The sequence below is a fragment of the Chryseobacterium sp. D764 genome (assembly GCF_019317325.1).
GTDB lineage: Bacteria > Bacteroidota > Bacteroidia > Flavobacteriales > Weeksellaceae > Chryseobacterium.
The window spans coordinates 1-461,373 of record NZ_CP079219.1; the positions used below are offsets into that span (position 1 = coordinate 1).

Consider the following 461,373-nt stretch of genomic DNA (forward strand, 5'->3'; position numbering starts at 1 on the left):
ATGGATGACAATTTAATGATGATATGGCAGAAATGCCTTCAGTTTATGCGTGATAACCTGAACGCAGCTGAAGACAATTCTGACCTGAAAAAACTTGAAAAATCTTTCGATATGTTATTCGATAAGGTGCAGCCACTTTCATTAGTAGCAAACAACCTTACGCTTATCGTACCGAGCGATTTTTACAAGGAATATATAGAGGACAATTACCTGTCCTTACTTTCTGCTGCCCTGAAGAAAAATATTGGAAAAGGAGTGAAATTATGGTATTCTGTGATGGAAAACAGACCAAAAGGTGAAGAAAAACCAGTTACCATGAACATCAAGGGACAAAGTGTTCCTACTCCGAAAACACAGGAAACAATGCCACAAGGATTCTCTGCTAATATTGTAAATCCTTTTGTAGTTCCTGGAATAAGAAAAGTAAATATAGATTCTAACCTTAAGCCTGACTATTCTTTTGATAGTTATGTAGAAGGGGAAAGCAATAAATTTGCAGCCACTGTAGCCAGATCCATTGCAAAAAGACCTGGAGCAACTGCCTTCAACCCGTTATTCTTATATGGAGGTTATGGAGTTGGAAAAACCCACTTAGGACAAGCTGTGGGGCTTGAAGTAAAAAATCAGTTCCCTGATAAAGTAGTCCTTTATCTGTCTTCTGAAAAATTTATCCAGCAGTTTATCTCTGCTGCCAAAGCACATAAGCAGACAGAATTTGCGAATTTCTATCAAATGGTTGACGTACTGATTATTGATGATATTCAGTTCTTATCAGGAAAATCAGCAACACAGGATAGTTTCTTCCATATTTTTGATCATCTGCATCAGAACGGAAAACAGATTATCCTTACTTCAGATAAAGCTCCTGCTGATATTATGGATATTCAGGAGAGAATTGTTTCCCGTTTCAAATGGGGACTTTCTGCAGAAATCAAATCTCCGGATTTATCTACAAGAAGACAAATCATTGAAGATAAACTAAGCAGAGACGGAATTGTTCTTCCGGGAGATATGCTTGACTTCCTTGCTGTGGAAACGAAAACCAATGTAAGAGAACTTATCGGAGTAATTAACTCTGTGATCGCTTACTCTACCGTATACAAGAGAGACCTGAGTCTTGAATTGCTTAAGGAGACCATCAACAGGATTGCTGCCAACCAGAAAAAGATCATCAACATTCCTTACATCCAGGAAGTTGTATGTGATTATTTTGGAATCAAAAAAGAACAATTACTGTCAAAAACAAGAAAAAGAGAGATTGCATTACCAAGACAGCTTGCCATGTACTTCTCTAAAGAATTCACCAACTCTACATTTACTAAAATCGGTGAAGAAATGGGAGGGAAAGACCACTCTACAGTAATGTATGCTTGTGATACGATCAAAGATGTATCGAAAATTGATAAAGAAATCAAGAAGTACGTAAAAGACCTTACAGAAAGAATCAAACAATAACATTGTTGAACAAAATAAATTGAAATGAAGGATAGTTTTATTCTTCATTTTTTATTTAGTTTTGTTGGAACAAAGACTCTTTTTAAATAGATAGAATATGAAAATATTAATGGTTTGTCTGGGGAATATATGCCGAAGCCCTTTGGCAGAGGGAATTATGAAAACAAAGGTGCCGGGAAACTTTGTGGTAGATTCAGCCGGAACCATTTCAATGCATCAAGGGGAGCATCCAGACAAAAGAGCCATTAAAACTGCCGCCAACCATAATATTGATATCTCAAAACAGAGATCAAGACCCATCACCAGAAAGGATTTTGAAACCTTTGATAAGATCTACTGTATGGATATTGATGTATTACAAGATGTGGTTTCTAAAACCATGAATGAAGAAGAACGACAGAAATTATCTTTATTTCTAGAAGTATTGGGAGATCATGAAAATGCTGAGGTTCCGGATCCTTATTGGGGAGATATGAGCGATTTTGAAAAGGTCTTTCAGCTGCTGGATAGAGGATGTGATGCTATTAAGAACCAAATATCTCAATCATAATCATGAAAAAACTGCTGTTACTCCTCTTGGTAAGCTTTAATTTCTCTTTTGCCCAAACCAAAGATGAAATTGAGATCCGTAAAGTAATGGATGACTTTATGGGATGCATTAAATCCAGAGATGAAGCCAAATATCTCTCTTTATTTCAGGAACCTGTACTCTGGACCGGAATTTACAAAGACAGAACACAGGCCAAACGCCTTGATAAAAATCCTAAGGCAGACTATTACTTTGCAGATGACTATAAGGCTTTTATCCAAAGTTTTAAAGATGACAAATCTGAAGAGAAATTTGACAATATTAAGATCGTGGAAGATGGAGCAATAGCTTCTGCCAATTTCGATTACAGCTTTTGGTACGACGGTAAAATGGAAAACTGGGGAAAGGAGATCTGGACACTGATGAAGATCAACGGAACCTGGAAGATCACTTCCGTTACCTTTTCTATGGATCTTACAAAATACTTCCTGCAACCTTCATTAAACGAAAGAACTAAAAAATAATACGATGCTTTTTTTACTCCCTGCTTACTTATCAGAAAACACTTCTATCAACCACTTTTCACCTGTTTTGAAGGATTATATCATGCAGACAGATTACTTCTTTGTGGAAAATGAGAAAACAGCTCGAAAGGTTGTTAAATTTTTTGCTCCGGAAAAGAAGCAGGCTGATCTGAAGTTATTTTTATTAGATAAATACACAGAAAATGCAGATATTAAAGAAGCTCAGGAACTGATGCTGAAAGGCCAGGACTTCGGATTGCTGTCAGAAGCAGGATTGCCTTGTATTGCAGATCCCGGAAATCTGATTGTGAAATGGTGCCATGAGAAAAACATCAGAGTAATCCCTGTTTCAGGTCCTTCATCCATTATACTTGCTTTGATTTCCAGCGGATTCAACGGACAGGAATTCACCTTCCATGGCTATCTTCCTATTGATAAAGGAGAGAAAAAGAAGCATATCACAAATCTTGAAAGCCTTGTTCAGAAAACCGGATATTCACAGATTTTCATGGAAACACCTTACAGAAACAATCAGCTTTTTGAAGATTTGTGCAAGTTTTTATCACCTAATACCAAGCTGTGTATTGCGGCCAATATCAACGATCCGGAACATGAATTCATCAAAACAAAATCTATAAAAGACTGGCAGAAACAGAAGCCGGAACTTCATAAAATTCCTGCGGTATTCGTACTTGGGAAATAAACTTTACTCCTATAGCTTTACAATCTAAGCATAGGAGTATTTTTTTTGTTTGAAAACCAGAAAGGTATTTTGAATTATTTCTCAGATCCTTTTTCTTTTTATTTGAAGAGAGATTTCAATGTTATAATTATGATTTCTTCTGAACTTCTCTTTTATTCTTCCAGCTATTCAATATGGACTTAAATTGACATTATTTCAACAATGTGTGACAATTTTTATGTAAATTATTGTATTTTCATGGTGTAAAATATTCTAATTATATAATTATATATAATGTATTATGGGGCGCAAATTTGTAAGTTAATTTATAATATTAACTATATTTTGTTATTTAATCTAATTTTTATTATAAATTTTATAATTTAAACTGTTTTCGTAGATTTAAGCTAATATTTTTCGTGTTTCTTTAATTATAAAGAAGGCGATAATTTTAGAATTCAATTTTGTATAAAATTGATCAAATAAACTCAACACCAAATACTTAAATATGATTACACGTAAAATTTTTTTTCCGGTATTGCTGATGCTGGCCATACTGGTACCTTCTTTAATTCATCTGTCCGCACACGGATATGTACTGAGTCCTGCTTCAAGAGGATATCAGGGAAGTCTTGATAAGGCTGCGCTCGGCTATTCTGTAGCATTTGGAAAATATGGCTCAGTAATTAATGAGCCCGGATCTCTGGAAGCCCCAAAAGGTTTCCCTGCATCCGGTCCTATAGACGGAAAGATCGCTTCTGCTAATGGAAGTATTGGCGGAGATACTACACTGGATATTCAAACAGCTGACCGATGGAAGAAAACAAATATCACCACCGGTGTGAATGCCTTTATCTGGAAATATCTGGCGTATCATGCAACCGCAAAATGGCATTATTATATGACAAAACAAGGCTGGGATTCTGGTAAACCTCTTTCTCGCCAAGATCTTGAACTCATTGGTACAGTTGTGCATAATGGTACACCACCACAGGATAATGTTTCCCATCAGATTACAGTTCCTGCAAACCGTACAGGTTACCATATTATTTTAGCGGTTTGGGATGTAGCAGATACTGCCAATGCATTTTATAATGTAATTGATGTTAACGTAACATCCGGGACAGGAGTTTCTATACCGGCTACTCCTACAGGATTAACCCAGCTTGGAGTTACCAGTTCTTCTGCTAAAATAGGCTGGAATCCACAGTCAGATGCCGTTTCATATAACGTTTTCCGTAATGGACAGAATATTCAGCAGGTAAGTGCTGCAACATTTGAAGATACCGGCTTGACTGCTAATACGGTTTATACGTATGAAATACAGGCAAAAGGTTCTTCAGGACTCACTTCAGGGAAAAGTACACCACTCAATGTAAAAACGAACGGTGAAGATATTCCTGAAAAACCTACAGCGCCATATAACCTTCATTCAATGAGCGTTACCGAGAACTCTGTGTCACTTATGTGGATGACCTCTACGCATACACAAGGCATCAAAAATTACCAAGTGTTTGAAAATGGAATCAAAGTAGGAGAGACTGTGCAAACAAGCTTTTTACGAACCGGCTTAGCACAAGATACAGAATATCGTTATACAGTAAGATCTGTTGCGATGAATGATCAGCTCTCTGATATGAGTAATGAATTAAAAGTAAGAACTAAGAAAGTTATGCCGGGTAATGGCCAAACCTACTGTGGGGTAGAGCAGTATAATACTGCCAATGCATATCCTACAGCCGGAACGAAAGTTTTCTACTCCTGTAAAATCTGGAAAAATAAGTGGTATGCAAATCCGGGAGAACTTCCGGGGACAAATATGGTATGGGAGGAAGTAAGTGTATGCACCGAAGGTTCAGGTTGTGAATCAAGTGGTCCGGTTACTTATTGTGGAGCACAGGAATATAATCCGGTGAAAAATTATCCAACAGCAGGAACGAAGGTATTCCATGCCTGCAAGATATGGGAAAACAAATGGTATGCGAATCCGGGAGAAGCACCGGGAAATAACGCTGTATGGAAAGTTTTAAATGATTGTAATGAAGGACAAAGCTGCAAAACATCAGGTCTTACCAATAAAGAAAATGATCTTTCAATAATAGCATCTGAGCATTTGATCAATTTTGCACCTGAAAGTTATTACAGCAAAATAAAGAGAGTAGATATCATTACTCCTCAAGGGCATCAGATAATGACCTTTATGAATCCAGGAAAGGACAATATGAATATCAGCCACCTTCAGTCTGGAATATATTTTGTGAAAATCCTTTATAAAGATGGAAACAGTATTACTAAAACCATCAGGAAGTAAATAAAACCAAGAAAGCTGTCTTTGTGATAAGGCGGCTTTTTCTTGTCAGAAATTATAAAAATATTTAACAGCTCTTAACAAGGCTATTGCATTATTCTTGTTTTAAAGACTATACTGGAAACAGTATAAATTGTTGATAATGCAGTAGAAACCCGGGCATCGAAGATGCCCGGGTTTTTTATATATTAGTTTTTATCTTTTTTCCTTGACTTCCATTTTTTCCAAAGAATGATAATAATAGGAATAAGCAAGAAAAGCGGCCACAACGAGACCATTCCCAGCAGAAAACTTACAAAACTGTTCCAGCCTTCAGCCAAAGAATCTATAAAACGGCTTCCAAAACCGATTTTTGAGGTAGCTGAGCTTCTCACTTTTTCTTTGTACAGATTTAAATTCAGTGTACTGTAATTCACACGGTCATCTATAAAACGAAGTCTGCCTTCTGCCACATCAATCTCATCTTCCAGCTCCCGGATATTTTCCTGAATTTCCAGCATATCCTTTGTGGTAGCAGCAGTTTTAAGCATGTCACGGTATTTTTCAAGATATATTTTTTTGTTGGCCAGTTTTATAGCTACATCAGTATATTCCTCTGTCACATCATTGGATGAAATATTTTTAGATAAGACAGATCCTACTCCGTCCGAAAATGAGTTGATGAGAGCATCAAAATTTTTATGAGGTACACGGATGATCAGCGTAAGATTATCATCCATATCGGTGTTTTGGAACTCCTCCTTTTGTATATAGGCCTTATTTTTTTTGATAATCTCATTGACCTGATTCTGAGTTTTTTTAATATCACCCACCTGAATCTTCATATCTCCGTTTTTGATAATTTTTTTGGAAATTGTATCTGTTTTCTTGGGAGTATAAACATCTTTGTTTACTCTGTTTTCATCGGGAAGCAGTTTTTCAGAAATAGAAAGTGGCGGAGGCACAGGTACAGAAGCAGCAGATGCTTTATCTTCCGGAATAACTTCCATCAGATCAGCCTTCACTTCATATTTTTCACCGCCTGATTTGCTGCAGTTGATCAGAACAAGACCTGATAATAGGAGAATAATGTTTTTCATGGGTAAATTAATTTTTAGGGGTATGATCAAAAAGTGTGCTTAAAAATGATTGTGCTCCAGATTTGTTTTAAATTTTTAAATAAAAGATCAAAATACATATAGGAAAGCGAAAAAATAAGCAGAATGAACTCAAAATAGGTCCGGAAAATTGTTGAAACAGTAAATTATTTCTATTTTTAATTCATGAAAAAAAGTCTTTTAGCATTTGTGTTTTCTCCATTTCTGATGTATGCCCAGGAAGCTCCGAAACTTACAGACGAGATGGCTATGAAATTATCTGATAAGCCACTTCATTGTATCAATCAGGAATACCCAAATAAAACAGCCCATATTATCAATAATGCAGGTGAGGTTCCTTTGACTCCCAAAGATCTTCACCCTAGTTTTTATGGCTGTTTCGATTGGCATAGCTCTGTTCATGGACACTGGATGCTGACCAGACTTTTGAAAACAAAACCCAATCTGCCTAGTGCTAAAGAAATTGAAAAAATCCTGGATGAATCATTTCAGAAGGATAAACTAAAGACAGAAGCAGACTATTTTACAAAATATCAGCTGACAGGAACTTTCGAGAGAACTTATGGATGGGCATGGATTTTAAAACTGGATGAAGAGCTTACCAATTGGGATCATCCGAAAGCTAAAATATGGCATGAGAACCTGAAACCGCTAACCGATCAGATTCTGAAATCCTGGAAAACCTATCTTCCAAAGCAAACCTATCCAAACAGAACCGGAGTTCATCCCAATACTGCATTTGCAATGGCTTTTGCTATAGATTGGGCAAGAGCTAATAAAGATAAAGAGTTTGAAAACCAGTTGATAGAAAAGTCCAAATATTTTTTCTTAAAAGACCAGAAAACCCCTGCTTATCTGGAACCGGACGGATCGGATTTCTTTTCGCCAAGTCTGGAAATTGCAGATCTGATGCGCAGAGTTCTTCCACAAAAAGAATTTGTGCAATGGCTGAGTGCTTTCTATGAAAAAAGAAGTCTGGAAAATGTTGAAAAAATTCCTGTGGTAAGTGATCTTAGTGATTATCAGACCGTTCATCTTGTGGGATTATCTTTTTCAAAGGCATGGTGTATGAAAGGGATTTCAAATGCACTTCCTGCCAACCATCCACTGAAAAAAGAATTCAGAAAAACGGCAGATGTATTTCTTGCTAATGGTTTGCCTTTATTGTTTCAAGGGAATTATGGCGGAGACCACTGGCTGGCAAGTTTTGCAGTATATGCCCTGGAAGATTAATATTTGATTCCGGTTTTTTTCAGAATAAAGCCTAAAAGCCAGATAGGTCCTATCAAAAGAAACTGAAGATCTTTGAGGAAAGACGGCTTTTGTCCTTCTATTTTATGCCCTATCAACTGAAAAATCCAGGTAATAACAAATACAGAAACGTAAACGATCCATGACTGCTTTCCGAAACTGATATTGGTCAGATAAATGAAATGCTCCAGAATAAGTATGATAACAGCCATCACGATAGCCATCAAAAGAGAAAGTCTTATATAGAATAATGTTATAAGAACAATCATAATAAGGCTAATGATGCTGACACATCCGAAATAGGAAGCGCAGAAATGAGGAGAGGGAATAAGGGATGCAAAACCTAAAACCGCCCAAAAGATTAATGGCACACAAATCCAGTGAATAAACTTGTTGGTCGCGTTTCTATGGCTTTTACTGTATTCGGCAAATAAGAGATCAACCTTTCTCATACTAATAGAAAATTGGATTGGTGCTAAAATAATAAAATTTTGTAATCACTGGTAAGATTGCTTACATTTGTCTTATGTCTGCCCTAGAAAAATTCGGAGTTGATATTTTTACGGAACGTAATATTTTCGAGCGAATAGCCGTGGGCAAACCGTTTCGTCCTGATAATCCTGCTTTTATATTTATTAAATCAGGAACTATAAAACTTCGCCAGCATTTCAGTGACCTGGAAGTTTCTGCCAACATGTTTATGGTAACCGATCCACAGACTATTTATGAAGTGATTTCTGTGACGGACGATTTTCAGTCCAGAATGGTTTCTTACCAAAGAGGATTTATTTCGGCTCTATCATTGAAATTTAACCGTCTCATTACCTATCGTTATTTCAGACAGCAAATGAATAAAGGAGTTCCTTTTCCCGAAGACGAAATGGAAGTCGTTTGGAAAAGTGTTAATTTCCTGAAATATATCCTTGATTCTGAAACAGAAATGCTTTACAAGAAAGAAATGGTAGAACATCTTTTCTCTGTTTTCTGTTATCAGATGGCTGGGATTATTTCCAAGGAAGATAACAGTTCTATGAGCCAGATGTCCAGGCAGGAAGAAATTGTATTTGTATTTCTTACTGATATTGCGGAACATCATCTTACAGAGAGAACGGTTGAGTTTTATGCCGGACGGCAGTCAATTACAACCAGACATCTATCTTCCGTAGTGAAGACCATTACGGGCAAATCTGCGAGCGAGATCATTGCTTTAATTGTCATCAATGAGGCTAAAGTGCTCTTAAACTCTTCCAGTAAACCGGTTTCAGAAGTTTCTTCTATTCTCGGATTCAGTGATCAATACTCATTTTCTCACTTTTTTAAGAAGCATCTGAAGGTAAGCCCTACACAGTACAGACATCAGTTTGAAAACTAAAATCTTACATTTGAACATCTTTTTCCAAAAATCAAACATTTGATTGATTTTGTTGTTGACCTAACTTTGCATCTGTAAAACAAGGTAAAATGACAAAGAAAATAAAAACAGCACTATCTGTATTGATAGCAGCTTTTCCTGCGCTGTTTTTTTCACAACAGATTAAGCAGATGACCGCAGGTGAGGTAGCGGAACTTGCTGTTCAGAATCACCAGCAGCTCAAAGTGTCTGCACAGAACATCGGTATTGCAAAGCAAAACACGAATGTTGTTAAGCTTCAGAAACTTCCCACAATTACGGCTTCTACAAGTCAATTCTATTTAGGGGATGCAGTAGCCATTGACAAAGATTTTTCAAATTCTACAAATGTTCCGATGCCGCATTATGGAAGCTCATATGCGGTTCAGGCGACACAACTGATCTTCAAAGGGGGATTGGTGAATAAATCTATTGAAATGGCAGGACTTCGTGAACAGCTTTCCGAACTGGATTTAGAGAAAAATAAGCAGGATGTAAAGTTTTTAGTGATTTCCAATTATCTGGATGTCTATAAAATCATCAATCAGGAAGAGGTATTTGAGAATAACAAAAAACTGGCTCAGGAACGTCTTAAAAATATCCAGAAGTTCTATCAGCAGGGGATGGTAACACGAAATGAAGTGATTCGTGGAGAATTGGCCATCAAAAATCTCGATCAGGGAATTTTAACCCTTACCAACAATAAAAAAATCCTTAATTATAATTTAAATATTGCTTTAGGTTTATCTTCTGACACAGAAATTGTTCCTACAGAGAGTTTGGAAAATAAAGAATCCGGAATAGGCATGGAATATTATACAGATCTTGCCCATGAAAGTAATCCATTGTTGAAATCTGCCCAAAAAAATATTGCGGTTGCAGATAAAAATATTGAGATCATCAAAACGGACAATGCACCTACACTGGCTGGATTTGGCGGATATACTCTACAAAGACCCATTACAACCAGAAATCCTGTTTTGGATATGTATTCAGGAGGATGGCAGACTGGAGTTTCTTTGAGTTATAACATAGATACACTGTATAAAACGAAAGAAAAAGTAAAATTAGGAGAGCTGCAAAAGAATCAGGCGAATGATGCAATGACTCTGGTACAGCAGAATGTGGATATGGGAGTGAATGCAGCCTATACAAAATATCAGGAAGCCATTCAGCAGGCGGATATTCTGAATGATTCCAAAAGACTGGCAGAAGAAAACTACAAGATTACGGAAGCCAAATATCTGAATCAGCTGGCAGTACAGGCAGAAATGATAGATGCCCAAAACCAGAAACTACAGTCGGAACTTGATTATGCTAACGCCGAAATCAATGTTTTGTATCAGTATTACAACCTTTTGAAATCTACAGGGACACTTTAATTTTTAAAACTGAAAATCAACACAATGGAAAACAAGGAACAAACTACTCAAAATACGACACCAACTCCTGCTGCACCAAGCGCAGAGAATAAAAAAAAGAAAAATAAAACCAATAAAATCAGAGCCATCATTTCCAATATCATCGTTTTCATGGTGATCGGTTTCGGATTATTCTGGTTAATACGTGAATATTTCCATATCGGAAACAAAACCTATACGGAAGCAGCACAGGTAGAAGAATTTATCAATCCTGTTAACACAAGGGTTTCGGCATATATCAAAGAAATTAAGTTCATTGAACACCAGCATGTAAAAAAAGGAGATACACTGGTAGTCCTTGACGAACGTGAAATTCTTACACAATTGGGACAGGCAGAAGCCGCTTATCAGAATGCGATGGCTCAAAAGACAGCCACAAGTTCTTCTGTAAATACTGTTTCCAACAATGTCAACGTTATGCAGTCCAATATTGCAGGTGCAAAAGCGAGATTATGGAATGCTGAGCAGAATTTAAACCGTTATAAAAATCTTTTATCAGCAGAAGCAGTTACAAGACAGCAATATGATCAGGTAAAAACAGAATACGATGCACAAAAAGCTGCTTATGAAACTTTAGTGAATCAAAAACAGTCAGCGAACCTTTCCACTACTGAAGTGAAAAGCAGACTGGGAATTAATGATGCTGAAATCAAAAGAACAAAATCTGCCTTGGATATGGCGAAAATCAATCTTTCGTATACTGTTATTACGGCGCCTTATGATGGAGTAATGGGAAGAAGAACTATCTCTGAAGGGCAATTGATTCAACCGGGACAGCAGGTTGCAACCATCGTTCTGAATGGTCAGAAATGGGTAACAGCCAACTTCCTGGAAAGCCAGATGCCAAATATTAAAGTAGGAGAAAAAATTTCTATGACAGCTGATGCTTTGGGAGGGAAAAAATTTGAAGGAGTTGTCACTGCTGTTTCAGCGGCTACAGGATCACGATATTCGAGTGTACCTACAGATAACTCTACCGGAAACTTTATTAAAGTGCAGCAGAGAATTCCTGTAAGAATAGAGTTTACAGCTTCCAACAAAAAAGAAGACCTGGATAAACTGAGTGCCGGAATGAATATGAATGTGAATATTAACAAAGACTAAAAGATGGAAGATATCAGATTCCAGACATTATGCGTAGGGAAAGCTAAGGTTGAATGTTGAAAGTCTGCCATCTGATATCTGAAATCTATTATCCAAAAGAATCATGTACAACAAAGGATTATATAGCGACTGGGTACCGAAACCCGTACAGCTGCTGCTGATTGTATTACTGCTTGCTGTGGTAATGCCGATTGGTGGGGTGTATACCGGGAATATCAGCTCTCTGGTAAGCGGTACCGGTGCCATGACAGAATATTTTATGTGGGCTAACTATGCAACTACCATTGGAATGGGAGCCTGTATGCCTGTTGTTCTCAGAATTAAAATGAGATTCAAGGTAAGGGATAAGATGGTTTTACTTCTGGTGCTTTTAGGATTGCTTAGTTATGTGAACGGGACTACCTTACAGCCGGTAATCTTCATATTTACTTCTTTACTTATTGGTTTTATGAAGATGATGGTAACTATAGAACTCTTCCTGCCACTTATGGTTATGATTGGAAACCGCGGAGTATTTTATGGGGCTTTCTATACATTCGTTCTTGTGATGAATCAGGTGGCTACCTATTATGCAGCTGAGTTTGCCCTTCTTTACAACTGGCAGCAGTTTTATCTGTTCACAGCTGTTTTATGCTTTATTTTAGCTTTAATACACTGGATTTTTATGCATAATAAATATTTTGCGTTAAAAGTTCCGCTGCATTATATTGACTGGTTGAGTATTTTGCTTTTCATTTCAACTTTTATGTTTTCAGCCTATGTTTATTCGTTTGGAAGACAGCAAGATTGGTTCAATTCGAAGAATATTATTTACGCAAGTATTACAGCTTTTGTAAGCTTTGCACTGCTTTCTATTCGTCAGCTGACCTTAAAACGACCCTACCTTTCATTCAAAATTTTCACAAAGAATAATGTACAGCATGGGTTGTTTATGCTTTTCTGGCTGGGAATGTTTTTAGGAACAGCTTCTATTCAGAATACTTTTGCGGTTGGTGTATTAGGGTATGACCAATTGACAAATACCAGACTGAGTTTACTAATGATTCCCGGAATTATCTTAGCCGGAGTCATTGCAATTTTCTGGTTTAAAAAAGAAAAACCTTTGAAAATGTATATTTTTTCCGGTTTCTCAGCTATGGTTGGATATGCCATCATCATGTACTTTTCTATGGTATTGGAATTCAGTTATGACAGCTGGTATCTGCCTATGTTTTTAAAAGGCTACGGAATGTGTTCACTGTTTATTTCCGTATGGTTTTATACACTGGATAAGCTTGAAATGGATGAAATGCTTGCTGCTATCGGGCTTGTACTGGTTTGGAGAACTTTTCTTGCAGTAGGGATTTTTTCAACACTCTATGCCTGGTTTCAATACCGTTTCCAGATTATAGCAATAGGAGATCTCGCCGTTTATATGGATGGAATGACTGTTACTCCTCAGAATGTAGCAGCCAATATGAAACCGATTCAGCTTAATGCCATCATCATAGCCACCAAAAAGATATTCGGATATATCATCTTAGTCGGGTTTGGAGTATTGATTTATGTTGCCACGCATCACTTTGGAGCAAAACGTTTTCAGTATTTCAGATTTGTGAGAGTTCTTGGTGGTAAATCTGTAATTGCGAGAAGAAGACTTCGGGAAAGAAAAAAATTATTAGAAGAAATAAAAGATGCTGCAGGACCTGCAGTATAAAAGATACCTTGTTTTTCACTAGTAAAATCCTGGTCCTTCATTGGGCTGGGATTTTACGTTTTTAAGAAGATGTCAAATTTTAAACTTTTTTGAAACATTAAGATTGTATTAAGGTGTTTAGAGTATTAAGATGAGCTTCGCTTTAAGCTTAATCAGAATGATTTATCTTAACTATACTTTATTCCTTAATCCTTCTTAATGGTTTTTATATATATCCAGATTTAGAAAACTTTTCTGTAAAAAGATGTTTACAATTATAAATAAGGGGAAATTTCATATTTTGTTATTTTTATTCTTTCTAAATAAGAATTATCTTTGTGAGATTATAAAAATTTGAAGTAGAAAGAATGAAAAAGCAGTATGCATTCATAGGTCTTTTGGTTTCGGGGTTGATGATTTCCCAGACAGTAAAAGATTCTATAGCCTCTAAAGGTATTGAAGATGTGGTTATCGTAGCCTCCAGAAAGCCTACAAAAATCTCTGAAGTTCCGGGAACGGTTTGGGTAGTACAGAAAGAAAAGATCCAGGAACAGGCCAAAAGCGGAGTTCCAATTAAAGAGATGTTGTCGATTCTGATTCCTTCTATGGATATTGGTCCACAGGGAAGAACCAATTACGGACAGAATATGAGAGGACGTTCTGCGCTCGTGATGATAGATGGAGTTTCTCTGAATAGTATCCGTGCAATAAGCCGTCAGTTGGATGCAATAGATCCTTTTAATATCGAAAGAATTGAAGTCCTTTCAGGAGCAAGTTCAATTTATGGAGGTAACGCTACCGGTGGAATTATCAATATTATTACAAAGATTCCTTCCAAAAAAGGAATTAGCGGTGAGACTGAATTGGGTGTACGTTCAGGATTTATGGGAAAAGAGGACCATGATTTCCGTGTTGCTCAGTCTATTGCAGCTAAAGGAGACAAATTCTTCGGGAGATTGGGAGTAGCCTATCAGCAGAATGGTGGGGTGTATGGAGCTGATCAGAAACAGCTTTTTACAGATATTACACAGACGGATCTTCAGTATAACCAGTCGATTGACATCCTTGCTACTGGAGGATATCAGTTTAATAATAAACATAAAATAACAGCCTCTGTTCAGTATTATAATTCTAAATTTAATGGAGACAGAAGTTTATTTTTAGGTGAAAATCTAAGCGCATTTACTACAAAAAATGCTTCATTACTCGAAATGAGAGATGGTTTCTCATCCGATAAAAATGTTGGGACGGAGCGTTATATGGCTACTGTAGCTTATAATGGAAACGGAATTTTAGGCGGACAGGACCTGTATGTGCAATTGGCTACCCGAGGTGAAAAATTAGGATTCTATCCATTCCCGGGAAATGTTACTTTGCAGACAGGAAGAATACCTTACATGTCCTCCTCACAGCAGGATACTTATTATTCTGGGATTAAAGCTTTATTATCCAAATCATGGAGAGGACTGAATGTTACGTATGGAGCAGACTTCGATTTTGAAAAGTTTGAGGGCACCCAATCTGTTTATGATATTGCAAAAACAATGTCCAGCGGGGGCTTAGTCAACGAAACAAAATACAGTCTGGGAAGATATCCAACCAATCATTCACAGAGTTACGCCGGATATGTTCAGGCAAAATATAATATCCTGCCGAAATTACAACTGAATGCAGGAATCCGTTATCAGCATATCAATGTGAAGATGGACGACTTTGTGGGCTCAGAACAGCAGACACAGATTGCAATGGGGTATGGAAGCTCAGCATCTGCAATTCCGGGAGGTGAAAGTTCTTATAATGTGACCCTGGCCAATGCCGGATTGTTATATAAATTCAATGAACAGCATCAGGTTTGGGGAACCTTTTCCCAGGGAGCAAGTTTAGCAGATCCTGCTAAGTTCTATGGTATCGGGCAATATAAGCTTGTGGGGACAAACTGGGATGTTGTATCCAGTATCAATGTAAAAGAACAGCCGCTGCAGGCTATCAAAACCAATCAGTTTGAAGTAGGATACCGCGTTAACAGAGGAGGTTTAAGAGCTCAGATTGCTGGCTTCCTGAGTAATTCTGATAAAACGGTAGCTGTAGATAAAAAGACCTTCCAGATTCTTGTGAATGATTTAAAATTAAGAAACATGGGAATCGAAGCTGAGGTTTCTTATTCCTTAAGCAATGGGGTTTATTTCGGAGCAAGCGGACTTTTGATTAAATCTGAGGTAGATAATAAAGGAGAGTGGCAGAAACAGGAAATTTACAATGCTTCTCCTTCAAAATTGGTGACCTATATCGGATATAATATTAAAAACTGGTCATTCAGATTCCAGTCTTTGCAGAATTTCAAGCAGAAAGACGAGCTTAATAATGTTGTAGAAGGTTACAATACTTCAGACCTGATGATGGGATACCGATTCAACTGGGGGAAATTCAATTTAGGAATCCAGAATATATTTAATACAGATTATCAGACAATATGGAGCAAGCGTTCCCAGGTGTTGTATTCTACATATGGACTTCCTGAATTGTTTAATTATAAAGGAAGAGGAAGAACATTCAACCTTTCTTACACTTTTGAATTTTAAAAATAAGATGAAGGTAAAAATGCCTTGATCTGAAAACATATTGTATTTCAAATCCGGTTTCTGAAATTGATCGGAAATCGGATTTTAATTTTAAAAAAAATCAGTTATGGCTAAAATTTCAACAGGGCAGATTGTTGCCGAAGTAACCAGAAAAGAATACATTACTGACCATTTTATCAGAGTGTATTTGTACTCACCGGAAGTTCAGTTGTTCAAAAATACTATGGTGGGAGACAATAATAAGATTGCAGTTCCTCCAGTTGGTTTGAACGAGATTCATTTCCCAACACTGGATGAAAATCATCAGTGGATATACCCGCCTAAAGAAGTGGCTCCAGCCATCAGAACCTATACCCACAGAGGGATTGATCTGGAGAAAAACGAATTGATCATCGACTTTGTAGATCACGGAGACGGTGGGCCTGCCTCCAAATGGGTGAGGGAAGCTGAAGCGGGTTCAAAGCTTGGAGTCATGATGCGTTTGGAAGGAAAAGAACTGTATCCTGCTGCAGATTGGTATCTGTTGGTGGGAGACGCTACTGCCATTCCGGTGATCAGTGCGATTTTGGAAACTCTTCCTGAAACAGCAAAAGGAATATGTATCATCGAAGTTCATGGAAAAGAAGACGAACAACTGCTTGAAACGAAAGCCCAGATTGATTTTAAATGGCTGCACAATGCACAACCTCAGATCAGCAGTGAAATTGCCAATGCCGTAAAAAGCATTGATCTTCCCGAAACTAAAAAATTTGGCTACGTTGCCTGTGAATTTTCAAGCGTAAAAGAAATCCGTACTTATCTGAGAAAAGAGAAAAACTGGGCTTCACAGGAATTATATGCTTATTCTTACTGGAAAGCAGGTGTAGCAGAGAATGAATCGCAGGCGGACAGACATAGGGAGAAGGATTCGATGGAGCAGAAAATAGGTGATAGATAGCAGGTTTTAGGGATTAGAGAGTTTAAGGTTCAAGGTTTAAAGTTTAAAGTTTAAAGTTTAAAGTTGCGGGTGACCAAGAAATGACAAGTAACAAAAACAACCAGCAACCAGTAACTCATAACCAGCAACATTCAACTAAAAACTTTGAACATTGAACCCCGAACCCTTATCTTTGCACTATGAAAGATTTAATGGGCAGAGCGATCTGGGATTATTACCACAATGAAAATCCGGAGGATCTGCAGACTGAAACATCAATTTCTGAGCTGGATGAACTTCCGGTGGATTATTTATTCAGAGATTTTGAAGAAATGAACGATATTGAACAGAAAGCACTGGACTTATCCGAAGGAAAGGTTCTGGATATCGGAGCGGGTGCAGGTTCTCATTCTTTATATCTTCAAAATGAAAGAAATCTTGAGGTAATCGCATTGGATATTTCACCAAAATCTATTGAAGTCTGCCAGCTGAGAGGAATTAAGAAAGCAGTTTGCAAAAATATGCTTGAGTTTTCAGGAGAGACTTTTGATACGATTTTATTATTGATGAACGGTACAGGAGTTTTTGAAAAGCTTGCTAAAATAGATACCTATCTTCAGAAGCTGCATACTTTATTAAATGATAAAGGGCAGATTCTCATTGACAGTACGGATATTCTTTATATGTTCGACCGCGATAAAGATGGCGGAGTGTATATTCCTGCAGGTGGATATTACGGAGAACTGGATTACATAGTTCATTATAAAGGCGAATCTGAAGAACCGATTACCTGGCTGTACCTTGATTTCAATACTTTGAAAAATGCGGCTGAAAATAACGGCTTCAAAATAGAAAGAGTTTTAAAAGACGAAGATTCTTACTTGGCAAAGCTCACTAAGAAATAATTGATAATAAGTCATTGCGAGCTGAAAGCGAAGCAATCTCAACAAATAATACATTGTCATTCTCTGAGCAGGATGGCAATTTTTGTTTTTGGGACCTCTTCTAGCCCCGATAGGAACGGTTACCCCACAGCATGTAGTTGTGGCCCCGGGCCAGGCGCGAGGAGTAAAAGTGGATAGCGGGAAACAGCTCCTTATTATTGTCTGAACAGATGGATGGCTCTTGCAAACGGATAGAAAGAAAACCATTCCTGAAAATAAAAATACATCAGAACAGTGTTTCCGGCACATAAAATCACTGGAAGAATATAAGATTCTGCACGGTAAGGAAGTTTTTTTGGAGTTGCTAAAACGCTGATGACAAGTAAGCCCAAAGCACCTACTGCAACGACTCCAATTTCGGGACTGTATCTGGAAGTGGTGCCAAAGTCAAAATGGGAAACCAGAACATATTTTTGAAACATAAAAAAAAGAAAACCAAATGCCAGTGCTAAGAAGCTTGCAAGGTATTTTTTTAGTTTGACTAAATTAAGGAACAGTAAAATAGACCCCGGAATTGGAGAGAAAAAAACGGAGCTGACAAAAATAGTCCTTCGAGAATAAAGCTTAACAGCTTCCGTATCTTCTGTGATATGGTCTTTCCATACTTCTACCTCTTCTGTACGTTTTGCTTCTTCAGCTTCCTTTTTTTTTTGCAAAATCAATCCCTGAACAGCGGCTTTTTCCTGCTCACTGAAAACACGTCCTCTTTCTTCCAGAATTTCAAAAGCAATCTGAACGGCTTCCGGAACAAAACAGTTGCCTTCTTTTAAATATCCCTCTAATTCCTGATTGGAAAGCTTTCTTAAAACACTTTTATTGACAATAAGTATTATTTAAAAGAAAGGCTGTCTCTAATGAAACAGCCTGTGATCTTTATAAGGATTTTAATTATCCGATCTCAATACCGTTTTCAACATTGCTGTCATCCGGTGTTACGAAAGATAATTTTCCGTCTGGTTTTGTTGTTAATAATAACATTCCCTGAGATTCAATTCCTCTGATTTTTCTAGGAGCAAGGTTCAGCAGGATCATTACCTGCTTACCGATTACTTCTTCAGGAGTGAAGCTTTCTGCAATCCCGGAAACAACAGTTCTTACATCTACTCCTGTGTCTACAGTAAGTTTTAATAATTTATCTGCTTTTTCTACTTTTTCAGCTTCTGTAATGGTTGCTGTTCTAAGGTCTATTTTAGTAAAGTCATCAAACGTGATCTCTTCTTTCATAGGGTTTGCGTTAGGGTTTGTTTTTTTATTGTTTTGTTTTGTGTTCTCTAGTTTTTGGATTTGAGCTTCAATGACATCGTCTTCAATTTTTGAAAAAAGAAGAGATGATTCGTTGATTTTATGTCCTGTTTCAATTAAAACTGCTTGACTTTCAATCGTATTCCAGTCTTTCTTTTCAACGTTGAACATGTTCAATAGCTTTTCAGAGCTGAAAGGTATGAAAGGTTCACATAACTGAGCTAAAGCAACAGCTATTTGTGCTCCCACGAATAAAGACTGAGCTGCTTTTTCCGGGTTGTCCTTAATGGTTTTCCAAGGTTCTTCTGTTTGAAGGTACTGGTTTCCAAAACGGGCAAGATTCATCAATGCAGTTAGTGAATTTCTGAACTCATAATTTTCAAGGAATCCTGAGATTTCTTTTGCTGATTTATTTATTTCCTGCAATTCGGGACTGTTTACATCTCCTTGCGGAACAACACCGTCATAATATTTATGAATAAGAACAGCGACTCTGTTGATGAAGTTTCCGAAGATACCTACCAATTCAGAATTATTCTTAGTCTGGAAATCCTTCCATGTAAAGTTATTATCTTTTGTTTCCGGAGCAGATGAAAGAAGAGCATATCTTAATACATCCTGTTGGCCAGGGAAGTCTTCCACATATTCATGAGCCCATACTGCCCAGTTTCTTGAAGTAGAGATCTTGTCGTTCTCAAGGTTCAGGAATTCAAAAGCAGGAACATTTTTAGGCATGATATAATCTCCGTGAGCCTTCATCATCGCAGGGAAAATAATACAGTGGAATACAATATTATCCTTTCCGATAAAGTGTACCAGGTCACTGTTTTCGCTCTGCCAGTAATCTTTCCAGTCTTTTCCGTTTTTCTCAGCCCATTCTTTGGTAAAAGAAATATAACCAATTGGAGCATCAAACCATACGTACAATACTTTTCCTTCTGCATTCGGAAGCGGAACCGGAACACCCCAGTTCAGATCTCTGGTCATCGCACGAGGCTTAAGGCCGTCATTCAGCCATGATTTAACCTGTCCGTACACGTTAGGCTTCCAATCGTCTTTATGGCCTTCAATGATCCACTCGTTTAAAAAGTCTTCGTATTCGTTTAATGGCAGATACCAGTTTTTTGTTTCTTTAAGGATAGGAACATTTCCGCTAAGCATAGATTTCGGATTGATCAGCTCGGAAGGAGAAAGGGTAGAACCACATTTCTCACACTGGTCTCCGTAAGCATTTTCATTACCACAATTAGGACACGTTCCTACAATATAGCGGTCAGCAAGGAATTCTCCTGCCTGCTCATCAAAATACTGCTCAGAAATTTCTTCTGTGAATTTTCCTTTTTCGTATAATACCTTAAAGAAATCCTGACTGGTTTCATAATGGTTTTTAGACGTTGTTCTTGAATATTCATCAAATGAAATTCCCAGATCAGCAAAAGATTTTTTAATGATCCCGTGATATTTGTCAACAATATCCTGAGGAGTAACTCCTTCTTTTTTGGCTCTTATGGTAATAGGAATTCCGTGCTCATCTGAACCACAGATAAACGCTACATCTTTTCCTAATCTTCTCTGAAATCTTGCGTAAACATCCGCAGGAATATAAACACCTGCCAAATGTCCTATATGAACCGGCCCGTTTGCATAAGGCAAAGCTGCCGTAATCATCTTTCTGTTTGACATTTATAGTAAAGTTTTAACTGCAAAGATAAGGAATATCTGTTGAATACCGCTATTGGTGGTGTTATTATGACGCAGAATGCAATTTTATAAGGTTGAATATGAATTTAAGTTAAACGGTTGTTTAACTAAATATTAATTTAATACAAATACTATGCAATGCATAAGACGGTGCAAATTATTGAAATTTAAAAAACTAACTAAAAAGTGTTTCGTAATATACATAATTTTAACTAAAATTATATTAAAATTACGATAATTCTATTTTTTTTTTAAATTGCGAGTCTGGCTACAAGCCGAATTAAGACTGAAAAAACGAAACTATAAAAAAATATGATTGTGAATAATTTTACAACAGTATTGAAAATTGCGCCCGCTTTTTTATTGGCCAGCACAATAATGCATGCGCAGACTAAAGACTCTGTTCCTCAGGAGAAGAAAATTGAGGAAGTTGTATTAATCGGGTATGGAAAGCAGAAAAAATCTGATCTTACCGGTTCTATAACTTCAGTCACAGCAAAAGACTTCAACGGAGGAGCAACTTCTGCAGGGCAGCTGATCCAGGGTAAAACACCAGGAGTACAGATTACCAATAACAGTGGAGCACCAGGATCCGGAACCAAGATCCGGATAAGGGGAACATCTTCCTTAAGTGGAGAAAACTCCCCATTGATCGTAATTGATGGAGTTCCCCAAGATTTTGTGGGGATGAATGGTGTTTCTGATCCTTTATCCTTAATTAACCCTAATGATATTGAAACATTTGATATTCTTAAAGATGCTTCTGCGACTGCTATATATGGTAACAGAGCTTCGAATGGGGTTATTCTTATTACAACTAAGAAAGGAACAGCAGGAAAGTTCAAAGTGAATTTCTCAACGGTAACTTCGGTTTCTACCAAAATGGGAAAAGTGGATGTGCTGAACGCTCAGGAATTCAGGGATTTTGTTAATACCAATCCATATGCACCAGCAGGCTATAAAACCAAACTTGGAAATGCTGATACTGACTGGCAGGATCAGATTTATCAGGCAGCATGGGGCACAGATAATAACGTAGCCCTTTCAGGAGGTATTAAAGGTTTGCCATACCGTTTATCATTAGGATATAATGAGCAGAACGGGATTGTAAAATCAAATTCTTTCCGCAGAACTTCTGTAGGATTAAACTTAAACCCTAAATTCTTTGATAATCATTTATCAGTGAATGTAAATGCAAAAGGAACATTTACGGATAATAGATTTGTAGACGGAGGAGTGATCAAGGCGGCTACCTATTTTGATCCTACACAACCAGTATATTCAGGAAATTCTAATTATGGTGGTTATTATGAATGGCTGGATTCCGGATCTGCAACAGGATTTAATGTAAATGCCAACTCGAATCCACTTGGAATGATCAATGGTGTAAGAGATGTGTCTTCTGTTCTAAGGGGATTGGGAAATATTCAGTTAGATTATAAGTTTCACTTTCTTCCGGACTTGCATTTCAATGTGAACGCTGGATACGATTATACAAAAAGTGATGGACACAAGTTTAAAGATGCTCGTCTGAGACCAGGTTTTGAAGATAAAGGAAGTTCAAATTTCTATTCTATGGAAAAGAAAAATAAACTTTTGGAAACCTACTTTAATTATGTGAAAAATATCAGTGCTATTAATACTGGTGTGGATATTACTGCAGGGTATTCTTATCAGGATTTCAATATTTATCTTCCAGGAGCGATCACTTATAGAGGAACAGGAATTAACTCGCAAGATTTAGACTTCAAAACTCAGAATACGTTGATTTCATTTTATGGAAGAGCTATTTTTACCATAGCTAACAAATATGTTATTTCAGGATCGGTTCGTAAAGATGGTTCTTCGAGATTCTTCAACGGAACCAGAGATAATGTATGGGGAGTTTTCCCGGGAGTTTCTTTAGCATGGAAGCTTAACGAAGAAAATTTCATCAAAAATATATCCTCTATCAGTACATTAAAGCTAAGAGCAGGATGGGGTAAAACTGGTCAGCAGGAATTGCCAGCACTTAATGGTAACAAACCTAATAATTATCCGGCTTTTGCAGCTTATAATCCAAGTTATCAGGGAGCGGGCTATCAGTTTGGAAATGAATTCTATTTTATGTTCAGACCTGCTAACTACAATCCGAATCTTACCTGGGAAACTACTACTACCAAGAACTTAGGATTGGATTTTGGGTTTAATAAAAACAGAATTACCGGATCAATAGATGTCTTCAGAAAAGATACCAAAGATCTTCTTGTATATGCTGATGAACCGGCAGGAGGCTTAAGTAACGCGAGCTGGCAAAATGTCGGAGATATGAAAAATGAGGGTATTGAGGGAAGTATTACAGTAATCCCGGTTAAAAACCAAAATACAACCTGGGAAGTAAGCTTTAATGCTACGCATTATAAACCGGTAATCACGAAGCTTAAAGACCGAGCAGATGAGTCTTTCAATATGGAAGTAGGAGGGATTGAAGGAGGTTCAGGAAACAGAATTCAGGCTCATGCAGTGGGATATGCACCTAATTCATTCTGGGTATATCAGCAGGTATATGATACCAATGGAAAGCCTGTTGACGGTGCTTTTGTAGACAGAAATGGCGATGGTACAATCAGTACAAAAGATATGTATTACTACAAATCCACAACCCCTGATGCAATTTTAGGTTTCTCTACCAAAGTATCTCACAAGAACTGGGATTTTGCATTAAGTGCAAGAGCTGTATTAGGAAATTATGTATATAATAATGCTGCTTCCAATAGTTCTTTACAATCTGCATCTACCAACGAATATCTTCAAAATGTGTTCGCAACAGCGCCTCAATATCAATTCTCTGTTCCTCAGTATAAATCAGATATTTATGTTGAGAATGCTTCATTCCTGAGACTTGATAATATCAATGTCGGATACAATTTCGGAGAAATTTTCACAAAAGGGAGTAATCTGAAAGTATATGCGATGGCACAGAATGTCTTTGTAATTACTAAATACTCAGGAGTAGATCCTGAAGTTTTTGGTGGAATAGATAACGGTTACTACCAAATGCCTAAGATTTATTCTTTAGGTTTTAACTTTCAATTTTAAATAAGAATTCAATGAAACTAAATAGAATTAAACTTAAAAATATAGTATTGCCTCTTTCAGCAGTATTTTTATTGACAGCAGCTTCTTGTGTGAAAGATCTTGAAAGAGAACCTATCACAGATGTTACTTCAGCCAGTATTTATAAAGATTTTGCCAACTATAAAAATGTTTTGGCAAAACTTTACGGAGGGCTTGCTATGGGAGGGCAGATCAGTGGAGACGGTGATCAGCCGGATAGTGATATTAACGGAATCAATGGTGGTTTCTCTCAATATACCAGATTGATGTATACCCTGAATGTTGTCACAACCGATGAGGCTGTGATTGGATGGAATGACGGAAATCTTCATACTCTTCACAAAATGACCTGGGATGCTTCCAATGAATTCATTGCTGCTATGTACTATAGAGTATATACGGAAATTGCTTTTTGTAATGAGTTTCTGAGAAATGTAACGGATGAAAAATTGGCTTCCAATAATATTACTGGAGATAATCTTGCTCAGGCAAAACTAATGAGAGCAGAAGCACGTTTTCTTAGAGCACAGTCATATTATCATGCAATAGATATGTTCGGGAATGTTCCTTTTGTAGATGAATCCTATTTGCCGGGTTCTGTGAATCCACCACAGAGAATAGAAAGAAAAGCATTATTTAATTTTATTGAATCCGAATTGCTTGCTGTAGCAGGAGAATTAAAAGATCCTAAAACCAATGAATATGGAAGAGCAGATAAAGCTGCTGTATGGTCATTGTTGGCAAAATTATATTTGAATGCAGAAGTATATACGGGAACACAGAGAAATACGGACTGTATCACTTATTGTAACAAAGTGATTGCAGCAGGGTATTCTTTAAAACCAAAATATGACGATTTGTTCCTTGCAGATAACAATATCAATAACCCTGAACAGATCTTAAGTGTAAATTTTGATGGAATCAATACACAGACCAACGGTGGAACAACTTATCTTGTTCATGCTGCAATAGGTGGAGATATGAAAGCTGCTGACTTTGGAGTGAATGGAGGATGGAGTGGTTTAAGAACGACAAAAGCGTTTGTAGGCTTATTCCCTACTAATGGAAGTGATAAAAGAGGAAGATTCTTTACTTCAGGACAAAATTTAGAAATTAATGATTTAGGATCCTTCACAGATGGATATGCATTTATCAAATTCAAAAATGTTAAAAGTAACGGATCTGTTGGAGCTCATACCAACTGGGTTGAAGCTGATATCCCTTTATACCGTTTAGCCGATATCTATCTGATGTATGCAGAGGCTGTTTTAAGAGGTGGCGCTGGTGGAAATCAGGCTACAGCAATCGGTTATATTAATCAGCTGAGAGAGCGTGCTTATGGAAATACAAGCGGAGATGTATCTTCTATCAATCTCAACTTTATTTTAGATGAGAGAGGGAGAGAACTATCATGGGAAATGACCAGAAGAAGTGACCTTATCCGTTTCAACAAATATACTACAGGAGATTATGTTTGGCCATGGAAAGGAAATGTGAAAGATGGTAAAGCGGTAGAAAGTTATAGAAACCTTTTCCCAATACCTGCGAAAGATATTGTAGCAAACCCTAATCTGATTCAGAATCCTGGATATTAATTTAAAATCCTGTTAAAAATGAAAAATCTATTCAAAATATTAGCTCTGGTTTTTACCGGACTTTTAGTTTTTTCTTGTGAAAAAGATGAGGATCAAGCTGTTATTAATGAAACGTCTGCCAGTAAGATATCTGCTGATAAAAGTGCCATTGTTCTTAATGAGCTCAATGCGAATGATGCTGTAATCAGTTTTACATGGACAAAGCCAACGTTTAGTATTGCCGTAGTTCCCAATCAGAAAGTAGAATTCGGAATCAAAGGTGATGGTTTCAAAAAAAGTGCTGTTATTGATTTCTCCAATGATATGACTTCAGGCTCTGTAACTCATGCAGCAATGAATGCAGCAATGTTTTCTATTGGAGCTGTGCCGGATGCTGTGAATGATATTGAGGCGAGGTTGAAAACTTCTGTAGGATCAGCCATTTTTTACTCAAATGTAATTGCACTTAAAGTAACACCTTATACTCCAAACCCTGATTTGGTATATCCTAAGATTAATGTTCCTGGTAGTTATGCGGGAGCAGCAGGTTATGCAAACTGGACTCCTGGAAATTCCCCGAATTTGTTTTCTCCAGGAAAAAATGATGAATACAGAGGGTTTATTTGGATCAACACTGTTTCTGGTGATGATGATGGTAAATATAAATTCTCTATCAATGAGGACTGGCCCGGAAATAAAGGAGACGATGGAACCAATACCGGAAAATTGAAATTAGATGGACCGAACATAAAAGCTCCTGCAGTGGGAACCTATTATATTAAGGTAAATTGGGCCGCAAACACTTATTCTTCTGTGTTGGCAAACTTTGGTGTTATTGGTGATGCAACCCCTACAGGGTGGAACTCAGATACAGATTTTGTATATAATCCTGCAACCAAAACTTTTGTGATTAATTCAATTGCATTATCTAATACCGGAGTATTTAAATTCCGAGCCAATGATGATTGGGCGATGAAATTCCAGCCGAACAAAGATGATGAAGCGCTTACTTCGGGAAAAGGTGTACAAACCTATTTCAATGCTGAAGGAACCGTAGAAAAAGATGGCGGATACAAAGTTTCTCAGGCAGGTAATTATAAAATTGAACTGGATTTACACAATTCAGCATATTACAAGCTAACCATTACTAAATTGTAAATCAAACTAAAATAAAGCAAAGTGCTGCTTTACCGCAGCACTTTATCTATTTTTAAAGTTAATAAATAGTCATTATGAAGAAAATTACAGTTGGAGCGCTTTTGCTCTCAATGATGTTTACAGGTGTGAAAGCCCAATCTTTAAAATCTCCGGACGGGAAGTTTGAAATGAGTTTTCAGCTGAAAGAAGGAGTACCTTACTATAACCTGAAATACAACGGTGCAGTAGTAGTTGAAGATTCTAAATTGGGATTGAGATTATTTAAAGACACAGCCATAAAATTTGCTTCTGAAATAGCCAAATCAGAAGATGCAAAATACGATCTGAATAACGGTTTTGCAAAAACAGATGAAAAAAGAGACTCCAAAAATGAAACCTGGCAGCCGGTTTTAGGAGAAAAGAAAAACTATATCAATAATTACAACGAACTGGCAGTTACCCTTAATCAGGCTTCTACAGACAGAAGTATTGTGGTAAAGTTCAGATTGTTTAATGATGGATTAGGATTCCGATATGAATTCCCACAGCAAAAGAATCTTAATTACTTTGTGATCAGAGAAGAAGACTCTGAAATCGATTTCCCTACCGACATGAAAGCATGGTGGATGGTAGCAGATTATGACTCTCAGGAATACCAGTATCAGGAAACAAAAGTTTCTGAAATTCCTTCAAAATGGGACAAAGCATTTGATGCGAATGCTTCCCAGTCATTGGTGAAAAATGCAGTTCAGTCTCCGCTGATGCTTAAAAAAGAAGGAAAAGAGCCTTTATATATCAACGTTGCTGAAGCTGCGGTATTAGATTATCCGGCTTCACACCTGGAAGTAGATGCTCAGAATTATAAATTCAAAACGCATTTGACGGCTGACAGACAGGGAGCAAAAGGATATATTCAAACTCCGTCAGTAACCCCTTGGAGAACAATTATTGTAGCTCCGAAAGCAGAGCAGGTAATGGATTCTAAAATGATCTTTAACCTTAATGAGCCTACAAAATACACCGATACTTCTTATATTCACCCTACAAAATACATGGGGGTCTGGTGGGAAATGATCATCGGGAAATCTCAGTGGGCATATTCTACTGCTGAAAATGTTCATTTAGGTAAAACAGATTTTGCTAAATTGACTCCAAACGGAAAACACGCTGCAAACAATACAAAAGTTAAAGAATATATTGACTTTGCTGCAGAAAACGGATTCCAGGGATTATTGATTGAAGGCTGGAATATCGGCTGGGAAGACTGGTTCGGACACTCAAAAGAATTTGTTTTCGATTTCATTACCCCTTACCCGGATTTCGATATCAAAATGTTGAATGAATATGCGCATTCAAAAGGAATTAAGTTGATCATGCACCATGAAACTTCAGGTTCTGCAACAAACTACGAAAGATGGGCAGATAAAGCATTCCAAACGATGAATAAATACGGTTATGATGCTGTGAAAACCGGATATGTAGGAGATATTATTCCTAGAGGAGAACATCATTATTCTCAATGGACAATTAACCACTTCTATAGAATTGCTGAAAAAGCAAACGACTATAAAATCATGGTCAATTCTCATGAATCTGTAAGACCTACAGGAGAAAGCCGTACCTACCCGAATTACATTTCTGCAGAAGCAGCACGTGGAACAGAGTACGAAGCTTTCGGAGGAAACAAGCCTGATCACCAGACAGTTCTTCCGTTTACAAGATGGATGGGAGGTTCTATGGATTATACACCAGGTATTTTCCAGACGAAGTTAGATTATTATTTCCCTGGAGATAACCGTTTCGTAAAAACTACTCTGGTAAAACAATTGGCTCTTTATGTAACCATGTATATGCCGCTTCAGATGGCTGCAGATCTTCCTGAAAACTACAAAAAGCATATGGATGCATTCCAGTTTATCAAGGATGTAGCAGCAGATTGGGATGATACAAAAATCTTATCCGCTGAACCTGGTGATTATGTGATTACAGCAAGAAAAGCAAAAGGAACTGAAAACTGGTTTGTAGGAGGTATTACCGATGAAAACAAACGTGAATATACGGTAGACTTCTCATTCCTGGATAAAGGAAAGAAATATGAAGCAACGATCTATGAAGATGGAAAAGATGCTGATTATATTGATAATCCTCAAAGCTATAATATCTATAAGAAAGAAATTACAGCCAAGTCAAAAATTAATTTTAAAATGGTAAGAAGCGGCGGTTTCGCAATTTCTATTAAGCCTGTAAAATAATTTGAAGATACACTAAGGTGCCCCGGATCATTGAATTTTCAGGATCCGGGGTTATCTTTTTTACTTATCCAATGCTTCAGTATATTCATATTCTGTTTCTGGAACTGGCTCTTTTTTTACCGCAGAAGTCTTATTTTTTATTTTCTCAAGATATTCCTTTTGAAACTGCTTTACTGTTTTACCTGTACCGTCATGCCTCCATCCCGGGGAGTTAAAAAGATACTTAACACGGTCTTTGAAGGAAAGTCCCGGCTGTCTGATATCTTTTCCTATTCTTCGCCATTCATAGAATAGAGTTGTTGCCGGATCTTTAGACTCCATCTTAGGATAAATGCCATATTTCACAGGAACCTCAGGATCCTCCTTTTCGAATGTTCCAAAAATCTTATCCCAGATAATGAGTCCCATTCCCATATTACGGTCCAGATATTTGATATTACAAGCATGATGTACTCTATGATGAGAAGGAGTAACCAGGATATATTCTAAAAATCCCATGCTTTTAATAGATTGTGTATGAACAAAAGTGCCATAAATCTGTATAGCAGAATACGCAACCAGAATATGCCATGGATGAAAGCCCATAAATGCTAATGGAGAGAAAAATAAATACCTGTACAAAGGTTGAAAAACAGGACTTCTGAATCCCGTACTGATGTTAAAATAATCAGAATTGTGATGGGTAATATGTACAGCCCAGAAGACACGCGAGTGATGATCTACATAATGATGAACATAATAAGCGAAATCCTGAGCGAGAAATACAGCAATCCAATACCAGATTCCCTCTTGCCAGTCGAAAATACGGTGATGATAAAAAAACATCATGACAAACAAAGAGAACCCTTTCATGATGATGTCTAACCCATAGTTGAGCAAAGCAAAAAGAACATTGGTTGCTACATCTTTAGTTTCGTAAATTTTCTCTTTATTAAAGTGGCTGTAAGCCATTTCTACAAAAATAATCACAGCAAACACAGGGATGGTCCATGTGTAAACAACATCTGGCCCCTCAGCTTGGAACATACTACTGAAATCAAACATTTTTTCTGTAAAACTAAAAATAAAAAGGGGGATAAATTAACTTTTAGGATGAATTTTTTATGAAAAATTTAAGTTTTTTCTCTAAAAGTTAAAAAATGAATGCCAAATTTTGAAAAATTGCAGTTGTCAGGATGAAAAAAAGGGACATTCTACTATATTTTGAATGTTTATATGAAAATTAAATGCTAAATTGAACACTAATATGAAGACAATATTTGCAGCATTAGCCCTTTCAATAGCTTCTGCAGCCTTTTCCCAAAAAGTGTTGGAAAAAATAGAGCCGGCTTTCTGGTGGAAAGGAATGAAAAATCCCGAACTTCAGATTCTTGTGTATGGAAAAAACGTTGCCCATAACGAGATTGCACTTTCAGATGGAATACAGATCAAAGACATCCGGAAAGTTGATAATCCGAATTATGTTTTTATTACTGTAAACACCAACGAAATAAATGTTCCGAAGTTTACTATTACGATTAAAAATGGCAGCAAAAATCTAAGTTCCTATGCCTATGAACTGAAGCAAAGGAATCCCGGATCTGCCAACCGCGAATCGTTTACCTCAAAAGATGTTATGTATCTTATCATGCCGGATCGCTTTGCCAATGGCAATGAAAAAAATGATTCAAGACCGGAACTTATAGAAAAAGCAGATCGCACTCTGCCTAATGGAAGACATGGCGGAGATCTCAGCGGTATCATCAATCATCTTGACTATATTCAGAATCTGGGAGCTACAGCAGTCTGGCTGACTCCGGTAAATGAAGACAATGAAAAAGTGTATTCTTATCACGGATATGCCCAGACAGATCTGTATAAAATTGATGGCCGATACGGAACGAATGAGGATTATAAAACTTTATCCAAAGAGCTGAATAAACGAAATATGATGCTGGTGATGGATTATGTGACCAATCATTGGGGTGGCTCACACTGGATGATCAAAGACCTTCCTTCAAAAGACTGGATACATTGGTTTGATGAAGGCGAGAAAGGATTTAAACGTTCCAATTATAAAACGACAACGCAATTCGATACCAATGCTTCAGGTATTGATAAAAAATATGCGCTGGACGGATGGTTTGACACCACCATGCCGGATATTAATCAAAAAAATCCACTGGTTCTGAAATATCTCATTCAAAATGCAATCTGGTGGATAGAATATGCAGAATTGGGAGGGTTCCGTGTGGATACCTATCCTTATAACGATAAAGATGCCATGTCAAAATGGGCTAAGGCCATTACCGATGAATATCCGAAATTCAATATCGTTGGAGAAACCTGGCTTTATACGGCAGCACAAATTGCAGCATGGCAGAAAAATTCGAAAATAGGAGAAATAGAAGGATACAATTCAAATTTGCCCTCGGTAATGGATTTTATGCTGTTTGAAAATATGCCTAAAGCTCTTAAAGAAAAAGAAGGTTGGGATAAAGGCATGATCCGGATTTACGATTCCTTTACCAGTGATTTCCTTTATCCGGATATCAATAATCTCCTGGTTTTCTTTGAAAATCATGACACAGAAAGATGGAATGAAATCTTTAATGCAAGTCCTGACGCTTACAAAATAGGACTTACTCTGATCTCAACAGTAAGAGGAACTCCACAGATCTATTACGGATCAGAAATAGGAATGAGAGGAGATAAGACGAAAGGAGGTGATGCGGATATCCGGAGAGATTTTCCGGGAGGCTGGAAATCTGATTCTCAGAATGCCTTCAATCCATCTGCTCAGACTAAGGAGCAAAAAGAATTTTTCCAGTTTACACAAAAATTATTAAACTGGAGAAAAGGCAAAGACGTAATCCATAATGGGAAAACTAAAAATTTCGTTCCTCAGGATGGAGTTTTTGTATACTTCAGATACAATGAAAAAGAAAGTGTAATGGTGGTCATCAACAATAATGAAAAAGATCAGACGTTAGACTTGAAAAGATTTGCCGAATCGCTTAATGGATTTACAAAAGGAAAAGAAGTTATTTCAGGAAAAGAATTTATGTTGCAAAATACTATAAATGTTTCTGCAAAAACTCCATTCATCATTGAACTTGAAAAATAATTAATACATATGAAAAAACTAACGACTGCTTATACATTAATCCTTTTTGTACTGGGATTTTCTTTATTGAATGCTCAGTCGAAGACCGTATTTGAAAAAGAAAAATCGGAAATCAGTACTATGCTGGATGCATTCAACGTAGCTGCGGCAAAAGCAGATTACAATGCATATTTTAATTTCTTTGCGGATGAATCTACCTTCATTGGAACAGACGCTACCGAAATATGGAATAAAAAAGAATTCATGGTATGGGCAAAACCTTATTTCGACAAAAAGAAAACCTGGAATTTTAAAGCCCTTAAAAGAAATATTTACTTCAGCAAAGATGGAAAACTGGCATGGTTCGATGAACTATTGGATACCCAGATGAAAATATGCAGAGGTTCCGGAGTGGTAGCAAAAATCAACGGAAGCTGGAAGGTAAAACAATACGTTCTTTCTGTGACTGTTCCTAATGAGGTGGTAGATAAAGTGGTGGTTGAAAAAACACCTATCGAAGATGCATTAATTCAAAAACTTAAGTCATAATGGCAGAAAGGGTAGGGATATATAATTCGGGGCCATTTGGAAAAAGAAAAAAACCAAACTTATCCATGCTCCAGATTATTAACATGAGTATGGGATTCCTTGGCATTCAAATGGCGTTCGGATTACAAAATGGAAATGCAAGCCGTATTCTTGGTAATTTAGGAGCCGATGTTCATGAGTTATCCTGGTTCTGGCTCGTTGCTCCCGTTACAGGTTTGATTGTTCAGCCTATCATCGGGCATATGGGAGACAATACCTGGAGTCCGTTGGGAAGAAGAAAACCTTATTTCCTGATTGGAGCTGTTTTGTGTGCAATAGGATTGGTTTTACTTCCTAATGCGGCTTCCGTTACTCAAATGTTTGCCGCCAATGCGCTTTTGTTAGCTGTAATATTCCTCGCCATGATGGATGCTTCCGTAAATATTGCAATGGAGCCTTTCCGTGCTTTGGTAGGAGATATGCTTCCGAAACATCAGGGGACAATAGGATTTTCGGTGCAGACCATTCTGATTGGAATCGGAGCTGTATTGGGCTCTTATCTGCCGGATTGGTTAACGAAAATGGGAATCTCCAACGAAGCCCCGGCGGGATTTGTGGCAGATAACGTTATTTACTCCTTTTATATAGGGGCAGGATTGCTTATCATCTCAATTTTGTACACCATCATGACAACCAGAGAGTATTCTCCACAGGAATTCGCTGATTTTGAAGATGGAAAAGAGGTAGAACAACAGGAGTCTAAGTTTTCAGATATCTTCAAAGACTTTGCAGCAATTCCTATACAGATGAAAAAACTGGGAATTGTTCAGTTCTTTTCATGGTTTGCATTATTTACCATGTGGGTATTTACGACCAGTGCACTGGCAACCCATCATTTTGGACTTTCTCCGGAAGATACCCATTCCAAAGCATTTAATGATGCAGGGGATTTAACAGGGAAGCTTTTCGGAATGTACAATCTGTGGGCAATTCCGTTTGCATTTCTATTGACACCTATAGCGAAACTGATCGGTAAAAAGCAGACTCATGCCTTAGCTTTATTATGTGGAGGTGTTGGACTTGTTTCAATGTATTTCATTAAAGATGTCAACAACCTATGGATCTCTATGATCGGTTTAGGATTTGCCTGGGCAAGTATTCTGGCAATGCCTTATGCTATGCTTATTGAAGTCATTCCACAAAGAAAAATGGGGGTCTATATGGGAATATTCAATTTCTTTATTGTGATTCCGCAGATCATCAATGGATTATTTGGAGGTCCGGTTGTAAGTGGTGTTTTCGGAAAACAAGCGATGGATTATGTCGTTGTAGGTGGTGTTTGCATGCTGATAGGAGCTGTAGTGACCATGATTTTTGTTAAATCAGAAGATGAAACCCCTAAGGAAATTGAAGAAGAAATCAAACAGGTACATTTTTAAAAATTGAATAAATTTAAATTCAAAATATCAATAGGAGCGGGCTTTAGCCCGCTTTTCTTTTAAGGTATTTATTAATTGGCTTTAGCCGAAACACATATTTATAATAAATAACAGAATGTAATAGTCTCCCACAGATTTCACAAATGACACAGAGGTTTGCGTTTACTTATATAATCTATTTAGTCCATTCAATTATGAAGTAAATAGTATACAGTTTGAAATTTTATCGCAGATAAAATCCTTGCGCCTTAGCGTTTCCAACCCATCCACCATTTTTACTTTCTCAATTCTTTTACCCCATAAACTTCCTTTCTTACCCTACATCAACTTTTAAAATGCCTGCATGTCTTACATTTGTACCATAAATAATCACAGAAATGAAAACAGTATATCATAAAGCAGATTCAAGAGGCCATGCCAATCACGGATGGTTAAATTCTTACCATACATTCAGTTTTGCCAACTATCAAAACAGAGACAGAACGAATTTTGGTGTTTTAAGAGTATTAAACGATGACACCGTTTCTCAGGGAATGGGATTCGGAACGCACCCGCACAGGGATATGGAAATTATATCCATTCCTCTGGAAGGAGATTTGGAACATAAAGATTCAATGGGAACTACAGCTGTGATCAAAAAAGGAGAAATCCAGGTGATGAGTGCCGGAACAGGTGTTAAGCACAGTGAATATAATAAAAATAAAGATGAAGAGGTAAAGTTTCTACAGATCTGGGTTTTCCCAAAAGAACTGGATGTTGAACCGAGATATGATCAAAAAAGTATCAAGGAAGGTGAAAAGATTAACGGATTCCAACAGATTTTATCTCCTAATAAAAATGATGAAGGAGTTTGGATTCATCAGGATGCATGGTTTAATTTAGCCAATTTTACAAAAGGAAACGGCAAAAATTATATGCTTAACAAAAAAGGAAACGGAGTTTATGCGTTTGTGTTGAAAGGAAGTGCAAAAATAGGAGACCGTGTTCTGAATGAAAGAGACGGATTGGGAATCTGGGATACTCAGAGCTTTAATATTGAAGCTGTAGAAGACACTGAAGTATTATTAATGGAAGTACCAATGGAACTGCCGTCATATCTTAAATAAAAAACTAAATTTGTAATCTTAAAAAATAAATTTCACCTATGAAAATTTTAGCAATAGCAGGAAGTAACTCAGAAGTTTCAATGAACAAGCAGTTGGTTGCCTATGCATCAACATTATTTGAAAATGCAGAAGTAGAAGTAGTGGATCTGAATCCTTTTGAAATGCCAATCTATAAGCATGAAAGAGAATTAGCTGGTGGTGTTCCTCAGGAAGCTCATGACTTTGCTGCCAAAATTGACGGTGCCAATGTATTGTTGGTGGCTTTGGCAGAACACAACGGAACCTATTCTACAGCATTCAAAAATGTGTTCGACTGGGTATCAAGAATCAAAGACAGAACGGTTTGGAATGAAGTACCAATGCTATTGATGTCTACATCTCCCGGAGGTAGAGGTGGAGCAGGAGTTTTAGACGCTGCATCAAAGCGTTTTCCTTTCCACGGAGGAAATGTGGTGGAAACTTTTTCACTTCCTTTCTTTAATGATAATTTTGACAAAGGAACTCAAAAAATTTCTAATGAAGAGAAAATCAATGAGTTAAAAGAAAAAATAAACAAGATTGCGGCTATTGAAACCATCCTTGAAAAATAGAATTTGAATATTCATTTAAAATTACTATTTTTGCAAAAAGAAAAGAGATGAAAATTCAGACCTCCTATAAACAATGTTTTTCTCATAAAGGGAAAATTGTGGGCTCTGAAATTCTGAGATAAAATAACGGCCGATAATCTGAAAAGATTGTCGGCTTTTTTGTTTTCTAAAATCAAGTATAAAAGTAATTGAAATATTAAAAGATAAAAAGACATAAGACATCAGATGCAAGACAAGTAATCATCTGAAATCTGAATCCGATATCTAAAAATCTAAGCAGACATGAGCAACACTTACAAATCAGCAGGAGTAGACAAAGAAGAAGGATACAAAACGGTTGACAAGATCAAAAAAGCGGTCGGTGAAACCCACAATTCCAATGTACTGAACCACTTGGGAAGTTTTGGTGCTTTCTATGAGATCGGTGGATACAAAAATCCTGTTCTTGTATCAGGAACAGATGGAGTAGGAACAAAGCTGAAAGTAGCTTTAGATACTAAAAAATATGATTCTATTGGTGTAGATTGTTTCGCAATGTGTGCCAATGATATTCTTTGCCACGGAGCAAAACCTTTATTTTTCCTTGATTATCTGGCTTGCGGAAAGCTTGATTCAGAAATTGCGGCAGAAATTGTTTTAGGAATGGTAGCAGCTTGTAAAGATAACAACTGTGCATTGATTGGTGGAGAGACTGCTGAAATGCCGGGAATGTATCAGCCTGGAGATTATGATGTTGCAGGATTCTGCGTAGGAATCGTAGAAAAAGATCAGATTATTGATGGTTCTAAGATTCAGGCAGGTAATAAAATTATTGCATTGCCAAGCTCTGGATTCCACTCAAACGGATTCTCTTTAGTAAGAAAGGTATTCCCAAATTTTGAAGAAGAATTTGAAGGAAAACCTTTATATGAAACACTTTTAGTTCCTACAAGACTATACTATAAAGATATTCATAAAGTATTGGAAGAAGTGAAAGTAGAAGGAATTGCTCACATCACAGGAGGTGGTCTTTACGAAAACGTTCCAAGAATCATTCCAGAAGGACTTTGTGCTTCTATTGACGAATCGAAAATCAGAATTCCTAGTGTAATGCTTGAATTGGAAAAGAGAGGTGAAGTAGCCCGTGAGGAAATGTACGGAACATTCAATATGGGGGTAGGGATGATCATTGTAGTGAATGCGGATCATGCTGAAAAAATCTTACACCTTTTAGATGATGCTTATGAAATCGGAGAAATCACAGAAGGAAGCGAAAAGATAGATTTAAAATTTTAGGAGCTTAATCCCGCTTTCCGCTGTATCTTTTTCGTCACGGCCTCCGCTTCGCTGCGGCCGCAACGAAAAAAGGATGTCGCTGCAATCGGGGCTAGTTAACAATATTCAAGGCCTTGTCAAGGTTCTAGACCTTGACAAGGCTGCCAAAAAAATATGAAGAACATCGTTGTACTTGTATCCGGTTCAGGAACCAATCTGCAGAGAATCATTGATACCATTGACGCTGGAGAAATCCAGAATGCAAAAGTATCTTTGGTAGTGGCAGACAGAGAGTGTTTCGGACTGGAAAGAGCAAAGAATCACAATATAGAAAGCATACTCATTCCAAGAGGAAAGAATTTCAGCAGTGAACTGGCTAAAGTAATCCCTGAAAATACAGATCTTATTGTATTGGCAGGATTTTTATCCATCTTAAAATCTGAATTCTGTGAAAACTGGAATGGTAAAATAATCAATATTCATCCTGCTTTGCTTCCGAAATTCGGAGGAAAAGGAATGTGGGGAATGAACGTTCACAATGCAGTCATTGAAGCTAAAGAAGTAGAGAGTGGGGCCACTGTACATTTTGTAACGCCGGGCATTGATGAAGGAGAAGCTATTCTTCAGAAATCTTTTGAAGTAACCGCTGACGATACTCCGGAAACATTGGCTCAGAAAGTTCACAAGATTGAATATGAAATATTTCCAATAGCGATCAATAAGGTCCTGGGAAACTGATAATGTAACAATTTGGCGATCATTTAATCGTTACATTTAATAAAAAAGAAATCTAAGTAAATAAAGTAAATTCGGAGGTGAAAGACCCGGATACAGTTTGAAATAGCTGTAAAAAGTAAAAAATTGAAAGTAAAATGAGTAAAAAGAGAGTTTTAATCAGTGTTTCTGACAAAAGTGGATTAATAGAATTCGCGCAGTTTTTGGAAGCTCAGAATTATGAGTTGATCTCTACAGGAGGAACGTTCAAACATTTGAAAGACGCTGGTTTAAATCCTATTCAGATTGATGAGGTAACCAATTTCCCTGAAATGTTGGATGGAAGAGTGAAAACTTTACACCCGAAAGTTCACGGTGGATTGCTGGCTGTTCGTAATAATGAAGAGCACATGAAAACCGTTCAGGAACACGGAATTGGTCTGATTGACATGGTGATCGTAAACCTTTACCCTTTCTTTGAAAATGTGAACAAAAACATTTCTTTACACGAAAAGGTAGAATTTATTGATATCGGAGGTCCTTCAATGCTTCGTTCTGCAGCGAAAAACTTTGATTCTGTTACCGTAATTACAGATGTGGAAGATTACACAACTGTAAAACTGGAAATGGAACAAAACGGTGATACGTACATTGAGACCCGTAAAAAGCTTGCAGGAAAAGTATTCAACCTTACCTCTGCATATGATGCAGCTATTTCAAGAATGCTTTTAGACGAAGAATATCCTACGTATTTAAATGCTTCTTATAAAAAAGTTGCTGACTTAAGATACGGAGAAAATCCTCACCAGACAGCAGCTTACTATGTTTCTACTTTCGAGAATGGAGCAATGAAAGACTTTGAACAGCTTGGGGGGAAAGAACTTTCTTTCAACAATCTTCGTGATATGGACCTTTGCTGGAAAGTAGTGACTGAGTTCAAAGAAGAAATGGCTTGTTGTGCGGTAAAACACTCTACCCCTTGTGGAGTTGCAATCGGAACTTCAGCATTGGAGACTTACCAGAAAACATTCGAATGTGATCCGGTTTCTATCTTTGGCGGAATTGTTGCAATGAACTATAAAATTGATGCAGCGACAGCGGAAGAACTGAACAAAACATTCCTTGAGATTGTAATGGCTCCTGAATTTGATGAAGAAGCTCTTGAAGTTTTAAGAAAAAAGAAAAACTTAAGAATTATCAAAATCGTAAACCCTGTTTCTGACAAACAGACTTGGGTGAAAGTAGATGGTGGTATTCTGGTTCAGGATAATGATACTCACTTCTCTGACGATATCAAAGTCGTTACAGAAGTACAGCCTACAGAAGAGCAGAAAAAAGCTTTACTTTTCTCTCAGAGAGTTGTAAAATATGTGAAGTCAAATGCTATTGTAGTTTCCAACGGAATTCAGGCATTCGGTATCGGCGGCGGACAGGTAAACAGAATCTGGGCGACTCAGCAGGCTATCGAAAGAGCAAAAGAAAAATTCTCCGGAGATTTGGTATTGGCTTCAGATGCATTTTTCCCTTTCCGTGATGTGGTAGATTTCTGCGCTCAGGAAGGTATCAAGGCGATTATTCAGCCAGGTGGAAGTGTAAAAGATCAGGATAGTGTGGAAGCTGCAAATGAGCACGGTATCCCAATGATGTTTACAGGTGTTAGACACTTTTTCCACTAATTAAAATAGAATTAAAAAATAATTAGGGATTGTATTTTTAGCATTCAAAATTATATATTTGTAAAATAAGACTAGATAATAAAAAAGTATGAGAATATTAATCATAGGTGAAGGCGGTAGAGAATCTGCTTTAGCGGCAAAGCTTCAGAATGACTCAAGAATTTCTAAAATGTTTTTTGCTAACGGGAATGCTACTACCGATGTAATAGGGAAAAATGTTCATTTATCGGAAATTAAAGAACTTAGAGATTTCGCAATTAAAGAAAAGATTGATCTTACGATCGTAGGTCCCGAAGCTCCTCTTGTAGCGGGTATCAAGGACGAATTTAAAAAACACGATCTTAAAGTTTTCGGTCCTACTCAGAAAGTAGCAAGCCTTGAAGGGAGTAAAGCTTTCTCTAAGAAATTTATGCAGACCTATGATATCAAAACTGCTAAAGCGGTAGTATTTGATTCATACAACGATGCTAAAGAATATGTGCAGACACAGCAATATCCTTTGGTGATCAAAGCTAGTGGTTTAGCAGGTGGAAAAGGTGTTGTTATTTGTGACAATCTTGAAGAAGCTGAAGCTACTATCCACGACTTCATGATCAGAAGAATCTATGGAGATGCAGGAATCCGTTTAGTTATTGAAGAATATTTACAAGGTTTTGAAGCGTCTATCATTGCTTTCTCTAACGGGGAAAAATTGTTCCCATGTGTAGCAGCAAAAGACTATAAAAAAGCTGGAAACGGAGATACAGGACCTAATACAGGAGGTATGGGTTCAATAGCACCAAGCCCGGAATTTACTCAGGAGCATTATGCAGATTTTGAGAAAAATATTTTAGAACCAACTATTAAAGGTCTTAAAGCCGAAGGTTTCGGATTTAAAGGAATCATCTTCTTCGGATTGATGGTTACGAAAAACGGAGCTTACCTTCTTGAATACAACATGAGATTCGGAGATCCTGAAACTCAGGTATTGATGGCGCTTATGGAAAACAATCTTTTGGATGTGATCCAGGATTGTATGGAAGGAAAAGACATTGAGCTTAAGTTTAAAGACGAAAAAGCAATTTGCCTTGTAATGTGTTCAGGAGGTTATCCAAGAAACATCGAAACAGGTTTCGAAATTACAGGGGAAGATAAGCTGAAACATAGTAAACTTTTATATGCAGGAGCTATCAGCAAAGGAGACAAAGTGGTTTCCAACGGGGGTAGAGTTCTGAACATTGTAGCTACAGGTGCTACTTTCGAAGATGCCCGCAAAAAGGTTTACGAAGACGCAAGTCATGTACATTTCGATTACGGCTTCTACAGAGACGACATCGGAAAGTTTTAATAAAATCACGAAAAAAGATTTGGAGCAATTCCAAGTCTTTTTTTGTAAAACGGTTGAATAAGCAGTAGGCTTTAGCAATAAGCCGTAGATTTTCTAAGTTTTATATTCTATCAATAGAATCGAGCTTTAGCCCGATTGATTATAAAAAAATAGCGATAGAAATGGCTTTAGCCCAAACCTAAATAAATTGCTGAAACAGTTTTTGAGTGAATATTTTGATTAACAGATATGATACAGGCTTTGTCATTCCGTAGGAATCTCAAAAGTATCGTGAAACTCTAATACAATTAAACAATCAAAAGAATCCTCATTATTTATAATTTATAAATCATAATTCAAAATGAACAACGGTATTATTATTTTAGATTTCGGATCCCAGTACAACCAGCTTATCGGAAGAAGAATCCGTGAGATGGGTGTATACTCTGAAATCTTACCTTACAATACACCATTACAAGATATTTTAGCAAAACAGCCAAAAGGAATTATTCTTTCCGGTGGACCAAGCTCTGTGAATGCAGAAAACGCTCACCTGGTTGAAAAAGAATTATACGAACAAGGAGTTCCTGTATTGGGAATCTGCTACGGAATGCAGATGACAGCTCACCTTTTAGGAGGAAAAGTAAATAAAGGAGAAAAGGGAGAGTATGGTAAAGCAAACCTTGAGATCGTAAAAGAAAGCTCTTTATTGAAAGGAGTGACTCAGAACTCTGTAGTTTGGATGAGCCATTTTGACGAAGTAGGAGAATTGCCTGCAGGTTTTGAATTGAACGCAAAATCAGGAGTAATTGCTTCTATCTCTAACGAAGAAAGTAAAATCTACTGTGTTCAGTTCCACCCGGAAGTATCTCATACTGAAGAAGGAGGAAAAATGCTTGAAAATTTCGTTTTTGGAATCTGTAACTCAGAGAAAAACTGGAAACTGACTAACTATATTGAAAAAACAGTTGAGGAAATCCGTGAGAAAGTAGGAGACAACAAAGTAATCCTTGGTCTTTCAGGTGGTGTTGACTCTTCTGTAGCGGCAGTTTTGATCCACAAAGCAATCGGTGATCAGTTGACTTGTATCTTCGTAGATACGGGATTATTGAGAAAGGATGAAGGCAAAAAAGTAATGGATCAGTATGGAGAGCATTTCCATATGAACATTAAAATGGTGGATGCTCAGGAAAGATTCCTTACAAAATTAGCTGGTGTTGATGATCCTGAAGCAAAAAGAAAAATCATCGGAAACGAATTTATCCATGTTTTTGATGAAGAATCACACAAAATTGAAGGCGCTAAATTCCTTGCACAAGGTACTATTTACCCTGACGTTATTGAGAGCCAGTCTGTCAACGGACCATCAGCAGTAATCAAGTCTCACCACAACGTTGGTGGACTTCCTGAAGATATGGACTTCGAATTGTTAGAGCCGCTAAGAGAGCTTTTCAAGGACGAAGTAAGAAGAGTAGGAGAAGAATTAGGTATTCCTCACCACATGGTATACAGACACCCTTTCCCAGGTCCGGGATTGGGAATCAGAATATTGGGAGCTGTAGATGCTGAAAAAGTAAGAATCCTTCAGGAAGCTGATGATATCTTCATCGAAGAATTATACAAAAATGACCTTTACGAAAAAGTATCTCAGGCATTTGTAGTTCTTCTTCCGGTAAAATCTGTAGGAGTAATGGGAGATGAAAGAACGTATGAATATACTGCTGTAGTTCGTTCTGCCAATACCATCGACTTTATGACGGCAACGTGGAGCAGACTTCCTTATGAGTTCTTAGATACTGTTTCAAGCAGAATCATCAACGAAGTAAGAGGAATCAACAGAGTAGCGTACGATATTTCAAGCAAACCACCTGCAACTATTGAGTGGGAATAATCTTTGACTTGAATTTAAAATATAAATCCTGCCCGCTTTGGGTGGGATTTTTTTGTTTATAATGGAAATTCTGTTTCTAAAAACTTCAATGCGGCTATTCCATATTCTGTCTTTTGCAAACAAGAACGATGAACTCCTTCATCATTGAATAAGTAAAATTTATGATTCTTATCGGAGGTAAAAGGTGGAAATAGGACAATATCCTGTCCTTCATCTAAAGTTTTTTTGCAAACAGGGCATTTACTTTGATTCAGAAAAATTATTGCCATTTCTAATTGATATTTTGGTTAATGTTTTGCTTAGTAATAGCCTATTAAAACAAATTTTCACTAAATTTAAGTAAAATTATATCAAATGCAAATAGAAACGAGACCCCTGACTGTTCAGGATTATGATGAATTGGTAGTGACAATGAAAAGGGCGTATCCTCAGATGTCTGAATCTATCTGGTCTAAAAAAAGTATAGATAAACTTACGAGAATATTTCCTAAAGGTCAGATTTGTATCACTGTAGACGGGAAATTGGCTGCCGTAGCACTGTCCATTATTGTGAATTATGATGAATTTGGGGACGACCATACCTATGTTGATATTACAGGAAATTATACATTCAATACCCATTTGTCAACAGGAAATGTATTGTATGGGATAGAAGTTTTTGTTGATCCTGAATTTCGGGAACTGCGCCTGGGAAGAAGATTGTATGATGCCAGAAAAGAATTGTGTGAGCTGCTCAATCTAAAATCAATTATTCTGGGGGGAAGAATTCCGAACTATCATAAATATAGTGATGAGATTTCTCCAAGAGAGTATATCCGAAGAGTAAGAGATAAGGAAATTTATGATCCGGTATTATCTTTCCAGCTTTCCAATAACTTCCTTCCCATAAAGATTCTGAAAAAATATCTTCCCGAAGATGAATCATCACTGGAAAACGCTGTTTTGCTGCAGTGGAACAATATCTATTACAGCAAAAAGCCCAATACAATGCAGGATAGTATCATCCGCTTAGGATTAGTACAATGGCAGATGAGGCATTTTAAAAATATCGATGCTTTTTATGAGCAGGTAGAATTCTTTGTTAATGTAATGGGAGACTATAAGTCAGACTTTGTTCTTTTCCCCGAACTTTTCAATACTCCGCTTTTAGCACCCTTCAATAAGCTTTCAGAAAGAGACAGTATGATCGAGCTGGCTAAATTAAGTGAGGAAATAAAAAATAAAATCTCTGAACTGGCGATCAGTTACAATGTCAATATTATTTCCGGAAGCATGCCTGTTTTTGATCATGATAATAATGATTTATATAATGTCAGCTATCTGTTGCATCGTGATGGACGTATTGATGAATACCGAAAAATCCATATCACTCCAAATGAAAAAAAGTATTATGGAATGAAAGGAGGAAACGAAATCCGGGTTTTTGATACCGATTGTGGGAAAATAGGACTTGTAATTTGCTATGATGTAGAATTTCCGGAGTTACCAAGAATTCTGGCTGATCAGGGGATGAAGATTCTTTTTGTTCCTTACCTTACAGATACCCAGAATGCTTATATCAGAGTGCGTCACTGTGCTGCTGCGAGAGCGATTGAAAATGAATGTTATGTAGCTATTGCGGGTTGTGTAGGTAACTTACCGGGAGTAAACAATATGGATATTCAGTTCGGACAGGCTGCTGTATTTACCCCTTCAGATTTTGCTTTCCCTTCTAATGGTGTAAAAGGTGAGGCTACTCCCAATACAGAAATGACCCTGATTGTTGATGTAGACCTGAACTTATTGAAGGATCTTCATCATAACGGCTCGGTTCAGGTGATGAAAGACCGTAGGAAAGACCTGTATGAGACTTATCTTAAATAATAAAACAGAATGCATTAGCATTCTGTTTTTATTTTACCTAAAATTTTCTTTGAGTGGGCTGATTACATGTACTGAGGACATACTACAGCAGGGCAGATCAATTTTGGACATCTTGGTCTTCCGTCTGTAGGGCAGCATTGGTTGGAGCAGTTTCCGATAATGATTCCGCTTCCTGCAATCCCTTTTAATTGCTCTCTTGAAAGTTTGTTGTTACGTAAATTTTTCATGTTTTAATACTTTTGGTTTGTTTTATTTGTACGCTGTAAATATATTAATTTTTATGATATATGATGGTTTTTGTTGTTATTGATGTATTTTATTCTTTAAAAGGTTGATTGCGTGTTGTTGTTTTTAACTTTCCATGTTGATGTTGTTGTAATAATTCTTTTCATAAAGGAACAATTTTTGGAGTAAATTGCACCTACTATTGATAGACTATGTTTGACAAACAGCAAAGAAAACTGAAAAGATCCGCAAGACTGATTTCCGTATTGAGTAAATATGGTTTCAAAGATATGCTGGCAAGGATGAATGGAGGAAATAAGCCGGAAGAAACTTCCGGTTCAGACGAGATTATTTCAAAAGGAACCGTTTACGAAAGAATAAGACTGGCTCTTGAAGAGCTTGGCCCTACTTTTGTAAAATTGGGTCAGACATTCAGTAACAGAGAAGATTTATTACCACCGGAATTGATTCAGGAGCTGCAGAAACTTCAGGACAAAGTGGAAACAGTAGATATGGACGTAGAAGAAGCGCTGGAAAGTGAATTCAATATTTCCGTGAAAGACTGTTTCCGTGAAATCCAGAAACAACCTCTGGCTACAGCTTCTATAGCACAGGTGTATAAAGCAATTTTGCTGGATGGCAGTCCGGTGATTTTAAAATTGAGAAAGCCTGATGTGCAGTCAGTTATTGAAGATGATCTACTTTTGATCAAAGACATTGAAAAGCTGATCTCTGCCTATTCCGAAATAGGAGAAAAACTTAATCTGAAACAGGCCATTTCTACCTTTGAAAGATCATTGCTTGAAGAGGTTTCTTTGACTAATGAAAGGAATAATATACTGCAGTTCCGTCTGAATTTTAAGAACAATAAAGAAACATATGTTCCCAAAGTCTACGAAGAATTTTCCAACAACAATATTCTTTGCATGGAATTCATCGACGGGATAAAGGTAACAGACAAATCGGTACTTCTGGCTAATGATATTAGTCCTGTAAAAGTTTCCGAAGCAGGATTAAGGCTGTTTGTATCGCAGATCTTAGACTATGGATTCTTCCATGCTGATCCTCATGCCGGCAATATTTTGGTGAAAAAAGACGGTAAAATAGTTTTCATAGATTTTGGGGCAGTGGGAAAAATTCAGCCTAATGATAAAGAAATTCTTGAAAATCTTATCGTAAGTTTTGTTGCCAAAAACTCTCATAAAATAGTACGGTCACTCAAAAAAATGGCCATAAGCTACGAAATACCTGATGAAAGGAGGTTTGAAAATGATGTAGAAGATATTTTGAATTTTGTTCACAGCTCATCACTGCAGGATATCAATGTACAGGTGATCATCAACAAGATGAAGGATATTTTAAAGGATAACAGGCTCTATATGCCTGATTATTTCTATCTTTTATTCAAAGGTATCAGCTTAATAGAAGGTGTTGGAAGGAGCATAAACCCAGATCTGGACATCGTTAAAAGTCTTCATCCTTACACAAAAAAGATTTTCACAAAAAAAATAAATCCTAAAAATCTTTTAAAAACAGGTATGGACCGGATGATGAATTTTACAGATAATGTAGATGAAATCCCAAAAGAGCTCCGTTCTGTTCTTCAAAAACTGGATGAAAATAAATTTACGGTATCCAGTGAGATCAAGAATATAGACAAAACCAACCAGCTGATTAAATCCAGTGTTGTCAATTTGATTCTGGCTATGGTCTTAGGCGCAAATATAATTGCAACAGCCATCGTTTTTAGCTCAGAATCCGGTCCGAGAATAGGAGAATTATCTTTAGTGGCAGTCTTAGGTTTTGTATTTTCAATTATTCTGGTCTTAATACTTTTACTGAGAGTGACAAGGAAGTGATACACAAACTAAAAATGAAAGAATTACAATTCTTCTATTCCGCACCATAAAACCCGAATCACGGATCTCGCAACTAAAAACCAAAACCTACCATGAAAACAATTATTATAACAGCAATCACCTTATTCAGTTCATTTTGTATGGCTCAGGAAGCCAGTGCAGAGAATATTCAGGGAGATTTTGACGGAAACGGAACCAAAGAATATGTCTATACAAAAGTCAGTGACTGTGGTGACGAATGTGAAGGAAAGTGTGAAACAACTATTTACTTCAGTGATAAAAATATAAAGCCTATAACAATTTCACCAGCCAATCAAGGAAGCCTGTATAATCTGGGAGACCTTAATGGAGATGGAAAAGAGGAGATTGGTTTTTATCCGAACTGGTGTACCAGCTGCTGGCATCCGTTTTATGTTTATACTTTAAGTAAAACTGGATGGCAACCGTTATTGCCCTCTATTTCAACTCACTGTAATCAATGGGAAGAAGATAAATTCCCCATCAAAAAAGATCCGAAAAAGAAAGGATACGTTATCGTTACCTCCAGCAAATGGGAAGACGACGATATTAAAACTATCAGTAAAAGTGTGAAAGTAAATTAAAGAGTTAAGTAGTTGCTGGTTGCTGGTTAATCAGTTGTTTTTCCGGATAACTCAAGTTTTTTTGTTTTTTATCTTCGAGAAAATTGGCAATTCACTTGAGAAGCAAAATTCACTATTGACCAATTCCTTACCTCTAATTTTTAACTTCTAATTAAATACCTATCTTTGCAAAATGGAAAAACTCACTTTTGCAGATTTTGACCTGCCGGTTAAAATTCTTGATGTTTTAGCAGATTTGGAATTATTTGAACCTACACCCATTCAGGAGAAGAGCTTAAAGCCTATTCTTTCAGGAAGAGATGTGATGGGAATTGCGCAGACCGGAACCGGAAAAACATTAGCTTACCTTTTGCCCGTTCTGAAAACATGGAAATACAGCAAAACAGGAAATCCAACTGTTTTGGTGCTTGTTCCTACAAGAGAATTGGTGGTGCAGGTAACTGAAATTATTGAGAAACTGACAGAAAATATTACTGCAAGAGTAATCGGAATATACGGAGGAAAAAATATCAATACTCAAAAACTATTGTTCAACGATGGTTGTGATATTTTGGTAGGAACGCCCGGAAGAGTGATGGACCTTTCCATAGACAATGCTATTTCTCTTAAAGAAGTTCAGAAATTGGTCATTGATGAATTTGATGAGATGCTTAACTTAGGTTTCAGACCGCAGCTTACTCATATTTTTGAAATGATGAAAGCAAAGAGACAGAACATCCTTTTCTCTGCAACCATGACGGAAGCAGTAGATGAAATGCTGGATGTATACTTTGCAAGCCCAATTGAAATTTCATTGGCAAAATCAGGAACGCCGCTTGAGAAAATTGAACAGACTGCTTATAAAGTAGAAAACTTTAATACTAAGATCAACTTACTTGAACATTTACTGAAGAGCGATACAGATATGTCCAAGGTCTTGATTTTTAATAATAATAAAAGACATGCCGACATGCTCTTTACTAAAATTGATGAGCTTTTCCCTGGACAGTTTGACGTGATTCACTCTAATAAGTCTCAGAACTACAGACTTAAGGCTATGAAAAGCTTTGAGAATGAAGAAGTGAGAGGTTTGATTACTACAGATGTAATGGCAAGAGGTCTTGATATTTCCAATGTTACGCATGTTATCAACTTTGAGACACCGGATATTCCTGAACAGTACATTCACAGAATCGGTAGAACGGGTAGAGCAGACAAAGAAGGAAAAGCGGTTACTTTTGTAACTAAAAAAGAAGAACCTTTGATTCTTGATATTGAGCTATTGATGGATAAAGATCTGAAATTTAATGAATTCCCGGAAGGAGTTAAGATCAATCCTAAAAAGATCGCTGATGAAGAAGATCAGATTGTTATGAAAAATCCTGCACAGGTAAAACTGAATGATGGAGGAGGAGCATTCCATGATAAGAAAGCTAAAAATACTAAAGAAAACTGGGGTGGTCCTTCCAAAAGAAAAGCACCTAAGAAGTTTGGAGCTAACAGGTCCCAACAGAAAGCAATATCAAAATCGAAAAGAAAGAAATAAAATAAAAACGATTCCCATATCAGGAATCGTTTTTTATTTTTAATCGAATTGAATATTGTTGCTTTTTAAAATTTCTTTAAACTTATCTGTTTTACCTTCTTCTTTCATACTCTTATAAATATATCCTATCATTTTTTCAGCATCCGATCGGTAAGGCGATTTTTGTTCAGAATAAATCCTGTATGCTTTACAAATATTATCAAGACCTTTTTCATTATTCTTCAGATGAGTAAAGTAGACCTGTCCCATTCCATAATAAACTTCCGGATCACCTGGATATACTTTGTCAAAATCGTTATACGCATCAATAGCTTTCTGATATTCCTTTTTATAAACATACGTTATTGCTATATTCTGTAAAGGCATTTTACCTTTTGGATCAGCAGCCAATGACTGTTTATAAGCGTTAAGAGCTTTATCATATTCCCCTATTCTTCTATAGGAAATTCCCAGATTATCCCATGCGTAAATAAATTTTGGATCAATTTTTACTGCTTGTTCATAATTTTGAATAGCTTCTTTCCAGTTTTCCGCTTTTCCTGCATCAACGCCTTTTTCATAGAAATCAACGGCCGTATCATTTTTTGAGAACTTGTCATAACTGGTTTCAGTAGTTTTGGTAGCTCTTTGCACGCTCTCGCAGTTTTGCATCAGATAACGTTCAAGCTCATTATAGCTGTCCTTGTATTGCTGTGAATTCTTATTCGTATTAAAAGTCAGGTTAATCTGCTTTTTCCCGTTTACTTTAGGTGCTTTTTCAGATTCTTTTTCTGCTCCTTTCAAAAGTGTTGAGATCTGAAGCGCTCCCGTGTATTTGTCAATACATTCATGAACATCTTTTATGATATCTTCCTTCTTCCTGTTTGCCAAATGAATAGAATCAGCACATTTACAGGCATTTTCTGAGAGCTCCTGAAGAACTGTTTTTTCATTGGGTTTCTCCTGAGAAAATGAAAGAGAGTAGAATAAAACGAAAAATAAAATGGTTATTGTTTTTTTTATCATGGGTTATAGTTTATTTCAGGTAAGGAGTGATCACTTTGGTCCAGATTTTATATCCCTCCGGCTTAAAATGAAGCATATCTTCCACAAAAATATCTTTTCTTACATTTCCATTAGCATCTTCCATCGCTTTAGTAACATCAATATATTCAGCATTGGGTTCTTTTTTCATAAATGCAGCGATCTTCTTGTTGGCAATTTTCATCTGCGGCCAGATCACTTCTCTGCTTGGAGAGTACTTGATAGAGATATAATCAACTTCAATATTGGGAAATTTTTCACGTATTTTTTTATAAAAAGCTTTATATCTGTCAACCACTACTTTTGCTTTTAGCTGATGGTTGTCTGCAAAATCATTTTCGCCACAGTAAATAATGATCTGCTTTGGCTGATAGGGAGCTAAAAGATCATTCGCAAAATCATTAAGGTCTGTAAGTCTGGACCCTCCGAACCCTCTGTTGATAATTTTTTGATTAGGGAAATAATCTGCTATATCAGTCCATTTTGTGAATGACGAGCTTCCCAGAAATAGAATGGCATCCTTTGGTGGCGGGTTTTGCTGATCTTGCTTTTTGAATTCCTGAATGTCCTGCCAGAACATTGGTTTTTTTTCCTGAGAAAAGGCAATAACAAAACACAGCAATAGGAATGCTGATAGAATCTTCTTCATTATATTCAGTTTTAAATTAGATATAAAAATAATAAAAAACTCCCGATTAGCGGGAGTTTTATGATTTATCTTTTGTAAGTAACATAGGGGATATCAGGAATTTTATCTCCATCCATATCAAAAATTCCGGATTGCTGAGCAAGTTTAAAATCTTTACCCGTCAAAACATCAACTCTGTAGGTGATAGGTGATTCTTCCTCACCAAACTTAATTCCTATAACTTTTGAATCTGCATCATAAGTATATCTTCCTTCAGTTTTTGGAGATGGAGTACAGTCAGCACCTTCTCCTGTATAGGCTGTATAGCTCACATAATAGTCTGTTCTTAAGAAAAGAGTGTTTTTGGCTGCACATCCAGTTAATGTTTCAGTATAAAGCACTGTTTTATTATCTTTTCCGGAAATTACTTCCCTTTTAACTTCCTTCCAATCTCCCTTCATGATATCCATATCGTAAGCTTCAAGATTGTCATCTTTACAAGAAGTAAGTGCCAGGGCAGAAAAGGCAAATAAAAGTAGCTGTTTTTTCATTTTCACAAATTTAAGAATATGCTAAAATATAAATAAATTTGAAATATCTATAATGAAATAATGATTTTTTAAACGAATGTTTGTAAATTGAATAATTTTGAGAGGATAATCAGTATTTTCAGGCGTCTAAAAGCCGCTAAAACATAAGAAATTGATTTAAAGAATATACAACTAATTAGTCAAGATCATATAAAATCAAAAGAAGCGGGCTAAATCCCGCTTCAATATGAATTAATTGCCACTCTTCCAGTCAAAAATTAAAGGCTCAGTATAATTTTAAACCTTAAACCTTAAACCTTAAACCTTAAATTTTGAATTTCTAGTAGCTCATCTCTACAATCTTATAAGCATCCTGCGGAGTTAGTTTTTTATACTCTCCAAGGCCTAACCATTTTCTGTCTGTAAAGGCTTTTTCAACCTTTTCAGCTGTTCCTTTAAAGTCTTCTGTATACTCAGAAAGTTTGGTTTTGATATGAAGGCTGTGGAAGAATTCTTCCATTTTTTTGATTCCCAGTTCTGCTTTTTCTTCTACACTTCCGTCTTTGATTCCCCAGACTCTCTCGGCATATTGTGCCAGCTTTCCTTTTTTATCATCAAAATTGTAACGATAGTGGGATGGAGCGATAATTGCCAGCGTTCTTGCATGATCAATACCGAAATAAGCAGTCAGCTCGTGTCCCATTGCGTGTACTGCCCAGTCTGTAATGACTCCTTTCTGGATCAGTCCGTTCAGCGCCATTGTACAGCACCACATAAAGTTTCCGGCAGCATCATAGTTGAAATCATCAGCCAATACTTTTGGAGCCGTTTCCTGAAGACTGATCAGAATGCTTTCTGCAATTCTTTCCTGAAGATCAGCAGAAGAAGGCGCAGTCATGTATTGTTCCAAAACGTGGGTGTAGGCATCTGTAATTCCATTCACAATTTGGTTTTTTGGAATAGATCTGATCACCTCCGGATCCAATACAGAAAACTGTGGGAAAAGTCCCGGTCCTCCGGAAGACAATTTTTCATTAGTTTCTCTTCTTGAGATTACATACCCTGAATTCATTTCTGAACCGGTTGCAGGCAGCGTTAAAATACTTCCAAATGGCATTCCTTCTCCTTCAAAAGTTCTTACTGAATTTCTCAGAATGTCCCACGGTTCGCCAGCATAATTAGCTGCTGCGGAGATAAATTTCGTTCCGTCAATCACAGATCCGCCACCAACAGCAAGAAGATAAGTGATATTTTTTTCTTTAATAAAGCTTAAGGCATTGATTAAGACTTCATATTCAGGATTGGCAGGAACCCCACCAAATTCATATACTTCATGATCCTTCAAGGCCTCTTTTACCTGGTCGTAAACACCATTGTTTTTGATGCTTCCACCTCCGTAAATCATTAATATTCTTGCATCTTTAGGGATTTCTTTTGAAATTTTAGCAATTTCACCTTTCCCGAAAAGTATTTTTGTTGGATTTTTAAACTCGAAATTAAGCATTGTTCTAAATTTATTTTAACCCAAATTTACGGAATGAAAAAAGAAAATTGAGTTAACGAAATTTTAAAATTGCTATTATTATATTTTATGAAAGCTATTGCAGTTAATGGTTTTTGAACTATTGATATTATTCCTTTTTATATCATTCAGTCGTTTTCCAGATTAAGGATAAAGAATCCTTGTGGCTTAGCATTTTCCAACTAAGTTATAATGGACTGCAGTTTTCATCCTTTGCATAGATTCCATTGCTTTTCGCTTCCAACTTTCTGGTTTTTCTGTTGATCTTCACCAAAAAAGACTCTTTTACAGCCGGACAGCCCTTAGACTGCATAAGATACATAGAGATATGACGGTCCTCAATTTTATAAGCTCCGGTAAAACGGTTGCTTGTATCTACCGAATAACCATACGTTTTTGCGAGCAAAATAGCTTCAGGAAGATTGTCTACAGTTCCGATAAAGTCTCTTAACTGCTGTTCATTGGAAAAATAAACTGATCTTTCATTTTTGCATGCAAGAATGTATGAAAAGCAGTTGTTGCCTATACATTTCTGGAAAAAACCTCTTTCCGGAACAGGCTCATTGATGGTCATAAAATCGGGAGCCTGGCTTTCATAGACCACTGCTTTTTCATAATCAGTATCATTGCTGAGCACCCGCCAGTAGGCATAGTCTTTATCAGGAACAATGAAAGGATAGAGATAATCTACCGTATCAAGGATATCAGGAATTTTCTTGTAATCATCGGAAACCTTGATCTGGCCAAAAAACAGATTGGAAAGGATCAGGAAAAAAGCGATGATGAGTTTCATAGAGAAAGTGTTTTCAGTGCAAATTTAAAGAGAATTATTCCAATACAATTTTATAATATCCTTTTTCATCAGTTACATCAATATCTATTCCTGTAAAAGTCAGTTTATTGATTTGATAACCATCACAAGCTCCTTTAAATTCTGATGACTGTATTGCAAAATCAAGGTTTTTAATATTAGAATAAAATTTATAATTTTTTGTTCCGTTATAGGCGCCTACATTTTCTACAATAACCTTGTTGTCGGAGGTTTTGGTTAATTGTATATTAACATTGTTTTCATCCTGAACTGAATACGTGGTCAATGTTCCATTGGCAATAAGATTCTCATTGTTGGAGTTTACGAACTCAAAAATGATGGGTAGAGGTGCATTGTAACAATCTTTTTCACAAGAGATAAACAGAATTGTTATGAGTAGAAAAGTAAATATTTTTTTCATGGATTATGGATGTTGTAAGAGTAAAATTAATGAAAATTATATTAAACGGACTCTTACATATATCTCAAAGAATTAGTTGACCATATGCTCTACAAAAGGAACAATCCTGTTATTCTCAATTTTTCCTTTGATATAAACAGAATCGCCATTCTTGAAAATGTATTCATTGACAAGAAGATTGTTTAACCCGCTAGGTTCAAAAAAAGACTGAATCCAGGGATGCAGATTTTTTAATAAGGAAATTTTTTGAGTTCCTCTGGGTTTATAATCTTGCAGATAGTAGGGTGTTCTATCGCTGGTAGTATAAGTTTCGTAGACAAAAGGCATATTTCTTTGATCTGGATTTTTTATGATACACCTATTAAAATCAATAGGATATAATTGCCCATTGATTAAAAGTTGAGCTCCTTTGGGATAGCCTGCTGCCATGGCGTAATCGAATTTTTCGTAAATTTCTTTATATCGTTTGTTTTGTTTGACGGTACCCACACGCAGCAGATAGAATGCCGCATCTTTTCCTGATAGAGGAGCTGAGATCGTTTGGTCTGTATAAACGGTGCATTTAAGAACGGGTAATGAGTGGATGACATCTACCTGCTTATTGTACTCATCAACTCTTTCCTGCATTGATTCCATACTGCCAAAAGCAAAAGAGCTAAAAGCTATTGCTGAAAAAGCAAAGACCAGCATAAACACTCCAAATATGATTAAAATAGTTTTCAGTCCCTTTTTGTCAAGCTGGGTTCCATTGTTTTTAATATTCACATTGGCGTTAAAATTGAATTTAATCATGGTTCGTTTAAATAGCTTTCAAAACTAAGGAATTCTTGAATAAAAATTAATATGTTTTTTTGCTTTTAATCCTTTATTTTTTTGTCATTTGTCAACCCAACTCATTCCAAAATCACTTACATTTGTTATTATGATACACGACCAACGCGCAGAAAAATTCAGGCAGATCGTGGAAAATAAGTTCCAGATCTACAATTCATTATTTATGAGCCTGCCTTATGATAAAATGACGAATATCGGAATGCTGCTTCCGTTTCTTTATGAGGAAAGCAGAACCGGCTATGAAGCAGGAAAAACCCCCGAAAACATCGTCGAAGAATTTTTTAAAAACCATACTGATCTTCAGACTGAGGAACAGAAACTCGAACTGCTTTTCAAGATCATTCAGTATATAGAAAGACAGGTAGTTTTGTTTGACAGTATTGAAGATGCTGCTTTTCCTAATCTTCACTCCGAAAGTGACAGTGGTACCGTAACCAATCTTTTTGAACGCTCTTTTCAGGATCATAAAATTGAAAAAGTACGTGAAAAATTAAAAGATTTTAGTGTAAAGGTCGTGTTTACAGCGCACCCTACACAGTTTTACCCAAGTTCAGTACAAAGGATCATTCAGGACTTAAGAGGAGCTATTACCAGTGATTCCGTTACTCAGATTGATACGCTTCTGCAGCAGCTGGGGAAGACCCCTTTTGTCAACAAAGAAAAACCTACTCCTATAGATGAAGCTTTGAGTATCATTTCATACCTGAGATACGTATATTACGATACCATTGGCGAATTGTTTACGAAGATCAAAAAGACTTTCGGAAACGGGCATTTTCATCTTCATGAAGATATTATCCAGCTTGGATTCTGGCCTGGAGGAGACAGGGATGGAAATCCGTTTGTAACAGCAGATGTAACAAAAAGGGTAGCAGAAGAACTTCGTTCGGCAATTCTGAAGTCCTATTACAGCCATTTGAAATTTATCAGAAGAAGATTAAGTTTCAGAGGCGTTTCTGAAGTTTTAACCCAATTAAGTGAAGAACTGTATGCTGCCATTTTTGATGGAAAAAGTATTACAGCTGAAGATATTTTAAAGAAAGCTGCAGAAGCGGAAAAAATATTAGTTAATGAACACAACTCTTTGTTTTTAGATCTTCTGGCCAATTTCAGAGATCGTGTAATGATCTTCGGAACTCACTTTGCAACGTTGGATATCCGTCAGGACAGCAGAATCCATCAGAAAGTGATTGATGATGTTTTTGCAAAAGTATCTGGAAATGAAGAGGCTGATTACGAACAAAAATTCAATAAGCTGATTCAGGTTTCAGAAACGGTAAATGCTGAAGATTTTGAAGATATTGTGAAAGATACATTGTTAACAGTTTCACAGGTTACAGACATTCAGAATCTGAATGGATTAAGGGGAATGAACCGCTATATTATTTCCAATTCTGATGCGGTAAAAGATGTGATGAATGTGTATGCATTCTTTAAGATTTGCGGGTATAAAGACGAAGATATCAATATGGATATCGTTCCGCTTTTTGAAACGATGGAAGGTCTTGCCAACGCTGAAAATGTGATGAAGGAGCTGTATCATAATCCGGTCTACAAAAAACATCTGGAAAAAAGAGGGAATCAGCAGACCATTATGCTTGGGTTTTCTGATGGAACCAAAGATGGTGGATATTTAAAAGCCAATTGGGAAATTTATAAAGCAAAAGAAGTATTGACCAAGCTTTCCGAGCAGAGCAATATCAAAGTTGTATTCTTTGATGGCAGAGGAGGGCCACCAGCCAGAGGAGGAGGAAAGACCCACGATTTCTATGCTTCTCAGGGAAAAACTATTGCCAATAATAAAATTGAACTTACGATCCAGGGGCAAACCATTACCAGTATTTTTGGAAATAAGGAACAGGCAAAATATAATTTTGAACAGCTTCTGACAGCTGGTGTAGAAAATGATATATTCAAAAATGCAAAAAAAGAGCTTACGGAAAAAGAAAGAGCTTTAATCATTGAATTGGCGGATATCAGCTATGGAAAATATTCAGATTTAAAGGCTCATCCTATGTTTGTTCCATACCTTCAGGAGATGAGTACTCTTGAATATTATGGAAAAACAAATATCGGAAGCCGTCCTTCAAAAAGAGGAAACGGAAGCGAACTGAAATTTGAAGATCTGAGGGCTATTCCGTTTGTGGGCTCATGGTCACAACTGAAACAGAACGTTCCCGGATTTTTTGGCTTTGGATATGCTATGCAAAAGATGAAAGAACAGGGAAGATTTGAAGAAGTAAGAGAATTGTATAAAGGTTCGGATTTCTTTAAAACGTTAGTGCTGAACTCGATGATGAGTATGAATAAATCTTATTTCCCGCTGACTTATTATATTAAAAGCAACCCAAAGTTTGGTGCATTCTGGAATGTTCTTTTTGATGAATACGAGCTTTCAAGAGAAATAATGCTGGAGCTGACCGGTTTCAAAATGCTTCAGGAAGAAGATCCACTGTCCAGAAAATCGGTGAAGATCCGCGAAAAGATTGTGCTTCCATTATTGAGCATTCAACAATATGCCTTGATGAAAATACAGAAAGGAGACGGCAATAAAGAAGCCTATGAAAAATTGGTGACAAGATCACTGTTTGGAAATATTAACGCGAGCAGAAACTCTGCTTAAGTTGTTTTAAACAAACGTTTTGTACATAGTGTACAATAATATATCAACAGGAATGGGCTTTAGCCCATTCTTTTCTTATTAATCAATCCATCCGCTTTAGCCGAAATATAGCTGTTGTAGAAGAATATCTCTCGAACATTCAACAAAATTAAACACCATATCAAAATCTGCTCAATCTGTTTAATCCGCGAGAGACAAAAAAATTATTCCTTTAAGAATTTCTCATAGTAAACCTTATCCTTCATCTGAATTTTCAGATAATAAGTTCCTTTGGCAAAATCCTCCACTTTTATAGATTTCTGATGGCTGCTTTTTCTGATCAGTCTTCCCAGATTATCATAAATTTCCAAAGACAGGACTTCCTGTTCTGATGCTATATTCAGAATGTTTTTAGCAGGATTCGGGAATATAGAAAACTTTTCCTTTTTTACCGTTTCGGAAGTATTCAGAACGATATTGTACAGACTTCCGAAGTTGAGAATGCCAAATCCTATCTGATCTGAATGGGCAGGATAAAGCGAAGCTGTTTGTCTTAGCTTTGTTCTCATCTGCTCCCTGTCCATCGTTGGAAATGCCTGAATAAGACATGCCACACCTCCTGCAGCAATAGGAGTAGAAATGGATGTTCCATTCACAACTGTAGTCGCATTATCATACACTGTGGTGGTAGCAGTTCCTTGAGTACTTCCGTCAGGTTTTACCACTCCAAGAGAGTTCGGCCCAAAAGAAGAAAATCCGGATGCATTCCCTGCCGAATCTACAGAACCGATGGAGAATACTTTAGCATTGTCAGATGGTGTCATCAGATAATGCCATGGCTGCAGCCCGGAATTTCCGGCAGCAGCCAGAACAAAAATTCCTTTTTCAGCAGCAATACCTGCTCCCCGGGCAATGAAAGAAGTACTTCCGTTCATATTGGCATAAGTATAATTGTAACGGCTCTCATCAAAAATATTGTATCCCAGTGATGAGGTGATGATTTCTACGCCTTTTCTGTCTGCTTCCTCAGCTGCTTCAATCCAGTATAGCTCTTCTTCAGGAACCTCTACAGTAGCATTTTCACTTCGGTAGAGATAGAAATCAGCATCAGGAGCAGCGCCAACAAATATGTTTTCCAGATATCCGCCGATAGCTCCTAAAACAACAGAACCATGAGGACTGAGCGTTGTATTATAAATGTTTCCGGTTTTGGTGACAAAATCATAGGCCGCTTTTATATGATTACCGTTCCATAATCTTGAAAAAGCAGTTCCTGTATTCACAGTTGGAAATCCGGCATCAATGACGGCTATAGAAATCCCTGTTCCGGTATAACCTGCCAGGTGAAGTGGCCGTATATTGACCTGATCGATTTGGCCGGCACCGGAACCATAATTAAAGGTGGTAAGTATTTTATTGAGACTTGCATCATCTTGCCATTTTACAGGTGCTGTTTTTACAGTGGTTGAACTGTTTCTGGCAAAACTTTCAACAGACAAGACAAAAGATTGAGCCTGCAGCAGTGTTTTTTGGGCAGGAGTAGCATTCACTGCCGCTCCGTTAAGCCATTTTGAATAATCTGTAACGGTAAATCCTAAATTTTGAAGATTCTGAAGATAAGACTGTTCAATAGGGGCATCCTGATCGTTGAGAGGAATTCCCAGCGTTGTACGCCTGTTGAGTGATTTCTGACTGAGTTCAGAAAGCGGATTTGCATAAAATGCAGCTTTGTTGGGCTTATCAGTAAAGAAAACAAACACAAGTTCTGTTTGGGCAGATACATTAAGATAACCCGTTAGGAAACAAAAGAGTAAAAGTTTTTTCATAAGATTATTTTGTATAAAGATAAAAACAAAATCAATAAAATTTTTGATAGGATATTAAATTCCTTATTTTTACAGAAATATTTATTATATGAAAAAAATTCAGATGGTTGACTTGCAAAGTCAGTATTACAAAATAAAGAATGATGTAGACAATGCTGTTTTGAATGTAATGGACTCTGCAGCGTTTATTAACGGACCTGAAGTAAAGTCTTTCCAGAATGAATTGGAGTCTTATTTAGAAGTAAAACATGTGATTCCGTGTGCCAATGGTACAGATGCATTACAGATTGCCTTAATGGCCCTGGACCTGAAAGAAGGCGATGAGATCATCACCGCTGATTTTACTTTTGCTGCAACGGTAGAAGTAATTCACCTGCTTAAGCTAAAATCTGTATTGGTAGATGTAGATTATGATACATTCACTATTTCTACAGAGCAGATAAAAAAAGCGATTACGCCAAGAACAAAAGCGATCATTCCGGTACACATTTTCGGACAGTGTGCGAATATGGAAGAAATTTTGAAAATTGCTGAAGAGCACAACCTATATGTTATTGAAGACAACGCTCAGGCAATCGGTTCAGAATATACATTCTCTGACGGAAGTGTAAAGCAGGCAGGAACAATGTCTACTGTAGGAACAACTTCTTTCTTCCCTTCAAAAAACCTTGGATGCTACGGAGATGGTGGAGCTATTTTTACCAACAACGATGAATTAGCACACCGTTTGAGAGGAATTGTAAACCACGGAATGTACGAAAGATATTATCATGATGAGGTAGGAGTAAACTCCCGTCTGGACAGTATTCAGGCTGCGGTATTAAGAAAAAAACTTCCTCACCTTGATTCTTACAATGAAGCAAGAAAAAGAGCAGCAGATTTTTATGATGAAGCATTTGAAGGAAACCCGAATATTCTGACTCCAAAAAGAGCTGAGAACTCTACTCACGTATTCCACCAGTATACTTTAAGAATTCTGAATGGAAAACGTAATGAACTTCAAAAGTTTTTAACGGAAAAAGAAATCCCTGCAATGATCTATTATCCGGTGGCCCTAAGAAAGCAGAAAGCTTACTTCCAGGAGAGCAATGATGCAGACTTTGTGAATACAGATAAGCTGCTGGATCAGGTAATTTCTTTACCAATGCATACAGAATTAGACGAAGAACAACTGAAGTATATTACGGATGCTGTTCTTGAGTTTATGGGATAAAAATAACTATGACGGAATTTTTTTTAAAAGGAAGGAAATATAAATTCTTTTTAGGGTTTCATCTTTTTATCGTAGGATTATATTCAATCTATGTAATAAATACATTGAATTCCTATAATTCCTCATCTTACTCAGAATACTATAAAGAGAGTATTTTTGAAAATATTTTGAAATACTCTTTTTACATTATTGTAAATTTAATTTCAGGGGGGATTATTTATTTTAAAATGAAGTATACAAAGATTATTCTCAATTTTATTGCAGTAATGATCTTTATTTTAGTTTGTTATGCAGAATATACCCTCATTAAAACTTATACCAATAATTCATATTACAACTTTGTAATTGCTTTTAATACAATAGTTATAGGTTTTATTATTTTTTATCTTCTTTATCTGAACAATATGGATAAAGAGAAAGAGGTAAAGAAAAACGAAATAGAAAATATAGGCAAACACGAAGATTAAAAAATAAAATGGCAATACTTGTTACAGGAGGACTTGGATATATTGGTTCTCACACAGTAGTGGAACTTATCAATAGCGGCTTTGAAGTAGTTATCGTAGATGATTTATCCAATACGGAAAGGTTTATTTTAAAAAATATAGAAGAAATTACAGGTAAAAAGGTGGCTTTTTATCCTTTTGATCTAAAAAGAAGAGAACTTCTTACTCAGGTTTTTGATGCCTATCAGATTGATGGCTGTATCAACTTTGCAGCTTCTAAAGCAGTAGGAGAGAGCCAGATAAAACCTGTGGACTATTATGAGAATAATTTGTTCTCACTGATTAATATTCTTCAGGAATTTAAAGAAAGAGAAATCTCCAACTTTATTTTCAGTTCATCCTGTACAGTATACGGGCAGGCAGATGTAATGCCGATTGATGAAAATACCCCTTTAAAAGTACCTGAAAGTGTGTATGGGAAAACAAAACAAATGGGAGAACAGATCCTGATTGATTTTGCAAATGCCTATCACCGTAAAATTTCGTTATTAAGATATTTTAACCCGATCGGAGCCCATCCTTCTGCAAAACTTGGAGAACTGCCGATAGGAATTCCTAATAACCTGGTACCTTATGTGATGCAGACGGCTTCAGGAGTACGTGAGAAACTGAGTATTTGGGGAGATGATTATGCTACAGAGGACGGGACAGCCGTTCGTGATTATATTTATGTTGTTGACCTGGCGAAAGCACACGTTGCAGCATTAAAAAAACTGATGGAAGACTCTTCATCTGAAGCTGTGATTGATACCTACAACCTGGGAACAGGAAAAGGTTCATCCGTGCTGGAAGTGGTGAAAGCATTTGAAAAGGCCAATAATGTAGAAGTGCCGTATCAGATCTGTGCCAGAAGAGAAGGAGATATTACGATCGCGTATGCCAATGCTGAAAAGGCTGAGAAAGAACTCAACTGGAAGTCTGAAACTTCTCTGGAAGAAGCTTTAAGAACGGTTTGGGAATGGCAGAAGTATTTGAATACAAGGAATGTATAGTATTTCTATGGTTATGAAGATTTACTGACTATAGAAAAGAACAATTTAAAACGAATTATATAAACAAATTACAAAACGTCTTCCCTGAATCTTTTGTTTTTATCTTTTTAAAAAGAACATTTATTTCAGTGAAGTTTTAATTCAAAATTAATATGAAGACACAGAGAATAGGGATTACATTTTCCTCATTTGACTTATTACATGCCGGGCATATCAAAATGCTTGAAGAAGCTAAAACGGTATGTGACTATTTAATCGTTGGACTTCAGATCGACCCTTCCCACGATCGCCCCAACAAAAATAAGCCAAGCCAGACTATCGTTGAAAGGTATATTCAGTTGAAAGCAGTAAATGCTGTGGATGAGATCATTCCTTATTATACAGAAGAAGATCTGCTGGATATTTTAAAGTCATTTGTGATTGATGTAAGAATCATCGGGGATGATTATATGGACAGAGACTTTACAGGTAAGAAATACTGTGAAGAAAAAGGAATTGAGATCTTTTACAACAAAAGAGACCATAGGTTTTCCACCAGTGATCTGAGAAGAAGGATCTATGAAGCTGAAAAAGAAAAAGATTCCAAAGCTGAACCTGTAAAATAACAATAATAAAAAATCCCGAAAAGTAATTTTCGGGATTTTTGTTGTATTACATCGGACCGCCTTGCTGGTCGTCTCCGGCTGCATTGGAATTGATATCTTTTTTCTTTTTAGGCTGATCTACTTTTTCGCCCTGCTTAAATCTGTAGGTTAAAGAAATAGAAAACTGTCTTGGCTGCCACTGCATATAGTTTCTTCTTGTGTAATCCTCATTGAAACTAAGTACTTCTCTGCTTCTCGTATTGAAAATATCCTGAATATTGAAGGAAATGGTTCCGTCTCCTTTCCAGATCGTTTTGGAAGCACCAAGGTTCAGCGCGTACATATCCTGAGTATTCTGGTTGGCAGATTTCTGTGCTCCTCTATAGAATCCCTGTAACTGTACACTTAATGTTTTATCAAGTTTAAAGGTTGTATTAAGACGTGCTCTGGTAGAAAAACCATTTCCTGTAAAATCCATATTTCGGGTTTGCTGCAACTTATTTTTATCAAGAGCATCATAATAAGCAATTCCGGTGGTTTTATAGCCGAACATGTCTAAGCTACCCATTATTTTTAGCCACGCAAAAGGATCATAGGTAAAGTTAAGATCCAAACCATAACGTTCATCATTTCCAAGGTTGATAGGTTTTGTATAGAATACTCCCAGACTTTCATCAGGTCTGTACACTAACATTTTAGTATCATCAGTGGCGTGTCTGTAGTATAGGGTAGGATTAATAGTAAACTTTTTTCTTGTAATATTATACCCTACTTCAAATGAATCTACATATGATGGGTTAAGATCTATGTTTCCTTCAAAAATATTCTGACTGTTGCTGTAATTCGGGAAAGGAACCATGAAGAAAGATCTTGGCCTGTCTATTCTACGGGAATAATTAACCAAAATCTGATTGTTCTTAGATACATCATAGCTTAAGAATATACTCGGAAATAAATTGTTGTAGTTTTTTGTTTTATTTAATTGTGGATCATTAGGATTTTGATTGATGTAATTGATCTTTACATTGGAAAGCTCATCTCTTAAACCAAGCTGATAAGCAAATTTTTCTCCGATTTTACTTTTAAACTGTAAATAGAAAGCATTGAAGATCTCTCTGTAATCCGTATCGTTATTATAGTTCGGGATATAAGGATTATTGGAAGTACTGCTTACAAAATTATTATAAGTATTATCATTCACATCCAATCTGTATCCTGCTTCAAGTTTAGATTTTTCTCCTATTGGTAATTCATAATCAGCTTTACCAATAATCGTTTTACTTACAGAATGTCTTCTAGTAATATCCTGTACATCAGGAAGCAGGTCATTGGTCTCAAGAATATTTGCATTATTATTACTTCTGTTTCTCTGTAAACTTAATGATACGGATAAATTCTGACCATTATCATCAAATTTGTGGTCTAAACCTACATCTCCCTGGAAGGCAAGGTTATTAAATATCGTTTTAGAATCTCTTTGTCCGTAAGGGTTTAATAATTGCCATGTTCCTGCAGTTCCATTTGGATCTGATGGGTCTTTGAAAAATCTGTGAAAACTATCATAAGTCTGCAAAAGTTCATTGCCATCTCCTTCAAATGTTCTGACCAATCCTGTTACATTAATCGATGTTTTGTCAGACAGATCATACACAAAACCCGCACTTACATTATAATTTTTATTATAGGTTTTACTGGTAGAATTTTGCAGCTGATGTACAAGAACATCATTTGGCTGGGTATTAGGAAAAATCTTAGGAAAAGTAATATTGTGATAAGTCGTTTCTGAATTATTTTTAGTTTTGTTTTCCGTGTAGCCTCCTCCGCCGTTTACAAACCATGTCCAGTTATTTTTTCTCCAGCTCAGATTGGTATTAAGCGAGGTTCTTGGAAAATATCCTAATGACCCTACAACGCTACCGTTAAATCCTATTTTTTTGTTCTTTTTAAGGATGATATTAAGGATACCGGAAGTTCCGCTTGCTTCAAATTTAGAAGAAGGGTTGGTAATGACTTCAATTCTTTCAATCTGATCAGCCGGGATACTTTGTAAGGCATTGGCGCCATCATCTATTCCCAGAAGAGCAGAAGGTTTTCCGTTGATCAGAAATTTTACATTGGTACTTCCCCTCATAGAAACCGTTCCGTCTGTATCTACAGAAACTGAAGGAACGTTGGTCAATACATCCTGAAGACTTCCTCCTTTACTCACGATATCCTGTGAAGGATCATATGTTTTCTTATCAAGTTCTACTTTATAAGGCTTAGCTGCTGAAGCGGTGATTACAACACCCTGGATTTCTTTTGTTTTTCCATCAATGGTTGTAGCCGCTTCTGGCTCTATAGATAATGCCCCGATATTACCCGCTATTGCAATATTTTTGCTGACTACACTCTTTTTGTAATCAATAGCTTCTACGGTGATATCATAATCTCCCGGTATAAGCTCAAGTTTATACTGCCCCTTTTCATCTGTCAGTACAGCATCACTTAATGCCTTGTTTACTTTATTGCTGAATGTTACAGAGGCATAGGGAACCGGTTGGTTTTTTTTGTTGACAATGATTCCTGAAACTCCAGCCTTCTCCTGTGCAAAAGCCATCGCCGCGGCTGAAAGTACTAACGTAAGTCCTAAAGTTTTTCTGGTGAAAATATTGACAATTTCTGTCTTATTCTTCATAGGTTATTTTTTTGTATAAAATCGTAAAAGGATAACCCATAATATTTCGAATATCTATATCAATTTGATTTTCAAAATATTATGATTGTTTATTGTTTTTCTAACTGTATAAATTTTTAGGTGCTTTCTAAACTTATTTTATATTTTTTGAGTTGAGCCAGTCCTGGTAAGCCTTTGCATTTACAGCATGTTCTTCAGCACTTGCCGTAAACTTATGGTATCCAAATCTTGCCGGATCAGCACACATAAATATATAATTGTTGTTTTCTGCATTTAAAACAGCATCAATCGAATTTTTATCCACTACACAGATGGGTCCCGGAGGAATACCTGCGTTTGCATAAGTGTTGTAGGGTGATGGTGTAGACAAATGCTTATATAATACTCTTTTAATAGATTCTTTAAAATTAGTCTGCTTATTAATTGCGTAGATCACCGTAGGGTCAGACTGAAGTTTCATCCCTTTCCTGTAACGGTTTAAATACAATCCGGCAATCGTTTTCATTTCATCCTTTTTTCCTCCTGATTCCTTATAAACAATAGAAGCCAGTGCATAGATCTGATCTCTTGTAAGGCCAGACTGCTGTTCTTTATTTTTTCTTTCACTCGTCCAGAAATCATTGTACTGATTTTCAAACTTTGCAAAAAATTCTCGTGGGCTTACAGTCCAGAAGAAATTATAAGTGTCAATGAAGAAATATTTTTTTAAGTCTTCAACATTTTTATAGCCTTTCTCCTGTGCCACAGCATCCAGATCATTTATAAAATGTAACGAATCAATTTCCGTTTTTTTGGTCACCTTACCAATCATCTGATACATATCTCCAAAATCCCCGATTCTGTAAGAATTTGCCGTTTGGTTACCTGCTTTGATCATATTGACAAGGTTCTTATTTCCTGTTCCGCTCTGGATATGATAACGTCCCGCTTTAAAATTAGAATCAAGACCTTTTTCTTTAGCCACAGCTTCAAAAGATTCCCTGTCTTTAATATAAGGAGCAATAGAATCGAGGATCTGTTTAAAACCTGCTCTATGAGGAATCAGAACATAACCGTCTTTTTCTACGTTATTTCCTAAATATTTATTATAAAATCTCAAACCAAAAAATCCTGCAGCTACAAAAACCAGCAGAATGATAATGAGAATAGCTTTTTTCATTCTTATTAAATGTTGATTAAAAGTTTTTGTTTTTAAAGAAGATCTGTTTTACCTCTAAAAACTTGCTTTGCAGGACCTTCCAGCCAAATATTCTGGAATGTATCTCCGCTTTTTTCAGCATATACCTTAAGGTTTCCGCCTAAAGTTTTAACTTTTACAGAGGTTAGATTGTGTTTTTGAAGAAAAGTTAAAGCAGAAGCAGTAACTCCTGTTCCGCAACTGTAAGTTTCGTCCTCAACGCCTCGTTCATAGGTTCTTACAAAAATTTCATCATCAGAAATTTTTTCTACAAAGTTTACATTGATTCCTTTTTCTTTATAATTTTCTGAATTTCTGATCCCGTTTCCTTCAGTATACACGTTGTAATCGGGAAGATTTTCTACATATTTTACGTAATGTGGAGATCCTGTATTCAGAACAAAGTCATTTCCGTCTTGTGAAATGGTATTCACATTAATCATTTTCAATTTAATGATCCCGTTATGGATTTCAGCTTCATGCTCTCCGTCTGTTGCAATGAATTTGCATTTATCTTCAAAGATGTCAAGGAAAAAAGCAAAAGCTACAAGACATCTTCCTCCGTTTCCGCACATGGTACTTTCTCCTCCGTCAGAATTGTAGTAAACCATTTTGAAATCATAGTTCGGATCGTTTTCCAATAGAATAAGGCCGTCAGCACCTATTCCAAAACGTCTGTCACATAATTTTTCAATACTGTTTTTATCTTTAGTAAACTGCAGATCACGGTTGTCTACCATTACGAAATCATTTCCTGTTCCCTGATATTTATAAAATTCCATATTTTTTTGTCTAAATGAAGAAGCAAAATTAATATATTTAAAATGAAAAACGAACAGTGTTAACTGTTCGTTTCCTTATTTATAATCGTTTTATCTAAAGCCGCCTCCGCCGCTCTGTTGTCTGTTTGAACCACTGCTTTGGCCGCTGGAACTGTTTCTGAATCCACCGCCGGAAGATTCTGATCTGGTGCTGTTTTGGCTGCCGCTGTTTTGGTTTCTGAATCCACTGTTATTTTGGGTACTCTGACTATTCTGGTTACCGCTGCTTTGGTTTCTGAATCCGCTGTTACTGTTGGAATTTCTGAATCCGCTGTTGTTTTGGTTACCCTGATTGTTCTGATTACCATTGTTCTGGTTTCTGAATCCACTATTGCTATTGGAGTTTCTATTATTATTGAATCCTCCGTTATTATTGTACGAACCGTTACTATTCGTTGTACGCGTGTTCTGGAATCCGTTTTGAGGTCTCGATGAAGAAGAAGATCTTCTTTCTACATAGACTTTTCTTCTGGAGTTATTATAATTGTCATAGTAATAAGGAATTCCATTATCATAGTAGTAATTAACGTTGTTTCTGTAATAATAGCCGTCATTACCATAATATCCTCCATTTCCGTAATATCCGGAAGGCGCATAGTAATATCCGTTATTATAATAGGGATCTCCATATCCATAGTTTCCATTGCTTCCGTATCCGTCGGTATATGCTAAACAAGAGGTTAAGCTGGTAATAGCAAAAATACTGACTGCTATTTTGAATAAATTTTTCATGACTTTATTGTACTTTTTTTTCTTTAAAACTTTTTTTCCAATTAAGGTATCCTAAGATAGCCATTATAGTAAATACCAAATATTGAACCGAAGTGATTCCAAATCCCTTAAAAATCATCATAGGGATGCAGATAATATCTCCGATAATCCAGAAAATCCAGCTGTCAATGCGCTGTTTGGCCATCAACCACATTCCTACTAAAAATATTGAAGTGGTGAAAACATCCATCCAATTTGCCAAGTCCAGGTGATACAATCCTAAACTGGCTCCCTCCATAGAAAACTGATTATCAATATAAGGCTTATAATAATAAATAAGAGTAACCAGTGCCAGACTCAGTATGAAAAGCAGGGCAGCATGAGTCCATTCTTTTCGGGTGGCCCAGGTAACTTCTACATGAACATGATCTTCAGAATTTCTGGCCCATAGAACCCAGCCATAAATACTCATAACAGAATAATAGACATTGATTATGCAGTCTCCTAACAGCCCGGCATTGAAAAGAAGATATACGTAGATCAGAGTTGAAATAATGCCGGTAGGGTATACCCATATATTTTTCTTAATGGAAAAAAATACGCTGAGTATTCCGAAAATAGCACCTGATGCTTCCAATGTAATCTGTAAAGAATCATAGCTTTCATAAGGCTTTACAAAAAGATCATATAAATTCATGCAATCAAAAATAAGCAAAAATATGGACTTTTTAAAATGGATTATATAATATGTTGCTCAGGTTTTTAAAAACTTTATGTAAAATAAATGACGAAAGTTTAACGATAAACGTGGGAGTTCCTAAATTTTTTATATTTTCGTAAATCCTTAATAAATAAAAAAACATGTCGAAAATTTGGGTTAAAAAGCCACTAAGTGCCTATGAGGCAGATATGAAGAAAAGTGAGCTGAAGAAAGTCCTTGGAAAATGGAGTTTAACAGCAATTGGAGTGGGTGCTATCATCGGTGGTGGAATCTTTGTTCTTACGGGAACAGGAGCCTATTATCACGCAGGACCAGCACTTGCCATTTCCTTTATCATAGCAGGTATTGCCTGTGTTTTTGCTGCATTGTGCTATGCAGAGTTTGCATCCATTATTCCTGTAGAAGGTTCAGCTTATGCTTATGCCTATGGAACGGTAGGAGAAATTTTTGCATGGGCCATGGGGTGGTGTCTCATCCTCGAATATGCTATGGCGAGTATGGCCGTTTCGGTGAGCTGGTCCGGATATTTTAACAAATTTTTGAAAATCTTTAATATTCATTTACCGGCTTATCTTACATCAGATCCTGCCAGTTATACAGGAGATGGTTTTTCAATGAACCTGCCGGCATTTATTCTTGTTCTTTTAATTACTGCATTATTGGTAAAAGGAACTAAAGAAGCAGCAGGGGCTAATAACCTGATTGTTTTGATGAAAACTTCTGCCGTTATTTTTGTAATTATTGCAGGAGTATATATTATTTTTTCTAATACTGATCTTTACAACGCTGTAGATGGTGTAAAAAACTGGAAACCTTTTATTCCGGATCAGGTACAGATCAGAAATTCTGAAGGGGATATGGTCTCTGCCTATGGTATTAAAGGAATTATTTCCGGTGCAGCAGCTATTTTCTTTGCTTATATTGGTTTTGATGCTGTTTCTACACAGGCAGGAGAAGCTATTAATCCTAAAAAAGATGTGCCTTTTGCAATTATTGCATCACTATTGGTGTGTACAGCGCTTTATATTTGTGTATCGCTTGTATTAACAGGGATGATGCATTATACAGACTTTAACCCTGAAGGTAAATATCCTGATGCAATCAAAGCGCCTGTAGCGTATGCATTTGAAATTGCAGGAAAGCACTGGGCAAGTAATGTAGTAACCATCGCCGCAACAGTAGGATTGATCTCTGTAGTAATGGTAATGATGATGGGGCAGTCAAGAATCTTCATCGGTATGGCAAAAGACGGATTGATTCCTAAATTTTTCGGAGAACTTCACCCAAAAACAAAAACACCTTACAAAGGAATTATTTTGTTGGGAATTGTAGTGGCTTTGATCGCAGCATTTACTCCAATTTCAACATTGGCAGATATGACAAGTTTTGGAACCCTGTTTGCATTTACATTGGTTTGTATTGCCGTTTGGGTAATGAGAAAAAAAGAACCTAATTTGATCAGACCTTTCAAAGTTCCGGCTTACAAAATAGTGGTGGCATTGGGAGTGTTTATCAATATCTATTTGATATTTAACTTAAGTGCTCATGCATTGGAACTTTCTGCTGTATGGTTGTTCTTAGGAGGTTTGGTGTATTTCCTTTACGGAAAATCAAACAGTAAACTTAATAATCCTGAAAAATATCAGAACCAAGATTAATAATAATATAAACCGCTTCGGCGGTTTTTTTTGTCCCAATACTATTATATGAAAAAGTTTTTTTCCATTTTATTCCTGTCCGCAGGACTTACAGTATTTTCCCAGCAAGTGGAAAGTTTTGAAACCATTCTTAATGATAAAATCAGCATCAGAGCGCTGGAATTATATGATAATAAGGTCTGGTATAGCGGTACAGATTCCAAATTCGGGTTTGTAGATCTGAAAGATTATAAAAATCAGAAGCAGATAAAACTGTCTGAGGAAAAGCTTCAGTTCAGAACGCTGGCACAGGATAAAACCTCTTTTTATGCCATCAACATTGAAAGCCCTGCTTACTTCTTTAAAATTGATAAAAAAGATCTGAAATCACAGATTGTCTTTAAAGATACTGCTAAAACCGCTTTCTATGATGCTTTACATTTTGTAAAGGATGGATATGGTATAACGTTCAGTGATCCTGATAAAAATCTTTTGATGAAGCTGGCATTATTATTCCCTCACAAGAAAATGTACGATGTGTGGAATCCTCCAATGGGTAATCACGAGGCAGTAAGACTTAAGGAAGGGGAAGCCGCATTTGCTGCCAGCAATACAAATATTGCTTCCTACAAGGATATTCTCTGGATTGCAACGGGCGGGAAAGCTTCCAGGATCTTTAAGCAGAAGGGATTGGACTGGAAGATTATAGAAACACCTTTCATTCAGGGAGAATCTTCACAAGGAATGTATTCTATCGATTTTTTTGAAGACCGTTTCGGGATTGCAGCAGGAGGGGATTATACCAAGCAGGATGCCAATATGAACAATATTGCAACCACTATTGATGCTGGTGAGACCTGGCAGATTCAGGCTTCAGGACAGAATGCGGGATATACAACCTGTGTGAAGATTAAGCCCGGATCAAAAGGAAAAGAAATCATTGCAGTTGGAGACAAGCATGTCAGTTATTCTTCAGATTTTGGAAAGACATGGAAGAAAATTTCTGATGAGAAAGGCTTTTTCGTCTGCCAATGGATTGATGGGAACAATGTAGTTTTTGCCGGAAATAATAAAATCGCGGTAATGAAATTAAAATTTTAAATATCAGGAATAGAATTTATCACTATTTGCCAAAAGCGTGGCCATACGTATTTAGACTCATTATAAAATAGAACCTAATATAATTCATAGGTTAAAATTCATAACTAATGGTTAATTTTGTAAGATGAAATTTTAATAGTGTTAAATTTCATACTCTTATAAAATTTTAAATTTCAAAATGAACTCTTTAATAGATAAGTATAATATTCCCGGACCGCGTTACACTTCTTATCCTACCGTTCCGTATTGGGATGAATCTACATTTTCACCGGAAAAATGGAAGGAAACTGTAATCAGGTCTTTTCATGAGAGTAATGCAGAGGAGGGGATTTCTATTTATATCCATTTGCCTTTCTGTGAGGCTTTGTGTACGTTCTGTGCATGTCATAAACGTATTACCAAACAACACAGTGTTGAAGTGCCTTATCTGGAAAGTGTTTTGAAAGAGTGGAAACTTTATCTTGACCTTTTCAACGAAAGACCTAAACTGAAAGAATTACACTTAGGAGGTGGAACTCCTACATTTTTCTCTCCTGAGAACTTAAAAACATTATTGGAGGGAATTTTTTCAACTGTAGACATTGCGGAACATCCGGAATTTTCTTTTGAAGGGCATCCTAACAATACAACGAAAGAACATCTTCAGACTTTATACAACCTCGGTTTCAGAAGAGTAAGCTTTGGCGTTCAGGATTATGATCCTAAAGTTCAGAAAGCAATCAATAGAATTCAACCCTTTGAAAACGTAAAAAATGTTACAGAATGGGCAAAGGAAATTGGTTACAGAGGAATAAGTCATGATCTTGTATTCGGACTGCCACATCAGAATTGGGAGGCGATGGAACACACGATCAGAAAAACAATGGAGCTGAAGCCGGACAGACTTGCCTTCTACTCTTATGCACACGTTCCATGGGTGAAAGGAGTTGGGCAGAGAGGTTTTGATGAAAATGACCTTCCAAGCGGAGAAGAAAAACGCCGTTTGTACGAAGATGGTAAAAGATTGCTTCAGGATTTAGGATATATTGAAGTAGGGATGGATCACTTCTCTCTTGAACATGATGATCTGTATCAGTCTTTGATTCATAAAAAACTTCACAGAAACTTCATGGGGTATACTTCAAGCAAAACCCAGCTGATGGTAGGACTTGGTATGTCTGCCATTTCAGATTCATGGTATGCTTTTGCCCAGAATGTAAAAACGGTTGAGGAATATCAGAAAATGGTTGAAGGAGGTGAGATCCCTGTTGTAAAAGGACACGTTCTGAGTGAAGAAGATCTGACTGTAAGAAGACATATTCTGAATCTGATGTGCCAGCTTGAAACTACTTTTGATATCAACAATTCTTTCCCGGAGCTTGAAAACGCTTTGGAAATGTTGAAAGAAATGGAAAATGACGGACTGGTTGAGATTAATGGGACAGAAGTTAAAATTACAGAAGCCGGAAGAGCATTCACAAGAAATGTAGCCATGGTTTTTGACCTGAGAATGATGAGAAATAAGCCTGAAACAAGGATTTTCTCAATGACAATATAAATAAAAGCGGTTCAGATCTGAACCGCTTTTTTTATTAGCCAGGTAGTTTATTGCTATGTTCGCAAAGCTACTGTGTTTAGCAAGATTTTTTTGCTTAGTGAAACGCCTTTGCGCCCTTTTCATAGAATTGTAAAAATCTTAGCGTTTCGCTTGCGTTAACAACAAACTATAATTATTTAATAATCAATTTCTGACTGTAAGACTTCTGTTCTCCGGATTTTAGATTAATATAGTATACTCCGGCTGGTATATGTGAAATATCAATGCTTTTGCCCTGACTGATCTGATCTGTTTCCAATACTTTTCTTCCTTCTGCACTGATAATTTCCAGGGTTGCTTTTTTATCTGTAATGCCATCAATGAAAATTTCTGTTGAAGCAGGATTAGGATAAATTTTTACGGTTCCTAAAGTACTTTCCTGAGTTCCTAAAGTCCCTGTGGATATTTTAAAAATTTTTCCACTGTTCACTGCAGCTACGTACAGTCCTTTCTGATAATCCTCTCCGAAAGTAGAAAAATTATTTCCGGAATAAGGACCCGTCCAAGTGATGGCATTATTGCTATCCAGAATTCCGATCTGGGTAGAGCAGTAGTCTGCAAAAAAATATTTCCCCTGAAGTGACGGATATTGAGTTCCTCTGTAAACATAGCCACCCGTGATAGAACATTTTCCGCCTGAATGATCATATACTGCAATAGGAAAGGTCATGGTAGACTGTGCAGCACATCCTGCTGTATTATAGGCATTATTTCCTTCATAGCAGCGCCAGCCATAGTTCAAGCCGGCTTGTGTTATAGGCATTTTATTGATTTCTTCTATGGCGCCCTGGCCTACATCTGCAATCATCGCATTTCCGGTGGTCAGATCAAAGGAAAATTTCCATGCATTTCTGAGACCATAGGCCCATATTTCATCGGCACCAGCTACTCCGGCTCCGGCAAAAGGATTATCAGGAGGAATGTTGTAAGGACCAGTAGCATCCACATCTATTCTCAACATTTTTCCAAGCAGAACATTTTTGTTTTGAGCATTATTGTTGGGGTCGCCACCACTTCCTCCGTCTCCGGTGATGATCCAGAGTTTTCCGTCAGGAGCAAAATGAATACTTCCTCCATTGTGATTGTCGAATGGTTTGGGAATGTTGAGCAGGATTTTTTCAGAAGCAGGATCAGCCACGTTAGGATCAGTTGAACTGACACTGTATCTTGCAACAATGATATTGCCTGCCGGGTTGTTATAATACACAAAAAAATACCCGTTGGTAGGATATTGTGGGTGAAAAGCAAGTCCCAGAAGACCTCTTTCACCGCTAAAAATAATTTTTGAACCGATGTTCAGAAAATTAGTGGGATTAATTGTCCCGTTAGGTTGAATAATTTTAATAATTCCGTTCTGTTGAACAACAAAAAGCCGGCTGTCATTGGCGTTTGTAATCTCTACCGGGCTGGTAAGTCCCGTGGCAAATTCTTCCAAATTAATGCTTTGAGAATTAGCAATTAAGGAAGAAAAAATACTAATGGCAAAAAGTAGTTTTTTCATAATATTGTGAGAGTTAGTGTGTTGAGAAAGTGAATGAAAATTTTATACCAATCGAATTTTGAAGACTTCATTATGATACTAAGAAAAAATTGTTAAATCTTAAATAGAACTCAGAATACCAATATATCTGAAAATAAACCATTTCTGTTGTTAAAAATTCATAAAATACAAGAAAATCATTATATTTGCCGACTTAATTTAACGTAGTTATAACAAAATGCAAGGAAAAGGACTTATTACAATTGTCGCTATTGTACTAGGGTTGATTTGCTTAAACGAGCTATTACCAACATGGTACGCCAGCAAAATTGAAAAGCAGGCAACTGCTATTGCAGGAGACAATCCGGAGAAGTATCAGAAAGAAATTGCTAGACTTTCTAAGGATACTTTGAATCTAGGATTCACAAAACTTTATTACACTAAAGCCAAAGACAAGGAAATGAAACTTGGTCTTGACTTGAAAGGAGGGATCAACGTTCTTTTGGAAATCAACCAAAGAGATCTTGTGAATGATTTAACAAATTATTCTACAAATCCTGTTCTTATTGAGGCTTTAAACAAAACTGATGAAGCACAGAAGAATTCTACAAAAGCTTACATTGATAATTTCTTCGAACAATTCGATGTAGTGAACAAAGCTAAAGGTACAAACCTTAAGTTGGCAGATCCGGAAATTTTCGGAAATACTACACTTACCGAGGTGAAGTACAACACTCCTGATGAGCAGGTAAAAAGCATTGTTAAAAGAAAAATTGATGCATCTGTAGGAACAGCTTTTGAGGTAATCAGAACGAGAATTGATAAAATGGGTGCTGTGCAGCCAAACGTTCAGAGAGTACCTGGAACAGCTAGAATTTCTGTGGAAATGCCTGGTATGAAGGACATCGATAAAGTAAAGAAAATGCTTCAGACTTCTGCAAAACTTCAGTTCTGGGAAGTACAGCAGGTTCCTGAGATTGCGCCTTATTTCCAAACTTTGACAACTATGGTTGCTACAAAAGGAGATTCTATGGGAGTAGCAAAGAATGTGAACTTCATGAGCCTTTTACAGCTTGACAAATTAAGAACGAATGGTGTTGCTAACGTAAAATTATCCGATACAGCTGTTGTAAATAAAATTTTAAACAGTAAGGTTGGTCAGTCTTTACGTCCGTCTAACATTAAATATACACAGTTCATGTGGGGTTACAAGCCTGAAGCTACAGATGCTGAAAGCTTAGTCCTGTATGCAATCAGAGGTAACATCAACCAAAAAGCTCCGGTAGACGGTGCGGTAGAAACTGCAAATATCAGCTATGATGAGCTGAGCAGAGTAGTGGTAGATATGCAGATGGATTCCAAAGGAGCAAAAGACTGGAAAACATTAACTGAGAAAAACGTTGGTAAACCGGTTGCTGTAACGCTTGACGGTAGAGTATATACTGCACCAAACGTTGTAAATGCAATCCCGAACGGTAGAACCCAGATCTCTGGTAACTTCTCTCAGGAAGAAGCTAAAGAATTGGTTGACGTTTTAGGAGCAGGTAAATTACCGGCAGGTGCAAAAGTAGTTCAGGCTACAGTTGTAGGGCCTTCATTAGGACAGGAATCTATTGATGCTGGTGTGATGTCATTCGGTATCGCATTCTTATTAATTATTGCTTATATCATTTTCTACTATGGTGGAGCTGGTGTTTATGCAGTAATTGCAATGATCATCAACCTATTCTACATTTTCGGAATTATGGATTCCGTAGATGCTACACTTACGCTTCCTGGTATCGCAGGTATTGTACTTACAATGGCCATGGCGGTAGATACGAACGTAATTATCTATGAAAGAACTAAAGAAGAGCTTTTCGCAGGAAAAAGTATTCTTGAAGCATACAAAGACGGTTTCAAACATGCATTAAATGCAATTGTTGATGGTCACTTAACGACATTATTGACGGCAGGTGTACTATTCCTTTTCGGAACAGGGCCTATCAAAGGTTTTGCATTAACATTAGGAATCGGTATCTTGATGACATTCTTTACTTCGGTATTGATCTCAAGAGTAATGATCTTCTCTAGACTGAATAAAGGAAAACACCTTTCTGTTTGGACAGGTGCTACAAAAAATCTTTTCAGAAATACCTGGATCGATTTTATTGGAAAAAGAAAATATGCTTACATCATTTCTGGTGTTTTAACTATTGTTTGTATCGCATCTATTGCAATCCACGGATTCAAATATGGTATCGACTTTACAGGAGGTAGAAATTATGTGGTAAGATTTGATAAGGCAGTAAATGCTGAAGATGTTGAAGCTAGCTTAGTAAAAATGTTCCAGACTGAGGATGGTAAAAACTCTTCAGTAGAAGCTAAAACTTTCGGTAATGACAAGCAGTTGAAAATCTCTACAGATTACCTTATCGAAGACGAATCTTTGAAAGCTGACCAGACTGTTGAGCAGAAATTGTATGACGGATTAAAATCCAGCTTACCTGCAAATATGACCTTAAAAGATTTCAAATCTGCAGATAAAGATCACTCAGGAATTATTTCTTCTGAGAAAGTAGGACCTACTGTAGCAGACGATATCAAGACACACGGTATTCTTGCTGTAGTTGCAGCATTAGCAGGTATTTTTATCTATATCTTGGTAAGATTTAGAAAATGGCAGTTCTCCCTTGGTGCTGTTGCCGCGTTATTCCACGATGCTGTTATCATTTTGGGGGCTTATTCATTACTTCATAAGTTTATGCCGTTCAACATGGAGATCAATCAGGATTTCGTTGCTGCGATTCTTACTGTATTAGGGTACTCAATCAATGATACGGTAATTATCTTCGACAGAATTAGAGAATACCTGAGAGAGAAAAAATCTTTAACATTAGCGGGTCTGTTTGATGACTCTATCTCAAGTACATTGGGTAGAACATTCAACACCTCATTTACTACAATTCTGGTTATCCTTGCGATCTTTATTTTCGGTGGTGATAACTTGAGAGGATTCATGTTTGCGATGTTAATTGGTATTGGATTCGGTACGTATTCATCTATCTTTATTGCGTCTGCAATTGCTTATGACTTCCTTAAAACAGGAAAAGAAGAAGAGGTACATGGAAAAACCACTTCTACAAAAGAAGAACTTGCTTCAAAGTAATACAAACTACAATAAATTAATAAAGACCGTTTCGAAAGAGATGGTCTTTTTTTTTTGCTAAATATCTGCTTTTTTTTTATTCCTTATAAATACTAAAAAGCAAATTGAGTGTATTATTAATGTTATACTTCTTTAATACAATGAAATTTAGAACCATTATTTTTAAGATTTGATTAATTTTGCACCATCATGGAAAATTCAAGGAAAAAAGCGGCTATAGGCTTTATATTTATTACTTTACTGATAGATATTACAGGATGGGGAATCATCATTCCTGTTGTTCCCAAATTAATTGAGGAACTTATTCATGCAGATATTAGTGAAGCCGCAAAATATGGTGGCTGGCTTGGATTTGCCTATGCATTTACCCAATTTATATTTTCTCCGCTTGTTGGAAACCTGAGTGATAAATATGGGCGTAGACCTGTGATCCTGATTTCTCTTTTCGGATTTGCTGTGGACTATATTTTCCTTGCACTGGCTCCCACAATCTGGTGGCTGTTTCTGGGAAGAATTATTGCCGGAATAACGGGCGCAAGTGTCACCACTGCCAGTGCCTATATTGCAGATATTTCGACGGATGAAGACAGAGCCAAGAATTTTGGACTGATAGGAGCTGCTTTTGGGCTCGGATTTATTATAGGTCCGGTTCTGGGCGGTGTACTTGGTCATTATGGTGCCAGAGTCCCTTTCTATGCTGCTGCGGGTTTATGTCTGCTTAACTTCCTGTATGGATATTTCATCCTTCCTGAAAGTTTGGATAAAGATAAAAGAAGAGAGTTTGACTGGAAACGTGCAAACCCTATAGGTTCATTTAAGTTTTTAGGTAAACACCCTGAAATTTCCGGACTTATTCTTTCCTTAATATTGATTTATATTGCAGGTCATGCCGTACAGAGCAACTGGAGCTTCTTTACAATGTATAAATTCAGCTGGACAGAAAGAATGGTAGGGATTTCATTGGGAGTAGTAGGTTTATTGGTTGGTCTCGTACAAGGTGGACTGATCAGATGGACTACTCCAAGGCTTGGAGAGCAGAAAAGTATCTACTACGGATTGGCTTTCTATGCCGTAGGAATGCTGCTGTTTGCTTTTGCCTCTGAAGGATGGATGATGTTTGTATTTTTGGTTCCTTATTGTTTAGGAGGAATCTGTGGACCGGCTTTACAGTCTGTCATCACAAAAAGTGTTCCTTCCAATGAGCAGGGTGAACTTCAGGGAGCGTTAACGAGTTTAATGAGTGCAACTTCAATTATCGGGCCTCCGATGATGACAAACCTGTTTTACTTTTTTACCCATGATGAAGCGCCATTCAAGTTTTCTGGTGCGCCTTTCTTTTTAGCATTTATTTTAATGGCGATCAGCGTTGTGATCACCTATTCTGCATTTCAGAAAAAAGGAAAAGAAAAAATAGAAAAGGATTTTCAGAAACAATAGATTTGTTCTATTCCGAACATACAGGTGGCTCTGGGTTCAATCTATTCGATAATTTTACAGAAGTAGTCTTTCTACTTTTTTAAACACAAAATAAATTATGAATACATTAGACCTGGAAAAATATTTCGAACGGATTCATTTCTCCGGAACGCCGGAAATGACTATGGAGGTATTGAAAACAATACACCGGCTTCATCCTAAATATATTCCTTTTGAGAATATTGACTCTTACACAGGAACAGTGCCTTCTCTGGATCTGGAGGATATTTTTAAAAAACTGGTTACAGAATCGAGAGGCGGATATTGCTATGAACAAAACTTACTTTTAAGCGAAGTTTTAAAACATTTAGGATTCAATGTAAAATTACAGCTTGGAAGAGTAGTGTGGGGGAGACAAGAAGACAGCGTTGCGGCACAGACTCATTTATTACTGATCGTTGATTTTGGAGGTGAAAAGTATGTTGTAGACTGTGGATTTGGGACAGCTACACTTACAGCACCTATTCTTTTAAATGAAGAAGAACCACAGCAAACACCCAACGGAATATTTAAAGTTTCCTATAAAGAAGAAACCTATACTCTCTGGATGCTGAAAGAACAATGGTTCCCGGTGTACCGCTTCATACCTGAACATGTAGAGCCCATTGATCTTACTATCTCTAATTGGTATTTGTCTACTCATCCGGATTCTCATTTTAAGAACAAACTAATCCTTTCAAAAGCAGATGAGAATGTCCGTTATACCTATACAGACCATGTCCTGAATATCCGGTCTGATCATGGTGAAAAAGAATCCATATCTATAGAAAATGATATGCAGTTGTATGAAATACTGATGAATACTTTCGGACTGAAAGAAAATGCAGTAGAAGTATTGAAATCAAAAATTGAAAACGGATCCCTTCAAAAGTCTTGATATAAAATACAAACGGGAAGCTCAGCAGGCTTCCCGTTTTTTTGAAATCTGATTTTTATGAAAATTATGGATAAAGAGATTTTGTCCCGTTACTTACAATATTGCTGCCCAATCCTGAGAATGACACAGAGAAATTGCTGCTATTAAAACTTAAAGAACCTGTAGGAGTACAAAGCCCCAGCGCATAACGGCATTGCCCGTAAGCTCCTGTTTTCTTTATAATCTTACTCTCACTTTTCGCTTTTCCTAAACTGATATATCCCCAATCGCTTACATCTGCATTGGAAACCGTAGAACCGGAATAATAAATCGTAATCTGATATCCGGTTTCACCTCTTTTGGATCCCCACAGCCAGCTTGCGGTCCACCATTGCTTATACCAGGTAGAAACTACTTTTGTTGCCTGATTGTTGTTGGATGCTTCCGAATTTCCACGTGAATCCATCATAATAAGACCTCCGAAAATATTGTCCCAGATAATTCCCGAATCTTTGTAAAAACATAGTGTTGTAAATTTTCCGCTTTTGCTGTTCCACGTTATTTCCATAACATTAATCCCGGGTTTTACTTCTTCAGTGACCGCTTCTTTCAATCCCTGCTGAGCTGTTGTCAGGTCATCTCCGTGATATAAATCTCCAATTTTTCCAATCTTTACTGAAGACGGATCCATGATGTTTCCCGTTGCAATAAACTGGTCTTTGTCGATGATCAGGCTTTTGGAAAGATCAATGCCTTTTTGGGTTGAAATTTTTCCCAATACCTTCACTTCTGCAATCTGCAGATCATTTTTCAGATAAGTTTCAAGGTTTTTACCGGATTCATTCAGTTGAAGCTGTACTGTTTCCGGAACAATTTGAGAGGAAAGAGGAGTAATCTCTTTTTTCAGGTCAGAGGCGGTTATCTTTGCCTGAATTGTTTCCTGCTGATCCATTTCGTTGTTTTCATTCTGGCAGCTATTGAATGCCAATACCGATAATACGGCGAAAACTTTAAAAGTAGTCACTAGTTTTTTCATACTATATATTTATTTGATTGTGTATTATAAATATACTGAATTGTTATGTAATTCTCATTGTTTTGAATTAAGTATTTGTTAATTTATAGGTAATAGGTAATAGGGATTAGGGATTAGGGATTAGGGATTAGGGATTAGGGGGAATACTCTGTGAAATAGTAATGAAGGTTGATTGAAGTCAATAGTGAATTTTGCTTTGTAAGTGAGTGGTGAATTTTTGAAGGGAGATCTAGAATCTAGAGTCAAGATAATGGCAGCCTGTATATAACCAGTAATAAAAGAAACCAGTAGCTAGAAACAAAGAACTAATAACCAGCAATTCTCAACTAAAAACACTGAACTTCCATTCTCATTTTACAAAATCTTAAAATTTGTTTAAATTTTTAGTTTACCATTCATAAATGCAATAATCTTTTGTAATTTTACAGGATGGAATTAAGCATTGGAGAAATGGCACTCATTGCCATTGCAATCGTTGTATTATTCGGACCGGATAAACTGCCTCAGATTGCGCGTGACTTAGGTGCAGGCGTTAGAAAAATGCGTGGAGCAGTAGAAGATATCAAAACTGAAATTATGAAGGAAACAGATAATCCTGTTTCTGAAATAAAGCGTGAGATTGAAAAGGTGAAAGATGCTGCCAAAGATTTCAACCCGATGAAAGATATCGAAAAAGATATTCTGACGGAACCGGGTACTCTTGCTTCTAATGAGCCTCCAAAACCGAAGCCTGCTGATGATGAGACTTATGAAGGACCTGTAAGCAGATAATCATGGAGGAGATCATTCAGGAAGATAAAAAGGTATTTCTATACCTTAATAATTTGGGCGATTCATCTTTCGATCAGTTTTGGATGCTGATCTCAAGTACCTGGATCTGGGTACCTCTTTATATTATTTTTCTTTATTTTTTATACAAAAATTATCAACTAAAAACTTTAGTTTTTATTCTCATATTTATAGCACTTGGGGCTGTCGTTTCAGATCAGCTGGCCAATATTTTCAAATATGGGGTAGCGAGGTTAAGACCTTGCCATGACCCTACTCTGGAGCATCATATGAGGATTGTGAAATGTGGCGGACAGTTTGGGTTTTATTCAGCTCATGCTTCCAATACCTTCTTTTTGGCAACATATTTAGGTATTTTATTGAAAAAGAAGATTAAATGGTTTCCTTATGCTATATTTGCATGGGCTCTGGTTGTTTCGTACAGCCGAATCTATTTAGGAGTGCATTTCCCAATTGATATTTTGGTGGGGGCGTTTGTTGGATCTTTATTGGGAGTGGTATTTGGTGCACTCGCCAAAAAAGTGATCAATAAACAAACTATAACCTCATGAAAAAAACTTTATTATTAGTAACTTCCCTTTGTTTCTCTCTTAATTTCTATGCCCAGGATAAAAAACTGGCCGAAGACTGTTTTGATAAAGCGGACTATAAGTGTGCAGAAGAGCAATACTTAAAACTGGCTGAGAAAGAACAGATTCAAAAATTTCAGTCGGAATATTATGACTATCTCGGAACGGCTCAAAGAAGGCTGGGGAAGACGACTCAGGCTTTTAAATCTTATGATTCTGCGTTAAAAGCAAATCCTATGTCGGTTTCCGTTTATGTCAACCTCTCATCGCTTTACAGCCAGAAAGGAAATAAGGTAAAAGCACTGGAATATGTAGAAAAAGGATTGAAAGTGAATCCTGAAACTCCGGATTTATACCTTACCCGTTCCAAAATCTACGACAGCCAGGGAAAAAAGGATCTTGCCATCAAAGACCTTAATCAGATTCTGACTTTTGCACCTGATAATATTTTTGCAAAAACAGGACTGGCCAATCTGAAAAAAAATAATGGTGATCTGGACGGAGCTTTAAAAGATTACAATATACTTCTTTCTGAAAAACCGGAATCATTGCTTTACAATGGCCGTGCTGATGTGTATTTTAAAATGAAAAAATATAAAGAAGCACTTACCGATGCCAATAAAGCCATTTCCATAGATCCCAAATTTGCACAATCTTATGTGAGCAAAGCCATGATTCTGCTGGATACTTCCAAACTTAAGGAAGCCTGCGCAAATCTTGATAAAGCAGTTGCTTTAGGCTACGAAAAAACGGTGCTTACAGATTCCTATGCTAAATGTGGCAAGAAATAAATTGAAATTTATAATCCTGATTATTAAATTAAATCCAAACGAAAATATTAAACCTGGTTTAACTGTTTTTAAAAACGAATAAAGAGATAGAGATGTTGAATATTGTTCTTGTAGAACCCGAAATACCAAATAACACAGGAAATATCGGAAGATTATGTGTAGGAACCGAAAGCAGATTACACCTGGTTCACCCATTTGGATTTGTAATTAATGATAAAAACCTGAAGCGTTCCGGGCTGGATTACTGGGTACATCTCGATGTTTCTGAATATGCAGATATTGAAGAATGGATTGAACAGATCCCTGATCGGTCACGTGTTTTTTTAATGAGTTCACATGCTGAAAAATCATATCTGGAAACCGATTTTCAGGATGGGGATTGGTTGGTTTTCGGAAAAGAGAGTGTGGGACTGAGCAAAGAGGTTCTGGACCGTTTTGAAAATCATCTGACAATTCCTATGTCAAAACTGATCAGGAGTTTTAATATTGCCAATTCTGTTGCTTTTGTAGTGGGTGAGGCAAAAAGACAGATTGGTCTGAAATAAATATCAATACATAAAAGGAGGCTGTCTCAAAAGTCAAACTATTTAACTTTTGAGACAGCTCCTTTGTTTTAATCGTTATGATAAGGCTTGCCCTGTAAAATCTGATCAGCACGGTAAAGCTGCTCAACAATAAACAGGCGGATCATCTGGTGGGTAAAGGTCATTTTGGATAAAGACATTTTCTCATTTGCTCTGCTGTAAATCTCTTCAGAAAAACCATAAGCGCCTCCAATCAGAATGTGTACTTTTTTCACAGAAGAATTCATCCAGGTATCAATTTTCTGTGAAAATTCACGGCTGGTAAACTGTTTTCCTTTTTCATCAAGAATCACGACCAGATCATTTTTGTCGATATGATTTAAAAATAATTTAGCTTCTTCTTTTTTAAGAAGGTCAGGAGAGAGGTTTTTGGCGTTTTTAACATCCGGGATTTCTGTGATTTCAAAATTCCAGTGTTTAGGTAAACGGTTGAGGTAGTAATTAATTAGAGACGTAATTTCTTTATCGTCTGTTTTACCGATACAAAGTAAGCTGATTCGCATTGTAAGAAGTTTCAGAACGCAAAGATAGGGCTTCGCAGGGTAATGTTCAAAGTTTTGGGTTTAATGTTGCCGGTTGAGTAGTTGCTGGTTCTATCAAGATTGCCATTATCTTGATTCTTGACTCTAGGTTCTTGGCTCTCTTCAAAATTAACCATTCACTTGCGAAGCAAAATTCACCATTGACTTCAATAAGCCTTCATTACTATTTCACAGAGTATTCCCCTAATCCTTGGGATCTGCCATCTGCTACCTAATTTCCGCCACCTATCACCCTCTATCTTTTCCTTATTTAATTTAATTCCCCTACATTTGTATAAAGACAAACAGATCGATGAGTGTAAAGGTTCCCAAATTTATTTTGAAGATTCAAGAGTTTTTTGACAGCATCCATATTCCTGTTTTGGGAATATCGCTATGGCAGATGTTTCAGATCTATATCTCCGGGATTTTCAAAGGGAAAATTGGTAGAAAAGCAGCTGCTATTTCCTGGAGCTTTACCATAAGTCTTTTTCCGTTTATTCTGTTTCTGCTTTCTGTTTTGCCTTATATGCCGCATTATGATAAACTGCAGTTCTATATTTTTGATGTGCTGATGCATAATGTGTTCCCTTCAAATATGGAAGGAGATGTAAGAGGATATATAGAAAACAATATTATCCCCAATATGAGAGGGATCAGTAATCTGACCATTGTTCTGGCTCTTATTTTTGCCACAAATGGTACATTTTCCCTGATTAATGGATTTAATGAAAATACGGATGAGAAACTGAGTGACGTAAAGGAATTTATTCTTTCATTCTTTATTACAATAGGCTTTATTACCATTGTTTTTTTAGCACTTTTTGGGGTGTATTATGTGGAGGTTGTGATGAAGCTTTTTACACCGGCTTATGATATTTCCTGGCTTGTAGATAACCTCTCCAGTATTATTGGGTTCGTTTCTTTTCCTCTTTTTTATTTTATCCTTCTGACTTTGTTTTACTGGCTGGGCACTGTAAAAATCACAAGATTCCGACAGGCGGTTCCTGGGGCTATTTTAACCACGATACTGTTTGTTGTCACTACTTATATTTTTGCTATTTATGTAAAGGATATTGCAAGGTATAACGTGCTTTACGGATCCATCGGAAGTATGATTCTGCTGATGGTTTGGGTGAATGTGAATGTATATCTGCTTTTATTCGGAAATGAACTGAATATGGCCATCAGAAAGCTCAGAATTGAAAAACTGCTGTCCGATGAAATCCAGAGAGAAACCATACACTATCATACTCAGATTACAGAACCTGACTTTGATGGTGATGAAGAGCATAAAAGAAAACTGGAAACCCGAAAGAAAGATTAATTCTCTTCCAGTTCGGGATTTTCTTTTGAACTTATACTTAATATGGTAAATCCTGCAATAGCAGCTATAAAGGACGCAATCAAAATAGCAAATTTCGCTTCATCCTGAATAGGAATTTCTCCTTTAAAGGAAAGTAACGCAATAAAAATGGACATGGTAAACCCAATTCCGGCCAATAGACCTACACCAATCATTTGAAGCCAGTTGCTGTTTTGAGGCAGAGAACTAAGCTTTAATTTGATAGCAATGAGTGAAAACAGATTGATACCGATCAGCTTACCCAATACTAAACCGCAAATAATTCCCAAACCTAATGTACTTGTAACACCGGCAACCATTTCACTGGAAAAAGTGATATTGGTATTCGTTAAAGCAAATATAGGCATGATCAGAAAGCTTACCGGAATGTGAAGCTGATGCTCAAGTTTTTCCAATGGTGATATTTCTACATTGGAAGCGTTGGTAGGTATTGAAAATGCAAGTACAACACCTGCTATCGTGGCGTGAATTCCGGAGTGATGAAGGAAATACCATAAAAACAGTCCGGGAATAATATAAAATATAGTTTTGGTTACTTTTAAAAAATTTAAAATAAACAGCAGGGCAGTCACTCCAAAAGACAATAAGAGATAGCTCCAATGGATTTGTTCAGTGTAGAAAATAGCAATCACAAGAATAGCTCCAAGATCATCTACAATAGCCAATGCAGCTAAAAATATCTTGATAGAATTGGGAATCTTTTTCCCCAGCATCGAAATAATTGCCAGTGAAAAAGCAATATCTGTAGCCATAGGAATTCCCCAGCCATTGCTGTATTCTGTTCCGGTATTGAAAATACTGTAAACCACTGCCGGAACAAGCATTCCGCCTACAGCGGCAAAAATGGGAAGTGAAGCATTTTTAAAGGATGAAAGCTCACCTTCTACAAGTTCCCGTTTTATTTCAAGACCTACCAGAAGGAAGAATACTGCCATCAATCCGTCATTGATCCAGATGCTGACAGGATATTCCAGTCCAAAAAGATGGGTACCCACTTCCTTGTCTAAAAAATGCTGAAAGTTCTCTGCAGCAGATGAGTTGGCAATAAGCAATGAAACAAGTACACAGAAAATAAGAATAATTCCTGAAGACTGACTGTTGTTGAAAAATTTTTTAAAATAAAGAGATAAATTCATGTTTATGATTGTAGTCGTCTCACTCTTGAAACACCATTAATATTTTTAAGTTTTTTGAAGGTTTCTTCCAGCTGGCCTTTATTTTTAACTTCGAGAATGATATTTCCTGTGAAAACTCCATTGTTGGATTCAATAGAGAGACTTTTCATATCCATTCCCATACTTGCACTGATGACCGTGGTAATATCATTGATCATACCCATTCTGTCAAGTCCTTCAATTTCAATTTTTACTCTGTTTTTGAAGCTTTCAGCATTTACCCATTTGGCAGGAATAACACGATAATCATACTGCGCTCTCAGATTGATGGCGTTCGGGCAGCTGTCACTGTGAACTTTAATTCCGTCCGAAATGGTAATAAATCCGAAAATTTTGTCTCCTGGAATCACTGTACAGCATTTTGCATAGCTATAGTTCAGTTTTTCCTCATCTTTCCCAAAGATAATCATGTCAAGATTTTCCTCTTTCGGTTCCTCGAAATGCTGATTTTTTGGCGGAGATTTTCTAAATCTGGAAAGTAAATTGTTAAATACGTTTTTACTTTCAATATATTTTCTCAGGCTGCTGACATCCAATTCGTTGCTTTGAAATTTAAGAAACAGCTCTTGAGAAGATTTTAAATTAAAGAACTTTTGAAGCTTATTAATTTCTTCATCATTGAAATTGATTTTCGCATGACGAAGTTTTCTTTGCAGAATTTCTTTTCCTTCCTCTACCAGCTGATTTTTCTGAGAGTTCAGATAACTTTTGATCTTTGATTTGGCTTTTGAAGTCACTACGAATTCAAGCCAGTCAGATTTTGGTTTCTGATTCTGTGATGAAAGAATATCTACCTGATCCCCGTTTTGAAGGATATAGGAAATAGGAACCAGTTTTCCATTGATTTTAGCTCCCAGACATTTCATCCCTAAGTCAGAATGGACTGAAAATGCAAAATCCAGGGCAGTAGCATTGGTTGGCAGAATTTTAATTTCTCCTTTCGGGGTAAACACAAATACCTCTTTGGAGTATAAATTAAGCTTAATATTATCCAAAAGCTCCGAAGTAGAGAGGTTCTGCTGCTGTTCCAGTACTTCACGGATTTCTGTTACCCATTTTTCAAAGTTTCTGTCATCAGAACTCTGTTTGTAGCCTTCTTTGTATTTGTAGTGAGCGGCAACCCCTTTTTCAGCGATTTCATCCATACGCTCAGAACGGATCTGAACTTCAATCCATTTTCTGTCCGGACCTAAAACCGTTAAGTGTAAACTTTCGTATCCTGTAGAACGGGGCTGGGTAATCCAGTCACGCATTCTTGACGGGTTACTGTGGTATACATCTGTAACGATAGAGTAGATTTTCCAGGCTAAAAACTTTTCATTCTTAGCATCCGATTTATAGATAATCCTGATCGCATAGTTATCAAAAACTTCTTCAAAGGAAACTCCCTGCTTCAGCATTTTTCTGTAAATAGAGGAGATTGCTTTTGCGCGGCCTTTGATTTTAAAGTTTAAGCCTTCTTCACGAAGTCTTTCTGATACTTCTTTGGTAAATTCTTCTATATATCTTTCACGGCTTTCTTTGGCAAGTTCGAGTTTTTCCGTGATCTCGTTATATACTTCGGGACTATTATATTTTAAGGAAAGGTCTTCCAGCTCAGATTTGATGTTGTACAATCCAAGACGGTGGGCCATCGGAGCATAGATATAAACCGTTTCTGAAGCAATTTTTTTCTGCTTATCCGGAGCCATACTTTCCAGCGTCCTCATGTTATGAAGACGGTCTGCAATTTTAATCAGAATAACTCTGAAATCCTCGGATAAAGTCAATAACAGTTTTCTGTAATTTTCAGACTGTACAGAAATATTCTGGTGGTTCATGATGGAGATCTTAGTCAGTCCGTTCACGATACTTGCGATTTTCTCTCCAAAGATTTTTTTCAGATCTTCGTAAGTATAATCGGAATCTTCAATGACATCATGCAAAAGGGCACAGGCAATAGAAGTAGCTCCAAGACCAATCTCTGTCGCTACAATTTTAGCAACAGCAATAGGGTGGTAGATATAAGGTTCTCCGGATTTTCTCCTTTGATCCTTATGGGCATCCAAAGCGATATCGAATGCCTTTCGGATGAGTTTGTTATTTTCCTCATCCAACGTTCTGTATGTGTTAGAAATCAGGTCCTTATATCTTGCAAGGATCTCTTTATTCTCTTGTTCTAAATCGTAACTCATTTGTGCGCATGCCTATAATAAGACGAAAATACGAAATTTTTTAGTTTTTTCAAACATAAAAGATCCGCAGCATACACTGCGGATCTCCGGCTATTAGATTTTATATCGATTAGAATTTCACTTCAGAATTCATACCGTCACTTGACGTTTTGATTTTAATATCAGGGCTGTTATGGATTTCAGCTCTGTTTCTTGCGTCAATATACTTTTTAATGGTATCATAATTCGCTTCATTGATGTTCATGTTTTCAAATAAGTAGGATTTCAATGCTGCATTCTGAATAAATGCATTCCGGGCAAGATCAATCTGATTGATATCATTTACGGTAACACTTGCCAGATATTGGGAATTATGAGAACCACTATTAAGGTATACAATATAATCTGAGTTTTCAAATCCTGAATTCTCCAGATCATTTTCCAGTCTTTTGTAGTCGCTGTGATGATCAAATAGTCCAGCTAATATATGTGACATAGTTAATTGGTTTTAAAGTTATGACTAAAGTTAGTAATAATTTTCTGATTATCATTACGTTTAAGGTAATATAATTTGTTAATTAATATTCTGTTTTCAATAGACTTGGGCAATATTTGAGAATAATTATTGAACGGGTGTTTAATTTTAACAATTGGATAATGTCGAGTCTTAAAGAATCACAATAGTTGTGCTATATGTATTTGATCCCAAGTTTTTGATAGTTTTTTTGAGTTTCCTTATTCTATTTTTTGTCAATCCTTACATCATTTCAGTACCGGATATCATTAAGATTATATTGATCATTATAGTTATTAGTTTAATCCTAATTAAGATTAGCAAAACACATCGTAATTTTTGAAGCATTAATAATACAATAAAAAGCCCCGAAAATAACTTCCAGGGCTTCAATTGGTTAAAAAATTGAGTAAATTTAAATTCTTTCGTTTTTGATCTCCTCTACAATTTCAGGATTTAAAAGCGTACTGATATCTCCAAAATTACTGAAGTCACCCTCTGCAATTTTTCTCAGAATTCTACGCATAATTTTTCCAGAGCGTGTTTTCGGAAGTCCGGATACAAACTGTATTTTATCCAGCTTGGCAATAGGGCCGATCTGATCTGAAATCAGCTGGTTGATCTCTTTTTTCAGGTTTTCCTTATCACGTCCTTCTCCGGTTTCTTTAAGCGTTACATAGCCATACAGTGCATTTCCTTTGATGTCGTGCGGATAGCCTACAATAGCAGATTCTGCAACGGCAGGGTGCTGGTTGATACTGTCTTCAATAGGTGCCGTTCCAAGGTTGTGTCCGGAAACGATGATCACATCATCTACACGTCCGGTAATTCTATAATAACCCACTTCATCCCTCAATGCGCCGTCACCGGTAAAGTATTTCCCAGGGAAAGCGGTAAAATATGTTTCCTTATACCGTTGATGGTCACCCCAGATGGTTCTTGCGATTCCCGGCCATGGAAAGCGGATGCAAAGATTTCCGGTCACCTGGTTGCCTGTAATTTCATTTCGTTTATCATCCATCAGGACAGGTTGTACACCCGGCAATGGGAGAGTAGCATAAGTAGGTTTCGTTGGGGTAACAAAAGGAAGTGGTGAAATCATGATTCCTCCTGTTTCAGTCTGCCACCAAGTATCTACAATCGGGCATTTTTTCTTTCCAACGTGATCATTGAACCAATGCCATGCTTCATCATTGATAGGTTCACCCACGGAACCAATTACTTTCAGGGAGCTCAGATCATGTTTATCTACCCATTCTGCACTTTCTTTCGCCAAAGAACGGATGGCTGTAGGAGCGGTATAAAACTGAGTGATTTTATGTTTTTCAATGACTTCCCAGAAACGGTCCGGTTCAGGATAGGTAGGAACGCCTTCAAAAATTACGGTGGTAGCCCCATTTAATAAAGGTCCGTAAAGAATGTAAGAATGTCCCGTAATCCACCCGATATCTGCAGTACACCAATAAATATCATTTTCTTTATAATTGAATACATTTTTGAATGTATAAGCGGTATACACCATATAGCCTGCACAGGTATGAAGCATTCCTTTTGGTTTTCCTGTAGATCCTGAAGTATATAAAATGAAAAGCGGGTCTTCAGAATCCATAATTACGGTGACAAAATCAGAAGAAGCTTTCTCATACAAGTCAGCCATCCAGTGATCTCTTCCTTCTTTCATTTTAATCTCGTTGTGAGTTCTCTTGACTACAAGAACGTTTTCAACTGTTGGTGTTTTTTCCAAAGCATCGTCAACAATACTTTTCAGGTCAAGAACTTTATTTCCTCTGTAACTTCCATCCGATGTGATTACCATTTTTGCCTCACAGTCATTTACCCTTGAAGCTACTGCGGAAGCTGAGAATCCTGCAAAAATCACAGAATGTACTGCTCCCAGCTTTGCACAGGCAAGCATTGTAATAGCCAATTCAGGGATCATGGGAAGATAAATACAGACTCTGTCTCCCTTTTTAATACCCATATCATGCAAAACATTTGCTGTTTTATTCACGCGGGTATATAACTCCTGATAAGAAATATGCTGTGCTTCTTCCTTTGGATCATTGGGTTCCCAGATGATGGCTGTTTTATCTCCTCTTACGGCAAGATGTCTGTCGATACAGTTTTTGGTAATATTCAGTTTCGCGTTTTTGAACCAGGTGATTTTAGCTTCATTCATATCGTACTTAACAACCTTGCTCCATCGTTGGTACCACACAAAATTTTGATCTGCTACCTTATCCCAGAATTTTTTAGGATTTTTGATAGACTTTTTATAATCTTCAAAATACTGTGGTAAATCTTCTATTAAGTAATTTCTCATATCCCTTTCGTTTTTGAAATTTGAATTTATTTTAAATTTATGTTTAATTTCTGGCTTAAGCCTTGTATTCCTTTATTTTTTCCTGAATTTCATCAATGATTTTCTCATCGTCAATGGTTGAAGGAATCTGGAAATCTTTTCCGTCTAGTAAAGTTCGGATCAGTTTTCTTAAAATCTTTCCGGATCGTGTTTTAGGTAAGCGTTTAACAACCATAGCATTTTTCAGAAAAGCTACCGCTCCAATTTTGTTGCGGACCATCTGAATGATATCTTTTTCAACATCTTCTTCAGAAATTGCTGATCCGTTTTTCAACACAAGAGTTGCAAAAGGAACCTGTCCCTTTAATTCATCATCAATACCTACCACAGCGCATTCTGCAACATCCGGATGTGAAGAAACTATTTCCTCCATTTCAGAAGTGGAAAGTCTGTGCCCCGCAACGTTGATCACATCATCCACTCTTCCTGTGATGAAAATATAACCGTCTTCATCCTGTATCGCACCATCTCCTGAGAAGTAGTAGCCTTTGTATTGAGAAAGGTAGCTGTTTTCAAAACGTTCGTAGTCTTTCCATATTCCAAGCATGGCTCCGGGGGGAAGAGGAAGTTTGATTACCAGATAGCCTTCGTGATGAGGATCGAGTTCCAGTCCGTTTTCATCAAAGATTTTAATGTCATATCCCGGAACAGGTTTTCCTGCGGCAGCTCTTTTGATCTGATAACTTTCATCATGAGTCAGCAATCCAAGCATGGGCCATCCTGATTCTGTCTGCCACCAATGGTCTATAGCCGGAACTCCGATATGTTCTGCAAACCAATCCAGAGTAGCAACATCACATCTTTCGCCCGCCAGAAACTGTTTTTTGAAATGGGTTAAATCGTATTTTTTTACCAGTTCTCCGTTCGGATCTTCTTTTTTGATTGCTCTGATAGCGGTAGGCGCAGTAAACATCACCGAAACCTTATATTCTGAAATGATTCTCCAAAACGTTCCTGCATCAGGAGTCATGATAGGTTTTCCTTCAAAAATAATAGTTGTATTTCTGTTGATTAATGGTCCGTATACTGAAAAACTATGCCCAACTGCCCATCCGAAATCTGAAGCAGCCCAATAGGTTTCTCCCGGTTCAACGCCGTAAACATACGTCATGGAAAATTTTAAGGCAGTTGCGTAACCTCCGGTATCACGAACAATACCTTTGGGCTTGCCTGTAGTTCCGGATGTGTAAAGAAGATAAAGCGGGTGGGTAGATTCCACAGAAATGCAGTCTGCCGGAGCTGATTTTTCAACCAGTTCTTCATAATCAATAAGTCCATCGAACATTTCATCCTGATTATCTACTAGTTTTCTGTTGTATACAACAATATGGTCTACTTTATCCTGTGCCAGTTCAATAGCTTTTTCAACCAGTGGGAGGTAGGGAATTCTTTTGGCAATTTCTACTCCAGCAGTGGCTGTGATTAAAACTTTTGGCTTGCAGTCGTCAATTCTGACCACAAGTTCGTGGGGAGCAAACCCTCCGAAAACCACATTATGAATAACCCCGATTCTTGCGCATGCCAGCATAGCAAAAAGAGTCTGAGGGATCATTGGCATATAAATAACCGCTGTATCTTCTTTTTTTAATCCTAAAGAAGCCAGCCCTCCTGCGAATTTTGAAATTTCCTTTTTCGCCTGATTGAAGGTATAGGTTTTCTTTTGACTGGTCACCGGAGAATCGTAAATGATAGCAATCTGATCTCCGCAACCGTCTTCAATGTGTTTGTCAATGCATAAGTAGCACATATTGAGTTTTCCATCGGAAAACCATTGTGGGTAGTCATTTTCGTCGTTAGTGAGAATCTGTGTAGGAAAATCAAACCATTGTATTTCTCCGGCCTGTTCTTTCCAGAAATCTTCTTTGTTCTCTATGCTTTGTTTAAATAGGGTGTCAGTATCCATGTCAATAGTCGTGTGTTTGTTTTTTTTTGCGTATTTTGTTATCCTTGTCAGGGTTTTAAAACCTTGACAAGGATATGACTGCGAGCCGGGGCGAAGCAATTTTTTAATACTCTTAATCCCTTTATGATATGAATCTTAATGGTTTAATTTTATACATTAAAACATCTCTTCAATCTGCTGCATCAGTTTCTTGATGGAGTAGGGTTTTGTGATGTAGGCATCGGCTCCCATTTCCAATCCTTTTTCAATATCTCTGGGGTTGTTTTTAGCACTCAGAAAGATGACTTTGGTATCTCTCAGTTTTTTATCCTGTTTTATGAGGTCCAAGGTGCTGTAGCCATCAAGATTTGGCATCATAATATCGAGAAGGATTACGTCCGGAACCATTGTTTTCAAAAAGTCAAGAACTTCCGTTCCGTCACGGGCAATATAAACATCGTATCCGTTTTTCTTAAAGCTGTATTCTAATGACATTAATATTTTGTGTTCGTCATCCGCAATGATTATCTTTCTCATAAGAAGGTTTTAATGGTGTTCAACTTCATCTGTAATCTCTTTTTTAGTTTTTTCAGGAATGCTTATGGTGAAAGTTACACCCAGTCCGCTGTTTTCTGCTTTTATACTTCCTCCGTGTGCCTGTACAATTTTTTTGGAAATGGCCAGTCCCAGTCCGCTTCCTGTAGGCTTTAAAATATTTTGGTTTTTCGATTGATAAAACTTGTCAAAAATCATTTCCAGATCCCCTTCCGGAATATGTTTCCCGGTATTGAAAATACTAATGGTCAGCTGTTGGTCCTTTTCAAATAATTTAGTCTGGATTGTTCCCTGTTCATCTGTAAATTTTAAGGCATTTCCCCAGATATTCTGAAACAGCTGAATCATTCTCGCTTCATCATATTCAAATATAAAATGATTCAGAATATTAACTTCACTTAAATGAATATTTTTCTGCTGTATCAGGTGAAGAAGCGGATTTAGTGCTTTTCTATAAGTTTCAATAATATTATTTTCCTGAATATGTAAGGAGATTTCACCATGTTGTAATTTGTCCAGATACAAAATATCGTTGATAATTTCACTCAATCTGTCGGATTCTGTGATGATATTATTTAAAAATTCCTGTTTAATGTCAAGAGGGATATCATCATCATCAGCTAAAATTTCTCCGGCAGAACGAATGGCGGTGATCGGGGTTCTCAGTTCGTGGGCAACAGAGTCCAGGAAATCATCTTTTTGGCGGTCTTTGATGATGAGGCTTTCATTGGCGGTTCGCAGATCGTCGGAAAGTTTTTGCAGTTCTTCGGACTGTTCGGTAAGCTTTTTATTTAAGCTGATGTTTTCTTTTGATTCTTCAAGAATGTTTAAGACCTCTTTTAAAGATATTTTATCCTCTTTGGTTACCCCTTCGATTAATATTTTTGCTGAAGCTGTTCCAATTCTTCCGGCCAGAAGGTTTTCTGAAAATTTGATAAATCTGGAGTCGGCGGTTTCTGTTTTGGAATCAATATTATATTTTAAATTAAAAATCCTTAGGGCCTGCTCTGTTTTATTTTTGCCTAAAAAGCGTTCAAGAATATTCTGAATATCCGAAATATAAGCCGTTCCACGCCAGATAAAAGCATTTTCATGATTCTGAATGTATTTGTCAATATCCACATACAATTCGGCAAAGTTTCTTTCACGGTAATTCCCTTTAGAACTTACGGAAACAATGGTAAACAGACTCGTATTCACCAGCATCGACCAGAAGAAAATCTGTGGAATTCTTCCCAGATAAGGAATTGTGAAAAACCCGAATGCATCATACAGATCTCTCAGTACTCCTTTAAGCTCCTGATTGTATGAAAAATAATACTGCGGGATGATCAATCCGAAATAACAGATTGCTAATCCTGCTATAAGACCTGTAACGGCACCTTTGTAACTTCCTCTTCTCCAGAATAAAGCTCCGAAAAATGCAGGTGCCAGCTGGGCAATGATAACGAATGAGATCAATCCTACAGAATCCAGTGAGGTCTTCAGAATGAAATACTTATAAAAAACAAAAGCCATGATGATCAGTCCGAAAATGCTGATTTTCCTGATATTGGTAATGCTTCTTGTGTTTTGTTCCTCACTTTCAGATTTTAATTTTCCAAGCAATCCATATGGGATAATAAGGTTGTTGGAAAGCATGATTGATAAAGTAATGGCTGAAATAATGATCATGGAAATACATGAGCTTAATCCCCCGAGAAAAACAAGCACAGTGATCAAGGTATTGTCAAAATGCTGCGGAATCAGGATAGAGTAGAACTCCGGGTTTACTTTCTGACCATCAAAAATCAGTCTTCCTCCCCAGGCAATCGGGAAAATAAATACGGTGAAGATTAAAAGATAAAGGGGGAAAAACCAAATCGCTGTTTTGATATGTTTTTCCTGTCTGTTTTCAACAATAGCGGTGTGAAACTGCCTTGGCAGGATACAGATTGCTGTTGCGGAAATCATACACAAAATCATCCAGTTCATAGCACCCTCAATCCCGTTGAAGGTATTTTTTTCTTCAAAATCTTTAAACCTGCTGGCTTTCTCGTAGATGTCCGAAAATCCGTCAAAGGCATAATAGATTACGAAAAGTCCGAGAATGATAATAAAGAATAGTTTTAAAAAGCTCTCCAGTGCAATAGCTGAGATAATTCCCAGACGTTTTTCCGAAGCATCCACATATCGTGTTCCATAATAAGAGGAAAATAAGGCAATTAAAACCACCACAAAAGTAGCATTGTCAGTCAGGATATTTTTTGACATCGGAGTTTCCGTTACCAGATGGAAGGTTTCCGAAATAGCTTTGATCTGCAACCCGATATAAGGGACAATAGCCAAAAGACAAACCACAGTAATAATAGCACTCAGACTTCTGCTGTTTCCATATCTTAATGAGATGAAATCGGCAAGGCTGCTTATTTTATTAACCCTTGAAATCCTTACGATCCGGGTATTGATATAGATCCATGCCGGAATAATCATGATAGGACCAATGTAAATCGGCAGATAGTTTAATCCGCTTGTAGCTGCCACACCAATGCTTCCATAATACGTCCAGGCAGTACAATATACCGCAAGAGACAATGCGTAGATGTAAGGATTGTTGATCCAGAGCTTGCTCTTTTTCTTCTCTGCCAGGTGGGCAACTAAGAAAAGAAGAGCCAGGTAAAGCAGAACTACAAAAAATAATGCGAAACTATTCATCATGTCTTTTTATAATGACAAAAGAAATCACAATGGAAATCATCCAGACTACGAACAGATAGATAAGAATCATAGGATAGCCTAAAACCTCCTTTTCACTGTTGAAAAGCAATGAAATAGGAACGCTGAAAGCGATCATAAGACCTACACTCAATATGATAAGTTTTTGCTCGTGTCTCTTTTTCATAAATGATTATTGATAAAAGATAATTGATGAATGCAGCATCCATCAATTATCTATTTTGTTTTTAAATTTTATCGTCAGAATATTCTCCTTTCAGGGCATAGTAACCAAAAATGGCCATTCCGCCTGAGATAATCGGCATCAGTACAAAAAGGATAATAATACCAAAAACCAGATCTTCCTGTTTTCCGGATGCTATTTTGGGGATTCCCAATACTGTAATTCCGAAATATCCTACAATCACCGCAATTGCGATCCAGAGAATACCTAATATTTTTTTTAGTCCGTTCATTTTAGTAGTTTTAAAATTAATAAAAATCTGAGTGATTTAGTGCTTAATCGTGAAGATTATTGTTCTTATTTTTAAGATAGAATAATCCAATGATAAGACACACTGTGGCAACACCAATCGGATACCAAAGTCCCTCCAGGTACCATGTTGCGTGTCCGGCGTCTTTTCCGGTGGTTACCAGGTAAGTTGCTACTGCCGGAAGAAGTCCTCCGAATACTCCGTTTCCGATGTGATAAGGTAACGACATTGAGGTATAGCGAATTCTCACAGGGAACATTTCAACAAGGAAAGCGGCGATAGGCCCATATACCATGGTTACAAATATGACCTGAATAAATACAAGAAACACCAGATACCATTTCGTGTCATCGCTCAATTTTACAGAAGTTGATAATTTGGGTTCTTCTGCTTTTCCGTCTTTCATGACAATTCCTGCAGGCGACCAGTGAATGATACTGTCTTTTTTGATCAGAGTGCCATCCGTGTAAAGAGTTTCTTTATGGAAAGTGACCAGGCTGTCTGTAGCAATATCACTGTGGATTTTAGCAGTTCTTTTTTCAGTGATTCCATTGGCAGCAACGGTTTTGCTTTCAAGATTTACACTCTTGAACATGCTGTCGTAAATAGGTCTGTAAGCTAAAATAGCGACTAACATTCCGGTCATCATTACTGCTTTTCTTCCGATTTTATCAGAAAGCCAGCCGAAGAATACAAAGAAGGGCGTTCCTAAAAATAAAGCGGTAGCCATCAATGAATCCACCTGTGCAGATTCTACATTCATTACCTTTTGAAGGAAACTCATAGCGTAGAACTGTCCTGTGTACCAGATGACCCCTTGTCCCATTGCTGCTCCGAATAAAGCTAATAATACAAACTTGAAGTTGTATCTATTTCCGAAACTCTCTTTCAATGGGTTTTTAGATGTTTTTCCCTCACTTTTAGCCTTAGCAAAAAGAGGAGATTCTTTCATATTCTTTCTGATAACATAAGAAACTGCTACCATTAAAATAGAAATCCAGAAAGGAACCCTCCATCCCCAATTATCAAATTCTTCTGCCGAAAGGGTTGATTTTGTGATGAGGATAACAATCAGTGAAATGAAAAGTCCTGCCGTTGCAGTAGTCTGAATCCATGAAGTCCAGTAGCCTCTTCGATGAGGTTGGGCGTATTCTGCAACATAAGTGGCTGCGCCTCCGTATTCACCACCAAGGGCAAGTCCCTGAAGTAATCTTAAGATTAAAACTAAAACTGGTGCCATAAATCCAATAGTTTTATAACTTGGAATACAGCCGATCAGGAAAGTAGAAAATCCCATGATCAGTAAAGTGACAAGAAAAGTATATTTTCTTCCTATGATATCACCAAGCCTTCCGAAAAATAAAGCTCCGAAAGGTCTTACAACAAATCCGGCAGCAAAAGTTGCCAGTGTAGATAAAAATGCTGCGGTAGGGTTGTCTGCAGGGAAGAATTTAGTAGCTAAAACAATGGCTAAACTTCCGAAGATATAGAAGTCGTACCATTCTATCAAGGTGCCGAGTGAAGAGGCGGTGATCACACTCCATATGGTGCGGTTTTTCTGCCTGTCGGTCATATTTTCGTAGCTTTCGTGATGATTTTCGCTCATATTGATTAGTTTTTGATGTTAATGGAATAGGATGTTAATTTGATTTTTTTAACCATTAAGGGCTTTAAATAATTAAGTTTAATGCTTTGGGACTATTTCAAAAGTGTCATTCTGAATGAAATGAAATGTAATGAAGAATCTCATGTGTGACTGGTTGTTAGTAAGATTCTTCCTTCGTCAGAATGACAAGAGTCAAATTATTTGAATTTTGGGAACGTATCCCTAATTCATCTTACAATCTTTATTATTCTTAATGGTTTGAATTTTACAAGTAGATTTGAAACTGTACAATAAATTCCCCTTTTGAAGAAGGGCTTTCCGTAGGGCTGGTATAAACTGGTCTTGTTGAATATTGGGTTGTGATTTTTGCATGATGCCCATCTATGAACCAATTGGCGCCTACATCAAACTGAGATGAAGATTTATCGAAAGCCTCAAAACTTTTATGGGTATAAGCTGCAAAAGGCTGTATTCTGATTTTTGGCTTTTCTGCCTGGCTTGGTAAGAGTAAACCTGCCTGTGCGTAGATAATATTACCTGTTCCGATAGTCGGCTGCAGGTTTCCTGGTCCTGCAATGGCTTTGTTTCCGATAAAATTAGGATCCGAAGCTGCAATATTCATTGTTCCAAGATTTCTTACATAGTTGGGACCAAAATTGTAGTTATAATATCCGGCATAGGCGGAAACTGCCATTTTGTTTTTTGCTTCTCCCAAAGGAATGTCTGCAAAAGCATCCACGGCAAAAAGAGTAATGTCATGCTTCTCAATGTTGGAGTTCACGGAAGTTCTTGTTCCGTCTGCCTGATGATAGAAACCTGCTCCTACATTGAAGACTTTCTTTGTTCCCAGATAAGATCCCACTTTGTATGGAAGTGTATTCGACTCCTCATCAAGGAACTGATATTCCACATATCCTGCCTTTGAAAAACTGGGATTTCCGTTGTTGTCTACCGCAATGGCTTTTGACGGATCTGTTACATTCACTGGGATGAGGTCTGTTGCGAAAGGTTTATTTAAGCTGAAACGGTACTCCAGTTTGCCATATTTTCCTTTTGCAAACATTCCCAACTGTCTTGCAAATTGGTCTGAGTTATCAATCAGTGGCCATGAAAAAACGGGAGAATCTAATGTGAGGAAATTGAGTGTAGAAGCCATAGTCATGCGGGAAAGTCCCATATAATAATGAAGCCCTGCTCCTAAAGATAAACTGAATTTTCCCGCTTCTCCAGGTAAAATAACTGCATATTCGTTCCATGCATCATGAAAAAATAACTGGGTTTTCTTTCCGTTTCCATAACCTCCTGTGCCGGAAGTACCTGTGGCTCCTCCATTGATGAAGGTCTGGTTGTTGATTCCGAAATGGAGGAGAATCATGTATCTTTTAGAGACCTGTGCATATGCTAAAGCACGTAATCGTCTGTTTCCTATGCTCCAGGAGTTGTCTGTGGGCTCGCCACCTACCATACTTCCGGGATTCATAGAGGTATTTCTCAGCCAAAGCTGGTCCCATAAAATAAAGCGGACGAATTTATCACCATCCGGATTGAGGTTTATTTTTAAGCCATTTCCGTAATCAGGAGAACCTTGAGAGTATACAGAGCTACTGATTAAGACTGCTCCAATAAATGTAAGTGATTTCTTCATAAATTATCAATTTTTGGCGTTGTTTTTTGTGAATGCCAAATTGTAATTAATAATTTAGTTACGAAAATTTAATATATATTAGTGGTAATAGTATAGTTATGACTGTACAAGGTTCTGAACCCCGGGATCCGGGGTTTTAATCTAAATTGTTTAAGTATCTCGTAACCTAGCATCCCGCCTACTTCTTAAACCTTTCCCACTTGATCAGCATATACTTATCAGCAAACTGAGTGATGATAATCCCGGAATTTTTAATGTTTTCCTCCTGCGCAATATAATCAATCAACTCATTTTGTTTCAGTATTTTATAAACAGGATGGAATTCAGAGTGTGGAGGTCTTGTGATGTTGTATTTTTTTATCCAGGAACTTATTGTAACATGGGAAACCCCGATAATTCTTTCGATTTCACGGTAACTTAAGCCTTCCAGGTACAGCTGAAGCGCTTTGGTAACATAATAGTCATCAATCTGTTTTCCCAGCTTTTTAACAGTGAAATAATATTTGCAATCTTTACAGTGGAAGCGTTGCTTTTCATTGATGATGCCGCTTTTTACCACTTTGGTACTGTTGCATTTAGGGCATGTATTTTCCATAACTATATTATTTTAGCAAATATATAATAAATTAGCAAATGTATATTTTTCAATAAAGATAATTTTACCTGTTTAAAATTTTAAAACAAAAAAAATATCTTTTTTATTTGGATTTAAAAGAAAATATATTTTAAATTTGCCAAAAAAATTAGATAAATAAATGGAAATAGAAATTTCCTCATGCGAACATCTAATGTATGTGAGTGAAATACAGCAGGAAATGTATGATTCTGCACAGCGCAGAGGAACGGGCATCGCAAAACGTTCTATAGAATATTTGAGTAAGAAGATTTCAGAAGGCAACGCTGTGGTAGCCACTGAAAACGGTGAGTGGGTAGGTTTCTGCTATATAGAGACCTGGTCGCATGGGAAGTTTGTGGCTAATTCGGGATTGATAGTATCGCCGAAATTCAGGAACGGGGGCGTAGCAACTCAAATTAAGCAGAGGGTTTTCCAGTTATCTAGAGATAAATATCCGGATGCGAAAGTATTTGGATTGACAACAGGTTTGGCAGTAATGAAAATCAATAGTGATTTAGGATATAAGCCGGTCATCTATTCAGAACTTACCCAGGACGAAGAATTCTGGAGTGGCTGCAAAAACTGTGTGAACTATGAGATTTTAATGATGAAGGAACGCAAAAACTGTTTGTGTACAGCTATGTTGTTTGTTCCTGAAAATGATAAAAAAAAAGAGGTGGTGAATAACCAGCCTGAAAATAAATATAATGAAATGAATCAAACTGATTTTGAGTATTCTGTACAAAAATCCCTTGATGAATTTCATTTGACAACTAAAAAAAATAAAAAGAGTCCAGATGAAAAAGAAAGTCATCTTAGCGTTTAGTGGAGGTTTAGATACTTCCTACTGTGCAAAATATCTTAGTGAAACACTAGGGTATGATGTGTATGCAGTCACCGTAAATACCGGAGGTTTTTCAAAAGAAGAGGAAAAAGAACTGGAAAGAAAAGCTCTAAACCTTGGAGTAAAAGAATACAGGTGCGTAGACGCTCAGGAAGATTATTATAATTCATGTGTGAAATATTTGATTTTCGGGAATGTATTGAAAAATAATACATACCCTCTTTCGGTAAGTGCTGAGCGTACCATTCAGGCGCAGGAAATTGCAAAATATGCAATAGAAGTAAATGCAGATGCTATTGCTCATGGAAGTACAGGAGCTGGAAATGATCAGGTTCGTTTTGATTTGATTTTTCAGGTAATGTGCCCGAATATCGAGATTATTACGCCAATCCGTGATATGGCTCTATCCCGTGAAGAAGAAATTGAGTTTTTGAAAGATCACGGTTATGAAATGGAATTCCAGAAAGCACAATATTCAGTGAATAAAGGACTTTGGGGAACTTCTGTGGGAGGAAAGGAAACTTTGACTTCCAGAAATTACCTGCCGGAAGAAGCTTTTCCATCTCAGATTAAAGAAACTCAGCCTTCAGAACTGGAAATCGAGTTTAAAAACGGAGAAGTGATAGGCGTGAACGGAGAAAGCTTTGAATATTCTGTATCTGCAATTCAAAAAATAGAAGAATTAGCTTCAGCGTATGGAATTGGTCGTGATATTCACGTAGGGGATACCATTGTTGGGATTAAAGGACGAGTGGGATTTGAAGCAGCAGCAGCATCTGTGATCATTAAGGCACATCATTTATTAGAGAAGCATACGCTTTCAAAATATCAGCAAATGATGAAGTCTCAGTTGTCCGACTGGTATGGAAACTGGCTTCATGAAGCGCTTTTCTTAGATCCTGTGATGAGAAATATAGAGTCTTTCCTGGCAGATTCTCAGAAAACAGTCAGTGGAAAAGTATTTGTGACGCTTCATCCATACAGATTTATTCTTAATGGAATTGAATCTGATCATGACCTGATGTCTGATAAATTCGGAAGTTATGGAGAGACTAACAGAGCTTGGACAGGCCACGATGTGAAAGGATACACAAAGATTGTAAGCAATTCTTTAAATATATACCATCAGATTAACCAGAATATCAACTAGTTCCGAAAGGATGATTTAATGTAAGGCAGAATAAAAATGAAGAAAACAGTAGGAATAATTGGTGCCAACGGTTATACAGGAAGTGAGCTGATACGCTTACTGGCTTTTCATCCCCATGTGACATTGAGTTTTTTATATAGTCGTTCGAATTCGGGAACAAGAATTTCGGATCTGTACCCGGATTTAACGGCAGTTTGTGAAATGGTTTTGACAAATAAACCTGAAGACGTAGATGTTCTTTTTCTGTGTCTTCCTCATAAAGAAAGTCAAAGCTGGTTAACTCAACATCCTGTAAAAGATGAAACGCTGGTGATTGATCTCGGAAATGATTTCCGTTTAGAAGGGAACTTTGGGAACAGAAATTTTATCTACGGATTACCTGAAATCAATAAAAAACAACTGTCAGAGGCAAAAAGTATTGCCAACCCGGGATGTTTTGCCACAGCAATTCAATTGGCTTTACTGCCATTAGCAGATAAAGAAGTGTTAAATGAAGTTTTTACTACAGGGATTACGGGTTCTACCGGAGCTGGACAGTCTTTGCAGGCAACAACTCATTTTACCTGGAGAAATGATAATGTTTCAGCGTATAAAACATTAACTCATCAGCATGTAGATGAGATTTTACAACAGCTGATTGCATTTAATAATAAAGAAGTAACCCTGAATTTTGTTCCATGGAGAGGGGATTTTGCAAGAGGAATTTTTACAAGTTCCACCATGAAGACGGATTTGACGCTGGAGGAAATAGAACAATTATATCAGGATTTTTATGCGGAGGAGCCTTTTGTTACCGTAAGTAGCAGGGCAATTGATTTAAAGCAGGTTGTCAATACTAATCGCTGTGTGATTCAGATCGAAAAGAGTGGAAATGTTGCCGTTATTCATTCAGCGATTGACAATTTGTTAAAAGGAGCTTCAGGGCAGGCAGTACAGAATATGAATCTGGCAATGAAATGGGAAGAAAATGCAGGGTTAAACTTAAAACCAATAGCGTTTTAAATTGACAATTTAAATTAGAAGTAAATATGACTTAGGAAAATGGAGCGTTAAGAAAATTAATTCTATGAACGTTAAGAAAATTCTACTGTTTGAAGTGCGAGGCAAATATTTAGCCGAAGAACTAATCTAGGATTCGCACAAGTTTTAGAATTTTTAGAGAATAGAACTAATTTTTAGCGGAAGTTTCCAGGTCTTGAACTTTTGTTTCTTTTGTTTTAAGACAAAAGAAAAATAAAAAATAAAAAAATGAATTTATTCAACGTCTATCCATTATTCAATATAAATCCGGTTAAAGCTCAGGGATCTTTTCTTTGGGATGATAAAGGAGGGCAGTATCTTGATTTTTACGGAGGTCATGCTGTCATTTCCATTGGGCACAACCATCCATATTATCAAAATAAGTTAAAAGATCAGCTGGAAAAAATTTCTTTCTATTCCAATTCGGTTCAGAATGAATTGCAGACTGAACTCGCAGAAAAACTAGGGAAACTTTCCGGATATGAAGAGTATAACCTTTTCTTGTGCAATTCGGGAGCGGAAGCCAATGAAAATGCATTGAAACTGGCTTCATTTCATAATGGCAAAAGCAAAGTGCTGTATTTTTCAGGTTCATTCCACGGAAGAACTTCTGCAGCGGTTTCGGTGACCGACAACCCAAAAATTGTTGCTCCGGTTAACTTTTCAGAAAGATTTATCAAATCAGAATGGAATGATGTGCAGCAGCTTGAAGAGACTTTTGAGAAGAATGGAAATGAAATTTCTTCTGTCATCATTGAAGGGATTCAGGGAGTAGGTGGAATTATGATTCCTGCGCCGGAATTCTTATCTAAAATTAAAGAACTATGCGAAAAATATGAGGCGGTTCTTATTTTGGATGAAGTACAATCAGGATATGGAAGAAGTGGATATTTCTTTGCTCATCAGGAGTTCGGAGTTGAAGCAGATATTATTACAACGGCAAAAGGAATGGGAAATGGTTTCCCGGTAGGCGGAGTTTTGATCCATCCTAAATTCCAGGCGAGCAACGGTTTGCTGGGAACTACATTTGGAGGAAATCATCTTGCCTGTGCAGCTTCAATTGCTGTGCTTGATGTGATGAAAGATGAAAATCTTATCGAAAATGCTCAGGAAATGGGCAAATATATTGAAAATGAAATTAAAGATTTACCACATATTAAATCCATCCGAAGGAAAGGGCTGATGATCGGAATAGAACTCGATAGAGACTGTTCGGAAATAAGGAAAAGTTTATTGTTCGATCATCATATTTTCACAGGAAACTCTAATGATAAAACTGTCTTAAGGATTCTTCCGGCACTGAATATCAAAAAAGAGGAAACGGATCTTTTCATCAATGCTTTGAAAACAGTATTGGTGAGTATTTAAAAGCAAAAGGCCAAAATTATAAAAAGGGTTAAAAGCTTAGAATATTACACAATGTTTGTCATTCTGAATGGAACAAGTGAAATGAAGAATCTATAAAATAATGTAGAGATCTTCCTTCGTCAGAATGACAAAACAACCGTCCATTGCTGAATGAAACGCCTTTGCGAACGAAAAAAATTAGTGAAAAACTTAGCGGTTTTGTGTTGAAATTCTCAAAAAATGTGTAAAAAAATCTTTAAAATTAATTCGAAATGAAAAAATTTACCTCTGTAAGTGATGTTGAAAACTTACAGGAAATCATAAAAAAAGCTTTACAAATAAAAGCAGCTCCCCTTACCGAAACGGAAAAAGGAAAGGGAAAAACAATTGGACTTGTATTTTTAAATTCAAGCTTAAGAACCCGTCTCAGCAGTCAGATTGCAGCACAAAATCTGGGGTTGAATGTGCTGACATTAAATGCTGCACAGGAAGCCTGGAATTTAGAGTTTGCTGACGGAGCTGTCATGAACGGAGATACCGTAGAGCATATCAAAGATGCAATTGAAGTTTTAAATCAATATTGTGATATCATTGCTGTGCGTTGTTTTGCAGGAATGAAGAGCAAAGAAGATGATGTAAATGAAAGCATCTTGAGCCAGTTTGAAAAACATGCAAAAGTTCCTGTAATCTCATTGGAATCTGCAACCCGTCACCCGCTGCAAAGTCTGGCAGACTGTATTACGATTACAGAAAACTGGAAAAAAGAACATAAACCTAAAGTAGTATTGACCTGGGCGCCACACATCAAACCTATTGCACATGCCGTTGGAAACTCTTTTGCGGAGTGGATGCAGGAAATGGATGTAGAGTTGGTAATTGCCAATCCTGAAGGATATGATTTGGATAAAAACTTCACTAAAGATGTGAAAGTAATCCATGATCAGGACGAGGCGTTAAAAGATGCAGATTTTATCTATGTAAAAAACTGGTCTTCTTTTGATGATTATGCAGCAATGCCTGAAGTGAAAGGTGACTGGATGCTTACCAATGAAAAATTGGCCAATACCAACGACGCAAAGGTAATGCACTGTCTTCCGGTCCGCCGTAATGTTGAGTTGAGTGATGAGGTGATGGATGGAGACCATTCTATTATTTATCAGCAGGCAAAAAACCGTATTTTCTCTGCACAGGCTGTGTTCAGTGAAATTTTAGATGAGCTGCATGCCGGATAATTTTTTCAATTCAGAATCTTGATCCTTGTCAAGGTTTTAAACCTTGATAAGGATCAAGGATAGAAAAGTAAGGATCTCAAAAAATTTACAAATGAAAGAAAAGTTATACATCATAAAAATTGGCGGAGCTTTAATTGATGATGAAGAGTTGTTAACCCAATTCTTAGAACAATTTTCTGAAATTCAGGAAAAGAAGATCCTTGTTCATGGCGGAGGAAAGTTGGCTACAACATTAGCGGATAAACTGGGTGTTGAACAGAAAATGATCAACGGAAGGAGGATTACGGATAAAGAAACACTGGATATTGTAACCATGGTGTATGCAGGGGGAATCAATAAAAATATTGTTGAAAAGCTGCAGCAGAAAAAATGCAATGCTATAGGATTCTCCGGTGCAGATGGGAATCTGATCAAAGCCAAAAAAAGAGAAGATCCTGAGATAGATTTCGGATTTGTGGGAGATATCAATAAGAAAAGCGTGAATAAAAAGCTGGTTTCAAAATTAATGAAACTGAATCTTGTTCCTGTATTTTCAGCGATTACCCACGATAGAAAAGGAAATCTCTTCAATACCAATGCAGATACCATTGCATCTGTAATGGCGCAAGCTCTTTCAGAGAAATATGAAGTTGAACTGTTGTATTGTTTTGATAAAGAAGGTGTTTTAGAAGATGTGAACGACCCCGAATCAGTGATCAAAAGTGTTACAGCAGGAGAGTTTGCGGTATTAAAAGAAGAAGGAAAGCTTCACAAAGGGATTTTACCCAAACTTGAAAATGCGCTTGGAGCGATAAAAAATAATGTAGATAAAGTGTTTCTGATTAAAGAAACAGAACTGAAAAACCATATAGAAAATCATCATGCAGGAACTGAAATCTGTTTATAATAAAGAAGAATTATTGAATAATGCGGTCGGATTGCTTAAAAATTTGATTGAGATTCCTTCATTCAGTAAAGATGAATTCAATACCTCAGTAGAAATTGAGAACTTTTTCGCAAAACATCAGATTCCTGCGAAGCGTTTTAAAAACAACATCTGGGCAGTGAATAAACACTTTGATGTGTTTAAACCTTCCGTTTTACTGAATACGCATCATGATACCGTAAAACCTAATAAAGCTTACACGCTGGATCCTTTTGTTCCTGTTGAAAAAGACGGGAAACTGTTTGGATTGGGAAGCAATGATGCCGGAGCTTCTCTGGTTTCTATGGCGCAGGTTTTTTTACACTTTTATGATAAAGAAGATTTAAAATATAATTTAGTTATTGCTTTGACGGCAGAGGAGGAGATTTCAGGATTTGATGGAATTGAAGCACTGTTTCCGCAGCTACCCAACGTAGAACTCGCCATTGTAGGAGAACCCACGCAGATGAATCTGGCGATTGCAGAAAAAGGACTTCTTGTGATTGATGGAGAAATGAAAGGGACTCCTTCTCATGCCGCTCATCCTAATCATGATAACTCGATTATAAAATGTATGCAGGATCTCCAGAATATTTTAGCCTTTAAATTTCCAAAGGTTTCAGAATACCTGGGAGAGGTTAAAGTTACTTTATCAGGTATTCATGCGGGAGTCCAGCACAATGTCGTTCCAGAGTCGTGTAATTTCACACTGGATGTGAGAGTGACAGACGAATATTCCAATCAGGAAGCATTTGAAATTATCCAGTCTCAGATGAAATCTACTTTGACAGCAAGATCATTCAGACTGAATTCTTCAAAAATTGAAATGGATCATCCGTTTGTAAAAGCAGGAATTGAGATCGGCAGGACAACGTACGGTTCGCCCACCTCTTCAGATCAGGCGATTATTCCATGTACATCCGTAAAAATGGGACCTGGAGACAGTAGGCGCTCTCACACTGCAGATGAATTTATCTATATCCATGAAATAGAAGAAGGAATAGAAATCTACATCAGAATTTTAGAAAAAGTGTTATAAATAATGGAAGAATGAAGCAGAAAGATGGAAGTTATAGAGTTTGTAATTCGCTTCCAGCCATCAGTTTCAGGTTTCCAGCTCAATATATGTTTTGACTCTGTCCGGCAGGCATTAGAAGTTTAGTTTTTAATAAGATTTATGCAAAAAGAAAATTAAAAATGAAAGCTTCACAAGGAAATGTTTTTTTATAGTTAATAGTAATAAGGATTGCCTTGCCGGGCATGTCAAAATCAATCAGTATTTTAAATAAATCATATGAAAAAAATATGGCAGAAGGATGACCTTGCCACCAATATATTAGTCAATAATTTTACCGTTGGGAAAGATCTTGACTTTGACGAGCGTTTGGCCAAATATGATGTCAAAGGTTCTATGGCACATTGCAAAATGTTAGCAGAAACCGGGATTATTTCCCAGGAAGAATCAGAGCAGATGTTATCTGTTTTAAATAGTATTTTACATAAAATTGAAGACGGGAGTTTTGAAATTGATAAAGATGCTGAGGATATCCATTCTCAGATAGAAGCTATTCTCATTGAAGAATTAGGAGATACGGGAAAGAAAATCCATACCGCAAGATCAAGAAATGATCAGGTTTTGTTGGATATCAAGCTGTATTTATTAGATGAAATCCGTGAGATAACAGCTCTTACCGACGAGTTTTTCCAGATTTTAATTCAACTGGCGGATCAGCATAAAAATGTGTTGCTTCCTGGATATACCCATTTGCAGATTGCAATGCCTTCCTCATTCGGATTGTGGTTTGGTGCTTATGCTGAAGCACTTTTGGATGATGTGGAAATGCTGTTTTCAGTGAAGAATATCATTAATAAAAATCCGTTGGGATCAGCTGCCGGCTATGGTTCATCTTTTCCGATCAACCGTGAAAGTACGACCTATAATTTAGGATTCCAGTCCATGAATTATAATTCTGTGTATGCTCAGATGACCCGTGGAAAGTCGGAAAAAATGCTGGCAATGTCAATGGCAACTTTAGCGGGAACGCTTGGGAAGTTTGCGTATGATGTATGTCTGTATTTGAACCAAAATTTTAATTTCATCAGCTTCCCAAAAGAATTTACCACAGGAAGCAGTATTATGCCTCATAAAAAGAATCCGGATATCTTTGAGCTGGTTCGTGCACGATGCAACAGAATTCAGTCACTTCCGAATGAACTTATTTTATTGACAAACAATCTGCCTTCAGGATATCACAGAGATGTACAGCTTACGAAAGAAATTCTTTTCCCTGCGATAGATTCTTTAAAGGAATGTCTGGAAATCCTAAGCTATACTTTACCGAATATTCAGGTAAAAGACGGAATTCTGGAAGATGAGAAATACAAATATCTTTTCAGCGTAGAAAAGATCAATGAAGAGGTGAAAAGCGGAAGCTCATTCCGTGATGCTTATGTGAAAGTAGGACAGGAGATTGAAAGCAATGCGTTTGAGTTTGAACCTGGAAACCTTGAACATACCCATCAGGGAAGTATCGGAAATCTTTGTCTGGATAAAATAGAATATCAGTTCAATAAACTGAAAAATAAATTATTGGGTTAGAATCTAAGCCATTAAGGTCAATAAAAACTTAAGCAAAAATCAGTAGAATTTCTAAATTATTTTAGCCTGCTGCCTTTTCGTTGCGAAAGCCTTAATCTTTAAATCTTATCTGCTTAAGTGATCTTAATGGCTTAATTGTAATCCTGCTCTTTGAATTTGATGATTGATTGTAACTGAACTATTAAGGAAGATGAAGACTTTAAGGTAAGGTAAGAAAATCCGGAATTTTTTAGCCGCATAGTTTTAAAATTCGCATGCGAATTCTTTAATTATTCTTCACCTTTTAAAAGTTCTTAATGGTTTAAAAATAAAAGGGATTTATTCCAGGTCAATTTTAAACTTGGTAGATTTTTTTACCTCGTGAAGTACAATAGAACTATGGTATTGTCCGATGTTAGGAATGTTTGAAATGACATTAACGGCAAATTCATTATACGAATTAATGTCTTTAGCTATAATTTTCAGCATATAATCATACTCTCCGGAAAGACTGATGATTTCCTGTACTTCATCATATTTTCCGATATGCTCCTCAAAGGTTTCCAATACTTTCTTGGATTGTTCCTTGAGACGGACATTACAGTAGACTACAATATTTAATCCCAGTTTTTCACGGTTTAAAAGTCCTACATATTTCTGAATGATCCCCTGCTTCTCCAATTGTTTGATTCGCTCATACGTAGGAGTAAAGGTAAGACCAATTTTTTCGGAAATTTCCTTAACCGATAATGTAGAGTCTTCCTGAATAATGCTGAGAATCATTTTGTCTTTTAAATCCATAAAATAAATTGAGTTGTAACAAAAATATTAATTTAAAATGAGAATAAGGAAATACTGAGGTTTTTAATTTATTTTAAACTTTGTTTTTGTAGGTTCATAAAATTGTTGTATCTTTGCACCTAATGAATAAAAAAGCATTTATATCATTAGATTTACCGGGCGAAAGCGCCCTTTACGATATTTATTGTTATTAGCGAAGATTGTTGTCTTCGCTTTTTTTATGCCCAAAAATAAGAATTATGTTTACGATTACAGAACTAAGCACCGAGAGAATCAACAGTATACTGACAGAAGCGATGGCTTTTGCGAACGGTAAAACTGCTAAAATTGAAGGAGAAGTTTTTTGCTCAAACCTTTTCTTCGAAGACAGTACAAGAACGAAAACAAGTTTTGATCTTGCAGAAAGAAAACTGGGACTTCAGGTAGTTCCGTTTGATGCATCACACAGTTCGGTAAACAAAGGAGAAAGCCTTTATGACACAGTAAAGACCATTGAAAGTATAGGAGTAAACCTTGTGGTGATCCGCGATAAGAAAGACAGATACTTCGAAGAACTGAAAAATATTAAGATTCCTGTGATCAACGGTGGAGACGGAACAGGAAACCATCCTTCACAGTGTATGCTGGATCTGATGACCATCTATCAGGAATTCGGAAAGTTTGAAGGATTAAAAGTAGGAATTGTAGGTGATGTAAAACACAGCCGTGTTGCCAATTCAAATGCGGAAGCTTTAAGAAGATTAGGCGCTAAAGTATACTTCTCAGGACCTGAACAGTGGTTTGACGAAGGAGCTTTAATCAACGGAACTTATATGTCAGTAGATGAACTGATCGGCGAAGTGGATGTTTTAATGCTATTAAGAATCCAGCATGAAAGACACGATGCTGCCATGAGTTTCACCGCTTCAGAATATCATAAAAGATATGGTCTGACGAAAGAAAGAGAGAAGGCGATGAAAAAAGAAGCAATCATCATGCACCCGGCGCCTATCAACAGGGGAGTGGAAATAGATTCAGACCTCGTAGAATGCGAAAGATCAAGAATCTTTAAACAAATGGAAAACGGTGTCTTCGCCAGGATGGCCATTTTGAAAGAAGCATTGGAAGAAAAAGGGTTTACCTTTAAATAAGAGCAAAGGTAAAAGAACCAAGTTAAAAGTAGAAGGTAAAAGATAGTGAGCTCCGTAGGAGCGGCCTGTTAATAGCAATGGGTGAAGCCCATAGAAAACAAAAGGATAATGATAATCCTAGCCCTGTAAGGGCGACCTGTTAATGACATATAAATAAAATAATAAGAGATAAAAGTTTAAAATGAAGAAAAAATTAATACTGGAGTCCGGTGAAGTGTTTCATGGAGAAGGTTTCGGAGCAGAATTGGAAACTGCAGGGGAAGTAGTTTTCAATACCGGAATGACAGGATATCAGGAATTGATTTCTGACCCGTCGTATTGCGGTCAGATAGTTTGTATGACCTATCCGCTTATCGGAAATTATGGTATTAACCGTGATGATTATGAAAGTATTGAGCCGGCAATTAAAGGACTTATCGTAAAAGAACTTTGCGATCTTCCTTCCAATTTCCGTACTCAGATTACTTTAGATGAATTATTTAAAAAGAAAAACCTTTCAGGAATTTCAGGAATTGATACAAGAAGACTGACAAGAATTCTTCGTAACTATGGAGTTGTAAAAGGAAAAATCGTAAATGCTGATGCTGATGAAGCTGCTGTAGCTTCTGAATTGAAATCAACAAATTTCCCAACCAATCAGGTAGAAGAGGTTTCAACAAAAACACCTTATGCTAACCCGAACAGAGGTTTCAAAGTAGTGTTGGTAGACTTCGGTGCAAAACTGGGGATTATCAGAGAGCTGTCTCAAAGAAACTGTGATATCATTGTAGTTTCTCAGGATACAACAGCAGAAGAAATCTTATTGATGGATCCTGACGGAATCATGCTTTCAAACGGTCCTGGTGACCCGGAAGATGTACCACATGCTTTAGATATGATCAGAGGATTATTAGGAAAAGTTCCCATCTTCGGAATCTGTTTAGGACACCAATTGATTGGCCTTGCTTGTGGAGCGAAAACTTTCAAACTGAAATTCGGACACAGAGGAGGAAACCACCCGGTATTGGATTTAGAGAAAAATACAGTAGCCATTACTTCTCAAAACCATGGATATGCGGTAGATCAGGAAAGCTTAAAAGGAACAGACCTTATCGAAACGCACATCGCTTTGAATGACAGAACAAATGAAGGATTAAAACATAAAATCCACCCTTGTTTCTCAGTTCAGTATCACCCTGAAGCAAGCCCGGGCCCTGAAGATGCAAACTACCTGTTTGATGAGTTCATTCAAATGATGGAGGACTTTAAAAAATAATACGGCTTTCTGTCATTCAGAACGAAGCAATAGCGGAGTGAAGAATCTCAACAAAGTATGTTTAGATTCCTGCGGAATGACAAAGTGTGTTAATTCAATCTAAATAAAGCATTATGCTAAAAGTCTAAGATCTATGTATCTAACTTCTAGTATCTAAAAAAAGAAAAATGGCAAAACGTACAGATATAAAAACAATTTTAGTAATCGGTTCAGGACCTATCATCATTGGTCAGGCAGCTGAATTTGATTACGCAGGAACGCAGGCTTGCCTGTCTTTGAAAGAAGAAGGCTATAAGGTGATTTTGATCAACTCGAATCCTGCAACAATCATGACAGATGTGGAAATCGCTGATAAAGTATATATCGAACCGATTTCATTACAGTTTGTAAGCCACATCATCAGAAAAGAACGTCCAGATGCATTATTACCAACGCTTGGAGGACAGACAGGTCTGAATATGGCGGTAGAACTTGAAAAATCAGGAATTCTTGAAGAATGCAAAGTGGAAGTATTGGGTACTACACTTTCTGCAATCAACAGAGCAGAAGACAGAGACCTTTTCCGTGAGTTGATGAGAGAATTGAATGAGCCGGTTCCGGAATCTGATATCGTTAATACGGTAGAAGGAGCACTTGCTTTCGCAGACGAAATCGGGTATCCTGTAATTGTTCGCCCTGCCTTTACAATGGGAGGAACAGGAGGAGGTATTGCTTCCAATGAGGTAGAATTGAAAGAAATTGCCGAATTAGGATTAAAGCATAGTCCGGTTACACAATGTTTGATTGAAAAATCAATCGCTGGTTTCAAAGAAATAGAATACGAAGTAATGCGTGATGCAAACGACAACGCCATTGTGGTTTGTAACATGGAAAATATTGACCCGGTAGGAGTTCACACAGGAGATTCTATCGTAGTAGCACCTTCTCAGACCCTTTCAGACAGAGAGTATCAGTTACTGAGAAATGCTTCATTAAAAATCATCAGAGCGTTAGGAATTGAAGGAGGATGTAACGTACAGTTAGCTTTAGATCCGGATTCATTCGAATATTATATCATCGAGGTAAACCCAAGAGTTTCCCGCTCATCAGCTTTAGCAAGTAAAGCAACAGGATACCCGATTGCAAAGATCGCAGCAAAAATTGCAGTAGGATTAACGCTGGATGAAATCATGAACCCGGTAACTGGAAAAACATACGCATGTTTTGAGCCGGCACTGGATTATGTGGTAACCAAATTCCCAAGATTCCCATTCGATAAATTTGAAACTGCAGACAGAAGACTTTCTACTCAGATGAAAGCAACTGGTGAAGTAATGGCGATCGGAAGAAACCTTGAAGAATCTTTACAGAAAGCGATCCGTTCATTAGAAACAGGAATCAAGCATTTAGGATTAAAAACAAAACAAGCGGAAGCACTTACTGCTGAGGAAATTGAAAGAAGAATCAGAGTATGTGATGATGAGAGATTATTCATCATCGGAGATGCTTTAAGAAGAGGATACGACTGGGAACAGATTGTAGAATGGAGTAAAATTGATAAATTCTTCATCTGGAAACTGAAAAAGCTGGTTGACTTCGAAAAAGTAATTGCTGCCAATAAATTTGATAAAGAAACATTAATTGAAGCTAAGAAATTAGGTTTTGCAGATATCAATATCGCGGTTCTTTGGGATGTAAAAGAACGTGAGGTTTTCAATTTCAGAAAAGAAAACGGAATAATGCCGGTTTTCAAAATGGTAGACACTTGTGCTGCTGAGTTTGAAAGTGAAACACCTTATTTCTACGGAACTTACGAAGAAGAGAACGAAAGTGTTGTTTCAGATAAAGAAAAGATCATCGTACTAGGTTCCGGACCTATCAGAATCGGACAGGGAGTTGAGTTTGATTACGCTACGGTTCACTCAGTATGGGCGATCAAAGAAATGGGTTACGAAGCGATTATCATCAACAACAACCCTGAAACAGTTTCTACAGACTTCTCCATCTCTGATAAACTATACTTCGAGCCACTTACAGAAGAAGATGTAATGAACATCATCGACCTTGAAAAACCTAAAGGAGTAGTTGTACAGTTCGGAGGACAAACCGCGATTAACCTTGCAGATAAATTAGCATCTCACGGAGTACAGATTTTAGGAACTTCACTGGAAGACCTTGACAGAGCTGAAAACAGAGATAAATTTGAAAAAGCACTTCAGGAGATGGGAATTCCTCAGCCAAAAGGAAGAACTTCTACCTCAAAAGAAGAAGCTATAGAAATTGCTAACGAGATCGGCTATCCGGTATTGGTACGTCCAAGCTACGTTCTTGGAGGTAGAGCAATGGAAATTGTATACGCAGAAGCAGAACTGGCTCACTATATGGAGAACGCTGTAGAGGCGAGCCCTGAGCACCCTGTTTTGGTTGACAAGTACATGGTAGGAAAGGAGATTGAAGTAGATGCCATCTGTGACGGTGAAACAGTAGTGATTCCGGGAATTATGGAACATATCGAAAGAGCGGGAGTTCACTCCGGAGACTCTATTGCGGTATATCCACCACAGAATATCTCTCAGAGCGAAATCGATACTTTGGTAGATTATACAGAAAGGCTGGCAAAAGGATTAAAGGTGATCGGATTAATGAATATCCAATACGTTCTTTTTGAAGGAAATGTATATGTAATCGAAGTAAATCCTCGTTCTTCAAGAACAGTTCCTTTCTTATCTAAAATCACAGAAGTTCCAATGGCTAACCTTGCAACAAAGGCAATCTTAGGACAAAAACTGAAAGATTTAGGATACAAAAACGGATTGGTTCCAAACAAAGAAGGCGTATTTGTAAAAGTACCGGTATTTTCTTTCTCTAAACTAACGAAAGTTGACATCTCTTTAGGCCCTGAAATGAAGTCTACAGGAGAGGTTATGGGGAAAGATACAACCCTTGAAAAAGCATTGTACAAAGGATTGGTAGCAGCAGGAAGAAAAGTTCCTATGCACGGTTCTATCCTTTTCACAGTAGCAGATAAGCACAAAGATGAGGCAGCAGCTCTTGCAGCAAGATTCCATGAAGTAGGATTCAGAATCTGGGCTACAGAAGGTACTGCAAAATTCTTCGGAGAAAAGGGAATTCCTTGCAAAATAGGATACAAAATAGGAGAAGAAAGTGTAAACCTTATCGATCTTATTCAGAAAGGAAAAGTTCAGTATGTTGTGAATACCACTACAAAAGGTAAGCAGGCAGAAAGAGACGGATTCCAGATCAGAAGAATGAGCGTAGAAAATGGTGTTCCTTGTTTAACTTCAATGGATACTGTAGAAGCAATCTTAAAAGTAATCGAAAGCATGAGCTTCAAAATGGAGACGATGTAATTTCGAGTAAAAATACATACCATATACCCCGCAAGAAAACTTGCGGGGTTTTTTGTGTCCTTAATATAAATACCACAAAAGGGTAATTGACGCATGATTCCGTATAAAGTACTTTTGATGAGTCATAACAAATGACACTTTGACAATACAATTCTTGTTGTATATCAAAATTTAGTAACTAACCTCAAAAAACAATACAAATGGAACCCATTCAATGTGCAAAACTTTTGGAAGGTGGAATTTATACCACCCTGAATGTCGTAAAAACAGGTGATTTTCTTTACGACCTGAAGAAATATTATGAATCTGAAAAATTCAAAGAAGATTTTAAAGCTCGAAAATTTTCATTTGGCTTTGAAGCAATTGATCCTACATCTATGGTGAAGAATGTCTTAAATTTTGGCGCTTCCGATGATGAAATTAATAGTTTTCAAGAGAAAATTAAATCACTGGAAACGATTATGGTTTCACAATCATTTTTTGATTCATTTAGTCTGCATACACCAAACAAAGATATAATTGAAGGATATCTGAAATGTTTAGAAGTTCAAAATAATAAAAAAGGATTATCAACAGTAGTCCAGGAGGGAGATGAAGGGATAACCATTTATATTTTTTATAACAAAATATCAAGTACGGATCCAAGTCCTGTAGTTGAAGACTATAAAATAACCAATGGAATAGAAATAAGTAAAAGCTTTCATAAAGGAGGTATTCTTGACGATGATAATTCAATTACTTTTAAAAGAAGCGATCCGTCAAAAGATATTTTCTTTTTCTTAGACACAGATAAAGGACCTGTAAACTGTTTATTAAATGGACTTCCTAATGGTTTTAACAAGGATTTTCCCGTAGGTACAGTACTTTGCTCATATTTAAATTGGGTAGAATTTCAGGAAGTAACCCAAAATAATTTGTCAAACCCTGATAAGAACTGGAATAGCAAATATTCAAAATGGGCACCTTGTGACGGAAGAATAATTGATAGTACCTGTGGATTGGCACGTGCTGGCCAAAACTTGACGAATGTTCCGGATTTGAGAGGTGTTTTCCTGCGCGGAAATAATGTCTTTGATTCAAATGAAGCTGGAAATGGCATTCCGGGAGTTTCTTCACAGCAAAAAGACCCTTCTGATAATAGGCTGCGGGGTAGTATCCAACAGGATGAGTTTAAGGAACATAATCATCAAATTGTACAGCAAAGTTTCGGTGGTGTAGTTGCAACACCTCTGGCCGTTTCAGGAAATACATCTGGAGCTGATGGAGATCTTGATGGCTCACAAACCGTTAGTGGTTATGACAAAGCTGCAGTTCCTTTAGTTATTGCCATTACCGGAGGAAAAGAAACCCGTCCCAAAAATATGGCGATCAATTATTATATAAGAATAAATTAACAGGCTGAAGGTATCAGAATCACTGAATGTAATGAAGATATATTTTAGTGCTGCAACTTCTAAAATAGGTACTTTAACATTGAAACAATGTAAAATAAAAAAATCCCGCAAGTTTTCTTGTGGGATTTTTTTTATCTGAAAAGCTCATCAATTAAAGTAATCTGATTATTTTTACGAAAACCATCTAAAATTCAAGACAATGAGTGTAAAGTCAATGATGATAGGATTCTTAAGTTTTATTTTCGTAGCGGTACTTTCAGGATGTTCCTGGTTGACTGATTTTTATATTCAGAATCTGACCGGGACCAAAAAAATAATAAAGATCAATTATAGCTATCCGATCTCAAAAGCAATTGATAATGAATCCGGCAGCTTTGCATTTCATTATGAGAATGGAATACTGTCACCCCGGTCTTTTTATAAAATCAAAAATCCAAAGTCTCTTGAAAAAATAGAAGTCAGAGATTCTTCCATTGTTCTTGAGCTTTATCCAAATTCAACAACAAAAATTTACAAAAGCCATAATGGAAGTTGGAGATATATGATTAAAAGTGTTGAGATTGATGGAACAATATTTTATCCTGCAGAATTGAAAGATAAAATTAAGTTTATCCGTAATGATTATGTTTACAAAATTGAATAAAGAAAAAAGTAAGATTATGGTAGTTCAGAAGAATAGGATGGTATTATGAGCAATTTTATGAAAAAAGCATTTTTAGTATTCGTAATAATATTAGTTGTTATGCTTATTATCAATATTAATTTTCCATTAAAGAAACAGGATATCTATGGAAAGTATATTAACAAGAATTTTGATAATCCAGTTTGTTGTGTAGAAGCTCCACATATAGCAGACACTTTAACTTTGTATGAGAATAAAACGTTTGAAAGTAATTTTTACGGCGTTGGAACATATAAATTATACAATGGGATAAATCCTGAAATAGAACTTTATTATAAAGATTTTGATCAATCAGCAGTCTATAAAACCTATTTTTCAAATGAAGTATTTGAAAATCCAAAAATTATGTTGAATGCAGATCTAAATCATTATTATGAAAAACTTAACAATCAATGAAGAATGGATAAAAAAGCAATAAAAATTTTATTTACTACCATAAAAAGTTCTCAGGATTGTTGGAAATACTAGGCATTATCGGAATTTTACATGATGATACCCATTTTGGGTATGCAGATCAATATGTTACCTATCCGGAAAGAGAGCACAGACTTATCAGAAATGATGATGTTGGTTATCCCGCGAGATGGTGGCTGGAAAAATTTGGAGTGAGTCATGAAAAGTGGAAATACTGGTTTGAAAGTAAATAATAGATTGTATGTGGTACAGATGTATATTTGAAAGCAAACTTTCAATATAAAAATCATTCCCAGAATTAATTCACAATAGTTTTTATCGTATAATCTTAAAAGTAGATTATTTTTGCAGAATTATTTATAAATTAGAGCGTTAAAATTCAAGCTGTTATTACTATTTAAAAACTAATAAAAACTTCACCAAATCCAGATATAACCATGGCAGAATATTACGCAAAATCAAGCAATTCTTTATCTTTTGAAGTCACAAAAGAAGAGACATTAATTGGGAAACTTACTTATACAAGCTGGTTTAAATTTAATGCTGTTATTGAAATTGCAAATGGTCAATCCTATCAGGTGGAACCAAAAGGTTTCTGGGGAACCACTATTGAGTTGAAAGACCATGAAAGAGTCCTTTTAAAATTCAGGATGAACTGGAATGGTGAAATTGTGGTGCAGACTTATTTTGAGGGCGTGAAAAACGGCTATCTCTTTAAACACAGAGGCATCTTTAAAGAATCATTTGTCCTTACAGATCAGGAAGGAGTGGAGCTTATGATCATAAAACCGCATTTAAAATGGGCCTCTCTGAATTATGAATACCAGATTACAACTTCTGACGCCTTTGAATTGTTTCCGGATAAAGAGATTGTCCTGATTAATGCGCTGCATTGTGCCAACTATTACATGTCGATGATGGCATCTGCTGTCATATAGAAAAGATAATTTAATACTTTAAAGTAAATAATTACAAATCACCATAAAAGCGAAAGATTTTTCTTTCGCTTTCAATTTTACATCAATAAAATGGTTAGATAACTTCATAACTTTGATAAAGATTTTGAAACAGCCAGGCTGTCTTCAAGTAATCTGTAACGTATAATTTTATTGTTTTGAATACGCATCTGAATACAGAATAAAGACTCTGCAATATTACCGGTTGCAAGCATTTTCGTTGCAAATTCTCCCGTTATAACAGCATTTTCATGGTCAGTAAAAATATGGTCGATTTTAGCAGAAACGGGTTCTGTATTTTTCCATAATAACTCAAAAAAATCGGATACTTCCTGTTTGTTGCTTCTTACTCCCAGCCATGGTGCTTTTTGTTCATCTCCAGGTATATACCAATCTACCGTGTCAGAAAATAAATTGGTTAACTCTGTTAGATTTCTTCCCGAAAGAAGCTGAAGGAAATCCTGTACGGTTTCTTGAATACTGTTATTCATTTTTCTATAAATTTTAAATTTCCTGAATCATTTCTATAAAAATTATATGTTGGGAAAATAAGTTTAAAAGAGCTTAAACTCATTTTTCCACGGCAAATCCTTTTGGAAAATTCTAATCAATAATGCCATAAATATATAAGATTAGAAGATAAGAAAAATCTAAATCCTATTACCTAAAATGCCATTTCACAGCAGATAATCAATAGCAGATATAAGTTCTTATTTCAATAAATCCTTTGTTGATGGGCTATTTCAAAGCAGTTAATTTTATGATATGCGTCATATTTTTATTTAGAATTAATAAAAATAAAATAATTTTGCAGAACTAACTTAATTATAAACATGAAAAAAACAATTATTTCTGCAGCTCTATTAGCCGTAACAATGCTGAGTGCCCAGGAAACGGATACCATTAAAGTGGCTGAAATCCAGTCCGTATCACTCCAGGGAACCCATAATTACAGAACGAAAAAATCTGAATCTATAGCAAGACTTCCTCTGGAAAACCTTGAAAACCCTACCGTTTACAACCTTGTTCCCAAAGAAATCATCAGTGAAATGGGGGCAATGGACTTCAACACTGCGATGGCTTCTGCTCCAGGTGTTGTGGTAAGCAACAGTGTAAATGACAGCGGGAACGATATTTTTATGAGAGGCTTCAGCTCCAATTCCAGTTTCAGAAACGGACTTACCCAAAACCCAAGAGTACAGTCCGAAATCGCTAATATCGAAAGAGTAGAAGTAATTAAAGGACCGTCCGGAACTTTATTCGGAGGAACCTTAGCCAACTATGGCGGAGTGGTGAATATAGTCACTAAAAAACCACAGGAAAACTTCGGGGGAATTATCAATTATACCACCGGAAGCTGGGGAATGAACAGGATCACGGCTGATGTGAATACCCCTTTGAACAAAGAAAAAACAGCATTGGCAAGATTCAATGTGGCAGCCTATTCTCAGGATTCATTTCAGGATGCGGGTTACAACAAAGGATTGTTCTTTTCCGGAAGTGTTTTATATAAAGTAAGCGACAAAACATCAGTAACGCTTGATACCGAATTTCATGCTCCGGATAAAACATTGAATGCCTATGTAAGAAACTCAGAGAAACTGACCTTACATTCAATGAAAGACTTAGAAGTAGCCTATAAAAGAGCGTTTACAAGCAATGATATTGGTTCTAAAAGAACCAATTTTGTGACGATGGCCGAGGTTACCCATAAATTCAACGATCAATGGACCTCGCGAACATCTTACCAAAGAGGTGAAGCCAATGAAAATGAGTCTATCTTTTTAGTGCTTAGATATCTGAATAATAATCAGGTAGAAAGAATGATCCGCCCTTTCGACAGCTTCAAAGTGACTACAGACAATATACAGCAGAATTTTACAGGAGATTTTAAAATAGGTGGCTTAAGAAACCGGCTGGTAGTAGGAATAGATTATTTCCAGCAAAGAACAAAATATCAGTTCCCTTATTATGAAGCCAACGGATACAGCAACGTTTTCATGCCTTATGACAAAGTGAATCTCGACAGTTCTTCAGCATGGGATCCCATTTCAAGAAACAAATTCATGAATAAAGAGAGAAAATCTACAGAATCGGATATTACCACATTCAGAACGATTAGCGGATATATCTCCAATGTTTTGAATATCACAGATAATTTACTTGTAATGGCTAGTTTAAGAGTAGACAGTTACAAAAATGACGATACAGTAATAAATGGTGTTGAGATCTCGACTAAAAACGGATATCCTGAAAATAAAGTTACAGGGTACAGCCAGACCCAGTTTTCACCAAAATTCGGGTTGGTTTATGAAATTGTAAAAGATCAGATCTCATTTTTCGCCAATTATGTGAATGGATTCAAAAACTATGCTCCGTCATTGAATGAAACCGGTGTTTTGACAAAATGGGATCCGGAACAGGGAAATCAGGTTGAAACAGGTTTTAAAGTAGATCTTTTCCATAAAAAATTACTGACGACCGTAAGTTATTATAATATTAATGTTAAAAACAGACTGGTTGCAGATCCGGGCGGAATAGGAAGTATTCAGGATGGCAATATCAAAAGTCAGGGTCTGGAAATAGGCATCATCGCCAATCCTCTCAAAGGATGGAATATTGTTGCCGGATATGGATATAACGATAATAAATATGATGACCGAAGTAAAGACAGCGGAAAAAGAATTGCCTGGACACCAAAACATGTAGCCAATCTGTGGACAAGCTACAAAATTATAGATGGAGCGTATGAGGGGCTTGGTTTCGGAGCCGGATTTAATTTTGTAGACCAAACTTATATTAATATTACCAATCATTTCCTTGCTCCTTCTTATACTACCGTAGGTGCTACAATTTTCTATGACAAGAAAAAATACAGAATCGGTCTGAAAATGAATAATGCCCTCAATGAAGCCTATTGGAACTTCTACGGACAGCCACAGAAGCCAAGAGAAATCCTTGCCAATTTTGCATTTAAATTTTAATACCTAAAAACAAAAAATAATCTCAACGAAAATAGAAGGATGAAAACCGCAAAGGTGCAACGCTTTGATTTATAATAACCCAATATTTCTGTGCCCTCGAATATGCTAAAGTAAATGGCAGCAGGAATAACTCTTTTCACTTTACAAACGCCATTATAAATCCTGTTGCGCCTTTGCATTTTCAACCATTATATTTTTGAATGACAAAAACAGATATGGAGAATAAAAAAACTAATCCTAAAAAAAAGCAAGGGAAATCCCTTACGAAAAGTATCACCGGATGGCTGCATCTCTGGCTCGGACTGGTTTCCGGGATCATTGTGCTGACGGTTACTCTTTCGGGGACAGTATTTGTCTTTTGTGACGAAATCATTGATCTGTGCGGCGGAAGCGCCAAATATGTCCAGACTCCGGTGAATGCAAAAAAAATGACTCCCGAAGAATTGCTGGTTCAGTTTCATCAACAGGTTCCGGATAGAAAAGCATTCTATTTTGATACTTATAAAGAGGCAGACCGAAGTTTCAGGGTAGCATCAGCAACTAAGCCGCCCAAAGACAAAAATGCAGACAAAGCAAAGCAGAAAGGACGTGGTCCAAGAGGAGTATTTGCCTATCATTACCTTAATCCTTATACTGGGAAAGTCATCGGTTCTACAAAAAGCTATGAATTTTTTTATGTTGTTGCACATATTCACGCTCAGTTGCTTGCAGGAAAGTTCGGGAAAACCGTAGTCGGAATTGCCTCAATTATTTTTTTTATCCAGCTCATCGGAGGGCTGATTCTATGGTGGCCAAAAAAATGGAACAAAACAACAAGAACAACAGCTTTTAAAATTAAATCAGGAACAAAATGGCGCAGGAAAAACTATGATTTTCATAATGTCTTTGGCTTTTATTCATTGCTTCCGGCAGTATTTATTACCATTACAGGACTGATTATGGCCTATGAGGTTTTGACAAATCTTACCCAGCAGGCTTTTGGAGGCGCTGTGGATGCCCATACCATTGCAGAAAAATATGAACCCAAATTTGATCCTGAGAAAAAAGCGTTGTCCTATACTGATTTTGTAGACAAAAAATTCAAGGAATTTCCTGAGGCTAAACAGCTCAGGATGAGTATTCCAAGAAATGATTCAGCAACAGTCTATCATGTGGTTGCAGCTCAGTTTATTGGTTTAAAAAGCCTTGTCAATGGGAAAAGTATGGAAACAAATAAATATACCGGGAATGAGATAGATTATCCCAAAGAAGTTCAGATGCATGAAGTGATTGAGCATATAAATTTTGACCTTCACGTGGGATATTGGGGTGGTATGTTCGGTAAAATATTCACCTTTATTATCGGAATTATCTGTACAAGTCTTCCGGTTACCGGATTCCTGATCTGGTGGGGCAGAAGAAACAAATCACCCAAAAAGAATAAAGAAATTAAAAATATTCATCAACACAGAAAAGATTTACAGCATGAGCAATTGGTTTAAAATTCTATACCTCCCATTATTTTTACTCTTCACATTAGGGAATGGGCAGGAAAAACTGACAATAGGAGAGAAGCAAAATGTATTTTCACAATTTTTAAACGAAAACAGAGAAATTTGGGTGCATTTGCCTAAAACCTATAGTGACAATACCATCAATGCTGCAAAATATCCGGTCATCTATCTCCTAGACGGAGAAATCAATTTTGAATATTACACCGGATTAACGGATTTCATTGCCAGAACTCCTTATGCAGATATTCCGGAATGTATTGTGGTAGGAATAAAAAATACAGAAAGAACAAGAGATCTTACGCCAACGAAAGCTCAGAAAAAAAGCCCTGTAAATCCAGATGTTATCCTTTTTGCAGACAGTGGCGGAGGTGAAAATTTTGTGAAATTTATGCAGGAAGAGCTGAAACCATTCATTAATAAAAATTACCGGACTCAGGATTATTCTGTATTGGTTGGGCATTCTTTCGGAGGATTATTTGCCATCAATACATTCCTTTTACATCCTGATTATTTCAATGCTTATGTGGCGAATGATCCCAGTTTATGGTGGGATAATAAAGTGACCATTTCAAGAACAAAAGACTATTTAGAAAAGAATAAAAAATTTCCGGTAAAGAAATCTTTGTATGTTTCTCAGGCAGACAATGAAGAACAGCAGAAAAACTGGAATTCCGATATGACCCAGGCCATTGAAGAATTTAAAGGAATCATAGAAAAAAACAGATCTTTGAACTATAAACATAGTTTCTTTGAAGGGGAAACTCATGGAACTGTTTCCTATCCCGGAAATTATGAAGCATTAAAATTTATATTTAAAGGCTTCAGAACCGATATAAAACAGTTGTCCAAAAATCCCAAATTACTGGAGGAAGATTATAAAAAGCTTTCCGAAAAAATAGGAACAGAGTTTACCCCTTCGGAAGCGTATCTGAATGTAGTCATCAAATTCATGAAGAACAATGGATTCAAAGAATCTGAAACTTATTTTACGAATCTGAAAGACAGATATTATTCAAAGAAATAGTGAACTGAAATAAAAAATCCAGTCTGTTAATTAACAGGTTGGATTTTTGATATTAGATAATGTATAAAATAAGTTTTGGCTAAAGCCAATGGATTGTTGACAAATAAAAAACGGGCTAAAGCCCGTTCCTATTTAATTTTTCTTATAGATTTTGCTGATTGAGCAAATGTATTTTAAAAACCTATCCACACAGTTTGTGATTCCGTAGGAATCCATGCAGATTTTTTCCAAAAGCTTTTCTTAATGCCTGTTATCACAATTAATTGGAAAATCCTTCTCTTTTTTATCTAAAAAACTAATAGAGGGACAGCCAAAAGACTGGGCAATGAATCCAAAAATAACAGGAGATTTTCCTTTAAAAAGATGGCCTGTCCATTGGAAAACATTGGCTTCATCGGCATCTATTCCATACAAAGGAAGAAATTCTCCACCATCACTTCCTGCAAGACTAAATGTTTTTTCCGCCACCTTTTCTTTACGATCATTGATGGCTACAAGCTTACGTTCTGTAATATTTCCTTCTTCAAGATAGTCCTGCAGATAATAAGTTATATTTTCATACTGTGACTGATAGGTCTTTCCCTGAGTCAATTTTGAATGACTAAAATATTTTTTTGAAATATCAGTACTGGCTTTTTGCCATTTCACAGCTTTCATTTTATTTTCTACGAATGGATTTTTATTCCCAAAATAAGCGATGGCATTATCGTATTTATCATAGTCTGTTATTTTTCGGTGAGTTTCAACCTGAAAACCAATCATATAAGACTCTGGATCTAATTCTTCACTGTCTGACATATAAGGACTTAAATAAGCAACTGCTTTTAATTGGCTGACAGGTCTTTTTTGAAGCTTATTAGACTGATAATTGTAAATATACAGGGAATCATTTTCAGTGAGATGAATTCCACTAAGCAGTTTCTTTCTGCCTGGAGCATCCAGTTCAAAATGCTGGAGTTCTTCAAAAGACATCTGCTTTTGATTTTTAAGAATATCTGCCGGAATAGGAGGAGTCTCATTAAAAATATCAGAAACAGAAATAAAAAAATCAACGTCAGAATCCTTCTCTGCTGATGAAATGGAAGACAGACTGAAAATATTAAAATTAGTGTAATCTATTTTCTCCTCTGTTTTTGTTGTTTTTACAGAATCATTAGTTGTTTTTGTTGTGGTAACGGCAGTTTTCTTCTCTTCTTTCTGACAGCTGGTAACCATCAGTAGAAAAAATAAAGGGGCTGCGGCAGTTTTTATCTTCATTATCTTTTTTGGCATTAAAGTGTTTATTATATTTTAATTCATTTTGTAATAAGGCTCTGAAAAGTATTTGCTTGGTTTTATATAAGCCATTTTTCTCTCAGCATCAAAAATCCAAATGAATCTGCGAAGCATATCGGCCCCGAGATAACTGACATTTTGTGTTTTAAGTTCTCCGGAGAAGAATCCTACTGAAATATCTTTAAAAACACTCTTTCCCAATTTAAAATAAGGAAGAATGGCCTGCTTGGTAATTAAAGTTTTTCCTTCAGAATTTTTCAGTGTTTTTTCACCGGTTACTTTCAGTTTTTTATCCAGATGTTTTTCCTCTGCAAATTCGTTACTGTACAGAATCGCTCCGGAAAATCCTGACTGCAGTACAAAATAAGCTTCCTGCTGTTGATCTCCATCAATAATATTATCTGCTGCAAGATAAAATCCATCATGATCTAAGATGATATTGACGGGCTGGTAGCCTTTCAGGTCTGGCATTTTATCATACATCACAAATTGGTTGTTATCATAATCGATTTTAAATGCTTTACCATCAAAAATTCCGGTTCCGATTTTTCCATCTGCTTCATGGCCTGTTAACTGATTATCAAAAAAGCGTACATTTTTCTGGTTGATTTTCCCAATATCCACGGTATTATGGTCACTGATTTCTTCTTTGTTGAAAACAATATGATCTGCTTTTCGCTTTCGTTCGGGGGAAATTGAATAATCTTTCATTGCGATCTGGAACATCAGATCCAGAGAATCTTTTTTGTTGACAAGAGTCTTCACAATGATATTATTGTGTTTTGTGATCCGGAAAGGAATGGTTTGCTGGGCTTTCATACCGGAAAATCCAACAGAAAGCAGCATGAAAAAGACTGTTCTTTTGAGCATTATCAGTGATTGGTGTTTTAAAACTTTAAAATTACCTATTATCTTTGGAAAATCAAATAATAAAATGAAATGGTTGAAAAGTTACTTCAAAGCGGAATCCATTGGGAAAAGAAAGAATTCAAAAGAAATGAGTTCCTAAAGATTTCGGGCAGTACAGATACCTCTATTTATTTTATTGAAAACGGAAGTGTCCGGATTTTTATGATGGATGAAAATGAAGAAAGAATCATTCGTTTCGGATACACCGGGAATATTATTGTCAGCCTGGATTCCTTCTTATCAGGAAAACCGTCTGACCTTTACATTCAGGCAATTAAAAGAACAACAGTAAGAACAGCCTCAAAAAAGGATTTTTATAATTTTATACAATCCAATGAAGAACACCTGAAATTTTGGATGGATATTCTGGAAGATCTGATATTGCAGCAGCTCGAAAGGGAAAAAGATTTACTCATCAATGCTCCGGGAGAACGCTTTGAGAGAGTGTTGAAACGAAGCCCGAAGCTGTTTCAGGAAGTTCCCAATAAATACATTGCTAATTATCTGAGGATGTCACCTGAAACTTTATCAAGGCTTAAAAAATCTTGAGTTCAGTCAAGATTTAAGAATGATCTGTTCATGATATTTGCATAAAAAACGTAATGAAAATTTTAGCTTCAGCACTATTAGATGAATTAAAAGAAATAACCCGCCAGCATTTACAATACGCACAGATACTCACACAAAAAACAGAGGAGGAGCTGAACTTCAGACCTTCAACAGACAACTGGAGTACATTGGAATGTCTGGAACATCTCAATCGCTATGGAGATTTTTATATTCCTGAAATCAGCCGCAATATTTCTTCTGCGGGGAAGTCTCCCCAACCTTATTTTAGGCCTGGAATTCTAGGGAACTATTTTGCTAAAAGTATGATTCCTAAAGAGAAAATGAATAAGATGAAAACATTTAAAACAATGAATCCTATCCACAGCCAGATAAATAAAGGGGTAATAGATACCTTCATAAAACAGCAGGAAAAATTACTTGAATTATTGGAAGATGCCCGGCAGACGGATCTGGAAAAGGTAAAGACTAATATAAGCATTTCAAAGCTGATCAAGCTGAAGCTGGGGGATACCTTCCGGTTTGTTATTTACCATAATTTAAGGCATATTGAACAGATAAAAAGAATTTTACCTCATTAAAAAGAAGTTATGATTTCCAAAAAGCTTAATTTTAAACTAATGGAAATTATACACCAAAAAAACATATCAACTCCACTGGGAGAAATGATCGCTTGTGCCATAGACCAGGGAATCTGCCTGCTTGAATTTACAGATCGGAAAAATATTGAAAAACAGCTGAAGGCTTTGTCAAAGGTTTTGAAAGCTGAGATTGTAGAGAAAGAACATCCTCATTTCAGGCAGCTGGAAGAAGAACTGAAAGAATATTTTGAAGGAGTAAGAACCCATTTTGAAGTTCCATTATTTACCACAGGAACAGAGTTTCAGGAAAAAGTCTGGCAGCTTCTCCGTGAAATTCCGATGGGAGAAATCAGAACGTATAAGCAGCAGTCAGAAAGACTAGGAAATCCCAAGGCAATACGTGCTGTAGGAACAGCCAATGGAATTAACAAAATTGCCATTTTAATCCCCTGCCATCGAGTGATAGGTTCCAACGGAGAATTGGTGGGGTATGCCGGAGGAATCTGGAGAAAACAAAAATTACTGGAACTGGAAAAGGTTATTTTATTTTAAATCTGAACTTTACTTTAAAGACTATTAAAAAATAGATGTTCATTTTTCGGTTGTATAGCGCTCGATAATCTTTCTATTTTTGAATAAAAAAAGAATGATCAGTTTTAAACAATTACATCAAAGTGAAGAACCATTGCTATTGGGTAATGTATGGAATGTAGAAAGTGCAAAGGTATACGAAAAACTTGGGTACAAAGCATTGGCAACATCGAGTTCGGCAGTGGCACTTAGTTTAGGGTATGAAGACGGAGAGCAGATGACCTTCGAAGAATATTTTTATATAATTACAAGGATTGAAGAATCTGTATCAATTCCTTTATCCGTAGATCTGGAATCTGGATATGGCAGTGAAAATGATACGGTTGTGTCTAATATTTTGCAGCTTATTGAAGCAGGAGTGTCGGGAATCAATATCGAAGATACTTATGTAGCTGGCGGAATAAGAAAGCTTACAGACAGAAAATTTTTCTATGAAAAGCTGAAAGATATTTTCATAAAACTGGGAAAAAGCAGAGAGAAAGTGTTCATCAATATCAGAACAGATGCTTTTTTATTGAATATTGAAAATAAGCTGGAAGAGACCTTAGAGAGAATTAAACTATTTGAAGAACTTAAAGCTGACGGAGTTTTCATTCCCTGCGTGACTTCTGAAAATGATATCAAAACCATTACTGAAGCCACGTCTTTTCCTGTGAATGTTATGGGAGTATCAGATTTACCTGATTTTGATACGCTTAAAGAATTAGGTGTAAAAAGAATTACTTCAGGTGCTTTTATGTACAGACATATTTACAAAGAACTTGAAAAGGTAAGTCAGGTGATAAGACAAGAAAGAAGTTTTTCAAAATTACTCATTGAATGATGGAACTCACAGGAAAAATAATGTATGAGGCTTCTTATACCAAAGATTCTTCATTTGAGGGGATATTCTGGATGGGAGTAAAGACCACAGGAATATTCTGCAGACCAACCTGTACAGCACGAAAACCCAAATTTGAGAATGTGGAATTTTTTTCCAATACCAAAGATGCAATGTTGAAAGGATATCGTCCCTGTAAAGTATGCAGACCTTTGGAGAATCTAAATGCAACCCCATTCTATATTAAAGAGTTGCTGAAAGAAATTGCTGAAGATCCCACATTAAAACTTAAAGATTATGACCTTGTAAAAAGAGGATTGGAGCCGGCTACAGTTCGCAGATGGTTTCTGAAACACCATGGCATAACGTTTCACGCTTTTCAAAGAATGTCAAAGCTCAATACAGCATTTAAAAAGCTCCAGCAGGGTGAATCGGTTACAGAGGTGGCATTTGATACAGGATATGAAAGTCTCAGCGGTTTTAATGAGAGTTTTAAAAATATTTTTGGAGTATCTCCTAAAAATAATACTACGGAAAAGCTCATTGATTTGAAGAGAATTGAAACCATACTGGGAACTATGATCGCCTGTGCTGATGAAAATGGAATCTGTCTGCTGGAATTTTCTGATAGGAAAGCACTCCCTACAGAACTGAAAAGTATTTCAGCATATTGTAAAGCGAATATTATACAAGGAGAGAATCCTCACTTTGAGACCTTGGAACAAGAACTTTCAGAATATTTTGAAGGAACAAGAATACAATTTACGGTTTCTCTTTCTCCGGTAGGAACAGCTTTTCAAAAAGAAGTCTGGAATATTCTTCAGGAAATTCCTTACGGAGCAACAAGAAGCTATCAGGAACAGGCTGATATACTGGGAAATCCTAAATCAGTGAGAGCAGTAGCCAATGCGAACGGCTTAAACAAAATATCTATTATAATACCCTGTCACCGTGTGATCGGAAGCAACGGACAGTTAACGGGATATGGCGGAGGAATCTGGAGGAAACAAAAATTATTGGAGCTTGAGAAGGCTATTTTATTTTAAAAGTCTTCAAAAGAATTTGTGGCATAGAATTTATTCATTAGAATACTATTTTATCATTTTTATGACATCAAAAATTCCGACTATTTTAATTTTCTCCAGGCTTATTATTGGGTTTATCATTATTTCTTTAAGCCTTATTAAAATAGAAAATTATAAGATCATTATTGTTATTCTTTTATCTTTAGGGTTATTAACCGATATCTTTGATGGAATTATCGCCCGGTATCTGAATGTTTCAACTCAAAAGCTCAGACGTCTGGATTCTGCTGTTGATCAGATTTTTTTCATCTCAGTAGGAGTTTCTGCTTATATACAGTGCCCTGAGTTTTTCAAAACAAATGCCTATAAAATAATAATTCTTGCAGGAGCTGAAGCTCTGATCTATCTGGTGAGCTTTTTGAGATTCCGAAAAGAAGTGGCTACACACTCTATTGGTGCCAAGATCTGGACTTTACTGCTTTTTGGAACACTGATCCAGGTTATTTTACAATGTCAGTCAGTTATTTTATTTAATCTTTGCTTCTGGATTGGACTCCTTACGAGAGCAGAAATTATTGCTATTCTTTTACTACTGAAAACATGGACCAATGATGTACCTTCCGTTTATCATGCGATCATGCTCAGAAAAGGAAAAGCAATTAAAAGAAGTAAAATTTTCAATGGCTAAGGGAGAATTTGGCTGGAGTAATATGTTAATAGAAAAATATCGGGAAAACAAAAATTAGTGGAGTTGGGAAAGGCTATTTTGTTTTGATTTTTGTAATTTTAAGCAAAAATTTACACGTGAAAAAGTTACTAGCAGCAGTTTGCATTTCAGTTTCAGCATTCAGTTTTGCTCAGGATTATTCTGTACCGGCAGCAAGCCCGCGTCAGAAGGTGGAGCAGCAGTTTTCAATGTCCAAAATCTCCATCGACTACGGAAGACCGGGAGTGAAAGGACGTAAGATTTTTGGAGAATTGGTTCCTTATGGCCAGGTTTGGAGAGCAGGAGCGAACTCGTCTACGAAAATTACTTTCGGACAAGCCGTTAATTTCGGTGGGAAAACAGTGCCTGCAGGAACCTATGGATTATTCATTGTTCCTACAGAAAAAGAATGGAAAGTGATCCTGAATAAAGATTTTCAGCAGTGGGGAGCTTATACTTACGATCCTAAACAGGATGTAGTAGATGTTACCGTGCCAGTGAATAAACTGACAGACAAACAGGAGTGGTTTGAAATCACCCTGAATCCTACAGATGAAAACACAGGAAACTTAGTAATCAAATGGGATATGGCTCAGGCAGAAGTTCCTTTGAAGCCATCAAAATTAGATACTGTGATCAAGATTTCTGACAAATTGAAAGAAATCAAAAAAATAGAATCAGATTCTACTAAAAAGAGCTAAATAATGAATTTTTCTGTTCAGCCTGTTTTAGAGAATGAAGAATTTCAACTGATCCCCTTACAGCAAGGGGATTTTGAATCTTTATATGAAGTAGCTTCCGATCCTAAAGTCTGGGAACAACACCCCAACAAAGACCGTTATAAGAAAGAGGTTTTTGAAAATTTTTTTACAGGAGCTATGGAGAGTAAAGGTGCTTTCAAAATTATTGAGAAAGCAACCGGAGATGTATTGGGAAGCAGCCGTTATTATGATTTTGATGAAGAAGATAATCATATTTTCATCGGGTATACTTTCTATGGAACAAAATCATGGGGAAAAGGAATCAATCCTAAGGTCAAAAAACTGATGCTTGATTATATCTTCCAGTTTGTAGATAAGGTTCATTTTCATATCGGAAAAGAAAATTTCCGTTCACAGACAGCTTTGGAAAGACTTGGAGGACAAAAAATTGCTGAGGAAGAAGTTGCGTATTTTGCAGAACCTACAAGAACCAATTTTGTATATGAAATCACAAAAGAAGCTTGGGTATGAAAAAATATAAAATTCAACACTCACCATTTGTAGTCCCAACTACGGACGGGAAACTGATAGAAGAACATTGGGGAAATTCTACCGGAAATTCTAATGTTTCTATTGCACATATGATAGCACCTCCGGACTGGAGTGAACCCCATCAGACCCCTGAATTTGATGAATTTACTTATATTATTTCAGGAAAAAAACAATTTGAAATTGATGGAGAAACTGTTACTCTGGAAAAAGGACAGAGTATTCTTATTGAAAAAGGAGCGAGAATCCGTTACAGTAACCCGTTTTCAGAACCTTGCGAATACCTTGCCATCTGTCTGCCTGCATTTTCTATGGAGTTGGTCAACAGAGAAGAGGAAGGAGTAGATTAAGAAAATTTTTCAAATAAAAAAGGCAAATCTGAGGATTTGCTTTTTTTATTTGAATATTAAATTAGAGTTATTTTCTTGAAACGCCTATGAATTCTATGTTTTATTAAATGTTTTTTCGAAATTGATATTGGATTTTTTAAATTATTTTGTAAGTTCGCGGACTTAAAAAAATGAACTAATTAAAATCTATGAAAAACAAATTATCAATTGTACTTATGCTAGGAATCGCATTTTCTACTACTTCATGCGCAACTATTTTTACAGGAACTCAGGATTCAATAGCTTTTTCTTCAAATCCTGAAGGGGCAAAAGTGTTTCACAAAGGAATAGAAAAATGTACAACACCTTGTACTGCTAAAATTCCAAGAGCTTTGGGTAAGCAGATGGTAGCATTTGAAAAAGAAGGATTTGAGAAGAAAGAAGTTAAGCTGACTAAGAACTTTAATGCAGTAACTTTACTTAATATTATTCTGGGTGGTGCAATAGGAGTTGGTATTGATGCAGCCACGGGTTCCCTGACCAAATATTCTCCAAAAAAATATGATGTTGAGCTGGAAGCTAAACCATAATTGGATAAAAATATAAAAGGAAAAAGGCAAATTTGCAGTTAGCAGATTTGCCTTTTTTATGTTTACTTCAAAATCTCTTTCAGGAACATCAGGGTGTGGTTCCATGCTCTTTTCGCCATAGTTTCATTATAATCCGGTGATTTTGGATCTGTGAAAGTGTGTTTTGAGTGGGCGTAAGTGATAATTTGCCAGTCGGCATTTCCTTCATTCATCTCTTTGATGAGGTTATTGTAATCATCTGGAGTTACACCTCTGTCATCAGCTGGATTTTCAACCAGTATTTTAGCAGTTAATACTTCATTTTTTCTGTTCTGATCTCTCCCCAGACTTCCATGGATAGAAACTACTCCTGCAATAGGCAGATGTCCTCTGGCTGATTCTAATGCTCCGGTACCACCAAAGCAATAGCCAATAACAGCTGTTTTGTCAGAAATTGCTCCGTTTTTCTTCAGCTGTTCCAAAGCCAGTGAAATTCTTTTCTGGTATTCGTTATAATTCTGTTTGTAGTATCCTGAACTTTTAGCAGCAGATTCATTATCTGCAGGAATTTTTCCTTCACCATAAATATCAGCGATAAAAGCGATGTAACCTTGCTTTTCTAGTTCAAGAGCGGCTGTTTTAGCTTCTTCATCAATCCCTTTCCAGGCTGGGAGAATAAGAACTCCCGGAAGTTTCTTTCCTGCATTGGAGGTAATTAAGCCATTCAGTTTCTGTGCTCCGTCCTGATAGGAAACTGTTTTAAGTTTCTGACTGAAAAGGGTTCCTGAAGCCATAATCATTGTAGTTAATAAGATGGAACGTATCATATTATTTTATTTTGTAATTTTTTGAAATCCTCAACTAAATTAATGAAAATAACTTATTGCGGAGTATTGTTTCTCTGAAGTTCCCACTTCTTATTTTTATATTCATATATTACACTGTTTTGATTATAGCTTGCTTTAATTTTATAAGGAGTAATAAAATCTAATAAGATGTTAATTGGGAATTCAGTGGTGCTTGCCTGTTTGCCTTTTATCTTTATTTTGTAGGATTCCGAATCATAGTATTTTATAAGATAATCGAAATTTTTATTACCGATTATTTTGCGATATGCATTAATACTTTCAGGGATAATAGATGTTGACAAATAGATATCCATACCATATTTTGTACGGGCATATTCAAGGACGTTTTTATTCCAAAATCTGATGATCAGAAAATTATATCCGGGAGAAATACCCTCATCAGGCGTATCAATATCAATGTAAGACTTTTTGTCTATGTATTGAATATGGAAAAAAGCTTTTCGGCCAGCAAGATCTTTTTTAGATATTGTTTGTACAAGATCATCTAAAACTCTCTTGTTGATCATGTTGTAAATACCTTCAATATTTTTAACATTCATCTTGATCTTCTCCATTCGGATATTGACGTCATCGTTCCCAAAAGAACAAACTATTACATGACATCCATTAGCATGAGCCGGCCCCGGAACTGTAGGACATGCATCATCTTTATCCAAAATACCATCACCATCTGTATCCTCCCATGGGCAACCGTTGTTTTCTATGGGGCCTTTAACAGTAGGGCAGTTATCATCCTTATCTATTATGCCATCCTTATCAGTATCCTGCCATGGACAACCGTTATTTTCTATTGGGCCTGCTTCTATCGGGCATTTATCAAGATACAATGGAATATTGTCTTTATCTTCGTCAGAAAGGCAATGTTTTTTATTGAATTCTTTACGGCATTTTCTTAATGTTTCTTTGTTTTCAATACTTTGTGCGTGAGAGTAAATTCCCACGAAGATCAACAGCAATAAAATCTTTCTCATAGTTATAAAAAAATCCTCACCTAAATTAGTTAAATACAATTTAATAGTGAGGACGGTAAATATTATAAAATTTTTATTGATCTGAACTGAAAATGCCTAGCTTGATTAATTCCTGCTCCAGATTGGTGTCAGATGTAACCTGAACAGTAATGAATCCCAGTGACTGTGCCATTTCAATATTCTTTGCATTATCATCAATGAAAACTGATTCTTCAGCCTTGATATTGTATCTGTCTAACAGAACATGCCATATTTTAGGATCAGGTTTGATTAGTTTTTCTGTTCCAGAAACAACAATTTTGCCCTCAAAAATCTGAAAGAAGTCATAGTTTTCCAATGCGTAAGGAAAGGTTTCTTCAGACCAGTTGGTGAGCCCGAACAGGTTATAGTCTGTATTTTTAAGTTTTCTGAGAACTTCTACATTTTGTGGAATATCGCTTTTCAACATTACCGGCCAGTTGTCATAAAAAGCGCGGATTTCTTTTTCCCATTCCGGGAATTTTTTCACCTGAATTTCTGTTCCTTCAGCAAGACTTCTTCCTCTGTCCTGTTCTACATTCCATTCATCCTGTGCGATATGTTCCAGGAAGAATTCCATTTTTTCATTATCGTTAAAATAATCTTTGAAAAAATATCTCGGATTCCAGTCCATAAGTACACCTCCGAAATCGAATATGATGTTTTTTATTTTCATAATGTTTAATATTGTTGTGAAGTAGTAGTGTTTTTGTGAACCACCCGTCAAAAATTCTTTGAATTTTCACCACCCCTCCAAAGGATGGGAATTCTTTACTGTTCCAATCAATATTGGTAAACGGAAATGATTTTGTACTATTCCGTTCTGTAAAACTGATACTGTCCATCCTTATAATAAGCATTGATATGCTGAAGACCATTGGTAAGAATAATTTCTCTGGCTCCGATAATGGAATTGTATCTGGCGGTCTGCTCAAATGTCTTTTCCGTTAATTTGATTTGCGGCGCTTTACATTCGATCAGAATTATAGGTTCTGTTTTCTCGGTCACCAGAAGGTCAATACGTTTGGTCAATCCATTCAGGACTATCTTTTTTTCGGTGATCAGGGCTGAGGTAGAATAGGACTTTACAGTAAGATAATAATGTATCCAGTGCTGTCTTACCCATTCCTCAGGAGTGAGCAGAAGATAAGTTTTACGAACTAAATCATAAATAAAAAACTTATCTTTGTCTTTCTTGAATTTAAAATCAAAAGTTTCCTGAAAATTCAGTTTTGGAAGTTCCATTAATAAGATGAAAGAATTAGATTTAATCCTCAAAAATATTAAAAATAAAGAAGTTTTACCTATTTATTTTTTCCACGGAGAAGAAGCTTACTTTATTGATGTCGCTGTGAAAGCCCTTGAGCATAACTTTTTGGAAGAAGATGAGAAAGCTTTCAACCAAACAGTTACCTACGGAAAAGATACTTCTTATCAGGAAGTCCTTTCTCTGGCAAGACAGTTTCCAATGATGGGAGACAAGCAGGTGATTATCGTGAAAGAAGCTCAGGATTTGCGATTCAATGAAGAGGAAAACAGAATTTTAGAATCTTATGTAGAAAACCCTGTTCCTTCTACTGTATTGGTTTTTGCGCATAAACACAAGAAACTGGACAGCCGGAAAAAGGCTGCTAAAGCTCTGGATAAAGCCAAAGCTCTTTTTCTGAGTGAATCTGTAAAAGAAAGCAATCTTCCTAAGTGGATTTCAGATGAATGTGCGAAATTTAAAATCAATACAGCACCTAATATTTCCCATCTTCTGGCAGAATATCTGGGTAATGACCTGTCAAGAATTGTCAATGAGCTCAACAAATTAAAGATCATTCTTAAAGAAGGAGAAATCCTTGACGGAACGATTGTTGAAAACCATATCGGAATCAGTAAAGAATATAACATTTTTGAACTTCAAAAAGCGTTGGGAACCAAAAATGCGAATGCTGCTTTTAAAATTGCCCATTTTATGGGAAAGAACCCGAAAAACAATCCTTTTGTAATGATGCTGGCAAGCCTTTACAATTACTTTTCAAACGTTATTATCTATCAAACGATGGCTGGGCAGTCTCCACAGACCATTGCTTCCCAAATGGGCGTAAATCCTTACTTTATTAAAGATTATGCAGAAAGTGCGAGACTTTATCCTTTGAAACACGCCACAAGAGTCATTTCTATTCTCCGGGAGTTTGATATGAAAGGAAAAGGACTTGGAGCAGTGAATATGGGAGAGGCGGAACTCATCAGAGAGCTGGTATATAAGATTATCAATGTAGATAAAATTAAGATGAAGGTGTGAGACGGGATACGAGTTTCGTGATTCGTGATTCGAGATAGCGAGATGAGTTTGTGATACTTGATGCGGATATGAAAACAAAAGTTTTAATTTTTATATTAAAGACCAAATCCTGTAACCCAACCCCAGAACTCTAATCTACTCTATAACAATTACTATCGAAATTCAACATATCAGATATTGACAAGTATCATTAAAATAACTTTAAGGAGAAATTAAAAATTCCGAAATTAGCAGTCTTAATTCAAATTAAATCTTTTCGAACAAAGTAAATTATGGAGCAAAACATTTTAGATTGTGTGATCGTTGGATCTGGGCCTTCTGGCTTCACCGCTGCTATCTATGCAGCAAGAGCAGACCTTAAACCTGAATTGTATACAGGTTTGGAGCCAGGCGGACAATTAACTACAACCACAGAAGTGGATAACTTTCCAGGGTATCCAGCTGGGATTACAGGTCCTGAAATGATGATGGATCTGCAAAAACAGGCAGAAAGATTTGATACCAAAGTTCATTATGAAATGATCACTAAAGCTGAATTCTCTAAGGAAGTTGGCGGTGTTCACAAATTATATGCAGGAAACAAAGAGATCCTTGCCAAAACAGTAATTATCTCTACTGGCGCTACAGCAAAATATTTAGGTCTTGATGATGAGAAAAAATATGCAGGAGGTGGAGTTTCTGCTTGTGCTACGTGTGACGGATTCTTCTACAGAGGAAAAGATGTAGTAGTAGTAGGAGCAGGAGATACAGCAGCTGAAGAGGCTACTTACCTTGCCAAATTATGTAAGAAAGTAACATTATTGGTGAGAAAAGACGTTTTCAGAGCTTCAAAAGCAATGGTTCACAGAGTGGAAAGTACTCCGAATATCGAAGTGAAATTTCACCATGAATTAATCGGGATTGAAGGAGAAAACAGTTTGGTAGAAAGAGCAGTGATCATCAATAACCAGACTCAGGAGAAATCTACAGTAGAGGTTGAAGGAATCTTTATCGCGATCGGTCACAAGCCAAATACTGATATTTTCGCAGGTCAGATAGATCTTGATGAGAATGGATATATCTTAACAGAAAAAGGTTCTACAAGAACAAATCTTCCGGGAGTATTTGCGGCTGGAGATGTTCAGGATCATATCTACAGACAGGCTATTACAGCTGCAGGAAGCGGATGTATGTCTGCCATGGATGCTGAAAAATATTTAGCTGAATTACACTAATAGTATTCAGTTTATACAATACAAAGCGTGCCCGATGGGTGCGCTTTTTTGTTATAATTTTTCCTGAAATAATATGATGTTTTCAAATTTTTTGAACCATTAAGGAAATTGAAGCTGTGAAGGAAAGTTAAGGAAACATCAAAGACGCTTTAAGAGCACACTGTTTCACCCTAATATTCTTAAACATTTAATTTTTCTTAGTGGTTTAAGTGCTTCAATTTCGAACATGGCTCTCATCAAATATTCAATGAAAATTCATGAAATATCTAATGAAAACATTAATATATTTGTGAAATTGCAAAACGATTACAAATTGCATGTAAGAAACTATAAACTGAACAAAAACGGATAAAAAATGAAAAGAGTAACTGCTATCGGAGGCATCTTCTTTAAGTGTAAAGACCCGGAACAAGTAAATGAATGGTACAAAACCCATCTCGGATTACCAACCAGTCCATATGGTGCCAAATTCGACTGGAAAGACGAAGAATCTGATAAGAAAGGATATACACTATGGAGCCCTTTTAAAGAGTCTACCCAATATTTTGAACCTTCATCAAAAGAATTCATGATCAATTACCATGTAGAGAATATCGAAGCATTGGTAAAGGAACTAAAGAAAGAAGGTGTAACTGTCCTGGATGAGGTCGCTACATATGAATATGGAAAGTTTGTACACATTCTTGATCCGGAAGGAAATAAAATAGAATTATTCGAACCTGCTGGAGAGTAAAAGGTGGAGGATGTTTGTCATTCAGAGTGGAACAAAGTGAAGCGTGGAATCTAAAGTATTTTAAAAAAGCTGGGATTACTGTGAAATGACAAACAATACAACTTAAGACACAATCATTTCCCTCCCTTGGAGGGGTGGCGAGAATTCAAAGAATTTTTGACTGGGTGGTTTCCCTCACACTCAAGCCTCTCCAAATTGTCATTCTGACGAAGGAAAAATCTCAAACTTTAAGATTCTCTTTCGTCAGAACGACAGTTTTACAATATTGCCTTAATTCTTAATCCAAAATATAAATCTTTTTCTCCTTAAGGTTGAATCCCAGTTTTTTACCCAGCCAGTTGATACTTGTTTTACCTTCATAAATAAGACCTTCCACAAAAGAGACTTTAGGTTTTTCAACAGTAGCAAAAGGAGTAGAAATAGAGCCAATATCACCGATATAAAACTTGGTCGTCAGATCGGGATTAAACTCACTTTTCTTTTCCATCATCTGAAGTGTTTCTTTTTTGATGTCCAGTATATTCACCAGGTGTTCACTCAGCCAGAAAGAATCTTTGCCAGAACCGGAATCCAGAAGAACATTAATCTTATATTTATTGTTCAGGAGCACGTAAGTGGTAATATCCATAGACTGGTCAGCATTGGTAGACAGCTGTATATCCATTACTTTCTTACTGGCCAGCTTTTCTTTTGGAAATATAAGCTCATTCGTAGTATAATCGATGATAAACTCTGTGTCATAGAGCATTGGAAGGGAAATCAAACCATCAATTCCTTTGATCTCCATATCATGAGTGGAGTACCAGGTATCCTTAAATTTCTTACCATTAAAAATAATCTCTTTCGATTTGAAAAGAGGAATAGTCATCTTTTCACCAGTAGCCCGGAAAGCCGTCAGATAATTATAAGTCTCTTTTGGACCAAGTTGTTTGGAAAAATTTCCCAGAAAAAGATTGATTCCTCCGCCGGTATCAAAGATGAAATTTCCCTTTTTACCATCTATTTCAGCTCCTACAATCAGATGGCCGGAGGGAAGGACAGATATAGGCATTTTCTGAGCAAAAGCCATAGAGGAAATAGCTAGTGAGGCAGTAACAATCGTGTTTTTAATAAAAGATTGAGTAAACATTTGAAAGATATTGTTATTAGTTTTTAATATTCTGATGAATCCTTACAAATATAAATTATAAAATGTAAAATTGAGTACAGGATGTCGGATAGTTTTATGATTCATGATCTTTTATAATATTTTTGGATCATTTCTAAAAGTCTTTCTGTTCATGGTAATAAATGGCTTCATACTTGAAGTAAAATTCCTACATTTAGCAACTAATCAAAAAGAATATGGAAACAAAAGTCATCAAAATAACACACGTTACCGGAACCTACATTATTGAAGCTCCCCATGGAAAACTTAATGATCTGAAAAGCCAGCTGGACAAGTGCCTGAACGATGAGCAGGGGGCTATTGTGATAAAGGGAGATGATGGAGATCAGTTTGTATACCCATCTGATCTTTTAAAAAACAGCTTCATTGCAATCGTAGACAAGGAATAGATGATATGTTCGTGAAAAATAATTCCCTTGATTTCTAGTCTATTATTACGTTTTGTTAAAATTTGTGTGGCAAAAGTTTTGCGGGAATTAAAAATCGTTCTATATTTGCACCACTGAAAACAACGGTATAGCCGGAGTTTAGGGAGAGTTGGCAGAGTGGTCGATTGCGGCAGTCTTGAAAACTGTTGACTGTAACAGGTCCGGGGGTTCGAATCCCTCACTCTCCGCAAAAAAAGCCTTGAATCATTTGATTCAAGGCTTTTTTATTTTCATATATCTCTTTTTTATTTTTTTGTTCCAAGATGAATTTTAATATTACACTGTGCTAATTTCAACAAAGAATCATTTGTAACAGCCAAAATAGGAGAACTGCACATTATGAAGTACCAGAAAGTGATTTCTTCTCCATAGAAATATAATATTTTTGTAGGGCAGGTCTTATTTATCATCTTTATTTAAATATATTTGAGTATAAAACTTATAAGGCTAAGCTTATATGACACAACCCCTATTATTTTTCTCAACCGGATACTTTATCTATATTGGCTGTGCTATTGACACTGTTGTTCACGAGCATCATGCAATACAGATTGCTATAAGTCTTGATAATGAAATAGAGGTGATATCATCCGGCTCTGTTATGAAATATAAGGCTGTTGTCATTAATTCTGATGAATCGCATGAATGCAGAACCTATGATAATACATTCTTATTGATTAATATTGATCCTGAATGTAAAATTGGGACGGGTCTTAAAAAAACTTATTTGTCAGGACAAAAAATCACACGATTACCTGAATCAACCGTGGAAGAATTATTGGAGGATATCAAACCGCTGCTGGAAAGTAATATGTCGGTTGATCCACTTTTCAATACAATACTTCAATTTCTTCAGAAGCTATCAAATACTGATGAAACCAAAGAAATGGATGAAAGGATCGTCAAGGTTCTGGAGATTCTGAAGCAGCCCGGAATTGAGCCTCTGAAGATTGAGAATTTATCATCTGCAGTCTATCTTTCTCCAGGCAGACTGATTCATTTATTTACAGAACAGGTGGGTATTCCTATGAGGAAGTATATTCTGTGGGCGAGACTTTTAAGGGCATTACAATATATTTTTGATGGCCATAATCTCACAGATTCGGCTCTGGAAGCTGGTTTTTCAGATGCTCCACATTTCAACCGTACCTTCAGGAGGATGTTTGGGCAGTCACCTACATTGTTGTTGCAGAATAGCCAAATCATACAAGCGTATATAAAATAGCTGCAGCATCTTTGCCTATATAATCTAAATCTAATATTATGTTTGCCATTAACCATGCTGCAACAGCTTTGTTGATTAAAAAAAACAACCCCAAACTGCCACTGTTCCCGCTGTTGGTTTCCGTACAGCTTGTAGAAGTATGCTGGGTATTTTTCAACTATCTGGGTTGGGAACACTTTTCAATTTCCGGGGGTAGGGTACATCTTGACTTTCTGCCGTATTCACATTCTATTTTTTCAGGAATTGCTGCTGCGGTACTTTCATTTTGTGTGATCAACTGGGGGTATAAAAACAGAAAACTAGCGCTGGCATTTGCTATTGGAGTTCTGTCTCATGTTGTCATTGATGTGATTTTTCATGAGAAGGATATTCAGCTTTCGCCCTTTTCTGCCAAACCGGTTTTAGGACTCGGAATTCTAGATTATCCTATTCTGAATTTCATTATTGAACTTGCCTATGGGATATTCTGCTGGTGGTATTTTAAAGGAAATAAAGCATTGCTTTGGGTAATTATTATATTCAATGTCCTTGATCTACCAATGATGCTGGCACACGGGGATACATTAGCTCCTTTTGTCAGATATCCTTTCATTTTACCTTCAGTTATCCTATTTCAGATCCTTATTACATGGTATTTTGTTTACCGGTATGCCAATTCAAAAAATGATAAGAACAGCCGCCCTGCCATTGGTGAAATTTAATCATCCAGTAATTTATGAGAATGTTTCCCGTTAGAAAAAATTAAATAATAAAAGCATCACAAATTTAGTGAAGCTTTTATTATTCTTCCTGCCAGATTAATCATGATACCATTTCTTTTTTAATAATAAACTTGCTTTTACAAGAAGTATTAGCACCGGAACTTCTACCAAAGGGCCAATCACTCCTACAAATGCCTGTGGAGAATGGATTCCGAAGACAGAGATTGCAACAGCAATGGCCAGTTCAAAATTGTTTCCGGTGGCTGTAAAGGCTATAGATGCATTTTTATCATAAGGTATTTTTAATGACTTATTGATCATAAAACTCACGAAAAACATCAGAATAAAATAGATCATCAGGGGGAGCGCTACTTTAATTACATCTGCAGGCAGTTCCAGTATTTTTGAGCCTTTTAGGCTAAACATCAGTATGATTGTAAACAATAAAGCATACAGCGTAACGGGTGATATTTTTGGAATGAATTTTCTGTTGTACCATTCCTCTCCTTTAGATTTTATCAGAAAATAACGACTGAGAAAACCCGCTAAAAAAGGAATTCCAAGGTATATAAGGACACTTTCAGTAATATCTTTCACAGACACATTTACATTGAAATTGGCCAGACCTAATTGAGTGGGCAGTACATTAATAAATAACCACACCATAAAGCTGTATGTAAACACCTGAAAGATACTGTTTAAGGCAACCAACAACGCCGCATATTCTCTGTTTCCTTTGGCCAGATCATTCCAGACGATGACCATAGCAATACATCTTGCCAGCCCGATAAGAATCAGACCTGCCATATAATCAGGTTCATTCCTTAAAAAGAGGATCGCGAGACCGAACATCAGAGTAGGACCAATAATCCAATTGAGCAATAAAGAAACCCCAATTACTTTTTTATCTTTAAATGCCAATGGCAGAAGAGAATAGTCAACTTTTGCCAATGGGGGATACATCATAAGAATGAGTCCTATTGCCAGAGGAATATTGGTAGTTCCTACAGACTGGGAATTGATGAGGTTAGGAATAGAAGGAAACAAATGTCCCAAAGAAATCCCCAAACCCATCGCAATGAATATCCATAACGTGAGATAACGATCCAGAAACTTTAATCTTGGCTGCATGATTATTTTTTGATTTTAGAAAAAACATAGAACATTTCTTCTGCAATTTGTAAGCTTCGCTTTGTATATACACCTGTTTGTTCAGGGGTATTGTCTGAAACTTTTGGGTCTTCAAATGTGATAGGAATTCTTTTTTCTGCTCCGGGGATGAACGGACATCCGCCATCTGCCTGCGAACAGGTCATAATTGCTGCAAATCCGGAAACGGGATTGAAAGGACTGTCATATTTTTTTGAAAAACCTATAACGGGGAGGGTATTGTCATCATATTTTATGGCATATATGGGATTATCTGAAATTGCAATACTGAATACTGTAAAACCCTGCTCAGCTAAAGTTTCTGCTATCTTGGGGAATAATGCCGTTGTTTCCGTACCTCCGGAGTAGCTATGAACTCCCGGGATCGTAAAAAAAGCAGCCGCTGCCTGTGCCCAAACCTGCGTCAAATGACTACGGCGCGAATTGTGCGTGCAGATAAAATTCAGATTGACTTCCTTTCCCTCATTTACTTTTTGCTGAATGTAGCTAATCAATGGTTCCAGAATCTCTTTTCTGCTGGTCTCTATATTTTCCCATTGTAAAGATTGAACCGTGTTTAATAATTCTTGATACATCTATCTATTTTATAAGGTTTAATTAGCAGCAGCCTGAAGCCGGATTGCAAGCTGATGTTGGGTTTGCAGACAATTCAGAAAGATTTTTCTTTTGTTTTTCAGAAGGAATTCCGCATGCTTCCTGAGCAAGACAGGCTGTTGTTTTGTTTTTCAGGACAAAATTTTTACCGTTAAATTCCAGATCATATTTACCGATAGTTTCTCCCTGATATTCTACTTCAATTTCTGAATTTTCTATTCCCAGTTTTTCTTCAGAAAGTTGAATGATATGCAGCAGTTTTCCCGGTTTCAGACGGTGTTCATAATCATCAGCATCCCATAGCTGAAAGTTGACCGCCTTTTCATTTCGGATTACACCGCCACAATCTATGAAGTTTTTTGTAATCTGACCTACTTCTGTTACATGGAAATGCTCAGGTACAAAAGTGCCGTTTTCCAATTGAAATTCTACATTTTCCAGTGTCGGAAGGATTTTTTTGATTTCGGATAGTTTCATTAGATTAAAATTTATTAGTGTTATATTGCAATATTACGATTATGTTGTTCAAAAAAAATGCCTTAACAGCATTGTTTTATCGTAACATCCTGATTAAAAAACAGGTTGAATTCGTTTTGAAATTGTTTCCAGGTACTTTCATTAATACAGTAGCATACTGATTTTCCTTCAATTGAACCTTTGATGATTCCGATATTCTTCAGCTCTTTTAAATGTTGCGAGATAGTAGCCTGAGCCAAACCAAGCTCTTCAACCAAATCATTACAGATGCATGCCTTTTGATTAATAATATATTGTAAAATAGCTATTCTGGCAGGATGTCCCAAAACTTTAAGAAGGGAAGCTAATCTGTTTTGTTCGTCAGTATAGATTTCTGTTTTAGTAACTCCCATTATTTTTTTTATTTTAATATTGCAATATTACGATATTAAAATATGATAAACATGAAAAACTTAATTAATTTTAGCGATTTGTTTTTAAGTAGCTGATTTGCAGTTAGTTAAAATTATTGATAAGTTGTAATGTCGAAAATAAAAAAGATGAAACAGGGATATGCTTCATCTTTTGATTTGTTTTATGGTAAACTAATCTTTTTGCCTTGTTCCGGGAAAATATAATTTACTTTTAAAGGATTGTTTTTCAAGAGTTCCTTTTTGATAAGTTCAGGGTTATCACCAGTTGGTTTTCTATGGGTAATTACAATACTGAGGCTTTCAAGGCTGCTTTGTCCTGTCTTTTCTTTCAGTTTGCTTAATTCTTCAATCAACAGATTAGGAGTAAGGTGGCCAAACAGCAGATGTTCAGGCTGGCTGTTTGGGAAAGAAACTTCTATTAATATGGTGTTCAGCTGTCTTTTTTTAACAAGAGGAGCGATAGTATTCCAAAGGAGATCAAGACGGTCGGACTTTTCGATGCGGTCAGCACCTGTATCGCCCAGATAAAGAAGATAATGATCATCTCTTCTTACCAGTGCAGCACTGCTTTTATAAGGATTTACATGGCTCAGTTCATATCCTGTTATAAAAAACGGAGTTTTGTGAGCCGGGATTTCAGTTCCTTCCTGAAGTTCATTATAATGGTATTTTCCAAGGATAGGTTTTTGACCCTGATCGGCAAAATTAATCCAGGTATCCGTGATGAAATAGTGATTTTGTAAAATCTGAATCACCGGAGCTATAGCGAAAATATCCTTTTTAGAATCTGCCGGAGAATTGATGATAAGCCCTGATAAATGATCCAAATGACCATGGGATACAAAATATCCTTTTATCTGATCCTTGAGAACTGTTTCTGCAGATCCGTCAAGACTTTTCAGTTGAATAGCTTTTCGTATTCCTGCATTTACAGTACCGGCATCAAGGCAGAGAAATGCATTGTCTTTCGGAGCGCCTACCAGATAGGCTGATAAATTGTCTTCCTGCTCTCCACCATAAATCCCTAAGGGAATGACATCAAAATTTTGTGCATGGCAAATAATATTCAGAAGAAGAGCTAATAAAGAAACTGCTGTTTTTTTCATAATACTTACACTGGAAACCATCCTTTACTTGATGGACAGAGCAAATTTACGTTATTTTTTGGCGACTGCCTTTCAGTTGTATTAACAAATAGAGCATAATTCGGGTAAGTATTTTAAAATCTGACTAGATAATACTTTGTCTTATAAATGAATAAAGCCCGCCGAACAATCGGCAGACTTTTCTATTTGGAAAATTATTTTATTGCGGTTGCTGCTGCGTTACACAATGTACCATTCCGCCATTGGCAAATAAATTACGGCAGTCTATTCCAACAACCTGTTTACCGGGATACAGCTGTTGGATAATATTGTTGGCAACGGCATCATTCGGATCATTATAATTAGGGACCAATACGCGGTTGTTTGCGATGTAATAATTGATGTAAGAAGCACGGCCTACATTTTTTCCGTAAGTGGTTATCACATCATTTCTGGTTAACGGAACTTTTACAAACTGGTAAGGAGAACCATTTTTTGCAGTAGCATCATATAATTTATCAATGTCGCCGTCAGGAACCTGCCAGTAGTTAAGATCATTAGGATTCATTGTGATAATAGTAGATGAATTTGCAAATCGGGCAAAACCGTCAATATGCATATCGGTGATATCAAGACCCGCTTTTCCATTCAGCCAGATAAATTTAGTTACGCCTAGGTTTTTGGTAAAAATAGCTTCTGCCTGTTGTTGCGTCATCCCAGGATTTCTGTTGTTATTAAGGATGGAACTTTTACAGGCCATCAATACTCCGTTTCCGTCAATTTCTACACTTCCGCCTTCATTGATCATCACAGAATTGAGGTTGATTTTAGGTATATTGGTGTCTGTCGCTATTTTTGAAGGAATTGCATTACACCTGCTGTAATCGGCTTTGTTACCCCAGCCGTTAAATCCCCAGTCCTGAATGTATAGCTGGCCATTTTGATCCTTTACATAAATGGGGCCATTATCTCTTACCCAAAAATCATCTGTCTGATAAAGCTTGAAATTGATATTGGTAAGGGGAACTCCTGCATTGTTTAATAACCCTGTGATACGAGCTTTTTCTATACTGTCGTAAGCAATGATATGAACTTTTTCACTTTGTACAAGTTCTTTGGTCATTGCTACCCAGGTTGCATCCAATCGGTTACGGTAAGTCGTTCCATACTGATAATGGTGAGGCCATTGAAGCCATGTTCCTTCGTGTGGAGCTGATTCTTCAGGCATTTTGTAAGCAGCAGCACCGGGATTTGTTGTATCTGGAGGTTCTGGTAATTGTGTCTGAGAACAGGAAAGTAAAATAGCTGGTAATAACAGTGACATGATTTTCTTTTTTTGCATAATTGGTTGATTTTTTAACAGGGCAAAATTAGATCGATAAAAATGTGAAAACTTGTCCCAAATTGACAACTTACTTCAAAGGCAGTAAAATATAAGTTAACTGATTTTCCTGTTTATCTTCATTGTCAGCATGTCTTTCGTACTTTTCTATGATAGGAGCGTGTGAAAATTCAAGACCGGAATTAAAAATCCAGCGGGAATAGATTTTAGTATATGTTTCGTCTATTGTTTCATAGCTGCCTGTATGGGTAAAGCGGGCATATTTCCCTCCAAATATTGTTTTTGAAGGCAGTTTTTTGTTGATAGACTGTACAGAAGAACATGCATCATACCGGCAGTTGATTTCTGTTTTAATCAAGGGTTCGTCTGCTATTACGCCAAAATATTCTGTTCCGGAATCGGGAAACTTATTTTCCATAAATTTTTTCCACAGTACTTCAATTTCTTCGTTGTTATAATAGGTTTTAATACTCTGATAGTATACCTGCAATGATTTAAGATAGACAATCTCCGGCTCCAGCAGTTCATCAGATGTTATCGGAATGATCTCGTCTTCACATAAAAGTTTTTCCTTACTTAATCTTGCTGCTTTTGGAGAAATCCCGAAATGCTGTTTAAAAGCTTTGGAAAAAGAAGCGATATTGGAAAAACCTACTTCAATAGCAATAGAGGTGAGATTTTCCTGGGTATAAAGAATCCGTTTATAAGCATTTTCTACCTTTAATCTTTGCTGAAAAGCACCTATTGTTTCTCCGCAGCTGTACTTAAAAATACGCTGGATATTCCGGTAAGAATAATGTGAGATATCTTCCAGTTCCTTTACAGAAACAGGCCGGTCATAATTCTTTTCCATGAAATTGATAACTCTGTAAATAGAATTCAGGTTGTCTTCCATAAGCTTTGAAATTTTCAGAAATAAACAGCTGGAAATAATTTACAAATAAAAGAAATAAAAAAATGTCTTAGCAATATTGTATTTTAGCTTTCGGTAAAAATAAATTTCAGCATAAAAATTTTTGCCATTTTAAAAACCAAAAACCGACCAAAAAACTTGAAATAAACCATGGAAAAAGAATTATCACAATTAACAGATCATGAATTATTAGAAAAGAAAAAAGAAATCAAATCCAATAATATTCTCAATGCTGTGCTTCTGGGAGTAATGGTAGGTATTTCGATTTATAGCACTATAACTGGCGGCTTTGGATTTTTGACCGTTTTGCCATTATTTTTTGTAGGTTCTATTGCCAGCCGCTGGAATAAAAACAAGAAACAATTAGAAGAAGAACTGAACTCCAGAAATCTGAAATAAAATGCAGGAATTTAACCGACAAACAGAAGCTGGTGCAGTAGCTTATTTCCGCGATTGTATAAAAAACGGAGATGTTGCAGGAGCATTAAGCTGTTTTCATCCTGAAGCAGTCTATATAGACAGAGAAGGGAAGGAGCTGAGAGGTCTTGAACAGATAGAATTGGCCATGAATGAAATCTGCAGGTTAAAGCTGGATATTCAGGGAGAAGTTTCCCATGTGACCGTTGTGAATGATCTTGCGATGTGGGTTGATCAGTGGGAAATGACAGGAATTGCTCCGAATGGACATTCTATACACATGACCGGTCATACTTCGTGCATTATGAAAAGAAATGAAAACGGGGAGTGGCTGTGGCTGGTTGACAATCCTTTTGGAGCTGCTATACTTAAAAATGATAATATGGTATAAAGTCTGATTTCTGACCCTTGGCAAGGTTTCAAACCTTGACAAGGGTTGGGACAAAGTCTTTCAGAAACAAAATAAAAAACCTTCAGAACTGTTCTGAAGGTTTTTATATTTAATCTATTGGATACTGATTTTTAATTGCGTAAAAACTGACCAATTCCAGGTGAATCAAAAGTAAAGGTATTTTGATTTTCAGACTTATCAATTTTATTGCTGATAGTCAATGCCCACAATACTAATTCTTTACAGAAATTCTGATCTTCCGGACTCAGTTCAGACGTATTTTCTTCCACCACGGCTGCCAGAGGAGCAATCTTATCGAGTTTAGCATAAAACTCTTCATCGGTATCATTATAATTAAGCTCCAGATGATTTTTATTAAACCATCTGATCAGGTCGGTATAAGGTGTTTTGATCCCTTCTTTTTCCAGTTTGGAGATACGCGGGAAGAGACTTTCAAATTGGGTCATCACCGCTTTGTCAATTAATATTTTGGCAACATAATCAGCGCCTTCCTGTTCTCCTTCGTAAACCAGTTCAATTTTTCCTGTGATGGATGGAATGATCGACATAAAATCAAGCAGACGGACAGTGGTTCGCTCAGCTCCGGATTCAATCAAACGTAATTTAGCGGCTGCAATTAAGTTTTCCATAGCGCTGATGGTCAGACGGGCACTCACACCACTTTTTGCATCTACATATTCACTGATGCGTGCTGCAAAAGCGACTTCCTCTAAAAGATCTTTCGCCAGGTCAGGAATTTGTATCTGTGCTTTATCTTCAGCAGAAATCAATGCTTCCTGCTCTGTAATCTGGCGAGCAAGAGCAATTGTTTTTGGATAGTGGGTGAAAATCTGAGACCCTATTCTGTCTTTCAATGGCGTTACAATACTTCCTCTGTTGGTATAATCTTCAGGATTGGCTGTGAAAACAAACTGAATATCAAGAGGCATTCTCAGCTGGAAACCGCGGATCTGAATATCACCTTCCTGCAAAATATTAAACAGGGAAACCTGGATGCGTGCCTGTAAATCCGGAAGTTCATTTAAAACAAAAATAGAACGGTTGGCACGTGGGATCATTCCGTAATGCAAAACACGTTCGTCGGAATATGGTAATTTTAAAGTAGCCGCTTTGATGGGGTCTATATCTCCAATTAAATCAGCCACATTCACATCCGGAGTTGCTAATTTTTCATAGAAACGATGGGAGCGGTGTACCCATGAAATCGGAGTTTCATCACCCAGTTCTGCAATGAGATCTTTGGCAAATTTTGAAATGGGCAGGAATGGGCTGTCATTGATCTCAGAGCCTTTTACAATAGGCATATACTCATCAAGCAGATTGACCATGCTTCTTGCGATTTTTGTTTTTGCCTGTCCGCGTAATCCCAATAAATTGATGTGGTGGCCGGCAAGAATGGCTTTTTTCAATTGGGGAACCACCGTGTCTTCATATCCCCAAAGTCCTTCAAATACAGGTTCTTTAGCTTTAATCCTGGTAATCAGGTTCGCCTGGATTTCCTCATTAATCGTTTTATGGGTATAACCGGAATCTTTTAATTCTTTGAATGTAATATCGTTTTTCATTTTCTTGTACTGCTAATTATCTGGTAAGATTTTTCTTGTAATGCTTTGATGAAGTCTGAAATCCGACCTCTATATTCTTCTTATTCTGTTTTTTTCGTAATCCTCGAAGATCATTTGTCCTAAACCTGATAGCCCTGTCAGAAATGCTTTTCCTTTGTTTTGAGCGGTAAACTCTTCTACAAACTGACGCAGATAGGGGTCCTGGGCAATCATAAAAGTAGTGATGGGGATTTTCAATTTTCTGGCCTGTGCTGCTCTGTTGAGACATTGGGTAACAATCTTTTCATCCAGACCAAAACTGTTCATATAAAACTCACCGCTTGGCAGCTGAATGCAGCTCGGTTTTCCGTCGGTGATCATAAAAATCTGTTTGTTGGTATTTCTTTTTCTGCGGAGAATATCCATTGCCAGCTCCAGACCGGCTACAGTATTGGTATGGTAAGGCCCTACTTTTAAATAGGGAAGGTCTTTGATCTTGATGGGCCATGCTTCATTTCCAAAAACGATGATATCAATGGAATCTTTGGGGTATTTCCGTTTAATCAGTTCTACAAGTGCCATGGCAACCTTTTTCGCTGGTGTAATACGGTCCTCACCATATAAGATCATAGAGTGGCTGATGTCAATCATGAGGACGGTACTCATTTGTGCCTTATGTTTGGTTTCTTCTACAATGAGATCGTCTTCCGTAATACGCAGGTCTGAAATTCCGTTATTGATCTGGGCATTTTTTAAGCTTTCAGTCATGTTTACAGCTGTTAGATCGTCTCCATATTGGAAGGAACGGTTTTCACCATCGCGTTCGTCACCAATTCCTGTTTTGCTGGTACGGTGATTTCCTGCTCCGTTTTTCTTCAGCTTTCCAAATATTTGATCTAAAGCATATTCACGAAGGGCAGCTTCCAGTTTTGGAGTTAATATATTTTTACCTTTTCCACTTCCGGTATTGCCTTCTTCAGGATCTTCCTCTTTGATATAACCTCTTTTTTTCAAATCTTCTTCAAAATCCTGAAGGGTGTATTCCTCGTCGAAAATGTCATATTCCTTATCTAGCATATCAAGCCATTCAAAGGCTTCCTCAAGATCTCCGGAGGTATGGGTGAGCAAATCTTTGAAAACATCAAAGACCCGGTCAAAATGTGATATTTCCTCCGGCACATGTTTACTGAATATAAAGCCTTTCTGAGGATTAAAATTTTTATCTGTCATAAGATGATGAAGCTGTTTTGCTGTTATTGGGTTTTGAATATTTCAGTTGATCATACAATGAAACTGCCTGAAGTATTCTGTATACCTTTACTTTGTTTCAAACTGAAAAGTTAGGAAAATATCACTTGAAGATTCCTCCAGAGAAATAGAAAAAACTAATGGTGGTGATATGGAATAAGAATATAATAACGTATTGTTGTAATAAAATCTAAAGTATTCTTTACCATAGATTGATATTAAAAAATGTACAAATAAAGATTTGTACATTTTAAATTATTGGAGAAAATTGATTTTTATGAATGGATGGCTATCATGGTGGCTGTCATTTTTGCAATGAGCTTTTCCTCTTTTTGATCATAGACGTAACCCTCACAAATGGTAAGTGTTCTTCCTGTCTGCAGAACTTTTCCAATGGCCACAAGTTTATCTGTATTGGCAGGTTTCATAAAATTAACTTTGAATTCTACTGTCAGACATTGGAATTTTCGGGCATCGTTGTTAGAGCGGCATATCCGCAGGCACTGTCTACAATGGTTGTCAGAACGCCTGCATGAAAAAAACCGTTGTGCTGGGTCAGATGTTCAGAAAACTTGCAGGTAATTTTAGCCTGTCCTTGTTGTACTTCTTCTAATTGGGCACCAATTGTTTTCATGATCCCCTGTTTGTCAAAACTCTGTTTTATTCTATCGTACATAATGATTGGTTTTTATTCATGATATTTTAGTCCATCCAAAGCTTTATCTACCTTTTTATTTTCGCCATACATGATAATACCAACCAGATCCAGATTATCTGAAGTATGTTTTGCTATTTCAAGAACATTTTCTTCACCAGATCTTGTATCAAAGAGCTGTCGGGTATAAATTCCAATGGCCAGCTCACGGTCTCTTGAGCGGTGGAATGCCCTTTGAAGCTTTTCTGTACTGTCTGCTTTATAGACAAGGGTAGGATGCTTTATAAAAGGCAGAAATTCCTCATGGTCAGCTGTCACGAATTTATCACCGTGGGTTTCCGGAAATTCGATTGCAATACTTCCGGCCAAAAAAGAAACAACATTAAGTTTTTGCCATGGTAACAGGTCGTCTTTGATAACGATGGCTACTTTTTTATCATACATATTTTAATTGTTTACATTTAATTCCATTTGAATATTACAGCGCTGATAGGGAGTTGACCGTCCGGTTACTTTCTGGAAACCCAGTTTGTAATACAGATTAATGGCGGGTTTCAGTAGGGTATTACTTTCAAGATATATTTTTGATGCTCCGGAATCTTTTGCTTTGCTGATGATTGCCTGTCCCAGCAGCCAGCCTATATTTTTTCCCTGTGCCTTTGGGGAAACGGCCATTTTTGCCAGCTCAAAATCATAATCAAGTTCATCCATTTTGATAAGAGCGCAGACCCCAAGCGGTTCATCATTATAGAGTGCGACAAGAATCTTTCCTCCTTTATTTAAAATGTATTCTTCAGGATTATCCAATGCCTTATAATCGGCATCTTCCATTACAAAATAAGTAGAGATCCACTCTTCATTAAGTGCTTTGAATGCAGATTGGTATTTCGGATCATAATCAACGATCTTTACATTTTTACTTTCGCGAGCCTTTTTCTGTTCTTTTACTCTGGAAAGCAAGGATTTCTGTTCAAAAAGGTGCTCCCATTCTGCAAGGGCTTCCCAGAGATTATGTGTAGCTTCTTCAATAATCCGGTCAATAGCAAGATCTATATCTGCACATTGTATTGTTACCATTTTCTCTGCGAGTTGTTTACCTTCCGCAGTTAAGCCTACGATATTTCTTCTCTTATCACTTGATTTAAGGTTATCCTCAACCAATCCTGCCTTCAGCATTTCCTTGATAATTTTTGTTACTGAAGGTTGAGAGTGTCCAATTTGTTCGGCAATCTCAGTAATGGTTTGATTGCTTTCTTCATGCAATACAAAAAATACAGGAAACCATTTGGGCGAAAAGTTTTCTACATTATACAACTCATAAATTTTAGTGGCATCTTCGGTCACTTTTGCTGTCAGCAAACGGAGCCTGCTGCCTAACGCCATTTTACCTGTTCTGTTGAATAAGTCCATATTTCAAGATTTTTTTATTAATAACTCTCAGTTTTGGCAGGGAAATTCATTGTTTTTACATCATCTATATAATGCTGTGCAGCTTCTGTCATTACGGTATACAGGTCTGCGTAACGCCTTAAAAATTTGGGTGAAAAATCTTTGTTCATTCCCATTACATCCTGTATAACCAATACCTGTCCGTCTGTGCCTACACCCGCACCGATTCCTATTGTTGGGATAGATATTTGTTGAGAAATTTGAGTAGCAAGATCAGCAGGTATTTTTTCAAGCAGTATTCCAAATGCTCCTAATTCTTCCATTAAATGGCAATCTTCTATCAGTTTTTTTGCTTCGTCTTCATCTTTTCCTCTTACAGCATACGTTCCATATTTATTGATAGATTGAGGCATTAACCCTAAATGAGCCATTACAGGAATACCGGCATCAATTATTTTTTTTACATCCTCCCTGATTTCTGCTCCACCTTCAATCTTAATAGCATCTGCACCAGTTTCCTGCATCATGCGGATAGCTGCATCAAGAGATTTCATGGGATTTCCAGATACGGTTCCAAATGGCATATCAGCGATCACCAACGCTCTTTTGCTACCATTCACTACTGATTTTGTATAATAGATCATTTGGTCTAAGGTGATGCTTAATGTCGTTGGATTTCCGATCATTGTATTGGATGCACTATCTCCCACAATGATTACATCAATTCCTGCTTCATCAATGATCTTCGCAGTAGTATAATCATAAGCCGTCAAAACACTTATTTTTTCGCCTTTCTCCTTCATTTTTTTTAATTGAAGCGTGGTAATCTTTTTCTTATCTTCTTTTTTATGAACTGACATTTTTATGTTTTTTGTTTTACACTAAGTTCCTGTACTTTATATAAGCATTACAAAATAACTAATTATATAACCAGTTATACAAATGTAATGAATTAATAATTACCAAGATGAATGTATTGAATTAAAATTATTAATTGTATTTAAAATAATGTCATAAAAAGATCCCACAGAAGATTGTCTGGGCAATAATTTACTGTAAATACAGGAATAATAAAGCTCCGAAATAATCCGGAGCTTTATTGATACACATCATCTTACTTATTATTATTATTATTATTATTATTATTATTATATATTCAAGATTACCATCCTAAATAATATTCATGATCCAGCCAGTACGGCCAGTCTAATTTAAAATGGGTCTGAAGCATTTTTTCCGCTTCACAGAAGGCGCCTTCCACCCAGCCTTGCTGATCAGAATAGGCTTCCCCGATAATGTGGATTTGCTCATCCACCAGTGGTTTTCTCATATAAGGCATGACATCTTTCACTGAGAAACCTGCTTTCCAGGCATGATATCCTGCGCCATAAGGATCGTCTGTCCAGTCTCTGAAATAGGTTATATAAGGTTGTGGAATATCTATACCATGCAATTCTTTCAATTGGTTTATCAATTCGTTGACCATGAACTCAGTGGCCTGAACATCATCAAATTTGTGTAATTCTTCCATGGATGTAGACTTGTTCGCTCTTACTTTGAAAAGAACTTTGTCATCAGAAAGCGCTTTCCAGAAAGTTTCCGTTTCCATATCACCGTAACTTCCCAGCAGCATTGAATTATTATTCTCAGCATCAGTACCGAAATAGTAGCATTGTCTCATAGGTAAGTCCGTAATAGAATGCCCGGAATAAATATCAAGATCTCTCCACCAAGGACGGTCAAAGCCCATCAGGATTTTAAATGCAGGCTCCATAATAATAGAACGGATATTTTCATTCAGTTTCTGATGTCTGCTAGCATCGAAAAAGAAATTATTCTGATCCAGAAGTTCAAGAGATTTTCTTGGCATACCCAATACTATGGAATTGGCATATACTTTCCAGGTTGTATTGCTTTGTATATTCAGGAAAGTAAGTTCATATTTATGAGTATGGATCAAATGGTGGTCTTTGGTGAAGGTAATCAGTTTATTTTCAGACCAGATACGAGCTCCTTCATGTTCCATATAAGTGTTGGCTATTGCATAAGCAATGCTGTCATATCCCTCTTCAATGGTTTTGTAGGTAGTATCGGCAGAAAAATCTCCTACCATATACGGAAATGCCTCAGCAGAATTCCAGTTGATGGTATTGGAATAATATCCTCCGGCATTGGCCAAAAACTCATAACCTTCCTGAGAAACCTGGTCCTTGATTAAATTCCAGAAACCGATATCATTTACCAGACGTTTATCATAAGGGGAACCCGGGAAATTGTAAACCATTCTTGGTTTGATGGTATCCCAGTCTCTGCTGGTCAGTTTGAAAGAGTAATCATAACCATTAGGATCTGCAATGATCAGTTCTTTATAGTTTTCTGCGACCCATGCATCTGACATTAAAACATTGTAAATGATTTTATTAAATAGCTGGTCAGAGCTGAAGCCTTCATCCCCTTCATTCAGATAATAACGGGTAATCAGTTTGCTATCGTGTTTCTGTTCTTCTGTCCATGCATTTTGTTTGAAACGTTCTTTTCTGATGTACATCAGAAGTTTTTCCGGTTCACCCATAGGGAACTCAACAGGGGTCATCTTATCTTTTAATACAGGTGTTCTTTTGTTTGGATCCTCTTTCAATGGATAACCCTCTATCAATGTGGTTACAATTTCCTGAGAAGTCAGGTAACGCATTCCTCCAAGCTCACCCCAGAAATTCATTCCCGGCATGACTACGGATTCCAGTCTTCCGCCCAATCTGTTACTCATATCGAAGACCTGTACTTCGTGAGCCTTATACTTATTATCGGTTACCAAACGGAAAGCTGTATAGAGTCCGGAAGTTCCGGCACCAATAATGGCTACTTCTACTTTCAGATCGGGCTGCATTCCCGGATACAGCGGTGTATCTTTATTTACGTTTTTTTGATTCATGGTTTTATAATTTTTTAAAGTGCTAAGAAATATTTATATCCTAATCGGAATGGAGTAATGTCAAAATTGGTATGTCCGTCTAATGCAAGATCAGACATGATTTTACCTAAGAAAGGGGTGAATTTTGCGGCCCATCCTGTGGCATAAATCACAATGTTTTTATGATTGGGGACATAAGAAGGAGCAAAATCAATCAGTAATTCTTTATTGGGAATTGTGCTCAAAGCGATAAGACATGTTGAAGTATATTCCGGTTCAATATTCAGACCCGTCATATGGTTTTGTATCCATTGGGAAGTATAGGCGAGTTCCTTCGGGTTCGGAATCAATGTTCTGTCATTGGGTTCCTCCAAAGGCTCGATGACAAAATCCGGTGCTACGCGGATATATTCCGGATGGTCCCATTCAACAGAAGGAAAACCGTAAAACTGATTGCCGTTATCTCCCGTTGCATTCTGGAACACAAACCAGGTTGGGTATTGTATTGCAGGATCAGTCTTTTTGAAATAAGCAGAAGACATATTCCAGTAGGTAGCTTCTATTTTAAAATCAAGTAGGTTGATAACACTGTTTATATATGGTCCGGGAATAATGGCCAGTTTTTTGGCGATATAAATTCCGTTGGGAGTGGTAAGCTCAAAAAGTTCACCATTTTGTTTGATCTCAAGCACAGGAGAATCTTCTCTGAGCTCTACGGTTTCTTCTTTCTGGCAAAGACTTAGAAGCGTTTCAATAGTTGCTTTAAAATTAATGCTGGCCCCATCAGGCTGAAACAGTCCTACATAATTGTCCGGCAGGTTTTTGAAATGATACTGCTCTTCAATTTGCTTTGAAGTTAAGTTTGTATAGGAAACACCTAAAGCTTCTAAAGCTTTCTCTGCTTCAGCAATATTTCCTTCGGTAGAATGTACTTCAGGATCTCCAAACCAGAGGGTACCTACTTTATCGAGCAATTGGGTATCAGTCTTTTTTTGAAACTCATCCCAATAAGGTTGGGAATCCAAAGCCATTTGTACCATATATTCATCCGGATAGGGAATCCGGAACTGACGGGATACCCCCGCAGAGCTGCCCAGCTGATTCACAAAGGTGTATTGTTCCAATACCAACGTCTTGGCCTGGCGCTGGCCGAGATGGTAGGCCGTTGCAAGGCCTATTGCTCCTCCGCCAATGACAATTACGTCGTAGTTTTCTGTAATCATAGGTTATTGTTTTATTTTTTATAATCGTATTGAAGAGATACAGAAAAGTAAAGACATCAAAATGAAGGAATGTACCACCACTACTGATCTTCAATAATCTCTGTGTCCCATCTGCTGCGATAGATTAAGTATAGAGACGAATCTGCCGGTACATGTGCATATTCTGGTTTTCCATTGAATATTGTCACTATTAATAAGCATTTCAAAGTAACAAAGAAGAGAATATATGTTCTTAGAGTGTAAATGACCAATTGTGGTATCTAGTAGAAATACTTAATGGTATACAAACGTGTTCAGCAATGGAGCCCTGATCTTTCAAAATGACTGAAATAATGATTGGGTATCTATTGTTTTTTCACACGTTATTGATTATTTGTTATTCGCTAGATACAATAAAATAGGCAGATACAGAATATTTTACTGAGCCCTAATTTTTTGCAATTGATATAAAAAAATGGTTTTACGTAAATAAAACTGAATATTTATATGGCGTTTTGATATAGAAAAAAATTAAATTCTGTGGGTTTTGTCAAATATTCATTATTATAAGAAGACAAAAATTAATTTAACTTTGCAAGTTAGATGATATACGGCTATTACGAAATTGTTGAAAATAATGGTATATTGTTGAAGGCTAATATCTCATGGACTTATATAGTCAGGAAATTAATTTAACTGATAAAGAAATATGAAATATAAATTCTTAAATTTTAAATTGAGAAAACTCGTTCATTACTCATTGATCCTCTGTATTTTATTGATACAGGTCATCATCGCCATATTTTTTTATAACGAATTTGTCAACGGGAAGAAGCTGAAATTTATTAAAGATCAGCTTGAGGAAAGCCGTGCATTGGGTGGACTGACAGATAATTCGAGGAAAGATTTTCTGGATGCCCAGGAACATCTTCAGAAATATATGGCTACTCAGAATAATAAAGAACTGCAGTTATATTTTCAGTCGTTGAGAAAACTTAAAATCAATTTCGATAAGATTGGTGAATATGAAAATACAAGTCCGAGGTTGAAAAAAAATCTGGCAGTTCACAGGCAGGACACCCTGAAAACGGCGAAACTGAAAACATTGATAGACTCAGTATACCAGACTTCTCTTAATCCACCGTCAAAAATTGAGGATAAGCAGTATGAACCTACCAAATATAAAAATGATTTTGAAGATTTCAAGATTCAAACCCGCACCTATGCAGACACTGTTAAAAAGAAAGGTTTTTTTGGCCGTTTAAAAGATGCTGTAACAGGGAAAGTGGATGTTCAGAAAGAAAGTACGGTGATCACAATGACCAACAACAAAACGCTGGATCTTTCTCAGGTTAAATCTAAAATGGACAACACAATAAAGTCTATGGATAAGCATTATGCTGCTGAAGTAAAGAAAGTACAGATGCTTGCTGCCCAAAAACAGAAGAGCAACCTACAGTTTTACAGCAATTTCAGTAAACTGCTGGTGTATAGTAACGGCTTAATAGAAGTGTACGAAAATGCTATCAAAGATTTTAAAACTGAACTGGAAAAAGAATATAACGAGCAGAGTTCTAATAATAACAGGATTAGAACGTATCTGGTATTGGGATTGATGATTCTTATGTTTATTGTATCCATTCTGATCATGTATTTTACAAGAATGGCATTTATTTATGAACAAAAACTGGATGCCGCTAATAAAGAGATTAAAAAGAACCTTAATTTTAAAAACAGAATTCTGGGAATGTTGAGCCACGATCTCAGATCTCCGTTAAAAATCATCAATATTTTTATAGATAAGATTCACAGAACTACAGAGGATGAAACAATAAAGGATTATCTTAAATCTATCAAGTTTACCAACAGTACTCTGCTTCTGCAATCTAACCAGATTCTGGAATACACAAAAAATGAGAATGCTGAAAAAGAACTTATAAAATCAGTTTTCAATCTTAAAGATGAGATCAGTTCTATTGTGAAGGTAATTACTCCTTATCTGGAAACCAGAAATAACAGGTTTGTGGTAACAGACAGAATTCCTGAAGAGCTGGTGGTATATTCTGATAATATAAGAATCAACCAGATTTTTATGAATATTCTGGGGAATGCCAATAAGTTTACAGAAAACGGACAGATTGATCTCGTGATGGCTACAGAATCTATAGGAGAAAACCAAATTTCCTTAATTACCACGGTAGGAGATACCGGAGTGGGGATATCAGAATCTGATTTGGGTAAAATTTTCGATCCTTACTATCAGGGAATGGTATCTGATGAGGTAGATAATCTGGGAGCAGGACTTGGTCTTAACCTGGTAAAGGAAATCGTAGAGCTTTTCGATGGTGATATATCGGTGGAAAGTAAACTGCACAAAGGAACGAAAGTGACATTCAGGATCAACTTAAATAGTAATAATAATGGAAACATCAATTCAAAATAAAGAGATTATTTTCCTGCTGGCAGACGATCACAGTATTGTGCGCCAGGGAATGGAAATTGTTATCAGTGATATTGTTCCCAACGCTAAAGTGTTTCAGACATCATCCTTACATCAGGTATTGGAGCTGATAGAATCAAAAGGGGTTGAGATGGCCATCATTGACGCACATTTCCCGGACGGAAACAGTCTGCATATTCTGCCTCAGATGAAAAGTGTAAATCCTGATCTTAAAGTTTTAATTTTTACAGGACTTGAAGAGGAACTGCATGGCCTTAAATTTATCAAAGCGGGCGCTAACGGCTACCTGAGCAAAATGAGTGAAGAGGAAGAGGTAAGGGAAGCTATCACAACTTTTATAGAGAAGGGAGAGTATTTTTCTGGTCTTTTAAGGAATCTATTGGTGCAGCTTGTTTACAATCCGGATCTGATAAGCCCTCTCAACAGTCTGACCAAACGGGAACTGCAGATTGCAGAACTTTATGCCGAAGGATATGGAAACCTGGAAATTTCAAACAGCTTGAATATCAAACAGAATACAGTAAGCACAATCAAAAAAAATATCTTTGAAAAACTGAAGATAGAGAACATGGTTGAGCTGGTGGATCTCATTAAAACACATCATAAACTATAGCAGTCTTTAGGATATTTTTCACTTCTTATTGTCAGAGAATTTAATTTTATCGATAAATATCTATAAGAGGGTCGAGATGTATCGATGGGGTTTATAGAGGATTTTATTTTGTAATGTTGTTCCTTTGTACTGTGAGATTTAAGTAATGAAAAGAGTAAATCAAAAATGCTTATTCAAATTTTAAATTTCATACAAAAAACAACAAATGATTATAACTATATAATTAATAAATGATAGTTATAAAGACACAAATGATGAAATTAATAAAACACTGATGAAATTAATTGAGTGATGAATAACCTTAATTGGGCTTCTTAAAAGGCCAAATGAAAAAAACACAAATACATATAAAGAGGTTCAGTTGACGGTTACAATTACAAAACAAAAAGGAGGCGCACAGCCTTCTTTTTTGTTTTTTATCATTTGATAAGCAGATGCTGTCATGTATATCTTAGTTTTGTATTCAAAAAGATGACAGGAGAAAAAGATTTGGCTGTTCTGCTTCAGAACATGGAACCGGTATTAAATGCCGGAGAATATGTATTTTGTACTGTTGAAAACCTGAGTGAGATACCGGATATAGACAAGGTTTTGTTTTTCTTTCGGGAAACTGAAGCGGTTACTGTTGTTTTGAAAAAAGGGACGGCAAATGAATGGAGTATGATCTACAGTTATATTGCTTCATGGATTACTCTGAATATTCATTCTTCCCTGGAAGCTGTAGGGCTCACTGCGGCCTTTGCAAATGCCCTGAAACAGGAAAATATCAGTTGTAATGTAGTTGCTGCTTATTTTCATGATCATATTTTTATTGCAAAAGAAGATGCTGAAAAAGCAATGAAAGCTCTTCATGCATTGAAAATGGTTTAAGAAGTTTCAAAAAATGATCTTACACTTTCCACTTATCATTTTCACCTTCAAAAATGTCTAATCGAATTCCTAAAATGCCCTGTTGAGAAAGCTTTTGAGTGTTCTGCCTGTTTTTGTGTTTTATGTTTGCACCATAATCAAACAAAAATAAACTACAATGAAAGCAATCAGAAAAATCTCAGCCGTTAGCCTATTATGCTTAACTCTTTTTACCGTAGTGACAGTTTCCTGCACTGAAGAAAATGAGCCTCCCACGGTACAGGAGGTACAAAACAGAAACCACCAAACTGCCAAAACCCAATTCATAAACGTTAAAGGAAATGCCATTGCATACCGTGTTTTAGGAAAAGAAGATGGAATTCCATTGGTGCTTCTGCCGGGATTGGGTGGGTCAATGGACGATTGGGATCCTGCCGTGACGGATGGACTGGCAAAGAAATACAAAGTAATTATCTTCGACAATAAAGGAGTTGCTTCTTCAAAGGGAATTACTCCCAATACCGTTCAGGCAATGGCTGATGATGCTGTCGATTTTATCAATGCATTGAACCTGAACAAAGTGAATATCATGGGATTTTCCATGGGTGGGTTTATTGCTCAGAGAATCGTACTGACCCATCCTTCACTGATTAATAAAGTGATTTTAACCGGAACAGGTCCGCAGGGGGCAATCGGGTTGTCTAATCTACCTAATATTATTGCAGGAACAGCCGGATTAAGCCCGGAAGCTTCCTATCTAAAATTTGGATTTACAGAATCGGCTCAAAGTATTGCAGAAGGAAAAGCATCTTTTGCAAGAGTTCAGCTTCGTACTACAGACAGAGACCTTCCGTTAAATGATGCTGCTTCTAACTCGCAATTTACTGCCGTATTGGCCTGGGCTCAACCTAACGCTGATGCTCTTACAGAAATACAAAAGATCAAGAACCCAGTACTGATTGTTCATGGTGAAAATGACCTTCCGGTGTCTGTTCAGAATGCTAAAAATATGGCGCAGAATTTAGATCAGGCAGAATTGGTGATTTTCCCGGATTCAGGACATGCTTCTTTCTATCAATACCATGATACTTTTGTAGGGAAAGCAATTGAGTTCCTCGGGAAATAGATTTTAATTATAACAAAAAGAGACTGTCTCAAAAGTGTCATTCTGAATGAAATGAAATGGAGTGAAGAATCTAATATGTTCGGTTACTAATAAGATTCTTCCTTCGTCAGAATGACAAAAGTCAATTTATTTGACCTTTGAGGCAGCCTCTTTTTATTTTTTATTGAAGGGGTGGCTTAGCTGAATTTTTGCACAGCTTCCACAGTTACCGGAGTAAAAAAGTTAATCAGATTTCCATCCGGATCACAGAACAAAAGTGATCTGTTTCCCCAAGGCATTGTTGTAGGTTTCTGGATAATTTCGGAGGCTAAACTTTTAATTCTTTCATATTCTTCATCTACATTTTTAACCATAAATTCAATAATGGTTGATTTTGTTCCCGCAAATTGGGTAAGACCTTCTGAAAACATTTGCATCGTCCGGATACTTCCGATTGCAATGGTTATGGAATCTGCAGAGAGTTCTGCAAAATCTTCAGTATACCATCTGGCTGTTGCTCCCATGATTTGTTCGTAAAATTCTACTGCCGCTTTGATGTCTTTGCTGATGAGTCTTAATGAGGTAAGTTTCATAAGGTATTTTTTGTTTAAACTAATTTTAAACAAAGGTAACAGGTAGTTATGACAACAGTTTGTCAGTAGAAAATTAAAGCTTTTAAACTAAATTATTTACTAATAAAAATTAGCAATATGAATTAACTGCTTAAAGTTGATAATCTGTATTTTACGACCTTCAGATCTGATGAGTTTTTCCTGTTTAAAATCATTAATAATCCGGGCTAAGGTTTCTCTGGCTGTTCCTACCATATTTGCCAGATCTATGCGGGAAATGGAAATGAATACTTCCTGATCAGGTTCATTATTTGATTTGTACTTATCATGAAGAATAAGCAAACTCAAAGCAGCTCGCTCCCTGACCGTACGATGAGATAAAACGGCAATAAGATTGGCCATGACACTGAATTCGTGGCTTAAAGATTTCAGCAGCAGTCTTGAAAGTACTGATGACTGGCCTAGGATATCCAGAAAACTGTCTTTTGAAATGAATGAGATAACAGAACTTTCCAATGTAGAGGTAGTGTCTCCATAAGATTCATTGCTCAGAATAGCAGAATATCCGAAAAATTCACCAGAACTGTAAATGTAAATGATCTGTTCCCTTCCATCATTATCAACCTTGTATTTCTTTATTTTCCCTTCATTGAGGTAGTAAACGCCATTAGGTTTTGTCCCGTCAGTAAATATAGGCTCATTTTTACGGTAGTTCCTGGTTTTCATTGCTCCTGTAAGCAGATTTTTATCATATTCAGGGAGCTCATCAAAAAGATACTGATTATTAAAAATAAATTTTGAGATCATAATTTTTCTATACGGACTATTGAATAAACGCTAGGTTTTTTTAACTTAAATCACATTTTAAACTGATACAGATCACCAAGTTTTTTTCCTAAACGAATTACTTTTACAAAAGTAATAAAATTGATTCTGAATTAAAAAACAGAACATTTCAGAGCGTTGCAGAGAAGCTGTTTTACTTTCTGTAAAAGCCTCTAATTTATTATTAAGAATACAAAAAAGAGTACAGCAGATATAAAGAACACTGGATAAATACTTAAGCGGACATGTTTTTCACAGTTTGACACTGACATTTCTAAATTTATTTTTTTACTTATTTATTTTATCCAGCTGTTTTTTGACAATAATACACAGCTCTTACAGAGATTTAAAATGTTCAGACACAAAGGGAAAAACAGAACCTATTTTCACAATCTTAAGCTGGCATCAGCACTTTCATTCGTTGCCGGAATAGTAAATATTGTAGGTGTTTTGTCTGTTAAAGTGTTGACAACCAATATAACAGGACATTTTGCTTTCTTTTCTGAAGAGATACTTCTAGATCATTACAACGAAGCACTTACTTACTTTCTGTTTATTATCTGTTTTCTGAGCGGAGCTTTTTGTTCAAGCTTTCTGGTTGAATTCTCGTCAGGGCACAGAACAGTTCGTCCGCATCTCATCCCTTTAATAACCGAAATTTTGATATTAGGATGTGTAGGAATGTCAGATTATAAGGAATTAAAAATCTCGTTATCTCCTTATATCACTGCAGGTCTTTTACTTTTTGCAATGGGAGTTCAGAACTCATTGGTTACAAGAGTATCACAGTCTGTAGTAAGAACAACTCATCTTACAGGGTTGTTTACAGATCTTGGAATAGAACTTTCAAAACTGTTTTTTAAGGAGAGAAAAAATGAACAGAGACAGCTTAAAAAGAATATTACCCTTAAACTGGTTATCATTGCATGCTTTTTTTCAGGATGTATTATTGGCGGCTATAGTTATAATATGATTCAATTAAAAACACTGATTATAACTGCGGGATTATTGTTCTTCGTTATCCGATATGATAAGCTTATGTACAGGTATTATGCCTTGAAAAGAAAGTTGAGATAAGACAAAATAAAAAAGGATATTCCGTTGATTGGAATATCCTTTTTAAATTTATGGAGTTACAGGCTGGATTACAAAAGTCTCTGTATCTGTTGTATGGGCAGAAAAATAACCCAAAGCTCCATTATTGATATTACTTGGTGGATTGGCTGGAGTAGCACCTCCGCCATTGCCTCCGGAAATCTGAAGCAGAGCACTATAGTAAGTGAATATATTGTTATCTATAGACTGCATCTCTACATGGATTTTATCTCCCACAATCACTTCATGATCTCTACCTTTGTTATCGTCATTAGGCAGAATCAGTGGCTGTTGGTTCAGCATTCCGTTATTTACATTGTCTGAAAAGGTATTCATATATTTTTTAGGAAGATCATTGATCGTAAAACTAAAAAGATAACGATTCCCAAGCGGCATCGGATCGGTAAAGATCGGTAAAAGGGTATAAGTGGTTTTGTCACCAAATTTAAATGAACTCTGTTCAAGCCCGTCAAAATCAACAATTTCAGGCATACTGCTCTGAGCGGTATACTGTTTTCCTTCCGCCTGTATTTTCAGAGTATAGGTTCTTCCGGGCTGCCCCACAAAAGTAGTTGTCTGATACATTCCGTTTCCTGTGTACTGAAGGGTTTCGGTTTGGCCGGTATCATCACTTAAAATAACCTGAGCTCCGGTTACAGCCGGATACTGATTAGGCTCTGAGAAACTAACTGATTTTGTGATTTTTACGGTATAAGGCCCCGGTTGGTTGGTTACATTTCCTTCGATGACAATATTTCCGCCCTGATCATTCAGATCCAGATCGATCTCTTTTTCACAAGAGGTTAATGCAAAGAGAGATAATATGATATAAAAAGTATTTTTCATGATTTAAAATTTGAAATTATAAGTGATGTTGGGTACCCAGCGGAACAAAGAAGTCTGCATTGCACGTGTAGTTCCGGGATGGTCAGGATTGTCTTCAAAATTGATTGTGTAGGCATTTTCTCTACCATACAAATTATAAATACCGAAGGTCCATGAACCGCGGAATCGCTTATTGGAAGTTGGCTCATAAGTTGCGCTCAGATCCATTCTGTGATAGGCAGGCATTCTGTCAGCATTTCTGTTGCTGTACTGGAATATTGTTTGACCATTCAGCTCATATTTTCCGGTAGGGAAGGTAACGGCATTTCCTGTGCTGTAAACAAACAATCCTGAAAAGCTCCATTTCGGATTAAGCTGGTAGGTGGCAACGATGGATAGATCGTGTGTTTTATCCATTCTGGCGTTGTACCATTCATTATTATTAATTCCGTCGATCTTTCTTTCTGTTTTAGAAAGGGTATAGGAAATCCATCCTGTAAGTTTTCCGCTTTTCTTTTTGGCAATAAGTTCCAGCCCGTAAGCTCTTCCTTTTCCGAACAACAGTTCACTTTCTACATCAGATCCGGCATCAAATCCAATCTGAGCCCCGTTTTTGAAGTCGATTTGATTTTTCATGGATTTATAGTAAACTTCAGCATTCAATTCATAATTATTATTGTTGAAATTTCTGCTGTAGCCCACACTGATCTGATCTGCAATTTCAGGTTTTACCGTATAGCTGCTTCCTATCCACTGGTCAGTAGGATTTCCACTGTTGCTGTTGCTTAAAAGGTGAAGATTTTGTGTGTTGCGGGAATAACCTCCTTTCACACTGCTTACTTCATTGATGCGGTAGTTTGCACTGATTCGCGGTTCAGGATTCACATACGTTTTTCCGAATTTTCCTTTCTCCAGGAATTTACTGTCGGTAAGGACTCCGTTTTCATACGTATTGAATGTATCTCCTCCCAATACACTGAATATTGCAAGTCTTACTCCGTAATTAACGGTTAACTTTTCCGTTGCTTTAAAATCATCGTTGATGTAAACCGCGTTCTCCCATGAATATCTCGGATTTCTTGGAAAGCTGCTCACCGTAGTACCGGAAGCACTGCTTGGAGTAAGCGTATGATAAATAGACTGAAGACCGAAACGTACAGAATGCTTGTTCCCGGCAAACCAGGTAAAGTCCTGCTTAAGATTCCAGTCACGTATTTTTGAATTTAAATCAAATACAGTATCATCATTTTTCAGACTGATTTTATAGTCATAATTACTGTAGATAAAAGATGTATTGGAGAATAGCTTGCTGCTGATAATGCTGTTCCATCTTAAAGTTGCCGTTGTATTTCCCCAGTCTGTATTGAAAGTATCTCCCAATCCCAAAACATCTCTTCCGAAATATCCTGAAAGGTAAATACGGTTATTTTCGTTGATCTGATAATTGGCTTTCAGGTTGAGATCATAGAAGTATAACTTGTTGTCTTTATAATCTTTGTTGGTTTTAAGAAACAAATCGGCATATGTTCTTCTTCCCGAAACAATGAATGATGATTTTTCCTTCTGAATTGGTCCTTCTACACTCAGCCTGCTGCTGATCAGACCGATTCCTCCATTCAGGTTATAGTCTTTATTATTTCCGTCTTTCATTTTTACATCCAGAACAGAAGAAAGTCGGCCTCCATATTGGGCAGGGCTGTTTCCTTTGATGATGCTGGCATCTTTCAGGGCATCACTGTTGAATGTACTGAAAAAACCAAGAAGGTGAGACGCATTATAAACCGGAGCTTCATCCAGCAGGATCAGGTTTTGATCGGTAGCACCGCCTCTTACGCTGAATCCGCTGCTTCCTTCACCGTTACTTTTGATACCTGGTAAAAGCTGTATGGTTTTCATCACATCCTTTTCCCCAAAAAGAACAGGGAGCTTTTCTATACTTTTTATATTTAACGTTTCTGCTCCCATTTGAGCGGAGGTTAAATTTTTATCCTTTTTAACAGCAGTTACAACTACTTCGTCAATAGCCTTTGTTGTCTCTTCCTGAGGCAGAAGAGGGAGATCAAGTTTTATATTCTGATCTACTTTGATCTGCTGTTCAAAATCTTTATATCCCGGATTGGAAATAATGATGGTATAAGTACCTGCAGGCAGTGATAGAGAGTAAAATCCATACTCATTGGCTGCAACATTGATGGTAGGATCTTCACTTACTTTTACCGATACTCCGATTAACAGCTCACCGTTTTTTTTGTCTTTCACAGTTCCACTTACAGAATAGGTTTGTTGGGCTATTGCCAGGGTACTGAAACAGAGCGCTGCGGTGGCAGCGGTAATTTTTAAAAAGGATGTTTGCATTAGTTTATTTTAAAGTAGTAGATCTCTTGTATAGGAATTAATGTTTTGTTGATGTACGATTAGTTGGATGAACAGGGAATTTGTTACATGTAACAAATTAATTATGAAATAAATCCATTGAAAAAGTGTGTTTTTGAAAATGGTAAAAGCAAGAATAAAATAAGACTGTTACATAAAAAATAATATTATGCATTGTATACTGATTTATTAATTGTTTTTTAGTTAATTATGTTAAAAAATAAATTATTAACGGTTGTTATATGAGCTTTATTGCTGTTTGTTAGGAAAATTATGGAACTGAACACTCAAAAGTCTTTTATATCCTGTGATGGAAAGACTGTTAGCTTAAAAATGCTCCTTCAGAACTTTGATCGGAATTTTAATCTTATCTTGGCTAAGAATTAAGAGGAACGAGTATGGAAAATGTAAAAATCTGGATCAGGAAAAATGGCTCTACAGTAATACTGACAATATTATTCATTATCGTATTGGTGAATAAAGATGCAAAGGCATGGCTGATGAGACAGGTTGCTTCCACGGGAATCCTCAATTCCAGCATATCAGAATCAAAAGAGCATCAAAATACTTCAGCACGGGTTTCTTATGCCGGGTTTCTGGTGAAAAATGAAGATGGAACGGTTATCAATACTGCTGCTTTACAAAACAAAGTCGTTTTCATTAACTTTTGGGCCTCGTGGTGTCCTCCCTGCAGGGCAGAATTTCCCTCTGTGCAAAAACTGTATGATCAGTATAAAAACAATCCGGATATGGTATTTCTTACCGTAAATCTTGATGACAACACCACTCTTGGAAAAACCTACTTAAAAGAAAAAGGCTTTACTATTCCTTTTCTGGTGCCGGCTGGCAATATTCCTGGAATACTTTATAGTGGCTCTTTGCCTACAACGGTCGTGCTGGATAAAAAAGGCGGCATCCGCCTGCATCATAAAGGATTGGCAGATTACAGTAAAGATTCTTTTTACAAACAGATTGATGAACTGTTGAAACAAAAGCCATAATTTTTTCAGCTAATGACTTCTTTACCTTATTGACTTTTGCAGAAATAGAAGCCGAAATACTGAATGTCTTTATGAAAAAAGAATACTTTTATACCACAAGAAATAGAATATGCTGCATCAGCTAAGGACTCACATTGAAAAAATAATCCCTCTTCATGATGATGAATTTGAATTCATATCATCCTGTTTTACCTATAAAAAATATAAAAAACACCAGTTTTTAGTACAGGAAGGTGAACAGGTTCCTTATAATTATTTTGTATTGGAAGGTCTTCTGAAGCTGGTTTATACTGACGAAACCGGAAAAGAGCATATTATAGGATTTGCAATGGAAGATTGGTGGGAAACAGATTTTCCTGCTTACTATCAGCAAACTTTGGCAACGATGTCTTTGGAATGTCTTGAAGATACAGAAGTATTGTGCCTTCAGTTAGAGGATTACAAAAAGCTCTGTGCCCATCTGCCAAAATTGGAGCATTTCTTTCTGGAAAAAGCATATATGGGATTTATTACGGCTCAGCAACGAACCATTTCCATGATGACAACCGGAATAAAAGAGCGGTATGACCAGCTCTTGAAAAAATATCCTTCCCTTGTACAGCGTGTTCCGAAATCTCTTTTAGCTGCTTATTTAGGAGTTTCCAGGGAAACTTTGAGCCGTCTTCCACTATAAAACTGTGATAGAGCTCACACCATAATCGTGATCCGGATCACAGGGTTTTGCTGTATTTGTTCTGCAATTTTGTACTGTAACAAATAACAAATTCAGGACAATGGAAAAAAGAACAGTTAATCCATGGAAATGGCAGGATGAAAGAAGCTATTATCAGGCGGTAGAGGTAAAAAATGTTGAAAGTACCCTATACTGCTCAGGGCAGGCAGCTATTGATCCCGATGGAACATCCAGTGATAAGGATATGAAGTCCCAGCTGGAACAGGCTATTGCCAACTTGGAAGAAGTGATCCGCACAGCAGGATATGAATGTGCAGGAATTGTAAGATTAAATGTCTATACAACTTCTGCAGAAGAGCTTTGGCCTTATTTTCCCATTCTTCAGGAGTGGATTGCCCGGCATAAGATCCAACAGGCTTTAACAATGCTTGAAGTAAATGGCTTATTCGAAACATTAAAGGTGGAACTTGAAGCAACAGTGGTGAAATAAGTGATAAATTTGAGTTAAAAGACAGGCCTTCAAAATATAATTTGGAGGTTTTTTCTTACATTTATTTATACCAATTAATATTGATCAAAATTTTATGAATATTCAACTTTTTTCAAAAAACGCTTTGGTGGGAGGGGCAACTCAGGGAATAGGAGCAGGAATTGCTCTGGAACTGGCAAAATGCGGCGCTAATGTTACCGTTATGGCCCGCAATGAAACAAAACTTAAAGATTTCGTTTCTTCCCTGCCGGTACTCAATCCGGAACAGAAACACGAATATCTGGTGGCTGACTTTTCGGACTTTGAAAGTTATAAGAAAATTATTACAGGATATTTTAATGATCATTCGATTGATATTCTGGTTAACAATACAAACGGTCCGGAACCAGGTTTGGCACTCGATAAAACCCCGGATGATTATCAGAAAGCTTTTGATCTTCTTTTCAAAACGGTTTGCGAAACAACATTATTGGTCTTACCTCATATGATCCAACAGAAAAACGGCCGTATTATCAATGTCTCTTCTTTGTCAGTTAAAGAACCGATCGGAAATCTTGCGCTCTCCAATTCTATCCGTTCTGCTGTCATTGCATGGGCAAAAACCCTGTCGAATGAAATTGCACAACATAATATCACCGTTAATAATGTTCTGACAGGATATTTTGATACCGAACGAATTCAAAAACTGGTTACTCATGAAGCCCAGCAAACGGGTGCTCCCGCGGAAGAAATAAAAAAAGCAAGAGAAAATAAGATTCCTATGAAAAGATTCGGGCAGCCGGAAGAATATGGTCATCTGGTAGCTTTTCTGGCTTCAGAATATTCAAATTATCTTACCGGAACAAGCATTCCTTTGGATGGAGGATTGAGTAATACGTATTAAAAATTTATATAAACCAAGATATTTTAAACCACAAAAGACACAAAAGTTTTTAAGTATTAAGCTTAATCATTAAAGTACACTTAAGTTTTTGAAAATCTTTTATTTTCTCTCTTATTTGAACTTTTTTATACATATCGTTTTAAACTAATAAATTGAAATAAAGCTTTTATGACTTTTGTGGTTAGAAAAAAAAATAATTAAATAGATTTTCTTTCATGTAATAAACCCTTTCCCCCGGTTGTCATATACATATTGAAAAATAGTATATGAAAAACTGGTCTTTTAAAAAATGGAACACCATACTGGGTTGGTTCCTTTTCGCTGTTGCACTTGTCACTTATCTTTCAACAATGGAGCATTCCCTGAGCTTCTGGGATTGCGGAGAATATATTTCTTCTGCGGTAAAACTTGAAGTGACCCATGCTCCGGGAGCCGCCTTATTCCAGATTATGGGAGCGGTGGCAAGTATTTTTGCGTTGGGGAACGAAGAGCATTATTCCCTTGTGATCAATGCGATGTCAGCAGTATTCAGTGCATTTACCATTTTGTTTCTGTTCTGGACGATTACCCATTTTTTAAGACGGCTTTTGAATAAGGATTTTGATGATATTACCAAATCTCAGGAAATTTCAATCCTGTTTGCCGGAGTCATCGGGGCTTTATGTTTTACTTTTTCAGATACATTCTGGTTTTCAGCGGTAGAAGGAGAGGTGTATGCAATGGCTTCACTGTTTATCGCGTTGCTGGTGTGGCTGATCACCAAATGGGAGAATGAATCTAAAGCTGCCGACAGTGAGAGATGGATCATTCTTATTTTCTTTGCCATAGGACTTTCTGTAGGCGTGCATATGATGTGTATGCTGGCTATTCCGGCCATATGTCTGGTATATTATGCCCGTAACTATACTTTTATATGGAAGAGTTTCATAGCTGCCAATCTGATTACATTAGGAATTCTTGCTTTTGTATTCAAGATTATTTTCCCTTTGGTGATGACCATGTTTGGGAAACTTGAAATTTTCTTTGTGAACGGGCTGGGACTTCCTTTCCATTCAGGGACAATTGTGGCATTTGTTCTTATGATTGCAATCAGTTATTTCCTGATTAAATATGCGAGGAAAACAAAAAGAAAAGTCTATCAGACGATCGTTTTATCCCTTGTGTATATGATGATTGGTTTCTCTTGCTGGCTGGTAATTCCCATCAGGGCAAACGCCAATCCACCGATGAACCTTAATGATCCGGATACAGCGATAGGAATGAGAGATTACTATAACAGGGTACAATATGGTGACTGGCCAACGATTTATGGACAAAACTATACTGCATTTCTCGACAGAAACGGTTTGGAAAAAGATGAGGACGGAAGTTACAAAAGAGAAGTGACAGGAGATATTTACGAAAAAGATGAAAAAACAGGAACCTACAGAAAAACCGGGGAACGATTCAATTATGTGTTTAATAAATCGCACATCAGCTTCATGCCAAGGATGTTCAATGAAGATAAAGAGGTTACAGCAAATTATATCGCCTTGTACGGTGCTCCTGATTTTACCTTCAATTATGATAATGAAGAGGTAGCAGACAATCCGGAGGCTAAAAGGATTTTTGATGAACTGAGAGCGAAATATGAGGGAGATTCCATCACTGCAGAAGATTACCTGAAAGTAAAACCCTATGATCTTATTAAGGTACAACGCCCTTCCTTTGCTCAGAATATGGAGTATTTCATCTCTTTCCAGAACGGATACTACTTTGTCCGGTATCTGATGTGGAATTTCGTAGGAAGACAGAACGATCTTGAGGGACATATGGAAAATGCCAATGGCAACTGGATCTCAGGATTTTCCTTTATTGATAATGTTTTGCTGGGTGATCAGGATCATATGCCTGCTAAATTTAAAAATGAAAGTACCGTCAAATTTTTCTTTCTGCCATTGATTTTAGGACTTATCGGTTTCTTTTTTCAGCTGAACAGGGATTTCGGGCGATTTTATGCTATCCTGTCGCTGTTTGTTCTTACAAGTATGGGAATTGTCTTCTATACCGGGGTAAAGCCATTTGAAGTAAGAGAAAGAGACTATGCGATGGTAGGTTCATTCTATGCCTTTGCCATCTGGATTGGTCTGGGAGCAGGAGCTGTACTTTGGCTGATTCAGTCTAAACTTAAATCTAATGCAGTCAACATTATCTTGGGAGTCGTGTTGTTGGGAATTCCTTTTATGATGGGGTTCCAGAATTATACTTCACACGACAGGAGTAAAAAGACCGCAGCCCGTGATTATGCCTATTCATTCTTACGTTCGCTGCCTAAAGATGATATTCTTTTCATTTATGGTGATAATGATACTTTTCCCGTATGGGCAATTCAGGAGACAGAAAGATTCAGGGATGATGTGAAAACAGTCAATTTTACCCTTTTAGCCACTCCATGGAATATAGATCAGGTAAAAAGAAGAACATATAATGCCAAAGGAATTCCGGGAGAACTCACTCATGAAGAATACAGAGACGGTGTCAATGATCAGGTTTATCTGATGAAAAAAGAAGATTGGGAAGGCTTTTTCCAGATGTTGAAAGAACAGGGAGCACCAGACACTGCTTTTCAGGAGTTCAGAAAATATCTTACCCAGGATTCTCTGACGGTGAAGGATGCTATCAGATTCTTAAAACTTAAATCATCCGAAAAAGATGAATTGCTGAAGATGTACTTCGGGGAAAAGCAATATGAAAAATATAATATACTCCCGGTAAATAAATTTATACTTCCGGTAAATAAGGAAAATGCTGTAAAATCGGGGATTATCAATCAGGCTGATCTTTCTAAGACAGTAGATCAGATTATGATCAATTATGAAGCGAATACCCTTTACAAAAGCAATCTGATGATGTTGGATATGCTGGCTAATTTCGACTGGAAATGTCCCATTAATTTCTCATCAGGTGGAATGTATGAAAGTGAGAATATTTTTTACCTTGACGAATATCTGCAGTTTGATGGTTTCAGCTACAGACTTGTTCCTATTCACACGCCTCAGAGTCCGGATGGAGATAAAGGAAGGGTAGATGCCAATTCGCTTTATCAGGTGGTGAAAAACTTCAGATGGGGAAATTTTAAAGACCTCAGTATTTATTATAATGAAACGGCTACTTCCAATATTTTAAGCTACAGAATGTCGGTAAGCAGGGCTGTATCTGCACTTGTGGTAAGCGGCCAGAAAGCTAAAGCAGTAGAGCTGCTGGATCTTGTAGCGAAAGAAATTCCAGTGGAGAAATATAATGATCCACGGTCATTAAGCTCAATGGTAACAGGATATATTGTTGCAGGACAGGAGCAGAAAGGTCTTCAGCTGGCAGAAACCCTTAAGAAAGGAATATTTGAAGAATATGATTACTATCAAAATCTTTCTCCGGCATTTAAAGCAGCTGCCAGAAAGCAGATGAGGTCCAAACCAATGGAATATGCATTAGTTGTTTCAGCTGTTACAGAAGCTTACAAAACATTGGGGCAGAATGAAAAAGCACATGCCTATCTTCTAAAGTCAATTGAGCCGATTGATAAAAAATTCAGTGTTTTTATAAACGGACTGCTTCAAATGGGGAAAGAGAAAGCGATAAAAGAATCGGAAAATGTACGACAGATTGCTCCTTTTTACCAATATTTATTCAATGTTATGGAGCCTTTTGATTCTGCATATTCCAGGAAAAAGGAAATTGAAATTACCAATGCCATGATGAAAGCAACACAATAAATTATAGATAGAAAAGCCTTTAAATTCAATATTTAAAGGCTTTTTAATATAACATAAATAATAAAGTCAGGCCTATTTCCAGAATTCATCTTCATAGTCGTCTTTTTCTTCTGTATGAATATCATTCAGTTCTTTTCCGATTTTTTCCAGAGCAGGAACTTCCAATCTTTCTTCAAGATGAGGAAACCATTCACGTTCTTCAAAACGGATATGCTGTTCCAGAAGATCGGCAAAATCTGAGAAAAGATCAATGTTTTCTGAGGATGAAATTTGAGAAACAATATTCTGAATATGTCTGTGCTCTTTCCGTATGCGGAGCATATATTCATCTTCAAGATAAAGAAACAGAATTTCTTCTTCTTCCCTGAAATGTTTTTTCAGATGATGATTCCAGAAATACAGAATATAATCTCTGATCCGGGAAACCTCAATTTCTTTTTTCAGTCCCTGTCTTATTTTCCAGCTGCACAGAAGCCCGAAATGATGATCTTTGGAAAGCGGGATAATATTTTCATTTCGTTTCATGATTTTTTGATTTAAGGTAATCAAACCCCATAAGTTGAATAACCATGAGGTTTGAATAAAGAATGCTAACGTTTTTCTTTCAACGACCAACCCAATTTAAGTCCGATGATGAATAGTACCAGAAGCAGCTCACCTGCAGCCAGTAAAATATCTCCCGGCACACGCATCCATCTGAGGAAGTGCATGATATCCGTCTGCATAAATTCCGCAGAACGGGCATACCAGTACCCTTCTTTTATAGAGGCTACCGACTGCATAATGCCTATAGGAAGAAGACTGATGGTTACCATGACCAGCAATCCGATATTGGTAAGCCAGAAAGCCCAGCCTATTAATTTGTCATTCCATTGTCTCTCAGGATAAAGTCCCCGTAATACAAACAGCATTAATCCGATTCCTAAAATTCCATATACTCCGAACAGGGCAGCATGACCATGAACAGCAGTGGTATTCAGCCCCTGAATATAGTAAAGCGCAATGGGAGGATTAATGGCAAATCCGAAGATTCCTGCACCCAGAAAGTTCCAGAAACACATCGCAATGAAGCAGTAGATTGGCCATTTATAAGCCTGAATCCATTTGGTTGATTTACTCAGCTGGTAATTTTGGTAGGCCTCGTAACCAATCAGGACAAGCGGTACAATTTCCAATGCACTGAAGGTAGCACCTAATGCCAGCACAGCTGTAGGAGTAGCACTGAAATAAAGGTGGTGGAATGTTCCTAAGATCCCTCCGGCAAGAAAAATAATTGTAGAGAACAATACCGAATTCGTAGCAGATTTCAATCTCAATAATCCTAATCGGGTGAATAAAAATGCTGCGACTACCGTTGCGAATACTTCAAAAAAGCCTTCTACCCAAAGGTGAACCACCCACCATCTCCAATATTCAGCAATGGCCATATGGGTTTGTCTTCCATACATTAATCCTGCCCCATAAAATAGCGCAATAGCTACGGCTGAAAGAGTAAACAGGGTCAGTAAATGACGATCTCCATCCTTACGTCTTAAAGCAGGCAGCAGGGCTCTCACCATTAAAACCAGCCATAAAATAAGGCCAATCAGCAGTAAAATCTGCCAGATTCTTCCCAGTTCCACATATTCATAACCCTGATGTCCCCAAAGGAAATTATCAACAAGGCCAAGCTTTTGCATGACGCCAAGCCATTGCCCGGTAAGAGATCCCAGAACAACGATCAGTAAAGCTCCGAATAAGATATTCACTCCCAGTTTCTGGTACTTCGGTTCATGTCCCGACACAGCCGGGGCAATATAAAGTCCTGTTGCCAGCCATGAGGTAGCAATCCAGAATATGGCAAGCTGTACATGCCAGCTTCTGGAAACTGACTGAGGTAAAAACTGATCCAGAGGAATACCATAAAATCCACTTCCTTCCACACCATAGTGAGCGGTAACGACTCCGGCAAGCATTTGAACCAAAATTAGTAAAGCAACTACCCATATGTATTTTAAAGTAGCTTTCATAGAAGGAGTAGGCTTCATATTTCGCAACGGATCTTCAAGGGGAAGGATTTCACTTACTTCTTCCTCTTTATTTCGGGCATGGTAAAACACCAGAAGACCTACAGCCCCCAACAGAAGTAATATGCTGAAACCTGACCATAAATGCAGTGAAGGGGGAGGAACGTTTCCTACCGATTCATCATGCGGCCAGTTGTTGGTATACGTCACATCATCTCCCGGTCTTTCCGTAATACAAACCCATGTGCTCCAGGCAAAGAAAGCATTCATTTGAGCCATTCTTCCGATATCTTTGATGGTATTCTCCGGGATTGCGTACTGATCCCGGAGTTTTGCCATAGAAGTATCATTCATAAATAATTTTGAATAATACTGAGCTAATTGTTTCTGTACTTCGGCCCGTTCGGGAGAGAAAACAATTTCATTATTGTTTTCATTAAAGGTGTTGGTACGAAGCTCTTTCTTCAGCAGTACCTTATATTTGGCCTGCTCATCATCCGGAAGGTCTTTATACACTTTACCATCTTTTTTGGCCAATTCATCAAGCAGCAGCACAGATTCCCTGTGAAGGTAATCCGCAGTCCAGTCCGGAGCAATATAAGCACCATGTCCCCAGATACTTCCTACCGTTTGCCCTCCAATAGACTGCCAGACATTCTGCCCGTCTTTTATATCCTGTTCGGTAGCGAGCACAGTTCCATCCGTGCTTACTACTTTATCAGGAATTGGGGGGATTTTTCTGTAAATTTCAGTTCCATAAAAGATAAGAACAGCAAACGAAGCAACCATTACTACAGCAAGCCATATCCAAAGTTTTTTAGGTGTCATTCTGTATTAGTTTTTAAGATTCAACGGCAAATTCTTTCTCCAGTCGGATAGCTTTTGGGAAAAGGATATTATTTTCAAGATGAATGTGTTTATGCAAGTCATTTTCAAAATCCTGAAGCATGGCAAATGCTACTTTGTATGTGTTGCAGGCATCTGCGGGAGGAAGATATTCATCCGTAATTTCGGCAATCTTTCTGAAACGTTCACCTTCCACTGTATGCTCGTGCTGCATCATATTAACAGGGTTTTCTACTGTTCCGAAAGCAGGTTGGGGGAGCGCTGTGCCTGATATTTTAGCCTTCATCATATTTCGTACAAAAGGAAACAGGATCAGTTCTTCTTTTTTCATGTGAGCGGCCAGATCGTGAGCCGATTCATTGAATAATGTATTAATTTCAAACAGCTCCGGATGTCTGTCTCCATGTACTTTACATAATTTATCAAGGAAAGCTTGCAGCACAGGCGTTTTTTCTTCTACATAACGATGATGGGTTTTCTCAATATAATCTGCCAGCAAATCCAAAGGCCAGCTATTGAAATCTATTGCAGATCCTTCATTTTTTGGAAGCGCTTCCAGTTCCTCATAAATTTTTTCCGGAGCCAATTTTTTATTACTGCAGGCTTCTTCTATGGTTCTTCCTCCTTTACAGCAGAAATCGATTCCATGTCTTTTAAAAATTGCTGCCGTTCTGAAATCTTCAGCAACCATATTTCCTATAAAGTCTGTTCTTGTATTCATAATATAATACTTTTTTATCTTTTATTATTTTAAATTTTTTAAAACCTATTTCTTAAGTGACAGAATGTATTTTACCATCAGCTTGGCGTTATCTTTGCTCAATCCTGCATGAGGAGTCATGGGAATTTCTCCCCAATTACCTTTACCGCCGTCAATAATTTTCTGTGCAAGCATATCAAGATCTGCTTCTTTGTACTTTGCTGCAACTTCCTGATATGCGGGGCCTACAAGTTTTGAATCGATTTTATGACACGATAAACAGTCTGTTCCTTCCACCAGGGATTTTCCTTCAGCAATTTCTGCATCAGCTCCTGAAAGTGGTGTGGATGCCGGAGTTGCAGCCTGGGGTTTTGGTTCTTCCAGCATTGTATTGGTTTCCTGCGGCTGAGGAATGGGATCTGTACCTTTTTTATCTGAACATGATGTTACAGCAAGTGAAAACAGTGAAACTGCTACAAGTAATTTTTTCATAATCTTATCCATTTAAAGTTGTATTTGTTTTTTTATTTCGCTCACAATAGCTTCGTAATCACTATCGAGACCTTCTTTTTGAAAAGCAAGAGTTCCCTTTTTTGAATACACTGTAATGATGTTGGAGTGGGAGAATTCTATAGGAGATATCTGCTTGTATTTTACAGCCATTATATTGGCCAGTTCTCTGGTATCTTCTTCATTACCCCGGATGAAAGTCCATTCTTTTTCATCGAATCGGTTTACATACAGGTATCTCTTCATTACTTTTGGAGTATCATTTTCCGGATCAATGGAAATTAATACATACTGAATATCCTCTGGATTTGTTTTTCCTACTTTCTGGGCGATCGTTCTCATTTCCGCGGTCAGTTTTGGGCAGGCCGTTTTACAGGAAGTGAAAATCATTGCAGTCACCAGTACTTTTCCTTTCAGATCCGAGAATGTAATATTCTCACCATTCTGTTTCTCCCAGTTTGTCTGTACATTGTAGATAGAATCAGGGGTTATCCCTTCATTTTTCTTGCTGCAGGATATCATCATCAAAGCCAGCAGCATGAGGGTTATATTTTTCATAAGGGTCAATTTTTGTTTTTAGCACATCTGAATCCGAGATTATTAAGGCAGTAATCTGCTTTTATACTTCCCCTTAATGCATACCGGATAAAGGCTGCATAATTTCTTAGATCAGAAGAAGTTACTGCTGCTCCGGCACAGAAGAGGTTGTCATTCACCGTATTATCTTTTCTGGATTCTCCACTCATCATTACCGAATTGAAATCATAAGTCCATTCCCAAACCATTCCATACATATTATAAATTCCGTAATAATTAGGAGGTTCTTGTTTTATAGGTTGTTGGTTTTTATCCTTTTTTTGATAAGCTTTCAGAATATAATCTGTAAAAGCGGGATCCCTGGAGGCATCCGGAGTATATTGATCTGCCAGTGCCGCATATTCCCATTCGTCGATTGCCGGAAGTCTTTTTCCTGTACTTTTAGCATAGGCTTCAGCGGCAAACCATGAAATATTGGTGACAGGTGCTTCCGGGCTTATTCCTGCCGGGATTTCATAGTCACTTTTCCAATGTTTCAGGTAATTACTGTCTGCATAGAGTCTTAGTACTTTGCTTCGTGCCCATTGAGGATTTGCTTTAAGAAATCCAAGATATTCCCGGTTCGTAACAGGGCTGTCATCCAGGTAAAAAGTCTGTACTCTTACAATCCTTCCTGAATCTTTGCCTATGAATGCCTTATATGTTCCTCCCTGTATTCTGATCATTTTTTTCTGACTTACAATCAGGTTTAAATGTTTTTGGGCTGGAATTTTTACTTTCGCACTTTTCGTCTTTTCGGAACAACATGTCATTACTGAACAGACTGCCAGACCTACTATAATTACAAAAGTTCTCATTACTTCTCTTTTAAAATCCCAATGAACCTTAATTCATTACTGGTTCTTTTTATACACTGCCAGATTGTCTGGTCCGGTTACTTTAATCTTACCTAGAGCACCTTTGTTGAATGCCCTGAAAATTGCATGATCTACAATCACATATTCTCCGGGAACTGTCGCTTTAAACTCTACAATAGACGCCCCGCCGGGAGGAATTACAGTGGTCTGTACATTATCATTTATTTTGCTGCCTCCTTCGATGTATACTTTGTCAAAGATTTCCCCGATAATATGGAAAGAAGAGGTAAGATTCGGGCCGCCGTTCCCTACAAAGAACCTTACTGTTTCCCCTGTTTTTACCTGAAGTTCTTTATCGCCTAAAAGAGAGGCTGTATTTCCATTGAAGACTACATATTCAGGATGCTCAGCAATCGCTTTATCCATGTCAAACTCCTGCAAACCTTTATCTCCGAATTTTCCTTTCGTGTAAAAATCTCCCTGCATGATATAGAATTCCTTGTCTACTTTTGGAAGTCCGCCTTCAGGCTCTATAAGAATAAGACCGTACATTCCGTTGGCAATATGCATTCCTACAGGTGCTGTTGCACAATGGTAGACATATAATCCGGGGTTGAGTGCTTTGAAAGTAAAGACAGCTTCTTTACCGGGAGCCACAAAAGTAGCTTCAGCACCACCGCCAGGTCCGTTTACAGCATGAAGGTCAATATTATGGGGGAAGGTATTATTTTCATGGTTTTTAAGATGAAGTTTAATATCATCTCCAACTCTTGCCCGGATAAAGCTTCCGGGAACTGTTCCGTTGAAAGTCCAGAAATTATACTGTGTCCCATCTGCAAGTTCTCCCGTTTTCTCTATCGTTTCCAGTTTTACAATGATTTTTTTAGCAGCACGGGTTCCAACAGGGGCGGGAACATGAGGTGGAGCGGGCATCTTTAATTCTTCACTTGTTCCATCCGTTTTTATATTCTCCGTATTGGTACCATTGACTGTATCGGATGAAGTGCTTTGTTTACAGGCATTGAATATCATTACTGTGCATAATGCTGTGGTGAGTACGATCGTTTTTTTCATAATAAGGGAATTAATAGTTTAAATTTTTCTGTTGGAGTAAATATTGTGCAGAGTTGCTTCAGTATTCATTTTTTTGTTTTATAAATTGTAAGCTGATGGCTATACACAGAAATATTGCTTTGGCAGATTCAGCATAGATGAAATAATTATGCATTTCTGACGATAAAACCGGTTTTCCAGCTGATAACAACTGGGCCCGGTTATCAAGGGCAGGGAGCATCCAGAATTTTTCTAACAGCAGGATGGCTAATAAAACGGCTATTATTATAAAGTCTGTTTTCGTGTATTTTTTTCTGCTTACGAACATTCCTGCTACAATAAGAATAAGGAAAACACATTGTATTTTAGTGGATATTCCGAACATCATCATTCCCAGCTCAAGGGCTACAGGAAGTGTCATTCCCGGAACCTGAAACTTCATGGGGGTTTCCAGAAAACTGACCGTGATAAAAACACCTGCCATCAGGCAAAGCATCATTAGCACCAATGGGTTTTTAGCATTCAGTTTCATTTTTATTATTATTTGAGATATTAATACCTTTTTATCTTTTATTAAATTGTTTTCTGAGAAAATTTTGTTAAATAATCGATAAATATTTAGTCTTTTAATTTTAAAAATAGGAACCAGATACTTATATCATGAGCAGGGATATCTTTATCCTGAACTGCTGATGAACTGTAATTTTTACCGGTTTTTGAAGGTGCTTTCTTCTCCTTTTCTTATACAAATATAAAATCTATTTTAAGGATAAAAGAGTGAATTGTTTTTTATTTGTTCTGACTTTTATCACCTTATTTTCACTTTCAAAATTTATTCTTTTGTTGCGATAATCACCACAGCACACATGTTTTGTTCATGTTTTTTGAATATCTTTTTCATTTTGAGCACTCTCTTTCTGATGGAAGGATTGAGTAATATATTTTTAGCAATTTTAATGGCTCCGGAAACCCCTTCGTCATCAATAATTCTTTGAGGTTCCAGAAGATGCATGGGTGCAGTTTCTACTTTCAGTACTTTAAATCCTTCTTTTTCCAATAATGTGGTCCACTCAGAAACGGTCAGCGGACGTGCATTCACCTTGATAGCCAAAGCCAGTTCCTTCTGAATATGCAGTTTTACATTACTGTCGAGATTCTCCGGTCTTAAAGCCAGTTCATGAATTGCATAATATCCTTTAGGTTTCAGGATTCTGTAGGCTTCCTGAATAATTTCTGCTTTCCGGTGATCTGCATGCATGCTCAGCATCGCTTCTCCATAGACTTTACTGGCCGATTGTTCAGGTAAAGAACTCTCTGCTGCATTTCCCAGTTTAAATTGGGCTGATATCCCTCCAAATTCCCTGTTAAGATACTCTACGGCACTTTGTTCCGCATCAATTCCTATATAAGAACCAGGTTTTTTTTCCAATGTCATGTGCGCGGTGAATCCAAGACCGGGAGCAAATTCCACCATATCATCAGCAGAGGTGATGTCCAGCATTGATAACATTTTTTTGGTCAGCGCAAGACCTCCGGGACGCAACACTTTTTTACCGATTTTAGCCAGTAACCAGTGTCCGGACATTTTCTCAATATTTTCTGTATGCATTAGATTGTTATTTAATAAGTTAATGAAATTATAAGACCCCATTTTTTTGAATTTATTTAATATATAAAGACTTTTTTGTCTTTTATTTATTTAAATTTTTTTACACCTTCAGATGGGTTAGTTTTAAATCCAGGTTATCAACAAAAGCCTGAATTTTTGAAGTTTCAAGCATGATACGAAGATCTTGTCTGATGCTTTTAAACTGCTCATGCAAAGGGCAGGGATGTATTTCTGAGCATTGCTCCAGACCAAGTCCACAACCGGAGAAAAGCTTATCACCATCAATTTCCCTTACAATATCAGCAATGGAAGTATTCAGGTTTTTCTGATCCATATAAAAACCTCCATTCGGGCCTTTGGCAGATTGTACAAATCCTTTTCTGCTCAGGTCCTGCAAAATTTTGGCGATAAAGTGTTCCGGCGAATGAATGCTTTTTGAAATGTCTTTAATCCCGACCCTGCTGCCATTTTTAGACTGCTGGGCGATGTAGATCAAAGCTCTTAAGGCATATTCACAGGTTTTTGAAAACATTTTTCTGAGTTTTATGATACAAAGATAGAAAGATATTTTTAATAAAAGATAAATTACTCTTTTATTTTTTTAAAGCTGACGAAGGTCATAAATAAACTGGCTATCCGATGGAACTTTGAGTCGTTTTATTACTCTTTCTCAAGTCTGAAGGTCTGGATTGTGTAAATTCGCGAAAAGTATCACTAAAGGCGCTAATGGAACTGTAGCCTACATCATCAGCAATTTCATTGATAGGCTTGTCTGTATTTAAAAGTAATTCAATGGCTTTGATGATTCTTAATGTTTTCAGGTATTGAAGAAAAGAAATATCCATATCTGCTTTGAAAAGTCGGGACATAGAGCGTTCACTCAGGCCAAATCTGGTGCTTACATTGGCCAAAGTAAGTTTTTCGCTGATATTCCATTCCAGATAAGATACAATTTTCATCATTTGTTTGTTGTGAGTGGCAGGAAGAATGATGGGTAACGGCTGTTGATGGGTTTTGGGCAGTATTTTTTTTAAAGCGACCAGAAATTCAAAATTTTCGTCTTTTGCAGTAACATGTTTTTCATCCCATATTTCAGTATACTTGATCATCTGAATCAGCAGTTCTGATGCCGGATATATTCCCAGTCTGCTGTAGAAGGGATCTGAGAGGTCATCATGAGCATAGAAATAAAGAGAACGAAGAACTGTGGCGGAGTGTCCGATCTCTAAAATATGTTCCATTCCCTGCGGAATCCAGAAGAAATGCCGGGCCGGAACCACATACGTCCTGTTGCTGATCGTAATATAGGCAATACCACCTTCCACATAGCTCAGCTGTCCTTTCGTATGCTTGTGGAAAGGAATCAGTTTTTCCGATTTCTCGTGCATAACAAATACACTTTTGTCGTCTTTATCAATATCAGGAAGTGCAGCAATTAATCCCATAAAAAAATATAAAATACCAATGAGAATGCAAATATAATCATTTGGCCGGAATCATGTAAAAGTTGACTATTTTAGATAAATATAATTTCCGGATTGAGGATAAATTTGCAGTGCAATAATTCAAAAATTCAAATGAAAATTTATGTCGCCGGATTGCTGATGCTGGGAATTTCCTACACAATATCAGCTCAGACAGGCAGTTCAACAAAGGATACCCTACGACTCTCCTTAAAAGATGCATGGCAAAAAGCTGAAGAAAACAGCCGTCATATCAGAATCAATACCACCAATGTAGACATTGCGGAAGCTGAAGTAAAAGATGCAAAAAGAGAACGGCTTCCGGAAATAGAAGTTAAAGGTTCTGCAGAAAAAGCGTCCAACATTCCCATCTATGAAAACGGAATCTTTTCCAAACCAACCCAGCATGAAGTCATTCACACGCTTTACCGGGCGGGAGCAGATTTTTATCTGAACATTTATAACGGAAACAAGCTGAATCTTAAGATTAAGGAAAATCAGACTCTTCAGAAAATTAAGGATATCCAGAAAGAGCAGTCTGTTTCTGATATTCATTATAAAACTGCAGCGCTTTATCTTGAACTCCAGAAAGCTTTAATTTTCAGAAACCTTATACAGCAAGATATTGCCGATCAGAAGACACAGCTTAAAGAAATTCAGGCCCTTTATAAAAACGGAGTCGTTTTAAAAAGTGATGTTTTAAGGATTGAGCTTGAACTTTCAAAACGGAAGATGGCTTTAGTAACTATAGAAAATGATATTCTCATTGCTACACAAAAGCTGAACATTATCCTGGGTATTCCTGATGAGCAGATTGTTATTCCTGAAGCACCATTTAATCAATGGAATGAAAATACTCCTTACAATGACTATTTGAAACTGGCGCTGGATCACTCTTTCAGTTATCATGTCTCTGAACAGCAGACAGAACTGAGTAAGATAAAACTGAAGCAGGTAAAAGCCAATGTAAGACCTAAAATCGGGATGTATGGTGAATTCTACTATGCCAATCCGCAGATTTTTCTTTATCCCTACAATCCTTATTGGTATTCATTGGGAATAGTTGGAGTCAAGGCATCTTTTTCCATTTCTTCTCTTTATCATAATACCCATAAAGTAAAAGTCGCACAGTTGGAATTTGAAAAAGAAGAGGAGGTACACAAGGATACAGAAGATAAAGTAAGACAACAGGTGAAAGAAGCTTATCTGAGGTATCAGGAAGCTCTTGAGCAGATAAAGGTAGCGGAAGCCAATGTCATTCAGGCCAAAGAGAATGCACGTATTATTAAGAATACTTACTTCAGCCAGACTTCTCTTATTACAGAACTGCTGGATGCAGATATACAGCTTCTTCAGACAAAATTTGAACTGGAAGCAGCAAAAATTATGGCACAGAACAATTATTATTTACTACAAAACATTACAGGCGTTTTATAATACAATGAAAAAAAAATATACTCCCACGGACAGGTTGATCACAAAGATCACAGGATGGATTTCAGTCTTAATCGTTGCCGCACTTGCCATATGGGGCGGTTTTACTCTAAAGAACTATTATGCATATGAACAGACCAATGATGCACAGGTTCAGGAATATGTGAACCCTATTATTTCAAGAGCCGGAGGCTTTATCGTAGCTGTGAAATTTGAAGAAAATCAGGAAGTTAAAAAAGGGGATACGCTTCTGATTATAGATAACCGTGAATATATCCTTCAGCAAAAACAGACTCAGGCAGCTCTTCAGAAAGCCCGTGCCCAGCTGAAAGTATTGGAAAGCAACACAGGTACCACAGAAAAAGAAGCTGCAGCAGCAATGGCTCAGATAGATGCCAATAAAGCAAAAGTATGGAAGCAGCAGCTTGATTATAACAGATATAAAAAACTCTATGATGAAGAATCTGCCACAAAACAGCGCCTTGAAGATGTAAAAGCAACGTTGGATGTCAATGAAAGTGATTACAAATCTTCTCAGGATAATTATGCAGCTTCAAAATCAAAAATAAATGATATTCAGGCAGAAAAAACAGTTGTACTGGCAGAAATTGTAAGACTGGAAGCACTGCTGGACCGTCATAAACTTGATGTCAGCTATACTGCAGTTACTGCTGCTTATGACGGAAGAATGGGGAGAAGAACTGTTGAAGTTGGGCAGATGATTGATGCCGGAGAAACGTTGGCATTTATTGTCAATAATGAAACAGATAAATGGGTGGTTGCGAATTATAAGGAAACACAGATCAAGGATATGCATATCGGGGATCATGTGAAAATTGTAGCAGATTCTTATCCTGACAGGGAATTTAAAGGAACTATCATTTCGCTTTCCCCGGCTACCGGATCAAGTTTTTCATTACTGCCACCGGATAATTCTACCGGGAACTATGTGAAGATTGTACAGCGTATTCCTGTGAGAATAAAAGTAGATGGAACAAGAAAAGATATTGATGTGCTGAAAGTGGGAATGAATGTGAATGTATATGCCGACAAAAAACATTCTAATGGCTAAAAGACAAATGCCCTTTTTCAAAAAATGGGCACCGGAATGGCTGATCAAGATCATTCTCTTTTCGATGACTCTTCCGGGAATCATTATATTTTTTCTTCCTTTAGCTAATGTGAATGCCGCAGCGGGATATTATGGGAGCGAACCAGCGGATATTCAGTTTTCTGTAGCACTGTTTTATGCAGGATATGTAGGATTTTACAGTTTGGAAAGAAGATTTTTTAGCTTTCTGGCTGCAAAGGAATATTTTCTTCTGTTTACCACACTGCAGATTTTGGACTGCCTCGTATGTTATTTTACCCGTGAAATTTATATCCTGTTTCCGGTGCGTTTCATGCAGGGAATGTTATTTGCAGGAAATGTGAATCTTTCGCTTACCCTGATTTTTACGAGGCTGAGCAGTGAAAGAGGAAGGGAGATTAGTTTTTCAGTGTTCTTCGGAATTCTGATCTGTGCGCTGCCGTTTAATAATCTGATCACTGCGGATCTTATTGATTCCTATAATTTTAATATTGTCTATAAAACGGCAATATTCTCTTACCTGCCGGGACTTATTTTCCTCACTCTTGCCATGAGCAATTACAGAACCCATGCGAGATTTCATCTGTATAAGCTGGATTGGCAGAGCTTTGGGCTGTTCAGCACGATCCTGGTACTGGTAGGATATATTACCATTTTTGGACAGGAATATTACTGGCTGGAAGATAACCGGATTCTGGGTAGTGTCATAGGAATTGTTGTTTTGGGAGGGATATCCATTTTCCGCCAGCAGGCCATTAAAAGACCCTATATTGATCTTCGGATTTTTAAATACAGAAACTTTAAAGTAGGGTTGCTGATCCTTTTTGTGATGTATATCTGTCGGTTTGCCTCAGGAATTGTCAACAATTATTTTGCTTCAGAACTGCATCTGGATCCGTTTCATATTTCCTATATCAATATTTTCAATCTTGCAGGGTTGGTTGCAGGGGTAATTATTGCCTGCTGTATGGTTTTGCAAAAGAAAAATATAAGGTATATCTGGGGCTTTGGATTTCTAATGCTTTTGATCTTTCATGGATTAATGTATTACTCTTTTGATGTTCAGGCTGATGAGTTTAATTATTATATTCCGTTGTTTCTCCAGGGATTGGGGGTAGGATTGATTATGGTTCCGACTATTATTTTTATTATTTCTTCAGTTCCTGCTAATATTGGTCCTTCAGCTGCTGCAACGGCTCTGGCAGTCCGATATCTGGGATTTTGCATCAGTATAGCACTGATCAATTTTTTTGAATTGTTTGAAAAAAGCCGCCATTATAATGCTTTTCAGGATCATTTAAGTGCTGTGGATCCGGCAGTCAAAAATTTTCTTCATCAGCAGACAGCTAAACTTATTTCCAGAGGGATGCCTGAAGACAAGGCGGTAAAAGCGGCCAATAAGCTGCTGGTAGGAAGAATGAATGTTCAGGATCATGTCCGTTTTGCTATGGATTATTATGAAATGATGATGTGGCTGCTTGCGGCTTCACTGTTATTGATTTTTCTTTTTCCCTATCTGAATCGTACAGCTCTTTATTTGAAATCACGAAGACTGTCACCAGCTTAGGTGAAATTTTTAATGATTTGGAAAGTATAGCTAGTTAAGCTAATTTTATAGTAGAGTGCTGAGACTGTCTTATAAATAAGGCAGTCTCTTTTGTTATGACAGAAAAAGTAAACGTATTTTGGCCGGAACTGTATGTTTTTTGTCATTGCAGACAAGGCACTTTCTCGCTACATTTGTACTCATACAGAATGAGATATGAAGAAAGAAGAACAGCATACCGGAAAGAAAAATATAGTGCTTTTAGCATTACCACAGGTACAGCTGCTTGATATTGCCGGACCGTGGGATGTTTTTACATCAGCAAACCGCTTTCTGAACAGCGAAAGTAAGGATTCGGGTTATCATGTTCATTTGGTATCCGGCACATCAGAAAAGATAATATATTCCGGTTCTGGAATGCCGTTGTCATGCAGTCACACCATTTATGATATCGACTTTCCTATAGATACTTTACTCGTAGCTGGTACCAACTTGAGTGTGCTGGACGAAATCAGTCCCGATGTCTATCTTTATCTTCAAAATATAACACCACAAGTAAGGCGGATGGGATCAGTATGTGTGGGAGCATTTGTACTTGCCAAAGCAGGCCTGCTGGATGGCCGGCAAGTCACTACCCATTGGAAATTTGCAGATATACTGCAGAAATCTTACCCAAAGTTAGAAGTCAATGTTAATCCATTTTTTATTTGTGACAAACCCATCTATACTTCAGGAGGTGTTTCTTCAGGAATGGATCTTGCGTTGGCACTCTTAGAGGAGGATTTTGGTAAAGCTTTGGCAGCAGAAGTTGCCTGCCATCTTGTTCTGCATTTAAAAAGACCCGGAATGCAGTCTCAGTTTGGAAATGCATTGCCGGAATATGAAACGATGTCTCCCTTTACAAAACAGGTTCGAGATCTGTTGAAAGACAAACTCGGAGAGATGGTAACCGTAGAATTCATTGCTGACTCTCTGAATATGAGTGTCCGCAATTTTTCGAGGGTATTTGTAAAAGAATCAGGATTAACTCCTGGCCGGTTTCTGGAAAAAATGAGGCTGGATCAGGCCAGGAATCTGCTGGAATATACTGATATGAGTATAGAGATCATTGCTGATAAGTGTGGCTTTAGCAGTGTTGTTTCGCTGCGTCGTTTATTCATTAAAAATATTTCTCTTACCCCGGCACAATACCGGAAAACATTTAAGCGCATAGAATAATCATTTTTCCCTTGCTTGTTTACAATAAAACTGATGATCATCAATTGTCAGTAAGGAAGAGCTATGCCTTTATTCTCAAAATAATCATCTTAAAAATAACAGAATTATGAAACACGTACAAAACAGTAAAACAATGAATGTAGCGTTTTTAGTCTATGATCAGGTAGAAGTACTTGATTTAAATGGTCCTTTGGATGTTTTTGTTAAAGCAAATGTCATACAGCCCAACAGTTATTATTGCTTTACAGTCGGAAAAATAAAAGAAGCCATATACACCGAAGCAAATACGATGGCTGTTATTCCTACCTATGACTTACAGACGTGTCCAAAGCCGGATATCATTGTCATTCCCGGCGCAAACCCTGACCATATTATGAAATATATTCAGGATAAGGATTTTCGGGAAACTGTGCTGAAATGGATTAAAAATCAGTACGACACCGGAACTGTTGTATTTACTATATGCACGGGAAGTATGCTGCTATCGGGGACGGGTATACTTGCTGGTCATAATATCACAACTCATAGTATGCTGTTAGACGTTTTGGAACAGCACAATCCTGAAGCTAATGTCATCCGGAACGTACGTTATATTGATCAGGAACAGCTGATAACAACTGCAGGAATTACAGCCGGAATTGATGCTGCTCTCTATCTTATTGGAAAGCATCTGGGCCAGGAAACCGTTGATACTATCGTTAAGCTTTTTGAATACCAGAATAGTAAAGCTGATGTTTCAATGTAAAAGAATTTGATTAATCATTTTTGCCGACTGTAATGAGCCGGCAATTTTTTTTAAAGAGAGTTTAATTAATATCGGAAGCTGAATAGTTTAATACAAAGAGGAATAAGGCCTATTGAAATAGCAATATAAATAGCTACCCGAATATAGTTAAGGCTTTTCCAAAGTGAGATTCTGGATAATATTTCTTCTGAAACAGAAGAGGATGTTGCCAGGTTTTGAAACTGTATAATGTTTGGTGCGAAAAAGGCTAATGTCCAGACTCTTACTGCTGCATGAATGATGAATAAAGCCAGAAGCCAGTTCCTTACCGGATCAATTTTCCAGCAAAAAAAGAGGGCAAGAATGAAGGCAATTTCGTGAAGGGAATGAAGGATAATCCAAAAAAACTGCAGACTTGTTCCTTTTCCGTTCTGAAGCAGCTTAAAGGTGTCGGGTTGGGAAGAAGCCCATTTAGGCACAAATACAAGAGTTTCGAAAATCTGTGCACCATTCATAAGGAAGTAAAGCAATGTCGTAATGCAAAGCCATATTTCTGCACGGGTAATTGAAGTGACGGTTAAACTTTCCATGGGTTTATTATGGTTTTATGGGTTGTTTAAATGATCTGCTGTTTCTTTCATAAGGAGGGTCGCTTCCCTGAAATACCGTTCAATAGATTCTATTTCCTTTTGAGAAAAAGCAGCAATGAGGCTAAGTGTTTTTTTCTGCAGCTCATCGAAAATAGGTCCCAATAATTTCATACTATTCTCAACATTTGGAATGATGACTACCTTTCTTCGGTCTTCCCGGATAAATTGTCTTTTAAGAAGGTCTTTTTTCTCCAGACGATCTATCAACCCCGTCACAGCACCGGTAGTAAGACCTGTTAACTTTGATATTTCACCGGCTGTGATAGATTCATACTGCAAAATAAGTCCCAGATACTTGTGATCAGCACTGGAAAGACCTGCTTTTCTGGCAATAGCTTCGTGCATAAAAATAGAAGCATCAGAATAGGCTCTGCTGGCCTCACGAAAAAGAGATATAGTATCTTTAGTCATTAATTTAATTATTTAATAATTATCTTAGTTGCTAAGATATGTTTTATTTTTGACTTAGCAAAATATATTTTATGTCCAAAAAACCGGTTCATCCGGAGATTCCTGTTATTCCTAAGATTGTATTGGAAAAAAAATAATTATCGTAATTAATTTATAAACAGGTGTTTGACTTTTTGGGTGTAAATTTTATTGTAAAAAAGCATAGAAAAATTTGGAATTAAAGACTGTTTTTCTATCTTTGCAGTCCCTTAAACAAAGGGATTTACTTGAAAAAGTAAGTGGCCGACTCGGTAGCTCAGCTGGTAGAGCAATACACTTTTAATGTATGGGTCCTGGGTTCGAATCCCAGCCGGGTCACTAGTAAAATGGATTGCTTAATTGAGCAATCCATTTTTAGTTTAATTATATTTCTTATTCATTTTATAATATTTGAAATTCAAATGATCTGATCTGCGATAGAACATGAAATTTTTGTCTCTGATTTTGTAAAAGTTAGCAGTATTTGGATCATAAAATGTTTGGGAAGTATTGTAAATAAAGAAAAAGTTTCTATCTTTGCAGTCCCTTAAACAAAGGGATTTACTTGAAAAAGTAAGTGACCGACTCGGTAGCTCAGCTGGTAGAGCAATACACTTTTAATGTATGGGTCCTGGGTTCGAATCCCAGCCGGGTCACTTAAGGAGACAACTATTATTAGTTGTCTCTTTTTAATTTGTCTGAATTTCTGGGACACTTATAATTGCACTATTAATAATACTCAAAGAAACTCCTGTAATTATTTCCGGTCGGGAATTTATTTTAAATATTTAGCTCAATTAGATGTAATAAATTAGGGTTATAGTTGTCTTATAATAAATACCTGCTAATCACAATTATCCGTTTTATGAAGTACAAAACAATTTTTATTTTGCTGTTTATTATATTGGCTATGATTAATGCTAATGCTCAAAAGATATTATCTCAAAATCTCAGGAGTAAAGATGAAGTCTATGATATTCAGGACAGCATTATGATCAGAACGCGTGATGGAGCTCTGCTCTCCGCTATTGTTGTTCGTAAGAAAAGTGATACAAAACCTAAACCTGTTATACTGCAATTTACCATTTATGTTCGTGATAAAGACAGGGATTTACAATCACTTAAAGATGCTGCAGATCGCGATTATATTGGTGTAATTGCTTATACAAGAGGTAAAAGATACAGCCCCAATAAAATATACCCATATGAGACCGATGGAAACGACACTTACGATGTTATTGACTGGATTAGTAAACAATCATGGTGTAATGGGAGTGTCGGAATGTACGGAGGAAGCTATAATGGGTTTACACAGTGGGCTGCAACCAAGAAAGTTCATCCTGCACTGAAAACAATTGTTCCCTATGTTGCTAACCGGCCGGGAATGGGATTGCCTATGGAAAATAACATTTTCATCAATCCAAATTATGAATGGTCTTTTTATGTTAGTAATAACAAATACCTGGATACAGAAACCGGCAATAATAGAAACCGGTTCAGAGCTATGATGTTTAAATGGTGGGAAAGTGGTGCAGCCTATAAGAAAATGGACAGTATTGATGGAACACCTAACAGATTGTTTCAACGCTGGATAAGTCATCCTGATTTCGACGATTACTGGCAACAGATGGCTCCGTATAAAGAAGATTTTGCTCAGATAAGAATTCCGGTTTTGGCTTTTGATGGGTATTATAATGACTCCCAAAATTCAAGCCTATACTATTTACGGGAACTTAACAAATACAGTCCGGATACCCCGGTATATCTGGTGATAGGACCTTATGGACATTTTGGAACTCAGGTGGGAGGTGAAGAGATGATCAATGGATATAAAATAGATCCTGTGGCCCGCTTTAATATCAAAGAATATACTTACCAATGGTTTAATTTCATATTAAAAGGTGATAAGAAACCTGATTTTTTAAGAGATAAAATTAATTACCAGGTTATGGGTACTGACCAATGGCGCAGCGCACCTTCTTTAGATGCTATGCACAATACATATCTGAAGTTGTATTTGAGCAAAAACAAGTCGGGCAAATTCTATTCTTTAAGCTCTAACCAATCGAAAAACTCAGAATACTTTACCCAAGAAGTTGATTTTTCCGACCGAAAGAGCAGCAATAACGATTATTATCCGGATCCAATTGTTCGAGACAATATTGATGATAATGGTTTTGTTTTTGTTACTGAACCCTTTAAAGAGCCTTTTCTTATCAATGGCTCCTTTCTTGGGCAAATCAATTTAATCTGTAATAAAAATGATCTTGATATAGGTCTCACATTATATGAAGTTACTGCTGAGGGTAAATATTTTCACTTGTCTTATTATATTGGTCGCGCAAGTTATGCAAAAGATCCTACCAAGCGCACTCTATTGACACCCGGAAAAAAAGAAACCATACCCTTTTCCAATACCCACCTGATAAGTAAGCAACTCCAAAAAGGAAGCAGGGTGGCAATTGTACTTAATGTTAATAAAAATGCTTTTTCCCAGCTTAATTATGGCACAGGTAAAGAGGTCAGTGAAGAAACAATTCTTGATGCCGGGGAACCTTTAAACATTAAATGGTTTAATGACAGTTTCATTGAAATCCCTATTTTAAAATAGAAACTTTTTCTTGTGATCCCTTGTAATCTTTTGAAATAGGATAGTAGTCTAACTTAACAGTCGTAATCAATCAATGAAGAATTCTTTTTCTAACAAGCTTTATGAATTGGCTATATGTTTTTCATGTACCCTACAGGAAGCTTTCAGTTTATCAATAAAATAGGAGGGAGTTACACCATGTTCATTTTTAAAGGCGGTTACAAAAACCTTGTGGGTGACAAATCCACTTTCTTCAACGAGATAACTTATTTTATATTCTCTGTATTGGGGTTCATTATAGAGTTTGTGGACAACGTAGTTGATCCGTAATCCGTTGATGTAGTTTGAGAAATTTTTACCCCGGTGGATTTTGATAATTTCCGAAAGGTATTTAGTATTGGTGTTGAGGTTATTAGCGAGCCATGTAAGACTAACTTCTTTTTTCAGATATTTTTCTGAGGTTTCAAATTTCTCTAGTTTCTGAAGTAAGGCCTTTACAGTTTCGTCCGGTATAATAACAGAAGATTTGACCTCATTATTTGATGTCACCAGGTTGTTTTCTTCTTTCTTATTTTTTAATTTAGAAACCAGTTCCTCATATTTTTTTTGATGAATTTTGCTTTTTCTTCTCCAAAAAATGAAGATAATAATTGCAACTATCAATGCCAAAATGCATGTGATAGCCCATTGCTTTTTAGAATTTTCCTGATGTTCCTTATCTACTTGCTTAACCATCTTTTTCACAGTAGCATCTGTAGTGTTTTTTTCCATAAAACGAATACTGTCTTTAAGAGTAGTATACTTATCCATGTAAAACTTCGCTTTTTCCTTATTCCCTAATCCCAGATAATCAGAAGCTAGAATCTCATAAGAATCAACCTTGTTGTATGGATTGGGAAATTGTTTCTGCAGGTTAAGGGCTTGATTTCCGTATTGGATAGATTTATGGTATTCTTTCTTTTCCATATACAGCCAGCTGTATTGATTTAGTAGCATCGTTTTTTCTGTCTGCTCAATATCATACTCTTTATTTTCGTAAACAGTAGACGCTGCCAATAGATGCTCTTCAGCCTTATTAAGATTTCCTTTTACAGTAGGTTCCTCTAGACAATATATTGCTATTCTTATGTTGATAAAGGCAATAGCTCTGTATTTTTTCTTTTTGGATATCCCTTTACCATTATCAGTTACTTTTTTATTAGCTTCAAGGCTTTTATTAAGAAAGTATAATATGGAATCCTTATGTTTTTTTTCTCCATATCGTTTTGAATTACTGTAATATGCGGTCATATTTTCATAATAGGTTCCTCGAAAATAGTATCTTTTATTTTCATTGCTGATATCTTCAGTGTAATGTATTGCTGTTTTCAAATCTTTAAGACCTGCATCGTCAAGACCAAGTGTAAAGAAAGTCAGAGCACTCTTTCCATATATCTGAGACAGTATACCTGCAGTATCTTTTTTATTTTTAGCTATTTTTTTTAGCTCATCTCCTAAATTGAGTACATGTTCATTCTTACTTTCTCTAGAATATACCGTCATTAATGCACTTCCTGCAGTCAGAATTCCGAATTGGAAACCTATTTTTTTAGACTCATTAAGTAATCGGAGATATTCTTTTTCTCTGTAGTCATCTTTTTCATTTCTATTGACTTTTCTAATTTGTTTCATAATAGCGAGTTCGGAAGGATTGCTTTGTGCAGAAGCAAATTGAAAAGAAAAAAGAATAAGAAAAAAATTAAGTAATTTCTTCATGATAATAATGAGGGTTGTTAATTCAGGCAATTGTTTTTATGATAGTAATTTACTATTTGCATGCAAATTTAGAGTATAAATTCTGTAAATGTCCCTATTTCCACGTATGCATATTGGAAAACACATTTTGCCATGTAGAAATTAAGTTCTGGCTATAATGCGTTGAAAATCAGTAATTGTAATTTGTAAAATAAAAATTGAATATAGAAATAGTATAGAATAATTCGGAAAGCACCAAGTATAACCTTTGTTGGGGGAGGTATGTTCATCCTAATATTGTCATTGCTTATTGAATGGTCTTTTATTAAAATATCTCAAACTAATTTTAATTTATTAATACAAATGAAAAAACAAATTACCCTTTTAGGAACATTATTAATTTCCTCTATCGTATTTTCACAAGTGGGCATCAATACAGATGCTCCGAAGTCCACTTTAGACGTGGTAGGAAAAGCAGCTGACACCAGTTCATTGGACGGTATCATTGCCCCTAGAATTACAGGCAATCAACTAAGAGCTAAAGTATATACTACAGATCAGACGGGTGTGTTGGTATATGTAACAGCTGCAGATACAGCACCTTCAGGGCAGACTGTAGACGTTATCTCAATTGGATACTATTATTTCAATGGAATCAAATGGAAGAGTACGGGAAGTGATATTAATATTTACAAAGCAAACGGTTCATTGGCAGGAACACGAACACTTTCCCTAAATAGTAATGTCTTAAACTTTACAGGTACCGATCAAAAAACTTTTTGGAGCGCGGATGGAAGTATTAACCAAAATAATTTGTTATCCTCATCTGGTTTAGCTTCTATGGCTTTTTATGGAGGTAATAATGCCAATTTATATATTCAGCAGTTCAGAAGTGGAACATCACAGATTATAGCAAGTGGAAGTAATACGAATCTTCTCATAGGTACAGGAGGTACAGATGCACCTTCTTATATCCGTTTTGATACTTCTGCGGGAAGTGGAGCAGTTGGAACAGGAAAAATGTTCATTAGCTCTGTTGGTAATGTAGGGATTGGAAATAATAATACCTCAACAGAAAAGCTTGATGTTATAGAAGGTACAACAAGGATTAGACAGCTCCCATTTAACGGTGCTAGCAATGCTATTAATACAACACCAGGAGGTACGGCTTCAACAAATCAAGATCAGACATTCACAGCAACCAGAACCGTAGTAGCTGATGCCAATGGGGTTTTAGGCTATGTAACAGGACTTCCGACTACAGGTGGCGGAACTGCTCCGTCAGGATCTATTAATGTGGGTGAAACAATTTCGCAGGTATATTCTATCCCAGCATCAACTACGAACGTCAATACATTTAATCTGAACACCTATATTATGGCCAATAGCTTACCTGTATTACCGGTACTTGATGGTTTACGGATAGATATACAGGGAGTGAACGGATCTTACTATGATCCAAGGATTTATAACGTTTCCGGTAATACTCAGTTAATAAGCTATCAGTCATTTGCAACGCAGGTCAATGAGAACGAAACTTCACTCAATAATTCTGTAGCAACAGGAGGTTATGTACAAGTGGATAGTAATAATATTGTATACTGGATGACTTCAGCGGCAGAAGTTGAAACAACGAATGTACAGGTTCAGATAGATGCAAGCACATATAGATGGTATGAGTTCAAATGGTGGTGCATGGAAATAGGTACGGGGCCTGCGGCTACCAAGAAAATTTTCTTGTCCATCACTCGTAAGGCATAATGTCAAACAGGAGATTTCTTACGTATAGCCTTGTAATTGCTGGAAGTCAATATTCTCTCAACATTGAAATCAATATCCTGAGATTCGAGGATGCTTATGTGGATGTAAATAAAGCAATGATTCTTCCCAAAATAGCTAGTCCACACCTCAACATTGTCAACCCTGCCGCTGGCATGATGTATATGATACCACAAAAAAACAGCTGGCCATTTATAACGGAACTGTGTGGAGCTTTTGGAAACCATAAAAGGATTGATAAAAAACAGTAAACAGGTAATGTAAAAGTAGAAGGAGCCTGGTTGTATTCGATGGGCTCCAACTGGAACTACTGGAAATGATTCTTCGGAATTAAAGAACATTTTTTAACATAAAACACAATTTATATATATCATTTCATCCTGCCGGAAGAGGACTTTTGGCAGGACTTTTAATACAAAGATTAAATGAATTTTAAAGACATTCATATAGGAAGCATGATTCGGAAAGCAGTTATAGAAAACAATGTAGAAACTTCCCGTATCTGTAATTACTTTCAATGCACAGAAAAAGAAATAGAGAAAATGTATCTGTCAGGAAGCATAGATATCCAAATATTACTAAAATGGAGTAAGCTTTTGGAATATGATTTTTTCAGACTCTATTCCCAGCATATTATTCTGTATGCACCGTTATCACGGAAAAATATATCTGAAAAGCGAAAAAAGATAATCAGCCTTCCCCAGTTTCGTAAGACTATTTATACTCAGGAGGTCATAGATTTTATTCTGGAACAGATCAACACAGAAACCATGACGAAAAATGATGTGGTAGAACGATATGGTATACCCAAGACAACACTTTTTAGGTGGATTAATAAATATAACAACAGATAATAAAAACATTTTGAATATGAAAAAATATGTTACACCAGATTTTAGACAGATTTACAAAGACATTCTTACCAGAAAATATCCGGAAAAATATGAGACCTGTGAAGGGGTTCTGCTAAAAAAAAATATTTTTACTTTGGACATCCTGAAAATTAATGCCCTTATTTTTGGCATATCAGAGAAAAATAGCCAGAAATACCGTTCATATAAAGAGTCAGATATTCTGTACATGTTAGAATATCAGAAAAAAAATAAGCTTAATAACGGACAATTGGCTGATCATTTTAAACTAAGCAGGAATACTGTGACCAAATGGAAGAAAATATATAAAAGTTAAGAAATAAAACATAGTTTATTCAGCTGTTAGCTCAAACAGCTTATCCAGATTTTTTATAAAAGTGTTCAAAATGGTTGCTTTTATGTCTAAATATTAGTTTTTCAGATTGTTACTGATGTGGTGCTAATAGCTTTATTTTCAAACGATTCTCAATGTAAAAGCTGAAAAAATACTTTAATATATGCTAAATCACCTTATTTTTAAGTTCTTTATATTTTGAACGTCCTATGGGCAGTATTTCACCGGTTTTAATCTGCAGCCCATATCTTGAGCCGGGATTAATCAGTATTTTTTCTGCCTCTTGGAGATTGACGAGATAAGACTTATGAATCCTTTCAAATCTATCAGGAAGAAGCTGCTGCAAAAGTTCAAGTGATTTATCATGCAATTCCTGTTTCCCATTTTTAAGATGCAGTTCTGTATAGATTCCTGCTCCTTTGATATAGATAATTTCAGAAATGCTGATAAGCCGGATTTGTCCGGATTTCTTTACTGCAAGATATTTCATCCCATCATCCGATTTTAATGCAGGGCTAATAAATCGGTTCAGCGCCTGAAAAAACCTTTCTCTGTCAAAAGGTTTGGGAACGAAATCAAGTACACCATAAGCAAAAGCAGTAATAGCTTTGTCCGTATTGGCTGAAACAATAATGGTATGAAAAGAAGCCGCTACCATCTGTTCCAATACTTCAAAACCATTATCACCATTGAGATTCAGGTCTAGAAGAAGTAAATCCGGAAGTTGACTGGTAATTTGATCAAGCCCTCTCTGAAGAGAATCACAGATTGTGATCTGGATAGGCCTGTTTCCAAAGAATTCGGCAGTCATACGCTGTAAACGACGGGCGATTCTGGCTTCGTCTTCAATGATCAGTATATTCATGGTTTTAAAATTTGAATGGTAGATATCCAGCCGTTTTCTGTAGCATGCGAATCGAATCTCCAGTTTTGCTCATAGCTTTCAGTGAGGCGTGTCCGGATATATCTAAGCCCATTACCTCCTGCACGTTCTGTGAGAATATGCCGGTTCTTTGCGATGGTTTCAAAAACATATTGATGATAGCCTTCTTTCGTTACAACATAACGAAGTATGAATTTAACAGAGTTCTCTGGTAAGGGTTCACTGTGGGTGATACCATTTTCCAGCAATGTATGAATAATAGCGGGGGGTATCAGCTGACTTTCATCTATTCCGTTTTGCTCCCATATATAATTAATCTCCTTACGAAACCCCATTACCGACAGGTGTTGACGGCAAAGCTCCAATTCCTTTGTTATGGGAATCAGGGTTTGTTCAGAAATTTCGTTCATAATATCAAACTCTGCAGCCAGTGCCTGTATAAAACGCGCTCCTTCTTTTGGAGATTCTTCTACCCAGTCCATCATTGAAGTCAGGGTATTTCTTAAAAAGTGAGGCTGAATATTTTTTTTGAGCAGTTCCAACTGCAGCCTTGAGGAAAGTAAAATTGCATTCTGACGCTCAGCCTCCATAACACTTGTACGGATGGAATGCAGATAGAGCATGCTCAGAACAATGATAGTGAAACTGATGAACAGCCCAAAATCATAAACCACTAAACGATTGACCATCGCACTCATTAAAAGCGCGAGCATAGCTATAAACCCTCCTTTTTCCTTTTGAATGATACCATTCAAAACGACAATGAAAGAGGCAATAAGCATAGCTAAACTATAGAGCCTGGCAGTCAGATCATAGTGTCCGTAATTGGACCAGTAAAGAAATACTAAAGCTATCAGAAGTGCTGCCATCAGCCATTTTCCCTTTTTAAAATTGAATTGGATGATAAAATACAGCGGAACCAATAATGCATTAGCAAAAGTCAGCCAACCGATAATCTCAAGGCGTATGAAAAACTGGGAGTAAGGGATTGTAACATGAAACTTCAGATATTCCATGATCAGTAAGGAAAAAAACAGAAAACAGATGATTCCAAAGATCAATATATCCCATTGTTTTCGCTTGCTGTTTACATAAAGAAAAAAGTAATACACAGCTGCGATAAGGAAAGCTCCTGCCATGAGATTCATATAAGACATCGTAACCAATGGGCTTGTCAATAAGGAATTATAAGGATCTAATTTATATCCAATACCACGTTGTATGTGTGGAAGTAATGATTGTGAACTGCGTAGGGCAACCGTGTGAAGACCAGGCGAAATCAAATGATCCGGAATTCTGTAATAACTGCTTTCAGTACCGGGTATTTCCGGTTTGCCGTTTTGTGGAATCTGACCGTTATGACCAATCAATATTCCGTCCCAGTATACTTCAAAAGAACCAAAGGATTCAATCTGAAGACCAAGCGGTAATACTTCATTTTCAACCTTACGCAGATCTAAATGAGTTCGTGACCAGAAAATTTTATCAGAAGTATTTGCTCTCTCGGGTGACCAGTTCTTATCATTATAATCCTTAGATGCCCAAGACATATCGTCACCTGTTTTGTAAACAGGTATAGGATCTTCATTACGAATAACAGATGGGTTCAGTATGCCGAGCAAAATCAGCAAAAACATAAAATTCTGCATAATGTAAATATACAAGGTAATTTATAAAAGCTGATGGCAGTTTGCAAGTCTGTAGAGCCGTTCAGATGTTTTTACTCGAAATGAGTACTTCTGGAATTTAATTTTACATCATGAAACAAATACTACTCATTTTTCTGATCATGTTAACTGTTCAAAATTCCTTTGCACAGCACGCACAAATAACGGGTGTCATTTATGAAAATCTTTCTGTTCCTATCCCGCATGTCAATGTAACACTAAAAGATAGTACGGAAAAAATAATTATGACCAGTATTTCGGATACCAAAGGAATATTCAAGATGGAAAATATACCAGCCGGAACCTATCATATCACTTATAATCTGATAGGTTTTAAGCCAGTCAGTAAACCAATAGAAGTGAGTACGGACCTGCTGACAGATGTTGGAATAATAACTTTAGAGGCTGACACAAAACTTTTGAAGGAGGTAGCATTAACCGGACATCGGAGTTCGATCAATTTAAAACTTGATAAGAAAGTTTTTGAAGTAGGTAAGGATGTTCTCTCTCAAACAGGAGCGGTAACTGATCTGTTGAACATTGTTCCATCAGTCAGTGTGAGTCCTACGGGTGCGATTAGTCTTCGTGGTAATGCTAATGTATTGGTATTAATTAATGGACGACGAACCGGATTAACTCAAGGTAATGTCCTGGAACAGTTACCTGCTGATCAGGTGGAACGTGTTGAAGTAATTGCCAATCCTTCTTCCAGATTTGATGCCGGAGGGTCGGCAGGAATTATTAATATTATTCTTAAAAAAAATAAGAAAGATGGATTCAGCGGGCAGCTAAGGGTAGTTGGCGGTATTCCTAATGAAACACGTGTTAGTCCCAGTTTAAATTATAAATCAGATAAACTTAACCTATTTGCAACGTATGGTTTGCGATTATCAGATTATGTGGGTCTCTATAAAACAGAGCAATTTACCGGACTTTCAGGTAACGCGGTTTATCTGAGCCAACGCCAGGATGAGAACCGCCATGATAATGCCAAATTGCTTTATTTTGGTGCAGATTACCAGATTAATGACCATAATACGATTACTGCAGCCTTTCTTAGGAATTCTACACATGATCATGATAAGACCTGGCTGAACTATTTATATTCAGGAAAGGGTGGTGTCACTGATAGTACACTTAGCCGCAGTGGCGAATCATGGGAAAAGCGAAGTTACAATCAGTTGGAATTTAATTATACAAAAAGTTTTGAACGCACCGGCAAAAAATTTACTGTGGATATGCAATATGATTTCTGGGACAGTGATAAAGAATGGAATCTGGCAACTAATAGAGTTTTTCCAGCTCCTGTTATCTTTCCCACAATCAGAACAAGCTCGGTAGGAGGGAGTAAGGATCTGATGATTAAAACAGATCTGATACAGCCACTGGACAGTACTTCGACACTGGAATTTGGATTGAAACTGGAGAACAGGAGGGTTAACAGTGATTTCACTGCTGAACAGCAAAATTCTGCGGGCTGGGAAATTATTGATCAGATCGACAATCATCTTTTATATAAAGAACTTATTGGGAGTGCTTATGTGCAGTTTGCAGGCAAAATGGGGGAGTTGAGTTATCAGGGTGGTATAAGAGGCGAATTGACCCGTATAGGTATTGAAGACCGTATAGGAAGTTACACAAATGATAAAAAGTATAGCAGGTTATTTCCTACGTTAAATGTCAGTTACCGTTTTAATACAGGTGCCACCTTACAGGGGAGTTACAGTAAACGGATCAACAGGCCATCATTGGGAATGATTTATCCTTTCAATGAATTGACCGATCTGAATAGCCGTTATATTGGTAATCCGGATCTGAACCCATCTTATGCTCATGTGTTTGAACTGGCTTTCCTGAAGAACTGGAAGACCCTTACTTTTAATCCATCCCTTTATTATCAAAAAAATACTGGGGTCATTGAAGATTATACGTATCAAAATGCAGATGGTTTGTTTATTACCATGCCGGTTAATATCAACAAAGAAGAGCGCAGTGGTTTAGAGCTTTCCGTATTGTATAATCCTATTAAATGGTTACAGTTAAATACTGAACTTAATATATTTCACTATGTCAAACAGGGAAGTTATCAGAATCAGATCTTCGATTATTCAGGAAATACACTTACAGCCCGTGTAAGCGCTCAGGTGAAATTGAAGAATAAACTTGCTTTTCAGTCGGTGTATAATTTCAGGGGAGCCAATGCAACTGCCCAAACTTACTCAAACGCTTTGCATAGTATTGATTTTGGGTGCAGCAAAACTTTCTTAAAGGATAAAGCAACAGTGTCCTTTGATGTAAGTAACCTGTTCGATCTTCGAAAATCTATCAGCAAAACCACAGGAGCAGATTACCAGATCAATCAGACCAATATTCCCAATGCAGCCCGTTACCGATTAACACTTGTATATCGACTTAATTTAAGAGATAATCAGACCGTCCGGCAGGCTAAATCAGGTAACCGTAATTGATCGTATTTACATAACCCTCTCCAAAATAGAAATAATTTACTGCAATTAAATAAATGAAGAAGTTACGACTTGAGATCATTATACGAATTGAATGACTACTTTTTATATGAATGTTGGTATTTGGTAATTTATTTATACATAAATGAATTATCTTTACAGTATCAATAAATAATAATAGGTTTGTACAGAAATATTCTTGTAGTCGGCTTTCTACTTGCTTTTCTTTCGATTTATTCCCAGCAATATACTACCCAGCTTTTCAATACGGATAACGGACTTCCTCAGAATAGTGTAAAAGACATTATTAAAGACAAATATGGTTTTATTTGGCTGACAACAGAAAACGGAATTGTACGATATGATGGCCTTAATTTTTTAGTATATAAAAATTTCCCCCTGAATAGCCAGAGGTTTACCTATTTTTATGGTAATCCTGAAAAGGATAGTATTTTTACAGATGGAGATTATGGAAAAACTGTGCTAATCCATCAGAAAGCTCCAAAGGTAATTAACAATATAAAGAAATCTCCCTCACTTATTGCTAGGGGGTATATAAATTATAGTTTATCTATTTCAAACTATACCTACAGCTATTTTTTTATGAACTTTAAAAAAGGGCGGTATTTCATTGCGGAGAATTCCATTATTTATGAGGGTCGGCATTCAAATTCCCAGATCCAGGTGATTGAGAAACCTGTTTATAAAAATAGTCCCAATACTTTTGTCATTGGAGAGACTTTATTTTATATTGATCATAATGCTAAAAAAGTAAGAACAATAGAAGAGGGAAGGTTTACGGCTGATTATGATGTGCCTGTTATTGCTGATGTCAGAAGTAAAGTATTCTGGAACAGAATGAGTGGACAAGGGTTTGTCTTAAATAATAATACTCTTTATCGGTATACCTATAGTAATGGAGCATTCAAAATATCAAAACTGGTTCAGCTGGAAAATGTAATTCAGAGCACCTTAATGAGTATTTATTATGATGAAAAATACAAAAAACTTTATTTGGGGAGCAGCACAGATGGGTTGAAAATTGTGAGTTTAACAGATTTCATTTCCTCGAAAAAAAAAAATCCAAAATCGCTGGCCGTTTTTTATGCTATTCAACCTTTTAGTGACTCATGTGTAATAACACCTGAAGGTGAAATATATAATAGAAATGGACTGGTTAAAAGTAAAAATTTTGGGAAAAACATATCCTATTTTTTAGGTTTTGATAAGTACAGAAATATTATTACAAGAAAGGAACAGACTCTTCTTGTATATGATAAGCAGAGAGATTTTTTGGATTTTCAAAGAATTTCTACAGGAGAAGAGACCATTAAAGATTTTTTATTTGCTAATGGAAAATATTATGTCTTGTCCTCCAAACAAAAAAAAGGAAGTACTGAATTCACGGGTGTTTTGAGCATATATGAAGACTGGCCCTATAAATCTTTAAAGAAAAAATATTTTTTTGCCAGTGAACCCACCAGAATTATGTTGACAGATGGTGGCAATATTTTAGTAGGAACTATAAAAGGTTTGTTCAAACTCCCGGCTGTGCCAGGTAAAATATACAAGTTAAATGGTCATAATGAATTGTCGATCCGGGACGTGATACGCAGCAAAGATGGAAACATATGGATAACAACCCTGGGAAAAGGTTTTTATCTTTTAAAAAATAACAGTCTCATAAAATTGCCGGTCGATTCTGAAGGAAACCTTCTGTCATCCCACACCATATTGGAGGATAGAAATGGCTATTTTTGGATTTCCACGAACAATGGCTTGTACAAAATAAAGGAAAACATGTTGTTAAAATATGTTCAGAATCGAAATTTTAAAATACACTATTACAAATACTCAAAAGAAACAGGCTTTAGTACTAATGAATTTAATGGTGGAGCTAACATAAATGGTAATAAATTAAAAAATGAAGAGTTTGTGTTACCTTCCTTAGATGGTCTTGTTTTTTTTAATCCTTTAAAGGTCAAAAGTTATTATCCAACAGACATATACTTAGAAAGAGCCAGAATTGATGGTAAAGAAAGTTTTTTTGCAAATACTTTAACACTTAGTCAGGAAAACACGAGAGCAGAAATTTTTATTGATGTTCCTTACTATGCAAATCCTGATAATGTTATCATTCAGACACATCTTGATAATGAGAAAAAAAATGAATGGATATCTGTAGGAAAAGATAGAAAGATTTTGCTTGGAAGTCTTGGTAATGGTACACATATTCTTACTGTTAGAATGCTTGTTTCTGATCAGCAGAAATATATCTTCAAAAAAATAAAAATTACTGTTCCCCCTTTTTTTTATCAGACTCTCTGGTTCAAACTGTTAACATGCTTCCTGCTGTTATGCTTATTTTATCTCTCCATAAAATGGCGGACAAGTTTCCTTAGAAAGAAAAACCATGAATTGGAGGCAGTTATTCAGTTGAGGACCAAGATTTTATCAGAAACTGTCAATAATCTTGAAGTTACTCAAATAAAATTGGGAAAGGAAATTGAACAGCAGAAAAAGCTTATTGGTACTATTACCCATGATATTACTACACCGTTAAAGTTTATTGCTTTAACAAGTAAAGAAGTTTTAAATTATCAGGAAATGAGCGTATCCAGTACGGAAAGGATTTTGAACTCTATTTACAAGTCGTCCAACCAACTCTATAATTTTACAAAGACTTTGAAGGAGTATGCTGATATTTACAATGAATACAGAACTGATGAGACTGAACTTTATTCGTTGTATAGCCTTGTGGAAGAAAAGAAAATTCTTTTTGAGGAAATTGCCAATAATCATAATACCACAATTGTAAATCTGGTCAGCAAACAATTAATGATCCGTACCAGCAAAAACATCTTGGCTGTTATTATTCATAATCTGATAGATAATTCAGTGAAATTTACAAGAAACGGAATTATTACGATCAATGGATCAGATAAGGATACATTGATAATTTTAGAAATTACCGATACAGGTATCGGGATGGATGACCAGAAAATTGAGTACTATACTAAACTTCAGGAGAATATTGAAAATGAGAAGTTATTATTACAAAAGTATGGTATGGGTCTTCATCTTGTACTGCAATTGCTCCAAATGATAGAAAGTAAAATTATAATCAAAAGAAACGAAGCAAAAGGAACTTCTTTCCAATTAATCTTAAAAAATCGGAATAATGATTAAAAAAATCCTCATAGCGGATGATCATGATATTGTATTAACGGGAACTTCTATCATTTTAGAATCACGTATTCCCAACACTGTAATAGATACGGCTGCAGACTATCCTGAGGTTCTGGATAAAATTTCCGGACAAAAATATGATTTACTCATATTGGATATTAATATGCCCGAAAGCAGGAATAAAAAAATGATTTCAGAAATTAAGAGCATCCAGCCTGAAATCAGGATACTTGTGTTTTCAGCATATGAAGAAGATATTGGAGTACAATATATCAAAGAAGGGGCAGATGGCTATATTAATAAATTAAGCAAGGTAGATACAATTTCTGAAGCAGTCATGAAAATGTTTGCAGAAGGCAATTATTATCCCAATGGTATTGTAAACAAACTCTTACAGCCATCTGCACTTGATGGCATTAAAAGTTTGTCGGAAAGAGAATATGAAATTTTCATATTAATGGTAAAAGGAAACGGAAACCTGGAAATTTCAAATGAAATGGAAATTCAGATGTCCACTATAAGTACTTATAAAAAAAGGATTCATAAAAAATTAAAGACAACCAATTTGGCAGACCTTATTAAATTATATGAAGCTTATATGTCATAGCTGTACTGTATTTTCAGTAGAAATTAGTTTTTCAAAGTGTAGAAAATTTTCTACAAATTGCTTAGTTTATTTCTACGTATTGTGATCTTTCCTGTAGTATTTATTCTAATACTTTTACATTATGTTAAACAACACGGTTTAGTAATGTAAATAAAATAATGATAAATGCTTAAAATTTCTACAAAACTAATTTTTGCAATGCTGGCTTTTAGCCCGGCCGTTGCTTTTGCCCAGGCTGGAAGTGTTGGGATTAATACTGTGAACCCTGGTTCTACCATGGATATTAACGGATCGTTAGCCGCAAGTTATAAAGCGGTGAATACAACGTCTTATAATTTAACATCATCAGACTTCCATGTTTCATATAACGGAGGGGCAGATGCTATATTTAACCTTCCATCTGCTATTAGTGGAATCGGGAATTTTAAAGGGCGGATTTACAGAATTAAAAATAATACGAACTTTAAAATAACAGTCTTTTCTGCGGCTCCGGAAACAATTAATGGCAGTGCTACTATTTCAATTCCTGCGAATCAAAGTGTGGAACTGGTAAATACGGGGCTTACAGGAACAAATTCTACATGGGAACTCCTATCAGCAGGCTCTTCTTCTACAGGAGACTACATTATTGTAAAACCTAACGCGGCTCAAGTAGTATCTACAGGGTCAGATGTGACCTTCGGATCTGTAATTGCTTCTAATAACATCACTTATAACTCAGGTGTTTTTAATTTGAAGGCGGGCAAGACCTATGTGCTTCGATGTCAGCTGCACGCTACTGATTTTTCTTTGGCAGGAGGATTTTTTGTTTATGAATGGGTAGATGCTTCCAATAACTCTGTTCTTCCTTCCAGCACCACGGGAGTAGTTGATGCAATAAATAACTATCCGGCAACATCCCTTGGAGGGCAGCCTGAAGCTTATGCGATCTACAGACCTATCGCTGATACATCTGTAAAGGTAAGATTAGGGGGAGCTGGAACCGCTCAACTGAATCCAGGGATAGGTTTTATGACAGTTACAGAACTTGCCGGAGGTAACGGAAATGGGGGAACAACAATCATTAATAATAACATCACAGCAAGTAATGGTCTTACTCTGTCCGGAACAGATGTAAAATTGGGAGGAACTCTTTCACAAGCAGCAGATATTGCAACCGCAGGGAATAACTTAAGCATTAATGGTACTGGGAAAGTTCTGGTTGGAACCAATATTGTACCTGCCGGAGCTTCCAGCGCAAAGATGGTTATTGATAACGGAACTACTAATGGAGCCCTTCAGATTAAAGACGGTACCCAGCAACTGGGATATGTACTCACAAGTGATGCTAACGGATTAGCAACATGGTCTTCTACGGTTACTACTGCATTTGCCAATAACTGGACCTCTTATACCGGAACATTGGTAAATCCTTTTACCGGAACTACAGGCGGTGGTGGGCTGGCCACAGGGATTTCAGTAACGATACCGGCAAAAGGATGGTATTTTTTCCGCTCTGGTCTTACAATTGCTTCTGACTGTAACGATTATGTATTTTATATTAATGGGATTGGAGAGGTCTGGAAAACCTACTGTAATGTTTCTACTGTTGCTAATATGAGTCCAAGGGATCAGAACCGGGTACTGTATTTTTCAACACCCGGAACCTATCCGGTATTGGCTATTAAAACTAACGGAGTGGTTCCTGCTTTTAATATAGGAAACCCTAGCTTTTATTTAGATTTTGTGAAGTTTCAAAATTAAGTTGCTCAATATATTTATAAGATTATCAGATCAAGAAAGATTCTAAAAACACACCATGAAATTTTAGCTGTAAAGTATATATTCTTTACAGCTTTTTACTTCTTGTTTATAAGTATTCAAGAAAGGAAGCCTGAATTTTGTAATGGGGTCGTAAAAAAACTGTGCAGTGTTTAATCAGCTAAAAAGGCGCATGAAAATACGCCTTCTGTTTATATCAGTTTTATAGATAATCGTCTTCTATGATCCGGTGCTGTTTTCTACGGGTAATGCAGTGATAAGTTCATGGGTTGTGAGGAGTGCATGAGCATAGGTAGGCCCGTTCAGGACATGTGCTGCATGCATCATTTCGGAGGTGAAGGCTGCTGTTGCATCTTTTACCAGGGTTACATGATATCCTAACTCCATTGCAAAACGTGCCGTACTTTCAACACAGGTGTTAGCGAGCAATCCTATAGCGATGACATGGGTTATATCGCGTTGCTTGAGCAGCATATCCAGATCTGTATTGGCAAAACCACTTTGTGCCCAGTGTTCCTTGGCAATAATGTCTCCTTCCTGAGGAGTAAAATCAGGATGCCATTCGCCTCCCCAGCTGTCTTTTGCAAAAGAATGACGTTCCATAATGCTTATCTGAGTAGGGTTGGGAAATTTCCAGTATTGGTAATCTGTAGGTTCCCATCGTTTGTGCGGAACAATAAAGATCTGTATACCTGCCTGCCTTACAGCTTTTACGATGCTTCGCAGATTATTCAATAAATTGTTGCTTTCTGCAACGTCTTTCACTCTTGGCCACACTTTCCCACCTTCAGATAGAAAATCATTGTAAGGATCAATAAATAACAAAGCTGTTTTATTACGTTCATAGATTGGTGTTTCCATTTTCTTTTTTATTTAATATAAGATTAATTTTATCTCAATGCATGTCTTTCAATACTTTTTGCAAACAAAGGCGTCTCGCTTTGATTGTGATATATAGAAACTGGCTGTCGTTGGGTTTTAAAAAGTTCAAATGGGATTCCCTGCTTTTCCAGTCCTTTAAGGAAATCATCAGTAGGTCTTGATAGGACTCTGTTGGTAAATTCACAAGTATTATCATCTATCTTTCTTACACTCATTTCCCAGTGTACAAGGATAGTAACACGGCCGGTAGGGGTAAAAACATCCGAAACAGACTCCAGGATAAGGTGTGTGGGCTCGGACACGGTTTCTATATAATGCTGTACCATTGGATTTCCTCCAAGTATTTCTACATTAATAGACATTCTTTTACCCTCAGTAGAGGTCGTAACGCCTGCCGCAATGTGAGCAGGGGAACATGCCTGATATTCGTGTTCCGGAAGGGTAAAGCACCATTCCGGAAGGTTGATTTTTTCAATCGGTGCGTTGATCACAGCAGAAAAGCTTGAATCAACAATAATGGGTTTATTTTCCATGTTAATTATATTTTAATTCATTTTAATAATTCATTTTCCTTTATTTCTGGGATCATCCGAAGGATTCATATAGCTTATTCCCAAAGGCCCAAAGGCGCTGACCTGTGTTTCATAACTTCCTGATTTTGCCCAATGAAAATGCGGTGTATTTCCAGGAAGTACCACAACACTTCCCGATGGATAAGCCTTTAATTTAGCAGCATCGAACTTTTCGCCTATACCAATATAAAATACACCGCTTATGACTGTATATATTCTGTTTTCAGGATGCTTGTGCGGAAGCAGTACCACGTCAGAAGGTACTCTTACCCGAACTACATAGGGTTCTGCCTTTTTCGGATCTCCTATCAGTACAGCAAGACGGGCTTCAGGTGGAAACGCTGGAAATGCTGACCATTTGATATTTTCTGGATAGATATCTCCCCATTCATTATTGGATAAACTTTGAGCATGAGTATGGTTGGTGTTTAGAAATGCAACGGTGCAAAGCAGAGTTATAAAGTAATTTGTTTTTTTCATTTTTAGAAATTAATTATTGTAATTTTTATCCAGTCACTTGTAATCTGATGAATTGGGATACCGGAAAATCATAGAGCAAAATTCGGTAGAGTTTGACAATGGATTGTGTGACCTACCTCACATAAACAGGACATTCAGCTATTAAGACATACAATAAAGAATGAATTGAGGCCAAACAGAAACGCCATGTAAAAATGATAACTTTTACATGGCGTTTCTTGCTTTTAAAGCTGAGTAGTATTCGATTAATTGATCGATGATTTTCGAGCAACGGACAGAAGAGGGATCAGGACAATAAACTTCTCCTCATTAAGATTTACTATTAAAAATAAAATATTCTTATCCGGGAATATATTTCATACTGATTTCTTCAGAAAGAGTATTAGGTATTTCGTGAAACCCTATTTTCCGGTACAGATTGTAAGCCTTGTCATTTCCGGGAATAACCTCTAGAATGATTTCAATGCCATTAAATTTTTGACAGGCCTCGGCAATAACGGCCTCAATCAGTCCCTGACCTATATTTTTTCCTTGAAACTCTCTTTTTACATACATCTGGTAAATACTTCCGGTGCTATCTTCATTTTTAACAAAAGTACAGATACCCACGAGTTCCTGCTGTGCAAAAGCTCCATATACAAATCTTTCCGGTGTTTGTTCTTCAATATCGCTTTCTATCCGAAATTTTTCAATACTCAGGGCTTCCTGATAGGTTGCTCCAAAAGATTCAGGGAATTTTTCCAGACTTTCCAGGCGGATGGCCCGGTACATTTTACTTTCTCCAGAGATAAGTTTTCGATAGCTAATATTTATCATAGTCAGTAGGGTAATCATTTTCATTAATATCCGGGTACAAGTATATAGATTATTCTGAACTTCTTTTAGTATGCCCGGTTGAATTTCAACAATTGTATTAAAATTTTTAAACTAAACGATGTATTTGTAACAAATTTCACTTCAGTTAGTCTTATTATAAACAAAAGCAATCATTTTTTGAGCGGAAAAGTTTATAGAGCAGTCCGGAAAGCTTAAAAAATGTTTGTTTAAGGGGAAAATTTGGTACTTTATTTAAATGTTACATTTTTGCAAAATTAACGGCTTATTTCATAATAAGCATGATAAATTATGTATATTTATAACACTTATTGGGGAAAATAGTAAAATAATAGTAGAAGTTTATCAACATATTTTAATGAAATATGTATAGGTAGATATAGGGAAAAGTGGTGCTGATGGAAAGAATTAATCTAATCATTCTTAAGAATAAAAAAATACATTCAAAGGATATAAAAAAAATAATAGCCTGTACAATCTGTATAGGGTTATTTTTATGTATGCTTTCGTGCAGCCATGATTCTCAGGATAAGGAAAGAGAAAATTTTGATACTTCTCTATTAAACCAGACTTCAGACCTTCAGTTGTCAGGGGAGTATGAAGCTTTTATCCGGCTGAATATAAAATATCTGAAAAAGGCTGCGAAAATGAAATATAAAGCCGGAAAAGGTCTTTGCTATCTGAATATGGCAGGTGTGAATGTCTCGGCAGGAAATTATGATAAAGCCCGCTTTTTTTTCAACAAAGCAGAGAAAGATCTGAAAAACTCTGAGAATAATTATCATAAAGCAGCATTCTATAATGACTATAGCCTGTATTATTCTCATCTTAAAATAAATGACAAGGCTATTGAATGTAATAATAAAGCATTTTATTTTTTAAAACAGGCTGCAAAAACTAGTCTTGCCCGAAAACTTCTTCCAAGACTGTACGTGAACAAAGGAATTTACTATGCCTGGAAAGGGTGGTTCGGAACTTCTTTAAAATGTTTCACCAAAGCGAATGTACTGGAAAACTCGGCCTACAGCAATTGTATGGTCGCCCAATATTATTTATTTGTTCATAAGCCAGATTCTGCAGGAATATATATTGAGGAGGCAGATGAGAAAATGCTAAGCCAAAAGACAACTGATGTAGAATCCCTATGGGTTTATTATACGATGGGATACTACTATAATGAAATAAATAACAGTGAGCAGGCTGAGAAAGCACTTAGAAAAGCTCTGGACATCAATATTAAAACGAGACGTACTTATTCTTCACATATAAAAGAGGTTTATAAGGCACTGGCAGACCTGTATAAGAAAAAGAATGACGGCGGGAAAGCTTATTTCTATCTGAAAAAATATATGGAAGAAGAAGGCAGATTTGATGCTGCAAGATTTACCGCGATGAATAAGGCGACCGAGGATTTTATTTCTGAAGTAAAGCAGGAGTCGGACTGGCATAAAAATGATCTTCCGTTATTTATTGCCCTTTCTATCGCTGTTTTTACCTTTTCAGGAGTATATGTACGGAAGATAATTAATAAGTTAAAGCTAAAGAAGAATTCCTTAAAAGAAGAAACGAATGAGTTGAAAAACAATGTGGAAACTAAGCAGTTGGAAGAAGTAACAGAACTTGCCAAACGGAATGATTCTTCTTTTTTATTAAAATTCAAAGAACTGTATCCTGATTTTATAAAAGCACTTTTGAAAATCAATCCTGATCTTGAAAATTCAGAACTGACTTTCTGTGCTATGTTGAAACTACGCTTTTCTTCCAAAGAAATAGCAGATTATACCTTTGTACAGCATAGATCCGTACAGCAGAAAAAATACAGAATCAGAAAAAGATTGAATATTCATGGAGAAACGGATATTTATGACTTTTTTGAAAACTTAACAGAATAAAGAAATTCATCACAATAAAAGGTGTCTGATTCTGTTTTATAAAAGATTTTATTGTTAATCTCAGTAGAAGCACCATTGGAGAAAAGAATAGAGTGCAATTTATTCTGAGAGATCATTTTTAATCATAATTTATACAGAAATTTAGCTTAAATAAAGAAACATATGACACGTATTTTTCTTGCTGTTTTACTTATTATTTTAGTTTCATGCCATTCTTATTCAAAAAAGGAGGCTGAAAAGAAATTTGATGTTTCTCTTCTGAAGCAGAATGAGAAATTCAGAGTGGCCGGAGAATATGACTCTCTGATCAATCTCAATAAAAGGTATTACAAACTGGCTGATAAAATAAATTATGCAGACGGAAAAGCGCTGTGCTACATCAATCTGGCAGAGCTTAATATTTCATTAGAAAATTTTCAGAAATCTCAGATTCTTTTCGATAACGCAAAAGAAATCCTGGATCATTCAGAAGATAATATACACAAAGCCAGATTTTATAATGTTTACGGCAGGTTCAATTTAGAACTCCGACGGGTTGACAAAGCTTTTCAATATAATAATGAAGCGATGAGCCTGATCCAGAAAAGCGGTCAATCTGAACTTAAAAATGATCTTCTTTTCAGTATTTATTTCAGACAGGCCATTTATTTTATCCAAAAAAAGGATTATGAAAGAGCACTTGAATACTTTCACAGGGCAAAAAAAATGGATAATACAGGTCTTACCGATTGTGCAATAGGTGATTACGTTTATATGCATAAGAATAAAGATTCTGCATACAAATACGTTGCTACTGCTTATAATAAAGCTAATATAAGAGGGAAGGAAGACGGAATTGCCCTGTATGCCAATACTATTATGGGAGAATATTTTCTTACCAACAAACAGTATGATAAGGCAGAAGAAACTCTTAAGAAGGCTTTGAAAATCAATGAAAAGACCAAACGTATCTATGCCTACTATGGTAAATATATCTATAACGATCTCAGGATGTTGTATGAACGTACAGGAGATAAAGAAAAAGCATACCTTTATTTGAAAGCATATACAGAAGCTTATTATAAAACCAATACATCTTTAGCGGCCACGATCAATCAGGATATGGAATCTTTCATTACCGGAGCCCAACAGGATGCAGCCCATCATAAAAGTAAAATATACTGGATTTTCTTTTTATCATTGGTAGGTCTTTCTCTGCTGGGATTATATGCATGGAGAATTATCAGAGCCCTTGGAAAAAGAAAAGAAGTACTTACAATAGAAGCCGAAAATCTGAAAATCAGAATGAATGACAACAAGCAGGAAGAGATCATAGAACTTGGTAAGAAGAATGATCCTGAATTTCTGAATCGTTTTAAAGAAGTTTATCCTGAATTTATAGATCAGCTTTTAACAATTAATCCCGGCCTTGAAAGTTCTGAATTGATTTTTTGTGCGATGCTGAAACTGCATTTTACATCCAAAGAAATTGCAAATTATACTTTGGTTCAGCACAGAAGTGTGCAGCAGAAAAAATACAGAATAAGAAAGAAACTGAATATTCCTGGAGAAACAGATATTTATCATTTCTTTGATACCTTGAAATAATTTCAAAAAAAACTGTCTGATTTATCATGTCAGACAGTACTCGAAAATATTCTCTTTTCACCACTTGAATTTTTTTGTGGTTTCTCTGTTCAAATATGAAAATTTTTAATGAAAACAAGAAAAAAAGCTATACTACATGAATACTACATCACATATTTGTATTTTTAAATAACTGATAGTTAAGTTATTGTATTTTATGTTGGATTTGTGGATTTATTTTAGAAAAAAGGACCAGCAACTTTAAAGCAGTTCGTTTTTTAGCCTGTATTTTAAAATAATAAACTCTTTGACAATGTTTTTTAGCCCTGATTTTCCATGTTTTTTTATCAGTATCTTGATAAGAACTCTCAAATAATTTCACCTTTTCAAAATCTTTGTGGATTAAATAAATAATTAGAATTAAAGTGTAAATCCTTGAAATATAATTATTTATAATCATGTTGTATCTGTGTAGTATCGTTTTTTTTTGTTTTTTATTCAGAAAATGTAAGTTTTGCAACGGGTTTAGTTGTGAATATCACATGATATGTTTTGTTTTATTGAATTTATGATAATGATTATCAGTGTCTTTGAAGGCAGAAGCCGGATAATCCTTTCAATAAAAATCACAATATACTCCTCCAAAATAACTTTAATAGAGCTTTATGAAAAAAAGAATTTTATTTGTTTGCGCATTAGCGTCTTGTTTTACAGTTTTCAATGCTCAGAGATGGGAATCTGTTTCTCAGAAATCTTTGCAGATAAGAGAAGGTGTAGAAGTGCAGCAGTCTTACAGAGTTGATCTGAAGTCCCTGAGAGAAATGCTGAAAAATGCTGAAGAAACGGGAAAGAATGCACGTCCTGTTATTATTTCTTTACCAACAGCAGAAGGAAAGATTGAAAAATTTGCTGTCTATAGCAATCCTGTAATGGATAAATCGCTTGTAGACAAATATCAGCTGGGATCCTATGTGGGAATTGGTGTGGATGATTCTTCTAAGTATTTAAGATTCAGTACATCCCCTACTGACATGCAGTCTATGATTATCAAAGATGGTGTATTCCAATTTATAGAACCCATAAGTACGGATAAACAAACTTACGGTGTATTTTATAAATCAAAAGAAACAGGGGAGCATGGTTTTAAATGTGATACCGGGGAGTATGATTTTAAAAATATGAATAAGCTGGTAGAAAATGGTAAAAAAATGCTTTCCGGAGTGGGAATTACAAGCAGACCTACCAATACAAAATACAGAAATTTTAGAATGGCATTATCCGTTACCGGAGAATACAGCCAATATCAATTGACCGCAGCGGGAACTCCTGCCAACGCAACAGATGATGTGAAAAAAGGAGTTGTTTTGGCAGCAATGAACAATACCATGACCCGTATAAATGGTGTTTTTGAAAGAGATTTTGGTGCTCATTTAACAGTTCAGAACCTTCCACAGATTATATATCTTGATGCTGCATCTGATCCTTATACAGATAATTTAAATCTTCAGTTACAGCAGACCCTTACTTCTGCAGTAGGAAATGCCAACTACGATATTGGGCACGTTCTTCATCAAAATGCAGAAAGAAGTGGAAATGCCGGTGGAATTGGGATTGTCTGTACAGATCCTGCCAATAATACAGAAATTAAAAAAGGATCAGCTTATACCCAGGGACCTGTACCTGCTGGTGAAGTTTTTGACTTTACCGCAGCACATGAAATGGGACACCAGCTGGGAGCTAATCATACATTTTCAAATACTTCTGTTACAGATGCTCTTCAGGGAGCGAATGTAGAACCGGGAGGAGGAACAACAATCATGGGATATGCAGGGATTACCTATGATAATGTACAGGCAAACGCAGATGGATATTTTCATTACAAATCCATTGATCAGGTACTGACCAATTTAGAAAATAAATCTACATGTGGAGCATCTCAAAATATTATTAATAATACAGCTCCGGCAATTAATCCATTGTCAGCGTATAACATTCCTAAAGGAACGGCTTATTATCTTGAAGCTTCTGCTGCAGATGCTGAAAATGATGCTGTAAACTATACTTGGGAGCAGAATGATACTACAGATGATTTTTCTACCATTTCAGGAGATAGCGGATGGGGGTATAATCCCAAAGGAGCCTTAACGAGATCAGTTCCTGGTACACCAAATGGAAGAAGATATTTTCCTAAGCTGGAGACTGTGATGAACGGAATACTTACAGATAAGCAGGGATGGGAAACTGTATCATATATTCCTCGAACATTGAATTATGCTGTAACGGTAAGAGATCTGAACGCTCAGCGCCCAATGGTTTCAACCTCAACAACTACAGTAACAGTTGGGAATGATGGTCCATTCAAATTCAATGGGCTTACTGCATCTTCAGTGTTGTATAATGATGCTGTAGGCACAATTTATTGGGATGTTGCCAATACGAATGCTGCACCTTATAATACAGCGAGCGTAAAAATAGATTATACTACAAATAATGGAGCCAGCTGGACGAACCTTGTTGCTGCAACTCCTAATACCGGAAGTTTTAGTGCACAAATGCCGGCTAATATAAATGGAGCTGTAAAATTAAGAATATCAGCTGTAGGAAACGTTTTTTACGCAGTATCTCCTGCCATTACTGTGGGCAGTGCACCTACATCTCCTACGTCAGCACCTACAGGTCTTTCCACTATAGATACTGAGATTTTCAAAACAACAGCGAGGGTATCTTGGAACAGTGTTCCGGGAGCTACCTATTCTGTTAATTATAGAAAAGCAGGAACTGTAAACTGGTCCAATGCAGTGAGCCCGGCAAATTCATTAGTATTAAATAACTTAGAAGACGAAACAAATTATGAAGTACAGGTTGCAGCTGTAGTGAACTCTGCTGCCGGGGCTTTTTCTAATAATTATACATTTAAAACAAAAGGTTTAAAGACAGGAGTTGATTACTGTATATTGAATTCAGGGTCACCTTACTTTGCCGGAATTGTATCTGTTAAAGTAGCGAATTTGGATTACTTTAATGGGGTTGCAAGATCATATATAGATTTAAGCGAGGATCCTTCTAAAATAGTGAATCTTGTTCAGGGGAGTTCTTATACACTAAAGCCTGCTGTTGTAAACTTACTTGCTGCTGCAAATGAAAATGTCTCTGTTTGGATTGATTATAACAGAAACGGAGTATTTGAAGCTACTGAGAGAGTAAGCAGTATATCAGGTGGTGCTCCGAAAGGGCTTGTAAATTTTGGAGATCATAACTTTACGGTTCCAGCCACATCATATACAGGAGATAAATTATTAAGAATGAGAATTGTTGGTAAATATTCAACTGCAGCTCTTACTGATACTTGTGGTGAACTGGCAAGCAATGCGGGTGGTATTTTGGATCTTCCTGTTAAAATTACTGCTGGTGCTCTTGCTGTGAGAGAGGCTATAGACACAAAATCTTCAGAGGTATCTATTTATCCTAACCCTGCAGATACATTTGTAGAAGTGAAAAATCTTAAAGGTAAAGCAGATTACAAAATCTACAGTGCAGACGGAAGATTAGTTCAGGAAGGTAAAATTGAAGGTAAAATCAACGTTGCTTCTTTGGTAAAAGGAATGTATGTGATCACTATAAAAGATGAGAAGAATACTTACAATACTAAGTTAATCAAGAAATAACACACATGAATCTCTGCATCAGGATCTAAAAAAGCGGAGAGAAAAAAAGTTTATTTAACTGAAAAAGGCTGTCTCTGGTTGAGGCAGCCTTTTGTTTATAATGAAGTAAGATGACCATTAAAGAAATCCAGCATGGTTGTTAGTGACTTTTCAGAATGCATCCGTTCTCCGTTTTCAAGAGATTCCTGTGTGGCAATAGCCGCTCTTTTACGCATATGATGTTCATAGCCGGAAATTGCTTCCTGTAATGTGCTGTAGCTGTTATTTGTTAAATATTCGCTCAGTTCAAGGGCATCCAGCATGGCCATATTAGCGCCTTCTCCTGCAAACGGAGGCATTACGTGGGCAGCGTCACCAATCAGTGTCAGATTGGGTTGTGCTTCCCAGGTTTGATCTGAAGGCATAGAGTAGATCAGGCGCGGAATAAACGGCGTTACAGCATTTTCAAACAACTCATCCCAGATAGGATTCCATCCGGAATATTCTGTTTTGAACCATTTTAGCATCTGTGCATGATCAGAATAATCAAGACCGCTGTCAGCAGGCCAGTTTTCATCAGCTTTAAAGCTTGCATAAAATCCCAGGTCTCCATTGCCTTTCTGACCTAATAAGATATTTTTGGTATTTCCAAATGCCATTATTTTCCCACCTTTAATCATAGCATCAATCTGAGGTGCATTTTCTTTTGAAACATTGCCTTCCAGCATGATGATTCCGGAATAAACAGGTTTAATATCAGTAAGATAAGGCCGTATTTTAGAATTGGCTCCATCACCGGCAATAACAAGATCTGCATATTCTGAAGTTCCGTTTTTGAAATGCAGAAGCCATCCTTCATTCTTACGCTCCATCGTGAGGAAATGACTGTCCCAGACTACGGTTTCAGGATGTAATGATTCTAAAAGCATATTCCTTAAAGGCCCGCGGTCTATTTCAGGGCGGAAATGTTCTTCGCCAAAATCTTCTTCAGGTTTCGTCTCATGATCATTGAAAAATATTTGAGCCTGTTCATTCATGATCAGGGTTTTGTCTGCTCCCGGTCGGAAAGTCTTCTTAAATTCCTCCAGCAGCTCAGCTTTGCGTATGGCTGCCAGTCCTGAATCTTCATGCATATCAAGAGGGGAACCCTGTACCCGTGCATTTTTATTGAAATCTCTTTCATATACTTTTACGTCTGCACCTTTCAACTGTAAAAGTCTTGCCAGTGTAAGTCCTGCGGGACCGCCGCCAACGATTGCTATTGATTTATTGTCTATCAGCATTGTTAATTTAAATTTTACAATGCAAATTTATTTTCCTTTTAACACTGATAATAGTACAAATCGGTCGTTTTTATTTTTAGATAATTCTTTGGGAGCAACTCCTGAAAATTTCTTCACTTCTTTGATGAAATGGTTTTGATCAGTATAATTGAGTTCGGGAAAGAGTCTTCCCTGTGCAATGTGTTCCAAAGATGCTCTGAAACGTAAAATAGTAGAGTAGGCTTTTAATGATAAACCGAGCTGTTTGGTAAAATAACGGTTAATCTGTCTGCTGCTCCAGCCTGTTTTTTCAGAAAGTTCCTGCACGCTCATTTCACCCTTTGAAGTATAAACCAGGTCGAAAAGTCTGCGTTTTCTTTCATCTACCTTTGAAGGAAGCAGTTCTTTTATTTTTTGAATTGCTTTTGTACAACAGCTGGAAAAATCATTTAAATCATCTGCTTTAAAATTCCAGAAATCGGGAGAAAGTTCTTTTCCTATATTCAATAGATCTGCAATGGAGGTATTTAAAATATATTCAACTGCAAGAGGTTTGAAACTGACAACAAAAGCAATTGTCTGAGGAGCAATATATCTTTGTTCAGGATAAGTTTCCAGTCCGAGAAGGGTAATATGAAAAGGTTCTGAGGCAGACTGTGAAAAAAATAAATCAATTCTTCCGTCAGGAATAATCACGACTTCTTTAGCCTCATCTGAAAGATTCTGAAAAGTTCCCAGATTTTCAACAAAATCCGCGATCTCTTCATCAGGTTCGATGAAATTATAATTGAAGTCATTGTCCATAATATAGTCTGTGGCAGACTGGGTTTAATGAATGAAATTACAAAATTTGTTATATATCAGCAAGATATTCTTCATTGTACAGGATCAAAATAAAGCCTAAAGTTTTCAGCAAATTAAAGATAAAAATAGTAAAAGTTTATAGGATAATATTTTAGAATTAAAAGATTTGTGCTTTACTTCAATGGTTTTTAAATCTTATTTTTGTTTCGGAAAGATTTCAAAAATAAATGTATAACAGCTCTTATTCTCATGGACAAATCATTACTTAACACCTACTTTCATTCCTTATTCAGTATCAAAGCGGAGGTGGTTGAAAAGATCACAGAAAAATTTATCCATTTTGAATTAAAAGCAAATACTGTTTTGCTGGATAAAGATGCCATCAGTACCAAAACATACTTTCTGGAAAAAGGCTATGTACGTTCATATATACTGAATGAAGATAATGAGGAGATTACAACTAATATCTATACAGCTCCTTGCTTTGTGAATGATTTTCTGTCTTTCTTCAGGCAGCAGCCTGCCAAAGAAATATACCAGACGGTGACTGACTGTGTTTTCTGGGAAACAGGATTGGAAAATGTACAGGATAATTTTCATAATATTCCTGAATTCAGGGAGTTCAGCAGGCTTCTTTTTGTCCTGAATTACTATAATATTCATGACAGACTGATAGAAATGGCAAGTCAGAAAGCTTCCACAAGATATTTCAATCTGATGAAGAAAGATCCCGATATTTTTCAGCATGTCCCTTTGAAGGTAATTGCTTCTTATTTAGGAATTAAAGACAGCTCACTGAGCCGGATCAGAAGGGATATTCACAAACTGTAATTTCTTTTCATTTGTCAAGTGATAGTTCAGAAATGATCACTGATCTTTGTTTAAAAATTATTCATGAACAAAAAACATATTGTCGTAGTAGGATTGGGAGGTGTAGGCGGTTATTTTGGATTTAAAATAAATCAGGCTAATGAAATTTCCCGGAAATATACCGTTTCCTTTGTTGCCCGTGGAGAAACTTATGAGAAAGTAAAAGATAACGGATTGACTTTGCTGTCTCCTGAACATGCTAATCCGCAGACTCATCCTGATACAATTGTACAGAACATCAGGGAGATTGAAAATCCTGATCTGGTACTGATCTGCGTAAAAGAATACGATCTTGAAAACGTGTGTAAACAGTTACTGCCAGTCATCAATGAAAATACAGTCTTACTTCCGATGATGAACGGTGCAGATATCTATGACAGAATACGCAAAATAATTCCTGAACATACAGTTCTTCCAACCTGCATCTATGTAGCTTCTCATATTAAGGAAAGAGGAACCGTGGAGCATAAAGGAAAAGCCGGGAAAATGATTGTGGGAAGAGATCCTGAGCATTTTTCTACCTCTGTAGAGTGGATTACCGATCTTTTGAGCGAAAGTAAAATTGATTTTGATTTTAAAGACAATTCATTAACGGATATCTGGACGAAATTTATTTTCATTGCCAGTTTCGGATTGGTAACAGCTAAGTATAATTCATCTATAGGAGCTGTATGTACTGATGAACAGCAGAGAAACGAAGCCGCTGAAATTATGAAAGAAATAAAGCTGATCGCAGCTAAAAAAGGAATTGATTTGCAGGAAGACATTATCAGTGCAACTTTCGAGAAAGCTTCTACATTTCCTTTTGAAACACCCACATCTTTACAGCTTGATGTTAACTCAGGAAAGAAAGATAACGAATTGGAATTATTTGCCGGAGCTGTCTTAAAATATGGAGCTGAACTTGGTATCGAAACTCCTTTTACCCAAAAAATCTACACTGGGATTAAAGCAAAATAAGTTTGTGCTAAGACAGGAAAAGAAATATAAAAGGGTGGGTTTTAGCCCGCCCTTTATTGAAATTAAATATAAAAGATAGAAATTTAAGCACTATGCATGAATTTTTGCCGGTCCAATAGTACTTCCTCTGTTTCCCGATGATCAGGATCATCTATACAGCAGTCTACAGGACATACAGCTTTACATTGTGGTTCCTCATGAAAACCTTTACATTCCGTACATTTTCCGGAGACAATATAATAAACTTCATCCGAAACAGCCTCATTGTAAGCATCAGCATCTCCTTCTGTTCCGTCAGGAAATGTAATATGCCCTGAAAGCTTTGTTTTGTCTTTCCAGCGCCAGTCGATAGCGCCTTCATAAATGGCTGAGTTGGGGCATTCGGGTTCGCAGGCTCCACAGTTGATACAGGCATCCGTTATTTTTATAGCCATATTGTGTATGTTTAGAGGGTTTTTAAAAGGGATTTCTGCAACGTCGGACGATTCAGAAATCCCTGCTAAACTTAATTACAGCAGTTCAACACTGTTCTTTTGAAAATAAGCAGCATAAAGTGTGCTAATTTTTATTTTTAAATCATTAATCTGCAGCAATTTCTACCGGCAGTCCATGCATCTGCATTGTAAAGGGCATCTGGAAGCTAATCTTTTGGTAGTATGAATGTTGAAGAATTCAGGCTTTCTATTTTTTTAGTTGTTGCGATGCTGATCAGCTTATCAAACTTACCGGAATAAAAATCCGAAATTTCAGTTGAATGTTCAGGATCAAATAATGATGACCTGACAATAGGGACACTGAATGGCAATGGCCAGGCACGCAATGACTTGGCAATTGAATCCATAGCATTGATTCCCTGCATTGCCTGCAGACCATCAGCCCAGCATACTAACCCAACTGTTTTATCGGTAAGATAAGGTTCATGCCTGTTGGCAGTCATTTCAAGCCAGTCCAGGCAATTTTTCATCACTCCCGGAATACTTCCATGGTAAAGCGGAGTCAGCCAGATGTGCAGATCGGCATTGGTAAACATTTGGGTCATACGTTCTACTGCTAAAGGAGTTTTAGTAAGCGTGACATCAAATAGCGGAATGCCGGAATCCGCAAGGGTGAAAATGTCAGTCTGAATTCCCAACATTTTCAGACGTTCTGAAAAATAGTCGGAAATCAGTCCGGAAGTAGATTGTGTTCTTCTTTCCAAAGACCCATTGAATATGATTGCTTTCATTTTTTATTGTTTAAAAATTACTTTGGGTAAACCTATCTCACCATACATCAGTGTTTTAACTAACGGTTTCAGAAGTCCAGCAGCTAATAAATAGAGCGCAGGATCATGATGGGTGCTCGCACGGACAACTACTTTCTGATTTCTGTAATGCTTCAGGTCTGCATAAATGAGACGGCGTTTCCAGAGGTCGAGCAGAACCGTTTCTGCACTGTTTAAATCAACATAAGAAGCATAAGGAGATAGTTTTTCCATGATCAGCATATAGGCCCATGGCGGGATAATGGCATCCGTAGAACAGATGATTCCTACTGCTTTTTCGTTATAGACAGAAAAATCCACCGCAGCAATTGATTCTTTAAATTCTTTCTCCTTGACAATCATTCCCATAAAAAGATGATCTTTAATATCCAGTTCTACAATTTCCGTTGTAGGCTTGTAGTCTGAAAGGTCAAGAGCAATAATGCCTGAAGCCTTTGCTTTATTGATAAAAGTTTCCTCAGTCATAGTTTATTATATTTGATGTTAATTATCTTACTTTTGATAAAGCCTCTTCATATTTTTTCTCCACAGCAGACCAATCCAGAACAGACCAGAAAGAATCCAGATAATCTGCCCTTTTATTCTGATAGTTCAGATAATAAGCATGTTCCCACACATCTATTCCAAGAATAGGGAAGCCTCTGTTCATCGAAAGAACATCCATCATTGGGTTATCCTGATTAGGTGTGGAACTGATAGCCAGAGATCCATTGAATTTTACAAAAAGCCATACCCATCCGGACCCGAATTGTGACAGACCTGTTTTTTTCATTTCTGCTTTAAGGTTCTCAAGACTTTCAAAAGTAGCAATGACAGCATCATTAAGTGCACCTTCAGGATTAAGTTTGGGTTGAGGTGAAAGAATTTCCCAGAATAAAGAGTGATTGTAATGTCCTCCGCCGTTATTTCTTACAGCAGGGCTGTATTCACTTATCCTTTGCAGTAAAGAATCAAGATCGGGATTGATTTCACTGGTTTGTGCCAGGGCTGCATTCAGATTATCAACATAGGCCTGGTGATGGCGCTGGTGATGAATGGTCATTGTTTCTTTATCTATAAAAGGTTCCAAAACATCATAAGCATAAGGTAACTGTGGTAATGTAAATGGGTTCATCGTATTTATTTTTTTGATTGTTGTTTGACAAAGGTAAAAATATATTTTAATTAAACAACTTTATAGTTGTTTAATTGGATGTGCGCTTTCAAAATATAACTGGTTGTAAATGTTTGGTTTGTCTGTTGTTTTTGGAGGTTATAGAAAATGACTATATTTGTTGTTGAAAAATAAAACAACCTAAATATTGTCAAATGAAGAAGCCGGCTGCTGATCGTATTCTGATGTTTTTAAAGATGAGAGGTGAAGTTACATCACTTCTTATTGCTGAAGAATTGTCGATTACAAAAGAAGGGGCAAGAAAACATTTACTGAATCTTGCTCAGGAAGGATTGATCCGGTCTTCGGTGAAGAGCGAAGGGGTAGGACGCCCATCTGCTTACTATACTCTTACAGAAAAAGGATTGGCTCAGTTTCCCGATACTCATGCAGATGTAACCGTTCAGATTCTGAAATCAGTGAAAAATCTTTTAGGTGAAAATGCCCTGGATTTATTAATCAGTGATCGTGAGAAGAATACTCATGAACGATATGAAAAAGTACTTTCTAAGGCAAAATCTCTGGAACAACGCCTTGAATCCCTGGCAAAAGTACGTAGTGAAGAAGGATATATGGCAGAATGGAAAAAAGAAGGGAAAGATTACTTACTGATCGAAAACCATTGCCCGATATGTGCTGCAGCAACAGAATGTCAAGGGTTCTGCCGTGCTGAGTTATCCAATTTCCAGTCGTTGATCGGGAAAGAATATACGGTTGAAAGAGTAGATCATATTGTTTCCGGCGGGCAGCGCTGTGTTTATAAAATCAGCCAGTAATTTAATTTATCATTCAAAAAATGGCTTTAAAAGCAGTAATATTTGATATGGATGGAGTCCTGATAGATTCAGAAAAATTCTGGACTCATGCAGAGCTTGATGTATTTTCGTCTTATGGAGTACAGGTTACAGAGGATCTTGCAGCACAAACCAAATACATGACCACTCAGGAAGTGACAGAATTCTGGTATGAAAGATTTCCATGGGAAAATTTTGATGCGTCTGATCTGGAAAATAAAGTAGTCACAAGAGTGATTGAAATGATACAGACCAAAGACTGTACAATGTCCGGTGTACAGGAGTTTATCAGACATCTTAAGAATAAAGAATATAAAATAGGGCTGGCAACCAATGCCCCTTTGCGTGTGGCACATATTGTTCTTGAAAAACTTCAGGTTCGTGATCTGTTTGATACCGTCCATTCGTCCGAATTTGAAACCCAGGGCAAACCTCATCCTGCGGTATATCTTACCTCTGCAAGAAACCTTGGTGTTTCTCCTGAATACTGCATTGCTATTGAAGACAGCCACTCAGGATTAAAAGCAGCAAAAGATGCAGGAATGCAGACCATTGTTTTCACCAATAATGATGAAAGCATTGATTCTGATCTTGCCGACTTTAAAATATTGAACTTTAGCAATGCTTTATTGCCGGTGTTTAGTGAATAGTAAATAATAAATAATGAATGGTGAATAGTGAGTCCGCTTCGCTGTGAATTTTAAAACGTGCTATAAAAATTGACCATTGCCTGCGTAGCAAATTGACGATTGACGCAATTATGAATCATGAATCCCACCTCTCAATACCTCATCAAAATCTCCATCAGCAACAGGATAGAGACCAATTTCTTAGACGACTGATATTCCGGATTCAGCTGTTCGCGGATTTCTCCCAAAGCTTTGCTTAATTTATTACTTACCGTCTTATTGCTGAGTCCCAATGCTTCTGCAGTTTCATTAACAGACATGTTTTTCCGGATTCTCATATCATATACCTGCTGTTCCGTTGAAGGAAGCTGGGCAACCACTTCATCAATCATCGATAATAAAGCATTGATCTCATTTTCTTCAAGAATTTCAAAATAATCTGTATCCGATATCTCAAATTCATTGGGGATATCAAACTCGTCAATACTCAGCGTGAGAGGAGCTTTTTTATAACTGTTATAAAAGTCAAGGATACGGTAATGAAGATGGCGGAGAAGATAGCCTTTTGCACTTTCTGAATCGTCAGTTTGTATCACATCTGTATTCTCAAGAATCTTTACCCACAGGTTCTGAAGGATTTCCTCAGCGATTTCCTTATCCCGGGTCCGTACAAAGACAAAGCTATATAGACTATCCCAGTATCGGTCATACAGCAGCATAAATGCAGGACGGTCGCCTGATTTTATTTTCTTTAATAATGTATAGTCTGTTGGGCTCATATTGTTGATGCAAAATTACCTAAAGGAAAATTAACTTTTTGTGAACTTTGGGTGTGGTAAGATTAAATATTTCTGAAAAACGGGAACAAAATAGTGGGTTAATGTTGGGTAAATGTGAAAAATGGTGAAAATTATTAACAATTTGCTCATAATGTGAATATAACGTTAAGAATGCCCTGGGGAAGTTTTTCATTTTCACTGTCTTATAGATAGAAGTATCTGTGAATACCATGAAAGACTTTATGAAAAATCGTTTAACATATAAAAATATTGAAGCCTTTGTTTTCAAACTTTGGGAACGGGAAGTTTCTGAAGAATCAATTTCTGAAAAGGAAAAAGAACTTTTAACAAAATGGAGAATCCGTACTGAAAAAGATCTGGATGCTGTTCATAGAAAAGAATCCAGAGAAAGAGTATTGTCGGGACTGGAGCATTATTTTCCTCAAACAGATCATATTTCTATACATTCTGTAAAAAGGTTTAAAACACATCTATATAAAATTGCAGCGGTTATTATTCTGCTTTTGTCGTTGGGAGGTATTTTTACGTATACAATGTTCATTAAGCCTGATGTTTATCTTGCAAAATCAGAAAACCGTATTGTTCATCTGGAAGACGGGTCTGTGGTTACCCTTTTACCAGGAGCGGAACTTACCGTTGAAAAATCATTTCCTGCTTCTACCAGAATTGTGGATTTAAAAGGAGATGCAATCTTCTCCGTAGCCAAGTCAAAAATACATCCTTTTGTAGTGCGTGCTGATGGTTTCAGTACTAAAGTTTTGGGAACTGTATTTAAAATCTCACAGTCAGGAAAGAGAAAAGCGGTTGATCTTTATGAAGGGAAGGTGGCCGTATCTTCTCCGGGAGTTCCGGTTTCTTTCCTTAAACCGAATCAGAAATGGACAAATTTCGGGATTGCGCGTACTACAGCGGTTATTTCAATACGTCCGGTGAAAAATACAGCCAAGAAAATTTCTGCAATACTGTCTTTAAGCTTTAACGACGTTCCTTTAAAAGAAGTGGTAGCTGTTCTTGAGAGTAACTACAACACAAAAGTATTATATCCTAAAGATGCTGAAGACAAGAAGATAACTGCTGACTTTACCGGAGGAACGGTAGGAGAAAATATTGAATCACTGGCCTTCATCCTGGGATTGGAAGTACAGAAAAAAGAAAACACCTATATCCTGAAAAAATAAAACACTACTCAAAAAATTAAATAATCATAATCAAGAGAACACTTTAAGTATGAAAAGTTTGAAATGTGGGATTACCATAGCAGCCTTATTTTTTACTGTAGCCGCAGAAGCACAGGAGCTGGTTCAGAAAGTAACATTTTCTGTACCTGCCAACAAACCGTTGATTGAAGTTTTGGAGGAATTTGCCGGAAAAACAGGAATGAGACTGGCCTATTCTAAAGTAGATATTAAAGAGCTGAAGGTAAAGGGAGTAAAATGTGAAAATACTTCTGTTAACAACTGTCTGAAGGATATTACCAATGGACTTCCTGTTGTGTATCGTCTGCATGGTGATCTTATTTCGATAAAATATGAAAATTCTAACATTTCGGTATTGGGAAACGGGCGTATTTCCGGTAAAATAGTGGATGAGGTAGGAAATCCCATTACCGGAGCTGAAATTACTATAGCCCGGAAAACTGTAGTAACAGATAATAACGGAGATTTTACGGTAGATCTTCCCTCGGGAACCTATAACCTTACAATAAAAGCTCCAAAATACAATACGCTGAGAGTTGAAAAACTATCCGTCATCAATAAAGAAACGAGTTCCGTATCATTTGCCCTGAACAAAGCTTCCGATAAAATCACAGATATTAAAGAAGTCGTAATTACCGCCGCCCGTAAAGCAGATACACAGGCAGGACTGCTTGCTCAACAGAAAAAAGCGGCACAGATGAGTGACGGTATTTCAGCAGAACAGATTTCCAAAACACCAGACAGCGATGTAGGAGGAACTCTGAAAAGAGTAACGGGAATTACCACTATTGATAATAAATATGTAGTCGTAAGATCTATGGGTGAACGATGGAATACAGCAGCCATGGACGGAATTAATCTCCCAAGTACGGAAGCTTATAATCAGAATTTCTCATTTGACATCATTCCTACAGCCATGGTGGAAAGTGTAGTGGTGAGTAAGTCTGCAACACCCGATATGAACGCCAGCTTTGCAGGAGGTTATGTAGAAGTGAGAACCAAAGATATTCCCAATGAAAATTTTACAACCGTAACAATGGGAACTTCTTATAATGATCAGTCGGCATTTAAAGAATTCCTGACACACAAGCGGGGAAAGTATGATTATTTTGGATATGATGACGGAAGCAGGGATTTCCCCAAAGGACTGGAAGCCATGAACTGGACGGATCCGAAATTTTTTGAACAGTCCAAACAATTTACCAATGATAATTTTAGTACCTACAAAACCAGAGGTGACATGGGATCTAATATACAGCTGGCCCTGGGAAGAACTTACGCTCTGAGGAACAATAATAAATGGGGATTTGCCGGAGCATTTGTCATCAGAAACGAACAGAATAAACTGGATATCGACCATACGGGAAGAGGAAACTGGCTGGATACAACAGGAATGCCGGATGCCAATGGGCAGATTCCGTTTTACAATTTCAAAAACAGCGGAGCTTCCTACAATTATAATTCTACGCTCGCTGGGATGTTGAATTTCGGGTTACAGCTGGGAAAAAATAGAATTTCATTCCGTAATTCATATACCCATATTTTTGATAATACTTTGACAAGAGTTACAGGATGGAATGAATATTCAACCGGGAGCGGAATGGCTGCCAATGCTGAATTAGCCTATAATTATTTTTATAACGGAGTTATTCCCAATAATGATCCGGCTCAGATCAAAACATTAGACAGACCTTATACCGATAATACCAATTACCCGATTTTTCAGACCCTTTTGCAAAATAAGCTGGAAGGAAGCCATAAAATAGGAAATACAGAGATCAGTTGGTTTGGAGCCCGTACAGGAGTTTCTTCCGATACCAAAGATTATACACAGTATATTACCCGGTATGATTTTATCGGAAATGAAATCTTAGCCTTTCATAAGATCTATAATTCCGGAGCAGATTTCTACAGAGGATATATTGAAAACAGAGAAACAGACTACAACTATGGAGCTTCTGCGAAATGGGATATGGACGCAGGAAGCTTTAAAAATACTATTAAAACCGGATATGCCGGAGCTATAAAAAACAATACCAACCAACAGCAGAAGTTTTTCCTTCGTGTTGATGAAAACCGGGACGTTCCGAATAGCGAGAAGAACTATTTGACGATGTATGGTTCGCTTGCTGACTGGTTTAATGGCTCCCATTATGTTCCGGGTGGTATTGGTTGGGAAACCAGAGGACTTTATAAAAATGACAAATATGAAGGAGAAGTTAATCAGCATGCCGTATATGTTATGTTTGACAACCGTTGGAAGAAGTTAAGATTGGTATGGGGGCTTCGTGCAGAATATTTTAAGTACAATATGATTTCTCAACAGCTGGATCCCTCAGATTCCAAGTATATCATGAGAGCTGCGATAGAAGATAAACCATGGCAATGGATGCCTTCTGTGAATTTTACATACAGTCCTACCAATAAAATCAACCTGAGACTTGCTTATAATAAATCAGTAATTCGCCCTCAGTTTAATGAAAGAACAGGATTGCCCTATTTTGATCCAATCGCCAATGGGTTAATTTACAATACAGAAATGAGTTCTTCAGTCATTAATAATTATGATTTCAAATTTGAATGGTTTCCGGGGCTAGGCGAGATATTTTCTGCAGGATTGTATTACAAAAATATAGACAGGCCAATTGAACGTGAAGGGCATATTTCCAGTGAAGGGAATCTTTTCTTATACAACGGAAATTCAAAAAATGCAAAGCTGATAGGAGTGGAAGCCGAAGTAAGAAAAAGTTTAGGCTTTATTGCGGACGGAACTTTTCTGGAAAAGCTTTTCATAAGCGGAAACTTTACCTATAACCATACGAAAGTAGTGGCCTTTAAAGACCTGTATAAAACAGGTGATAATGATGAAACGTATGAAGTGAAACGACCGCTTTACGGACAGACTCCTTATGCCTACAACCTTGGATTGGTCTATGATGGAAGCCGTTTGGGACTAAGCTTTTTGTATAACGCGAAAGGAGATCAGTACATCACGGTAGGATATGCTTACAAAGGAGAGGAAATACAGCGTCCTTATGCTGTAGCCGATGCACAGCTTTCTTATAAATTCCTTCGTAACAGAAACTTTGAAGTGAAATTTAATGTAAGAAACCTCTTCAACAGGGTGAAGGAATATTATAACAACTTCAATTCTTATCTCGCTGCCAAAAATGGAGGAGGAAGTAACGTTGGTACAGAAAGAGAAGCATGGGATCTTCTTCCGGGAGCAACAGATAAGTATGATAAAAATATTGATAAGATCATGTTTCGGGCGTACAGCGGAAGAATGTTCAGCCTAAGTGTGAATTATACTTTTTAAAAAGAAGACACCAAATATATAATATAAAAGAGCTCAGGATAGCACCGTACAGGTTTCGGTAACCTGATCAAAGACTGGAAGAATACTGATGAAGCGCACAGCAGTACCGGTTCAGAAAAAAACCGAGCGTTAATGGCTTTTCCCAGGTATTAACGGTTTCTATGGGAACTTCCCCAATGCAGCTCCTCCTGCAGTGACGGATGAATTCTAAAAACCAAATCGAAGGAATAGAGAGGCAGATATTCCTGAATATTAAAAAACTGATCTGGTATAAAATAACACGACCGGATTTATTAAAAATTATAACAATGAAAAGACTAACTCTAATTGCAGTGGCAGCATTATCTCTTACAGCTTGTCAAAACGATCAACTGGCGGATTCATCATCTCCATTCGAAATGAAATCTACTTCTGCTGAGTACCTTACAGCTTCGGCTCTTCCGGTAACCAGCGTAAGTGGTGCTATTACTACAAATACTACATGGAGCGGTGTAGTTGAATTAGATGGAGTTGTAACCGTAAAAAATGGTGCTACATTAACAATCCAGCCGGGTACATTCATTAAAGCTAAACCAAACACAAGCAATACTGCTACAGGAGTTTTGGTAATTGCTAAAACAGGAAAAATCAATGCAGCAGGTACTGAAGCACAGCCAATCATCTTCACAAGCTACAAATTGCTGGACGGAAATGAAGATACAACTGCTGCTCCTGGTGATTTCGGAGGAGTTATCATATTAGGAGATGCTCCTACCAACACTCCTTTCACAAAAACAATTGAAGGATTATCTGGTCCTGATTTCTATTACGGAGGTACTAATGCTTCTCACAACGGAGGAACATTGAAGTATGTACGTATTGAGTTTGCAGGATTCGATCTTTTAGCTCCAAACTCAGGAAACGAAATCAACGGACTTACTTTAGGAGGAGTAGGAAACGGAACTACTCTAGATCATATTCAGGTATCTTTCGGAAAAGATGACTCTTTTGAATTCTTCGGTGGTACTGTAAACGCTTCAAACCTTGTTTCTTTCGCTGCGGATGATGATAACTTCGATTTTGATAACGGATATACAGGAACTATTACTTGTGCTCTTGCTTTGGCAGATTACAACTCTACACACAGTCTTAGCGGATCAAGCCCGGATTCTAACGGTATTGAGCTTGATAACAACGCAGACGGTTCTTCTACATCATTGTTGACTCACCCGGTTATCAACAACCTTACGATCGTTGGTTCTAAGAACTCTACTAAAGGTGCTTTGTATGAAAACGGTATCCACATCAGAAGACACGGAAGATTAACATTAAATAACGCTGTGGTTACAGGTTACCCTGTGGGTATTAAAGTAGAAGGTACAGGTTCTGAACTTTCTTCAGCTTCAGCATACAACACAATCCAGATCCACGGATTTACTACTTCAGTTACAGGTACAGGAACAGCAGGAATCCCTGCATCTAACCTGGCGACTGGTACTCCTGCATCTCTATGGGGTATGAGCCAGCCTTTCTTCAACGAAGGTGGTTGGAATGTATCTCCAAGAAACTGTGGAAACTTCCAGGGACTTTGGACAAAATACAATTTCTCAATTGTAGAATAATAAAAACTTTAAAAAAGCAGGGAACAGCACATGCTGATTCCTTGCTTTTACTTCAAAAACCTTAATAATCAGCATTATGAAAAAAATAATTTTATCATCTGTTCTGTTTTTATCTCACATGGCTGCAGCACAGTCTCTGGTATGGGGAAATTCTTTTGATACTCCTGCTGACCTTCAGGGATGGACTTTCCATGATTTGAACAACAATAGCAACGGATGGGTACAGGGGCAGAATATCTATCACAACGGAACATCCTTAGCATATGGAACTGCCGGCGTTCTTCGTCACTCTATCAGTTTGGTTCCAAGTGGAAGTGTTACAGGATTTGGGGCAGAAAATGACTGGATTATTTCTCCTCAGATTGATCTTACCAATACTGCAGGAACTGTTACTCTGGCTGCCTATATCGGGAGACAGAGATCTACTCATACTATTGTTGCCAGAGAACTTTTTATCTATGTAAGCACACCACAGAAAGAAGTTCCTACATTATCAGATTTTCAGGCAATGACCGTAGATGCAAGTGGAAATGATGTTCAGAGTATTTATAAAATACAGGTAGGTGACTCAGCCAATCCCTTTCCGGCTGATCTTACCCAGTTTGTAGAATCCCTTGTAGATCTTTCTGCTTTTGCAGGGAAGAAAATCTATATCGGAATGTGGTCAAACAGAAAAGCAAGCGGAAATAATGTCCAGAATATCAATATTGATGAAATGGGAATCTACGCTACTTCATTTTTGGGAACTAAGGATGTAAAAAGAAACAAAATTGTAACACAAATAGCAGAAAATCCGGTAAAAGAATCTCTACAGCTGCAGCTTAATCCGGCATTGAAAGAAAATATGACGGCGGTAAACATTTACAACGCAGCAGGACAAAAAGTACTTACCGCTCAGTATTCTAAAGCGATCAATACAACAGGGCTTACATCTGGAGCTTATATAGCAGAAATTACAGATGGAAAGACTACGGAAAGGTTGAAGTTTATTAAAAAATAACCCTTCTTCTCTTAGAAACTGATTTTAGAAACACCATGAATTTTTAATATAAGATAATGGATAGTATTTGATAAAGACTATCCAGAACATATCCAACTAGTTTTTTTATAATTATATATTGCCCTGCTCTCGGGTAGGGCAATATTTTTAAGTTTTACAATGAAATAATTGAAGAAAGATGAACAGAATCTTTGCATTACTACTATTATTTACTGTACTGTTTTCATGCACAGACAACAACACGATGGAGTTGTATGATAAGGTACAGAAACCTGGAGAGGTTAACATCAAAGGATTTTCCAAGCCTGATGTCCTTCAGTTGAGGTTGAATGGAGCACCTGTATCCATTGACGGAAAAACGTCTTATACCAATAAAATAGAAACGCAGCTTCAGTTTGTCCTGGATCAGGGTGAAACCAATAAGCTGTCTGTATATAATAATGAAACAGGTACCGAAATTGCAAAATACAATATTACTTATGACAATATAAATGATTATAAAAACTTATACTTTTTCAATCTTCCGGGGATTTATCTGCAGACTTATGCGGTAAAACCTCAGGTTAATCTTGGAAAAGTAGGGTTTGAATTTATTTTCCCTAATCTTGGCGAATTTTCCGGAACCACCCTGAAAGATGTGAAAGGCGTTCTGAAAAGAGAAAATGGAGTGGTGCTGGCAGAATTTGACAACATTGGGAAAGACAATTTTACCGCAGTGAAAATCTATAGTTTTTTCAGTTCTGCAGCTCCGGTATACCTGGAATTGTACAAACCCGGAACTACGGTGCCTTATTCCGGATCTAAAATGATTCAGGTAAAATTGAAACAGCACACAGGGGCAAACATGATTGTTCTTCAGGAAAAAATGGAAAATGGAGAATGGGTGGTAAAAGGAGATATTGATGTCGCAGAATATCTGTAATTGCGTATGAAAAATTTTTTTAAACTTCAATGCATTGCCATCGCAGTCTTTCTCATTTCGTGTACGAATAATAATGACGAAAGCGCACCTGTTTTTCCGGAAGGAAGTACAGAATCTGTGAATCTCTGGGTTCAGGACAGTATGAAACGGTACTATTATTGGGCAGATCAGATGCCTGCAAAACCAGATTACCGCCTTCCCGTAAAAGATTTTTTTAAAAGTCTGCTTTCTTCCCAGGATCGGTTTTCTTTCATGGTCAATACTGAAGATTCTTCTACCTATCCACGTTCCATAAGGAATATGTACGGTTTTGATTATACCGTTGCCAAGCTTGCCAATAACCAGGTTGTTACAATCGTTAAGCTGGTTCTTCAAAATTCTCCGGCTTTCAATGCGGGGCTGGAACGGGGAATGATTATGACCAAAATCAATGGAAAAGTTATTACAGCAGCGAATGCAGAATCAATGGCCGCATCTATTAAAGACCAGACCGTTGTAGACCTCACCGTAGGAAAATGGCAGAATGGAGCGGTTGCTGATGAAAAAAATATTACAGTTTACTATGGCTTCTCTTTTGAACAGCCCATTTTATCTAAAGTTTTTGAGAAAAATGGTAAAAAAGCAGGATACCTGTATATCTACGATTTCCCAGACGAAATGACACAAACTCTGAACCAGAAGTTTGCAGAATTTAAGGCTGCCGGAGTACAGGAACTCATTCTTGATCTCCGCTACAACTATGGAGGTTCGGTGTCCTCTGCCGCGGCTCTTTGCTCACTGATTCCTTCAGGGCTGTCGTCTGGTTCGCCATTCATTATTTTTAAAGGAAATAAAAACGGAGGAGAAGTAAAAAGAACATTTGCCCAGCAGATCGCTTATGATCCCAAAGCTCTTGATTTTACTACTTTACGTGCCAATGCATTGGGACTACAGAAAGTATTTATTCTCACATCCAACAGTACAGCATCTGCAGCAGAAATTGTCATCAACAATCTGAAGCCGTATATGCAGGTTATTCAGATCGGGGATACTACGCTGGGTAAAGATATGGCTGGATTTGTAGTGGAAGATAAGCGGAAACCGAGAAAAATTTCCTGGCAGATTCATCCGGTAATTTATAAAGTATTTAATGCCAGCGGAACCGGAGAATACAGCAATGGAATTTCTCCACAGGTCATGATCAACGAATATGCCGGGCTGCCACTATTACCGTTGGGCGATCCTAATGAAACTCTTATTTCTTCTGCCCTTAACGGAGGCTATTTCAAATCTGCAGCTCAGGAAAAGACCGGAAGCGTAAAAATTCTATATCAGAGTGATGTACCTCCGGTGATGATGGAAAAATAGAATTTGGATTGAAAAGACAAAGAAAGAAAATGAATGTCAATATTTTAAACCATTAAGAAGTTTGAAGAAATAAAGTATAGTTAAGATCAATCATTCTGATCTTAAGTTAAAGCGAAGCTTGATCTTAATAATCTTAACACCTTAATACAATCTTAATGGGGCAAGAAAAATTAAAAGGTTTATTTAACTAATAAAAAATAATATATCGAATAGTAAAAGGATAAAATCTTTTGCCCTTTTACCTATTCAGGAACACCATAAAATCACAAAATCATGCAGGGAATAGAACCGAAACTTCACATGAACCTGACCAGCCGTATTGAATATTACCGGCTGTTGATAGAAGCTGCAGAAGATCCTGAAAGCCAGCCTTCGGATGTAGCGACGCAGATTTCAGAGCTGGGTCATCTGTATGAAGAATATCTGCTTAATAAAAAGAATCTGGAGAACAGCATCAAAAACTATCGGCAGTATCATAATGATTTACGGAAAAACCTTACCGTAAGACTTCGGGAACTTAGAAGAAAAGCAAGACAGAAATAATACCTGAAATTTACTTTATCAGCTGATTTTACAATGAAATTCTTACCTTTATGACATCAAGCTGAAGGATGACAGGTTTATGAATTTTAATCACACAGAACTTTCCGGTTATTTGCATCTATTATGGCAGTTTTCCTGGCCGCAGTGGATCATATTCAGCCTTATCATTAACGGTTTTCTGTACCTGTTTTCTATAGGATTATATGTTTTCATTGAAAAGACTTGCCGTAAAAGTCAGCTGCAGGAAAAAAACCATCCCGTCACAAGATCCGACTTCTATCTCAGTCTCTTTACCATAATCTGTAACAGTTTTGTTATGCTGCTGGGAGTTTTCTTATGGAAAAACGGATGGATTGTACTTGGAGAAACTCAATCGGTAGTCAGGATCATAGCAGAAGTTGCAGCTTTGCTTCTTTTGATGGATCTTCTGATGTATTTCTTTCATTATGGAGCCCATTTGCCTTTTATCTACAAAATACTGCATAGAAAACATCACGAGCATGTAAGTACCAATTTTCTGAGTCTTTTTGTTCTGCATCCTTTTGAAACAATTGGATTTGGATTGATGATGCTTGCTTTGCTTATTGGATATGATTTTTCTGTAATTTCTATTTCCATTTATCTTATGCTGAACCTTATCTGGGGAACCATAGGGCATCTGAACAGAGAGTTTTTTCCGGCCTCATTTGACCGCTTGCTGGTAGGAACAACAAGATTTCATAATCAACATCATTTGGATGAAAGCAAAAACTTTGGATTTTATACTTCCATCTGGGACAGGGTATTTGGAACCTATAAGTAGGAAAAGTATTATAATTTTACATGATTCAGCACTTTGCTTAGCAGGTAATTGAAATTTTTCAGTTCTTTAGAAGTCAGTATAGAAGCCGTCTGTCCGGTAATATTTTTACGGAAAGTTTCCGAATTTTCTATAATAAACCTTCCCTTATCCGTTACTGAAAGATTGAATTTCCGATGATCTGTTTCTTCCTGTTTCTTAATAATCAAATCATTGCTGATCAGAAATTTCAACTGCTTCGAGATGGCTGCCTGGCTGATATTAAATGCTGTTGAAATTTCCCTTCCTGTGGCTGTTTCTTTTCTTAAAATAAATTCAATGATATTATAATGAGCAGCCGTTACTCCATTGATATTTCCCCGGTTCATATGAGCCAGAATAAGACATTGGAAATTTGTAAATGTGTTAAAAAATTCTTTTTCAATGGGTTTCATGATAAATATACTTAACTTAGTTAATTATTAACAAAGTTAAGTATTTTAAAATGGAAAATATAGAAATTACCAATGCCCGGCAAAATAATCTCAAAAATATTTCCATAAAAATTCCAAAATATAAGATCGTGGTTTTTACGGGAGTATCAGGATCCGGGAAATCTTCATTGGTTTTTGAAACCATTGGAGCAGAAGCTCAAAGGCAGATTAATGAGACCCAGAACAGTTTTATCAGAAACCGTCTGCAGCATTATGGTCTGCCTGACGTAGATAAAATTGAAAACCTGAATGTTCCTATCATCATCAATCAAAAGCGGTTAGGAGGAAATGCCAGATCTACCGTGGGGACGGCAGCTGATGTGTCTGCTTCCTTAAGGCTGCTATTTTCGAGAATGGGAAAACCCTTTGTAGGATATTCCAACGTTTTTTCATTTAATCATCCGCAGGGAATGTGCCCGGAATGTGAGGGGCTGGGTTTTGTTCAGATCCTGGACGTGAATGCTTTAATTGATCGTGAAAAATCTTTACATGAAGGTGCAATCCGTTTTCCGACCTTCCAGCCGGGTGGATGGCGTTTAACAAGATATACTTTGTCCGGCTATTTTGATAATGATAAAAAGCTGAAAGATTTTACTGAAAAAGAATGGGAGATTCTGCTGCACGCACCTGAACATAAGCCTAAGCATCCACATAAAGAATGGGGGAAAACTGTAAAATACGAAGGAATTGTTCCAAGAATAGAAAAAGCGTTCCTGAAAAAAGATTCTAAAGAAAACATCACAAGAAAAGATGCACTGAAGAATATTGTCATCACAAAAACCTGTCCCTCATGTGAAGGAAAACGGTTGAATGAAAAAATACTGTCCTGTAAGATCAAAGGAAAAAGTATTGCAGATTGTATGGCACTTTCCGTGGATGAACTGCTTGAGTTTGTTACTTCGCTGGATTCAAAACCATATGAAGTTATCATCAAAGAACTTTCAGCAAAACTCCAGAATATGATGACCATCGGGTTGCAGTATCTGACTCTTGACAGGAGTACCAACACCCTTTCCGGAGGAGAGTCTCAACGTATAAAAATGGTGCGGAGTCTTGGAAACAGTCTGATAGATCTTTTATATATTTTTGATGAGCCCAGTATCGGTCTTCATCCAAAAGATCTCCAGAATATTATCACCATTATACAGCAGATCAGGGATAAAGGAAATTCTGTCTTGATTGTAGAACATGATCCGGACCTGATAAAAATGGCAGACCATATTATTGATATAGGCCCGGGTTCAGGAAGAAATGGAGGAGAAATAATATATGAAGGGACATTTAAAAACTTAAAGGCCTCAACTGGCAAAACAGGTTCTTATTTTGCAAGGAAACCGTTTATAAAGCAAAAATTCAGAAAGCCTGATGGCTATCTGGAAATTAAAAGTGCCAACAGGTACAATCTTAAAAATGTGACTGTAAGTATTCCGACCGGAGTAATGACAGTTGTAACTGGCGTTGCAGGATCCGGTAAAAGTACGCTTATTAATCGTATTCTGCCAGAGCTTTATCCTGATGTGACCATTATTGATCAATCTTTATTTGCTGCAAGCGCTCGTTCCAATTTGCTTACGTATCTGGGGATATCAGATATTGTGCGCAGGCTTTTTGCACAATCTAATCATGTTTCAGACAAGCTGTTCAGCAGAAATAGCGAAGGAGCCTGTAAAAACTGCAAAGGATTGGGAACAGAAAAGATTGATCTTGCTTTTATGGATGATATTGTGCAGCCTTGTGAGGTTTGCGGAGGTTCAGGATTTGATCCTGATGTGCTGCAATACAGATACAATGGAAAAACAATTGTGGAAGTTATGAATATGACAGTTTCTGAAACAGTTTCTTTTTTTAAAGAAGAACCTGTTCTCAAAAATTTTGACCTGCTGATACAACTGGGACTTGACTATCTGACTCTTGGACAAAGGCTGGATAGCTTTTCCGGAGGTGAAAGACAGCGCCTGAAACTGACAAGAGAGCTGAAAAACACCAATCAGATCATTATTCTTGACGAGCCGAGTACAGGGCTGCATCCAAGTGATACACAAAAACTGTTGACTTTTTTTAACGGTCTTGTAGATCAGAATAATACGCTGATTGTCATAGAACATAATCTTGATATTATTGCACAGGCAGACTGGATTATTGATATGGGGCCAGGTGCCGGAAAATTTGGAGGGAAAGTCTTATTTGAGGGTACTCCGCCGGAGCTGTTGAAGAACAAAATGTCATTCACCGCAGAGTTTCTGAAGAAACATATTCAGTAAGATAAAATAATGAAGAGTATTAAGTTGAACTGTATTGTCATTGCGAACCAAAGGTGAAGCAATCTCATAAATGCGGTTCAACTTAATACTCTTAAAACCTTATCGGCCTTAATGGTTTAAAGGTTAATTTTTATTTAGTGGCTTTCACAGCAGATTGAATAGCTTTCTCAACCATTCTCCAATCATAAAAATGAAATACTCTGCCATTACTCATCGCAACGAAAACTCCTTTAGGAAATTTGGGTCCTAAATTAACATTTGTCACCTCAGAACCATCACTTTCCAGCGTAGAAACGGGAATTTCGGCAATTTTTCCTTTAGACTGATCCTCTCTCAGATATACATTGAATGTATCATTCTGCTGATTCGAAACAAGAATATATCCTTTTCCTTGAGAAGTAGGATAGATTGAAATTCCTTCCACATCAGATTTAAAATCTCCTTTCCCGAAAACCGATAATTCTTCATTCCCTTTGGCCGGATCTGCATAATATTTGTGAACGCCAAACTGTTCATCAGAATAATAAATATAGCCCATTTCATCATCTACAGCAATACTTTCAATCTCTTTCAGCCCGCTGTATTTCCCGAATTTACGAACAACTTCTCCTGTTATAAAACCGCCCTTTTCAATCAGTTTATATTGCCAGAGGTATCCGTCATCCGGACCTGATTTTCTTCCCACAACAGCAAATATTTCTTCTGTCTGCGGATTTTTATAGAGAGAAATTCCCATCGGATCACGTTCAGATTCTCCATCAAATACAGAGATTTCTCCAATTTCTTTCAGCTCAGGAAGCGTATATAACTTTACTTTGTTGGTTTCCCTTTCCGTTACAGCGGCGATATCTGTTTTTTTGCCATTTAGTATAAAACCATATTCCAGATCAACGTTATTGGGACGTTTCAATCCCGAAACCTTATTGATAATTTTTCCGTTAAGGTCAAAAGCATACAATCCTCCGTCGGTATCTTTATCGGTTCCTATGATGATGCTTTTTGAGGCATCCTGTGGATTAATCCATATGGCGGGATCATCAGTATCATGAACCACTGTTTCTGTAATAACAGCTGGTTTTAATTTTTCCGCTAAATCTTTCTGCCCTGTACAGTTGATCACAAAAGGAAGAACTGAAAGAGCCAATATATAATGTATATTTTTCATGTGTATTTTAAAAATCAAATTTTACCCCCATTGTAAATCTTGGCCTGTAATATTCAGCCTGAGCGGTTCTGCTCTGGATTCCCTGGTAATACCTTAACGGCTGATTCGTCAGATTATTGGCTTCTGCAAAAACTCTGAGCTGGCTTGTAATCTTGTAGGAAGCATTGGCATCGAGGAAAAACTGTTTGTCATAATAACGGTCGTCAAAGGCTTTTCCTCCCAGTTCATCAATATAATGAGACGCATAGTTCATGGAAACTCTTGCTGAAAAACGTTTATTTTCCCACGAAAGAGATCCGTTGAACATATGAGGAGCAGCGCCGGGAAACCCTACATCTGTTCTCTCAGTGCCTTCTTCATTGGTGATTCCTTTTGCTTTGGATTTGGTGTAAGTATAGTTTACATAAACTCCAAGTCCTTTCCAGAAAGCGCCTGGAATAAAGTCAAGCTGTCTTTGTAAAGCCACTTCAAACCCATAAATATCTACATTGTCACCATTACGCTGCTGGGTAAACTTCCAGTTGCTTTCTCCCGCAGGAATTGGGTTGGACTGTCCTGCAAAATCATTCGCGAAATCATTCGCAGTATAATTTCTTTGGGAATACGTATAAATAAAATTATTCAGGTTTTTATAAAAAATACCTCCGGAAAGTATCCCTACAGACTTAAAATACTTTTCTGCCATAAAATCAAAATTATAGGCATAGGTTGCTTTTAAGTTTGGATTTCCGGCTGCTACGATCTCGTCTTCTGAAATAACATTAAGGTAAGGAACCAGTGAGTAATAATTGGGGCGTGCCAGAGCTGTGGTAAATGCTGCACGAAGCACAAGATCCTGCACCGGAACATATTTGAAGGAAATATTCGGAAGTACATTGGTGTATGTATTCGTATTATTGATTTGTCCTACCAGGTCCTTTTCATTCATCACATAGTTTCCGGTGTAATCAATATTGGTCGTTTCAACACGCGCTCCAACGATCATGGATAATTTATCATTGAAATCCTGATCCCAACGGATATAGCCTGCATAGATCTGCTCCTTCGCATTGTAGTTGCTTGAAAGATATTTTTCAGGCTTTAATTTACCATTAAACAAAGTTGGATTGAATAAATCCAGCCCTCCAAGGAAAGAAGGGTCAACGAATGTTCCCGGAACGTAATTTCCCGGCTGGAAGTTCTGACCATCAAGATTTATTGTCGGAACAGATAAAAGGCTTCCCATAGTGTTGACCGGAGTAAAGGCGTAGAAGTCATTCTCTCTTTCTTTTTTCTTCAAACGCATGCGGAAACCGGTACGAAGACGTCCTTTCTGGCCATCAATCACTGAAAATGGAAAACGTACATTCACTTTTGCTCCCAGTTCCTTTTCCTGTGTAAAGTTATTGGCATCGGAAAGATCACTCAATTTATAACTTCCTAAATTATCTGCAGCAAGGAGATTGAACATCGGTTTTTCAGGATTACTAAGGTCAGGAGAGAAATTCATTTTGCTGTTTTCAAACTCTATATAACGCTGGTGAGGCTTATCTTCACTGGCGATTGCATAGTTGACAGACCAGTCAAGATCTACCTTGGAACCTAATAAATGTTCTCCTCTTAAAGCATAGTTCTGAACTTTCTGTTTTTCAAGACGGGTATTGTCATTATCAGCATCACCGCCTTTATTCTGTCTTGTGATACTTCCTTTCCAGTCTGTAATCTCAGTTTCATCGGCGTTATAGACCGGTTTTATTTTATACCCTAATGCCAGTCTGGTTTCCTTATCATTTCTGAAATTATACATTGCAGAAGCGTAGATCTTGTTTTTGGAATTGAATTCATAATCCATATTAAGATCAAAACTGTGTCTGATACGGTGTTCATTATAATAACGTACACCCATTTTGCTTACATAAACAGTCTGTGCAAGATCGTTCGCCTGGCTCCATACCGGTTCTATATTATCCGAACCGAAATTGTTGTTGTTATAGGAAAAACTGAATACAGCCCCTAGTTTTTTATCCAAAAACCGGTTTCCATAGACAAAACCGGCGGTATAATTTCCTTTTTCGCGGATTGGATTGTATCCTCCGGCAACGGTTGCAGAAATTCTTTGTCCATTCGGGGAAGCTCTGGTAATAAGATTGACGGAACCTCCGATGGCATCAGCGTCCATATCTGGAGTCAGGGTTTTATTAACCTCAATCGTAGAGATCATATCAGAAGGGATCAGGTCCATCTGGACATTGCGGTTATCTCCTTCAGCAGAGGGAATTCTGTCACCATTCAGGGTAACGGAGTTAAGATTGGGAGCCAGTCCTCTGATAATAAGATTTCTGGCTTCTCCCTGATCATTTTGTATGGTAACTCCCGGAACACGCTTCAAAGCATCCCCGATATTGGCATCAGGAAAACGCCCGATCTGATCAGAAGAAATTACATTGGTAATATTGGCGTTGTTTTTTTGCTTGTTTAAAGCTCTTGCCTGATTTTTTAAAGTAGCTCCTGATACTACAACTTCTGCAATAGAGGTTTCTTTTTTATCGAAAATAATATTCTGGCGGGTGTTTTTCTCACTTTCAACTGTAACGTTATATTCATGAACACCATACCCAAGATAATCAATTTTCATGGTATAACTCCCCGGAGGAACGTTCAGGAAAACAAAGTTTCCGTGTTCATCTGAAGTGGTATAAATATTCCCCGGACTTAGAGAGATTTTAGCTCCCGGCAGGGCTATTTTCGAATCGTCATTAATGTTTCCGGAAAGAGATCCGGTTTGCGCATAGAAAAAAATAGAGGCACAAAATAAAACAGATGTAAAAATTTTCTTCACTTTTCCTTTTTTAGATAAAAATCACAGCAAAATTAAACGTCTGTTTGGGAAAAGTGTTGAAGAGAAAATTAACTGTTTCTTAAGAATTGTTAATATAGATGATTTTGTAAAAGATAAAAGATATTGTTGTTAAAGTTCAGACAAAAAATAAGATAGATATAGATTCCTCGGAATGATAAACTGTATGGATATACTAAGCGTATATAACTGATGAAATAATTATGAATACTATACAAATACACGCGCACATTGTCATTCCGTAGGAATCCAAATAATGCATTTAATTTTTTTGAAATTTGACCTTTTTAAGATTTTGAAATATTAAGTATTTCCTGCACGATAATTTTAGATTTCTCTATCAATTCATTGGATCTATAGAGCTGGCTGGTAAGTATAGAGCTTTCAAAAAGAAGATAGATATGGGCGGATGTAATATCGTTTTGGATGTCTTTATTGAAGCATTCTCTCAGTTTATTTTTATGATATCGGATTACCTTGTGAATCTCTTCCTTATCGGCAGGGATTTCAGATAAAATATTCAGGAAACTGCATCCTCTGAAGTCTTCTCTTTTATTCATGTAAATCAGGAAATCAAAGGACTTTTGGAATTTTTCCTGCAGTGTTTCTGCTTCCGATGTAAATTTTTTAAGTTCAGACACCCAGTAATCATATCTTTTATTGAGAAATTCAATGCAAAGTTCCTCCTTAGATTTAAAATGATGGTAGAAACTTGCTTTTGAAACGCCAGCTTCATCAATAACCTGGTTGATGCCTGTATTGTTGTAACCTTGCTTATGGAAGAGAACCATTGCTGTATTTAGTATCCTTTCGCGAGGTTTGGGCATCGTATAAAATTTTTACAAATGTAAAAAATAAACAGACTGGTAGGTTTGAAAATAAAATTATTTTTAAATAAACCCTGTGGCATAATATAGCTGAATAACAAAGAAAAGTACGGTAAAAAACCATACGATATAAGGATGATAGGTGAAGTTATTTTTCAGAATATAATGCAACGCTTTGAAAAGCTTGAAAATTCCGATAATTCCAATGATAATAAAAACCAGAAAGACCAGAAAGAACAGGTATTCTCTTGTACCATAGTTAATTATCTTGCCCATATTTTGTATATAAGCATCTACATTCATAGTTTGCCCAAGAAACATTGCCGAACTGATTAATATAAAAAAAGGAGTGGAGGTATACACCGTTGTATAAATAAAAGAAAATAATAACGTTCGGAAGGTGACTGTATTCACTTTTTCTTTTTTGTACCATAACAAAGCAACAGTGAATATGACTGCGGTAATATTATTCATCAAAAAAATAAAGAGCGCTTTTTCTACCATGCTTAACCCTTTGATTTTTGAAATAATATTGTGCTCACCACCATAATCCATTAAAAGTACGGAGACAATCACGGAAGTATACACTGAAAGTTTGATAGGAGAGAGATAGTCGCGAAAACGTTCTGTCTCCTCTTTTTCCATCTCGTGTACGGAAAGATCATAGCAGCGGCGGGGATCCTGAAACAACTTAAAAATGGTTACGGGAACCAACAATATTTCAATAATAATCTGCAGGCACAGCTTTTCAAAACTATCAATCAACTTTTCAAACATATAGAAGGATATTAAGGGAACGTTTTTGCAATTTAATCAATTTTTGTATTACATCTTAAAACATAATAAAATAGTGGATGACTTAAGATAAATCATCCACTATTTTATGGTATAAAAACGTTCTTATTATTTAGGAAGTCCTCTTTTTAATGCATTATTGGCTATTTCTACCGCTTTTCTTTCTTTCCAGTCCATATATCTTTTTTTGTATCGGCCTTTCATGAAATTATCAAAATTACGCTGAACAGCAAGATTCCAAAGAGAATGTGCTTTTACAGCCCAGCTTTTGTCCCATGCACGCAGGGAAATAGAGAAAGATCCATCCAGATATTTCATCCAGTGCCACCAGCCGGTAGGCATGAATAAAGTATCTCCGTGTTCCAGGAAGCATTCGATTCCTTCAATACCATCCAATGCCGGGAATTTTTCAAAATCAGGATTGGAAATATCATAATCTTCCAGTGCATAGGTAGCATACGGAAGTTTATAAAGTCTGGATTTCCACTTGTATTCAAATAAAAGAACATGTTTTCTTCCATTGAAGTGAGTGTGGAAAATATGAGGCATGTCTATATCATAATGAAGGAAAGTTACAGAACCTTTACCTCCGAAAAACATACTCGGATATTTATCTAAAAACCCACCCATAAGATTCTTTGGCGGAACATAATCGTCCAAAAGTTTCGGAGCAAATTTTATAGGGTCAAAGAAAAAGATTCTCAGATCAGTAGGTTCTCTCTGAATAAGGTCTACATAATCACTGAAAGGCATTTTCGTAGTCGGAGTATTGATAGGAGCGGCAGGATCTGCTTTGGAACTGTCGTAAAGGGGAACTTCAACGTCGCCAACCACTTCTTTCATATACTCCATTGTCCACTTTTGGTAGGCAGGCCATTTTCTTGCCATATTTCTGATTACCACTGGCTTACATGGCTTTAGATATTTTTCACGGAAATCTTCTTGTGAAATATCATCTACAATATCAATTGGTTTAAGGATTATTCCCATTCGTTCAAATTATTAAGCTAAAGTATTAAATATTTGCGACAATAAAACGGAAAGAAATAAAATTATTTGGAATTAATATAAATAAATGATAAAATACATATTTCTGTCTTTTTTTTAGAGTTATTGTGTTAGATTTTTAGTTCAAATAGTTTTAAAATATACTGTGTTTATGCTGTAAAATGATCGTTGTGAAATAGAATAATTGTATGTATTATTGTGACATTAAAAACAGCCATGAAAACTTTCACTACGATTATTTTTTCGCTTGTATTTGCAAGTGCCTTTTCACAAAAATCAGCTAAAATTTTCACTTCAGATATTGACAATTTTTGGGTTGCCTATGACAGCATTCAAAAAACAAACGATCATACCCAAAAACTGACCCTGATTAAAGAATTATATATCGATAAAGGAACAGCAGGCTTAAAAGCTTTTATGAAAGCCAGAGACTATAATGATACTGTGTTTATAAACATTATTGATAAGTATCCTAAATTCTGGAATTCGATCAGACCAAATACTCTGACTATAAAAACTAAAACAAATGAGCTGGAAGCCAGTGTTATCCGGCTGAAGGAGATCTATCCGGATCTTAAAGAAGCTGAAATGTATTTTACGATAGGTGGACTTAATTCCGGGGGGACAGTGAGTGGAAATAAGGTATTGGTGGGTGCTGAACTGGCAACAGGGCTTCCGTCTACAGATGTTTCAGAATTTGAGGAAGACTGGCTGAAAACCGTATTTGGCCAACAATCTCTGGATAATATCGTCTCTTTAAATGTTCATGAATATATCCATACCCAGCAGATCGGAGACCGTAGAAGAGTTTTGAATAAATCTATAAAAGAAGGATCGTGCGATCTGATTGCTGAACTGGTGATGAATAAACCACTGGAAAGGAAATATCTCTCTTATGGAAATGCTCATGCAGCTGAGGTTAAAGATCTCTTTAAAAAAGAAATGTTTACCGGTAATTTTACAAACTGGCTTTATAATGGAAGAAAGAAGGGAGAAAGTGCCGATCTGGGATATTATGTAGGATATGAAATCTCTAAATCTTATTACCGGAATGCAAAAGATAAAAAACAGGCTGTAAAAGATATTATTGAGCTGAATTATGACAACGATAAAGCTGTTGAAGACTTCCTCACCAGATCAAAATTTTTCAAAGAAAAAATTGATAAACAAAAGCTGATCAAAGAATATGAAAAAAATTTACCCTATGTTGTAAAAACAGAACCTGCAAACGGGTCCGTAAATGTAAGTGCTGACACAAAAGAAATAAGAATTACCTTTTCAAAAGAAATGGTTCCCAAAAGCTATTCCTTCAATCTTTCCGATAAAGGAAAAGAGTATTTTCCAATTACCAAAATAATAGGAATGGAAAATAATGACAGAACATTGGTTCTTTCAGCAGATCTGAAACCGGGTAAGGAGTATGAATTTGTGCTGACGAACAAAAGTTTCGCTTCTAAAGACGGGTATCCCCTGAGAGATGAAACACTTCTTGTAAAATTTAAAACAAGGGATAAATAGTTTGATCATTATGAATGATAACCAGCTTTTATATCTAGCTTCAATAGTTTGTTTCTTTCTTATTATTCTAACCTTCAGGCATAGCCGGAAGTTTGGCGGTGTCAATATGCTCCTGTTCTGCTTATACAATTCAATATTATATTATCATTTAATTTATGATAGCAGTGGAGGAGCAGGTCTTGTATGGTGGTTTTGCCTGCTTGTTGTATCAGGATGTCATATGCTGGCACTTTTGATTTACTTTGTAATAACAACTATTATCAAAGACAACAGGTTACGAAAAAATAAGGATTAAAAGATAACTGTAAAACCTTGAAGAAATTATTCAATCATTTAAAATTCAGATTTCATCAAAGTTTCAGACTGCTCAATCTGAACCCAAGAACAGGTATACCTGTGCTGATTATTCTGGGAGTTCTTGTCATCATGAAGCTGCCTGAAAGCTATTATTACCCGCCTTTATTTTTTATACTGGCATTGCTGTTTCATTACGAAAGAAAAGATATTCCTTTCCTTAAAAAAGTCTTTGTCAAAAGCTGGCGTTGGATTATTGTATTGGAAACGGTATTCATTTACAGTATTTTGTTATGCGGAAATATTCATTACATATTTGAGAAAACCGCATTACTTTCATTGCCGATGTTTGCCTTACTGGCCTTTATCACTCCAAGAACCCAGCCATGGATCACATTTCAGTGGAACTTTATTCCGGATGATTTATTTGAATGGAAAAGCTTTCTGAGAAAAAATACCTTGCTGGCAGTTTGGGGATTGGTTATTCTCTGGTGTTCAGCTTATCACTTTGTGGCTCTGGTTCTTACAGGAGTTTTTGCACTGGATTATATCTCACATCTTTACGAACCTAATGAAAATAAAGAAATGCTGGAGATGTATTTTAAAAAATATACTTTAAAAGAGAAACTCAGAAGGAATTCTCTGCTTTTCAATGCTTTGTTGTTACCAACATACGCTATGTTTCTGATTCTGAACCCTGCTGAAAGTTTATATATACTTTATTATTTTGCTTTTATGAACCTGTATTGTATGCTGATTCTGACCAGAAAATATAAGCAGTACCATCATAAAGAAAAGAGTAATTACTACACTATAGGTGTTTTTATTGAGTATACAATATCCAGTATAATCATTATCCCGGCGGTATTTATATTGAAAAATAATATAAAAGAAGCTTCTCAAAATATTAAAACCTATGTTGGAGATTAAAAATATACATGTTCATTTTAAAAATCAAAATGTTTTAAACGATCTGAATCTTTTTATAGAAGAAGGCTGCATATTGGGACTGCTTGGGAAAAATGGGGCGGGAAAGACTACTTTGTTTGAATCCCTGTACCAAAGTATACCATTCTCCGGAGAGATCAGCTGGAGAAATGAGCGGTTGAAACGGGAAATGATTTCTTACCTGGAAACCGAAAACTATTTTTACCCTTACATTACGGGAGAAGAATATCTTGCTTATTTCACTTCAAAAAAAGAAGTTGAAATTAAAGAGACTATTGAAAAATTCAATCTTCCGATGAAAAAATATGTGCAGTATTATTCCAGCGGAATGAAGAAAAAGCTGGCCCTTATCGGAATGCTGATGCTGGATAAGCCTATTAATATCCTTGACGAGCCATTCAATGGAGTAGATTTTGAAGGAGTTCACATCCTTTATGGTATCATCAGACAGCTGAAATCCGAAAACAAAGTAGTTATCGTGAGTTCCCATATTATTGAAACTCTTTTTCATACCTGTGATAAAATTGCTTTTCTACAAAACGGCAATATTGAAAAGATATATGAAAAGGAAGAATTCAGCCAATTGAATGTACTTAAATCCTAGATCGTTTTTTTAATACTATTTAACATTAGAAGAAAGAATTCTTAAGGATTTTTTTTATTAAATTGCCTTTTCAAACTAATAACTTATTTATTATGAAAAATCTAAAGAAAATCGCGAGACAAAGTTTAAAAACAATCACAGGAGGTCGCCCACCTGCAGAAAGTGAGTGTATAGCATGTGGCTGTCCTACATCAACATGTTATTATAAAAATGGAAATGGCGGCGGCGGTGGTTGTGCCGATATCAGATGTGCATGATCATTTTTCTATAAAAAACCTTCCGGAGTACGGAAGGTTTATTTTTACGTTATTATGGCTTGTTTTCTTCATACTTCTTTTTGATAAACAACATCATAACTGCCAGAAATAATGCTGTAATACTTGACCATGTTATGTTTTCTATACCAAAACGGGCAATCCAGAATCCTCCAAATAAAGTACCTGCGGTTACGGCAAAGTTTCCACACGAAGTAAAAACACTATTCATAAACTCCGAAGAATCTGAAACAGAAGAAGTGACATTGATATTGCTGATCAGAAAACCTCCCGAATGTACCATTCCCCAGCACCCGATAATCCATATCATAGGTATAAAATAGGTTCCAGAATATCCCATCAGCAGATGAATTCCTGATAATAGAATTAAAAACAGGAGAGTAGTCTGAAATGGAAATCTGCTCATGTATTTTCCTGCAATTTTATTTCCTGCAATTCCCACTGTTCCAAATAAAAAAAGCATGAGGCTTATCTGTTTGCCATTCATTCCGGTGACCTTTTTGAAGAAATCTGCCATATAACCATACGTAGAGTACATGGCTGTAATGGTGAAAAATGCAAGGAGAAGCCCGATCCATAAATGGGTATTGTAAAATATTTTAACAGAAAAACCTATTGAAGGCTTGTTTGTATGTTGAATAGGCGGTAAGCAGATCCATACACCAGCCAGTGCAATTCCATTAATAAAAGCGGTAAGCAAAAAGGAAGACTGCCAGGAAAAGAGATCAGACATAAAAGTTGCCAGTGGAACACCCATTACCGTTGCCAGAGTAAGCCCCGAAAAAATAATGCTAACAGTCCTGGATTTCTCTGTAGGATCTGAGGTTTCTCCGGCCATAGATAAAGCAATCGACCAGTAAACTGGATGAAAGAACGCGGGAATCATTCTGACTACAAGGAGCATATAAAAATTGGTGATGTACGCAGACAGAATATTGGCAGCAACGAAAATAAATAATGAAGAAATCAATAGATTTTTTCTTTTGAAGGTAGATAATGCCATCAGCATAAAAGGGCCGAAAACAGCAACGATCAACGCAAAAGCACTCAGCAGCCATCCCGCTTTTTCAATGGAGACCCGGAACGTTGAAGCTATTTCAGGCAATACCCCTATAACACCAAATTCTGTGGTTGTGATTCCGAAAACACCAAGTGCCAGTACATACAGATTTCTGTTCATTTTCATTATTTTTTTGCAAATTTGCAGAATAGACTATCAGAAAACTATATACTTACCTTTTAGTTCTATACTTACCTTTTTGAAAGTGTAAATAAAAAACGATTATTATGCCTCAATTTTTCCACGATAAAAGACTGTATTATACGCCTATTGAATTTGCATTAAGTCATATTGGAGGAACCTGGAAAATGCCGATTCTATGGAGATTACAGGAAAAACCTCTTCGTTTCAGTGAGCTTAAAAAAGATATTCCTCATATTACAGATAAAATGCTGACCAGCCAGCTGCGAGAACTGGAAGCTAAAGACATGATTCATCGTGAAGTATTCCCCGTAGTGCCGCCGAAAGTGGAATACAGCCTCACGGAGAAAGGGAAAAAAGCCATTCCGGTTATTGAGACCATTATGCAGTACGGCTATGATCTGATTAAGGATGAAGGCATTGTTTTTCCGCCTAAAGAATAAAAAAATATATTGTCTTTTTTCATACCTTCACATAAAATCTATTCTATAGTATGAAGCTGAAATTAGGGATCTTGGACCAGTCACCTGTAACAATGGGTGGCAGTGCAGCCTCCGCATTGAAAAACAGTATCAACCTTGCTTTACTGGCTGAAGAAACAGGCTTTCATAGTGTCATGTATGCCGAACATCATGGAGTAGAAGCTTATGGGAGTTCCAGTCCTGAACTTTTAGCAGCAATTATACTAAGTAAAACCAACCGTATCAAAATAGGAACCGCCGGAATTATGATGCGGAATTATTCTGCCTATAAAATTGCGGAATGGGCCAAAATGCTGTCCACTCTGTATCCTGAACGCTTTATTCTCGGATTGGGAAAAGCTCCCGGAGGATTGAAAGATGCTGTTATGGCACTCAATAATCATAAGCCGGTAGTGTTATCAAACATGGAAACGAAACTCGAAGAGATCATTCAATTGATCAGAGAGGAAGAAGGATCTTATGACGGACTTATTGCGCAACCTACCCATGTGCAGCACATTCCTGAAATCATGTGGCTGGGATCAGGAATGACTTCGGCAAAAGAAGCGGCTAAACATGGGACAGGATATTCCTTCGCTGCTTTTATGAACAGTGAGAACGGGATGGAAAATACAGAAGCTTATCTCAAAGAATTTGATGGTACTCAATATTTTTCCCAGCCTTCTCTGCAGGTGGCAGTTGCTGTATCGGTAGCAGATACAATTGAAGAAGCCAGACGGAATGCTTATGGAATGGCCTACCAGTTTTTACAATCCCGCCAGTTAGTCAGTCCCAATGCTGTTCTTTCTCCTGAAGTCGTAGAGCAAAAGATTTTGGGAACTAAAGATGAAGATGAGTTTTTTACCTTTTTAGAGAGAATTATTATAGAAACACCGCAGTCTGTGGCGCAGAGATTGCAGCAGATTTCAGAAAAATACAATACGGATAATCTTTTGATATTGAGTAATATGTATAAGGAGGGAGATCGTATTTATACCTATAAAAATATCATTAAAAATAATAATTAAGCCCTGTAAGAAAGCCAAAATTTCTGTTTTACTGGGGCTGTATTTAAACATAATTCGAATGCATGAAGCAGGATATTTCAAAATTATATATCATTACGGGCGGTCCCGGAGCTGGAAAAACAACGGTGCTGGATGAATTAAATAAATATGGATTGACAGCAGTCCCTGAAGAAGGCAGGAGAATTATAAAAGAACAGATTGAGTCCGGAGGAGAAGGGCTTCCCTGGCTGAACAAAGAACTTTTTGCCAGTCTGATGTTTGAAGAATCGGTAAAAACCTATCTGGAAATAAACCAAGCGCCCCATTTGAAACCTGTTTTCTTTGACCGCGGAATATGGGACACGCTGGGTTATATGAGGCTTGAAAATATTCCTGTTCCGGAATTAATGACAGCAAGAGCCAGAGAAATGGTTTATAATAACAATGTTTTCATTTTTCCTCCATGGAAAGAGATTTACGAAAATGACCCGGAGAGAAAACAGACCATTGAAAAAGCCATCCTCACTTTTGAATGTATGAAAGAGATTTATGAGGAGTACGGCTTCAATATCATTGAAGTACCGAAAGTTACTGTAGAAAAGAGAGCCCGTTTTATCCTTGACAGAGTTCTGATAAAACTGAAATGAGTAGACTCAGCTGAGGTACATCCTTTATCACCAATCAATTATCATTAATAATATGGACAATTTCTTATTTGAAAAAGAACTGATCGAACTTGCTGATAAAGATCTCACTGTAAGAGAAGAGCTGCTCGCTGCCGGAAAACTGTCCGGAGTTTACCATCCTGAAATGGAAAAGGTTCATAAAGCTAATGCACTGCGGCTCCGGGAAATTATAACTGAGATCGGATTTCCAACGCTCTCAAAAGTAGGTGAAAAAGGAAGCAATGCCGCATGGCTGATTATCCAGCACGCTATTGGTGAGCCAGAGTTTATGAAAGAATGCTGTATTATGATGGAAGAAAACAGCAGTGATATTAATCCGATACATAAAGCTTATTTATATGACCGGATTCAGTTCTTTCAAAGTAAACCTCAAAAATATGGAACACAGCTGACGGCCGAAGGAATAATATATCCCGTAGAAAACAAAGAAAATTTAAACAAAGAACGCGAAAAAGTAAACCTTCCGGTATTGCCTGAGATAGAAATCAACAAAATTCCGGAACCTGAGGACATTCCGGAAATAGATGATAAAAATGTTGAATATACAGTGTGGAGAAAAAAAGTAGGCTGGATTTAAAAAGATTGCAGAATGAAGAAAGGGATTTTATACGTAAACTATAATAACTTCCAACTCCCATCTTCCTGCTTCCATCTTATTGACCCACTTTCAAAACCTCACGCACTTCAATATTCCCTCCGATTTTAAAGATAGGATTGCCCTTAGCCATTTCTACCGCTTCATCAATAGAGTCTGCCCGTACAATAATATACCCGCTGATAAATTCTTTGATTTCGGTATAAGGACCATCCGTTACAATATTATCCGCCTTTACCGTTTTTGCAGCTCCCGGTGCGGGCAAAAGAGTATTTCCCTTATCTACAAGCTTGTTTTGGGCAGCGATACTTCCCAGCCAATTCAGACGCTCCCGGATCTGTTCCGGAGAAGGCTTAAAATCAGAAATATCTTTCAGTCTGAAAATTAATGCAAATTCTTTCATAAGCAGATTCTTTATTTAAATGACGATTAAGACATAAAAATAGGGACAGCGTTTTAATTTTATTTTAAATCTGCCCTTTGGTTTTTGCTCAAATGTCATACAATCAGGTGCCGTATTTCCAGGATATTCAAGATTTTTACTTGTCCAATAAAGGTCTGGGATCAAACAGTACTTTTAAGGTATGAATCTTCCCCTCTTTAATTTGATACCATCCGGAAGCTTCTATCGCTTTTTCTCCCATATCAATAGTATACCAGAAACATACATCTTCACCAGACGTGAAAGCTTTCAGAATTGTATACTTAAACTTCATTTGCTTCATATCTTTGATATAAACCGAAGCATTATCCCTTTTTCCCAATACTCCGATAAATTTAAAATCAGGATCAAGACAGCTTTCCGCCTTGTCAAAATTTTCTTCATTTAAATACTGAATAAACTGTTCTGCCACATTTTGGGTTGCATTGTCCATAAATATTGTTTTTATTGTTGAATGCAAAATTAACGGTTCATTGAATAGCTCACTTGTGACTATAATCACAAAAATAACTGGAATTTTCTGTTAGGTAATTATAAATGTAACGTAGTGAAATGAAGAATCCTGGCTTTACATGAGATTCTTCCTTTGTCAGAAATCGAAGATTTGACGTAGTCAATGACAATGATGTAAAATTGTATGTATTCGCCTTCTATTATTTTAAAATAAGAATTCTCCCTTTTGCATACGCAATCTGATCTTTTTCTTTTTCCTGGTCCGGATGGTTTTTAAGGTACATCTGATAGTAGGTGACCGCATTCTTAGGCTGTTTCAGATTCAGATCATAATGAAGGCCTAAGCGATAATAAATAATATTACTGGTCCCAAAAGTCAATCCTCTTTTATAAGCTGTAACCGCATCATTGTATTGGTTTTTGGCTTCATAGATGCCTGCCAATGCGGCATAATACAGCGTGGTATGATCTGAAACAGCTTTATCAATAGTCTTTTGTGCATAGATAGCAGCATTATTATAATCTTTCAGTTCACGATAGCTCAAGGTCATGAAATACAACGTGCCTTCATTTTGTACTCCCATATCTTCCAGCATTTTATAAAGACTGATGCATTTCTGATGCTCCTTTACATAAAAATAAGCCTGGCCCATATCATTCATTACATTCACATCAGCATGGTTTTTCAGGAGTTTTTCACCAATTTCAATCACTTCCGGATATTTGGCAAGTTGATTGGCAACGGGTAATAGAGCCTGTTGTAAAGTGAAATTTTCTGTGTCAGAAGCGATGGCTGTTTTTAAAACATCATAAGCAGGCTGATATTGTTTCAGGCCACTGTAAGTCAGAGAAAGATCATAAGCTACATCGGGATCAGTAGAATTCAAGGAGCTTGCTTTTTTGAGGTAGTTCAGTTTAGTTTCGGGAGTATCAGCATAGGTGGCAAGCTGCTTGTAAGCATTGAAGTTAAGACTATCCAGCTGAATGATCTGTTGAAGGTAAGCCTTGGCATTAGTCACATTTCCCCGTCTGGAATTGATGCTTGCCAGACTAAATAGAGTTGGCAGGCTGTTCGGTTGTATAGTATTGATTTTTATATAATTTCTCTCTGCTTCCGGAAGTTTTCCGGCCATCATATGACAGTAGGCTATTTGTGAAAGAGCTTTTATATCCTGCGTATCTCCGGGATATATGCTTTGAAGGTATTTGGCAGCATCGGCATAGCGCTGTGTCTCATAATATTCAAGAAGCTTTTCAGTGTCAATTTTTGCAGACTGAGCAGTGATATTGTTAAAGCCTAATAGTATAATGCACAAGCAAATTCCTATTTTCATCATGGTTATTTTTTAACTAAAATATTGGATATTTAATACGCCTCCAAATTTTACGGTCACATATTGGGGATTTTTTTAAATTTTATGAATAATTTATAGTAAAATCAAAACTTCTCCCCATTAGATTGCTTATATTCATCCTGTAAAAAAGACAGACAAAGCTCAATAAATATGGAAATAAAAACGGTACAGTCATTCATCAATTATTATGAGAAAATAAGAGAAAGAACAAACCGCATTATTGCAGTTGTTCCACCTGAACATATAGATTTTTCCTATAAACCCGGGAAGTTTACTATTGGCGATCAGATAAGACATATTGCTACCATAGAACGCTATATGTATGGAGAAACCATTACTGGAAAGAAAAGTGCTTATCCGGGATGTGGAAAAGAACTTGCTGATGGCTATGAAAATACCGTGAAGTTTTTCAATGAAATGCACAGACAAACGCTGGAAATCATTAACGGCCTTTCTGATGAAGATCTCACCCGCAAATGTTTAACTCCGGCCAACAGTGAAATCTCTGTTTGGAAATGGCTTCGCGCGATGATAGAACATGAGATTCATCACAGAGCAGAATTATACATCTATCTCAATCTTTTGGATGTGAAAACACCTCAGATTTACGGATTTTCTGCCGAAGAAGTTCAGAACCTGAGCGTAAAACTATAGAATGGAAGTAGATTTTAAAGAGTTTCAATCCATTTGGGTTAATTTGTATATTAGCCCATTCAAAAAATAATAATGGCCAGACCTTTTATCATCCCTCTTTTACTATTTTTAAACAGTGCCTATGCACAAACCCATTCAGATCTGAAACCTGGAGACACTTTAAAATATTCTCCCCAATCTCATAAATCTTCCTGGATCTCGGTACAGTCTGCAGATGCCAATCTAGGAGTTGCTTTGTTTATGGATGGGAAAAAGGTAAAAGAACAGGATGATTCCAGAGGTATAAAGAGTGTTGAACGCTTCTATTTTACTCCGGAAAAAGGAAAAAAATATGAATTTAAAATCTGGGCCAAATCGTATTCAGAAAAAAGTAAAACGGCCGGAGTTTCCATTACAGAGTCCCGAAATGTGCCTGTTCTGGAAGGGAAATTCAGTCCTGATCAGTTTGTAGAAGATCTTCAAACATTCCGTTCTATAAGAGAAAAAGCAAATTCCGGACTGTATGTATACAGAACAAGAAAGCAAATTGACAGTATTTACCGACAGGCTGAGGAAGAAGCCAGAAACAGCAAAAATATTTTTGATTTCTATAAAGTCATTGCAAAGATTACCGGATTTGAAGGAAGCTGCCATAACTATACAGATCTTCCCAATCACGCTTCTTATTATCTCACACAGAAACCGGAATATTTACCCATTACTTTAAAGAATATTGACGGTCGTTTGCTTCAGGATTCAAAAGATAATGCATTGCCTCTTGGTGCTGAGATCCTTTCTATCAACGGAGTTTCTGCAAAAGAAATGATCAGCCGTTTTTCTCAATATTATTTTTCTGACGGATATTCAGCACCCTACAAAGAAACAACAGGTTTTGAAAGAGGAATGCTGGATAAATTTTATATGGAATTCGGAACCCACAAAAACTATCTCATCAGCTATAAATGGAACGGAACTGTAAAAGAAATATCACTGCCGGGAATATCGTTGGACGATTTTAAAAAACTTCAGGATTTAAGATTTTCGCTTGCCTTTGACAAAAAACTGCTGTCTGAAAAATACAGTTTGAATAAAGAAGGAGATGGAATCTATCGCTTATCCTTGAGAGGGTTTGATTTTGCAACCGGGAAAGAAGATCCTGCCTATAAAAAATTCAGTGCTTTTCTTGACCAGATGATGAATACTCTGGAAAGCGAAAAAACAGAAAACCTGATCATAGATCTAAGAGGAAATACCGGAGGTACAGGGGCTCTTTATGAAAAAGTATTTTCTTATCTTACCCAAAGACCTTTCCGCGACAGCCAATATGCTTATACCAACTTTAATGAAGTGCCTATGGAAGAAAAGCTGGTCATAACACCTCTTTTTCTTTCCAATGGAGTACAGGACAAACATGGACTGAATGCCTATCTGAAACAGCTTTATCCTAAAGAGGTTCAAGGAAAATATTATTGGGCAGATGACAAAAATCCTTTGATTTTACCCAATAACAAAACTTTTAAAGGACAGCTTTATCTGCTTGTAGACCAACGAGTGGCTTCCGCAGCTTCACATTTGGCCTCACTGATAAAATCTTATACCAATGCCATTGTGATCGGGAAAGAAACGGTAGGAGGGTATTATGAGCATAACGGGCATCTTCCGCTGGTATATGAACTTCCCAATACCGGTATCCAGACCGGATTCTCTATTGTGCATGTCATTCAGGATGCGCAGAATCTTCCTGATCAGAAAAGAAGTCACGGAATTATCCCTCACATTCAGATACAGCAGACTGATCAGGAATTTCTTGATCAGACTGATATTTATATGAAAAAAGTATCAGAACTCCGAAAACCGTAAAACCGATTCCTTTTATTGTATTACTAAATATAAAACCGGCTCTAAATTCATTATTTGCAGCTGGTTTTTTTGTTGCCAGAATCCATTTTTATTTTAGATTATTTCTATTTTAAGTGATAAATTTATTGTTTTTATTTATTAAAAATTGTTAAATATTCATTTGATAAAGAGGTATTTATTATTTTATTTAAATCATTTATTTTAGAATTATTAATTAAAAGTCGTAGAACTACTACAAAATTTCAGATTAGTCACAGAAAATTTTTTGAATAGAGATTAGCGTTTTATCTTTGTAATAACACCAAATCCAATTACAAAAAAATTAATAATGATTAAAATTTGCATATCATCACAATAAACTCAGGAGAAATCCTGGAATCCAGCAGGGAAATAAAGTAGATAAATATGCTGCTTTATCTTTTTACTCATTACATTATACCCTGTTTTTGATCTCAATATCCGGCTTTTATTCCTTAGAATAGAACACGGATAACGAAAATGTATCTGATCTTTTTGATTCAGGTAGATTTTAGCCTTTAAAAAATTTGACACCCAATCAATCAAAATACTACAACTATGTTTCAGGACGATCATTCACCCAAAATGCCTGTTTCCAAAGATAAAATTCCAGCTGTAAATAATCTAAAAGAGACTCTCAAAGACCAGGCAGTAAGCAAAGCTGCCCAGAAAGTACAGGAAAAATCAAGTGGAACCATTAAAAAAGCTACCGAAAAAATGGTTCAGGCGCAGGCTTATACCGGAATGGTTCAAAGTGGGTCCCAAATGTTTATGAATCAGGTTAAGCAGCCTAATCCACCCACATTGGTAGAGGATAAAGTATGGTCAAAACAACCTACTTCCGGAATCTATAATGCCAATACAATCCCTGGCAATCAGGTAGCGGGAATCAACCGTGTGGTAAAGCTTGAAATTGTAATTGACGGAAAAGTAATCAAACATTTCAAACATTTTCAGCTAAAACAAAGTGCTGTAAAACATCATGAGTTCGATCTTATGCTGGCTCACGATACACTGGGAAGCACGGAAAACCATAATCTGGAAGAAGCTCAGAACTTTCTGGGAAAAAGAATTACGGTTATTTTCAGATACAAAGACGTTGAAGACGGCCCTGAAAGAAACTTTGTAGGTGTAATCACTGAAGTAGGTTTCAGTCAGGAAAAAGGAAGTCTGGGAAATATTGTTCTTACAGGTTCAAGCCCGACTGTTCTTTTGGATGCAGCTCCTCATATTCAGAGTTTTGGCGGAGCACAGGAGATCAGTCTGAACAGTATTGCAGATCAGGTGATCAAAGAAGGTCTTGGACAGAATTCCTTTGATTTCAGAGTGGATGCCGCCCACGGAAACATTTCGTACAGCTCACAATATGAAGAAACCCATTACAACTATCTGGCAAGAATAGCAGAAGCGTATGGTGAACAGTTTTATTATGATGGTGAAGTTCTGCATTTCGGGAAGCTTCCACCTCAGGAAAAGCCTGTGAAACTTACTTACGGAAGCAGTGTGAGTGACGTAAAAATCAAAATGAAAGCCCAGCACGTGAATCCTTCATTTTATGGATATAACAGCAGTAAAAATGAAAAATTAACGGCAGGAAATTCTAAGATTACCCATACTTCAGATATTGCTAAAAGAGCGTATGAAATATCAGAAAAAACCTTTACAACCCCTTCATTGAGAGTAGCTCCAATAAAAGCAGTGTCTTTTATGGATGTGGAAAACTCTCAGAAAGGAACAGCCGGAAGTAAAGCTTCAGAAGTATTTGTTATTTCAGGCATTACTACAGTACCATTCCTATATCCGGGATGTATTGCTGATATTGAAATGCGGAAAGCAGAAAGCAGTGAAACCACCTATTTCACCAAACTGATGATTATAGATATGTATCATGAGGTGGATGCAAGAGGATATTATACCGGAACATTTGAAGCAATAGCTTCTGACACAGGATTTATTCCCCGCCCGGAGTTTCATATTCCAAAAGCGGATGCACAATTTGCCAAAGTGATTTCCAATACAGACCCTTTAAATCAGGGAAGAGTTAAAGTTCAGTTTGACTGGCAGAATGGTTCTACCACTACAGAATACATCCGGGTGATGACTCCCGATGGAGGTGGAAGTGAAAAAGTAAGTAAAAACCGAGGCTTTATGGCCATTCCGGAAGAAGGTGATCAGGTAGTGGTCAACTTTGCCCATCAGCATCCTGACCGTCCCTTCGTGATGGGAGGAATGTTTCACGGTGGAGTTGGCGGCGGCGGCGGAACCGGAAATAATATTAAAAGCTTAAGCAGTAAAAGCGGGCATACCATGAGTCTGGATGATGCGGGAGGAATTACCGTGAGAGATAAAGACCAGAATTCTGTTTTTCTGGATGGTGCAGGAAATATAAGTATAGACAGTAAAATTTCTATTACCCTGAACTGTGGAAGCAGCTCTATTTATATGGATAAAGATGGAAATATTCAGATCAAAGGAAAAGAAATATTTGTACAGGGAGTTAATATCGGAGTTGGGGGAACAACAAGTATCGGAGTTGGGGTAGGACCTGAAGACGGTGATCCTACTTCCGGAGTCGGAATCAAGTCAGATACCCTGGATATCGGAACCAAAACCCTTTCAATGAGAGGAGATACGGAAGCCAATCTCAGCAGTGGAGGAAAAATTAATGTGGGTGGCGGAAGTGAAACAAATATTGTAAGTGGAACTGTAAAACTGAATTAAAAGCAGATGAATCCAGTAGATTTGGAGTTGGTAAAATTAAAAAGACAATGGCAGAAAGTCGTTTTAAAGAACGAAGAAAAACCTATGCTGATCTGTATAGGAGAAAAACATGAAACCGATCTTTTTGACGGATTTATCAAGTCAAAACTTTCCGAAGATGAAGAAGGGGATGATATTTTTTTACTCCATTATCAGGAATTTAACGGAATGAAATCCTTTGGACAGACTTTACTGGATGAATGGACCGAATTCTACGAAATGCTGAAAAAAAGTGAAGAAAATATTCCGCAATGGGACTTCAAAGATCCGGGAAAAACTTTTAAAACTGATGCTTATAAGGCATTTTATCCTTTACTGGAATTAAAGAAAAACTTCCCGAATATTAAGGATTCCAAAATCTACCTATATATTGCCCCACTCAGGATCAGTGATACAGAAGAATTGTCCCTGTGGGTGAAAGAATGGTGTAAGATATGTGAGATATCAGAAAATAAAGATATTAAACTGGTTTGGGCAGAACATCATACCTATAGAACACTATCGCAGATTCCTTCAGCGCACAGTTTCAGGGTAGAAGTGGATATTCATCAGTTAATGCAGAATACAGCAGCTCATACAAACAGGAAAAAAAACAGTCCGGATACAGATTTTCAGCAGCAGATTCTTATAGCGAGCAATCATTTAAGTAAAGAAAGATTCAAAGAAGCGGAGCATGCCTTAAAAACAGCAGTGAAGCTGGCTAAAGAACAGAAAAATAAACAGGGAGAGATTTCTGCCTATTTTATGCTTACCCAGTCATATACAGCAGACAAGAAAAAAGATAGAGCAGAAGATACGTACAGGACAATATTTGAAGAAGTAGAGCCCGACTCGCCTTTGGAAGTTCAGATGTATATGAATTATGGAAGCCATCTGTTAGGAAATTCCAAAAAATCCAAGGCTGAAAAAATATTTGAAAAAGCTGCAGAAACAGCACAAAAGATAGGAGAATATGCGATGGCTATTGAATGTTACAGAATCATTGCAACATTGAATGATACTGTGCTGACAAAAGATAAAATGATAAGGTATTTTGAAAAATGCCTCGACATAGCAAAATTAATGGAGCCTTCAGTACGGGACCAAAGCAGCCTGCGGTTTGTAGCCTCAATGCTGATTCTCAAATACGAAGGAGATCGTGATAAAAAAACAATACTGGACAATGAAATGAAGACTTATTTTGGTGATGAATGGAGAGTGAGTGTAGAAAAACCAAAAGCAGGGTAATCTCAAATTAAAACAATCATGGCAGATCTGAATAAAAAGACAGTAAAACCGATCAAAGTTGCAAAACCGGATATGAATCCGGAACGCTCCTTGAAGGTGAACGCAGACGTTACTTCGGTTAGCTGGGACAAAACCAAGCAGGGATGGAAGAATGGGATGAAAAATAATGTTGACTCCCTGAATCCTGTTTCTATGGTTAAATCCTTAGCTGGAGGAGACGGTGGTCTGCCACAAAAAAGTAGTGGCGGAGGCGGTGGAGACAGTGCTGTAACAGCTGAAAAAGCTGCTCCGGAAAGCAAGGTGAAGCTAATTAAAGTCAATACACCGGCAATGCCTTCCAGTGCGATTCAGCATACGAGTAAGCATTTTGATATTGTGCTGGCAATTGATATCCACTGGACATTGATTCCACCACCGCCATCATTTATGCTGATTCCTCTGCCGTTGCCACATCCTTTTATCGGAATTGTGTTTGACATCATGGATTACATCACCATCACCATTCCGATTCCACAGTTCGCAAGAAATCTGATGCCCTCATTGCCGGAAAGTATTCCGATGGGAGGCTCTATTTACGTTCACGGAAGACATAAGGCAACCACTACAACAAGTGTAATGGGAGTGGTGATTCCATTCAGACATATCACATCATTAATTCCTGTATATTTAATTCCTTTTCCTCAGGAAGCTCCACATGAAGGGGAAGTTTATTATGGTTCACAGACCGTTCTGGCGCAAGGAAGTAAAATGAGTGGAAATCAACCGCAACAGGTGCTTACCTGTATGGGATTTCCTTTTGGGATGACTATGCTGCCCGCCATGCCGGACAAACCAAAGAAAAATCCACTGGCTTATTTCGCCTTCTATAATAATTTTTCAAGTATGTATATTCAGATCAATACAGGAGGTCCTGTGTTGGTGGGTGGAGCTTTTGTTCCGCATGTGTATACCCCCGGAGAAATGCTGATGCGTCTTGCGGGGATGTTTTTGATGAGAAGCCTGACTAAGAAAATAGGAAAACTGGGAGCCAATGGATTAAAAAAACTCAATAACAGTGTTCTTAAAAAAGCGCCTTTCAATAAATTTAAATTGGCCAATGCCTTATCCAAAAAATTATGTCATTACGGCCTTGAACCTGTGAATTTTGCAACCGGTGCCATGGTTTTCGAATGGGAAGATTTTATTATTCAGGGCAGTACACCTTTAACTTGGAGAAATATCTGGCACAGCGACCGGCCTTACGATTTTGGTCCTTTAGGAAACGGTGTCTTTAATAATCATGACCTGTTTATTCTTCCTGAAGAAGACAATAAGTTTGCCGGTTGGATGCATCCTGATGAAAATATTGCAATGTTGATTCCCGCACCTGAAATTGGTGAAGAGATGACCTATTTCAGAGATCAGAAAATATGGCAGTACAGACCAAGCAGCAGTGTTTGGGTTATTCGTAAAGGAACTGATATTTATACTTATAGACGCTTTTATCATGTTACGGAAGGACCAATTTATAAGGTAATTCGTATTGAATATGGAGATGGTACGATCAGAGAATATGAGTATGAAGACCGCAATATTATCCTGAAAAGCATAAAAGATGTAAAGAGTGGATTCAGCATAGAAACTGTTATCAATCCTGAGTATAAAAAAGTAACAGAAGTATATTACTGTTATAAAAAACAAAGAGATTTACAAGTTCGCTATGATTATGATGAAAGAGGCAATCTTACCCATGTTTGGGATATTCATAAAAAGGCTATTGTATTTGACTATGATGGAGAAAACCATGTTGTGAGAAGAACTAACCGGAACGGAATGAGCTATCAGTGGGAATATGACAAAAACGGAAGAGTAGTTCATACCAAAGGTACGGATGGATATATGGAAGGAAAACTTCATTACCATGATGAGGAAGGTTTTACAGAAGTTATCTATCCAAAGCAAAACAATAAAACAGAGGAATATCATTACGATGAAAATTTTCTGGTTTATAAAAAAGTAGATGGAGAGGGTGGAGAAACATGGTACGATTTTACAGCGCACAACGAACTAAAGATGATAGGAACGCCTGAAGGACGTGTCCAGGGGTATACCTATGATGAAATGGGAAATATTAAAATTTTCCATACTCCGGATGGAGAAGAATACCATTATCAGTACAATGAATTCGGACAGGTAATTGCCCGTTTCTCCCCTTCGGGAGCTTCGGAAACATGGATCTATGATGATGAGGGAAAACTGATAAGCTATACCGATCCTGCCGAAGAAAGTGTATATTATGAATATGCAGACGGTGGCAGACTTCCCGAAAAAAGCATAAAAGAACATATTACAACATCTTACGAATATAATAAGAGAGGTCAGCTTATTCAGCTAACCAATACAATAGGAGCTGAGCAATATTGGAGGTATGATGAATATGGAAGATTATTGGTTTTCAGCCCCAAACCTCTAAACAGAGTCCTTTGGAACAGAGATAAAATGGGAAGGGTTGTAGAAGTGAATGAACAGGGGCAGTTGCCACTAAAACTTCGTTACGACGCCTATGATCTTCCGGTGTATGCTACCGATGGGCGCGCAGAATGGCTGATGAGCTATACGCCAATGGGAAGGCTTAAACGTAAGGTCCGCAGGAATGCTCTTTCTCATAAAAAAGAAGAAACGTTGGTTTTCGGATATGATGCTTATGAAAATCTGATGAGAATTACCAATGAAAAAGGAGAAGTTTACCAGTTTGAAAGAAACTATAATGACGAAGTCACCGGGGAGACAGGTTTTGACGGCCAGAAAAAGTTCTTTGTAAGAGATAAAGACGGAATGGTCACCCAAACCAGAACTCCCCACGGGAAAGATATTTTTTATGAATATGATCTGGGCGGAAGATTAACACAGACCCATTATCCCGACGGAACCTGGGAAGCCTATCAGTATGACTCCTCAGGATTATTGGTTAAAGCAGATAATGAAAACAGCAGTGTAGCTTTTCAGAGAAATAAATTAGGACAGATCACCAGTGAAAAACAGGGTGCGTACACCATTCAATATGAATATGACACTCAGGCAAATCTGATCGGTTTGAAAAGTAGCTTAGGAGCCGAAGTAGACTATTCTTATAATGATCTGGGACAGCTTAAAACGGTAACTGCCACTATTCCGGAAGTGCATGCACCCTGGCAGATGAATCTTGAGATCAGCCGGAACGGACAGATGCATTCCCGTGAAATGACCGGCGGGGTAGAAAGCACTTTTGAATTTGATCATATCGGAATGCCGGTAAGTCAGAAAGTAACAGTGAATAAAACCAATACTACCTTCCATAAAGATTATGACTGGGGAGCCGGAAGCCGATTGCTGCATACGCTGGACAGGGTGACGGGAGGAAGAACAAGATTTGATTACGATGCTTTCGGAAGCCTTGTTGCTGCAGAATATTCGAACGGAGAAGTACAGTACAAAAATCCGGATGCTACGGGATGTTTATATGAAAGTGCCCGGCAGACTGACCGCGTCTACGACGAAGGAGGAAAGCTGATGCGCGATAAAAACTGGTTTTACCATTACGATGAAGAAGGAAATTTATTGTTAAAAAGTAAACGGCCTATCAATGATGCCAAACCGGAGCATAAAGAAGAACAGGAGAATGCACATCCTTATTATAAAACCATTGCTTCAGATTGGCTGAACAGCCCGAAACTGCCGGATGGAGCTGATTTACCCGATGTAACCGAATACTCTCCAACAGAAATACAAAACCCGGAATGGTCTTCCGGAGACTGGGCGTATTCCTGGAATGCTAACGGGATGCTGGCTAAAGTAAAACGCCCCGACGGCAAAGAGGTAAGCTTTGAGTATGATGCCCTCGGAAGAAGAACCTCAAAAATTGGCCTAAAGAAAATAACTCGTTATATTTGGGATGGTAATGTTCTTCTGCATGAATGGAGCTATGATGCTGAAGAAATTCCTGAAACGCTTGTAGATGATGACGGAAATGTCATTGTGGGAAAAGAACCTGTGGAGAATGTGGTGACCTGGGTGTATGAAAGAGGAAGTCATGTACCGAGTGCGAAAATAATAGATAATGAATGTTACACGATTGTTAATGATTATTTAGGAACGCCAATACAGGTTTACACTGAAAAAGGAGAAAAGATTTGGGAGAGAGAACTCAACATTTATGGAGATATAAAAGTTGAAATTGGTATTGGAAATTTTGTGCCTTTCCGTTATCAGGGACAGTATTATGATGTTGAAATTGATCTTTGCTATAATAGGTTAAGATATTATGATGTAAACAGTGGTCTATATATTAGTAAAGATCCAATAGATATCGATGGAGGTTATAATATTTATGCATATGTTCATGATTCTAACAACTATTTAGATATATTTGGATTAGCTGGGCAAAGATGGGCTGGAAAAACTAAAAAAGATGGTACGCCTTATCAAAAACCAGGCCCGAAGAGTAAAGGAACTGGTGATCATAATGCTAAAATTGATGAAATCATAGCAAGAGAAACAGCTAAACCTGGAGTAGAGCATATTGGTGGAGGTTCTAAAACAGAAATAATATTAGAAGACCTAGGAGGGCATAAAGATGTGAGAAGAATGGATGCATCATTTAAAAATGCTGATGGAGATATATACCACATAAATGTTGGACGAACATTAGAAGATGGAAAAACAGGAGTAATAAGAGAAAGGCTAGCTTTGGAAGATGTTAGAAATGCTGGCCATGATGTTACTTTTGAAGGATATGGTAAAGCATCTGCGTATAGATAATTTAAAATAGTAAATAGAGATTAAATGGCAAGTAAAATAAGTATTTTAAATACAATTGATAATGTAATAGAGTATGCTAAACCTCTTTTAGATAAGTATGAAGTTTATATATATATTGAATATAGAGATTCAGGAAAAGTATGGCATACTTTGTTAGAAAATAATGTTAAAGAAATTGAGATTAATGAAAGTTATAGTTGTTTTTTTCTATCCACAAAGTTAATTGATGTTTCACAGAAAATAAGTTTCTATAGTGATGAAATATATGGTTATACAATAGAGGGAACCGGAGGTAGAGAAGATGGAGATAATATTGAACAGACAGCATTAAGAATGATAAGCAAGACTCCTGAAAAAAATATTAAATCATTTTTTAATGCACTGCTTAATATGCTAAAGAAAGATGCTGATTATGAGAAAGGGGTTTACTCTGGTGCGGGAACTTTTTACAAGGATATTTTTTATTTAAAAAGTATCGGGCAAAGTAAAATATTTTGGTTTGATTTCAAAAGAAAAGATAAACCAATTAAAATTACTGAATAACTAAATTTGATGAAATACTATCGGTTGATATACAATTGGCTAAAAGATATTATTGAGTAACAGAAAAATAGGATGAAAAATCTAATAAATTTGAAGCCAAATTTTACGAATAAAAAATTATATCAACGGTTATTTACTCAAAAAAAATATTGAGTCTTACCCTTCCGATATAGAAAAGTTGAAAGAATTTATTTTAAACTTTAAAAATGCATGCGAAGATGAAACCTTAATCAAGGATTTATTTTCACGGGCTGAACTGAACTGATCAAAATAATAAAAAAATCTGAACATGTTTACACTATGATCAACAGATAAAACTTAATCCAAATCCAATCCAAATATATATATGAAGAAAATATTCTCAGAACTTAAAGGTTTCGTGGTATTCAGTCCGCAACTTTTAGCAAAATATCTACAGGATAATCATCTTTCGGGTACTAATATTTTAAAATACTTCGTAGAAAACGAACATGGAGATGAAATAACCAAATCAGGAATCGCAATCCCCATCATAGGGGTAGAAGAAGACCATTATGCATTTCGGGTTTCAGTAAATGACGAAAGGATTTTGAATGATGATGAGGTAGAGGTGGAGTCACGAGGCTGGATATTTCAGACCGCTAATAATGAAATAAAAGTTGTTGGTATCGGTTATTTAAAAGACGTTACTTCTATTAATGAGGAAAACAGTATTACTTTATCTTTAGAAAACGGATGGTATTCGTTAAAAATACGGGGAGGAAATAAAAATGGCGAAAGATTATTCGAACTGAATATGCAGAAACAGGACCTGCATCCGGCTTTTAGCGGAGATGTCACCACCGAATATTACTACGGATAAAAATAGTTGTTAAAAATAATATAGAAGACTGGACACTCCCTGTTTAAGGGGTAAATAGCTGATGATGAGTTCTTCATATTCTCATTTTTCAAGCCTGAGAAAATAGATTTTTCTCCAAAGTTGTAGAAATACGAATTTTATTGAAAAAAGATTTTGTCAGTAATAAAAAAGTTTCTATATTTGCACCACTGAAAACAACGGTACAACCGGAGTTAAAGGAGAGTTGGCAGAGTGGTCGATTGCGGCAGTCTTGAAAACTGTTGACTGTAACAGGTCCGGGGGTTCGAATCCCTCACTCTCCGCCAGTTGGGAAACCAAAATAAGCTAAAACGCTGTAAATATCAATGTTTACAGCGTTTTTTGTTTTTGCGCTAGTATCAAAAAAAATCAAAATAGGTCATGATTTATATGACCTATTCCGTGACCCATCCTGAAAATTGTAAAATGGGTCACGAAAAATTCAGGGAAAGCCGACTAACAGGTAGTCTAACGATTGTACATCTTGCAGAAAGTGGTAACAAAAAGTAAATTATTAACAATTAAAGTTACCATACAATGAACAAAACATTCAACCTATTATTCTTTATAAAAAAGAATAAAATCAGAACAAACGGAACCGCTCCCATCTATTTTACGAATCACGATAGATGGCAAAGCTGTGGACATTGCTGCTAAAAGGTATATCGATCCACAGAAATGGGACACTAAATCACACAAGGCACTAGGTAATACTCAAGAAGCTAAAATACTGAACCTCTATCTTAAAACTGTGGAACAACAAGTTTACGATTATCATTACCTGATGCTGAAAGAAGAAGATTTTGTAACATCAGAAAGTTTAAAATCTAAACTGCTTGGAACTGATGTCTCTACAAGAATGCTCATTCCTATTTTTCAGGATCATAATGATAAAGTTGAGGCTTTAGTTGGTCAGGATTTTGGGTCCGGAACATTGGAGCGGTACAAAACCTCTTTAAAACATACGCAGGAATTTCTCAACTGGAAATACAAAACTTCTGATATTGATATTACTAAAATCGACCATGCTTTTATCATGGATTATGATTTTTGGCTTCGTAGTGTACGTAAATGTGCTAACAATACAGCAGTAAAGTATATAAAGAATTTAAAAAGATTATTAGGTTATGTATGGCGAATGGCTGGCTCAAAAAAGATCCCTTTTAGGCTACAAAGCAAAACTCAAGGTAGTAGAACGGCCATATCTTAGCAAGGAAAAAATTCAAGCGATTTATGAAAAGGAATTTGCATCAGACAGATTGAGCCAGGTACGTGATATTTTCCTTTTCAGCTGCTATACAGGTTTGGCGTATGTTGATGTAAAGAAACTTTCGAAATCTCACGTGAATATCGGAATAGATGGCTACCAATGGATATTCACACATCGTCAGAAAACGGATACCTCAATCAGAATTCCATTATTACCTCTGGCACAGGAACTGATTTTAAAATATGAAGACCATCCAGAATGTGTAAATTCAGATGTCCTGTTCCCTGTTTTGAGCAATCAGAAAATGAATTCGTATCTCAAAGAAATTGTGAGTGTCTGTGGAATCAATAAAGATTTGACGTTCTATATCGCAAGACATACGTTTGCCACTACTGTTACTTTGTCCAATGGTGTTCCTATTGAAAGTGTAAGTAAAATGCTTGGTCATACGAATATCAAAACGACTCAGCATTATGCAAAAATATTAGATAAGAAAGTGAGTGAGGACATGTTTATTCTAAGAAGCAAACTGCAATGTACGAGTACAGTTAAAGATTAGATCATATATAAAAATGTCCCGTTATTGTAGACAAGTTAACCGTATCTCCCACACCCGTATCGATGTTTTATCTTATTTAGCTCGATGAAGAATTGCAATGCTCATTCTTGTTAAGAAATTTCTTGTAGTTTATTCATGACACAAGTACTTTAAGAAGTATAAAATCTACATTTTATATTAAATCTTGGTTGTTCTTGCCTTGTACCCATAACTGAAGAAATATCGAAACATTTGGTGGAAGATTTAGAAAGAATTGTAGAATTAAACAATCCTGTCTTGTGAACTTTACAGTATTATCTTCGAACCAATTTCTCGCAGATATTGATCGAATTTTAAATGTATTTAATAAAAAAAATGACAATAAAGCTTAGAGTTATTATTATTATTATTATTATTATTATTATTATTATTAGAGGGGCAATTGAGTAACGGATGGGATATTTACACTGTTGCTTAGTGATAATTTTATGTCTTGAAAAGATTTTCAACTCTAAATATCCATTGACCTCCGCTTTTAGGTGGCGGATCAGTTATGATGACACTCAGAACATTTAACAGTCCATATTCATAGGTAAGAACTTTTCAACTTTACCCATACATTTAAGTCATTTTTGTATTGGACTTATTACTTTACATATTATTTTTTTGTAATTGCTTGATATATAGGTCAGCAGGACGGAGCAGGATGCTCAGTATTGGTTTTGTGGATAGATTAGTTAACACAAAATTAATATTTATGAAAAATAAATCTTTACTGTTTAAACCCACTCTTAAATCTTTATTGTTTTGTGGATTAGCATTATCCACTATTGATTTTAGTGCTCAGACATTGGCATTTCCGGAAGCAACCGGTTTTGGAAGATATACTACGGGAGCAAGAGGTGCGGCAAATCCTCAGATTTATCTGGTTACCAATTTAAATGACAGCGGCCCGGGTTCATTCCGTGATGCGGTGAGTCAGCCGGGCCGGTTTGTTATATTTAAAGTGGGAGGTATTGTTAACTTACAATCGGTTGTTGCTGTGGCGGCTAATACCACAATTGCCGGGCAAACTGCTCCCGGAGAAGGAATTGTATTTTTGGGGCCCAGAGTATCATTTACAGGAGCCAATAACACAATTGCCAGATATCTTCGCATCCGTTATGGTGGGACATCTCAAAATCAGGATGCATCAGGAATAGCCAACGGGGCAAACATCATCTTAGATCATATGACTTTTACCTGGGGTACAGACGAAGTATTCTCAGTTAACTGGGATAACAACGGCACAAGTCCCGATAATATAACGATTCAGAATTCTATTATAGGGCAGGGAATGCACCGTCATAATCATTCTGCGGGAGGATTAATGCAGCCTCCGCCAGGGGGAAAGATCAGTTTAATCGGAAATTTATATATCTGTAATAAAACCCGTAATAATAAAATAAAAGGAATCAATGAGTTTGTCAATAATGTAGTTTACAACTGGGGTAATTATGGAAACACTTACGGTCACACCCAATCCGGGGAGGCATACATCATGGGAGGAGATTCAGCGGGAAGCTCTTTTGCCAATATCATCAACAATTATTTTATCGGAGGTCCAAACACCAGCAGTACAGTTACCACACCTTTCAGTGTAGGAAATGCCAATTTCAATTTATATGGTTCCGGGAATTATTTTGACAATAATAAAAATGGAGCATTAGATGGAGCCGCAGTTCCTCAAAGCTTAGTGGGTTACCCTGTAGGAGATCCGGCAGCAATAATGACCAGTCCATATGATTATCCGATGAAAACCCCTACATTAACCGCTCAGGAGGCATACAATAAAATTGTCACAAGTGTAGGAGCATCCTATCCAAGACGCGATCAGGTAGATGGCTTAATGATTTCAGATTTAATGTCGAAAGGGACAACAGCTACTTATGTTTATGTACAAACTGATTTAACGACCCAATTTGGGTTTACCAATGGCGGTGCGGGGCATGTTTATGGTGCGCCGGCTCCTTTGGATACTGACAATGACGGAATGCCTGATGCATGGGAAACAGTCAATGGACTGAATCCAACTGTCTTCGATGCTTTGGCAGTAAGCACAACACATGCTCCGTATTTGAATATTGAGGTTTATATTAACAGTCTGCCCAATACAACTCCTCCGGATTTCATTATTCCGCCAACAAATGTGAATTTCACCAATGCAATCACAACTACAGGAGCTTCACCTTCAAGTTTTTTAACCGTTAATTGGAACGATAATGCTGCAAATGAAACTAATTATATTGTAGAACGTTCTACTGATGGTACTAATTTTACCGTCATTGCAACATTGGGGGCGAATGCAACAAGTTATAATGAAGCCAGTTTAACGCCTGATACTCAATATTATTATAGAGTTAAAGCAACAAATACATCACAATCTTCAGTTTATACATCAAATACATCAGTAACCACACCGCCAATCCCATCAGCTCCCACAAAAGCAAATAACCCGATTCCCGCAACTGGCAATAATAACGTTGAGTTGAACGGTGGAAACCTGCTTTTAAAATGGAATGGCAGTTCAAACACAACAACCTATACCGTTTATTTTGGAACAGATCCTTTAAATTTAAGCAGTATTGCCACTGTACCTTATTCTGCTGCACCATCATATCAGCTTAATAATTTAAATCCGGCAGTAAATTACCATTGGAGAATTGATGCTTCCAATACTCTTGGTACTGCTGTGGGAGATGTGTGGAATTTTCGTGCATTGGCTCCAGGTATTGTCGGCAACTGGCCGTTTGCAGAGGCTCCTTCCGCTGGTGCGCAAATTGCAGATATAACTTCTTTTGCCAATCATGGAGTACTAAATACAGCTTATGATAATGCCAATGTAAGAGTGCCGGGAAAAGAAAACAATGCCCTTGATCTGGCAACTTCACCTGGTAATATGTACATCGCCAGTATTCCTCATCAGAATCATATTTTATTTGATAATCATTCGTTTACTGTTTCTTTTTGGATGAAAGCTCTAACAAGCATGATACCATCGTCTTCGTCTACAAGTCTGTATGTATTGTGTAAAGGTTCTTTCACTAAAAATACGGCAACGGGAGCCACCGGTAAACGTTTTAATATAGAAATCAAAGGAGGTCAGCTGCGATATGCTATTGATGATGACGTTACGAAAAAAGAAATCACATCACCTATTGCCAATTATTTTACTGATAACTGGGTGCATGTTGTGATTCAGAGAGATATTGCTGCGCATAAAATGAGAATTTATGCCAATGGCACTTTAATGACTGAAGGAGACGAAACTGCGGTTACAGGGATTGGTGAAGCAAGTGATCTGATCATCGGGAATATTGGTGAGCTTGAGTTTTTATCAACTGCCAATACTCCGGCTCCTTATAAAGGTGCGTTCGACGAACTTAAGTTGTACAATTATGCTTTATCTCCAACAGAAATTTATACTTTGTACAATCAGGCCGTGTTGAGTAATAATGAATTCAGTATTAGCAAAAATGTAGGAACAGTATATCCGAATCCTGCAAAAGACCAGATTTTCATCAAGCTTCCCGAATATAGAAAATCCAGTTTAACGGCAACAATTATTGATCTGACAGGAAATATCGTTGCCAAAGAAAAGATTAATACTGATGGAAAAGGGATCTTTACATTAAATATTGCAGACAAAAAAGCCTCAGGAAATTATATACTCAATGTTTCAGGAGAAAATCTGAATAGTAATTTTAAAATTATTATTAAATAAAAGGTATTACCAACGTTAATTTCATTCATACTTAAAAGAAGTCCTTTCAAATCATTTTGAAAGGATTTTTCTTTAATTGTAAATTTTTACTTCTGCAAGAGTCAAGCAGAATAGATTATTTCAAATATTTTTCTAAATCAGCCTGTTAGATTTAAAATTTGATTATTTTTTGACGTTCATAAGAAACTTATCATTATTTTTGATTTTTACAACTCAATTGAATAATTATGTTTAGATCAAAATTTTTAATTTCCGGATGTATTTGTGCAATCGTTTGCATAAGTTCTTTTCTGAAAGCACAAAATTCTATCCAGGTAAAAAATACATTGAATTTTTCAAGAAATGAAGTCGTTTCAATTTCTGTAGATCAATTAAAATCATTTTTAAATAAAAACAAAGAGTCTGATCTTAGAATAAAAGACAGCAACAATAAATATCTTCCTATTCAGTGGATCGATTATGATGGAGATGGGAAAAATGATGAACTCCTTTTTCAGGCAAATATTGACGCTAAAAAAACAAATTCTTATACAATTGTAGCTGATGAGAAAACTCTGATTCCTGAAACCAAAGTTTCGACATATTCAAGACTGGTTCTGGAGCGCGCAGACGATTATACTTGGGAAAATGACAAAATTGCTTTCAGAGTGTATGGTCCAAAAGGTCAGCAGGAAGCTTTGCAGGGCGTTAAAGGAAGTACACTTTCCAGCGGTGTTGATATCTGGCTGAAAAGAACCGATCAACCCATTATCAATAAATGGTATAAGGGCTATCTGACCGATCCGATGTACTATCACAAAGACACGAGAGGTGAGGGCTACGATCCTTACCAGGTTGGAGACAGCCGGGGAACAGGTGGAATTGGAATTTGGGTGAATGAAAAGCTTCAGGTGTCACAAAATTTTGTGAGTTCCAAAACCATTGCGGAAGGTCCTTTAAGAACAGTTTTTGAATTAACCTACAATCCATGGAGTGAATTCGGAGTGAAAGAAACAAAACGGATTTCCCTTGATCTGGGCTCCAATTTTTCAAAGTTTGAATCCAATTTTCAGGTTGAAAAGCAGGTTCCCAATTACACGATCGGAATTACTTTGCATAAAAATGAAGGGGTAGCAAAACTAAACGACAAAAACGGATATTATTTCCACTGGGAAAAAATTGACGATGCTTTTGTAGGAGAAGGAGTGGTTGTAGATCCTAAAATTGTTGAAAAATCTGTTGCTTTTAAATCTGAAACTCCGGATCAGAGCAACCTGTTAGTCGTGACAAAACCTCAAAATAAACTGACTTATTACGCCGGATTTGCATGGCAGAAAAGCAGACAGATTCAGACACAAAAAGATTGGGAAACTTTATTGCAAAAACAATCTCAGATGATTGCAAATCCATTAATTATCCAAATTAAATAATCATGAAATTAAAACTTTCAATAGTTGCCTTTTCTTTAATAACAGCTGTTTTTTCTGCTCAGGTTAAAGATACTTTAGCCGAAAAAATGCTGGTATACCAACTTCCAATTGGCGGTTGGGGCAAACAGCTTGAGGATAAATCTGTGGTGAATTATAATTTGCCGCTCGATAAAGATCTTTTGAAAAGGATAAAGGCCACGGGTGACGATCACGCAACGATTGATAACAACGCAACGTCAAAGGAAATTAATGCCTTAATAAAAGCATATTCCATCACAAAAAATCCTGAATATCTGAAATCTGCAGAGAAAGGAATCAGCTATCTTCTTTTAATGCAGTATAAAAACGGAGGTTTTCCACAATATTATCCGAATTCCGGATTGTACAGAAAGCAGGTGACCTATAATGACAATGCGATGATTAACGCTTTGACGGTTTTGTATAATGTGGCGGAAGGGAAAAATGATTTTAATGTTGTTGATTCTAAATTAAAGGAAAAATCAAAAATAGCTGTACAAAAAGGAATTGAATGCATCTTGAAAACTCAGGTTTTACAAAAAGGAATTCCAACAATCTGGGGCGACCAGTACAACGAAATTACGCTTCAGCCCGATAAAGCAAGGGCGTTTGAGCCTATTTCTCTGGCAACCGGAGAATCCGTAGGAATTGTAAGGTTTTTAATGCTGCAGCCTGTCACTCCCGAAGTTGAAAAATCGATAAAATCTGCTGTCAACTGGTTTAAGCAAAATAAAATTGAAGGCTACAGCTACAATGTTTCAAAAGTAAACGGAAAAGCTGTCCGGACTTTGGCTGAGGACAAAAATTCTGTGATCTGGGCAAGATTTTATGATATTAATAATAATAAACCTCTTTTTGGTGACCGCGATGGAAGCGTAAAATATAACTACAACGAGGTTTCTGAGGAAAGAAGAAACGGCTACAGCTGGTTCGGTGATTTTGCTGATAAGCTGATCAATAAAGAGTTTCCGAAATGGACACAGAAGAATAATGTGATGCCTTAGTTTTAAGGGTTGGAGAGTGAGAGTGAGAGTGAGAGTGAGAGTGAGAGTGAGAAGTGGAGTTGTGGTGTTTTTGGTGTCATTGCGAGGAGCAAAACGACGAAGCAATCTCTTTTAAAACAACCTTTTTGGCTAATTACTACTCATATTGAAAAGGCGATTACAGCCCTAGCCCCGATTGCAGTGAAAATCCTTTTTTGAAAAAAAAGATTGCAACGGAAAGCGGGAAAAAGCTCCTAAATAAAAAATACTATAAATAGAAAATGACTGAGCGCTACACTCAGTCATTTTCGTTTCTAATTCTAATTTTTATTTATAACGTATTGCAAATATTGCCTCCTAAAGTTGCGCCTGCATTGGTCGTTACATCAGACTTTACAGAAGATAAAGAAAGCATTGGGATCGTATAAGGCGGAGTAAATGCCGTACCGCTTCCTGCTGTGTTTCCGGTAACGTTGGTAAATGTATTGTTGGAAGTAACGGTAACCGCTGTGTAACCGCTCATCAGGTTAATGGGCTCTTTTACATTCTCAAATACGTTTCCATCGACACAGATATTCGCCTGGACTCCTGCTGCAATACATTTGTTGCTTACAGAACTGTTGAAATAGCTGTTAACAATATGTATTTTACCAAATCTCACTCTCGGCATACGCTCTCTGCATCCCGGAGCCCACCAGCAGCGAACAAATGTTACATTCAGTTTTCCCGCATCGGCTGTTGCACCGTCACTCGATCCGATAAGATTGGAGAATCTGTGGTCATCTGTTCCTCCTGAACCACCAGGTTTCGGAGCTTTCAGGTAATGGAATTTCGTATAAGAAACCGTAACGAAGTCAGATTTGTTTTTAATATCAAAATTCCCGTCTACACCGTCTCTGAATTCGCAATGGTCGATCCATACATTTCTGCAGTCATCCAAAATAGCATTGTCCCAGCCGTCTGTATCATAAGCTCCCGGACCTTCGAAAATCAGATTTCTGATAACGATATTGTTGCATCTTTTAATATTGATAATTCCTGAACCACTTGCCGTCTGGTCTGTAGAAACCAATTTTGCACCGCTTGCCCCGTAAAGTGTTTTTCCCGTTTGATCCTGAAGTGAAAGACGAGTCGTAATGGTGATGGTTCCTGTCACTTTAATGACTTTTACCGCTGTGTTTTCGATCGCAGCTTTTAACTGAGCATAGGTAGTCACAGTAGTTTCAGCAGCTGTTCCACCACCGGTTGTTCCACCATTTTGAGAAGCCCATCCCGGGGCTACACAGTTTGCTAAAGGAACTACGGCATTGGCAACGAGTTTGTTTGCAAGAGTAAGTTGGTTTGGATTTTCCGTTAAATCTGTTTTGATGTCTTCCTGCCCGCAGCCAGTCAAGGCAAAGCTTAGAGCTACCGTAAGAAGGGCAGCTTTAAATGTTGTTTTCATAGTAATAATTTGTTGTTATTGGATTAGGTTGTAAAATTATATATTTTATATTTAAATGTTTTATATTTTAATATATTAATATTTATATAATTATAATGTTATTAAATATATTTATTCAATCGGTTGCACTTTATTATTAATTGAAATTATTTAATAAATTGGTTTTTACAAATAAAATTCCCGCAGATTTCAGAATTACATAGGTTATTTACTGTGAATTCTGAAATCTGCGGGAGATTTTCTGCTTATTATTTATTACCTATTATTTTGATTCAAAAATATACGTTTGTCCTTTTTCAGTATCAAAATCAAAAACCTGCGTTTCAGGAATAGGGTAACCTTTTAATTCAGCTCTGTCTGAAACTAATGGCGTTTTAATAGCATTCACCTGATAATATGGATTTGAATTTTCTTCTGTTGCGGAAGTAAAACTTGTTTTAGATTTTAGCTGAATATCTTTCGCAATTCTGATTCTGGCATTTCCTCCCAGAGAAGATTTCACAACCAGTTTCATCAGTTTAGAATTTTTCCATTCGATATCGATTTCAAAACCACCTCTTGCTCTTAACCCTTTCACAGAACCATTGGGTAAAGCATCAGGAAGGGCCGGCAGAATATAAATATAGCCATCATAGCTTTGCAGTAATAGTTCTGCAATTCCTGAAGTACATCCAAAATTTCCATCAATCTGAAATGGCGGATGTGCATCCAGAAGATTAGGATACGTTCCTCCTGATTGACCTTTTGTTTCCATTGGAGCGGGTGTTAGCTGATCTAAAATTAATTTAAAAGCTTTGTTTCCGTCCAATAGTCTTGCCCACCAGTTTACTTTCCAGCCCATTGACCAGCCTGTGGATTTGTCACCGCGGTACGTCATGGAATTTTTTGCAGCTTCTGTTAAATCAGGATTTCTGAAAGGAGAGATTTGCCCCGACGGAAAAAGTCCGTACAGATGCGAAATATGTCTGTGTTTATCATCGGTTCTGTCCATATCTTGAAGCCATTCCTGCAATTGGGTGTGTTGCCCGATCTGCATGGGCGGAAGTTTATTTAAAGCCGATTTTACTTCATCCGAGAGGTTTGTATCTTCATTTAGAATTTTTGAAGCATGAATGAAATTATTAAAAACATCAAAGACCAACTGATTATCCATCGTTGTTCCGGCCGTAATTCCCACACTTTTCATGTAGGTGTTTTCAGGCGACATGGAAGGCGAAACCACCAGAAATTTTTTCGAAGGATCCTGCTGCAGGACATCGAGATAAAACAAGGCACAACCTTTCAGAGCAGCATAATGTTTTTTCAAAAATTGCTGATCTCCGGTGTACAGATAATGATTCCAGATGTGCTGAGTCAGCCATGCTCCGCCTATCGGCCACATTCCGTAAAACCCGCCGTCTACAATTCCTGTGATCCTCCACAAATCTGTATTGTGATGCATATTCCAGCCTCTGGCGTGATACATTTCTTTGGCAGATTCCTGTCCGGTCACCGATAAATCCTGAATCATCTCAAATAAAGGTTCGTGCATTTCGCTGAGGTTTGTATTTTCAGCTGGCCAGTAGTTCATTTCTGTATTGATGTTCACAGTGTATTTGCTGTCCCAGGAAGGATTCAGCTGATCGTTCCAGATTCCCTGAAGATTGGCAGGCTGAGTTCCCGGTTGTGAAGAAGATATTAAAAGATAGCGTCCGAATTGGAAGTATAAAGCCACCAGATCCGGATCTTCTGAACTTCCAAATTCTTTAATTCGAAGGTCAGTTGTTTTTTTCGCCTGTTCTGTTGTTCCTAAATCAAGACTGACACGTTTGAAATATTTCTGATATTTTTGAATGTGAGCTTTTAATTCAACATTATATTTTTTATGTAAAGCTGATTGTAAATATTCCGAAACTCTCGCATCTGGATTTCCGGAAATATCATTATACTTTTTAAAATTCGTAGCAATCGAAACATAAATGACCACTTCATCTGCTCCGGAAATTTCAAGTTGATCGGTTGTTGAGGTTAGTTTTCCGCCTTTTAAAATAGGAAAAGCCACTGTTTCAAAATTAATTTTTCCAGTTTTATTATCGGAAGAACCGCTTGTTCCGGTAATCACCAATTGATTTTTCTCTGTAAAAATTGATTTCTTCAGGTGTGGAGTAGAAGCATGAATAGAAAAATTAAGATTTCCTTTTTTACTGGAAGATAATTTAATCATAATCACGTTGTGCACAAAAGATGAGAAAATTTCACGCTTGAAAGACACTCCATTTACTTCGTAGGAAACGGTACTGATTGCCTTTTCAATATCTAACGTCCGGGTGTAATTTTTAAAATGTTCATGACCTTTAAAATCCAGAAACAGATCGCCCATCGTCTGATAAGGCATTCCATAATTCAAATCTTTTGGGGCAGCTCTTGGATACGTTGTATTTGATAGTTTTTGAGCTTGTTCAAACTGGCCTTCATTTAACAGTTTTCTGATTTTTTGGATGCTGTCGAATGTATTTTTCGGAACATTATTTCCCGGTTCTCCTGCCCAGATTGTTTCTTCATTAAGTTGAAGATGTTCCTGCGAAACTCCACCAAAAACCATAGCCCCTAATTTTCCGTTTCCAATCGGTAAAGCTTCGTTCCAGTTTTCTGCAGGCTTGTTATAAATCAGTTTTAAGTTTTGTTGCGCCTGAACTGAAACTGAAATCACCATTCCAAAAGCCAGTAAAAAGATTTTATGTTGCTTGATTTTTAGCATCTTTTATTTGTTAAAATAGTTTCGTTTTCTGATATTTTTAATTACCCATTACTTATTGTTAATGGTTTTAAGCCAGTCTGAACATAATTTTTTCCAGTTATCCGTCAGTTCAGATTTATTCGTAATTCCGATTTTATGTTCACCTTCAGGAAAAATAAACATTGCTCCCTTCACTTTATTTTTTATCATTTCCTGATAGTATAAAATACTGTTCATCACAGGAACGGTTTTATCATTTTGGGCATGAAATAAAATGGTGGGCGGAGTTTTTTCCGTTACCCGGTTTTGCATTGAATATTCTTTGATTTTTTCAGGAGAAGCATTTTCACCAAGTAAACTATTTCTGCTTCCAACATGAGCAAATTCCCCTAAATCAATAACCGGAGAGACCAGAATCGCAAAATTGGGAATCGTAGGAATTGAAGTCCAATCTTCTTTTAATTCGGTATAATCTGTAGAAATATTACTCACAGATGCTGCCAGATGTCCACCTGCAGAAGTTCCGATGACCCCGATCTGTTCCGGCGAAATGCCGTACTGCTCAGCATTTTTTCTGAGATATTTTATGGCTGCCTGGATATCCTGTAACGGAGCAATTTCTTTTTGTTTCAGGTCTGGAGAAGTCGGCAGCCGATAATTTAAAACAAAGGCCGAAATTCCTTGGGTATTGAACCATTTTGCGATCTGATAACCGCCCAAATCATAAGTGAGTTTGTAATATCCACCGCCGGGAATGACGATCACAGCCATCTGTTTTCTTTCTTCTTTTGGAGGTAAAAAAGCAAAAAGCTCGGTTTCTTTTATCTGTATGATTCTTCCGTCTTTTTCTTCTGTTTTTAAGGGCAACCCTTTAGAATTTGGCATCTGACCTTTTGGCCAGACCATGATTTTTTCCTGTGCGGATAAATGAAGCGTGAAGAAAATTAATAGCAAGAATGCAATTTTTTTCATAACTAGATCATTTGGGTAAAGCTTGTTTAACCTTATAAGGTTTGAATTTTAGAAATTAATCTTTAAGAAAATCCTCTCTAAACGGTGTAAAAGCATCAATTAGCTGTCCCGCTTCCAGACATTTCACTCCATGAAAAATATTGGGCTGCGCGAAAAATCCGTCACCTTGCTGTAAAATTTTTGTTTCACCATTAACTGTTATTTCAAACTTTCCTGAAGCAACATAGGTAATCTGCGAATGAAAATGCTGGTGCAAAGCTCCGATTGCATCTTTTTCAAACTTTACAATCACCATCATCACCTGAGAATTGTAACCCACAAATTGTCTGGAAACTCCGGCTCCTAAATCTTCCCATTCTGAATTACCATCGAAGAAGGGTTCTTTTTTGAATTTCATTTTTTATGTTTTTGAATTATTATTTAATTAAAATTTTAAGTCCAATTTGTCATTCCGTAGAATATAAACTTCGTATTATCAATGAATTATTTAGATTCCACGCTACACTTCGTTCAGCTCTGAATGATAAATAAGCTGTTTAATTACTTACGTTAAAGAACTATTTAATATATTTCTCCAAGCCGATTTTTAAACTCTTCAAATTCTTCAACGCCAGTTTTGCAACTGATTCTGCGCCTAATGTTGATAAATGAGTATCATCGTCTTTTCCTTTCGGATAGTAAGGATCTTCTCCTTCTTTGTAATGCAGATGTAGTTTTTTTGAATTTTCAGGACCGTAAGAAACTTCCAGTTGTTCTGTCAGTAACTGCATATCTACAAACGGAACTTTCAGATCATTGGCCACCATTCTTACCACTAAAGGGTATTCTTTATGGGTATCAATCAAAACTCCGTTTTCATTGAAATTTCTTCTTACAATAGAAGTCATCAGAATGGGGTTGGCTCCTTTTGCTCTGGCTTCGTTCACATATCTTTCCAGATTGGCTCTGTATTGCGTATAAGGATTGGTGAATTTCGTGGAATCTTTTAATTTCTGGTCGTTATGGCCAAACTGAATAATAACAAAATCACCTTTTTTTAACTGTTTTTCAACTTTATCCCATCTGCCTTCAGTCCGGAAGCTTTTTGAACTTCTGCCGTTCATCGCATGATTCTGAATTTCAATTCCTGTTGTTAAAAACTGTGGCAGAACCTGTCCCCAACCGTGTTCTGGATTTTTATCCGGATTTTCTTTGTTGGCCATAGTAGAATCGCCGATGAGGAATAGGGTTGGCTTTTGTTGAGCAAATACGAATGTTGCTAAGCAAATGTATACTATTAAAAGTAGTTTTTTCATTTTAAATAATTTTTTAATTCGTTTTCTTTTGTCTTAAAATCGGCGTAGTCAAACAAAAGAACCAAAAGTTCAAGACTTATTACTCATGGTTGGTTTCCAACCATCAAAAATTTTTTCTAAAGTATAATTTTTCAAATCTTTTTTCGTCAGCTGATGTGACCAGCTTACCCGTTTGGAGATATTTCCTCCTTCCCCTTTGCTGCCAGATTCTGCATAATAAGTGGTCTTTTCTTTATCAGGAAACATTTTGTCGCCTTTCCAGGGATTCCAGCCTTCGGGAAGGATGTGTTTTCCCATTTCGGTGTTAATGAAAACGGTTTTGGCGTAAGGTCTCCAGGGTCTTCCCAAATAAACTTTTGTAATGCCTTCTTTGGCGATTAATTTACAGTCGAAAAAGACAAAGCCATACTTTCTGTCGGCTTCTGTTGCAGCTGCGGTGATGTAAGAATCGGCTAAGCTTTTAATCGTACAATTTTTAAAAACAACCGTTGCCTGTCCGAAAATAAAATCTGTTGTTCCTTCGATATAGCAGTTTTCGAAATATTGCCTGCTGTGGTTGGTTGCGGAATAAATGGTATCCTGACAGCCCAGAATATTTGAGTTTTTAATCACAAAACGGTCACCTTCCACATGGAGAGAAACTGCCTGTCCTTCATTACACGAAGAATTTTGAATCGTCAGGTTACTGATTTTAATTTCATCACCCATCACTGATAAAGTGTAAGAATTGAAGGTTGTCATCTTTTCATTAAAAGAATTCAATTTTCCTGAAAAATCATTGTTAGTGATGATTGTGTTGTCTTTATTTTCGCCTTCTAATGTGATTTTATGTTTTGAAGAGGGAATAACAACTTTTTCATTATACGTTCCGGATTTAATAAAAACTAAAGCTTCTGCCGGACCTAAATCTCTGATAGAATTGATCGCTTTTTGAATGGATGTGAAATCTCCGCTTCCGTCTTTGGCTACGATAATTTTTATGTAAGGATCATTTCCTGCAAAGAGAAAATTTGCCGTCGATATGAACAGAATTAAAAATAATTTTCTCATAAAAGCTATTTCAAAACTTTATTTAAAAAGTCAACCGTTAAATTCAATGTTTCTGTAAACCAGGGTTCTGCCGACCAGAAAGAATGCGGGGTATCTTTGATTTCATGAAACTCAGTCGGTATATTATAGCTCTTCAGTTTTTTCATCATATCGTCTCTTCCTGCATGAAAACGTGGCTGCGAACTGTTGATGAAAAGGGTAGGAGGTGTATTTTTATCCACATACTCCAAGGGTGAGGCTTCTTTCCAGATTTTCGGATTGTCTTTTTGTTGATAACCCAGCCAATAAGCATCGTAGGTTCCTTCTTTTCCGGATTCTTCATGAACAAATGAAACAACGCCGTCTACATTGACGATAGCCTGTACTTTAATCTTTTTCCTGACACCGACTAAAGTGGCGATCTGTGCTCCGGCAGATTCACCCAAAACCACCATTTTCTTTTTGTCTAAAGAATATATTGAATGATTTTTCTTCAACCATTGAATGCCCGTTTCAATATCTTCAACCCCGGCAGGATATTTTGCAACATCTGCCAACCGGTATCCGATAGCAATTACTATATAACCTTTTGAAGCCAGCTCCATTGCCATAAATTTTTCATTCTCCTTACTTCCCGAGACCCAGCCACCCCCGTGAACCATTGCAATTCCCGGATGTTTTTTTGATGTATCGAGAGGATAGTAGATGTCAGCTTTTAACGAAAATCCGTTGATATTGGTATATTTTACATCTTTATCAACTCCAATGTTTTGTGGAACAGGCCGGTCGATAGGTGTGATAAAAGGATATTTTTTCTTTAATTTTTCATATGTCGCTTCATTGGTGTAAGGAGTAGCATTCGGTCTGTTTACCTGCCCAAATGCCATTGTCCCTACAAAAAAAATAGAAATATAAGTATGTTTTCTGTTAAAATTCATGTTGTCAAATTTTTAAATTTTGAACCATTATGAATATTGAAGGAGTTAAGTTTAATTAAGAAAATCATTCTGATTTTAAAAGTATTATTCAAAGCAAAGCTCAACTTAATATTCTTAAAAACTTAATCAATCTTAATGGTTTAATCTTATTCTTGATGCATTTTATTTAACTGCGTTTTTCGCTACATCTTTTCCGATGGAAAGTGAATTTTTATCGGATATCACTTCTTTAGGAACCAATACAGCTCCCGTTTTGCTTCCTAAGACTTTCACAACAGGTTTATTGGCAGATTCAAACTTCACCGTTGAAAGATTGATGTTTTTACTGTTGTAAATGGTTGCTCCCGTTCCTTCTGTATATTTCAGTTTTACATTTTTCAATTGAATGCCGTCTGCGTCTACAATTGTTAATGCTTTTCTCGTATCAAACTGCGAATCTTCAATGACAATATTTTTAAGATTCATTTCTGCTAACCCGAATAATGTAATGGCTTCATCAGAATTAACGGCATTGATGTTTTTAAAGAAAATATTTCTGAAAACCGGTGTTTCTTCTGTTACCGGATATACTTTTTCAGGGGCCTTGTTACCTTCCTGTTTTTGTCCGTCCTCCAATACCGGAGAAGCTCCTTCGTAGAACATATTAAAACCAATTGTCTGTGTCGGAATATTGATCATGTCAATATTTTTAATGTAAATATTTTCAACAATTCCACCTCTTCCACGGGTTGTTTTAAAACGAAGACCGATGTCTGTTCCGATGAAGGTACAGTCGGAAACGTGGATATTTCTTGCTCCGCCGGACATTTCACTTCCGATAACAAAACCTCCGTGACCGTGGTATACAACATTGTTTTTAATAATTACATTTTCAGTCGGCATTCCTCTTTTTCTGCCATCCTGGTCTTTTCCTGATTTTATACAGATGGCATCATCACCCACGTCAAAAGTATTATCGTAAATCAAAACATTTTTACATGATTCGAGATCTACACCGTCTCCATTTTGTGAAAACCATGGATTTCTTACTGTAAGATTTCTTAAAATAATGTTGGTACACATTAACGGGTGAAGATTCCATGCCGGAGAATTCTGGAAAGTTGGTCCGTCTAACAGCACTTTATCACAACCGACTAAACTTACCATTACCGGACGGAGAAAATCTTTAACTGTTATCAATTCATCTTTAGAAATTTTATCGGGAACATTGAAGCTTGAGCTGCTTTCAAATCCTTTTTTATAACTTTCTGAAGGGAACCATGTTTTTCCGTCTGCAGATAATAATCCACCTGATTTCACAATGTTTTTCCATTCAGATTCTGAAACTTTACTTTTTTTGATGGCTCTCCACGCATCACCGCTTCCGTCGATTACCCCTTTTCCTGTGATGGCAATATTGGTTGCATTTTTCGCAGAAATAGGAGATTGGCAACGAATGGTATTTAACCCTTCAAAACTTACGTCAACCAAAGGGTAATCTGCTTTATCTTTACTGAAAATGATGAAAGCGCCTTCTTCCACGTGAAGATTGATGTTGCTTTTTAGTTCAATAGGACCTGTTAGCCACATTCCGCGGGGAACAACCAATTTTCCGCCGCCTTTTTTGCTAAGGTCTTCGATTGCTTTTTTGAAAGCTTCCGTATTTTTTACATTTCCGCCTGCAATGCCACCATACTGTGTGATGGAAACGGTGTTGGCTGCAAATGAAGTTTCTGCAACCTGAGGCATTTTAAACTCAATGTTTTTATAAATATCCGGGGTCTGAGCATACGTTTGCCCTGAAAACATCATGACTGCTACTAAACCGATAATTGTAAGAGACTTCTTCATTTTATTTTTTTTGAGTTTTAATTACTTTTTTAAATTCCTGGTAAATAATGGACGCTACTGCTTTTGCACCTTCCGGCTGAAAATGGGTATTGTCTTTTTGACCCTTTGGATAGGCTTCATACACATTCTCAGGGAGATTCATGAAATAGTGATTCGTTGTAAAATCCTGTCCCTTTTTGGTGAAATATTCCATGGATAATCTGTTTAAATCTATGTAAGGAACATTCATTTCTTTAGCAATATCAATCGGTGCCTGTGCATATTCTCCGTGTACATTTTCCAGTTTGCCGTCTTTCCATGGATAATTTCTGGCAACGGGTGTTAAGATTATAGGATTTGCCCCTTTTTGTTTTGTCTGTGTTACAAATAATCTTAAAAATTCTTTATATCCTTCAATATTTACATACCGTTCTGTATGCTTTTCAGAACCGTCATTATGACCAAACTGCATGATCACATAATCGTTCGGCTGCAAATGTTCATATACATATCTCCATCTTCCTTCCTGAAAAAATGTTCTGGTACTTCTTCCGCCATGAGCTCTGTCGATAACAGCAACAGAATCTGTTGTCATCGCGGGTTTCAGAGATGTCAGACTGTCTTTTGTAAAATAGGGCTGAAAAACCTGTCCCCAACCGGTAATCGGATAACGAACTTTCATATAATCTTTTCCAGGTTCGTAATCTCCGGTATAATCTGCCATTGTGGAATCTCCGATAAGATAAATATGGGTGACTTTTTTATTGTGTTTTGCCGTTGTCTTTTGGGCGTTGTTTTGTGATTGACATGAAGACAACAGCAAAACGACGAATAAAAATGAAACTATCTTAAATTTTCTTTTCATGACTAATATATCTTGTTGGCAATCGCAAAGACGCAAAGTTTTTAATCTTAATTATGTTTTAAGGCGCAAGAAAATCAAAGATTTTTAACAAAATATTCAGTATTAAATTTTATCGAAGATAAAATCCTTGCGCCTTAATGCATATACCTTTAAATTTTCTTTGGGTCTTTGCGATTTACCAACTCTAATTTTTAGTAATTCTAAACCAGTCAAAATCTGCATATCCTCCGCGAGGTGCTTTGGTTGTGCTAACGCTATATAAACCGACTTTAGCGCCAATCCATTTTCCGGGTTTTGCCTGAAAGATGTCACCTGCTTTTGTGAATTTTTTTCCGTTTTCACTGTAACTGAACTGGCATAAGCCGTTCGGTTCACTTACATTTACTTTTAAATAGGCTTCGTTTCCTTTTAATTTTGTTTCAAACAAGACTTTTTCTTCACCTCCTTTATCTGCTTTTTCGGCTCTTCTTAACTGAAGATAAAACCCATCAGGTTTGTTGGTGATTACAATTGATTCATGATCTAACCCCATCACTAATAAACCTGCAGTTTTTCCTTCTTTAGCATCTTCGGGAGTCAATTTAACTTTGGTAGAAGCTGCAAAATTCGGAGCCGGGAATTTTTGAGTTAACAGATTCGGAACGTTCCATAGATTTTTTTCACCTTCAGGAACTTTTATAGAAAATAATCTTAAAAATTTTTGTCCCGGGAGTTTGGATGACCAGACGATATTTTCGTTGGCACTCCATTGCCATTGAATTCCTAATTTTTCACTATCAAATTCATCTGTTTCAGGAGGTGTAGCGACAGGGTAGGATTGCCCCACGTTTGGTTTTTTATACGTTAAAACCGGTTCTCCGATTCCGTTTTTATTATTATCAGTTCCAATAAATGGCCAGTCTTTTTCCCATTTCATTGGTTGTAAATGAACAACTCTTCCGCCCGCATCCACATCCTGGAAATGGTAGAACCAGTCTTCCCCTGAAGGGGTATCTACCCAGGCTCCCTGATGAGGTCCGTTGATTTTTGTGGATCCTTGTTCCAGCACTATTTTTTCTTCGTAAGGACCATAAATATTTTTTGATCTTAATACCAATTGCCAACCGGTTGCAACACCGCCTGCGGGAGCAAAAATGTAATAATATCCGTTTCTTTTATACATTTTCGGACCTTCCACGGTTGGATGTGCATCGTGGCCATCGAAAACATGAATACCTTTATCCAGGACTTTTGTTCCTTCAGGATTCATTTTATTAAGCGTCAGAATACTTTTTACTCCGGCTCGGCTTCCCGCCCAACCATGGACTAAATAAGCGTTTCCATCCTCGTCCCAAAACGGACAAGAGTCGATTAACCCTTTTCCTTCCATTACCAAAACAGGCTTCTCCCAAGTTCCCAGCGGATCTTTAGTTTTCACCATATAAATTCCGAAATCGGGATCGCCCCAATAAATGTAGAACTCTCCTTTATGGAATCTGATGCTTGGTGCCCAAACTCCGTCGCCTCTTTTTGGTGTGGAAAAATGGTCGTTTGGAAGAACATCAGGAAGTGCATAATTCACCAGTTTCCAGTTCACCATATCTTTTGAATGAAGAATGGGCAGCCCCGGAGCTTCATTGAAACTCGAAGCGGTCATATAATAATCTTCACCCACACGAATAGCGTCCGGATCAGAATAATCTGCGTATAAGACAGGATTTCTGTAATTTTTTCCCTGATCGGCAGTCCAGACTTCGGAAACATAGTGTTTTTCCTGTGCGTTGAGGTATGTTGAAGCAACTGAAAATAATGTGATTGCTGCTATATTTAAAATTTTTGTCTTCATAAAATCAGATTCATTATCTAGGTAATAGGAATTAGGGTGCGGGTCTTAGTTTATTTTTCAAACTCTAAACTTGCCAAAATGAATGGTCCTGTTCCTTTTCCATCGTTTGAACGAACTTCTTCGTTTACATAATATTCGTAAGAGCCGTCTCTGTATGGTTTCCCTCCTAATCCGGCAACTGCACAGCATTTATTTAAATTGACCACTCCGTTTTCATCAACTGTGATTAAATTTTTGATAATTCCGTCGTACCCTTTTTTTGCAGCAGCTTTGTATGATTTTGGAAGATAACCTTCGTTAACCGATTTAATGATCGTATAAACGAACATTGCTGATGCTGTTGCTTCTTCATAATTCCCTTTTTCCAAAGGCTTGTCTAAGACCTGGTACCAAAGGCCGGATTTTTTATCCTGAACTTTAATGACAGCATCTGTATAAGATTGTATATAAGAAATTAATTTTGCTCTTCCCGGATGGTCTTTAGGTAAATACTCCAACACATCTACCATGGCCATTCCGTACCAGCCCATTGCTCTTCCCCAGAAATTTTGAGAAAGCCCGGTTTCTTTATTTGCCCAGGCTTCTTTTTTACTTTCATCCCAGGCGTGATAAAGAAGTCCTGTTTTTTTGTCTAAAAGATTTTTCTGAACAGAATCAAATTGGAAAACAATATCATCATACGCTTTCTGAGCATCTGCTCCTTTAGTGAAATCTTTTGTATAATGGGTGTAGAAAGGCATTCCCATATAAAGTCCATCCAGCCAAACCTGGTAAGGATAGATTTTTTTATGCCAGAAAGATCCTTCATTGGTTCTTGGCTGCCCGTCGATTTGTAAACGTAAAGTTTGAAGTGCCTTCAGGTATTTCTCTTTTTTCTCTTTTTCATAAAGGTAAAGAAGAACATTTCCGCTGTTAAGCATATCAATATTATACTTGGAAAGGTCGTAGGTAAGAATTGTACCGTCTTCTTTAATAAGGTCTTCACCGAAATCGCTGATATAGTCGTAATATTCTTTTTTGCCTGTTTTTGCATATACTTTTTCTGCTCCGTCCAAAACAATCGCTGAGGGGTAGGTCCATTTGGGGCTTTTACTGAAATCAAGCATCCAGGCTTGTGGGAATCTCTGCATTTCGGAAAGCAGCATTCTTTCTGACCATTTCAAATTGGCAGGAACTACTTTTCCTGATTTTGAAGTTTCTGTTGAAGGTTTTGCTGCGGTTATATTTTTGGTCTGAGCACAGGCCAGGAACATTCCTGAACCTAGAATGGCCACAGCGTATGCTTTTATTGTATTATTAATGAAATTCATGATCCTAACTTAAAGTTGATTATTTTTATCTAAAATTTCCAGTTTTTTATCCAAATCCTGATAAAATGCTTCCTCTGTTATCAAACCATTTGGCTCCAATGACCAGGCTCCCAAAAAGTAGTAAGAAACATTTTTTGTTTTCTTGAAAACTACGGTATGAGTTGATTTTATTTTTACATATTTATCAAAACTTTCGAGAGGATAGAAGATAGCCATTCCTAGATTGTCCTCTTTTTTCGTTTCGGTTTGATTGCCGTAAGTAGCAATGTAGCCCCATTTTTTATTTTTACTGATTCCCTGTTTTAACGGAATATTTTTAAAAGCAACAATTCCGGTGCATAATCCTGAAATGGTATTGCTTAAGTTTAAATCTACTTTTACAAACCGATCTCTGTTGAAAATCGTCAGTTTTGACTGTAAATCGATGGCATTGCCCCAGGTTTTCCAGCCTTTATAATCAATGGCTGCGTAAGACTGATCTTTTTCATTAACAACTTTTACGGCTGTATTTTTTACAATTTTAAAAGTTTCAACAAAATCATTTTGTTCATCATATCTTCCGTAAGAACCGATACCAATCGTACGGCCGGACTTCAGAATATCCTGTCCCCACGGCGCATCATGATGATAGGATTCAAAACCGTCTTGCCCGACTTCAGGTAAAACCAAAGTGTTTACTTTTTTACCAAAAATATCTGTTGCATTTCTCCAATCTAAATACAATCTGTAGCCGATCTGGTTATTTTCCAGTCCAATACCTTCATACCTGATATAGTAAGAATGGTCTGTATGTCCACCAGGAAGGACAAGCTGGTTAATATTTTTAAATGTTCCTCCAACGTACTGATTATCTTCCCATTTTCCGCCTTCTTTTACGGAAAGTTCTGCATAGGAAAAGGGAGTTTTTGGGTTTTTCTTAATTTCTTCAATTACAGAAGTCTGAGCCAGAGAAAATGTTGAGCTCAAAAATACTCCTGCCATTACTATTCTAAACAAATTGAATTTCATAATATTCTTTATTAGATAACTGGTTTTTTAACTAAAAGTTTTCATGGTTATTAGTATTGTCTTTCGGTTATTTTTTTAACCAGATCGTTAAAATATACTTCAATATTATCGTAGTTTTTATCCAAATCCCGTTCGTTAGAATTGGCAACTTTTGGATTTAATTTATTCTTAATTTCCCATTCATCAGGCATCCCGTCGTTATCTGAATCGGATAGGGGCTTTCCTGTTTTTAAATCCGGAAATCCACCGACATCTTTTTGTGAATCTATGATTCCGCTGGAACTTCCTTTTGAGCCTTTGTAAGTGAAACTTCCTTTTTTCACATCTTTTAAAACATGTAAATCCACTGCATCTCTTACCAAACTCGCACCTCCGATCTGTAAAATTTTCTCGTAAGCTTCTTTTGCAGACTGCGTTTTTACATTATTCTGAATATCGTGAGGCTGATTGATTTTTATCTCATTTTTATCTTTGTCCGTCAAATTATAAGAAGGTTTCATCTGGGCAAAAACACCTTGCGTCCAGTTATCTTTTGTTATTTCTGAATTTCCTTCCATCAAATTTCCGTTAATGTAATATTTCCCCCAGATGTTGTAAACTTCTGTTTCGGTTTTTTCATTTTTATCGATGGCAACAATTCTCTGTCTGGTCATTGTTGCGGGTCCCGGTTTGTAGTAATTATTGATAATATTTACGTTCATTCCTTCACCACCGTAGACGTTGTTGTGTCCCCAGTTGTAGATCACATTATTTCTGAAATCGGTAAGATCAGTCAGTGCAAATTTACTTCCCGCATATTCTCCCAATCTCGGATTTCTGCTGTCGTGATGAGCATAGATATTATGGTGAAAACTTGCCAATCTTCCTCCTGCAATTCCACCATATCCGTGAGCTCCTTTCCGGTGGGCAGAATTTCTTAAACTTTCTGCGATCACGCACCATTGAAGGGTTGTATTTTCATTCACATAAATAGATACTGTTTCATCCGTTGACCAGCTCATAGAACAATGATCAACGATCAGATTTTTGATAAATCTTGCCCCTAACGCATCGCCTTCATAATTTTTCTGATCACCCATTCTGAATCGCATGTAACGGATAACCACATTGTCTGCGCCTACAAAAGTTTCGTAGTTGGCAACGGTAATTCCGTCTCCGGGAGCAGTTTGCCCGGCAATGGTAACATCGCCTTCTTTTATCTTTAAAGGGGATTCCAGATAAATGGTTCCGCCGGTTTTAAACACAATATATCTCGGACCTTTTTGGTCTAAAGCATATCTTAAGGTACCTTCTGAGCCATCGTCTGTAAGCTTTGTCACGAAGCAAACCTTTCCGCCACGACCCCCTGTAGTGTATCTTCCGAAACCTTCTGCTCCCGGAAAACTAAATATTTCCTGAGCATTGGCCCACGAGGAGATACCGCATAAAATTCCTATCGTGAAGAGTTGGGTGAAGAGTTTTTTCATGATTGAAAATCTTTGGTGTTTGTGATGGTTGGGTTTAATTTATTTTAAACTTTTTTTCGTGTTCCAGTTGTCGTTTCCTTTGAGAATATTTTCTGGAGTGTATTTTTTTCTTTCTTCTTTTGTTAATTGATGTGACCATGAAACTCTTTTGGAAATATGGGCTCCGCTTCCTTTTGAGTTGAATTCTGCGTAAAAAGTGGTCTTTTCTGCATCAGGTTTGCTCCAGTTGTGCCATCCTTCAGGCTTTATGGTGGAATTGATTTCACAATCGATGTAAACGGTTTTTGCAAAAGGTCTCCAGGGTCTTCCCAGATAAACTGAGTTTTCTTTAGCATTTCCGATGATTTTTGAATTGGTAAAAACAAATCCGAACTCGTTTTCCTGTGGAGTAGAAGCGGCTGTCACGTAGCTTGCCGTTTCTTTGGAATAAATCGTACAATTTTCAAAAACGGCGGTTCCTGCTCCGAAAATATAATCGGTTGTGCCTTCGATATAGCAGTTTTTAAAGTAGTTTCTTGACGGTTTTGTCTTATCTGTCAAATCCTGGGCTCCTTTTAAGTATAATGTATCCTGATTTCCTAAGAATCTGCAGTTTTCAAAAGCGATTCTGTCACCTGAGGTCAATACGGCAACAGCCTGTCCGACTCTTCCTGAGCTGTTTTCAAACGAAATATTTTTCGCTGTAAAATCATTTGAATAAATAAAAACTGTAGAAGAACCTGTGGTTCCGATATCTTTTCCTTCTGTATTCTTTTTTGAAGCAAAATCATCATATGTAATGATGGTGTTTTGAGGATTTTCTCCTTCTAAGACAATCGCTCCTTTTGTTTCAGGAATGATAATTTTTTCTTTATAAATCCCAGGTTTAATTAAAATTTTTGTTCTTGTTGAAGAACCGTTTTCAATAGCATCAATCGCTTGTTGTACTGTGGTAAAGTTGCCTTTTCCGTCTTTTGAAACCACGATCGTTTTATCGGCAGTTTTAAAAGAAAGAAGACTTAACAATAGTATCGAAAATATTGAAATAAGGTTAAAATTTTTATTAATCAGAGGAGTTTTCATAAAGTTTTAATTTGTTTTAAAATACAGACTTAACCTAAGGCTAAGCCTGTATTCTTAACTTGATATGAATGTACTTTTAATTTCTAGTAGCCGTAATCTTGTGTAAGGTTATAATTTGACATAATGATATCACTGTAAATAGGCAATAATTCTCTTTTGTTGGGTTGGAAATATTGCGCAAAACCTTTTACAGGATCGCTGATATACGTTGGTAACACTGCGGCTCTCCACGCTATTTTGGTATATCCCACGGGGGTTGCATCCTGAGAAGGCAGATAAAATACCTGGGATTTGTCTCCTCCGGTAAAGAAAATATCGATATCATTAATATTTTGCTGAGCTGTTTTTGTAGGATCGTAAACTGATTTCTTATAATAAAGATTCAATGGTACGTTAGCATACTGACCTGTTCCGTTGGCAAAAGCAGTTAATTTTTGTCTTGTTTCCGTAATTTTAGCATCTAATAAATTCCAGCGGATCAAGTCATATTTTCTGATCCCTTCACAACCCAGTTCCAATAATCTTTCCTGAACAAGATAGTTGAAGAACCCAATTTTATCGGTAGGAATTGTTCCAACTTGGCCTAAATTTCCAGCGTAAGCTCTGTTTCTTACCGCTTTTACCGCATTGATTGCATCTGAAGAAGGTGCTCCATGAAGCTCATTATCTGCTTCTGCAAACATTAATAATACATCTGAAAAACGCAGTAAAGGCCAGTCAACAGCCAGGTTTTGAGAAGGTCCTGTTACATTCGTCCACGATTTTCTGTATTTAGAATCTGTGAAAGAAATGGCATTTACGATTTCTGCCTGATTAGAATTATTCACTTTGAAAATTCCAACGTTCATATCTCTTCTCAAGTCATATTTACTGAACTCGTAGAAATAAGTCGGAAGGGCATTGATCCCGCCGCCGCCTTTCCAGTTGGAGTTGTCGTCATGCTTTAAGCCATTATAATATCCGATTTTACTATCTGTTCTTGCGTTTCCTCCGAACGCTCCTACACAGAAGATGATTTCGTTGGTGGTGTCTTGTGTGTTTGAATGTAAAGCTTTGAAAACCTGCTCGTAGCTGGGATTTAAGCTATGTTCACCGGTATGATTCATGATGTCTTTACATTCATCAAGGGCAATTTGATAATAGGTTTGAGGATTTGTTCCCTTCGCCATCTGCTGTGGATTTCTTCTTAAAGAATATCCTGCTCTTGCTAATGCGATTCTTGCTCTCAGTCCTTTTACAAAACCTTTGGAAATTCTTGCATTGGTCGTGCTTCCTTCGGATCTCCATGGAACTAAAGTGGCAGCCTGGGCAAGATCAGCAATCATTTTTTCGTAAATAACGTCTCTGTCTGTCTTAGGTAAATAAAGATTGTCATAATCTGCAGATGGTTTGTCCTGAAAAGGGACATCACCCCAGTTTCTGATCAGTTCATAATAAAACTGAGCTCTCAATGTCAAAGCTTCTCCAAGGTATCTGTCCATTAATTTTTTATCAGCGTCAGAACCTGTTTTGTAAACAGGAGACAGCGGAATATTTTTAATGCAAAGATTGGCTCTTTCAATTCCTGAATATAATTTTAAGAAAGGCTTATTTAATTCTGTATTGGTAGGGCAGGCACCAAATGTTGCGAGACCTCTTCTGTCATTACAGTTGTAATCTCCCGAAGTTCTGAAATCATCACTTGAATGTGGATATATTAATGCTAATCGCTGTCCATATCCATCATCACCTGCAAGCTGGCTGTAAACTCCCACTAAAGCGGTAAATGTGTCAGATACACTATCGAATTGCTGAGCTTCTGCCACACTTGAATAGTTTTCAGGTTCAAGATAATCGCTACATGAATGTATGGTAGTAAGAGATAGGATACAACTTAATATAATTATTGTTTTTTTCATGTTAATTTTCAATTAAAAGGTTAAATCAATACCTGTTAAAATAAATCTGCTTCTAGGATATGCAGCATAATCAACTCCCGGAGTTAAAGGATTTTTTCTTGTACTGGCTTCAGGATCATATCCTTTGTAACCTGTGATGGTAAATAAATTATTCACCGTAGCGTACAGCCTGAAATTTTTGATACCAAGCATCTCCAAAGAGCCTTTTGGCAGGCTATATCCTATAGTAACATTATTCAGCCTTAAGAAAGATCCATCTTCGATGGCGTAAGAATGGAGTATGTAATTTCCTTGTGGAGGAGTCCACATCGTAGTGTTTGCATTTAGCGCTGCCAAAGCAGTAGGATCGGTAACTTTTACCCCTTGATCGTTGAACCATCTCCATCTGTCTGCAACTTCTGCCGACATGTTGTTGTCTCTGTATAGATACTGAGTGGTAAACTCTATTTTATTGGCATTATATACTTTGTTTCCGATAGAGAAGTTAAAGAATAAGCTCATATCCCAGTTTCTGTATCTGAAAGTCTGGCTGAAACCTCCGAAGAATTTTGGCTGTGCGCTTCCCAGCTCGGTCTGGTCAGCTGCTGTGATTTGTCCGTCACCATTCAGATCTTTCAATTTAAGATCTCCCGGCTGAATTGGTTTAGAACCGTTAGCCACAGCACTGCTGCTTGGAACTCCCGTTTTCAAAGTATAGGCCTGAGTGGTCGCATTGTAATCAAAATCACTGATCTCATATCGTCCTTCAGTTACATATCCATAGTACGTACCTACCGGATTTCCCACTTTAGCAATGAAGTCGTACAAACTGTTTACCCATCCTGAAGCTACCAGATAATAATCATTTCCTCCTGAAACATTTGCCCCCAGGCTTTTAATAACATTTTTGTTGGCAGAAATATTGAAGTCTGTTTTCCAGGTAAAATTTTCTTTATTGACAATAAGTCCTCCCAGGGTAAATTCCAGACCTTTGTTCTGTGTTTTTCCTGAATTTTGATATTGATACTCATATCCTGACGTCTGAGGAATTTTTGCTAAGACCAATAAATCTTTTGTATCAGTAATATATCCGTCGATACTACCATATAATCTTCCGTTAAAAAAACCGAAGTCGATCCCTAAGTTTTTAGATACAGTAGCTTCCCAGGTTACGTTCTTGTTTGCCAGAGTATTTCCTGTAGTAGCTCCTGGAGTTACACCGCTTCCGAAGGTATATCCATAGTCAGTAGAAGTCGTGAAGAAAGTATCATATAAGTAGGCCGGAATTCTGTTGTTTCCTGCAAGACCATATCCGAAACGTAATTTAAGCTCCTCCAGCCATTCTTTATTTTTAAGGAAATTTTCTTCTTTAAGTTTCCAAGCTACAGAAACTGCAGGAAAAGTTCCCCATCTGTTTCCTGCTCCGAATACATTGGATGCATCGGCTCTTATGGAGGCTGTTACGATATATTTATTATTAAAAATATAGTTTGCTCTACCAAAAAAGGAAAGAAGTCTGTCCGGAGGCAATGCACCGGTTTTAGGAGCATCCTGAATCATCCCTGAAGGTGGAGTTGCAGATTGGATATTAGCAAAAGCCTCATTAGGTGAGATAGAAACTGGGAGCCATTTGGTATATGTACTTGAAGTTTCTCCGTCAGTTTGTACGGTTTCTTCTCCCAATAATAAATCTACTTTATGATTTCCGAATTTTTGGGTATAATTTAAAGTGTTGGTATTGGTAATCCTTCTGGTCTGGTTTCTCGTTAACTGTACAATCGGCTGATTGTTATTGGATCTTGCATCATTGGTAACAGTACCCCAGAACTGATTGATGAAATTATCTTTCTGAACATACCCTACAACACTTCTGAAAGTTAAATTTTTCGTAATGTTATAATTCAAGTACGCATTTAGTAATAAATCATTTGTTTTTGCATCCTTTACTTCATTATCATTTAAAATCAGAGGATTTACAAGATTGGTTAATGTGGCGTAGTTAGGATCAAAATCATCAATAGGAACATTGCTTCCTCCTTCAAAAGGCTGGTATCTTACAGCGTTTCTTAATCTGTTGGTACCCTGAGATCCGCTTGCCGAAGTTCCGGCCCCGGAAATCAGCTGTCGGCTGTATCGTGCATTAAATCCAACCTTCAGCTTTTTTGAAATATCATAATCATACTTGAAATTGGCCATGCTTCTCCTGAAGCCGGACTTGAGCATAATCCCATCTTCTTCCACATGATTTAATGTCAAGGAAAAAGTAGATTTATCGGAACCGCCTGTTAAGCTTAAATTGTGAGTGAAGTTGAAAGCTTCTTTTCCGAAAAGCTCATTCTGCCAGTCTCTCTTCTTTATATTTCCGTATTTATCAGCAAGTTCATTGAAATTACCATATCGGGTTGTAAAGGTAGTCATGTCGTCAGCTATACCGTTTTTATTATAAAGCTCGTACTGATACATTACAAATTCATAAGGGTCAAGAACAGGGATGGTGTTTGTAATTTTTCTTACCCCAGTATAACCGCTGTAATTGACTTGAGCAGCAGCTTTTTTGCGTCCGCCTTTTGTGGTGATCAAAACAACACCGTTGGCACCTCGCGATCCATAGATAGAGGTAGAAGCAGCATCTTTTAATACTTCAATAGATTCAATTTCTTTAGGAGAAATAATCGACAGAGCGTTATCCATCTGGATTCCGTCCACAATATATAGAGGAGCATTACTTTGTGTAATAGAAGTACCGCCTCTTACTTTAATTTCAACTTCAGCGCCGGGTGACCCTTCGCTGGCCGTGATCTGAACGCCGGCAACTCTTCCCTGAATTGCTTCTGCTGCACTATTTACAGGCATATCTTTTACTTCGTCAGCCTTTACGGAACCAACGGCATTGGTGACATCTTTTTTTGAAACTTTAGAATAACCTACCAAAACCACTTCATCAATGTTTTTTTCGGTTTCCTTTTTAGTTTCTTTTTCTTGAGCCATAGCAAGGACAGGAAGTAGAAAGACAGTTAAATATAACCACTTTATTGAATGTACTCTTTTATCCATTTTGTATCCTTATAGTTTTAATTTTTGGTTGAAAGTTTTTTTCAATCGTTTTGTTTTGTGTGGATTTGTAAAGTATTCTACTGATTTTTAGCGGCAAATATTTTCTGAAAGATTTTACACGTTTTAGAGTGCAATCGATTGCGTAAATTTTCATAATAAATATCCTGGCTTCTAAACTAATATTATTTTTCAATACGCAAAGAAAAAAATATTATTTTTTCATTAATTTAATTGTTGAAAGATGAAGGGATTTGTAAAATGATAGATAGTTATAATATTGTAAATAGTTGTAAATTAATAATTTGTAAATTTTAGTTTAGTTTGAATATTTATGTAAAAGAAATCAAATTTCTTTATTCTTTATTAATTTAAAACTTAAATTTTGCTTAAAATTTATCTGTTTTTGCCCTTAAAAATTTCCCAAAATGACAGTCAAGATTATTTTTTTTGCAATATTTCTGACTTTTGTCATCTTTTCAGATCAATATTTTTAGTTAGATTCTATACTCCATATTAATTATTCTTATTGTATACAATATATATAGTACTTTTTATTTATTATTATCAAATTAACATCTTAATTTTATCATTTTGTTTTGGCATGATTTTATATTTAAACCCTATTTAAGCATTAATTTTGGGTAATAGTATTGATGTAATTCCTTGGAAATTTTCTTGTTTTTATTATTGTTATCAAAATTAATTAACTGTAAATTAGATATTTATATATTTAAATTAATTTTTTGTTAACTAATTAAAGAATAATTATATATTTATCCCACAAGTATTTCTATCATATTTTAGTGTAATTTTATGCAATCGATTACACAATGTTTAACAGGTTTTGATAAAACCGCAAAAAGAAAAGTATAGTAGTATGTCACAATCAGAATTTCGTTACGCCCATCATCCCGAAGATGTAAAGAAGTATACCACTGAAGATCTTAGGAGGGAGTTTCTAATCAATGATTTATTTAATGAAGATAAGATAAAATTAGTCTATTCTATGTATGACAGGCTGATTGTAGGTGGTATCATGCCTTCCGCACAAGCTTTGAAGCTGGAACCTACAGACGATTTGAAAGCTCAGCATTTTCTTGACAGAAGAGAGTTGGGAATCATTAACGTTGGTGGTGCCGGAAAAGTAACGGTAGACGGAGAAGTATATGAGCTTGGAAACAAAGAAGCTTTATACATCGGAAAAGGGGCTAAAGAAGTAGTTTTTGAAAAGTCAGGTGATACACAACCTTATTTTTACATCAACTCAGCTCCTGCACATCACACGTATCCAACTAAAAAAATCACGAAAAATGAAGCCGAAATTGTAAAATTGGGTGATAAGAAATACGCCAACAAGCGTACGATCAATAAGCTGATTGTAAATTCTGTACTGGAAACCTGTCAACTTCAAATGGGAATGACGGAACTTCATCCGGGAAGCGTATGGAATACAATGCCTGCACATACTCACACCAGAAGAATGGAAGCTTATTTCTATTTTGATCTGGAAGAAGGACAAACAGTAAGCCACTTCATGGGACAGCCTGATGAAACGCGTCATATTTTTATGACCAATAGACAGGCGGTATTGTCTCCGGAATGGTCTATCCACTCAGGAGTCGGAACTTCCAATTATACTTTTATCTGGGGTATGGCCGGAGAAAATATGGACTACAGTGATATGGACGGTATCAAAACTAACGAACTAAAGTAATTTTTCCAATGAATTTATTTGATTTATCCGGTAAAGTAGCAGTCGTTACAGGCGGTACTCACGGATTAGGAATGGCAATGGCAGAAGGTCTTGCCGCTGCAGGTGCTGAACTGGCGATCACAAGTACGACACCGTCAAAATTAGAGGAAGCTTTAAACTATTATCATTCAAAAGGATACAAAGCAACCGGTTATCTTTTTGATGTGACGGACGAGCTGGAAGCCGCTCAGAAAGTAGCTTTAATGGAAGCTACTCATGGAAAAATAGACATCCTTGTCAACAACGCGGGAATCATCAAGCGTATTCCGGCAATTGATATGGAAGTGGAAGACTTTAGAAAAGTAATTGATGTAGATCTTACAGGACCTTTCATCATGTCGAAATTAGTAGGCAAATATATGATCAAAAGAAAATCCGGAAAAATCATCAACATCTGCTCGATGATGAGTGAGCTGGGACGAGACAATGTAGTAGCCTATGCTTCTGCAAAAGGCGGTCTGAAAATGCTTACCAAAAATCTGGCGACAGAATGGGCAAAACACAATATTCAGGTAAACGGAATCGGGCCCGGATATTTTGCCACTTCTCAGACAGAACCCATCCGGGTGGACGGACATCCTTTTAACGACTTTATTATCAGCAGAACTCCGGAAGGAAGATGGGGAAATCCGGAAGATCTTGCAGGAACAGCTATTTTCTTAGCTTCTGACGCAAGCAGATTCATCAACGGACAGATTATTTACGTGGATGGAGGGATTTTGGCGACCATCGGGAAACCTGCTAATGAGTAACAACAGAATCAGACTAGAATGAAACCTTTTATTACAGATAACTTTTTATTACAAAATAAATACGCTGAAGAATTATACTTCAAATACGCGGAAAAACAACCCATCATTGATTACCACAATCATTTGATTCCTAAAGATATTGCAGAAGACACTGTTTTCGAAAATATCTCAAAGGTTTGGATTGCTGGTGACCATTACAAATGGAGAGCCATGCGTACCATGGGTGTGAACGAAAAATTCATCACGGGAGACGCTTCAGATAAAGAAAAATTTGAGGCCTGGGCCAAAACAGTTCCTTATACATTGAGAAATCCTTTGTATCACTGGACACATCTGGAATTAAAAAGATATTTCGGAATTGATGAATTATTAAATGCAGACAACGCATCTGACATTTACGATAATATCTCATCCCAGCTTCATACTCCTGAAAAATCAACAAGAGGCTTATTAAAAATGATGAATGTAGAATCTCTGTGCACCACGGAAGATCCTACAGATGTATTGAATTATCACCAGGATCTGGCAAAAAGCGATTTTAACATTAAAGTAAGCACGGCTTTCCGTCCTGATAAAGCAATTTTAATCGAAAATCACAACTTTGCAGATTATATTTCAAAATTAGGCGAATCTGCCGGAATTGAAATTAATTCCTATCAAACATTGTGCGATGCTTTAATCAAAAGAATTGAATATTTCCACGAAAATGGCTGCAGATTATGCGACCACGGATTGAATAATATTTCTTTCGAAGAATTCACAGAAGCGGAAGTAAGCGAAATTTTTAATGATAAAATTTCAGGAAAAGTAATTGCTGAAAGACAGGTGAATCAATTCAAAACTGCCATTTTATTATTTTTAGGAGAAGCGTACCACAAATACGGCTGGGTTCAGCAGTTCCATCTTGGAGCATTGAGAAATAATAATGAAAGAATGCACAGAATTCTTGGCCCAGATACAGGCTGGGACTCTATAGGTGACTTCGTTCAGGCTGAAACCCTGTCTAAATTACTGAATACATTAGACGGGAAAGATAAATTAACAAAAACCATTTTATATAATTTAAATCCTGCCGACAACGAGATTTTCGCGACAATGATCGGAAATTTCAATGATGGCAGCATCAAAGGAAAAGTACAGTTCGGATCAGGATGGTGGTTCCTGGACCAAAAAGACGGAATGATCAAGCAGATGAATGCCCTGTCAAACATGGGACTGATCAGCTGTTTCGTTGGGATGCTGACGGATTCCAGAAGTTTCCTTTCTTTCCCTAGACACGAATATTTCAGAAGAGTACTGTGCAACCTTTTCGGAGAAGAAATGAAAAATGGTGAATTACCTGATGATATCGATCTGATAGGGAAGACCATTTCAGATATTTGTTATCATAATGCTAAAAATTATTTTGATTTTTAAATTTCAAATTAAATAAAAATTCTTGCAGATTTAGCAGATTACACAGATTTTTTTAAACATAATCATTTACCAGATTTGTTCAATCTGCGAGAGATAAAAAATAAAATTTACCTTAAAGGTTAATTAAAACTATGAGCAGCAAAATAGTCACATTCGGAGAAGTCATCATGCGACTTTCGCCACCCGGAAACAGAACCATGAAGCAAAGCCACGAAATGGAATTCTTTTTCGGTGGAACAGAGCTTAATGTAGCATCTTCATTGGCAACAATGGGTTGTGACGTCAGGCATGTCAGCAGCGTTTCTGATGATTTTGTAGGAGAATCGGCGGTTTCCTTCATTAAGAGTTTTGGAATAGATACCTCCTTCATCAGCAAAAATGATTATCCTTTAGGTTTGTACTTTTTAGAAGTAGGGTCATCAGTTCGCGCCAGTAGAATTGCCTATAACAGATTGAACGGCTCTTTTGCCAATATTAAGCCTGAAAATATTGACTGGAAAAAAGCCCTTGAAGGCTGCCAATATTTCCACTGGACAGGTATCAGCCCCGGAATTTCCGAAGCAACTTATGAAAGTCTTAAAGAAGGTTTACAAACAGCCCGTGAATTGGGAATAGAGGTTACAACCGATCCTGCATACCGCTCAAACCTTTGGAAATACGGCAAAAAAGGAAACGAAGTTTTGAAAGAGCTGGTTTCTTATTCAACGATTTTTATAGGGGGAGTGAATGAAATTAATGAAATTCTAGGAACTCAGTTTTCATCAGATAAAGAAGGGTTCACTGAAGCTTGTAAAGAATTAAAACAGCAATGTCCTTCTATTCATAAAATTTTCGACAAAATAAGAATTGGCGTTACAGCAAGTTCTCAGCAGACACAGGGAAGAGCTTTAGTTGGTGATAACTATTTTGAAACTGAATTGTTGGAAGTTAATCCTGTAGTCGATCGAATCGGGACAGGCGATGCTTTTGCAGCAGGTTTGATCTATGGGTTAATCAATTTCGATGACGAAAAAGCATTAAAATTCGCTAATGCAGCGTGTGCGATAAAGCACACCATTTTAGGGGATATCAATTACAGCAGCGCAGAAGATATTCTGGAAGTCATGAATGGAGATTCAGGAGGAAGAATAAAAAGATAGTTGGCAATTGGCTTATCGATAAAATAAAAAAATGTAGACTTAGCTGAGTGAAATCGAAGATTCGAAGCAGTCAAACGCCTTTGCGAACTTAAAAATACACATCAAGTTTTAAAAAGAAAATCTTTGCGCTAAAAACAAAAGATTTAGATAAAAGTCTTGAATAGGCAGCATACTAAAGGATGGATTAAATTCCATCAAAGATTATTTTCAAACAGAATAATTAAACAAAATGACAAAAATTCAATCGGTTACTGAGGCCATCATCAATCAGGGAGTTTTACCTCTGTATTATAATGCTGATGAAACGGTAACTCTGGAAATACTGAGATCGCTTTACAAAGCCGGAATTCGTGCAGTGGAATATACAAGCCGCGGTGAAGCTGCGCTAAGTAATTTTACAAAAATGGTAGAAATACGTAATGCAGAAATGCCGGAAATGCTTCTGGGAATTGGAACAATAAAAAATGTGCGACAAGCTGAAGAATATTATAAAGTAGGAGCAGATTTCTTTATCAGTCCGGGTTTTGTAGCTGAGGTTGCAGAATTTTTGATTCCTAAAGATTTGTTGTACAGTCCGGGTTGTATGACGCCGACTGAAATTATTACCGCTGAAGACGCAGGAGTTACTTTCATTAAACTATTCCCCGGGAACGCCTTAGGAATCGGATTTATGAGTGCAATCAAAGATGTTTTTCCAAATCTGAAATTTATGCCGACAGGTGGAGTAAATACCACTAAAGAAAGCATCGAAAGCTGGTTCAAAGCCGGTGTTTCAGCAGTAGGAATGGGAAGCAAACTGGTAAGCAAAGAATTAATGCTTGCTAAAGATTATATAACGATTGAAAAAGAAACGAAGAAAGTACTGGAAATTATTCAGTCTTTATAATAATGATTAAATAAAACACTTTGTGGTCTTGGTAAGTGAAACGCCTTTGAGAACTTAAAAACAAACATCATTATTAAAAAATAAAAAACGAAGTAATTCTAAAACTAATATGAGTTCAGTTAAATCTCCTAAACCGAGTACTTTCAGATGGACGATATGCTTTTTGCTGTTCATTGCAACCACGATCAATTATCTTGATCGTCAGGTTTTATCTTTGACGTGGAAAGATTTTATCGCACCGGAATTTCACTGGAACAATAATGATTACGGAAATATCACGGCATTATTCTCTATTTTCTATGCAGTAGGAATGCTTTTTGCTGGAAAATTTGTCGATTGGATGGATACCAAAAAAGGTTTCCTTTGGGCAATCGGAATCTGGTCTGTCGGTGCAGTTTTACATGCATTTTGCGGAATTGCAACCTCAGGAATTCTTACCGGAAACTGGCTGACAGGTTTTCACGGATCTAAAGAATTGATTTCTACAGTTTCCAATACCTCAGCCATCATCAGTACGAGTGTAACACTGTTCATTTTTGCACGCTTCGTATTGGCTATTGGTGAAGCAGGAAATTTCCCGGCAGCAATTAAAACTACGGCGGAATATTTCCCTAAAAAAGACAGAGCTTTAGCAACAAGTATTTTCAATGCAGGAGCAACGGTTGGAGCTTTGGCAGCACCGGTTACCATTCCTTTTATAGCAAAAGCGATGGGGTGGGAATGGGCATTTATCATCATTGGTGCGTTGGGATTTGTATGGATGGGATTGTGGATTTTCTACTACAAAAAACCTCACGAACATCATAAAGTTAACGAACATGAATTAACCTATATTCAGCAGGATCAGGAAGACTTTGCTGTTGAAGAAAATACCGTGCAGGCAGAAGAAAGAAAATTCACTTTCAAAGAATGTTTCAGTCACAGACAGACCTGGGCTTTTGCCTTTGGGAAATTTATGACAGACGGTGTTTGGTGGTTCTTTTTATTCTGGACTCCGGCTTATTTAAGTTCCGTTTACAAAATGGATTCTACACAAAGTGCATTGCCATTGTTTGTTCTTTATATGATTACTTTATTGTCAATCATCGGAGGGTGGCTTCCAAAATATTTTGTGGAAAAGAAAGGAATGAATGCCTATTCAGGAAGAATGAAAGCCATGTTGATTTTCGCATTTTTTCCCTTATTGGCACTGTTAGCACAGCCTTTAGGTTCAGTAACCTATTGGATTCCGGTTTTAATTATCGGAATTGCAGGAGCAGCACATCAGGCCTGGTCGGCAAATATTTTCTCGACAGTTGGCGATATGTTCCCGAAAAAAGCCATTGCAACCATTACCGGAATTGGCGGAATGGCGGGTGGAATCGGTTCATTCATTATTAATAAATCTTCAGGCGTATTGTTCGATCATGCGCATAAAGCCTGGTCAACGGTTGACGGAATTCCTTTATTGGAAAAATATCCTCAATACATCAACGAAAGATTACCCGACGGATTTTTTGAGCAGCTGGAAAAATCAGGATCAGTAGTTGTAGATGGAATCGATAAAGGCTACATGATTATATTTTCAGCATGTGCCGTAGCATATCTTATCGCTTGGACCGTAATGAAAACATTGGTTCCAAAATATAAGGTGATAAAATAAAACTTTATGAGCTTTGTTAAGCGAAACGCCTTTGCAAAATTAAAAACAGGTAGTAGTCAAAAAAACTTGGGCTCTGCGTTAAAAAAAAATAAAATCATCGAGTTAAAAAGATGGAAAATCAGATAAAACAAAAATTAAATCGTGAATTAATCGGTTCTCAGGAAAAACTTCCCATCAAAATTATACAGTTTGGAGGTGGAAATTTTATGAGAGGATTCACAGATTATGTCATTGATAAATTAAATAAAGAAGTGGGGTTCAATGCCGGAATTGTAAATGTTCAACCAACGGCGGGCGGTTCGGTTCATAAACTGGAAGAACAGGATAATCTGTACACGCTTTTCTCAAGGGGAATTAAAAAAGGGGAGATCGTTGATACAAAACAAGTGATTTCTGCGATTCAGAAGTCAATTAATCCTTATACAAATTACAATGAATTCTTAGCGTTGGCGAAAGAACAAGAATTAGAATTTATCTTCTCAAACACAACAGAAACGGGAATTGCTTATGACGAATCAGAAAATGATTACATTGGTCCGCACAAGAATTTCCCTGCGAAATTAACCGTTTTATTGTACGAAAGATTTAAACATTTCAATGGAGCTACAGATAAAGGAGTAAGAATTATTCCCTGTGAATTGATTGAAGACAATGCATCTGCGTTGAGAGATATGATGCTGAAGTATGCCCGACTTTGGAATTTAGATGCTGATTTTGCGCAATGGATTAATCAAAATAATTATTTCCATAATACTTTGGTTGACAGGATTGTTCCAGGGTATCCGAAAGATGACGCAGAATCATACGAAGATCAGTTGGATTATGAAGATCAGATGATGGTTGTTTCTGAAACATTCTTACTTTGGGTAATTCAGGATGCCGGAAATTTAAAAGAGAGAATTCCTTTTGCTCAGATTAACGAACAGATTTTGGTGGTCGATGATATTCAACCGTACCGTTTGAGAAAAGTGAGAATCCTGAATGGCGGTCATACCTTAATGCTGGCTCCTGCAGTTTTATCAGGTAAGGAAACGGTAAAAGAATCTATTGACGATGCATTTATCGGAAAGTTTTTAAGTGAAACCATTTTTAATGAAGTAAATCCGACTTTGGGTCTGGATGAAACGGAACTGAAAGATTTTGCGGAAGAAGTTTTCGACAGGTTCAGAAATCCTTTTATTAAACATTATCAGGCGAGTATCGCGTTATATTTTGTTTCTAAATTTAAAGTAAGAATCCTTCCTAGTTTGCTGGGTTACGTTGAAATCAACAAAAAATTACCACTAAATCTGGTATTCTCTTTGGCAAGCTTAATCAGATTCTATCAGGGGAATTTTGGTGAAAAATCTTTGCCTATCAATGATGAAGAATCTATTGTTGCTAAATTCAAAGAAATCTGGATAAACGAAGATTATGGGAAAGTAGCAGAATTATCATTAAGTGAAACCGCTTTCTGGGATACAGACCTTACTCAGGTTGACGGACTGAAAAATGCAGTCGCAAAAGCTTTGTGGGAAATAGACCACAACGGCGTAGAAACTGCGTATTACAACTTTATACAATTATATTCTTAGAAAAAATGCAAAAGAAAGTACTAAAAGTAAATCCCAAGGATAATGTAGCGGTTGCGCTGGTAGATCTTGCGCAGGGGGAAACTGTTACTTTGGGTGAACTTACTTATGAAATTATAAAAGACACGAAAGCGAAACACAAATTCGTGACTGAAGATCTTGCTGTAGGTGATGCTATTATCATGTACGGAGTTTTGGTGGGAAAAGCCAGCCTGCCGATCCGGAAAGGAGAGGTGATTACGACTGAAAACGTAAAACATCAAAGCGCAAAAGTAGAACGAAAAACAGAAACCACTTCCTGGACAGCTCCGAATGTTGATAAATGGAAAGATAAAACGTTCATGGGCTATCATCGCGAAGACGGGCAGGTAGGAACGGAAAATGTATGGTTATTTTTCCCGTTGGTTTTTTGTGAAAACAGGAATGTTGAGATTTTAAAGGATGTTTTTGAAAAAGAACTGTTGTTTGAAAAAGTGACAAAACACCAGTTATTATTAAGATCATTAATCAATAATTCCGAAACGGAAACTGCTGTTGAAGAAGAGCAGGATTCAAGAGTATTTAAAAATATTGAAGTTAAATTCATTACGCATCAGGGCGGTTGTGGCGGAATTCGTCAGGATGCCGAGGCATTGGGAAGATTGCTGGCAGGATATGTTAACAATCCGAACGTAGCCGGAGCAACAGTTTTAAGCTTGGGCTGCCAGAATTTACAGGTTCAGATTTTTAAAGATGCCCTGGAAAAAATCAGTCCGGATAATAAAAAGCCCATCATCGTTTACGAACAGCAAAAGTCCGGAACTGTAGATGAAATGTTAAGCGGAATTATTAAAGATTCTTACGAAGCCATCAAACAGGCTAATGAAACAGAAAGAAAACCTGCTCCGATTTCTAAACTTGTTTTAGGGTTGGAATGTGGGGGTTCAGACGGTTTCTCAGGGATTTCTGCAAACCCGGTTTTAGGACAGCTGTCAGATTTAATGGCAGGAATCGGAGGTTCAACTATTCTTTCAGAATTTCCGGAACTATGCGGAGTAGAGCAGGAGCTGGTCAACCGTTGTGTGAAAGAAGAAGATGCAGAAAGGTTTTTACAATTAATGAAAGATTTTGAAAATTCAGTCGTTGCTGCAGGATCTGGCTTTGATATGAATCCGTCGCCGGGGAATATTAAAGATGGCCTAATAACCGATGCTATGAAATCTGCAGGAGCGGCTAAAAAAGGCGGTTCATCGCCAATAAATGATGTACTTGATTTTACAGAATACATCAAAGAACCGGGCTTAAATTTATTGTGTACACCAGGCAATGACGTGGAATGTACTACCGCTTTGGTGGGTTCAGGTTCCAATGTTGTTTTATTCACAACTGGTCTTGGAACTCCGACAGGGAATCCTGTGGTTCCCGTAGTGAAAATTTCCTCAAATACATCATTATCAGAAAGAATGCCCGATATCATCGATTTCAATACCGGAGACGTGATTACAGGGGAAAAATCAATAGACGAAAAAGCAGAAGAATTGTTAGAATTTATCATAGAAGTTGCCAGCGGAGAGGTAAAAACCAAAGCAGCAATTCTCAATCAGAACGATTTTATTCCTTGGAGACGGGGCGTAAGTTTATAGTTATCGTTTTTATATAAATAATTAGATTTGAAAATGCTTTCCACATGATGTGGAAAGTATTTTCTTTTGAATTGATAACGCGGATTTGTAATTCGTGCTTATAAACTTTTATCACTCAAAATACTTCTTACTGCTTCAGCAATATCTCTTGAATAAATTGCTATATTCTCTGCTACAGACCACGAATCAGATTTTTTCTTTACTAAGATTGGCGAAATTTATATAGCTATTTCTATTACAAGCTTTTTAAATTCTTCATCAGTTAAATGTTTCTTTTCCATATTTTCAAATTAAATAAATATTGGTACTTTTTATTAAAAGAGTAAAGTAGTCAAAAAAGGTGAAATTAATGTCAGTACAGTGAAAATAGCATCTCCCATGTGTAATTTTCTATACTCACCTTGTTCCCAACTTGATTGCATATAACCTGTCATTAAAGGTTCATTTCCAAAGATTATTATAAATAAATTTCTTAATATCCAATAATAAATCATAAAAAATAAGGGCAAGAATGCCCATGTAGCAGCACTACCGTTTGTCATTTTTAATGATTCACGATTAATATTAAGATATCCAAGTAAAGCAATCAAAATTGCGAATATTAATATGATAAGGTAGGTTGTTCTATTTTTCAATACTTTATAAGACATCCATAAAATAAATTGACCAATACCACCAAGCATGATATAAAGAGATTGATTATCCAGATCCATCTATGTTTGTCTTTAAATTAACTATAGCTACCTTCTTTTCGAAGACTTCCTGATATAAAGCTGCGGCGCCAAAACCACCTTCTTCTCAATAGAAACCCCGGAACCATTTTCTTTCACACTATCAATAAAAACCTGTCCTGCCATTTTCCCCATCGTCAGGGGAGTCTGATCTACAGAACTTATCGGAAGCTCCATAAATTGAGTAAAAGGTTCATTAGAAAAGCCAATAACAGCAACCTCCTGCGGGATTTTAATTTTACGTTTTTTCAGTTCCTGACAAGCACCTAACGCAGCAAAATCACTGGATGAAAAGATGGCATCAGGAACAGATTTTTTATCCCAAAGTTTTTTAACTGCATCAATTCCTTCATCGATCGAACTTCCGGTTGTGATAATATTTTCTTCCTTAATGCTTAAATTATGGTCCAGTAAAGCCTGTTTGTACCCGTTCAGACGGTTCTCATAAATTTCCAGATTTAAGTCCCCGGAGAAATGACAAATATTTCTGTAGCCTTCATTAATCAAATGTTCAGTCGCCATATAACCGCCGCGATAATCGTCGATAGTTACTGTGCTGATTCCTGAAATGTCTTTTTTACGGTCAAAAAATATAATAGGAGTATTGGTGGTATTCAGAATATTCAGAATATGTTCGGTATCAATGGTCGTCTTGGAAACAGACATGAAAATACCGTCAACCTGAGCATTAAGCAAAGTGTTTAGGTGCCTTTTTTCAATAGTTACATCTTCATGGCTCTGGCAGATAATGACATGATAACCATGTGGGGAAAGCTCTTCTTCAATTCCGCGGATCACAGATGAAAAGAAATTGGTATTAATGTAAGGCACGATAATTCCTACGTTTTTTGTTTCCCCGCTTTTCAGAGCTTTGGCAAGGTTATTTTGCTTGTAGTTCATTTCTTTGGCAGTTTTCTTTACCAAATCTTTCGTTGCCTGGCTTATTCTCGGATGGTCGTTCAATGCTCTGGAAACAGTTGCCACACTTACGTTAAGCTTTTTCGAGATGTCATATATTGTGGCATTTTTCTTATTCATACATGCTTTTTCTGAAGTTTTGGGTATGTCCGGGATGACATACATTATAGTCGTAAATTTAATCAAATTATGTCTATCAAACAGGAAATATTGAGATTTTATACAAGATTAAGAGTGATTAAAATCAGATTAAACCTAAAAAATATTGAATTGCTTAATTTTTCTTGAGGTTGGGCTCAATTTTTAATTAAGAGAAAAACCGTATTCACTGGAAATAAGGCTCATTAATAAAGAAAATTTTATTTAATAATAAAAAACATCGATTAATTTAACCAAAAAGGGCACCGGAAACCGATGCCCTCATTACTAACTGTTGATATGAAGAAATAACTATTTTTTCCAAAGTTTTTCAATTTCCTCCAAAGATTTTCCTTTAGTTTCCGGAACCATTTTCCATACAAAAAATAGTGATAAAACACTCATCGCTCCATAAAAACCATAAGTAAAAGCTCCACTAAATTCCATCATAAAAGGATAGGTGGAGGAGATCAGGTAATTAGCAGCCCATTGGGCAGCAACGGCAACAGCAATCGCTGCACCCCGGATTTTGTTAGGAAAAAGTTCTGAAATTAAAACCCAACATATCGGTCCCCAGGACATCATAAAAGATGCCGTATAGATGATGATGAAAACCAAAGTTGCAATCCCGATGATATGCAAATAAGAGAAGATGGCAATGGCAAACATTCCAATTGCCATTCCTATGGAACCTACGATCAGTAAAGGTTTTCTTCCCCACTTGTCAACCGTGAAAATGGCTACAACCGTAAAGATGACGTTAACCAATCCCATAACCACGGTCTGCAGCATGGAAGCATCCTTATGAACACCCATGCTCTCAAAAATCCTCGGAGCGTAGTATAAAGCTACATTAATTCCTACAAACTGCTGAAAAACAGAAAGTAAAATCCCAATAATGATTACTGTTTTTCCGAATGCAAAAATCATACTTTTATGCTGGGTAGCAGTACCTTTGATTTCCTGAAAAATCTCATAGCCTCGAAGTTGACCATTAATTTTGGTTAAAATTTTAAGCGCTTCATCATCTTTTTTAATCAAGGTTAAATATCGTGGAGTTTCCGGAACAAAAAACAGTAAAATCCCGAATAAAGCAGCCGGAATGGTCAGTGATAAAAACATATAACGCCAACCGATATCGTTGATCCATTCTACTGATTTTCCGTCAGCAATGCCCCAATTGACAAAATACACCACCAGCATCCCGAAAATTATGGCAAACTGGTTTAAAGAAACCAATCTTCCGCGAACTTCAGCAGGAGCTATTTCTCCAATATACATCGGGCAAACTGCAGAAGCAAGACCAACACCAATTCCTCCAATAATTCTATAAAAGTTAAAAGCCAGCAAAACTCCCATTGATTGTTCGCCCTGCTTAAAAAATAAAAATTCAGGATAAGCAGCTCCCAAAGCACTGATGAAAAATAAAAATGCAGCTGCCATCAGTGATTTTTTCCTTCCTAACCTGGTGGAAAAATATCCGGAAACAGCCCCTCCAATCACGCACCCTATCAATGCACTGGAAATAGTTGCTCCATGAGCCAATGAGCTCAGCCCCAATGGGATAATTAAATATTCCTGAATGGATTTTTCTGCACCCGAAATGACGGCTGTATCATATCCAAACAAAAGCCCGCCCAAAGTGGCAACCAATGTAATCAGAGTGACATATACCATGTTGATTTCCGCCTTTGTTCCTGAAGAATATTTCGGCCCTGAATCTATTATTTGCATAGTCTCATATAGTTTTAGTTGTTAAAGATTAGGTACTTGTTAGTTAATCAGCATTTGTGTTATAAATACTGATTAATCAGGCTTTCCATATATTCCTGCTTACCGCTTTCTTGGCCTACTTCTCCAAGTCCTTCCGCATGGGCAGCCAGGTCAGTAAGAGATAATTTCCCCTCTTCAAAATCTTTACCTTTTCCGTTATTGAAAGAAGAATATCTGTTAGCTCTGATTTCAGAATATTTTGATTTTTCTAAAATAGCATCTGCAGCCAGGAAAGCTCTTGCAAAATTGTCCATTCCGCTGATATGAGCGATGAAAATATCCTCCAGATCCGTTGAGTTTCTTCTGATTTTAGCATCAAAATTTACACCTCCGCCCTGGAAGCCTCCTGCCTGAATAATCACCAGCATTGCTTGAGTCATTTCATATAAATCAACCGGGAATTGGTCTGTATCCCAACCATTTTGATAGTCTCCGCGGTTGGCATCAATACTTCCTAAAACGTTATTGTCAGCCGCAACTTGTAATTCATGTTCAAAAGTATGCTGGGCTAAAGTTGCGTGGTTGACCTCAAGGTTAAGCTTAAAATCATCCATTAAATCATATTGACGAAGAAAGTTTAAGCAGGTTGCCGCATCAAAATCATATTGATGTTTTGTAGGCTCCATTGGTTTTGGTTCAATAAAGAAGGTTCCTTTGAAGCCTTGTGAACGTGCATAATCTTTTGCCACGTGTAAAAATTTTGCCATATGTTCAAGCTCACGTTTCATGTTGGTGTTCAGTAAAGACATATATCCTTCACGACCGCCCCAGAAAACATAATTTTCTCCGCTTAACTTTATTGTTGCATCTAAGGCATTTTTAACCTGTCCTCCCGCATAAGCCAACACATCAAAAGATGGATTTGTAGCTGCACCATTCATAAATCGTGGATTGGAGAAACAGTTTGACGTTCCCCAAAGTAACTTTACTCCGGAAGCCGCCTGTTTTTCTTTAGCATAATCGGTTATGAATTCTATTCTTTTGGTTGATTCTCTGAAATTATCCGCTTCATCAATTAAATCATAATCGTGGAAACAGTAGTAAGGCATACCCAGTTTTGTGAAAAATTCGAAAGCCGCATCCATTTTTTCTGTTGCTCTTTGTTTAACATCTGTTGCTTTTAACCATTCAAAATGCTGTGTTCCCACTCCAAAAGGATCTCCACCCGTTGCACAGAATGTATGCCAGTAAGCCGTCGCAAATTTGAAATATTCTTTCATCGTTTTCCCGCGAACGACTTTGTTTTCGTTATAAAATTTGAAAGCCAGAGGATTGTCAGATTCTTTTCCTTCAAATTGAATTTTTCCAATTCCTTTGAAATACTCTTTGTTACCCATTGTAATTGCCATTATATTTTAGTTTTAAATAGATGAATGAATCAATGCAATCGATTGCATTGATGTGTTAAAAAATTTCTTAATTATTTAGATTTTGTAATAATTTTAATTTCCATTTCTCATAACTATCCTTGTACTGGTTATAGTTCTTAGTATCAGGATAATAGCTTTTTAAAATGTCTTTGTCAGTCAGGATTTCGTTTTGCGATTCGAATGCTCCGGCCCCCATGGCTGCAGCTCTTGCGGCGCCTGTAGAACCTGTGGAATTTATAATCCTTATTTCGGTATCCAAAATAGTAGTGATGGTCTGTGTGAATAAAGAAGAGCGGAATAAATTGTCACCACCTGCTTTTATAATACCTTTCTGAAGCCCGTCGGACATTAAAATATCAGTTCCATACACAAAAGAATAGGCAATACCTTCCAATCCTGCCCGGAAAAGATGTTCGCTTTTGTGACGGTTAAAGTTCAGGTTAAAAACAGACGATCCGATATCTTTATTATGCAGAACTCTCTCTGCTCCGTTTCCGAAGGGCAGGACAATAACTCCATCGGAACCGATTGGTATTTTTGAAGCTAAATCATTAATTTCGTGATAGCTGTGTCTTTTTTGGTCAACCTGATGTCGAAGCCAGCTGTATTGAATTCCAGCACCATTCAGGCAAAGCATTTTGCCGATTCTCGGTCGTTCCTTTGTGTGGTTAATGTGTGCAAAATTGTTAATCCTTACAGACTCCTTAGATTTAATATTATCAGTCACACCATAAACAACTCCGGAAGTTCCGCCTGTGGCTGCAATTTCTCCGAGATTCATTACATTGAGAGAAAATGCGTTATTGGGTTGATCTCCAGCGCGGTAATAAATAGGAATTCCTTCGGGAAGGCCACTTTCCTCTGCTCCCTGTTTTGAAACATAGCATTGTTCAGTGAAATTTTCCACAATATCAGAAACAAAAGATTCATCAATTTTCAGGTGTTGCAGCATTGTTTTTGAAACCTCATGTTTTTCAAAGTCCCAAAGTATACCCTCTGAAAGCCCTGTAACAGAAGTTGTTGCTTCACCGCTGAGCTTAAATGCAATGAAATCTCCCGGAAGCATAAATTTCCAGATCTTGTCATAGATTTCAGGAGCATTTTCCTGTACCCATTTCAGCTTGGATGCAGTGAAGTTGCCCGGAGAATTAAGCAGCTCTTTCATGCATTTTTCCTCTCCGATCTCATCAAAAATCCGGTCGCCAATTTCAACAGCCCGGCTGTCACACCATATAATTGACGGACAAAGGACCTGTTTGTCTTTTCCAATCAATACTAATCCATGCATCTGATAAGATATGCCGATTCCTTTAATCTCATTTTTGTGGATTTTGCTCTCTGCAATTATTTTTTGAGTGAGAATACGGAGGTTTTGCCACCATTCATCGGGGTTTTGTTCTGCCCAGCCTGCTTTTGGGGAATCTATCAACATCTCATGTTCCGGGTATTTGGCATGGGCGATTAATTTGCCCTGATCATCTACGATGGAAGCCTTTATCGATGAGCTTCCTACATCATAACCTATAAATTTCATTAATTATTAATAATTGTAATGCTTTAAATGTAATAATTTTATGTATTATACCGAGGGTTTTTGTAAATCTGTGAATTTTCAATATTATCAAGTGTTAAGCTATTGTTATTCAGTGTCTTAATTTTAATTAATTAATTTTTAGATACTTTAATTCTAATTAAATGAAACAAATTGAGAATTTAATTTTAACTAAAAACAGCTTTAAGGATCCAATATTGAGCAATCGATTGCGCAAAGTGAAGATTAATTTAGATTTTGATAGATGTTAATGGGGGATAAATCATCGCAAAATAATCAACATGAAAGAGCAGGATACCGCCAAATCCTAAAATGTATACTTTTATGAAAATGAAATGAAAGAATAATTTTCGTTATACAGTTGGAAATTATTTGCTGATTTTTTGCAAAAGCAAACTGAATAAATTGTATTTAAATGATATTCCTTTATTTTGCCATTCTTTTGAGTATTAAATTTTATTAATGAAAAATCAGATTTACAATAAATATAAATTATGAAATCTCAAAATACATCAAGCTTTTTACTATCTCTGTTGATATTCTTATTGTTTTCATCGGGGATAAAGAGCCAGGATAAATTTCCCGACGGCAGTATAATTCCAAAATGGTTTAAAGAAAATAAGCCTACAGATATCAATAAATTAGGTGAAAAATATATTCTTACCGATCATGGAGTGAAAAACGACAGTACGGTTCTTCAGACAAAACAGGTTCAGGCGGTCATTGATCTTGCAGCTAAAAATGGCGGCGGTGTAATTATTGTACCCAAAGGAACATTCCTGATCAGTTCTGTATTCTTCAAACAGGGAACACATTTGCATCTGGAGAACGGTGCGAAATTAAAAGGAAGCGATGATATCAGTGATTTTCCGGTTGTGGAAACAAGAATGGAAGGACAGACTGTAAAATATTTTCCTGCATTAATCAACGCAGATGGATTGAATGGTTTTACCATTTCAGGAAAAGGAACGCTTGACGGAAATGGATTGCACTTTTGGAAAGCATTCTGGAAAAGACGCCAGTGGAACCCTAAGTGTACCAATATGGACGAAATGAGACCAAGAATCATCTATATTTCAAATTCTAAAAACGTTCAGGTTGAAGGGATTACCGTAAAAAATTCCCCTTTCTGGAGTACTCATTATTATAAAAGTGAATTTGTAAAATTGTTAAACCTGACAATTCTTGCACCAAAAGAGCCGGTAAAAGCCCCAAGTACAGATGCTGTTGATATTGATGCCTGCACGAATTTCCTGATTAAAAACTGCTATATGTCGGTGAACGACGACGCCATCGCATTAAAAGGCGGAAAAGGCCCGAAAGCAGATAAAACTCCTGAAAATGGTGAAAACAGAAATATCATCATAGAAGATAACAGCTTTGGGTTTTGTCACAGTGTTCTCACTTGCGGCAGCGAATCTATCCATAATTATAATGTGATTCTGCGCAACTCAAAAGTGAAAGATGCTTCGAGGCTGCTGCACCTTAAAATGAGACCAGATACTCCTCAGCATTATGAATACATTACAGTTGAAAATATCACGGGCAATGTTAAAACTTTCTTGTATGTAAAAGGCTGGAACCAGTTTTTCGATTTGAAAGGAGAGGAAAGGCCTAAAAAATCTTTAGCGAATCATATTTTGATCAAAAATATTGACATCAGTTGTGAAACGGCATTCGATGTTGAAAAATCAGACTTGTATGATTTGACAGATTTCACGTTGGAAAATCTAAAAATAAAAGCGTTAAAACCTAAAGAGGAAAATTTGGATGCTATTAAAAATTTGAAAAAAAATAAAGTAAATGTTTCCCGGGTTGCTTCTTTAGGTCAATCTTACGACAAAAAAGACGATTCCGACATTGCCGCAAAATGAGTTGTTTTTCTAAAATATTCGTTCCGGTATATTTATGCTCCCAATTATTGCATTCTCAATCTAAGGAAATTCAGTTCCTGAGTGGGACGGATTCTGAGCATACAAAAGAATGGGATTTTTGGATAAATGCCGGGAGTCAATATTTTAATGGATTGATTATGAAAAATTGGATTGGAATTATAGTCATTTTTATTTGTACATCAATGTTTTCCCAACAAACCAATTTCAAATTTGATTTTGGTGGAAGCAGAACTCAGGATGGTTTTATTTCCATCACAGAATACTCTGAATTCAACAGGAAAGTGGGCTATGGATTCATGGATATTTCCGGCTTAAAATCAATCGACAGAGGAGGAAATGCTTTGACAGGAGATTATATTACCAGCGATAAACCTTTCTATTTTTCGGTGATAATTCCGGAAGGAAATTATGATATTAAGTTAAATTTAGGCGATTCTAAAGGAACTTCCCAAACAACAGTTCGTGTAGAAAATCGCCGTCTGATGTTGGATGATGTAAAAACAAAAGAAGGTGAAATGGTTGAAAAACTGATTACCGTTCATATTAAAGATAGCATTCTCCGTAATCAGGATGGAGTTGAAATTGGGATTGTAAAATTAAAGCCAAGAGAAAGAAGATACTTACATTGGGACAATGTACTGACGATTGAATTTAACGATAAAGCTCCAAAAGTTTGTGCAATAACCATTCAGCCCAACAAAACGGCGAAAACAATTTACCTGACAGGGGATTCCACGGTTGTAGATGCACAGTATGAACCTTGGGCCTCCTGGGGGCAAATGTTGCCCTGTTTTTTTGTTCCCGAAGAAGTTGTTATTGCCAATTACGCCGAAAGCGGGGAAACTTTGAAAGCCTTTGAAGACCGCCACCGAATTGATAAAATATGGAACAAGATTCAACCCGGGGATTATCTATTCATCCAGTTTGGGCATAATGACCAGAAGTATGGGAACAGCACAAAATCTGGTTATAAAAAAAGATTACAGGAATGGATTAATAAAGCAAAACAATTGGGAGCGATTCCGGTTTTAGTTACATCAATGAATCGAAGAGTTTTTGATAAAAATAATAAGATTGTCAATACCCTGGATGATTTTCCTGATGCCATGCGGGAAATTGCGAAAGAAGAAAATATATATTTAATCGACCTGAATGCAATGAGTAAAACGCTGTTTGAAGCGTTGGGACCGGAAAATTCTAAAAAAGCATTTGTCTATTATCCTGCAAATTCTTATCCCAATCAGCCGGATGCTTTGGCGGATGACACTCACTTTAATACCTATGGTGCTTATGAACTGGCAAAATGTGTGATAAAAAGTATTGTCGGTCAGAAGCTGCCTTTGGCTAAGTTTATTTCTAAAAAATATAAAGGTTTTGATTTAAATAAGCCTGATACTTTCGAAAATTTCCATTGGCCGGAAAGTGTCTTTATGGAATCTTTAAAACCGGATGGAAACTAAAAAAATAACAAAATGAATATTCAATCTATAGTAAAGGCGAGCCTATTTTGTTTTGCGTTCGGGAATCTTCCCGCACAAAATCCGTGGCCAAAAACCACTGAAATGGCAAAGCCGTGGACACGATGGTGGTGGATGGGAAATGCTGTCAATGAAAAAGGATTGGATAAAGAACTGATAATGCTTCATAAAGCAGGTTTCGGAGGTGTAGAAATCGTTCCCATTTATGGTGCAAAAGGCTTTGAAAATCAATACATCAATTATCTTTCTCCGGAGTGGATGAAAATGCTTCAATTCACTACAGACAAGGCAAAAAGTTTGAACATGGGAGTTGATATGTCCGTTGGAACAGGCTGGCCAATCGGCGGGCCGCAGGTTGGTGAAGAAGATACTGCCACAAAAATGATTGTCCAGACATATACGATTTCATCAGGTGAAAAGTTTTCTGAGAAAATCATTCTGAAAGATCAAAAACAAAAGGATTTAAAAACAATAAAGTTAGATATTGTAACGGCTTACAATGAAAAAAATGAAGCAGTTGTTTTAACCGATAAAATAACAAACGACGGTTCTCTCAATTGGAAACCGGATTCCGGGAAGTGGATAATGTATGCTGTTTTTACAGGTAAAACCTTACAAAAAGTAAAACGTGCAGCTCCGGGTGGTGAAGGTTATACCTTAGACCATTTCTCACCTGAGGCAACAAAAGATTATCTTAAAACTTTCGATAAAGCTTTTGGAAACTCAAACTACGGAATCCGTTCTTTTTTCAATGACAGTTATGAGGTTTATAATGCCGACTGGACCCCTTATTTTAAAAATGAATTTAAAAATAAGAGAGGATATGACCTGAGTCCATACATCAAATATCTTTTCAGTAACGAAGAAAATGAGATAACAGGCAGAATTAAATCTGATTATAGGGAAACCCTGAGCGAATTGATTTTGAGCAATTTTACTAAGGATTTTACGAACTGGGCTCGTTCCAAAAACTCAAAAAATACCAATCAGGCTCATGGCTCACCTGGAAATTTACTGGATTTGTATGCTGCAGTCGATATTCCGGAGTCTGAAAATTTCGGAAGTACAGCTTTTGATATTCCGGGGCTGAGGAGAGACAGTGCAGATGTGCAAAAATCTGATAAACCAGATATTAATATGCTGAAATTTGCTTCATCGGCTGCTAATGTTACGGGTAAACAGTTAATTTCAAATGAAACTTTTACCTGGCTTACAGAGCATTTTAAAACCTCCTGGTCGCAGGCAAAACCCGAAGTGGAGCAGGTTTTTTTATCGGGAATCAATCACGTCTTTTATCACGGCACAACGTATACACCGGCCGATGTTCCTTTTCCGGGATGGCTGTTTTATGCTTCGGTTAATTTTGTTCCGGAAAATAGCTTGTGGCCCCATTTAATGGGATTAAATTCTTATGTAGCACGTACTCAAAGTGTTTTGCAGAGCGGGAAACCTGATAATGAATTGTTGATGTACTGGCCAATTTATGACCAATGGGCCAATCCGAAAGGGAAGGATATAGCATTTAAAGTTCATAACGTGGAAAAATGGCTGCAGCCAACTCCGATGTATGAAAATCTAACGAAACTAAGTAAAATGGGCTATGCTCTTGATATGGTTTCTGACAAGATGATTGGCGAAGCTAAATCGGAAAACCAGAAAATTCAGACTGCAAAAGAAGGATCTTCTTACCAGGTTTTAATCATTCCTGAATCAACTTATTTACCGGAAACTACGTTACATAATATTCTCAAATTAGCTCAAAATGGCGCCTCGGTTATTTTTCAAAATAAGCCAAAAGATATTCCCGGAAATTTGGAAGTTGAAAAAAGAAGAGCAGAACTAAAATCATTGTGGGCTCAGATCCAGTTTCAGAATCAGGGTGAAAATATAAACATTGCAAGCTTCGGAAAAGGAAAAATTGTTCTAAGTTCTGATATTGAAAAAGGCCTGGAATATTTAAAAATACAAAGAGAAAAATTAACGGAAACAGGATTGAAGTTTGTGAGAAGGCAGTTTGACGGAGGAAAATACTATTTCATTGTTAACCATACTGCAAAGGATATTGATCAGTTTCTTCCTTTTAACTATACAGGAAAACAAGCCGTCATCATGAATCCTGAAAACGGAGGTTTCGGAGTTGCGGAAACCCATAACAATTCCGTGAGAATTCAACTTAAATCAGGACAGTCTTTAATTTTAAAAAACAGTGAAACTGTCGATCATTCCATTGCAAAATGGAATTATACTGAAAAGACAGGTTCTCCTATCAGTTTAAATCAAGCATGGAAGCTGACTTTCAAAGAAGGCGGCCCGGAACTTCCAAAATCAAGGACTCTAAAAAATCTGGAACCCTGGACAAACTTTTCAGAAGATCCTGCAACACAGAGTTTTTCAGGAACCGGCGTTTATACAACCACATTAAATTTGAAGAATAAAAAAGCAGACGATTATCTTTTAAAATTCGATCAGCTGTATGAAAGTGCAAAAATAATTGTTAACGGTCAGGAAGCGGGGATTGTCTGGAGTATTCCTTTTGAAATCAACATCGGGAAATATCTGAAAAAAGGGAAAAACACCATTCAGATTGAAGTTTGCAATTTGATGGCGAATAGAATACGTTATATGGATCAGAATAAAATTCAATGGCGTAATTATCACGAAATCAACTTTGTAAATATTAATTATAAAGCTTTTGATGCATCCGGTTGGAAAGTTCAGCCTTCCGGATTGGAAGGGCAAATTCAGCTATTTCCATTATATTATTCGAAATAGAATTAAAATAAGGTAAAATATATCAAAATAAATTGCGCAATCGATTGAATTATGTTAATTTAATAGTTCAGAATTATGAATATAAAATATAACTTTATTGTAGTGATCATTCTTTTTTCACATCTCTTTTCAGCGCAAAGGCAAATGGAGTATTTAAAAAGAGGAATTGTTGCAGTACCTTCAGAATCGGGGGTTTTTGTAAGTTGGCGTTTACTGGGTACAGAACCTCAGAATATTCAGTTTGATTTATATCGTATTGAAAAGAGCAAAAGCAAAAAACTGAACGAAAAACCATTGCTTAATGAAACCAGTTTTTTAGATACAACGGTGGATAAAACAAAGAATTACACTTATTTCGTAAGATCCAATACCCAGAATCAGGAGATTGATCAGGATTCTGCGAAATATGCTGCTAATCAAAAACCCTATTTTTCAATTCCTTTAAAAACTCCGGCCGGATATACGCCAAACGATGCTTCTGTGACCGATCTGGACGGAGATGGTGAGTATGAAATTATCCTTCATCAGACAGGGCAATCCAGAGACAACAGTCAGAAAGGTTTTACGGATGAGCCCATTATTCAGGCTTATAAATTGAACGGAAAGTTGTTGTGGGAAATTAACTTGGGAAAAAATATCAGGGAAGGGGCGCATTACACCCAGTTTTTAGTGTACGATTTAGACCAGGACGGCAAAGCAGAAGTCGTCATGAAGACAGCAGATGGAAGCAGGGATGGTAAAGGAAGATTCATCGGAGACCCTGCCAAAGATTATCGCAATGAGAACGGATTTATTCTTTCCGGACCTGAATATTTGACTGTTTTTAATGGTGAAACAGGTGAGGAGATTAATACAGTTCATTATGAAGTTCCCAGATTTGCAGGCAGTTTAAATCCAACTCCTGAACAAATGACCGAGACTTGGGGCGATGCAAAAGGAAACCGTATTGACCGGTTTTTGGGTGCAGTTGCTTATCTGGACGGCAAAAGGCCCAGCATCATTATGTCGAGAGGTTATTATACCCGAACGACGATCGCAGCCTGGGATTATAAAGATAAAAAGCTCAGTTTGAGATGGCTGTTCGATACGGAAAGTTCGGAAGAAAATAAAAAATACCGGGGTCAGGGAAATCATAACCTGAGCATTGCCGACGTTGATAATGATGGAAAAGATGAAATTATCTTTGGTGCAATGACGGTTGATGATAATGGAAAAGTCTTGAACAGCACGGGCTTTGGCCACGGTGATGCGTTGCACGTGGGTGATCTGGATCCTTCTTCTCCCGGATTGGAAATTTTCGATATTCAGGAAAGATTTGATGATGCGGGCGCCCATTTCAGAACCGGCGCAACAGGTAAAGTTTTATGGAAATTACCTTCTTTGATTTATAGTAAACAGGGCAAATTTCAGGGACCGGGAAGAGGACTGTCTTTAAATATCGATCCCCGTTATCAAGGTTCAGAATCTTGGGCGGCGGGAGCTGGTGTAAAAGGCATTTACGATACTAAAGGAAGAAAAATAAGTGATAAAAATCCTGCCTGTAATATGGGAATTTATTGGGATGGGGATTTTTTAAGCGAAATTTTAGACGGAACTTCTGTATCAAAATGGGACTGGAAGAAAGAAAAGTCCAATCTAATTTTTGATGCTAAAGATTTTCAGTGCGAATCCAACAACGGGACCAAGAAAAATCCTTCTTTGGTTGCCGATTTATTTGGAGACTGGCGGGAAGAGTTGATTTACAGAACCTCAGATAACCAGGAGCTCCGGATTTTCAGCTCTACCATTCCTACGAAGCACCGTTTGTATACGATGATGCATAATCCGCAATATCGGTTGAGCATTGTTTGGCAAAATGTAGGCTACAACCAGCCTCCCCATACTGATTATTATTTGGATGAATCTGTTTCAAAAGTTCCTTCACCAAATATTTATACGGTTAAACCTTAAATTTTCTAAAATAAAAAATAATATAATTATGAAGAAAGTACTAATGAGAGTCACTTTTTCTGCGTTGATGTTCGGAGTTTTATATTCCTGCTCAGTTCAGAAACAAACGGCGGAAAAGAACATTAATCTTCCGGATAAAAAAGAAGTTTTGGAAGTTTCACGAAGGGCAAATCAATATTTCATGAACAAATGGCCGGATGCGGGAAAGGAAATTGTCGGAAAAAAAGTCTGGCCAAGCAATCTGTGGACGAGGGCCGTTTACTATGAAGGACTGATGGCTCTGTATAAAATAGACCCTAAAAAAGAGTATTACGATTACGCTGTCGATTGGTCTCAAAAACACAACTGGGATATGATGCGTGATACCTACACCCGTAATGCGGATAATCAGGCTTGCGGACAAACGTATCTGGATCTTTATGAAATGGATGGCAAAAAAAATCCGGAGAGAATAAAATTTGTGAAAGCCTCTATGGACAGTATGATTGCCTCTAAAAAATCAGATGACTGGTGGTGGATTGATGCGCTTCAAATGGGAATGCCGATTTTTACAAAGCTGGGCAGAATTACAGGCGAACAAAAATATTTTGATAAAAATTATGAGATGTATGCCTTTACGAAATATAAGCATGGAGGAAATGGTTTATACAACCCAAAAGACAAACTTTGGTGGCGGGATAAAAGCTTCGTTCCCCCTTACACAGAACCCAACGGTGAAGATTGCTACTGGAGCCGCGGAAACGGCTGGGTAGTTGCAGCTCTGGCCCGGACGCTGGATGATACCCCGGAATCTGACCCGCATTATCAGGAATATTTACAGGATTACAAAGACCTGTTATCAGCTTTGTTATCTATTCAGAGGGAAGATGGCTTTTGGAATGCAAGCCTGCATGATCCTGGCAATTTCGGAGGTAAAGAAATGACGGGCACAGCTCTGTTTGTGTATGGAATGGCATATGGAATTAATAAAGGATTGATTGATAAAAAGACATATTTACCCGTTGTTGTAAAAGCCTGGAGTGCGATTGTAAAAGATTCTGTTCAGCCGAATGGATTTTTGGGCTGGGTTCAGGGAACAGGAAAAGAACCTAAAGACGGTCAGCCGCTTGCTATTGACAAACAGCCTGATTTTGAAGATTATGGTTTAGGCTGTCTGTTACTTGCTGCCAGTGAAGTGTATCAATTAAAATAACCAATATTCAAAATTGTTAACATTCATTGAATTAATATATTGACTTAGGAAGCAGGAGCGTTAAGAAAATTAATTCTGTGAACGTTAAGAAAATTCTACTGTTTGAAGCGCGAGACAAATACTTAATCGAAGAACTCATATTGAAATCGCGCAAGTTTTAGAATTTTTAGAGAATAGAATTAATTTTTAGTGATGATTCCAGGTCTTGAATTTTTGATTCTTTTGTTTTAAGACAAAAGAATTAGAATTAATATTACAACATGACACTACAAGATGCGCAATCGATTTCATAGTATTAATTTTCAAATTCAATCCATAAGATAAATTATGAATACATTATTAGGAGTTTTTTTTCACTTCTTAGGAGGTTTTTCTTCAGGGAGCTTTTATTTGCCCTACAAAAAAGTAAAAGGCTGGTCCTGGGAAACCTACTGGTTAATAGGAGGAGTTTTTTCCTGGATCATTGTTCCGCCGCTTGCGGCATTTCTTACTATTCCTGGTTTTTGGGAAATCATTCAGAATGAAAGGTCTTCCATATTGGGACTGACATTTTTGTTTGGTGCTTTGTGGGGAATTGGTGGTTTTACTTATGGTTTGGGCGTTAGATATCTGGGCGTAGCGCTCGGAAGCAGCATTATTTTGGGGCTTTGTATGGTATTTGGCTCGCTCGTTCCTTCTATTTATTATGAATTTTCTCCACAAATAGGAAAAGACAATATCGGTTTGCTGTTTTCCAGCCGATGGGGACAGTTTGTTTTATTAGGGCTTCTGGTCTGTGTTATCGGAATCATCATCAGCGGAAAAGCAGGAATGATGAAAGAAAAAGAATTACAAACCGATTCAATAGATCCTCACGAAGTAGGAGTAAAAACGGAATATAAATTCGGACTGGGATTAATTGTTTCTATCATATCCGGGATTTTAAGCGCATGCTTCAACTTCGGGCTTGAAGCCGGAAAACCAATGGCAATTGCAGCCAATGAAGCCTGGAAAATAGCTCATCCGGATCAGGGAGAATTCCTATTTCAAAATAATGTAACCTACGTTGTTGTACTTTGGGGCGGTATGGCAGTCAATCTGATTGGGTGTTTGTATTTAGCCGTTAAAAATAAATCCTATATCGATTATACTAAAAGAAACGTACCGGTTGTACGCAACCTGATTTTCTGTGCACTTGCCGGAACCATGTGGTTTTTACAGTTCTTCTTTTACGGTATGGGCGAAAGTAAAATGGGAAATGGTGCCAGTTCATGGATTTTGCACATGGCCTTTATCATTTTCATTGCTAATTTATGGGGTATTATTATCAAAGAATGGAAAGGAGTTTCCAAAAAAACGATTATAACCATTTCTGTCGGAATGATCGTAATGTTTATCTCTATTTTGATTGTAGGATACGGAAATTCTTTACGATAAACTTCATGTACGATTTTACATTCATTCATATAGTTTCAGAGTTATAATTTTAGCTCTTTTAAAGGCACTGAAAAAAATCAGTGTCTTTTTATTAAAAGTAATTTAACTGTAAAAGGAAGTGTTCATTAAAAAAGGAGTTTTTAATTCACGGTTTAGTTAAGTATTTTGTTAAATAGTTGATGATTTACAATTGTTTTGTTGTTTATTTTACAATATAACTTAAATATTATGGTTGATAATGGTGAATTATGAATATTTCAATACAGGATATTGCAGGATGCCCGGGTTTTTGTAACGGTGTATTTTGGTAACATAAAAATTAAGATATGTCTTTAATAGTTAAACATAAAAATATAAAGCGAATCGTCTTTCCGGCATTTATGCTTTCAACAAGTTTTGTCTGGGGGCAAAAGGCGGTAAATGATTCTGTGAAAAACACAAAAGATATTGAGGAAGTAGTTGTTATCGGTTATGGTAAAGTTAAGAAGTCAGACTTAACAGGATCTGTTTCTTCAGTTTCCGCAAAAGATTTGGCAGCTACACCGGCAATGAATGCTTTACAGGCGCTGCAGGGAAGAGCATCAGGTCTGAATATTGTGACAGCAGGTGGTGCTCCGGGAGCCAATGCAAACGTTACGATCAGGGGTGGTTCTTCCATAACTCAAAGTTCCGATCCGCTGTATATTGTAGACGGTTTCCAATTGGATAATGCTTTGAATGTGATAAATCCTAATGATATTGAAAGTATCGATGTACTGAAAGGAGCTTCCGCTATTGCCATTTACGGAGCCCGTGGTTCTAACGGTATTATTGTTATTAAAACTAAAAGCGGAAAAAAAGGAAAAACGATTATCACCTACAATACTTTTATGTCATTTGATATGCTTTCAAAGAAATTGGATATGCTCTCCAATGTGGAACAATATGTAAAGTATCAGTACGAATTGGGAGTTCTTCAGTCCAAACCATCAGCGTGGAGTAATGTTTTTGACAATAATCTGGGGACTGATTCACCGGGATTTTATTCTGAAGCCTATCAGAGAATTGCCAATCGCTACGGATCGGCTTCCGCATTAGACTGGCAGGAAAAAATGCTGGGAGGAACAGGGTTAACTCAAAACCACAATGTAAATGTTTCTGTAGGAAATGATAAAACACAGGCATTCATCAGTTATAATTACAATAAACAGGATGGATTGCTTCAAAACTACAGCGAGACAAGAAATTCGTTACGTGCCAATATCAATTCAGAATTGTATAAAGGGGTAAGAGTAGATTTCAATACCATGTTTACAAACAATTCTGTAAACGGTGGAGGTGCTTATTCAGGAATGAAAAAAATTCTTCTCCAGCCTATTACCGGAGGTACATTATTTACTCAGGATCATTTGTTCAACACTCAAACTTTCCCGGATTTTTCAGCTTTGGATTCTGGTTTTGATACAGAAAATCCGTACATAGAAACCCAGGCTTCAACTTCAAACAAGCGTACCAGAACATTTCTAGCCAACGCAGGTGTAGAATTTGACTTCCTGAAAAACTTCACATGGAGAACTGCCGGACAATATAGCTGGACAAACAGCAAATCAACATCATTTTCAGACAGAAATTCCCGTGCGTTTCTTACAGATCCTATCAATACAGGAATCAACGGAAGTATCGCCAATGCAGAAACACTCCGTTATCAGATCACCAATACTTTAAATTATAATAAAACTTTTGGTGAAAAACACAAAGTAAATGCTTTAATCGGGAACGAAATCTGGTATGAAGAATCCGAAGGAAGCAGCATGAAGCTTACCAAATTTCCATATCCTAATTTCGGACTGGATGATATTGCCAATGCAACGGTGGCAGATAAAAATACCGACAGATCGAGCATGAGCTTACTTTCCTATTTTGCCCGTGTGAATTATAATTATGATAATCGTTATTTAATTACAGGAACAATACGTGCGGATGGTTCTTCAAAATTTGCAGAAGGTTCCCGCTGGGGATATTTTCCATCTGTAGCGGGTGCATGGCGTGTTTCCCAGGAAAATTTCTGGCAGGATCATAAGATCGATAAAATTGTTAATGATTTTAAATTAAGAATTGAATATGGGGTAACCGGTAATAATGGGGTCGCTAATAACCTGTGGAGAACCAATGTCTTACTTACAGATTATCCAATAAATAATACTCAGGGATATCCGGCATACGTTACCAGTACAAACTGGGGAAACAGAGATCTTCAGTGGGAAGAACTGAGAACGACCAATATTGGGGTAGATCTCGCTTTTTTTAATAACAGAATTAAACTGACTTCCGAATGGTACAATAATAATGTAAGCAAAATGCTGCTTGAAAGTGTACTTCCCGTTTCTTCAGGATATTCAAGACAATATCAGAATATCGGTTCTATGAGAAACAGAGGGATGGAATTCACATTAAATACGGTGAATTTAAAATCAGAAAACTTCAGATGGACTACAGATTTTAATATTTCTTTCAATAAATCTAAAGTTCTTTCCCTTGAAGACGGAAGACAGGACAGACAGTTTAGTGTTGGAGGCAGCAGAACAGGAATGGTGACCTACTATGCAACGGTAGGAGAAGAGCTGGGCGATATGTACGGGTATGTTTATCAGGGAGTTTATACTACGGACGATTTTACCCAAAATCCGGACGGATCTTTAACCTTAAAGCCGGGTGTTGTAAAACCTGCAACCGGAACCCCTAAACCGGGCGATATGAAATTTGCTGCTGATAATGAAGCAGGAGATCAGTTTACAAGAAAAATGCAGAAGATCGGTAACGGTACTCCGGACTTTATCGGGGGAATCAGTAATAATTTCTCTTACAAAGGTTTTGACCTGGCTGTATTTATGAAATTTAGCGTCGGGAATGATATTTATAATGCGACTAAACAAAGTTTAAGCCCATATGCAATGTTCCAGAATGTTCCTTCAGAATTCGGAAACAATTATTACCATTTGATTGATCCTAATACGGGGCAGGCAACAACCAATTTAGTAAGATTAAAAGAACTGAATCCAAACGAAGATTCAAGCCTTTGGAGCTTAAGCAATACAAACACTTCAAATATTGCCTATCCATCATCATACTATGTAGAAAACGGTTCTTATCTGAGAATTGCCCAGGTAACACTAGGATATTCTTTTCCTAAAGAATTTTTGAATAAAGTGATGTTGTCCCATGCCCGTATCTATTTTACCGTTAATAATTTGGCGACGATTACAGGTTATTCAGGTTATGACCCTGAAGTTTCTGCGGCAAGCGGGGTGACTGTCACACCTGGGTACGACAGTTCTACGTATCCCCGTTCAAGAAGCTATGTTCTTGGTCTTAATTTAACTTTCTAATGATGTAATATTTAAAATCATGAAAAATATATATAATACTCCCGTGTTTTTAAGAAAATTAGTCATTCTTCCCTCAATTTTCGTTGCTGTTTTAGCGATGAATTCATGCAGTGACGATTTTCTGGATCAACCCGCTTACAATTCATTGGATACAGAATCCGTATTTAAAAATATAGATACTGCAGAAATGTTTGTTCTGGGCTGTTACAGAGGTATTGTTCCAACTGAAATGTATTATCAGTTAGGAGCCGGAGATACAGTAACCCACTCTTCAGAAGATGGCTCTACCAATAATTCCAAATATAATATTGCCAACTATCAATATGATGCGTATACTCCTAATACGGTAACGGGGATTTACTCTGCCATGTATGCAGTTATTGAAAGAACAAATATTGCAGTCAGCGGATTAAGCAAAATGGAAGCAAGCCCAAAACGTGATGCTTTATTGGCTGAAGTTAAGGCCATTCGTGCATTTTGTTACTATAATTTAATTCGTGTTTACGGAGACGTTCCTTCAGTTTTTAAACCTTTGGATGAGATGGATCCGAATGATCCGAATACATTATATCCAAAACGTACTTCAAGAGACGAAATTTATGATCATATCATTGCTGATCTTCAGGAATCTGTAGCAAACATTCCAAGTTTTGGACAAAGCGGATATGCAACAACAGAACGTTTAACAAAACATGGAGTCAATGCCCTATTGGCAAGAATTGCTCTGTATGCAGCAGGATACTCTCTTCGTTGGGACCTGAATACAGGAAGCGGAGCCATGATGTCGCGTCGCAATGATAACAGTAGGATTCAACAACTATATCAGATTGCGGATAATGCCTGTGCTGCTGTTATTAACGGAGGCGCCAATTCTCTGGTTCAGGCTCAGGGGGGCAAAAGTGGTTTTGAAGCCTTGTGGTTCAATTTCTGTCAAAGAAAATTTTCAGTGACCAACTCAGAAATTCTTTGGCAGGTTGCAGAATACGGAGCAAATACAAATTCGGCTTTCGGAGTCTATGCCAATGAAGGTTCTCGTGGGGGAACGTACGGATCAAGAAAGGCATTACAATTTATTCTTCCTAGCTATTATTTATCTTTTAATCAGGGAGATACGCGCAGAGATGTTTCTTGTACTTCTTACAGTGTATATTTCTTAAACAATGGTAATGCAAGTGACACCTGGGTGAATGCAGGAACTACATTTTCCTGCATTCTGTCAGGTAAATTCAGAATGGGATGGTGTGTGGCTCCGCAGGCGGCTGATGCACGTAATTTAAATATTCCTGTGTTAAGATATGCAGATGTTTTATTAATGTATGCAGAAACTCAAAACTATCTAAACGGAGGACCTACTGCTGCAGGAATTTCTGCTTTAATGCAGGTAAGAAACCGTGCAGGAATAGGTGCTGTGCCGGCTCCGTCTGGTCAGCAGGCATTTGAAGCCGCTATTGTTCAGGAGCGTAAATGGGAATTTGCAGGAGAGTTTAATCTTCGTACAGATCTGATCCGTATGAATCGTTTGGCAAGTGAAATTGAAGCGACAAAACAGGCGATGAAAAACTTGTCAAACAAAACAGGAGCCTATGCCAATACACCTGTTTACAGACTTTATAAACTAGAAAAAAATGCGCAGATTTATGGTGATCCGTTTTTAGCATTGAAATATATTGATATTACAGACCCTGCAGAAATTGCAGTAATCACTAATGTTCCGACGAGTTCTACAGGTTTCGCGAATTACCAGACAGCATTAAGAGGTATTGCAGTAGCAAACGGACAAACCACTACAATAGATGACAAATGGTATCCTGCGAATATGTTCCAGGCTTATAACAGTACATTTAACAGCAATGCAAAAAGGACAGCCGGATTCATAGGAGCTGCTGCAGGCCAGCTTCAGATCGGTAATATCATCTATACCAAACCAACCGGTTCAGCCGAAAACGGAGGAGTATATCCGAACTGGATTGAAGGTGGAGGAGATGGTCTTTTCTACGGATTTGTACCCAATAAAACAGAATTGTTGCCTTTTGCCGCACAGTCGGCAGGTCATCCGTTGGTTGATAATCCAAATCTGTCTCAGCTTCCCGGATACTAATCAGATTAACACTTAAAGTATATTTTAACTAGTAACTAAATGAATTTCTGACTGCTGACATTTTATTAATGGTTAAATTTTTAAACCAACATTTTTAATCACAAAATATTAATTATAAATATCCTCAGCCGGATTGTTTTATAAAGATGAATTGACTGGCAAAGATTCAAATGTTAATTTATCTTTAAATACAGTATTTACCAGTATAGTACGGGATGCTGTAAAAAATATTACAGTCTAATTTTGGATAGAAATTCAGAAATATAAGTAAACCAATGGAAAAAGTAAAAACATTCAAATACGTAGACTATTTATGGGACGAAAACAAAGCTGCATCTTTCGGAAATGATCAGGTAGCTTTATTTTTATACCGCTCAAATATATTAGGGGCAGATTTAAGAATTACCAATTACGGAGGTGGTAACACAAGCTGCAAAACCATTGAAAAAGACCCGTTAACTAACGAAGAAGTTGAGGTGATGTGGGTAAAAGGCTCGGGCGGTGACATCGGAACACTAACAAGAAAAGGAATTGCCGGATTATACACAGAAAGATTGAGAAACCTGAAAAATGTGTACCAGGGCTTAGCAGATGAAGACAGAATGGTGGGCTTATTCAATCACTGTATTTTTGACCTGGAAAGCAAAGCTCCTTCTATTGATACACCTTTACATGGTTTACTTCCATTCAAACATATTGATCACCTTCATCCGGATGCTTTAATTGCAGTAGCGGCCGCAAAAGACAGTGAAAAAATCACAAAGGAAATCTGGGGTGATACAATGGGCTGGGTTCCATGGCAGCGCCCGGGTTTCGACTTAGGATTACAATTGGAAAAATGTTTAAATGATAACCCTGGGATCAGAGGAATTGTTTTAGGAAGCCACGGATTATTTACCTGGGGAGATACTTCTTACGAATGCTACATCAACAGTTTGGAAGTTATTGAAAAGGCTTCTGAATATATTGCTGAAAAAATTAGAGAAAAAGGACATGTTTTCGGTGGACAGAAAGTTGAATCTCTTCCTGCTGATGAGCGTAAGAATAAAGCAGCTCAGCTGATGCCGTTATTACGTGGCCTGGCTTCTTCCGAAAGCAGGATGGTGGGGCACTTCACAGACAGCGATGTGGTTTTGGAATACATCAACAGCAATGATTTGGAGCGTTTGGCACCACTAGGAACTTCTTGTCCGGATCACTTCTTAAGAACTAAGATTCAGCCGTTAGTTTTAACTTTAGATAAAAATGAAGATGTAAGCGATGCTAAAGCTGTTTTAGAAAAACTAACTCCTCTTTTCGAACAGTACAGACAGGAGTACACAGAATATTATGAAACCTGTAAACACCCGAACAGCCCTGCAATGCGTGATCCGAATCCTGTGATCATCATTTATCCGGGAGTAGGAATGTTCAGTTTCTCAAAAGATAAGCAGACAACCCGTGTGGCAAGCGAATTTTACGTCAATGCAATCAACGTAATGCGCGGAGCAGAAGCTATTTCAGAATACACTTCATTACCAAGACAGGAAGCTTTTGATATTGAATATTGGTTGCTTGAAGAAGCTAAGCTTCAAAGAATGCCTAAAGAAAAGCCATTGTCAAGAAAAATTGCTGTTGTTACAGGAGCCGGAGGCGGAATCGGACAGGCTATTGCAGACAAAATGGTTCAGGAAGGTGCTGTCGTTGTTTTTACAGACCTGAATCAGGAAACTTTAGATTCTGTTACAGAAAAATACAGCAAAGATCAGGCTGTAGCGGTTACTTGTGATGTGACTAATGAAGAGGCTATTGCTAATGCTTTTAAAGACACAGTTTTAGCGTTCGGTGGAGTAGATATCATTGTTCATTCTGCTGGCTTAGCGATTTCCAAATCATTGGAAGATACCACTACAAAAGACTGGGATTTACTGGAAGATGTTTTGGTAAAAGGTCAGTTTTTGATGGTGAAAAATGGGGTGGAAATCATGAAAAAGCAAGGCTTAGGAGGAGATATTGTTAACATCGCAAGTAAAAACGGATTGGTTGCCGGCCCTAATAACGTGGCATACGGAACTGCAAAAGCCGCTCAACAGCATATGACAAGATTACTGGCAGCAGAATTGGCAACAGATAAAATCCGAGTAAATGTTGTAAATCCTGACGGGGTAATTGTAGGAAGTAAAATCTGGGAAGGAGCCTGGGCAGAAGGCCGTGCAAAAGCCAACGGAATTTCTGTTGAAGAACTGCCGGCATTTTATGCAAAAAGAAATTTATTAAACGAAATTATCCTTCCTGAAGACATTGCAAACGGAGTTTTTGCGTGCGTTGCCATCTTAGATAAAACCACAGGAAACATCATCAATGTAGACGGAGGAATGGCAAATGCTTTCCCAAGATAATAGATTAAAAAAATTCATCACAAAAGGCTTTTTTTGACACTTAAGTTTTTTTGAAAATCTTTGATTTTCTTCTTATGTGGACTTTTTCTTTCCATTGATTTAAACTTTTTAAAGCTTAAGTGTTCTAAAGCGTTTAAAAATAAAAAGCTTTTGTGTCTCTTGTGGTTAAAAATCAATTCAAAAAAATCAAATCATGATTATAGGAAAAGATATCATTGAACAATATAATAAACCAGAAATTGAAAACTTTACGACAGATTTCGATTTTCTACAAAATAAATTAACAAGATCAGGAGCCAATGTTGCTGAGATTGTCAACAAAATCGCTGATTTCCAGGTGGCTATTCCGAGCTGGGCTTTAGGAGCGGGAGGAACCCGTTTTGGAAGATTTTCCTATGGCGGCGAACCTTCTTCTTTAGAGCAAAAATTGGATGATGTAGGTTTAATTCATGCTTTAACGCATTCTGCAGGAGCTGTTTCATTACATATTCCTTGGGATATTCCAACTGATGTGAAAGCCATTAAAGAAATAGCTGCCTCTCACGGACTTGTTTTTGATGCCATGAATTCCAACACATTCCAGGATCAGGCAGGAGCTGAGCACTCTTATAAATTCGGTTCTCTGAATGCTGCGAATGAAGATTCAAGAGCCTATGCCGTGGAACACAACAAAGAAGTGATCAGGATCGGAAAAGAATTAGATTCAAAAAGTTTAACGGTTTGGCTGGCGGACGGAGCAAGTTTTCCGGGACAATTGAATTTTCAGACCGCATTGTCAAACACTGAAAAAAGTTTAAAAGAAATTTACGCAGGAATGCCTGAAGATTGGAAACTTTTCATTGAATATAAACCTTACGAACCGAATTTTTATTCAACCACAATTCAGGATTGGGGAACTTCGTTTATGTTGGCCAATGCTTGTGGTGAAAGAGCTTATACACTGGTAGATTTAGGTCATCATTTACCGAATACTAATATTGAACAGATTGTTGCAACCCTTATGTACAAAGGAAAATTAGGAGGTTTTCATTTCAACGACAGCAAATATGGTGATGATGATTTAACGGTAGGTTCCATTAAACCTTATGCCTTGTTCTTGATTTTCAATGAATTGGTGTACGGTATGGAAAACAATCCTCAAAACCCTTATCCGGCCTGGATGATTGATGCAAGTCATAACATTAAAGATCCGCTGGAAGATTTATTACAGTCTCTGGAAGCTATTTTAATTGCTTACGCACAGGCACTTCTGGTTGATCAGAAAGCATTAAAAACAGCACAGTTAAACAACGATGTCGTTAGTGCGCAGGATATTTTGCAAAATGCCTACAGAACAGATGTTCGTCCTTTATTAAGGGCTGCAAGACTGCAGGCAGGAGCCGCTTTAGATCCGATTGCAGCTTACAGAAGTTTAAAGGTAAGAGAAAATTTAATTGCTGAAAGAGGTTTAGAAACCAAAGCAACGGGATTATAAAACCCTGTTTTAAAACTGATAATTTCAACTTTTGAGTGCAATCGAAAGTTATTATTATATGTATCCTTATATTTTTATCATTAAGGTTGAAAGTGTTTAGATTATTGGGTTTTTAAGTAATATTGCTTAAAGAAATTAGTGGATTTTTTCTGATAATCTTAATATCTGAACACTCCTTAATGGTGTTTAAAACAAATTAGTATACTTTGTTGAGTAAAAAGCCTTTGCAAACTTAAAAACGTTTAGTAGTCAAATAAAACTTTGTGAACTCTGCGTTTAAAAAATAGATTGCTTTGCTGCTTCGCTCCTCGCAATGACAAAAAATAAAAATTCATCCCAGGAATGTCTAAAAAAAAGGTAACCATTGTATTTGATATTGGAAAAACCAATAAAAAGTTCTTTTTATTCGATAAGAATTATAAAGAAGTTGTTCGGGAATATACAGAATTACCGCTCACTATTGATGAGGATGATTATCCTTCGGAAGACCTTGCAGCCTTACAAAATTGGATAAAAGATAATTTTAATGCCATTCTTGATAATGAAGAATATGAAGTAAAAGCCATCAATTTTTCCACCTATGGAGCGAGTTTTGTGCATCTGGATCAGAAAGGAAATGTTCTGACTCCACTATACAATTACACCAAACCAATGGATCAGGAAATTCTTGATTTATTTTATGAAAAACATGGCAGCAAACTGAAAATTGCCCGCGAAACAGCATCACCTCAGGCAGGAATGCTTAATTCAGGCCTGCAGTTATTCTGGTTGAAATATAAGCATCCGGAAATATTCAGAAAAATCCGTTACAGTCTTCATTTACCTCAGTATTTATCATATTTATTTACCGGAATTTGTGTGTCGGAGTTTACTTCGATAGGCTGTCACACCAATTTGTGGGATTACGACAAAGCGGATTATCACGACTGGGTGTATGAAGAAGAAATAGATGCTTTATTACCTCCAATTGTGCCGACTTCTGCGAGTATCAATACTTCTTACAGAAATAAAAAAATTAAAATAGGTGTTGGGATTCACGACAGTTCTTCAGCATTATTACCTTATATTTTAAGCAAAAAAGAGCCATTTTTACTGCTTTCAACAGGAACCTGGAGTATTTCGTTAAACCCTTTTAATGATGAAAGTCTTACTGATGAAGATATAGAAAATAATTGCCTGAATTATATGCGGATTGATGGGAAACGTGTAAAAGCATCCCGTTTTTTCATGGGAAATGAATATAAAATTCAGGTTGAAAAATTATGCGCTTATTATGGAAAAGAATATGGTTTCCACAGAGAAGTACAGTTTGATCAGGATCTGTATTTGCGCTTAATGAAAAATAAAAACATCTATTTTCGCTTTGAAGGTATTATTTTGAAACGAAAAATGATCAGTGAAACAGATTTAAAATCATTTGCTACTTTTGAAGAAGCATATCATCAATTAATGATAGAACTGATGGATTTACAGATTCATACCATCAAAAATGCGATCGGGAATTCGGATATCGAAAACATTTATATCGATGGCGGATTCACTGATAATGATGTATTTATGAAGCTCATGTCTCACCATTTTCAGCATTACAATGTGATGTCTACCCATTCTCCGCTGGGTTCTGCATTGGGAGCTTCCATGGTGATTTCGAACAAAAAAATAGACGAAACTTTTTTACAGCAGCATTATCAGATGAAAGTGCTTCAACCGTTAATTCTTAATTTATAAAACATGGCATTTCCATTTGACACCCGTTACGCTTCGCTTGAACTTTTAATCGAAAAGGCAAAAAAAAGAATGCCCCGTTTCGCTTTCGAATATCTGGATGGCGGTTGTAATGAAAACATAAACCGGGACAGAAATACGAGCGAACTAAGAGAAGTTCTTCTTCGCCCGCGTTACCTGAATAATTACAGCGAAACCAACATGGAGACTGAATTATTCGGAGTAAAATATTCCGCGCCTTTCGGGGTTTCTCCTGTTGGGTTACAGGGATTAATGTGGCCCAATGCACCCGAAATTTTAGCAAAAGCAGCTTTTAAGCATAATATTCCCTTCATATTAAGTACAGTGACAACAAGCAGTCTTGAAAGAATTTCCGAATTAACAGAGGGAAAAGCCTGGTATCAGTTATACCATCCGAGAGAAGAATGGCTGCGCGATGATATTCTCGACCGTTGTGAAGCTTCCGGATATGATGTACTCGTTATTTTAGCTGATGTCCCGACTTTTGGATACAGAGCAAAAGAAATAAGAAACGGCTTATCAATGCCGCCTCAAATTAATTTCAGAAACGTTTCCCAGGCTTTGGTAAAACCGCAATGGTGTTTAGAGATGCTGAAACACGGTGTTCCGAGTTTTGCAACGATGAATAAGTATATGGATAAAAACATGAATGTAAAACAGCTGGGCCAGTTTATGAACTCTACATTTTCCGGCAGATTGAATTCGGACAGAATCAAGGCGATCCGCGACAAATGGAAAGGAAAATTAGTCATTAAAGGTGTTGCTTCAGACGAAGATGCGGCAGAAGCAGTTCGTTTAGGTTTTGACGGAATGATTATTTCCAATCATGGAGGAAGGCAGCTTGATGCGGGTGAATCTACGATTGCCGTAGTGAAAGAAATCAGTGAAAAATATAAAGGTCAGATTAAAATCATGATGGACAGCGGTGTAAGAACCGGTCCGGATGTTGCCCGTGCTTTAAGTTGTGGTGCTGAATTTACCTTTATGGGAAGAACTTTCATGTATGCAGTAGGAGCTTTAGGGGACAAAGGCGGCGATCATATTATTGAAATGCTTAAAATGCAGTTCAGACAGGTGATGGAGCAGGTTTGCTGTGAAAAACCGGAAGATTTGCAAAACTTCAGAGTGAAATAAAATCTTTGCGTTAAAAAACATAAACAATTTCAAAATAAAAATTCGCAAGACAATCTTGCGAATTTTGTTTGTTATAATTTGAAAATTTATTTCTTCTTTTCAGCCTTCACCGCCTGTCTGGCCAATAGCTTCCAGTCATTTTTCACTTTTACCCAAACCAATAAGATATCCAACGTCACATCTCCTGGTGCTTTTCCGGCATCAGCGGTCGTTGCATAAAAATGATGACGGACAATGGCTGTATTTCCTACAATATTTAGAGTTTGATTTGTAATATCAATCGTTACAAAATCAGACTTTTTGCTGACTAATTTTTCTACAAATTCCTTGGCGTCATCAATATGACCTCCTGAATGTCCATAAGTTAATTCCGGCAGGATCAAAGATTCTAAATCAGGTTTTTCTCCGCTTATCATTGCTAATCTGAACTTTTCGGCAACAGCATTTACGGCCTCCTTATCACTTGTTTTCTGCGCTGAAACACTTACTGCCATCATAAAACCAATGGCAAAAATTAATTTTTTAATCATAATTGAATAATATATTTCTTGATAGTATTTAAAAGTGTTTTTGTTCTAAATTCGAAAATATGATTTATGTAATCGATTGCATGATTGTTTATAAAGAATCTCTTTGAATAAATTTAAAGACGTTATTCACAGATTCTTTTTTATTTTTCAGAATCATATAGGCTGCAGATTCTCCCATAGCTTTAAAATCTGTAGTAATTACCGTAATTCCCAGCAGTTCTTTAAGAGGCGTTTCGTTATAGGAAATAATTCCGATGTCTTTGCCCAACTCAAGATTTTTCTGTCTGATTTGCTTAACAAGGTTCACCAGATCCCGTTCCCGGATCGTAATGAAAATATCTTTTTCCTGCAATTCCATATCGGGATAAATTTCATCAAGAATTTCATAATCGAGTTTAAAATCCTTACAGAATTTTTCAAAACCGCGGACAATACGGAAGGGATAGGGATGAATGGATTTGTCGGGATACACCAAAATGATCTTTTCGTATTTTTTTATTTTGTCTAAACCTTCCTCTAAAGCATTGTAAATATCATGTTCAAAATCCTGAAATATAGAGCCATATTCTCCTGAAATATTGGGCTTTGTATTATCTAACAACAATAATTTGTTTTTCGGGATTTGTTCAATCATATCTAAAACCTGCTGTGTTGAGCTGGTATGTTTAGACTGCTCATCACGGAAATGAGGCATGATCACGTAATAATCAAATCCGCCCAGGTTCTTTTTTAGGGAATTAATGAAAAGTGTTTCGTCACAATGGTAAATATACATTTCAACATTGCCTTTGGTACCGATTGCATTGACGAAATAATTATAAATCATCATTTTATAAGTACTCGGTTTGTTGATCAGGAAGAAAATGTTGATCACGTCGTTTTTATTAATCCGTGAGATATAATATCCTTTTCCCTTTACAGATTCGATGATTTGTCTTTTTCGGAGTTCTTTATACGCTTTTTCTACAGTATCTCTTGAAAGAAAGCAAGACTCGCTGAGTTCGTTTATGGAAGGGATTTTTTCACCAATCTTAATCTCTCCGCTATCAATTCCATTAAGAATAGAATCCACAATCTGTTTGTATTTGGGAACTCTGGAATGCTCATTGATTATTATTTCAAATGTTTCTGCCATGATATTGGATAGGAGATGTTTATTTCAGTTTAAAGAATAATTCAAAGGTTAACGAACGGTGCAAGGCAAGTTACAAATATTTATAATATTAATTGTAATTGCAATAGTTCTGCTATAAATTATAACGGAAAAATACAATTTTAGTATACAAAGTTAGGTATAACATGTAAAAAACTTAATAGTATACTTTAGTATGGGAGTAAAAAAAACAAAAAGGAATAGAAATTAAATTGTAGTGTCTGTTATTTCAAAAACAAAAGATGTAGAAGTTTCAAACTTTCCTCCCTGTGTTGCCCCGAACAGGAATTTAGGAGTCTTACCGTCCTTATCCATTAAAATCATGGGACGTTCCAATCTCCCGAATCGTTTTAAATGACTGGGTGGAGCAGGCTCCTTAACATAACTTTTCATATCAAGGTAAGCGATTTTCGGTTTGGACCAGTTAAGGCCATCCCTGGAAGTTAAATGTAAACCGTATTCATGGTTAAAGAATCCCATATCACGGGCCACTATATGGAATTTTCCATGTTGTTTCCAGATAAAAGCATCTTCCAGCTGGGCATTGTCAGGCTGCAATGAAAAATCGATGACAGGATTCTCCTTTATTTTTTCATAAGGACCTGAAGGATGATCAGCCTTGGCCAATCCATATTTCCGGTTTCCTCTTACCGGACCTTTCTGATTTTCGTATTCCTCAGTATTCCAGGATTTATAAAAAAGCCAGAATTTGCCGTCATTTCCTTTTATAAAAGCCGGGTTGGTAGTGCAATGGTCATCCCATGCGCCCTGTTCTCCGGGAAGAAGCAGAGGAGATTCCGGTCTTACCCAATCTCCGTCAAGACTTTTTGAAGTGGCAAGTCCTATTTTTTTGGTATTTGTTTTTCCGTTGTGGTTGCCCATGTAGAAAAGATAATACTCATTTTCCACTTTGGTAATTAAAGGATTATGACAAGTTGTGGCATCCCAGAATTCGCCGCCTCTGGGAGCAAGAATAACTTGTTTATGCCTGAATTCATCATAGGGAGAATCTGCTTCTGCACGGCAAATTTCAGAACCGTTGAGCCAGCCGCCCATTCCTTTTTCTTTTCTCCACCTGGAATAAAAAAGATGAACCTTACCGTCTTCGCCCCAAATCGGAGAATTACACCAAATATAATAGTTCTCCAATGAAAAGGTCCGCCCGATTGGTTTTAAGCTGAAATAAGGTTTGCCGGAAGATGAACTTGTAAATGCAAGCCCCAGAACCCCTGCTGTAATCCCAAGGGCTGAGGTCTGTAAAAAGTCTCTCCGTGTAAAGTGTCTGGGCTTATCCATCTCATCTGATTTACGGCTAATTTAATATAAACATATAAACAGACTGTCCTGTACTTTCGGTGAACTGTTTTAATCTGAATTTATCTGCCTTTATTATTGGGTTTTGGATTTGAAAATTTGAAATCAGGATATAAAAAAAGCCTGCCTTAAGGCAGACTCTAACTACTACTATATGAATATGAAATTTAAGGCATCTTTTTAAAACCTTCCGCTTTTATTTTCCATGAACCGTCTTTTGGAAAACCTGGAAATTCACCTTTGGAACTGTCCCAACCTTCGAGCATCATGGCAACAGTCGTTAAAACTCCTCCGTTTCCGGGAAGATAAATACGGAGACGTTTATCCTGGAAATTATGACCGTTTTTAAGATAGGTATTCGTCTGAATATTCATGAAAAGCGCATCCAGAGCTTTATCCGGAAGCCCCAGTCTTGCGGCATTCATGGCCGTCATCGGGAAATCCCAACCCCAGGTATGTTCCCAGTTCCATCTTTCCCAAACAATATCCAGTGTGTTTTTCATGATTTTTTTATCCAGTTTCGGAGATTCCGGAACCATTCCTAACGCTCCCAGAACGGCAGGATGATCAGTCATCCATTTTGGAAAAGTGAAAGAATCTTTTGCAGATTCGGTTGACAAATAAACGCCATCCTGAACCGGAAGCGGGGCTAATTTTGTAATAACCTCATCCCATTTTTTATCTCTCGGCTGGCCCAATCTTTCCTTCCATTGTTGAGCAACTTTCAGTGCCCAATCCCAATAAGCCACTTCATAAGTTGGGTTGTATGTATCTTTTGCAGGGAAAACTTCCTGTGCCGGAATGACCCCTTTTCCGAGATTATAACGGTTTTTCTCTTTATCATAATGAGCATAATCTGCCATAAATTCGGCGGTTGCAAAAATGAGGTCTTTATATTTTTCCAAAACTTTTTTGTCCTGTTTGTCGCGGTACAGAAGTTCGGTCATATAGATGATATGCGGTTGTTCCCAGATCAGGAATGCAGCTACAGAAGACGGACTTTCATTTCCATCATTATCAGACATTTTAATCCATCTTACACCTTTATAGCCTTGTCTTTCTGCTAATTTTTTTGCTTTTTCAAAAGTCCTGAAATAATAATCCAATTGTTTTTCTAAAATCTCAGGTCTTCCCCATAAAGCGTAGTGAACCCCGTGCCACCAATGCATTTCTGTGTGCGGTTTTCCGTACCAGCTGTTGAAGGTCAACCCTGTTTCCTGTGGCGGATTGCTTCCTCCGCACTGTACTTTGGTTAAATATTCTGACAGAACAATCCTGCGTTCCAGTTCATTCGCCCTTGGGTCTGTACTTCCTTCAAAATCAACTGCTGCACCGCTTTTCCAGAAAGACTCCCATGCTGAAACACTTTCTTTTTCTGCATCAGCAAATAGCGTTTTTCCGCTTTTCGGGTTTTTAGCTGAAAATTCAACGCTTAATTCTATTTTTTTGTTTTTTGAAGACGGTTCAAACACAAAATAATGTTTTCCCGCTTCCCGTAATTTTCCTTCCGTAAAATAAAACTGAGTATAATAATCTGCACTCTGCAACTGATGATGAATGATACCTTGCGTTGATTGTGAAGAAACAATTCTTGTCGTATGATCGTTTTCATTGCCATAAAAAGCAGCATCATCCAGAAACTGTCCGGTAGGAGAAGGGTAGCGCGCGAAAACTTTTAACCTGTTTTGAGCAATTAAATCAGACTCAATTTTAACTCCTATTTTATCAGAATTCTGAAAAGAAGCCGTCCAGACTTTTACAGGGGTTCCGTCCAATGAGAATTCACTTGTTATAATTCCTGTCCAAAGATCAATTTTCTGATTAATGTTTGTCAGGTCTGAAATGTTTGCTTTCTGACCATCTTTTTTAAGCAGTTCAATACCGATATTTCCTAATTGCAGACGGTGTTTGTTGACTCTGAAATACTCAACGGCCCCTTTATTTCGTTCAGGCTCTTTGAGTTGTACACTGTACAGTGCTTTACGTCCTTCATTGTTGAAATCGTATGCTTTTAATGTTTCCTCAAATGTATAATCTTTAGTATTTGGAAAGCTGTTCCATCCCCATTCCGACTGGGTTCCCAATGAAACTCCATTTTTGTAATATTCAGGAAACGACTGCATTCCGGTGATGTCGACCGTGTAAGCAAATTTTCCGTTTCCAACCGTTAAAGTAGATAGGGTATCCGCTTTTGTATTCACTACATTATGACGCTGGACTACTTTTTTCCGGTCTATTTTCTGAGCAGTTAATGAAGAAAAGGCTATCAGAAAAATTCCAAGATATACTGCTAATTTTTTACTCATATTTTTTTATTTAAGAATAGTGGCACTCATCAGTCCGATAACGACATCGTTGCTCACTGCTGTTAATTTTATGGATTTTAATTCTCTGTTTGGGTCAATCGGCAGATCCAGAATGGTTGCGGCACCGCCTTCAACAGCCCGGCTGCTTACTCCTTTAATTTCTGAATATTTCGTTAAACTTCCTCCTTTGTACAATTCCCCGGTTTTCAGCTGAACCCGGTACGGAATTTTATCATCCGGAATTTCAAAAGCAAAATTATCATCAAACAAATCCTGCTCGATAGGCCACCAGTTCACAGGATTTTTTAGTTCTAATGCTGTATCTGAACCGTCTGAATACTGAACCGTAACCGTTCCGTTGGTAATTTGTGACTGCATCGGATTGGTAGAACCTGCCATTAGAAAATAGATTTTTCTTCCTTTTCCCGTAACAGGAATTTCAACCGATTCCGGAAAATTATCCCACTGGCTTGTAAAGACAATGTTTTTTTCTTCGTTATTAATTAAAAAAGGAATTCCTAAGAACTCAAGTTTCCCATCTTTTCGTTTTTTCATCAGTCCGCTGTCATCAATTTGAGTAGTGGTCAGCGGATAGCACCAGTTCCCGATTCCTTGCCACGGAAGCTGTAGAGTAGGGACATTTAATCTTGGGGAAAGATATTTTTGATTGAAAATTCCGGTTACTCTCTCATTATATTTTGAGGCTAACGAAACAGGGGTGAACTCGCCTTTATTTTCGATTTCCCAATCTGTTATTTCTACATTTTGTTTGATTCCATTGTATTCAAGCTGAATAAAGTTGGTTCCCCTGCTTAGATCATTCGTTGGAATTTCAACTGATGTATTTTGATTTTTTTGAATTGAAAAAGTTATATTTAAATGATTAATATTCAATTTTCCATTGATTATATTGGATGATTTAGAGTGAATTTGCAGTTTTTTATTCACCCATTTTATTTCTAAAGGATATTGAATATCAACATTTACAGGTTGCCACCATTTCGTTCCATTTTGTTCCAATTGAACGAAAAAGGTTCCTTTTCTTTCTTCTTTCACCAGATCAAACTGATTCCCGTTTCGGATTTTTATCAGTTTCTGCGGGTCATAAACCTGTTGAATCTTCTTTTTTGGATCTAAATTGAGTTGAAGATTTTCAGAGATGTAATTGATGTAATCTGTTTTTTCAGTTTTTAATTCATCTCCCGAATACGTAATTTCAATGGTAAATTCTTTTCCTTTTTCTGTTTCTAACTTTACAAAAGGCCGTGAAATAGAATTTGGATGTATCGCAAATTGTACTTTTTTACCGTTTACGGTTACCGATCTTATTTTGGTATGATTCACAGGAATCAATACATCAAGCGAAACTGCACTTGCATAGTTTGATTTAAACCAATAATTTGTTTTTTTAAAATTTCGGTTAAACTTAAATTCCCAATCCTGAAGTTTCAGCTCTGCAAAATTCCAGTCTTTGGGAAACCCGGGTTTTATATTGATTTTATTTTCTAATAATTTGGGATAAATTCCGAAAATTCCTTCTGTTAAAGTTCTTGCAGCCACACCAATCGGGTCGGCAAAATCACGGTACAATTCCCCACGGAAAGCATCATAGTGAGATAATTGTTCAAAATTTCCCGGACTGATTCCGTAGTACATACTTTCGGCCAGATTGCCTTTCCAAAGTCGATAGGCCTCATCATTTCTTCCTGCCTGCCAATACGCTAAAGCGGTTTGTAAATTCTCTGCCAGCGCCACATTATTGATCGACCAATCATAAGGCTGCCAGTTGGTGGTGGAAAGTGTGTAGTGATCTTTATTAATTCCCCCCTTTACTATTATGGGGATCTTCGGAATATGATTGTTGACGTACTGCGTATTTTGATAGTCTTCAAATTCATTTAAAATATAAGCATCCGAAACATGATAAATCGACCATATTCCAGGCTTGTCGTGAAGAATCTGATTGCCCAGGGCGTCTTTATATTCAGCAAAATACCCTTTATTTTTAATCCAAAGCTCGTTTTTCATAGCTTTTAAAATAGATTCAGCTTCTTTTTCGTAAGGAGTGGAATCTTTACCAATAATTTTCGCCAGTTTTGCCATTTCACGGTTGGCTCTGTAATGATAGGCAGAAGTGTGGGTTACTTTTCCCCCCGAATACTGCAAAGCATCACTCGCCCAGATTGCAGCATAAGCATCATAAAGGTCACCCCGTTTGAAATTTCGTTTTTCCCAATCCATGTGACGAACCATTGCAGGCCACATTTTCTTTAGAAAATCTACATCTCCTGTGTAGTTGAAATGAGAAAACAGCTGATCAAAGAAAACCAGATTCATATCATAATGATGAGGTTTTGAATTGTCATTGGGGTTTCTGGAAATATATCCACTTGAGAATACTGAAGTTCCCATTTCTTCTTTGTGTCTTGCCAGATGCAAAAGCGTATCCATCTCAACGGGTGCGGAATCCGGGCTTAAAACCTGAGAATTGGAATAGCTTTCAAAGTGTTCTTTTGCACGATCGTGCCAACTGAGAACATCGGCTGCATAAGCTCCTCGCCAGGCATTTAGCCTCATTCTCCAGGCAACTGCGCCATGAAGAAACGTCGGACTTTCCCAAATGGCATCTGCGGCGACCGAAAGGGTAGCTCCGAAGTTATTTAAATCCGAATCCGGAGTTTTCAACTGAATCCAGTTGATTAATGATAATCGTGATTGTTCGGCTTCATTGAAAATATCCGCAAGATGTTTGTCTGAAAAGTTTTGATCTGATTTTCCTTTTTTAATTTGAATAAAAACAGGATTTTTTTGTGTTGAATATGTTGCGTAAATGATCGGAGATTTTTCTGCTTTATTTTGTGTAAAATCAGATAATTTTTCCAACGTTTTCACATCGGTTAATTGTAATGAATGGGTGTTTGAAAAACTTCCGCTGATCAATTGGTTTTCTTTTTTCTTGTTTAAATAAGTAAGCTCAAATTGGTTTTTATTGAGTTGAAACTGGTTGTCTTCACAATATTCCGGTAGCAAATAAAAACCTGATTCCGGGTCTGCACCGATGTCGCCGTTTCTGCTGAATGTTTTTCCGCTTGCTCCGCCATAAACTGCATAGATCTTTGTTGAAGGATCTACATTTTCTGTTTCCATTTTTAAAATCAAACCTTCTTCTTCAGATTGTGCTAAAACCGTCAGTTTTAAATTTCCATTTCCAAGAATCTGATCTTTAATGGCATACAACATCAGGCCCGGACGATAACGGGTTTCAATGGTATCAGCCTGAATTAATTTTTTAATCGAATTTCCTTTCTGAATAACAAACTGAAGATTACCACCCATTCCGGGAAGATACAGCGCAAACTCCGGCAAATCCCCGGCTTCCACTCTTGAGGCGCGGTTGTTGCCATACAAAGCTCGGTTAAAGCGGTATCTTCCGTTAACCAACAAAAAATCACCTTTGTCTTCTTTGTAATGCAGTTCTCTTTCATTGTTTTGCCAGTGTCTGGATTGAGAAAAAGAATGTGAGCATGCAGATAAAACAATAAAGCCCGCTAAAATGGATGTTTTTCGCATTTTATTTTTTTAAATCAGTTAATGGCTGTCCGTTAACAGTCACGTTTTTCAGGGTAACATTTCTTAGGAAATCAACTTTATATGGAATTTCAACACCGTTAATTTTAGCATTGATCATTGTAAAATCTGTTACAGGAGAAGATTCGTAGGCATCAGAAAGGATGGTATATTTTCCGCCTTTTTCCACGACCATATTTTCTACCCAGACGTTTCTGATCGTAGGGATGAAGTTACCCGGTTTTTCGTAATGCATATTGAAACGCACCGCAGCTTCTTTATAAGCGCCTACTTTTGTATTGTAAAAGAATACATTTTCGATAATTCCGCCCCGGCTTGAACTGGTTTTAATACGAAGTGCCCTGTCAAGGTTTTTACTGTCCATCACATTTCCTATGGCATAAATATTTTTTGCTCCGCCCGCAATTTCGCTTCCAATCACTACGCCGCCGTGTCCGTCTTTCATTTCACAGTTTTCGATGATGTGGTTTTCCGCCGGTTTGCCGATACCCCTTCCGTCTTCATCTCTTCCGGATTTTATGGCAATACAATCATCTCCCGTATCAAAATATGAATCTTTGATCCACACGTTTTTACAGGCTTCAGGATCAAAGCCATCATTATTGGGACCGTGGCTGATTACTTTTACTCTTTCAATCAAAACATTTTCACACAATACAGGATTAAGATTCCACATTGGAGAATTTTTTACCAAAACATCTGCCATATAGAAATTTTTACTCTTATAAGGCTGAACGAAATTAGGTCTCAAATAATATCCGTCACCAAATATTCTTTCTCTCGGGTCTTTCTTTTGGGCCATGTATTCATGCAGTTTTGCACGGGCAGGATTTTGTCTTCCCGGACGGGATTCGTCCCAACCATATTTTTTTGCACCACACCAAAACCACCAATGGTCGTTATCAGAGTTTCCGTCCAGTGTTCCTTTTCCGGTTACAGCGATATTTTCTTCCTCGTAAGCATAGATCAGGGACGAATAATTCATACATTCCATTCCTTCCCATCTTGTGAAAACAATAGGGTAGTCGTTACTGTCCTGACTGAACAGGATTGTTGCACCTTCGTTAACATGTAAATTCACATTACTTTTTAAATAAATAGCTCCTGTCAAAAAGATACCTTTTGGAACGACAACTCTTCCTCCGCCTTCTGCATTACATCTTTCGACGGCTTTTTTAAAAGCTTCCGTATTTTTTGTCTTTCCATCACCCACAGCACCAAAATCAGTAATGAGATAGTCTTTTTTTCTGAAATTGGGCTTTACAATTTGTTTTTTTAAGGTCTGGATTTCCTGTAAAGGTTGTTCCGAGGAAGTCCAGGGTTTATATTGCCCCCAAACAGGAATTGACGTAATTAATGCGAAAAGTAGTAAAGCGAATTTTTTCATAATGTTAGAGAAATATTAGTTTAAGAAAGAACATCAATATTAAAAATCTCTTTCTATATCGCAATCTAAAATAATTATGATTAAAAATTATCCTGCACTGTCGGTATAAAATTCATTAATTGCATAAGCAACCTGGGGCATCCTTGGATGTTGTAGTAAAATGGACGGAAAGGTACCGGTCTGAGGTGCAATATATCTTGCATCAGCAGATTTTATCTGATTTCCTGCATTTTCCGGAGATATTAAACATAGTAACGTAATCTTATAGAAAATGGGAGCCAGAATGCTCCCATTTTTGTTATAATTGATTAATAATTGAAACCTATTTTAAATTAGTTTCAAAGAATGATTCTAATTTATCAAAAGCAATTATATCAATTTTATCATACAAATCCACGTGAACTGCATTTGGAATTGTCATCAGCTCTTTTGGTTCTACAGCCTCTTTAAAAATATCTTCATGAAATATTTTGAATGTGCGTTTTCTCCGGCAATTAATGATATTGGTTTGGGCGAAATTTCTTTTACATAGCTTAAAATCGGCATGTTCATAAATGAAATAGGATTGGTTGGCAGCCAAGCTCCATTGGAATTTAAAGAATTGGGATGAGATCCATGTAGTGTTCTATAATAATATTTCCCTTACATAGGGTTCAAGTGAGTTATAAAACGTTTCAAACTTATCATAATCATTATAATGTTCAACACTATTAAAAACTTGTTCCATTAAAGCTGTAAATGACTTTCTTTCGTCCAGACAATTTGTTATTTACTATTGCTTGTTCGTTTATTACAATAATCCCAGACAAGTTGTTCATTTTGCTCACTGTAAAATTTTTGAGAAGCAGTTTTTATTTTTCTCTTCTCAAAATATTTTCCGCTTATTGACTTTACATCTTCTGAAGTTGCCAAGTATAAAATGGTTTCAGCTCCTTGTTCCGGTGTTTTAAAAAATGGTCTTATCAGTTTTACGACGAAATTTAGCAAACTTCCCAAATTACTGTTTACCCCAAAATTGGTGGCAACAGCACCGGGATGCAAACTGTTTACGGTAATATTTTTTAAACCACCGTCAATAAGTTTACCAGAAAGATGCTGACTAATCCAAATTAGAAAAAGTTTTGCATTACCGTAAGCAACAAGCGGATTGTAATTATTCTTTAGTTCCAAATCATCAAAATCGGGATTTGCATTGAGCTTATGTGAATTGGAAGAAACATTGATAATTCTGCCGTCTTCGCTCTTTTTCAGTAAACCTAATAGCAACTCAGTAAGTAAAAACGGAGCAAATAAATTTACAGCGATGGTTGTTTCCAAACCCTCTTTCGTTTCTTGTCTCCCTTTGCTCATAATTCCCCCGGCATTGTTGATTAAAATGTCTAACCGGTCGTATCGTTCAATAAACGTTTGGGCAACTTTCTTTACTTCGTTCATTAAAAATAAATCTCCTATTATGAAGTCAATTTTGTCATTGCTTGTTAAGTTTTTAATCTCCTCACACACCGTTTCGGTTTTTACTTCATTTGAAAGTATCCGAATGATACTAATATCAAAATCCTTAAAGAATCTTAAACTTATAAAAATCTATCAGAACATCGAAATCTATCGATAGGTTATGTTTTGCCTGATGGTGGAAAATCAACAATTTTGCAAAAATTATTATTGACCTGATGTTTACATCAATGAAAGTAAGATTCTAAAAACACATTTGCCTAATTAAAATCTGGTTTATAAATTATTAAGATGATTTATGAAAGGTTGATTAATCTCACGTAAGAGTGAGGATTCACAACCTTTATTACCTCAAATTTTAAATGAGAATATGAGAAAAAAAACACATAAAGCACTGATCTTACCTTGTTGCTTCTTTATCGGTATATTGAATGCGCAAGTAGGAATGGGTACAAGTAACCCACAAGGGATTTTACATGTAGATGGAGCTAAGGATAATTCTGCTTCAGGAGTACCAACGGCAACACAAGTTTCTAATGATGTTATTGTAAATAAAACAACAGGATTCATTGGTGCAGGCGTTCTTAATCCTAAGGTTCAGTTGGATATCAGATCAGCAGGAAGTGAAAATGCTCTTGGTTTAGGGACAACAATGATGTCGGCAACAACGGCAGGTGCGGGTGCTACACGATATGATATAAACAGTTTACCAGTGGGTGCTAAAATCGAAGTGTCTGATGGCGCAGTATGGCACAAAGCGTATATTGCCCCTCAAAAGGCTGTAATTGTTGTTCGTAAAATTGTAAGTCAGTCTATACCATCTGCTTCTGCAACAACCATTATTAACTGGAATGAGGTACGTGACATGAGCAATAGTTTTGATCCCAGCTCTGGCGAATTTACAGCTCCCCGAAACGGAACTTATACTTTTTTATTAACATTCAATTTTAACGGAGCAGTTATTAGTGATGGTTCAAGAGTTGAGTCACAATTTTATAATCCTACTACAAGCACTGTTCTTGCCAGTGTGTATAAAACTTTCGGTCAGTCTATGACAGGTACAGCTGATGACGCAAATGCTATACGTTCAACACAGGCTGGAGGATCGAGTACTGTTACCCTTACTCTTACGGCAGGGACTAAAGTAAGTGTAAGATTATATCAAAATCTTACTTCAGGTGCTATTCCGCTTAGAGTTACTACAGATTCTTCGAATCCTGCAAATCCAGATGATGGATTTAACAATTTAACCATAATAGAACATTAAGATATAGACTATGAAAAAGAAGATCAATATAACTTATAAACTATTTGCTTGTATTTTATTTTTTTCTGCAGCTAAAACAATGGCACAAACAGGTTTTTTTACTCCTACGCCGGCACAACCTCTACATATAGATGCAGGAAAAGATAATGGCTCAGCACCTGATGCAACAAAAATATCTAATGATGTTGTTGTTACATCAACTGGTCAGGTTGGCTTTGGACTTTTAAATCCCGTTACTAAAGTTGATCTGAGGTCTTCGTCTGATCAGGGAATTATTGGTTTAGGCAATAATACACAAAGCCCCTCTGCCGCAGGGGGAGGAGCAATACGTTACAATAACGGTGGATTTTTAGAATATTCCGACGGTGAACAATGGATAGCATTGCCACTTACTGCTCCAACAAAAGCATTGGTAAATGCCAGTAAAGGCTCTGCACAAAGTATTCCAAGTGCAGCTTCAACAGTTATTACAGGATGGACAGAAACAGTTGATTTAGGGGCCGGTGCCAGTGGAGATTTTGATCCTTCCACAGGGGTTTTTAAAGCTCCCCGTGATGGTTTTTATCTGGTTTCTTTCAATATTACCCTGGCTAATGGAAATATCCCTAAAAATACATTTGTCGAAACTGCAATAGAAAGCAGTCAAAGTACAGATAATATTCCTGTATTTAAAACTATAAATTCTTATCCTGCTTTTCAGGCTGGTGCAGTAAGTAATTATATAAGTGGTAACTGTAATGCTATCTTCAATCTTAAAAAAGATGATACTATAAAATTCAGCATAAGGCATAATATAGGCAGTGCCCGAAATACTTTGAATGACAGTAAATTAAATAATTTAAGTATAAGTGAATTGTAAACACGTAATAATGGGACAAAAAAATAAAATAAAAAAATTGATCAGTGCTGTTATTGCTTTGTCACTGAGTGTAACCTATATAAATGCTCAAATAGGAATAGGAGTACCCAATCCGTCAAATCCGCTTGAGGTTAAAACGGATGCCGGTAATATTATAGTTAATAGTTCCGGAAAATTGGGGACTATGGTTGCCAATCCCAAAGTAGCTTTGGATCTACGCGGCGGAACAAATAGTTCTGTGGCTATTGGAAATACTACGAAAACAGCTGCCCAGGCTGGGGCCGGAGCATTACGGTATATTGCAAGCCCGGCCATTGGGGTAAAGGGATATTTAGAATTTTCTGATGGTTCAAATTGGGTCAGTTTTTTTCCTAAAGGGAAACCGCGTATTATAGTAATGGCAAGTAAAACTACTCAGGATACCTATGTATTTGAAAGCGCAGTTCCTTCAGAAATAGGAACCAAATCCGGCATAGTGCAGAGAAGATCTTCTTATTTAACGAACTGGACTGAAAAATTAGACTCTGATTCTGGGGTTCCAACCTCAAATTTTGATCCGGCTACAGGTGAATTTACAGCACCACGCGATGGAGTTTATTTTGCAACATTTACTTTTGCATTACAATCCAGCCAGGTAAATACCGGGGCTAACAATCAAACAGAAGCTATTTGGGAAGTTAGAGATTCTGCCGGAACAATTACCCAAAGAATAAAAACAAATAATGGGTATGCTTCTGATACCGGAGCCAGTCCCAATGCCGTACCGGTAGGTTCAGCCTGTACAGTAAGTGTATACCTGAATAAAGGCAGCAAACTAAGACCTTTTACCTGGATTACAGTAGCATTTGATGGTACAACCAGCCAGTTTGATGTATCAGGAAGTGGAGCTTACAATGCGCTTACGATAGTTGAACAATAAAGATATTTTAATAAGTTTGAACAATCTGATTTTAATTTTTAAGTCTCCCAGCTTGATTGCGGGAGACTTTTTTTTGAATGAAAACGTAAACTTAAAATAAAAACCTGCAACTCATACGAATTACAGGTTTCTATTTTTGGAGAATACAGTGTTTTAACTTAAAATCTCACATGGTGCTATACAAATCACCCAGGGACATCTCTTTATTCCCGGAGGAGGGCAGCATGCTTCGGAACAACTTAATGCTCCGCCATTAATATTCTTCAACTGATCTCTTGAAATTTTTTTAGAATTTTTCATAGTCAAGTAATTGAATTAAACTAAAACTTAAGGTTGGTTTCCACCACCACATCCATCGTATGGCATACATTGCCACTTTCCGCCGATTAAGCAAAGCTGTCCGCCTCTGCAGTCAATTCCACCCTTGATTGTTTTCAAATCCTGTCTTTCGATTTTCTTTAAATTTTTCATAATAATATAGGTTTAGTTCTATTCGAAATTAATCAATTTTTATCAACTGTTGTAGAATTATCATGAAAATATTTATTTTCAATCAGTTTATTGTTTAATATTTTCCTTTAGAATTTCTATAATTAAACAAAATATAATGTATGTGAAGTAGGTTAAATAAGCCTTGTTAAAGGAATGCACAAAGAATTGATTTCTTTTGAGTAAAATCTTGTCTTGTGACAAGTTGGATTTCGTAATGACTTGCTAATTTTGGTTAAAAGTTTAATGACCAAATCCGATAATATTATGAAAAGTCTATTCAAATTCTCAACCCTATTGAAATCATTACTGATTTTAATGATTACCATTATCACATCACAGGTATATGGACAAAAAGTGAAACCTTCTGAAAGTGGCTATGCACCTGCTAACGGCAGCAAAGTTTATTATGAAGTCTATGGTAAAGGGAAGCCCATCGTATTATTGCATGGTGCTTTCATGACTATTGATACCAATTGGGGACAGCTGATTCCTGAACTGTCAAAAAACAGGAAAGTAATCGCTGTTGAATTACAGGGACACGGGCATACTCCGTTTTCAGAACGAAAATTATCACATACTGCTTTGGCAAGTGATGTGACAGAGGTAATGAATTATCTGAAAATTGATAAGGCAGATGTGGCAGGATATAGCTTTGGGGGAGCAATCGCTTATCAGCTGGCAATACAAAGCCCGGAAAGGCTGAACAAATTAGTTATTATTTCTTCAACGTATAAAAATAGTGGCTGGCTTCCTGAAGTAAATAATGCATTTAAAGGAATGAAACCTGAACTCTTTATGAACAGCCCTATGCATACTGCTTATGATGCCGTAGCGCCTGATAAAACAAAATGGACAAAGTTTCTGGAGCAGATGATAGTCACAGCTGGACAGCCATTTGATCTGGGTGATGATAATATTTCTAAAATTTCAGCACCAGTTTTAATTATAGCAGGTGACAATGATGGATTGGATAAAACCGAACTATCAAAAACCTATAAATTATTGGGAGGTGGAGTGTCTGCAGATATGGGACCTATGCCAAAATCCCAATTGGCTATTGTTCCGGGGCAAAGCCATGTCAGCCTGATGATGCAGACCGCAACAATTCTGAACTATCTGAACAGCTTTTTACAATAATCAGATACAATATCATTTATAAATTGAATATCATGAGAAAAATAACTGTCATATCAATGATTACAATGGATGGTGTCATGCAGGCACCCGGCGGTCCTGAAGAAGATACATCCGAAAACTTTAAATATGGTGGATGGACTGTATCGTATGGTGATGAGCTTTTCGGTGAAATCATGCAGGAAGAAATGAAACAGACTGACTATCTTCTGGGAAGAAAAACATTCGATATTTTTTCATCTTACTGGCCTCAGCACGCTGAATTCTGGCCGGGAATCAACGAAGGGAATAAGTATATTCTGTCTCAGTCTATAGAGAATTCAGATTGGAAGAATACATTTTTTCTCAAAAATCTGGATGATATCCGGAAGCTTAAGCAATCAGAAGGTGCTGATATTCAGATTTGGGGCAGCAGCGAACTTATTCATCTGCTGTTGAAGAATGACCTTGTAGATGAACTTCGTCTAAAAATCTATCCGTTGATTCTTGGTGAAGGGAAAAAACTGTTTGACGATAATTCTGTTCCGGCTGCTTTTGCCCTCACGGAAAGCCATGTAACATCAAAAGGAGTTATTATAGCTAACTACAAACGTTCTGGTGAGATTGTGACAGGCAATGTTGAAATGTAAATAGAGGCCTTTCATTAATTTTTATTTTTTTACAACTGTTAAACCTACAATATGGATACGAAATTTGAAGCAGGAATAAATATTGCCATAAAAATTCCCAAAAGTAAATATGAAAAAACGGTAGTCTTTTACAGAGACATCCTAAAACTGAACGTCGAAGAAAAACCGATTAATAATCCAACGGTTTCCAGAACCCATGAGGTAAAATTCGGGAATAATATCATCTGGCTGGACTGTGTAGATAATTATACCCATTCCGAAACCTGGTTACAGCTTACAGTTCCTGATGTAGAGCAAGCTACAGAATACCTTCGGTCAAACGGAGTAGAAACCTGTGACGAAATTGAAGAGCTTCCCGAAAATATGCATTGGATTACCGATCCTGCCGGCACAGTCTTCAATCTACAGGAAAGAAAATAGCAAAAGAAAGAAAGACGATGTAGAAAATTGCTTAGAATATGGTTTTAATCAAAAAATTAATATCTTTAACCATCAAATCATTAAATTTTAAACAATTCATGAAGACGAAAACATTAACTTTCATCTTAACCCTCTTTTTTCAACTGGTAAGTATCACTGCATTTTCTCAGAAAACAGCTGCTCTGAACTCTTTATTAGATAAAAATACAGAATTTATTTTTCCGCAGACTCCCGATAAAATATCAAAAGCACTGAACATAAAAACTGTTTTTTATGAAGATGCCAATGAAGAGAAATACGCGAAATGGCCTATGAAGACAGGATTGGAACTCTATTGCAGCCTGGGTAAAAACAATATTGTTGATGAGATGTTTTTTACCATTTCAGACAATAAATCCGTAGTGGTAGAAGGACTTCCATTTGGCCTTATCATGAATAAAAGTACATTGCAGGACAGCAAAACTAAGTTCAGTAAATACAATGCTAAAACGCAGAAACTTGGTGCAGACAGTGAATTTCCGGGAGGCTCAAAACTGATTTTTAAGAAAGGAAAACGGTTTGCAACCTTGTTTTTTGATAATAAAAATCTGCTAAAATCTTTAGGACTTACTACAGAACTTATTGATCCGGCTGTCAATTAATTTCAACAGCTTTCAAATACTATAAAATCCGTCACTTTTTTGGCGGATTTTTTCAATGTATTGAATGAAGTGCCACCGTGTAAAAATGATCTCTTTCATTCATCCGTAAAAATCCTCCATTCATTTCTTTATTTCCTGAGTTCATTGTTTTCTGATTGAACCGCAGAAGCAGATAGAATAACTTTGACATATCAAAACAGAAATAATTAACATCATAAACTATGAACAGAGAATTAATTTTTTTAAGAACATTTGCTTTTACAGCAGTTATTGGAATTGTATTTTTAACAGCTTCAGCTTTCAAAACAGACGGACATGAGAAATTCACAGAGATTGATGTTGAAAGAATCAATATTGTTGAAAAAGACGGTACTGTAAAGATGATCATTACCAATGTAGAAAAATTTCCCAACGGAGAAGATAAAATAAACGGTAATCCTACCAATAAAACAAGAAAAAAACGCTCAGGAATGCTTTTCTTCAATGAAGACGGAATAGAATGTGGAGGTTTTATTTATGATGGGCAGAAAAATAAAAACGGGCACAGCTCGGGATTATCCCTTACTTATGATCAGTATAACGGTGATCAGGTAATGCAGCTTTTGACTCAGGATTATAAGAAAGGAGATAAAAGAGTAGTGGCAAGCGGGCTTTATTTCAATGACCGCCCATCAAAAGAATCACAAATAAAAACCGGGGAAATAATGGCAGAGCTGAACCAGATAAAAGATCCGGAAGCTGCTCAGAAAAAATATAAAGAATATGAACAGCAGGGACTGATTGGAGGAGCACCAAGAATGATGCTTGGGAAAACCAAAGATGAACATAACGGATTGTTTTTATTCGACAGTAAAGGCCAGCCGCGAGCCAGATTCTGTGTAGATAAAAATAACGAAGCAAAACTGGATTTCTTAGATGATGAAGGAAACGTTACCGCATCATTTCCTGAAAAGAAAAAAAAATAATACAAAGAAACAGCCCTGTAAAAATATAGGGCTATTTTTGCAAAAAAGACCATTCAGAAAGCCGATGAAAACCATTGTAAAACGGATTAATCAAAACAGGTATTTTCTTCTGTTTATCCTTTTGTTTGCCTATGTACAATCTATTCATACCCGTATTGGGATAAGAAGAACATTAGACTGGTATATTTTTACTCCGGAAGCTGCAGTTGTCACTCTTATTAGTGCCTGTATCTTGTTTTTTGTGATCGATTTTTTCATTAAAAACTGGCAGAAGTCATCAACATTCAGCATCACAGAAATCCTTAAAATATTCAGTTCATCACTGTTGACCTATCTTGTGGTGATGAAGATAATAGGCTTTTTGATTGCCTTTGCTTTTGGAAAGATTGAGAAGAATTTTAATCAGGAAGTTGTTATTCTTTCCACTTTTTCAGATTTGATCGGGGGCTTTATTTATGGAAGTTTTTTTCTGGCATACCGTTACTACAAAAAGAATACAGACTATCAGAAACAGCTTGCTCTTTATGATCATGCATTGTCTGAAAGTAAAATTAATCAGCTGAAAGCGCAGCTTAATCCTCATTTCTTGTTCAATAATCTCAATATTCTGGACCAGCTCATAGAAGAAGATAAACGAAAAGCTTCCGACTTTCTTAACGAATTTGCAGAGATATACCGCTATGTTTTAGATGTTTCCGATAAAAAATTAGTAGCAGTGGAAGAAGAGCTTGCTTTTGCAGAGAAATATTTTAATCTGATCCAGTACAAATACGGAAATGCCTATTCATTAGAAATAAATCATATAAGATCCCCAGGAAATATTATCCCGTTATCATTACAGCTGCTTTTGGAAAATGCAGTTCAGCATAATCTTGGAACGCTTACAAATCCAGTTGTAGTCACCATAAATCTGGATCAGACAATAACCGTTTCAAATAATGTTATACCGAAGCGTAACAGTAAAAAAACGTCTGGAAGAGCGTTGAACAATCTTAAAGAACAATATACGTTATTAACCGACCGACAGGTAGAAATATTAAAAACAGAAACCGGATTTTCAGTAACACTTCCTATAATTCCAGTATAAAAATATGATAAAAGTTATAATTATCGAAGACGAAATTCCTGCCAGAAACAAATTAAAACGTTTTATCAGCGAATTGGAAGAACCGGTTGAGATCGTTGCAGAGATTGATACCGTAGAAGAAGCCGTTACTTTTTTTAAAAATTCAACAGTAGACCTGATCTTTTCTGATATAGAATTATTGGATGGAAATGCCTTTGAAATCTACAGTCAGGTGAACATTTCAAGCCCGATAATTTTCACAACCGCTTACGATCAGTATTGGATGAATGCCTTTGAAAGTAATGGTATAGAATATCTTTTAAAACCATTTTCACAGGAACGTTTCCAAAAAGCATGGGGTAAATTTCTTTTATTAAGAACTTCTGCATCAGAACAGAATGATGTCCTGATAAAACTTCAGCAAATGCTCAATAACAGTCATCCAGAGAAAAAATATAAAAAAAGATTTACGGTCTCCTCACATCAGGGAACTTATTTTGTAAATACTGAAGAGATCACTTTCTTTGAAGCAGAAGAGGGAATTGTCTTTGCTTTTGATACTGCAGGAAAAAAACATCTGCTTAATGAATCTACACTAAAAGAAATTGAAAATCAGCTTAGTCCTTCGGATTTTTTCAGAATTAACCGAAGTGAAATCGTTCAGAAAATACATATTGAAAGGATAGAGCGTTACAACAGAAATACACAGTCTATCCAGATAAAAGGACATAAAATCCACCTTATCACAAGCCAGAGTAATACCTCTGCTTTCAGAAAATGGATTGAAGAATAAAGATTAAATTTTTGACTGAAAATGATATAAAAAAGATCATTTGAAGCCAGAAAATGAGCATCCATTATCGCTAAAAAAAAAGTTTTAAAAAACGCTTCAATTCCAGAATGAAAAACAATAACAAGTAGACAGTTTCTTTGAACTTGTCTGATTTTTTCACGACATATCTTGTGGATTTTGTAACAAAAAATGGGCAGGATAATCTAAATTATAATGTCTGTTGGGTGAAGAATGTATTTTTAATAATAACATAATCAATGGATTATGATTAAATAATTATTGTTTGCATAAAATATCTTTCATGTTTTTATAAAATACCTATATTTACCACCAAGGAGTTCTTAACATCTTCTTTATCAACCGAAACTGGTTACACTTAGCTGTGTCTTAAAAGGGAATCGTGTGCAAATCACGAACTGTCGCGCAACTGTAAGTAACATCAAGGTTTTTATCAAAAAAGGTCCACTGTATACCTCGTTATATGGGAAGGGCGATAAAAACTGTTACAAGTCAGGAGACCTGCCTATTTCGAATTGACGATGCTTTCGCGGTCTGAAGCTTATAGTCAGGTATGATACGATATGGATAACAGTGGGATCAATATATTTTGTCAGCTCGTGTTATTTTTATGATGCAGATAAGTAGTGGAGTGGTATGCTCTTTCATTATCGTGTATTCATCGTATTTTTCCTTTTCCATATTTTTCTTTCTCACAGGCATTGTGAAGTTTATCAGGAACTTTTTATGAGGATTTAATCAATATAAAAAGTTAAAAAAATGTATCCATTCGATTTCGATTATTCATACAGCAGCAGACTTGGAAATAAACAGATTGGCACGGAGATAATGGCTCTGAATTCCGGATTACAAAAATCGATTAAAACAAATCAGTTATTTTTTGATTTCCTTTTTAACATATCATGCAATGCCGGTAGCTATTGTGATGCCTGTTCATGGTTTTCTGTAAAACAAATTTCAACTAAACAATAAATATTATAATGACTACAAGTGAAAGTTTGAAGTCTCCCGGTATGAAATTTCGGGAGGCCATGCGAAAAGAAAGTCCCCTTCAGATTGTTGGCACCATCAATGCCAATCATGCATTGTTAGCACAGCAGGCAGGTTTTAATGCAATTTATCTTTCAGGAGGAGGTGTTGCCGCGGGTTCTCTAGGGATTCCGGATCTAGGAATTACCACGCTGGAAGATGTATTGATTGATGTTCAGCGTATCACGAATGTTTGTGATGTACCGCTCATGGTAGATGTTGATACCGGATTCGGACCTTCAGCATTCAATGTGGCAAGAACTGTAAAGTCACTGATTAAAGCTGGAGCTGCGGCCCTCCATATTGAAGACCAGGTAGGGGCAAAACGCTGTGGACACCGCCCGGGAAAAGAAGTGGTAACCAAAGAAGAAATGGTAGACAGAGTGAAAGCAGCGGTAGATGCCCGTACCGATGAAAATTTTGTAATTGGTGCCCGTACCGATGCATTTGCTAATGAAGGATTGGAAAAAACATTGGAAAGAGCAGCAGCTTATAAAGAAGCTGGAGCAGATTTTATTTTTGCAGAAGCCGTTCCTGACTTAAGCTTTTATCACAAGTTTGTTGAAGCCGCAGGAGTTCCAGTGCTGGCTAATATTACCGAATTCGGGATGATCAGAATGTACACGGTGGAAGAATTAAAAAATGCAGGCGTGGGACTGATCCTTTATCCGCTTTCTGCTTTCCGTGCTGCCAATAAAGCCGCTCAAAATGTATATGAACACCTTCGTAAAGACGGAACACAGATCAATGTATTGGATACTATGCAAACCAGGGAAGAACTCTATCAAAGCATCGGATACTATGACTACGAACAAAAATTAGACAACCTTTTTAAACAAAATAATTGATAATGTCAACTAACAGTGAACCCACATTTAAACCTAAAAAAAGCGTTGCGCTTTCAGGGGTAGCAGCAGGTAATACGGCTCTTTGCAGTGTCGGAAAAAGTGGAAACGATCTCCATTACAGAGGATATGATATTCTGGATCTGGCAGAGAAAGCACAGTTTGAAGAAGTAGCTTATCTTTTGATCTACGGCCAGCTGCCAACCGGAGCACAATTGAAAAACTATAAAGCCAAACTAAAATCTTTGAGAGGGCTACCTCATTCTGTGAGAAATATTCTTAAGAGTATTCCTGCAGCGGCTCATCCCATGGATGTCATGCGTTCCATGGTTTCTGCTATCGGAAGTATTCAGCCGGAAAAAGATGATCATAATATGGCGGGAGCAAGAGATATTGCAGACAAATTACTGGCATCTTTCAGCTCAGGTCTGTTATATTGGTATCATTATACCCATAATGGAAAAGAAATTGACGTAGAAACCGATGATGATACAATAGGAGGGCATTTCCTTCACCTGCTGCATGGGAAAAAACCTGCAGATTCCTGGGTAAAAGCAATGGAAATCTCGTTAAACCTCTATGCAGAACATGAATTTAATGCCTCAACATTTACCAGCCGTGTGATTGCCGGAACAGGATCTGATATTTACTCTGCAATTACCGGAGCAATTGGTGCTTTGAGAGGACCTAAACATGGTGGGGCAAATGAAGTTGCTTTTGAAATCCAAAGCCGCTACAATTCTCCTGATGAAGCAGAAAGCGATATTCGCAAGCGTATTGTGAACAAAGAAGTGATTATTGGCTTTGGACACCCGGTGTATACCATTTCAGATCCGAGAAACGTCGTGATTAAAAAAGTGGCGAAAGAACTTTCTGAAGAAGCAGGAGATATGCTGCTGTATAATATTGCTGAAAGATTGGAAACGATCATGTGGGAAGAAAAGAAAATGTTCCCGAATCTGGATTGGTTCTCCGCTGTTTCTTACCATCTGATGGGAGTGCCTACTCTGATGTTTACTCCGTTATTTGTCATTTCAAGAGTGACCGGATGGAGTGCTCATATTATAGAACAGAGACAGGATGGAAAGATTATCCGTCCAAGTGCCAATTATACAGGGCCTGAAAACAAAGAATTTGTGTCCATCAACGACCGGAAATAATGGAAAATAGAATGTCGGAAATGAAAAAACAATAATTCATTTTCAATTTTCCACTCTTAACTTTTAATTAATTAAAATTTTTCAATAATAAAAAATGAGTTCACACATCTCAAACGAAAGACCACAACCCGATCAGGTATTAACAGACATTGCAGACTATGTTTTAAATTACGAAATTAAAAATGACTTAGCATGGAAGACCGCTCACTACTGTCTTCTGGATACAATCGGCTGTGGGCTGGAAGCATTGACTTACCCGGCATGTACAAAACTTTTAGGACCTGTGGTAAAAGGGACAGTAGTTCCTAACGGCGCAAAAGTACCGGGTACCCAATTCCAGCTGGATCCCATTCAGGCAGCGTTCAATATCGGAGCGATCATCCGTTGGCTGGACTTCAATGATACATGGCTGGCAGCAGAATGGGGACATCCTTCTGATAACCTTGGAGGGATTCTGGCGACCGCAGACTGGTTATCCAGAACAAATATTGCAGAAGGAAAATCACCTTTAAAAATGAAACAGGTACTGGAAGCAATGATCATGGCTCACGAAATTCAGGGCGTAATGGCATTGGAAAATTCATTCAATAAAGTAGGACTGGATCACGTTTTATTGGTAAAATTAGCTTCCACAGCAGTTGTAGGAAAGCTGGTCGGATTAAACCGTGATGAAATTGTCAATGCCGTGTCACTGGCTTTTGTGGACGGACAGTCTTTAAGAACTTACCGTCACGCTCCCAATACAGGTTCCCGTAAATCATGGGCGGCAGGAGATGCTACCTCAAGGGCAGTACGTCTTGCCCTGATTGCAAAAACAGGAGAAATGGGCTATCCATCTGTATTGACAGCAAAAACATGGGGATTCTATGATGTTTCCTTCAAAGGGAATGAATTCAAATTCCAGAGAGAATACAGTTCTTATGTAATGGAAAATGTACTCTTTAAAATTTCTTTCCCTGCCGAATTTCACTCGCAGACTGCAGTAGAAGCCGCAATGACATTACACGCAACTTTAAGAGGCCTTGGAAAAACAACAAATGATATCAAAAAAATTACCATCCGTACCCATGAAGCTGCTATTAGAATTATTGACAAAAAAGGTCCGTTAAATAACCCTGCTGACCGTGACCACTGCATCCAATATATGGTGGCTGTACCATTGATCTATGGAAGACTTACGGCTGCCGATTATGAAGATAACATCGCTTCAGATCCAAGAATTGATGCACTTCGTGACAAAATTGAATGTGTGGAAGATGTTCAGTTTACTGCAGATTATCATGATCCGGAAAAACGCTCCATTGCCAATGCGATGACGGTAGAACTTAATGACGGAACTGTTTTAGACGAAATAGTGGTAGAATATCCTATTGGTCACAAACGAAGAAGAGACGAAGGTATTCCTGAACTGATCAAGAAATATAAAGTTAATCTTGCTCGTATTTTCCCGGAAAAACAACAAAGAACAATCCTTGAAAATTCATTGGAATATGACACATTAGTGAATCTTAACGTCAATGAATTTGTAGATCTTTTAGTCATTTAAAATCAAAAGAGATGGAGAATTGAATATCAAAACGTTTTTAAAGAATAGTCGATATTTTTTTGAAAAATGATCAGTTCTCCATTCTCATTTTTATGATTAAAACTTTCAATGCTCCATTTTAATTAAAAAAACTATGTCACAAAAAATAAAAATATTAATCAATGGAAATTTTACAGAAAGTAAAACGAAAAACTATCTTCCTGTAGAAAATCCTGCTTCACAGGAGATTCTGGCAGAAGTTCCTCTCACGGAATTGTCTGAAATAGATGAAGCTATTGAAGCCGCTGCAGAAGCTTTCAAAATATGGAAAGAAGTTGCCACTCCGGAAAGAGCAAGACTATTTCTGAAATACCAGCATCTTTTAAAAGAACATCAAAAAGAAATTGCGGAAATCCTTTCCAAAGAAAACGGAAAAACCTTTGCAGATGCTATGGGAGATGTTTGGCGCGGCATAGAAGTCGTAGAGCATGCCTGTAATATTCCGACCCTGATGATGGGGGAAACAGTAGAAAACGTAGCAAGAGGAGTAGATACCTACAGTTACATTCAGCCTCTTGGGGTCTGTGCAGGAATTACTCCTTTCAACTTCCCGGCCATGATTCCTTTGTGGATGTTTCCTATGGCGATAGCATGCGGTAATACCTTTATCTTAAAACCTTCAGAGCAGACTCCTATGACCTCCATGAAAATGGCAGAACTGTTTTTGGAGGCAGGTTTTCCTAAAGGTGTTTTAAATATTGTTCACGGTACCAAAGATCAGGTAAATCATATTTTGAATCATGCCGACATCAGGGCTATTTCATTTGTAGGCTCTGTACCGGTTGCAGAACATGTCTACCGCACCGGAACCGATAATCTCAAAAGAGTTCAGGCTTTTGGCGGAGCTAAAAATCATATGGTAGTTATGCCCGATGCCAATAAAAGTCAGGTGATTAATAATCTGGTAGGAGCTTCCTGTGGTGCGGCCGGTCAGCGTTGTATGGCGATCAGTGTGGCTGTATTGGTAGGAGAGTCTCAAAATTGGATAGAAGATATTAAAACTGCTTTAAGTACAGTAAAGCCAGGGGTCTGGTCTGATGAATCAGCTGCATTTGGCCCATTGATCAATAAGCAATCTAAAGAGAAAGTAGTAAGGTTGATCAAAAGTGCCTACGATCAGGGAGCAGAAGTCCTCCTGGATGGAAGCAGCTATACCGTAGAAGGCTATGAAAACGGATATTTTGTAGGCCCTACCTTATTTAGCAGTGTTTCTGTGGATATGGACATCTACAAAGAAGAAATTTTCGGGCCGGCATTGCTGTTATTAAAGGCAGAAACCTTAGATGAAGCGATAAGGATCATTAATGAAAACCCATACGGAAACGGAACCTCAATTTTTACTAATTCAGGAGCCGCTGCAAGAAAATTCCAGCATGAAATTGAAGTAGGGCAGATTGGTGTCAACCTTCCGATTCCTGTTCCGCTACCATTTTTCTCTTTTACGGGATGGCGGAAATCATTCTTTGGCGATCTGCACTCTTATGGAAAACAAGGCGTTCGTTTCTATACCGAAACCAAAACCATTACCGCCCGCTGGTTTGAAGAAGATGTGCCGGGAGGAAGTGTGAATATGACCATCAACTTAAAATAATGTAAAACGGATAATTGAGATAATTAGCCTTCTCAATGATCCATTTTTTTACATTCAATTATTCATTCTCAATTCAAATAAATTTTCAATTTAATACTATGGAGTTTAACCTAAATGAAGATCAGCTGGCATTTCAGGATGCTGCGAGAAAGTTTGCTGAAAAAGAGCTGTTTCCATATGCTTCAGAATGGGATGCTGAAAAGAAATTTCCCAAAGAAGCTATTGTTAAGGCCGGAGAATTGGGCTTCTGTGGTATATACACCAGTGAAGAAGCCGGAGGATTGGGACTATCACGGTTGGATGCTGCCATTATATTTGAAGAATTAGCAGCAGCATGTCCTTCTACTACAGCCTATATTACCATACACAACATGGTTTCATGGATGGTTGATGAATTTGGAACTGATGAAATCAGGAAAAAATTATGTCCGGATCTGGCATCAGGCAGACTCTTGGGCTCCTATTGCCTTACTGAACCAGGCTCAGGCTCAGATGCAGCAGGTTTGAAAACAACAGCCGTCAAAAAAGGAAATAAATATAGTATTAATGGAACCAAAGCATTTATCTCCGGGGCAGGTGAAAGTGATATATTAATTGTCATGGCCCGTACGGGAGAATCTGGCACCAAAGGAATCAGTGCATTTGTAGTACCTGCAGATGCTCCGGGAATCAGTTTTGGAGAAAAAGAAAAAAAGCTGGGCTGGAATACACAGCCGACCCGTTTTGTGTTTTTAGATCATGTGGAAGTAGAAGAGAAATATCTTTTAGGTACATTAGGGGAAGGATTTAAAATAGCTCTGAAAGGATTGGACGGAGGCCGCATCAATATTGGCACATGTTCCGTAGGAGCAGCACAGGGAGCAATCAATCAGGCTCAGCGCTATATGCATGAAAGGCAGCAGTTCGGAAAATCTTTGGCCCAGTTTCAGTCTCTTCAATTTAAAATTGCAGATATGGTGACGGAGTTGGTCGCAGCCCGTCAAATGGTACAGTTGGCAGCATTTAAGCTTGATTCCAAAGATCCCAATGCCACTACTTATTGTGCCATGGCGAAAAGATTGGCTACGGATATGAGCTTTAATATATGCAACGAGGCCCTTCAGATCTTAGGCGGCTATGGCTGTACACAGGATTTTCCGGTTGAAAGGCTGATGCGTGATGCCAGAGTACATCAGGTAGTGGAAGGAACCAATGAAATTATGAAACTCGTGATTTCAAGAAAGATCCTTGAAGAAGGAGCCACTTTACAAATAAGATGATAAACAGAGTTTTCATATTTAACTTAGAAGCTGTTTAAACTTTATTATTAATTATTTTAACCACAAAAGACACAAAAGCTTTTATTTTAAAACACTTTAGTTCACTTAAGTAAGGCTAAAATGATGTCTCAGAAAAGCTCACATAAGATGAAAGTCAAAGATTTTCACAAAACTTAGGTGTACTTTTTATCCATAAAGCCAGGCACTAAAGAAACTTAAGTGTTTAAAACTTTTGTGACTTTTGTGGTTTGATAAAGTTTAGACAACTTTTTAATAATAATTTTCAATTTTCAACTCTCAATTTTTAATTAAATACCATGAGTGTAATTATAACAGAAATAAAAAATAAGGTCGGGATTATTACTCTGAACTCTGAGAAAACCCTCAATTCGCTGTCATTGGAAATGATAGAAGAACTGAAAGTTATCTTGGAAAACTGGAAGACTTCTGATGAAGTAGCCTGTATATTCCTTCAGGGAGCTGGCGAAAAAGCATTCTGTGCAGGTGGTGATGTAAGAAAATTACATGATGCTATTATTGCGCAGCGTAAAGTAGATGCTTCAAAGGTTCCACAGGACTGTTTCGACTTCTTTTCAAAAGAATATCAGGTAGACTATGCCATTCATACATATCCAAAACCTGTCATCGTCTGGGGACACGGAATCGTTATGGGAGGCGGAATTGGTTTAATGGTAGGAGCCTCACACCGCATCGTTACAGAAAAAAGTAAACTGGCAATGCCTGAAATTACAATTGGACTGTATCCTGATGTAGGGGGAACCTGCTTTTTGAATAAAATGCCTTCCGCCTATGGAGTTTATTTAGGATTAACAGGCGCAAGACTGGATGGAGCAGATTGTAAATTCTTAGGACTGGCAGATTATTTTATAGAATCTTCCTCAAAAGAAACTGTTCTGAATGCCCTTCAACAGGTAGACTGGGACGGAGCATCTCATAAAACTGTTTCCCATATTCTCGAAAATATTTCAAAAGAAGTCATTATTCCTGAGTCTCAGGCGGAATTACACGCTTCTTTTATCAAGCAGTTTGAAGAAATCAACTCTCTGGAAGATTTCAGAAAAATATTGATCAGCCATAATGATAAAGATGAATGGATTAATAACGGTGTGAAAAGCTTTGAAGCCGGATCTCCAAGTTCAGCGCACATTATTTTCAGACAATTGAAACAAGGTAAAGATCTAAGCCTTGAAGAGGTTTTTCAATCTGAACTGAATCTGTCGTGTCAGTGCTGTATCCACCCTGATTTTGCAGAAGGAGTAAGAGCATTATTGGTAGACAAAGACATGTCTCCGAAATGGCATCCCGCAACATGGAAAGAGATTACGGAAGAATGGATAGATTCTTACTTTAAAGAATTGAAAATGGAAAATGAAACATTGAGAATGGAGATTTAAGTATTGAAAATAAGACTTTTATGACATTCATAGATGTTTTTAATCAATAGAGAACTTTGAACCCTCAACTTTAAACTTTAAACTAAAAATTATGTCAAATATAGCATTCATAGGATTAGGAAATATGGGTGGGCCAATGGCTATTAACCTGATCAAAAAAGGTCATCACGTTGTGGGTTTTGACCTTTCGGAGGAAGCTTTGAAAATACTGGTGTCAGAAGGAGGAAAGGCTGCAGGATCTGCTGTGGCCGCTTCTGAGGATGCAGATGTAGTGATTTCAATGCTGCCTTCCGGAAAACACGTAGCTGATCTTTATTCAGAAGATTTTATGAGCAGCCTGAAACCAAACACATTATTAATTGACAGCAGTACCATTGATGCAGTTACAGCCCGTACAGTGGCTGAACTTGCTGCTTCAAAAGGCTGCAGAATGATAGATGCACCCGTTTCCGGAGGAACTGCCGGAGCTCAGGCAGGTACACTCACCTTTATTGTGGGTGGTAAACAGGAAGACTACGAAAAAGCCAGGCCGATACTCAAGTGTATGGGACAGAATATATTTCATGCCGGAGAATCCGGGGCGGGTCAGGTTGCTAAGATCTGTAATAATATGCTGTTGGCCATTCACATGATCGGAACTTCAGAAGCTATCAATCTGGGGGTGAAACATGGTCTTAATCCTCAGGTTTTAAGTGAGATTATGCAGAAGAGTTCCGGGAAAAACTGGTCCTTGGATGTTTATAATCCCTATCCGGGAGTAATTGAAAATGCTCCGGCTTCCCGTAATTATTCTGGTGGTTTTGCCGTAGACCTGATGACAAAAGATCTGGGCCTTGCTGCAGAAGCGGGTTTGGAAACCAAAACATCTACACCTCTTGGCAATACCGCATTGAATTTGTACAGAATGTGGAGCGAATCCGGAAATGGAAAAACAGACTTTTCAAGTATTATTCAATTTCTAAACAGAGACCTTTAAAAATTGAATAGAAGGTAAATACTGTCTATGATTACTTTTTAATAATTATCAACTATCAATTAAAAAAATGACTTTCGAAACATTATTATATCAACAAAACGGACCTGTCGGAACGCTGACGATAAACCGTCCGCAGGCATTAAACTCCTTGAATGAACAGGTTTTACAGGAACTGAAATCATTTGCCAGCAAGATAAGATCAGATAAAAATATCAGAGTATTAATTATTACCGGTTCCGGGGAAAAAGCTTTTGTTGCAGGGGCTGACATTAAAGCCATGCAGCAAATGACTCCCGCAGAAGCAGAGACTTTTTCTATTGCTGCACAAACTGCTTTTAATGCTATTGAAGAACTTCCGTTTGCTGTGATCGCTGCTGTGAACGGTTTTGCATTGGGAGGAGGGTGTGAACTGGCATTATCCTGTGATATTATCCTGGCTAGCGGGAAAGCAAAATTTGGACTCCCTGAAGTGACATTAGGATTATTGCCTTGTTTTGGCGGAACCCAGCGTCTGCCAAGAGCTATCGGATTATACAAAGCAAGGGAAATGGTTTTCTCCGGAGAATTTTATTCCGCAGAAGCTTGTAAAGATTTTGGTTTTGTCAATCATGTTTTTGCGCCCGAAGAATTACTCAACGAAGCTCAAAAACTGGCAGAAACAATTGCCGCAAGAGGACCTGTAGCTGTGGCAAAAGCAAAACAGTCTTTAAATACAGGATTTGAACTGCACATTACGGATGGGTTAAAACAGGAAGCTGCATTATTCGGAGAGTTGTTTACAACAGAAGACCACCATGAAGGTATCGGGGCATTTATAGAAAAAAGAACCCCGGACTTTAAAGGAAATTAATACATTGGAAGATAGAGAATTGAAAATAGCATGGTTTAAGTTAAGTATCATTTTCCATTTTCAATTCTCAATTTTCCATTTTTATTATATGGTGATTCCATGATTGTTTTTCACCTCAGCCATGACAAACGTACTGTGAGTGCTCCCTATAGAATCTACAGATCCCAGTTTATTAAACACAAAATCCTGGTAATGTTTCATATCCCGTACCTGAACTTTCAGAAGAAAATCAAAATCTCCGGAAATATTGTAGCATTCTGCAACTTCTTCAATTTCTAAAATTTCTTTCACAAAATCATAACCTACAGATCGGTCGTGAATTTTCAGCTTAATCTGACAGAAAACCGTAAACCCACGGTTGAGTTTTTCAGCATCAAGAACAGCGGCATATCTTTTCACAAACCCTTCCTGTTCCAATCTTTTTACTCTTTCAAAAACAGGTGAAGTGGAGAGGTTCACTTCTTTAGCAAGCTCTTTAACGGTCAGTTTTGCATTTTTCTGGAGCAGCCTCAGCAGCTGTACATCCTTATCATCGAGTTGTTCCACAGAATATTATTCTTTTAGATTATAAAAACAGTCAAATGTAAAGAATTATATGCTTTTTACTGTGTTTTTTAAAGTTTATTTTGCTTAATTAATTAGCTTTTATTGTGTGTTTATTCTGTATTGTTAATTTTACACAAGATTAAAAACTTTTACTGATGACTATCATTACAGGTAAAAGTACAGTTCTTTAGAGATACTTCATCAAACAGGAAAGGTTTTACGTAACGTAGATTAATAGGGAATCGTGTGAGAATCACGAGCTGTCGCGCAACTGTAAGTAACATACCAAAGGTTTCTGTCTTAGTATATCCACTGCCAAAAGCGGGAAGGATGATGGAAACTGTTACAAGTCAGGAGACCTGCCTTTACTGAATTGACGATGCTTTCGCGGTCTGAAGCTTTGGGTCATACAGATGATATATCGGATTTATACACTTTCTCTGTAAGGGAATTGTATTGTTTGTTATATCATGATCCTGAAATTTTTATCCGTTAAAACATTACGAAGCATTTTTAAAAGACTTTACCATTAAGTTTAATTAAAAAGTAAAAAAAATGCAAACTCACATTCTGGGCTATCCGCGTATTGGTAGCAAAAGAGAACTCAAAAAAGCCTGCGAGCAATATTGGTCAGGTAAAATCCTTTTGGAAGAACTTCTGAATACGGGCAGAAATATCTGTAACCAAAACTGGAACATTCAGAAAGAAGCCGGTATAGACCTTATTCCCTGTAATGATTTTTCATATTATGATCAGGTATTGGATATGAGTCTTGTGGTAGGGGCAATTCCCACACGTTATCATGAAGTAGTGCTTAAAAAAAACAATTCTGAGCTGGATCTTTATTTTGCCATGGCAAGAGGATATCAGAAAGAAGGACTGGATATCACAGCGATGGAAATGACAAAATGGTTTGATACCAATTATCACTATATCGTTCCCGAGTTTTATAAAAATCAACAGTTTAAACTGAGTTCAGATAAAATTTTCAATGAATTTGCAGGAGCAAAGCAGGCAGGAATCAATGCAAAACCGGTCATTATCGGACTAGTTTCTTATCTGTTGTTAGGAAAAGAGAAAGAAGAAGGATTTGATAAACTGGATCTCGCTGGAAACCTTCTTTCCGTATATACAGAGATTTTAACAAAACTTCAGGAGCAGGGTGCAGAATGGATTCAGTTTGATGAACCTTTTCTGGCATTGGATTTAACGGAGAAAGCAAAAGAAACATATCATTTTATTTATACCGAAATAAGAAAACGCTTTCCGAAACTGAAATTTATTATTGCCACTTATTTTGACGGATTAAAAGATAATGGATCACTTGCGGTATCACTTCCTGTGAATACTTTACACATTGATTTGGTTAGAAACCCTGAACAGTTAGATGATATTCTGAATGTCATTCCGGAAAGCTTAGGCCTTTCATTGGGTGTGGTTGACGGAAGAAATATCTGGAAAAATGATTATGAAAAGTCTTTGTCTTTCATTCAAAAAGCAGTTGAGAAATTAGGATCTGAAAGGGTTTTAATTGCTCCTTCCTCTTCATTACTTCATTCACCTTGTGATCTGGATTTTGAAACCACACTTAATCCGGAAATTAAAAACTGGCTGGCTTTTGCCAAACAAAAAGTGGCAGAAGTGGTAACGCTTAAAGAACTGGCATCCGGAACAGAGAATAAACAGATTCTTGCCGCTTTTGAAGATAATAAAAAAGCAATTGCAAGCAGAAGAACATCTTCTCTTATTCATAATGATGACGTGAAGCAAAGAGCAAATGCGGTTACTGAAAAAGATGCTCAAAGGATAAATACTTTCAAAATCCGTAAAGAAGAACAACAGAAAGTACTGCAGCTTCCTTTATTCCCAACAACAACCATTGGGTCATTCCCGCAGACCACTGAGGTAAGAAGCTGGAGAGCAAAATTCAAAAAAGGAGAGCTGACGGCAGAGCAGTATGATACCTTACTGAAAGAAGAGACCCAGAGAACGATTAACTGGCAGGAAGAAATAGGGATAGATGTATTGGTTCACGGGGAATTTGAACGTAATGATATGGTGGAATATTTCGGAGAGCAGCTGGAAGGTTTTGTATTTACAAAAAATGGCTGGGTACAAAGCTACGGAAGCCGTTGTGTAAAGCCTCCTGTGATCTTCGGTGATGTTTCCCGCCCGACACCAATGACGGTATATTGGTCCCAATATGCACAATCCCAGACTGAAAAATGGGTAAAAGGAATGCTCACAGGTCCTGTTACGATCTTACAATGGTCTTTTGTACGTGATGATCAGCCCCGTTCAGAGACGTGTAAGCAAATTGCTCTGGCTATCCGTGATGAGGTTGCGGATCTTGAAAAAGCAGGAATCAGAATTATTCAGATTGATGAGCCTGCGATAAGAGAAGGGCTTCCATTAAGAAAGACAGACTGGCAGAACTACCTGAAATGGGCCGTAGAAGCTTTCAGAATTTCAGCAAGCGGAGTGGAAGATGCTACACAGATTCATACCCATATGTGCTATTCGGAATTCAATGATATTATTGAAAATATTGCTGATATGGATGCAGATGTGATTACCATAGAATGTTCCCGTTCTCAGATGGAACTGCTGAATGCTTTTGCAGATTTCAGATATCCGAATGAAATTGGTCCCGGAGTATACGATATTCATTCCCCAAGGGTTCCGTCAAAAGAAGAAATGATTGAACTGTTGAGAAAAGCTCAAAACGTAATTCCTGCCAATCAACTCTGGGTAAATCCGGACTGCGGACTGAAAACAAGACACTGGGAAGAAACAGAAAAAGCTTTGATTGCAATGGTGGCCGCAGCTAAAGAAGCCTCCGTAGAATATGCACTTTAAAAAAACTTTAAAATAATTATATTCAACAATTCAGATCGTGTTATGATTTTCATAGCACGATCTGTTATTTTAAAAGGATAAAAATAGGGTGATCATTTAATATTCTATTCATTTTTATATAGTATTTTTGCTGCCCGATGTATTTTGACAGATATGAGTCTTAAAAATACATTGAAAAACTGATAACCAACGATACATTTAAATATGAAAGAATCATTTTCTGAAATGAGATCAGAAACCTACAGCCCGGAATACATAGCCAGAATAAGATGGAGTATTGTCATTCTTTTTGCGGTCATTGCTGTTGTTTTACTGGGATTTTTTATTGATGCTGTTTCACATACTTCTACAGATACCGCATCTGACATGATCTTCTTTTTATTCTTTTTGATTACTGGCCTGCTGGCAGGGTGGCTGGCTTATCAAATGATCAGAAATCAGGATGAGAAAATCAGTGGTCTGCTGATCAATCATCAGGGAATCCTGTTTCTCAACAGAAAAGAGAAAATACTGTCAGAAATTAAATACCAGGATTTGATCAAAAGCAAGGACTCCTATACAAAAGATATTTATTCAGAATCTCAGAATCTCGGAAAATATAGTAATTTCAGAAAAAATCTATATGTTCATGAAAAAGATGAAACCGGAAAACCCAAAAAGAAACTGATCAATCTGGATGTGATTCCACTTAAAAACCGGTATGATCTTATTGGACATTTTCTGAAAGGAGTACAGACTTTTCGCCCCGATCTCAAAATTGATTCTGAGGTTTACAAGGATTTTTATCTTGATGAAAAAACATTACGCTATGCTCCTGACCATCTTAAAAGCGATATGAAAGTGAAAATTATTACAATAGCTGTTGTCATTCTGGTGATCATCGCTTTCAGATACATTTTTTTAGATGAAGTCTAAGTTATTTTGCCTGTAATGAGCTTGGTGGATAGCCAAACTGCTTTTTAAATGCAAAGGAGAAATGAGATAAATTTTCAAAGCCCAAATCCAGATAAATATCGGAAACCGATCTCTCTTTTTGGGTAAGCAGAAAATGAGCTTCCTTCAATCGCCGAAGCTGCAGCCATTGTCTTGGCGGTATCCCGAATATCTTTTGAAAATCTCTTTTAAAGGCAGACAGACTTCGCCCTGTTAAATAAGCAAATCGTTCTACATTGACATTGAAATGAAAGTTTTTGTTCATAAAAGTTTCAATATCTATTTTGTAAGGCTCAGAAAAATCAAATAAAATATCTTTAAGACCCGGATCATCACTCAGCATCAGAAGTAAAGCTTCTTTCTGTTTGAGACGCAGAAGTTCTGTAGAAGCAGGAAGTTCTTCATAGGCCAGTAAAGAGTACATAAAAGAAGTTAATGCCTTTTGATCCGGTTTTATAAAAGCCGGAATATTATCCTTCTTCTCTGCCTGATAGCCATACTCACGGCTGAAATCACGTAAGATGGCTTCATCAAAATAAATGGTTACCGTTCTTATCTCTCCATCTTTAGGAGGGTATTTTGCAAACTTCAGGAGACGGTTTTTTCTTGCAGAATAAAGTTCCCCTTCTTTAAATATCGTCTTTGTGGTACCGTCATTCAGTTCCATTTCCCCGGAAATAACCAGTCCCAGACTATGGATTCGTGCAAATTGTTCTCCTTCCCTGAATTCTGAAAAATGACAGGAGTAATTGATAGGTAAAAGAATATTATTTTCGCTCATGGCTCAGACAGTTATTTCTTGATCGATTCTTTTTTCAAACTTACAAAACTTTTTTAGTATCAATAATGGATTACATATTGTTTAAATCCTCAAAGCCTGCTATTGCACAGACTCTGAGGATTTTAATATCAGGCAAGAATGGTCTTGGGTTCAAGATAAGCCTCCAATCCGAACACACCATACTCACGGCCGATACCACTTTGCTTAAACCCACCGAAAGGAGCATAAGGATCATGTGAAAATCCATTGATACAGATTCTTCCGGCATCAATCTGTGCAGCAATACGTTCTGCATGCTCTTTATCAGAAGAACTGATGTAAGCTGCCAGACCATAAGTGGTGTCATTGGCAATAGCAACCGCTTCCTCTTCATTAGCATAAGGAATGATAGACAATACCGGCCCGAAGATTTCCTCCTGAGCGATACGCATATCATTACGAACATTGGTAAAGATGGTTGCTTTTACAAAATTACCATTTTCAAGACCTTCCGGTTTACCTTCACCACCTGCGAGCAGCGTTGCGCCTTCTTCCTGCCCAAGACGGATGTAGCTTTGTACTCTTTCAAACTGCTTGGTGCTTACCATAGGTCCTACAAGGGTATCTTCTTCATTAGGGTTTCCTACTTTTACCTGTTCCGCCGCTTTTTTAGCCAGTTCATTCACTTCATTCAATCTGTTGATAGGAACAAGCAGACGGGTAGGAGCGATGCAAGCCTGTCCGTTGTTCATATAGGCTCCGAAAACAGCCATAGGAATAGCTTTTTCCAGATCGGCATCTTCAAGAATGATATTCGGAGACTTTCCGCCAAGTTCAAGAGTTACTCTTTTCATAGTATCTACGGCTTCTTTGGCAATAGCTTTTCCTGTAACTGTGGATCCGGTGAAAGAGATTTTTGCGATATCGGGATGCTGGGTAATTTCTGCACCCACTACATTTCCTAACCCATTTACAATATTGAATATCCCTGCAGGCAAACCGGCTTCATGGAAACATTCAGTAAGCAGCTGAGTTTGTGCAGCACTCATTTCACTTGGTTTGATGACGGCTGTACATCCGGCAGCAATAGCGGTAGCCAGTTTGTTGCAGATAAAACTGTTGCTGGCATTCCATGGGGTAATAATTCCTACTACTCCCAAAGATTCAAAACGTACTTTAGAATGGCCGACTGTTTTTTCAAAGTCATATGATTCCAGAGTCGTAATGGTTGTTGTAAAGGCTGAAATTGCATTTTGAACACTCATTCTGCAGAACTGCAGGGTTCCTCCATATTCATTTACCATCACAGAAATCAGTTCATTTTCCCGCTTGCTCACAGCTTCATGCAGTTTTTGAAGTAAACCGATACGTTCTTCTTTTGTAGTTTTTGAAAAGGTTGTAAAAGCTTTCTTCGCTGCAGCGATGGCCATTCGGGTGTCTTCTTCATTTCCCAGAACAACTTCTCCTGTTTTTTGATTGGTCGTAGGATTGATAAGGTCAAATGTTTCTGTTCCATTCGGTGTAACAAATTCACCGTTGATGTAAATTTTATTAATCTGTTTCATTTTGATGATTTTAATATGACAAAGTTCGTCAGAAACAGAAAGGACAGGTTTGTTGTATGGTTCAATTTTTATTTGTTGTATGGTTCATTTTTAGAGACCAATTTGTATGGGAAATATAAGCTGTTTGTTTTTCTTTTTTGAATTAATATGAAAAAATGACCCGTTCTTCCCTGAAATTGACTACTTTTATCATAACCAAGTAAATAGTCGTTTTGAGAACAACACTTAAACTTATTACTGCTTAGTATCAGTCTCCGTAACCACAGGCTGATCGTTCTTTCGTTTGGGTAATTCTACCCGAACAGGTTTTCATTTCATCATATTATGTATTGCATTGCCTGCCAAAGGCAGCTATATCTGTTGTTTTTGTCTTCATCATTATGATTTTAAAAGACTGAAATACAGTTCAAATTATACCTTAAGAATAGTTTGTGGGTAAATCTCAGATGTATCAACCTTCTTGTAATGCGTGAATAATATGGAAAAAATCCAACAAAGAATAGCAAGCACGATTATAAGTAATGAGTACAAAACATATTTGGGAGGTAAAAGCGAAAAATACTCCCTTACTAAAAAAGAAATGCAATCATTGTAACAGTGACAGATTTTATTGCAGCGATAAATTCAGATTGAATGCTCAAAAAAAGAATATAGATATATGGTTGATTTACCGATGTGTAAAATGCAGCAACACCTATAACATGACTGTTTTTTCAAGAATAAGAACAGAATCTGTCAGTAAAGAACTGTTCAATAAATTTTCAGAAAACGATACGGAAATTGCCTGGGAATATGCTTTTTCACAGGAAATAAGAAAGAAAAATAATGTAGAAGCAGATCTGGAAAGCGTAGCATATGAAATTCTATACAATACCATTCCTGTTGAAGATCTGATCAATATGGACGGTGAAATCATTTCGTTTCAGATACAGTGTTCTTTTGATTTTAACGTAAGAGCTTCAACTGTTATCAGGACATGCTTAGGTCTTTCGTCATCTAAATTGAACCTTCTGCTTGATTCAGGTACAGTTTATTTTAACGGAAAACCTTTACAGAAGAAATACAAGATTAAAAACGGTGATACTGTTAACATCAACACAAAAGCGCTGATCGACATCTATCTTATTGGGAAAGAGGAATTATTTCTCAAAACCGCAGATGAATAATAAAAGAAGAGCCTCCTGATGATTATCGGGAGGCTTTTTTATGTTGAAATTTACTTTGTTTTAAAAGATTAACCTGTTTCTGTAAAGTCTGTTTTTCCGGCTTTGATTTGGTCAGACGGATTGCTTCTTCAAAATGATAAATCGCCTGATCCGGATGGATTTCAGAATATAAATATCCCAGCAGCCCATGATAATATTCGTTGCCGGTGAGATTAAGCTTTTCTGCTTCAGGAAAAGCAATCTCATTTCCATACACTTTGGAAAAAGCAAAAGCTCTGTTTAAGGCAGTAACCGGAGAATATTCAATGATAGCAAGCTGATTGTACAGTGTTAAAATTTGCTGCCATTTATCTTTGGCAGATGAAGTATGCCAATATGCAATACCTGCTTCCAGATGATATTTTGAAACAGAAGTATTGTTGGTCTGGCAGGCTTCTATCAGGTAGTAATTACCTTTTTCAATCAAATTTTTATCCCATAATGTTTCGTCCTGCTCATCAAAAAGAATGGCTTCTCCTTCATCATTGGTCCGGGCATCAAGCCTTGAGCTCTGAAAACACATCAAAGCCAGCAGTGCATTGGTTTTCGGGATGTTGGTAAACTGATTGTCAGTAAGAATCAGGGTAAGTCTTATGGCTTCCAGGCAAAGATCTTTACGGATTAAAAGGTTATCCGTTCTGGAAAAATAGCCTTCATTAAACAATAAATATAAAGTAGTCAACACCGTTTCCAATCGCTGGTGAATATCCTGTTCACTTAAAGAATCTATTGTAAAATGGTTTGTTCTGAGAGCTACCCGGCCCCGTTGCAAACGTTTTTTGATAGTCTCGGTTTTAGAAAGAAAAGCATTGGCGATCTCTTCCACACTGAAGCCGCAGAGAATCTGAAGAGCCAGACATATTTGAGCTTCTTGGGAATTGACAGGATTACAGGTTACAAAAATCATTTCCAGCTGGCTGTCAGAGATATTTTTGGTATCGAAATCTAGGGTTGGATATTCTTTTTCGGTGGTTCTTACCTCTTCTTTTTTGTTTTTTTCAATAATGGAAAGGTGCTTGAAATAATCTTTTGCTTTATTCTTAGCCACTGTATAAAGCCAGGCTGCAGGATTATCAGGAAGTCCGTTTACCACCCAATATTCTGAAGCTTTCAGAAAGGTTTCGCTGGCAATATCTTCTGCAATTTCGATATGTTTGATATCAAAACTTCTGCAAAGTACAGCAACGATTTTACTGTACTCGGTTCTGAATAAATGCGGCGTTATTTCATTCGGATTGGTCATGGTTGATGAAAAGACTGTATCAAAGGTAGTTATTACAATTTACTGATTTCCCTTACTTCTACACTTCCCCCAAATAACAGGATAGGACATTCTTTACATAAAGCAGTCGCTTCTTCAATAGATTCCGCATTGATAAGCGTGTATCCCATGATAGATTCTTTAATCTCAGTGTAAGGACCATCAGAAATTATTCCGTCGGATTTTACAACCTGTCCTGTATTTTCCAGGCGGTTTCCTCTGTCTGCCAGTTTATTCTGCGCAGCAATTCCTGTGATCCAGTTCATCCATTTCTGAGTGTTGGCCTGCATTTGTTCCGGTGATGTCTTGGGCATAGACTTGTAGTCTGCACGGAAGACTAATAAGAATTCTTTCATTGTATTCAAATTTTTGATTCATCTTGATGACGACCAATTTTCCTTAATGGGGACAATTGTTTTAATATAAATATCAGAATTATTTCAAATTCATAGTAGTTCTGAAAACACATACTGCATTTCCGGTAATACGGATGATATCGGGTTGGCTGTCTCTCACGCTAACTTGTACTTTTACTTCACCAATCCTGTTGATGGCTTCCCCTTGTTTTCCGGTAAATTCAAAAATATCAGCAGCAGTTTCTCTGATCTTGTTCTGAATAAGATAACCTCCCAGAGGACCATTTGCATTTCCGGTAACCGGATCTTCGGAAATACCGATAGCGGGTGCAAACATCCTTCCATGGGTTAATATCTCTTTTTCATCTGTATCGAAAGTAAATACAAAATATCCGTTACAGCTAATTTCTTTACTGAGCTTTGTCAAAGCAGCAAGATCAGGAACCAGATGATTTAAGGTCATATTGCTTTTAATACCGATTATTACTTTTGAATGTCCTGTAGAAGCGATCTGTACGGGACATTTTTCATCAAGATCATCCATTGTCAGTCCCAGGGCAAGCACAATTCTTTGGGTCATTGAAGTATCAAAAGCTGGGCTCAGCTCAAATTTTCCCTGTGTCATGGTGATGAGATAATCATTGTTTTCTCTTTCTATATGAATTGGTAATATTCCGATTTGTGTTTTGATTTTAACGATGCAGGAATCCAGGTGGTCTTCCTGAGCTTTTGCGTAAAGCGCAGCAATGGTAGCGTGTCCGCAGGATGGAACTTCTGTAGTAGGGGTAAAATATCTGACCTGATAATCAAAATTTTCTTTGGGATTATCAGACCTGAAAACAAATGCAGTTTCAGAATTATTAAGCTCTCTGGCAACGAGCTGCATTTCTTCAGACGTCATATTTTCAGCATTTAATACAACTCCTGCAGGATTTCCTTTGAATTTCTCTTTGGTAAAAGAATCAATTTGGTAGACGATAACTTCTTTCATATGGGTGATTAAGTTTACTGTAAAAATACGGAATGAAACCGGTGATCCGATGCCTGTTTTATTGTCATTTGGCAAAAAAATAAATCAGAATCCGGAGATCCTGATTTATCAATTAGTGAATAGAAAATTTCAAGGTATTTTAATCCCACTTATTCTGGGTAGAAACTGCATATTTCCCGGCTCCTGTAAAGAAAAAGCTTAGACTTACCAGCATATAGATCACCAGTAATTCCAAAGCCCACCCACCGAATTCATTAAGTTTGAAAATATTAGCCGTCTGTGCAAGAATAGTGGCTGTGAAGCAATTGACTGCAAAAACTAATCCAGCCAGTCTGGCCCTGAATCCCACAATCAGCATAACAGGAGCTATAATTTCTCCTGCAAAGACCCCATATGCAAAGAAAGATGGTAAACCATGCATAGCCATCATATCCTTAATAAATCCAACTCCATGGATCAGTTTGCTGATTCCGTAAACCGACATGGGAAATCCGATGGCTATTCTGCAGATAAGCATTCCTAAATCAATGTTCTTTTTCATTTCTTATAATTATTTAAAAGTTATATTTTATAAATGCCCCGATATTTTCCAGGGTCTTTTTTCCGTTGTTAAACTGATCAAAATTGGAAGCGAGTCCATACATCATTTTATCCTGTTTTACACCAATTCTGATAAACTGGAGTCCTCTGGGATACCCACTGTCATCCAGGTTTCCAATTGCCAGTACACTGAAATATCCTTTAAGGTTTTCTGTGAGATAAGGAGTATATTCAAATGATATAGACTGTTCCAGCGAAAACCCTTTCTGGTAGGTAGTTCCAATAGAGTAGGAGAGAGAATAGCTGGGCTGGATGATTTTGTATTGCAGATAAGCACTGAAAAATGCTCCCGGATTTTTCATTCCAAATGCCGCATTGGCGCTAAGTCTTCTGGTAAAGCTATAAGCGAGGGTATTTCTGATAAAAAATATATTTTCTTTGTCTTTGGTGTATTCTGTATCAAACAAAGTAAGATTGTTCAATTTCAGCTGTTCATTCAGTTGATAATTGACATTATGCATATAGGTATACGACCGATGTCCTAAAACAAGATCGGGAGTATAGGAAAGTTTCTGTGCATTCAGATTCAGGGAAGCTGATGCAAGAGCTGTTATTGTGATGATTTTTGCCTTCATATTTCACTCATTAAATTCTGTGAGCAAAATTATTCGGGCTGGAACGGAATAAACTTAAGAAATCTTAAGAAAGGTCAAACAGGTGTTTTTTTCTAAGATAACTCAAGTATTCTACTGTGATTCCCAGATAGGAAGCAATCATGTATTGAGGAAAACGCTGCTCAATATTGCGGTAGGTTGTGACGAATGTCCGGTATTTAGTATAGGCATCAACCCTTGAATGCTCAAAAGTTCTTTCCTGTAACGTAACATACGCAGATTGCATTTTCAGGCGCCAGAATTCTGAAATGGCCGGAACTTCTTTGTATAATACTTCCAAATGACTTTTACTGATCTGTATAATCGTGGTATCTTCATTAGCCTGAATAAACATTCTTGAAGGCAATTCGCTCAGATAGCTGTACAGATCATTTACCCACCAGTTCTCAATACCTAACTGGGTGGTGTTTTCTTTTCCTTTTTCATCAATATGATAGGCGAACAGACTTCCCTTAGCAATGAAGCGCATGTGTCTGGAAACCTGTCCTTCACGAAGCAGATACTCTTTCTTTTTGAGCTGTGTAATTTCTAATTTTGAAGTAATGCAATCAATATCCTTATCTTCTAAAGAAACGATTTCCTTAAAATGTTCTATCAGCTGTAAAAGTATAGTATCTGTATCTGTCATGAGGTATTGAGTTCTGTTCCCAACGATTATGGTAAGGGCGAACTACGGGTGCAAATTTACATAAATATTAAAAATTGCAGGAAGAACACAGGCTTAACCTCAGTTGAAAGAACACAGTTGAAGTCAGAAATGATACTTTTTTAAGTAAAAAAAGAATTTATCTGGCCTGTCCGATATCCAGTTTATCAAATTTCCCTTCTGCATTTTTATGGAATTTGAAGTAAGTCTGAAATGTTCCCCATTTTCCGGCTTTAAAATTACCATATATGTTTTTTCCATCATTTTCTACGCGGTCTATGCTGAGAAACATCTCATTACCCAGAGCATTGGAGAAGAAAGATTTGAAATCTATGGAATTACCGTCGTCGGTCATTGCAGGATTTTCTGTAAAGAAGCTATACCAGCTTTTATCACCGTTTTGTAAAGCTTCTATGGCTTTTTTTACTTCAGGGTCTGTTATTTTTGATAAGTCCATTATTTGTTGTTTTTTTGAAAGTTGTGGTTCTTGATTTTGTTTTTTTTTGTTTGTGTTTTGTCCACAGGCTATACAGGAGAAGCCTGTCAGGAATATGATGATTAACTTATAGGTTCTCATTGGTTTTAGCTTTTAAGAGGATGTTGCAGATAAATAATAAGCAGATTCAGACAAAGAAAAGGAAGTTCTATCATAGCACCTTTCAGGTCTTTATTTAAAAGCTGAAAACAGATAATCAAAAGGATGCCGGCTGCCATCAGAAAATTTCCCCAGACAAATGTTTTTGGAAATAAAATCATTACAGAAGCCAGTATAGTAACAGCTCCGTTGATCATAAGTCCTGTTTTGTCAAATCCCCATTTTCCGAACATTTCTGTTATTTCAGGTTTACCGGAAATCATAGCAATTCCTTGTTTGAAGCCCATAAAGACAGCAAATAGAATCAATGCAGAATTAATAATCTTTAGAATCATTGATGTGTTTTTTATATTATTAATACAAATATCAATGAAATTAATGATATATCAATGGTGAAGTTTTCGGAATTTATTATAAATGAAAAAGATGTGGATTCTGTATGCTTTATTCTAAAAAGAAGACCACAATTTAACTTGTAAATTGTGGTCTTCTACAGCTTTAGAACCATTTAAACTACGATTCTGTTTTCAAATAACCATAATGCAAAGCTGTTTCTTTTCCGAACAGGCTTGAGAAAATATTCTGAAACTCATGGATGTACCTGCACTTTATAGCGTTCCCATATATTTTCAGACCTTCCAGTATTTTTCTGGAACTCAGGTCTATATCGTATTTTATAAAAGGTTCCGGTCTTTCGTACCGTATACTCTTATCCGAACTGTACGTTCTTGAGAATCCCAGTTTTTCAAGCCATTCTTCTGTTATTTTAATAGGTCTGATAGAAGCTGCAGGGACTGAGATACTTTGAATATCATTTTCAATTTTAACAAAATAAGCCTGCTCGACATTGTGAAAGATCTCGGAGATTATATAAATCTGATTATTATACTCCACCAAGTTCTTGATTTTTAAATCTGCTACGTTCATGATATTTTGATTTTTAGGTGATGATATAGTCCTGTACAAACAGCAAATACTATGCCCGGCATTATATTGTTGTACCCTGTTTTAGTGAAGGTTAGGTTAAATTTTTACTATAAAAAATTAATAATATGTTAAAATAGTAGGCTCATAAGTGAATGATAGCATGTTGCCAAAAAAATGGATGTGGTATGTATGTGGTACTAGTTTCTTGTTCTTGCTTTAGGTACTACATTGGCTGTGGCTAACAGAAGGGCTGTGATAACCGCTATGATAAGAATCCCTATGAAGACATTCCAGGAATAAGCATGAAGGAGATAACCGGTACCGCTGCCCAAAATACTTGAACCAAAATAGTAAAACAGCCAGTAAATAGAAGTGGCTGAAGATTTTCCGCGTTTGGCATACAATGCAGTCATCTGGCTGGCCATTGTGTGGGCTGCGAAAAAAGAAAGGGTAAAAAGACCGAGCCCGAAAATAAGAATATAAATATTTTCGGATAATAACAATGCCGCACCGGTGAGCATAAATAAAATAGAGCCTTTCAGGATATTGTTCATGGGAAATCTTCTGGAAAGACGGCCAACGATCATTGTTCCAAAGACCCCGAAAATATACATGAGAAAGATAAAAGCAATGATAAAGTGGCTTAATGAAAATGGTTTTGCTTCCAGTCTGAATGTCAGGTAATTATAAACACTCACAAAAACACCCATCAGTAAAGCTGCTGTACAATATAACCGAAGCATGTAAGGATTGGTCAGGAAAAACTTCATCTGTTTTACCTTAAGATGATAATCTGTTTTCTGTGGATTGAAAAACCTTGATTCCGGGAACAGTTTCCAGAATATAACTCCCAGAATGAAGCTTTCTATCCCTATAAAAAGTACCGCATTGCGCCATCCGAATTCACCGGCAAAAAGAGTCGCCATTATTCTTCCGCTCATTCCTCCGATGGTATTACCACTAAGATACATGCTGATAGCTGCCGGTACTGCCAGAGCATTCACTTCCTCTGTGAGATAGGCCAGAGCAACCGCCGAAACTCCGGAAACAACAAAACCCTTCAGTACTCCGATAGCGATCAGGAGGCTTAAGCTCGGGATCCAGGTGGAAATAATGGTAAGTATGGCAGATGAAATCAATGAAAAGACCATCAGACCTTTTCTGGAATAGCTGTCTGCTTTAAAAGCAAAAAACAGTAATCCCAATGCCATACCTATTGTGGAGGAAGATACAAGAAGGGAAGTATCACCTACAGACACCCCGAACTGTTCTGCAGCCATAGGCAGCATCGGCTGGAAAAGATAAAGCTGAGCAAAAACAGAAAGTCCCGAAAAGAAAATACAAAGTTTTATATATCGGAAACGTGAGCTTCCCTGACTGGCTTTTTCAGATGAATTCATGATTTTTTGCAATTAAAATGCAGTGGTTAAACAGAAAAATTGAGTTCTGTAAATTTCCTGATTATTTTTCGGATTTAAAAATCATAATTTCAATCATATGTATTGGTGAAAAAAATCAATGCATATGTAAACTGCTGATGTATTCTGAGGGAGTAATGCCCTCCATCTGTTTGAATACCCTGTTGAAAGTAGACTGATTTGAAAATCCCGCTTCGGTGTAAATATACATAAGAGTTACCTTCTCAATATCATTTTCAGTAAGCAGTCTTTTCACACACTCAATCCTGTGCATATTCAGATAATTATTGAAATTGGGATATCCCTTTACCCGGATTGATTTTGAGATATAACTGCTGTTGATATCCATTTCTGCAGAAAGTTTTGAAATATTGAAATTAACATCTTTATACAGCTGTTTTTCTCTCATTACAAGCTCAATTTTCTCAAACAACTCATCTGCAAAAGGAGCTTTTTCTGTTACAAGGATTGGCTGAACTTCCGGATTCAGAGCTTTCTCTTTAATTTCATGGTAAATTTCAACTCTTTTTATTTTGTCTTTAAAATAGATCAGAAGGGATATTACGGCTACATTAGAAACCATAAGGATTGTATCTGTAATTCTTACATCATCCTGACTGTGCAGAGGGAAGTTAAAGCTGAAATTTTTTGAAATAAGATAGCCTGCAATAATATTCAATAATACAAATATGCTGTAGATAAAGACGTATTTCCTCTGAAAGAAAACATATGCCGCCAGCGGAATCGGGATAAGCCAGACAAAACTTGCTATAGAATTGTTCCAGAAAGCCAGCATGATATAAAAATTAAAAAGGGTTGCAATGACAATATAGGAATGTACCATTACATTTATTGAATACGTCTTACGTACAATGAGGTAAGTGTAGACCATTAAAAAAAGTCCTCCAAAAAGATACCAGGCCATTATTTTATCCGGGATGATAAAAGTAAATATCAAACCAAATACAGCAAGAATAACAGACATCAGAATGTTGTAATAATACACCAGCTGTTTTTTGTACTGTTCAATTTTTATGTCTTTTGCGGTATTCATTTGTGGTAACAGATAATTTTTAATCATTTCAATTCGCTTTATAACAGTCAAATATCAAAAGATGACTATGATAAAATATTGATTGTTAGTTATTTGTGTTTTGATGAGCCGTTTCCGGGTTTTCATTGATTATTAAGGAATTTGATTTATCCGTGCAGATAACTTTGCACCAGCTAGCTCAACCAAGGTTTATTGATTCCTATCAATTGATCCACATGATTTATTCACCCCTTAATAATTTTAAACAAATATACTAAAATGAAGAAAATAAAATTAACTCTTGCCAGCATAATGATGAGCTTCTCAATAGCGGCATATTCCCAAGTAGGGATCAATACAGATTCCCCTAAAGTAACATTACATGTGGAAGGAAAACCAGATATCGCTACCATTCCTGATGGAGTAATGGCTCCCAGGGTAACGGGCGATCAACTGAAGGCGAAGGATAACGTCTATCTGGCTGAGCAGACAGGAGCTTTAGTCTATGTGACCCAAGCTGTGACGATGCCTTCTGTAAAAACGGCAAAGGTAGATAAAGCCGGCTATTATATGTTCAATGGAACCACCTGGAAGTTTGCATTTGGAGGTAAAGACGACGATATTACAATTGGTGATCTAATTTACTATCATGGAAGCATTCCTGCAGGTACCTCCGGAGCGGGTACGTTGGCCAGTACCTATCTCTCTGATCTTCCCGTGCTGGGAGGTTTCTTAAGACTAGACGCTCAATTCAACAGCAGTTCAGCAGGTACAGGGTCAGCCACGACTTTTAATCCACGACTTTATAATGCAGGTACTTCAGACGTGAAAATCTGGGTTTCGGAAATGTCTACCCATACCGGTGATTCTGACAACGGAAATATTAAACTGTCGCCAGGTGCCTACAGACAGTTTGATGACGGAGTTTATCTTACACAGACCCATAATGAGACGGTAACATTTGATATTACCATACAGGAACCGGAGCCAAGATGGTACAGAGTGTATTATGCATTCCGTGTAGACAACAAATCTACAACAGGAAGCAGTGATGCCACTACAACGGATTCCAATACTTCTGATAACACAAGAGAATTGTTTCTATCTGTTCAGAGGTTATATTAACAGAGCATTTTTCTATGATTCTAAAAACACATTGATTCTATAAAAAAATAAACAGATCAACGGGTGAAAACTCTAATGAGATTTGTGTTTTTTCTGGGGCAGGAATAATAGGAGATTCCGGCCCCGTTTTTTAATGCATCATTTCGTAAGCCTTGATCAGTTCTGCAATATTGGCGACATCAAGCTTTTGAAAAATTCTCTTTTTGTAAGTACTCACGGTAGACATCTGGATATTAAGCCTGTTGGCAATTTCAAGATTTCCGTTTCCGTCGGCAAGAAGCTTAAAGATTTCATATTCACGGGATGACAGCTTTTCTACAGGATTGTTTCTTTTGTTTTGGATAATAAGACCAATCAGTTCTGCAGGATAAAAATATCCTTTTTCAATCACTGTTTTCACTGCATTTTTGATTTCTTCCTCACTGCTTTGCTTATTCAGATAACCTTCAGCACCCTCTCTGATATATTGGATGGCGACATCTTTATCATATCCTGAAAAGATAAGAATCTTGAGGTCATTCTGTATATTTTTAAGCTCCGGAATCATTTTTTTATACTGAGTTCCAGGCATATCAATGTCTAGAATAAGTAGGTCATAATGTGAACTGCCAAGCTTTTTTTTCACCTGGTCATAGTTTTCTGCAAAATCTATTTTCAACTCCGGATAAGCAGTTTCAAGAACCAGAGAGGTTCCTGCTCTTACTACATAATGATCATCAGCGATTAAAATTCTTTCATTCATAGAGATTAGTTTTTATTGAGTATTATTTTCACAACCGTTCCTGAAGGTTGGTTTTGGCTGAAACTGATTTCAGCGTTGATCTTTTTCACCAGATGAATGACCATATGCAGACCAAGACCTTTCCCTTTGAAGCTGGGTGTCTCCAGTGTAGGATTTCTGAACAGGTTCATATAAATAGCAATCTGTTCTGCGGACATTCCAATACCTGTATCAGAGATTATGATTGTGGATTTTTGTTGATTTTCTGTAATATTCAGGCTTATATTTCCTTCAAACGTATTTTTCACAGCATTATCAAGGATATTATGAATAATGGCGGTTAAAATACTTTCGTTTACTTTAGAGTACACAATATGTTCAGTAAGCTGGGTGATTGTTGTTCCCTGCTCTTTGGCAATTTCACAGAATAGCCTGTTTTTGATTTCCAGAATTCTGTTGACAGGATATTCCTTTTCTTCAAAAATATTCTCCGCTTTGTAAAGCTCAGTATATTCTTTTAAATTCAGGGTAAACTGATAAAGCTGTTCCGAAGATTTATAAATACTGTCAAAATATTTCTTCTGAAGTTCCAGATCATCAGACTCATGAAGCTTCTGGGAAAGCATGGCGATAAACCGGATAGGAGTTGTGATGTCGTGGCTGATGGTTTCCACCAGTTTTTTCTGATATTCCGTTTCTTTTTGCAGATTGCTTTTTACCACTTCAAGATGAAGAGAAGTTTCTTTCAGTTCAGAGTTTTTATTACGAACAATTTGCTTTAATGCTTTATTCTTTATTCTTAAAAAGTTGGTAGTCAGCTGAACAATGATAATAATGATAATCAGTATAATCACAGAAACAGACACCCTGAACAATAATGTCTGATAAAAAAGAGGCTGAATGTTGAAGCGGATTGTCTTTATCTCATACTTCCCGTCCGGAGAAATAAGTATTCTTATGCTGAGCGTATATTCACCCGGAGAAAGATTACTGATGGTGTATTTTAATTCGCTTCCTGTTGGGATCTGTTCCCACTCAGTATTTTCCTTTCCCGATATTTTCCCTTCGATATACAGGTTTTCCGGATTAGAAAAATAGGGGATATCAATAAAAACATCCGCAGTTTTATAATCATTCTTGAAATCAAGGGTCTGACGAAAATACTGAGGTTCAGAATTTCCTATTTTTACCCTTTCAATATAAATTTTATTCCTTTCCGGATAATAAGTCCTAATATTGTCCGGGTTGAAAAACACAAATCCGTCCATTGATGGAAATACAAATTCTCCATTCTCCAAAGCGTAAGCATTGGGCTCTGAGCTGCCATTGAATTCATTCGTCAGGAAGCCGTCTCTCTTAGTGAAACGGTAATAAAAGACCGGAGTTTTTCTATTTTCTGCATACTGCAGCAGTTGTTTTTTAGGAACTTTAAAAAGGCCATTGTTGGAAGAAATCCAGTAAGCACCTTTTTGATCTTCAAGCATATAATGAGCCGATTGCAAATAACCATTTCTGTCATTCGGCATCTTGATGAGTTTGTGGTTTTTGAAAAGATAAAATCCATTTTTATTCGTAGTAATCCAGATCAGATTATCCTTTGTTCTGAAAATACTTTTGACATGAATATTTTTGATGATTGGAGTTATTGTATTGCTTCCCAGCATTACCGAATACAAACCGTCACTGTTGCCGGTCAGAATTTCATGGTCACTGTATTGGAAAAAAATATTGACAAAACTTTTAAAATTATAAGTGAAATCCGGATTGGTAAACAGATTTTTTTTATAAAGACGAAGTTGTGTACCCGAAAGATCCGTAAATGTAGTGCCATAAATACTTCCGCTTTTCATAAAAGCTTCGAATCCTTTACCTATGAAAGTTGAGTCCTTCCTTTTATACCCCGAATTTTTGTAATATCTGATAATACTGTTTCTCTTTCTGATCAGAATATTTTCGGAATCGTCATACATCATCAGATAATTGTCATTGCATCCGAACAGGTGTTTATTGACAATACCGTTTTTCCCAAATTCTGTTCCATCCTCTGCGATGATTGTACTGTTACTGAACGGAAGGGAAGCGTAATACACATTGTTGGAAAAATCTGCTTCTTTCTTTGAAATATAAAAATTGGTAAGCTTAAGTACATTAAGCCCGTTGTTAAGTGTTCCCAGATAAAGTTTATTAAAGTCTTTATCAAAAAACATAGAACAGTAAGAGTGATCGCCGATTTCCTCAAACTTAATGAGAAATCTTAAACGGAGATTCTTTTCGTTACCCTCTAAAATATAAATATTATCATGATTGATGATAAAAGTCTGATTGGTAATTTGCTGCCAATAGATTTTGGTGTCCGGATGATTAAAAAGTGTTGGTTCTTCAGAAACAGAAAGCTGTCCTTTATAGATAGAATAGGTTTTCCTTTTCTTCAGATCATTAATAAAAAGAGTGCCATTCAGGACAAAAATATTATTCAGATCCTTATTGGTAAATGGGATTGCTATTCTGGTCTCCTTTTTTCCTTCTTTATAGATGATCGTATTCTTTTCTGTAAAATAATAGGATGCATTCTTAAGCTGTATAAAATACTGAATATCATTATAAAAGCTTGATGTTATAATATTATTGGCAATCCGCTGTACAATAGCATTGCCATTGGAAAAAGCCATTTTATCATCCCCCGTAAGATTGGAAAGTTTTGGAAACCTGTTTTTAATAATTATTTTATTCTCCTGGAAATTATTAAGGACCGTAATGCTGTCCAGAAGCGGATCACCAATAAATTCCCCAAAATGAAGATTGTTTACTTTGAAATTATTAAAAGTAATAAATGAACTTCCGTCATATCGTACAAGACCGTTCTCTGTGGAGATCCAGATAAAACCATATTTATCTTTAACAATGGCCTTTGCACTGCTTTGCGGAAGCCCATTGTCTATATTGTACCACGTAGAAGTGTGGCTCTGTCCGTAAATGTTTAAATAGATGCAAGCAAATATAAATGCCCAAACTCTCATAGATGTGCAAAACTGATCTTTATCTCCTGCACTAGTGCAAGAGACGGTTAATAATAGTGTTTGTACAAGTCAATGTTTTTTTAATGGGCAGGAACGATTGAAAATAAATTTTTATCATTGAAGTTTTCAGGTCTTTTGTGTTTTATATTTTTTGATTGTGTAAAAATAGTGAAATTATGGAGATAAATCAGTATCCCAAAATCTGTTTTGTACAAGTTTTATCCCGGTTTGCTGACGATAGGGTACATAAAATTTTCCAAAACATTATAATATTTCAATAATAAGTGATAAATTTATACTGAATTCATTTTGAAATTCCTTCTACAAATCTCAGTGCTGTACAGAACTTATGATTGGTTTTAGGATTTTGAAAATAATAAATATTTATGCTTTTGTATTTTTTTTAAGAGTTGCTGATAAATAGTTTTTAGTTTTAATTAATTGCTTTTTGTAGTAAAAATTTGACAAAAAGCTGGGGTTAATTCTACATGATATCTTTGCTAGGGCTTATGAATATTCATATTTTTGCAAAAATATTTTCACAACGATTAAAGAAGATTTATTGTATAAATAATGATTCTAAGAACACAAACGGTTTTATCTCAAAAAAACAGAAGAGGCTGCATCAAAAGTAACGCCTCTTTTTTATTTCCGGATTTCAGAAATTTCGTTTTTAAACATACAAAACCTCCCATAGATACGGGAGGCGAATTAAACTGATTGTATATTGAAGTGTAATTCAATCGTTATTGATGAGTTTCAAGCCACTTTAGCCTGCGCTCATCCGGAAGATGTTTTACGGTAAAGTTCTCAAAAACAGCATTGAAACCCTGTCCGTCAGGGCAGGCGGCCATTAAGCCAACCATTACCGGAGTATTATCCTGAAGAGGTGCATTCCGCATCATGATATAATTTTTATCATCAAAAGAATAAAATATTTCCACAGCATCCAGCCTTCTCACGGCTTTTATCCATACTGCAGGAGGTGTTTTCTCTAATGTTATGACACTCCAGTCACTTTTGTTGTGAGTTACTACAGTACTGAGGTTGTACTTGCCGTCTACAAATTCCACTCCAGCTTTGATGTAATGTTCTTTGTCAGTTCTCAGCATAAGACCCATCTGATCGAATCTGGCCTTGTAACTGCCGGTGATTTTCACTTTTGCTTCAAATTCACCGCCATAAGTGGTGTAATAAAAAGGAGCATCATCCACCGTAAATCCATAATGTGAAACTCTCCAGTAATCGCTCTGCGGCGTCACAAACATCGAAAGGCTGTTATTTTTGATTTCCCATTTTTCAGGCTCATTGAGCCAGGTCATTTTTTCCAGGCTCTGGGCAGAAAGCTTTTGAATCAGGAATAGGGCACAAAAGCCTAAAATCAATTTCTTCATTCTCTTTGGATAAATTCTAAGGGTAAATTATTATTTTAGCAAAAGTATTATTAAACCTTATTCGCGTCAATACTGATAAATAACCATTATGGAAATCCGTGAACAGCTCAGCGATAAATTACTCGATAACGCTTCCAGAAAATGCATCCTTGATATAGAAGTCTATAAGCAAAGAGCACTTGCGTACTCTCAGATGGAAGGAGCAATATGTGTACTGAGCGATATGCAGGCGAATAAAAGCTTTATTTATAAATCTGCAGCCGCTGGAGAACTTGGACTCACTATGGGAGAAAATCCCACAGAAATAGATTCTATCTGGGAAGAAGAGATGCTGAAAAAGATCCATCCGGATGACCGTCTGAAGAAATATATCCATGAACTCCGTTTTTTCAAATTAATGGATGCTATGGAAATGGAACAGCGTACAGAATACAGTGTGGTGTCAAAAATCAGGATGAAAGATAAAGATGGCGAGTACCGCTGGGTAAAACACCGTATGTTTTATGTGTATTCGCCTTCCAATGGCAGACTGAGGCTGGCTCTCTGCCTTTACAATATTGCTCTGGCTTCATCTGCGGTTCCTGATTTTATGATTATCAATACAATAAAGGGAGAAGTTGTTGTAAAAGATAAACTTGATTATAAAAATATTCTGAGTCCCAGAGAACTTGAAGTTTTGAAATTTGTGGGAGAGGGCTATGCCAGCAAAGAAATTGCAGATATACTTTTCATAAGTATCAATACTGTCAGCAGACACCGTCAGAATATTCTGGAAAAACTAAAAGTAAAAAATTCTACACAAGCTTTCAAAGATAGTTTTTATTAACTACTTAGCTTTAAATATCCGAAAAGTTCACCATGTTATTTTGTATCTTATGATTAATTTTATACCTTGAATATAGATTAGCAAGAAAAATACATGATGAAAAGAAGTGAAGAAATTACCCGTCAATATTTTACCTTTCTGGACAAGCACATTCAGGAGGTTATTTCCGGAACTGTTCCGGATTTTATGGAGCTGAACGAAATTGCCGGAGAGCTTGCTGTCTCTCATAAACATCTCACTGATACCATTAAAAAAGAAACCGGAGAGCACCCCTGCTATTTTTATGATGGAAAAATTATCGAACAGGCTAAAAAGATGCTCATCAATTCCGATAAATCTATAGCAGAAGTTGCCCGTATTTTTACATATGACCCATCCAATTTTTCAAAATTTTTCAAAAAAATGACCGGTTTTACTCCCGGAAAATTCAGGAATTCCAACAAAATTTAACCTGCTTATTTTATTTCTTTAAAATTGCTGTGGGAGGGAATTTGTGACGATTTTCATCTCTTGGTAGGGATTTAAGCATGCCGGATTTTTCATTATAATGAGTGTTTTAGTGAATAATCATCGGAAAACAGCCTGAAAATAATCTTTTATAAATGAGATGGTTGTAAGGAATAACCGCCTTTTTTTATTATTTATTTATTAATATTTCTTTATTGTTTACTTTTTTTGTTAAATTTAGGTAAGAAAAAACTAATTAATTCAATAGGAAAAAAAAGTTAAAAAGGGACAGATATATAAAATAGTTTGGTTACCAGTTAATAAGAATAAATTATTGTGTCTTTAATAATATTTAATCTTATTGCAGGCGTTTAAGCCCTCTAAATAGTTATATATTTGTTTCTTTTAAACCACAACAAACAAGATTAAGGATGAGCATCAATTTCACAACAGCAACTATTAAAGACTTTGAGAATATACCAGATAATAATATGGCTCAAAGGGCTGAAATTTTTTATGAATATTTAGACTACGTAAAGTCTAATGGACACATGAATTACAGACTGAAGAATACTTCAGGAACCAATGCGATACTGAATGTAAATATTGCAAACCAAAACAGAGAATTTGTTAGTTTTGTATCAAGTGATTATTTAGGATTTACGCAGCATCCAAAAGTAAAACAAGCTGCTATTGAAGGAATCGAAAAATATGGTACAGGTACAGGAGCTACTCCTCTCATCGGGGGATATTTTGATTACCATAATGCTTTAGAAAAAAGAATTTCAAGTTTTTTTAAAAGAACAGAAGATGAAGCCGTAGTATTTACTACCGGTTATACTGCTAATAGTGCGAGTTTACAGTGTTTAATGCAAAAAGAAGATCTTGCTATTTTAGACATGGCAGTACATGCCAGTGTACACGAAGGATGCGCTTTTACCAATAAAAAAACTTTTCCGCACAATAATTTGGAATCTTTGGAACACATTTTGAAGGTATCTGAAAATCTGTACCGTACGAAACTCGTTATTGTGGACGGAGTGTATTCCCAGGATGGTGATACCTCCCGTATTAATGAGATCTACAATCTTGTGAAAAAGTATAATGCCTTTCTAATGGTAGACGATGTACATGGCGTTGGTATCCTTGGAGAAACAGGCAGAGGTACTTTGGAACAGGCTGGTTTATTAGATAAAGTAGACATCATCACGGGAACATTCAGTAAAACGTTTGGAAACCTTGGTGGATATGTCATTGCCGATAAAAAATTGGCTGCATTTATCAGATTCCATTCCCGTCAGCAGATTTTCTCAGCAACAGCTCCACCATCATCCGCAGGAATTGTTAAAGCCATTGATTTAATAGATGAAGAACCTATCTGGAGAGAAAAACTCTGGAGCAATATCAATTATTTCAAAAAAGGACTTGATGATCTTGGATTGGATACCGGAGTTACCTGTTCCGCAATTATTCCAGTGAAAATTGGAGATCCCTATGTAACAGGTGAAGCAGGAAAACTACTAATAGAAAAAGGAATCTACACCAACCCGATTCTTTATCCGGCTGTACCAAGAAAAGATGCGCGTATCAGGATGAGTGTAACTGCAAGACACGAAAAAGAACATCTCGACAAAACGCTTAACGCGTTTGATGATATTAATAAAAAATTGCATATTGCAAAAAAATAATAATTATGCCTAGAAAAGTAGTGCAGGGCCCCATTAGGGACAAAGAAAAAACAAAACAAAAACTGCTTGCTGCAGTTGGTAAAATTTTAAGAGTAAAAGGATACTCCGGACTAAAAGTAAGTAAAATTGCCGCAGTGGCCGGATTTGATAAAAAATTGATCTATGAGTACTTTGGAAGTACTGATAAACTGATTGATGAATATATCAAATCTCAGGATTACTGGAGCCAGGTCAACCAGGACGTTGATATGGATTTCTCTGACGGTGGACACGAACTTACTAAAATGGTTGTACTCAACCAGTTCGAAAACCTGAAGAAGAATAAAGAACTTCAGAAGATTATCCTGTGGGAGCTTTCAGAAAGTAAACCTATTCTTAAGAAATTAGTTGAACAACGTGAAGAGGTAGGAGAAGTTTTATTTGGGAATATCTCAGATCCTTATTTTGGTGAAGGGGTAGCTACAAGACACAGGGCAATTATGGCTTTGATTGTTTCCGGGGCTTACTATCTTAACCTTTATACAGGATATAACGCAAACAAGTTCTGCGGTATTGACCTGAAAACTGAAGAAGGTAGAAAAGAGATTGAAAGTGCTATTGTTGAGTTGATTGACTTTGCATACAGCAAAAAAAAGTAGGGATTAAAAGTTTTCCGATTTAAACAGAAATACGTTTTTTGTTGATATTTGAAAACTTTTAATTTTCAAATTAAAACTATATTTCTTATTTTTGACCAATGGAAAATTTTATAGTATCTGCAAGAAAATATCGTCCTCAGGAGTTTGATACGGTTGTAGGGCAATCCCATATTACGGATACTTTAGAACATGCAATTGAAGAAAGTCAATTAGCTCAGGCATTACTTTTTTGTGGTCCTCGTGGTGTGGGTAAAACTACTTGTGCCAGAATTCTTGCAAGAAAAATCAATGAGAAAGATGGCTCGGTTTCAGAAGATGGCTTTGCTTATAATATCTATGAGCTGGATGCTGCATCCAATAACTCTGTAGATGATATAAGGGAACTGATAGATCAGGTAAGATTTGCACCTCAGGTTGGTAAATACAAAGTATATATCATAGATGAGGTCCATATGCTGTCTTCTGCCGCTTTCAATGCTTTCCTTAAAACACTGGAAGAGCCACCTGCCCATGCCATCTTTATTCTGGCAACAACAGAGAAACATAAAATTATTCCAACAATTTTATCCCGTTGTCAGATCTATGACTTCAAGAGAATTGTCATTGAAGATATCCAGAATCATCTGAGAAATATTGCTCAAAAAGAAAATATCCAGTATGAAGATGATGCATTGTACCTGATTGCTCAGAAAGCTGACGGGGCACTAAGAGATGCGCTTTCTATCTTCGACAGGCTTTCTACATTCTCCCAGAAAAATATTACGCTGGCAAAAGCAGCCGAAGTACTGAATATTCTGGATTACGATCAATACCTCAATATTGTAGATCTTGCCAAGGAAAACAAAATTCCTGAAGTGCTTTTTGCGTTCAATGAAATTGTAAAAAAAGGATTTGATCCCCATATTTTTATTGCCGGATTAGGAAATCATTTCAGAGACCTGATGATGGCGCAGAATGCTTCTACGATCGACCTCATTGAAGTAGGAGAGAAGACGAAATCCAAATTTATAGAACAGGGACAGAAGTGGGCTGCCCAGCAGCTGATTGATGGCATTGAAATCTGCAACCATGCAGATATTAATTATAAGAATTCCAAAAACCCAAGACTTACGGTTGAAATTGCATTAATGCAGCTTGCTTCACTGACAGCTAATTTAGGCGATACTAAAAAAAAAAGTTCCTGATTCTGGCTCCGTTTCTTAGTGAGAAACAGGAGGTGAAGATACCGGAAAAAACTCCGGAGAAAAAAGAAGTTAAAGCAGAACAAAAGCCTGCTGCTTTGGAACAAGTTGAGGAAACTTTAGTAACAAAAACAACCAGGCCATTATCAAGACCGGGAATTTCTTCCGGTTTCAGCATCAATTCTTTCCTGAATAAAGAAGATAAAGTGGAAACAACAGAAGATGTTGTTGTGAAAACTGAACATCTTCCTCAAAACCATTTTACAGATACAGATCTGCAGATGGAATGGAAAATTATGCTTAAACAGCTTCAGGTAAAAAATAACTTTGTATTTAACGCAGTAAAAACATTCAAACTGGAAAAAGCTGCAGAAAATAAAATCAAAGTTTTATTCCCTTCAGATTCTGCCAAAGTAGAATTTGATAAAATAAGCGGAGAATTTTTTAATCATTTTAAAAGAAAAATTCAAAACCATAGAATTGAGGTAGAATACGTCAGAGACGTTGAAAACCTGAAGATTGAAGTGGTGACCAAGAGGAAAATGTTTGAAAAAATGATCGAAAAAAATCCACTTTTAAAAGATCTTGATGATTTAATGAAGTTTGATTTGACATAATTTTTATATATTTGTCAGATATTTCTGTTGAAAATACGTTTTCAACAAGAACAAATTACAACCAGAAACGCTAAAACAAAGACATTTCCAGAATAAAATGGAAAAACTGACTAACACATATCTGTCTTTTTTTGCACCCGCTAATTACTTTTTTAGCGGTTATTTTAGTTTTTCTGCTTCTTATTATAGAAATTTCAGAACGTATTACCGATTTTATTGGTACTGTTAACTGAATTTCTTTCCAAAAAATACAGGAGAAGTAGAGCCCTATTATTTTCCTGATTCCTTTAAAAATTTTTGAACGGCATTTTTTGAAAAGAATTATAAATTAAATTTTATAATCCAAAGGGCTATTGCTGTCAACGAAAAAATTATATAAAAAAACAATAAAATTTAGAATATGAATTTAAATGATTTGAAAAATGAGTGGATCGATGGGCTTACACAGCCACTAATGATCGCGGGACCATGTAGCGCAGAAAGTGAAGCTCAGATGCTTGAAACCGCCAGGAGAATTAAAGAATCCAATGCCAATGTATCGGTTTTCCGTGCGGGAATCTGGAAGCCTCGTACCAAACCAAACGGTTTTGAAGGAGTAGGAGTAATCGGTTTGAACTGGCTAAAAAAAGTAAAAGAAGAGTATGGTTTTAAAACAGCTACTGAGGTAGCCAATGCACACCATGTATTTGCAGCTCTGGAAGCAGATGTAGATGTTCTTTGGATTGGAGCACGTTCTACAGTGAACCCGTTTACAGTACAGGAAATTGCAATGGCTTTAAGAGGAACAGATAAACCTGTATTCGTGAAAAACCCTGTGAATCCGGATCTTGCATTATGGATTGGAGCGTTGGAAAGACTTTTAGGTCAGGATATTAAAAACCTGGGAGTAATTCACAGAGGATTTTCAACATACCAGAAAACAAAATACAGAAACAACCCGAACTGGCAGATTGCCCTTGATTTCAAAAGCCAGTTTCCAAATATTCCAATGTTGATTGACCCATCACACATCTGCGGAAACAGAACCGGTCTTGCTGATATTACACAGGAAGCTCTTAACGTAGGATACCAGGGTGCTATCATTGAATCACACTGTAATCCTGATGAAGCCTGGAGTGATGCTTCTCAGCAGATTACTCCTGAAGTTCTTGCAGACCTTATTGGTAATCTGAAAGTAAGAAGCTCTAATCTTGCAGGATTTGAAGGAGAAATGGGAAGACACAGAACTTTAATCTCGGATCTTGACTTCCAGTTAATAGAACTTCTTTCTCAAAGAATGAAAATTTCTGAAAAGATCGGTAAGCTTAAAAAGGAAAATGATATCGCGATTTTCCAGCCTGAACGTTGGAAAGTAATCACGGAATACGCTAATCAAAAAGCAAAAGAAACCGGAATGTCTCAGGAATTTATTGAAAAAGTCTTCAAAGCAATTCACGAAGAATCTATTGAAGTTCAGAACAGCATTATGATCGATAAGAGATAAACAGCAGATAAACGGGTAAGGGGATTAGGGTTTAGGATAAGTAGAATTGATTTAATTCCTGAAAACAATTACCTATTTACGGCAAAAAATATTTATTAGGGCTTAGACCTCAGGATTTAGAAGAATTGAAACATGTGTTTTTAACCTATTTCCTGAATGCTAAGCCCTAATTCCTTATATTTGCACCAGTATTATCTATGAAAGGAAAAATCATTAAATCTACAGGCAGCTGGTACCAGGTTTTGGAATTGGAAACAAATAAAATTTTCGAGGCCAGAATCAGGGGGAAATTCAAATTAATAAAAACAAGGCTTACCAATCCACTTGCTGTAGGAGATTTTGTTGAGTTTCAACTGGAGCAGGATGATATTGCCTGGATCACGAAAATTGAGCCACGCTCCAATTATCTGATCAGAAAATCAGTAAACCTTTCAAAAGAAGCCCATATTATCGCTTCCAATATTAATTTAGCGTGCTTTATCTTTACCCTGAAACATCCTGAAACATCTTTAGGATTTCTTGACAGATTTTTGGCATGCTGTGAAGCCTATAATATTACTCCTTTGATTCTTTTTAATAAGATTGATGTTCTCCAAGGGGAAGAAATAGAAATTGTGAAAGATGTCGAGTTTCTCTACCAGGAAATTGGATATAACACATTGGAAATTTCATCTTATTCAAGACTGAATCTAGATCAGTTGCAGGAAATCCTTAAAGATAGAACTTCAGTGTTCTTCGGACACTCCGGTTGTGGGAAATCTACTTTAGTAAATGCTTTGCAGCCAGGACTGAATTTGAAAACATCTGAAATTTCAGACACCCATCTGAAAGGAAAGCATACAACAACTTTTGCACAGATGCACTTCTGGGATTTTGGCGGAAATGTTATCGACACCCCTGGAGTTCGTGAATTTGCAATGATCGATATTGAAAAAGAAGAAGTACAGCATTACTTCCCTGAGATTTTCAAAAAGAGAGAAGAGTGCAAATTTCACAATTGCCTTCACATTAATGAGCCGAAATGTGCTGTTCTTGATGCCCTTGAAACAGGCGAAATACAACATTCGCGCTATTCTACGTACATTAAATTGATGGATGAGGCGGAAGAAGCTTCTCAGAAATAACCATATCAATTTCTATACTATTATAACCACTGCAGATTAATTCGAACAATCTGTACAGATTCTATTGCTGTCATTTTAGTATAATATTTCTCAAATATTATTTTTTAATGTTCAAATTTAACATTCTTACTAATGGTCTGTTTTTTTTGATTTGTTTTTTCTAAATTTTAACGAAAAAAATCTCTTTTTTATATAACTCTACTTTTTGGCATAACAAATTTGGCAGATAACTCCACTTTTGGCATATTTTAGTTTAGTGAGAAAATAATTTTCTGGAAAATCCGATTGTTTTAATAATTGAAATAAAAGCAATAATACTATTAAATTTACTTTTATTTAGCTATTTAAAATGTTGAATTGATAAAAAATGGCATTGTTTTTTGAAAATAAAAAACCCAGCCGAAGCTGGGTAAAAACTAATAACCATGAAAACTCAAATTAAACATGAGAATCGCAGTAGAATAAACAATTACTGTGCCAAAGATTGGTTCATAATTTCTTAATAAAAGTTATTTTTATGTTAAAAAAAAATTAAAATAAAAATCAAAGATATTTTTTGTAATTTTGCGCCATTAAAAAAATATACATTTATGTCTAACATTACATTCACTATGATTAAGCCTGATGCAGTTGCTGACGGACATATCGGTGCTATATTGGGTAAGATTGCTGAAGGAGGTTTTAAAATCAAAGCTTTAAAATTAACTCAGCTTACAGTTGCTGATGCAAAAAAATTCTATGAAGTACACGCTGAAAGACCATTTTATGGTGAGTTGGTAGAATTCATGAGCTCTGGTCCTATCGTGGCTGCAGTTTTAGAAAAAGATAATGCAGTTGAAGACTTCAGAACATTAATTGGTGCTACTAACCCTGCAGAAGCTGCAGAAGGTACAATCAGAAAAATGTTTGCAAGAAGCATCGGAGAAAATGCTGTTCACGGTTCAGATTCTAACGAGAATGCATTAATCGAAGCTCAGTTCCATTTTTCAGGAAGAGAGATTTTCTAAGAAATCATCTTACAAAATAAAAGATCCGGAGAGAATTCTCCGGATTTTGTTTTTTATGATATTCAACGCTTATTAAAGATTGTTTTCAATAGCACCCACATTTTCTCTGTAAAGTTCAATAGGCTTATTGAGTAAAACAGCAATGACAGTCATCTGCTTATCCAGCTTTTCCTTTGGAATATCAATATAAATAATTCCCGGTCTGTCACTCCAGTAAAGTTTATTATATATCGTATGTGACAGCATAGTGCCTTCGCCTACCACTCTTATTCTGGCAATTCCGTTTTTTATTCCTTTTAAGGCAATTGGACCTGTAGGGGTTCCTTCCACAAAAAGATAAAGTGTCTGTTTATCTTTTGACAATGCACTTATTCCTGAATAGTGGCCATCTGGTAATCCTTTTTCAGTTTCATAAAGTGCCTCCGCATGCTTACTTATCCATTGCAGAGTTTCCTGATTGGTGTTGGGTGTTGTCTTGATTTTCATATCGAGACCATCACTGGTCAGCCCTGAAGAGGTCGGCAGATTATAACCATTATATAGTGTATTGGCTATAGTATAGGCCGCTTCCTGTGTGTTTTTATTACCCATGATTTCAGCGAGAGAGTGATTTTCCTTTTTAAAATCTTTCAGAAATACAGGCGGAGTATCAAAAGTAAGTTCTACAACGGTGACGTCTTTATCAAATTTCACATTGGAAAAATTCAATGTGAGTGTTTTTTCAGCGTTGTAATCTGTTTTGATAATAGCTGAAGGATCTCCTATTATTTTTGCTGAAGCAGGTTTTGTTTCCAATCCATAAATCTTTGCGAAGTTTTTGGCTTCCTCCAGGTAAAGGAATAAGGATTTTTTTGAGGTAGATAAAGAAGATTTTCCTTTATAATTTTCAAAAGGAATTCCACGGGTTGTTTCATAAATGGCGTGCTGGTTTTTAGAGGTCCATCGGCCAAGGTTTTTCAGAATTTCCACTTGCTCCTCGGGAATTGTACCATCTGATCTGGGTCCGATATCAAGCAGAAGATTTCCTCCCATACTGATAACATCTGCCAGCGTTCTTACGATCATATTAGGTGTTTTATAGCTTTTATCATAAGGCTGATATCCCCAGGAATCATTCATGGTATAACAAAGCTCCCAGTATGGATTTTGTGGTGGAACGACCGGAATTCCCTGTTCAGGAGTGTCATAATCCCCATGATTGTTGAGCCTTGAATTGATGATGATATTTGAATTGTATTTCTTGAGCAGATCCAGAGTCTGAGAAGCTTTCCATTCCTCAGAAGTATGTTCCCAGTCTCCATCAAACCAAAGAAGGTCAGGGGAGTACTGAGAGGAAAGTTCATTAAGCTGGCTTTGATAGTAACTGATGAAATTCTGCCATCGTTTCGGATCGTTTTTTATTTCGTATCGCTTTTTTGTCCGCGTATTGATATCATAATAGGGATGGCTCCAATCCGGCAAGGAGAAGTAAAGCCCTGTTTTTAATCCGGAATTTTTCAAAGCAGAAATAAAAGGACTTAGAACATTTTTTTTGGCCAAAGACTGTCCGGGAATTGTGATCGCTTTTTCAGCCTTAGAGTTCCACAATGAAACCCCGTCATGATGTTTGGTCGTAATAACAGCGTATTTTGCTCCGGATTCTTTAATAAGGTTTACCCACTGTTCAGGCTGATATTTTGAAGCTGAAAAACCATTCAGCTGTTTCATGTAATTTTCGTGATTGATATAATTGTTGAAAAATGACCATGATTCAGATATTCCATTTACGGAGTAGATTCCCCAATGAATAAAAATACCCAGTTTGGCATTTTTAAACCATTCCATTTTCTTGCTGTTGTCAACTGTTTGAACCTGTGCATTGGTATTATAAGCAGATAACACCAACCCAAGGAAAACAGCTTTAATCAGACTGCTTTTCATATATAGTTTTATTTTACCATTAAATATAAATAAAGAAAGCATTACCGCAATAATATCTTGAGATTTACTCATAATTATTATCAGAGCGTCTCCTTTATTATTGTATTTTTATGATTTAAACTAAAAATTAAAATAAAACCATCTCCATATAATTTGAACTTAAAATAAAAGGTTGAATATATTGGACGAGATAAATGGAACGTTTATTGTAAATTTTATCTGAAAAAGCAATTATGAAAATTCCAGCAATATTAATGGCGAGTTTATTAGCAGTAGGAGCTTCTGCACAAAGCACTAAACCTGAAACTAGAACTAAAAAGCCTGTAAAAAAAGTAAAGAAAGCAACAGCACCCGATACTGTTGAAAAGAAAAAACCGGGAACTCCTAAGTCAATCGTAAAAAAAGATACGCTTGTTCTTCGTGGCCATGGCTGCCCGGCTTGTGGAATGGGATAAAAGATGAAAAAACCACTATTAGGAATATCAATGATGGCAGAAGCTGATTTTGTTTCTGCTGTTTTGCCGTTGCTGCAGAACAACACTATTGATGTTCTGGAATGGTCCTTTGATACCCTTTATCATGCCAATGAACCGGATTGGCTTCGTGATCTGCTAAACTTTTATGCAGAAAATAACCGTTTGATAGGCCATGGTGTTTATTATTCCCTGTTTGATGCAAGATGGACAGAAAGGCAGGAAGATTGGCTGAAAAAGCTAAAAGAAGAAGTCGGCTTAAGGAAATACAATCATATCACGGAACATTTTGGTTTCATGAATACTGAAAACTTTCATCAGGGAGTACCATTGCCGGTATCTCTGCATCCCAAAACTTTACAAATAGGAAAAGACAGGCTGTACAGGCTTCAGGAGACGATAGATATTCCTGTAGGTATAGAAAATTTAGCGTTTTCATTTTCTATTGATGATGTCAAAGAACAAGGGATTTTTCTTGATAAGCTAACGGAGGATACCAATGGCTTTCTGATTCTCGATCTTCATAATATTTATTGTCAATCCTGTAATTTTGGAGTGAAAATGCAGGAAATAATTGATCTGTACCCTTTGGATAAGGTAAAAGAGATTCATCTTTCCGGAGGAAGCTGGCAGGAGAGTGTATATGGGAAAAAGCAGGTGAGAAGAGATACCCATGATGATATTATTCCCGAAGAGATTTTTTCTGTTTTGCCTTCCGTTTTAGCAAAGTGTCAAAATCTGGAATATATTATTACCGAAAGGCTGGGGCATACGCTGAAAACAGAAGAGGAAAAAGAAAATTTCCTGAATGATTTCAATAAAATTAAAACAATAATCGAAGCTTCTGATTGGAAAGGAAGAAAAATAAGCAGTTGGAACAAGCGGCAAATACAACTTCCGGAGAAACCTGTCGAAGATCTGGCTTTGTTTGAAGAGCAGTCAAGGCTTACCAGACTTCTTTTTGACAATGCGGGAGCAGCAGTTATCAAAGATCAGGATTTTCATTACTTTAAAACAGAGAACTGGGATCCTGAAATGATTCTTACTGCCCAGAATATTATCAAAAAATGGAATCCTTATTAATTCTATCCTGATAACCAAAATCAAAATATATGAAAATGACAACACTAGTATTGATCATTACCGCTGTCCTCACTGCTCTGATAGGAGGACTTTTCTATGCTTATTCATGTTCTGTAGTCCTTGGACTGGGAAAACTCTCTGATGTAGAATATCTGAAAGCTATGCAGAACATCAACCGGGAAATTCTGAACCCTGTTTTCTTCATGAGTTTTATGGGAACAGCGGCTTTTCTGCCGGTATCTGTCTTTTTGTTCCGCGGACATCAGCCTGTTTTTATCTTTCTCCTGCTGGCTGCACTGGCCTATCTGATTGGGGTTTTTGGAGTGACGGTTGCGGGGAATGTTCCGATGAATGACGCACTGGATAAGTTTGATATTTCCAATTCTACAACGGAAGCCATCAGGCAGATGCGCGCTAATTTTGAAAACAGATGGAATTTTCTGAATAATATAAGAACCGTTTTCTCTGTTATTTCTATCATTTTTGTAGTCTGTGCCTGTATCTGGAATAAGGAGGTGTAAATGGGCGAATACGTAGAAATACTTAATGTTAGATTCGGTATTTCTACGGATGTGTACCTATGGTTTTATTCTGATCTTTGTGTTGTTAGCAAGACAAAACAGATTTAACATTTTCAAAATGTTGAGAAAAAATTTATAACCACGAAGACTTCATTTCAAACAAGAGAAAAGGCAGCCATTGGCTGCCTTTTGTTTTTATAATAAAGATAATTATTAAATCTTTAGAAGTTCAATCGTTCTCTCAGGGCTTTCTGCTGAGAAAACAGCATTTCCTGCCACAAGTACATCAGCTCCGGCTTCAAAAAGTTTAGAAGCGTTGTCAAGGTTCACTCCACCGTCTATTTCAATAAGGGCTGTAGAGTTGTTGCTTAAGATTAGGTCTTTGGTTTCAGCAATTTTTTTGTAAGTATTTTCAATGAATTTCTGTCCTCCAAACCCTGGATTTACACTCATTAACAATACCAGATCCACATCTGCAATGATGTCTTCAAGCATTAATACCGGAGTAGAAGGGTTCAAAACAACACCTGCTTTTACTCCTTTGCTCTGAATGTGATGAATGGTTCTGTGAAGGTGAGTACATGCTTCATAATGTACTGAAATAAGGTCTGCACCATGATTGATAAATTCATCAACATATTTCTCAGGCTCCACAATCATCAGGTGAACATCTACAAATTTTTTGGCATGCTGCTGAACAGTTTTCATTACCGGAAAACCAAATGAAATATTGGGTACAAAACGGCCGTCCATTACATCAATGTGGAACCAGTCGGCCTGGGAATTGTTCAGCATTTCAATGTCTCTTTGCAGATTCCCAAAGTCTGCAGATAAAAGGGATGGAGCAATAAGCTTCGTTTTCATTTTTACTTTATATTAGATATTTAGAGTCAGGAATCAAGAACCAAAACATGGTCAAAACAGGTGTTTTATATGTGTATTTTGGTTATCTTGAATCTTGTGTCTGGCATCTTGATTCTATTAATGATACTTCAGTTTCATTTCCGGTTTGATCTTAAGAACGGTTTCGTAGATAAGTTTAATCACATTCCCTACATCTTCTTTGGACACCATTTCTACCGTAGTATGCATATAACGCAAAGGTAAGGAAATTAACGCACTTGGTACTCCGCCATTAGAATGAGCAAAAGCATCTGTATCAGTTCCTGTAGCTCTGCTTGCTGCTGCTCTTTGGAAAGGAATTTTTTTAACTTTTGCTGTGTCAATAATCAATTCTCTGATGGTATGGTGAACACTTGGCGCAAAGAATACTACCGGTCCTGCACCACATTTCTGATCTCCTTCTTTCTTCTTTTCAATCATCGGAGTGGTAGTGTCATGGGTAACATCCGTTACAATGGCAATATTCGGTTTGATGGTGTCAGCGATCATATCTGCGCCGTATAAACCTACTTCTTCCTGTACAGAATTGGTAATATAAAGTCCGAATGGAATAGATTTTTTATTTTCTTTCAAAAGTCTTGCTACTTCTGCAATCATGAAACCTCCGATTCTGTTGTCCAACGCTCTGCAGACAAAATATCTGTCGTTCATTTCAAAGAACTCGTCCGGGTAAGTAATCATACATCCTACAAAGATTCCCATTTCTTCCACTTCTTTTTTGGAAGTAGCACCACAGTCGATGAAGATATTTTCAATTTTAGGAGTAGGCTCATTCTGATTCGTTCTCGTATGAATAGCCGGCCATCCGAATACTCCTTTTACAATTCCGTTTTCTCCGTGAATATGAACCACTTTTGAAGGGGCAATCGTCTGATCGGAACCTCCGTTTCTGATGACATAGATTAATCCGTCATCTGTAATATAATTGATGTACCATGAAATTTCATCAGCATGTGCTTCAATCACTACTTTAAATTCAGCTTCCGGGTTGATGATCCCATAACAGGTTCCATAATGGTCTACTTCTATTGTGTCAACATAGGGTCTGATATAGTCCATCCAGACTTCTTGTCCTTTATGTTCGTAACCTGTTGGAGATGATGTGTTTAAATATTTTTCTAAAAATTTCAAAGATTTCTTTTCAAATTTCATAAAAAGGAATGATTTTTGCGTTTAATTTTTGTTCTTATAAGTGTAAAAATAATGAATTTTAGTAAGATTATCTGCCTTTTTATTCTCTTTTTTGGAGTCAGTGCTTTTGGCCAAAAGGATGGTGTAGTGGCGAAACCACTCAATCAGTATCCACCTGAATCCTTGAAAACGGATGAATTTGGTAATAAATACTATTATGACGAGCAGCAAAAAGTCAAGATTTATGAAATTAACGGCGAGCCTGTAGTTGTATTAGACGAGTTGGTTTTGGTTAATAAACCGAGATTTAATAACCAGCTGGATAAAAATTACTATTATTTTCTGAATAAAAAGCTGTACAGAGTATATCCGCTATTTGTCACTGCATTACAGCAGTACAGAGACATCCAGAAAGATATGAATGATATGGATAGCAAGGCTAAAAGAAAATTTGTAAGAGAACGACAGAATATGCTGGCAGATCAATATGAAAAACAACTGAGAGATCTTACCACTACCGAAGGGCAGGTTTTTGCAAAACTGATGAACAGGGCTACCGGAAAAAATGTCTATGAAATAATCAAAGAACTGAGAGGCGGATGGAGCGCTTTCTGGTGGAATGTAAAAGGAAAAATGGCCGATATTGATCTGAAAGAACAATACGATCCACACAAAAACAGAACTGATGAATTTGTAGAATCATTGCTTCAGTCCAATTGGAATTCAGGGTATTTGCAGCCTTACCCGGGAGCAAGCGATTTTAAAGTCAAGAAATAATATAAATTCCTGTAAGAATGCTTACAGGAATTTTTCTTTTAATTTATCAAATACAATCTTATCTATTGGAAGAGGGAAAGGATTGTCTGGTCTGTCTATATCAATCCATTCTGTTTTTTCGATGCAGGGATCCATGATAATGAAATCTTCTTCGTTCACAATATCTACTATATAATATATCGTAAGAAGCTGTTCGTTTTCTTTGAAGCGGGAAACCAGAAAGTTTTCCTGAGTATAAAAATGTTCCAGAACATTAATCTGTACATTCAGTTCTTCATCAAATTCACGATGCAGGCATTCCAGTACTCCTTCACCATATTCTAATCCGCCACCCGGAAATTTCATTAAAGGTTCGCCGGCATATTCTTCAAATAAAGTCAGAACTTGTTTGTCTTTTACCGCACACGCATACACTCTAATGTTGATCTTATCTATCATATATATAATGTATAATATTTGTATAGCTAATGTAAGAAATTTTGTTGAAAAAAGCTGGCTGTAGGAAGCGTGAAGCTGGAAGTTTTATGCTATCTGTTTTATTTCTGAAAATTTCCAAATCAATCTATCTTTACTATAGAATGATTATTATAAAAAATAGAAAATTAAAGTATATTTCCTTAGTAGCTTTACATTCTACAATTTAACGGCATTGATCATTTCTCTTTTTCCCGGAGGTCCCTGTTTTTTTTCTACCTGGAAATTCAGTTCCTGAAGAATTCTTCTTACACTGCCTTTAGAAGAGTAGGTAGTTAATAATCCGTTAATGGCCATTTTGTCAGAAACCAGTTCAAATAGTGGCTTTTCCCAAAGATCAGGCTGTACTCTGGCACCGAAACAATCAAAATAAACAAGATTGATTTTAGGCAAGTCAATGTCTTTTAGGTCAAAAAAATCACATTCTATCTTTTTTAAGTTGAATCCACTAATGATTTCTACTGACTTTTCCCAATCTGCCAGATGAATTTTCTGATAAATATTTTTAAACTCAGGGTTATCAAAATGTTCAAAGTAAGCCAGATCCTTAACTTCGGATTCATTTATGGGATATTTTTCAAGCGAAAAATAATTGATGACATGATTTTTGTCAGTTTTTAAATATTCATTAATTGTTACTAAAACATTCAAACCTGTTCCAAAACCGAGTTCTAAAATATTAATTTCGCAATCATTTATCAAATTTAATCCATTTTTAATAAACACATGTTCGGCTTCCTGAAGTGCTCCGTGATGAGAATGGTAATTTTCATTTAATTCATTGATAAACAATGTTTTACTGCCGTCGTTTGTGGTCTTAATCTCTCTTTTCAAGCTATTTTTTTGTCAAATTTACTCTAAAATTTTTATATTTAGAAAATTATGTTAAATTTGTAGAACATCGTAAAAATTTTAAAAAATGATAATTCAAAAAACTGAAAACTCCAGAATTTCTACATTTGACCCTAACGATTTTTCATTTGGTGGTACTTTCATAGATCATATGATTATATGTGAGTATGAAGATGGGAAATGGGGTGATGTAAAATTAGTTCCTTACGGTCCGATTCCATTTACGCCTGCCATGATGGGGGTAAACTATGGACAAGCTTGTTTTGAAGGTATGAAAGCCTATAAAGACAAAGACGGGCAGGTTTTCCTTTTCAGGCCTGAAAAGAATTTTGAACGTATCAATAAGTCAGCAAAGCGTCTTGCTATGCCTGAGGTGACTGAAGAAATGTTTTTGGACGGATTAAAAGCATTGGTAGATATGGATAGAGAGTGGATTCCACAGGGGGAAGGAATGTCTCTTTATATCAGACCATTGATCTTTGCAACGGAGGAAGCTTTGAAAGCAAGAGTATCTAATAAATATATGTTTGCAATCGTTGCAACACCAGCGAAGAGCTATTATTCTGAGCCTGTATCTGTAAAGATCTCTGATCACTATTCAAGAGCAGCAAACGGAGGAGTAGGTTCTGCAAAAGCTGCAGGTAACTATGCTGCTTCTTTCTATCCTACGCAATTGGCGATCGAAGAAGGATATGAGCAAATCATCTGGACAGATGATGCTACTCACGAATATTTCGAAGAAAGTGGTACAATGAACGTATTTGTAAGAATCAACGATACAATCTATACACCTCCAACTTCTGAGAAAATCCTTGACGGAGTAACAAGAGACAGCTTCATTCAACTGGCTAAGAAAAGAGGAATTGAAGTGAAAATAGAACCAATTCCTGTGAAAACAGTTATTGAAGCATTGAAGAATGGTTCTCTTAAAGAAGTGTGGGGAGTAGGTACAGCAGTGGTAACCACTCAGTTCCAGGCTTTAGGATATGAGGGTGTAAAACTTGAGCTTCCAAGATTATCTGATGAAGAAAGCTTCGCTGCTATTCTTAAGAAAGACTTGGTAGACCTGCAGACTAATCTTTCTGAAGATCCTTTCGGATGGAGAGTTGTAGTAGATCATGCATTAGAAACAGTTTAATATTTTTTTTAAATAAACTATATAAAAGTCGGGTTTTTCCCGGCTTTTTTTGTATTTATGTATTCGTGTAAAATGTATGAATAACTTTTAATCAGAGGATTCAGCCAGCTGCCTTGTTTTATTAGCAGATTGATACATTCTTACATTCACATATTTCTGGGTCAAGTTTTGTAATTGATTCGCGAAATGTGTATTTTCGCAAAAGTTTATGAAAAAAATACTCTTCATATCAGCCATAAGCCTGTTAAGCTGCAACAGAAATACACAGACGGCCCATCCTCCGATAGGCGGTGTTTTAAGCCAAAAAGATCTGGATGTTTCTAAAAACAGGATGAAAAATCTGAATATCATAGAAAGAGGCCAGATTCAGGATTGGATCAGCGGGCAGTCTGTGAAATTTTATCCTACACAGCTTAATTACTGGGTAACCGCTGAAGGTTATGATCAGAGAGAAAGAAGGAAAGATGAAACTTTGATTTCCTATTCTTATGATCTGTATGATTTTGATCAGACAAAAATATACGATCAGTCTTTTGAAAGAAGAGATGCCAGATTCGGGCACTTTGATGAACTGAGGGCAGTGGAGAACGCTTTACGTTTTATACATGATGGAGAGGAAGTAACGCTTTTGGTACCGTCTTCTTTGGCTTACGGAACTTTTGGAGACGAAAAGAAAATAGATAACGATATTCCATTAATCATAAAATTAAAAGCGCTATAATACATGAAATTGTTTAACAAGAATATAATTCTGGCAGCGGCAAGTATCTCGCTGATGAGTTGTACCCCAATTTATAAAAAAATGAACGTAGACAAAGAAACTTACGAAGGTCTTAATGACGGGCTTTATGCCAATCTTCAAACCACAAAAGGTAATTTGATTGTAAAGTTTGAAGACAAGAAAGCACCAGTAACTGTAGCCAACTTTATTGGTCTTGCAGAAGGGAAAATCGACAACAAAGCTAAGGCTAAAGGAGTTCCTTATTATGACGGAACTATTTTCCACAGAGTAATCAAAGATTTCATGATCCAGGGGGGAGATCCTCAGGGAACTGGCGCGGGTGATCCGGGATATAAATTCGAGGACGAAAGAAACGACCTTAAACATACAGGAAAAGGTATTCTTTCAATGGCGAACTCAGGACCTAATACAAACGGGTCTCAGTTCTTCATCACTGAAGTAGCTACGCCTTGGTTAGACGGAAAACACACGATCTTCGGAAAAGTGGTAAAAGGTAATGATGTGATTGATGCTATTGCTAACGTTGAAAAAGGAGCTCAGGATAAACCTAAAACAAATATCGTTCTAGAAAAAGTTTCTGTTTTCAGCAAAGGTGATGAGTACAAGCACTATGATGCTGCTAAAACATTTACTGAAGGAAAAGCAAAGATTGCAGAAAACAATAAAGCTTTCATCGCTAAAGAAGAAGCTGAAAAGAAGAAAAAAGAAGAAGAATTCAAAGCTAACCAGGAGAAATTAGTTGAAAACCTAAAAGCTGGTATGCAAAAAACTGAATCAGGTCTTTACTATAAAATCACAAAAACAGCTGACGGTAAAGCTCCAAAAGCGGGTGATAATGTATCTGTACATTATGCAGGTAAACTGGTAGACGGAACTGAATTCGATTCTTCATTCAAAAGAAATGAGCCGATCGAAATTCCAATCGGAATGGGAAGAGTAATCAAAGGATGGGATGAAGGTATCCTATTGTTGAAAGAAGGTGAAACTGCTACATTATTGATCCCGCCGGCAATGGCTTACGGAGAAAGAGGTGCAGGAGGAGTGATCCCGCCAAACTCTTGGTTAGTTTTCGATGTTGAGCTTGTAAAAGTAAAATAATTGAATCTTAAAAATATTCTCAAAAGCCGTCCGGAAGGATGGCTTTTTTTATTCTGTTCAAATACATTCTGTAACGATCTGTGTAAAGATTGCGACCCATTTTAATATCTGGGAAGTTCAATGATTTTTCCGGTAAAAAGTAATCTTAAATTTGTAACAACTACTAAATAATGAAAACCAAATCACTTCTGTTTCTGTTCGTTCTGCTTTCGTTTATAGCTTTTTCACAGACCAAGGCAAATCCTGACGATACAGCGATAAAGAAATCACTTACTTATTTTGTAAACAGTATTAAATCTAAACAGCTAGATCAGGCAGTAAGCTGTATATATCCAAAATTCTTCACTATAGTTTCAAAAGAACAGATGACGCAGATTTTGAATATGACATATAATAATCCATTCATGAAAATTGAAGTACAGGATTTGAAGTTTGGAAATATTGAAAAACCTGAACTCATTACTGGTGAGTATTTCTCTATTACCAATTATTTTTTGAAACTGAAATGTAATGTAAGCTCATTAAATGATGATATGAAAAAGAAAATGAACAGCGCTTTAACAGCCAAATATGGTGCAAATAATGTTAAATATTTAGCTAACGAAGGTTCATATCTCATCAACGCTAATATGAAAGCATGTGCTGTTTCAAAAGATAAAAAGTCATGGAAATTTGTTATTCTTGAAAAGGAATATAAAAAAGAACTGGTGAAAATCTTACCGAAGAAAATTCTGGATACATTTTAAAAGGTTAAGCAGTAAGCATCAACTTTTATATTAAAATAATGCCGTCTTGAAAAAGATGGTTTTTTTTTCCTGTAAATACCGTAAAAATACGGATTTCGGTAAAACATTATTACATCTATCTTTATCCTGCACTTATAAGAAACAAAATAAGAGATATGTTTGATCTGAATTACGACCTTATAAAAAAAGAAATTGAGTCAGAAATGTGTGAAGAACACGGTCTGCACCCGGAATTGATTAAAACAGATGAAGGCTTTGGAATAAAAGCCTGTTGTGAACCTTTCAGAGAAAAAATGGTTGAGAAGTCCGGACATATGATCGAAGAAGAAACCAAAAAGGTCCTTGAAAAAATGATGAAGGACCTGTTTAAAGAATAAGTTTTTACGATGTTAAGATAACTTTGTTGTTATCGCAGAGCTGCTCCGGAGGGAGTGGCTTTTTTTGTTGGAAAGATTGTAATTCATAAGGACTATTAATTATAATTAAAAAAAATTATGGGTTTTAATGATTGTATAGTTTAGTTATACAAATAAAAAACCGCCCCAAACAGGACGGTTTTTTCAGTAAAAATTAATTGAAAGTTATATTTTATTATCTTTTCTTCATACTTGTTCCGGCTAAAGAACTGATGAATACAAGGCCGAAGCCGATATAAGCGGCAAATGCCGTCAGATATATAATTAAGCTGTTAAAGCTTGGTTTTAAGGCGTATACCAATACAGAAAATGCAGCAAAACTTAGTACCAGCAATAAGCTCCATATATTCAACTTTGCAGCATCTTCATTTCTCTTAAAAATCATTTCAAAAAAGGCTCTCATCATTACTTACATTTTAAGGGTTATACAATTAATTAAAAAAATAAAGGCGTACTCATCGCGGTAAAAAGAATAAATTCCTTTACTGGGCTAAGGTTCGTGATGACTTTGCCGTTTATCTATATCGTAATACCGGGCCAAAAGTCCGGGATATTTTTGTTTTTTTTGAATCAATAAATGATTCGTGGTTATTGATGATACCAGTGAGATACGGGTGCAAAATTGCTGTGAAAAATCAACGGGGGTTAATTAATCACGAGCCCGTATCTGTTACGGCATCGTAGAAAAAAAAGGATTCATATACTAGATATGAATTTGAATCAGTGGAAAAACTGAAAATCCACAGAAAACCTTTTTTCTCATCCTTAGTGTTTTTTTTAATTTTTTCTCAATATTTTACATGCTAATATCATGCCAAAATAAAACTTTCTCGATTAACACTTTGTTTCACGGGACTGGCGAAGCTCCTCATGAAGCGTGTTTTCATCTGTTATTTCCTTAAACAAAGAAAAATTTTCTGTTTTTAAGCTTAAGTTGCCTGAAGCAAAGAAAATATTACGGTGCAACTATTTTTTATATATTTAAACTCCTTTAGTATAGTTTAAAAATGAACCGGGAAGGGTTAAAAGACAGTATCAATATCTGTATAACAAATCTTTTGCAGCTGGCTGAAATCAATTGTTGGAATGCGATTTCCCCGAAATTGTTTTTTATTTTGTCTGATTTTAATGAATTTGAAGGATCCGATTTCAGTGAACAGAGGATATCCCGAAACAGGATAAATAATTCAAAAACATTGCTTACTTTGGATCTTGCACTGGAGATTTTACAAAAAGAGTTTGATGATCTTTATGATGTTACTCTGTATATTTTCCGGGCAAATACAGGAGAAACTATTATAGAAATCCAATATTACAGAAAATCAAATTTTGATGCTGATTATTTTGCTGTAGTAAAAGATAATCCACCAATGTTCCATTCAAAAATTGCAATGCCTGTATATGCATGGGAAGGAGAGAAATTTGATGTCAATTGGGAATCGGGAGGTGGAATACATCATGAGTGGAAAATTTTTTTATGGAGAAATTTTCTTTACAGGCTTAAAATTAAAAAATTCAAAAGATAATTTTGTAGGATAAGAAATTAGTTATTACCATTTATACAATCATCTGTGTCAATCTGTGAAATCAGTGGTTATAAAATCAATATAAGTTTTGGCTGAAGCCATTGGAAGGTATTTGTAAAATTAAACGGCTCCCTTCGTCTACGCTTAGGATGATAGCCTGTTCCTATTGAAATAATGAGATATTGTATGTGATATTGTATGTGAAAAACAAAAACCGCCTTTAAAGACGGTTTTTATATTTGTTACCAGTTTTTATCAATCATATAAATAATCTGTGTCAAAGCTGTAGCGCCTAATAAAAGCTCTCTTCTGTTCACTTTTTCAAAAGTATCTTCTTCCGTATGGTGAATATCAAAATAGCGCTGAGAATCCGGCATCAATTCAGCGGCAGGAATTCCCATGTCATGAAGCGGATAGAGGTCAGTTCCGGAAAATCGTTCCTCAAAATTATAAACTCCGTAGGGAATGAATAGACTTGACCAGCCTTTGATCTGATTTCTTTTGGTATCATCCATATCCAGGGCAATTCCTCTTGGTGCAAAACCTCCGGCATCCGTTTCTATGGCAAAAAGATGTTTTTCATTCTTCTCTTTTACCGTTTTACCGTATTGAATTCCGCCCTTTACTCCGTTTTCTTCATTGGCAAAGCAAACCACTCTGATAGTATGGTTATTTTGTAATCCTAACTTTTTAAAGGTTCTCAAAACCTCAATACTTTGAACAATTCCGGCTCCGTCATCATGAGCGCCTTCACCTACATCCCAGGAATCAAGGTGTCCTCCAACTACGATAACGCTTTGGTCTTTTTTACCTGTGATTTCCCCGATTACAGAATGGGAAAGCTTTTCGCCTTTCATTCCGCAGTTGGAATTAAGTTTAGCAGTAATTTTCTGGCTTTTCAGTAAAGCTTCCAGTTCATCTGCTGTCGTACTTCCGATGGCTACGGCAGGTATTTTAGAGACTTTGTCTTCGTAGCGCATTGCACCTGTGTGAGGTACATCATCAAAAGCAGAAGAAAGTGATCTGACGATGGCAAACTTACCTCCTTTTTTTGCCGTTAATGAAGCGGCTGTGGTTCTGTATTTTGCGGCATCACCATATGCTTTAAAGGTTTCTACAAACGACTGGCTGAAGGGGTAGTTGAAGAATACAATCTTATCTTTCACCTTTTCAGAGGGAAGTTTATCATATTCTTCCATAGATTTTACCATGATAATTTCTCCCGAAACATCTTTTCCTCCGGTTCCTTCAGAATTTCCAAGGGAAAGCATTTTAAGACTTTTCCATTTTCCGTTAGAAGCCTGGATATGCAGAGATTCTTTTCCTCTTTCCCATACCGGAATCATAACTTCCTGAAGCCATACTTTATCAGCTCCGGCATCACGAAGCTTCTGCTCTGCCCATTTTACTGACTTCTCGTAAGCTTCAGATCCGCTTAAACGATGTCCGATATTTTTTGTAAGCTCTCTCAGCTCAGTATATCCTTTTCCGTTGTTCAGAATTTTCGTAGAGATTTTTCTGAACTGAATAGAATCGTCTTTGGATTGGCCAAAAACAGCCATTCCAAAAAGTAATAATGAAGTTCCTACTATCTTTTTCATAGTTACCAATTTTTATCAATCATATAAATAAGTTGTGTCATTACCGCAGAACCAAGTAACAGTTCTCTCCGGTTGACTTTTTCAAAGGTGTCTTCTGCTGTATGGTGAATGTCAAAATAACGCTGTGGATCTGGAACCAGCTCAGCTGTGGGAACTCCCATTTCGTGAAGCGGTGCTATATCCGAACCAGAATATTTACCCTCAAAATTGTAGACTCCATAAGGTAAAAACAGGTTGACCCAGCTTTTGATCTGGTTTCTTTGAGTATCATCCATTTCCAGGGAAATTCCCCTTGGTGAAAAACCTCCGGCATCTGTTTCTATCGCAAAAATATGTTTTTCATTGTTTTCTTTAACAACTTTGCCATATTGTTTTCCGCCTTTTGTTCCGTTTTCTTCGTTGGCAAAGCAAACAGCGCGGATGGTGTGGTTATTTTGTATTCCTAATTTTTTAAATGTTCTCAGAACCTCAATACTTTGCACAATTCCGGCTCCGTCATCATGAGCACCTTCACCCACATCCCAGGAATCAAGGTGTCCGCCAACTACGATAACGCTCTGGTCTTTTTTGCCAGTGATTTCTCCAATTACAGAATGAGAAAGCTTTTCGCCTTTCATTCCACAGTTGGAATTAAGTTTGGCTGTTACTTTCTGATTTTTTAACAGGATTTCCAGTTCATCAGCAGAAGTATTTCCGATCGTAATGGCCGGTATTTTTGAAACGTTTTCATCATAGCGCATATTGCCTGTGTGAGGAACATCATCAAAAGCGGAAGAAAGTGACCGGATGATGGCAAATTTCCCTCCCTTTTTAGCAGTCAATGAAGCCGCAGTTCTTCTGTAGGGGCTGGCATCGCGATAAGAAATGAAAGTCTGTACATTTTCCTGATTAAAAGGATAGTTGAAAAATACAATCTTATCTTTCACCTTTTCTGCAGGAAGTTTATCATATTCTTCCAGTGATTTTACCATAATAATATCACCTGAGATGTCCTTTCCTTTTGTACCTTCGGAATTTCCGAGAGAAAGCATTTTAATACTTTTCCATTTTCCGTTTGAAGTCTGGATGTGCAGAGATTCTTTTCCTCTTACCCAAACCGGGATCATGACTTCCTGAAGCCATACTTTATCAGCTCCGGCATCACGGAGTTTCTGTGCTGCCCATTGTACTGATTTCTCATAGGCTTCAGATCCGCTTAAACGGTTGCCTATAGTTTTGGTAAGTTCTCTCAGTTCATTGTATCCTTTGCCGTTGTTCAGAATTTCTGTGGAAATCCTTTTAAATTGGATAGAGTCTTCTTTAGTCTGACCAAAAACAGCCATTCCAAAAAGCAATAATGAAGTTCCAAATATCTTTTTCATATTACCAGTTTTTATCAACCATAAAAATCATCTGTGTAATGGCAACTGCTCCGAGAAGAAGTTCTCTTTTATTCACCTTGTCAAAAGTATCCTGTTCGGAATGATGGTAGTCGAAATACCTTTGTGTATCTACCACTAGTTCTGCTAAGGGAATGTCAAGTTTTTTTAAGGGTGAAATGTCCTGAATTGCCTCAGTTTGGTCAAAATCATAAACGCCATAAGGAAGAAAATATTCTTTCCATGGGTAAATCAATCTTCTTCTCTGAGGTGACATATCCAGAGAAAATCCTCGCGGAGAATAGCCTCCGGCATCTGTTCCTAAGGCAAAAACGTGTTTTTCGTCTCTCTTTTTTACAAAAGCGGCATACATCTCACGGCCCTGGCCTCCGTTTTCACTGTTGGCATACAGGACTACGCGGATGGTGTGGTTATTTTCGTATCCGAGTGCTTTCAGTGTTCTTAAAACTTCTATACACTGGACTACACCTGTTCCATCATCAATGGCCCCTTCACCAAAATCCCACGAATCAAGCTGGGCACCCAAAACGATCACTTTAGAATCTTTCTTACCCTGAATTTCAGCAATAATATTGGGGTTTGTAGTATCACCTTTTGATTCGGCAGTCATGTTGATTTTAGCAGTAACTTTTTGCTTTTTCAATATTTTTTCCAACTCATCTGCGGATCTTACTCCAATGGATAAAGCCGGAATTTTAACTTTATCATCTGGTTCATAGTAAATCATTTTAGCATGAGGAGTGTCGTCATTAGCTGTTGTCAGTGATCTTATGATTAATGCTTTTGCGCCTGTTTTAGCAATGATAGAAGCGGAAATTAATTTCGATTTTGCAGTCTGTAAATAGGAGTCACTTGTATTGATAATTTTCGGGTCCATAGGAACATTCACGAAAACGATCTTGTCTTTTAACTGGCCTATTGACATTGCATTAAGCTCTGAAGTGGAGTTAATTAAGACAACTTCACCTGTAAGGTCTTTTCCGCCTGTTCCTTCAGAGTTTCCAAAAGAAAGCATTCTGATATTTTTCCAATCTCCATTTCCTGCTTTTATCTGTAAAGATTCTTTTCCTCTGATCCAGACAGGTGCTTTGGCTTCTTGTCTCCAGATCATGTCAATACCAATTTCCTTGAACTTTTTTTCTGCCCATTCTACGGCTTTTGTATAGCCTGGAGTTGCGCTGAAACGCGATCCGATTCCTTTCGTAAGCTCTCCAAGATTATCATAAGCCTTACCATTGGTCATGATTTCATCTGAAATTTTTCTGAACTCATCATGATAATTGAATTTGGCAAGCGTTGTTTTTTTTGCCGGATTTTTTTGTGGCTTTTTTTGAGAAAATAAAAATCCACTCAAAAAGAGTGGAAGTATAATGAATATTTTTTTCATTTTTTATTTACCTTTCTTTTTCCTTTGATAAAAGTAGGGAAAAAATGGGAATTTATTAAGGTTTCATATCATACATTACCAGCGCTGTAATCAACTTTGGTTCAATAAATGTACATTTTGGAGGCATGCTTAATTTTAAATCCGAAATTTTAATCATATCATTAAAACTTACAGGATAAATTCCAAAGCCAACCTTGCCTTCACCACTGTCTACTTTCTCTTTTAAAAGATTGATTCCGTTGATATTGGATGTTCCTTTTACATAAGAAATAAGCTCAGAGCTGTCCGGATCTTCAATTTTCAATATATTTTTAAAAATATACTTGTCAATAAGGTGGTGATCCAGATTATCAAGAGACATTTCTTTGGAACGAAGATCGTGCTTCACATGAAGAGAATAGAACTTCCCATCCATATACATTGAAATGTGGAATTTCTGAGAAGGGTAGTAGGATGTTTCTCCTTTTTCATGAATAAGGAAATAATGTTCAAGTTCCTTCAGGAAAGCTTCGGGAGAAATACCGTTCAGATCATGTAAGATTCTGTTATAATCATGAATTTTAATAGACTGATTGGAAACAATAAAGCTGTAGACAAAGTTGTAAAGCTCTGTACCATTATGTTTTTTGTTTTTCTCCTTATGATATTTGGCATTTATCGCTGTAGACCCAATTCTGTGGTGTCCGTCAGCAATATAAAATGAATCAATCTGATCAATCACTTCTTTAAACTGCTGTAACTTCAGGCGGTTGTCTATTCTCCAGATTTTATGTCTGATACCGATAGTGTCTACATGGTTGAAGATAGGGACATTTTTTTCCTCATGATTCATCAGCAGCTCAATTTTTGAGTTGGCCGGATAGGTAAGGAGTACAGGTTCTGCCTGCAGGTTTACTTTTTCAAGGTAATGAGCCAGTTTTTCTTTTTTCTGGGGAATGGTACTTTCATGTCTTTTGATTTTTCCATTCCAGAAATCTTCAATACTTGCTAATCCCAGAAGTCCTCTGAACACCTGTTTGTTGGGGTAGATCTGCTCATAAAGATAGTAGGCTGAATTGTCCTGGACCAATTTCTTTTCGTCCAGAAGTTCTTCAAATGTAGAACGGATCTTTCGCAGATTCCGGTCAATATCTTTAGATTTACTTACAACATAGGGTTTAATCATATTGATGTAAGTATTTTCAACTTGAGCCTTCTCTGTGATCTCTTCCTGGGTAAAATTATCCAGTGGATGTGTAGGGAAAGTGCTCTCGAAGTCTCTATGAGGTCTTATTCCACGGAAAGGTTTAAAAACAGGCATATTTATCTTATAGTTTCTTTTTGTAGCTTAATAATTTGTTCTGCAAGTTCGATACCGATTTTTTCCTGAGCATCTACTGTGTTTCCTCCAACATGTGGAGAAAGAGATAGTGCAGGGTTCATCAGTAAAGGCAATTCCGGGCTTGGCTCGTTTTCAAAAACGTCCAATGCAGCTCCGGCTACTTTTCCTGACTCGATAAAATCAATCAATGTCACTTCATTGATGACACCTCCTCTTGCAGTATTTACAATATAGACCCCATCTTTCATTTTTTCAAACTGAGGGGTATCTATAATATATTCATTCGTTTTCGGCGTATTGATACTGATGAAATCTGCATCTTGCAGGAATGCATCCATATCATTGGTGGAAGTGATTTCAAAGTCGACAGACTGTCCGTTGAAGAAATTCAGGGTAAGAACTTCTGTTTTAGGGCTTCTTGTCAGAACGTTTACTTTCATTCCTAAAGCAATTCCTATTTTTATGACTTCCTGGCCAATACTTCCAAAGCCGATTACTCCTAATGTTTTCCCTGAAAGTTCATATGCATTGCTGAATGACTTTTTCATAGCACTGAAATGAGTATCTCCTTCCAGAGGCATCAGTCTGTTGGATTCGTGAAGGAATCTTGCCAGTGAAATGAAATGTCCGAACACTAATTCTGCCACCGATTTTGAAGATGCTGTAGGAGTATTGATTACTTTAATCCCCTTGCTTTTGGCATATTCCACGTCAATATTGTCCATCCCGATACCACCTCTTCCAATGATTTTAAGGCCGGGACATGCATCAATCAGCTCTTGTCTCACTTTCGTTACACTTCTTACAAGAAGGACGTCCACATTATTATCGTTGATAAAATTAATAACGTGATCCTGAGCGACTCTATTGTCCAGGATTTCAATTCCAGCTTCTTTTAAAGCGTTTTCTCCTGCTTTTGAGATTCCATCGTTTGCTAAAACTTTCATGAATTATTTGATTTAAAGATTGAAAAATGTAAATATTTCAAAATTTTAAAACTGAGGCGCAAATTAATAAATTTAAATTAACTGCTTTTCAATCTTTCAATCTTTGAATTTTTAATGCTTAAATTATTTGATTGATTTCATTACATCTACCAAAACCTGTACGCTTTCAATGGGTAAGGCATTGTATAAACTTGCTCTGTATCCGCCCAGGCTTCTGTGTCCGTTTAATCCACTGATACCTGCAGCTTTCCATGCATTGTCAAATTCTTCTTTTTTGCTTTCGTCAGTAATTTTGAAAGAAACATTCATCAGTGAACGGTCTTCTTTCACGCAGAAAGTTTCAAATAAAGGATTGCTGTCGATTTCATCATATAAAAGCTTAGCTTTTGCTTCGTTTCTTTGTTCTGCAGCCGCAATTCCTCCGTTTTTTTCAAGATACTGAAGGGTAAGTAAAGAGGCATATACAGGGAATACCGGCGGCGTATTGTACATTGATTCTTTGGCGATATGCTGAGAATAGTCCAATATAGAAAACATGTTTTCTCTTCCTGTTTTTCCAAGGATTTCTTTTTTGATCACCACTAAGGTAACACCTGCAGGTCCCATATTTTTCTGAGCACCCGCATAGATCAGATCAAATTTGGAAAAATCCAGTTGTCTTGAGAAAATATCAGAACTCATATCACAAACCATCAGAGTATCCACTTCAGGGAAAGATTTCATCTGAGTTCCATAAATCGTGTTGTTGGAAGTACAGTGGAAATAATCGTATTCTGAACCAACCGTATAATCTTTAGGGATAAAAGAGTAATTTTCTTCTTTTGAAGAGCCTACTACATCTACTGTTCCTACTTTCTTTGCTTCTTTGATGGCTCCGGCTGCCCATGTCCCCGTATCCAGGTAAGCTGCTTTTCCACCTACTTTCATCAGGTTGTAAGGAACCATCGCAAACTGCAGGCTGGCACCTCCTCCTAGATAAAGAACTTCATAATCATCACCAAGATTCATCAGTCTTTTTACAATTGCACGCGCTTCGTCCATTACAGCTACGAAATCCTTACTTCTGTGAGAAATTTCAAGAAGAGACAATCCGATACCGTTAAAGTCCAGGATAGCCTGTGCTGATTTTTCAAATACCTCCTGTGGCAAAATACATGGCCCTGCGCTGAAGTTGTGCTTTTTGTTCATATTTTTATTTTTTGGTTGCTTCCGGATTGATAGTCTTTCAGCTTTATTTTTGGTTAAATTGGATTTTTGGACAAAAAAACCGCCTCACAGATAATGAGACGGAATTTTTTTATTCGCCGTGTAAGAATGCTTTTTTATTAAGAAGAGATTCTTCAGATTCTACGTGATCCTCGTCAGGAACACAACAGTCTACAGGGCATACCGCCGCACACTGAGGTTCTTCGTGGAATCCTTTACATTCTGTACATTTATCTGTTACAATGAAATAAACATCATCACTTACAGGTTCCTGTGGTGCATCTGCATCTACAGTAAGTCCCGACGGCATTGTAATTGTACCTTGAAGAGCCGTACCGTCAGAAGCTTTCCAATCTACAGCTCCTTCATATATTGCATTGTTGGGACATTCCGGTTCGCAAGCTCCACAATTAATGCATTCATCAGTTATTTTAATAGCCATCGCTAATTTTTTTTAAATTTGCACAAAATTACAAAATATTCCCCAATTTTAAAGTAATTATGAATACCGAAAATCAAGTTTTAGGACTTATTAAATTAAGTGACTATATAAAAGCGTTTTTAGCGAAGAAACCGGAAGATCACAATGAAGATGATGTAGATATTGAATTATTGTTGAAAAGATCTGAAATAGAGAATCCGTGGTTTACTATTGATAATCAGAAATTTGCTTTACAGCAATGGGCAGATCTTTTGACTGACGAAAATATCAAAAACTGGCTTGGAAATTATTCAACCTCTAAAATATCAAAAAGAGTTGGACTTATTTTAGCCGGAAATATTCCTTTGGTAGGCTTTCATGATGTGATGTCCGTTGTGTTGAGTAATCATATTCCTGTTATTAAGCTGTCGTCAAAAGATAAATATATGGTTCCGTTTTTATTGAAAAAATGGAATGAATTTTCCAATGAGAATGTAGTGTTTGAATTTGTAGAGAGATTAGAGAATTTTGATGCAGTTATCGCTACAGGAAGTAATAATACAGCCAGATATCTTGAATATTATTTTAAAAATCACTTAAGCATTATACGCAAGAACAGAACTTCCATTGCTGTGTTGAAAGGTGATGAAACGGAGGCAGAACTACAGTTGCTGGCAAAAGATATTTTCCAGTATTTTGGACTTGGATGCCGTAATGTGACGAGAATTTTTATTCCACAGGACTTCGTTATTGACAGACTGTTTGAGAGCTTCGTAGGATTCCAGGATATCATCAATCATAATAAGTATGCCAATAATTATGACTATAACAGAGCAGTTTATCTTTTAAATCAGGATAAATTCTGGGATAATAATTTTGTGATGCTGAAAGAAGATGATAAACTTTTCAGTCCGCTTTCTGTAATCAATTTCAGCAGATATGAGTCTTTGGATGATGTGAAAACATTTATTGCTGAAAACGAAGAAAATATCCAGTGTGTGGTGTCTAAAGAGGAGTTGGGATTGAATGCTATTCGGTTTGGAGAAGCACAAAATCCAGGTCTTGATACCTATGCAGATAATGTGGATACAATGAAATTTTTAGAACTGGTCTGATTTTCGTATCTTCCATCACTTATTTCACCAGATAACAAAAATGAATACTATGAAAAAATTATTGCTGGGAATTGCTCTCGTAGGTGCACAGTTGATGTTTGCTCAGAAAGTGGCAGGTGTGAAGGTTGAGGGTGGCCAGAAAAAAGAGCAGCCCGCTGCTATAAGTAAGGAGAAAGTCAGTTTGTACAATGATAACTTTCTTAAGTTTATTGAGGCTTTACAGGCTTCTGACCGTAAAACAATTGATGGATTGCTTTCTGTGAAGGTAAAGGAAATTGTAACGGATGATGTTCTTAAAAAAGTAAAAGACGGCATTGATCCCAACAAAAAGCTTGAAATCTTAAAAGCAGGATATTATAAAACCATGGATGGTATCAATCATCCAAGTATTAAATATAAATATGCAGGCGAATCATCTTCCAAAGAGGCTATTACCGCTGTATTTGAGGATGATGGGAAAATCCTGGGTGTTTTGCCTTCGAAATAGATAAAATTTATTTTCGATTAACTAAAAAAATATTAACTATGATGACAGATGTTTTAGTCGCTCATTCTTCGGACGTGGAGAAGGCGGATTTTTACAAGAAGACGTATTTGCATGTTGCTTTATCTATTCTTGCATTTATTGGAGTTGAAACGATATTATTGAAAACGGTTCCGAAAGAAATTATTTTCATGATGTTTGCTCAGAAATATATTTGGTTACTAATCATTGGAGTTTTCTGGTTAGCTTCTGTTTTAGCTTCTAAATGGTCACTTTCACAAAGTAAATCTACTCAGTATATGGGATTAGGTTTTTACATCTTTTTGGAAGCGATTATCTTTATGCCTCTGCTTTTTATTGCTACCAATATGGCAGGCGGTACAAATGTAATTTTCCAGGCTGCTACTTTAACGATCGCAATGTTTGCCGGTATTTCAGCGGTAGCATTCACTTCTAAAAGAGATTTTTCTTTTTTAAGAAATATCATTGTGATTGGTGGATTTATTTCCATCGGACTTATTGCAGGTGGAATGATCTTCGGTTTTAACCTTGGTTTATGGTTTTCAGTAGGAATGGTAATTTTAGCTTCGGCTACTATTTTATATCAGACAAGTAAATTAAAAGACTCTTATGGAACGAACCAGTATGTAGGAGCGGCATTGCAGCTTTTTGCTTCAATTATGCTTTTATTCTGGTATATCCTGAGTATTCTGATGAGCAGAAGAAACTAATAGATAAGTTGATTATCTTTATAATAATAGTCCCGGTGATTTTTCATCGGGATTTTTTTTGAATAAAAGTTTTTTTTAAACACAAATGTCACAAATGGTTTCACGAGTAACACGAATTCAATGGGAGCGGGATTTAGTCAAAACTTATGATGATATTGATTTATTGTCCACAGATTTCATAAATCAACACTTTTGATAGAGTGGGTTTATCTTTGGTTCAATTGCATAAATCCTTGTTGTTTATTCAATAAGAACAGGCTATCATCCTGAGCGTAGACGAAGGGAGCCCTTTTACTTAAAAAGCCATTATCTATTGGCTTTAGCCAAAATTTATAATAATTAAAAATGTTTTTTTAACCGCAGATTTCACAGATTGACACAGATGATTGCATGTAATTTTGATAATTTGATAGCTATTGTCCTATTTGTGAAATTTGTGTAGAATATTTGTGCTATTAGTGTTTTAAACCATAAACCCAAAAAATCCTGATGATATTTCACCAGGATTTTATTGGATATTCTTTAAAACTTCCACACAACATCCAGCCTCATGTGACCGGGTAAGGTCCTTTGAAGTACATTTTATAGTTGAAATAAAAGATTCTTAAAGAATAGAAAAAAGTATAGTAATGAGGAAAACCTCAGGTATTGTATATGTGTTTTTATAATCTTTTAATTAAAAATAATCAAAAGATATTATTTGTCGATTGATCCTAAAACCTTCTGAGCAAAAGAGTTTAAAGCATCTTTTTCACTCATTCCGTTCTGTACGTTGGCATGAACTTCTAAAGCTCCACAAATGTTGGTGATCAATTCTCCTGCAACATTTAAGTCTTCTTCGCTTGTTCCTCTGAATTCGCAGAAGCTTTCCAGTACTTCTAATGTTTTTTCAAGGTTTTCAGGAGTCTGATTCTGGTAAAACTGTCTGATTACGGGTAATTTCATTATGCTAATTCGTTAAAAAGGTTAATTAAACTTTCTGTCTGGTTAGATTGAACCTGATTTACCAATTCTCCGTTTTTAAAGATCGCGAAAGTAGGTAAGTTGTCTACTTTTGCTAATTTTCTGCTTTCAGGAAGCTTTTCAGCATCTACATATAAAAATGGAATAGTATCATTTTCAGATGCCAGTTTTTTGAATTTTGGCTTCATGATTCTGCAGTTTCCGCACCATGTTGCGCCATATTGAACAACTACTTTTTCGTTGTCGTTAACGATATTTTGTAATGTATCTTCGGTTAATTCTGTGTACATGATTGTAATTTGAAAATTTATTAATTGGGATGTGTCAATGTTTTGTAAAGAAGAAAATGAGATAATTTTCAAAAATCTTGAGATTATTTTTCAAATTATCTCATTTTCAAATTAACAAATTATATTAGTTCTTAGCTAAATATTCTGCTGTAGAAGTTCTGTCAGCTTTCATAGCATCCTTTCCTTCTTCCCAGTTTGCAGGACATACTTCACCATGTTTTTGAACGTGTGTGTAAGCGTCAATTAATCTTAAGAATTCTTTTACGTTTCTTCCTAGAGGCATATCGTTTACCGCTTCATGGAAGATTTTTCCAGTTTCGTCGATAAGGTAAGTTGCTCTGTAAGTTACATTAGAACCTGTGAAAACTTCTTCTCCTTCTTCATTGTATTCAAAATCCTGATCTACAATTCCTAATGTGTTTGCCAATTGTCTGTGAGTATCAGCTAAAAGTGGGTAAGTTACTCCTTCGATACCTCCGTTATCTTTTGGTGTGTTCAACCATGCAAAGTGTACTTCGTTAGTATCACAAGATGCACCAATTACTTTAGTGTTTCTTTTTTCGAACTCTCCTAAAGCCTCCTGAAAAGCGTGAAGCTCAGTAGGGCATACGAAAGTAAAATCTTTAGGGTACCAGAATAAAAGAACTTTTTGCTGGTTGTTTACTGCTTCATCAAGGATGTTGATTCTTAAATCGTCACCCATTTCGGACATTGCGTCAATTGTTAAATTTGGGAATTTTTTTCCTACTAAAGACATAATTTTCTGTTTTTATATTTAAATTTCTATCGCAAAGATATGAAAGATTCATCTATCGAACAAACAAATATTGATAAATAAAATCTATAATTGTTTTTGACACGCTGTTAAATAAAAAAGCCCTGATAACAGGGCTTTTTGTTTATTTTAGTAACCAAATACTTCGGTTAAATTAAGTTTTTTTACCTCACCTAATTTCTGCATATCAGCCTCATTTACTTTATCTTGAGAAGCAACGAGACAGTATGTGTAGTTTTTGTTCTTCATTTCCTTATCGTGGAACGTATTGATGTCTGCAAAAGACAGTTTTGGTGCCTGTTCGTAGACGTTCTTTCTCATGTCAAAGTTGTTTCCAAGTCTTTGAGATTTCAGATAAGAGAAGATGATTCCGTCCTGAGTAATTCTTTCAGAAGCAATAGATTTTTTCAACCCGCTTTTTGCAGTTTCAAATAACTGTTCAGATTTTGGAAGAGTTGTTAAAAGCTCATTCATTGCTGTTGTAGACTCATTGAATTTGTCTGCCTGTGTTCCTACATACGCCATAATCATATCCTTGTCTGTTTTCTTGCTAGGAAGTGCAAAATAAGAGTAGGTAGAATAAGCCAGTGCTTTAGATTCTCTGATCGTCTGGAAAACAATAGATCCCATTCCGCCTCCAAAATAGTTGTTGAACAAGCTTACAGTAGGCGTCGTAGAAGGGTTGTATTGATCTGCGTTTCTCACCCAGAAAATTTCTGCCTGTACCATGTCATAATGAGCAAATAATACCTTGTTCTTATCAGTCGGGATCTGAGCAAAAGTTTTTGACTTAGGAAGATCTTTCAGGGTTGCAGGAAGTTTGTGGACAGGTTTTAGAGATGCTACCACGTCATTTCCTGATTTCGGACCGTAATACAATACTTTGTGCTTGAAATTGAAAAGATCGTGAAGTACATTGATCAGATCTTCTGCTTTTAAGGCGTCAAGTTCAGCATCGCTCAGTACATTGTTGAAAGGATTCTGTGCACCATACTGGGCATAACTTCTCAGTCCGGCCATGATGGTTCCTTTATTTTGCTTCGCATTCGCTCTGGCTTTTTTCAGTCTTGTTTTGTAAGCATCAAGAGCGGTTTGGTCTGCCTGGCAGTTTTTAATCAGATCTTCAAATAAAGAGATCGTTTTATCGAAGTTTTCATTTAAACCTTCAAGTGATACATAAGTTTCTTCATTTCCTGCGCCAACATTGAAGCTTGAAGCAAGTTTATAGAATTCTTTGCTGATTACTTCTGAAGATTTGTCTTTAGTTCCTAAATACTGAAGATATTCTGCTGCTATAGGAAGAATTTTGTTGTTCCATTTTCCGGAATCAAAGTGATAATACATTCTGAACAGCGCATTATCTGTATTTTTTACAGAAAGTACCTCTACATCGGCCAATTTGTTTTTAGCGATATCTTTATCATAATTCAACCATACCGGAGCGATAGGGTTTTCGGGCATATCATCAATCTTCTTAAGGAAAGGAGACTGGTCTTCTCTGTTTACAGAAACCGGAGTGATCGTTGGCTTGTCAACTTTCACTATACTCTTGTCTTCTCCTTTTCTTTTGTAAACTGCAACGTAGTTGTTATTCTGAAGATATTTGGATACGAAATCCATGATGTCTTTCTTCGTAAGTTTTGAAATTTCGTCTACATACTCCAGTGTTGCTTTGTGGTCAATGTCTGAAGTAAATTCATCCATCAGGATGCTTGCTCTTGACGAATATTTTTCATCTTTCTGAATAATACCTTTCTTTTCGTTGTTGACGATAGATTGAATCAGGTCATCAGAAAATTCTCCTTTTCTTAATTTATCAATTTCCTGAAGAAGAAGATTTTTTACTTCATCCAGAGACTGTCCTTCAGTTGGTTTTCCTTGAAGAAGTAATACTGAATAATCTTTTAAAGTATAAGAACCTGCATAAGCCCCAAGTAATTTTTGTTTTTTTACCAGGTTAAGGTCAATCAATCCAGCCTGTCCGTTGGTAAGCATATTTCCAACAAGGTTCAGCATTCTTGCATCTTTTGTAGAAGCTCCCGGAAATCTGAAACCAAGCATTACATTTTCAGGATTAGGTCCTACAACTTCTTTTACAATGGGAGCTGTAATGGGTTTTTCCTGTCCTACTTTATATTCAGGAATGGCTTTAGGCTTCATATATGAGAAAGCCTTGTCAATTTTTGCAATCACTTCATCCGGGTTAAAATCTCCGGACATGATGATTCCCATGTTATTGGGAACGTAATAATTGTTGTAATATTCTCTGATAGCGTGTAGAGAAGGGTTCTTCAAATGTTCAATCGTCCCGATGGTTGTTTGCTTTCCGTAATTATTGTTAGGGAAAAGACTGGCAAACATCGTATCATAAACTTTATCTCCATCATCATCAAGAGACCTGTTTTTTTCTTCATATACTGCTTCAAGCTCTGTGTGGAAGAGTCTCAAAACAGGCTCTCTGAATCTTTCAGCCTGTACAGCAAGAAATTTGTCAAGAACATTGGATGGTACATCTTCTGTGTATACCGTTTGTTCAAAGGAAGTGAAGGCATTGGTTCCGTCAGCTCCCATACCGGCCATCATTTTGTCGTATTCATTCGCTATTGCATATTTGGCAGCCTCTCCGGAAACCTTGTCAATCTCTTTGTAGATCTCTTTTCTTTTAGCTTCGTCTTTAGTTTGGTTGTACTTTTCGTAAAGAGCATCAATCTGGTCTAAAAGAGGTTTTTCTTTTGCCCAGTCCTTAGATCCGAATTGATTGGTGCCTTTGAAAAGCATATGCTCCAGATAATGGGCAAGACCGGTGTGGTCTGCAGGGTCGGTTTTACTTCCTGCCTTTGTGGCAATATATGTTTGTATCCTCGGGTCCTTATTGGTAGGGCTCAGGATAACCGTTAATCCGTTCTTTAAGGTATAATACCTTGCAGAAGTAGGGTCGTTGGTAACATATTTATACTTATAGCCATTAGAATTTCCTTCTTTCCATTGGAAATCCTGGCCAAAAGCATATCCTGCAAAACTTGCGGCGGCAATACTGGTCGCGATGGTTAGTTTTTTTAACAGATTCATTGCTGTTGTACTTTATTTTTGGTTATTAATTTGTTAGTTGAATTGCTCCAATAAATTTTTGATTCGCTTCATTGCTTCTCTCAAATCTTCTTCAGATGCAGCGTAAGAGAATCTGATACATTCCGGACTTCCGAAAGAGAATCCGCCAACACAGCCTACATGAGCATTTTCCAGAAGGAACATGGCAAAATCGTCAGAATCTTTAATTTCAGTTCCATTCAGGTTTTTTCCGATATAATGCGAAATGTCCGGGAAGAAATAGAATGCTGCTTTAGGAAGCAATACTTTAAATCCTGGAATTTCTTTGATCAGTTCATACACAAGATCTCTTCTTTCTTTGAAAGCATCAATCATGTATTTATATTCAGAAGGATCTGTTTTCAATGCAGTAATAGATGCTCTCTGTGCCATGGTGTTGGCTCCGCTGGTCATCTGTCCCTGTACTTTTTCACACGCTTTTGCCAGCCATTCCGGACAGGCAGAATAACCGATTCTCCATCCTGTCATTGCAAATGCTTTTGACATTCCGTTGATCACCGCTGTCTGTTCATATACTTCAGGAAACTGTGCAATAGAAGTCGTTTTTGTTTCGTAATTGATATACTCGTAAATCTCATCAGAAATTATCGTTATCTGAGGGTATTTGGCGATAACTTTTGCAATGGATTTTAATTCGTCATAAGTGTAATAGCCACCTGATGGATTACATGGAGAACTGAAAAGTACCGCTTTGGTTTTCTCTGTAATAGCCCCTTCAAGCTGTTCTGCTGTTACTTTAAAGTCCGTTAAATAAGAGGTAGGAAGCATTACGGAAGCTCCACCCATCATTTTTACCATTTCATCATAGCTTACCCAATATGGAGCTGGAAGAAGAACTTCATCCCCATCATTGATAATGGAGGCAAGAACATTTATAATAGCTTGTTTGGCGCCATTTGAAACACAGATCTGGGTGGGTTTGTATTCCAGGTTGTTATCTCTTTTTAATTTATGAGCAATAGCCTCTCGCAGTTCCAGAAATCCGGGTACAGGAGAGTAGTGGCTGTAGTTTTGGTTGATGGCATCAAAAGCGGCCTGTTTGATATTGTCCGGAACATCAAAATCCGGTTCACCAAGAGTTAAGCTGATCACGTCTATTCCGCTGGCTTTCATTTCTCTGGCTTTGTTAGACATTACAAATGTCTGTGAGTATCCTAATCTTTTTACTCTATCTGAAAGTTTATCCATGTATTTTTTTGAATTTTAACAAATATATAATAAAAACGCCTTTCAGGGATAATAAAAGTGGGTTTGGTTAGAAGATTTTTGTCAGGTTTTAACCAAATTTAACCTGTTTGAGAATCATTGCATCTTTTTCACGGTTTGGCAGATATTAACCCATAATGAACTTCATTAAAATAAAAAACTATATAGTAGCCCTATGGTTTTGTATCTTTAACAATCTAAGATTGATCCTATGAAATATTTCGTTTTTCTGCTGCTGATTTCCTGCACTGTTTTCTCTCAGAAACATTCAAAAGATGAGGAAGTGAAAAAATATGTCTCGCAAGTGAGTGAAGACTCATTGAAGTCATACATCGGTAAGCTGGTGAGTTTTGAAACAAGACATACTTTAAGCACGCTGGATGATCCAAAGCATGGAATAGGAGCAGCAAGAAACTGGATTATTAAAAAATTCAATGAATATGCAAAAAACTCCGGAGGCAGAATGGAAGTATACCTTCAGCAGGAAGATCTTCAGCCGGATGGAAAGCGAATTGATAAAGCAGTCAATCTTGGAAATGCTGTTGCTTTTCTGAAAGGCACGGATCCTGATGATAAAAGAATATTTCTGATCGGCGGGCACCTTGACTCCAGGGTGACAGATGTGATGAACAGAACTTCCAAAGCACCCGGAGCCAATGATGATGGCAGTGGAGTAAGCGCCGTTATAGAATCTGCAAGGATATTAAGCAGATCTTCATTTCCGGCCTCCATTATCTTTGTGGCGTTTTCAGGAGAAGAGCAATCACTTTTGGGATCTAAACAATTGGCTGAAAAAATTAAGAGAGAAAATTTACAGTTGGAAGCTGTTCTGAACAATGATATGATTGGTAACCCAGAGGCAGGAGAAACTGGAGAAGTCAATACCCGCATACTCCGTGTATTCAGTGAAGGTCTGCCGTATAAAGATTTGGACAAAAAGGCAATGACGATCAGAAATCTGGGTTTTGAAAATGACAGCGAATCCAGACAGCTGGCAAGATATATCAAAGAAATTACAGAACAGTACATCAAAGGACTTGAAATAAAACTGATCTACAGAAATGACAGGTTTCTGCGCGGAGGAGATCATACCAGCTTTGTTAATAATGGTTTTCCTTCAGTAAGACTTACCGAGTATTATGAAAATTACGATCATCAGCATCAGGATATAAGAGTAGAAAACAATAAGCAATATGGTGACCTTCCGGAATTTATAGATTTTAAATATCTGAAAAAGAATGTGGCTGCCAATATAGCGGTACTTGCCAGTCTTGCGAAATCCACTTCAAAACCTGAAAAAGTAGAAATGGATGTTAAAGAACTGACCAATTCCACAACTCTGCATTGGGAAAAACCAAAATCAGGAACTCCGGCAGGATATTATGTGCTGGCCCGTGAAACAGACAGTCCGGTATGGCAGAAAAAAATATTTACAAAAGAGCTTTCCATTAAAGTTCCGCTATCCAAAGACAATTATATTTTTGCCGTACAGACAATCAGCCAGTCCGGAAACCTGAACGTGCCTGTAATTCCGGGTATTGCAAAGTGATGATCTCTGTTGAAAAACAGGGATCAAGGCCTGCCAGGAAAAGTAGATTTGAATACAAGAGAAATAAAACTTATTTTTGCTGTTTATAATAATTCACATGTCTGCATCGTTACTATTAAAATATTTCCCGGATCTTACTGAAAGACAGAGAGAACAGTTTTCGCAATTGGAAAATCTGTATAATGAATGGAATGAAAAAATCAATGTAATTTCCAGAAAAGATATGGAGTCGCTGTATGAAAAGCATATTCTCCACTCTTTGGGAATTGCAAAAGTGATGGAATTTGCTCCTGGAACAAAAGTTTTGGATATCGGAACCGGAGGTGGTTTTCCGGGAATTCCTTTGGCGATCCTGTTTCCTGAGACAGAATTTACGCTTATTGATTCTATCGGTAAGAAAATCAGTGTAGTACAGGCGGTAGCAGAAGGCGTAGGATTGACGAATGTAACAGCGATCCACGGAAGAGCAGAAAAACTGAAAGAAAAATTCCACTTTGTAGTCAGCAGAGCAGTAACCCAGATGCCGGAATTTTTAAGATGGCTGAAAGGAAAGTTTGAAAAAGAACAGTTTAACACTAAACATAACGGAATTTTATATTTAAAAGGCGGGGATCTTGCAGAAGAACTTGCCGGAGTTAAATGTGAAATTTTCAACCTTAAACACTATTTTGATGAAGAATTTTTTGATACTAAAAAAGTAGTTTATGTATCAAAAGGTAATTTTAATTCCTGATTTTTATGTAAATAAGGAATAATTTTTGCTAATATTTGTTAATAATCAGAAAACTAAAGGTTATGAAAAAACTTTTAAATATTGGATTTTCAGTATTACTGTTTGGCGGGCTTCTGGTTTCGTGTAATGACGACGATTACCATACAATTGAATCTATTGATAAGATCAAAATAGACAGCGTAAAAATTGTCAATGACACCATGGATGTTTTTGCGATACAGAGCATAAAAACTTATTCCACCTATCCCTCTCATTGTGATGGCTTTTACGGCTATGATTATATTTACAATACTAATCTTGAAAGAACGGTGACTTCCTACAAATATATCACAAACGGACCTTGTACGCAGGGAAGTTATGTAGGAGCCAATCAGATCAACTTCAGTCCGCAGAGAAAAGGAACTTATACTTTTAAATTCTGGAACGGAGGAAATAACTGGATTACGAAAACAATTGTGGTAGAATAATGAGATTGACTTTTGTATTGTGCTTATTGGCCGCTGAGTTGGTATTCGGGCAAAAGATTATCTGGGAGGAAGGCAGAAAGCTGACCTGGGATAATTTTAAAAGTCCGGTGAATAAGAAAAATAATCCTGATGTAGCAGCGTATACCCATTGCGGCTGGGAGTTTTCCTCTATAAAATCTTCCAATCCAAAAGCACCGGTTACCATTACCATCAAAACCATATTTAACGAAGAGAAATCCTGGAAGGATGTTAAAAAAATGGATGATTATATCCTGCTTCATGAACAAAAACATTTTGATATTGCAGAATTATTTGTGAGAAAATTCAGAAAGGCAGTCGCTGAAAAAATCAGGACTTCCGGTGATTATAACAAGTATTTCAAAGCAATTTATGACGGGATATCCGTTGATTATCAAAACTTTCAGATGGCCTATGACAGAGAAACCCGTCACGGGATCAATAAAGAAAAACAGGCAGAATATAATAATATGATTTCTGAACAACTCGACAACTTAAAAAGCTATCAAGCCCCTTGAAATTCCTCAATAAGATCATTCACGAACTGCTAGCGCAAAACCCGGACCTTTCTGCGTTTAATATCATTCTGCCCGGAAAACGTCCTATTGTGTTTATCAGACAGATTCTGGAGGAAAATAGTTATTCAGGGCTTCTTCCCAATTTTTTTACCGTAGAAGAACTTATCAATAAAATTTCAGATCAACAGCCGATTCAGGGAATTCCATTGTGGCTTTTCTCATTCGATGTGTACAGAAGTCTGAATCTTATTCCCAGAGATGATTTTTCGGACTTTTTGAAGTGGTTTCCTACCCTGCAGAAGGACTGGGATGATATTCTCAAATTTTCAGACAGTGATCAGGCGGTTCTTCAGTATATGTTTGATGAGGAAAGGATCAAAGAATGGGCTCAGGATCTTGGTGAGGATGATGATGTACCAAGAAAGAAGTTCCTTAATTTCTGGCAGAATATGAATGTTTTTCTCCCCGTTTTGAAGGAGAGACTACAGGAAAAAAACTGGGCGACTTCCGGAATGATTCATGAGGCTGCTAAAGCTAAGATTGCTGATTTTGCTGAAAATACCAAAGAAGAATTTGTCTTTTGTGGATTCAATGCTTTTACTCCGGTAGAGGAAAAGCTGGTAAGAAGCCTTTTGAAATGGAATAAAGCTCAATGTTTCTTTCAGGCAGACCATTATTATTTCGACGATGAAAGACAGGAAGCCGGAAAGTTTCTGAGAAACCATAAAACCTGGAAAGAATTTGATGAAAACAGAACTTTTCAATGGATAGAAGACGACTTTAACCAACCTAAAAAAATTAAGGTATACGAAGTATCCGGGAATGTGACCCAGACCAAAGTACTGCCGGAAATTTTTAAGGAAATCAATAATAAAACCTATTCCAATACAGCAGTGGTATTGCTGGATGAAAACCTTCTTCCTGCAAGCCTGGATGTGATGCATGGTGTTGATAATTTGAATATTACGATGGGTTTTCCATTGAAGAACCTATCTTTCTCCAACGCTGTGAAACGTCTTTTTTATCTGCAGAAACAACTGGAAAAAAATAAATCCTCCTATTATTACCGAGATGTTTTCCCGATTCTGGAAGAACTTCCTAAATCTGATGAGGACGAGCTTATTATCAATGATTTTAAATCCAAAGTAGAGGAGAGAAATATTGTTTATATTTCTAATAAACTTTTACATGAACTGCTGAGTGGGTTATCGTACTTTAACCTTCTTCAAAAAGCTGAGGGGACAAATATTTATCTAGATATGCTCATTACGTTTTGCCAGCAGGTAAAATGGCTGGAAATAGACGATATTCAGTATGAGAATGTTTCTCACTTTGAAAACGCATTCAGGATCATCAAAAATCAGCTGACTCCCTACAATATTGAGATCAAAATGGAAACGCTGGAAATTCTTATCAACCAGCATATTAATTCTGAAAGTATCGATTTTCAGGGTGAACCGTTGAGAGGACTGCAGATCATGGGATTGCTGGAAACGCGTCTCCTGAATTTTGAAAACGTTATTCTGCTTTCTGTGAATGAAGGAAAACTTCCCCTTGGAAACTCTCAGAATACCTATATTCCTTTTGATATCCGAAGGTTCTTTGATCTTCATACTTTCCTGGAAAATGACAGCATTTATGCTTATCACTTTTACAGACTGATTCAGGATGCTAAGAATGTTCATTTGCTCTATAATGCATTAAGTTCCGGAGTGAATACAGGAGAGAAGAGTCGTTTTATTACACAGATTGAAATGGAGAGTTCACATGAGATTGAACACCTGATTATTGAGAATTCTTCCGAGCCTATTACCACCAAACCTATAGAAATTTCTAAGACGCAGATTGTACAGGACCGTCTTCAGAAATGGAAGGAAAAAGTATCTGCATCCCACCTTACAAGTTACCTCTATAATCCGATTGATTTCTATCTATCCAAGATTTTGAATACCTCGGAAACAGATGAAATTGAAGAAGAACTTTCTGTGAAAAATTACGGAAATCTGGTCCATTATTCACTTCAAGAAGTGTATGAGGTGTTGAAGGGTAAGGTTTTAAAGGAAAGTGATTTAAGAGATTCAGTTAAAGCGATAGATTACTATATAAATATTGCTATTGAAAAGCTGAAGCACCAGCCGGAATTCTATGAGAAGGGGATGAATTATATTCATAAAGCAATTGCTAAAAAAGTAATTGAAAACGTACTTACTCATGATCTTGAATTGATAAAACAGGGAAACAAACTGGAGATTATTGACATCGAAAGAAGGTTTGAAAACATTGATTTTCCTCTTGATGGAAATGATAAAATTTCTTTCTTCGGATTCATTGACCGGATTGATAAACTGAACGGAACTCTAAGAATTATCGATTATAAAACAGCCAAGATCAAAAATCTCAGCGTGAAAATTGACGGAGATAATGTAGCTGAATATTTCCATAACAGTGAAAGAAAACAGGCACTTCAGCTTTGTATTTATCATTATGTGGTGCAGCATCTTCCTGAGTTTTGGGGATACCCTATCGAAACAGGAATATGGAGCTTTGCAGATGCTAAAAAAGGAATGGTTTCCCTGCAGTTTGACAAAGGAAATATTGATGATGCAATGAAGTCAGTCAAAAGCCTGATCCTTGAAATCCTAAATCCGGATGTTAATTTTGTGGAAACAATAAAAGCATATTAAAATAATTTAATATTGATACATTGGCTTATTGTGTTTGAAAATCAGTTTGTTATTGATTTTAAATAATAGATAGAAATACATTTGCTTACTTCATAAAAACGGCCGTAAAGCAGGTGGCTTTTTTGTGTATCTTTACTCCTTATTACTTTTAAAGTTTCAATCGGATACACCAAGAATCACCAATGAAAAAGATCCTGATATTTTTTGCCATAGCTTTCTCTCTTATTATCAAGTCTCAGCAAAAGAATGATTCCCTGAATATTGCTCTTCAGAATGTGACCAAAGACACTAAATTTGGCCTTGCGCTCAGTGGCGGTGGTGCAAAAGGTTTTGCACACATTGGAATTCTGAAGATGATTGACTCATTGGGAATCAAAGTAGATTATATTACAGGAACCAGTATGGGAGGGATTTTAGGAGGTTTGTATGCAATGGGGTATAATGCGGATCAGCTGAAGCATACGATCTATAAAATGGACTGGAACAGGATTCTGAGCAATAAAATTCCTTACAGCAAAGTCAATATCAGTGAAAAAGACGAGTATGACAAATATATCCTCGAGTTTCCTGTAGTCAAAGGATTTCCGACTCTTCCTAGCTCATATATTGAAGGGCAGTATATGGGAGAAGTTCTTAATACACTTACTTTCAATGCAAAACATATCAATGATTTCAGCAAACTGAAGATTCCTGTTCAGCTTACTTCTTCCGATATTGAAAATGGTGGTCTGATCATGCAGAAACAAGGTTCTTTACCGCTTGCTATTCGTGCTACATTGGCAATTCCTGCAGCTTTTGCACCTGTTTATATTGACGGAAAACTTTTGGTTGACGGTGGATTGGATCGTAATTATCCAGCCAATGAGGTTCGGGAGATGGGTGCGGATTTTGTGATCGGAGGCTATACAGGCTTCAGGCTTTTTACCAAGAAAGAAATTGAAAATCCGATGAAGATGATTTATCAGACCCATGCCATCCGTTCGGTAGAGGATTTTAAACATCAAAAGGAGCTGTCTAATGTATTGGTAGACTTTGTGGATCCATTGGGTGAGATTACAACGAAAGATTTTGCTAAATTCAGGAGGATCATCAAAATTGGAGAGGTGGAAGCGAGAAAGCATCTTCCTGAGTTTGTAGCCCTGGCAGAAGCTCAGCGAAAGGCAGGAATTCAATATGAACATCAGATGATTGAAGAGGTGAAACTGCCTACTACAAAATTTACTTTTAACGAAGAAGACGGAACTCCTATTAATGATGCGGCAGAAATTGAGGTGCTTAAGAAGCAAATGGGGCTGACAGAAGGAAAGTATTACGATGCAAAAACTGTAAATGAAGCAATAGACAGAGTATTTGGAATGCGTCAGTATGTAAAGGTGTATTATACCTACACGAATGAAAATGATGGTCTTGTAATGAATGTTTTTGTGAAAAGAGCAAAAAAAGGAGCTTTTAAACTGGCTCTGCACTATGATACGGAACAATCAGTAGGAATTATTGTTAATTATACTTACAGGAATATTCTTCTGAACAGATCTCGATTTTTAGCAACCGTAGATATTTCTGAACGTTTTAAGGCTAAACTGGCTTATCAGCAGTTCCTTGACAGCGGAGAGCGTTTGTGGCTGGATCTGGAGGCTAAGATGGTTAATCTTAAAAGTAATGACCTGAACTTCAGATTGTATGATGTAAGCGAAGACGGGAGCGACCGTTTTCCTAACCATATGTACCGGAATATAACCGGAAAGATTGCGCTGAACTATAACATCAATCCAAATGCTTACCTGTCACTGGGAACAGAGTTCAGCACAGAAAGAATGTACAGCTTACTGGATAAAGTGGATCAGGCAAAAGTGGATAATTATAGTAAGAAATTATATAACCACAGCAATTTCAACACTTTCCTGAAATTTGAACAGAATAATCTCAATAAAAGATATTTTACTACAAAAGGGAATCATCTTCAGGTGAGTACAAGATTTTATTATGGAGATCAGTATAAGCTTTATGATCTGAACACAGTACAGCCACTTCTTTATCTGATACTTAACCCAAAAGAATCTTATTATTACGAGCCTAAAAACCTCGTGTCATTCACTTTAAATGAGAATTTTTTCTATCCAATCACAAGAAGACTGACTGTGAAAGCAAATGTATTTTTGGGAGCAAGTTTTGGATCAGGGAAGGATGATCAGGTTCCCTACCTTTTCCTGAATCAGAAATATAATCTTGGAGGAAGTGAATATAATTATGATCTCTTAAGTCCTGAATTCAATGGTCTTCGTCAGAAAGAACTTCCTATGACCTCGGTTGCTAAAACAGCAATATCACTTCAGTACAGGATCATGAAAAAGCTTTATCTTACCCCATCGTTCAGCTATGGTAAGGTGAGTGAAGAGCTGTCTCCTTTTAATGATAGTTTCGATATGTTTGGATATGGAGTGAATCTTGGGTATGAATCTCTCATAGGTCCTATCAGTTTAAATGTCTCCAGAAACAGCCAGCTTGATTTTTCAAGAATATATTTCAGCGTTGGTTTTAAGTTTTAAGTATCAGGAGAATCTGTTACTTAAGCTATTAATTTAAGTAAGACCATTTATTATAATTATTGATATAAAAAAGCACTTCATTGCTGAAGTGCCAAAAATTAACTTGAAATGAGATATAGAAGAGTGATTGATTCTACAGTTTTACTTTTTTATTAATAACTTTTCCATTAGAAAGGGTGATTTGTACCAGATACACACCGGATTCTAAATTTCTGGATTCAAATAATGGCTTATTGACTTCCTGCTGAATGGTCAGAGCTCCGGAAATACTATAAATACTGATGTTTTTAATATCATTGGCGGATTTTGCAACAATTTGCTGTTTTTGAGTGAAAATATCAGTACTGTTCTCAGAAGATTGGGTACCTCCAATTGCTTTATTGAACTGAAGATTGTAATACGGAGCTACCACTTCAAAAGTATAGTTTTTATTTTCGAGATCCTGCACATTGATTCCTCCGGCTTCGCGATATTGTTTTTGAGAAATACTTTTGATCATTGTTTTATTTTCATCAAAAACGTTTACAGCAGTAAGTTCATCCAGATCAACTTTTAATTGCAAAACTGATGAGTTCGCAGACTGTACGATTTCATTTTCAGTAACTTCTTTAGGAGTGTTTTTGATGTACGGAATTATTTTATTCTCGTTGTTTTCCGATACTTTCAACAGATAAACTCCGTCTTTTAAAGTTGATAGACTATGGTCATTAGCTGTCCTGCTTTGAATTTTTTCTTTATTAAAATCTGTGATTTCAACCAGCTGCATGTTGCCCAAATCCGGTTGTATTTGTGAAGAAAAAGGAGCGGGCTTTTCATTCGTTTTCTCTGCTGACTGCTTCCCGAAAATAGACCCTGCAATCGCCCATTCATTAAGAAGTCCGCCGCTTCTCAATGTATTGAATTTGGCATTGGAAGCTAGAGTGAATGGAAGAATTCCTCCAACATGTCCTAGTGGTCCCCAATAAAAAGAATCCAGTTTGTATTTATTCAGATCCCACCATGCATAATATCCACGCTGAACATCAATGGTTTTAGAAGTATTTTCAGGCGGAATCGCTAAATCAACAGTAGAATGACCTAATGTCATAGGTGTTTTGTTGTACCAGTCGTATACATCCTTCGGTTTCATGCACTGTCTTAGCTTGTTATTGGGGTTATTGGTAACATCATTCACGAAGCTTGTCGTAAAGAGTTTTCTCCATATCACCGGACCCCATAAAAGCCCGCCGTTATCCTGAACAACGTGGTAATTGTATTTATCAAGATATTCTGCAGAAATAACTTCTGAAATGTCGTTATTATATGTTTTATATCCTGTACTGTTGCAGGTATTGAGAACATTGGCCAGGAATGAGGTAAACGGATAAATATCTTTTTCCAGAACTCCTTTATTTAAAGTAACTCCGGAGAAATCATACGGTCCGTCGCCCATATATGCATATTTGAATTTGATATTATTGGGATTCGAAATGCTTAATCTTTTTAAAGTAGACATCGCAGCATGAGCACCCTGTGAATATCCGGCTAAAAAGTATTCATCATACCGTTTAACACCTAATTGACCCAGTACTTTATTGGCAGCAGTGATGAAATCAATGGTGGCACCTGCTTCAGTGGCATAATCTACATAAGGGTGAACTCCGTCTCCGGTTCCCATCCCTACATAATCAGGAGCCATTAAAATATAGCCATTGAGTACATAAGACAATTCAACAACAAATCCTGCTGTCAATGCTCCCTTAAAATTAGACGGAACATTATTTCTACTGTCTGTTGTTCCATGATCTGATACCACTGTTGAAAGTTTGAAAGGTACACTAGGATACATAAGAAGCCCCGTAGCTTTCACAAGAACATTATTTTCGTTTTTGGTGTAATAAGTGATCTTGTACCCCTTTAGTCCTACATTAAAACTGTTCAGGTAGCCGGCAAATTCCGGAGCATCCTGATCACCGAGATTATTGGCGATGAAATTGATGACTTCCTGTGGGGTTAAATCCAGTTTCTGTTCCGCACTTACGACGTCTCCAGCCTGCTGTGCAAAGTAGAATGAGGCAGTAAGGCCCAGTAAAAAAGTTATAATTTTTCTCATATTGATGCATTTTCTTTGGTATTAAGATAATAACTTTAATAAATTCATGAAAATATTACGACATCAACAATTATTCATTGAATATCAATTCTCTGAAATGTGAGTAAAATAAAAGAGTCTGACCGACGGCCAGACTCTTTTTATATATATTGTCTTTTTTAGAAAGCGTTGATTCCCGTAATGTCTAATCCGGTGATCAGTAAGTGAACATCATGCGTTCCTTCGTAAGTGATCACAGATTCCAGGTTTGCAGCATGTCTCATCATTGGGAATTCACCCATGATTCCCATACCACCAAGGATCTGTCTGGATTCTCTCGCAATTTCAATAGCCATATTAACGTTATTACGTTTCGCCATAGAAATCTGAGCTGGAGTTGCTTTGTGAGCATTTTTAAGATTTCCTAACTGAAGACATAATAACTGAGCTTTTGTGATCTCTGTTAAGAATTCAGCCAGTTTTTTCTGTTGAAGCTGGTAAGAACCGATTGGTTTTCCAAACTGTTTTCTTTCTTTAGAATACTGAACAGCAGTACAGTGGCAGTCAATAGCAGCACCAATTACTCCCCAAGAAATTCCATATCGTGCAGAGTTCAGACAAGATAAAGGTCCTTTCAGTCCTGTTACTCCGGGAAGAAGGTTTTCTTTTGGAACTTTTACGTCATTGAATACCAATTCTCCGGTTTTTGAAGCTCTTAAACTCCATTTATTGTGAGTTTCAGGCGTAGTAAATCCTTCCATTCCTCTTTCAACGATCAATCCCTGTACTTTTCCTTCTTCATTTTTTGCCCATACCACAGCGATATCGCATAGAGGAGAGTTCGTGATCCACATTTTAGCTCCATTCAAAAGATAATGATCTCCCATATCTTTAAAATAAGTTTCCATAGAACTTGGGTCTGAACCATGATTAGGTTCTGTCAATCCAAAAGATCCGATCATTTCTCCGGCAGCAAGCTTAGGAAGATATTTCATTTTCTGTTCCTCAGAACCGAATTCATTGATAGGAAACATCACCAAAGAACTCTGAACCGAAGCTGCAGAACGTATTGCAGAATCTCCTCTTTCCAACTCCTGCATAATCAGACCATAAGAAATCTGGTCTAATCCTGAACCGCCATACTCAACCGGGATATAAGGTCCCAGTGCTCCGATTTTCCCTAATTCTCTCATAAGATTAGGTATATCGGTATGATTTTGAGCGGCCTGATCAATCTGCGGCATTACAAAACTTTCAACCCAGTCTCTTACAGATTGGCGGATTAGTTTGTGTTCTTCAGTAAGTAAAGCATCAATTCCATAATAATCAGGGATGCTTGTAAGAGGATAATATGACATGATTTTTTGATTTGGTTAAAAGTAACATTTTTCGTGGTGTCTTGAAAATTTTTTTGAAAACTTATCTTAAGTTTGGTTTTCAGACAGATAATGCTCTTTTTATTTGTTTATAAAATAAATTCTGTGTTTTAAGCCTCCTCATCATTGGATATAGGATACTGATTGGTAGAATTGTGAACCTTACTTTTAAATTTATACAGGTAAGGAGCTTTATTGGCTGAGCCATCATACAATTTTTCCAGTCTGTCAAGAATATTTAAACTTAAAATTTTACGCTGGAAATTATTCCTTCTGAATTTTTGGCCTAAAATGGTTTCGTAAAGAGACTGAAGATCTTTCATCGTAAACTTCTCAGGAAGCAGATTGCTGGCCGCCACCTCTGTATTGATATTCATTCGCAGGTATTCTAACCCTGTTTCTATGATCCTATCATGATCGAAAGCCATCTTGGGCAAATTGCTTACCTCAAACCATTCACAGCTTTCGTTGAAGGCATCAGGGAAAGTATTGGCCATTGAAAAATCAATAAGGCTGCAATAACCTACTGTAATGAATCTTTGAAAAATCCAGTGATCTTCCGGTACCTCAATTCCTTTATTGTTAAGAAGAATCTGATGAACATTATTTTCTGTACGGTCTATCCTTCCAAACGTATGAAACTGTTTCAGAAATATATCTTTAAGATGTGTTCTTTCAAATAAAACCCTTGCTGCAGCTTCCCTTAAATCTTCATCATTGAAAACAAAACCACCTGGAAGTGACCATAGATCAAGATCATGATACTTTAAAAGAAGGACTTTCAAAATATTATTATGAAAGCCGAATATAGTACAGTCAACAGATATATGGGCAACAAAATCTTTGGTATCGATAAGTTCCCGAAGTGTTTCTTTACTTTTTGTGTCTTTGATTTTCATGGCTGTAAAAATAAAACTATTTTCTTTTTGAAACATTAAAAAATACCAAACTAGTCACAAAAAGAAGAATTACGAAAGATAAGATATATAACGGATAAAAATTTAATAATTGTTTTTCAAACAGAACAGCCATGATAATCGAGCTTACAGAGCTACCCAGTGAGGAAAATATAACAATAAGAGAAGTGAATAAGTTTACTTTTTCCTTATCCATCTGTGCAATCATTTTTGAATTGATGACAGGGTAGAGTGGCGACAAAAATAAACCGATCACCGGAAATAAGAAGAGAATAATCTTTGAATCTGCTGAATCAAAATACTGTACACCTACAATAATGATCAATAAAGAAATAATAAAAGCCATGCATGAAAGATAGTAACCCGGCAATGAAAATCTTCGGATAATATTGGCTGTTATTGTTCTTCCTGCATAAGAAAATACTGCCAGAAAAGAAGTAGCCTGAAGGGCAAAAAATGAATTGACTTTCAAATGATTCTTATAAAAAGACGGAAGCCATGAGTTGAATCCCTGTTCTATAAAAACAATAAAAAATATAACCCCAAGGAATAGCATTATAGAAGGAGTTACAAACCCTGAAAGTTCAGAGAATATACTTTTATTTTCCAATGGTTTGGCCTCAGAAATTGTAATTTTTGATAAAAGGAATATTGTTAATGCAGATAAGAAAGCGATTAATAAAAAGCAAAATTTCCAATATTCAGAATATTCACTTGATACTACCCATCCAAAGCAGGTATTCACTACAAAAATTCCGATCATGAAAGAAGCTTCTACACTGTTCATAGTCTTTGCCAGCGACTTTTCATCCGAAATATTGTTCCTTATAATTCCAAAAACACAGATTTTACCAATCGCAAAACAGGCACCGATGATGGCAAACCATAATTTGAAAAACCAGAAAACTTCTATAAATGGCAGCAGACAAGAACAAAAGCCAACAATTATTAAAGCCGAAATCAATGCTTTTTTTGTTCCGGTTTTGTTGATAAAACCCACTGCAAAAAGAGAAATAAAAGCTATGGGTAGATCTTTAAATGATTCTAAAAAACCCAATTCTCCGTAAGTGATTTTCTCTTCGGCCAACTGCAGAATAATAAGCCCCATACAGTTCAAAACCATTGAAAAAATAAGAAAGGTAAGTTTTAACGGAAGAGAAATTTTAGAAAGCTTGATGATCATTTTGGGAGACTTCTTTATTGTTTTTTTGTGAAATTTTATGAAATATTGATGCGAAGATAGGGCTTCTAACCCTGAAAAATAAAAGAAAAATTAAAATATTTATGAATAGAATGTTAATTAATTGAAAAAAAATATATTTTTATTGTCTCAATTTGAGAATTAAACAATAACTGTATATGAATGTAAGAATATCACGAAGCGTAGGAGTGGTTGCCGTCCTCTATTTTACGGCCAACTTCAGTGCCCAGACCACCAAGGCGAAGGACACAATTGCTAAAGAAAACAAAATAGACGAAGTTGTAGTGATTGGTTACGGTACTCAGAAAAAGAGTAATGTGACAGGTGCTATAGCGAGTATTAAAGCCAGCGATATTGAAAATATTCCATCTGGTAAACCGGAACAGGTATTACAGGGAAGAGCAGCCGGAGTTTCTGTAGTGACCAATTCCGGACAGCCTGGAGCTGCTGCCACTGTACGTGTAAGGGGTATTACCAGTTTTGGGGCAGGAAGTAACAGCCCTTTATGGGTGGTAGACGGTATTGTTGTAGATAATATTGGATGGCTCAATCAGTCTGATATAGAAAGTATCGAAGTCTTAAAAGATGGAGCTTCATCTGCAATCTACGGAGTTTCTGCTGCAAAAGGAGTAATATTGGTTACTACTAAAAAAGGGAAAAAAGGAAAACTTACCCTTTCTTACAATGGATTCTATGGTTTTTCAAACGCTTCTAAAAAACTGGACCTTCTGGATGCTACGCAGTATGCTAAAATTATCAATGAGGGTTTTGTAAATGATGGAGGAACTCCTAGATTTACTAATCCGGAATCACTTGGAAAAGGAACCAACTGGCAGGATGCCATTTTCGGAACAGGTGAAAAATCTTCTCATGAAGTAAGCATTACAGGAGGTAATGAAAAATCAACATACTATACATCGTTCGGATATTTTGATCAGTCCGGTATTGTATTGAGCGATATCTCTTATTACAAAAGAATCAATGCGAGATTCAACTCAACCCATAAAGTTACAGATTATCTGACGATAGGACAAACCTTTGCCTATACCCATGTGAAGTCACAAGGAGTAAGTGCAAATGAAGAATTTGGAGGGCCTCTGGCTTCAGCAGTTAACCTGGATCCTACCACTCCGGTTGTTGTAACAGATTGGTCTATGGTAGACCCAAGCGGCTATACCAACCCTTATATCATCCGTGATTCTGAAGGCCGTCCCTATGGAATTTCAAGATATGTAAATCAGGAAATGACCAATCCGCAGGCTTTCCGCCATATACAACAGGGAAATTATAGCTGGTCTGATGATTTCGTAGGAAATGTTTTTGCCGAGCTTAAGTTTCTGGATCACTTTACATTTAAAACCAGTCTGAACGGTAAGAAATCCTATTGGGGAAGCCGTTCTTTTACCCCGAAATATTATTTAAGTCCAAACTATAACAATACCAGCTTCAACAGTCTGAATAAGGTGGATGAAAATAAATTTGAGTGGAGTATGGAAAATACTTTGACCTATCAGAATAAGTTTGGGGATCATAATATCAACATTATGATTGGACAGGGAGTTTACCGATACAACATTGCTGGCGGGGCTAGTTTGACATATAGTAACCTACCTATTGATAACTGGCAGGATGCTTCTTTCAACTTTAATATTCCGCAGGATAATATTACTGCAACAGGATGGGATGGAATTCAGACCCGTAAAGCATCTTATTTTGGTAGAATCATTTATGATTATGCGGACAAATATTTATTCACCGGAACGATTCGTAGAGATGGTTCTTCAAAATTTGCGACCAATCAGCATTGGGGAACTTTCCCGTCTATGTCCTTGGGATGGAATGTTCATAAGGAAAACTTCTGGCCGGAGAACAGAGTAATTAATAACTTAAAACTAAGAGGAGGTTACGGAGTATTAGGAAATGATGAAATGGATAACTTCAGATTTGCAAGCTTCATGGTTTCAGGAAGTAACTATACTAACTCTGGAAATAATATCATTATTGGATATGCACCAAGTACATTGGAAAATCCAAACTTGAAATGGGAGCAGACCAGTCAGCTCAATATTGCTGCTGATTTAAAATTATTCAATAATTTCACTCTTACTGCCGACTGGTACAAAAAGAAAACAACAGATATCCTTAGACAGATCAATATACCTGGCTATGTAGGAGTTCCGAATTTACCTTGGTCAAACGTAGGAGATATGCAGAATACTGGTCTGGAGCTTGAGTTAGGATATAAAAAGAACTGGGAAGATTTCGGAATTTCAGTTAATGGTAACTTCGCTACGATAAAGAATGAGGTTCTTAGATTGGAAGATGACATTAAATATTTTAACCTTGCTTCTTTCCAAACAATGGGAGCAGTTTCCAGAGTAGCAGTAGGACAGCCCTATGGATCATTTTACGGACAGACTTATAGTGGTGTATTCCAAAATCAGGCACAAATTGATAACTATGTAAATGCAAATGGAGTAAAATTACTACCTGATGCAAAACCGGGAGACTTTATCTGGCAGGATAACAACGGTGATGGTAAAATTGATGATGAAGATAAAGTAAACTTAGGAAGCTCTATCCCGAAATATACTTTCGGACTTACAGTAAATCTTAATTATAAGAATTTTGATTTAATGATGTTCGCTCAAGGACAGGCTGGTAACAAGATTTTCCAGGGTTTGAGAAGATTGGATATGCTTGATGCCAACTATCAGACAAGAATCTTAGACAGATGGACGGGTGAAGGCTCTACCAACGATAATCCTAGAATTACACGTAATGACCCTAACCATAACTATTCATGGATGTCAAATTATTATCTTCAGAAAGGTGATTATGTCCGTTTGAAAATTGTTCAGTTAGGCTATACTATTCCTAAGGATGTTACCGAACGTTTCGGAATGAGCAAAGTAAGACTGTATATCACTGGAGAGAACCTTGTTACTTTCACAAAATATACCGGTTACGACCCTGAAATTGCAGGAAGAAATAATTCCGAACAGGATATTATTGGTGTAGACAGAGCTTACTATCCACAGGCAAGAACATTCCTGATAGGTGCTAATATTCAATTTTAATGATTAACAAAATGAAAAATAAGAATTTTATATATAAAGGACTTGCCGTTGCATTCCTGACAGGTCTGAGTTTTACCAATATGGGTTGTAGTGATTCCTATCTGGATGATGTACAGAATTCAGGATCTTTTAATACTGATTTGTATTTCCAGAATGAGCAGCAGTCTTTCAGTGCTCTGGTTTCAGTATATGATCTTTTGAGAAAATATTCAGGCGGATTCGAGAATTCAGTTACTTTCTTTAATGCAGGGTCTGATGATTTTTATTCAGGAGGAGGAAACTCTAATGATGGAGCAGGAATTCAGGGGTTAAATAACTATATGATTAACCCGAATACAATGCCAGCCAGTTACTGGAGAGACTATTATCAGGGAATTGCACGTGCTAACCTTTTAATAGAAAGAGTTCCGAGTGCTAATATGGGTGATGATATTAAGAAAAGATATATCGCAGAAGCAAAAGTTCTTCGTTCATTATATTATTTCGAATTGTTAAGAATGTTTGGAAATATTCCTTTAATCCTTAAATCCGTAAAGTTTGATGATAATTATTGGAATATTCCACAGGCTAATCCTAATGATGTTTATACTCAGATAGAAAGCGATATCAATGCTGCTATTCCAGATCTGATGATGGTATCAAGTGGGAATGATAAAGGAAGAATCACACAGGGAACTGCAAGAGCTATTTTAGGTAAAATTTATCTTTATGATAAAAAAATGCCTCAAGCAGCAGCACAGTTCGCTGAGGTAAATGGTACTCCTGGAGGAACCAGCCAGTATGGATATAAACTGGTAGCCAATTATGCAGACTTATTTAAAGTAGGTCCTGAATTATCGGATCCTTATAAGTTTTCAACAGAATCTATCCTTGAAGTAATGCATACCAATAAAGGAAACTCCGATTGGGGATTCTGGGGGCAGGGTAAAGATGAAGGGAACTCTATCAACGTAATGGTAGGGCCTCGTTCTTATTCACTAAAAAATATCCCGAATAATGATGCACCTGATATCTATTCAGGCTGGGCATTTAATACCGTAACAGAGAATTTTGTTACTTTCATGCAGGGAGATCCAAGACTGGATGTAACCGTTTTTAATGCAAAAAAACTGGTAGCAGATGGTAAAATTACTTACAGCCCAGCGTTTGCTGATACAGGATATTTCTTAAATAAATACTTACCTACGAATGCTTTAAAAAGTTCACTTCCTGGACCAGCAGAACTGAATTTCCGTCAGAATTATATTGCAATAAGATTAGCAGATACTTACCTGATGGAGGCAGAAGCTTTAGGAGGTGCAGGAGCAAGAGCTCAAGCTTTATTAGATGCGGTAAGATTAAGAGTTGGATTAGCATCGGTTCCGGTTTCTTTACAGGCCATAAAAGATGAGAGAAGAAGAGAGCTTGCAGGAGAAGGGCACAGATGGTTTGACCTCGTAAGATGGGGAGATGCTCCTTCTAAGCTTGCCTTCAAAGGATTTAAAGCCAATAAAAATGAAATTCTTCCAATTCCGTTCAATGAATTGCCGAATACAGTTTTAAAACAAAATCCTGGTTACTAAAATATGAAGTTTCACAACTTATATAGTTTCTTTAGAGGTGCCGCACTACTTAGTGGTGTGGCCCTTTTTTCTTTGTCGTGTACAGTTGTATCCAATAAAGGAAATGAAGTACAGTACTGGCTTACAAAAGGTGATGAAAGTGTAAAGTTACAGCAGCAGACTTCTGTTAAATTTGTAAATACTTCCAACAGTTTTCAGAATATTGAAATTGATGATTCTCAAAAGTTTCAATATGTTGATGGCTTTGGATATACATTAACAGGGGGAAGTGTTGAGGTAATCAACCGATTGTCATCTTCCAAAAGAAAAGCACTGCTTAACGAACTTTTTGGAAATGATAAAAACTCAATTTCCATCAGCTATTTAAGGTTAAGTATAGGAGCTTCCGATCTTGATGGTAAAGTATTTTCATATGATGATCTGCCGGAAGGACAGACTGATCCTTCTCTTTCAAATTTCAGTTTGGAAAAAGATAAAAATCTGATTGCTACGTTAAAAGAGATTTTAGCAATCAATCCTTCTGTTAAAATCATTGCTGCGCCATGGTCACCTCCGGTTTGGATGAAAGACAATGGCCAGTCAAAAGGAGGAAGTTTGAAACCTGAATTCTATGGAACATATGCCCAATATTTTGTAAAATACATCCAGGGCATGAAAAAAGAGGGCATTACCATCGATGCAGTAACCCCTCAGAATGAACCTTTACACCCGGGAAATAATCCGAGTTTGTATATGCCGTCTGAAAAGCAGGGAGATTTTATTAAGAACCATCTCGGACCGGTTTTTAAAGCCAATGGAATTACTACGAAAATTGTTGTCTACGATCACAATTGCAACAAACCTGAATATGCCATTGATATTTTAAAAGATTCTGAAGCAAACAAGTATATAGACGGATCCGCTTTTCATTTGTATGAAGGAGAGATTTCGGCTCTAAGTACTGTGCATAATGCTTTCCCTGATAAAAATCTATACTTTACCGAACAGTGGACCGGATCAAAAGGAACTTTTACCGAAGATCTGAACTGGCACACAAAAAATGTAATTATCGGCTCCATGAGAAACTGGAGTAAAATCGCTTTGGAATGGAATCTTGCTAACGATCCGGAATATGCTCCGCATACACCAGGCGGTTGTACAGAATGTAAAGGAGCAGTTACCGTGTCTGACAGCGAGAATTTCACAAGAAATGTTTCCTATTATATAATTGCCCACGCTTCGAAATTTGTTCCGGCAGGATCACAGCGTATCGCTTCCACACAGACAGATAAACTTTCCACTGCTGCTTTTAAGACTCAATTTGGGAAAATAGTTTTAATTGTGCAGAACGATAACCCTTCAGATGATAATTTTAATATTAAATTTGCCGGGAAAACCGCTGCTGTAACAATTTCAGGACGTTCTACAGCAACCTATATTTTTTAATTTGATACTATGAAAAGAGCTTATTTCTTACTGGCATTTTCCGCATTGGGAATGAATGCATACGGACAGAAAACAATTGATCAGAAAGTAGCAGAATTGCTGTCTAAAATGACCCTTGAGGAAAAAGTAGGGCAAATGGTACAGTACAGTGGGTTTGAATATGCTACAGGACCTCAGAAATCTAATTCGGCAGCCGTTTTGGAAGAAATTAAAAAAGGTAAAGTGGGTTCTATGCTGAATGTGGCAGGATCAGAAGAAACCAGATCATTTCAGAAACTGGCGATGCAGTCTAGGCTTAAAATTCCTTTGCTGTTTGGGCAGGACGTTATCCACGGATACCGTACCACATTTCCTGTAAATCTGGGGCAGGCGGCAAGCTGGGATATGGGAATGATAGAAAAATCGGAAAGAATTGCTGCAACAGAAGCGGCGGCATATGGGATTCACTGGACGTTTGCTCCAATGGTGGATATTGCCAGAGATCCGAGATGGGGAAGAGTAATGGAAGGTTCCGGAGAAGATACTTACCTGGGAACAAAAATAGGATTGGCAAGGATCAAAGGATTTCAGGGCAGAGGTTTGGGAAGTCTTGATGCCGTGATGGCCTGTGCAAAACATTTTGCAGCATACGGTGCAGCGGTAGGCGGAAGAGATTACAATTCTGTAGATATGAGCCTCAGACAGCTGAATGAAACGTACCTTCCTCCGTTTAAAGCTGCTGCTGAAGCAGGAGTAGCTACTTTTATGAACTCTTTCAATGACATCAACGGAATTCCGGCGACAGCTAACAAATATATTCAAAGAGACCTTTTAAAAGGAAAATGGAACTATAAAGGTTTTGTGGTTTCAGACTGGGGAAGCATCGGGGAAATGGTTCCTCACGGTTATGCCAAAGATGCTAATGAAGCGGCTGAAAAAGCAATACAGGGTGGAAGTGATATGGATATGGAAAGCCGTGTCTATATGGCAGAACTTCCAAAACTGGTGAAAGAAGGAAAAGTAGACCCCAAACTAATAGATGATGCAACAGGAAGAATTTTAACCAAAAAATTTGAAATGGGTCTTTTTGATGATCCTTACCGGTTCAGCAATGAAAAGAGACAGAAAGAACAGACCGATAATCAGGAGAACAGAAAATTCGGAAGAGAATTTGGTTCAAAAAGTATTGTTCTTCTTAAAAACCAGGGAAATATTCTTCCCCTTTCAAAAACTACGAAAACAGTTGCTCTGATTGGCCCTTTTGGTAAAGAAACAGTGGCAAATCATGGGTTCTGGTCTATTGCTTTTAAAGATGATAACCAAAGAATCGTTTCACAATTTGACGGAATTAAAAATCAACTGGATAAAAATTCCACTTTACTTTATGCAAAAGGCTGTAATGTCGATGATCAGGACAGAACCCAGTTTGCAGAAGCTGTAGAAACGGCAAAGAAAGCGGATGTAGTGATTATGACATTGGGAGAAGGACATGCGATGAGTGGAGAAGCAAAAAGCAGAAGTAATATTGGGTTTACAGGAGTTCAGGAAGATTTATTGAAAGAAATTGCCAAAACAGGCAAGCCAATCATTCTGATGATTAACGCTGGAAGGCCTTTGATTTTCAACTGGGCAGCAGATCATATTCCGACAATCGTGTACACATGGTGGCTGGGAACTGAAGCCGGAAACTCTATTGCAGACGTTTTATTCGGTACTGTGAATCCTGGTGGGAAACTTCCGATGAGCTTTCCGAGAACTGAAGGGCAGATTCCTGTGTATTACAATCATTATAATACGGGTAGGCCTGCAAAAAATAATACAGACAGAAACTATGTTTCAGCCTATATAGATCTTGATAATGATCCGAAATATCCGTTTGGATATGGCTTAAGCTATGCAGATTTTAAATATTCTGACATGGTTTTAAGTTCTGCAAGCCTTACAGGAAATCAGACTCTGAATATCAGCGTTACCGTTTCCAATACAGGGAAATATGATGGTGAAGAGGTGGTACAGCTTTATATCAGAGATCTTTTCGGTAAAGTGGTAAGACCTGTGAAGGAACTGAAAGGTTTCCAGAAAGTACTTATCAAAAAAGGAGAAAGTAAAAAGGTAGAGTTTAAGCTGACACCGGAAGACCTGAAGTTTTTTGATGACAATCTGAATTTTGACTGGGAAAGTGGAGAATTCGATATTATGATCGGAACCAATTCTCAAAATGTACAGACCAAAAGAATTAACTGGACAAAGTAAAATTCAATAGAAGCGGGCTTTAGCCCGCTTAATAAAGAAGTCAGAAAATAGCTTTAGCTAAAATCTAATAAAAATGAATTTGAAAGTTAAAAATATCATCACAATAGGTGCAGCAGGGACTTCGTTTTTCTTTGCTTTAAACTGTGCCTCGCACAAATCTGATGCTCACAGAACCCTGATCTGGAATGATGAATTCAATGGGAAAGGTCTTCCGAATTCATTAAAATGGAATTATGATGTAGGTGGAGGCGGTTTTGGAAATGAGGAAGCTCAGTTTTATACCAAAAACAGGCTTGAAAATGCCAGAATGGAAAAAGGAAACCTCATCATTGAAGCTAGAAAAGAAAATTGGGAAACCAATAAATATACTTCCGCCAGACTTTTAACCAAAGGGAAATTCGCTTTTCAATATGGAACAGTAGAAATCCGGGCAAAACTTCCCAAAGGTCGCGGAACATGGCCGGCAATCTGGATGATGAGCGAAAATATGAAGAAGTGGCCTGATGATGGTGAACTGGATATCATGGAACATGTTGGGTATAACCAGGGATTTATACATGCATCTGTTCACACTAAAAAGTACAATCATATCCTGGGAACACAGAAAACAGATACTCTGTTTGTAAAAGATGCCAGCGAAAAGTTTCATGTCTATAAAGCAGACTGGACCCCGGAAAAAATTGATGTTTACATAGATGATCAGAAATTTTTCACCTATGAGAATATGGAAAAAAATAATGAGGCATGGCCTTTTGACAGACCTTACTATATCATTTTAAACCTTGCAGTAGGGGGAATGTGGGGAGGTCAGAAGGGAATTGATGACTCTATTTTTCCACAAAAGTATTACATAGACTACGTAAGAGTCTATCAGAATAAATAATGAAAATGAGGACAAAAGGTCCAAAAACAGAAGAAAATCATGAGAAAACTAATTGTAAGTTGTTTTGTAGTAGGCGTTGTCATCAATGTCAATGCACAGAATTATTGGAAAAAGAATACAGGAAAAACAGCTAAGGTGATCCTTACCAACTCGAAAGCGGATGAGAAGATGGTGGATAAAGGAGCCGTTAAATTTGAACAATTTGGACAACCCAAAGAAACAGAAGCCTGTATTTTTGTGGCCCCAAATTTTAAATACCAGAAACTGATAGGAATTGGTGGTGCTATTACAGATGCGTCAGCAGAAACTTTTTATAAAATGCCAAAGAATAAGCAAAAGGAAATTCTTGACGCTTATTTTGGGAAGAACGGATTGGGATATACTGTTGTTCGTACCAATATGAACTCCTGTGACTTCTCCAGTGATTCTTACACTTATGTAGAGGATAATGACACTTCCCTGAAAACGTTTAACGTTGCTCATGATGAGAAGTATAAAATTCCGATGATAAAAGAAGCTCAGAAAGCGATCGGGAATAATTTTACGTTCTATTTCTCCCCATGGAGTCCTCCAGCCTGGATGAAATCAAATAAAAGTTTGTATAAAGGCGGAAGATTAGAAAATGAATACTACCAAACGTGGGCAGATTATTATATCAAATTTATCAAAGAATACGAAAAAAGAGGAATTAATATCTGGGGACTGACGGTTCAAAACGAGCCGATGGCTACCCAAAGCTGGGAATCATGTATCTATACTGCTGAAGAAGAAGGAGAATTCCTGAAAAAGAATCTTGGGCCAACACTTTGGAAAAACGGATATAAAGATAAAAAAGTAATGATCTGGGATCACAACAGAGACCTTATTTATCAAAGAGCAACCACTACGCTAAGTGATCCGGAAACTTCAAAATATGCTCATGGAATCGGCTATCACTGGTATGAAACATGGAACAATAAAACGCAGCTCTTTGACAATTTAGCAGAAA

At 36.9% G+C, this 461,373-nt stretch carries 388 protein-coding genes, 4 tRNA genes, 2 pseudogenes and 2 riboswitches (1 of these 396 only partly in view); of the genes and pseudogenes, 224 read left to right on the forward strand and 170 right to left on the reverse strand.

Translation table 11 applies throughout. The features are described 5' to 3' along the window. The 5 genes from dnaA (at window position 1) to KYG33_RS00025 (ending at window position 5,501) form a co-directional block, all read left to right on the forward strand. Window positions 1-1,455: a chromosomal replication initiator protein DnaA gene (gene dnaA, locus KYG33_RS00005; RefSeq protein ID WP_077415042.1), complete on the forward strand. Its 1,455-nt coding sequence runs from the start codon at window positions 1-3 to the stop codon at window positions 1,453-1,455. A gap of 97 nt (window positions 1,456-1,552) precedes the next feature. Continuing rightward, entirely contained in the window at window positions 1,553-2,005 is a 453-nt protein-coding gene (locus KYG33_RS00010) for a low molecular weight protein-tyrosine-phosphatase (protein ID WP_219072444.1), read from the forward strand. 2 nt (window positions 2,006-2,007) lie between these two features. Continuing rightward, window positions 2,008-2,508, forward strand: a complete 501-nt coding sequence (locus tag KYG33_RS00015) for a nuclear transport factor 2 family protein (protein WP_219072445.1) — start codon at window positions 2,008-2,010, stop codon at window positions 2,506-2,508. 4 nt (window positions 2,509-2,512) lie between these two features. After that, window positions 2,513-3,211, forward strand: coding sequence for an SAM-dependent methyltransferase (locus KYG33_RS00020; RefSeq protein ID WP_219072446.1), 699 nt, complete (start codon window positions 2,513-2,515; stop codon window positions 3,209-3,211). Window positions 3,212-3,698: 487 nt separating this feature from the next. After that, window positions 3,699-5,501 carry a lytic polysaccharide monooxygenase gene (locus tag KYG33_RS00025; RefSeq protein ID WP_077415034.1) on the forward strand — a complete coding sequence of 601 codons (1,803 nt, stop codon included), beginning with the start codon at window positions 3,699-3,701 and terminating at the stop codon, window positions 5,499-5,501. 185 nt (window positions 5,502-5,686) lie between these two features. Here the strand turns inward: KYG33_RS00025 and KYG33_RS00030 are convergent, their stop codons facing one another. Then, window positions 5,687-6,577 (reverse strand): DUF4349 domain-containing protein, encoded by an 891-nt coding sequence (locus tag KYG33_RS00030; protein ID WP_219072447.1) that lies wholly within the window; start codon window positions 6,575-6,577, stop codon window positions 5,687-5,689. A 183-nt stretch (window positions 6,578-6,760) separates the two neighbouring features. Between KYG33_RS00030 and KYG33_RS00035 the strand changes: the two genes are divergently transcribed. Next, window positions 6,761-7,828, forward strand: a complete 1,068-nt coding sequence (locus tag KYG33_RS00035; protein WP_219072448.1) for a DUF2891 domain-containing protein — start codon at window positions 6,761-6,763, stop codon at window positions 7,826-7,828. Here the strand turns inward: KYG33_RS00035 and KYG33_RS00040 are convergent. Then, entirely contained in the window at window positions 7,825-8,298 is a 474-nt protein-coding gene (locus KYG33_RS00040; protein ID WP_077415028.1) for a DUF962 domain-containing protein, read from the reverse strand. The two genes, KYG33_RS00035 and KYG33_RS00040, sit on opposite strands and share 4 nt — an antisense overlap. Window positions 8,299-8,372: 74 nt before the next feature. Here KYG33_RS00040 and KYG33_RS00045 point away from each other — a divergent pair, with 74 nt between their 5' ends. From KYG33_RS00045 to KYG33_RS00075, 7 genes are all read left to right on the forward strand, one after another. After that, a complete protein-coding gene (locus KYG33_RS00045) occupies window positions 8,373-9,218 on the forward strand; it encodes a helix-turn-helix domain-containing protein (RefSeq protein WP_180565545.1) in 846 nt (281 codons plus the stop codon). A gap of 89 nt (window positions 9,219-9,307) precedes the next feature. Next, window positions 9,308-10,618, forward strand: a complete 1,311-nt coding sequence (locus KYG33_RS00050) for a TolC family protein (RefSeq protein ID WP_077415024.1) — start codon at window positions 9,308-9,310, stop codon at window positions 10,616-10,618. Between the two features lie 24 nt (window positions 10,619-10,642). Further along, a complete protein-coding gene (locus tag KYG33_RS00055) occupies window positions 10,643-11,761 on the forward strand; it encodes an HlyD family secretion protein (RefSeq protein ID WP_077415022.1) in 1,119 nt (372 codons plus the stop codon). 103 nt (window positions 11,762-11,864) lie between these two features. Then, complete coding sequence (locus KYG33_RS00060) at window positions 11,865-13,457, forward strand: MFS transporter (protein ID WP_180565546.1); 1,593 nt, start codon at window positions 11,865-11,867, stop codon at window positions 13,455-13,457. Between the two features lie 347 nt (window positions 13,458-13,804). Next, window positions 13,805-16,015, forward strand: a complete 2,211-nt coding sequence (locus KYG33_RS00065; protein ID WP_180565547.1) for a TonB-dependent receptor — start codon at window positions 13,805-13,807, stop codon at window positions 16,013-16,015. Between the two features lie 106 nt (window positions 16,016-16,121). Then, complete coding sequence (locus tag KYG33_RS00070; RefSeq protein WP_219072449.1) at window positions 16,122-16,952, forward strand: siderophore-interacting protein; 831 nt, start codon at window positions 16,122-16,124, stop codon at window positions 16,950-16,952. Between the two features lie 179 nt (window positions 16,953-17,131). After that, window positions 17,132-17,836 (forward strand): class I SAM-dependent methyltransferase, encoded by a 705-nt coding sequence (locus KYG33_RS00075; protein WP_180565549.1) that lies wholly within the window; start codon window positions 17,132-17,134, stop codon window positions 17,834-17,836. A gap of 194 nt (window positions 17,837-18,030) precedes the next feature. Here the strand turns inward: KYG33_RS00075 and KYG33_RS00080 are convergent, their stop codons facing one another. Next, window positions 18,031-18,531 carry a hypothetical protein gene (locus tag KYG33_RS00080; RefSeq protein ID WP_180565550.1) on the reverse strand — a complete coding sequence of 167 codons (501 nt, stop codon included), beginning with the start codon at window positions 18,529-18,531 and terminating at the stop codon, window positions 18,031-18,033. Window positions 18,532-18,763: 232 nt separating this feature from the next. Further along, window positions 18,764-20,800 (reverse strand): methionine--tRNA ligase, encoded by a 2,037-nt coding sequence (gene metG / locus KYG33_RS00085; RefSeq protein ID WP_180565551.1) that lies wholly within the window; start codon window positions 20,798-20,800, stop codon window positions 18,764-18,766. Window positions 20,801-21,136: 336 nt separating this feature from the next. Between metG and KYG33_RS00090 the strand changes: the two genes are divergently transcribed. From KYG33_RS00090 to KYG33_RS00105, 4 genes are all read left to right on the forward strand, one after another. After that, complete coding sequence (locus KYG33_RS00090; protein WP_077415866.1) at window positions 21,137-23,896, forward strand: SusC/RagA family TonB-linked outer membrane protein; 2,760 nt, start codon at window positions 21,137-21,139, stop codon at window positions 23,894-23,896. Between the two features lie 11 nt (window positions 23,897-23,907). Continuing rightward, window positions 23,908-25,509: a RagB/SusD family nutrient uptake outer membrane protein gene (locus KYG33_RS00095; RefSeq protein ID WP_077415006.1), complete on the forward strand. Its 1,602-nt coding sequence runs from the start codon at window positions 23,908-23,910 to the stop codon at window positions 25,507-25,509. A gap of 18 nt (window positions 25,510-25,527) precedes the next feature. Beyond that, window positions 25,528-26,646 carry a SusE domain-containing protein gene (locus KYG33_RS00100; RefSeq protein WP_077415004.1) on the forward strand — a complete coding sequence of 373 codons (1,119 nt, stop codon included), beginning with the start codon at window positions 25,528-25,530 and terminating at the stop codon, window positions 26,644-26,646. Window positions 26,647-26,720: 74 nt separating this feature from the next. Further along, window positions 26,721-28,877, forward strand: coding sequence for a glycoside hydrolase family 97 protein (locus KYG33_RS00105; RefSeq protein WP_077415002.1), 2,157 nt, complete (start codon window positions 26,721-26,723; stop codon window positions 28,875-28,877). A gap of 60 nt (window positions 28,878-28,937) precedes the next feature. Here KYG33_RS00105 and KYG33_RS00110 read toward each other — a convergent pair whose 3' ends face one another. Continuing rightward, window positions 28,938-29,921 carry a sterol desaturase family protein gene (locus KYG33_RS00110; protein WP_077415000.1) on the reverse strand — a complete coding sequence of 328 codons (984 nt, stop codon included), beginning with the start codon at window positions 29,919-29,921 and terminating at the stop codon, window positions 28,938-28,940. Window positions 29,922-30,123: 202 nt separating this feature from the next. On the opposite strand from KYG33_RS00110, the gene KYG33_RS00115 reads away from it, so the two are divergent. The 10 genes from KYG33_RS00115 (at window position 30,124) to guaA (ending at window position 42,466) form a co-directional block, all read left to right on the forward strand. Beyond that, window positions 30,124-31,983 (forward strand): glycoside hydrolase family 13 protein, encoded by a 1,860-nt coding sequence (locus tag KYG33_RS00115; protein ID WP_180565552.1) that lies wholly within the window; start codon window positions 30,124-30,126, stop codon window positions 31,981-31,983. 9 nt (window positions 31,984-31,992) lie between these two features. After that, complete coding sequence (locus KYG33_RS00120; protein WP_219072450.1) at window positions 31,993-32,511, forward strand: nuclear transport factor 2 family protein; 519 nt, start codon at window positions 31,993-31,995, stop codon at window positions 32,509-32,511. A gap of 65 nt (window positions 32,512-32,576) precedes the next feature. Further along, window positions 32,577-33,929 carry an MFS transporter gene (locus tag KYG33_RS00125; protein WP_411267037.1) on the forward strand — a complete coding sequence of 451 codons (1,353 nt, stop codon included), beginning with the start codon at window positions 32,577-32,579 and terminating at the stop codon, window positions 33,927-33,929. A 377-nt stretch (window positions 33,930-34,306) separates the two neighbouring features. After that, entirely contained in the window at window positions 34,307-35,035 is a 729-nt protein-coding gene (locus tag KYG33_RS00130) for a pirin family protein (RefSeq protein ID WP_077414992.1), read from the forward strand. 38 nt (window positions 35,036-35,073) lie between these two features. Further along, on the forward strand, window positions 35,074-35,625 hold the full coding sequence (locus tag KYG33_RS00135) for an NADPH-dependent FMN reductase (protein WP_077414990.1): 552 nt from the start codon (window positions 35,074-35,076) through the stop codon (window positions 35,623-35,625). Between the two features lie 282 nt (window positions 35,626-35,907). Beyond that, the gene (gene purM, locus KYG33_RS00140; RefSeq protein WP_077414988.1) at window positions 35,908-36,900 is read left to right on the forward strand and encodes a phosphoribosylformylglycinamidine cyclo-ligase; all 993 of its coding nucleotides are present in this window, start codon (window positions 35,908-35,910) and stop codon (window positions 36,898-36,900) included. Window positions 36,901-37,053: 153 nt separating this feature from the next. Further along, window positions 37,054-37,617: a phosphoribosylglycinamide formyltransferase gene (gene purN / locus KYG33_RS00145; RefSeq protein ID WP_077414986.1), complete on the forward strand. Its 564-nt coding sequence runs from the start codon at window positions 37,054-37,056 to the stop codon at window positions 37,615-37,617. A 134-nt stretch (window positions 37,618-37,751) separates the two neighbouring features. Then, window positions 37,752-39,269, forward strand: coding sequence for a bifunctional phosphoribosylaminoimidazolecarboxamide formyltransferase/IMP cyclohydrolase (gene purH / locus KYG33_RS00150; protein WP_077414984.1), 1,518 nt, complete (start codon window positions 37,752-37,754; stop codon window positions 39,267-39,269). Window positions 39,270-39,357: 88 nt separating this feature from the next. After that, complete coding sequence (gene purD / locus KYG33_RS00155) at window positions 39,358-40,596, forward strand: phosphoribosylamine--glycine ligase (RefSeq protein WP_047383501.1); 1,239 nt, start codon at window positions 39,358-39,360, stop codon at window positions 40,594-40,596. A gap of 340 nt (window positions 40,597-40,936) precedes the next feature. Next, complete coding sequence (gene guaA / locus KYG33_RS00160; protein WP_077414982.1) at window positions 40,937-42,466, forward strand: glutamine-hydrolyzing GMP synthase; 1,530 nt, start codon at window positions 40,937-40,939, stop codon at window positions 42,464-42,466. 56 nt (window positions 42,467-42,522) lie between these two features. Here the strand turns inward: guaA and KYG33_RS00165 are convergent, their stop codons facing one another. After that, complete coding sequence (locus KYG33_RS00165; protein ID WP_077414980.1) at window positions 42,523-42,735, reverse strand: hypothetical protein; 213 nt, start codon at window positions 42,733-42,735, stop codon at window positions 42,523-42,525. Window positions 42,736-42,820: 85 nt separating this feature from the next. On the opposite strand from KYG33_RS00165, the gene KYG33_RS00170 reads away from it, so the two are divergent. Next, a complete protein-coding gene (locus tag KYG33_RS00170; protein ID WP_077414978.1) occupies window positions 42,821-44,329 on the forward strand; it encodes a carbon-nitrogen hydrolase family protein in 1,509 nt (502 codons plus the stop codon). A gap of 62 nt (window positions 44,330-44,391) precedes the next feature. On the opposite strand, the gene KYG33_RS00175 is transcribed toward KYG33_RS00170, so the two are convergent. After that, complete coding sequence (locus KYG33_RS00175) at window positions 44,392-44,556, reverse strand: hypothetical protein (protein ID WP_167510741.1); 165 nt, start codon at window positions 44,554-44,556, stop codon at window positions 44,392-44,394. A gap of 210 nt (window positions 44,557-44,766) precedes the next feature. Between KYG33_RS00175 and KYG33_RS00180 the strand changes: the two genes are divergently transcribed. From KYG33_RS00180 to KYG33_RS00190, 3 genes are all read left to right on the forward strand, one after another. Continuing rightward, window positions 44,767-46,413: an ABC1 kinase family protein gene (locus KYG33_RS00180; protein WP_077414976.1), complete on the forward strand. Its 1,647-nt coding sequence runs from the start codon at window positions 44,767-44,769 to the stop codon at window positions 46,411-46,413. Between the two features lie 92 nt (window positions 46,414-46,505). Further along, window positions 46,506-47,015: a hypothetical protein gene (locus KYG33_RS00185; RefSeq protein ID WP_228408707.1), complete on the forward strand. Its 510-nt coding sequence runs from the start codon at window positions 46,506-46,508 to the stop codon at window positions 47,013-47,015. Between the two features lie 172 nt (window positions 47,016-47,187). Then, entirely contained in the window at window positions 47,188-48,540 is a 1,353-nt protein-coding gene (locus KYG33_RS00190; protein WP_077414972.1) for a DEAD/DEAH box helicase, read from the forward strand. 39 nt (window positions 48,541-48,579) lie between these two features. Here the strand turns inward: KYG33_RS00190 and KYG33_RS00195 are convergent, their stop codons facing one another. From KYG33_RS00195 to KYG33_RS00225, 7 genes are all read right to left on the reverse strand, one after another. Further along, window positions 48,580-49,545: a tetratricopeptide repeat protein gene (locus KYG33_RS00195; protein WP_077414970.1), complete on the reverse strand. Its 966-nt coding sequence runs from the start codon at window positions 49,543-49,545 to the stop codon at window positions 48,580-48,582. Between the two features lie 10 nt (window positions 49,546-49,555). Continuing rightward, window positions 49,556-50,212, reverse strand: a complete 657-nt coding sequence (locus tag KYG33_RS00200; RefSeq protein ID WP_219072451.1) for a GDSL-type esterase/lipase family protein — start codon at window positions 50,210-50,212, stop codon at window positions 49,556-49,558. Window positions 50,213-50,277: 65 nt separating this feature from the next. Then, window positions 50,278-50,742 (reverse strand): lipocalin family protein, encoded by a 465-nt coding sequence (locus KYG33_RS00205; protein ID WP_047383521.1) that lies wholly within the window; start codon window positions 50,740-50,742, stop codon window positions 50,278-50,280. Between the two features lie 319 nt (window positions 50,743-51,061). Beyond that, a complete protein-coding gene (locus tag KYG33_RS00210) occupies window positions 51,062-52,225 on the reverse strand; it encodes an iron-containing alcohol dehydrogenase (protein WP_219072452.1) in 1,164 nt (387 codons plus the stop codon). A 205-nt stretch (window positions 52,226-52,430) separates the two neighbouring features. After that, window positions 52,431-53,036, reverse strand: a complete 606-nt coding sequence (locus KYG33_RS00215) for a hypothetical protein (protein ID WP_219072453.1) — start codon at window positions 53,034-53,036, stop codon at window positions 52,431-52,433. A gap of 34 nt (window positions 53,037-53,070) precedes the next feature. Beyond that, window positions 53,071-53,475, reverse strand: coding sequence for a hypothetical protein (locus tag KYG33_RS00220; protein ID WP_077414962.1), 405 nt, complete (start codon window positions 53,473-53,475; stop codon window positions 53,071-53,073). A 72-nt stretch (window positions 53,476-53,547) separates the two neighbouring features. Further along, window positions 53,548-54,267: a hypothetical protein gene (locus KYG33_RS00225; RefSeq protein WP_077414960.1), complete on the reverse strand. Its 720-nt coding sequence runs from the start codon at window positions 54,265-54,267 to the stop codon at window positions 53,548-53,550. 130 nt (window positions 54,268-54,397) lie between these two features. Here KYG33_RS00225 and KYG33_RS00230 point away from each other — a divergent pair, with 130 nt between their 5' ends. After that, on the forward strand, window positions 54,398-56,932 hold the full coding sequence (locus KYG33_RS00230; protein WP_219072454.1) for a phosphoenolpyruvate carboxylase: 2,535 nt from the start codon (window positions 54,398-54,400) through the stop codon (window positions 56,930-56,932). Window positions 56,933-57,135: 203 nt separating this feature from the next. Here the strand turns inward: KYG33_RS00230 and KYG33_RS00235 are convergent, their stop codons facing one another. After that, window positions 57,136-58,737 (reverse strand): S8/S53 family peptidase, encoded by a 1,602-nt coding sequence (locus KYG33_RS00235; protein ID WP_219072455.1) that lies wholly within the window; start codon window positions 58,735-58,737, stop codon window positions 57,136-57,138. Window positions 58,738-58,825: 88 nt separating this feature from the next. Between KYG33_RS00235 and KYG33_RS00240 the strand changes: the two genes are divergently transcribed. From KYG33_RS00240 to KYG33_RS00255, 4 genes are all read left to right on the forward strand, one after another. Next, a complete protein-coding gene (locus tag KYG33_RS00240; RefSeq protein WP_077414954.1) occupies window positions 58,826-59,950 on the forward strand; it encodes a DegT/DnrJ/EryC1/StrS family aminotransferase in 1,125 nt (374 codons plus the stop codon). A 227-nt stretch (window positions 59,951-60,177) separates the two neighbouring features. Then, a complete protein-coding gene (locus tag KYG33_RS00245; RefSeq protein WP_219072456.1) occupies window positions 60,178-60,417 on the forward strand; it encodes a hypothetical protein in 240 nt (79 codons plus the stop codon). Between the two features lie 8 nt (window positions 60,418-60,425). Further along, on the forward strand, window positions 60,426-61,448 hold the full coding sequence (galE, locus tag KYG33_RS00250) for a UDP-glucose 4-epimerase GalE (RefSeq protein WP_219072457.1): 1,023 nt from the start codon (window positions 60,426-60,428) through the stop codon (window positions 61,446-61,448). Window positions 61,449-61,600: 152 nt separating this feature from the next. After that, window positions 61,601-62,053 (forward strand): adenylyltransferase/cytidyltransferase family protein, encoded by a 453-nt coding sequence (locus KYG33_RS00255; protein ID WP_077414948.1) that lies wholly within the window; start codon window positions 61,601-61,603, stop codon window positions 62,051-62,053. Window positions 62,054-62,099: 46 nt separating this feature from the next. Here KYG33_RS00255 and KYG33_RS00260 read toward each other — a convergent pair whose 3' ends face one another. The 5 genes from KYG33_RS00260 to pnuC all read right to left on the reverse strand — a co-directional run bounded on the left by KYG33_RS00260 (window position 62,100) and on the right by pnuC (window position 68,115). After that, window positions 62,100-64,709 (reverse strand): TonB-dependent receptor domain-containing protein, encoded by a 2,610-nt coding sequence (locus KYG33_RS00260; protein ID WP_077414946.1) that lies wholly within the window; start codon window positions 64,707-64,709, stop codon window positions 62,100-62,102. A gap of 133 nt (window positions 64,710-64,842) precedes the next feature. Continuing rightward, window positions 64,843-65,868, reverse strand: coding sequence for an endolytic transglycosylase MltG (gene mltG, locus KYG33_RS00265; protein WP_077414944.1), 1,026 nt, complete (start codon window positions 65,866-65,868; stop codon window positions 64,843-64,845). Between the two features lie 32 nt (window positions 65,869-65,900). Beyond that, window positions 65,901-66,668, reverse strand: coding sequence for a diaminopimelate epimerase (gene dapF / locus KYG33_RS00270; protein WP_077414942.1), 768 nt, complete (start codon window positions 66,666-66,668; stop codon window positions 65,901-65,903). Window positions 66,669-66,758: 90 nt separating this feature from the next. After that, window positions 66,759-67,439: a hypothetical protein gene (locus KYG33_RS00275; RefSeq protein WP_047383550.1), complete on the reverse strand. Its 681-nt coding sequence runs from the start codon at window positions 67,437-67,439 to the stop codon at window positions 66,759-66,761. A gap of 4 nt (window positions 67,440-67,443) precedes the next feature. Then, complete coding sequence (gene pnuC, locus KYG33_RS00280) at window positions 67,444-68,115, reverse strand: nicotinamide riboside transporter PnuC (protein ID WP_180565558.1); 672 nt, start codon at window positions 68,113-68,115, stop codon at window positions 67,444-67,446. Window positions 68,116-68,279: 164 nt separating this feature from the next. Here pnuC and KYG33_RS00285 point away from each other — a divergent pair, with 164 nt between their 5' ends. From KYG33_RS00285 to hemN, 3 genes are all read left to right on the forward strand, one after another. Next, window positions 68,280-69,797 carry an amino acid permease gene (locus tag KYG33_RS00285; protein WP_077414938.1) on the forward strand — a complete coding sequence of 506 codons (1,518 nt, stop codon included), beginning with the start codon at window positions 68,280-68,282 and terminating at the stop codon, window positions 69,795-69,797. A 48-nt stretch (window positions 69,798-69,845) separates the two neighbouring features. Beyond that, window positions 69,846-70,877: a WD40/YVTN/BNR-like repeat-containing protein gene (locus tag KYG33_RS00290; protein ID WP_219072458.1), complete on the forward strand. Its 1,032-nt coding sequence runs from the start codon at window positions 69,846-69,848 to the stop codon at window positions 70,875-70,877. Between the two features lie 178 nt (window positions 70,878-71,055). Next, window positions 71,056-72,414 (forward strand): oxygen-independent coproporphyrinogen III oxidase, encoded by a 1,359-nt coding sequence (gene hemN / locus KYG33_RS00295; RefSeq protein ID WP_077414934.1) that lies wholly within the window; start codon window positions 71,056-71,058, stop codon window positions 72,412-72,414. 172 nt (window positions 72,415-72,586) lie between these two features. On the opposite strand, the gene KYG33_RS00300 is transcribed toward hemN, so the two are convergent. Beyond that, window positions 72,587-73,954: a PQQ-dependent sugar dehydrogenase gene (locus KYG33_RS00300; RefSeq protein ID WP_219072459.1), complete on the reverse strand. Its 1,368-nt coding sequence runs from the start codon at window positions 73,952-73,954 to the stop codon at window positions 72,587-72,589. 217 nt (window positions 73,955-74,171) lie between these two features. On the opposite strand from KYG33_RS00300, the gene KYG33_RS00305 reads away from it, so the two are divergent. The 3 genes from KYG33_RS00305 (at window position 74,172) to KYG33_RS00315 (ending at window position 79,434) form a co-directional block, all read left to right on the forward strand. Then, on the forward strand, window positions 74,172-77,081 hold the full coding sequence (locus KYG33_RS00305) for a protein translocase subunit SecDF (RefSeq protein ID WP_047383562.1): 2,910 nt from the start codon (window positions 74,172-74,174) through the stop codon (window positions 77,079-77,081). A 189-nt stretch (window positions 77,082-77,270) separates the two neighbouring features. Beyond that, on the forward strand, window positions 77,271-78,518 hold the full coding sequence (locus KYG33_RS00310) for a TCR/Tet family MFS transporter (RefSeq protein WP_077414930.1): 1,248 nt from the start codon (window positions 77,271-77,273) through the stop codon (window positions 78,516-78,518). Window positions 78,519-78,615: 97 nt separating this feature from the next. Beyond that, on the forward strand, window positions 78,616-79,434 hold the full coding sequence (locus tag KYG33_RS00315; RefSeq protein WP_219072460.1) for an arylamine N-acetyltransferase family protein: 819 nt from the start codon (window positions 78,616-78,618) through the stop codon (window positions 79,432-79,434). 64 nt (window positions 79,435-79,498) lie between these two features. On the opposite strand, the gene KYG33_RS00320 is transcribed toward KYG33_RS00315, so the two are convergent. Continuing rightward, window positions 79,499-80,449 carry a hypothetical protein gene (locus KYG33_RS00320; protein WP_219072461.1) on the reverse strand — a complete coding sequence of 317 codons (951 nt, stop codon included), beginning with the start codon at window positions 80,447-80,449 and terminating at the stop codon, window positions 79,499-79,501. Window positions 80,450-80,878: 429 nt separating this feature from the next. Between KYG33_RS00320 and KYG33_RS00325 the strand changes: the two genes are divergently transcribed. From KYG33_RS00325 to KYG33_RS00340, 4 genes are all read left to right on the forward strand, one after another. Continuing rightward, window positions 80,879-81,220, forward strand: a complete 342-nt coding sequence (locus KYG33_RS00325; RefSeq protein ID WP_047376773.1) for a twin-arginine translocase TatA/TatE family subunit — start codon at window positions 80,879-80,881, stop codon at window positions 81,218-81,220. A 2-nt stretch (window positions 81,221-81,222) separates the two neighbouring features. Next, window positions 81,223-81,789, forward strand: a complete 567-nt coding sequence (locus KYG33_RS00330; RefSeq protein ID WP_180565562.1) for a phosphatase PAP2 family protein — start codon at window positions 81,223-81,225, stop codon at window positions 81,787-81,789. Further along, window positions 81,786-82,598, forward strand: a complete 813-nt coding sequence (locus KYG33_RS00335) for a tetratricopeptide repeat protein (RefSeq protein ID WP_180565563.1) — start codon at window positions 81,786-81,788, stop codon at window positions 82,596-82,598. The genes KYG33_RS00330 and KYG33_RS00335 overlap by 4 nt, the downstream gene beginning before the upstream one ends. A gap of 92 nt (window positions 82,599-82,690) precedes the next feature. Beyond that, a complete protein-coding gene (locus KYG33_RS00340) occupies window positions 82,691-83,143 on the forward strand; it encodes a tRNA (cytidine(34)-2'-O)-methyltransferase (protein WP_077414920.1) in 453 nt (150 codons plus the stop codon). Window positions 83,144-83,211: 68 nt separating this feature from the next. Here KYG33_RS00340 and KYG33_RS00345 read toward each other — a convergent pair whose 3' ends face one another. Next, entirely contained in the window at window positions 83,212-83,685 is a 474-nt protein-coding gene (locus KYG33_RS00345) for a 23S rRNA (pseudouridine(1915)-N(3))-methyltransferase RlmH (RefSeq protein ID WP_047376769.1), read from the reverse strand. A 331-nt stretch (window positions 83,686-84,016) separates the two neighbouring features. Between KYG33_RS00345 and KYG33_RS00350 the strand changes: the two genes are divergently transcribed. Then, window positions 84,017-85,030, forward strand: coding sequence for a YihY/virulence factor BrkB family protein (locus KYG33_RS00350; protein WP_077414918.1), 1,014 nt, complete (start codon window positions 84,017-84,019; stop codon window positions 85,028-85,030). On the opposite strand, the gene nhaA is transcribed toward KYG33_RS00350, so the two are convergent. The 12 genes from nhaA to KYG33_RS00410 form a co-directional block, all read right to left on the reverse strand. After that, window positions 85,027-86,205 carry a Na+/H+ antiporter NhaA gene (gene nhaA, locus KYG33_RS00355; RefSeq protein ID WP_219072462.1) on the reverse strand — a complete coding sequence of 393 codons (1,179 nt, stop codon included), beginning with the start codon at window positions 86,203-86,205 and terminating at the stop codon, window positions 85,027-85,029. The two genes, KYG33_RS00350 and nhaA, sit on opposite strands and share 4 nt — an antisense overlap. A gap of 2 nt (window positions 86,206-86,207) precedes the next feature. Then, window positions 86,208-88,418 carry a RelA/SpoT family protein gene (locus tag KYG33_RS00360; RefSeq protein ID WP_047383590.1) on the reverse strand — a complete coding sequence of 737 codons (2,211 nt, stop codon included), beginning with the start codon at window positions 88,416-88,418 and terminating at the stop codon, window positions 86,208-86,210. A 109-nt stretch (window positions 88,419-88,527) separates the two neighbouring features. Further along, the gene (locus KYG33_RS00365; protein WP_077414912.1) at window positions 88,528-88,893 is read right to left on the reverse strand and encodes a hypothetical protein; all 366 of its coding nucleotides are present in this window, start codon (window positions 88,891-88,893) and stop codon (window positions 88,528-88,530) included. 433 nt (window positions 88,894-89,326) lie between these two features. Beyond that, complete coding sequence (acs, locus tag KYG33_RS00370) at window positions 89,327-91,234, reverse strand: acetate--CoA ligase (protein WP_077414908.1); 1,908 nt, start codon at window positions 91,232-91,234, stop codon at window positions 89,327-89,329. A gap of 55 nt (window positions 91,235-91,289) precedes the next feature. Continuing rightward, window positions 91,290-93,176: an AMP-binding protein gene (locus KYG33_RS00375; protein ID WP_180565567.1), complete on the reverse strand. Its 1,887-nt coding sequence runs from the start codon at window positions 93,174-93,176 to the stop codon at window positions 91,290-91,292. 156 nt (window positions 93,177-93,332) lie between these two features. Beyond that, window positions 93,333-93,692 carry a response regulator transcription factor gene (locus KYG33_RS00380; protein WP_077414904.1) on the reverse strand — a complete coding sequence of 120 codons (360 nt, stop codon included), beginning with the start codon at window positions 93,690-93,692 and terminating at the stop codon, window positions 93,333-93,335. 9 nt (window positions 93,693-93,701) lie between these two features. Next, the gene (locus tag KYG33_RS00385) at window positions 93,702-96,404 is read right to left on the reverse strand and encodes an ATP-binding protein (protein WP_219073223.1); all 2,703 of its coding nucleotides are present in this window, start codon (window positions 96,402-96,404) and stop codon (window positions 93,702-93,704) included. Next, window positions 96,397-96,591: a hypothetical protein gene (locus tag KYG33_RS00390; RefSeq protein WP_219072463.1), complete on the reverse strand. Its 195-nt coding sequence runs from the start codon at window positions 96,589-96,591 to the stop codon at window positions 96,397-96,399. The genes KYG33_RS00385 and KYG33_RS00390 overlap by 8 nt, the downstream gene beginning before the upstream one ends. Window positions 96,592-96,652: 61 nt before the next feature. Beyond that, window positions 96,653-96,880: a DUF6814 family protein gene (locus tag KYG33_RS00395; protein ID WP_034696261.1), complete on the reverse strand. Its 228-nt coding sequence runs from the start codon at window positions 96,878-96,880 to the stop codon at window positions 96,653-96,655. A 43-nt stretch (window positions 96,881-96,923) separates the two neighbouring features. Further along, window positions 96,924-98,504, reverse strand: a complete 1,581-nt coding sequence (locus tag KYG33_RS00400) for an MFS transporter (RefSeq protein WP_180565569.1) — start codon at window positions 98,502-98,504, stop codon at window positions 96,924-96,926. A gap of 265 nt (window positions 98,505-98,769) precedes the next feature. Next, a complete protein-coding gene (locus KYG33_RS00405) occupies window positions 98,770-100,149 on the reverse strand; it encodes a porin (protein ID WP_180565570.1) in 1,380 nt (459 codons plus the stop codon). Window positions 100,150-100,327: 178 nt separating this feature from the next. Next, a complete protein-coding gene (locus KYG33_RS00410) occupies window positions 100,328-100,744 on the reverse strand; it encodes a helix-turn-helix domain-containing protein (RefSeq protein WP_047383611.1) in 417 nt (138 codons plus the stop codon). Between the two features lie 160 nt (window positions 100,745-100,904). On the opposite strand from KYG33_RS00410, the gene KYG33_RS00415 reads away from it, so the two are divergent. The 8 genes from KYG33_RS00415 to argH all read left to right on the forward strand — a co-directional run bounded on the left by KYG33_RS00415 (window position 100,905) and on the right by argH (window position 109,861). Next, a complete protein-coding gene (locus tag KYG33_RS00415; protein WP_077414894.1) occupies window positions 100,905-101,591 on the forward strand; it encodes a GNAT family N-acetyltransferase in 687 nt (228 codons plus the stop codon). Then, on the forward strand, window positions 101,563-102,759 hold the full coding sequence (locus tag KYG33_RS00420) for an argininosuccinate synthase (protein ID WP_219072464.1): 1,197 nt from the start codon (window positions 101,563-101,565) through the stop codon (window positions 102,757-102,759). Before KYG33_RS00415 ends, KYG33_RS00420 begins: the two co-directional genes overlap by 29 nt. 36 nt (window positions 102,760-102,795) lie before the next feature. After that, window positions 102,796-103,761 (forward strand): N-acetyl-gamma-glutamyl-phosphate reductase, encoded by a 966-nt coding sequence (argC, locus tag KYG33_RS00425; protein ID WP_219072465.1) that lies wholly within the window; start codon window positions 102,796-102,798, stop codon window positions 103,759-103,761. Between the two features lie 246 nt (window positions 103,762-104,007). Further along, the gene (locus KYG33_RS00430; RefSeq protein WP_219072466.1) at window positions 104,008-105,147 is read left to right on the forward strand and encodes an aspartate aminotransferase family protein; all 1,140 of its coding nucleotides are present in this window, start codon (window positions 104,008-104,010) and stop codon (window positions 105,145-105,147) included. 251 nt (window positions 105,148-105,398) lie between these two features. Continuing rightward, window positions 105,399-106,358 carry an N-acetylornithine carbamoyltransferase gene (locus KYG33_RS00435; protein WP_077414886.1) on the forward strand — a complete coding sequence of 320 codons (960 nt, stop codon included), beginning with the start codon at window positions 105,399-105,401 and terminating at the stop codon, window positions 106,356-106,358. Window positions 106,359-106,449: 91 nt separating this feature from the next. Then, window positions 106,450-107,244 (forward strand): acetylglutamate kinase, encoded by a 795-nt coding sequence (gene argB, locus KYG33_RS00440; protein WP_077414884.1) that lies wholly within the window; start codon window positions 106,450-106,452, stop codon window positions 107,242-107,244. Next, window positions 107,219-108,301, forward strand: a complete 1,083-nt coding sequence (locus KYG33_RS00445; RefSeq protein ID WP_077414882.1) for a M20 family metallo-hydrolase — start codon at window positions 107,219-107,221, stop codon at window positions 108,299-108,301. Before argB ends, KYG33_RS00445 begins: the two co-directional genes overlap by 26 nt. Window positions 108,302-108,556: 255 nt before the next feature. Next, entirely contained in the window at window positions 108,557-109,861 is a 1,305-nt protein-coding gene (gene argH / locus KYG33_RS00450; RefSeq protein ID WP_219072467.1) for an argininosuccinate lyase, read from the forward strand. Between the two features lie 318 nt (window positions 109,862-110,179). Here the strand turns inward: argH and KYG33_RS00455 are convergent, their stop codons facing one another. Next, window positions 110,180-110,641, reverse strand: a complete 462-nt coding sequence (locus tag KYG33_RS00455) for an Lrp/AsnC family transcriptional regulator (RefSeq protein ID WP_077414878.1) — start codon at window positions 110,639-110,641, stop codon at window positions 110,180-110,182. A gap of 239 nt (window positions 110,642-110,880) precedes the next feature. Here KYG33_RS00455 and KYG33_RS00460 point away from each other — a divergent pair, with 239 nt between their 5' ends. The 8 genes from KYG33_RS00460 to KYG33_RS00495 all read left to right on the forward strand — a co-directional run bounded on the left by KYG33_RS00460 (window position 110,881) and on the right by KYG33_RS00495 (window position 119,804). Then, window positions 110,881-111,771, forward strand: a complete 891-nt coding sequence (locus KYG33_RS00460) for an aspartate carbamoyltransferase catalytic subunit (RefSeq protein WP_317169709.1) — start codon at window positions 110,881-110,883, stop codon at window positions 111,769-111,771. A 181-nt stretch (window positions 111,772-111,952) separates the two neighbouring features. Beyond that, window positions 111,953-113,026 carry a carbamoyl phosphate synthase small subunit gene (locus tag KYG33_RS00465; RefSeq protein ID WP_180565575.1) on the forward strand — a complete coding sequence of 358 codons (1,074 nt, stop codon included), beginning with the start codon at window positions 111,953-111,955 and terminating at the stop codon, window positions 113,024-113,026. Window positions 113,027-113,193: 167 nt separating this feature from the next. Beyond that, on the forward strand, window positions 113,194-116,376 hold the full coding sequence (gene carB, locus KYG33_RS00470) for a carbamoyl-phosphate synthase large subunit (protein WP_077414872.1): 3,183 nt from the start codon (window positions 113,194-113,196) through the stop codon (window positions 116,374-116,376). 200 nt (window positions 116,377-116,576) lie between these two features. Beyond that, a complete protein-coding gene (locus tag KYG33_RS00475) occupies window positions 116,577-117,770 on the forward strand; it encodes a hypothetical protein (protein WP_077414870.1) in 1,194 nt (397 codons plus the stop codon). Window positions 117,771-117,969: 199 nt separating this feature from the next. Beyond that, on the forward strand, window positions 117,970-118,413 hold the full coding sequence (locus KYG33_RS00480) for a hypothetical protein (protein WP_077414868.1): 444 nt from the start codon (window positions 117,970-117,972) through the stop codon (window positions 118,411-118,413). 57 nt (window positions 118,414-118,470) lie between these two features. Then, a complete protein-coding gene (locus KYG33_RS00485) occupies window positions 118,471-118,848 on the forward strand; it encodes a hypothetical protein (protein WP_139348484.1) in 378 nt (125 codons plus the stop codon). Window positions 118,849-118,904: 56 nt separating this feature from the next. Beyond that, window positions 118,905-119,099: a hypothetical protein gene (locus tag KYG33_RS00490; RefSeq protein WP_198424146.1), complete on the forward strand. Its 195-nt coding sequence runs from the start codon at window positions 118,905-118,907 to the stop codon at window positions 119,097-119,099. Window positions 119,100-119,303: 204 nt separating this feature from the next. Beyond that, window positions 119,304-119,804 (forward strand): hypothetical protein, encoded by a 501-nt coding sequence (locus KYG33_RS00495; RefSeq protein WP_077414864.1) that lies wholly within the window; start codon window positions 119,304-119,306, stop codon window positions 119,802-119,804. Window positions 119,805-119,908: 104 nt separating this feature from the next. Here KYG33_RS00495 and KYG33_RS00500 read toward each other — a convergent pair whose 3' ends face one another. Then, complete coding sequence (locus KYG33_RS00500) at window positions 119,909-120,313, reverse strand: nuclear transport factor 2 family protein (protein WP_180565577.1); 405 nt, start codon at window positions 120,311-120,313, stop codon at window positions 119,909-119,911. A 342-nt stretch (window positions 120,314-120,655) separates the two neighbouring features. Here KYG33_RS00500 and KYG33_RS00505 point away from each other — a divergent pair, with 342 nt between their 5' ends. From KYG33_RS00505 to KYG33_RS00515, 3 genes are all read left to right on the forward strand, one after another. Beyond that, on the forward strand, window positions 120,656-122,806 hold the full coding sequence (locus tag KYG33_RS00505) for a TonB-dependent siderophore receptor (protein ID WP_219072468.1): 2,151 nt from the start codon (window positions 120,656-120,658) through the stop codon (window positions 122,804-122,806). Window positions 122,807-123,021: 215 nt separating this feature from the next. Beyond that, window positions 123,022-124,287: a PepSY-associated TM helix domain-containing protein gene (locus tag KYG33_RS00510; RefSeq protein ID WP_219072469.1), complete on the forward strand. Its 1,266-nt coding sequence runs from the start codon at window positions 123,022-123,024 to the stop codon at window positions 124,285-124,287. Beyond that, window positions 124,271-125,323: an alpha/beta hydrolase gene (locus KYG33_RS00515; RefSeq protein WP_077414856.1), complete on the forward strand. Its 1,053-nt coding sequence runs from the start codon at window positions 124,271-124,273 to the stop codon at window positions 125,321-125,323. The genes KYG33_RS00510 and KYG33_RS00515 overlap by 17 nt, the downstream gene beginning before the upstream one ends. Before the next feature lie 240 nt (window positions 125,324-125,563). Here KYG33_RS00515 and KYG33_RS00520 read toward each other — a convergent pair whose 3' ends face one another. Then, a complete protein-coding gene (locus tag KYG33_RS00520) occupies window positions 125,564-126,580 on the reverse strand; it encodes a hypothetical protein (protein WP_219072470.1) in 1,017 nt (338 codons plus the stop codon). A 33-nt stretch (window positions 126,581-126,613) separates the two neighbouring features. After that, on the reverse strand, window positions 126,614-127,468 hold the full coding sequence (locus KYG33_RS00525; protein ID WP_219072471.1) for a hypothetical protein: 855 nt from the start codon (window positions 127,466-127,468) through the stop codon (window positions 126,614-126,616). 69 nt (window positions 127,469-127,537) lie between these two features. Between KYG33_RS00525 and KYG33_RS00530 the strand changes: the two genes are divergently transcribed. The 10 genes from KYG33_RS00530 to KYG33_RS00575 all read left to right on the forward strand — a co-directional run bounded on the left by KYG33_RS00530 (window position 127,538) and on the right by KYG33_RS00575 (window position 133,966). After that, a complete protein-coding gene (locus KYG33_RS00530; RefSeq protein WP_180565582.1) occupies window positions 127,538-128,056 on the forward strand; it encodes a Crp/Fnr family transcriptional regulator in 519 nt (172 codons plus the stop codon). A 53-nt stretch (window positions 128,057-128,109) separates the two neighbouring features. Beyond that, the gene (locus tag KYG33_RS00535) at window positions 128,110-128,655 is read left to right on the forward strand and encodes a DinB family protein (protein ID WP_219072472.1); all 546 of its coding nucleotides are present in this window, start codon (window positions 128,110-128,112) and stop codon (window positions 128,653-128,655) included. A gap of 39 nt (window positions 128,656-128,694) precedes the next feature. Beyond that, window positions 128,695-129,207: a methylated-DNA--[protein]-cysteine S-methyltransferase gene (locus KYG33_RS00540; RefSeq protein WP_219072473.1), complete on the forward strand. Its 513-nt coding sequence runs from the start codon at window positions 128,695-128,697 to the stop codon at window positions 129,205-129,207. 94 nt (window positions 129,208-129,301) lie between these two features. Further along, window positions 129,302-130,069, forward strand: a complete 768-nt coding sequence (locus KYG33_RS00545) for an isocitrate lyase/phosphoenolpyruvate mutase family protein (RefSeq protein ID WP_219072474.1) — start codon at window positions 129,302-129,304, stop codon at window positions 130,067-130,069. Further along, on the forward strand, window positions 130,066-131,112 hold the full coding sequence (locus KYG33_RS22555; protein WP_219072475.1) for a bifunctional transcriptional activator/DNA repair enzyme AdaA: 1,047 nt from the start codon (window positions 130,066-130,068) through the stop codon (window positions 131,110-131,112). Before KYG33_RS00545 ends, KYG33_RS22555 begins: the two co-directional genes overlap by 4 nt. 61 nt (window positions 131,113-131,173) lie before the next feature. Then, window positions 131,174-131,779 carry a CDP-alcohol phosphatidyltransferase family protein gene (locus KYG33_RS00555; RefSeq protein WP_198424148.1) on the forward strand — a complete coding sequence of 202 codons (606 nt, stop codon included), beginning with the start codon at window positions 131,174-131,176 and terminating at the stop codon, window positions 131,777-131,779. A 116-nt stretch (window positions 131,780-131,895) separates the two neighbouring features. Then, window positions 131,896-132,498: a DUF2911 domain-containing protein gene (locus tag KYG33_RS00560; RefSeq protein ID WP_077414838.1), complete on the forward strand. Its 603-nt coding sequence runs from the start codon at window positions 131,896-131,898 to the stop codon at window positions 132,496-132,498. A gap of 3 nt (window positions 132,499-132,501) precedes the next feature. Further along, window positions 132,502-133,029, forward strand: coding sequence for a GNAT family N-acetyltransferase (locus KYG33_RS00565; RefSeq protein WP_180565586.1), 528 nt, complete (start codon window positions 132,502-132,504; stop codon window positions 133,027-133,029). Beyond that, the gene (locus KYG33_RS00570) at window positions 133,026-133,397 is read left to right on the forward strand and encodes a cupin domain-containing protein (protein ID WP_077414834.1); all 372 of its coding nucleotides are present in this window, start codon (window positions 133,026-133,028) and stop codon (window positions 133,395-133,397) included. The genes KYG33_RS00565 and KYG33_RS00570 overlap by 4 nt, the downstream gene beginning before the upstream one ends. Before the next feature lie 188 nt (window positions 133,398-133,585). Continuing rightward, a complete protein-coding gene (locus tag KYG33_RS00575) occupies window positions 133,586-133,966 on the forward strand; it encodes a PEGA domain-containing protein (protein WP_077414832.1) in 381 nt (126 codons plus the stop codon). A 62-nt stretch (window positions 133,967-134,028) separates the two neighbouring features. Here the strand turns inward: KYG33_RS00575 and KYG33_RS00580 are convergent, their stop codons facing one another. The 4 genes and pseudogenes from KYG33_RS00580 to KYG33_RS00595 all read right to left on the reverse strand — a co-directional run bounded on the left by KYG33_RS00580 (window position 134,029) and on the right by KYG33_RS00595 (window position 137,048). Next, entirely contained in the window at window positions 134,029-134,772 is a 744-nt protein-coding gene (locus KYG33_RS00580; protein WP_077414830.1) for a dienelactone hydrolase family protein, read from the reverse strand. 641 nt (window positions 134,773-135,413) lie between these two features. Continuing rightward, a pseudogene (locus KYG33_RS00585) lies at window positions 135,414-135,665 on the reverse strand (thrombospondin type 3 repeat-containing protein); the annotation flags it as partial. A 193-nt stretch (window positions 135,666-135,858) separates the two neighbouring features. After that, entirely contained in the window at window positions 135,859-136,479 is a 621-nt protein-coding gene (locus KYG33_RS00590) for an HAD family hydrolase (protein WP_077414828.1), read from the reverse strand. Between the two features lie 137 nt (window positions 136,480-136,616). Next, window positions 136,617-137,048 (reverse strand): type I restriction enzyme HsdR N-terminal domain-containing protein, encoded by a 432-nt coding sequence (locus KYG33_RS00595; protein ID WP_077414826.1) that lies wholly within the window; start codon window positions 137,046-137,048, stop codon window positions 136,617-136,619. 7 nt (window positions 137,049-137,055) lie between these two features. On the opposite strand from KYG33_RS00595, the gene holA reads away from it, so the two are divergent. The 3 genes from holA to KYG33_RS00610 all read left to right on the forward strand — a co-directional run bounded on the left by holA (window position 137,056) and on the right by KYG33_RS00610 (window position 140,040). After that, the gene (gene holA, locus KYG33_RS00600; RefSeq protein WP_077414824.1) at window positions 137,056-138,093 is read left to right on the forward strand and encodes a DNA polymerase III subunit delta; all 1,038 of its coding nucleotides are present in this window, start codon (window positions 137,056-137,058) and stop codon (window positions 138,091-138,093) included. 272 nt (window positions 138,094-138,365) lie between these two features. Beyond that, window positions 138,366-139,307: a thioredoxin-disulfide reductase gene (gene trxB, locus KYG33_RS00605; RefSeq protein ID WP_077414822.1), complete on the forward strand. Its 942-nt coding sequence runs from the start codon at window positions 138,366-138,368 to the stop codon at window positions 139,305-139,307. Window positions 139,308-139,662: 355 nt separating this feature from the next. Continuing rightward, window positions 139,663-140,040 (forward strand): VOC family protein, encoded by a 378-nt coding sequence (locus KYG33_RS00610; protein WP_219072476.1) that lies wholly within the window; start codon window positions 139,663-139,665, stop codon window positions 140,038-140,040. 277 nt (window positions 140,041-140,317) lie between these two features. On the opposite strand, the gene KYG33_RS00615 is transcribed toward KYG33_RS00610, so the two are convergent. Further along, window positions 140,318-141,169, reverse strand: a complete 852-nt coding sequence (locus KYG33_RS00615; RefSeq protein ID WP_139348481.1) for a hypothetical protein — start codon at window positions 141,167-141,169, stop codon at window positions 140,318-140,320. A 215-nt stretch (window positions 141,170-141,384) separates the two neighbouring features. On the opposite strand from KYG33_RS00615, the gene KYG33_RS00620 reads away from it, so the two are divergent. The 4 genes from KYG33_RS00620 to KYG33_RS00635 all read left to right on the forward strand — a co-directional run bounded on the left by KYG33_RS00620 (window position 141,385) and on the right by KYG33_RS00635 (window position 143,562). Beyond that, complete coding sequence (locus tag KYG33_RS00620) at window positions 141,385-141,597, forward strand: glyceraldehyde-3-phosphate dehydrogenase (protein WP_077414816.1); 213 nt, start codon at window positions 141,385-141,387, stop codon at window positions 141,595-141,597. A gap of 142 nt (window positions 141,598-141,739) precedes the next feature. After that, window positions 141,740-141,824 (forward strand) — tRNA-Ser (locus KYG33_RS00625). 269 nt (window positions 141,825-142,093) lie between these two features. Next, entirely contained in the window at window positions 142,094-142,861 is a 768-nt protein-coding gene (locus tag KYG33_RS00630) for a helix-turn-helix transcriptional regulator (RefSeq protein WP_219072477.1), read from the forward strand. 38 nt (window positions 142,862-142,899) lie between these two features. Next, a complete protein-coding gene (locus tag KYG33_RS00635; protein WP_077414812.1) occupies window positions 142,900-143,562 on the forward strand; it encodes a hypothetical protein in 663 nt (220 codons plus the stop codon). A gap of 96 nt (window positions 143,563-143,658) precedes the next feature. Here KYG33_RS00635 and arsB read toward each other — a convergent pair whose 3' ends face one another. From arsB to KYG33_RS00670, 7 genes are all read right to left on the reverse strand, one after another. Continuing rightward, a complete protein-coding gene (gene arsB / locus KYG33_RS00640) occupies window positions 143,659-144,693 on the reverse strand; it encodes an ACR3 family arsenite efflux transporter (protein WP_219072478.1) in 1,035 nt (344 codons plus the stop codon). Window positions 144,694-144,695: 2 nt separating this feature from the next. Further along, entirely contained in the window at window positions 144,696-145,307 is a 612-nt protein-coding gene (locus tag KYG33_RS00645) for a protein-tyrosine-phosphatase (protein ID WP_077414808.1), read from the reverse strand. 22 nt (window positions 145,308-145,329) lie between these two features. Further along, window positions 145,330-145,803, reverse strand: a complete 474-nt coding sequence (locus KYG33_RS00650) for a DUF6428 family protein (protein ID WP_077414806.1) — start codon at window positions 145,801-145,803, stop codon at window positions 145,330-145,332. Window positions 145,804-145,865: 62 nt separating this feature from the next. Continuing rightward, window positions 145,866-146,195, reverse strand: a complete 330-nt coding sequence (locus tag KYG33_RS00655; protein WP_047384082.1) for an ArsR/SmtB family transcription factor — start codon at window positions 146,193-146,195, stop codon at window positions 145,866-145,868. A 182-nt stretch (window positions 146,196-146,377) separates the two neighbouring features. Continuing rightward, a complete protein-coding gene (locus KYG33_RS00660; protein ID WP_219072479.1) occupies window positions 146,378-147,322 on the reverse strand; it encodes an MBL fold metallo-hydrolase in 945 nt (314 codons plus the stop codon). 199 nt (window positions 147,323-147,521) lie between these two features. Then, entirely contained in the window at window positions 147,522-148,643 is a 1,122-nt protein-coding gene (locus tag KYG33_RS00665; RefSeq protein ID WP_219072480.1) for an agmatine/peptidylarginine deiminase, read from the reverse strand. Window positions 148,644-148,713: 70 nt separating this feature from the next. Next, entirely contained in the window at window positions 148,714-149,538 is an 825-nt protein-coding gene (locus tag KYG33_RS00670) for a GyrI-like domain-containing protein (RefSeq protein ID WP_219072481.1), read from the reverse strand. A 168-nt stretch (window positions 149,539-149,706) separates the two neighbouring features. Here KYG33_RS00670 and KYG33_RS00675 point away from each other — a divergent pair, with 168 nt between their 5' ends. Both KYG33_RS00675 and KYG33_RS00680 read left to right on the forward strand, forming a co-directional pair. Then, window positions 149,707-149,955 carry a hypothetical protein gene (locus tag KYG33_RS00675; RefSeq protein WP_077414800.1) on the forward strand — a complete coding sequence of 83 codons (249 nt, stop codon included), beginning with the start codon at window positions 149,707-149,709 and terminating at the stop codon, window positions 149,953-149,955. A 1-nt stretch (window position 149,956) separates the two neighbouring features. Next, the gene (locus KYG33_RS00680; RefSeq protein ID WP_077414798.1) at window positions 149,957-150,364 is read left to right on the forward strand and encodes a YybH family protein; all 408 of its coding nucleotides are present in this window, start codon (window positions 149,957-149,959) and stop codon (window positions 150,362-150,364) included. 131 nt (window positions 150,365-150,495) lie between these two features. Here KYG33_RS00680 and KYG33_RS00685 read toward each other — a convergent pair whose 3' ends face one another. The 9 genes from KYG33_RS00685 to KYG33_RS00725 form a co-directional block, all read right to left on the reverse strand. Further along, the gene (locus KYG33_RS00685; protein ID WP_219072482.1) at window positions 150,496-151,950 is read right to left on the reverse strand and encodes a sigma 54-interacting transcriptional regulator; all 1,455 of its coding nucleotides are present in this window, start codon (window positions 151,948-151,950) and stop codon (window positions 150,496-150,498) included. A gap of 69 nt (window positions 151,951-152,019) precedes the next feature. After that, window positions 152,020-153,159: a vWA domain-containing protein gene (locus KYG33_RS00690; RefSeq protein WP_219072483.1), complete on the reverse strand. Its 1,140-nt coding sequence runs from the start codon at window positions 153,157-153,159 to the stop codon at window positions 152,020-152,022. A 293-nt stretch (window positions 153,160-153,452) separates the two neighbouring features. After that, window positions 153,453-153,605 (reverse strand): hypothetical protein, encoded by a 153-nt coding sequence (locus KYG33_RS00695; RefSeq protein ID WP_219072484.1) that lies wholly within the window; start codon window positions 153,603-153,605, stop codon window positions 153,453-153,455. A gap of 23 nt (window positions 153,606-153,628) precedes the next feature. Further along, window positions 153,629-153,853: a PaaI family thioesterase gene (locus tag KYG33_RS00700; protein ID WP_219072485.1), complete on the reverse strand. Its 225-nt coding sequence runs from the start codon at window positions 153,851-153,853 to the stop codon at window positions 153,629-153,631. Between the two features lie 12 nt (window positions 153,854-153,865). Then, on the reverse strand, window positions 153,866-154,276 hold the full coding sequence (locus KYG33_RS00705) for a DUF2000 domain-containing protein (RefSeq protein ID WP_077414790.1): 411 nt from the start codon (window positions 154,274-154,276) through the stop codon (window positions 153,866-153,868). A 3-nt stretch (window positions 154,277-154,279) separates the two neighbouring features. Then, a complete protein-coding gene (locus KYG33_RS00710; protein WP_219072486.1) occupies window positions 154,280-155,242 on the reverse strand; it encodes a helix-turn-helix domain-containing GNAT family N-acetyltransferase in 963 nt (320 codons plus the stop codon). A 17-nt stretch (window positions 155,243-155,259) separates the two neighbouring features. After that, on the reverse strand, window positions 155,260-156,081 hold the full coding sequence (panB, locus tag KYG33_RS00715; protein ID WP_077414786.1) for a 3-methyl-2-oxobutanoate hydroxymethyltransferase: 822 nt from the start codon (window positions 156,079-156,081) through the stop codon (window positions 155,260-155,262). A 302-nt stretch (window positions 156,082-156,383) separates the two neighbouring features. Then, window positions 156,384-158,153 (reverse strand): flavin monoamine oxidase family protein, encoded by a 1,770-nt coding sequence (locus KYG33_RS00720; RefSeq protein WP_219072487.1) that lies wholly within the window; start codon window positions 158,151-158,153, stop codon window positions 156,384-156,386. A 14-nt stretch (window positions 158,154-158,167) separates the two neighbouring features. Beyond that, the gene (locus tag KYG33_RS00725) at window positions 158,168-159,355 is read right to left on the reverse strand and encodes an FAD-dependent oxidoreductase (protein ID WP_180565622.1); all 1,188 of its coding nucleotides are present in this window, start codon (window positions 159,353-159,355) and stop codon (window positions 158,168-158,170) included. 715 nt (window positions 159,356-160,070) lie between these two features. Between KYG33_RS00725 and KYG33_RS00730 the strand changes: the two genes are divergently transcribed. From KYG33_RS00730 to KYG33_RS00745, 4 genes are all read left to right on the forward strand, one after another. Beyond that, window positions 160,071-161,777 (forward strand): sensor histidine kinase, encoded by a 1,707-nt coding sequence (locus KYG33_RS00730; protein WP_257468872.1) that lies wholly within the window; start codon window positions 160,071-160,073, stop codon window positions 161,775-161,777. Continuing rightward, window positions 161,755-162,408 carry a response regulator transcription factor gene (locus KYG33_RS00735; RefSeq protein ID WP_175627210.1) on the forward strand — a complete coding sequence of 218 codons (654 nt, stop codon included), beginning with the start codon at window positions 161,755-161,757 and terminating at the stop codon, window positions 162,406-162,408. Before KYG33_RS00730 ends, KYG33_RS00735 begins: the two co-directional genes overlap by 23 nt. A 471-nt stretch (window positions 162,409-162,879) precedes the next feature. Then, window positions 162,880-163,278 (forward strand): ACT domain-containing protein, encoded by a 399-nt coding sequence (locus KYG33_RS00740; RefSeq protein ID WP_219072488.1) that lies wholly within the window; start codon window positions 162,880-162,882, stop codon window positions 163,276-163,278. 157 nt (window positions 163,279-163,435) lie between these two features. Further along, window positions 163,436-164,383 carry an alpha/beta fold hydrolase gene (locus KYG33_RS00745; protein ID WP_219072489.1) on the forward strand — a complete coding sequence of 316 codons (948 nt, stop codon included), beginning with the start codon at window positions 163,436-163,438 and terminating at the stop codon, window positions 164,381-164,383. Between the two features lie 176 nt (window positions 164,384-164,559). On the opposite strand, the gene KYG33_RS00750 is transcribed toward KYG33_RS00745, so the two are convergent. Together KYG33_RS00750 and KYG33_RS00755 are read right to left on the reverse strand one after the other, a co-directional pair. Further along, window positions 164,560-164,955 carry a VOC family protein gene (locus KYG33_RS00750; protein WP_077414774.1) on the reverse strand — a complete coding sequence of 132 codons (396 nt, stop codon included), beginning with the start codon at window positions 164,953-164,955 and terminating at the stop codon, window positions 164,560-164,562. Window positions 164,956-165,054: 99 nt separating this feature from the next. After that, window positions 165,055-165,741 (reverse strand): Crp/Fnr family transcriptional regulator, encoded by a 687-nt coding sequence (locus KYG33_RS00755; protein WP_219072490.1) that lies wholly within the window; start codon window positions 165,739-165,741, stop codon window positions 165,055-165,057. Between the two features lie 369 nt (window positions 165,742-166,110). Here KYG33_RS00755 and KYG33_RS00760 point away from each other — a divergent pair, with 369 nt between their 5' ends. Beyond that, window positions 166,111-166,836: a YoaK family protein gene (locus KYG33_RS00760; RefSeq protein ID WP_077414770.1), complete on the forward strand. Its 726-nt coding sequence runs from the start codon at window positions 166,111-166,113 to the stop codon at window positions 166,834-166,836. Window positions 166,837-166,884: 48 nt separating this feature from the next. Here the strand turns inward: KYG33_RS00760 and KYG33_RS00765 are convergent, their stop codons facing one another. Both KYG33_RS00765 and KYG33_RS00770 read right to left on the reverse strand, forming a co-directional pair. After that, complete coding sequence (locus tag KYG33_RS00765) at window positions 166,885-167,700, reverse strand: DUF4249 domain-containing protein (RefSeq protein ID WP_180565628.1); 816 nt, start codon at window positions 167,698-167,700, stop codon at window positions 166,885-166,887. Window positions 167,701-167,703: 3 nt separating this feature from the next. Beyond that, window positions 167,704-170,034, reverse strand: coding sequence for a TonB-dependent receptor (locus KYG33_RS00770; protein WP_077414766.1), 2,331 nt, complete (start codon window positions 170,032-170,034; stop codon window positions 167,704-167,706). A 416-nt stretch (window positions 170,035-170,450) separates the two neighbouring features. On the opposite strand from KYG33_RS00770, the gene KYG33_RS00775 reads away from it, so the two are divergent. The 5 genes from KYG33_RS00775 (at window position 170,451) to KYG33_RS00795 (ending at window position 176,851) form a co-directional block, all read left to right on the forward strand. Continuing rightward, a complete protein-coding gene (locus KYG33_RS00775) occupies window positions 170,451-171,053 on the forward strand; it encodes a TlpA family protein disulfide reductase (RefSeq protein WP_219072491.1) in 603 nt (200 codons plus the stop codon). Between the two features lie 109 nt (window positions 171,054-171,162). Beyond that, window positions 171,163-171,726 (forward strand): Crp/Fnr family transcriptional regulator, encoded by a 564-nt coding sequence (locus KYG33_RS00780; protein WP_219072492.1) that lies wholly within the window; start codon window positions 171,163-171,165, stop codon window positions 171,724-171,726. A gap of 100 nt (window positions 171,727-171,826) precedes the next feature. Further along, window positions 171,827-172,216 carry a RidA family protein gene (locus KYG33_RS00785; protein WP_219072493.1) on the forward strand — a complete coding sequence of 130 codons (390 nt, stop codon included), beginning with the start codon at window positions 171,827-171,829 and terminating at the stop codon, window positions 172,214-172,216. A 94-nt stretch (window positions 172,217-172,310) separates the two neighbouring features. Continuing rightward, a complete protein-coding gene (locus KYG33_RS00790; protein WP_077414758.1) occupies window positions 172,311-173,099 on the forward strand; it encodes an SDR family oxidoreductase in 789 nt (262 codons plus the stop codon). Window positions 173,100-173,365: 266 nt separating this feature from the next. Then, a complete protein-coding gene (locus tag KYG33_RS00795; RefSeq protein WP_219072494.1) occupies window positions 173,366-176,851 on the forward strand; it encodes a DUF2723 domain-containing protein in 3,486 nt (1,161 codons plus the stop codon). 72 nt (window positions 176,852-176,923) lie between these two features. On the opposite strand, the gene KYG33_RS00800 is transcribed toward KYG33_RS00795, so the two are convergent. The 11 genes and pseudogenes from KYG33_RS00800 to KYG33_RS00850 all read right to left on the reverse strand — a co-directional run bounded on the left by KYG33_RS00800 (window position 176,924) and on the right by KYG33_RS00850 (window position 186,414). Next, window positions 176,924-177,376 (reverse strand): hemerythrin domain-containing protein, encoded by a 453-nt coding sequence (locus tag KYG33_RS00800; protein ID WP_219072495.1) that lies wholly within the window; start codon window positions 177,374-177,376, stop codon window positions 176,924-176,926. A gap of 65 nt (window positions 177,377-177,441) precedes the next feature. After that, window positions 177,442-179,685, reverse strand: a complete 2,244-nt coding sequence (locus tag KYG33_RS00805; protein WP_077414752.1) for a nitric-oxide reductase large subunit — start codon at window positions 179,683-179,685, stop codon at window positions 177,442-177,444. A 13-nt stretch (window positions 179,686-179,698) separates the two neighbouring features. Then, a complete protein-coding gene (ric, locus tag KYG33_RS00810; RefSeq protein ID WP_219072496.1) occupies window positions 179,699-180,424 on the reverse strand; it encodes an iron-sulfur cluster repair di-iron protein in 726 nt (241 codons plus the stop codon). 45 nt (window positions 180,425-180,469) lie between these two features. Beyond that, window positions 180,470-180,895: a c-type cytochrome gene (locus KYG33_RS00815; protein ID WP_077415858.1), complete on the reverse strand. Its 426-nt coding sequence runs from the start codon at window positions 180,893-180,895 to the stop codon at window positions 180,470-180,472. Window positions 180,896-180,907: 12 nt separating this feature from the next. After that, window positions 180,908-181,471, reverse strand: a complete 564-nt coding sequence (locus KYG33_RS00820; protein WP_077414748.1) for an SCO family protein — start codon at window positions 181,469-181,471, stop codon at window positions 180,908-180,910. A gap of 5 nt (window positions 181,472-181,476) precedes the next feature. Beyond that, window positions 181,477-182,307 carry a formylglycine-generating enzyme family protein gene (locus KYG33_RS00825; RefSeq protein WP_257468873.1) on the reverse strand — a complete coding sequence of 277 codons (831 nt, stop codon included), beginning with the start codon at window positions 182,305-182,307 and terminating at the stop codon, window positions 181,477-181,479. A gap of 39 nt (window positions 182,308-182,346) precedes the next feature. Further along, window positions 182,347-183,339 (reverse strand): annotated as a pseudogene (gene nirK, locus KYG33_RS00830) (copper-containing nitrite reductase); the annotation flags it as partial. 100 nt (window positions 183,340-183,439) lie between these two features. After that, window positions 183,440-183,892 carry a hypothetical protein gene (locus tag KYG33_RS00835; RefSeq protein ID WP_180565636.1) on the reverse strand — a complete coding sequence of 151 codons (453 nt, stop codon included), beginning with the start codon at window positions 183,890-183,892 and terminating at the stop codon, window positions 183,440-183,442. Window positions 183,893-184,192: 300 nt separating this feature from the next. Then, entirely contained in the window at window positions 184,193-184,969 is a 777-nt protein-coding gene (locus KYG33_RS00840; RefSeq protein WP_077414740.1) for a class I SAM-dependent methyltransferase, read from the reverse strand. 100 nt (window positions 184,970-185,069) lie between these two features. Further along, the gene (locus tag KYG33_RS00845; protein ID WP_047384164.1) at window positions 185,070-185,501 is read right to left on the reverse strand and encodes an RrF2 family transcriptional regulator; all 432 of its coding nucleotides are present in this window, start codon (window positions 185,499-185,501) and stop codon (window positions 185,070-185,072) included. A 100-nt stretch (window positions 185,502-185,601) separates the two neighbouring features. Next, window positions 185,602-186,414 (reverse strand): AraC family transcriptional regulator, encoded by an 813-nt coding sequence (locus KYG33_RS00850; RefSeq protein WP_077414738.1) that lies wholly within the window; start codon window positions 186,412-186,414, stop codon window positions 185,602-185,604. A gap of 132 nt (window positions 186,415-186,546) precedes the next feature. Between KYG33_RS00850 and KYG33_RS00855 the strand changes: the two genes are divergently transcribed. From KYG33_RS00855 to KYG33_RS00875, 5 genes are all read left to right on the forward strand, one after another. Beyond that, on the forward strand, window positions 186,547-187,869 hold the full coding sequence (locus KYG33_RS00855) for a TolC family protein (protein ID WP_219072497.1): 1,323 nt from the start codon (window positions 186,547-186,549) through the stop codon (window positions 187,867-187,869). Between the two features lie 4 nt (window positions 187,870-187,873). After that, the gene (locus KYG33_RS00860; protein WP_077414734.1) at window positions 187,874-188,938 is read left to right on the forward strand and encodes an HlyD family secretion protein; all 1,065 of its coding nucleotides are present in this window, start codon (window positions 187,874-187,876) and stop codon (window positions 188,936-188,938) included. Further along, a complete protein-coding gene (locus tag KYG33_RS00865; protein ID WP_257468874.1) occupies window positions 188,931-190,523 on the forward strand; it encodes a beta-carotene 15,15'-monooxygenase in 1,593 nt (530 codons plus the stop codon). Before KYG33_RS00860 ends, KYG33_RS00865 begins: the two co-directional genes overlap by 8 nt. A gap of 195 nt (window positions 190,524-190,718) precedes the next feature. Then, on the forward strand, window positions 190,719-191,720 hold the full coding sequence (locus tag KYG33_RS00870) for a GlxA family transcriptional regulator (RefSeq protein ID WP_077414732.1): 1,002 nt from the start codon (window positions 190,719-190,721) through the stop codon (window positions 191,718-191,720). 106 nt (window positions 191,721-191,826) lie between these two features. Continuing rightward, the gene (locus KYG33_RS00875; RefSeq protein ID WP_219072499.1) at window positions 191,827-192,465 is read left to right on the forward strand and encodes a DJ-1/PfpI family protein; all 639 of its coding nucleotides are present in this window, start codon (window positions 191,827-191,829) and stop codon (window positions 192,463-192,465) included. Window positions 192,466-192,530: 65 nt separating this feature from the next. On the opposite strand, the gene KYG33_RS00880 is transcribed toward KYG33_RS00875, so the two are convergent. Both KYG33_RS00880 and KYG33_RS00885 read right to left on the reverse strand, forming a co-directional pair. After that, window positions 192,531-193,034, reverse strand: a complete 504-nt coding sequence (locus KYG33_RS00880; RefSeq protein ID WP_219072500.1) for a transposase — start codon at window positions 193,032-193,034, stop codon at window positions 192,531-192,533. A 15-nt stretch (window positions 193,035-193,049) separates the two neighbouring features. Beyond that, entirely contained in the window at window positions 193,050-193,505 is a 456-nt protein-coding gene (locus KYG33_RS00885) for a MarR family winged helix-turn-helix transcriptional regulator (RefSeq protein ID WP_077414726.1), read from the reverse strand. A 284-nt stretch (window positions 193,506-193,789) separates the two neighbouring features. Here KYG33_RS00885 and KYG33_RS00890 point away from each other — a divergent pair. The 3 genes from KYG33_RS00890 to KYG33_RS00900 all read left to right on the forward strand — a co-directional run bounded on the left by KYG33_RS00890 (window position 193,790) and on the right by KYG33_RS00900 (window position 196,134). Continuing rightward, window positions 193,790-193,862: transfer RNA gene (locus KYG33_RS00890), tRNA-Lys, on the forward strand. Window positions 193,863-194,106: 244 nt separating this feature from the next. Beyond that, window positions 194,107-194,179, forward strand: a tRNA-Lys gene (locus KYG33_RS00895). A gap of 209 nt (window positions 194,180-194,388) precedes the next feature. Continuing rightward, window positions 194,389-196,134 carry a CocE/NonD family hydrolase gene (locus KYG33_RS00900; RefSeq protein ID WP_219072501.1) on the forward strand — a complete coding sequence of 582 codons (1,746 nt, stop codon included), beginning with the start codon at window positions 194,389-194,391 and terminating at the stop codon, window positions 196,132-196,134. A gap of 99 nt (window positions 196,135-196,233) precedes the next feature. Here the strand turns inward: KYG33_RS00900 and KYG33_RS00905 are convergent, their stop codons facing one another. After that, window positions 196,234-197,784: a helix-turn-helix domain-containing protein gene (locus tag KYG33_RS00905; protein WP_175627208.1), complete on the reverse strand. Its 1,551-nt coding sequence runs from the start codon at window positions 197,782-197,784 to the stop codon at window positions 196,234-196,236. Window positions 197,785-198,210: 426 nt separating this feature from the next. On the opposite strand from KYG33_RS00905, the gene KYG33_RS00910 reads away from it, so the two are divergent. The 4 genes from KYG33_RS00910 to KYG33_RS00925 all read left to right on the forward strand — a co-directional run bounded on the left by KYG33_RS00910 (window position 198,211) and on the right by KYG33_RS00925 (window position 200,814). Continuing rightward, window positions 198,211-199,608, forward strand: a complete 1,398-nt coding sequence (locus KYG33_RS00910) for a hypothetical protein (protein WP_077414720.1) — start codon at window positions 198,211-198,213, stop codon at window positions 199,606-199,608. Beyond that, entirely contained in the window at window positions 199,608-199,877 is a 270-nt protein-coding gene (locus tag KYG33_RS00915) for a hypothetical protein (protein WP_175627202.1), read from the forward strand. The genes KYG33_RS00910 and KYG33_RS00915 overlap by 1 nt, the downstream gene beginning before the upstream one ends. Window positions 199,878-200,051: 174 nt before the next feature. Then, window positions 200,052-200,480, forward strand: a complete 429-nt coding sequence (locus KYG33_RS00920) for a transposase (RefSeq protein ID WP_077414718.1) — start codon at window positions 200,052-200,054, stop codon at window positions 200,478-200,480. Between the two features lie 16 nt (window positions 200,481-200,496). Further along, complete coding sequence (locus KYG33_RS00925; protein WP_077414716.1) at window positions 200,497-200,814, forward strand: transposase; 318 nt, start codon at window positions 200,497-200,499, stop codon at window positions 200,812-200,814. A gap of 184 nt (window positions 200,815-200,998) precedes the next feature. On the opposite strand, the gene KYG33_RS00930 is transcribed toward KYG33_RS00925, so the two are convergent. Together KYG33_RS00930 and KYG33_RS00935 are read right to left on the reverse strand one after the other, a co-directional pair. Then, complete coding sequence (locus tag KYG33_RS00930) at window positions 200,999-201,697, reverse strand: LytR/AlgR family response regulator transcription factor (protein WP_077414714.1); 699 nt, start codon at window positions 201,695-201,697, stop codon at window positions 200,999-201,001. Then, window positions 201,694-203,364 (reverse strand): histidine kinase, encoded by a 1,671-nt coding sequence (locus KYG33_RS00935; protein ID WP_077414712.1) that lies wholly within the window; start codon window positions 203,362-203,364, stop codon window positions 201,694-201,696. Before KYG33_RS00935 ends, KYG33_RS00930 begins: the two co-directional genes overlap by 4 nt. A gap of 110 nt (window positions 203,365-203,474) precedes the next feature. Here KYG33_RS00935 and KYG33_RS00940 point away from each other — a divergent pair, with 110 nt between their 5' ends. The 4 genes from KYG33_RS00940 (at window position 203,475) to KYG33_RS00955 (ending at window position 211,386) form a co-directional block, all read left to right on the forward strand. Next, entirely contained in the window at window positions 203,475-205,850 is a 2,376-nt protein-coding gene (locus tag KYG33_RS00940; RefSeq protein ID WP_219072502.1) for a TonB-dependent receptor domain-containing protein, read from the forward strand. A 180-nt stretch (window positions 205,851-206,030) separates the two neighbouring features. Beyond that, window positions 206,031-209,036: a two-component regulator propeller domain-containing protein gene (locus KYG33_RS00945; protein ID WP_257468875.1), complete on the forward strand. Its 3,006-nt coding sequence runs from the start codon at window positions 206,031-206,033 to the stop codon at window positions 209,034-209,036. Then, on the forward strand, window positions 209,029-209,643 hold the full coding sequence (locus KYG33_RS00950) for a response regulator transcription factor (RefSeq protein WP_180565592.1): 615 nt from the start codon (window positions 209,029-209,031) through the stop codon (window positions 209,641-209,643). Before KYG33_RS00945 ends, KYG33_RS00950 begins: the two co-directional genes overlap by 8 nt. A gap of 165 nt (window positions 209,644-209,808) precedes the next feature. Further along, complete coding sequence (locus KYG33_RS00955; protein ID WP_219072503.1) at window positions 209,809-211,386, forward strand: hypothetical protein; 1,578 nt, start codon at window positions 209,809-209,811, stop codon at window positions 211,384-211,386. Window positions 211,387-211,623: 237 nt separating this feature from the next. Here KYG33_RS00955 and KYG33_RS00960 read toward each other — a convergent pair whose 3' ends face one another. The 4 genes from KYG33_RS00960 to KYG33_RS00975 all read right to left on the reverse strand — a co-directional run bounded on the left by KYG33_RS00960 (window position 211,624) and on the right by KYG33_RS00975 (window position 214,154). Continuing rightward, complete coding sequence (locus KYG33_RS00960) at window positions 211,624-212,265, reverse strand: cysteine hydrolase family protein (protein ID WP_077414702.1); 642 nt, start codon at window positions 212,263-212,265, stop codon at window positions 211,624-211,626. A 29-nt stretch (window positions 212,266-212,294) separates the two neighbouring features. Next, window positions 212,295-212,819, reverse strand: a complete 525-nt coding sequence (locus KYG33_RS00965) for a hypothetical protein (RefSeq protein ID WP_077414700.1) — start codon at window positions 212,817-212,819, stop codon at window positions 212,295-212,297. Window positions 212,820-212,849: 30 nt separating this feature from the next. After that, window positions 212,850-213,338, reverse strand: a complete 489-nt coding sequence (locus tag KYG33_RS00970; protein WP_198424149.1) for a cupin domain-containing protein — start codon at window positions 213,336-213,338, stop codon at window positions 212,850-212,852. Window positions 213,339-213,677: 339 nt separating this feature from the next. After that, window positions 213,678-214,154 (reverse strand): GNAT family N-acetyltransferase, encoded by a 477-nt coding sequence (locus tag KYG33_RS00975; RefSeq protein WP_232539084.1) that lies wholly within the window; start codon window positions 214,152-214,154, stop codon window positions 213,678-213,680. A gap of 416 nt (window positions 214,155-214,570) precedes the next feature. On the opposite strand from KYG33_RS00975, the gene KYG33_RS00980 reads away from it, so the two are divergent. The 3 genes from KYG33_RS00980 (at window position 214,571) to KYG33_RS00990 (ending at window position 221,295) form a co-directional block, all read left to right on the forward strand. Then, window positions 214,571-216,064: a tetratricopeptide repeat protein gene (locus KYG33_RS00980; RefSeq protein WP_180565593.1), complete on the forward strand. Its 1,494-nt coding sequence runs from the start codon at window positions 214,571-214,573 to the stop codon at window positions 216,062-216,064. Between the two features lie 162 nt (window positions 216,065-216,226). Further along, window positions 216,227-217,651: a tetratricopeptide repeat protein gene (locus KYG33_RS00985; RefSeq protein ID WP_077414696.1), complete on the forward strand. Its 1,425-nt coding sequence runs from the start codon at window positions 216,227-216,229 to the stop codon at window positions 217,649-217,651. 644 nt (window positions 217,652-218,295) lie between these two features. After that, window positions 218,296-221,295, forward strand: coding sequence for a reprolysin-like metallopeptidase (locus KYG33_RS00990; RefSeq protein ID WP_219072504.1), 3,000 nt, complete (start codon window positions 218,296-218,298; stop codon window positions 221,293-221,295). A gap of 95 nt (window positions 221,296-221,390) precedes the next feature. On the opposite strand, the gene KYG33_RS00995 is transcribed toward KYG33_RS00990, so the two are convergent. Further along, on the reverse strand, window positions 221,391-222,557 hold the full coding sequence (locus tag KYG33_RS00995) for an FAD-dependent oxidoreductase (RefSeq protein WP_077414690.1): 1,167 nt from the start codon (window positions 222,555-222,557) through the stop codon (window positions 221,391-221,393). 27 nt (window positions 222,558-222,584) lie between these two features. Next, window positions 222,585-223,340: a helix-turn-helix domain-containing protein gene (locus KYG33_RS01000; protein WP_219072505.1), complete on the reverse strand. Its 756-nt coding sequence runs from the start codon at window positions 223,338-223,340 to the stop codon at window positions 222,585-222,587. Between the two features lie 249 nt (window positions 223,341-223,589). Here KYG33_RS01000 and KYG33_RS01005 point away from each other — a divergent pair, with 249 nt between their 5' ends. Together KYG33_RS01005 and KYG33_RS01010 are read left to right on the forward strand one after the other, a co-directional pair. Next, a complete protein-coding gene (locus tag KYG33_RS01005; protein WP_219072506.1) occupies window positions 223,590-224,171 on the forward strand; it encodes a Crp/Fnr family transcriptional regulator in 582 nt (193 codons plus the stop codon). 63 nt (window positions 224,172-224,234) lie between these two features. Continuing rightward, entirely contained in the window at window positions 224,235-225,170 is a 936-nt protein-coding gene (locus KYG33_RS01010) for a ketopantoate reductase family protein (RefSeq protein WP_077414685.1), read from the forward strand. A gap of 83 nt (window positions 225,171-225,253) precedes the next feature. Here the strand turns inward: KYG33_RS01010 and KYG33_RS01015 are convergent, their stop codons facing one another. The 4 genes from KYG33_RS01015 to KYG33_RS01030 all read right to left on the reverse strand — a co-directional run bounded on the left by KYG33_RS01015 (window position 225,254) and on the right by KYG33_RS01030 (window position 227,548). Continuing rightward, entirely contained in the window at window positions 225,254-225,604 is a 351-nt protein-coding gene (locus KYG33_RS01015; RefSeq protein WP_077414683.1) for a 4Fe-4S dicluster domain-containing protein, read from the reverse strand. A 206-nt stretch (window positions 225,605-225,810) separates the two neighbouring features. Beyond that, window positions 225,811-226,395 (reverse strand): NADPH-dependent FMN reductase, encoded by a 585-nt coding sequence (locus tag KYG33_RS01020; RefSeq protein WP_180565598.1) that lies wholly within the window; start codon window positions 226,393-226,395, stop codon window positions 225,811-225,813. 3 nt (window positions 226,396-226,398) lie between these two features. After that, window positions 226,399-226,899 (reverse strand): DUF2480 family protein, encoded by a 501-nt coding sequence (locus tag KYG33_RS01025; protein ID WP_077414679.1) that lies wholly within the window; start codon window positions 226,897-226,899, stop codon window positions 226,399-226,401. Window positions 226,900-226,921: 22 nt separating this feature from the next. After that, complete coding sequence (locus KYG33_RS01030; RefSeq protein WP_077414677.1) at window positions 226,922-227,548, reverse strand: superoxide dismutase; 627 nt, start codon at window positions 227,546-227,548, stop codon at window positions 226,922-226,924. A 194-nt stretch (window positions 227,549-227,742) separates the two neighbouring features. Between KYG33_RS01030 and KYG33_RS01035 the strand changes: the two genes are divergently transcribed. Together KYG33_RS01035 and hxpB are read left to right on the forward strand one after the other, a co-directional pair. Next, window positions 227,743-228,363 (forward strand): helix-turn-helix transcriptional regulator, encoded by a 621-nt coding sequence (locus KYG33_RS01035; protein ID WP_219072507.1) that lies wholly within the window; start codon window positions 227,743-227,745, stop codon window positions 228,361-228,363. Window positions 228,364-228,383: 20 nt separating this feature from the next. Beyond that, window positions 228,384-229,031 (forward strand): hexitol phosphatase HxpB, encoded by a 648-nt coding sequence (gene hxpB, locus KYG33_RS01040; RefSeq protein ID WP_219072508.1) that lies wholly within the window; start codon window positions 228,384-228,386, stop codon window positions 229,029-229,031. 131 nt (window positions 229,032-229,162) lie between these two features. Here hxpB and KYG33_RS01045 read toward each other — a convergent pair whose 3' ends face one another. Continuing rightward, window positions 229,163-229,789, reverse strand: coding sequence for an RNA polymerase sigma factor (locus KYG33_RS01045; RefSeq protein WP_219072509.1), 627 nt, complete (start codon window positions 229,787-229,789; stop codon window positions 229,163-229,165). A gap of 242 nt (window positions 229,790-230,031) precedes the next feature. Here KYG33_RS01045 and KYG33_RS01050 point away from each other — a divergent pair, with 242 nt between their 5' ends. From KYG33_RS01050 to KYG33_RS01085, 8 genes are all read left to right on the forward strand, one after another. Beyond that, on the forward strand, window positions 230,032-230,988 hold the full coding sequence (locus KYG33_RS01050) for a FecR family protein (protein WP_257468878.1): 957 nt from the start codon (window positions 230,032-230,034) through the stop codon (window positions 230,986-230,988). A gap of 49 nt (window positions 230,989-231,037) precedes the next feature. Continuing rightward, on the forward strand, window positions 231,038-234,325 hold the full coding sequence (locus KYG33_RS01055; RefSeq protein ID WP_219072511.1) for a TonB-dependent receptor: 3,288 nt from the start codon (window positions 231,038-231,040) through the stop codon (window positions 234,323-234,325). A gap of 308 nt (window positions 234,326-234,633) precedes the next feature. Further along, window positions 234,634-235,926, forward strand: coding sequence for a hypothetical protein (locus tag KYG33_RS01060; RefSeq protein WP_180565602.1), 1,293 nt, complete (start codon window positions 234,634-234,636; stop codon window positions 235,924-235,926). A gap of 76 nt (window positions 235,927-236,002) precedes the next feature. Next, window positions 236,003-236,926 (forward strand): T9SS-dependent choice-of-anchor J family protein, encoded by a 924-nt coding sequence (locus KYG33_RS01065; protein WP_077414665.1) that lies wholly within the window; start codon window positions 236,003-236,005, stop codon window positions 236,924-236,926. A 178-nt stretch (window positions 236,927-237,104) separates the two neighbouring features. Continuing rightward, entirely contained in the window at window positions 237,105-237,848 is a 744-nt protein-coding gene (locus tag KYG33_RS01070; protein ID WP_228408694.1) for a hypothetical protein, read from the forward strand. Window positions 237,849-237,854: 6 nt separating this feature from the next. Then, the gene (locus KYG33_RS01075; protein WP_077414661.1) at window positions 237,855-239,195 is read left to right on the forward strand and encodes a S41 family peptidase; all 1,341 of its coding nucleotides are present in this window, start codon (window positions 237,855-237,857) and stop codon (window positions 239,193-239,195) included. 273 nt (window positions 239,196-239,468) lie between these two features. Then, on the forward strand, window positions 239,469-239,738 hold the full coding sequence (locus tag KYG33_RS01080; RefSeq protein WP_077414659.1) for a hypothetical protein: 270 nt from the start codon (window positions 239,469-239,471) through the stop codon (window positions 239,736-239,738). 79 nt (window positions 239,739-239,817) lie between these two features. After that, the gene (locus KYG33_RS01085; RefSeq protein WP_180565604.1) at window positions 239,818-240,540 is read left to right on the forward strand and encodes a sterol desaturase family protein; all 723 of its coding nucleotides are present in this window, start codon (window positions 239,818-239,820) and stop codon (window positions 240,538-240,540) included. A gap of 8 nt (window positions 240,541-240,548) precedes the next feature. Here the strand turns inward: KYG33_RS01085 and KYG33_RS01090 are convergent, their stop codons facing one another. Continuing rightward, complete coding sequence (locus KYG33_RS01090) at window positions 240,549-240,971, reverse strand: MarR family winged helix-turn-helix transcriptional regulator (protein ID WP_077414655.1); 423 nt, start codon at window positions 240,969-240,971, stop codon at window positions 240,549-240,551. A 50-nt stretch (window positions 240,972-241,021) separates the two neighbouring features. Between KYG33_RS01090 and KYG33_RS01095 the strand changes: the two genes are divergently transcribed. After that, window positions 241,022-243,271 carry an ATP-binding cassette domain-containing protein gene (locus KYG33_RS01095; RefSeq protein ID WP_219072512.1) on the forward strand — a complete coding sequence of 750 codons (2,250 nt, stop codon included), beginning with the start codon at window positions 241,022-241,024 and terminating at the stop codon, window positions 243,269-243,271. Window positions 243,272-243,401: 130 nt separating this feature from the next. Here the strand turns inward: KYG33_RS01095 and KYG33_RS01100 are convergent, their stop codons facing one another. From KYG33_RS01100 to KYG33_RS01120, 5 genes are all read right to left on the reverse strand, one after another. After that, window positions 243,402-244,436: a phytase gene (locus KYG33_RS01100; protein WP_077414651.1), complete on the reverse strand. Its 1,035-nt coding sequence runs from the start codon at window positions 244,434-244,436 to the stop codon at window positions 243,402-243,404. Between the two features lie 7 nt (window positions 244,437-244,443). Beyond that, window positions 244,444-247,254, reverse strand: a complete 2,811-nt coding sequence (locus KYG33_RS01105) for a TonB-dependent receptor (RefSeq protein WP_077414649.1) — start codon at window positions 247,252-247,254, stop codon at window positions 244,444-244,446. A gap of 305 nt (window positions 247,255-247,559) precedes the next feature. Continuing rightward, complete coding sequence (locus KYG33_RS01110; protein ID WP_219072513.1) at window positions 247,560-248,099, reverse strand: TetR/AcrR family transcriptional regulator; 540 nt, start codon at window positions 248,097-248,099, stop codon at window positions 247,560-247,562. Window positions 248,100-248,162: 63 nt separating this feature from the next. Further along, on the reverse strand, window positions 248,163-248,876 hold the full coding sequence (locus KYG33_RS01115; RefSeq protein ID WP_219072514.1) for a hypothetical protein: 714 nt from the start codon (window positions 248,874-248,876) through the stop codon (window positions 248,163-248,165). Between the two features lie 126 nt (window positions 248,877-249,002). Then, a complete protein-coding gene (locus tag KYG33_RS01120; RefSeq protein ID WP_077414643.1) occupies window positions 249,003-249,884 on the reverse strand; it encodes a cupin-like domain-containing protein in 882 nt (293 codons plus the stop codon). A gap of 234 nt (window positions 249,885-250,118) precedes the next feature. On the opposite strand from KYG33_RS01120, the gene KYG33_RS01125 reads away from it, so the two are divergent. The 4 genes from KYG33_RS01125 to KYG33_RS01140 all read left to right on the forward strand — a co-directional run bounded on the left by KYG33_RS01125 (window position 250,119) and on the right by KYG33_RS01140 (window position 253,523). Continuing rightward, on the forward strand, window positions 250,119-251,420 hold the full coding sequence (locus KYG33_RS01125; RefSeq protein ID WP_077414641.1) for an Ig-like domain-containing protein: 1,302 nt from the start codon (window positions 250,119-250,121) through the stop codon (window positions 251,418-251,420). Between the two features lie 312 nt (window positions 251,421-251,732). Then, complete coding sequence (locus tag KYG33_RS01130) at window positions 251,733-252,644, forward strand: hypothetical protein (protein WP_077414639.1); 912 nt, start codon at window positions 251,733-251,735, stop codon at window positions 252,642-252,644. Continuing rightward, window positions 252,631-253,266: an ATP-binding cassette domain-containing protein gene (locus KYG33_RS01135; protein WP_219072515.1), complete on the forward strand. Its 636-nt coding sequence runs from the start codon at window positions 252,631-252,633 to the stop codon at window positions 253,264-253,266. Before KYG33_RS01130 ends, KYG33_RS01135 begins: the two co-directional genes overlap by 14 nt. Before the next feature lie 92 nt (window positions 253,267-253,358). Further along, the gene (locus tag KYG33_RS01140; protein ID WP_180565608.1) at window positions 253,359-253,523 is read left to right on the forward strand and encodes a bacteriocin-like protein; all 165 of its coding nucleotides are present in this window, start codon (window positions 253,359-253,361) and stop codon (window positions 253,521-253,523) included. 52 nt (window positions 253,524-253,575) lie between these two features. Here KYG33_RS01140 and KYG33_RS01145 read toward each other — a convergent pair whose 3' ends face one another. Next, window positions 253,576-254,721, reverse strand: coding sequence for an MFS transporter (locus tag KYG33_RS01145; RefSeq protein WP_257468882.1), 1,146 nt, complete (start codon window positions 254,719-254,721; stop codon window positions 253,576-253,578). Window positions 254,722-254,828: 107 nt separating this feature from the next. Between KYG33_RS01145 and KYG33_RS01150 the strand changes: the two genes are divergently transcribed. From KYG33_RS01150 to KYG33_RS01165, 4 genes are all read left to right on the forward strand, one after another. Next, on the forward strand, window positions 254,829-255,185 hold the full coding sequence (locus KYG33_RS01150; RefSeq protein WP_077414633.1) for a winged helix-turn-helix transcriptional regulator: 357 nt from the start codon (window positions 254,829-254,831) through the stop codon (window positions 255,183-255,185). A gap of 50 nt (window positions 255,186-255,235) precedes the next feature. Further along, window positions 255,236-256,231 carry an MsnO8 family LLM class oxidoreductase gene (locus KYG33_RS01155; RefSeq protein WP_077414631.1) on the forward strand — a complete coding sequence of 332 codons (996 nt, stop codon included), beginning with the start codon at window positions 255,236-255,238 and terminating at the stop codon, window positions 256,229-256,231. A 62-nt stretch (window positions 256,232-256,293) separates the two neighbouring features. Continuing rightward, window positions 256,294-256,857, forward strand: a complete 564-nt coding sequence (locus tag KYG33_RS01160) for an AAA family ATPase (RefSeq protein WP_077414629.1) — start codon at window positions 256,294-256,296, stop codon at window positions 256,855-256,857. Between the two features lie 52 nt (window positions 256,858-256,909). Continuing rightward, entirely contained in the window at window positions 256,910-257,473 is a 564-nt protein-coding gene (locus KYG33_RS01165; RefSeq protein WP_180565611.1) for a DUF6624 domain-containing protein, read from the forward strand. A gap of 76 nt (window positions 257,474-257,549) precedes the next feature. Here KYG33_RS01165 and KYG33_RS01170 read toward each other — a convergent pair whose 3' ends face one another. The 3 genes from KYG33_RS01170 to KYG33_RS01180 form a co-directional block, all read right to left on the reverse strand. Then, entirely contained in the window at window positions 257,550-257,894 is a 345-nt protein-coding gene (locus KYG33_RS01170; protein ID WP_077414625.1) for a YciI family protein, read from the reverse strand. 136 nt (window positions 257,895-258,030) lie between these two features. Next, entirely contained in the window at window positions 258,031-258,366 is a 336-nt protein-coding gene (locus tag KYG33_RS01175) for a nuclear transport factor 2 family protein (protein ID WP_077414623.1), read from the reverse strand. 220 nt (window positions 258,367-258,586) lie between these two features. After that, the gene (locus tag KYG33_RS01180; protein WP_219072517.1) at window positions 258,587-259,723 is read right to left on the reverse strand and encodes a tetratricopeptide repeat protein; all 1,137 of its coding nucleotides are present in this window, start codon (window positions 259,721-259,723) and stop codon (window positions 258,587-258,589) included. Between the two features lie 168 nt (window positions 259,724-259,891). Here KYG33_RS01180 and KYG33_RS01185 point away from each other — a divergent pair, with 168 nt between their 5' ends. The 13 genes from KYG33_RS01185 to pelA all read left to right on the forward strand — a co-directional run bounded on the left by KYG33_RS01185 (window position 259,892) and on the right by pelA (window position 280,359). Next, the gene (locus tag KYG33_RS01185; RefSeq protein WP_077414619.1) at window positions 259,892-260,395 is read left to right on the forward strand and encodes a DinB family protein; all 504 of its coding nucleotides are present in this window, start codon (window positions 259,892-259,894) and stop codon (window positions 260,393-260,395) included. A 72-nt stretch (window positions 260,396-260,467) separates the two neighbouring features. After that, the gene (locus KYG33_RS01190) at window positions 260,468-262,234 is read left to right on the forward strand and encodes a S41 family peptidase (protein ID WP_219072518.1); all 1,767 of its coding nucleotides are present in this window, start codon (window positions 260,468-260,470) and stop codon (window positions 262,232-262,234) included. A 576-nt stretch (window positions 262,235-262,810) separates the two neighbouring features. Next, window positions 262,811-264,973 carry a type VI secretion system Vgr family protein gene (locus KYG33_RS01195; RefSeq protein WP_077414615.1) on the forward strand — a complete coding sequence of 721 codons (2,163 nt, stop codon included), beginning with the start codon at window positions 262,811-262,813 and terminating at the stop codon, window positions 264,971-264,973. A gap of 6 nt (window positions 264,974-264,979) precedes the next feature. Further along, on the forward strand, window positions 264,980-266,239 hold the full coding sequence (locus KYG33_RS01200; RefSeq protein WP_077414613.1) for a tetratricopeptide repeat protein: 1,260 nt from the start codon (window positions 264,980-264,982) through the stop codon (window positions 266,237-266,239). 18 nt (window positions 266,240-266,257) lie between these two features. Continuing rightward, window positions 266,258-271,015, forward strand: coding sequence for an RHS repeat-associated core domain-containing protein (locus KYG33_RS01205; RefSeq protein ID WP_257468883.1), 4,758 nt, complete (start codon window positions 266,258-266,260; stop codon window positions 271,013-271,015). A 24-nt stretch (window positions 271,016-271,039) separates the two neighbouring features. Next, window positions 271,040-271,558 carry a hypothetical protein gene (locus KYG33_RS01210; protein WP_180565614.1) on the forward strand — a complete coding sequence of 173 codons (519 nt, stop codon included), beginning with the start codon at window positions 271,040-271,042 and terminating at the stop codon, window positions 271,556-271,558. A gap of 346 nt (window positions 271,559-271,904) precedes the next feature. Beyond that, window positions 271,905-272,399 (forward strand): hypothetical protein, encoded by a 495-nt coding sequence (locus KYG33_RS01215; RefSeq protein WP_077414609.1) that lies wholly within the window; start codon window positions 271,905-271,907, stop codon window positions 272,397-272,399. Window positions 272,400-272,616: 217 nt separating this feature from the next. After that, window positions 272,617-272,704: transfer RNA gene (locus KYG33_RS01220), tRNA-Ser, on the forward strand. 353 nt (window positions 272,705-273,057) lie between these two features. Continuing rightward, window positions 273,058-273,627 carry a phage integrase SAM-like domain-containing protein gene (locus KYG33_RS22560; RefSeq protein ID WP_317619665.1) on the forward strand — a complete coding sequence of 190 codons (570 nt, stop codon included), beginning with the start codon at window positions 273,058-273,060 and terminating at the stop codon, window positions 273,625-273,627. Beyond that, window positions 273,545-274,186, forward strand: a complete 642-nt coding sequence (locus KYG33_RS22565) for a site-specific integrase (RefSeq protein ID WP_317619666.1) — start codon at window positions 273,545-273,547, stop codon at window positions 274,184-274,186. Before KYG33_RS22560 ends, KYG33_RS22565 begins: the two co-directional genes overlap by 83 nt. Before the next feature lie 736 nt (window positions 274,187-274,922). Continuing rightward, window positions 274,923-277,928, forward strand: coding sequence for a LamG-like jellyroll fold domain-containing protein (locus tag KYG33_RS01230; protein ID WP_219072519.1), 3,006 nt, complete (start codon window positions 274,923-274,925; stop codon window positions 277,926-277,928). Between the two features lie 227 nt (window positions 277,929-278,155). Continuing rightward, window positions 278,156-279,337: a DUF4861 domain-containing protein gene (locus KYG33_RS01235; protein ID WP_219072520.1), complete on the forward strand. Its 1,182-nt coding sequence runs from the start codon at window positions 278,156-278,158 to the stop codon at window positions 279,335-279,337. 2 nt (window positions 279,338-279,339) lie between these two features. Next, window positions 279,340-280,359, forward strand: a complete 1,020-nt coding sequence (gene pelA, locus KYG33_RS01240) for a pectate lyase (RefSeq protein ID WP_077418730.1) — start codon at window positions 279,340-279,342, stop codon at window positions 280,357-280,359. Window positions 280,360-280,669: 310 nt separating this feature from the next. Here pelA and KYG33_RS01245 read toward each other — a convergent pair whose 3' ends face one another. The 16 genes from KYG33_RS01245 to KYG33_RS01320 all read right to left on the reverse strand — a co-directional run bounded on the left by KYG33_RS01245 (window position 280,670) and on the right by KYG33_RS01320 (window position 303,008). Continuing rightward, window positions 280,670-281,782: a polysaccharide lyase family 1 protein gene (locus KYG33_RS01245; protein WP_219072521.1), complete on the reverse strand. Its 1,113-nt coding sequence runs from the start codon at window positions 281,780-281,782 to the stop codon at window positions 280,670-280,672. 262 nt (window positions 281,783-282,044) lie between these two features. Next, the gene (locus tag KYG33_RS01250; protein ID WP_219072522.1) at window positions 282,045-284,519 is read right to left on the reverse strand and encodes a glycosyl hydrolase family 95 catalytic domain-containing protein; all 2,475 of its coding nucleotides are present in this window, start codon (window positions 284,517-284,519) and stop codon (window positions 282,045-282,047) included. Window positions 284,520-284,567: 48 nt separating this feature from the next. Further along, the gene (locus KYG33_RS01255; RefSeq protein WP_077416238.1) at window positions 284,568-285,470 is read right to left on the reverse strand and encodes an alpha/beta hydrolase; all 903 of its coding nucleotides are present in this window, start codon (window positions 285,468-285,470) and stop codon (window positions 284,568-284,570) included. 55 nt (window positions 285,471-285,525) lie between these two features. After that, window positions 285,526-285,867 (reverse strand): cupin domain-containing protein, encoded by a 342-nt coding sequence (locus KYG33_RS01260; RefSeq protein WP_077416240.1) that lies wholly within the window; start codon window positions 285,865-285,867, stop codon window positions 285,526-285,528. A gap of 160 nt (window positions 285,868-286,027) precedes the next feature. Then, window positions 286,028-286,765 (reverse strand): rhamnogalacturonan acetylesterase, encoded by a 738-nt coding sequence (locus tag KYG33_RS01265; protein WP_077416242.1) that lies wholly within the window; start codon window positions 286,763-286,765, stop codon window positions 286,028-286,030. Between the two features lie 69 nt (window positions 286,766-286,834). Further along, window positions 286,835-287,815 carry a pectinesterase family protein gene (locus KYG33_RS01270; protein WP_077416244.1) on the reverse strand — a complete coding sequence of 327 codons (981 nt, stop codon included), beginning with the start codon at window positions 287,813-287,815 and terminating at the stop codon, window positions 286,835-286,837. 5 nt (window positions 287,816-287,820) lie between these two features. After that, the gene (locus tag KYG33_RS01275; protein WP_219072523.1) at window positions 287,821-288,732 is read right to left on the reverse strand and encodes an alpha/beta hydrolase; all 912 of its coding nucleotides are present in this window, start codon (window positions 288,730-288,732) and stop codon (window positions 287,821-287,823) included. A gap of 162 nt (window positions 288,733-288,894) precedes the next feature. After that, window positions 288,895-290,562 (reverse strand): glycoside hydrolase family 28 protein, encoded by a 1,668-nt coding sequence (locus tag KYG33_RS01280; RefSeq protein ID WP_219072524.1) that lies wholly within the window; start codon window positions 290,560-290,562, stop codon window positions 288,895-288,897. Between the two features lies 1 nt (window position 290,563). Beyond that, window positions 290,564-291,406, reverse strand: a complete 843-nt coding sequence (locus KYG33_RS01285; RefSeq protein ID WP_180564058.1) for a rhamnogalacturonan acetylesterase — start codon at window positions 291,404-291,406, stop codon at window positions 290,564-290,566. 184 nt (window positions 291,407-291,590) lie between these two features. Beyond that, on the reverse strand, window positions 291,591-293,231 hold the full coding sequence (locus KYG33_RS01290) for a glycoside hydrolase 43 family protein (protein WP_180564057.1): 1,641 nt from the start codon (window positions 293,229-293,231) through the stop codon (window positions 291,591-291,593). Window positions 293,232-293,281: 50 nt separating this feature from the next. Beyond that, window positions 293,282-294,541 carry a glycoside hydrolase family 105 protein gene (locus KYG33_RS01295; RefSeq protein ID WP_219072525.1) on the reverse strand — a complete coding sequence of 420 codons (1,260 nt, stop codon included), beginning with the start codon at window positions 294,539-294,541 and terminating at the stop codon, window positions 293,282-293,284. Window positions 294,542-294,550: 9 nt separating this feature from the next. After that, window positions 294,551-295,549 carry a DUF4861 family protein gene (locus tag KYG33_RS01300; RefSeq protein WP_219072526.1) on the reverse strand — a complete coding sequence of 333 codons (999 nt, stop codon included), beginning with the start codon at window positions 295,547-295,549 and terminating at the stop codon, window positions 294,551-294,553. A 50-nt stretch (window positions 295,550-295,599) separates the two neighbouring features. Further along, a complete protein-coding gene (locus KYG33_RS01305) occupies window positions 295,600-297,015 on the reverse strand; it encodes a polysaccharide lyase family 1 protein (RefSeq protein WP_219072527.1) in 1,416 nt (471 codons plus the stop codon). A gap of 39 nt (window positions 297,016-297,054) precedes the next feature. Next, window positions 297,055-298,077 carry a pectinesterase family protein gene (locus tag KYG33_RS01310; RefSeq protein WP_219072528.1) on the reverse strand — a complete coding sequence of 341 codons (1,023 nt, stop codon included), beginning with the start codon at window positions 298,075-298,077 and terminating at the stop codon, window positions 297,055-297,057. Window positions 298,078-298,160: 83 nt separating this feature from the next. After that, window positions 298,161-299,975 (reverse strand): RagB/SusD family nutrient uptake outer membrane protein, encoded by a 1,815-nt coding sequence (locus KYG33_RS01315; RefSeq protein WP_077416261.1) that lies wholly within the window; start codon window positions 299,973-299,975, stop codon window positions 298,161-298,163. Between the two features lie 12 nt (window positions 299,976-299,987). Continuing rightward, window positions 299,988-303,008, reverse strand: a complete 3,021-nt coding sequence (locus tag KYG33_RS01320; protein ID WP_219072529.1) for a SusC/RagA family TonB-linked outer membrane protein — start codon at window positions 303,006-303,008, stop codon at window positions 299,988-299,990. Window positions 303,009-303,885: 877 nt separating this feature from the next. Between KYG33_RS01320 and kduI the strand changes: the two genes are divergently transcribed. The 8 genes from kduI to KYG33_RS01360 all read left to right on the forward strand — a co-directional run bounded on the left by kduI (window position 303,886) and on the right by KYG33_RS01360 (window position 313,789). Next, complete coding sequence (gene kduI / locus KYG33_RS01325) at window positions 303,886-304,722, forward strand: 5-dehydro-4-deoxy-D-glucuronate isomerase (protein ID WP_077416267.1); 837 nt, start codon at window positions 303,886-303,888, stop codon at window positions 304,720-304,722. Between the two features lie 8 nt (window positions 304,723-304,730). Next, on the forward strand, window positions 304,731-305,513 hold the full coding sequence (locus KYG33_RS01330; protein ID WP_077416268.1) for a gluconate 5-dehydrogenase: 783 nt from the start codon (window positions 304,731-304,733) through the stop codon (window positions 305,511-305,513). A gap of 18 nt (window positions 305,514-305,531) precedes the next feature. Beyond that, window positions 305,532-306,929 carry a glucuronate isomerase gene (uxaC, locus tag KYG33_RS01335; protein ID WP_077416270.1) on the forward strand — a complete coding sequence of 466 codons (1,398 nt, stop codon included), beginning with the start codon at window positions 305,532-305,534 and terminating at the stop codon, window positions 306,927-306,929. Between the two features lie 131 nt (window positions 306,930-307,060). Next, window positions 307,061-308,068: a sugar kinase gene (locus tag KYG33_RS01340; protein WP_219072530.1), complete on the forward strand. Its 1,008-nt coding sequence runs from the start codon at window positions 307,061-307,063 to the stop codon at window positions 308,066-308,068. A 229-nt stretch (window positions 308,069-308,297) separates the two neighbouring features. Then, entirely contained in the window at window positions 308,298-308,954 is a 657-nt protein-coding gene (locus KYG33_RS01345) for a bifunctional 4-hydroxy-2-oxoglutarate aldolase/2-dehydro-3-deoxy-phosphogluconate aldolase (RefSeq protein ID WP_219072531.1), read from the forward strand. A 109-nt stretch (window positions 308,955-309,063) separates the two neighbouring features. After that, on the forward strand, window positions 309,064-310,596 hold the full coding sequence (locus tag KYG33_RS01350; RefSeq protein ID WP_077416276.1) for an MFS transporter: 1,533 nt from the start codon (window positions 309,064-309,066) through the stop codon (window positions 310,594-310,596). 110 nt (window positions 310,597-310,706) lie between these two features. After that, window positions 310,707-312,170: a tagaturonate reductase gene (locus tag KYG33_RS01355; RefSeq protein ID WP_180564046.1), complete on the forward strand. Its 1,464-nt coding sequence runs from the start codon at window positions 310,707-310,709 to the stop codon at window positions 312,168-312,170. Window positions 312,171-312,175: 5 nt separating this feature from the next. After that, complete coding sequence (locus KYG33_RS01360; protein WP_180564045.1) at window positions 312,176-313,789, forward strand: UxaA family hydrolase; 1,614 nt, start codon at window positions 312,176-312,178, stop codon at window positions 313,787-313,789. Window positions 313,790-314,103: 314 nt separating this feature from the next. On the opposite strand, the gene KYG33_RS01365 is transcribed toward KYG33_RS01360, so the two are convergent. The 5 genes from KYG33_RS01365 to KYG33_RS01385 all read right to left on the reverse strand — a co-directional run bounded on the left by KYG33_RS01365 (window position 314,104) and on the right by KYG33_RS01385 (window position 320,253). Next, complete coding sequence (locus tag KYG33_RS01365; protein ID WP_077416281.1) at window positions 314,104-314,502, reverse strand: hypothetical protein; 399 nt, start codon at window positions 314,500-314,502, stop codon at window positions 314,104-314,106. A 27-nt stretch (window positions 314,503-314,529) separates the two neighbouring features. After that, entirely contained in the window at window positions 314,530-315,558 is a 1,029-nt protein-coding gene (locus tag KYG33_RS01370) for a LacI family DNA-binding transcriptional regulator (RefSeq protein ID WP_077417997.1), read from the reverse strand. 330 nt (window positions 315,559-315,888) lie between these two features. Further along, window positions 315,889-317,310 carry a D-xylose transporter XylE gene (gene xylE / locus KYG33_RS01375; protein ID WP_219072532.1) on the reverse strand — a complete coding sequence of 474 codons (1,422 nt, stop codon included), beginning with the start codon at window positions 317,308-317,310 and terminating at the stop codon, window positions 315,889-315,891. Window positions 317,311-317,369: 59 nt separating this feature from the next. Further along, a complete protein-coding gene (gene xylA, locus KYG33_RS01380; protein WP_180564044.1) occupies window positions 317,370-318,698 on the reverse strand; it encodes a xylose isomerase in 1,329 nt (442 codons plus the stop codon). A gap of 67 nt (window positions 318,699-318,765) precedes the next feature. After that, window positions 318,766-320,253, reverse strand: coding sequence for a xylulokinase (locus KYG33_RS01385; protein WP_219072533.1), 1,488 nt, complete (start codon window positions 320,251-320,253; stop codon window positions 318,766-318,768). A 512-nt stretch (window positions 320,254-320,765) separates the two neighbouring features. Between KYG33_RS01385 and KYG33_RS01390 the strand changes: the two genes are divergently transcribed. From KYG33_RS01390 to KYG33_RS01445, 12 genes are all read left to right on the forward strand, one after another. Next, window positions 320,766-322,145, forward strand: a complete 1,380-nt coding sequence (locus tag KYG33_RS01390) for a glycoside hydrolase family 28 protein (RefSeq protein ID WP_077416288.1) — start codon at window positions 320,766-320,768, stop codon at window positions 322,143-322,145. A gap of 158 nt (window positions 322,146-322,303) precedes the next feature. Beyond that, window positions 322,304-323,626: a rhamnogalacturonan acetylesterase gene (locus tag KYG33_RS01395; protein WP_219072534.1), complete on the forward strand. Its 1,323-nt coding sequence runs from the start codon at window positions 322,304-322,306 to the stop codon at window positions 323,624-323,626. Window positions 323,627-323,638: 12 nt separating this feature from the next. Then, window positions 323,639-326,416, forward strand: coding sequence for a glycosyl hydrolase (locus KYG33_RS01400; RefSeq protein ID WP_219072535.1), 2,778 nt, complete (start codon window positions 323,639-323,641; stop codon window positions 326,414-326,416). A gap of 75 nt (window positions 326,417-326,491) precedes the next feature. Then, window positions 326,492-328,366, forward strand: coding sequence for a rhamnogalacturonan lyase (locus tag KYG33_RS01405; protein ID WP_077416291.1), 1,875 nt, complete (start codon window positions 326,492-326,494; stop codon window positions 328,364-328,366). Between the two features lie 28 nt (window positions 328,367-328,394). Further along, on the forward strand, window positions 328,395-329,558 hold the full coding sequence (locus KYG33_RS01410) for a glycoside hydrolase family 88 protein (RefSeq protein WP_219072536.1): 1,164 nt from the start codon (window positions 328,395-328,397) through the stop codon (window positions 329,556-329,558). A 327-nt stretch (window positions 329,559-329,885) separates the two neighbouring features. Next, entirely contained in the window at window positions 329,886-330,974 is a 1,089-nt protein-coding gene (gene rhaT, locus KYG33_RS01415; protein ID WP_219072537.1) for an L-rhamnose/proton symporter RhaT, read from the forward strand. 326 nt (window positions 330,975-331,300) lie between these two features. Further along, complete coding sequence (locus KYG33_RS01420; RefSeq protein WP_077416295.1) at window positions 331,301-334,339, forward strand: SusC/RagA family TonB-linked outer membrane protein; 3,039 nt, start codon at window positions 331,301-331,303, stop codon at window positions 334,337-334,339. A gap of 19 nt (window positions 334,340-334,358) precedes the next feature. After that, window positions 334,359-336,437, forward strand: coding sequence for a RagB/SusD family nutrient uptake outer membrane protein (locus tag KYG33_RS01425; RefSeq protein WP_219072538.1), 2,079 nt, complete (start codon window positions 334,359-334,361; stop codon window positions 336,435-336,437). Between the two features lie 275 nt (window positions 336,438-336,712). Further along, window positions 336,713-338,815, forward strand: coding sequence for a bifunctional aldolase/short-chain dehydrogenase (locus tag KYG33_RS01430; protein WP_219072539.1), 2,103 nt, complete (start codon window positions 336,713-336,715; stop codon window positions 338,813-338,815). Window positions 338,816-339,008: 193 nt separating this feature from the next. Continuing rightward, window positions 339,009-340,289 (forward strand): sugar isomerase, encoded by a 1,281-nt coding sequence (locus KYG33_RS01435; protein ID WP_219072540.1) that lies wholly within the window; start codon window positions 339,009-339,011, stop codon window positions 340,287-340,289. A 342-nt stretch (window positions 340,290-340,631) separates the two neighbouring features. Next, a complete protein-coding gene (locus KYG33_RS01440; protein WP_219072541.1) occupies window positions 340,632-342,017 on the forward strand; it encodes an FGGY-family carbohydrate kinase in 1,386 nt (461 codons plus the stop codon). Window positions 342,018-342,020: 3 nt separating this feature from the next. Further along, window positions 342,021-343,169, forward strand: coding sequence for an alpha-hydroxy acid oxidase (locus KYG33_RS01445; RefSeq protein WP_219072542.1), 1,149 nt, complete (start codon window positions 342,021-342,023; stop codon window positions 343,167-343,169). Window positions 343,170-343,255: 86 nt separating this feature from the next. Here KYG33_RS01445 and KYG33_RS01450 read toward each other — a convergent pair whose 3' ends face one another. From KYG33_RS01450 to KYG33_RS01480, 7 genes are all read right to left on the reverse strand, one after another. Further along, window positions 343,256-343,699: a nuclear transport factor 2 family protein gene (locus KYG33_RS01450; protein ID WP_077416306.1), complete on the reverse strand. Its 444-nt coding sequence runs from the start codon at window positions 343,697-343,699 to the stop codon at window positions 343,256-343,258. A gap of 88 nt (window positions 343,700-343,787) precedes the next feature. Then, complete coding sequence (locus KYG33_RS01455; RefSeq protein ID WP_077416308.1) at window positions 343,788-344,834, reverse strand: GntR family transcriptional regulator; 1,047 nt, start codon at window positions 344,832-344,834, stop codon at window positions 343,788-343,790. A gap of 225 nt (window positions 344,835-345,059) precedes the next feature. Further along, window positions 345,060-346,148, reverse strand: coding sequence for a twin-arginine translocation signal domain-containing protein (locus tag KYG33_RS01460; RefSeq protein WP_219072543.1), 1,089 nt, complete (start codon window positions 346,146-346,148; stop codon window positions 345,060-345,062). Window positions 346,149-346,333: 185 nt separating this feature from the next. Further along, window positions 346,334-348,472 (reverse strand): hypothetical protein, encoded by a 2,139-nt coding sequence (locus tag KYG33_RS01465; protein ID WP_180564035.1) that lies wholly within the window; start codon window positions 348,470-348,472, stop codon window positions 346,334-346,336. Between the two features lie 6 nt (window positions 348,473-348,478). Beyond that, a complete protein-coding gene (locus tag KYG33_RS01470; RefSeq protein WP_219072544.1) occupies window positions 348,479-352,042 on the reverse strand; it encodes a DUF4450 domain-containing protein in 3,564 nt (1,187 codons plus the stop codon). A 1-nt stretch (window position 352,043) separates the two neighbouring features. Further along, the gene (locus tag KYG33_RS01475; protein WP_219072545.1) at window positions 352,044-353,447 is read right to left on the reverse strand and encodes a glycoside hydrolase family 28 protein; all 1,404 of its coding nucleotides are present in this window, start codon (window positions 353,445-353,447) and stop codon (window positions 352,044-352,046) included. 765 nt (window positions 353,448-354,212) lie between these two features. Next, complete coding sequence (locus tag KYG33_RS01480) at window positions 354,213-354,950, reverse strand: SDR family NAD(P)-dependent oxidoreductase (RefSeq protein WP_219072546.1); 738 nt, start codon at window positions 354,948-354,950, stop codon at window positions 354,213-354,215. A gap of 319 nt (window positions 354,951-355,269) precedes the next feature. On the opposite strand from KYG33_RS01480, the gene KYG33_RS01485 reads away from it, so the two are divergent. Genes KYG33_RS01485 through KYG33_RS01495 form a run of 3 tightly spaced genes read left to right on the forward strand, consistent with a single transcriptional unit; the run spans window position 355,270 to window position 357,944 of the window. Further along, a complete protein-coding gene (locus KYG33_RS01485; protein WP_180565670.1) occupies window positions 355,270-356,166 on the forward strand; it encodes a hypothetical protein in 897 nt (298 codons plus the stop codon). Between the two features lie 10 nt (window positions 356,167-356,176). After that, window positions 356,177-357,025 (forward strand): hypothetical protein, encoded by an 849-nt coding sequence (locus tag KYG33_RS01490; RefSeq protein ID WP_180565671.1) that lies wholly within the window; start codon window positions 356,177-356,179, stop codon window positions 357,023-357,025. Window positions 357,026-357,035: 10 nt separating this feature from the next. Continuing rightward, the gene (locus tag KYG33_RS01495; protein WP_228408688.1) at window positions 357,036-357,944 is read left to right on the forward strand and encodes a hypothetical protein; all 909 of its coding nucleotides are present in this window, start codon (window positions 357,036-357,038) and stop codon (window positions 357,942-357,944) included. A 153-nt stretch (window positions 357,945-358,097) separates the two neighbouring features. On the opposite strand, the gene KYG33_RS22595 is transcribed toward KYG33_RS01495, so the two are convergent. Both KYG33_RS22595 and KYG33_RS01500 read right to left on the reverse strand, forming a co-directional pair. Beyond that, complete coding sequence (locus KYG33_RS22595) at window positions 358,098-358,244, reverse strand: bacteriocin-like protein (protein ID WP_167375285.1); 147 nt, start codon at window positions 358,242-358,244, stop codon at window positions 358,098-358,100. 27 nt (window positions 358,245-358,271) lie between these two features. Next, window positions 358,272-358,415, reverse strand: a complete 144-nt coding sequence (locus KYG33_RS01500; protein WP_175627206.1) for a bacteriocin-like protein — start codon at window positions 358,413-358,415, stop codon at window positions 358,272-358,274. Window positions 358,416-358,700: 285 nt separating this feature from the next. Here KYG33_RS01500 and KYG33_RS01505 point away from each other — a divergent pair, with 285 nt between their 5' ends. The 15 genes from KYG33_RS01505 to KYG33_RS01575 all read left to right on the forward strand — a co-directional run bounded on the left by KYG33_RS01505 (window position 358,701) and on the right by KYG33_RS01575 (window position 374,812). Then, window positions 358,701-359,573 (forward strand): alpha/beta fold hydrolase, encoded by an 873-nt coding sequence (locus tag KYG33_RS01505; protein ID WP_257468888.1) that lies wholly within the window; start codon window positions 358,701-358,703, stop codon window positions 359,571-359,573. 32 nt (window positions 359,574-359,605) lie between these two features. Next, window positions 359,606-360,199 carry a dihydrofolate reductase family protein gene (locus KYG33_RS01510; RefSeq protein WP_077414603.1) on the forward strand — a complete coding sequence of 198 codons (594 nt, stop codon included), beginning with the start codon at window positions 359,606-359,608 and terminating at the stop codon, window positions 360,197-360,199. A 51-nt stretch (window positions 360,200-360,250) separates the two neighbouring features. Beyond that, window positions 360,251-360,619: a hypothetical protein gene (locus KYG33_RS01515; RefSeq protein ID WP_077414601.1), complete on the forward strand. Its 369-nt coding sequence runs from the start codon at window positions 360,251-360,253 to the stop codon at window positions 360,617-360,619. Between the two features lie 98 nt (window positions 360,620-360,717). Continuing rightward, window positions 360,718-361,260, forward strand: coding sequence for a hypothetical protein (locus tag KYG33_RS01520; RefSeq protein ID WP_139348477.1), 543 nt, complete (start codon window positions 360,718-360,720; stop codon window positions 361,258-361,260). 221 nt (window positions 361,261-361,481) lie between these two features. Next, entirely contained in the window at window positions 361,482-362,225 is a 744-nt protein-coding gene (locus tag KYG33_RS01525) for a hypothetical protein (RefSeq protein ID WP_219072547.1), read from the forward strand. A gap of 37 nt (window positions 362,226-362,262) precedes the next feature. Then, complete coding sequence (locus tag KYG33_RS01530) at window positions 362,263-363,312, forward strand: sensor histidine kinase (protein ID WP_175627204.1); 1,050 nt, start codon at window positions 362,263-362,265, stop codon at window positions 363,310-363,312. 4 nt (window positions 363,313-363,316) lie between these two features. After that, window positions 363,317-364,084, forward strand: a complete 768-nt coding sequence (locus KYG33_RS01535) for a LytR/AlgR family response regulator transcription factor (protein ID WP_180565676.1) — start codon at window positions 363,317-363,319, stop codon at window positions 364,082-364,084. A 350-nt stretch (window positions 364,085-364,434) separates the two neighbouring features. Further along, window positions 364,435-364,626: riboswitch (cobalamin riboswitch) on the forward strand. A 456-nt stretch (window positions 364,627-365,082) separates the two neighbouring features. After that, complete coding sequence (gene prpB, locus KYG33_RS01540) at window positions 365,083-365,979, forward strand: methylisocitrate lyase (protein WP_219072548.1); 897 nt, start codon at window positions 365,083-365,085, stop codon at window positions 365,977-365,979. A 2-nt stretch (window positions 365,980-365,981) separates the two neighbouring features. Further along, complete coding sequence (gene prpC / locus KYG33_RS01545; protein WP_077414587.1) at window positions 365,982-367,136, forward strand: 2-methylcitrate synthase; 1,155 nt, start codon at window positions 365,982-365,984, stop codon at window positions 367,134-367,136. A gap of 94 nt (window positions 367,137-367,230) precedes the next feature. After that, on the forward strand, window positions 367,231-368,682 hold the full coding sequence (locus KYG33_RS01550) for a bifunctional 2-methylcitrate dehydratase/aconitate hydratase (RefSeq protein WP_219072549.1): 1,452 nt from the start codon (window positions 367,231-367,233) through the stop codon (window positions 368,680-368,682). A 133-nt stretch (window positions 368,683-368,815) separates the two neighbouring features. Next, window positions 368,816-370,312 carry a CoA-acylating methylmalonate-semialdehyde dehydrogenase gene (locus KYG33_RS01555; protein ID WP_219072550.1) on the forward strand — a complete coding sequence of 499 codons (1,497 nt, stop codon included), beginning with the start codon at window positions 368,816-368,818 and terminating at the stop codon, window positions 370,310-370,312. 98 nt (window positions 370,313-370,410) lie between these two features. Beyond that, complete coding sequence (locus KYG33_RS01560; protein ID WP_077414581.1) at window positions 370,411-371,571, forward strand: acyl-CoA dehydrogenase family protein; 1,161 nt, start codon at window positions 370,411-370,413, stop codon at window positions 371,569-371,571. A 317-nt stretch (window positions 371,572-371,888) separates the two neighbouring features. Beyond that, complete coding sequence (locus KYG33_RS01565) at window positions 371,889-372,986, forward strand: enoyl-CoA hydratase/isomerase family protein (protein WP_077414579.1); 1,098 nt, start codon at window positions 371,889-371,891, stop codon at window positions 372,984-372,986. Between the two features lie 91 nt (window positions 372,987-373,077). Beyond that, entirely contained in the window at window positions 373,078-373,962 is an 885-nt protein-coding gene (gene mmsB, locus KYG33_RS01570) for a 3-hydroxyisobutyrate dehydrogenase (protein WP_077414577.1), read from the forward strand. Between the two features lie 67 nt (window positions 373,963-374,029). After that, on the forward strand, window positions 374,030-374,812 hold the full coding sequence (locus tag KYG33_RS01575) for an enoyl-CoA hydratase/isomerase family protein (protein ID WP_077414575.1): 783 nt from the start codon (window positions 374,030-374,032) through the stop codon (window positions 374,810-374,812). Between the two features lie 84 nt (window positions 374,813-374,896). On the opposite strand, the gene KYG33_RS01580 is transcribed toward KYG33_RS01575, so the two are convergent. After that, on the reverse strand, window positions 374,897-375,358 hold the full coding sequence (locus KYG33_RS01580; RefSeq protein ID WP_047375447.1) for an Lrp/AsnC family transcriptional regulator: 462 nt from the start codon (window positions 375,356-375,358) through the stop codon (window positions 374,897-374,899). Window positions 375,359-375,553: 195 nt separating this feature from the next. After that, a riboswitch (cobalamin riboswitch) is annotated at window positions 375,554-375,740 on the forward strand. Between the two features lie 173 nt (window positions 375,741-375,913). Between KYG33_RS01580 and metE the strand changes: the two genes are divergently transcribed. Continuing rightward, a complete protein-coding gene (gene metE, locus KYG33_RS01585; protein WP_180565682.1) occupies window positions 375,914-378,217 on the forward strand; it encodes a 5-methyltetrahydropteroyltriglutamate--homocysteine S-methyltransferase in 2,304 nt (767 codons plus the stop codon). 204 nt (window positions 378,218-378,421) lie between these two features. After that, window positions 378,422-379,132: a hypothetical protein gene (locus KYG33_RS01590; RefSeq protein WP_077414571.1), complete on the forward strand. Its 711-nt coding sequence runs from the start codon at window positions 378,422-378,424 to the stop codon at window positions 379,130-379,132. A gap of 1 nt (window position 379,133) precedes the next feature. Here the strand turns inward: KYG33_RS01590 and KYG33_RS01595 are convergent, their stop codons facing one another. Beyond that, window positions 379,134-379,931, reverse strand: a complete 798-nt coding sequence (locus KYG33_RS01595; RefSeq protein WP_077414569.1) for a helix-turn-helix domain-containing protein — start codon at window positions 379,929-379,931, stop codon at window positions 379,134-379,136. A gap of 128 nt (window positions 379,932-380,059) precedes the next feature. After that, window positions 380,060-381,475 (reverse strand): aldehyde dehydrogenase family protein, encoded by a 1,416-nt coding sequence (locus KYG33_RS01600; RefSeq protein ID WP_219072551.1) that lies wholly within the window; start codon window positions 381,473-381,475, stop codon window positions 380,060-380,062. A gap of 521 nt (window positions 381,476-381,996) precedes the next feature. Here KYG33_RS01600 and KYG33_RS01605 point away from each other — a divergent pair. After that, window positions 381,997-382,641, forward strand: a complete 645-nt coding sequence (locus KYG33_RS01605; protein ID WP_077414566.1) for a DUF1062 domain-containing protein — start codon at window positions 381,997-381,999, stop codon at window positions 382,639-382,641. 22 nt (window positions 382,642-382,663) lie between these two features. On the opposite strand, the gene KYG33_RS01610 is transcribed toward KYG33_RS01605, so the two are convergent. From KYG33_RS01610 to KYG33_RS01660, 11 genes are all read right to left on the reverse strand, one after another. Next, on the reverse strand, window positions 382,664-383,923 hold the full coding sequence (locus tag KYG33_RS01610; protein WP_219072552.1) for an RNA polymerase sigma factor: 1,260 nt from the start codon (window positions 383,921-383,923) through the stop codon (window positions 382,664-382,666). 32 nt (window positions 383,924-383,955) lie between these two features. Then, on the reverse strand, window positions 383,956-384,297 hold the full coding sequence (locus KYG33_RS01615; protein WP_077414562.1) for a YciI family protein: 342 nt from the start codon (window positions 384,295-384,297) through the stop codon (window positions 383,956-383,958). A gap of 79 nt (window positions 384,298-384,376) precedes the next feature. Continuing rightward, a complete protein-coding gene (locus tag KYG33_RS01620; protein ID WP_077415844.1) occupies window positions 384,377-385,288 on the reverse strand; it encodes a PhzF family isomerase in 912 nt (303 codons plus the stop codon). A 139-nt stretch (window positions 385,289-385,427) separates the two neighbouring features. Next, window positions 385,428-385,829 carry a DoxX family protein gene (locus KYG33_RS01625; protein ID WP_077414560.1) on the reverse strand — a complete coding sequence of 134 codons (402 nt, stop codon included), beginning with the start codon at window positions 385,827-385,829 and terminating at the stop codon, window positions 385,428-385,430. A 13-nt stretch (window positions 385,830-385,842) separates the two neighbouring features. Beyond that, window positions 385,843-386,463, reverse strand: coding sequence for a hypothetical protein (locus KYG33_RS01630; protein ID WP_077414558.1), 621 nt, complete (start codon window positions 386,461-386,463; stop codon window positions 385,843-385,845). 64 nt (window positions 386,464-386,527) lie between these two features. After that, window positions 386,528-387,130, reverse strand: coding sequence for a Crp/Fnr family transcriptional regulator (locus KYG33_RS01635; RefSeq protein WP_077414556.1), 603 nt, complete (start codon window positions 387,128-387,130; stop codon window positions 386,528-386,530). A 157-nt stretch (window positions 387,131-387,287) separates the two neighbouring features. Continuing rightward, window positions 387,288-387,605 (reverse strand): hypothetical protein, encoded by a 318-nt coding sequence (locus tag KYG33_RS01640; RefSeq protein WP_232539095.1) that lies wholly within the window; start codon window positions 387,603-387,605, stop codon window positions 387,288-387,290. Window positions 387,606-387,730: 125 nt separating this feature from the next. Continuing rightward, a complete protein-coding gene (locus tag KYG33_RS01645; protein WP_077414552.1) occupies window positions 387,731-388,078 on the reverse strand; it encodes a DoxX family protein in 348 nt (115 codons plus the stop codon). 178 nt (window positions 388,079-388,256) lie between these two features. Continuing rightward, the gene (locus KYG33_RS01650; RefSeq protein WP_077414550.1) at window positions 388,257-388,670 is read right to left on the reverse strand and encodes a hypothetical protein; all 414 of its coding nucleotides are present in this window, start codon (window positions 388,668-388,670) and stop codon (window positions 388,257-388,259) included. Between the two features lie 197 nt (window positions 388,671-388,867). Next, on the reverse strand, window positions 388,868-390,070 hold the full coding sequence (locus tag KYG33_RS01655; protein WP_180565691.1) for an MFS transporter: 1,203 nt from the start codon (window positions 390,068-390,070) through the stop codon (window positions 388,868-388,870). A 115-nt stretch (window positions 390,071-390,185) separates the two neighbouring features. Beyond that, window positions 390,186-391,169, reverse strand: a complete 984-nt coding sequence (locus KYG33_RS01660) for a helix-turn-helix domain-containing protein (RefSeq protein ID WP_219072554.1) — start codon at window positions 391,167-391,169, stop codon at window positions 390,186-390,188. Between the two features lie 231 nt (window positions 391,170-391,400). Here KYG33_RS01660 and KYG33_RS01665 point away from each other — a divergent pair, with 231 nt between their 5' ends. Beyond that, window positions 391,401-392,246: a hypothetical protein gene (locus KYG33_RS01665; protein ID WP_219072555.1), complete on the forward strand. Its 846-nt coding sequence runs from the start codon at window positions 391,401-391,403 to the stop codon at window positions 392,244-392,246. A gap of 130 nt (window positions 392,247-392,376) precedes the next feature. On the opposite strand, the gene KYG33_RS01670 is transcribed toward KYG33_RS01665, so the two are convergent. From KYG33_RS01670 to KYG33_RS01680, 3 genes are all read right to left on the reverse strand, one after another. After that, window positions 392,377-392,988, reverse strand: coding sequence for a response regulator (locus KYG33_RS01670; protein WP_077414542.1), 612 nt, complete (start codon window positions 392,986-392,988; stop codon window positions 392,377-392,379). A gap of 5 nt (window positions 392,989-392,993) precedes the next feature. Continuing rightward, complete coding sequence (locus tag KYG33_RS01675; protein WP_219072556.1) at window positions 392,994-395,984, reverse strand: ATP-binding protein; 2,991 nt, start codon at window positions 395,982-395,984, stop codon at window positions 392,994-392,996. 746 nt (window positions 395,985-396,730) lie between these two features. After that, a complete protein-coding gene (locus KYG33_RS01680) occupies window positions 396,731-397,378 on the reverse strand; it encodes a DUF1349 domain-containing protein (protein ID WP_219072557.1) in 648 nt (215 codons plus the stop codon). An 88-nt stretch (window positions 397,379-397,466) separates the two neighbouring features. Here KYG33_RS01680 and KYG33_RS01685 point away from each other — a divergent pair, with 88 nt between their 5' ends. The 9 genes from KYG33_RS01685 (at window position 397,467) to KYG33_RS01725 (ending at window position 406,389) form a co-directional block, all read left to right on the forward strand. After that, window positions 397,467-398,204: a LuxR C-terminal-related transcriptional regulator gene (locus KYG33_RS01685; protein ID WP_180565694.1), complete on the forward strand. Its 738-nt coding sequence runs from the start codon at window positions 397,467-397,469 to the stop codon at window positions 398,202-398,204. 93 nt (window positions 398,205-398,297) lie between these two features. Next, a complete protein-coding gene (locus tag KYG33_RS01690; RefSeq protein WP_077414534.1) occupies window positions 398,298-398,654 on the forward strand; it encodes a helix-turn-helix domain-containing protein in 357 nt (118 codons plus the stop codon). 428 nt (window positions 398,655-399,082) lie between these two features. Further along, a complete protein-coding gene (locus tag KYG33_RS01695) occupies window positions 399,083-400,339 on the forward strand; it encodes an aminotransferase class I/II-fold pyridoxal phosphate-dependent enzyme (RefSeq protein WP_077414532.1) in 1,257 nt (418 codons plus the stop codon). Between the two features lie 5 nt (window positions 400,340-400,344). Continuing rightward, window positions 400,345-400,977, forward strand: a complete 633-nt coding sequence (locus KYG33_RS01700) for a TetR/AcrR family transcriptional regulator (RefSeq protein WP_077414530.1) — start codon at window positions 400,345-400,347, stop codon at window positions 400,975-400,977. A 98-nt stretch (window positions 400,978-401,075) separates the two neighbouring features. Beyond that, on the forward strand, window positions 401,076-402,161 hold the full coding sequence (gene dnaX, locus KYG33_RS01705; protein WP_180565695.1) for a DNA polymerase III subunit gamma/tau: 1,086 nt from the start codon (window positions 401,076-401,078) through the stop codon (window positions 402,159-402,161). Between the two features lie 32 nt (window positions 402,162-402,193). After that, window positions 402,194-402,775 (forward strand): hypothetical protein, encoded by a 582-nt coding sequence (locus KYG33_RS22410; protein ID WP_228408684.1) that lies wholly within the window; start codon window positions 402,194-402,196, stop codon window positions 402,773-402,775. Between the two features lie 400 nt (window positions 402,776-403,175). Next, the gene (locus KYG33_RS01715) at window positions 403,176-404,258 is read left to right on the forward strand and encodes a chorismate mutase (protein WP_047384411.1); all 1,083 of its coding nucleotides are present in this window, start codon (window positions 403,176-403,178) and stop codon (window positions 404,256-404,258) included. Window positions 404,259-404,455: 197 nt separating this feature from the next. Next, window positions 404,456-405,382, forward strand: coding sequence for a ribosome small subunit-dependent GTPase A (rsgA, locus tag KYG33_RS01720; RefSeq protein WP_077414526.1), 927 nt, complete (start codon window positions 404,456-404,458; stop codon window positions 405,380-405,382). A gap of 590 nt (window positions 405,383-405,972) precedes the next feature. Then, window positions 405,973-406,389 carry a nucleoside-diphosphate kinase gene (locus KYG33_RS01725; protein ID WP_076355787.1) on the forward strand — a complete coding sequence of 139 codons (417 nt, stop codon included), beginning with the start codon at window positions 405,973-405,975 and terminating at the stop codon, window positions 406,387-406,389. A gap of 72 nt (window positions 406,390-406,461) precedes the next feature. Here the strand turns inward: KYG33_RS01725 and KYG33_RS01730 are convergent, their stop codons facing one another. Next, window positions 406,462-408,381 carry an alpha-L-fucosidase gene (locus tag KYG33_RS01730; protein WP_232539097.1) on the reverse strand — a complete coding sequence of 640 codons (1,920 nt, stop codon included), beginning with the start codon at window positions 408,379-408,381 and terminating at the stop codon, window positions 406,462-406,464. Between the two features lie 161 nt (window positions 408,382-408,542). Between KYG33_RS01730 and KYG33_RS01735 the strand changes: the two genes are divergently transcribed. Genes KYG33_RS01735 through KYG33_RS01745 form a run of 3 tightly spaced genes read left to right on the forward strand, consistent with a single transcriptional unit; the run spans window position 408,543 to window position 410,386 of the window. Then, window positions 408,543-408,764: a hypothetical protein gene (locus KYG33_RS01735; protein ID WP_077414522.1), complete on the forward strand. Its 222-nt coding sequence runs from the start codon at window positions 408,543-408,545 to the stop codon at window positions 408,762-408,764. A 3-nt stretch (window positions 408,765-408,767) separates the two neighbouring features. Continuing rightward, the gene (locus tag KYG33_RS01740; RefSeq protein ID WP_077414519.1) at window positions 408,768-409,865 is read left to right on the forward strand and encodes a DUF692 family multinuclear iron-containing protein; all 1,098 of its coding nucleotides are present in this window, start codon (window positions 408,768-408,770) and stop codon (window positions 409,863-409,865) included. Window positions 409,866-409,900: 35 nt separating this feature from the next. Continuing rightward, on the forward strand, window positions 409,901-410,386 hold the full coding sequence (locus KYG33_RS01745; RefSeq protein WP_257468889.1) for a DUF1772 domain-containing protein: 486 nt from the start codon (window positions 409,901-409,903) through the stop codon (window positions 410,384-410,386). Between the two features lie 213 nt (window positions 410,387-410,599). Here the strand turns inward: KYG33_RS01745 and rpe are convergent, their stop codons facing one another. Both rpe and KYG33_RS01755 read right to left on the reverse strand, forming a co-directional pair. Beyond that, a complete protein-coding gene (rpe, locus tag KYG33_RS01750) occupies window positions 410,600-411,250 on the reverse strand; it encodes a ribulose-phosphate 3-epimerase (RefSeq protein ID WP_047375387.1) in 651 nt (216 codons plus the stop codon). 117 nt (window positions 411,251-411,367) lie between these two features. Beyond that, entirely contained in the window at window positions 411,368-412,441 is a 1,074-nt protein-coding gene (locus KYG33_RS01755) for a M42 family peptidase (protein ID WP_077414515.1), read from the reverse strand. Window positions 412,442-412,492: 51 nt separating this feature from the next. Here KYG33_RS01755 and KYG33_RS01760 point away from each other — a divergent pair, with 51 nt between their 5' ends. Continuing rightward, window positions 412,493-413,197: a DUF4294 domain-containing protein gene (locus KYG33_RS01760; protein WP_077414513.1), complete on the forward strand. Its 705-nt coding sequence runs from the start codon at window positions 412,493-412,495 to the stop codon at window positions 413,195-413,197. Between the two features lie 21 nt (window positions 413,198-413,218). On the opposite strand, the gene KYG33_RS01765 is transcribed toward KYG33_RS01760, so the two are convergent. Both KYG33_RS01765 and mnmD read right to left on the reverse strand, forming a co-directional pair. Further along, on the reverse strand, window positions 413,219-413,635 hold the full coding sequence (locus KYG33_RS01765) for an NUDIX domain-containing protein (RefSeq protein WP_047384430.1): 417 nt from the start codon (window positions 413,633-413,635) through the stop codon (window positions 413,219-413,221). 195 nt (window positions 413,636-413,830) lie between these two features. Next, a complete protein-coding gene (gene mnmD / locus KYG33_RS01770; protein ID WP_180565697.1) occupies window positions 413,831-414,505 on the reverse strand; it encodes a tRNA (5-methylaminomethyl-2-thiouridine)(34)-methyltransferase MnmD in 675 nt (224 codons plus the stop codon). Window positions 414,506-414,590: 85 nt separating this feature from the next. Between mnmD and KYG33_RS01775 the strand changes: the two genes are divergently transcribed. The 5 genes from KYG33_RS01775 to KYG33_RS01795 all read left to right on the forward strand — a co-directional run bounded on the left by KYG33_RS01775 (window position 414,591) and on the right by KYG33_RS01795 (window position 418,624). Beyond that, entirely contained in the window at window positions 414,591-415,661 is a 1,071-nt protein-coding gene (locus KYG33_RS01775; RefSeq protein ID WP_077414509.1) for a branched-chain amino acid aminotransferase, read from the forward strand. A gap of 208 nt (window positions 415,662-415,869) precedes the next feature. Further along, window positions 415,870-416,382 carry an FKBP-type peptidyl-prolyl cis-trans isomerase gene (locus KYG33_RS01780; protein ID WP_219072559.1) on the forward strand — a complete coding sequence of 171 codons (513 nt, stop codon included), beginning with the start codon at window positions 415,870-415,872 and terminating at the stop codon, window positions 416,380-416,382. Between the two features lie 81 nt (window positions 416,383-416,463). Continuing rightward, window positions 416,464-417,501: a peptidylprolyl isomerase gene (locus KYG33_RS01785; protein WP_228408745.1), complete on the forward strand. Its 1,038-nt coding sequence runs from the start codon at window positions 416,464-416,466 to the stop codon at window positions 417,499-417,501. Between the two features lie 170 nt (window positions 417,502-417,671). After that, window positions 417,672-418,247: a hypothetical protein gene (locus KYG33_RS01790; protein WP_180565698.1), complete on the forward strand. Its 576-nt coding sequence runs from the start codon at window positions 417,672-417,674 to the stop codon at window positions 418,245-418,247. 155 nt (window positions 418,248-418,402) lie between these two features. After that, entirely contained in the window at window positions 418,403-418,624 is a 222-nt protein-coding gene (locus KYG33_RS01795; protein WP_180565699.1) for a hypothetical protein, read from the forward strand. A gap of 214 nt (window positions 418,625-418,838) precedes the next feature. Here the strand turns inward: KYG33_RS01795 and KYG33_RS01800 are convergent, their stop codons facing one another. Further along, window positions 418,839-419,069 carry a hypothetical protein gene (locus KYG33_RS01800; protein ID WP_047384443.1) on the reverse strand — a complete coding sequence of 77 codons (231 nt, stop codon included), beginning with the start codon at window positions 419,067-419,069 and terminating at the stop codon, window positions 418,839-418,841. 601 nt (window positions 419,070-419,670) lie between these two features. Between KYG33_RS01800 and KYG33_RS01805 the strand changes: the two genes are divergently transcribed. Further along, window positions 419,671-420,189 (forward strand): hypothetical protein, encoded by a 519-nt coding sequence (locus tag KYG33_RS01805; protein WP_219072560.1) that lies wholly within the window; start codon window positions 419,671-419,673, stop codon window positions 420,187-420,189. 242 nt (window positions 420,190-420,431) lie between these two features. On the opposite strand, the gene KYG33_RS01810 is transcribed toward KYG33_RS01805, so the two are convergent. The 7 genes from KYG33_RS01810 to KYG33_RS01840 all read right to left on the reverse strand — a co-directional run bounded on the left by KYG33_RS01810 (window position 420,432) and on the right by KYG33_RS01840 (window position 428,472). Then, a complete protein-coding gene (locus KYG33_RS01810; protein ID WP_219072561.1) occupies window positions 420,432-421,790 on the reverse strand; it encodes a M20/M25/M40 family metallo-hydrolase in 1,359 nt (452 codons plus the stop codon). Window positions 421,791-421,792: 2 nt separating this feature from the next. After that, the gene (locus KYG33_RS01815; RefSeq protein ID WP_219072562.1) at window positions 421,793-423,151 is read right to left on the reverse strand and encodes a M20/M25/M40 family metallo-hydrolase; all 1,359 of its coding nucleotides are present in this window, start codon (window positions 423,149-423,151) and stop codon (window positions 421,793-421,795) included. A 1-nt stretch (window position 423,152) separates the two neighbouring features. Then, entirely contained in the window at window positions 423,153-424,556 is a 1,404-nt protein-coding gene (locus KYG33_RS01820; RefSeq protein WP_180565702.1) for a M28 family peptidase, read from the reverse strand. A gap of 55 nt (window positions 424,557-424,611) precedes the next feature. Beyond that, window positions 424,612-425,856 (reverse strand): DUF1015 domain-containing protein, encoded by a 1,245-nt coding sequence (locus KYG33_RS01825; RefSeq protein ID WP_077414490.1) that lies wholly within the window; start codon window positions 425,854-425,856, stop codon window positions 424,612-424,614. Between the two features lie 2 nt (window positions 425,857-425,858). Next, window positions 425,859-426,824 (reverse strand): D-2-hydroxyacid dehydrogenase, encoded by a 966-nt coding sequence (locus tag KYG33_RS01830; protein ID WP_077414488.1) that lies wholly within the window; start codon window positions 426,822-426,824, stop codon window positions 425,859-425,861. Between the two features lie 123 nt (window positions 426,825-426,947). Then, on the reverse strand, window positions 426,948-428,012 hold the full coding sequence (serC, locus tag KYG33_RS01835) for a 3-phosphoserine/phosphohydroxythreonine transaminase (RefSeq protein WP_047423190.1): 1,065 nt from the start codon (window positions 428,010-428,012) through the stop codon (window positions 426,948-426,950). Window positions 428,013-428,121: 109 nt separating this feature from the next. After that, window positions 428,122-428,472 (reverse strand): 4Fe-4S binding protein, encoded by a 351-nt coding sequence (locus tag KYG33_RS01840; protein ID WP_047375361.1) that lies wholly within the window; start codon window positions 428,470-428,472, stop codon window positions 428,122-428,124. A 59-nt stretch (window positions 428,473-428,531) separates the two neighbouring features. On the opposite strand from KYG33_RS01840, the gene KYG33_RS01845 reads away from it, so the two are divergent. The 3 genes from KYG33_RS01845 to KYG33_RS01855 are packed head-to-tail and all read left to right on the forward strand — an operon-like array spanning window position 428,532 to window position 430,781. Beyond that, window positions 428,532-429,566 carry an acyl-CoA reductase gene (locus tag KYG33_RS01845; RefSeq protein ID WP_077414486.1) on the forward strand — a complete coding sequence of 345 codons (1,035 nt, stop codon included), beginning with the start codon at window positions 428,532-428,534 and terminating at the stop codon, window positions 429,564-429,566. Between the two features lie 49 nt (window positions 429,567-429,615). Beyond that, window positions 429,616-430,053 (forward strand): peptidylprolyl isomerase, encoded by a 438-nt coding sequence (locus KYG33_RS01850; protein ID WP_232539099.1) that lies wholly within the window; start codon window positions 429,616-429,618, stop codon window positions 430,051-430,053. A 38-nt stretch (window positions 430,054-430,091) separates the two neighbouring features. Then, entirely contained in the window at window positions 430,092-430,781 is a 690-nt protein-coding gene (locus KYG33_RS01855; RefSeq protein WP_219072563.1) for a Bax inhibitor-1 family protein, read from the forward strand. A gap of 696 nt (window positions 430,782-431,477) precedes the next feature. Here the strand turns inward: KYG33_RS01855 and KYG33_RS01860 are convergent. The 5 genes from KYG33_RS01860 to KYG33_RS01880 all read right to left on the reverse strand — a co-directional run bounded on the left by KYG33_RS01860 (window position 431,478) and on the right by KYG33_RS01880 (window position 437,105). Further along, on the reverse strand, window positions 431,478-431,726 hold the full coding sequence (locus KYG33_RS01860) for a DUF6952 family protein (RefSeq protein ID WP_002980002.1): 249 nt from the start codon (window positions 431,724-431,726) through the stop codon (window positions 431,478-431,480). Continuing rightward, entirely contained in the window at window positions 431,726-432,034 is a 309-nt protein-coding gene (locus KYG33_RS01865; RefSeq protein WP_047384463.1) for a thioredoxin family protein, read from the reverse strand. Before KYG33_RS01865 ends, KYG33_RS01860 begins: the two co-directional genes overlap by 1 nt. Before the next feature lie 124 nt (window positions 432,035-432,158). Further along, entirely contained in the window at window positions 432,159-432,791 is a 633-nt protein-coding gene (locus tag KYG33_RS01870) for a peroxiredoxin (protein WP_047098363.1), read from the reverse strand. Window positions 432,792-432,938: 147 nt separating this feature from the next. Next, a complete protein-coding gene (locus KYG33_RS01875; RefSeq protein ID WP_219072564.1) occupies window positions 432,939-435,878 on the reverse strand; it encodes a M16 family metallopeptidase in 2,940 nt (979 codons plus the stop codon). A 33-nt stretch (window positions 435,879-435,911) separates the two neighbouring features. Then, window positions 435,912-437,105: a pyridoxal phosphate-dependent aminotransferase gene (locus KYG33_RS01880; RefSeq protein WP_077414477.1), complete on the reverse strand. Its 1,194-nt coding sequence runs from the start codon at window positions 437,103-437,105 to the stop codon at window positions 435,912-435,914. A gap of 229 nt (window positions 437,106-437,334) precedes the next feature. Between KYG33_RS01880 and KYG33_RS01885 the strand changes: the two genes are divergently transcribed. The 6 genes from KYG33_RS01885 (at window position 437,335) to KYG33_RS01910 (ending at window position 445,638) form a co-directional block, all read left to right on the forward strand. After that, entirely contained in the window at window positions 437,335-438,672 is a 1,338-nt protein-coding gene (locus tag KYG33_RS01885; protein ID WP_180565709.1) for a M20/M25/M40 family metallo-hydrolase, read from the forward strand. Window positions 438,673-438,769: 97 nt separating this feature from the next. Beyond that, window positions 438,770-439,405, forward strand: coding sequence for a 16S rRNA (guanine(527)-N(7))-methyltransferase RsmG (rsmG, locus tag KYG33_RS01890; protein WP_219072565.1), 636 nt, complete (start codon window positions 438,770-438,772; stop codon window positions 439,403-439,405). A 62-nt stretch (window positions 439,406-439,467) separates the two neighbouring features. Then, a complete protein-coding gene (locus KYG33_RS01895; protein ID WP_077414471.1) occupies window positions 439,468-439,872 on the forward strand; it encodes a hypothetical protein in 405 nt (134 codons plus the stop codon). After that, complete coding sequence (locus tag KYG33_RS01900) at window positions 439,872-440,408, forward strand: DUF922 domain-containing protein (protein ID WP_077414469.1); 537 nt, start codon at window positions 439,872-439,874, stop codon at window positions 440,406-440,408. Before KYG33_RS01895 ends, KYG33_RS01900 begins: the two co-directional genes overlap by 1 nt. Continuing rightward, on the forward strand, window positions 440,405-443,092 hold the full coding sequence (locus KYG33_RS01905) for a PD-(D/E)XK nuclease family protein (protein WP_180565711.1): 2,688 nt from the start codon (window positions 440,405-440,407) through the stop codon (window positions 443,090-443,092). Before KYG33_RS01900 ends, KYG33_RS01905 begins: the two co-directional genes overlap by 4 nt. Window positions 443,093-443,274: 182 nt before the next feature. Further along, a complete protein-coding gene (locus KYG33_RS01910) occupies window positions 443,275-445,638 on the forward strand; it encodes a patatin-like phospholipase family protein (protein WP_180565712.1) in 2,364 nt (787 codons plus the stop codon). A 133-nt stretch (window positions 445,639-445,771) separates the two neighbouring features. On the opposite strand, the gene KYG33_RS01915 is transcribed toward KYG33_RS01910, so the two are convergent. The 4 genes from KYG33_RS01915 to KYG33_RS01930 all read right to left on the reverse strand — a co-directional run bounded on the left by KYG33_RS01915 (window position 445,772) and on the right by KYG33_RS01930 (window position 451,185). Then, window positions 445,772-447,730 carry a T9SS type A sorting domain-containing protein gene (locus tag KYG33_RS01915; RefSeq protein ID WP_219072566.1) on the reverse strand — a complete coding sequence of 653 codons (1,959 nt, stop codon included), beginning with the start codon at window positions 447,728-447,730 and terminating at the stop codon, window positions 445,772-445,774. Between the two features lie 158 nt (window positions 447,731-447,888). Further along, window positions 447,889-449,067: an acyl-CoA dehydrogenase family protein gene (locus tag KYG33_RS01920; RefSeq protein ID WP_219072567.1), complete on the reverse strand. Its 1,179-nt coding sequence runs from the start codon at window positions 449,065-449,067 to the stop codon at window positions 447,889-447,891. A gap of 128 nt (window positions 449,068-449,195) precedes the next feature. After that, window positions 449,196-449,984, reverse strand: coding sequence for an NUDIX hydrolase (locus KYG33_RS01925; RefSeq protein ID WP_052184596.1), 789 nt, complete (start codon window positions 449,982-449,984; stop codon window positions 449,196-449,198). A gap of 16 nt (window positions 449,985-450,000) precedes the next feature. Continuing rightward, entirely contained in the window at window positions 450,001-451,185 is a 1,185-nt protein-coding gene (locus KYG33_RS01930; RefSeq protein ID WP_257468891.1) for an MFS transporter, read from the reverse strand. Window positions 451,186-451,361: 176 nt separating this feature from the next. Here KYG33_RS01930 and KYG33_RS01935 point away from each other — a divergent pair, with 176 nt between their 5' ends. The 6 genes from KYG33_RS01935 to KYG33_RS01960 all read left to right on the forward strand — a co-directional run. Beyond that, window positions 451,362-454,283 (forward strand): SusC/RagA family TonB-linked outer membrane protein, encoded by a 2,922-nt coding sequence (locus KYG33_RS01935; protein ID WP_219072568.1) that lies wholly within the window; start codon window positions 451,362-451,364, stop codon window positions 454,281-454,283. 11 nt (window positions 454,284-454,294) lie between these two features. Next, complete coding sequence (locus KYG33_RS01940) at window positions 454,295-455,845, forward strand: RagB/SusD family nutrient uptake outer membrane protein (protein ID WP_219072569.1); 1,551 nt, start codon at window positions 454,295-454,297, stop codon at window positions 455,843-455,845. A gap of 3 nt (window positions 455,846-455,848) precedes the next feature. Further along, window positions 455,849-457,270 (forward strand): glycoside hydrolase family 30 protein, encoded by a 1,422-nt coding sequence (locus KYG33_RS01945; RefSeq protein WP_180565716.1) that lies wholly within the window; start codon window positions 455,849-455,851, stop codon window positions 457,268-457,270. A 9-nt stretch (window positions 457,271-457,279) separates the two neighbouring features. Next, window positions 457,280-459,502, forward strand: coding sequence for a glycoside hydrolase family 3 N-terminal domain-containing protein (locus tag KYG33_RS01950; protein ID WP_180565717.1), 2,223 nt, complete (start codon window positions 457,280-457,282; stop codon window positions 459,500-459,502). A gap of 73 nt (window positions 459,503-459,575) precedes the next feature. Beyond that, window positions 459,576-460,385 (forward strand): family 16 glycosylhydrolase, encoded by an 810-nt coding sequence (locus KYG33_RS01955; protein WP_219072570.1) that lies wholly within the window; start codon window positions 459,576-459,578, stop codon window positions 460,383-460,385. A 39-nt stretch (window positions 460,386-460,424) separates the two neighbouring features. After that, window positions 460,425-461,373, forward strand: the 5' portion of a protein-coding gene (locus KYG33_RS01960) for a glycoside hydrolase family 30 protein (RefSeq protein WP_219072571.1). The gene runs 491 nt beyond the window's last position; only the first 949 of its 1,440 coding nucleotides appear in the window; it begins with the start codon at window positions 460,425-460,427; its stop codon lies beyond the right edge, outside the window.

What these genes read in the sequence shown, in the direction of transcription:
- dnaA (WP_077415042.1), top strand. Translation starts at nt 1, where the DNA reads ATGGATGACAATTTAATGATGATATGGCAGAAATGCCTTCAGTTTATG.
- KYG33_RS00010 (WP_219072444.1), top strand. Translation starts at nt 1,553, where the DNA reads ATGAAAATATTAATGGTTTGTCTGGGGAATATATGCCGAAGCCCTTTG.
- KYG33_RS00015 (WP_219072445.1), top strand. Translation starts at nt 2,008, where the DNA reads ATGAAAAAACTGCTGTTACTCCTCTTGGTAAGCTTTAATTTCTCTTTT.
- KYG33_RS00020 (WP_219072446.1), top strand. Translation starts at nt 2,513, where the DNA reads ATGCTTTTTTTACTCCCTGCTTACTTATCAGAAAACACTTCTATCAAC.
- KYG33_RS00025 (WP_077415034.1), top strand. Translation starts at nt 3,699, where the DNA reads ATGATTACACGTAAAATTTTTTTTCCGGTATTGCTGATGCTGGCCATA.
- KYG33_RS00030 (WP_219072447.1), bottom strand. Translation starts at nt 6,577, where the DNA reads ATGAAAAACATTATTCTCCTATTATCAGGTCTTGTTCTGATCAACTGC.
- KYG33_RS00035 (WP_219072448.1), top strand. Translation starts at nt 6,761, where the DNA reads ATGAAAAAAAGTCTTTTAGCATTTGTGTTTTCTCCATTTCTGATGTAT.
- KYG33_RS00040 (WP_077415028.1), bottom strand. Translation starts at nt 8,298, where the DNA reads ATGAGAAAGGTTGATCTCTTATTTGCCGAATACAGTAAAAGCCATAGA.
- KYG33_RS00045 (WP_180565545.1), top strand. Translation starts at nt 8,373, where the DNA reads ATGTCTGCCCTAGAAAAATTCGGAGTTGATATTTTTACGGAACGTAAT.
- KYG33_RS00050 (WP_077415024.1), top strand. Translation starts at nt 9,308, where the DNA reads ATGACAAAGAAAATAAAAACAGCACTATCTGTATTGATAGCAGCTTTT.
- KYG33_RS00055 (WP_077415022.1), top strand. Translation starts at nt 10,643, where the DNA reads ATGGAAAACAAGGAACAAACTACTCAAAATACGACACCAACTCCTGCT.
- KYG33_RS00060 (WP_180565546.1), top strand. Translation starts at nt 11,865, where the DNA reads ATGTACAACAAAGGATTATATAGCGACTGGGTACCGAAACCCGTACAG.
- KYG33_RS00065 (WP_180565547.1), top strand. Translation starts at nt 13,805, where the DNA reads ATGAAAAAGCAGTATGCATTCATAGGTCTTTTGGTTTCGGGGTTGATG.
- KYG33_RS00070 (WP_219072449.1), top strand. Translation starts at nt 16,122, where the DNA reads ATGGCTAAAATTTCAACAGGGCAGATTGTTGCCGAAGTAACCAGAAAA.
- KYG33_RS00075 (WP_180565549.1), top strand. Translation starts at nt 17,132, where the DNA reads ATGAAAGATTTAATGGGCAGAGCGATCTGGGATTATTACCACAATGAA.
- metG (WP_180565551.1), bottom strand. Translation starts at nt 20,800, where the DNA reads ATGTCAAACAGAAAGATGATTACGGCAGCTTTGCCTTATGCAAACGGG.
- KYG33_RS00095 (WP_077415006.1), top strand. Translation starts at nt 23,908, where the DNA reads ATGAAACTAAATAGAATTAAACTTAAAAATATAGTATTGCCTCTTTCA.
- KYG33_RS00100 (WP_077415004.1), top strand. Translation starts at nt 25,528, where the DNA reads ATGAAAAATCTATTCAAAATATTAGCTCTGGTTTTTACCGGACTTTTA.
- KYG33_RS00105 (WP_077415002.1), top strand. Translation starts at nt 26,721, where the DNA reads ATGAAGAAAATTACAGTTGGAGCGCTTTTGCTCTCAATGATGTTTACA.
- KYG33_RS00110 (WP_077415000.1), bottom strand. Translation starts at nt 29,921, where the DNA reads ATGTTTGATTTCAGTAGTATGTTCCAAGCTGAGGGGCCAGATGTTGTT.
- KYG33_RS00115 (WP_180565552.1), top strand. Translation starts at nt 30,124, where the DNA reads ATGAAGACAATATTTGCAGCATTAGCCCTTTCAATAGCTTCTGCAGCC.
- KYG33_RS00120 (WP_219072450.1), top strand. Translation starts at nt 31,993, where the DNA reads ATGAAAAAACTAACGACTGCTTATACATTAATCCTTTTTGTACTGGGA.
- KYG33_RS00125 (WP_411267037.1), top strand. Translation starts at nt 32,577, where the DNA reads ATGCTCCAGATTATTAACATGAGTATGGGATTCCTTGGCATTCAAATG.
- KYG33_RS00130 (WP_077414992.1), top strand. Translation starts at nt 34,307, where the DNA reads ATGAAAACAGTATATCATAAAGCAGATTCAAGAGGCCATGCCAATCAC.
- KYG33_RS00135 (WP_077414990.1), top strand. Translation starts at nt 35,074, where the DNA reads ATGAAAATTTTAGCAATAGCAGGAAGTAACTCAGAAGTTTCAATGAAC.
- purM (WP_077414988.1), top strand. Translation starts at nt 35,908, where the DNA reads ATGAGCAACACTTACAAATCAGCAGGAGTAGACAAAGAAGAAGGATAC.
- purN (WP_077414986.1), top strand. Translation starts at nt 37,054, where the DNA reads ATGAAGAACATCGTTGTACTTGTATCCGGTTCAGGAACCAATCTGCAG.
- purH (WP_077414984.1), top strand. Translation starts at nt 37,752, where the DNA reads ATGAGTAAAAAGAGAGTTTTAATCAGTGTTTCTGACAAAAGTGGATTA.
- purD (WP_047383501.1), top strand. Translation starts at nt 39,358, where the DNA reads ATGAGAATATTAATCATAGGTGAAGGCGGTAGAGAATCTGCTTTAGCG.
- guaA (WP_077414982.1), top strand. Translation starts at nt 40,937, where the DNA reads ATGAACAACGGTATTATTATTTTAGATTTCGGATCCCAGTACAACCAG.
- KYG33_RS00165 (WP_077414980.1), bottom strand. Translation starts at nt 42,735, where the DNA reads ATGGCAATAATTTTTCTGAATCAAAGTAAATGCCCTGTTTGCAAAAAA.
- KYG33_RS00170 (WP_077414978.1), top strand. Translation starts at nt 42,821, where the DNA reads ATGCAAATAGAAACGAGACCCCTGACTGTTCAGGATTATGATGAATTG.
- KYG33_RS00175 (WP_167510741.1), bottom strand. Translation starts at nt 44,556, where the DNA reads ATGAAAAATTTACGTAACAACAAACTTTCAAGAGAGCAATTAAAAGGG.
- KYG33_RS00180 (WP_077414976.1), top strand. Translation starts at nt 44,767, where the DNA reads ATGTTTGACAAACAGCAAAGAAAACTGAAAAGATCCGCAAGACTGATT.
- KYG33_RS00185 (WP_228408707.1), top strand. Translation starts at nt 46,506, where the DNA reads ATGAAAACAATTATTATAACAGCAATCACCTTATTCAGTTCATTTTGT.
- KYG33_RS00190 (WP_077414972.1), top strand. Translation starts at nt 47,188, where the DNA reads ATGGAAAAACTCACTTTTGCAGATTTTGACCTGCCGGTTAAAATTCTT.
- KYG33_RS00195 (WP_077414970.1), bottom strand. Translation starts at nt 49,545, where the DNA reads ATGATAAAAAAAACAATAACCATTTTATTTTTCGTTTTATTCTACTCT.
- KYG33_RS00200 (WP_219072451.1), bottom strand. Translation starts at nt 50,212, where the DNA reads ATGAAGAAGATTCTATCAGCATTCCTATTGCTGTGTTTTGTTATTGCC.
- KYG33_RS00205 (WP_047383521.1), bottom strand. Translation starts at nt 50,742, where the DNA reads ATGAAAAAACAGCTACTTTTATTTGCCTTTTCTGCCCTGGCACTTACT.
- KYG33_RS00210 (WP_219072452.1), bottom strand. Translation starts at nt 52,225, where the DNA reads ATGCTTAATTTCGAGTTTAAAAATCCAACAAAAATACTTTTCGGGAAA.
- KYG33_RS00215 (WP_219072453.1), bottom strand. Translation starts at nt 53,036, where the DNA reads ATGAAACTCATCATCGCTTTTTTCCTGATCCTTTCCAATCTGTTTTTT.
- KYG33_RS00220 (WP_077414962.1), bottom strand. Translation starts at nt 53,475, where the DNA reads ATGAAAAAAATATTTACTTTTCTACTCATAACAATTCTGTTTATCTCT.
- KYG33_RS00225 (WP_077414960.1), bottom strand. Translation starts at nt 54,267, where the DNA reads ATGATTAAATTCAATTTTAACGCCAATGTGAATATTAAAAACAATGGA.
- KYG33_RS00230 (WP_219072454.1), top strand. Translation starts at nt 54,398, where the DNA reads ATGATACACGACCAACGCGCAGAAAAATTCAGGCAGATCGTGGAAAAT.
- KYG33_RS00235 (WP_219072455.1), bottom strand. Translation starts at nt 58,737, where the DNA reads ATGAAAAAACTTTTACTCTTTTGTTTCCTAACGGGTTATCTTAATGTA.
- KYG33_RS00240 (WP_077414954.1), top strand. Translation starts at nt 58,826, where the DNA reads ATGAAAAAAATTCAGATGGTTGACTTGCAAAGTCAGTATTACAAAATA.
- KYG33_RS00245 (WP_219072456.1), top strand. Translation starts at nt 60,178, where the DNA reads ATGAAGTATACAAAGATTATTCTCAATTTTATTGCAGTAATGATCTTT.
- galE (WP_219072457.1), top strand. Translation starts at nt 60,426, where the DNA reads ATGGCAATACTTGTTACAGGAGGACTTGGATATATTGGTTCTCACACA.
- KYG33_RS00255 (WP_077414948.1), top strand. Translation starts at nt 61,601, where the DNA reads ATGAAGACACAGAGAATAGGGATTACATTTTCCTCATTTGACTTATTA.
- KYG33_RS00260 (WP_077414946.1), bottom strand. Translation starts at nt 64,709, where the DNA reads ATGAAGAATAAGACAGAAATTGTCAATATTTTCACCAGAAAAACTTTA.
- mltG (WP_077414944.1), bottom strand. Translation starts at nt 65,868, where the DNA reads ATGAAAAAAGCTATTCTCATTATCATTCTGCTGGTTTTTGTAGCTGCA.
- dapF (WP_077414942.1), bottom strand. Translation starts at nt 66,668, where the DNA reads ATGGAATTTTATAAATATCAGGGAACAGGAAATGATTTCGTAATGGTA.
- KYG33_RS00275 (WP_047383550.1), bottom strand. Translation starts at nt 67,439, where the DNA reads ATGAAAAATTTATTCAAAATAGCAGTCAGTATTTTTGCTATTACCAGC.
- pnuC (WP_180565558.1), bottom strand. Translation starts at nt 68,115, where the DNA reads ATGAATTTATATGATCTTTTTGTAAAGCCTTATGAAAGCTATGATTCT.
- KYG33_RS00285 (WP_077414938.1), top strand. Translation starts at nt 68,280, where the DNA reads ATGTCGAAAATTTGGGTTAAAAAGCCACTAAGTGCCTATGAGGCAGAT.
- KYG33_RS00290 (WP_219072458.1), top strand. Translation starts at nt 69,846, where the DNA reads ATGAAAAAGTTTTTTTCCATTTTATTCCTGTCCGCAGGACTTACAGTA.
- hemN (WP_077414934.1), top strand. Translation starts at nt 71,056, where the DNA reads ATGAACTCTTTAATAGATAAGTATAATATTCCCGGACCGCGTTACACT.
- KYG33_RS00300 (WP_219072459.1), bottom strand. Translation starts at nt 73,954, where the DNA reads ATGAAAAAACTACTTTTTGCCATTAGTATTTTTTCTTCCTTAATTGCT.
- KYG33_RS00305 (WP_047383562.1), top strand. Translation starts at nt 74,172, where the DNA reads ATGCAAGGAAAAGGACTTATTACAATTGTCGCTATTGTACTAGGGTTG.
- KYG33_RS00310 (WP_077414930.1), top strand. Translation starts at nt 77,271, where the DNA reads ATGGAAAATTCAAGGAAAAAAGCGGCTATAGGCTTTATATTTATTACT.
- KYG33_RS00315 (WP_219072460.1), top strand. Translation starts at nt 78,616, where the DNA reads ATGAATACATTAGACCTGGAAAAATATTTCGAACGGATTCATTTCTCC.
- KYG33_RS00320 (WP_219072461.1), bottom strand. Translation starts at nt 80,449, where the DNA reads ATGAAAAAACTAGTGACTACTTTTAAAGTTTTCGCCGTATTATCGGTA.
- KYG33_RS00325 (WP_047376773.1), top strand. Translation starts at nt 80,879, where the DNA reads ATGGAATTAAGCATTGGAGAAATGGCACTCATTGCCATTGCAATCGTT.
- KYG33_RS00330 (WP_180565562.1), top strand. Translation starts at nt 81,223, where the DNA reads ATGGAGGAGATCATTCAGGAAGATAAAAAGGTATTTCTATACCTTAAT.
- KYG33_RS00335 (WP_180565563.1), top strand. Translation starts at nt 81,786, where the DNA reads ATGAAAAAAACTTTATTATTAGTAACTTCCCTTTGTTTCTCTCTTAAT.
- KYG33_RS00340 (WP_077414920.1), top strand. Translation starts at nt 82,691, where the DNA reads ATGTTGAATATTGTTCTTGTAGAACCCGAAATACCAAATAACACAGGA.
- KYG33_RS00345 (WP_047376769.1), bottom strand. Translation starts at nt 83,685, where the DNA reads ATGCGAATCAGCTTACTTTGTATCGGTAAAACAGACGATAAAGAAATT.
- KYG33_RS00350 (WP_077414918.1), top strand. Translation starts at nt 84,017, where the DNA reads ATGAGTGTAAAGGTTCCCAAATTTATTTTGAAGATTCAAGAGTTTTTT.
- nhaA (WP_219072462.1), bottom strand. Translation starts at nt 86,205, where the DNA reads ATGAATTTATCTCTTTATTTTAAAAAATTTTTCAACAACAGTCAGTCT.
- KYG33_RS00360 (WP_047383590.1), bottom strand. Translation starts at nt 88,418, where the DNA reads ATGAGTTACGATTTAGAACAAGAGAATAAAGAGATCCTTGCAAGATAT.
- KYG33_RS00365 (WP_077414912.1), bottom strand. Translation starts at nt 88,893, where the DNA reads ATGTCACATATATTAGCTGGACTATTTGATCATCACAGCGACTACAAA.
- acs (WP_077414908.1), bottom strand. Translation starts at nt 91,234, where the DNA reads ATGAGAAATTACTTAATAGAAGATTTACCACAGTATTTTGAAGATTAT.
- KYG33_RS00375 (WP_180565567.1), bottom strand. Translation starts at nt 93,176, where the DNA reads ATGGATACTGACACCCTATTTAAACAAAGCATAGAGAACAAAGAAGAT.
- KYG33_RS00380 (WP_077414904.1), bottom strand. Translation starts at nt 93,692, where the DNA reads ATGAGAAAGATAATCATTGCGGATGACGAACACAAAATATTAATGTCA.
- KYG33_RS00385 (WP_219073223.1), bottom strand. Translation starts at nt 96,404, where the DNA reads ATGAATAGTTTCGCATTATTTTTTGTAGTTCTGCTTTACCTGGCTCTT.
- KYG33_RS00390 (WP_219072463.1), bottom strand. Translation starts at nt 96,591, where the DNA reads ATGAAAAAGAGACACGAGCAAAAACTTATCATATTGAGTGTAGGTCTT.
- KYG33_RS00395 (WP_034696261.1), bottom strand. Translation starts at nt 96,880, where the DNA reads ATGAACGGACTAAAAAAAATATTAGGTATTCTCTGGATCGCAATTGCG.
- KYG33_RS00400 (WP_180565569.1), bottom strand. Translation starts at nt 98,504, where the DNA reads ATGAGCGAAAATCATCACGAAAGCTACGAAAATATGACCGACAGGCAG.
- KYG33_RS00405 (WP_180565570.1), bottom strand. Translation starts at nt 100,149, where the DNA reads ATGAAGAAATCACTTACATTTATTGGAGCAGTCTTAATCAGTAGCTCT.
- KYG33_RS00410 (WP_047383611.1), bottom strand. Translation starts at nt 100,744, where the DNA reads ATGGAAAATACATGCCCTAAATGCAACAGTACCAAAGTGGTAAAAAGC.
- KYG33_RS00415 (WP_077414894.1), top strand. Translation starts at nt 100,905, where the DNA reads ATGGAAATAGAAATTTCCTCATGCGAACATCTAATGTATGTGAGTGAA.
- KYG33_RS00420 (WP_219072464.1), top strand. Translation starts at nt 101,563, where the DNA reads ATGAAAAAGAAAGTCATCTTAGCGTTTAGTGGAGGTTTAGATACTTCC.
- argC (WP_219072465.1), top strand. Translation starts at nt 102,796, where the DNA reads ATGAAGAAAACAGTAGGAATAATTGGTGCCAACGGTTATACAGGAAGT.
- KYG33_RS00430 (WP_219072466.1), top strand. Translation starts at nt 104,008, where the DNA reads ATGAATTTATTCAACGTCTATCCATTATTCAATATAAATCCGGTTAAA.
- KYG33_RS00435 (WP_077414886.1), top strand. Translation starts at nt 105,399, where the DNA reads ATGAAAAAATTTACCTCTGTAAGTGATGTTGAAAACTTACAGGAAATC.
- argB (WP_077414884.1), top strand. Translation starts at nt 106,450, where the DNA reads ATGAAAGAAAAGTTATACATCATAAAAATTGGCGGAGCTTTAATTGAT.
- KYG33_RS00445 (WP_077414882.1), top strand. Translation starts at nt 107,219, where the DNA reads ATGCAGGAACTGAAATCTGTTTATAATAAAGAAGAATTATTGAATAAT.
- argH (WP_219072467.1), top strand. Translation starts at nt 108,557, where the DNA reads ATGAAAAAAATATGGCAGAAGGATGACCTTGCCACCAATATATTAGTC.
- KYG33_RS00455 (WP_077414878.1), bottom strand. Translation starts at nt 110,641, where the DNA reads ATGGATTTAAAAGACAAAATGATTCTCAGCATTATTCAGGAAGACTCT.
- KYG33_RS00460 (WP_317169709.1), top strand. Translation starts at nt 110,881, where the DNA reads ATGTTTACGATTACAGAACTAAGCACCGAGAGAATCAACAGTATACTG.
- KYG33_RS00465 (WP_180565575.1), top strand. Translation starts at nt 111,953, where the DNA reads ATGAAGAAAAAATTAATACTGGAGTCCGGTGAAGTGTTTCATGGAGAA.
- carB (WP_077414872.1), top strand. Translation starts at nt 113,194, where the DNA reads ATGGCAAAACGTACAGATATAAAAACAATTTTAGTAATCGGTTCAGGA.
- KYG33_RS00475 (WP_077414870.1), top strand. Translation starts at nt 116,577, where the DNA reads ATGGAACCCATTCAATGTGCAAAACTTTTGGAAGGTGGAATTTATACC.
- KYG33_RS00480 (WP_077414868.1), top strand. Translation starts at nt 117,970, where the DNA reads ATGAGTGTAAAGTCAATGATGATAGGATTCTTAAGTTTTATTTTCGTA.
- KYG33_RS00485 (WP_139348484.1), top strand. Translation starts at nt 118,471, where the DNA reads ATGAAAAAAGCATTTTTAGTATTCGTAATAATATTAGTTGTTATGCTT.
- KYG33_RS00495 (WP_077414864.1), top strand. Translation starts at nt 119,304, where the DNA reads ATGGCAGAATATTACGCAAAATCAAGCAATTCTTTATCTTTTGAAGTC.
- KYG33_RS00500 (WP_180565577.1), bottom strand. Translation starts at nt 120,313, where the DNA reads ATGAATAACAGTATTCAAGAAACCGTACAGGATTTCCTTCAGCTTCTT.
- KYG33_RS00505 (WP_219072468.1), top strand. Translation starts at nt 120,656, where the DNA reads ATGAAAAAAACAATTATTTCTGCAGCTCTATTAGCCGTAACAATGCTG.
- KYG33_RS00510 (WP_219072469.1), top strand. Translation starts at nt 123,022, where the DNA reads ATGGAGAATAAAAAAACTAATCCTAAAAAAAAGCAAGGGAAATCCCTT.
- KYG33_RS00515 (WP_077414856.1), top strand. Translation starts at nt 124,271, where the DNA reads ATGAGCAATTGGTTTAAAATTCTATACCTCCCATTATTTTTACTCTTC.
- KYG33_RS00520 (WP_219072470.1), bottom strand. Translation starts at nt 126,580, where the DNA reads ATGAAGATAAAAACTGCCGCAGCCCCTTTATTTTTTCTACTGATGGTT.
- KYG33_RS00525 (WP_219072471.1), bottom strand. Translation starts at nt 127,468, where the DNA reads ATGCTCAAAAGAACAGTCTTTTTCATGCTGCTTTCTGTTGGATTTTCC.
- KYG33_RS00530 (WP_180565582.1), top strand. Translation starts at nt 127,538, where the DNA reads ATGGTTGAAAAGTTACTTCAAAGCGGAATCCATTGGGAAAAGAAAGAA.
- KYG33_RS00535 (WP_219072472.1), top strand. Translation starts at nt 128,110, where the DNA reads ATGAAAATTTTAGCTTCAGCACTATTAGATGAATTAAAAGAAATAACC.
- KYG33_RS00540 (WP_219072473.1), top strand. Translation starts at nt 128,695, where the DNA reads ATGGAAATTATACACCAAAAAAACATATCAACTCCACTGGGAGAAATG.
- KYG33_RS00545 (WP_219072474.1), top strand. Translation starts at nt 129,302, where the DNA reads ATGATCAGTTTTAAACAATTACATCAAAGTGAAGAACCATTGCTATTG.
- KYG33_RS22555 (WP_219072475.1), top strand. Translation starts at nt 130,066, where the DNA reads ATGATGGAACTCACAGGAAAAATAATGTATGAGGCTTCTTATACCAAA.
- KYG33_RS00555 (WP_198424148.1), top strand. Translation starts at nt 131,174, where the DNA reads ATGACATCAAAAATTCCGACTATTTTAATTTTCTCCAGGCTTATTATT.
- KYG33_RS00565 (WP_180565586.1), top strand. Translation starts at nt 132,502, where the DNA reads ATGAATTTTTCTGTTCAGCCTGTTTTAGAGAATGAAGAATTTCAACTG.
- KYG33_RS00570 (WP_077414834.1), top strand. Translation starts at nt 133,026, where the DNA reads ATGAAAAAATATAAAATTCAACACTCACCATTTGTAGTCCCAACTACG.
- KYG33_RS00575 (WP_077414832.1), top strand. Translation starts at nt 133,586, where the DNA reads ATGAAAAACAAATTATCAATTGTACTTATGCTAGGAATCGCATTTTCT.
- KYG33_RS00580 (WP_077414830.1), bottom strand. Translation starts at nt 134,772, where the DNA reads ATGATACGTTCCATCTTATTAACTACAATGATTATGGCTTCAGGAACC.
- KYG33_RS00590 (WP_077414828.1), bottom strand. Translation starts at nt 136,479, where the DNA reads ATGAAAATAAAAAACATCATATTCGATTTCGGAGGTGTACTTATGGAC.
- KYG33_RS00595 (WP_077414826.1), bottom strand. Translation starts at nt 137,048, where the DNA reads ATGGAACTTCCAAAACTGAATTTTCAGGAAACTTTTGATTTTAAATTC.
- holA (WP_077414824.1), top strand. Translation starts at nt 137,056, where the DNA reads ATGAAAGAATTAGATTTAATCCTCAAAAATATTAAAAATAAAGAAGTT.
- trxB (WP_077414822.1), top strand. Translation starts at nt 138,366, where the DNA reads ATGGAGCAAAACATTTTAGATTGTGTGATCGTTGGATCTGGGCCTTCT.
- KYG33_RS00610 (WP_219072476.1), top strand. Translation starts at nt 139,663, where the DNA reads ATGAAAAGAGTAACTGCTATCGGAGGCATCTTCTTTAAGTGTAAAGAC.
- KYG33_RS00615 (WP_139348481.1), bottom strand. Translation starts at nt 141,169, where the DNA reads ATGTTTACTCAATCTTTTATTAAAAACACGATTGTTACTGCCTCACTA.
- KYG33_RS00620 (WP_077414816.1), top strand. Translation starts at nt 141,385, where the DNA reads ATGGAAACAAAAGTCATCAAAATAACACACGTTACCGGAACCTACATT.
- KYG33_RS00630 (WP_219072477.1), top strand. Translation starts at nt 142,094, where the DNA reads ATGACACAACCCCTATTATTTTTCTCAACCGGATACTTTATCTATATT.
- KYG33_RS00635 (WP_077414812.1), top strand. Translation starts at nt 142,900, where the DNA reads ATGTTTGCCATTAACCATGCTGCAACAGCTTTGTTGATTAAAAAAAAC.
- arsB (WP_219072478.1), bottom strand. Translation starts at nt 144,693, where the DNA reads ATGCAGCCAAGATTAAAGTTTCTGGATCGTTATCTCACGTTATGGATA.
- KYG33_RS00645 (WP_077414808.1), bottom strand. Translation starts at nt 145,307, where the DNA reads ATGTATCAAGAATTATTAAACACGGTTCAATCTTTACAATGGGAAAAT.
- KYG33_RS00650 (WP_077414806.1), bottom strand. Translation starts at nt 145,803, where the DNA reads ATGAAACTATCCGAAATCAAAAAAATCCTTCCGACACTGGAAAATGTA.
- KYG33_RS00655 (WP_047384082.1), bottom strand. Translation starts at nt 146,195, where the DNA reads ATGGGAGTTACTAAAACAGAAATCTATACTGACGAACAAAACAGATTA.
- KYG33_RS00660 (WP_219072479.1), bottom strand. Translation starts at nt 147,322, where the DNA reads ATGAAAAAAACAGCAGTTTCTTTATTAGCTCTTCTTCTGAATATTATT.
- KYG33_RS00665 (WP_219072480.1), bottom strand. Translation starts at nt 148,643, where the DNA reads ATGCAAAAAAAGAAAATCATGTCACTGTTATTACCAGCTATTTTACTT.
- KYG33_RS00670 (WP_219072481.1), bottom strand. Translation starts at nt 149,538, where the DNA reads ATGGAAGACAACCTGAATTCTATTTACAGAGTTATCAATTTCATGGAA.
- KYG33_RS00675 (WP_077414800.1), top strand. Translation starts at nt 149,707, where the DNA reads ATGGAAAAAGAATTATCACAATTAACAGATCATGAATTATTAGAAAAG.
- KYG33_RS00680 (WP_077414798.1), top strand. Translation starts at nt 149,957, where the DNA reads ATGCAGGAATTTAACCGACAAACAGAAGCTGGTGCAGTAGCTTATTTC.
- KYG33_RS00685 (WP_219072482.1), bottom strand. Translation starts at nt 151,950, where the DNA reads ATGAAAAACGATATTACATTCAAAGAATTAAAAGATTCCGGTTATACC.
- KYG33_RS00690 (WP_219072483.1), bottom strand. Translation starts at nt 153,159, where the DNA reads ATGACAGATAAAAATTTTAATCCTCAGAAAGGCTTTATATTCAGTAAA.
- KYG33_RS00695 (WP_219072484.1), bottom strand. Translation starts at nt 153,605, where the DNA reads ATGAAACCTGCCAATACAGATAAACTTGTGGCCATTGGAAAAGTTCTG.
- KYG33_RS00700 (WP_219072485.1), bottom strand. Translation starts at nt 153,853, where the DNA reads ATGTACGATAGAATAAAACAGAGTTTTGACAAACAGGGGATCATGAAA.
- KYG33_RS00705 (WP_077414790.1), bottom strand. Translation starts at nt 154,276, where the DNA reads ATGTATGATAAAAAAGTAGCCATCGTTATCAAAGACGACCTGTTACCA.
- KYG33_RS00710 (WP_219072486.1), bottom strand. Translation starts at nt 155,242, where the DNA reads ATGGACTTATTCAACAGAACAGGTAAAATGGCGTTAGGCAGCAGGCTC.
- panB (WP_077414786.1), bottom strand. Translation starts at nt 156,081, where the DNA reads ATGTCAGTTCATAAAAAAGAAGATAAGAAAAAGATTACCACGCTTCAA.
- KYG33_RS00720 (WP_219072487.1), bottom strand. Translation starts at nt 158,153, where the DNA reads ATGAATCAAAAAAACGTAAATAAAGATACACCGCTGTATCCGGGAATG.
- KYG33_RS00725 (WP_180565622.1), bottom strand. Translation starts at nt 159,355, where the DNA reads ATGATTACAGAAAACTACGACGTAATTGTCATTGGCGGAGGAGCAATA.
- KYG33_RS00735 (WP_175627210.1), top strand. Translation starts at nt 161,755, where the DNA reads ATGGAAACATCAATTCAAAATAAAGAGATTATTTTCCTGCTGGCAGAC.
- KYG33_RS00740 (WP_219072488.1), top strand. Translation starts at nt 162,880, where the DNA reads ATGACAGGAGAAAAAGATTTGGCTGTTCTGCTTCAGAACATGGAACCG.
- KYG33_RS00745 (WP_219072489.1), top strand. Translation starts at nt 163,436, where the DNA reads ATGAAAGCAATCAGAAAAATCTCAGCCGTTAGCCTATTATGCTTAACT.
- KYG33_RS00750 (WP_077414774.1), bottom strand. Translation starts at nt 164,955, where the DNA reads ATGAAACTTACCTCATTAAGACTCATCAGCAAAGACATCAAAGCGGCA.
- KYG33_RS00755 (WP_219072490.1), bottom strand. Translation starts at nt 165,741, where the DNA reads ATGATCTCAAAATTTATTTTTAATAATCAGTATCTTTTTGATGAGCTC.
- KYG33_RS00760 (WP_077414770.1), top strand. Translation starts at nt 166,111, where the DNA reads ATGTTCAGACACAAAGGGAAAAACAGAACCTATTTTCACAATCTTAAG.
- KYG33_RS00765 (WP_180565628.1), bottom strand. Translation starts at nt 167,700, where the DNA reads ATGAAAAATACTTTTTATATCATATTATCTCTCTTTGCATTAACCTCT.
- KYG33_RS00770 (WP_077414766.1), bottom strand. Translation starts at nt 170,034, where the DNA reads ATGCAAACATCCTTTTTAAAAATTACCGCTGCCACCGCAGCGCTCTGT.
- KYG33_RS00775 (WP_219072491.1), top strand. Translation starts at nt 170,451, where the DNA reads ATGGAAAATGTAAAAATCTGGATCAGGAAAAATGGCTCTACAGTAATA.
- KYG33_RS00780 (WP_219072492.1), top strand. Translation starts at nt 171,163, where the DNA reads ATGCTGCATCAGCTAAGGACTCACATTGAAAAAATAATCCCTCTTCAT.
- KYG33_RS00785 (WP_219072493.1), top strand. Translation starts at nt 171,827, where the DNA reads ATGGAAAAAAGAACAGTTAATCCATGGAAATGGCAGGATGAAAGAAGC.
- KYG33_RS00790 (WP_077414758.1), top strand. Translation starts at nt 172,311, where the DNA reads ATGAATATTCAACTTTTTTCAAAAAACGCTTTGGTGGGAGGGGCAACT.
- KYG33_RS00795 (WP_219072494.1), top strand. Translation starts at nt 173,366, where the DNA reads ATGAAAAACTGGTCTTTTAAAAAATGGAACACCATACTGGGTTGGTTC.
- KYG33_RS00800 (WP_219072495.1), bottom strand. Translation starts at nt 177,376, where the DNA reads ATGAAACGAAATGAAAATATTATCCCGCTTTCCAAAGATCATCATTTC.
- KYG33_RS00805 (WP_077414752.1), bottom strand. Translation starts at nt 179,685, where the DNA reads ATGACACCTAAAAAACTTTGGATATGGCTTGCTGTAGTAATGGTTGCT.
- ric (WP_219072496.1), bottom strand. Translation starts at nt 180,424, where the DNA reads ATGAATACAAGAACAGACTTTATAGGAAATATGGTTGCTGAAGATTTC.
- KYG33_RS00815 (WP_077415858.1), bottom strand. Translation starts at nt 180,895, where the DNA reads ATGAAAAAATTACTTGTAGCAGTTTCACTGTTTTCACTTGCTGTAACA.
- KYG33_RS00820 (WP_077414748.1), bottom strand. Translation starts at nt 181,471, where the DNA reads ATGAAAAATATAACCCTCATGCTGCTGGCTTTGATGATGATATCCTGC.
- KYG33_RS00825 (WP_257468873.1), bottom strand. Translation starts at nt 182,307, where the DNA reads ATGAGAACTTTTGTAATTATAGTAGGTCTGGCAGTCTGTTCAGTAATG.
- KYG33_RS00835 (WP_180565636.1), bottom strand. Translation starts at nt 183,892, where the DNA reads ATGAAACTGAATGCTAAAAACCCATTGGTGCTAATGATGCTTTGCCTG.
- KYG33_RS00840 (WP_077414740.1), bottom strand. Translation starts at nt 184,969, where the DNA reads ATGCATACAGAAAATATTGAGAAAATGTCCGGACACTGGTTACTGGCT.
- KYG33_RS00845 (WP_047384164.1), bottom strand. Translation starts at nt 185,501, where the DNA reads ATGTTTTCAAAAACCTGTGAATATGCCTTAAGAGCTTTGATCTACATC.
- KYG33_RS00850 (WP_077414738.1), bottom strand. Translation starts at nt 186,414, where the DNA reads ATGGGATTAATTGCTGCACTTCCTGATATTGATAAAGACGACAAAAGT.
- KYG33_RS00855 (WP_219072497.1), top strand. Translation starts at nt 186,547, where the DNA reads ATGAAAATTTATGTCGCCGGATTGCTGATGCTGGGAATTTCCTACACA.
- KYG33_RS00860 (WP_077414734.1), top strand. Translation starts at nt 187,874, where the DNA reads ATGAAAAAAAAATATACTCCCACGGACAGGTTGATCACAAAGATCACA.
- KYG33_RS00865 (WP_257468874.1), top strand. Translation starts at nt 188,931, where the DNA reads ATGGCTAAAAGACAAATGCCCTTTTTCAAAAAATGGGCACCGGAATGG.
- KYG33_RS00870 (WP_077414732.1), top strand. Translation starts at nt 190,719, where the DNA reads ATGAAGAAAGAAGAACAGCATACCGGAAAGAAAAATATAGTGCTTTTA.
- KYG33_RS00875 (WP_219072499.1), top strand. Translation starts at nt 191,827, where the DNA reads ATGAAACACGTACAAAACAGTAAAACAATGAATGTAGCGTTTTTAGTC.
- KYG33_RS00880 (WP_219072500.1), bottom strand. Translation starts at nt 193,034, where the DNA reads ATGGAAAGTTTAACCGTCACTTCAATTACCCGTGCAGAAATATGGCTT.
- KYG33_RS00885 (WP_077414726.1), bottom strand. Translation starts at nt 193,505, where the DNA reads ATGACTAAAGATACTATATCTCTTTTTCGTGAGGCCAGCAGAGCCTAT.
- KYG33_RS00900 (WP_219072501.1), top strand. Translation starts at nt 194,389, where the DNA reads ATGAAGTACAAAACAATTTTTATTTTGCTGTTTATTATATTGGCTATG.
- KYG33_RS00905 (WP_175627208.1), bottom strand. Translation starts at nt 197,784, where the DNA reads ATGAAACAAATTAGAAAAGTCAATAGAAATGAAAAAGATGACTACAGA.
- KYG33_RS00910 (WP_077414720.1), top strand. Translation starts at nt 198,211, where the DNA reads ATGAAAAAACAAATTACCCTTTTAGGAACATTATTAATTTCCTCTATC.
- KYG33_RS00915 (WP_175627202.1), top strand. Translation starts at nt 199,608, where the DNA reads ATGTCAAACAGGAGATTTCTTACGTATAGCCTTGTAATTGCTGGAAGT.
- KYG33_RS00920 (WP_077414718.1), top strand. Translation starts at nt 200,052, where the DNA reads ATGAATTTTAAAGACATTCATATAGGAAGCATGATTCGGAAAGCAGTT.
- KYG33_RS00925 (WP_077414716.1), top strand. Translation starts at nt 200,497, where the DNA reads ATGAAAAAATATGTTACACCAGATTTTAGACAGATTTACAAAGACATT.
- KYG33_RS00930 (WP_077414714.1), bottom strand. Translation starts at nt 201,697, where the DNA reads ATGAATATACTGATCATTGAAGACGAAGCCAGAATCGCCCGTCGTTTA.
- KYG33_RS00935 (WP_077414712.1), bottom strand. Translation starts at nt 203,364, where the DNA reads ATGCAGAATTTTATGTTTTTGCTGATTTTGCTCGGCATACTGAACCCA.
- KYG33_RS00940 (WP_219072502.1), top strand. Translation starts at nt 203,475, where the DNA reads ATGAAACAAATACTACTCATTTTTCTGATCATGTTAACTGTTCAAAAT.
- KYG33_RS00950 (WP_180565592.1), top strand. Translation starts at nt 209,029, where the DNA reads ATGATTAAAAAAATCCTCATAGCGGATGATCATGATATTGTATTAACG.
- KYG33_RS00955 (WP_219072503.1), top strand. Translation starts at nt 209,809, where the DNA reads ATGCTTAAAATTTCTACAAAACTAATTTTTGCAATGCTGGCTTTTAGC.
- KYG33_RS00960 (WP_077414702.1), bottom strand. Translation starts at nt 212,265, where the DNA reads ATGGAAACACCAATCTATGAACGTAATAAAACAGCTTTGTTATTTATT.
- KYG33_RS00965 (WP_077414700.1), bottom strand. Translation starts at nt 212,819, where the DNA reads ATGGAAAATAAACCCATTATTGTTGATTCAAGCTTTTCTGCTGTGATC.
- KYG33_RS00970 (WP_198424149.1), bottom strand. Translation starts at nt 213,338, where the DNA reads ATGAAAAAAACAAATTACTTTATAACTCTGCTTTGCACCGTTGCATTT.
- KYG33_RS00975 (WP_232539084.1), bottom strand. Translation starts at nt 214,154, where the DNA reads ATGATAAATATTAGCTATCGAAAACTTATCTCTGGAGAAAGTAAAATG.
- KYG33_RS00980 (WP_180565593.1), top strand. Translation starts at nt 214,571, where the DNA reads ATGGAAAGAATTAATCTAATCATTCTTAAGAATAAAAAAATACATTCA.
- KYG33_RS00985 (WP_077414696.1), top strand. Translation starts at nt 216,227, where the DNA reads ATGACACGTATTTTTCTTGCTGTTTTACTTATTATTTTAGTTTCATGC.
- KYG33_RS00990 (WP_219072504.1), top strand. Translation starts at nt 218,296, where the DNA reads ATGAAAAAAAGAATTTTATTTGTTTGCGCATTAGCGTCTTGTTTTACA.
- KYG33_RS00995 (WP_077414690.1), bottom strand. Translation starts at nt 222,557, where the DNA reads ATGCTGATAGACAATAAATCAATAGCAATCGTTGGCGGCGGTCCCGCA.
- KYG33_RS01000 (WP_219072505.1), bottom strand. Translation starts at nt 223,340, where the DNA reads ATGGACAATGACTTCAATTATAATTTCATCGAACCTGATGAAGAGATC.
- KYG33_RS01005 (WP_219072506.1), top strand. Translation starts at nt 223,590, where the DNA reads ATGGACAAATCATTACTTAACACCTACTTTCATTCCTTATTCAGTATC.
- KYG33_RS01010 (WP_077414685.1), top strand. Translation starts at nt 224,235, where the DNA reads ATGAACAAAAAACATATTGTCGTAGTAGGATTGGGAGGTGTAGGCGGT.
- KYG33_RS01015 (WP_077414683.1), bottom strand. Translation starts at nt 225,604, where the DNA reads ATGGCTATAAAAATAACGGATGCCTGTATCAACTGTGGAGCCTGCGAA.
- KYG33_RS01020 (WP_180565598.1), bottom strand. Translation starts at nt 226,395, where the DNA reads ATGAAAGCAATCATATTCAATGGGTCTTTGGAAAGAAGAACACAATCT.
- KYG33_RS01025 (WP_077414679.1), bottom strand. Translation starts at nt 226,899, where the DNA reads ATGACTGAGGAAACTTTTATCAATAAAGCAAAGGCTTCAGGCATTATT.
- KYG33_RS01030 (WP_077414677.1), bottom strand. Translation starts at nt 227,548, where the DNA reads ATGAACCCATTTACATTACCACAGTTACCTTATGCTTATGATGTTTTG.
- KYG33_RS01035 (WP_219072507.1), top strand. Translation starts at nt 227,743, where the DNA reads ATGAAGAAGCCGGCTGCTGATCGTATTCTGATGTTTTTAAAGATGAGA.
- hxpB (WP_219072508.1), top strand. Translation starts at nt 228,384, where the DNA reads ATGGCTTTAAAAGCAGTAATATTTGATATGGATGGAGTCCTGATAGAT.
- KYG33_RS01045 (WP_219072509.1), bottom strand. Translation starts at nt 229,789, where the DNA reads ATGAGCCCAACAGACTATACATTATTAAAGAAAATAAAATCAGGCGAC.
- KYG33_RS01050 (WP_257468878.1), top strand. Translation starts at nt 230,032, where the DNA reads ATGAAAAATCGTTTAACATATAAAAATATTGAAGCCTTTGTTTTCAAA.
- KYG33_RS01055 (WP_219072511.1), top strand. Translation starts at nt 231,038, where the DNA reads ATGAAAAGTTTGAAATGTGGGATTACCATAGCAGCCTTATTTTTTACT.
- KYG33_RS01060 (WP_180565602.1), top strand. Translation starts at nt 234,634, where the DNA reads ATGAAAAGACTAACTCTAATTGCAGTGGCAGCATTATCTCTTACAGCT.
- KYG33_RS01065 (WP_077414665.1), top strand. Translation starts at nt 236,003, where the DNA reads ATGAAAAAAATAATTTTATCATCTGTTCTGTTTTTATCTCACATGGCT.
- KYG33_RS01070 (WP_228408694.1), top strand. Translation starts at nt 237,105, where the DNA reads ATGAACAGAATCTTTGCATTACTACTATTATTTACTGTACTGTTTTCA.
- KYG33_RS01075 (WP_077414661.1), top strand. Translation starts at nt 237,855, where the DNA reads ATGAAAAATTTTTTTAAACTTCAATGCATTGCCATCGCAGTCTTTCTC.
- KYG33_RS01080 (WP_077414659.1), top strand. Translation starts at nt 239,469, where the DNA reads ATGCAGGGAATAGAACCGAAACTTCACATGAACCTGACCAGCCGTATT.
- KYG33_RS01085 (WP_180565604.1), top strand. Translation starts at nt 239,818, where the DNA reads ATGAATTTTAATCACACAGAACTTTCCGGTTATTTGCATCTATTATGG.
- KYG33_RS01090 (WP_077414655.1), bottom strand. Translation starts at nt 240,971, where the DNA reads ATGAAACCCATTGAAAAAGAATTTTTTAACACATTTACAAATTTCCAA.
- KYG33_RS01095 (WP_219072512.1), top strand. Translation starts at nt 241,022, where the DNA reads ATGGAAAATATAGAAATTACCAATGCCCGGCAAAATAATCTCAAAAAT.
- KYG33_RS01100 (WP_077414651.1), bottom strand. Translation starts at nt 244,436, where the DNA reads ATGAAAAATATACATTATATATTGGCTCTTTCAGTTCTTCCTTTTGTG.
- KYG33_RS01110 (WP_219072513.1), bottom strand. Translation starts at nt 248,099, where the DNA reads ATGCCCAAACCTCGCGAAAGGATACTAAATACAGCAATGGTTCTCTTC.
- KYG33_RS01115 (WP_219072514.1), bottom strand. Translation starts at nt 248,876, where the DNA reads ATGTTTGAAAAGTTGATTGATAGTTTTGAAAAGCTGTGCCTGCAGATT.
- KYG33_RS01120 (WP_077414643.1), bottom strand. Translation starts at nt 249,884, where the DNA reads ATGGGAATAATCCTTAAACCAATTGATATTGTAGATGATATTTCACAA.
- KYG33_RS01125 (WP_077414641.1), top strand. Translation starts at nt 250,119, where the DNA reads ATGAAAACTTTCACTACGATTATTTTTTCGCTTGTATTTGCAAGTGCC.
- KYG33_RS01135 (WP_219072515.1), top strand. Translation starts at nt 252,631, where the DNA reads ATGTTGGAGATTAAAAATATACATGTTCATTTTAAAAATCAAAATGTT.
- KYG33_RS01140 (WP_180565608.1), top strand. Translation starts at nt 253,359, where the DNA reads ATGAAAAATCTAAAGAAAATCGCGAGACAAAGTTTAAAAACAATCACA.
- KYG33_RS01145 (WP_257468882.1), bottom strand. Translation starts at nt 254,721, where the DNA reads ATGAACAGAAATCTGTATGTACTGGCACTTGGTGTTTTCGGAATCACA.
- KYG33_RS01150 (WP_077414633.1), top strand. Translation starts at nt 254,829, where the DNA reads ATGCCTCAATTTTTCCACGATAAAAGACTGTATTATACGCCTATTGAA.
- KYG33_RS01155 (WP_077414631.1), top strand. Translation starts at nt 255,236, where the DNA reads ATGAAGCTGAAATTAGGGATCTTGGACCAGTCACCTGTAACAATGGGT.
- KYG33_RS01160 (WP_077414629.1), top strand. Translation starts at nt 256,294, where the DNA reads ATGAAGCAGGATATTTCAAAATTATATATCATTACGGGCGGTCCCGGA.
- KYG33_RS01165 (WP_180565611.1), top strand. Translation starts at nt 256,910, where the DNA reads ATGGACAATTTCTTATTTGAAAAAGAACTGATCGAACTTGCTGATAAA.
- KYG33_RS01170 (WP_077414625.1), bottom strand. Translation starts at nt 257,894, where the DNA reads ATGAAAGAATTTGCATTAATTTTCAGACTGAAAGATATTTCTGATTTT.
- KYG33_RS01175 (WP_077414623.1), bottom strand. Translation starts at nt 258,366, where the DNA reads ATGGACAATGCAACCCAAAATGTGGCAGAACAGTTTATTCAGTATTTA.
- KYG33_RS01180 (WP_219072517.1), bottom strand. Translation starts at nt 259,723, where the DNA reads ATGATGAAAATAGGAATTTGCTTGTGCATTATACTATTAGGCTTTAAC.
- KYG33_RS01185 (WP_077414619.1), top strand. Translation starts at nt 259,892, where the DNA reads ATGGAAATAAAAACGGTACAGTCATTCATCAATTATTATGAGAAAATA.
- KYG33_RS01190 (WP_219072518.1), top strand. Translation starts at nt 260,468, where the DNA reads ATGGCCAGACCTTTTATCATCCCTCTTTTACTATTTTTAAACAGTGCC.
- KYG33_RS01195 (WP_077414615.1), top strand. Translation starts at nt 262,811, where the DNA reads ATGTTTCAGGACGATCATTCACCCAAAATGCCTGTTTCCAAAGATAAA.
- KYG33_RS01200 (WP_077414613.1), top strand. Translation starts at nt 264,980, where the DNA reads ATGAATCCAGTAGATTTGGAGTTGGTAAAATTAAAAAGACAATGGCAG.
- KYG33_RS01205 (WP_257468883.1), top strand. Translation starts at nt 266,258, where the DNA reads ATGGCAGATCTGAATAAAAAGACAGTAAAACCGATCAAAGTTGCAAAA.
- KYG33_RS01210 (WP_180565614.1), top strand. Translation starts at nt 271,040, where the DNA reads ATGGCAAGTAAAATAAGTATTTTAAATACAATTGATAATGTAATAGAG.
- KYG33_RS01215 (WP_077414609.1), top strand. Translation starts at nt 271,905, where the DNA reads ATGAAGAAAATATTCTCAGAACTTAAAGGTTTCGTGGTATTCAGTCCG.
- KYG33_RS22565 (WP_317619666.1), top strand. Translation starts at nt 273,545, where the DNA reads ATGTATGGCGAATGGCTGGCTCAAAAAAGATCCCTTTTAGGCTACAAA.
- KYG33_RS01230 (WP_219072519.1), top strand. Translation starts at nt 274,923, where the DNA reads ATGAAAAATAAATCTTTACTGTTTAAACCCACTCTTAAATCTTTATTG.
- KYG33_RS01235 (WP_219072520.1), top strand. Translation starts at nt 278,156, where the DNA reads ATGTTTAGATCAAAATTTTTAATTTCCGGATGTATTTGTGCAATCGTT.
- pelA (WP_077418730.1), top strand. Translation starts at nt 279,340, where the DNA reads ATGAAATTAAAACTTTCAATAGTTGCCTTTTCTTTAATAACAGCTGTT.
- KYG33_RS01245 (WP_219072521.1), bottom strand. Translation starts at nt 281,782, where the DNA reads ATGAAAACAACATTTAAAGCTGCCCTTCTTACGGTAGCTCTAAGCTTT.
- KYG33_RS01250 (WP_219072522.1), bottom strand. Translation starts at nt 284,519, where the DNA reads ATGCTAAAAATCAAGCAACATAAAATCTTTTTACTGGCTTTTGGAATG.
- KYG33_RS01255 (WP_077416238.1), bottom strand. Translation starts at nt 285,470, where the DNA reads ATGAAAAAAATTGCATTCTTGCTATTAATTTTCTTCACGCTTCATTTA.
- KYG33_RS01260 (WP_077416240.1), bottom strand. Translation starts at nt 285,867, where the DNA reads ATGAAATTCAAAAAAGAACCCTTCTTCGATGGTAATTCAGAATGGGAA.
- KYG33_RS01265 (WP_077416242.1), bottom strand. Translation starts at nt 286,765, where the DNA reads ATGAAAAAACTACTTTTAATAGTATACATTTGCTTAGCAACATTCGTA.
- KYG33_RS01270 (WP_077416244.1), bottom strand. Translation starts at nt 287,815, where the DNA reads ATGAGAAAATTATTTTTAATTCTGTTCATATCGACGGCAAATTTTCTC.
- KYG33_RS01275 (WP_219072523.1), bottom strand. Translation starts at nt 288,732, where the DNA reads ATGAATTTTAACAGAAAACATACTTATATTTCTATTTTTTTTGTAGGG.
- KYG33_RS01280 (WP_219072524.1), bottom strand. Translation starts at nt 290,562, where the DNA reads ATGAAGAAGTCTCTTACAATTATCGGTTTAGTAGCAGTCATGATGTTT.
- KYG33_RS01285 (WP_180564058.1), bottom strand. Translation starts at nt 291,406, where the DNA reads ATGAAAAGAAAATTTAAGATAGTTTCATTTTTATTCGTCGTTTTGCTG.
- KYG33_RS01290 (WP_180564057.1), bottom strand. Translation starts at nt 293,231, where the DNA reads ATGAAGACAAAAATTTTAAATATAGCAGCAATCACATTATTTTCAGTT.
- KYG33_RS01295 (WP_219072525.1), bottom strand. Translation starts at nt 294,541, where the DNA reads ATGAATTTCATTAATAATACAATAAAAGCATACGCTGTGGCCATTCTA.
- KYG33_RS01300 (WP_219072526.1), bottom strand. Translation starts at nt 295,549, where the DNA reads ATGAAATTCAATTTGTTTAGAATAGTAATGGCAGGAGTATTTTTGAGC.
- KYG33_RS01305 (WP_219072527.1), bottom strand. Translation starts at nt 297,015, where the DNA reads ATGAAAAAACTCTTCACCCAACTCTTCACGATAGGAATTTTATGCGGT.
- KYG33_RS01310 (WP_219072528.1), bottom strand. Translation starts at nt 298,077, where the DNA reads ATGAAAACTCCTCTGATTAATAAAAATTTTAACCTTATTTCAATATTT.
- KYG33_RS01315 (WP_077416261.1), bottom strand. Translation starts at nt 299,975, where the DNA reads ATGAAAAAAACAATAATTATATTAAGTTGTATCCTATCTCTTACTACC.
- KYG33_RS01320 (WP_219072529.1), bottom strand. Translation starts at nt 303,008, where the DNA reads ATGGATAAAAGAGTACATTCAATAAAGTGGTTATATTTAACTGTCTTT.
- kduI (WP_077416267.1), top strand. Translation starts at nt 303,886, where the DNA reads ATGTCACAATCAGAATTTCGTTACGCCCATCATCCCGAAGATGTAAAG.
- KYG33_RS01330 (WP_077416268.1), top strand. Translation starts at nt 304,731, where the DNA reads ATGAATTTATTTGATTTATCCGGTAAAGTAGCAGTCGTTACAGGCGGT.
- uxaC (WP_077416270.1), top strand. Translation starts at nt 305,532, where the DNA reads ATGAAACCTTTTATTACAGATAACTTTTTATTACAAAATAAATACGCT.
- KYG33_RS01340 (WP_219072530.1), top strand. Translation starts at nt 307,061, where the DNA reads ATGAGCAGCAAAATAGTCACATTCGGAGAAGTCATCATGCGACTTTCG.
- KYG33_RS01345 (WP_219072531.1), top strand. Translation starts at nt 308,298, where the DNA reads ATGACAAAAATTCAATCGGTTACTGAGGCCATCATCAATCAGGGAGTT.
- KYG33_RS01350 (WP_077416276.1), top strand. Translation starts at nt 309,064, where the DNA reads ATGAGTTCAGTTAAATCTCCTAAACCGAGTACTTTCAGATGGACGATA.
- KYG33_RS01355 (WP_180564046.1), top strand. Translation starts at nt 310,707, where the DNA reads ATGGAAAATCAGATAAAACAAAAATTAAATCGTGAATTAATCGGTTCT.
- KYG33_RS01360 (WP_180564045.1), top strand. Translation starts at nt 312,176, where the DNA reads ATGCAAAAGAAAGTACTAAAAGTAAATCCCAAGGATAATGTAGCGGTT.
- KYG33_RS01365 (WP_077416281.1), bottom strand. Translation starts at nt 314,502, where the DNA reads ATGGATCTGGATAATCAATCTCTTTATATCATGCTTGGTGGTATTGGT.
- KYG33_RS01370 (WP_077417997.1), bottom strand. Translation starts at nt 315,558, where the DNA reads ATGAATAAGAAAAATGCCACAATATATGACATCTCGAAAAAGCTTAAC.
- xylE (WP_219072532.1), bottom strand. Translation starts at nt 317,310, where the DNA reads ATGCAAATAATAGATTCAGGGCCGAAATATTCTTCAGGAACAAAGGCG.
- xylA (WP_180564044.1), bottom strand. Translation starts at nt 318,698, where the DNA reads ATGGCAATTACAATGGGTAACAAAGAGTATTTCAAAGGAATTGGAAAA.
- KYG33_RS01385 (WP_219072533.1), bottom strand. Translation starts at nt 320,253, where the DNA reads ATGAAATTTATAGGTTATGATGTAGGAAGCTCATCGATAAAGGCTTCC.
- KYG33_RS01390 (WP_077416288.1), top strand. Translation starts at nt 320,766, where the DNA reads ATGAAATCTCAAAATACATCAAGCTTTTTACTATCTCTGTTGATATTC.
- KYG33_RS01395 (WP_219072534.1), top strand. Translation starts at nt 322,304, where the DNA reads ATGAAAAATTGGATTGGAATTATAGTCATTTTTATTTGTACATCAATG.
- KYG33_RS01400 (WP_219072535.1), top strand. Translation starts at nt 323,639, where the DNA reads ATGAATATTCAATCTATAGTAAAGGCGAGCCTATTTTGTTTTGCGTTC.
- KYG33_RS01405 (WP_077416291.1), top strand. Translation starts at nt 326,492, where the DNA reads ATGAATATAAAATATAACTTTATTGTAGTGATCATTCTTTTTTCACAT.
- KYG33_RS01410 (WP_219072536.1), top strand. Translation starts at nt 328,395, where the DNA reads ATGAAGAAAGTACTAATGAGAGTCACTTTTTCTGCGTTGATGTTCGGA.
- rhaT (WP_219072537.1), top strand. Translation starts at nt 329,886, where the DNA reads ATGAATACATTATTAGGAGTTTTTTTTCACTTCTTAGGAGGTTTTTCT.
- KYG33_RS01420 (WP_077416295.1), top strand. Translation starts at nt 331,301, where the DNA reads ATGTCTTTAATAGTTAAACATAAAAATATAAAGCGAATCGTCTTTCCG.
- KYG33_RS01425 (WP_219072538.1), top strand. Translation starts at nt 334,359, where the DNA reads ATGAAAAATATATATAATACTCCCGTGTTTTTAAGAAAATTAGTCATT.
- KYG33_RS01430 (WP_219072539.1), top strand. Translation starts at nt 336,713, where the DNA reads ATGGAAAAAGTAAAAACATTCAAATACGTAGACTATTTATGGGACGAA.
- KYG33_RS01435 (WP_219072540.1), top strand. Translation starts at nt 339,009, where the DNA reads ATGATTATAGGAAAAGATATCATTGAACAATATAATAAACCAGAAATT.
- KYG33_RS01440 (WP_219072541.1), top strand. Translation starts at nt 340,632, where the DNA reads ATGTCTAAAAAAAAGGTAACCATTGTATTTGATATTGGAAAAACCAAT.
- KYG33_RS01445 (WP_219072542.1), top strand. Translation starts at nt 342,021, where the DNA reads ATGGCATTTCCATTTGACACCCGTTACGCTTCGCTTGAACTTTTAATC.
- KYG33_RS01450 (WP_077416306.1), bottom strand. Translation starts at nt 343,699, where the DNA reads ATGATTAAAAAATTAATTTTTGCCATTGGTTTTATGATGGCAGTAAGT.
- KYG33_RS01455 (WP_077416308.1), bottom strand. Translation starts at nt 344,834, where the DNA reads ATGGCAGAAACATTTGAAATAATAATCAATGAGCATTCCAGAGTTCCC.
- KYG33_RS01460 (WP_219072543.1), bottom strand. Translation starts at nt 346,148, where the DNA reads ATGGATAAGCCCAGACACTTTACACGGAGAGACTTTTTACAGACCTCA.
- KYG33_RS01465 (WP_180564035.1), bottom strand. Translation starts at nt 348,472, where the DNA reads ATGAGTAAAAAATTAGCAGTATATCTTGGAATTTTTCTGATAGCCTTT.
- KYG33_RS01470 (WP_219072544.1), bottom strand. Translation starts at nt 352,042, where the DNA reads ATGCGAAAAACATCCATTTTAGCGGGCTTTATTGTTTTATCTGCATGC.
- KYG33_RS01475 (WP_219072545.1), bottom strand. Translation starts at nt 353,447, where the DNA reads ATGAAAAAATTCGCTTTACTACTTTTCGCATTAATTACGTCAATTCCT.
- KYG33_RS01485 (WP_180565670.1), top strand. Translation starts at nt 355,270, where the DNA reads ATGAGAAAAAAAACACATAAAGCACTGATCTTACCTTGTTGCTTCTTT.
- KYG33_RS01490 (WP_180565671.1), top strand. Translation starts at nt 356,177, where the DNA reads ATGAAAAAGAAGATCAATATAACTTATAAACTATTTGCTTGTATTTTA.
- KYG33_RS01495 (WP_228408688.1), top strand. Translation starts at nt 357,036, where the DNA reads ATGGGACAAAAAAATAAAATAAAAAAATTGATCAGTGCTGTTATTGCT.
- KYG33_RS22595 (WP_167375285.1), bottom strand. Translation starts at nt 358,244, where the DNA reads ATGAAAAATTCTAAAAAAATTTCAAGAGATCAGTTGAAGAATATTAAT.
- KYG33_RS01500 (WP_175627206.1), bottom strand. Translation starts at nt 358,415, where the DNA reads ATGAAAAATTTAAAGAAAATCGAAAGACAGGATTTGAAAACAATCAAG.
- KYG33_RS01505 (WP_257468888.1), top strand. Translation starts at nt 358,701, where the DNA reads ATGAAAAGTCTATTCAAATTCTCAACCCTATTGAAATCATTACTGATT.
- KYG33_RS01510 (WP_077414603.1), top strand. Translation starts at nt 359,606, where the DNA reads ATGAGAAAAATAACTGTCATATCAATGATTACAATGGATGGTGTCATG.
- KYG33_RS01515 (WP_077414601.1), top strand. Translation starts at nt 360,251, where the DNA reads ATGGATACGAAATTTGAAGCAGGAATAAATATTGCCATAAAAATTCCC.
- KYG33_RS01520 (WP_139348477.1), top strand. Translation starts at nt 360,718, where the DNA reads ATGAAGACGAAAACATTAACTTTCATCTTAACCCTCTTTTTTCAACTG.
- KYG33_RS01525 (WP_219072547.1), top strand. Translation starts at nt 361,482, where the DNA reads ATGAACAGAGAATTAATTTTTTTAAGAACATTTGCTTTTACAGCAGTT.
- KYG33_RS01535 (WP_180565676.1), top strand. Translation starts at nt 363,317, where the DNA reads ATGATAAAAGTTATAATTATCGAAGACGAAATTCCTGCCAGAAACAAA.
- prpB (WP_219072548.1), top strand. Translation starts at nt 365,083, where the DNA reads ATGACTACAAGTGAAAGTTTGAAGTCTCCCGGTATGAAATTTCGGGAG.
- prpC (WP_077414587.1), top strand. Translation starts at nt 365,982, where the DNA reads ATGTCAACTAACAGTGAACCCACATTTAAACCTAAAAAAAGCGTTGCG.
- KYG33_RS01550 (WP_219072549.1), top strand. Translation starts at nt 367,231, where the DNA reads ATGAGTTCACACATCTCAAACGAAAGACCACAACCCGATCAGGTATTA.
- KYG33_RS01555 (WP_219072550.1), top strand. Translation starts at nt 368,816, where the DNA reads ATGTCACAAAAAATAAAAATATTAATCAATGGAAATTTTACAGAAAGT.
- KYG33_RS01560 (WP_077414581.1), top strand. Translation starts at nt 370,411, where the DNA reads ATGGAGTTTAACCTAAATGAAGATCAGCTGGCATTTCAGGATGCTGCG.
- KYG33_RS01565 (WP_077414579.1), top strand. Translation starts at nt 371,889, where the DNA reads ATGAGTGTAATTATAACAGAAATAAAAAATAAGGTCGGGATTATTACT.
- mmsB (WP_077414577.1), top strand. Translation starts at nt 373,078, where the DNA reads ATGTCAAATATAGCATTCATAGGATTAGGAAATATGGGTGGGCCAATG.
- KYG33_RS01575 (WP_077414575.1), top strand. Translation starts at nt 374,030, where the DNA reads ATGACTTTCGAAACATTATTATATCAACAAAACGGACCTGTCGGAACG.
- metE (WP_180565682.1), top strand. Translation starts at nt 375,914, where the DNA reads ATGCAAACTCACATTCTGGGCTATCCGCGTATTGGTAGCAAAAGAGAA.
- KYG33_RS01590 (WP_077414571.1), top strand. Translation starts at nt 378,422, where the DNA reads ATGAAAGAATCATTTTCTGAAATGAGATCAGAAACCTACAGCCCGGAA.
- KYG33_RS01595 (WP_077414569.1), bottom strand. Translation starts at nt 379,931, where the DNA reads ATGAGCGAAAATAATATTCTTTTACCTATCAATTACTCCTGTCATTTT.
- KYG33_RS01600 (WP_219072551.1), bottom strand. Translation starts at nt 381,475, where the DNA reads ATGAAACAGATTAATAAAATTTACATCAACGGTGAATTTGTTACACCG.
- KYG33_RS01605 (WP_077414566.1), top strand. Translation starts at nt 381,997, where the DNA reads ATGAGTACAAAACATATTTGGGAGGTAAAAGCGAAAAATACTCCCTTA.
- KYG33_RS01610 (WP_219072552.1), bottom strand. Translation starts at nt 383,923, where the DNA reads ATGACCAATCCGAATGAAATAACGCCGCATTTATTCAGAACCGAGTAC.
- KYG33_RS01615 (WP_077414562.1), bottom strand. Translation starts at nt 384,297, where the DNA reads ATGAAAGAATTCTTATTAGTCTTCCGTGCAGACTACAAGTCTATGCCC.
- KYG33_RS01620 (WP_077415844.1), bottom strand. Translation starts at nt 385,288, where the DNA reads ATGAAAGAAGTTATCGTCTACCAAATTGATTCTTTTACCAAAGAGAAA.
- KYG33_RS01625 (WP_077414560.1), bottom strand. Translation starts at nt 385,829, where the DNA reads ATGAAAAAGAACATTGATTTAGGAATGCTTATCTGCAGAATAGCCATC.
- KYG33_RS01630 (WP_077414558.1), bottom strand. Translation starts at nt 386,463, where the DNA reads ATGAAGGCAAAAATCATCACAATAACAGCTCTTGCATCAGCTTCCCTG.
- KYG33_RS01635 (WP_077414556.1), bottom strand. Translation starts at nt 387,130, where the DNA reads ATGACAGATACAGATACTATACTTTTACAGCTGATAGAACATTTTAAG.
- KYG33_RS01640 (WP_232539095.1), bottom strand. Translation starts at nt 387,605, where the DNA reads ATGGACTTATCAAAAATAACAGACCCTGAAGTAAAAAAAGCCATAGAA.
- KYG33_RS01645 (WP_077414552.1), bottom strand. Translation starts at nt 388,078, where the DNA reads ATGATTCTAAAGATTATTAATTCTGCATTGATTCTATTTGCTGTCTTT.
- KYG33_RS01650 (WP_077414550.1), bottom strand. Translation starts at nt 388,670, where the DNA reads ATGAACGTAGCAGATTTAAAAATCAAGAACTTGGTGGAGTATAATAAT.
- KYG33_RS01655 (WP_180565691.1), bottom strand. Translation starts at nt 390,070, where the DNA reads ATGAATTCATCTGAAAAAGCCAGTCAGGGAAGCTCACGTTTCCGATAT.
- KYG33_RS01660 (WP_219072554.1), bottom strand. Translation starts at nt 391,169, where the DNA reads ATGATTAAAAATTATCTGTTACCACAAATGAATACCGCAAAAGACATA.
- KYG33_RS01665 (WP_219072555.1), top strand. Translation starts at nt 391,401, where the DNA reads ATGAAGAAAATAAAATTAACTCTTGCCAGCATAATGATGAGCTTCTCA.
- KYG33_RS01670 (WP_077414542.1), bottom strand. Translation starts at nt 392,988, where the DNA reads ATGAATGAAAGAATTTTAATCGCTGATGATCATTATGTAGTAAGAGCA.
- KYG33_RS01675 (WP_219072556.1), bottom strand. Translation starts at nt 395,984, where the DNA reads ATGAGAGTTTGGGCATTTATATTTGCTTGCATCTATTTAAACATTTAC.
- KYG33_RS01680 (WP_219072557.1), bottom strand. Translation starts at nt 397,378, where the DNA reads ATGAAGAAATTGATTTTAGGCTTTTGTGCCCTATTCCTGATTCAAAAG.
- KYG33_RS01685 (WP_180565694.1), top strand. Translation starts at nt 397,467, where the DNA reads ATGGAAATCCGTGAACAGCTCAGCGATAAATTACTCGATAACGCTTCC.
- KYG33_RS01690 (WP_077414534.1), top strand. Translation starts at nt 398,298, where the DNA reads ATGATGAAAAGAAGTGAAGAAATTACCCGTCAATATTTTACCTTTCTG.
- KYG33_RS01695 (WP_077414532.1), top strand. Translation starts at nt 399,083, where the DNA reads ATGAGCATCAATTTCACAACAGCAACTATTAAAGACTTTGAGAATATA.
- KYG33_RS01700 (WP_077414530.1), top strand. Translation starts at nt 400,345, where the DNA reads ATGCCTAGAAAAGTAGTGCAGGGCCCCATTAGGGACAAAGAAAAAACA.
- dnaX (WP_180565695.1), top strand. Translation starts at nt 401,076, where the DNA reads ATGGAAAATTTTATAGTATCTGCAAGAAAATATCGTCCTCAGGAGTTT.
- KYG33_RS01715 (WP_047384411.1), top strand. Translation starts at nt 403,176, where the DNA reads ATGAATTTAAATGATTTGAAAAATGAGTGGATCGATGGGCTTACACAG.
- rsgA (WP_077414526.1), top strand. Translation starts at nt 404,456, where the DNA reads ATGAAAGGAAAAATCATTAAATCTACAGGCAGCTGGTACCAGGTTTTG.
- KYG33_RS01725 (WP_076355787.1), top strand. Translation starts at nt 405,973, where the DNA reads ATGTCTAACATTACATTCACTATGATTAAGCCTGATGCAGTTGCTGAC.
- KYG33_RS01730 (WP_232539097.1), bottom strand. Translation starts at nt 408,381, where the DNA reads ATGAGTAAATCTCAAGATATTATTGCGGTAATGCTTTCTTTATTTATA.
- KYG33_RS01735 (WP_077414522.1), top strand. Translation starts at nt 408,543, where the DNA reads ATGAAAATTCCAGCAATATTAATGGCGAGTTTATTAGCAGTAGGAGCT.
- KYG33_RS01740 (WP_077414519.1), top strand. Translation starts at nt 408,768, where the DNA reads ATGAAAAAACCACTATTAGGAATATCAATGATGGCAGAAGCTGATTTT.
- KYG33_RS01745 (WP_257468889.1), top strand. Translation starts at nt 409,901, where the DNA reads ATGACAACACTAGTATTGATCATTACCGCTGTCCTCACTGCTCTGATA.
- rpe (WP_047375387.1), bottom strand. Translation starts at nt 411,250, where the DNA reads ATGAAAACGAAGCTTATTGCTCCATCCCTTTTATCTGCAGACTTTGGG.
- KYG33_RS01755 (WP_077414515.1), bottom strand. Translation starts at nt 412,441, where the DNA reads ATGAAATTTGAAAAGAAATCTTTGAAATTTTTAGAAAAATATTTAAAC.
- KYG33_RS01760 (WP_077414513.1), top strand. Translation starts at nt 412,493, where the DNA reads ATGAATTTTAGTAAGATTATCTGCCTTTTTATTCTCTTTTTTGGAGTC.
- KYG33_RS01765 (WP_047384430.1), bottom strand. Translation starts at nt 413,635, where the DNA reads ATGATAGATAAGATCAACATTAGAGTGTATGCGTGTGCGGTAAAAGAC.
- KYG33_RS01775 (WP_077414509.1), top strand. Translation starts at nt 414,591, where the DNA reads ATGATAATTCAAAAAACTGAAAACTCCAGAATTTCTACATTTGACCCT.
- KYG33_RS01780 (WP_219072559.1), top strand. Translation starts at nt 415,870, where the DNA reads ATGAAAAAAATACTCTTCATATCAGCCATAAGCCTGTTAAGCTGCAAC.
- KYG33_RS01785 (WP_228408745.1), top strand. Translation starts at nt 416,464, where the DNA reads ATGAACGTAGACAAAGAAACTTACGAAGGTCTTAATGACGGGCTTTAT.
- KYG33_RS01790 (WP_180565698.1), top strand. Translation starts at nt 417,672, where the DNA reads ATGAAAACCAAATCACTTCTGTTTCTGTTCGTTCTGCTTTCGTTTATA.
- KYG33_RS01795 (WP_180565699.1), top strand. Translation starts at nt 418,403, where the DNA reads ATGTTTGATCTGAATTACGACCTTATAAAAAAAGAAATTGAGTCAGAA.
- KYG33_RS01800 (WP_047384443.1), bottom strand. Translation starts at nt 419,069, where the DNA reads ATGATGAGAGCCTTTTTTGAAATGATTTTTAAGAGAAATGAAGATGCT.
- KYG33_RS01805 (WP_219072560.1), top strand. Translation starts at nt 419,671, where the DNA reads ATGAACCGGGAAGGGTTAAAAGACAGTATCAATATCTGTATAACAAAT.
- KYG33_RS01810 (WP_219072561.1), bottom strand. Translation starts at nt 421,790, where the DNA reads ATGAAAAAGATAGTAGGAACTTCATTATTACTTTTTGGAATGGCTGTT.
- KYG33_RS01815 (WP_219072562.1), bottom strand. Translation starts at nt 423,151, where the DNA reads ATGAAAAAGATATTTGGAACTTCATTATTGCTTTTTGGAATGGCTGTT.
- KYG33_RS01820 (WP_180565702.1), bottom strand. Translation starts at nt 424,556, where the DNA reads ATGAAAAAAATATTCATTATACTTCCACTCTTTTTGAGTGGATTTTTA.
- KYG33_RS01825 (WP_077414490.1), bottom strand. Translation starts at nt 425,856, where the DNA reads ATGCCTGTTTTTAAACCTTTCCGTGGAATAAGACCTCATAGAGACTTC.
- KYG33_RS01830 (WP_077414488.1), bottom strand. Translation starts at nt 426,824, where the DNA reads ATGAAAGTTTTAGCAAACGATGGAATCTCAAAAGCAGGAGAAAACGCT.
- serC (WP_047423190.1), bottom strand. Translation starts at nt 428,012, where the DNA reads ATGAACAAAAAGCACAACTTCAGCGCAGGGCCATGTATTTTGCCACAG.
- KYG33_RS01840 (WP_047375361.1), bottom strand. Translation starts at nt 428,472, where the DNA reads ATGGCTATTAAAATAACTGATGAATGCATTAATTGTGGAGCTTGCGAA.
- KYG33_RS01845 (WP_077414486.1), top strand. Translation starts at nt 428,532, where the DNA reads ATGAATACCGAAAATCAAGTTTTAGGACTTATTAAATTAAGTGACTAT.
- KYG33_RS01850 (WP_232539099.1), top strand. Translation starts at nt 429,616, where the DNA reads ATGAAAAAATTATTGCTGGGAATTGCTCTCGTAGGTGCACAGTTGATG.
- KYG33_RS01855 (WP_219072563.1), top strand. Translation starts at nt 430,092, where the DNA reads ATGATGACAGATGTTTTAGTCGCTCATTCTTCGGACGTGGAGAAGGCG.
- KYG33_RS01860 (WP_002980002.1), bottom strand. Translation starts at nt 431,726, where the DNA reads ATGAAATTACCCGTAATCAGACAGTTTTACCAGAATCAGACTCCTGAA.
- KYG33_RS01865 (WP_047384463.1), bottom strand. Translation starts at nt 432,034, where the DNA reads ATGTACACAGAATTAACCGAAGATACATTACAAAATATCGTTAACGAC.
- KYG33_RS01870 (WP_047098363.1), bottom strand. Translation starts at nt 432,791, where the DNA reads ATGTCTTTAGTAGGAAAAAAATTCCCAAATTTAACAATTGACGCAATG.
- KYG33_RS01875 (WP_219072564.1), bottom strand. Translation starts at nt 435,878, where the DNA reads ATGAATCTGTTAAAAAAACTAACCATCGCGACCAGTATTGCCGCCGCA.
- KYG33_RS01880 (WP_077414477.1), bottom strand. Translation starts at nt 437,105, where the DNA reads ATGGATAAACTTTCAGATAGAGTAAAAAGATTAGGATACTCACAGACA.
- KYG33_RS01885 (WP_180565709.1), top strand. Translation starts at nt 437,335, where the DNA reads ATGAAATATTTCGTTTTTCTGCTGCTGATTTCCTGCACTGTTTTCTCT.
- rsmG (WP_219072565.1), top strand. Translation starts at nt 438,770, where the DNA reads ATGTCTGCATCGTTACTATTAAAATATTTCCCGGATCTTACTGAAAGA.
- KYG33_RS01895 (WP_077414471.1), top strand. Translation starts at nt 439,468, where the DNA reads ATGAAAAAACTTTTAAATATTGGATTTTCAGTATTACTGTTTGGCGGG.
- KYG33_RS01900 (WP_077414469.1), top strand. Translation starts at nt 439,872, where the DNA reads ATGAGATTGACTTTTGTATTGTGCTTATTGGCCGCTGAGTTGGTATTC.
- KYG33_RS01910 (WP_180565712.1), top strand. Translation starts at nt 443,275, where the DNA reads ATGAAAAAGATCCTGATATTTTTTGCCATAGCTTTCTCTCTTATTATC.
- KYG33_RS01915 (WP_219072566.1), bottom strand. Translation starts at nt 447,730, where the DNA reads ATGAGAAAAATTATAACTTTTTTACTGGGCCTTACTGCCTCATTCTAC.
- KYG33_RS01920 (WP_219072567.1), bottom strand. Translation starts at nt 449,067, where the DNA reads ATGTCATATTATCCTCTTACAAGCATCCCTGATTATTATGGAATTGAT.
- KYG33_RS01925 (WP_052184596.1), bottom strand. Translation starts at nt 449,984, where the DNA reads ATGAAAATCAAAGACACAAAAAGTAAAGAAACACTTCGGGAACTTATC.
- KYG33_RS01930 (WP_257468891.1), bottom strand. Translation starts at nt 451,185, where the DNA reads ATGATCATCAAGCTTTCTAAAATTTCTCTTCCGTTAAAACTTACCTTT.
- KYG33_RS01935 (WP_219072568.1), top strand. Translation starts at nt 451,362, where the DNA reads ATGAATGTAAGAATATCACGAAGCGTAGGAGTGGTTGCCGTCCTCTAT.
- KYG33_RS01940 (WP_219072569.1), top strand. Translation starts at nt 454,295, where the DNA reads ATGAAAAATAAGAATTTTATATATAAAGGACTTGCCGTTGCATTCCTG.
- KYG33_RS01945 (WP_180565716.1), top strand. Translation starts at nt 455,849, where the DNA reads ATGAAGTTTCACAACTTATATAGTTTCTTTAGAGGTGCCGCACTACTT.
- KYG33_RS01950 (WP_180565717.1), top strand. Translation starts at nt 457,280, where the DNA reads ATGAAAAGAGCTTATTTCTTACTGGCATTTTCCGCATTGGGAATGAAT.
- KYG33_RS01955 (WP_219072570.1), top strand. Translation starts at nt 459,576, where the DNA reads ATGAATTTGAAAGTTAAAAATATCATCACAATAGGTGCAGCAGGGACT.